Source organism: Micromonospora sp. NPDC005305 (genome assembly GCF_040607315.1).
In the GTDB taxonomy this organism is placed as follows: domain Bacteria; phylum Actinomycetota; class Actinomycetes; order Mycobacteriales; family Micromonosporaceae; genus Micromonospora.
On sequence record NZ_JBEXGL010000003.1, the window covers coordinates 1 to 454,911 of the forward strand.

Annotated in this window: 410 protein-coding genes, 14 pseudogenes and 2 riboswitches (1 of these 426 only partly in view); of the genes and pseudogenes, 227 read left to right on the forward strand and 197 right to left on the reverse strand. The window is 72.1% G+C overall.

What is annotated here, in order from left to right:
- Window positions 1-350: 350 nt before the first annotated feature.
- On the reverse strand, window positions 351-1,142 hold the full coding sequence (locus ABZS80_RS06020; RefSeq protein WP_355054683.1) for a hypothetical protein: 792 nt from the start codon (window positions 1,140-1,142) through the stop codon (window positions 351-353).
- A gap of 352 nt (window positions 1,143-1,494) precedes the next feature.
- On the opposite strand from ABZS80_RS06020, the pseudogene ABZS80_RS06025 reads away from it, so the two are divergent.
- Window positions 1,495-1,770, forward strand: a pseudogene (locus tag ABZS80_RS06025) (transposase); the annotation flags it as partial.
- Between the two features lie 189 nt (window positions 1,771-1,959).
- Here ABZS80_RS06025 and ABZS80_RS06030 read toward each other — a convergent pair.
- The 3 genes from ABZS80_RS06030 to ABZS80_RS06040 all read right to left on the reverse strand — a co-directional run bounded on the left by ABZS80_RS06030 (window position 1,960) and on the right by ABZS80_RS06040 (window position 4,989).
- On the reverse strand, window positions 1,960-2,157 hold the full coding sequence (locus tag ABZS80_RS06030) for a hypothetical protein (RefSeq protein WP_355055056.1): 198 nt from the start codon (window positions 2,155-2,157) through the stop codon (window positions 1,960-1,962).
- Window positions 2,158-2,557: 400 nt separating this feature from the next.
- A complete protein-coding gene (locus ABZS80_RS06035; protein WP_355054684.1) occupies window positions 2,558-3,760 on the reverse strand; it encodes an IS110 family transposase in 1,203 nt (400 codons plus the stop codon).
- A gap of 188 nt (window positions 3,761-3,948) precedes the next feature.
- On the reverse strand, window positions 3,949-4,989 hold the full coding sequence (locus ABZS80_RS06040; protein WP_355054685.1) for an IS110 family transposase: 1,041 nt from the start codon (window positions 4,987-4,989) through the stop codon (window positions 3,949-3,951).
- A 650-nt stretch (window positions 4,990-5,639) separates the two neighbouring features.
- Between ABZS80_RS06040 and ABZS80_RS06045 the strand changes: the two genes are divergently transcribed.
- The 4 genes from ABZS80_RS06045 to ABZS80_RS06060 all read left to right on the forward strand — a co-directional run bounded on the left by ABZS80_RS06045 (window position 5,640) and on the right by ABZS80_RS06060 (window position 9,810).
- Complete coding sequence (locus ABZS80_RS06045) at window positions 5,640-5,885, forward strand: hypothetical protein (protein WP_355055057.1); 246 nt, start codon at window positions 5,640-5,642, stop codon at window positions 5,883-5,885.
- 72 nt (window positions 5,886-5,957) lie between these two features.
- Window positions 5,958-7,076: a tyrosine-type recombinase/integrase gene (locus ABZS80_RS06050; RefSeq protein WP_355054686.1), complete on the forward strand. Its 1,119-nt coding sequence runs from the start codon at window positions 5,958-5,960 to the stop codon at window positions 7,074-7,076.
- Window positions 7,073-7,408: a helix-turn-helix transcriptional regulator gene (locus tag ABZS80_RS06055; protein WP_355054687.1), complete on the forward strand. Its 336-nt coding sequence runs from the start codon at window positions 7,073-7,075 to the stop codon at window positions 7,406-7,408. The genes ABZS80_RS06050 and ABZS80_RS06055 overlap by 4 nt, the downstream gene beginning before the upstream one ends.
- On the forward strand, window positions 7,405-9,810 hold the full coding sequence (locus ABZS80_RS06060; protein WP_355054688.1) for a hypothetical protein: 2,406 nt from the start codon (window positions 7,405-7,407) through the stop codon (window positions 9,808-9,810). The genes ABZS80_RS06055 and ABZS80_RS06060 overlap by 4 nt, the downstream gene beginning before the upstream one ends.
- Window positions 9,811-10,127: 317 nt before the next feature.
- Here ABZS80_RS06060 and ABZS80_RS06065 read toward each other — a convergent pair whose 3' ends face one another.
- The 3 genes from ABZS80_RS06065 to ABZS80_RS06075 are packed head-to-tail and all read right to left on the reverse strand — an operon-like array spanning window position 10,128 to window position 12,157.
- Window positions 10,128-11,039: an NADP-dependent oxidoreductase gene (locus tag ABZS80_RS06065; RefSeq protein ID WP_355054689.1), complete on the reverse strand. Its 912-nt coding sequence runs from the start codon at window positions 11,037-11,039 to the stop codon at window positions 10,128-10,130.
- Window positions 11,040-11,063: 24 nt separating this feature from the next.
- The gene (locus tag ABZS80_RS06070; protein ID WP_355054690.1) at window positions 11,064-11,630 is read right to left on the reverse strand and encodes an NAD(P)H-dependent oxidoreductase; all 567 of its coding nucleotides are present in this window, start codon (window positions 11,628-11,630) and stop codon (window positions 11,064-11,066) included.
- Window positions 11,627-12,157, reverse strand: a complete 531-nt coding sequence (locus ABZS80_RS06075) for a MarR family transcriptional regulator (RefSeq protein WP_355054691.1) — start codon at window positions 12,155-12,157, stop codon at window positions 11,627-11,629. Before ABZS80_RS06075 ends, ABZS80_RS06070 begins: the two co-directional genes overlap by 4 nt.
- Window positions 12,158-12,210: 53 nt before the next feature.
- On the opposite strand from ABZS80_RS06075, the gene ABZS80_RS06080 reads away from it, so the two are divergent.
- Window positions 12,211-13,632 carry an MDR family MFS transporter gene (locus ABZS80_RS06080; RefSeq protein ID WP_355054692.1) on the forward strand — a complete coding sequence of 474 codons (1,422 nt, stop codon included), beginning with the start codon at window positions 12,211-12,213 and terminating at the stop codon, window positions 13,630-13,632.
- 336 nt (window positions 13,633-13,968) lie between these two features.
- Window positions 13,969-14,820, forward strand: coding sequence for an ATP-dependent DNA ligase (locus tag ABZS80_RS06085; protein ID WP_355055058.1), 852 nt, complete (start codon window positions 13,969-13,971; stop codon window positions 14,818-14,820).
- 98 nt (window positions 14,821-14,918) lie between these two features.
- Here the strand turns inward: ABZS80_RS06085 and ABZS80_RS06090 are convergent, their stop codons facing one another.
- Complete coding sequence (locus ABZS80_RS06090; protein ID WP_355054693.1) at window positions 14,919-15,866, reverse strand: endonuclease/exonuclease/phosphatase family protein; 948 nt, start codon at window positions 15,864-15,866, stop codon at window positions 14,919-14,921.
- A 253-nt stretch (window positions 15,867-16,119) separates the two neighbouring features.
- On the opposite strand from ABZS80_RS06090, the gene ABZS80_RS06095 reads away from it, so the two are divergent.
- Window positions 16,120-16,794: an HNH endonuclease family protein gene (locus ABZS80_RS06095; RefSeq protein ID WP_355054694.1), complete on the forward strand. Its 675-nt coding sequence runs from the start codon at window positions 16,120-16,122 to the stop codon at window positions 16,792-16,794.
- A 148-nt stretch (window positions 16,795-16,942) separates the two neighbouring features.
- Here ABZS80_RS06095 and ABZS80_RS06100 read toward each other — a convergent pair whose 3' ends face one another.
- Window positions 16,943-17,893: a DUF6745 domain-containing protein gene (locus tag ABZS80_RS06100; RefSeq protein ID WP_355054695.1), complete on the reverse strand. Its 951-nt coding sequence runs from the start codon at window positions 17,891-17,893 to the stop codon at window positions 16,943-16,945.
- 214 nt (window positions 17,894-18,107) lie between these two features.
- Between ABZS80_RS06100 and ABZS80_RS06105 the strand changes: the two genes are divergently transcribed.
- From ABZS80_RS06105 to ABZS80_RS06140, 8 genes are all read left to right on the forward strand, one after another.
- Entirely contained in the window at window positions 18,108-19,955 is a 1,848-nt protein-coding gene (locus tag ABZS80_RS06105; protein ID WP_355054696.1) for an Hsp70 family protein, read from the forward strand.
- Between the two features lie 118 nt (window positions 19,956-20,073).
- Window positions 20,074-22,122 (forward strand): hypothetical protein, encoded by a 2,049-nt coding sequence (locus tag ABZS80_RS06110; RefSeq protein WP_355054697.1) that lies wholly within the window; start codon window positions 20,074-20,076, stop codon window positions 22,120-22,122.
- A 416-nt stretch (window positions 22,123-22,538) separates the two neighbouring features.
- On the forward strand, window positions 22,539-25,361 hold the full coding sequence (locus ABZS80_RS06115; protein ID WP_355054698.1) for a BTAD domain-containing putative transcriptional regulator: 2,823 nt from the start codon (window positions 22,539-22,541) through the stop codon (window positions 25,359-25,361).
- Window positions 25,362-25,423: 62 nt separating this feature from the next.
- Window positions 25,424-26,317, forward strand: coding sequence for a DUF2637 domain-containing protein (locus ABZS80_RS06120; RefSeq protein ID WP_355055059.1), 894 nt, complete (start codon window positions 25,424-25,426; stop codon window positions 26,315-26,317).
- Window positions 26,318-26,562: 245 nt separating this feature from the next.
- Window positions 26,563-27,078, forward strand: a complete 516-nt coding sequence (locus ABZS80_RS06125; RefSeq protein ID WP_355054699.1) for an NADAR family protein — start codon at window positions 26,563-26,565, stop codon at window positions 27,076-27,078.
- 152 nt (window positions 27,079-27,230) lie between these two features.
- Window positions 27,231-27,485, forward strand: coding sequence for a hypothetical protein (locus tag ABZS80_RS06130; RefSeq protein WP_203744929.1), 255 nt, complete (start codon window positions 27,231-27,233; stop codon window positions 27,483-27,485).
- A 155-nt stretch (window positions 27,486-27,640) separates the two neighbouring features.
- Window positions 27,641-27,826: a nitroreductase/quinone reductase family protein gene (locus ABZS80_RS06135; protein WP_355055060.1), complete on the forward strand. Its 186-nt coding sequence runs from the start codon at window positions 27,641-27,643 to the stop codon at window positions 27,824-27,826.
- Window positions 27,823-28,614 carry a DUF2785 domain-containing protein gene (locus ABZS80_RS06140; protein ID WP_355054700.1) on the forward strand — a complete coding sequence of 264 codons (792 nt, stop codon included), beginning with the start codon at window positions 27,823-27,825 and terminating at the stop codon, window positions 28,612-28,614. Before ABZS80_RS06135 ends, ABZS80_RS06140 begins: the two co-directional genes overlap by 4 nt.
- Window positions 28,615-28,659: 45 nt before the next feature.
- Here ABZS80_RS06140 and ABZS80_RS06145 read toward each other — a convergent pair whose 3' ends face one another.
- Complete coding sequence (locus tag ABZS80_RS06145; protein WP_355054701.1) at window positions 28,660-29,247, reverse strand: TetR/AcrR family transcriptional regulator; 588 nt, start codon at window positions 29,245-29,247, stop codon at window positions 28,660-28,662.
- A 73-nt stretch (window positions 29,248-29,320) separates the two neighbouring features.
- On the opposite strand from ABZS80_RS06145, the gene ABZS80_RS06150 reads away from it, so the two are divergent.
- The 3 genes and pseudogenes from ABZS80_RS06150 (at window position 29,321) to ABZS80_RS06160 (ending at window position 31,765) form a co-directional block, all read left to right on the forward strand.
- On the forward strand, window positions 29,321-30,370 hold the full coding sequence (locus ABZS80_RS06150) for a zinc-binding dehydrogenase (RefSeq protein WP_355054702.1): 1,050 nt from the start codon (window positions 29,321-29,323) through the stop codon (window positions 30,368-30,370).
- A gap of 129 nt (window positions 30,371-30,499) precedes the next feature.
- Window positions 30,500-31,159: pseudogene (locus ABZS80_RS06155) on the forward strand (IS701 family transposase); the annotation flags it as partial.
- A gap of 159 nt (window positions 31,160-31,318) precedes the next feature.
- Window positions 31,319-31,765, forward strand: a complete 447-nt coding sequence (locus ABZS80_RS06160; protein ID WP_355054703.1) for a TetR-like C-terminal domain-containing protein — start codon at window positions 31,319-31,321, stop codon at window positions 31,763-31,765.
- Window positions 31,766-32,135: 370 nt separating this feature from the next.
- Here the strand turns inward: ABZS80_RS06160 and ABZS80_RS06165 are convergent, their stop codons facing one another.
- The 22 genes from ABZS80_RS06165 to ABZS80_RS06270 all read right to left on the reverse strand — a co-directional run bounded on the left by ABZS80_RS06165 (window position 32,136) and on the right by ABZS80_RS06270 (window position 55,753).
- The gene (locus ABZS80_RS06165) at window positions 32,136-32,597 is read right to left on the reverse strand and encodes a DUF4262 domain-containing protein (RefSeq protein ID WP_355054704.1); all 462 of its coding nucleotides are present in this window, start codon (window positions 32,595-32,597) and stop codon (window positions 32,136-32,138) included.
- Window positions 32,598-32,687: 90 nt separating this feature from the next.
- Window positions 32,688-33,053: a hypothetical protein gene (locus tag ABZS80_RS06170; RefSeq protein ID WP_355054705.1), complete on the reverse strand. Its 366-nt coding sequence runs from the start codon at window positions 33,051-33,053 to the stop codon at window positions 32,688-32,690.
- A gap of 1,147 nt (window positions 33,054-34,200) precedes the next feature.
- Entirely contained in the window at window positions 34,201-34,719 is a 519-nt protein-coding gene (locus ABZS80_RS06175) for a hypothetical protein (RefSeq protein WP_355054706.1), read from the reverse strand.
- Between the two features lie 70 nt (window positions 34,720-34,789).
- A complete protein-coding gene (locus ABZS80_RS06180) occupies window positions 34,790-35,203 on the reverse strand; it encodes a hypothetical protein (protein ID WP_355054707.1) in 414 nt (137 codons plus the stop codon).
- A gap of 28 nt (window positions 35,204-35,231) precedes the next feature.
- Entirely contained in the window at window positions 35,232-36,236 is a 1,005-nt protein-coding gene (locus ABZS80_RS06185) for a DUF4192 domain-containing protein (RefSeq protein WP_355054708.1), read from the reverse strand.
- Between the two features lie 199 nt (window positions 36,237-36,435).
- Window positions 36,436-38,034, reverse strand: coding sequence for a VWA domain-containing protein (locus ABZS80_RS06190; RefSeq protein WP_355054709.1), 1,599 nt, complete (start codon window positions 38,032-38,034; stop codon window positions 36,436-36,438).
- Window positions 38,035-38,055: 21 nt separating this feature from the next.
- Entirely contained in the window at window positions 38,056-39,195 is a 1,140-nt protein-coding gene (locus ABZS80_RS06195; protein ID WP_355054710.1) for an AAA family ATPase, read from the reverse strand.
- A 273-nt stretch (window positions 39,196-39,468) separates the two neighbouring features.
- Window positions 39,469-39,771 carry a hypothetical protein gene (locus ABZS80_RS06200; RefSeq protein WP_355054711.1) on the reverse strand — a complete coding sequence of 101 codons (303 nt, stop codon included), beginning with the start codon at window positions 39,769-39,771 and terminating at the stop codon, window positions 39,469-39,471.
- On the reverse strand, window positions 39,764-40,876 hold the full coding sequence (locus tag ABZS80_RS06205; protein WP_355054712.1) for a DUF4314 domain-containing protein: 1,113 nt from the start codon (window positions 40,874-40,876) through the stop codon (window positions 39,764-39,766). Before ABZS80_RS06205 ends, ABZS80_RS06200 begins: the two co-directional genes overlap by 8 nt.
- Window positions 40,873-41,757, reverse strand: coding sequence for a hypothetical protein (locus ABZS80_RS06210; RefSeq protein WP_355054713.1), 885 nt, complete (start codon window positions 41,755-41,757; stop codon window positions 40,873-40,875). Before ABZS80_RS06210 ends, ABZS80_RS06205 begins: the two co-directional genes overlap by 4 nt.
- A 101-nt stretch (window positions 41,758-41,858) precedes the next feature.
- Window positions 41,859-42,965, reverse strand: a complete 1,107-nt coding sequence (locus ABZS80_RS06215) for a C40 family peptidase (RefSeq protein WP_355054714.1) — start codon at window positions 42,963-42,965, stop codon at window positions 41,859-41,861.
- Window positions 42,962-43,492: a hypothetical protein gene (locus ABZS80_RS06220; protein ID WP_355054715.1), complete on the reverse strand. Its 531-nt coding sequence runs from the start codon at window positions 43,490-43,492 to the stop codon at window positions 42,962-42,964. Before ABZS80_RS06220 ends, ABZS80_RS06215 begins: the two co-directional genes overlap by 4 nt.
- A gap of 82 nt (window positions 43,493-43,574) precedes the next feature.
- Window positions 43,575-44,417 carry a hypothetical protein gene (locus ABZS80_RS06225; protein ID WP_355054716.1) on the reverse strand — a complete coding sequence of 281 codons (843 nt, stop codon included), beginning with the start codon at window positions 44,415-44,417 and terminating at the stop codon, window positions 43,575-43,577.
- A gap of 80 nt (window positions 44,418-44,497) precedes the next feature.
- Window positions 44,498-45,136 carry a GGDEF domain-containing protein gene (locus tag ABZS80_RS06230; protein ID WP_355054717.1) on the reverse strand — a complete coding sequence of 213 codons (639 nt, stop codon included), beginning with the start codon at window positions 45,134-45,136 and terminating at the stop codon, window positions 44,498-44,500.
- 90 nt (window positions 45,137-45,226) lie between these two features.
- Window positions 45,227-46,063, reverse strand: a complete 837-nt coding sequence (locus ABZS80_RS06235) for a MarR family transcriptional regulator (protein ID WP_355054718.1) — start codon at window positions 46,061-46,063, stop codon at window positions 45,227-45,229.
- Window positions 46,064-46,689: 626 nt separating this feature from the next.
- Complete coding sequence (locus ABZS80_RS06240) at window positions 46,690-47,364, reverse strand: hypothetical protein (protein ID WP_355054719.1); 675 nt, start codon at window positions 47,362-47,364, stop codon at window positions 46,690-46,692.
- Between the two features lie 615 nt (window positions 47,365-47,979).
- On the reverse strand, window positions 47,980-48,822 hold the full coding sequence (locus tag ABZS80_RS06245; protein WP_355055061.1) for a replication-relaxation family protein: 843 nt from the start codon (window positions 48,820-48,822) through the stop codon (window positions 47,980-47,982).
- Between the two features lie 365 nt (window positions 48,823-49,187).
- Window positions 49,188-51,626 carry a DUF87 domain-containing protein gene (locus tag ABZS80_RS06250; protein WP_355055062.1) on the reverse strand — a complete coding sequence of 813 codons (2,439 nt, stop codon included), beginning with the start codon at window positions 51,624-51,626 and terminating at the stop codon, window positions 49,188-49,190.
- 74 nt (window positions 51,627-51,700) lie between these two features.
- Window positions 51,701-53,488: a DUF87 domain-containing protein gene (locus ABZS80_RS06255; protein ID WP_355054720.1), complete on the reverse strand. Its 1,788-nt coding sequence runs from the start codon at window positions 53,486-53,488 to the stop codon at window positions 51,701-51,703.
- The gene (locus ABZS80_RS06260; RefSeq protein ID WP_355054721.1) at window positions 53,485-54,456 is read right to left on the reverse strand and encodes a PrgI family protein; all 972 of its coding nucleotides are present in this window, start codon (window positions 54,454-54,456) and stop codon (window positions 53,485-53,487) included. The genes ABZS80_RS06255 and ABZS80_RS06260 overlap by 4 nt, the downstream gene beginning before the upstream one ends.
- The gene (locus tag ABZS80_RS06265; RefSeq protein WP_355054722.1) at window positions 54,453-55,373 is read right to left on the reverse strand and encodes a hypothetical protein; all 921 of its coding nucleotides are present in this window, start codon (window positions 55,371-55,373) and stop codon (window positions 54,453-54,455) included. Before ABZS80_RS06265 ends, ABZS80_RS06260 begins: the two co-directional genes overlap by 4 nt.
- A gap of 2 nt (window positions 55,374-55,375) precedes the next feature.
- Window positions 55,376-55,753 carry a pilin gene (locus ABZS80_RS06270; protein WP_355054723.1) on the reverse strand — a complete coding sequence of 126 codons (378 nt, stop codon included), beginning with the start codon at window positions 55,751-55,753 and terminating at the stop codon, window positions 55,376-55,378.
- A gap of 1,066 nt (window positions 55,754-56,819) precedes the next feature.
- Between ABZS80_RS06270 and ABZS80_RS06275 the strand changes: the two genes are divergently transcribed.
- The 4 genes from ABZS80_RS06275 to dcm all read left to right on the forward strand — a co-directional run bounded on the left by ABZS80_RS06275 (window position 56,820) and on the right by dcm (window position 60,477).
- Window positions 56,820-57,692 carry a hypothetical protein gene (locus tag ABZS80_RS06275; RefSeq protein WP_355054724.1) on the forward strand — a complete coding sequence of 291 codons (873 nt, stop codon included), beginning with the start codon at window positions 56,820-56,822 and terminating at the stop codon, window positions 57,690-57,692.
- Window positions 57,693-58,050: 358 nt separating this feature from the next.
- Window positions 58,051-58,935, forward strand: a complete 885-nt coding sequence (locus tag ABZS80_RS06280; RefSeq protein ID WP_355054725.1) for a hypothetical protein — start codon at window positions 58,051-58,053, stop codon at window positions 58,933-58,935.
- On the forward strand, window positions 58,928-59,920 hold the full coding sequence (locus tag ABZS80_RS06285; protein ID WP_355054726.1) for a DNA methyltransferase: 993 nt from the start codon (window positions 58,928-58,930) through the stop codon (window positions 59,918-59,920). Before ABZS80_RS06280 ends, ABZS80_RS06285 begins: the two co-directional genes overlap by 8 nt.
- 47 nt (window positions 59,921-59,967) lie before the next feature.
- On the forward strand, window positions 59,968-60,477 hold the full coding sequence (gene dcm, locus ABZS80_RS06290) for a DNA (cytosine-5-)-methyltransferase (protein WP_355054727.1): 510 nt from the start codon (window positions 59,968-59,970) through the stop codon (window positions 60,475-60,477).
- 68 nt (window positions 60,478-60,545) lie between these two features.
- Here the strand turns inward: dcm and ABZS80_RS06295 are convergent, their stop codons facing one another.
- From ABZS80_RS06295 to ABZS80_RS06305, 3 genes are read right to left on the reverse strand one after another with little or no spacing between them, the layout of a single operon-like run.
- On the reverse strand, window positions 60,546-61,244 hold the full coding sequence (locus ABZS80_RS06295) for a class I SAM-dependent methyltransferase (protein ID WP_355054728.1): 699 nt from the start codon (window positions 61,242-61,244) through the stop codon (window positions 60,546-60,548).
- A gap of 44 nt (window positions 61,245-61,288) precedes the next feature.
- Window positions 61,289-63,364, reverse strand: a complete 2,076-nt coding sequence (locus ABZS80_RS06300) for a tyrosine-type recombinase/integrase (RefSeq protein ID WP_355054729.1) — start codon at window positions 63,362-63,364, stop codon at window positions 61,289-61,291.
- Window positions 63,361-64,494 (reverse strand): tyrosine-type recombinase/integrase, encoded by a 1,134-nt coding sequence (locus ABZS80_RS06305; protein ID WP_355054730.1) that lies wholly within the window; start codon window positions 64,492-64,494, stop codon window positions 63,361-63,363. The genes ABZS80_RS06300 and ABZS80_RS06305 overlap by 4 nt, the downstream gene beginning before the upstream one ends.
- Window positions 64,495-64,864: 370 nt before the next feature.
- Here ABZS80_RS06305 and ABZS80_RS06310 point away from each other — a divergent pair, with 370 nt between their 5' ends.
- The 5 genes and pseudogenes from ABZS80_RS06310 to ABZS80_RS06330 all read left to right on the forward strand — a co-directional run bounded on the left by ABZS80_RS06310 (window position 64,865) and on the right by ABZS80_RS06330 (window position 67,960).
- Window positions 64,865-65,254, forward strand: a complete 390-nt coding sequence (locus ABZS80_RS06310; RefSeq protein WP_355054731.1) for a hypothetical protein — start codon at window positions 64,865-64,867, stop codon at window positions 65,252-65,254.
- A gap of 192 nt (window positions 65,255-65,446) precedes the next feature.
- Window positions 65,447-66,484: pseudogene (locus ABZS80_RS06315) on the forward strand (IS1380 family transposase); the annotation flags it as partial.
- A gap of 159 nt (window positions 66,485-66,643) precedes the next feature.
- Window positions 66,644-67,228 (forward strand): helix-turn-helix transcriptional regulator, encoded by a 585-nt coding sequence (locus tag ABZS80_RS06320; protein WP_355054732.1) that lies wholly within the window; start codon window positions 66,644-66,646, stop codon window positions 67,226-67,228.
- 24 nt (window positions 67,229-67,252) lie between these two features.
- Window positions 67,253-67,774, forward strand: coding sequence for a hypothetical protein (locus ABZS80_RS06325; protein ID WP_355054733.1), 522 nt, complete (start codon window positions 67,253-67,255; stop codon window positions 67,772-67,774).
- 33 nt (window positions 67,775-67,807) lie between these two features.
- A complete protein-coding gene (locus ABZS80_RS06330; RefSeq protein WP_355054734.1) occupies window positions 67,808-67,960 on the forward strand; it encodes a hypothetical protein in 153 nt (50 codons plus the stop codon).
- 120 nt (window positions 67,961-68,080) lie between these two features.
- On the opposite strand, the gene ABZS80_RS06335 is transcribed toward ABZS80_RS06330, so the two are convergent.
- The gene (locus ABZS80_RS06335; RefSeq protein WP_355054735.1) at window positions 68,081-69,493 is read right to left on the reverse strand and encodes an alkaline phosphatase PhoX; all 1,413 of its coding nucleotides are present in this window, start codon (window positions 69,491-69,493) and stop codon (window positions 68,081-68,083) included.
- Window positions 69,494-69,938: 445 nt separating this feature from the next.
- On the opposite strand from ABZS80_RS06335, the gene ABZS80_RS06340 reads away from it, so the two are divergent.
- From ABZS80_RS06340 to ABZS80_RS06385, 10 genes are all read left to right on the forward strand, one after another.
- The gene (locus tag ABZS80_RS06340; RefSeq protein WP_355054736.1) at window positions 69,939-73,040 is read left to right on the forward strand and encodes a LamG-like jellyroll fold domain-containing protein; all 3,102 of its coding nucleotides are present in this window, start codon (window positions 69,939-69,941) and stop codon (window positions 73,038-73,040) included.
- A 123-nt stretch (window positions 73,041-73,163) separates the two neighbouring features.
- A complete protein-coding gene (locus ABZS80_RS06345; RefSeq protein ID WP_355054737.1) occupies window positions 73,164-74,501 on the forward strand; it encodes an extracellular solute-binding protein in 1,338 nt (445 codons plus the stop codon).
- A 61-nt stretch (window positions 74,502-74,562) separates the two neighbouring features.
- The gene (locus ABZS80_RS06350) at window positions 74,563-75,435 is read left to right on the forward strand and encodes a sugar ABC transporter permease (RefSeq protein WP_355054738.1); all 873 of its coding nucleotides are present in this window, start codon (window positions 74,563-74,565) and stop codon (window positions 75,433-75,435) included.
- Window positions 75,436-75,494: 59 nt separating this feature from the next.
- Entirely contained in the window at window positions 75,495-76,280 is a 786-nt protein-coding gene (locus tag ABZS80_RS06355; protein ID WP_355054739.1) for a carbohydrate ABC transporter permease, read from the forward strand.
- Window positions 76,281-76,283: 3 nt separating this feature from the next.
- Window positions 76,284-77,015 carry a GntR family transcriptional regulator gene (locus tag ABZS80_RS06360; RefSeq protein WP_355054740.1) on the forward strand — a complete coding sequence of 244 codons (732 nt, stop codon included), beginning with the start codon at window positions 76,284-76,286 and terminating at the stop codon, window positions 77,013-77,015.
- A complete protein-coding gene (locus ABZS80_RS06365) occupies window positions 77,012-77,920 on the forward strand; it encodes an ROK family protein (RefSeq protein WP_355054741.1) in 909 nt (302 codons plus the stop codon). The genes ABZS80_RS06360 and ABZS80_RS06365 overlap by 4 nt, the downstream gene beginning before the upstream one ends.
- Window positions 77,917-78,615 (forward strand): N-acetylmannosamine-6-phosphate 2-epimerase, encoded by a 699-nt coding sequence (locus tag ABZS80_RS06370; RefSeq protein ID WP_355054742.1) that lies wholly within the window; start codon window positions 77,917-77,919, stop codon window positions 78,613-78,615. The genes ABZS80_RS06365 and ABZS80_RS06370 overlap by 4 nt, the downstream gene beginning before the upstream one ends.
- 168 nt (window positions 78,616-78,783) lie before the next feature.
- Window positions 78,784-79,323 (forward strand): helix-turn-helix domain-containing protein, encoded by a 540-nt coding sequence (locus ABZS80_RS06375; RefSeq protein ID WP_355054743.1) that lies wholly within the window; start codon window positions 78,784-78,786, stop codon window positions 79,321-79,323.
- A 64-nt stretch (window positions 79,324-79,387) separates the two neighbouring features.
- A complete protein-coding gene (locus ABZS80_RS06380; RefSeq protein WP_355054744.1) occupies window positions 79,388-79,561 on the forward strand; it encodes a hypothetical protein in 174 nt (57 codons plus the stop codon).
- 2 nt (window positions 79,562-79,563) lie between these two features.
- On the forward strand, window positions 79,564-79,851 hold the full coding sequence (locus ABZS80_RS06385) for a transposase (protein WP_355055063.1): 288 nt from the start codon (window positions 79,564-79,566) through the stop codon (window positions 79,849-79,851).
- 7 nt (window positions 79,852-79,858) lie between these two features.
- On the opposite strand, the gene ABZS80_RS06390 is transcribed toward ABZS80_RS06385, so the two are convergent.
- The 3 genes from ABZS80_RS06390 to ABZS80_RS06400 all read right to left on the reverse strand — a co-directional run bounded on the left by ABZS80_RS06390 (window position 79,859) and on the right by ABZS80_RS06400 (window position 84,209).
- Entirely contained in the window at window positions 79,859-81,484 is a 1,626-nt protein-coding gene (locus tag ABZS80_RS06390) for a hypothetical protein (protein WP_355054745.1), read from the reverse strand.
- A gap of 69 nt (window positions 81,485-81,553) precedes the next feature.
- The gene (locus tag ABZS80_RS06395; RefSeq protein WP_355054746.1) at window positions 81,554-83,095 is read right to left on the reverse strand and encodes a hypothetical protein; all 1,542 of its coding nucleotides are present in this window, start codon (window positions 83,093-83,095) and stop codon (window positions 81,554-81,556) included.
- A gap of 673 nt (window positions 83,096-83,768) precedes the next feature.
- Window positions 83,769-84,209, reverse strand: a complete 441-nt coding sequence (locus ABZS80_RS06400) for a hypothetical protein (RefSeq protein WP_355054747.1) — start codon at window positions 84,207-84,209, stop codon at window positions 83,769-83,771.
- Window positions 84,210-84,467: 258 nt separating this feature from the next.
- Here ABZS80_RS06400 and ABZS80_RS06405 point away from each other — a divergent pair, with 258 nt between their 5' ends.
- On the forward strand, window positions 84,468-86,003 hold the full coding sequence (locus ABZS80_RS06405; protein WP_355054748.1) for a hypothetical protein: 1,536 nt from the start codon (window positions 84,468-84,470) through the stop codon (window positions 86,001-86,003).
- Between the two features lie 478 nt (window positions 86,004-86,481).
- Here the strand turns inward: ABZS80_RS06405 and ABZS80_RS06410 are convergent.
- The 3 genes and pseudogenes from ABZS80_RS06410 to ABZS80_RS06420 all read right to left on the reverse strand — a co-directional run.
- Window positions 86,482-86,739, reverse strand: a pseudogene (locus ABZS80_RS06410) (IS256 family transposase); the annotation flags it as partial.
- Window positions 86,625-87,080: a hypothetical protein gene (locus ABZS80_RS06415; protein ID WP_355054749.1), complete on the reverse strand. Its 456-nt coding sequence runs from the start codon at window positions 87,078-87,080 to the stop codon at window positions 86,625-86,627. The pseudogene ABZS80_RS06410 and the gene ABZS80_RS06415, both read right to left, overlap by 115 nt.
- Window positions 87,081-87,215: 135 nt before the next feature.
- Window positions 87,216-87,653 carry a DUF6228 family protein gene (locus tag ABZS80_RS06420; protein ID WP_355054750.1) on the reverse strand — a complete coding sequence of 146 codons (438 nt, stop codon included), beginning with the start codon at window positions 87,651-87,653 and terminating at the stop codon, window positions 87,216-87,218.
- A gap of 1,071 nt (window positions 87,654-88,724) precedes the next feature.
- Between ABZS80_RS06420 and ABZS80_RS06425 the strand changes: the two genes are divergently transcribed.
- On the forward strand, window positions 88,725-89,888 hold the full coding sequence (locus ABZS80_RS06425) for a VCBS repeat-containing protein (protein WP_355054751.1): 1,164 nt from the start codon (window positions 88,725-88,727) through the stop codon (window positions 89,886-89,888).
- 413 nt (window positions 89,889-90,301) lie between these two features.
- Here the strand turns inward: ABZS80_RS06425 and ABZS80_RS06430 are convergent, their stop codons facing one another.
- The 4 genes from ABZS80_RS06430 to ABZS80_RS06445 all read right to left on the reverse strand — a co-directional run bounded on the left by ABZS80_RS06430 (window position 90,302) and on the right by ABZS80_RS06445 (window position 93,238).
- Window positions 90,302-91,006, reverse strand: coding sequence for a DUF4241 domain-containing protein (locus tag ABZS80_RS06430; RefSeq protein ID WP_355054752.1), 705 nt, complete (start codon window positions 91,004-91,006; stop codon window positions 90,302-90,304).
- A 937-nt stretch (window positions 91,007-91,943) separates the two neighbouring features.
- Complete coding sequence (locus ABZS80_RS06435; RefSeq protein WP_355054753.1) at window positions 91,944-92,144, reverse strand: hypothetical protein; 201 nt, start codon at window positions 92,142-92,144, stop codon at window positions 91,944-91,946.
- 73 nt (window positions 92,145-92,217) lie between these two features.
- Window positions 92,218-93,036 carry a HEAT repeat domain-containing protein gene (locus ABZS80_RS06440; RefSeq protein ID WP_355054754.1) on the reverse strand — a complete coding sequence of 273 codons (819 nt, stop codon included), beginning with the start codon at window positions 93,034-93,036 and terminating at the stop codon, window positions 92,218-92,220.
- Between the two features lie 46 nt (window positions 93,037-93,082).
- The gene (locus tag ABZS80_RS06445; RefSeq protein WP_355054755.1) at window positions 93,083-93,238 is read right to left on the reverse strand and encodes a hypothetical protein; all 156 of its coding nucleotides are present in this window, start codon (window positions 93,236-93,238) and stop codon (window positions 93,083-93,085) included.
- 197 nt (window positions 93,239-93,435) lie between these two features.
- Here ABZS80_RS06445 and ABZS80_RS06450 point away from each other — a divergent pair, with 197 nt between their 5' ends.
- On the forward strand, window positions 93,436-93,744 hold the full coding sequence (locus tag ABZS80_RS06450) for a hypothetical protein (RefSeq protein ID WP_355054756.1): 309 nt from the start codon (window positions 93,436-93,438) through the stop codon (window positions 93,742-93,744).
- Window positions 93,745-93,887: 143 nt separating this feature from the next.
- On the opposite strand, the gene ABZS80_RS06455 is transcribed toward ABZS80_RS06450, so the two are convergent.
- From ABZS80_RS06455 to ABZS80_RS06465, 3 genes are all read right to left on the reverse strand, one after another.
- Entirely contained in the window at window positions 93,888-94,424 is a 537-nt protein-coding gene (locus ABZS80_RS06455) for a DUF6346 domain-containing protein (RefSeq protein ID WP_355054757.1), read from the reverse strand.
- Between the two features lie 251 nt (window positions 94,425-94,675).
- A complete protein-coding gene (locus ABZS80_RS06460) occupies window positions 94,676-94,837 on the reverse strand; it encodes a hypothetical protein (RefSeq protein WP_355054758.1) in 162 nt (53 codons plus the stop codon).
- A 94-nt stretch (window positions 94,838-94,931) separates the two neighbouring features.
- Entirely contained in the window at window positions 94,932-95,159 is a 228-nt protein-coding gene (locus ABZS80_RS06465; RefSeq protein WP_355054759.1) for a hypothetical protein, read from the reverse strand.
- Between the two features lie 702 nt (window positions 95,160-95,861).
- Here ABZS80_RS06465 and ABZS80_RS06470 point away from each other — a divergent pair.
- On the forward strand, window positions 95,862-96,392 hold the full coding sequence (locus ABZS80_RS06470) for a SigE family RNA polymerase sigma factor (protein ID WP_355054760.1): 531 nt from the start codon (window positions 95,862-95,864) through the stop codon (window positions 96,390-96,392).
- Window positions 96,389-97,831 carry a hypothetical protein gene (locus ABZS80_RS06475; protein WP_355054761.1) on the forward strand — a complete coding sequence of 481 codons (1,443 nt, stop codon included), beginning with the start codon at window positions 96,389-96,391 and terminating at the stop codon, window positions 97,829-97,831. Before ABZS80_RS06470 ends, ABZS80_RS06475 begins: the two co-directional genes overlap by 4 nt.
- A gap of 573 nt (window positions 97,832-98,404) precedes the next feature.
- Here the strand turns inward: ABZS80_RS06475 and ABZS80_RS06480 are convergent.
- Window positions 98,405-99,184 carry a transposase family protein gene (locus tag ABZS80_RS06480; RefSeq protein ID WP_355054762.1) on the reverse strand — a complete coding sequence of 260 codons (780 nt, stop codon included), beginning with the start codon at window positions 99,182-99,184 and terminating at the stop codon, window positions 98,405-98,407.
- 77 nt (window positions 99,185-99,261) lie between these two features.
- Here ABZS80_RS06480 and ABZS80_RS06485 point away from each other — a divergent pair, with 77 nt between their 5' ends.
- Window positions 99,262-99,861: an AAA family ATPase gene (locus ABZS80_RS06485; protein WP_355054763.1), complete on the forward strand. Its 600-nt coding sequence runs from the start codon at window positions 99,262-99,264 to the stop codon at window positions 99,859-99,861.
- A 767-nt stretch (window positions 99,862-100,628) separates the two neighbouring features.
- Window positions 100,629-101,942: a hypothetical protein gene (locus tag ABZS80_RS06490; protein WP_355054764.1), complete on the forward strand. Its 1,314-nt coding sequence runs from the start codon at window positions 100,629-100,631 to the stop codon at window positions 101,940-101,942.
- Window positions 101,943-102,121: 179 nt separating this feature from the next.
- Here the strand turns inward: ABZS80_RS06490 and ABZS80_RS06495 are convergent.
- A pseudogene (locus tag ABZS80_RS06495) lies at window positions 102,122-102,521 on the reverse strand (hypothetical protein); the annotation flags it as partial.
- 107 nt (window positions 102,522-102,628) lie between these two features.
- Here ABZS80_RS06495 and ABZS80_RS06500 point away from each other — a divergent pair.
- Both ABZS80_RS06500 and ABZS80_RS06505 read left to right on the forward strand, forming a co-directional pair.
- Window positions 102,629-102,847: a hypothetical protein gene (locus ABZS80_RS06500; RefSeq protein ID WP_355054765.1), complete on the forward strand. Its 219-nt coding sequence runs from the start codon at window positions 102,629-102,631 to the stop codon at window positions 102,845-102,847.
- A gap of 325 nt (window positions 102,848-103,172) precedes the next feature.
- A pseudogene (locus tag ABZS80_RS06505) lies at window positions 103,173-103,373 on the forward strand (transposase); the annotation flags it as partial.
- Between the two features lie 180 nt (window positions 103,374-103,553).
- On the opposite strand, the gene ABZS80_RS06510 reads toward ABZS80_RS06505, so the two are convergent.
- Window positions 103,554-104,453 (reverse strand): LysR family transcriptional regulator, encoded by a 900-nt coding sequence (locus tag ABZS80_RS06510; RefSeq protein ID WP_355054766.1) that lies wholly within the window; start codon window positions 104,451-104,453, stop codon window positions 103,554-103,556.
- 73 nt (window positions 104,454-104,526) lie between these two features.
- Here ABZS80_RS06510 and ABZS80_RS06515 point away from each other — a divergent pair, with 73 nt between their 5' ends.
- The 6 genes from ABZS80_RS06515 to ABZS80_RS06540 all read left to right on the forward strand — a co-directional run bounded on the left by ABZS80_RS06515 (window position 104,527) and on the right by ABZS80_RS06540 (window position 110,443).
- The gene (locus ABZS80_RS06515; protein WP_355054767.1) at window positions 104,527-105,537 is read left to right on the forward strand and encodes a putative sulfate exporter family transporter; all 1,011 of its coding nucleotides are present in this window, start codon (window positions 104,527-104,529) and stop codon (window positions 105,535-105,537) included.
- Between the two features lie 52 nt (window positions 105,538-105,589).
- Entirely contained in the window at window positions 105,590-106,336 is a 747-nt protein-coding gene (locus ABZS80_RS06520) for a GntR family transcriptional regulator (RefSeq protein ID WP_355054768.1), read from the forward strand.
- A 300-nt stretch (window positions 106,337-106,636) separates the two neighbouring features.
- Window positions 106,637-107,410 (forward strand): sugar ABC transporter permease, encoded by a 774-nt coding sequence (locus tag ABZS80_RS06525; RefSeq protein ID WP_355054769.1) that lies wholly within the window; start codon window positions 106,637-106,639, stop codon window positions 107,408-107,410.
- 1 nt (window position 107,411) lies between these two features.
- Window positions 107,412-108,272 (forward strand): carbohydrate ABC transporter permease, encoded by an 861-nt coding sequence (locus ABZS80_RS06530; RefSeq protein WP_355054770.1) that lies wholly within the window; start codon window positions 107,412-107,414, stop codon window positions 108,270-108,272.
- A 57-nt stretch (window positions 108,273-108,329) separates the two neighbouring features.
- The gene (locus ABZS80_RS06535; RefSeq protein WP_355054771.1) at window positions 108,330-109,643 is read left to right on the forward strand and encodes a sugar ABC transporter substrate-binding protein; all 1,314 of its coding nucleotides are present in this window, start codon (window positions 108,330-108,332) and stop codon (window positions 109,641-109,643) included.
- Between the two features lie 26 nt (window positions 109,644-109,669).
- The gene (locus ABZS80_RS06540) at window positions 109,670-110,443 is read left to right on the forward strand and encodes an SDR family NAD(P)-dependent oxidoreductase (RefSeq protein WP_355054772.1); all 774 of its coding nucleotides are present in this window, start codon (window positions 109,670-109,672) and stop codon (window positions 110,441-110,443) included.
- A gap of 57 nt (window positions 110,444-110,500) precedes the next feature.
- On the opposite strand, the gene ABZS80_RS06545 is transcribed toward ABZS80_RS06540, so the two are convergent.
- Genes ABZS80_RS06545 through ABZS80_RS06555 form a run of 3 tightly spaced genes read right to left on the reverse strand, consistent with a single transcriptional unit; the run spans window position 110,501 to window position 113,361 of the window.
- Window positions 110,501-111,214: an alpha/beta hydrolase gene (locus ABZS80_RS06545; RefSeq protein WP_355054773.1), complete on the reverse strand. Its 714-nt coding sequence runs from the start codon at window positions 111,212-111,214 to the stop codon at window positions 110,501-110,503.
- Between the two features lie 9 nt (window positions 111,215-111,223).
- Window positions 111,224-111,976: an SDR family NAD(P)-dependent oxidoreductase gene (locus ABZS80_RS06550; RefSeq protein ID WP_355054774.1), complete on the reverse strand. Its 753-nt coding sequence runs from the start codon at window positions 111,974-111,976 to the stop codon at window positions 111,224-111,226.
- Complete coding sequence (locus ABZS80_RS06555) at window positions 111,973-113,361, reverse strand: NAD(P)-binding domain-containing protein (RefSeq protein WP_355054775.1); 1,389 nt, start codon at window positions 113,359-113,361, stop codon at window positions 111,973-111,975. Before ABZS80_RS06555 ends, ABZS80_RS06550 begins: the two co-directional genes overlap by 4 nt.
- Before the next feature lie 444 nt (window positions 113,362-113,805).
- Between ABZS80_RS06555 and ABZS80_RS06560 the strand changes: the two genes are divergently transcribed.
- The 3 genes from ABZS80_RS06560 to ABZS80_RS06570 are packed head-to-tail and all read left to right on the forward strand — an operon-like array spanning window position 113,806 to window position 117,639.
- Entirely contained in the window at window positions 113,806-114,969 is a 1,164-nt protein-coding gene (locus tag ABZS80_RS06560; RefSeq protein WP_355054776.1) for an iron-containing alcohol dehydrogenase, read from the forward strand.
- A gap of 34 nt (window positions 114,970-115,003) precedes the next feature.
- Complete coding sequence (locus tag ABZS80_RS06565) at window positions 115,004-116,173, forward strand: mandelate racemase/muconate lactonizing enzyme family protein (protein WP_355054777.1); 1,170 nt, start codon at window positions 115,004-115,006, stop codon at window positions 116,171-116,173.
- Window positions 116,174-116,187: 14 nt separating this feature from the next.
- The gene (locus ABZS80_RS06570) at window positions 116,188-117,639 is read left to right on the forward strand and encodes an aldehyde dehydrogenase family protein (RefSeq protein ID WP_355054778.1); all 1,452 of its coding nucleotides are present in this window, start codon (window positions 116,188-116,190) and stop codon (window positions 117,637-117,639) included.
- A gap of 370 nt (window positions 117,640-118,009) precedes the next feature.
- Here the strand turns inward: ABZS80_RS06570 and ABZS80_RS06575 are convergent, their stop codons facing one another.
- From ABZS80_RS06575 to ABZS80_RS06595, 5 genes are read right to left on the reverse strand one after another with little or no spacing between them, the layout of a single operon-like run.
- Window positions 118,010-118,339 (reverse strand): zinc ribbon domain-containing protein, encoded by a 330-nt coding sequence (locus ABZS80_RS06575; protein ID WP_355054779.1) that lies wholly within the window; start codon window positions 118,337-118,339, stop codon window positions 118,010-118,012.
- A 60-nt stretch (window positions 118,340-118,399) separates the two neighbouring features.
- Window positions 118,400-119,563, reverse strand: a complete 1,164-nt coding sequence (locus ABZS80_RS06580) for a sugar kinase (protein ID WP_355054780.1) — start codon at window positions 119,561-119,563, stop codon at window positions 118,400-118,402.
- A gap of 25 nt (window positions 119,564-119,588) precedes the next feature.
- The gene (fabG, locus tag ABZS80_RS06585) at window positions 119,589-120,362 is read right to left on the reverse strand and encodes a 3-oxoacyl-ACP reductase FabG (protein WP_355054781.1); all 774 of its coding nucleotides are present in this window, start codon (window positions 120,360-120,362) and stop codon (window positions 119,589-119,591) included.
- Between the two features lie 38 nt (window positions 120,363-120,400).
- Window positions 120,401-121,027, reverse strand: a complete 627-nt coding sequence (gene eda, locus ABZS80_RS06590; protein ID WP_355054782.1) for a bifunctional 4-hydroxy-2-oxoglutarate aldolase/2-dehydro-3-deoxy-phosphogluconate aldolase — start codon at window positions 121,025-121,027, stop codon at window positions 120,401-120,403.
- 19 nt (window positions 121,028-121,046) lie between these two features.
- Complete coding sequence (locus tag ABZS80_RS06595) at window positions 121,047-122,216, reverse strand: mandelate racemase/muconate lactonizing enzyme family protein (RefSeq protein ID WP_355054783.1); 1,170 nt, start codon at window positions 122,214-122,216, stop codon at window positions 121,047-121,049.
- A gap of 161 nt (window positions 122,217-122,377) precedes the next feature.
- Here ABZS80_RS06595 and ABZS80_RS06600 point away from each other — a divergent pair, with 161 nt between their 5' ends.
- Window positions 122,378-123,760 (forward strand): hypothetical protein, encoded by a 1,383-nt coding sequence (locus ABZS80_RS06600; protein WP_355054784.1) that lies wholly within the window; start codon window positions 122,378-122,380, stop codon window positions 123,758-123,760.
- A gap of 61 nt (window positions 123,761-123,821) precedes the next feature.
- Complete coding sequence (locus ABZS80_RS06605) at window positions 123,822-124,583, forward strand: FadR/GntR family transcriptional regulator (RefSeq protein ID WP_355054785.1); 762 nt, start codon at window positions 123,822-123,824, stop codon at window positions 124,581-124,583.
- Between the two features lie 53 nt (window positions 124,584-124,636).
- On the opposite strand, the pseudogene ABZS80_RS06610 reads toward ABZS80_RS06605, so the two are convergent.
- The 8 genes and pseudogenes from ABZS80_RS06610 to ABZS80_RS06645 form a co-directional block, all read right to left on the reverse strand.
- Window positions 124,637-125,279: pseudogene (locus ABZS80_RS06610) on the reverse strand (IS6 family transposase).
- Between the two features lie 148 nt (window positions 125,280-125,427).
- Entirely contained in the window at window positions 125,428-126,036 is a 609-nt protein-coding gene (locus ABZS80_RS06615; RefSeq protein ID WP_355054786.1) for a hypothetical protein, read from the reverse strand.
- A gap of 14 nt (window positions 126,037-126,050) precedes the next feature.
- Window positions 126,051-126,491, reverse strand: a complete 441-nt coding sequence (locus ABZS80_RS06620) for a hypothetical protein (RefSeq protein WP_355054787.1) — start codon at window positions 126,489-126,491, stop codon at window positions 126,051-126,053.
- A gap of 394 nt (window positions 126,492-126,885) precedes the next feature.
- Window positions 126,886-127,749: a hypothetical protein gene (locus tag ABZS80_RS06625; protein WP_355054788.1), complete on the reverse strand. Its 864-nt coding sequence runs from the start codon at window positions 127,747-127,749 to the stop codon at window positions 126,886-126,888.
- The gene (gene shbA, locus ABZS80_RS06630; RefSeq protein ID WP_355054789.1) at window positions 127,746-128,324 is read right to left on the reverse strand and encodes an RNA polymerase sigma factor ShbA; all 579 of its coding nucleotides are present in this window, start codon (window positions 128,322-128,324) and stop codon (window positions 127,746-127,748) included. Before shbA ends, ABZS80_RS06625 begins: the two co-directional genes overlap by 4 nt.
- Window positions 128,325-128,771: 447 nt before the next feature.
- Complete coding sequence (locus tag ABZS80_RS06635; RefSeq protein ID WP_355054790.1) at window positions 128,772-129,983, reverse strand: peptidoglycan DD-metalloendopeptidase family protein; 1,212 nt, start codon at window positions 129,981-129,983, stop codon at window positions 128,772-128,774.
- 64 nt (window positions 129,984-130,047) lie between these two features.
- On the reverse strand, window positions 130,048-130,707 hold the full coding sequence (locus ABZS80_RS06640) for a hypothetical protein (protein ID WP_355054791.1): 660 nt from the start codon (window positions 130,705-130,707) through the stop codon (window positions 130,048-130,050).
- A 511-nt stretch (window positions 130,708-131,218) separates the two neighbouring features.
- Window positions 131,219-131,590 carry a metalloregulator ArsR/SmtB family transcription factor gene (locus ABZS80_RS06645; RefSeq protein ID WP_355054792.1) on the reverse strand — a complete coding sequence of 124 codons (372 nt, stop codon included), beginning with the start codon at window positions 131,588-131,590 and terminating at the stop codon, window positions 131,219-131,221.
- 305 nt (window positions 131,591-131,895) lie between these two features.
- On the opposite strand from ABZS80_RS06645, the gene ABZS80_RS06650 reads away from it, so the two are divergent.
- Window positions 131,896-133,638 (forward strand): hypothetical protein, encoded by a 1,743-nt coding sequence (locus tag ABZS80_RS06650; RefSeq protein WP_355054793.1) that lies wholly within the window; start codon window positions 131,896-131,898, stop codon window positions 133,636-133,638.
- A gap of 1,031 nt (window positions 133,639-134,669) precedes the next feature.
- Here ABZS80_RS06650 and ABZS80_RS06655 read toward each other — a convergent pair.
- Both ABZS80_RS06655 and ABZS80_RS06660 read right to left on the reverse strand, forming a co-directional pair.
- Window positions 134,670-136,130, reverse strand: a complete 1,461-nt coding sequence (locus ABZS80_RS06655) for a S8 family serine peptidase (RefSeq protein WP_355054794.1) — start codon at window positions 136,128-136,130, stop codon at window positions 134,670-134,672.
- Window positions 136,131-136,283: 153 nt separating this feature from the next.
- The gene (locus ABZS80_RS06660) at window positions 136,284-136,406 is read right to left on the reverse strand and encodes a hypothetical protein (RefSeq protein ID WP_355054795.1); all 123 of its coding nucleotides are present in this window, start codon (window positions 136,404-136,406) and stop codon (window positions 136,284-136,286) included.
- 45 nt (window positions 136,407-136,451) lie between these two features.
- On the opposite strand from ABZS80_RS06660, the gene ABZS80_RS06665 reads away from it, so the two are divergent.
- Window positions 136,452-136,706: a nitrilase-related carbon-nitrogen hydrolase gene (locus ABZS80_RS06665; RefSeq protein WP_355054796.1), complete on the forward strand. Its 255-nt coding sequence runs from the start codon at window positions 136,452-136,454 to the stop codon at window positions 136,704-136,706.
- Window positions 136,707-136,778: 72 nt separating this feature from the next.
- On the opposite strand, the gene ABZS80_RS06670 is transcribed toward ABZS80_RS06665, so the two are convergent.
- The 4 genes from ABZS80_RS06670 to ABZS80_RS06685 all read right to left on the reverse strand — a co-directional run bounded on the left by ABZS80_RS06670 (window position 136,779) and on the right by ABZS80_RS06685 (window position 140,643).
- Window positions 136,779-137,357, reverse strand: a complete 579-nt coding sequence (locus ABZS80_RS06670; RefSeq protein ID WP_355054797.1) for a suppressor of fused domain protein — start codon at window positions 137,355-137,357, stop codon at window positions 136,779-136,781.
- Between the two features lie 27 nt (window positions 137,358-137,384).
- The gene (locus ABZS80_RS06675) at window positions 137,385-138,617 is read right to left on the reverse strand and encodes a hypothetical protein (RefSeq protein WP_355054798.1); all 1,233 of its coding nucleotides are present in this window, start codon (window positions 138,615-138,617) and stop codon (window positions 137,385-137,387) included.
- Between the two features lie 231 nt (window positions 138,618-138,848).
- Window positions 138,849-139,100, reverse strand: coding sequence for a hypothetical protein (locus ABZS80_RS06680; RefSeq protein WP_355054799.1), 252 nt, complete (start codon window positions 139,098-139,100; stop codon window positions 138,849-138,851).
- An 85-nt stretch (window positions 139,101-139,185) separates the two neighbouring features.
- The gene (locus ABZS80_RS06685) at window positions 139,186-140,643 is read right to left on the reverse strand and encodes an SDR family NAD(P)-dependent oxidoreductase (protein WP_355054800.1); all 1,458 of its coding nucleotides are present in this window, start codon (window positions 140,641-140,643) and stop codon (window positions 139,186-139,188) included.
- 808 nt (window positions 140,644-141,451) lie between these two features.
- Here ABZS80_RS06685 and ABZS80_RS06690 point away from each other — a divergent pair.
- The 9 genes and pseudogenes from ABZS80_RS06690 to ABZS80_RS06730 form a co-directional block, all read left to right on the forward strand.
- Window positions 141,452-142,414 carry a DUF6772 family protein gene (locus ABZS80_RS06690; RefSeq protein WP_355054801.1) on the forward strand — a complete coding sequence of 321 codons (963 nt, stop codon included), beginning with the start codon at window positions 141,452-141,454 and terminating at the stop codon, window positions 142,412-142,414.
- 21 nt (window positions 142,415-142,435) lie between these two features.
- Window positions 142,436-142,765, forward strand: a complete 330-nt coding sequence (locus ABZS80_RS06695) for a hypothetical protein (RefSeq protein ID WP_355054802.1) — start codon at window positions 142,436-142,438, stop codon at window positions 142,763-142,765.
- A gap of 46 nt (window positions 142,766-142,811) precedes the next feature.
- Window positions 142,812-144,344: an ABC transporter substrate-binding protein gene (locus ABZS80_RS06700; protein ID WP_355054803.1), complete on the forward strand. Its 1,533-nt coding sequence runs from the start codon at window positions 142,812-142,814 to the stop codon at window positions 144,342-144,344.
- A 29-nt stretch (window positions 144,345-144,373) separates the two neighbouring features.
- Window positions 144,374-145,453, forward strand: coding sequence for a LacI family DNA-binding transcriptional regulator (locus tag ABZS80_RS06705; protein ID WP_355054804.1), 1,080 nt, complete (start codon window positions 144,374-144,376; stop codon window positions 145,451-145,453).
- A complete protein-coding gene (locus ABZS80_RS06710) occupies window positions 145,453-146,382 on the forward strand; it encodes an ABC transporter permease (RefSeq protein ID WP_355054805.1) in 930 nt (309 codons plus the stop codon). Before ABZS80_RS06705 ends, ABZS80_RS06710 begins: the two co-directional genes overlap by 1 nt.
- Complete coding sequence (locus ABZS80_RS06715) at window positions 146,379-147,311, forward strand: ABC transporter permease (protein ID WP_355054806.1); 933 nt, start codon at window positions 146,379-146,381, stop codon at window positions 147,309-147,311. Before ABZS80_RS06710 ends, ABZS80_RS06715 begins: the two co-directional genes overlap by 4 nt.
- Entirely contained in the window at window positions 147,308-148,384 is a 1,077-nt protein-coding gene (locus tag ABZS80_RS06720; protein WP_355054807.1) for an ABC transporter ATP-binding protein, read from the forward strand. The genes ABZS80_RS06715 and ABZS80_RS06720 overlap by 4 nt, the downstream gene beginning before the upstream one ends.
- Window positions 148,377-149,381 (forward strand): oligopeptide/dipeptide ABC transporter ATP-binding protein, encoded by a 1,005-nt coding sequence (locus tag ABZS80_RS06725; RefSeq protein ID WP_355054808.1) that lies wholly within the window; start codon window positions 148,377-148,379, stop codon window positions 149,379-149,381. Before ABZS80_RS06720 ends, ABZS80_RS06725 begins: the two co-directional genes overlap by 8 nt.
- 1,000 nt (window positions 149,382-150,381) lie before the next feature.
- Window positions 150,382-151,160: pseudogene (locus ABZS80_RS06730) on the forward strand (DDE-type integrase/transposase/recombinase); the annotation flags it as partial.
- A gap of 274 nt (window positions 151,161-151,434) precedes the next feature.
- On the opposite strand, the gene ABZS80_RS06735 reads toward ABZS80_RS06730, so the two are convergent.
- From ABZS80_RS06735 to ABZS80_RS06765, 7 genes are all read right to left on the reverse strand, one after another.
- On the reverse strand, window positions 151,435-152,457 hold the full coding sequence (locus tag ABZS80_RS06735) for a 2-hydroxyacid dehydrogenase (RefSeq protein WP_355054809.1): 1,023 nt from the start codon (window positions 152,455-152,457) through the stop codon (window positions 151,435-151,437).
- 49 nt (window positions 152,458-152,506) lie between these two features.
- Window positions 152,507-153,124 (reverse strand): histidine phosphatase family protein, encoded by a 618-nt coding sequence (locus ABZS80_RS06740; protein WP_355054810.1) that lies wholly within the window; start codon window positions 153,122-153,124, stop codon window positions 152,507-152,509.
- Entirely contained in the window at window positions 153,121-154,605 is a 1,485-nt protein-coding gene (locus ABZS80_RS06745) for an FGGY family carbohydrate kinase (protein WP_355054811.1), read from the reverse strand. Before ABZS80_RS06745 ends, ABZS80_RS06740 begins: the two co-directional genes overlap by 4 nt.
- On the reverse strand, window positions 154,602-156,098 hold the full coding sequence (locus tag ABZS80_RS06750; protein ID WP_355054812.1) for an FGGY-family carbohydrate kinase: 1,497 nt from the start codon (window positions 156,096-156,098) through the stop codon (window positions 154,602-154,604). Before ABZS80_RS06750 ends, ABZS80_RS06745 begins: the two co-directional genes overlap by 4 nt.
- Before the next feature lie 25 nt (window positions 156,099-156,123).
- Window positions 156,124-157,383, reverse strand: a complete 1,260-nt coding sequence (locus ABZS80_RS06755) for a sugar ABC transporter permease (RefSeq protein WP_355054813.1) — start codon at window positions 157,381-157,383, stop codon at window positions 156,124-156,126.
- A complete protein-coding gene (locus ABZS80_RS06760; RefSeq protein ID WP_355054814.1) occupies window positions 157,380-158,213 on the reverse strand; it encodes an ATP-binding cassette domain-containing protein in 834 nt (277 codons plus the stop codon). The genes ABZS80_RS06755 and ABZS80_RS06760 overlap by 4 nt, the downstream gene beginning before the upstream one ends.
- A 99-nt stretch (window positions 158,214-158,312) precedes the next feature.
- Window positions 158,313-159,395 (reverse strand): sugar ABC transporter substrate-binding protein, encoded by a 1,083-nt coding sequence (locus ABZS80_RS06765; protein ID WP_355054815.1) that lies wholly within the window; start codon window positions 159,393-159,395, stop codon window positions 158,313-158,315.
- A 409-nt stretch (window positions 159,396-159,804) separates the two neighbouring features.
- On the opposite strand from ABZS80_RS06765, the gene ABZS80_RS06770 reads away from it, so the two are divergent.
- Window positions 159,805-160,626 (forward strand): DeoR/GlpR family DNA-binding transcription regulator, encoded by an 822-nt coding sequence (locus tag ABZS80_RS06770; RefSeq protein WP_355054816.1) that lies wholly within the window; start codon window positions 159,805-159,807, stop codon window positions 160,624-160,626.
- Between the two features lie 45 nt (window positions 160,627-160,671).
- Here the strand turns inward: ABZS80_RS06770 and ABZS80_RS06775 are convergent.
- Window positions 160,672-160,904 (reverse strand): annotated as a pseudogene (locus ABZS80_RS06775) (hypothetical protein).
- A 92-nt stretch (window positions 160,905-160,996) separates the two neighbouring features.
- Here ABZS80_RS06775 and ABZS80_RS06780 point away from each other — a divergent pair.
- Together ABZS80_RS06780 and ABZS80_RS06785 are read left to right on the forward strand one after the other, a co-directional pair.
- The gene (locus tag ABZS80_RS06780) at window positions 160,997-161,350 is read left to right on the forward strand and encodes a hypothetical protein (RefSeq protein WP_355054817.1); all 354 of its coding nucleotides are present in this window, start codon (window positions 160,997-160,999) and stop codon (window positions 161,348-161,350) included.
- A 336-nt stretch (window positions 161,351-161,686) separates the two neighbouring features.
- A complete protein-coding gene (locus ABZS80_RS06785) occupies window positions 161,687-162,898 on the forward strand; it encodes a phospholipase D-like domain-containing protein (protein ID WP_355054818.1) in 1,212 nt (403 codons plus the stop codon).
- A 181-nt stretch (window positions 162,899-163,079) separates the two neighbouring features.
- Here the strand turns inward: ABZS80_RS06785 and ABZS80_RS06790 are convergent.
- From ABZS80_RS06790 to ABZS80_RS06805, 4 genes and pseudogenes are all read right to left on the reverse strand, one after another.
- Window positions 163,080-163,723: pseudogene (locus ABZS80_RS06790) on the reverse strand (NAD(P)-dependent oxidoreductase).
- A gap of 42 nt (window positions 163,724-163,765) precedes the next feature.
- Window positions 163,766-164,479 carry an IS6 family transposase gene (locus ABZS80_RS06795; RefSeq protein ID WP_355055064.1) on the reverse strand — a complete coding sequence of 238 codons (714 nt, stop codon included), beginning with the start codon at window positions 164,477-164,479 and terminating at the stop codon, window positions 163,766-163,768.
- An 87-nt stretch (window positions 164,480-164,566) separates the two neighbouring features.
- Complete coding sequence (locus tag ABZS80_RS06800) at window positions 164,567-166,075, reverse strand: hypothetical protein (protein ID WP_355054819.1); 1,509 nt, start codon at window positions 166,073-166,075, stop codon at window positions 164,567-164,569.
- Between the two features lie 16 nt (window positions 166,076-166,091).
- Window positions 166,092-166,187 carry a peptidoglycan-binding protein gene (locus ABZS80_RS06805; RefSeq protein ID WP_355054820.1) on the reverse strand — a complete coding sequence of 32 codons (96 nt, stop codon included), beginning with the start codon at window positions 166,185-166,187 and terminating at the stop codon, window positions 166,092-166,094.
- A gap of 789 nt (window positions 166,188-166,976) precedes the next feature.
- Here ABZS80_RS06805 and ABZS80_RS06810 point away from each other — a divergent pair.
- On the forward strand, window positions 166,977-169,586 hold the full coding sequence (locus ABZS80_RS06810) for an SDR family oxidoreductase (protein ID WP_355054821.1): 2,610 nt from the start codon (window positions 166,977-166,979) through the stop codon (window positions 169,584-169,586).
- A 398-nt stretch (window positions 169,587-169,984) separates the two neighbouring features.
- On the opposite strand, the gene ABZS80_RS06815 is transcribed toward ABZS80_RS06810, so the two are convergent.
- From ABZS80_RS06815 to ABZS80_RS06825, 3 genes are all read right to left on the reverse strand, one after another.
- Entirely contained in the window at window positions 169,985-170,119 is a 135-nt protein-coding gene (locus ABZS80_RS06815; RefSeq protein WP_355054822.1) for a hypothetical protein, read from the reverse strand.
- Window positions 170,109-170,843 carry a GNAT family N-acetyltransferase gene (locus ABZS80_RS06820; RefSeq protein WP_355054823.1) on the reverse strand — a complete coding sequence of 245 codons (735 nt, stop codon included), beginning with the start codon at window positions 170,841-170,843 and terminating at the stop codon, window positions 170,109-170,111. Before ABZS80_RS06820 ends, ABZS80_RS06815 begins: the two co-directional genes overlap by 11 nt.
- A 294-nt stretch (window positions 170,844-171,137) precedes the next feature.
- Window positions 171,138-171,800 carry a class I SAM-dependent methyltransferase gene (locus ABZS80_RS06825; protein WP_355054824.1) on the reverse strand — a complete coding sequence of 221 codons (663 nt, stop codon included), beginning with the start codon at window positions 171,798-171,800 and terminating at the stop codon, window positions 171,138-171,140.
- Window positions 171,801-172,037: 237 nt separating this feature from the next.
- On the opposite strand from ABZS80_RS06825, the pseudogene ABZS80_RS06830 reads away from it, so the two are divergent.
- From ABZS80_RS06830 to ABZS80_RS06850, 5 genes and pseudogenes are all read left to right on the forward strand, one after another.
- A pseudogene (locus ABZS80_RS06830) lies at window positions 172,038-172,757 on the forward strand (IS256 family transposase); the annotation flags it as partial.
- A 59-nt stretch (window positions 172,758-172,816) separates the two neighbouring features.
- On the forward strand, window positions 172,817-174,148 hold the full coding sequence (locus ABZS80_RS06835; protein ID WP_355054825.1) for a sugar ABC transporter ATP-binding protein: 1,332 nt from the start codon (window positions 172,817-172,819) through the stop codon (window positions 174,146-174,148).
- Complete coding sequence (locus ABZS80_RS06840) at window positions 174,145-175,209, forward strand: ABC transporter permease (RefSeq protein WP_355054826.1); 1,065 nt, start codon at window positions 174,145-174,147, stop codon at window positions 175,207-175,209. Before ABZS80_RS06835 ends, ABZS80_RS06840 begins: the two co-directional genes overlap by 4 nt.
- A 23-nt stretch (window positions 175,210-175,232) precedes the next feature.
- Window positions 175,233-176,237, forward strand: a complete 1,005-nt coding sequence (locus ABZS80_RS06845) for a substrate-binding domain-containing protein (protein ID WP_355054827.1) — start codon at window positions 175,233-175,235, stop codon at window positions 176,235-176,237.
- Window positions 176,238-176,319: 82 nt separating this feature from the next.
- Complete coding sequence (locus tag ABZS80_RS06850; RefSeq protein WP_355054828.1) at window positions 176,320-178,011, forward strand: family 43 glycosylhydrolase; 1,692 nt, start codon at window positions 176,320-176,322, stop codon at window positions 178,009-178,011.
- 55 nt (window positions 178,012-178,066) lie between these two features.
- Here the strand turns inward: ABZS80_RS06850 and ABZS80_RS06855 are convergent, their stop codons facing one another.
- The gene (locus ABZS80_RS06855) at window positions 178,067-181,573 is read right to left on the reverse strand and encodes a BTAD domain-containing putative transcriptional regulator (protein WP_355054829.1); all 3,507 of its coding nucleotides are present in this window, start codon (window positions 181,571-181,573) and stop codon (window positions 178,067-178,069) included.
- 174 nt (window positions 181,574-181,747) lie between these two features.
- Here ABZS80_RS06855 and ABZS80_RS06860 point away from each other — a divergent pair, with 174 nt between their 5' ends.
- A complete protein-coding gene (locus ABZS80_RS06860) occupies window positions 181,748-183,322 on the forward strand; it encodes an AMP-binding protein (RefSeq protein ID WP_355054830.1) in 1,575 nt (524 codons plus the stop codon).
- A 76-nt stretch (window positions 183,323-183,398) separates the two neighbouring features.
- Window positions 183,399-184,961, forward strand: coding sequence for a guanitoxin biosynthesis pre-guanitoxin forming N-methyltransferase GntF (gene gntF, locus ABZS80_RS06865; protein ID WP_355054831.1), 1,563 nt, complete (start codon window positions 183,399-183,401; stop codon window positions 184,959-184,961).
- 44 nt (window positions 184,962-185,005) lie between these two features.
- On the opposite strand, the pseudogene ABZS80_RS06870 reads toward gntF, so the two are convergent.
- Window positions 185,006-185,269 (reverse strand): annotated as a pseudogene (locus tag ABZS80_RS06870) (deaminase); the annotation flags it as partial.
- 248 nt (window positions 185,270-185,517) lie between these two features.
- Here ABZS80_RS06870 and aceB point away from each other — a divergent pair.
- Genes aceB through ABZS80_RS06895 form a run of 5 tightly spaced genes read left to right on the forward strand, consistent with a single transcriptional unit; the run spans window position 185,518 to window position 193,211 of the window.
- Window positions 185,518-187,101 (forward strand): malate synthase A, encoded by a 1,584-nt coding sequence (aceB, locus tag ABZS80_RS06875; protein WP_355054832.1) that lies wholly within the window; start codon window positions 185,518-185,520, stop codon window positions 187,099-187,101.
- Between the two features lie 29 nt (window positions 187,102-187,130).
- Window positions 187,131-188,603, forward strand: coding sequence for an FAD-linked oxidase C-terminal domain-containing protein (locus ABZS80_RS06880; RefSeq protein WP_355054833.1), 1,473 nt, complete (start codon window positions 187,131-187,133; stop codon window positions 188,601-188,603).
- Entirely contained in the window at window positions 188,603-189,850 is a 1,248-nt protein-coding gene (locus tag ABZS80_RS06885) for an FAD-binding oxidoreductase (protein WP_355054834.1), read from the forward strand. The genes ABZS80_RS06880 and ABZS80_RS06885 overlap by 1 nt, the downstream gene beginning before the upstream one ends.
- Entirely contained in the window at window positions 189,850-191,271 is a 1,422-nt protein-coding gene (locus tag ABZS80_RS06890; protein WP_355054835.1) for a heterodisulfide reductase-related iron-sulfur binding cluster, read from the forward strand. Before ABZS80_RS06885 ends, ABZS80_RS06890 begins: the two co-directional genes overlap by 1 nt.
- 56 nt (window positions 191,272-191,327) lie before the next feature.
- Window positions 191,328-193,211, forward strand: a complete 1,884-nt coding sequence (locus ABZS80_RS06895) for an L-lactate permease (RefSeq protein WP_355054836.1) — start codon at window positions 191,328-191,330, stop codon at window positions 193,209-193,211.
- Window positions 193,212-193,295: 84 nt separating this feature from the next.
- On the opposite strand, the gene ABZS80_RS06900 is transcribed toward ABZS80_RS06895, so the two are convergent.
- The 4 genes from ABZS80_RS06900 to ABZS80_RS06915 all read right to left on the reverse strand — a co-directional run bounded on the left by ABZS80_RS06900 (window position 193,296) and on the right by ABZS80_RS06915 (window position 201,423).
- Window positions 193,296-195,938: an NPCBM/NEW2 domain-containing protein gene (locus ABZS80_RS06900; protein WP_355054837.1), complete on the reverse strand. Its 2,643-nt coding sequence runs from the start codon at window positions 195,936-195,938 to the stop codon at window positions 193,296-193,298.
- A 97-nt stretch (window positions 195,939-196,035) separates the two neighbouring features.
- Window positions 196,036-197,967: a glycoside hydrolase family 97 catalytic domain-containing protein gene (locus ABZS80_RS06905; protein WP_355054838.1), complete on the reverse strand. Its 1,932-nt coding sequence runs from the start codon at window positions 197,965-197,967 to the stop codon at window positions 196,036-196,038.
- 129 nt (window positions 197,968-198,096) lie between these two features.
- The gene (locus tag ABZS80_RS06910) at window positions 198,097-201,045 is read right to left on the reverse strand and encodes an alpha-L-fucosidase (protein ID WP_355054839.1); all 2,949 of its coding nucleotides are present in this window, start codon (window positions 201,043-201,045) and stop codon (window positions 198,097-198,099) included.
- 234 nt (window positions 201,046-201,279) lie between these two features.
- A complete protein-coding gene (locus ABZS80_RS06915; RefSeq protein WP_355054840.1) occupies window positions 201,280-201,423 on the reverse strand; it encodes a hypothetical protein in 144 nt (47 codons plus the stop codon).
- A gap of 210 nt (window positions 201,424-201,633) precedes the next feature.
- Between ABZS80_RS06915 and ABZS80_RS06920 the strand changes: the two genes are divergently transcribed.
- From ABZS80_RS06920 to ABZS80_RS06980, 13 genes are all read left to right on the forward strand, one after another.
- Window positions 201,634-202,923, forward strand: a complete 1,290-nt coding sequence (locus ABZS80_RS06920) for an extracellular solute-binding protein (RefSeq protein ID WP_355054841.1) — start codon at window positions 201,634-201,636, stop codon at window positions 202,921-202,923.
- Between the two features lie 109 nt (window positions 202,924-203,032).
- Window positions 203,033-203,980: a sugar ABC transporter permease gene (locus ABZS80_RS06925; RefSeq protein WP_355054842.1), complete on the forward strand. Its 948-nt coding sequence runs from the start codon at window positions 203,033-203,035 to the stop codon at window positions 203,978-203,980.
- Window positions 203,977-204,807 carry a carbohydrate ABC transporter permease gene (locus ABZS80_RS06930; RefSeq protein WP_355054843.1) on the forward strand — a complete coding sequence of 277 codons (831 nt, stop codon included), beginning with the start codon at window positions 203,977-203,979 and terminating at the stop codon, window positions 204,805-204,807. The genes ABZS80_RS06925 and ABZS80_RS06930 overlap by 4 nt, the downstream gene beginning before the upstream one ends.
- An 80-nt stretch (window positions 204,808-204,887) precedes the next feature.
- Entirely contained in the window at window positions 204,888-205,736 is an 849-nt protein-coding gene (locus ABZS80_RS06935; protein ID WP_355054844.1) for a fumarylacetoacetate hydrolase family protein, read from the forward strand.
- Window positions 205,733-207,115 carry an L-fuconate dehydratase gene (locus tag ABZS80_RS06940; RefSeq protein WP_355054845.1) on the forward strand — a complete coding sequence of 461 codons (1,383 nt, stop codon included), beginning with the start codon at window positions 205,733-205,735 and terminating at the stop codon, window positions 207,113-207,115. Before ABZS80_RS06935 ends, ABZS80_RS06940 begins: the two co-directional genes overlap by 4 nt.
- Window positions 207,112-207,888 (forward strand): SDR family oxidoreductase, encoded by a 777-nt coding sequence (locus tag ABZS80_RS06945; RefSeq protein WP_355054846.1) that lies wholly within the window; start codon window positions 207,112-207,114, stop codon window positions 207,886-207,888. Before ABZS80_RS06940 ends, ABZS80_RS06945 begins: the two co-directional genes overlap by 4 nt.
- Before the next feature lie 16 nt (window positions 207,889-207,904).
- Window positions 207,905-208,216: an L-rhamnose mutarotase gene (locus ABZS80_RS06950; RefSeq protein WP_355054847.1), complete on the forward strand. Its 312-nt coding sequence runs from the start codon at window positions 207,905-207,907 to the stop codon at window positions 208,214-208,216.
- 32 nt (window positions 208,217-208,248) lie between these two features.
- Window positions 208,249-209,223: an aldo/keto reductase gene (locus ABZS80_RS06955; protein WP_355054848.1), complete on the forward strand. Its 975-nt coding sequence runs from the start codon at window positions 208,249-208,251 to the stop codon at window positions 209,221-209,223.
- Window positions 209,220-210,071, forward strand: a complete 852-nt coding sequence (locus ABZS80_RS06960) for an amidohydrolase family protein (protein ID WP_355054849.1) — start codon at window positions 209,220-209,222, stop codon at window positions 210,069-210,071. The genes ABZS80_RS06955 and ABZS80_RS06960 overlap by 4 nt, the downstream gene beginning before the upstream one ends.
- 32 nt (window positions 210,072-210,103) lie before the next feature.
- Window positions 210,104-210,787 (forward strand): FadR/GntR family transcriptional regulator, encoded by a 684-nt coding sequence (locus ABZS80_RS06965; protein WP_355054850.1) that lies wholly within the window; start codon window positions 210,104-210,106, stop codon window positions 210,785-210,787.
- 78 nt (window positions 210,788-210,865) lie between these two features.
- Window positions 210,866-211,639 carry a (Fe-S)-binding protein gene (locus ABZS80_RS06970; RefSeq protein WP_355054851.1) on the forward strand — a complete coding sequence of 258 codons (774 nt, stop codon included), beginning with the start codon at window positions 210,866-210,868 and terminating at the stop codon, window positions 211,637-211,639.
- Between the two features lie 17 nt (window positions 211,640-211,656).
- Window positions 211,657-213,066 (forward strand): lactate utilization protein B, encoded by a 1,410-nt coding sequence (locus ABZS80_RS06975; protein WP_355055065.1) that lies wholly within the window; start codon window positions 211,657-211,659, stop codon window positions 213,064-213,066.
- Window positions 213,063-213,665 (forward strand): LUD domain-containing protein, encoded by a 603-nt coding sequence (locus ABZS80_RS06980; protein WP_355054852.1) that lies wholly within the window; start codon window positions 213,063-213,065, stop codon window positions 213,663-213,665. The genes ABZS80_RS06975 and ABZS80_RS06980 overlap by 4 nt, the downstream gene beginning before the upstream one ends.
- Window positions 213,666-213,739: 74 nt before the next feature.
- Here ABZS80_RS06980 and ABZS80_RS06985 read toward each other — a convergent pair whose 3' ends face one another.
- Genes ABZS80_RS06985 through ABZS80_RS07000 form a run of 4 tightly spaced genes read right to left on the reverse strand, consistent with a single transcriptional unit; the run spans window position 213,740 to window position 215,164 of the window.
- Window positions 213,740-214,180 (reverse strand): hypothetical protein, encoded by a 441-nt coding sequence (locus ABZS80_RS06985; protein ID WP_355054853.1) that lies wholly within the window; start codon window positions 214,178-214,180, stop codon window positions 213,740-213,742.
- On the reverse strand, window positions 214,177-214,521 hold the full coding sequence (locus tag ABZS80_RS06990; RefSeq protein ID WP_355054854.1) for a hypothetical protein: 345 nt from the start codon (window positions 214,519-214,521) through the stop codon (window positions 214,177-214,179). Before ABZS80_RS06990 ends, ABZS80_RS06985 begins: the two co-directional genes overlap by 4 nt.
- Complete coding sequence (locus ABZS80_RS06995) at window positions 214,518-214,961, reverse strand: CDP-alcohol phosphatidyltransferase family protein (RefSeq protein ID WP_355054855.1); 444 nt, start codon at window positions 214,959-214,961, stop codon at window positions 214,518-214,520. Before ABZS80_RS06995 ends, ABZS80_RS06990 begins: the two co-directional genes overlap by 4 nt.
- Window positions 214,961-215,164: a hypothetical protein gene (locus ABZS80_RS07000; protein ID WP_355054856.1), complete on the reverse strand. Its 204-nt coding sequence runs from the start codon at window positions 215,162-215,164 to the stop codon at window positions 214,961-214,963. Before ABZS80_RS07000 ends, ABZS80_RS06995 begins: the two co-directional genes overlap by 1 nt.
- 90 nt (window positions 215,165-215,254) lie before the next feature.
- Between ABZS80_RS07000 and ABZS80_RS07005 the strand changes: the two genes are divergently transcribed.
- The 4 genes from ABZS80_RS07005 (at window position 215,255) to ABZS80_RS07020 (ending at window position 219,504) form a co-directional block, all read left to right on the forward strand.
- Entirely contained in the window at window positions 215,255-216,130 is an 876-nt protein-coding gene (locus ABZS80_RS07005) for an alpha/beta hydrolase (protein WP_355054857.1), read from the forward strand.
- Between the two features lie 131 nt (window positions 216,131-216,261).
- Window positions 216,262-216,633 (forward strand): YciI family protein, encoded by a 372-nt coding sequence (locus tag ABZS80_RS07010; RefSeq protein ID WP_355054858.1) that lies wholly within the window; start codon window positions 216,262-216,264, stop codon window positions 216,631-216,633.
- 43 nt (window positions 216,634-216,676) lie between these two features.
- Window positions 216,677-217,891: a DUF6596 domain-containing protein gene (locus ABZS80_RS07015; protein ID WP_355054859.1), complete on the forward strand. Its 1,215-nt coding sequence runs from the start codon at window positions 216,677-216,679 to the stop codon at window positions 217,889-217,891.
- Between the two features lie 320 nt (window positions 217,892-218,211).
- Entirely contained in the window at window positions 218,212-219,504 is a 1,293-nt protein-coding gene (locus ABZS80_RS07020; RefSeq protein WP_355054860.1) for a GAF domain-containing protein, read from the forward strand.
- Window positions 219,505-219,632: 128 nt separating this feature from the next.
- On the opposite strand, the gene ABZS80_RS07025 is transcribed toward ABZS80_RS07020, so the two are convergent.
- Together ABZS80_RS07025 and ABZS80_RS07030 are read right to left on the reverse strand one after the other, a co-directional pair.
- Window positions 219,633-220,400, reverse strand: a complete 768-nt coding sequence (locus tag ABZS80_RS07025; RefSeq protein ID WP_355054861.1) for a L,D-transpeptidase family protein — start codon at window positions 220,398-220,400, stop codon at window positions 219,633-219,635.
- Window positions 220,401-220,509: 109 nt separating this feature from the next.
- Window positions 220,510-221,175: a DUF4097 family beta strand repeat-containing protein gene (locus tag ABZS80_RS07030; RefSeq protein WP_355054862.1), complete on the reverse strand. Its 666-nt coding sequence runs from the start codon at window positions 221,173-221,175 to the stop codon at window positions 220,510-220,512.
- A 488-nt stretch (window positions 221,176-221,663) separates the two neighbouring features.
- Between ABZS80_RS07030 and ABZS80_RS07035 the strand changes: the two genes are divergently transcribed.
- From ABZS80_RS07035 to ABZS80_RS07045, 3 genes are read left to right on the forward strand one after another with little or no spacing between them, the layout of a single operon-like run.
- Window positions 221,664-222,503, forward strand: a complete 840-nt coding sequence (locus tag ABZS80_RS07035) for a sugar ABC transporter permease (RefSeq protein WP_355054863.1) — start codon at window positions 221,664-221,666, stop codon at window positions 222,501-222,503.
- A complete protein-coding gene (locus ABZS80_RS07040; protein ID WP_355054864.1) occupies window positions 222,500-223,330 on the forward strand; it encodes a carbohydrate ABC transporter permease in 831 nt (276 codons plus the stop codon). The genes ABZS80_RS07035 and ABZS80_RS07040 overlap by 4 nt, the downstream gene beginning before the upstream one ends.
- Before the next feature lie 19 nt (window positions 223,331-223,349).
- Window positions 223,350-224,759: an ABC transporter substrate-binding protein gene (locus ABZS80_RS07045; protein WP_355054865.1), complete on the forward strand. Its 1,410-nt coding sequence runs from the start codon at window positions 223,350-223,352 to the stop codon at window positions 224,757-224,759.
- A 92-nt stretch (window positions 224,760-224,851) separates the two neighbouring features.
- Here ABZS80_RS07045 and ABZS80_RS07050 read toward each other — a convergent pair whose 3' ends face one another.
- On the reverse strand, window positions 224,852-225,973 hold the full coding sequence (locus tag ABZS80_RS07050; protein ID WP_355054866.1) for a glycerophosphodiester phosphodiesterase family protein: 1,122 nt from the start codon (window positions 225,971-225,973) through the stop codon (window positions 224,852-224,854).
- A gap of 136 nt (window positions 225,974-226,109) precedes the next feature.
- On the opposite strand from ABZS80_RS07050, the gene ABZS80_RS07055 reads away from it, so the two are divergent.
- Both ABZS80_RS07055 and ABZS80_RS07060 read left to right on the forward strand, forming a co-directional pair.
- Complete coding sequence (locus ABZS80_RS07055; RefSeq protein WP_355054867.1) at window positions 226,110-226,664, forward strand: hypothetical protein; 555 nt, start codon at window positions 226,110-226,112, stop codon at window positions 226,662-226,664.
- Window positions 226,665-226,781: 117 nt separating this feature from the next.
- On the forward strand, window positions 226,782-227,834 hold the full coding sequence (locus tag ABZS80_RS07060; RefSeq protein ID WP_355054868.1) for an FAD-dependent oxidoreductase: 1,053 nt from the start codon (window positions 226,782-226,784) through the stop codon (window positions 227,832-227,834).
- A 52-nt stretch (window positions 227,835-227,886) separates the two neighbouring features.
- On the opposite strand, the gene ABZS80_RS07065 is transcribed toward ABZS80_RS07060, so the two are convergent.
- From ABZS80_RS07065 to ABZS80_RS07085, 5 genes are all read right to left on the reverse strand, one after another.
- Window positions 227,887-228,306: a PPOX class F420-dependent oxidoreductase gene (locus tag ABZS80_RS07065; RefSeq protein ID WP_355054869.1), complete on the reverse strand. Its 420-nt coding sequence runs from the start codon at window positions 228,304-228,306 to the stop codon at window positions 227,887-227,889.
- Between the two features lie 64 nt (window positions 228,307-228,370).
- The gene (locus ABZS80_RS07070; RefSeq protein ID WP_355054870.1) at window positions 228,371-229,567 is read right to left on the reverse strand and encodes a D-alanyl-D-alanine carboxypeptidase; all 1,197 of its coding nucleotides are present in this window, start codon (window positions 229,565-229,567) and stop codon (window positions 228,371-228,373) included.
- Window positions 229,568-229,941: 374 nt separating this feature from the next.
- Window positions 229,942-231,912 carry a KUP/HAK/KT family potassium transporter gene (locus ABZS80_RS07075; RefSeq protein WP_355054871.1) on the reverse strand — a complete coding sequence of 657 codons (1,971 nt, stop codon included), beginning with the start codon at window positions 231,910-231,912 and terminating at the stop codon, window positions 229,942-229,944.
- A gap of 84 nt (window positions 231,913-231,996) precedes the next feature.
- Window positions 231,997-234,594, reverse strand: a complete 2,598-nt coding sequence (gene rph / locus ABZS80_RS07080) for a rifamycin-inactivating phosphotransferase (protein ID WP_355054872.1) — start codon at window positions 234,592-234,594, stop codon at window positions 231,997-231,999.
- Window positions 234,595-234,775: 181 nt separating this feature from the next.
- Window positions 234,776-235,432, reverse strand: a complete 657-nt coding sequence (locus ABZS80_RS07085; protein ID WP_355054873.1) for an HAD family hydrolase — start codon at window positions 235,430-235,432, stop codon at window positions 234,776-234,778.
- 198 nt (window positions 235,433-235,630) lie between these two features.
- Between ABZS80_RS07085 and ABZS80_RS07090 the strand changes: the two genes are divergently transcribed.
- Window positions 235,631-236,815, forward strand: coding sequence for an epoxide hydrolase family protein (locus ABZS80_RS07090; RefSeq protein WP_355055066.1), 1,185 nt, complete (start codon window positions 235,631-235,633; stop codon window positions 236,813-236,815).
- A gap of 320 nt (window positions 236,816-237,135) precedes the next feature.
- Here the strand turns inward: ABZS80_RS07090 and ABZS80_RS07095 are convergent, their stop codons facing one another.
- Complete coding sequence (locus ABZS80_RS07095; RefSeq protein ID WP_355054874.1) at window positions 237,136-238,800, reverse strand: right-handed parallel beta-helix repeat-containing protein; 1,665 nt, start codon at window positions 238,798-238,800, stop codon at window positions 237,136-237,138.
- Between the two features lie 221 nt (window positions 238,801-239,021).
- Here ABZS80_RS07095 and ABZS80_RS07100 point away from each other — a divergent pair, with 221 nt between their 5' ends.
- Window positions 239,022-240,344: a cytochrome P450 gene (locus tag ABZS80_RS07100; protein WP_355054875.1), complete on the forward strand. Its 1,323-nt coding sequence runs from the start codon at window positions 239,022-239,024 to the stop codon at window positions 240,342-240,344.
- A gap of 49 nt (window positions 240,345-240,393) precedes the next feature.
- Here the strand turns inward: ABZS80_RS07100 and ABZS80_RS07105 are convergent, their stop codons facing one another.
- Complete coding sequence (locus ABZS80_RS07105) at window positions 240,394-241,362, reverse strand: helix-turn-helix transcriptional regulator (RefSeq protein WP_355054876.1); 969 nt, start codon at window positions 241,360-241,362, stop codon at window positions 240,394-240,396.
- 409 nt (window positions 241,363-241,771) lie between these two features.
- Here ABZS80_RS07105 and ABZS80_RS07110 point away from each other — a divergent pair, with 409 nt between their 5' ends.
- Complete coding sequence (locus ABZS80_RS07110) at window positions 241,772-242,380, forward strand: hypothetical protein (RefSeq protein ID WP_355054877.1); 609 nt, start codon at window positions 241,772-241,774, stop codon at window positions 242,378-242,380.
- 30 nt (window positions 242,381-242,410) lie between these two features.
- Here the strand turns inward: ABZS80_RS07110 and ABZS80_RS07115 are convergent, their stop codons facing one another.
- Window positions 242,411-242,773, reverse strand: a complete 363-nt coding sequence (locus ABZS80_RS07115) for a hypothetical protein (RefSeq protein WP_355054878.1) — start codon at window positions 242,771-242,773, stop codon at window positions 242,411-242,413.
- Window positions 242,774-242,915: 142 nt separating this feature from the next.
- Window positions 242,916-243,929 carry a DUF5937 family protein gene (locus tag ABZS80_RS07120; protein ID WP_355054879.1) on the reverse strand — a complete coding sequence of 338 codons (1,014 nt, stop codon included), beginning with the start codon at window positions 243,927-243,929 and terminating at the stop codon, window positions 242,916-242,918.
- Window positions 243,930-243,988: 59 nt separating this feature from the next.
- Here ABZS80_RS07120 and ABZS80_RS07125 point away from each other — a divergent pair, with 59 nt between their 5' ends.
- Window positions 243,989-244,495: a tetratricopeptide repeat protein gene (locus ABZS80_RS07125; RefSeq protein ID WP_355054880.1), complete on the forward strand. Its 507-nt coding sequence runs from the start codon at window positions 243,989-243,991 to the stop codon at window positions 244,493-244,495.
- Between the two features lie 48 nt (window positions 244,496-244,543).
- On the opposite strand, the gene ABZS80_RS07130 is transcribed toward ABZS80_RS07125, so the two are convergent.
- Window positions 244,544-245,917 (reverse strand): MFS transporter, encoded by a 1,374-nt coding sequence (locus ABZS80_RS07130; RefSeq protein WP_355054881.1) that lies wholly within the window; start codon window positions 245,915-245,917, stop codon window positions 244,544-244,546.
- Window positions 245,914-246,261, reverse strand: a complete 348-nt coding sequence (locus ABZS80_RS07135; RefSeq protein ID WP_355054882.1) for a nuclear transport factor 2 family protein — start codon at window positions 246,259-246,261, stop codon at window positions 245,914-245,916. Before ABZS80_RS07135 ends, ABZS80_RS07130 begins: the two co-directional genes overlap by 4 nt.
- Before the next feature lie 77 nt (window positions 246,262-246,338).
- Between ABZS80_RS07135 and ABZS80_RS07140 the strand changes: the two genes are divergently transcribed.
- Complete coding sequence (locus tag ABZS80_RS07140) at window positions 246,339-248,954, forward strand: AAA family ATPase (RefSeq protein ID WP_355054883.1); 2,616 nt, start codon at window positions 246,339-246,341, stop codon at window positions 248,952-248,954.
- 13 nt (window positions 248,955-248,967) lie between these two features.
- Here ABZS80_RS07140 and ABZS80_RS07145 read toward each other — a convergent pair whose 3' ends face one another.
- On the reverse strand, window positions 248,968-249,906 hold the full coding sequence (locus ABZS80_RS07145; RefSeq protein ID WP_355054884.1) for a helix-turn-helix domain-containing protein: 939 nt from the start codon (window positions 249,904-249,906) through the stop codon (window positions 248,968-248,970).
- Window positions 249,907-250,001: 95 nt separating this feature from the next.
- Between ABZS80_RS07145 and ABZS80_RS07150 the strand changes: the two genes are divergently transcribed.
- From ABZS80_RS07150 to katG, 3 genes are all read left to right on the forward strand, one after another.
- Window positions 250,002-251,042, forward strand: coding sequence for a saccharopine dehydrogenase NADP-binding domain-containing protein (locus ABZS80_RS07150; protein ID WP_355054885.1), 1,041 nt, complete (start codon window positions 250,002-250,004; stop codon window positions 251,040-251,042).
- A 93-nt stretch (window positions 251,043-251,135) separates the two neighbouring features.
- Window positions 251,136-251,588: a Fur family transcriptional regulator gene (locus ABZS80_RS07155; protein ID WP_355054886.1), complete on the forward strand. Its 453-nt coding sequence runs from the start codon at window positions 251,136-251,138 to the stop codon at window positions 251,586-251,588.
- Window positions 251,588-253,867: a catalase/peroxidase HPI gene (katG, locus tag ABZS80_RS07160; protein ID WP_355054887.1), complete on the forward strand. Its 2,280-nt coding sequence runs from the start codon at window positions 251,588-251,590 to the stop codon at window positions 253,865-253,867. Before ABZS80_RS07155 ends, katG begins: the two co-directional genes overlap by 1 nt.
- A 355-nt stretch (window positions 253,868-254,222) precedes the next feature.
- Here the strand turns inward: katG and ddaH are convergent, their stop codons facing one another.
- Entirely contained in the window at window positions 254,223-254,993 is a 771-nt protein-coding gene (gene ddaH, locus ABZS80_RS07165; protein ID WP_355054888.1) for a dimethylargininase, read from the reverse strand.
- A 75-nt stretch (window positions 254,994-255,068) separates the two neighbouring features.
- On the opposite strand from ddaH, the gene ABZS80_RS07170 reads away from it, so the two are divergent.
- Window positions 255,069-256,163: a nucleotide disphospho-sugar-binding domain-containing protein gene (locus ABZS80_RS07170; RefSeq protein WP_355054889.1), complete on the forward strand. Its 1,095-nt coding sequence runs from the start codon at window positions 255,069-255,071 to the stop codon at window positions 256,161-256,163.
- Between the two features lie 37 nt (window positions 256,164-256,200).
- Here ABZS80_RS07170 and ABZS80_RS07175 read toward each other — a convergent pair whose 3' ends face one another.
- From ABZS80_RS07175 to ABZS80_RS07190, 4 genes are all read right to left on the reverse strand, one after another.
- A complete protein-coding gene (locus ABZS80_RS07175; RefSeq protein ID WP_355054890.1) occupies window positions 256,201-256,614 on the reverse strand; it encodes an alpha/beta fold hydrolase in 414 nt (137 codons plus the stop codon).
- 352 nt (window positions 256,615-256,966) lie between these two features.
- The gene (locus tag ABZS80_RS07180; protein WP_355054891.1) at window positions 256,967-257,446 is read right to left on the reverse strand and encodes an SRPBCC family protein; all 480 of its coding nucleotides are present in this window, start codon (window positions 257,444-257,446) and stop codon (window positions 256,967-256,969) included.
- Window positions 257,443-257,766 (reverse strand): metalloregulator ArsR/SmtB family transcription factor, encoded by a 324-nt coding sequence (locus ABZS80_RS07185; protein WP_192579628.1) that lies wholly within the window; start codon window positions 257,764-257,766, stop codon window positions 257,443-257,445. Before ABZS80_RS07185 ends, ABZS80_RS07180 begins: the two co-directional genes overlap by 4 nt.
- Window positions 257,767-257,797: 31 nt before the next feature.
- On the reverse strand, window positions 257,798-257,923 hold the full coding sequence (locus tag ABZS80_RS07190; protein ID WP_355054892.1) for a hypothetical protein: 126 nt from the start codon (window positions 257,921-257,923) through the stop codon (window positions 257,798-257,800).
- A 60-nt stretch (window positions 257,924-257,983) separates the two neighbouring features.
- Between ABZS80_RS07190 and ABZS80_RS07195 the strand changes: the two genes are divergently transcribed.
- Window positions 257,984-258,502: a hypothetical protein gene (locus ABZS80_RS07195; RefSeq protein WP_355054893.1), complete on the forward strand. Its 519-nt coding sequence runs from the start codon at window positions 257,984-257,986 to the stop codon at window positions 258,500-258,502.
- Between the two features lie 14 nt (window positions 258,503-258,516).
- Here the strand turns inward: ABZS80_RS07195 and ABZS80_RS07200 are convergent, their stop codons facing one another.
- Complete coding sequence (locus ABZS80_RS07200) at window positions 258,517-260,745, reverse strand: hypothetical protein (protein WP_355054894.1); 2,229 nt, start codon at window positions 260,743-260,745, stop codon at window positions 258,517-258,519.
- A 244-nt stretch (window positions 260,746-260,989) separates the two neighbouring features.
- Between ABZS80_RS07200 and ABZS80_RS07205 the strand changes: the two genes are divergently transcribed.
- The 6 genes from ABZS80_RS07205 to ABZS80_RS07230 all read left to right on the forward strand — a co-directional run bounded on the left by ABZS80_RS07205 (window position 260,990) and on the right by ABZS80_RS07230 (window position 264,322).
- Window positions 260,990-261,568, forward strand: a complete 579-nt coding sequence (locus ABZS80_RS07205) for a hypothetical protein (RefSeq protein WP_355054895.1) — start codon at window positions 260,990-260,992, stop codon at window positions 261,566-261,568.
- Window positions 261,569-261,620: 52 nt separating this feature from the next.
- Complete coding sequence (locus tag ABZS80_RS07210; protein WP_355054896.1) at window positions 261,621-262,082, forward strand: SRPBCC family protein; 462 nt, start codon at window positions 261,621-261,623, stop codon at window positions 262,080-262,082.
- Complete coding sequence (locus ABZS80_RS07215) at window positions 262,079-262,429, forward strand: metalloregulator ArsR/SmtB family transcription factor (protein ID WP_355054897.1); 351 nt, start codon at window positions 262,079-262,081, stop codon at window positions 262,427-262,429. Before ABZS80_RS07210 ends, ABZS80_RS07215 begins: the two co-directional genes overlap by 4 nt.
- Window positions 262,430-262,450: 21 nt before the next feature.
- Window positions 262,451-262,894 carry an SRPBCC domain-containing protein gene (locus ABZS80_RS07220; RefSeq protein WP_355054898.1) on the forward strand — a complete coding sequence of 148 codons (444 nt, stop codon included), beginning with the start codon at window positions 262,451-262,453 and terminating at the stop codon, window positions 262,892-262,894.
- Between the two features lie 130 nt (window positions 262,895-263,024).
- The gene (locus ABZS80_RS07225) at window positions 263,025-263,615 is read left to right on the forward strand and encodes an NAD(P)H-dependent oxidoreductase (RefSeq protein WP_151462683.1); all 591 of its coding nucleotides are present in this window, start codon (window positions 263,025-263,027) and stop codon (window positions 263,613-263,615) included.
- Between the two features lie 95 nt (window positions 263,616-263,710).
- Complete coding sequence (locus ABZS80_RS07230; protein WP_151462682.1) at window positions 263,711-264,322, forward strand: dihydrofolate reductase family protein; 612 nt, start codon at window positions 263,711-263,713, stop codon at window positions 264,320-264,322.
- A gap of 22 nt (window positions 264,323-264,344) precedes the next feature.
- Here ABZS80_RS07230 and ABZS80_RS07235 read toward each other — a convergent pair whose 3' ends face one another.
- Window positions 264,345-264,806: a VOC family protein gene (locus ABZS80_RS07235; RefSeq protein ID WP_355054899.1), complete on the reverse strand. Its 462-nt coding sequence runs from the start codon at window positions 264,804-264,806 to the stop codon at window positions 264,345-264,347.
- Window positions 264,807-264,905: 99 nt separating this feature from the next.
- On the opposite strand from ABZS80_RS07235, the gene ABZS80_RS07240 reads away from it, so the two are divergent.
- The gene (locus tag ABZS80_RS07240; RefSeq protein ID WP_355054900.1) at window positions 264,906-265,904 is read left to right on the forward strand and encodes a YafY family protein; all 999 of its coding nucleotides are present in this window, start codon (window positions 264,906-264,908) and stop codon (window positions 265,902-265,904) included.
- 24 nt (window positions 265,905-265,928) lie between these two features.
- Here the strand turns inward: ABZS80_RS07240 and ABZS80_RS07245 are convergent, their stop codons facing one another.
- Entirely contained in the window at window positions 265,929-268,178 is a 2,250-nt protein-coding gene (locus ABZS80_RS07245; RefSeq protein WP_355054901.1) for a hypothetical protein, read from the reverse strand.
- A 192-nt stretch (window positions 268,179-268,370) separates the two neighbouring features.
- Between ABZS80_RS07245 and ABZS80_RS07250 the strand changes: the two genes are divergently transcribed.
- A complete protein-coding gene (locus ABZS80_RS07250) occupies window positions 268,371-268,988 on the forward strand; it encodes a VOC family protein (RefSeq protein WP_355054902.1) in 618 nt (205 codons plus the stop codon).
- Window positions 268,989-268,998: 10 nt separating this feature from the next.
- Here the strand turns inward: ABZS80_RS07250 and ABZS80_RS07255 are convergent, their stop codons facing one another.
- A complete protein-coding gene (locus ABZS80_RS07255; RefSeq protein ID WP_355054903.1) occupies window positions 268,999-270,573 on the reverse strand; it encodes an FMN-binding glutamate synthase family protein in 1,575 nt (524 codons plus the stop codon).
- A gap of 170 nt (window positions 270,574-270,743) precedes the next feature.
- On the opposite strand from ABZS80_RS07255, the gene ABZS80_RS07260 reads away from it, so the two are divergent.
- Window positions 270,744-270,917 (forward strand): hypothetical protein, encoded by a 174-nt coding sequence (locus ABZS80_RS07260; RefSeq protein ID WP_355054904.1) that lies wholly within the window; start codon window positions 270,744-270,746, stop codon window positions 270,915-270,917.
- A complete protein-coding gene (locus ABZS80_RS07265) occupies window positions 270,917-271,879 on the forward strand; it encodes an N-acetylmuramoyl-L-alanine amidase (protein WP_355054905.1) in 963 nt (320 codons plus the stop codon). The genes ABZS80_RS07260 and ABZS80_RS07265 overlap by 1 nt, the downstream gene beginning before the upstream one ends.
- Before the next feature lie 39 nt (window positions 271,880-271,918).
- On the opposite strand, the gene ABZS80_RS07270 is transcribed toward ABZS80_RS07265, so the two are convergent.
- The gene (locus ABZS80_RS07270; protein ID WP_355054906.1) at window positions 271,919-272,368 is read right to left on the reverse strand and encodes a VOC family protein; all 450 of its coding nucleotides are present in this window, start codon (window positions 272,366-272,368) and stop codon (window positions 271,919-271,921) included.
- 126 nt (window positions 272,369-272,494) lie between these two features.
- Here ABZS80_RS07270 and ABZS80_RS07275 point away from each other — a divergent pair, with 126 nt between their 5' ends.
- The gene (locus tag ABZS80_RS07275) at window positions 272,495-273,361 is read left to right on the forward strand and encodes a hypothetical protein (protein ID WP_355054907.1); all 867 of its coding nucleotides are present in this window, start codon (window positions 272,495-272,497) and stop codon (window positions 273,359-273,361) included.
- Here the strand turns inward: ABZS80_RS07275 and ABZS80_RS07280 are convergent.
- From ABZS80_RS07280 to ABZS80_RS07305, 6 genes are all read right to left on the reverse strand, one after another.
- Window positions 273,351-274,040, reverse strand: coding sequence for a hypothetical protein (locus ABZS80_RS07280; protein ID WP_355054908.1), 690 nt, complete (start codon window positions 274,038-274,040; stop codon window positions 273,351-273,353). The two genes, ABZS80_RS07275 and ABZS80_RS07280, sit on opposite strands and share 11 nt — an antisense overlap.
- 33 nt (window positions 274,041-274,073) lie before the next feature.
- Window positions 274,074-274,895: a hypothetical protein gene (locus tag ABZS80_RS07285; protein WP_355054909.1), complete on the reverse strand. Its 822-nt coding sequence runs from the start codon at window positions 274,893-274,895 to the stop codon at window positions 274,074-274,076.
- An 11-nt stretch (window positions 274,896-274,906) separates the two neighbouring features.
- Window positions 274,907-275,608, reverse strand: coding sequence for a hypothetical protein (locus ABZS80_RS07290; protein WP_355054910.1), 702 nt, complete (start codon window positions 275,606-275,608; stop codon window positions 274,907-274,909).
- Entirely contained in the window at window positions 275,605-275,931 is a 327-nt protein-coding gene (locus ABZS80_RS07295; RefSeq protein WP_355054911.1) for a type VII secretion target, read from the reverse strand. Before ABZS80_RS07295 ends, ABZS80_RS07290 begins: the two co-directional genes overlap by 4 nt.
- The gene (locus tag ABZS80_RS07300) at window positions 275,928-276,371 is read right to left on the reverse strand and encodes a YbaB/EbfC family nucleoid-associated protein (protein WP_355054912.1); all 444 of its coding nucleotides are present in this window, start codon (window positions 276,369-276,371) and stop codon (window positions 275,928-275,930) included. Before ABZS80_RS07300 ends, ABZS80_RS07295 begins: the two co-directional genes overlap by 4 nt.
- 136 nt (window positions 276,372-276,507) lie before the next feature.
- A complete protein-coding gene (locus ABZS80_RS07305) occupies window positions 276,508-277,518 on the reverse strand; it encodes a LacI family DNA-binding transcriptional regulator (RefSeq protein WP_355054913.1) in 1,011 nt (336 codons plus the stop codon).
- 129 nt (window positions 277,519-277,647) lie between these two features.
- On the opposite strand from ABZS80_RS07305, the gene ABZS80_RS07310 reads away from it, so the two are divergent.
- Window positions 277,648-278,232, forward strand: coding sequence for an ABATE domain-containing protein (locus ABZS80_RS07310; protein ID WP_355054914.1), 585 nt, complete (start codon window positions 277,648-277,650; stop codon window positions 278,230-278,232).
- 55 nt (window positions 278,233-278,287) lie between these two features.
- Window positions 278,288-278,839, forward strand: coding sequence for a DUF5872 domain-containing protein (locus tag ABZS80_RS07315; RefSeq protein ID WP_355054915.1), 552 nt, complete (start codon window positions 278,288-278,290; stop codon window positions 278,837-278,839).
- A gap of 43 nt (window positions 278,840-278,882) precedes the next feature.
- Here the strand turns inward: ABZS80_RS07315 and ABZS80_RS07320 are convergent, their stop codons facing one another.
- Both ABZS80_RS07320 and ABZS80_RS07325 read right to left on the reverse strand, forming a co-directional pair.
- On the reverse strand, window positions 278,883-279,770 hold the full coding sequence (locus tag ABZS80_RS07320) for a hypothetical protein (protein ID WP_355054916.1): 888 nt from the start codon (window positions 279,768-279,770) through the stop codon (window positions 278,883-278,885).
- 172 nt (window positions 279,771-279,942) lie between these two features.
- The gene (locus ABZS80_RS07325) at window positions 279,943-281,283 is read right to left on the reverse strand and encodes a glycoside hydrolase family 18 protein (RefSeq protein WP_355054917.1); all 1,341 of its coding nucleotides are present in this window, start codon (window positions 281,281-281,283) and stop codon (window positions 279,943-279,945) included.
- Window positions 281,284-281,552: 269 nt separating this feature from the next.
- Between ABZS80_RS07325 and abc-f the strand changes: the two genes are divergently transcribed.
- The 3 genes from abc-f (at window position 281,553) to ABZS80_RS07340 (ending at window position 286,031) form a co-directional block, all read left to right on the forward strand.
- Window positions 281,553-283,190, forward strand: coding sequence for a ribosomal protection-like ABC-F family protein (gene abc-f, locus ABZS80_RS07330; protein ID WP_355054918.1), 1,638 nt, complete (start codon window positions 281,553-281,555; stop codon window positions 283,188-283,190).
- Between the two features lie 43 nt (window positions 283,191-283,233).
- Entirely contained in the window at window positions 283,234-284,382 is a 1,149-nt protein-coding gene (locus ABZS80_RS07335; RefSeq protein ID WP_355054919.1) for an acyl-CoA dehydrogenase family protein, read from the forward strand.
- 107 nt (window positions 284,383-284,489) lie between these two features.
- Window positions 284,490-286,031 (forward strand): long-chain fatty acid--CoA ligase, encoded by a 1,542-nt coding sequence (locus ABZS80_RS07340; protein ID WP_355054920.1) that lies wholly within the window; start codon window positions 284,490-284,492, stop codon window positions 286,029-286,031.
- Here the strand turns inward: ABZS80_RS07340 and ABZS80_RS07345 are convergent, their stop codons facing one another.
- A complete protein-coding gene (locus tag ABZS80_RS07345) occupies window positions 286,032-289,799 on the reverse strand; it encodes a CHAT domain-containing protein (protein ID WP_355054921.1) in 3,768 nt (1,255 codons plus the stop codon).
- Window positions 289,800-289,960: 161 nt separating this feature from the next.
- Here ABZS80_RS07345 and ABZS80_RS07350 point away from each other — a divergent pair, with 161 nt between their 5' ends.
- The gene (locus tag ABZS80_RS07350) at window positions 289,961-290,341 is read left to right on the forward strand and encodes a hypothetical protein (protein ID WP_355054922.1); all 381 of its coding nucleotides are present in this window, start codon (window positions 289,961-289,963) and stop codon (window positions 290,339-290,341) included.
- The gene (locus ABZS80_RS07355) at window positions 290,338-291,285 is read left to right on the forward strand and encodes a hypothetical protein (protein WP_355054923.1); all 948 of its coding nucleotides are present in this window, start codon (window positions 290,338-290,340) and stop codon (window positions 291,283-291,285) included. Before ABZS80_RS07350 ends, ABZS80_RS07355 begins: the two co-directional genes overlap by 4 nt.
- Window positions 291,286-291,289: 4 nt before the next feature.
- Here ABZS80_RS07355 and ABZS80_RS07360 read toward each other — a convergent pair whose 3' ends face one another.
- From ABZS80_RS07360 to ABZS80_RS07370, 3 genes are all read right to left on the reverse strand, one after another.
- Window positions 291,290-292,291, reverse strand: a complete 1,002-nt coding sequence (locus ABZS80_RS07360) for a tetratricopeptide repeat protein (RefSeq protein WP_355054924.1) — start codon at window positions 292,289-292,291, stop codon at window positions 291,290-291,292.
- A gap of 102 nt (window positions 292,292-292,393) precedes the next feature.
- On the reverse strand, window positions 292,394-292,861 hold the full coding sequence (locus ABZS80_RS07365; RefSeq protein ID WP_355054925.1) for a hypothetical protein: 468 nt from the start codon (window positions 292,859-292,861) through the stop codon (window positions 292,394-292,396).
- A gap of 343 nt (window positions 292,862-293,204) precedes the next feature.
- Window positions 293,205-294,380 carry an alcohol dehydrogenase catalytic domain-containing protein gene (locus tag ABZS80_RS07370; protein ID WP_355054926.1) on the reverse strand — a complete coding sequence of 392 codons (1,176 nt, stop codon included), beginning with the start codon at window positions 294,378-294,380 and terminating at the stop codon, window positions 293,205-293,207.
- A gap of 375 nt (window positions 294,381-294,755) precedes the next feature.
- Here ABZS80_RS07370 and ABZS80_RS07375 point away from each other — a divergent pair, with 375 nt between their 5' ends.
- From ABZS80_RS07375 to ABZS80_RS07395, 5 genes are all read left to right on the forward strand, one after another.
- The gene (locus ABZS80_RS07375; RefSeq protein ID WP_355054927.1) at window positions 294,756-296,228 is read left to right on the forward strand and encodes a glycosyltransferase family 39 protein; all 1,473 of its coding nucleotides are present in this window, start codon (window positions 294,756-294,758) and stop codon (window positions 296,226-296,228) included.
- A 53-nt stretch (window positions 296,229-296,281) separates the two neighbouring features.
- On the forward strand, window positions 296,282-298,192 hold the full coding sequence (locus tag ABZS80_RS07380; RefSeq protein ID WP_355054928.1) for a glycosyltransferase family 2 protein: 1,911 nt from the start codon (window positions 296,282-296,284) through the stop codon (window positions 298,190-298,192).
- On the forward strand, window positions 298,189-299,295 hold the full coding sequence (locus tag ABZS80_RS07385) for a glycosyl hydrolase (RefSeq protein WP_355054929.1): 1,107 nt from the start codon (window positions 298,189-298,191) through the stop codon (window positions 299,293-299,295). The genes ABZS80_RS07380 and ABZS80_RS07385 overlap by 4 nt, the downstream gene beginning before the upstream one ends.
- Window positions 299,296-299,297: 2 nt before the next feature.
- Window positions 299,298-300,464, forward strand: coding sequence for a glycosyl hydrolase (locus tag ABZS80_RS07390; RefSeq protein ID WP_355054930.1), 1,167 nt, complete (start codon window positions 299,298-299,300; stop codon window positions 300,462-300,464).
- 100 nt (window positions 300,465-300,564) lie between these two features.
- Window positions 300,565-301,728, forward strand: coding sequence for a glycosyl hydrolase (locus ABZS80_RS07395; RefSeq protein ID WP_355054931.1), 1,164 nt, complete (start codon window positions 300,565-300,567; stop codon window positions 301,726-301,728).
- Between the two features lie 12 nt (window positions 301,729-301,740).
- Here the strand turns inward: ABZS80_RS07395 and ABZS80_RS07400 are convergent, their stop codons facing one another.
- Entirely contained in the window at window positions 301,741-302,331 is a 591-nt protein-coding gene (locus ABZS80_RS07400) for a hypothetical protein (protein ID WP_355054932.1), read from the reverse strand.
- A gap of 111 nt (window positions 302,332-302,442) precedes the next feature.
- Window positions 302,443-303,750 carry an aminotransferase class V-fold PLP-dependent enzyme gene (locus ABZS80_RS07405; RefSeq protein ID WP_355054933.1) on the reverse strand — a complete coding sequence of 436 codons (1,308 nt, stop codon included), beginning with the start codon at window positions 303,748-303,750 and terminating at the stop codon, window positions 302,443-302,445.
- A 127-nt stretch (window positions 303,751-303,877) separates the two neighbouring features.
- Here ABZS80_RS07405 and ABZS80_RS07410 point away from each other — a divergent pair, with 127 nt between their 5' ends.
- From ABZS80_RS07410 to ABZS80_RS07450, 9 genes are all read left to right on the forward strand, one after another.
- Window positions 303,878-304,819 carry an alpha/beta hydrolase gene (locus ABZS80_RS07410; protein WP_355054934.1) on the forward strand — a complete coding sequence of 314 codons (942 nt, stop codon included), beginning with the start codon at window positions 303,878-303,880 and terminating at the stop codon, window positions 304,817-304,819.
- 87 nt (window positions 304,820-304,906) lie between these two features.
- Window positions 304,907-305,545 carry a TetR/AcrR family transcriptional regulator gene (locus tag ABZS80_RS07415; RefSeq protein WP_355055067.1) on the forward strand — a complete coding sequence of 213 codons (639 nt, stop codon included), beginning with the start codon at window positions 304,907-304,909 and terminating at the stop codon, window positions 305,543-305,545.
- Between the two features lie 28 nt (window positions 305,546-305,573).
- Complete coding sequence (locus ABZS80_RS07420; RefSeq protein ID WP_355054935.1) at window positions 305,574-308,276, forward strand: LuxR family transcriptional regulator; 2,703 nt, start codon at window positions 305,574-305,576, stop codon at window positions 308,274-308,276.
- An 89-nt stretch (window positions 308,277-308,365) separates the two neighbouring features.
- Entirely contained in the window at window positions 308,366-309,025 is a 660-nt protein-coding gene (locus tag ABZS80_RS07425; RefSeq protein ID WP_355054936.1) for a class I SAM-dependent methyltransferase, read from the forward strand.
- 311 nt (window positions 309,026-309,336) lie between these two features.
- A complete protein-coding gene (locus ABZS80_RS07430; protein WP_355054937.1) occupies window positions 309,337-311,616 on the forward strand; it encodes an FAD-dependent monooxygenase in 2,280 nt (759 codons plus the stop codon).
- Entirely contained in the window at window positions 311,613-311,933 is a 321-nt protein-coding gene (locus ABZS80_RS07435) for an antibiotic biosynthesis monooxygenase family protein (RefSeq protein WP_151463947.1), read from the forward strand. The genes ABZS80_RS07430 and ABZS80_RS07435 overlap by 4 nt, the downstream gene beginning before the upstream one ends.
- On the forward strand, window positions 311,930-313,156 hold the full coding sequence (locus tag ABZS80_RS07440) for a cytochrome P450 (RefSeq protein ID WP_355054938.1): 1,227 nt from the start codon (window positions 311,930-311,932) through the stop codon (window positions 313,154-313,156). The genes ABZS80_RS07435 and ABZS80_RS07440 overlap by 4 nt, the downstream gene beginning before the upstream one ends.
- 36 nt (window positions 313,157-313,192) lie before the next feature.
- Window positions 313,193-313,858 carry a TcmI family type II polyketide cyclase gene (locus ABZS80_RS07445; RefSeq protein ID WP_355054939.1) on the forward strand — a complete coding sequence of 222 codons (666 nt, stop codon included), beginning with the start codon at window positions 313,193-313,195 and terminating at the stop codon, window positions 313,856-313,858.
- Between the two features lie 105 nt (window positions 313,859-313,963).
- Window positions 313,964-314,623, forward strand: coding sequence for a DUF2238 domain-containing protein (locus ABZS80_RS07450; protein ID WP_355054940.1), 660 nt, complete (start codon window positions 313,964-313,966; stop codon window positions 314,621-314,623).
- A gap of 9 nt (window positions 314,624-314,632) precedes the next feature.
- On the opposite strand, the gene ABZS80_RS07455 is transcribed toward ABZS80_RS07450, so the two are convergent.
- Complete coding sequence (locus tag ABZS80_RS07455; protein ID WP_168215386.1) at window positions 314,633-314,800, reverse strand: hypothetical protein; 168 nt, start codon at window positions 314,798-314,800, stop codon at window positions 314,633-314,635.
- Between the two features lie 234 nt (window positions 314,801-315,034).
- Between ABZS80_RS07455 and ABZS80_RS07460 the strand changes: the two genes are divergently transcribed.
- Both ABZS80_RS07460 and ABZS80_RS07465 read left to right on the forward strand, forming a co-directional pair.
- Window positions 315,035-315,418, forward strand: a complete 384-nt coding sequence (locus tag ABZS80_RS07460) for a DUF1622 domain-containing protein (protein WP_355054941.1) — start codon at window positions 315,035-315,037, stop codon at window positions 315,416-315,418.
- Between the two features lie 21 nt (window positions 315,419-315,439).
- Complete coding sequence (locus ABZS80_RS07465; RefSeq protein ID WP_355055068.1) at window positions 315,440-315,925, forward strand: macro domain-containing protein; 486 nt, start codon at window positions 315,440-315,442, stop codon at window positions 315,923-315,925.
- Between the two features lie 8 nt (window positions 315,926-315,933).
- On the opposite strand, the gene ygiD is transcribed toward ABZS80_RS07465, so the two are convergent.
- Window positions 315,934-316,803 (reverse strand): 4,5-DOPA dioxygenase extradiol, encoded by an 870-nt coding sequence (gene ygiD / locus ABZS80_RS07470; protein ID WP_355054942.1) that lies wholly within the window; start codon window positions 316,801-316,803, stop codon window positions 315,934-315,936.
- 134 nt (window positions 316,804-316,937) lie between these two features.
- On the opposite strand from ygiD, the gene ABZS80_RS07475 reads away from it, so the two are divergent.
- The 6 genes from ABZS80_RS07475 (at window position 316,938) to ABZS80_RS07500 (ending at window position 322,501) form a co-directional block, all read left to right on the forward strand.
- Window positions 316,938-318,995 (forward strand): heavy metal translocating P-type ATPase, encoded by a 2,058-nt coding sequence (locus ABZS80_RS07475; RefSeq protein WP_355054943.1) that lies wholly within the window; start codon window positions 316,938-316,940, stop codon window positions 318,993-318,995.
- A gap of 98 nt (window positions 318,996-319,093) precedes the next feature.
- The gene (locus ABZS80_RS07480) at window positions 319,094-319,489 is read left to right on the forward strand and encodes a MerR family DNA-binding transcriptional regulator (RefSeq protein WP_355054944.1); all 396 of its coding nucleotides are present in this window, start codon (window positions 319,094-319,096) and stop codon (window positions 319,487-319,489) included.
- Window positions 319,490-319,500: 11 nt separating this feature from the next.
- Complete coding sequence (gene modA / locus ABZS80_RS07485; RefSeq protein WP_355055069.1) at window positions 319,501-320,271, forward strand: molybdate ABC transporter substrate-binding protein; 771 nt, start codon at window positions 319,501-319,503, stop codon at window positions 320,269-320,271.
- Window positions 320,268-321,068: an ABC transporter permease gene (locus tag ABZS80_RS07490; RefSeq protein ID WP_355054945.1), complete on the forward strand. Its 801-nt coding sequence runs from the start codon at window positions 320,268-320,270 to the stop codon at window positions 321,066-321,068. Before modA ends, ABZS80_RS07490 begins: the two co-directional genes overlap by 4 nt.
- Window positions 321,050-322,126, forward strand: coding sequence for an ABC transporter ATP-binding protein (locus ABZS80_RS07495; RefSeq protein WP_355055070.1), 1,077 nt, complete (start codon window positions 321,050-321,052; stop codon window positions 322,124-322,126). The genes ABZS80_RS07490 and ABZS80_RS07495 overlap by 19 nt, the downstream gene beginning before the upstream one ends.
- 99 nt (window positions 322,127-322,225) lie before the next feature.
- Complete coding sequence (locus ABZS80_RS07500) at window positions 322,226-322,501, forward strand: hypothetical protein (RefSeq protein WP_355054946.1); 276 nt, start codon at window positions 322,226-322,228, stop codon at window positions 322,499-322,501.
- A gap of 18 nt (window positions 322,502-322,519) precedes the next feature.
- Here the strand turns inward: ABZS80_RS07500 and ABZS80_RS07505 are convergent, their stop codons facing one another.
- Together ABZS80_RS07505 and ABZS80_RS07510 are read right to left on the reverse strand one after the other, a co-directional pair.
- Window positions 322,520-324,280: a sulfatase gene (locus ABZS80_RS07505; RefSeq protein WP_355054947.1), complete on the reverse strand. Its 1,761-nt coding sequence runs from the start codon at window positions 324,278-324,280 to the stop codon at window positions 322,520-322,522.
- Window positions 324,281-324,645: 365 nt separating this feature from the next.
- Window positions 324,646-325,362 (reverse strand): annotated as a pseudogene (locus ABZS80_RS07510) (CDP-alcohol phosphatidyltransferase family protein); the annotation flags it as partial.
- Window positions 325,363-325,415: 53 nt separating this feature from the next.
- Here ABZS80_RS07510 and ABZS80_RS07515 point away from each other — a divergent pair.
- From ABZS80_RS07515 to ABZS80_RS07545, 7 genes are all read left to right on the forward strand, one after another.
- Window positions 325,416-326,393, forward strand: coding sequence for a dehydrogenase (locus tag ABZS80_RS07515; RefSeq protein ID WP_355054948.1), 978 nt, complete (start codon window positions 325,416-325,418; stop codon window positions 326,391-326,393).
- Window position 326,394: 1 nt separating this feature from the next.
- Complete coding sequence (locus ABZS80_RS07520) at window positions 326,395-326,793, forward strand: 6-carboxytetrahydropterin synthase (RefSeq protein WP_151463807.1); 399 nt, start codon at window positions 326,395-326,397, stop codon at window positions 326,791-326,793.
- A 4-nt stretch (window positions 326,794-326,797) separates the two neighbouring features.
- Window positions 326,798-327,835 (forward strand): glycosyltransferase family 4 protein, encoded by a 1,038-nt coding sequence (locus tag ABZS80_RS07525; RefSeq protein WP_355054949.1) that lies wholly within the window; start codon window positions 326,798-326,800, stop codon window positions 327,833-327,835.
- Window positions 327,832-328,644 (forward strand): SAM-dependent methyltransferase, encoded by an 813-nt coding sequence (locus ABZS80_RS07530; protein ID WP_355054950.1) that lies wholly within the window; start codon window positions 327,832-327,834, stop codon window positions 328,642-328,644. The genes ABZS80_RS07525 and ABZS80_RS07530 overlap by 4 nt, the downstream gene beginning before the upstream one ends.
- Before the next feature lie 52 nt (window positions 328,645-328,696).
- Window positions 328,697-329,674 (forward strand): lysylphosphatidylglycerol synthase domain-containing protein, encoded by a 978-nt coding sequence (locus ABZS80_RS07535; RefSeq protein ID WP_355054951.1) that lies wholly within the window; start codon window positions 328,697-328,699, stop codon window positions 329,672-329,674.
- 69 nt (window positions 329,675-329,743) lie between these two features.
- Complete coding sequence (gene ribA / locus ABZS80_RS07540; protein ID WP_151463811.1) at window positions 329,744-330,379, forward strand: GTP cyclohydrolase II; 636 nt, start codon at window positions 329,744-329,746, stop codon at window positions 330,377-330,379.
- A complete protein-coding gene (locus ABZS80_RS07545; RefSeq protein ID WP_355054952.1) occupies window positions 330,376-331,065 on the forward strand; it encodes a dihydrofolate reductase family protein in 690 nt (229 codons plus the stop codon). The genes ribA and ABZS80_RS07545 overlap by 4 nt, the downstream gene beginning before the upstream one ends.
- A 55-nt stretch (window positions 331,066-331,120) precedes the next feature.
- On the opposite strand, the gene ABZS80_RS07550 is transcribed toward ABZS80_RS07545, so the two are convergent.
- The 6 genes from ABZS80_RS07550 to ABZS80_RS07575 all read right to left on the reverse strand — a co-directional run bounded on the left by ABZS80_RS07550 (window position 331,121) and on the right by ABZS80_RS07575 (window position 336,736).
- Window positions 331,121-332,233 carry an FUSC family protein gene (locus ABZS80_RS07550; RefSeq protein ID WP_355054953.1) on the reverse strand — a complete coding sequence of 371 codons (1,113 nt, stop codon included), beginning with the start codon at window positions 332,231-332,233 and terminating at the stop codon, window positions 331,121-331,123.
- Between the two features lie 156 nt (window positions 332,234-332,389).
- Entirely contained in the window at window positions 332,390-333,133 is a 744-nt protein-coding gene (locus tag ABZS80_RS07555; protein ID WP_355054954.1) for an amino acid ABC transporter ATP-binding protein, read from the reverse strand.
- Window positions 333,130-333,909: an amino acid ABC transporter permease gene (locus ABZS80_RS07560; protein WP_355054955.1), complete on the reverse strand. Its 780-nt coding sequence runs from the start codon at window positions 333,907-333,909 to the stop codon at window positions 333,130-333,132. The genes ABZS80_RS07555 and ABZS80_RS07560 overlap by 4 nt, the downstream gene beginning before the upstream one ends.
- 50 nt (window positions 333,910-333,959) lie before the next feature.
- Entirely contained in the window at window positions 333,960-334,817 is an 858-nt protein-coding gene (locus tag ABZS80_RS07565; RefSeq protein ID WP_355054956.1) for an ABC transporter substrate-binding protein, read from the reverse strand.
- 101 nt (window positions 334,818-334,918) lie between these two features.
- Window positions 334,919-335,050, reverse strand: coding sequence for a hypothetical protein (locus ABZS80_RS07570; RefSeq protein WP_255474577.1), 132 nt, complete (start codon window positions 335,048-335,050; stop codon window positions 334,919-334,921).
- A gap of 32 nt (window positions 335,051-335,082) precedes the next feature.
- A riboswitch (SAM riboswitch) is annotated at window positions 335,083-335,193 on the reverse strand.
- Window positions 335,194-335,248: 55 nt separating this feature from the next.
- Complete coding sequence (locus tag ABZS80_RS07575) at window positions 335,249-336,736, reverse strand: NAD(P)/FAD-dependent oxidoreductase (protein ID WP_355055071.1); 1,488 nt, start codon at window positions 336,734-336,736, stop codon at window positions 335,249-335,251.
- Between the two features lie 198 nt (window positions 336,737-336,934).
- Between ABZS80_RS07575 and ABZS80_RS07580 the strand changes: the two genes are divergently transcribed.
- The 7 genes from ABZS80_RS07580 (at window position 336,935) to ABZS80_RS07610 (ending at window position 343,343) form a co-directional block, all read left to right on the forward strand.
- Window positions 336,935-338,206 carry a hypothetical protein gene (locus tag ABZS80_RS07580; protein WP_355054957.1) on the forward strand — a complete coding sequence of 424 codons (1,272 nt, stop codon included), beginning with the start codon at window positions 336,935-336,937 and terminating at the stop codon, window positions 338,204-338,206.
- A gap of 43 nt (window positions 338,207-338,249) precedes the next feature.
- On the forward strand, window positions 338,250-338,714 hold the full coding sequence (locus ABZS80_RS07585) for a hypothetical protein (RefSeq protein ID WP_355054958.1): 465 nt from the start codon (window positions 338,250-338,252) through the stop codon (window positions 338,712-338,714).
- 31 nt (window positions 338,715-338,745) lie between these two features.
- Window positions 338,746-339,894, forward strand: coding sequence for a GTPase HflX (gene hflX / locus ABZS80_RS07590; RefSeq protein WP_355054959.1), 1,149 nt, complete (start codon window positions 338,746-338,748; stop codon window positions 339,892-339,894).
- 49 nt (window positions 339,895-339,943) lie between these two features.
- The gene (locus ABZS80_RS07595; RefSeq protein WP_355054960.1) at window positions 339,944-340,519 is read left to right on the forward strand and encodes a PadR family transcriptional regulator; all 576 of its coding nucleotides are present in this window, start codon (window positions 339,944-339,946) and stop codon (window positions 340,517-340,519) included.
- Entirely contained in the window at window positions 340,516-342,237 is a 1,722-nt protein-coding gene (locus tag ABZS80_RS07600) for an acyl-CoA dehydrogenase family protein (protein ID WP_355054961.1), read from the forward strand. The genes ABZS80_RS07595 and ABZS80_RS07600 overlap by 4 nt, the downstream gene beginning before the upstream one ends.
- A gap of 50 nt (window positions 342,238-342,287) precedes the next feature.
- Window positions 342,288-342,836: a GNAT family protein gene (locus ABZS80_RS07605; RefSeq protein WP_355054962.1), complete on the forward strand. Its 549-nt coding sequence runs from the start codon at window positions 342,288-342,290 to the stop codon at window positions 342,834-342,836.
- A 96-nt stretch (window positions 342,837-342,932) separates the two neighbouring features.
- Window positions 342,933-343,343: a type II toxin-antitoxin system Phd/YefM family antitoxin gene (locus ABZS80_RS07610; RefSeq protein WP_355054963.1), complete on the forward strand. Its 411-nt coding sequence runs from the start codon at window positions 342,933-342,935 to the stop codon at window positions 343,341-343,343.
- A 45-nt stretch (window positions 343,344-343,388) separates the two neighbouring features.
- Here ABZS80_RS07610 and pgi read toward each other — a convergent pair whose 3' ends face one another.
- Entirely contained in the window at window positions 343,389-345,023 is a 1,635-nt protein-coding gene (gene pgi / locus ABZS80_RS07615) for a glucose-6-phosphate isomerase (protein WP_355055072.1), read from the reverse strand.
- A 249-nt stretch (window positions 345,024-345,272) separates the two neighbouring features.
- On the opposite strand from pgi, the gene ABZS80_RS07620 reads away from it, so the two are divergent.
- The 4 genes from ABZS80_RS07620 (at window position 345,273) to ABZS80_RS07635 (ending at window position 350,100) form a co-directional block, all read left to right on the forward strand.
- Window positions 345,273-347,216: an ABC transporter ATP-binding protein gene (locus ABZS80_RS07620; protein ID WP_355054964.1), complete on the forward strand. Its 1,944-nt coding sequence runs from the start codon at window positions 345,273-345,275 to the stop codon at window positions 347,214-347,216.
- Window positions 347,217-347,294: 78 nt separating this feature from the next.
- Window positions 347,295-348,344 (forward strand): aldo/keto reductase, encoded by a 1,050-nt coding sequence (locus ABZS80_RS07625; protein ID WP_355054965.1) that lies wholly within the window; start codon window positions 347,295-347,297, stop codon window positions 348,342-348,344.
- 86 nt (window positions 348,345-348,430) lie between these two features.
- Window positions 348,431-349,510 (forward strand): hypothetical protein, encoded by a 1,080-nt coding sequence (locus tag ABZS80_RS07630; RefSeq protein ID WP_355054966.1) that lies wholly within the window; start codon window positions 348,431-348,433, stop codon window positions 349,508-349,510.
- A 41-nt stretch (window positions 349,511-349,551) separates the two neighbouring features.
- Window positions 349,552-350,100, forward strand: a complete 549-nt coding sequence (locus ABZS80_RS07635) for an RNA 2'-phosphotransferase (protein WP_355054967.1) — start codon at window positions 349,552-349,554, stop codon at window positions 350,098-350,100.
- A gap of 122 nt (window positions 350,101-350,222) precedes the next feature.
- On the opposite strand, the gene ABZS80_RS07640 is transcribed toward ABZS80_RS07635, so the two are convergent.
- From ABZS80_RS07640 to ABZS80_RS07690, 11 genes are all read right to left on the reverse strand, one after another.
- Window positions 350,223-351,494 (reverse strand): sulfite oxidase, encoded by a 1,272-nt coding sequence (locus tag ABZS80_RS07640; RefSeq protein WP_355054968.1) that lies wholly within the window; start codon window positions 351,492-351,494, stop codon window positions 350,223-350,225.
- Between the two features lie 93 nt (window positions 351,495-351,587).
- Window positions 351,588-352,103, reverse strand: a complete 516-nt coding sequence (locus ABZS80_RS07645; protein ID WP_151462759.1) for an NUDIX domain-containing protein — start codon at window positions 352,101-352,103, stop codon at window positions 351,588-351,590.
- 126 nt (window positions 352,104-352,229) lie between these two features.
- Entirely contained in the window at window positions 352,230-352,877 is a 648-nt protein-coding gene (locus tag ABZS80_RS07650) for a response regulator transcription factor (protein WP_355054969.1), read from the reverse strand.
- Window positions 352,878-352,891: 14 nt separating this feature from the next.
- The gene (locus ABZS80_RS07655; RefSeq protein ID WP_355054970.1) at window positions 352,892-354,217 is read right to left on the reverse strand and encodes a sensor domain-containing protein; all 1,326 of its coding nucleotides are present in this window, start codon (window positions 354,215-354,217) and stop codon (window positions 352,892-352,894) included.
- A 17-nt stretch (window positions 354,218-354,234) separates the two neighbouring features.
- A complete protein-coding gene (locus ABZS80_RS07660; RefSeq protein ID WP_355054971.1) occupies window positions 354,235-355,005 on the reverse strand; it encodes an ABC transporter permease in 771 nt (256 codons plus the stop codon).
- Window positions 355,002-355,727, reverse strand: a complete 726-nt coding sequence (locus ABZS80_RS07665) for an ABC transporter ATP-binding protein (protein ID WP_355054972.1) — start codon at window positions 355,725-355,727, stop codon at window positions 355,002-355,004. Before ABZS80_RS07665 ends, ABZS80_RS07660 begins: the two co-directional genes overlap by 4 nt.
- An 84-nt stretch (window positions 355,728-355,811) precedes the next feature.
- Complete coding sequence (locus ABZS80_RS07670; protein ID WP_355055073.1) at window positions 355,812-356,393, reverse strand: NADAR family protein; 582 nt, start codon at window positions 356,391-356,393, stop codon at window positions 355,812-355,814.
- A gap of 120 nt (window positions 356,394-356,513) precedes the next feature.
- Window positions 356,514-357,155 (reverse strand): SRPBCC family protein, encoded by a 642-nt coding sequence (locus ABZS80_RS07675; protein WP_151462752.1) that lies wholly within the window; start codon window positions 357,153-357,155, stop codon window positions 356,514-356,516.
- Window positions 357,155-357,514: a metalloregulator ArsR/SmtB family transcription factor gene (locus tag ABZS80_RS07680; protein ID WP_355054973.1), complete on the reverse strand. Its 360-nt coding sequence runs from the start codon at window positions 357,512-357,514 to the stop codon at window positions 357,155-357,157. Before ABZS80_RS07680 ends, ABZS80_RS07675 begins: the two co-directional genes overlap by 1 nt.
- 100 nt (window positions 357,515-357,614) lie before the next feature.
- A complete protein-coding gene (locus ABZS80_RS07685) occupies window positions 357,615-358,289 on the reverse strand; it encodes a peptidoglycan recognition family protein (protein ID WP_355054974.1) in 675 nt (224 codons plus the stop codon).
- Between the two features lie 104 nt (window positions 358,290-358,393).
- Window positions 358,394-359,140 (reverse strand): lysozyme, encoded by a 747-nt coding sequence (locus ABZS80_RS07690; RefSeq protein WP_355054975.1) that lies wholly within the window; start codon window positions 359,138-359,140, stop codon window positions 358,394-358,396.
- Between the two features lie 331 nt (window positions 359,141-359,471).
- Here ABZS80_RS07690 and ABZS80_RS07695 point away from each other — a divergent pair, with 331 nt between their 5' ends.
- The 9 genes from ABZS80_RS07695 (at window position 359,472) to ABZS80_RS07735 (ending at window position 367,490) form a co-directional block, all read left to right on the forward strand.
- The gene (locus ABZS80_RS07695) at window positions 359,472-359,822 is read left to right on the forward strand and encodes a YciI family protein (protein ID WP_151462747.1); all 351 of its coding nucleotides are present in this window, start codon (window positions 359,472-359,474) and stop codon (window positions 359,820-359,822) included.
- Window positions 359,819-361,039 carry a sigma-70 family RNA polymerase sigma factor gene (locus tag ABZS80_RS07700; RefSeq protein ID WP_355054976.1) on the forward strand — a complete coding sequence of 407 codons (1,221 nt, stop codon included), beginning with the start codon at window positions 359,819-359,821 and terminating at the stop codon, window positions 361,037-361,039. Before ABZS80_RS07695 ends, ABZS80_RS07700 begins: the two co-directional genes overlap by 4 nt.
- Window positions 361,040-361,097: 58 nt before the next feature.
- A complete protein-coding gene (locus tag ABZS80_RS07705) occupies window positions 361,098-361,688 on the forward strand; it encodes an SMP-30/gluconolactonase/LRE family protein (protein WP_355054977.1) in 591 nt (196 codons plus the stop codon).
- A 137-nt stretch (window positions 361,689-361,825) separates the two neighbouring features.
- On the forward strand, window positions 361,826-362,647 hold the full coding sequence (locus tag ABZS80_RS07710; RefSeq protein WP_313719771.1) for an ABC transporter ATP-binding protein: 822 nt from the start codon (window positions 361,826-361,828) through the stop codon (window positions 362,645-362,647).
- A complete protein-coding gene (locus ABZS80_RS07715; RefSeq protein WP_355054978.1) occupies window positions 362,644-363,360 on the forward strand; it encodes an ABC transporter ATP-binding protein in 717 nt (238 codons plus the stop codon). Before ABZS80_RS07710 ends, ABZS80_RS07715 begins: the two co-directional genes overlap by 4 nt.
- Before the next feature lie 27 nt (window positions 363,361-363,387).
- Window positions 363,388-364,266 (forward strand): branched-chain amino acid ABC transporter permease, encoded by an 879-nt coding sequence (locus ABZS80_RS07720; RefSeq protein WP_151462742.1) that lies wholly within the window; start codon window positions 363,388-363,390, stop codon window positions 364,264-364,266.
- The gene (locus ABZS80_RS07725) at window positions 364,263-365,402 is read left to right on the forward strand and encodes a branched-chain amino acid ABC transporter permease (RefSeq protein ID WP_355054979.1); all 1,140 of its coding nucleotides are present in this window, start codon (window positions 364,263-364,265) and stop codon (window positions 365,400-365,402) included. The genes ABZS80_RS07720 and ABZS80_RS07725 overlap by 4 nt, the downstream gene beginning before the upstream one ends.
- A 52-nt stretch (window positions 365,403-365,454) precedes the next feature.
- Window positions 365,455-366,726: an ABC transporter substrate-binding protein gene (locus tag ABZS80_RS07730; RefSeq protein WP_355054980.1), complete on the forward strand. Its 1,272-nt coding sequence runs from the start codon at window positions 365,455-365,457 to the stop codon at window positions 366,724-366,726.
- A 137-nt stretch (window positions 366,727-366,863) separates the two neighbouring features.
- Complete coding sequence (locus tag ABZS80_RS07735; protein ID WP_355054981.1) at window positions 366,864-367,490, forward strand: TetR/AcrR family transcriptional regulator; 627 nt, start codon at window positions 366,864-366,866, stop codon at window positions 367,488-367,490.
- 61 nt (window positions 367,491-367,551) lie between these two features.
- Here ABZS80_RS07735 and ABZS80_RS07740 read toward each other — a convergent pair whose 3' ends face one another.
- The gene (locus ABZS80_RS07740; RefSeq protein ID WP_355054982.1) at window positions 367,552-367,971 is read right to left on the reverse strand and encodes a MarR family transcriptional regulator; all 420 of its coding nucleotides are present in this window, start codon (window positions 367,969-367,971) and stop codon (window positions 367,552-367,554) included.
- Window positions 367,972-368,053: 82 nt separating this feature from the next.
- Between ABZS80_RS07740 and ABZS80_RS07745 the strand changes: the two genes are divergently transcribed.
- The 3 genes from ABZS80_RS07745 (at window position 368,054) to ABZS80_RS07755 (ending at window position 371,245) form a co-directional block, all read left to right on the forward strand.
- Window positions 368,054-369,847 (forward strand): ABC transporter ATP-binding protein, encoded by a 1,794-nt coding sequence (locus ABZS80_RS07745; RefSeq protein ID WP_355054983.1) that lies wholly within the window; start codon window positions 368,054-368,056, stop codon window positions 369,845-369,847.
- Window positions 369,848-369,912: 65 nt separating this feature from the next.
- Complete coding sequence (locus tag ABZS80_RS07750) at window positions 369,913-370,593, forward strand: VOC family protein (RefSeq protein WP_355054984.1); 681 nt, start codon at window positions 369,913-369,915, stop codon at window positions 370,591-370,593.
- A gap of 94 nt (window positions 370,594-370,687) precedes the next feature.
- Window positions 370,688-371,245 carry a M23 family metallopeptidase gene (locus ABZS80_RS07755; protein WP_355054985.1) on the forward strand — a complete coding sequence of 186 codons (558 nt, stop codon included), beginning with the start codon at window positions 370,688-370,690 and terminating at the stop codon, window positions 371,243-371,245.
- A gap of 9 nt (window positions 371,246-371,254) precedes the next feature.
- On the opposite strand, the gene ABZS80_RS07760 is transcribed toward ABZS80_RS07755, so the two are convergent.
- Window positions 371,255-372,382: a hypothetical protein gene (locus tag ABZS80_RS07760; protein WP_355054986.1), complete on the reverse strand. Its 1,128-nt coding sequence runs from the start codon at window positions 372,380-372,382 to the stop codon at window positions 371,255-371,257.
- A gap of 227 nt (window positions 372,383-372,609) precedes the next feature.
- Between ABZS80_RS07760 and pglW the strand changes: the two genes are divergently transcribed.
- Window positions 372,610-377,034: a BREX system serine/threonine kinase PglW gene (pglW, locus tag ABZS80_RS07765; RefSeq protein ID WP_355054987.1), complete on the forward strand. Its 4,425-nt coding sequence runs from the start codon at window positions 372,610-372,612 to the stop codon at window positions 377,032-377,034.
- A 64-nt stretch (window positions 377,035-377,098) separates the two neighbouring features.
- Here the strand turns inward: pglW and ABZS80_RS07770 are convergent, their stop codons facing one another.
- A complete protein-coding gene (locus ABZS80_RS07770) occupies window positions 377,099-377,488 on the reverse strand; it encodes a DUF3883 domain-containing protein (protein WP_355054988.1) in 390 nt (129 codons plus the stop codon).
- A gap of 158 nt (window positions 377,489-377,646) precedes the next feature.
- On the opposite strand from ABZS80_RS07770, the gene ABZS80_RS07775 reads away from it, so the two are divergent.
- Complete coding sequence (locus ABZS80_RS07775; protein WP_355054989.1) at window positions 377,647-378,513, forward strand: hypothetical protein; 867 nt, start codon at window positions 377,647-377,649, stop codon at window positions 378,511-378,513.
- A gap of 8 nt (window positions 378,514-378,521) precedes the next feature.
- Window positions 378,522-379,367, forward strand: coding sequence for a hypothetical protein (locus ABZS80_RS07780; protein WP_355054990.1), 846 nt, complete (start codon window positions 378,522-378,524; stop codon window positions 379,365-379,367).
- A gap of 11 nt (window positions 379,368-379,378) precedes the next feature.
- On the opposite strand, the gene ABZS80_RS07785 is transcribed toward ABZS80_RS07780, so the two are convergent.
- Genes ABZS80_RS07785 through ABZS80_RS07795 form a run of 3 tightly spaced genes read right to left on the reverse strand, consistent with a single transcriptional unit; the run spans window position 379,379 to window position 380,956 of the window.
- Window positions 379,379-380,350 (reverse strand): ADP-ribosylglycohydrolase family protein, encoded by a 972-nt coding sequence (locus tag ABZS80_RS07785; RefSeq protein ID WP_355054991.1) that lies wholly within the window; start codon window positions 380,348-380,350, stop codon window positions 379,379-379,381.
- Window positions 380,340-380,675, reverse strand: a complete 336-nt coding sequence (locus tag ABZS80_RS07790) for a hypothetical protein (RefSeq protein WP_355054992.1) — start codon at window positions 380,673-380,675, stop codon at window positions 380,340-380,342. Before ABZS80_RS07790 ends, ABZS80_RS07785 begins: the two co-directional genes overlap by 11 nt.
- A gap of 2 nt (window positions 380,676-380,677) precedes the next feature.
- Complete coding sequence (locus ABZS80_RS07795; protein WP_355054993.1) at window positions 380,678-380,956, reverse strand: DivIVA domain-containing protein; 279 nt, start codon at window positions 380,954-380,956, stop codon at window positions 380,678-380,680.
- A gap of 314 nt (window positions 380,957-381,270) precedes the next feature.
- On the opposite strand from ABZS80_RS07795, the gene ABZS80_RS07800 reads away from it, so the two are divergent.
- The 4 genes from ABZS80_RS07800 to ABZS80_RS07815 all read left to right on the forward strand — a co-directional run bounded on the left by ABZS80_RS07800 (window position 381,271) and on the right by ABZS80_RS07815 (window position 387,013).
- Window positions 381,271-381,510: a winged helix-turn-helix domain-containing protein gene (locus tag ABZS80_RS07800; RefSeq protein WP_355054994.1), complete on the forward strand. Its 240-nt coding sequence runs from the start codon at window positions 381,271-381,273 to the stop codon at window positions 381,508-381,510.
- A gap of 72 nt (window positions 381,511-381,582) precedes the next feature.
- On the forward strand, window positions 381,583-385,161 hold the full coding sequence (gene pglX, locus ABZS80_RS07805) for a BREX-2 system adenine-specific DNA-methyltransferase PglX (protein WP_355054995.1): 3,579 nt from the start codon (window positions 381,583-381,585) through the stop codon (window positions 385,159-385,161).
- 76 nt (window positions 385,162-385,237) lie between these two features.
- A complete protein-coding gene (locus ABZS80_RS07810; protein WP_355054996.1) occupies window positions 385,238-386,089 on the forward strand; it encodes a hypothetical protein in 852 nt (283 codons plus the stop codon).
- Between the two features lie 312 nt (window positions 386,090-386,401).
- Window positions 386,402-387,013 carry a restriction endonuclease gene (locus ABZS80_RS07815; RefSeq protein ID WP_355054997.1) on the forward strand — a complete coding sequence of 204 codons (612 nt, stop codon included), beginning with the start codon at window positions 386,402-386,404 and terminating at the stop codon, window positions 387,011-387,013.
- 17 nt (window positions 387,014-387,030) lie between these two features.
- Here the strand turns inward: ABZS80_RS07815 and ABZS80_RS07820 are convergent, their stop codons facing one another.
- From ABZS80_RS07820 to ABZS80_RS07840, 5 genes are all read right to left on the reverse strand, one after another.
- On the reverse strand, window positions 387,031-387,231 hold the full coding sequence (locus ABZS80_RS07820) for a hypothetical protein (protein WP_355054998.1): 201 nt from the start codon (window positions 387,229-387,231) through the stop codon (window positions 387,031-387,033).
- Window positions 387,232-387,304: 73 nt separating this feature from the next.
- On the reverse strand, window positions 387,305-387,928 hold the full coding sequence (locus ABZS80_RS07825) for a uracil-DNA glycosylase (protein WP_355054999.1): 624 nt from the start codon (window positions 387,926-387,928) through the stop codon (window positions 387,305-387,307).
- Between the two features lie 40 nt (window positions 387,929-387,968).
- On the reverse strand, window positions 387,969-388,790 hold the full coding sequence (locus tag ABZS80_RS07830; RefSeq protein WP_355055000.1) for a hypothetical protein: 822 nt from the start codon (window positions 388,788-388,790) through the stop codon (window positions 387,969-387,971).
- A gap of 136 nt (window positions 388,791-388,926) precedes the next feature.
- On the reverse strand, window positions 388,927-389,637 hold the full coding sequence (locus ABZS80_RS07835) for a hypothetical protein (protein WP_355055001.1): 711 nt from the start codon (window positions 389,635-389,637) through the stop codon (window positions 388,927-388,929).
- Window positions 389,634-390,152: a hypothetical protein gene (locus ABZS80_RS07840; protein ID WP_355055002.1), complete on the reverse strand. Its 519-nt coding sequence runs from the start codon at window positions 390,150-390,152 to the stop codon at window positions 389,634-389,636. Before ABZS80_RS07840 ends, ABZS80_RS07835 begins: the two co-directional genes overlap by 4 nt.
- A 173-nt stretch (window positions 390,153-390,325) precedes the next feature.
- Here ABZS80_RS07840 and ABZS80_RS07845 point away from each other — a divergent pair, with 173 nt between their 5' ends.
- Genes ABZS80_RS07845 through ABZS80_RS07865 form a run of 5 tightly spaced genes read left to right on the forward strand, consistent with a single transcriptional unit; the run spans window position 390,326 to window position 393,323 of the window.
- Window positions 390,326-391,102 carry a hypothetical protein gene (locus ABZS80_RS07845; RefSeq protein ID WP_355055003.1) on the forward strand — a complete coding sequence of 259 codons (777 nt, stop codon included), beginning with the start codon at window positions 390,326-390,328 and terminating at the stop codon, window positions 391,100-391,102.
- A complete protein-coding gene (locus ABZS80_RS07850; protein WP_355055004.1) occupies window positions 391,053-391,412 on the forward strand; it encodes a YbaB/EbfC family nucleoid-associated protein in 360 nt (119 codons plus the stop codon). Before ABZS80_RS07845 ends, ABZS80_RS07850 begins: the two co-directional genes overlap by 50 nt.
- Complete coding sequence (locus ABZS80_RS07855; RefSeq protein ID WP_355055005.1) at window positions 391,409-391,717, forward strand: type VII secretion target; 309 nt, start codon at window positions 391,409-391,411, stop codon at window positions 391,715-391,717. The genes ABZS80_RS07850 and ABZS80_RS07855 overlap by 4 nt, the downstream gene beginning before the upstream one ends.
- Window positions 391,714-392,949 (forward strand): hypothetical protein, encoded by a 1,236-nt coding sequence (locus tag ABZS80_RS07860; RefSeq protein ID WP_355055006.1) that lies wholly within the window; start codon window positions 391,714-391,716, stop codon window positions 392,947-392,949. The genes ABZS80_RS07855 and ABZS80_RS07860 overlap by 4 nt, the downstream gene beginning before the upstream one ends.
- 44 nt (window positions 392,950-392,993) lie before the next feature.
- Window positions 392,994-393,323, forward strand: a complete 330-nt coding sequence (locus ABZS80_RS07865; RefSeq protein ID WP_355055007.1) for a hypothetical protein — start codon at window positions 392,994-392,996, stop codon at window positions 393,321-393,323.
- A gap of 352 nt (window positions 393,324-393,675) precedes the next feature.
- Here the strand turns inward: ABZS80_RS07865 and ABZS80_RS07870 are convergent, their stop codons facing one another.
- The 3 genes from ABZS80_RS07870 to ABZS80_RS07880 form a co-directional block, all read right to left on the reverse strand.
- On the reverse strand, window positions 393,676-394,356 hold the full coding sequence (locus ABZS80_RS07870; protein ID WP_355055008.1) for a hypothetical protein: 681 nt from the start codon (window positions 394,354-394,356) through the stop codon (window positions 393,676-393,678).
- A gap of 365 nt (window positions 394,357-394,721) precedes the next feature.
- On the reverse strand, window positions 394,722-394,904 hold the full coding sequence (locus tag ABZS80_RS07875; protein WP_355055074.1) for a helix-turn-helix domain-containing protein: 183 nt from the start codon (window positions 394,902-394,904) through the stop codon (window positions 394,722-394,724).
- A gap of 155 nt (window positions 394,905-395,059) precedes the next feature.
- A complete protein-coding gene (locus tag ABZS80_RS07880) occupies window positions 395,060-396,385 on the reverse strand; it encodes a hypothetical protein (protein ID WP_355055009.1) in 1,326 nt (441 codons plus the stop codon).
- A 425-nt stretch (window positions 396,386-396,810) separates the two neighbouring features.
- Between ABZS80_RS07880 and ABZS80_RS07885 the strand changes: the two genes are divergently transcribed.
- The 9 genes from ABZS80_RS07885 (at window position 396,811) to ABZS80_RS07925 (ending at window position 411,750) form a co-directional block, all read left to right on the forward strand.
- Window positions 396,811-397,200: a hypothetical protein gene (locus tag ABZS80_RS07885; RefSeq protein ID WP_355055010.1), complete on the forward strand. Its 390-nt coding sequence runs from the start codon at window positions 396,811-396,813 to the stop codon at window positions 397,198-397,200.
- A 169-nt stretch (window positions 397,201-397,369) separates the two neighbouring features.
- Window positions 397,370-401,071, forward strand: a complete 3,702-nt coding sequence (locus ABZS80_RS07890; protein WP_355055011.1) for a hypothetical protein — start codon at window positions 397,370-397,372, stop codon at window positions 401,069-401,071.
- Complete coding sequence (gene pglZ, locus ABZS80_RS07895) at window positions 401,068-403,803, forward strand: BREX-2 system phosphatase PglZ (protein WP_355055012.1); 2,736 nt, start codon at window positions 401,068-401,070, stop codon at window positions 403,801-403,803. Before ABZS80_RS07890 ends, pglZ begins: the two co-directional genes overlap by 4 nt.
- Window positions 403,800-405,113, forward strand: coding sequence for a BREX system ATP-binding protein BrxD (gene brxD / locus ABZS80_RS07900; protein ID WP_355055013.1), 1,314 nt, complete (start codon window positions 403,800-403,802; stop codon window positions 405,111-405,113). The genes pglZ and brxD overlap by 4 nt, the downstream gene beginning before the upstream one ends.
- Window positions 405,114-407,231, forward strand: a complete 2,118-nt coding sequence (locus tag ABZS80_RS07905; protein WP_355055014.1) for a DEAD/DEAH box helicase — start codon at window positions 405,114-405,116, stop codon at window positions 407,229-407,231. It begins immediately after the preceding gene.
- Between the two features lie 167 nt (window positions 407,232-407,398).
- A complete protein-coding gene (locus tag ABZS80_RS07910) occupies window positions 407,399-410,329 on the forward strand; it encodes a M36 family metallopeptidase (RefSeq protein WP_355055015.1) in 2,931 nt (976 codons plus the stop codon).
- Window positions 410,330-410,347: 18 nt separating this feature from the next.
- A complete protein-coding gene (locus ABZS80_RS07915) occupies window positions 410,348-410,626 on the forward strand; it encodes a hypothetical protein (RefSeq protein ID WP_355055016.1) in 279 nt (92 codons plus the stop codon).
- 178 nt (window positions 410,627-410,804) lie between these two features.
- Entirely contained in the window at window positions 410,805-411,257 is a 453-nt protein-coding gene (locus ABZS80_RS07920) for a ribonuclease domain-containing protein (protein WP_355055017.1), read from the forward strand.
- A gap of 61 nt (window positions 411,258-411,318) precedes the next feature.
- Window positions 411,319-411,750: a barstar family protein gene (locus tag ABZS80_RS07925; RefSeq protein WP_355055018.1), complete on the forward strand. Its 432-nt coding sequence runs from the start codon at window positions 411,319-411,321 to the stop codon at window positions 411,748-411,750.
- A 243-nt stretch (window positions 411,751-411,993) separates the two neighbouring features.
- Here the strand turns inward: ABZS80_RS07925 and ABZS80_RS07930 are convergent, their stop codons facing one another.
- Window positions 411,994-412,764 (reverse strand): HD domain-containing protein, encoded by a 771-nt coding sequence (locus ABZS80_RS07930; protein WP_355055019.1) that lies wholly within the window; start codon window positions 412,762-412,764, stop codon window positions 411,994-411,996.
- Window positions 412,765-412,830: 66 nt separating this feature from the next.
- Window positions 412,831-413,274 carry an ATP-binding protein gene (locus tag ABZS80_RS07935; protein ID WP_355055020.1) on the reverse strand — a complete coding sequence of 148 codons (444 nt, stop codon included), beginning with the start codon at window positions 413,272-413,274 and terminating at the stop codon, window positions 412,831-412,833.
- Between the two features lie 182 nt (window positions 413,275-413,456).
- Between ABZS80_RS07935 and ABZS80_RS07940 the strand changes: the two genes are divergently transcribed.
- Window positions 413,457-414,092 carry a DedA family protein gene (locus ABZS80_RS07940; RefSeq protein WP_355055021.1) on the forward strand — a complete coding sequence of 212 codons (636 nt, stop codon included), beginning with the start codon at window positions 413,457-413,459 and terminating at the stop codon, window positions 414,090-414,092.
- Between the two features lie 50 nt (window positions 414,093-414,142).
- On the opposite strand, the gene ABZS80_RS07945 is transcribed toward ABZS80_RS07940, so the two are convergent.
- The gene (locus ABZS80_RS07945) at window positions 414,143-414,547 is read right to left on the reverse strand and encodes a hypothetical protein (RefSeq protein WP_355055022.1); all 405 of its coding nucleotides are present in this window, start codon (window positions 414,545-414,547) and stop codon (window positions 414,143-414,145) included.
- A gap of 67 nt (window positions 414,548-414,614) precedes the next feature.
- On the opposite strand from ABZS80_RS07945, the gene ABZS80_RS07950 reads away from it, so the two are divergent.
- A complete protein-coding gene (locus ABZS80_RS07950; RefSeq protein ID WP_355055023.1) occupies window positions 414,615-415,223 on the forward strand; it encodes a bifunctional 4-hydroxy-2-oxoglutarate aldolase/2-dehydro-3-deoxy-phosphogluconate aldolase in 609 nt (202 codons plus the stop codon).
- A gap of 5 nt (window positions 415,224-415,228) precedes the next feature.
- Here ABZS80_RS07950 and ABZS80_RS07955 read toward each other — a convergent pair whose 3' ends face one another.
- The 17 genes from ABZS80_RS07955 to ABZS80_RS08035 form a co-directional block, all read right to left on the reverse strand.
- Window positions 415,229-416,236: a LacI family DNA-binding transcriptional regulator gene (locus tag ABZS80_RS07955; RefSeq protein ID WP_355055024.1), complete on the reverse strand. Its 1,008-nt coding sequence runs from the start codon at window positions 416,234-416,236 to the stop codon at window positions 415,229-415,231.
- Window positions 416,237-416,319: 83 nt separating this feature from the next.
- Window positions 416,320-417,090: a hypothetical protein gene (locus ABZS80_RS07960; protein WP_355055025.1), complete on the reverse strand. Its 771-nt coding sequence runs from the start codon at window positions 417,088-417,090 to the stop codon at window positions 416,320-416,322.
- A 48-nt stretch (window positions 417,091-417,138) separates the two neighbouring features.
- The gene (locus tag ABZS80_RS07965; RefSeq protein ID WP_355055026.1) at window positions 417,139-417,615 is read right to left on the reverse strand and encodes a hypothetical protein; all 477 of its coding nucleotides are present in this window, start codon (window positions 417,613-417,615) and stop codon (window positions 417,139-417,141) included.
- Window positions 417,612-418,532 (reverse strand): hypothetical protein, encoded by a 921-nt coding sequence (locus ABZS80_RS07970; protein WP_355055027.1) that lies wholly within the window; start codon window positions 418,530-418,532, stop codon window positions 417,612-417,614. The genes ABZS80_RS07965 and ABZS80_RS07970 overlap by 4 nt, the downstream gene beginning before the upstream one ends.
- Window positions 418,529-419,269 (reverse strand): phage tail protein, encoded by a 741-nt coding sequence (locus ABZS80_RS07975; RefSeq protein WP_355055028.1) that lies wholly within the window; start codon window positions 419,267-419,269, stop codon window positions 418,529-418,531. The genes ABZS80_RS07970 and ABZS80_RS07975 overlap by 4 nt, the downstream gene beginning before the upstream one ends.
- A complete protein-coding gene (locus ABZS80_RS07980) occupies window positions 419,250-421,868 on the reverse strand; it encodes a putative baseplate assembly protein (RefSeq protein WP_355055029.1) in 2,619 nt (872 codons plus the stop codon). The genes ABZS80_RS07975 and ABZS80_RS07980 overlap by 20 nt, the downstream gene beginning before the upstream one ends.
- The gene (locus ABZS80_RS07985; RefSeq protein WP_151465564.1) at window positions 421,865-422,302 is read right to left on the reverse strand and encodes a GPW/gp25 family protein; all 438 of its coding nucleotides are present in this window, start codon (window positions 422,300-422,302) and stop codon (window positions 421,865-421,867) included. The genes ABZS80_RS07980 and ABZS80_RS07985 overlap by 4 nt, the downstream gene beginning before the upstream one ends.
- The gene (locus ABZS80_RS07990) at window positions 422,299-422,637 is read right to left on the reverse strand and encodes a hypothetical protein (RefSeq protein ID WP_262285643.1); all 339 of its coding nucleotides are present in this window, start codon (window positions 422,635-422,637) and stop codon (window positions 422,299-422,301) included. Before ABZS80_RS07990 ends, ABZS80_RS07985 begins: the two co-directional genes overlap by 4 nt.
- On the reverse strand, window positions 422,637-424,208 hold the full coding sequence (locus ABZS80_RS07995; RefSeq protein WP_355055030.1) for a phage baseplate assembly protein V: 1,572 nt from the start codon (window positions 424,206-424,208) through the stop codon (window positions 422,637-422,639). The genes ABZS80_RS07990 and ABZS80_RS07995 overlap by 1 nt, the downstream gene beginning before the upstream one ends.
- A 55-nt stretch (window positions 424,209-424,263) precedes the next feature.
- Window positions 424,264-425,025 carry a hypothetical protein gene (locus ABZS80_RS08000; protein WP_355055031.1) on the reverse strand — a complete coding sequence of 254 codons (762 nt, stop codon included), beginning with the start codon at window positions 425,023-425,025 and terminating at the stop codon, window positions 424,264-424,266.
- On the reverse strand, window positions 425,025-425,324 hold the full coding sequence (locus tag ABZS80_RS08005; protein WP_355055032.1) for a hypothetical protein: 300 nt from the start codon (window positions 425,322-425,324) through the stop codon (window positions 425,025-425,027). The genes ABZS80_RS08000 and ABZS80_RS08005 overlap by 1 nt, the downstream gene beginning before the upstream one ends.
- A 1,336-nt stretch (window positions 425,325-426,660) precedes the next feature.
- Entirely contained in the window at window positions 426,661-427,143 is a 483-nt protein-coding gene (locus tag ABZS80_RS08010) for a phage tail protein (RefSeq protein WP_151465722.1), read from the reverse strand.
- A 1-nt stretch (window position 427,144) separates the two neighbouring features.
- Window positions 427,145-428,359, reverse strand: coding sequence for a phage tail sheath subtilisin-like domain-containing protein (locus tag ABZS80_RS08015; RefSeq protein WP_355055033.1), 1,215 nt, complete (start codon window positions 428,357-428,359; stop codon window positions 427,145-427,147).
- A gap of 17 nt (window positions 428,360-428,376) precedes the next feature.
- The gene (locus ABZS80_RS08020; RefSeq protein ID WP_355055034.1) at window positions 428,377-429,057 is read right to left on the reverse strand and encodes a carboxypeptidase-like regulatory domain-containing protein; all 681 of its coding nucleotides are present in this window, start codon (window positions 429,055-429,057) and stop codon (window positions 428,377-428,379) included.
- Window positions 429,054-429,662, reverse strand: coding sequence for a glycine zipper family protein (locus ABZS80_RS08025; RefSeq protein WP_355055035.1), 609 nt, complete (start codon window positions 429,660-429,662; stop codon window positions 429,054-429,056). Before ABZS80_RS08025 ends, ABZS80_RS08020 begins: the two co-directional genes overlap by 4 nt.
- Window positions 429,663-429,675: 13 nt before the next feature.
- Window positions 429,676-430,020 (reverse strand): hypothetical protein, encoded by a 345-nt coding sequence (locus ABZS80_RS08030; protein WP_355055036.1) that lies wholly within the window; start codon window positions 430,018-430,020, stop codon window positions 429,676-429,678.
- A gap of 107 nt (window positions 430,021-430,127) precedes the next feature.
- Window positions 430,128-430,901, reverse strand: a complete 774-nt coding sequence (locus tag ABZS80_RS08035; protein ID WP_355055037.1) for a DUF3153 domain-containing protein — start codon at window positions 430,899-430,901, stop codon at window positions 430,128-430,130.
- Between the two features lie 474 nt (window positions 430,902-431,375).
- On the opposite strand from ABZS80_RS08035, the gene ABZS80_RS08040 reads away from it, so the two are divergent.
- Window positions 431,376-432,554, forward strand: a complete 1,179-nt coding sequence (locus tag ABZS80_RS08040) for an FUSC family protein (protein ID WP_355055038.1) — start codon at window positions 431,376-431,378, stop codon at window positions 432,552-432,554.
- A 6-nt stretch (window positions 432,555-432,560) separates the two neighbouring features.
- On the opposite strand, the gene ABZS80_RS08045 is transcribed toward ABZS80_RS08040, so the two are convergent.
- Window positions 432,561-433,256, reverse strand: coding sequence for a phospholipase (locus ABZS80_RS08045; protein WP_355055039.1), 696 nt, complete (start codon window positions 433,254-433,256; stop codon window positions 432,561-432,563).
- 68 nt (window positions 433,257-433,324) lie between these two features.
- A complete protein-coding gene (locus ABZS80_RS08050) occupies window positions 433,325-434,314 on the reverse strand; it encodes a LacI family DNA-binding transcriptional regulator (RefSeq protein WP_355055040.1) in 990 nt (329 codons plus the stop codon).
- Window positions 434,315-434,459: 145 nt separating this feature from the next.
- Between ABZS80_RS08050 and ABZS80_RS08055 the strand changes: the two genes are divergently transcribed.
- On the forward strand, window positions 434,460-435,677 hold the full coding sequence (locus ABZS80_RS08055; protein WP_355055041.1) for an MFS transporter: 1,218 nt from the start codon (window positions 434,460-434,462) through the stop codon (window positions 435,675-435,677).
- A 116-nt stretch (window positions 435,678-435,793) separates the two neighbouring features.
- Window positions 435,794-436,126, forward strand: coding sequence for a hypothetical protein (locus tag ABZS80_RS08060; protein WP_355055042.1), 333 nt, complete (start codon window positions 435,794-435,796; stop codon window positions 436,124-436,126).
- 7 nt (window positions 436,127-436,133) lie between these two features.
- Here ABZS80_RS08060 and ABZS80_RS08065 read toward each other — a convergent pair whose 3' ends face one another.
- A complete protein-coding gene (locus ABZS80_RS08065; RefSeq protein ID WP_355055043.1) occupies window positions 436,134-436,841 on the reverse strand; it encodes an MBL fold metallo-hydrolase in 708 nt (235 codons plus the stop codon).
- 307 nt (window positions 436,842-437,148) lie between these two features.
- Window positions 437,149-437,278, forward strand: a riboswitch (cobalamin riboswitch).
- A 45-nt stretch (window positions 437,279-437,323) separates the two neighbouring features.
- On the opposite strand from ABZS80_RS08065, the gene ABZS80_RS08070 reads away from it, so the two are divergent.
- The 14 genes and pseudogenes from ABZS80_RS08070 to cobA all read left to right on the forward strand — a co-directional run.
- Window positions 437,324-437,458 (forward strand): hypothetical protein, encoded by a 135-nt coding sequence (locus tag ABZS80_RS08070; protein ID WP_355055044.1) that lies wholly within the window; start codon window positions 437,324-437,326, stop codon window positions 437,456-437,458.
- 153 nt (window positions 437,459-437,611) lie between these two features.
- Complete coding sequence (cobN, locus tag ABZS80_RS08075; protein WP_355055045.1) at window positions 437,612-441,280, forward strand: cobaltochelatase subunit CobN; 3,669 nt, start codon at window positions 437,612-437,614, stop codon at window positions 441,278-441,280.
- A pseudogene (locus tag ABZS80_RS08080) lies at window positions 441,277-443,747 on the forward strand (VWA domain-containing protein). Before cobN ends, ABZS80_RS08080 begins: the two are co-directional and overlap by 4 nt.
- Window positions 443,747-444,358 carry a cob(I)yrinic acid a,c-diamide adenosyltransferase gene (gene cobO / locus ABZS80_RS08085; RefSeq protein WP_151464381.1) on the forward strand — a complete coding sequence of 204 codons (612 nt, stop codon included), beginning with the start codon at window positions 443,747-443,749 and terminating at the stop codon, window positions 444,356-444,358. The pseudogene ABZS80_RS08080 and the gene cobO overlap by 1 nt, the downstream one beginning before the upstream one ends.
- On the forward strand, window positions 444,352-445,707 hold the full coding sequence (locus ABZS80_RS08090; RefSeq protein WP_355055046.1) for a cobyrinate a,c-diamide synthase: 1,356 nt from the start codon (window positions 444,352-444,354) through the stop codon (window positions 445,705-445,707). Before cobO ends, ABZS80_RS08090 begins: the two co-directional genes overlap by 7 nt.
- Window positions 445,704-446,471, forward strand: coding sequence for a precorrin-2 C(20)-methyltransferase (cobI, locus tag ABZS80_RS08095; RefSeq protein ID WP_355055047.1), 768 nt, complete (start codon window positions 445,704-445,706; stop codon window positions 446,469-446,471). The genes ABZS80_RS08090 and cobI overlap by 4 nt, the downstream gene beginning before the upstream one ends.
- Before the next feature lie 2 nt (window positions 446,472-446,473).
- Window positions 446,474-447,304 carry a precorrin-4 C(11)-methyltransferase gene (cobM, locus tag ABZS80_RS08100; protein ID WP_151464383.1) on the forward strand — a complete coding sequence of 277 codons (831 nt, stop codon included), beginning with the start codon at window positions 446,474-446,476 and terminating at the stop codon, window positions 447,302-447,304.
- A complete protein-coding gene (locus ABZS80_RS08105) occupies window positions 447,301-448,446 on the forward strand; it encodes a cobalt-precorrin-5B (C(1))-methyltransferase (protein ID WP_355055048.1) in 1,146 nt (381 codons plus the stop codon). Before cobM ends, ABZS80_RS08105 begins: the two co-directional genes overlap by 4 nt.
- Window positions 448,434-449,690: a precorrin-6y C5,15-methyltransferase (decarboxylating) subunit CbiE gene (cbiE, locus tag ABZS80_RS08110; protein WP_355055049.1), complete on the forward strand. Its 1,257-nt coding sequence runs from the start codon at window positions 448,434-448,436 to the stop codon at window positions 449,688-449,690. Before ABZS80_RS08105 ends, cbiE begins: the two co-directional genes overlap by 13 nt.
- Window positions 449,691-449,782: 92 nt before the next feature.
- The gene (gene cobJ, locus ABZS80_RS08115; RefSeq protein WP_355055075.1) at window positions 449,783-451,594 is read left to right on the forward strand and encodes a precorrin-3B C(17)-methyltransferase; all 1,812 of its coding nucleotides are present in this window, start codon (window positions 449,783-449,785) and stop codon (window positions 451,592-451,594) included.
- Complete coding sequence (locus ABZS80_RS08120) at window positions 451,582-451,770, forward strand: 4Fe-4S dicluster domain-containing protein (RefSeq protein WP_151464376.1); 189 nt, start codon at window positions 451,582-451,584, stop codon at window positions 451,768-451,770. Before cobJ ends, ABZS80_RS08120 begins: the two co-directional genes overlap by 13 nt.
- Window positions 451,767-452,843, forward strand: a complete 1,077-nt coding sequence (locus ABZS80_RS08125; protein ID WP_225853920.1) for a HoxN/HupN/NixA family nickel/cobalt transporter — start codon at window positions 451,767-451,769, stop codon at window positions 452,841-452,843. The genes ABZS80_RS08120 and ABZS80_RS08125 overlap by 4 nt, the downstream gene beginning before the upstream one ends.
- On the forward strand, window positions 452,840-453,433 hold the full coding sequence (locus ABZS80_RS08130) for a precorrin-8X methylmutase (RefSeq protein WP_355055050.1): 594 nt from the start codon (window positions 452,840-452,842) through the stop codon (window positions 453,431-453,433). The genes ABZS80_RS08125 and ABZS80_RS08130 overlap by 4 nt, the downstream gene beginning before the upstream one ends.
- A protein-coding gene (gene cobA / locus ABZS80_RS08135) for a uroporphyrinogen-III C-methyltransferase (RefSeq protein WP_355055051.1) crosses the window boundary here: on the forward strand, window positions 453,430-454,911 show its 5' portion. 216 nt of this gene lie beyond the right edge of the window; 1,482 of the gene's 1,698 nt are visible here — the first part of the coding sequence; the start codon lies at window positions 453,430-453,432; its stop codon lies beyond the right edge, outside the window. Before ABZS80_RS08130 ends, cobA begins: the two co-directional genes overlap by 4 nt.

Sequence of the window (454,911 nt, forward strand, 5' to 3'; positions counted from 1 at the left end):
CACGACGAGGCGACGACACCCGGACACCCTGCCCGCCCCGGCGGCCACCGTCACGCCGCCACACCGTCCACACGCGACCTTCTCAAACACGCACTTAGGGGCATCGTCGACGCCGCCCCGAGGCCGGGGCCAAGTCCCGCGGCTGCGGTTCGTTCGAGGGAAAAACTTGGTCATGTTCTTCTGTGACGTATCTCGGTGGAGTTCCGCTTCAACTCCCCAACCTGGGACGCCCGGCTAGTGCAGCGGAGCGGAGCCGGGGCGGTGGGTGTAACTTCGGAGAATGACTGGCGGTAGCCGCGCTGAAGCCGGAAGGCTGCCTGTAGGCAGCGTTGGGCACCTGCTGGTCAGGCTTATGGAAGAAACAACATCATAAGTAGGACGTATCCCCCAATCGCTAGTGTGGTCGCAGCGGCTTCAAACGGTCGAATTCCTCGTTGGTTCCCGTCGTCAGAGTGTGCAGTCCGTGCAAGGGACGTCAGCGTGCCGGCCAGCGTAAGGAAGATTCCTACGCCTATAACCCAATTGGCGGTCGCCCTCGTCGGATTGAATCCAACTCCAGCGAGGCGGAGCACCACGGCTAGCAGGACGGGGGCGCACCCAGCCACGGCGATGCAAACGGTGTATCTGTAGGCCTGCCTGCTACTTTTCAGCCACTGCGTCTTGATCCACTCCTTGTGTAGCTCAGGATCAGTAGGTCCGAGTGAAGTACTGTCCGCCAGTGCAAACGCAGTGAATATCACCCCGAAGAGGCCTCCAGCTGCGACGATTATCGCAAAAAGTGCCGCCGACGACGGTTGATAGAGTGCGGCGAGGACTTCAAATGCTCCAAGCGTAGACGCTACTGAAATAGCAACTGGTACTGCGATATACATTACCGCCGCGCCCAGGTTGGCTGTTGGAGCCTGTTCGGCTCCGATGGCTGCCATCCCAAGCGCCCCTAAAAGGCTTCCGAACATTGCGATGATTAGCAGGCCTGTCGCGAGGACTAGGTAAGTGCCGGGGTGGCTTGTGGTTGATGGAACAGTAAAGACGACGACAATAGCCGTTACGGAGAGCCCGCCGAAGGCACCTACGATCGGGGCATACCCGGCGGCTCCAGCACGAACGTCGTACCGACCTTCCACAGGAAACTTGCGGGCCATGGTGAGACGATATCGCCGCCGTCAATACACGGGTGACGCCGCACCAACACGCTCGGGGCATCGGCAGCACCCGCGGCCGTCCCGGGCTAAGACCAGCTACCCACGTTGACTGGCTTGGTCGCGGTGATGCGGCTTCGAGCTTGGCTTCGACGACAACCTGGGAGGTGAGGCGCAGCCGGAGTCGTTCGAGCAGTACCGACGGGAATGGGTCGCGGACGGTCGCCCCTGGCCGGAGGTTGCGTCCACTGGAGTGGTGTACGACTTGCCTGTAATGGGCGTGTTGCGTAGATGAGAGACGGCCATCGCGTCGATCCTTCAAGACGACCAAGTCAGAGAAGGAAGAGAGGACGCGATGGCCGCATCTGAGAGTGTGAACCCTGTTGACCTGCTGTGCGAGCAGATCGAGGGCGCGTCGCCGGACGTGTTGCAGGCGATGATCAAAACGTTCGCGCAGGCGGTGATGTCCCCCGAGGCGGACGCGATGTGCGGCGCCGGGTACGGGCAGCGCAGCGACGAGCGGGTGAACTCCCGCAACGGATACCGGCATCGGGAGTGGGACACCCGCGCCGGGACGATCGACTTGGCGATCCCGAAGCTGCGGCAAGGCTCGTACTTCCCGGACTGGCTGCTTCGCGCCCACTGCTACGACAGCGGGCGGGTGAAGGTCTCCCACCTCCACTCGATCGATAGCGCCTCGTGGCGCACGACGCCGTTCCACCAGCGCCGTACCACTTGCTGCACCCCGCGATCGTACATACGTTCGATCGCTCATGTCGGCTCGGATGGCGAGCGGGTCCTGCGCGCCCGTAGCGAAGGGTCACTCGCAGCGGTCCTCCGCGCCCCGGCCGTAGGGCTCGCAGCAGTCCCGGCGGTGCCGATACACCCGAAAATCACGTCCGCCCCGGCGCACGAACTCCGGCGTGACCTCGTACAGGCATGCCTGCCACACGACGGTCTCGCCGCCGCCGGACACCACCTGGCCGTCACCCGGCCCCCCGCGCAGCAGCACCTCCACCTCTCCGACCGTAGGTGATAGGCGAGGCCCGGGCCCGAACTCGACCGATCACCCCCGCCGCCTTTGGCGGGGTCGAGAAGGTGCGGTCCCCGCAGCGTGACGTTCACGCTGCGAGGACCGGGTGTCGGTGGCCTGCTGCCGGGGCTTGCTCCACCTGCACGTAGCCGTGGCCAGCAGCCTCAGGGGTGACCTCGCCGACCTGTTGAGGTTCACCGGCCCGCCAGAAGTTCGCCAGCCCAGGGCTTGGCATTGTGGAGAACTTCGGCTGCTGATGCTCCTGTAACGCAAGCGTGGCTGGTAGGACCCCTGCGAGGGCTGTGGATGACGGGGGTCGGATGCGTAGGGATTCCAAGATCAGTGGATAGATTTGTCGTGCGATGTATCGCTTCAGTTCCCTGAGTCAAGTCGTGGTGGTAAAGGCGTGGGCGGCGCGGTGCTGGGCGGGGTTGTAGGGCGTGTTGGTGTGCCAGCAGGCCCAGATGACGCGTAGCCATGCACGGGCGACGATGCGGACGGCGTGGGGGTTGCGTTTGCCGCGTGCTCGGGCGTCGGCGTAGAGCTTCGCGGCCCAGGGTGACTGTAGGCGGGCGTTGTGCGCGAAGGCGGTGATGGCGGTGCGGGCTCGGGTGTTGGCAGCCCAGCGGAAGTAGACCCCGCGGACCTTGCCGGATGCTTTGGTCACCGGTGTGGTGCCGCATTCCGCGGCGGCCTGCTCGGCGGTGTCGACGCGCATGAGGATCGGTCCGACCTCGGCGAGGAGTTGTGCCAGGTTGATCTGACCGACGCCGGGTAGGGCGGCGAGCAGTTGCGCTCGTGGGTGCACCGCGATGAGGTCCTTGATCAGCTTCTCGAGGTCGGCGATGGTGGCCTGCAGAGCTCGCAGCAACTGCACCTGGGCGTGGATCATCGCGGTGAGAGTGGTTGCGGGCAGGGCTGCCGGGGTTGTGGGTGCGCGGCGTAGCCGCTGCAGTAGCTCGACTGCTGTCTTGCCGCCTCGGTAGGAATTGCGGCGCAAGAAGCCAGCCATCCGGACCTCGCCCAAGCGGCGGGCGGCCTCCGGCGTGGGGTAGTCGGTGAGGAACGCCAGCGCGATGGGAGAGGCCAGGGACTGGAAGAGCTTGCGGGGTCCGGGCCAGTGCGCGTCCAGTAGTGCGGCGAGCTGGTTGGTGGCGGCGGTGCGGGCGCGGACGTGGTCTTCCCGTAGCCGGGTGAGACTTTGCAGTTCGCTCAACCCGTGGTCGGTCGGTTGCAGCCGGCGCAGCCGATGACCGTCAGTGCGGAGGTAGTCGGCGAGCTTGTAGCTGTCGCCGGGGTCGGACTTCGCGCCGGAGGCGCCCCAGCGGGGACGAGCAGCGTGAAACGCGGTGGGATGCACGGGGAAGACGGGATGCCCTGCGGCAAGCAGCCGATCGACGACAAGCCCGTCAGGGCGTTCGATGATCACCGGTAGTTCGGCGGGGTTGCCGTGGCGAGCGAGCCGGTCGAGTGCTGCGGTCAGGGCCTGTTCGGTGTGAGGTAGCGCCCACCGGTCAACAATTGCGCCTCGGTCGTCGAGCACAGTGATGTCATGGGTCGTGCTGGCCCAGTCCCAGCCGATAAACATCGTCGGTGTGTCCTTCGTCCTCCGCAGTTGGCTCCGGCGATGGCGAGGCCCCACCGTGCCGGATTCTCATTGTTCGGCCCTCGCTGGGGCGTGTCCCTAGACGCCGGTCCGGAGGCCTCGGCATGTCAGGGGCGGCCAAACTGAAACTGGCCGTCAAGCGGCGCGGCAACGAAGCCGTCCCCCGACACTCACCGAGGAGCCACGACCCCTTGGTGGAATCGCGGAACCGATACTCCCCCAATGAGGCATCGAGAGATGTCCTTGTTGCTCAGTCCTTGCTCCCGCCTGCGTTCGACGTAGGCCAGCGTCTGCGGGTGGTAGCGCATTCGGTTGACCGCGACGATGTAGAGGGCGCGGTTGGCCTGCCTGTCGCCGCCGCGGTTGAGTCGGTGTCGGTCGGTGCGGCCGGAACTGGCGGGGATGGGGGAGACTCCGCAGAGGGCGGCGAAGGCCCGTTCGTCCCGGATCCGTTCGGGGTTGTCGCCGGCGGTGATGAGTAGTTGGGCTGCGACCTCGGATCCGACGCCGGGCAGTTCGAGTAGCCGCGGTGCGGTCTGGCGGAGCAGCACCTGCAGGTCGACGTCGGCGGCGCGGATCTCCCGGTCCAGGTCGATGACGCGGCGTGCCAGCCGCCGGATCGCGGTCTTGGTCGCCGTGATCGGGTCGGCGATGTCCAGGCCCGGCCGTAGTGCGGCGGCGGTGATGATCAGTTCCGAGTTGCGCAGGTCTAGCAGGTGGGTGCGCAGCGGCTCCGGGGCGGTGCGGACCATGCCGACCAGGGCGTTGATGGCCGCGGTTCGCGACTTCACTGCGGAGGTGCGGGCGGTGCGGATGACTCGGATTGCCTCCACCTGTCCGTCTCGGTTCTTCGGCGTGGTGGTCGCGGTGCCTGCCAGGACCGCGCGGGCGGCGGCTTCGGCGTCGATCGGGTCGGACTTGCCGCGTTGGCGGCGCATCTTGCGGTTGGGTCGATCGACCTCGACGAGATGCACGCCTTGGGCGCGTAGGTAGCGGGCCAGGCCGACGCCGTAGCTGCCGGTGCCCTCGATCCCGATCGACCGCAGGGGACCGTGTTCGCTCATCCAGGCCAGCAGAGCCCGGTAGCCGGCCACCGTAGTGGGGAATTGGCGGTGGCCGAGCATCCGGCCGATCTCGTCGATGACAACGGCGGTGTGGGTGTCGGCGTGGGTGTCGACGCCGCCGATGACTTCGTACTGGTGCTCTGTCATGGTGGGGGTGCTGTCCTTCCAGGTGGCCAACCGGGGCAGCACGCACCGTCGGACGGACGGACAGCACGGTGATGGGACCTCTTGCACAGGCTCCTGTCAGGTCACACCCGTCCGTTCGGCGCGTGCACCCGGCGCGGCCGACAAATCAGACCGAAGGGCAGCCGTGGCGCCAGGTGGAAAACGAGTCAGACCAGCGCCGGGAGCACGACGATCATGGCCGACCGGGCGGGACGAAGCATCTCACCGTGGAAAACGCCCTGATCATGGTCAGATGTGCTAACAGCCCCGCGACCAGCAGTTGTGTCGGCGGCTTCCTGGGCTGGGCGCCGCATGGCTTTAACATCCCAGGTGCGCGCGACTGCGGTGGCAGCTAGCGGTGATGGGCCGGCCAGTCTGGCCCGAGGGACCCGGTTACGGGGTGAGGGATCCTCCCTCGTTGGAGGGCCACCACCGACCCGGCTGTGCAATGCGTCGGTCATTCGTTGTCGCGGATCTCCACCCCCGCATGCCCTCGTCTCTTCGACCATGACGTCAAGGGGGCGGAGAATGAGTGGCACTCGCGGCCGGCGTAGTGGGGCCTGGAGGTGATGCCGGCCCGCCCGCGGGGGAGCGCCGGGGAGGGGCCGGTGCTGCGTCGGCCGGTCGCGCCGATGCTCGCGGCGCCGGTGGACGTGGTGCCTGAGGGGCCGGGCCTGGTTCACGAGCCGAAGTGGGACGGGTGGCGGGCGGTCGCCTTCCGCGAGGCGGATGGGGTGTACCTGCAGTCGCGGGCCGGCCGGAACCTGACCACCTACTTCCCGAACCCTCGGGAATTGCATCGGATGGGCTCGTTCCATCGTGAGCTGCTAGCTCTGGAGCCTACCTGCGACCGATTACGCCCTCGGGCAGAGGGCTAGTGAGCTGGGCTTTTGGACTGTCGGTCCCGTCTGATGCATGATTCACCCGTCATACGAGCTCGGGGAGGGCGAGTGGGGCGGGCTAACCTCGCGGGTTCGGCGGGTCTGGAGCTGGTCGCCGGTGTGGTGCAGTTGCGGCCTCAGGAGGCGATGGTGGAGGCGATGCTGCGGGGCTGGCGGGCGCAGCAGACGGCGCGGGGGCTGCGGGAGGAGACGATCGCGCAGCGGGAGCATCTGGTCTGGGGTTTTTTGGCCTTCACGAATGAGTTTCCCTGGGCGTGGTCGGCCTCCCATGTGGATGAATGGTCGTTGTCGTTGACCAGCGAGAAGCATCTGCGGCCGTCGACGATCCGTAGCTACCATTGCCAGTTGCGGTTGTTCACCGAGTTCCTGACCGATGGCCGGTACGGCTGGGTAGCGGCGTGCCAGGAGGCGTTCGGAGCGCATCCTGTCCCGGTTTGCCATGAGTGGAACACGCTGTCGCATCTGGATGACTACGAGGGCGATCCCGAGGCGCGTGCTTTCACTCGTGAGGAGCTGCAGCGGTTCCTGGACTATGCCGATGATCAGGTCGGCCGGGCGGTTCGGGCCGGTCGCAAGGGGGCGTTGGCCGCGTATCGCGATGCCACCTTGTTCAAGGTGATCTACGGGTGGGGGCTGCGGCGTACCGAGACCGCGAAGCTGGACCTGCTGGACTGGGGCCGCAACCCGGCGGCTCCGGAGTTCGACCGGTTCGGGATGCTGCATGTGCGTTACGGCAAGGCCAAACGGGGTCAGCAGCCGCGCCGGCGCAACGTCGCCTCGGTGATGGGATGGGCGGTCGAGGCGGTGGCCGACTATGTGCACAACATCCGGCCGCGGTTCGGTTCAGAGGAGCACCCGGGCATGTGGGTCACTGAGCGGGGTGGCCGCATCAAGCCGGCCGAGATCAACGCCCGCTTCGGTGCCTACCGTGAGGCGTTGGGGATGTCGAAGGCACTGACGGTGCACTCGCTGCGCCACTCGTATGTGACGCACCTGACGGAGGACGGCGTGGACCGGCGATTCATTCAGCAGCAGGTTGGGCATGAACGCGACAGCTCAACAGCGGTGTATACCCACGTCAGCGACGACTTCATGAGTACGGCGTTGCGTAGGGCGCTGTCGCCGGCCTTCACCGGCGGCGGCATCGGAGCCGAGGAGGAACGTTGAGCGGCGCCAAGCTGGACTACCGGTGGCATCTACGTCAGGTGATGGCCAGCCGCGGCATGTTCTCCACCACCGACCTGCTCGGGCCCTTGGCCGAGCGGGGTATCCGGCTGTCTTCCAGTCAGGTCTACCGGCTGGTCGTCGAGCGGCCGGAGCGCTTGAGCTTGAAGGTCTTGATGGCGTTGCTGGACATCCTCGACTGCCGGATGGACGACCTGGTCGAGCCCGTCGCAGCCCAGGCAGCCGCTCGGCCACGCAAGGCGGCCGCCGCCGGGCAGGCGGGGGTCGGGGATCTGCGGCCCAAACGGGCCCGCATCACGGGTATCGAGAAGTGACCGCTGCGGACAGCGGAAACGAGCTTGGCCTGCTGCTGCCCGTCGTGGAGGCCATCACCCGGGTTGATCCCACGGTCGACCCCGCGCTGGTGGGCGCGACGGTCGCCGCGGTGGTGGGCGGCCACGCCGCCAAGCGCCGTCGGCTGGTGCAGGCGATCTCGGAGCGGCCGCAGGTGCTCGTCGACGGCCAATCACCGGCTCCTTCGGTCGTGGGCCAGCTCCTCCTGGCGTTACGCCAGGCGGGCCTGGCGCAGGTGTCGGCGCCCCGCTGCGCGGGCTGCGGCAAGGGCCTGGTGAGGAACATGTGGCGACGCGGCGGGCAATGGTACTGCTCGGTGTGCGGCGAGCGACGGGAGCCCTGTGCTTCCTGTGAGCGGATCACGAAGGCGCACAGCCGGGACCGGGACGGGCGAGCGCTGTGTGCCCGCTGCACGCCGGCAGACCGCGCCGCGTGCCTGCAGGCGGTCGCCGCGGCCGTCGCCACGGCGGACCCCGGCATACCCGCTCACCTGATCGAGGAAGCCGTGCATGCGTCGGCACCCAAGCCCCAGCAGCTGCGACGACTCGCCTGGGCCGTCACAGAACGTCCAGACCTGCTCACCGGATCAGGGCACGACGCTCCGACCCACACGGTGCTGCTGCTCATCGACCACCTCCGCGCACAGAGCGCTACCCGCATTCACCCGCCCGCCTGCCCCGGTTGCCGGCGCACTGTTGCGCTGGTCGAGTACCGCGACGGAGCGCGGGTCTGCCACACCTGCGCCGGCAAGTCCCGCGCAGTGGAATGCAGCCGCTGCGGCAAGGTTCGCGAACCGTCCGCCCGCGATCTGCAGGGACGTCCGCTGTGCCGGTACTGCAACGCGACCGACCCCGCGAACCTGAAGCCGTGCGTGCGCTGCGGCCGGCGCCGTCGTGTTCACGCCCGCACCGACGACGGGCCGGTCTGCGAGGCGTGCCGGACACCGCCACCGATGCAAGCGTGCTCCATCTGCGGCCGGCTCGCGCACTGCGAAACCTCGAAAGCCACTGGCTTGCCGTGGTGCGTGCCCTGCCGAAGCAGGCGGACGAGGTGCACCGGCTGCAGCCACGTCCGGCTCGTGCGCAGCGGCACGACCGACCGGCCGTTATGCGCTGCCTGCACCCGGGCCGAACCTGGGTTCTGGCTGTGCTGTCCCCGCTGCGGCGTCTCCGGCCAGCTCACGGCCGCCGTGTGCAAGCGCTGCACGCTCAGCGACCGGCTTGACCAGCTCCTGGCCGACCACACCGGCGCGATCCCCGCCCCGATGCAGGTACTACGTGACTTCCTCGTGGCCGGCGACCGGCCCCAGAACGTGTCGGCCTGGCTGCATCGCCAGCCCCGTGCCCGCTCCCTGCTGTCCGACCTCGCCACCGGCCGCATCCCGCTCACTCACGACACCTTCGACGCGCTGGAGCCCGACAAAGCCGGGCGGTACCTGCGAGAACTACTCGTCGGCGCGGGAGTGCTGCCGCCCCGCGACGAGCTCCTGGCCCGGCTGGAACGGTGGCTGCACGCCACCATCGACGCCATCCCCGACCCGGCCCAGCGGCACCTCGTGCAGCAATACACGGTATGGCACCTGCTCAGACGGCTCCGCCGTCGCGTCGCCGGCACCCCCGCCAACACCAACCAGTGCGGCGCGGTGCGGGACCAGACCCGCGCTGTCATCAGCTTCCTCGACCTGCTCAGCGACAACCACCTGACCTTGGCCACCTGCACCCACACCCACGTCGACCGGTGGCTCGCCGGCGGACAGATCCGCAACAGCAAGGCAGTCGGCGCCTTCCTCCGCTGGGCGAACGCCAACAAGCTGACAACGGTCTATCTACCCGTTCAGCAATGGGGTGGGCCAGGTGCACCCATCGACGGCGACGGCCGGTGGCAGGTCGCCCGCCAACTTCTTCACGACCACACCATCGACCTGGCCGACCGCGTCGCCGGGCTGCTCGTGGTCCTCTACGCCCAGAACGCCGCCGACGTCAGCCGACTCACCCTCGGCCAAGTGCAGATCACCGGCGACAGCGTGCGGATACGACTCGGCGACCGACCCATCGAGATACCCGAACCGCTCGCCGCGCTGACCCGCGAACTCGTCACCGCCAGAACCTGCTCCCACACCCACCTAGGCAGCCAGACGTGGCTGTTCCCCGGCCGGCTCGCCGGACGCCCCATCACCGACGGCGCGCTGCGTGACCGCCTGGCGCGGATCGGCATTCACGTCACGGAAGCACGGACCGCGGCACTGTTCCATCTCGCCATCGAACTGCCCGCTGCGATCCTGGCACGCGTACTCGGCATCGACATCAAAGGCGCGGTCAGATGGCAACGAGCCTGCGCCGGAGACTGGGCCACCTACGCGGCCGACGTCAGCCGCCGACGCTGACCACGGAAACGCCGAGGTCAATGCGATGCCGCCTGGCGCCACACCTCGATCGAGGACAGGACCAGCAGCCAGTACCGGCACCAAGATCGGGGCTGAGCCTGGCAGGCCCTGTTGATCGAGTAGTCGGAATTCACCTCATCATCGCCGCCAGGGTGACGCCCTGTCACGGTCCGAGACCTGGGCTGCCTGTACCGAGCATCCGCAAGTAGCCGAGAATGAGTGCGCGCCGGGCCCCACATGATCAGGCCACGCGTCTGACCCGGCTGAACAGACCATGCGCCCTCCCACGTCGAACCCGGCGAAGGGTCAGTGACAGGTCACGGCATCGTCAGGACGACTTTGCCGCGGACGTGTCCGGTCTGGACCTCGCGATGCGCGTGGTGGGCTTCGGTCAGGGGGAACGTCGCGTGGATCGGGAGCTGCAGGCTGCCGTGCTCGTACAGCGTGACCAGTTCGCGCAGGGCCGCGGTCGACCGGCCGCCGACGCGTTGAATCCCGTGCGCTTTCGCGGCTTCGGCATCAACGAGGGTGCCGATCCGGTGGCGATCCGGCACGAGAGCAAGGGATACGGTGATCGCTTCGCCGCCGATGGCATCGAGCGCGGCGTCGATTGCGCCCGGCGCGAGTGCGTGAACCCGTTCGAGGAGGCCGTCTCCGTAGACGACCGGTGTAGCACCGAGCGAGCGGAGATAGTCGTGGTTGCGTTCGCTGGCGGTGCCGATGACCTTGGCACCCCAGCGGTGGGCCAGTTGTATGGCGATGGTGCCGACTCCGCCGGCGGCGGCGTGGATCAGTACGGTGTCGCCGGCACGGACGGCGATCTGCCGCAGCGCCGTGTGCGCGGTCTGGCCGACGGCGGGAAGACCGGCGGCCACGGTCCACGGCATCATGGCGGGCTTGCGTACCACGTCTGCGGCGTCAGCGACGACGTATTCGGCGTAGCACTGGCCGGTCGCCGACCCGAGGACCTGGTCGCCGGCCGCGAAGCCGGTCACCTCGTCGCCGATCTGGTCGATGATGCCGGCGTACTCGTTGCCGATGCGGGACGGAAAGTCGACGGGCATGACGCTTGCGAAGTCGCCGCGGCGGAGTTTGGCGTCGACCGGATTGACACCGGCGGCCTTGACCCGGATGCGGACCTGGCGAGCCTCGGCTGTGGGCGGGTCGATGTCGATGGGGTGCAGGACTCCCGGGTCGCCGTATTCGGCGAAGACGATCGCGATAGCCATGGGAATGCTCCTGGATTGTGCCGGTCAGGCGGGATACGGCTGTGCTGCGCGGGCGGTGTGCAACGCCCTTGCCCACCAGGCGAGCTGGCGCAGCAGTGTGGCCGCGGCGGTGTTGGCGGCATGCGGGTCATGGAGCCTTCCGTCGCTCTCGAACTGGCCGTGGGCCATGTGGAAGCTGACGGTGTCGCGGATGCCGACCGCGTGCAGCTCGGCGAAGACCTGCCGGAGCTGCTCGACGGCGCGCAGCCCGCCGGCGAGGCCGCCGTAGGAGACGAACCCGACTGGCTTGGCTTGCCATTCGGCGCGGACGGCGTCGATCGCGCGTTTGAGCGCCGCCGGATAGCCGTGGTTGTACTCGGGTGTCACGATGACGAATGCGTCGGCGGCGTCGATCCGGGCGGTGTACGCCGCGGCATGTGGGCTGTGTTCGAGACTGTCGGGCAGCTGGAGGTCGTACAGGTCGATGACGTCGAGCTTCAGGTCGTCGTGCTGCTGTGCCCGAGTGACGAACCAGCGGCCGACGGTTTCGCCGAACCGTCCGGTCCGGGTGCTGGCGATGATGACCGCGAGCTGCAGCGGCATGTCGCTCATCGGCTGGTCTCCTCCGGATCGTCTGAGGCCGGCGAGGCCGAGTAGGGTCCGCTGGCTGGCGGCAGCCCCTGCCGGATGTCGGTGAACAGTTGGGCAAGGTCGGCGCGCTGTTGGGCGGTGAGCCCGCCGAAGGCCATCCGCTCTAGGTCGGACCAGATCTCGCGGATACGTGGACACAGCCGCCGGCCCTTGCTCGTCAGGCTGACGACCATCGACCGCTTGTCGGTCTGCGACGGTGTCCGCGTGATCAGGTCGGCGCGCTCCATCGCCTGGAGGGTGTTGGTGACGGTGGACCGATCGCGGCCGAGGAAGTAGACGATCTCCGACTGCGGTGTGCGCCCATGCTCCTGCAGGAACAGCACGACCAGCTCTTGCGGGGCGACCAGGTCGATCTGCTGCAGCATCGCGGTCGCGATCGCGGCGTGGGCTCGCACGAGCTGCAGCATGAGCGAGCTCAACGGCGCCTCGGCCACGCTGACGCCGACGTGCGCTGGCCGGGTGCCGACTGCGCCGGGTTCCGTGGTCATGATCTCACCTCATCCAACTTGTTGGCATGCCAGCAAATTAACATACTGCTGGCATGCCAACAAAATCTGACGGGTCCGCCGACACGCAGCCGACCAACGACCGGCTCGACCCGGCGCTGCTCCGTATCGCCGGGATCGTCCTGCTCGGCGCGGTCGCCGCGCTGCTGGACACGACCGTGGTCACCGTGGCGCTGGATCAGCTGGGCGAGGCGTTCTCAGCGCCGGTCTCCACCGTGCAGTGGGTGTCCACGGCGTACCTGCTGGCGATGGCGCTGGTCATCCCGCTCACCGGATGGTGCGTCGACCGCTTCGGTTCCCGCCGGACGTGGCTGGCTGTGCTGGCGCTGTTCCTGGCCGGCTCTGTGTTGTGCGGCGTCGCCTGGTCGGCGCCGAGCTTGATCGCCTTCCGCGTGGTGCAGGGCTTGGGCGCGGGCATGATCCTGCCGCTGACCCAGCTCATCCTGGCGCGGGCCGCCGGCGCACAGCGGTTCGGCCGAGTCATGGCGCTGGTCGCCGTCCCCGGTAACCTCATCCCCATTGTCGGACCGGTGCTCGGCGGGCTGCTGCTCGACGGTGTGTCCTGGCGATGGATCTTCCTGATCAACGTGCCCGTGTGCGTACCCGCCCTCATGCTGGCCTGGCGGGCGCTGCCCGCCGACCCCGTCGACAGCGGCAGGCACCCGCTCGACGTGCTCGGCATCGCGCTGCTGTCACCGGCCGTGCTCGCCCTGGTCTACGGCCTCGCACAAGCCGGCGAGCAGTCCAGCTTCCTCACCGCCGACACGGCGGTCCCGGTCGCGATCGGCCTCGGGCTGCTCGCGGCGTTCTCCGCGCACGCCCTGCGCGCCAAAGCGCCCATCATCGACCTGCGTCTGTTCCGATTTCGGTCGTTCCGCGCGTCCGCGGTATTGATGGTGCTGACCGGCGCGGCGCTCTACGGCCCGATGCTCCTGCTACCCCTCTACTACCAGCAGGCCCGCGGATTCGACGCGTTCACCACCGGCCTCGTGCTCGCCCCGCAAGGCATCGGCACTGCCGTCGCGCTGCCCATCGTGGGCCGGCTGGCCGACCGCCTCGGCCCCAGACCCCTGGTGGCCGCCGGTGCGCTGATCACCACCGCCGGAACCCTCCCCTACACGCTGCTGCCCAACGACCCGAACGACATCATCCTCAGCGCGTCGTTGCTCTTGCGCGGCATCGGCATGGCAGCCGTCGGCATCCCCGCGATGGCAGCCGCCTACCAACAACTCCCGCACACCGCGATCCCACAAGCCACCACCATGGTGAACGTCATCCAGCGCATCGGCGCATCCCTGGGAATCGCCGTGATTGCCGTCATCCTCCAACAACAGGTAAACCATGACCCGGGCGGCGTCCACCCCTACGCGAGCACCTTCTGGTGGATGGTCGGATTCGCGCTTCTGCTGCTGCCCTGCGCCTCCCTCCTGCCCGCACGAAAGCGGATACAGCCGTAGCGCGAAGCGATGCACCAGCATCGGTGCCGTCAGGCACGAGGGCGGATCTGCATCTCCCCATGGCCTTTGCCGGTCTCCTGGCAGGACCGAAGAGAGACAACGCGCACATCTACCGCTGACCGGGCGCCCAGGGGGCAGTGCGCCGCTGAACTACATGTCACGCGAGAACTGGCTCCATGCGATTCACGATCAGGAGCCCCCTGGGCTCGCGACCACACGCGGCTTGCCTCGGTACCTCCACGACTACGCCGCCTCGACACACCTCTTCGTCGAGCATTCCAGGCGTCACGAAGGCCAGCATTCGGACAGTTCTGATATCCCACATCGCCGGCAGACATCACCCGCGCGATCCAGGCGGCCATCCCACCGGGCGTCGTGCTCGACGGCGAACTGATCGTCTGGGAACGAGGCCGCACCAACTTCGCCCAGCTGCAGCGCCGCGTCACCGCCGGCCGAGCCCTCCTACGCCTGGCCCGCGAATGCCCCGCCCACTACGTGCTGTTCGACCTGCTCGCCGATGCCGACGGCAGGGTGATCCTGGACCTGCCGCTGTCGGAGCGTCGGGCCCGGCTGGAGCGGCTGCTTGCCGACGCGCCGGCGCAGCTCACCCTGACCCCGCAGACGGCCGACATGCGGCAGGTGTCGGACTGGCTGCTGCACTGGACCGTCGCGGCGGGCATCGAAGGCGTGGTCAGCAAGCGGCTGGCCGGCCGGTACGAGCCCGGCCGCCGCGGCTGGTCAAAGTTCCGCACCCGCATCGTCACGGACGCCATCGTCGGCGGGGTTACCGGCACCCTCCGCAACCCGGAAACCGTGCTGCTCGGCAGGCTCGACAGGCGGGGACGACTGCGCTACACCGGCCGCTCCCACCCGCTGACCACCGTCCAGGCCAGGGAGCTGGCGGCGCTGCTCACACCACCGCGCATGCCACGCCCCGGCATGATCGCCCACCCGTGGCCGCAGCCGCTGCCCGCATCCTGGTCCGGCCAGTTGGACCGGCCCGAGCCCTTGCCGTATATGCAGGTCGACCCAGTTGTGGTGGCCGAGATCGACGCCGACGTCGCGTTCGAGCACCAACGGTGGCGCCACCGGGTCCGCTACGCGCGGACCCGGCCGGACACGTCGATCTCCGACGTGCCGCTACTCCTCGGCGAGGGCGACGACCCCTTCGGGATACCAGCCGGCTGACAGGCGCGAACCCGCGGAGGTGGTACCGAGTGCCGTGCAGGTGGCTGCGGGCCTCGGATCTGCGTCATGTGGAAGGCGCGCATCGCCCCAGCAACGCGCTACAGAGCGCTGAAGCGAGCGACGACCGGGGCGTGATCCGGCACAATGACCGCCTCCCGGCTGCGGGTGGAGGCGCCGATCGAGGTGATGTCGTCAACGAGCGAGTCGATGCTGACAAGGCGCAGCTGGAGATCGCGAGTGGCCAGGATGTGGTCGATGAGCTCGCCGCGGCCTTGGTAGATGCGGGAGTAGGCGCGGGCTGGAGGCAGGCGTCGGCCGAGGTTGTACAGCCGGACCGCGTCGCCCTTGTCCGGGCGGTGAACGTCGCCGTCCGCGGGGCCCTCCAGCAGCACCGTGGTGACGGCGTCAGGTCCGTCGTTGAGGTCGCCGCACAGGATTGTCGGCATGCCCGGCTGCCCGTCGACGGCGGCCGCGGCAAGGACGTCGTTGAGGTGTACGCGCAGCGCGACGGCCTCGGCGGTGCGGCGTAGCAGGGCGTAGCCGGCGCCGCGGGCGCGTTCGTCTTCGGTGCGGGGGTAGCGCCGCCCGCCGGGGTAGGTGAGCAGCTTGCTCTTGAGGTGGGCGGTCAGCAGCCGTAACCCGGGGCCGCCGCAGTCGACGTGCACCTGGACCGCCCCGCGACCGAGGTGAATGAGGGTTCCGCCGTCGACGTCGGGGACCGCCGGTAGCCCCGGCTGTGGCAGCGCGACGATTTGCGCTTCGTCGGTCAGGGTGTGGCGGGCGAGGACAGCCACGCGGATGCCACGGCTGTCCGGGTGGGAGGACACCACCGCCTGCCAGGGCTCGCCGAGGGCTGCCCGGAGGTCCTCAACAGCGCCCAGCGAGCCGATCTCCTGGAGGGCGACCACGGCAGCGCCGGTGCCGGAGATGAGCCCAGCGAGATAGGCGAGCTTCGCGGCGTACGTTTCTGCCGCCGACGTGTCGGTGTCGTCGGGGCGGAACAGGTTCTCCACGTTCCACGTCATGACGACCAGGTCGTCGGCCACCGTCGCTCCCAGCGTGCGCTACCAGCCTGAGAGTCGCACTCTAAGACGCCGCTGGAGCCACGATCGCCGCTGCGTCGCCATGTCGACAGCCGCAAGCAACAACAGGCACGCCTGCCCGGTCACTAGGGCGGCGCAGGGAGGCTGGTCCGGGCCAGTATTCGCAGAAGCCTCTTTCCCCCTTCACAAAGGCGACCTTCGATGGACATGCTCGGCCGAGATGGTCGCTGTTCATCGCGCTGCCGAGGAGGCCTTCATGCCAGTCACCCGACAGTCCCCCCGAACCTCACTACGGCGGCGAGCCTTTACCGCCGTAGCCACCGTGGCCCTGGCCGGCGCCTACCTACTCGCCGTGGACGCTGCGCCAGCGCTCGCGACGCCTCCCGGCATCCCGTCCAAGTCGACCGCCCAGTCGCAGCTCAACGCCCTCACCGTCAAGTCCGAGGGCTCGACGAGCGGGTACTCCCGGGACCTGTTCCCCCACTGGATCACCATCAGCGGCACCTGCAACACCCGCGAGACCGTCCTCAAACGCGACGGCACCTCCGTCGTCACCGACAGCAGCTGCGCCGCCGTGTCCGGCCGCTGGTACAGCCCATACGACGGCGCAACCTGGACGGCCGCCTCCGACGTCGACATCGACCACGTCGTACCCCTCGCCGAGGCCTGGCGCTCAGGTGCCAGCGGATGGACCACCAGCCGGCGGCAGAGCTTCGCCAACGACCTCAGCCACCCGCAGCTGATCGCCGTCACCGACAACGTCAACCAGGCCAAGGGCGACCAGGACCCCTCCACCTGGCAGCCGCCCCTGTCGTCCTACCGGTGCACCTACAGCAAAATGTGGATCACCGTGAAGTACACCTGGGGTCTGACCCTGCAGTCGACCGAGAAATCCGCCCTGCAGAGCATGCTCAACACCTGCGCCTCCTGACCCTGCCCCCGGCTGATCCAGCAGCCGTGCGCGACGTGGCGCGGGCGGCCAGGCCCGGTGCGAGAGCCTGACCGCCCCGTCGTCCCCGCACGTCCCCGGCCAGCAGAGATATCGGGGCGCGAGCGGCTCGCCCGTCTGCGACCGCTGGTCACGGTGGCGGAAGGACGTTGCCGTCACGGGCCCACGTCTGGGTGCCGTCGAGCCAGACAACCGCCGGCTCGCCGTCGCCGTGCAACTGGCCCTGCCCATTAACCCGCAGGAACGTGGGGCGTTCGCTCATAACCGCGACGTCGGCGAACGGCCACCACGGTCCTGCCGCCAGAGCCACCTCCCTGCACGCTTCCCACGCGGAGTCAGAAGCGATTCCGAGCAGCGCTCGGTAGACGTCGATGGCGGCGAGAAGAAGCCAGTCGGGATAGAAGTTCCACGCTGGTTCGAAAAACCAGTCCCGCGGGTTCAGGCAGTACCGGACGACGGCATGTCCCTCGTCGTCCTGGTCCACAATGCTGCTCCCGGTGTCCCAGAACCTGGCGGGCACCAGCGTGTAGCTCGCGGTGATGTTGCGGTCGATGCTCGCCCAGATCGGGGAATGCACCAGGTCGTACACCTGCCGCACCGCGTGCAGCACCGGCGCGAGCGCGGCGCCTTCGAGTTCGGTGACCGGGTTGCAGCGGTAGGGGTACTCCATGAGGTCGTAGCGGGCTTCGACGCCGTCGTAGCGCTGTTCGCCGTAGTAGCCCGTCCACTCCATGAACTGGTGGAAGTCCCCGTGGGCGGTGAACCGGTCGAGTTCGCTGGTCTGCTCCCAGATCGGCGCCCGCGCTGCGGCAAGGGAGCGGTTGAGGTTGTCGCGCCGCACCGACCTGACCAGCGACCGGTGTCCGTCGCCGATGACACGGTGCAGCTGTTCCATGGCGGCGGGGGGAGAGGGGCACCAGAGGAATCGGGAGGGTTCGGGGTGCCCCGCCGCCTGGTAGGCCAGACGGACGGCGGCTTCGGCACGCGCGTGGTCGGCGGGTTCGCAGGACAGCGCCGCCTGTGTCCACCTGTTGGCGACGGCTTGTGCTTGTGCGGACATCGGGCTGGTGGGTGGCTTCATGATTTCCTCCGACGAGGATCGTGTGGACAGGTTGATATCGACGGTGGGCTATCGGGTCAAGTTGTGGGCGGTCCCGCATTGTTCGGGTCAGCTCGGCTAGCTGCTGTGCACCTACGCTGGCGGCTCCGGCGGTCCGCCCCCTGAGTCCCCGGTTTGATGGCTGTGAGTAGTTCGTGGGTGACGTGAATGTGATCGTCATGTTTGACTGAGGTCTATGGGTACGGGGGAGGCTCGCCTGGCGATCGACTGCGGTATCGCCAGCACAGCCGCGGTGCTGGCGTGGCCGGACGGCACTTGGCTGCCGCTGATGTTCGACGGCGAACCAGCCCTGCCGAGTGCCGTGCTGGTCGGCGGGGACGGCGACGTGCTGACCGGCCACCAGGCATGGCAGGCCGCTGCCGCGGATCCGCAGCGGTTCATCCCCGCCCCACGGCGGTCATCCGAGCAGCAGCTCGCCGTTGCCGGCGCGGATGTCGACACCTTGGACCTGGTCGCCGCGACGCTACGTCGGGTCACCGCCGAGGCGCAGCGGGCCGTCGGGTCGGTGGTGGAGGACGTGCGGCTGGTGGTGCCGGCCGGATGGGGGCCGCGGCGGCGGACGTGGATGCGCCACGCCGCGCACCGGGCGGGCCTGCCCCAACCCCGCCTGATCGAAGCCCCCGTGGCCGTTGCCGGACACTTGCTGGCGACCGGGGTCCAGCTGCCGGTGGGGTCGTACATCGTGGTGTGCGACGTCGGCGCCGGCGCCGAGGTCAGCGTCCTGCGGCGCGGGCCGGCCGGGTTCGAGGTCCTCGCTACCCTCGCCGACGCCAGCGCGGGTGGGACAGCGATCGACGAAACCCTCACCGCCATGTTCGCCGACACCAGCCCGGCAGGTGGCGACGGGCAGCGGTGGGCCCTGCTGGCCAGCGTCGGCGCCGCGAAGCATGCCCTGGCCGACCGTGTCGCGGTGACGGTGCCGCTGCCCCAGGGCCAGGCCGCGGTGCTCAACACCGACCTCCTCGAGCAAGCCGCCCATCCTGTCCTGCAGCGCGTCGCTCAGCTGGCGACAGAGGCGATCGCCGCCGCCGAGATCGCGGTCAACGACCTTGCCGGCGTCTACTGCGTCGGCGGAGTCGCCCGGATGCACCTGCTGGAAAAAGTCCTCACCGAGACCGTCGGTGTCACCCCGACCGTGGTGGCGGACCCCGCCACGGCGGCCGTCCGGGGAGCCGCCGACGCGGGCGCCGCTGACGCCACAGCGGCCGCAGGGCTGCCGGCGGAGGAGCCAGTGCCACCCCTGCGACGGGCCGCCGCGATCGCGGTACCCGGCTTCATGTCGCTCGGCCTGGTCTCCCAGTTCCTGCTGACTCCCGAATGGAACGGAAGCTACCTCTACAAGTGGGCGCTGCTGAACTGGGGTGAACTGGCCGTGGCCGCCGTGTTCGCGGTGATCGCCAGCCTCGGCGCCGGTACCGTCCTCGCCTCCACGATCGCCGCCCGCACCAACCCGGCGGTGAGCCCTGGCTCCCAGACCGGCACGGGCATCCTGGCGTCGGCGTCCCTCGGCGTCGCGGTCAGCGGCATGTACGCCGTCGTCGGCAGCCTCTACATCGGCGACCCCGCCGGCGGATTCCTGCGCTGGGCGCTGCTGCCGATCGCCCCGATCGTCGCCGCGGCCGCGGTGATGGCCCTCGTCGCCGCCCGACAGTGGCGCACCCCACCCGGCGGCTGGTCGCAGCTACTCGCGTTCCCGACCGGCTCCGTGGTCACCGCCGGGCTGGGGATGATGCTCATCCAGTACTCCCTGACCGCGGACCGCTGGCCCCACATGGTCCTGTGGATCGACCTCGCCAGTCGCCTCGGCGGCCTGCTCCTCGGTGTCGGAACCGTCATGGCCGTCGTCTCCCAGCCCATCCTGCGGCTGATCCTCGGCGCACCCCTCGCCGTCATCACCGCCGCGTTGGTCGGGTGGCCTGCCTCCGGAATCCTCGGGGCGATCTACGCGATCGCCGTGGCCGCATGGTGGCTGCGCCAGCTGTGGACCCGCCTCCTTCGCCCCGCAGCGCCCGCAGTTCGATGAGCGGCGGGCCGAGGCGCGGACAACCGCGCCCAGCAGAGGTCAGCTCCTTCAGGAGGTGGGTGAGGTGAGGTGGCCGCGAAGGGTCACATCCCTCGCCTTCGCTCTGCTTCTTCTGGGTATGCCGCCGTGGCTGCTGGCGAGGTTCTTCGGCCCGCCGCTGCACAGCTGGCCAACCCTGCAGCAGCTCCGCCTCTGGGCCGCGCAACCCCTCACCACCCAGACGCTGACCGCCGGGCTGACGGTGGTCGCATGGCTGCTCTGGCTGCTCGTGGCTTACGCGGTCATCGTCACCGCCGCACGGCGTCTGCGTGCCGGCGCCCGCTGGCTGCGGCGCCTGCCGCTGCCGACACCCCTGCAAGCCACCGCCACCGGCATGGCCGGCGCTGCCGCCCTGACCGCCGCGGCCAACACCACCGCGACAGCCCCGCCCGTCCAGCCCATCGCTGTCTCCGCCGGCACACTCCACCACGACGCTGTCGACGCGCACCCGGCACCCGAGGTCCACGCGGGGGAGGGCGTCACCATCCCGGGCGGCTGGCTGCCTCAGAAGACGGCCGACCAGGTGGCCGCCGCGGCCACACTTGTGTGGCTGAGGCGCCGACGCCTCTACCAGCCCGGCCTGCGGGAGTCTCCGGATCAAAACGACCCTGACCTGGCGCCGCTGCCGGCGGCCGTCACCGCCGTCCAGGCAGCCGTCTGCGTCCCCGACCAGGACTCCAGCGAACGGTCGCCCGACGAGCAGCCCCGGGCTACCGCGCCGCCGTCAATCGCCGCGTTACCTCCGACGGGCGTCGCCTTCGCCGGCGGCGGCGCGGCCGACGCCGCCAGGGGAGTGCTGGTCACCGCGCTGCTTGCGGCGTTGCGCGATCCGCCCGACGCCATCCGCGTGGTCATCACCCGGTCCGCCCTGACCACGCTGCTTCCGCCGGCCGCCACCGCAGTCTGCGACAGCATCCCCGCCCTCCGGGTCACCGAGACCGCGGCCCACGCCGTTGAGCTGATCGACTCCCTCGCGTCGCCCACAACTGACACGGCTGGCCCGTCGCCGCCGAGACACGAGGAGCCTTCGCGGCTGGTGCTGATCACCGATCCGCCGCCGGGGCCTGCCGCCGACCGGTTGGCGGCCCTGCTCGGCGCCGGCCGAGCAACCGCGGTCGTCCTCGGCGCATGGCCGCTCGGCGCCACGTGGAGCGTCGACCAGCACGGCCGGACGGTGAATGCGCGGCTGCCGGGGCAGGCAGGGCCCCGGCTGTGCGTCCTGGACCGGGTTGCCGCGATGGACCTGCTCACGGTCATCGCCCCGCCCACGCCAAGCCGCACTCCGCAAGCAGGCACCGCCCCCCGCACAGCCGTTCCCGAACAGCGACGGCAGGCGCCCGAGGTCCGGATTCCCCGCCAAGCCGGCGAGGACCGCACGCCCCAGCCCACCCCGCCCGTTGCCGCGCAGCCGCCGGTCGAGCTGCGGGTGCTCGGCCAGCCCACGCTGCTCATCGACGGCCGGGCCGTGACCATCCGCCGCAGCGCCGCCGTGCAGATCCTGACCTTCCTCGCCGTGCACCGCCACGGCGCCACCACCGCACAACTCGTGCAGGCAATCTGGCCCGGCCTGGCCGTCCACACCGTCACCAACCGCCTCTACACCACCCTCAGCGTGCTACGCGCCGCCATCCGCGCCGCCTCGGATCTCTCGATCATCGACCACACCGACGACCGCTATCGCCTGCGCAGTGAGCACCTTGAGGTCGACCTGTGGCGGCTGCACAGCGCCGCCCACCACGCCGCCACCACCCTCACCGACCCCGCCCGCGCGTGGCAGGCCGTGATCGACGCCTACACCGGCGACCTCGCCGCCGGCCACACCTGGCCCTGGATCGACCCGCCCCGGGAAGGCGCCCGCCGGCTCGTCCTCGATGCCTACGCCGCCGCCGCGTCGACCCAACACGATCCCCGCCGCGCCGTGGAGCTCCTGCAGGCCGGGATCCGCGTCGACCCCTACAACGAGAACCTCCACCAGCGGGCCGTCGACATCCTCACCACGCTGGGAGACCACGCCGCCGCACAACGGCTGCGCGACGCCCACCGTCACCGGCTCAGCATCGCCGGGCTGCACCCCAGCGACACCCTCGGCCAGCCCCGCGAACACAGCAACGCCTCCACCGGCGACTAGCGAACCCCGCCAGACATCGAAGCGCGGCAGCGCGAGCCACCCCGTTGCGGAAGCGACCGATCGCAGGGGCCGTAACTCGTTGACCTGCGGTTGTAAGGGCGCGTGAGGTTTTGTAAGGCGCTGTAAGCCGTCGCACCGGTGCGCCGCCATCGCCACGGCCATAGCGTCAGATCATTCCCAGCCCACCGCCATCCGCAGCCCTCGTTCGCGGCGCGCTCGCCGCTGCATCCGGCCTAGCGGCGGCGTGGCAGCCCGCGACGCGAGGAGGTCAGGTGAGGTCCCGAGCAGCGAACGCCGCGGCCGCCGCCACGTCCATCATGTCCACCCTTGTCGTTGCCGCGATCCTCGTCGCAAGCGGCGTGTGGCATCCTCGGCTACCGTCGCCGGCGGCGCTCCGGCAGTGGATTCACCAACCGTTGACGACCGACTTCGTCATCCTCCTGGCCGGAGCAGGCACCGTGATGCTGTGGCTGCTCCTGGCAACCACCGTCCTGACCCGCGCCTACACGACGCTGGCTCGCCGCCTGCGCTGGCTGCCCGCACTACACCTACCCGGCCCCGTCCAAGGCCTCACCGCCGCACTGCTCGGCGCCACCGCCGTCACCACCGCCACCGCGGGCACCCCCGCCCACCCCGCCCCCGCAACCGGAACCACGCACGACAGCGACGCGCAGACTCCGGAAGCTTCGACCACCGCCCCAGCGACCCGCCAGGTGAGCAGCAGTCAACAGCTGATCCTGATGGCCGCCGACCGTGCCTACACCCACACCGTCAGGCGAGGGGACACCCTCTCCAAGATCGCCGCTGAGCGGCTCGGCGACCCCGACCGCTGGCCCGAAATCTTCGCCCTCAACCGCGGTACCCACTTCACCCACACCGGCGGAACCCTGCGCAACCCGAACGTCATCTACCCCGGCTGGATCCTCACCCTGCCCGACGGCGCCACCCCACCGATCAAACACCGACCCCGCCCCGGATCGCCACCGTCGGCCCCGGATGAGCCGGACCTCGCCACCCCTGCTCCCGCCCCGACAACCGCCCGGCCGCCCTCGACACCGCACCCGGCCCCACCCACGGCAACCACTCCCACAATCGAGCCGAGCCACGCGCCGACACCCACCACCGCCGGCACCTGCGCCAGCGCAGACAACACGACGAGCACGCCTACCTCGGGACCGACCGCGGAGCGTGAACCCCGCCCCAGCAGCACCGACCGGGGCGTGGTGCTGCCCAGCGGCAGCTGGATAAGCCTGGGCCTCGCCCTGGCCATCGCCACCGCCGCCGCCCTCGTCTGGGCGCACCGGCAGCGCCGCTACACCGCGGGCAAGCCCTCCACCACGCCGCGCTGGGAAAAGCAGACTCTCGCCCCCTTGCCCCGGCTGATTGGGCAGATCCGCCGCGCGCTGCGCCATCCCGCCGCCATCGCGGGCGAAACGGGCCAACACAACGAGCCGGCGGACGCTGCAGTCGGCGATCCCGACGGTGCCAGCACCCTGGGCAAGACCAATTCGAGCAGTCAACGCGCGACGTCACGCGATCCTTCGGCCACTGCCTCGCACGACACCTCCGCGCTGACCAGCAGCCACGGCTTCGGCCCGGTCATGCCGGCGCCTGCGCCGCTGACGGTATGGCCGCCCGCAGGGTTGGGCCTGACCGGACCCGGCGCAGACGCCGCCGCCCGAGGCTTCCTCACCGCCGCCCTCGCCGCCGACACCGACGAACATCCCCACGCGCGCACCCACGTCGTGATACCGGCAGCGACTGCGGCGACCCTGCTCGGCGCCACCACAGGCACCGTGCCCCGCACACCCCGGCTGAGGATCACCCCCACCCTCGACGACGCGCTGGACCTCCTCGAAGCCCTGGCGCTGCACCGCACCCGACTGGTCGACCAGCACGAGACCGCCACCGTCGCCGACCTACGCGCGGACCCCTACGAAGAGCCCCTCCCACCGGTCATGCTCCTCACCCACCCCCCGGACCGGCGCGAGCGCCCCCGCGTCGCCGCCCTCCTCACCCAAGGGCAACGCCTGGACATCCACGGCGTGCTCCTCGGCCCCTGGTCCGACGGCACCACCGTCACCGTCAACGAGGACGGCACCACCACACCCGCCGACACCGACCACGCCTCCCACCGCGGCGACATCGGCCGGCTCACCGTCCTCGAACCCACCGAGACCCTCGATCTGCTCGCCGTGCTGGCCGAGGCCCACACCGGCGAGGCCCCCTCCCCGGCCCCCACCGAGCCCACGCCCACCGCACAGCGCACAGCCGCTCAGCCCGACCCGCGAACACCGCTGCCGGACCAGCATCAGCGAGCAACGATGCCGGCCGACACACCCCTACACGGTGCTCACCACGAGATCCAGGCGCTCGACACGGGCCACGCTGACGCCCTCGACCAACCCGCCACCACCAGCACGCCGGCGACCAGCTCCAACCCACCCGTCCCCGAAACCGGCGCCCTCACCACGGTCGCGGTCACCGTGCTCGGTGCTCCCGCCCTCGCCCACGCGGACCCGCAGCGCAGCCTGCGCGCCAAATCCCTCGAACTGCTGGTATACCTGGCCGCACGCGACGGCGCCGCCACCACCGAGGCGATCCTCGACGACCTGCTGCCCGACGCACCCGCGAGCAAAGCCACCCACCGGCTGCACACCTACGTCTCAGACCTGCGCAGCGTCCTGCGCCACCACGGCGGACCCGGCACCTACCTCACCCACCCCCGCCACCGCTACGAGCTCAACCCCGACCGCCTCGACGTGGACCTGTGGCGGATGCGCGCCGCCCTCCGCGCCGCCAACACCGCCACCAGCAAAGCCGAACGGGTCGCGGCGCTGCGCCGCGCCGTCGACACCTACCGCGCACCGCTCGCCGACGGCTGCGACTACGAGTGGATCGAGCCCCACCGGGAAGCCGTGCGGCAACAAGCCCTCGACGCGGCCGTCGCCCTCACCGAGGAACTCGACGGCCAACCGGCCGAGCAGCTAGCCGTCGTCGACGCCGCCATCGGCCAGCACCCCTACGCCGAGCAGCTGTATCAGGTGGCCATGCGCGCCCGCGCGCACCTCGGCGACATCGACGGCGTGCGGGCCCTACGCCGAACCGTGACACGGCAGCTCGCCGACATTGACGCCGAGCCCGGCAACGACACGCTCACCCTGGCCGACCAGCTCATCGCCAAGCTGCGCTCCGCCGGCCGAGAGGGTCGGGCCGCAGCGCAGGGAGCACGATCGTGAGCCCGCTGACCAGCCCCACCACCCGTACCGGGGACAACTCGACAAGCGAGGCCGCGACTGATGTGGCTGTGGTGCACCTGAAGCGGCTTCGATGGGCAGTACGGGCAACGCTCACCCTCGGGGTCGCCGCATCGGTCGCCGCGAACGTGCTGCACGCCCGACCGAACCCGATCAGCCAGATCATCGCCGCGTGGCCGCCGCTGGCGCTGCTGCTCACCGTCGAGCTGATCTCCCGCGTCCCGCACCACCGCCGCTCCCTCGGCATCATCCGCATCGCCGCCACCAGCGTTATCGCCGCCATCGCCACCTGGGTGTCGTACTGGCACCTCGTCGGGGTCGCCGCCCGCTACGGCGAGGCCGGCGCAGGGGCCGCCTACCTGCTGCCCATCTCCGTTGACGGCCTGGTCATCGTCGCCAGCGTCAGCCTCGTCGAGCTCACCGCCCGGATCCGCGCGGGACAACCCGAACAGCACCCCCAGCCCCCTGTGGCCGCCACACCCAGTCCCGCGTCCACCACACGCATGCCGCACGCGAAATCAGCGGGCCGCCGAGACGAGGGCACTGCAGACGCGTCATCCGGCGCGAGGGCATCAGCCGATCCGGTCCCGTGCCCTGACCCGCCGCAGCGTCGCCCACAACATGACGCCGGCGACGGCGAGCGCCGGCCGAGGCGCCACCTGGTCGACGTGGCCAACGCGCGAATGCAGCGGCCCTCCGCTGCCAGCGCCGTGAACGGCGAGCCGGCGGTGAACGGCGACCAGCTGGTGCCGTCGGAGACGGCCGCCGCCGTTGCCTACTGGCACCGGCGGGAGCCCCACCTGCATCCGGCCGAGATCGCGGCGCGTATCGGACGCTCGGAACGCACCGTGCGCCGGTACTGGCCGCCACGTCCGCAGACACCACCGGCAGCCAATGCAAACCCCCCCAGTGATCTCACCGAAGGGGCCCGCACCTAGCAACGCGACCGCTCCTACGACCCACGGAACTTCGGGGGAAGAGATGTCGGCGTACGGGGTTCCGGTGCAGAGTAGGGTGCGCCAGACGTCGGGGCGCGAAGCGTTCGGGACGCTACGACGGCGGCCGGCCCCACGTCCGCCACTCACGATGAGTAATCGGTGTACGTGAGCTGGCGCCCGGAGAGCGGCAGATCCGGATGGTGGCCAGCGAACTCGGTTGCCGCTCTGTCGATGCCTGTGACACGGTGCAGATCCCCGACCCCCGCTCCGAGGCCCAGATGACGATCTACTTCTACGGTGCCGACGAGGTTCCGTACGGCTGCTTCTCCAACTTCTCCGGCCACGGCTTCGACCTCGACGGCCACTGGTGGACGACCTCCGAGCACTATTTCCAGGCCCAGAAGTTCCCCGGCACCCGCCACGCCGAACTCATCCGGCGGACGGCGACCCCGTTGCGGGCCGCCGAGCTGGGCCGCGACCGGTCCCGGCCGCTGCGCCGCGACTGGGAACGGGTCAAAGACGACGTGATGCGCCGGGCCGTGACGGCCAAGTTCACCGCCCACGCCGACATCCGCGCCATCCTGTTGGACACCGGCGACGAGGAGATCGTCGAGGACACCAGCACTGACCACTACTGGGGACGCGGCCGGAGTGGCACCGGCAAGAACATGCTCGGACGGATCTTGATGCGCACCCGCACCCAGCTACGCGCCGACCTCACCCAGAACGCCAACACCCAGGGCCACCGACAGCGGCGATAGCACTGAGCGCAACCATCGCGAACGCGCTGTCCGCGGCAGATTGGTGCGTTCGTCAACGGGCTCGCACGGAGCGGTTTACCTCGCGCGCATCCGCCCCTGACCAGCGACGTATACACGCTCAGATCCCAACGTTGCGACGCTAGTCTCGGCTAATGAAGACGTACCTGCAGAGCCCGAACGCGCTCTCCAACGCGGAGATCGCAGAGGTCTACTCCCTGGCTGAGCAGCACAACGTAGGCATCTGCCTGTACGGCGGCACCCAGTCGCCGTCCAAAGGCGCTGCGGAGTGGTCAGCCTCCGGGAGCATCCTCGCGCTGCGCCGCTTCATGAAGGCGGTGGGGTTCAGCACCATCCCCAAGCCGTCGTATCCCGAGGTCCGGTGGACCGACAAGAACAGGTGGGAGTGACGACCGCTCATCGGCACGTCCGGATGCAGGCACCGGCGATCCGGTTACCTTCCGTGACGAGCGCTTTGCGGCCACTTAGCGCGCGTTTGGCGGCCTGACCGGGCATCCACCGACCCTTGTCTATTGGATAGTGACCATGGCGGAACGGTCTGGGGATTCGGCTTGAGCGAGGGTTTCCGCGTACGGCCGGGTGGCTGTACCGGCGCAGCAGAGGGAAGATCGGCGGCAAGATGTTCGGCGCACCGTTGCTGTTGCTGGCCAAGACCGGGCGGAAGTCGGGGCGGTCGTGGACGGTACCCGGCAGGTCGTACATCATGCGATGGCCTAGGCTGCCCAGGTGATCGACTGGGACCACGTATGCGATACGGACTTCGCTTTGCCGGCGACGGCTGACCTCGATGAGCTCGTCGCTGATCTAGCCGAGTCTCTGCGTGACCCTGACCCCGAGGTACGCGACGGTTCACCGTACGTGGTGCTGCGTACCTGGATCGCCCGTGATGTCATCGATCGTGTGCGGCGCCGGTGGCTGGGTGACCAGATGGCAGCCCGGTTCACTGACCAGCAGATCCAGGCGCGCACCTTCGCCCCGCTGGTTCTGGACATGATCGTCAGCAAGGGTGACTTCGAGCCGGCGTGGCAGGAGGCGTTCTGCCGCTGGTACCTGGCCGAGACCGACTTGCGCGGGTATGACGACAAGCTGGGCTGGTTGCACGCGGTGGCTCACGGCGCCGACCTGCTGGCCGCGTTCGGCCGGCATCCGCGTGTCGACCCGACCGCCATGTTGGAGCTGGCCGCGGCGCGGCTACTGGCACGCACCGAGTACCTGTACGCCGAGCAGGAGGACGACCGGCTCGCGCGGGCGATCGCGCTTACCCTGACCCGCGCCGAGCTCACCAGTGACCAGGCCGTCCGGTGGCTGGACCCGATCCACGAGGACTTCGCCTCACCTCGTCGCGGGCAGACCCCGGTGTACCGGTCCAACACGATGCGCACTCTGCGGATGCTGTACATCCTGACCGACCTGGGCGTGCGCACCGGCCGCGACAGCGCACCTATCCCGTTGCCGCACGCCGCCGCAGTGAAGGACCGCCTGGTGCCAATCCTTGCCGAGGTCTTCCAGCACTCCTGACGCGGGGCGGCGGCTGCCGCCCGGATCGCGGCATTGTGACTAGTACTACAGTCGCGATGCGTGATGTTCACGGCGTGTCGTGACCACTAGGGTTCGTGCCAGGTCAGCGCTTTCCGAAAGGCTATCGAGCGGGAGCGGCTGCATAGCGAGAGCGCCCTCGTGCAGCACGAGGAGCTGGGTGGCGAGGGCGGTGGGGCCTGAGCAGCCCGCCGCGGTGGCGAGTTCCTTGAACAGGTTCACCAGCCAGAGCTTCTGGTTCGCGGCGATGCGATGCGCGGGATGCGAGGGGTCCGGGAGCTCGGCCAGTGCGTTGATGAACGCGCAGCCGCGGGTGTTGGTCTCGCTCCAGGTCCGCAGTGCGTCGAAGGGTGCGGTGACGGCCTCAACGGGACCGTCACAGGCGTCAACCGTGGCGCGGACAAGTGACCTCCAGCGCTGGTCACGTTCCGCGAGGTAGGTCGCCACGAGGTGGTCTTTCGAACCGAACTGGTTGTACAGGGTCCGCTTGGTCACGCCTGAGTGCTCAGCGATCAGATCCACGCCGACCGCTGTGATCCCACGGTTATAGAACAGCTCCTCGGCAGCCGCCACGATGCGGCGGCCCGCCGGTGTCATGGGCTGCGCTTCCCGCATCAGGCGCCCCTTCACCGATCGGTGTACTATCGCAGATGTTCACAGATCAGTATACCTGCGAGGAGGACAGGCGATGGGTGTGCCCAAGACCATGCGCGCGGTGCGGATCGCAGAGCACGGAGGGCCGGAGGTTCTTGAACTGACGGAGGTGGCCGTGCCTGCCCCGCAGGCAGGAGAGGCGCTGGTCCAGGTCAGCGCGGTCGCGCTGAACAACACCGACCTGTGGACCCGGGAGGGCGCCTACGGCCGTCCGGGAGACCCGAAGGCGCTGTCGGGCTGGCGAGGCCCGATCGACTTCCCACGCATCCAGGGCGCCGACGTGGCCGGCCGGGTCGTGGCAGTCGGCGCCGACGTGGACAAGAGCCTCGTCGGTCGCCGAGTGGTCGTCGACCCAGCGATCTACGACGCCGACGGGCCGGACGCGAACCCGGTGGGCCTGATGGGGAGCGAACGCGACGGCGGTTACGCCGAGTACGTGACCGCGCCGTCGGAACGTGTGCACGACGTGACGGAATCCCCGCTCACCGACGATCAGCTCGCGACGTTGCCGACTGCGTACGGCACAGCGCTGGGCATGATCGAGCGGGCACGGCTGCGGGCGGGAGAGACCGTGCTGGTCTCGGGAGCGTCCGGCGGTGTCGGCCTCGCGCTGCTGCAGATCGCCCGTGCGCGCGGTGCGAGGGTGCTCGCCATCAGTAGCGGATCCAAGATCGATTCGGTGCGTGAGGCGGGCGCACACGAAGTCATTGACCGCGCACGAGACATCGCCGAGCAGGTCCGCGCTGCCGCGCCGGAGGGCATCGACGTCGCACTCGACGTCGTCGCTGGGGACCTGGTGAGTCAGGGACTGCCGCTGCTGCGCGAAGGTGGCCGCTGGGTCATCGCCGGCGCACTCGGCGGGTATAACGTGACCTTTGATGTGCGCCGTCTCTACCTGCACAACGCGCAGGTGATCGGCTCCGCGATGCACACGCCAACGCACTTCGACCTCCTCATGAACCTGGCTCGTCAGGCCGAAATCCAGCCCGTCATCGCCGCGACGTTCCCGCTGGACCAGGCCGTTCAGGCGCAGGAAGAACTCGCCCGCAGGAGCCATGTGGGAAAGATCGTCCTGCACCCCTAGCGGTGCAGTCGCGATGTGTGATGTTCGCGGCGTGTCGTGACCTCGACCATGGTCGAGCCGTGGCGAACTTGGCGGCGTGGAACTCGCTGGAGATGTGACGTCCGGGTCGTGGCCGTGGTTGATGATCGTATGGCGCGGTGGCAGGCCGCCTTCGACGATATGTTCTCCTTGGTAGCCGGTCGTTTCGCGCAGGCCGCCTCGCGTCGCCGAGCGCGGATGTATCTGCTGGGGTTGCTCTCCGGGGCGGAGCGAAAGAACTCTTGGACCTTGGCTGAGCAGGCCGGTGACCTGACTCCGAGCGGGATGCAGCGGCTGCTGGGCTATTACCGCTGGGACGCCGACGACGTTCGTGATGATCTGCGCGGCTATGTACTGGACACCCTCGGTGATCCCAGTGCTGTAGTGGTGGCCGACGAGACGGGTTCTCTGAAGAAGGGCACCAAATCTGCCGGAGTTCAGCGTCAATATTCCGGCACTGCCGGACGGATCGAGAACTGTCAACTGGGTGTGTTCCTGACCTACGTCTCGAACAAGGGGCGGGCGTTGATCGACCGGGAGCTCTACCTCCCGGACGCGTCATGGTGCGCTGATCGACAGCGGTGCCGGGAGGCGGGGATCGCCGATGGTGTCGAGTTCGCGACCAAGCCAGTCCTGGCAGCGGCGATGCTGGGACGCCTGTTGGACTCCGGTGCTCAGGTGGGCTGGTTCACCGCCGATGAGGCCTACGGCGACAACCCGGGTCTCCGGACCTGGCTGGAAGACCACGACCTCAATTACGTGATGGCGGTGTCCTGCGACAGCAGATTCACCACCCCGACCGGGCCGCGAACGTGAACGCGCTTACCGTCATCAACTGATCATCACGGCCGCGCGCGAACTCGCGGAGACCGAAGGCGGGGAGGCAGTCACGACACGACGGCTGGCTGAACGGGTCAGTACAGCCAGCCGGTGCTGTACAGCCATTTCAACGGCAAGGACGCCATCGTCAGCGCCGTCGCCCTGGACGGATTCAGCGAACTCGCCGCCCACCTGCGCCGCGCACGGCAGGCCGCCCCCGAGCCCGGACAGGCCCTGCGCTCCGTCTGCCGCGCCTACCTTGAGTTCGCGGCCGAGCGACCTGCTCTGTACCAGGCCATGTTCATCCTGCCCACCGACCTGAAGTTCGCGAGCGCCGAGACACCGCCCCCGCTGCGGGCTTCTTTCGACGAGTTCGTCAGTTGCTTCCACCCAGACAACAAGCGACGCGAACTATTCGCCGAAGTCCTCTGGAGCGCGTTGCACGGCATCGCCGTCCTGTCGGAAAGCGGCCGCATCCCCCCGGACGGACAGGAGGAACGACTCGACTTCCTTCTCACCCAGATCGCGGACACCCCGATGAAGCCGACCACCCCATAAGAGCTCGAGGCCCAGGATCTGAGAAGAGCATTGAACGCACTCTCATCGGCAGATCCGCGCACACTCATCGGCAGATCCGGACACCACCGGGGCTCGGCAAATGTCACTGTGGGTAGTCGATGATTTCTGTGTGCTGGCGGCGACTCGGCCGGTCAGCCCGCCGCTGAGCTTGCGGATGTCGATGGCCGTTGTGTACTCGGTGGCGTACGCGGTTCTGCGCTGCAGCCCGTACGCCGACAAGAGACGCCGCAAAGACAAAGAGGACCGATCTTCTTTCTCGTGCCGGTCGTTGACAGGCGGCTCTGGCTACGAAGGACCTCGCGGCGCGGGGCCGGATGCGACATCGCATCCGGCCCCGCGCGGCCGAGGTCTATGGCCGCGCGATCAGCGGCTGCACGGCGGAGGGAAACGCGTAGGCGGTGTCCCAGGGGAAGCGGCCGTGGCGGTCAGGCCAGACAACCTGCTGCAGGCGGACGCGGTCGCGGCCGTAGCGGCCGATCGCGCCGCCCGGGTGCAGATGCTCGGTCGGGTCGCCGTCGATGATGACCGCGTCGTGTCCGGCGATGAGGTCGCCGATGCGCTGACCGTGACGGAAATGCTCGGCCTTGTCGTAGACCCTGCTCGCGAGGTCGTTGAGCAGCGCTTGGGAGGTAGCCGGGTCGAGTCCGGCGATGATCAGCTCCGGGTAGTCGTGTGCGGTGAGCCCGACGGTGTAGGCGAAGGGTGCGGTGTCGTCGGGGTCGTCGTCGCTTGGGACGACGAGAGTTACCGCCCAGCCCACCCTGTCGATGATCTCGCCTTGGCGGTACAGGAAGTCGTCTATGCCGGTCACGAGGAACGCTCCTTCATTGGGATGCGGGCAGCGGTGGCGAGCCACGGGGCTCGTACCGCACCCGCTCCGGGCATTCGTTGGTGTGGTTGTTCAGGTAGAGGTGCTGAACTCGGATGGACCCTGCTCGGGCGGGTCGACCTCGACGAAACCGAAGAGCCGTGCGATGAGTTGCAACGCCTGCGTGTCGTAGCGGTCGGCGAAGCCGCGGCAGATCGCCGGCTTGACCTGGGGATGCATGTAATGCGGAAGCGTGGAGTGGCAGATGATGAAGGACTGCCTGGTGCGGGCTTCGGCGACAAGGTCGTGTAGCCGGCCCGGGGTGAGACGCATCTTGTTGCCTGGCGCGAACACGCAGGTGTCACACTGCCGCGATAGCAGCCGTGACTTGCCCAGCTGAGGGTCGCCGACGCTGAGGTCGCCGGCATCGGCGGGGTCCGGGTCGATCGCGGGTGCCATAGGGTTTCTCCTCTCCTTGTGAAGCGCTGGGGCGCTGTTCGAGCGGCTCGGTCTGTGGGGCGGGGTTTGCTGGCGGTCCGGATCTGCACCGCAGGTGCGCGGGGGCGCGACCAGCGCGTTAGGCGCGGGCGAGCCGGATGGGGTTTTGGCAGCCTGCAGCCCACGCCGTTGCCCGTGGTTGCGGCATACGCGTCCCAAGCCCCGGTAGCCCGCGGTGGTAGGGCGCAGGGCACGAGACGCCGAAGCGCGGACGGCGACGCGACTTGGCGAGGCGTCAGTCGCCGGTAGGACAGAAGGACCGACTGCGGCGCCGGGTGGGGAGTCAGCGCGAGTTGTTAGGCGGCGCGCGGCGCCGGCATCGGCCGCTGCGGCGGTGGGCCAGGCCGGGTGGGCCGGAACCAGCCGGCGAACCGCGCCGCCGCGCCGGCTGGAGCAGCGACCTTCGCTCGCCCTCGGGTGAGCACTTCGCCTCGGGTGGCCGCGTGGCAGGCTCGGCGGGCGTCGCGCGCCGGCGGGCAGGGGTAGGCCTCGCCGGTGCAGCGTAGGTTGGCGCAGCGGTCCGGCCGGTGGGGATCAGGGAGGTGGGCAGACGCGACGTCGGCGGCGAGCAGCCACAGCAGGACGTCGGTGACGTCGCGGGGAATGCAGCGGCGGTGCGGCTGCGTCATCGGCGTTGCCTCTCGCGGATTGTCGGCTGGGGTGGCCGCCACCCCGGCCAGCGGTGTGGGCCGCTGCCGGGTCCGCCGGGGTGGCGGCAGCCACGAGTGACGCTCCACTTTCCCGATAGATCAAGTCGTCGTCGAGGAGGTGAGCCTGGGCTTCAGCGAGGAGGGAGCGGCCGCAGGGGGCAGGAAGGAAGCATTCCAGCGCCCAGCGCGCCGACGGCTCGTCAACGCCCTGTCCGGGGGAGGCTGGACGGCCTGCGGCCGCCCGACGAGCAGACCCACCGCAACATGCGTGGCCCGCAGCAGTCTCCGGCCTGGAAGTCGGCTGGTAGCGGCGGAACCCGCCGGGACCTGCTGTGTGTGGGATTTCCGCGCTTTTCTCGGGAGCCGCGCGGTGATCGCCTCACCCCGAAGGTGATGAGCGGGGACGGCCTCGGCGGGTCAGAGGAGACCGCTTTCCCCGGGTAGCCGGGATGCGCTGGTTACCGCGGGCAGCCGGGCCACGGGTCGGTGGGGTCAAGCTCGCCCGGGTCGGCGTTGTCGCGTTCGTTGCCGTTCCACTCGATGCGTGCCTCGATTTCGGCGCCGGCGAGGGCGGTTTCGATTGCGGCTTCGGCGGCGTCGAAGGCGTCATCGCTCGTGCCGGCCGCGAGCTCGGCGAGGACGGTCAGGGTGAGGCGGACCTGCCAGCGGCGGGGCAGCAGCGGCAGGTCGACGACCTCCATGACCCGGTTCGCCGCATCAATGTCGATGTCGTGCTCGCTGACCGCCTCGCGCAGCGCCTGCCACATCTGTCTGCGGAGCTGCGTCAACGATTCGGGGATAGCGGGCGGCGGCTGCGGGTCGCTGTGGTGGTTACGCAGGTAGGCCTGGATCTGGGTGGTGGTGTGAGTGAGCCATCCCAGCGGGGCTGGCTGGCCGGGGTGGAAGGCGTCCCAAGCATGGCGCAGGACGGATTCGAGGCTCGGGGGTGCGGCAGGGGCGGCCGTCGGTTCGGTCATCAGGTCCTCCGTTGCGTTGCAGACACCCGCACCCGCCGCCCGTTCGGGGCGACGGGTGCGGGTGTCTGGCTCAGGGCGTCGAGTCGGTGGCGGCGCGCGGCGACTCGGCGGGGTTGACGCACTCGGGAATCGAGAGCACGGCGAGGTCGGTGCGGATCAGGGCGCCGCAGGTGTGTCGTAGGGCGGCGCTGGCCTTGTCGTGCTGGGCGAGAGCGGCGGTGAGGGCGTCAGCGACCCGGTCGAGCCGCTGTCGTAGTGACAGAACGGTGTCGGCGTCGCTGCTGGCATGGACGTCGCAGAGCACGTTCGCGGCGTCGGTCAGGACCGTGATCTGGGCGCTGGTGGCGGCGATGGTGCCAGCCGCGGCAAGCAGCGCGCACAGCTGCTCTGGGTGGTGTGCGCAGGCCTCGGCGAGCTGATCCGGGTCGAGGGCGTAGCCCTGGTCGTGCAGCAGCCGCTGGACGTCGAGGTGCGGTGCGGACATGGATGTCTCCAGACGGGACGGGCGCGGGTCAGGCGATGGTGGGCTGGCCGGGGTAGGGCCAGCCGTCGAGCACGGACGGGGCGAGCCCGGCCCGCAGCGCCTGGTCGATCAGATGCGCGAGGGTGTAGGCGGGGTTGGCGCCCAGGGCGCGGTCGACGGCGATGGAGGCGAGCGCGCCGTCGCCGCGGCGCCACGCGGCGAAGGCGAGCAGACTCGCCGGTGGGGCCACGAGCGGCGGGTGCGCGCGGCGGGTGATGTCGGTCCACATGGCGACGTGCCAGGGCTGGGCGTCGGTGGCCTGCCAGGCGACGTCGCGGATCGCGGGGACGGGCAGCAGGACAGTGAGCCAGGCCAACTCGTCATCGGTGAGGGTCTGCTCGTCGGCGTAGCGGGCGAGCATGTCCCGCACCGCCTGTTCGCCGGCGCGGATCAGGCCGTCGCGTCCGGCCTCGCTGACGAGGGTGCGGCGTCGAGCTCGGGCGTGGGCGGTGGCGCGGGTGACGGCGACGCGGGCGTCCCCGGTGGTGGGGGCGATGCTGGCCACGAGCGCGGCCCGGTCGGGTAGGGCGTGACAGCCGGCGACAATGGCGTGCATGGTGATGTCGCTGCGCTGGGGGTCGAAGGGCACGCCGTCGGTGGGGCAGCAGGCGGGGTCCTGGCAGAGGTAGGAGAAGTAGCGGCCGTCGGTGACCCGCAGCGCGTCGAAGACGTCGATGTCAGTGGCGGCCAGCCGCGGGATCACGGTGTCGATGGCCGGGGTGACGGTGGCGGCGGGGCCGTAGCCGACGGCGATGGCGCGGGTGGCCGCCGCGTTCCGCAGCATGCGGATCTGCGACAGGATGTAGTCGTCGGCCCAGGCGGCGACCTGGCTGGGCTGGGGGAGGTCGGCGCGGCTGGCGACGGCGATCCGGGTGCCGGTGAGGCCGACGATCACGAGGCTGTCGGTGGGGTGGAAGCCGAGCAGGTAGGGCACGGCGGTGAGCAGGTCCGCGGGCGAGGTGATCGGCAAGCGCGGGTTGTTCGGGCTGTTCACGGTTTCTCCTGTTCTGTCGTAATGGGTTCGGGCACGGCTGGGCGGCCGTGCTCGGCGTTGGAAGTGCGCGGGGTGGCCGAGCAACGGCCAGTGGGAGCGCGATGAGTGATCTCGACCGGTGGTTGTCGGCGTGACGCCGAAGTTCGGTGGACCGCGAGCCGACACCTCGGCCAGGGGAGAGCCCGGCGGAGAGACGGGGTCAGGCGTGCTCGAGGGCAGTGACCGCGGCGTCGGCGATGTGGCCGATGGCCTGCACGGGATCCGCCACCAGGATCGTGGTGGTGTCGGCGAAGGTGTGCCCGTCCAGGTCGGCGGGACGCAGCCACAGCACGGCGCAGCCCGCCTGGTGCAGGGTGCTGATGAGGCGTTGCGCGGGCTCTCGGTCGGGCAGGTCGCCGTCGGAGACGACAGTGAGCATCCGTAGCCGTCCGGGTTGGCGCAGCTGCAGTAGTTGGTCGGCGAGTTTCACCGCGTCGGTGAAGGCGGTGCTGCCGCCCACCGCGGACAGTTCCAGCACGTGGGTGGGGTGCTGGCGGGGTGGGACGAGCAGGGTGACGTCGCTACCGAAGGCGATGGTGGCGGTGACGGCCTGGTTGTGGTGGGCGGCGTGGGCGAGGATCCACCCGGCCGACGACATGGGCGCCGCCCAGGGGTGCATGGAGAAGGAGGCGTCGACGATGACGCCTAGCTGCAGGGTCGGTTTCGGCGGGGGCAGCTGCGTGCGCTGCTGCCAGGGGGTGGCGGTGGGCATGGAGCCGGAGGCGATCTGCGCTTGGGCGGTGATCGCGTGCCGGGTTCGCAGCCTGCCTGGCGGCACCAGGCTGGGCCGGATGTCTGGTTCCCGGTGGTTGGTACGGGCGCGGCGCAGCCGTGCGGCGAGGTGGCGGGCGGCGGCGCGTTCGGCGTCGGTCGGCTCCCGGCGGGTCCATGTCGCCGGTGCGGAGAAACGGGCGTGGATCTGCTGATCTCGATACTGGGCGGGGGTGAGGCCAGTGGTGTGGGCGAGGTAGTCGGTGAGCGCCTGGGCGAGCAGCCCGGCGAACACGCCCGCGTCCGCGGTGGGCGCCTGAGGCTGCCGGTGTGGGTCGATGTCGAGGAGCCGGCACCACCGCCACGCCAGGTCGATCATCGTGTCGGCGTCGCTGTCGTCGACGCTGTGGGCTTGACGCCACAGCTGGCGGAGCTGCAGCAACCGCTTGCGGCCGAGGACGGTGGTGACGGCGGCACGGATCCCTCGGGTGTCCTTAGCGGTGAGGATGCGGGCATCGACCCGCGCCAGGAGCAGTCCAGCGAGGTGCGCGGCGTGCCACGGGTCGTCGACGGCGGCGTCGTCGGCGCTGATCAGGGTCGTGACGGTGTGGCGTAGCCACCGCCGGTCACCGCGCCGACGGGTGCGCTGCCGGTACTCGATGCGGGACTCCTCCAGTAGCTCGGCGACGGCGGCGACGACGGCAGGGGTGTCGGGCGGGGTGCGCCACAGGCTGTGGGCGGCGTGCGCGGCCTCGTGCACGAGCAGCCCGTAGGCGGTCGGTACGAGGCGTTTGTGGCCGGCGCGGCGGGGGTTGGCGATGTCGGGGGAGCCGATGTAGGTGGCGTCGACCTCGATGCGGCCGGCGTCGGGGTAGCAGCAGGCGGGTGCGCCGCCACCGGCGCCGGGCGCGACGGTGACGGTCAGGTCGGTGCGGCCGGTCAGGGTCGGGATGTGCCGGGTCCAGGCGTCGCTCCACACCTGCCAGTCCGGGCCAGCGGTTGCGGGCGCGGCCGGGCCGGTCTGCAGGTGACTGTGTGGGTGAGGCATCAGGGGTTCTCCTTTCGGGGGTCAGCGCTGTTTGCCGAGGGTCAGGGCGGTGATGTCGGTGCCGAACTGTTGGCGCAGGGCGGCGAGGACCTGCTCGCGGTCGTCGGCGGGGGCGCGGCCGGCGAGGTTCGCCACGGCTGCGGGCAGGCCGAGGGTTTTGCGGACGCGGGCGAAGCCGAGCAGCTCCCGCAGTTGCGGCGCCCAGGTGACGCGTCCGGCGGCGAGGTCGGCGTTGAGGGCGATGGCGGCTTGGACGGCGGGGTTGGGGACGCCGAGGTGGCGGGCGAGGTCCCAGTCGGTGGTGACCTCGATGTGCACGTCGAACCGCGACGCCAGTGCTTCGGTGAGGATCGCGCCGTGGACGCCCGGGTTGTGGCCGGCGATGACGTAGAACCCGTCGACGGCTTCGACGCGTTCGTTGCGGTAGCCGGGAATGGTGATCACCCGGCGGCCGTCCATGGCCGGGTAGAGCGCGGCGAGGACCTTCGGTGGGATGAGGGTGGCGTCGTCGACCAGCAGCGCGCGGCCCTCGCGCATGGCGGTGACGAGGGGTCCGTAGACGAACTCGAACCCGCCGTCGGGTAGCGGGATGAAGTTACCGAGGAAGTCCTCCACGACGGTGTCGCCGGTTCCGGCGACGGTGATCAGGTCAGGGAAGGCGGCCTCGACGAGGGCGGTCTTGCCGGTGCCGGGCGGACCGTAGAGCAGCACGGGGATACGCTTCTCGCGCAGCCTGCGCAGCACGTCCACGTCGGGGGCGCCCGCGAGCTTGCGGGGGAAGTACAGGTCACCGTTGGGGCGCGTGACGGGCTGCCGCCGACCCGCCCCGTGACGTCCTTGGCGGGGTGTACGCGGGGCGGGCGGTGGCATAGTCCCGGCGGCGTCGATCCCGGCCTGGGTGATTTGGAACCGGTGCGGGCCCGTCTGATGGGTGGCGTAGCCGGCGGCGGCCATTTTCTTCAGGGCTTCGAACACCGCGCCGGTGGAGGGGGCGGCGATCGCCGTGGTCAGCTCCCCGACCTTGAACACCCGGTCGGGGTGCGCGGCGAGGTGAGCGGCGACCTGCCGGTAGAGGTAGCCGGGCCGGCGGCCGTCACCCGGATCTGCCGTGGGGGAGGCGTCACCGGTTTGCGGGGCTGTGGTTGGGGTTGCAGGGTCCATGCAGGCCTCCTGTGATCTGGGGTGGGGCCCGCGCACCCCCGTCTCCGGGGTGCGCGGGCAAGGTGCGGTGTCCGCGCGGTGGAGACGGGGCGGTGAACGGGCCGGACCCCGGTTGGCAGGGGATGGCCGGCAAGCTCCGTGAGGTGCTCAGCAGGCAGCCCAAACGGGCTGCGGATCGGTGGTGCCGCCGCCATCGGGTGGTGGGCGACGACAAGGAACGCACCCGCGCCGGAATTGATCAAGTCGATCCGGCAACGGGTGCCCCGGTAGGGGTTATCTGCGGCGGAGGGTGACCTCGCTGCGGGGGCGGCGGGAGATCTGCACGGTCAGCCCGAATACGCTGCCGTCGGACAGCTCCAGCCATACCCCGCGGTCCAGGGTCAGGGCCCCCGCGTCCCGGTACGTGCGCGCTGACGTGATCGTCACCGGCAGACCGTCGTCGTGGGTGAGCTGCGGCAGGTCGGCGTCGTCGCACAGCTCGTCCAGGTCGGCGCTGGTCAGCAGGCTCAGGACGAGGGCTTGCAGGAGTTCCTCGGGGGCGTACTCGCCGAACTCGTCAGTCAGGTCGTCAGGCATCAGCTGCTCCCATGGTCGGCGTTCCTGGGGTGCCGGCGGCAGCGGAGGGAGGGTCGGGGATGTCGCCTGCGATGCGGCCGCAGTCGTACGGGTGCACCGGCAGCCACGTCCACGCATGGCCCATCACGACGTACCGGCCGTCCGAGTCGGGGCTGATCCGTTCGACCGCGTCCGGGTCGTCGTGCACGCGGGTTTCGTCGGCGACGATGACGTCGCCGTCGAACCACAGCCGCGCCATGGACTCGTCGACCATCCGGTCCTGCCGCTGCCCGCTGACGCCCTCTGCGGCGAGCTGTTGCCGGTAGCGGTCGCGGGCGGCCTGCTGGTCGGCGACGATCGCCTCGGCTACCTGCCGGGTGCAGGTGAACACCGCCCACCCGTTCCACGTGTCCACCAGGATGCCGACGAACCCGACCGGGATCCGCATCTGTCCGTCGCCGTTCGGCGTCCACGCCCAGTCCCCGGCGAAGACGCCCGGCCCGCCCAGGCGCACCCGGTCGGGAGCCAGGTGGCTCATGTCCCGGTCGTCGCCGTGCGGGTGCAGCACGATCCGGCACTGCCGGGCCACCTCGGCTTCGGCGGCGTCGTCGAACCCGTCGCACCACGCCCACCGCGTCTGGTCGCGCTGGCGGCCGGTCAGGTCCTCCCACGCCGGCGAACCCGGGGCGTGCTCGGCATACCGGTCGCGGTCCTCGGCGAGGACGTACCGGTCGGCGGTGGGCAGCCCGTCCATGACGGGCGGGTCCACGTCGTCGATGCCGGCCAGGACCTGCCGTGCGACCTCGCGGACGTCGCCGGTGGTCCTTCCGCCGATGCGGTTCTGCGCCCACCACACGGCTGCGTCCCGGCCAGCCGCCGCGCCAGCGATCCGCACCGCGTCGAGCACCTGCTCCCAGCCGGCGCCGCCGAGAGGGGTGGGGAGCCGGCGGACGCGGTCACCGGCATCGAGAAGCATCGACAGGCGGGAACCGCTGTCCCAGTTCACCTCGAGGACCTGCCGGTCCGGGTTGTAGTGGCGCACCGTGCCCTCGTCCCCCGGACGCAGAAGCGTGTGCGGGTCGCTGGTGTGCTCAAGAGCCACCCGCTCTCCATGCTGGTAGGTCATCGGGTCCCCTCCCGCGCCGTCAGTACGGCGTGGCAGCGGGCGGCGACACCGTCGCGGACGGCGTCGGTGAACCCGTCCCGCACCGCGTCAACCACCAGCGCCTGATCGTGGTCGGGCAGCTCGGACCAGTCGGGGGCGCCTGCTGGGGCGTGGGCCTGGTAGCGGTCGGCGTCGTAGCCGGCGACGTCGAAGCGGGGCAACGCCGCTGCGACCGCGTCGTCGCTGCTGTCGATGCCCTCGAGGACCGTCTGGGCGGTCTGCTCCTGCTCCGATGCGGTGCGTCCCTCGAGGGCGTGCTGCTGCCACCAGGCCACGGCAAGCTGTCCCTCACGCTCACCCGCGTTCCGCAACGCCAGCAGCACCTCAGAGTCGACCGGCGAAACGGCCGACTGATGGGGGCTAATGGAGGCGGCGCTGGCCGGGGAACTGGCGTGCGGGGCCGCGGAGGTGGCCGGGTCGAGCCAGTCGGCGGCGAGCAGCACCCCCTCTCGGCGGTAGCGGGCCGGCACGGTCTGCTCATTGGTGACCCGGCGCAGCCACTCGGCCAGCGCGGCGCGGATTTTGCGGGAGGCGGTGGCGTAGCGGGCGCGGGCCTCCCGGGCGCGCCGGTTCGCCTCCTGCGCGCCGCGCCGGTCCACCTGGGTGTGCAGGTCGAGCAGCCACTGGTGCTCCGCGGTGCTGATCCAGCCGCAGCCGGAGTCGGTCAGCAGCCGGCGCAGCGCCTCGGCGTAGTAGTCGTCGCCGTAGCGCGGGGTGCTCTCGTGGTGGACCAGGGTGTTCTGGATGTTCTGCAGCCGGCGGCCCAGCGCGACCCAGTCCGTGTGGTCCTCGGGCCGGCTCCCCGGCTGTTTCCTGCTGCTGGTGTGGTCCGTGTCGGTCACGGTGATGTCCTCTCCGAAGGGATGGGGGATCCGCAGCCGTCGGCGCTCAGAAGGCGGCCCCGGCTGACGGAGGCGGTGAGTGGTATGTGGGGTGCGGTGGTTCAGGCGATGACCCGGCGCGCGGCGGCCAGCTGCGCGGCCCACGCGGACAGGCGGCTGATCTTGACGACGTCGCCGCTGTGCGGGGCCTGCACAACCAGCCCCTGGCCGAGGTAGAGGCCCACGTGCCCGGGCTTGGCGGTGGTCCCGCGGCTGCCGGGAATGAACAGCAGGTCCCCCGGCCGCAGGTCCCGGTAGTCGGTGACCGGCCGGCCCGCATGGATCTGCTCGCTGGTGGTGCGGGGCAGGGTGATGCCGGCGGCCCGGTACGCCTGTTGCATCAGCGAGGAGCAGTCGCATTGGCGGGCGGGCATGCCGGAGTGGGGTGCGGTGCAGTCCCCGCCGAAGGTGTACGGGCTGCCGAGCTGCGCCAGGGCCCAGCCGACCGCCGTGACGACCGGCTCCGGCGTGTCTGACGGCAGGGTGAACCCCGCCGGCAGCGGCACCTGCTCGCCGCCGGGCTGGCCGTCACCTGCGTCGAACAGGCACAGCGGGTTGCTCATCGCCTGCTCCAGATCCCCTCCGACGGGCCCGGCGGGGGTGCCGCCGCTCAGGACGCGGATCAGGGCGATCGCGTCGTCCTCCCACTTCGCGTAGGCGCCGGGGTAGGCGGAGCGCTGCACCGCTTGGGCGGCGTCGGTCAACGCCATGGCCTGCCAACCGTCGACGGCCAGCAACGCCCGGTAAAACCTGCCGGCCGCATAGCGCGGGTCCTGGAGTTGGGCGGGTGTGCCCCAGCCTTGGGACGGGCGCTGCTGGAACAGCCCCACCGAGTCGCGGTCCCCGCCGGACAGGTTGCCCAGGCTGGACTCCTGCATGGTGGTGGCCAGGGCGATGACCCAGCCTCGGGGCGGGACCGTGAGCTCGACGCCGACGGACACGATCACGGCCGCGTTGGTGAGCTGCTCGCCGGTCCAGCCCCCGACGCCGGCGGCGGGCGGGGACACGGTGACGGTGGGCAGCAACGGCTGCCGGTCTGGGCCGACAGTGCCGTTGCACGCGGCCGAGGCGGTGCCACCGCCGGTGAACAGCATCCCCACTCCGCCCGCGCACAGCATCAGCACGGCGAGCACCCCAGCGGCGATTGCGGCGAGACCGCGCCCGCTCACCGCGGGGCTCCCGCAGCCTGATGTGGGGCGTGGCGCGCTGCGGGGGAGCGGCTCACGGGGGTGCAGGTGGCATCCGGTGACGGGGGCAGGCAGCCGGCGAGCCGGTAGCCGGCCAGGTGCTGCCCGTCGTCGGTGTGCACGGCGACCGTGGCGGTGAGCGGGTCGATCAGGTAGATCCATTCCGCGTCGAGGTGCCGGGCGTGCGACAGCGGGAACACGGTGACCGGTTCCGCCGGGTCGATGGCACCGTCGGTGGTGCTGGCGAGGGTCATGCCGACGCCTGGCACCGGGCGCTGCCCGGCGAACCCGGATTCGGTGGTGGCGGTGACAGCCGGGTCGAGGTACTCCCAGTCGGAGGCGAGGATCGCGGTGCTCAGCGCGTGGGCGTCGCGGCGGGCGTGGCCGGCCCAGATCGCGGCGAGGGTGGGCACGACGACGCCTGGGTAGCCGTCGAGGAGCACGAACCGGGCGTGCACGAGGTGCGGGTTCGCAGGATCAGTGGTGCCGACGAAGCAGTGGGTGCTCACGGGGCAGGTCTCCTTCACAGCGGACGCGGGAATGGGAGGGCACGAGGTGCGCGGACCGGTGCCGAGACGCGGGACGGGACGGTCACGGCTCCTCCGGTTGCGGGGGTGCCGGCCAAGGGGCGGGCTTGGCGCGCCAGCCGAAGATCGGGTCGCTGGTCTCGGCGGATCCGCAGCGGCTGCAGCGGATGTAGGTGTCTTCGCCGTAGCCGGCCATGGACGGCATCTCGTCCTGGACGAACTCGTCGACGGCCCCGCACACCTGGCAGCGCAGTGACCTCCCGTCGGGCCCCCACGTGATGAAGATCGGCTCCTCGTCGCTGCCGTCAGGTCGCCGCAACGGCCCGGTCCTCCCATGCGCGGCGCGGCCGCCGCTGCTGGCCTTCTGGGTGGTGGCGGTGATGAGGGCGGTCAGCCCGGGATAGGTGGCGGGGACGTCGCTCGGCTCGGGGCTGTCGTCGATGAGCAGCAGCGGTTGGTCATCGCCGCGCGGGTGGGTGAGCTGGTAGAGGCGGCCGTCGGTGTCGACGGCGTCGATGCGGCGGGCCTGCCATGGCGCGCTGGTGATCCGGTGGATGTCGTCGTAGCAGGTGGCCCAGGCCAATAGCCGCGCATCGGGTTCGGTCGCCCGGATCAGGCGGACGATCGTGTCGAGGGTGGCCTGGTAGGGCGTTGCCGCGTGGGGCTGGCGCAAGCCTGCGGCGAGGCGGTGCAGCAGGGCGGGCAGGCCAGCGGGGTCGGTGAGCAGGTCGTCGCGGCGCAGCGGGAATTCCACGCTGCGCAAGGCGTGTGCTGGCGAGGCCGTGTGGAGGGGGCGGGTGTGGATGAGCAGCAGCGTCGGGGGCTGGCCCCAGCCCAGATGCTCGGCGTCGACGTCGGTCGCCAGGAGGCAACCGGCCAGGGCGTGGACAGCGGTGAAGGACAGCACAGCGATCTCCCTTGTCAGGGCGGCAAAGGGGGAGGGCCCCGCAACCGGGTGGTTGCGGGGCCCTCAAGGCGTCAGATCTGTCAGTGGTGGTGGCGGTCGCGGCTGCGTCCCACTGGGGTGGCCAAGGGATGGTGGCCGTGCACACCGGCACCGGAACGCTTCGCGTGGTACATCGCCGCATCCGCCTCGGCCAGCAGCTGACGGGGGTTGGCGGACAGGTAGGCGGGGTTGTGGGTGTAGCCGACGGAGCCGCTGACACGGACCTCGCCGCTGGTCAGGCGGAAGGGGGCGGCGCCGATGGCCTGCCATGCGGCGCGGGCGGCAGCGGCCACGTCCTCGTGGTCGCCGCGCACGAGGAGGGCGAACTCGTCGCCGGACAACCTTGCGGCGATCTCCACCGGCGCGTCGAGGGCGGCGAGGAGCCGTCCGACGTGGGCGAGCAGCAGGTTGCCGGTCTCGTGGCCGAGGGTGTCGTTGACGGTCTTGAACCCGTCGAGGTCGAGCAGCACCACCCCGACCGCCGCCCGGTCGGTGAGGGCGGCGCGTAGTCGGGTGAGGAACAGCCGCCGGTTGGGCAGGCCGGTGATCTCGTCGTGGGTGGCCTGGTAGCGGGCCGCCTCGAGGGCTTGCTGTTGACGCCACAGGAGGGCGCCGGCGAGGGCGAGGCCGGCGAGGATCCCGCCGACGGTGGTGACGATTCCTTGCAGGATCAGAGACACTGAGTTGCTCCTTTCGCACGAAGGAGCACCGGGGGCGGGCGTGAGTCGCCAACTTCGACGCCCGCCCTCGGGCTGCCTGACGAGTCGGGGCTACAGGCCGCCGTTGGCGGGGGCGAGTTGGAAGGTGGCCGGCCGTTCGACGGTCTGCATGAGCGTGCCGGCGGCGACCAGCTTGATCGCCGCGTTGTACACCGCGCCCTGGCTGGCTTTCTTCGCGCCGCTGCCGGTGTTCGCGGCGTCGATGAGCTTGCACAGCTCACTGGTCTTGTACTGCCGGTCGGGGTGGGCTTCGAGGATGTCCAGTACTGCGCCCCGCAGGGAGCCCTTCACCCGGCGGTCGTTCTCCGTCCTGGCTGCCTGCCCCTGCGGGTCGAGCCTCGATCCGCCCTCGCCCTCGGCCTCGTCGGGCGCGTCGTCGGACTGCTGGCGGTCGTGGCCCGCCTCCTCCGAGGGCGGCTGCTCGTCGCCGCCACTGGAAGACGTGACGGTGTCCAGTGGAGCAGGTGCGCCGCCGGTGGAAGCCAGGGCCGGGGACGCCTCGTCCGTGTCCCTGGCTGCCGGTACAGGGGGCTCGCTGTCCCGTTCGGGCACGCCAGGGGAGCCGAGGGAATCGGTCGGGGTGGCGGTGTCCGAGGTGGCGACCGGGGTCCCGCTGGGTGGTGTGTCAGCGGCCTCCTGGGTGGAGGGTGGCGTGGCGGTGGTGGTGAGGCCGGTGTCGGTCAACCGCCACATGGCGCGGTTGTCGTCGCTGCGGAACCGCTCGGCCTGCCCGGTCTTCTCCCAGGCGCGCAGCTTTGCCGTCGCGGTGGAATAGCCGAGGGCGGCGCGCTCGGCCACGGCCGTGGCAGTGGCCTCGCCGAGCTCGCTGAGCGCGGCGAGGACCGTGAACATCGTGTGCGCCGGCACGGGCTGCGTTGCATCCGTCATGGGCACGTCCTTCCTGGTGTGGAGGCCAGCAGTGATCCACGCTTCGACCGCCTCGCTGATCAAGTGCGAGGACCGGATCTCGGGACATCCCTGAGATCCGCGCCGAGCTCGTCGCCAGCCGGGGGGCGTGGCGGGCGCGCGTGGGAAAGGAATGACTGATCGGCCGGCGGGCGCCGGCTGGGTGCGGTGAGAACGAGGACTCGACGTCGGCGGGAGATGCCAGCCAGGGTCGGCTCGCTGCGCTCGCTCACGGCGATGTGCGCCCCCGTGAAGCGGTGGGTCGGGCGGCCGTGGCGTGCTCCGCGAGGGGCAGCACGTCTCCGATGCGGAAACCCTGGGAGGACCTGCTGCCGGTGAAGAGGGCTGGAAGAGGAATGAGGCGGCCTGTTTCAGGCCGGGCGGTAGCGGGCGCCCCTGGCCCGGGGCCCTCGCCTGTAGAGCATTCACCGCCGCTGTGTGAGGCGGCGCGGCAGCTGGCCGTTGAGGCAGCTGCGGTGCGTCGTCGGCAGCAAAGGGAGAGCAGGCCCCGCGGGGTGACACGGCATGGACCGACCGCTGCGGCATCTCAGCTGGGTTGGGCCTGCAGCGGTTGCCGGTGCCCTCGACTGCGGGCTTGGGGGTGGGGTTTAGAGGGCGACTGCGAGTAGCCGCTGATCGGGGTCGAGGGTGTCGAGGTGGGCCAGGGCCTGCTCGAGGTAGGTGATGCGGTGGGCGAGGGCGTCGCTGGCCGGGGCGAGCTTGCGTCCGTCGGCGGTGAGCATCGCATCGCCGGCGATGGCGCTGGCGGCGCGGTAGTGCTGGTAGGCCATCTGGCCCGCCTGGTACATCTCCAGCTCTCCGACACTGGGCTGGCCAGTGCCGGGAGCGGCGGCGGCGTGCAGGCGCATGGCGTGGACGCGGGGTTGGGCATGGAATTCCGCGATCGCCGTGTCGAGGGGGTAGCGGTCGGGGTCGGTGAGGTGGCGGGTTTCGAAGACCGGCCACGGGGTGGCGGCTCGGGTGCCGTGGACGACCTGCTGCCAGATCTGGTAGCGGATCCCGGCGCCGACCGCGGCGGCGTGGCGCATCCCGTGCAGGTCGAGCAGCCGGACCGGTCCGCCCGCGCACGGCGCGGGTCGACCCTTGCGCAGCCCGATCATCTGCTGGCGCTGCCACACACGCAGCTGCGCGACCGCCCAGAACAGAGGCGCGAGAGTGCCGGTGACATTGAAATGGGTGTCGAGCTGGTGGCTGGTGAGCGCCTGCGCGGGCAGCGCGTCGGGCAGGCAGATGATCATCGTGGCGATGGTCGGGGCCGCCATGACGGTTGGCCGCGCGGTGGTGGTGGCCCGGGTGTAGACAGGGCGGGGCGCGGCTGCCGGCGTCACCTTCGCCGACGCCGGTCGTGTCGGAATGGCTGGCACACGGCTGCCGTGGCGCGTCAGCGCGGTGCCCTTGACAGTGGGCATAAGCCGTCCTCCTTGGGTGGGGTGCGCGCGGGCGCAGGGATGACCGGCCCATCGGGTGCGTGGGTCGGATCAAGGGAAGAGGTGGTGTGGGTGGCTGGTGTGACCTCGAGGGGTCGCCGCGCGGGCGCGTGCCGACCGGCCGAAGCGGGTGGGCGTCGCGTCTCGCTGGGGTGCGGCGGGGGATCCCTGAGGTGGGACGAGCCGGGGTGGAACGATATGTGGGGTGTGGTGTTGCCGGAAAGGTAGCGGCTGCCACTCACAGCGCGTTGCGGCGTGACAGCGGCAGGAATGGCCTTTGGCCTGCACCGTGAGAGATCAACACCCACTGTGGGGTGGATGAGGTGTGTCGCGCTGTGAGAGGCCGATCCACTCACAGCCGATCTTGCGGTGTGACAGTCAAACAACGCGCTGAAGGGCTTGGCTGGGCCGCGACCTGCGGTGTGAGCGGCCGTGAGCGGGGCCTGGGTGTCAGAGGTCGTCGTCGGGGTCGGTGTAGCGGTGGGGGTTCGTGGCGGGGTTGTCGGGGCCGTGGTCGCTGGGCAGCTCGTGCAGCCAGCGGCGCAGCCCGGGCTCGGTGGTCAGCGTCCAGGCCGGTCCGGCGGGATGTTCGTCGTGGATGCCGGTCGCGACGGGCATGGCGGTGGGCACACCGGCGAGGGCGCGTAGCAGGTTGGCCTCGCGGCGTCGGCTGCGCACGCGCAGCAAAACGGGGTAGCGGGGCCCGAACTGGGCGAGGCGCTCGTAGCCGCGTAGCTTGCGCAGCACGACGGCGAGCGGCTCGGTGCCGTTGTCGTGCTCCAGGAAGAAGCCGACCTGCTGGTCTCCGACGCACCACACGCCGTGCCCGTCGGGCCGGATGCCGGCGACGGCATAGGCGGCGGTCGCGTGCTGCTCGGACCACCACCTCGCCAGCCGAACGTTCGGATGGCAGCGCGCGTGGGCGAGGAGGTCGACGAACAGTTGGTTGGTGCCGAGCAGGTGGGCGAGCCGGCAACTGCCGACGATGCGTTCGGTGCGCTCGATGCTGCTGCGCGGCGGTCGGGCGTCGGGCCGGTCCGGGTCGTTGTAGGCGGTGGGGTGCACGAGCATGCCGAGGGGGCCGAGGGCGTAGAGGTACTGCCCGTCGCCGGTGGTGATGTCGACGAAGCGGCTGACGGCCTCGATGCGGTGCAGGGTGGCCAGCCGTAGCCGGGCGGAGCGGCGGGAGGTGAACGCCGCCTCGGTGATCTGGTCGGCGGAGAGCACATAGTGCTCGGCGAGCCAGGCGAGGAGTTGACGGTCGCGCAGCGTGAGCCGACGCAGGTGCTCCAGACGCGAGCGGCGGCTGGTAGTGCTGCGCGAGGCGAGGAGCCGGGGGTTGGATGACCGGGGATGGAAGACAGGTCGATCGGTAGACACGAGCGGGCATCCCTTCAGGGAGGAAGTGGATCCCCTCCGTTGGAGGGGTGTCTGAAATCAGGGGTGGTGGTGACCGTGCCGGTGGACCGCCGCACGCTGCACTGACAGGCCTTTCCGCGCTGATCGGTCAGCGGCAGTCAGCCCTTGGTGGTGAAGGGCGGAGGAAGCGTCTGCGGAAGGGGCGACGGAAACCCCACCAGGGGCTGACAGACGCCGAAGGAATCTCCTCAGCCCGGCCACCTGGCCACACCGGGCGACCCGTTCGCGGTCAACCGGCCTCAAGGCTTCGCCTTGTCGCTGTCCACACGGGGCGCGCGGGTTTGCTGGGGTGGCCTTGAGTAGGGGTCGACCAGCGCGTCGATCGCGCCGGTGTCCTGCGCCGGAACGGCGCGCGCTGCGGCCTGCCGGATCGCGGTCGCCTCGCCGATCAGCGGCTTGGGTGGGCGGGTCCTCATGGTGAACGCCGGCGTCTGCCGGCCGCCCACGACCAGGCGGGTGGCGGCGGTGTAGGCGTCGAGGTGGGTCAGGTCGTGCTCGTCGAGTTCGGGCAGGGTGTGCCGGGCCAGGACGCGGGCGTCCTCCGGCGCGCAGGAGAAATAGATCTTGTTGCGGGCGTTCGCGGACGCGGCCGCGAGGAGGTCCTTCGGGAACTGGGCGAGGTCCTGGTGCGACAGCACCAGCGACAGCCGGTACTTACGGGCCTCGGCGAGCATCGTGTCCAGGGAGTTGGCGAGGGTGAGGAAGTTCTGCGCCTCGTCGATGATCAGCGTGGCGTCCCGGCGTTTGTCGGGGGCGATGCGCGCGCGGGCGGTGGCGGCCTGCCACACCTGGGCCAGCACCAGGGAGCCGAGCAGCTTGCTGGTGTCCTCCCCCAACTGGCCTTTCGGGATGCGCACGAGCAATGCTCCGCCGTCGAGGACCTCGCCCATGTCGAAACTCGAGCGCGGGTATCGCATCGTGCGTTTGACGAAGTCCCGCAACAGGAACGCCCGCAGGCGGGCGAGCACCGGTCCGATGACCTGCGAGCGCAGGGCGGGGTTCAGCTCGTCGTACCACTGCCAGAACCCGGACAGGCCGGCCGGGTCATCGAGGTCAACGGTCATCGCCGAGCGGAACTGCGCGGAGTTGAGCAGCGGTGGGATGTGCTGCAGGGTGACGTTGGCGTGCCGCAACAAGGTCAGGCACGCCACCCGCATGACATCGTCCATGCGCGGGCCCCACGCCTTGGCGAAGATGTTCCCGAAGATCGACACCAGGTTGTCCACGACCAGATCCGGGTCGTCGCCGGAGAGCGGATTGATCGTCGGCGGATTCGGCTGGTCCGGGTCGAACAGCACCACCCGGTCCGCGACCGATGCCGGGAGCCGGTCGAGGATGTCCAGGACCATGTCGCCGTGCGGGTCGATGACCACCGTGCCGCGGCCGGCGGTGATGTCATCGACGGCCATGTTCACCAGCAACGTCGTCTTCCCAGAGCCGGTGGCCCCCACGACGTGCAGGTGGTAGCGGGCGTCCGGCACGGCCAGGGCCACCCCGTGACCGCCGACCTGCGCGTCACCGAGCACCTTCGTGCCGCGTCCACCGCTGGGCACGGCGACCGGGACGGGCATGGACTTCGCCCGCGCCCGATCCAGCCCGGGCACGGCCAGGTCCCGGGGCAGCGCGGCGAGCGCCGCCAGCTCCGGGGTGCAGGCGAGGAACCCGCCACCGAGACGCCGCGACGCCAGCACCGCGGCCGGCGACGACATGCCGGTACGAGGGACGAGGCGGTTGCGGCCCGAATAGATCGCGAAGGAGGACGCGACCGCGTCGGCGATGCCCAGCAGCCGGGGCCGCTGGTCCGTGCTCCCGCGCCGGCTGTCCTTGCCCACGGCATAGCGCACGGCGGTCTCCCACAACGGGTGGGAGGTCTTGTCGAGGATCGCCCGCACATCGCGCTCCACTGCGGGGTCGCGGCGGCTCGTCTGCCCGTACCTGGCGGGGCTGGGGGAGCGGCCCGGTCGGAATGCCTCGACGAGCCACAGCAGCGGCGCTGCCGGGTTGATGGCGGGGAGGGCGGTCTTGCCGTCGCGCAACCTGCCGCCGGTGCGTCGGGCGCGCACGGCGCGGCGGGGTGCGGCGGGGCGGGCGAGGATCTGCACGCAGGCGTGCTCGTCGGCCCGCAGTTGGGAGCCGGCGGAGATCAGCGCGCGCAGCGGGTCGTTGTCGTGGTCGATGCGCAGGGGCAGCCATTCGGCGGCATTGGGCAGCAGATGTCCGCCCACCACCGTTGGCACGTCGAGCGGGATGGGTGGGGCGGGGGTGTCGTCGGTGGTGCAGGCGGCGCCGGGCCAGGCGGCGCGGACGGCGGCTTCGACGGCGCCGGGCGGGACGGTGCCGGGTACCCAGATGGAGATGAGCAATCGTCGTCCCGCCCAGGTGTACTGCCAGGCGACGTGAGCGCTGCCGTGGAGCCAGCGGCGGCGCCGGGACGGGGTGAGGGTGCCGGCGAGGTTGGCCCACAGCGCGCCCGCGCTGTGGGCGTCGACCTCGGGGGGTGGGGCGATCGTTACGAGCCTTGCGCCCTCACTGTGCCGGCGGTGCCGCCACTCTGCGAGGAGATTGCGGCCGGCGACGTGCGCCACGAGCAAGCCGGCGGCGACGGCGAGCAGCCACGGCCGCTGCCCCACCCACGTGGCGGCCCCGAGCAGCCAGCGGGTGGCGCCGGTGGGCGGCACGACGACGTCGGCGCCTGGGCCGGTCGGATGGGGGGTGAAGGTCAGGATGGCCGCGAGGTATGCGGCGGGTGGGGTCACAGGTCGTCTCCCTCGTCGAGGTCGGCGAGTTCGCTCGGGCGTGTCGTACACAGCTGGTGCTCCGCCTGCGAGGCGATGGCTTCGAAGCTGGTCCGGTTGGTGCCGCAGATCAGCAGGCCGGTGCCGACCCGCGCGGCGAGCAGCAGCCGCCGTTCGCCGGCGGTGAGCCCGAAGGCGTCGCCGATGGCGTCGATGGCTTGCGGGGCCTGCTTGAGCAGGATTTGGGTGGCGGCGTTGGCGACGACGGCCTGGCCGAGGTCGGTGCCGAGCAGGTCGGCGACGTCCTGGGTGATGACGGTCAGCCCGGCGTGGCGTTTTCGGGCGGCCTTGGACATGCGGAACAGGAACCGAGCGCCTTCACCGTCGCGCATGAGCAGCCACGCCTCGTCCACGACGACGAGCCGCCGTGCGGCCTGCCTGCTGGGTGCGTCGACCTGCCGCCAGATCGCGTCCAGGGCGAGCAGGGTGCCGACGGTGCGCAGTTCGTCGGGCAGGTGCCGCAGCGACCACACCACGAGGTGCCCGTCGGGGCGGGTGGTGGTGGGCCCGTCGAACAGGTGCGAGAAGGAACCCTCAACCCAGGGGGTGAGGCGGGCGGCGAGCTGGCCGGCGGCGGGGTCGGTGTCGGCGTGCAGGCAGCCGGCGAGGTCACGAAGCAGTGGGGCGGGCCGGTGGTGGGTGGCCGGGTCCGGGGTGATGCCCGCGGCCCGGTAGACGGCCAGGATCGCCCGGTCCAGGGCAGCCCGTTCCGCCGGTGGCGGCTGCTGGCCCAGCAGCACGCTGATGAGGGTGTGCAGGAACAGGCCGCGTCGGGTGAGCACGTCCGGGCGGGAGTCACCTCCCGGCAGGTCGAGAGGGTTGACCTTCACGCCGGCGACGCCGAGGCGGACCACGGCTCCACCGACCGCGTCGGCCAACCGCAGGTACTCGTCCTCGGGGTCGATGACGGCGACCTGCACCTGCTGGTAGAGGTTGCGCAGGATCTCCAGCTTCACGAAGTACGACTTGCCGGCGCCGGAGCGGGCGAGAACGACGCTGTTGTGGTTCTCCTGTGCCCAGCGGTCCCACCACACGATCCCGCTGGAGTCGGGGTTGACGCCGTAGAGCACCCCGCCATCGGCGGGCGGGTCGCCGGGCAGCGGCGCGGGCAGGTCTGCGCTGGCGAGGGGGAACGCGGCGGCGAGAGCGGCGGTGTCCATGGTGCGGCGCATCTGCAGGCTGTCGGTCGCAAGGGGCAGGGTGGTGGTCCACCCGGCCAGGTGCCGCCACGTGGCGGGCTGCACCTCGATCAAGGTGGACGCGGCGGCTGCCTTCACCTGCGCGCACGCCTCCAAGAGTTCGTCCTCGGTGCGGGCGTGCACGGTCAGGTAGAGGCCGACGCGGAACAGCTTCGCCGCACCGCGCGCCAACCGCTGGGCGAGGTCCGCGGCGTCGTCGGCCGCCGCTTCCACGGACGGGTCGGGCAGCTTGCCCCGCTCCGCGTCGGCCCGCCGGGACGATTCGAAGCGGGCCCGCTGGTTACGCAGCCGGGCGGCGGCGACCGGGGCGGGCAGCGGGTCGATGTGCAACGCGAGGTCGAGGCGGCCCGGCCACGACAACAGGGGTTCGAGCCAGGCCGGGCCAACCTCGGCCGGGTAGCCGGTCACCACGAGGGTGGCGGCGTAGCCGTCCCCGACGCGCAGGAACCGCGGGGTGACCTCGACGGCGGCGGGGGCGACGGCGGCCGCCAGCCCGTCCGGCTGGCAGCCACCGTCGGCACGCTGGGATCTGTGGCGCAGCTTCATGTCGGTCGGCTCCTTCCGTGCCGGTGACGCCGATTCGGTGTGGGTGAGGTCATGACCGTGTCCGGGGCCGCGAGGCCGCCGGGCCGTGGCGGCCGGTAGGGGTCGGCGGCCGCGGCGAGCGCCGCGGTGACCGCCGGCCCGTCGAGGGCGCGGGTGGTGACGCCGAGACCGGACAGGGCGCGGACCGTGTCGTCGGCGCGCCGTCGAGCCGTGTGCTCGCCACGCTCACGGGCGCTCGTGCCGGTGACGATGAGGACCTGCCGGCGCAGCGGATCCTTGCGCGCTGCGAGGTCGTCGAGGAAGCGGGCGTGGTCGCCGGCCGCGTCGGTCAGCGCCGGGTGCGGCAGCTGCATGGCCGCGTGGGCGAGGCTGCGGGCGGCCGAGCGCAGGTCCACCGGCTGCGCCGACACCACGATCTGCGTGGGAGTCGACAAGCTGTTGAGCCAGCGACCGAAGGTGTCGACCAGGGCCGCCTGCTCATCGCCGGTGCGCAGCGCGAGGTTGACGTTCGTCGTGGCGACCATCGCCGCTCGCGCGGCGCCGAGTCGGATTTCCCCTCCCTCGTCGATGGCGTCGGCGGGCAGCTTCAGCGGCGCCGGCAGCATCACCCTCGTCGTCGGCGCCTGCACCCAGTCCGGTGTCTTCGACGTCGTGTCAGTTGTCGAGAGCGCGCGCGGAGCCCGCGCGTGACGGACGGCGGCGAGCAGCCACACGTCCAATGGCAGGCCGTCGCGACGGCCGACCGCGACACCGAAAACCAGGCCGCCGACGACGACGGCGGCGCCGACGAGCACCGGAGCGGGCACGACCTGATGCAGTGTCCGCCAGACGCCGTAGAAGGCGAGGGCGGCGACGGCGAGGATCGCCAGCTGCCGGAACGTGAGCCCGTAGAGAACCTTGTCGGGAGCGTCGATGTCCGCGGGCATGCGCGCCCGGCCCGGGTCGGCGTGGTCGTCGTGGGCGCTCATCGGCCGATCGCCTTCAGGCCGCGGCCGAGGCCGGGAACGGTGCGGGTGGCCTGCTGCACGACGATGACCCGTACTGCCGCGCCGAGCATGTTCACTCCGCGGCCGCTGTTGCCGGTGGAGACGTAGCGGCGCATGAGGGACGGCACGCGCAGCGTGGTCCAGAGCATGACCATGACGACGAACAGGTTGATGGCGCCGCCCGGATCCACCGGTAGTCCGAGTACGGGCAGCAGGTGCTCGGGGTCGGTGAGCATCCAGTGCCCGGCGTAGAGGGTGAAGCCCTGCACCACGGGGACGGCGAGTAGACCGGTGTAGGAGCGCCACCACATGCGGGCGACCGGTTCGGTCTGCGGCATCGCGTGACACGCGAGGGCCAGCGGGGCGAAGGCGGTCAGGACGATGACGACGGCGAAGCGGACGATAACGCTGAACGCGGTGCCGGCGAGGAGGACGGCGATGATCGCCACGCAGATCACGAACAGCAGCACCGCTGTGGTGTCCCGTCCGGTGAGGATGTGCGTCTTGATGGCGCGCAGCGCGCCGTCGCTGTCCCCGTCGGGTGTGGTGAGCGCGCCGGTCAGGGCGTTGGCCAGGTCGATGAGCATGCCGCACCACAGCTGGGAGAAGTGCGCGGCGACGAACCCGACGATCAGCCTCGGGAGGAGGTCCTTGGCGGTGTAGCGGGTGGTTTCACTGCCGCCGGCGGTCATGGTGAGCACCCCGGCGGCCACGAAGGCGAGGACGAAGACGGTGTCGACGACGAGCACCGAACGGCCCGTCAGGGCCTGCACCTGCGGCAGGGCGGTGACCTTCGGGGTGATCAGCAGCGCGCTGCTGATCACCCCGAACAGCGCGTCGAGGCTCGCGAGGATCGCCGCCGCCAGCCAGTCCAGGATCTGGTCGAGTAGCCAGCTCATGGTCAGCCCCCGACGATGCCTTGGACGACCTGCAGCAGGACAGGGGCGAGGACGGCCAGGCCGTAGCCGACCAGGGCGTTCTTCAGTGCGCCCTTGGCCCGCTCGACCTGCGCCGGGTCACCGCCTGCGGTGGCCCAGTAGACCCCAGCCAGGACGAGGAACAAGGTGGCCAGCGCGGCGAGGATGCCGATCAGCCAGGCCCGCAGATTGGCGATGACCACCGGCAGCGAGTTCACCGCCACGATCGCCGGCGCACCGGGATCGGCGTGCGCGGCGGCCGGCGCCGCCACGACCAGGACGATCGTGACGGCCACCGTGACGAGGCGGCGGAGGACGTGGGCGTTGGTGAGAGCACGAAGACGTGCCGAAATACGGGACATGACTCTTTCACCTCCGGCCCCGCCGACGTCCGGGGACGCGGCGGGGTGCTAGCGGATGGTCACGGGAGACCGCCGCCGGGCCCGCGGACGGCACGCGCGGCGAACCAGACCGTCCCCGGGAGGAGCCCTTCCTCCCTTGTCGGGTAGCGGGTGTTCGATGAGGTGTCAGCGCACCAAGCACTGCGCGGCACCCGAGGCGGCCGGCACGGCGGGCGGCCCGACTAGGTGCGGACCCGGCGGCGGGCGGGATCCTCGCCACGCCGTGGGCGACGAGAAGTCCTGCACCCCCAAACCGCCGGTTGTGTGCTCTGGCGAACGCCCCCGGTTATCACCGCCACTCACAGCGGCACACAGCAACTCCATCTCGCACCGATTGGACTCCGCCTCGATGTGATGGCGGATGTCGGCCAGGGGCGACCGACGTGCGACACCTGGTCGAGTCGTGGCGATGTCAGGCACGGCTGTCAGACACGAAGCACCACTGACAGAAGGTCGCCCAAGTTAGCGATAGGCGCCGATGACACGGCGCGGACGACACCTCCTGTGACCATCGCCGCTGATGTCACCGATGCTTCTCATCCTGCCGCTGACAGACCTCACGTCTCGGTGTCAGATCGGCCTTGTGACGTCCTGGTGGCACTGACGTCGACGCCGCGTCGCGCCAGACGCGGCACCGGTGACATCGTCGTGGTCGCCCGATGTCACAGGTGCCGGGATGTGAGTCGTTGTGAGCGGCCGTGGGCGGCGGTGAGTGTCACCTCCGGCCGGTGGCAACCCCGTCGCGATTCATCCGGTTGTCGACGGCTCTGCCCTCGGCGGCCGCTGGCATCACCGCCTGGCCTGTGTCACAGCCCAGCTCAACGGCACTGACAAATCCAAACGCCACCGACATGGCTCGGGTTGCCTGCCTGTGGCGGTGTCACGAGTGCCGGCGCCGCCCCGCAGGGCCGTGGCCTGCGCTGTGAGCGGGTTGTGTGACGGCCGTGGCCCAATCGGTACCGCCGCGCCGCCGTGACATCGCAGCCTTGCCGAACCGGCGGTCATCTTCGACAGGGGGAGTTGTGACATGAGCGTGCCCGCCGCAACCGATTGGCCAACCTCGCCTCTCGCAGCCGCAGACGCCGCCTTCACCGCCTTGACCGGCGAGCCAGCACCCTTGACGCTCGACATGGACGCCTGCAGCGTGCCCAACGCCACTGGGTCGGGTGTCATGACACTGCCGGCGCTGCGCGACTGGCTCCTGCGTCACCCTCATGCATACGCGCTACGCGACGGCGTGTGGCGGGAGCTGATCCGCCGGGCCCGCTTGGACGGGCCGGCGTGGGTGATCGCCGCGGTCGGGATGGCCATGCCCGCCCTGCGCCGCTACGCCGGCCAGTTGTGCGCCGGCTACGACGGCGACCCCGACGACATCGACGCCGAGATCCTCACCGGATTCCTCACCGCCCTGCGCGACCGCGTCGACCTGACCCAGAACGCCCCGTACGCGGCGCTGTGCCGGGTGGCGTGGCGCGCCGGGCACCGGCTGCGCCTGCAGGCCGGCGAGTACACCTCGGTCGCCGACATCGACCACCTGCCCGGCCCCCGCACCCCCAAGGTGCCCTACGGACACCCCGACGTGCTCGTGCGCCGCGCCGTCGGCCTGGGCATCCTCGACCCGGACGACGAACAGGCCTACATCGACGTGCGGCTCGGGCGGCGGGCGATCGAGCCGATCGCCGCCGGACTCGGCATCACCGTCAACGCCCTGCGGATGCGGCTGGGCCGCATCGACACCCGCATCGCCGACGCACTGCACAGGGGTCTGCTCACCGGCATCGCCTCCCCGCACGCCGCCGCCACCCTCGCGGCGCAAGCCGAACACCGAGCAGCCACTCGCGCCGGCCGGACCACCACTAGCCGACCGCACCTCGTGTGCGAAGCCGCGGCGGCCGCCTGAGGCGTCCACCGCAATGGCCCTGCTTCACCCGAAGCGAACTCGCAACACCCGGCGGCGCCCTCACCCTCTCAGGTGAGGGCGCCGCCGCATGTCCCCACCGCCCAGCAGCCGAACGCCACACCCCGCCCTGCGCAGGCCGGGTTGAGCGAGCGCACGCCACTGGAGCCAACAGACGGGGCGCTCGGGACCCCCTCACCAGCCCAGTACCGCTACACCGCCGCTGCGATGTGAGCGCAACGAACGCCTGACCGTGAGCGCTTGCGAGCCGCTGTGAGAACTGGGGGCGTTCGTCAGAGCACACAACCGCCGGTTTGGGGGTGTCAGCGCACTACCCGCGCGGCGCGGAGCCGACATCCAGATGAGCGAGCACACGCCGCAGCACCACCACGACCCCGCCCACCCCGTCGACCCGCATGTCGACCCGACCCTCATCGACCTGGTGGCCGGTGACCCGCCGGTCCCGGTCACCGTGTGGCGCACCGCCCGCACCGACGCCGACACCGGCCGCGCGATCGGCGCCCGGCTGGCCTACCGGCTCGTGGCCGCCTACAGCCGCCCCGGCGACGCGGTCATCGACCTCACCACGGACCACGCCCTCACCAGCGCCTGCACCACGGGCGGGCGCCGGCACCACCCCGGCTGGTTCACCGACGCGTCCAGCCTGATCATCGGCCCGCCGACCCGCACCGACCCGGCCGCCCAGTCCGACAACAGCGACCTGATGCACTCGGGCGCCTGGTTCGGTGACGACCTCACCGACACCGACCTGCCCCCGTCCAGCAACCCGGCTGTCCCTGTACCCGACGGCGCGTCCCTGGCGGAGGCGACCAGCCTGGTCGTGGCCTGCTGGCCCCTCGACACCGCCGACGCGACCAACCGCATCCGACTGGCGTGGCTGTTGACCGCGTGCGCGCGGCTGCTGCGTCCCGGCGGCTGCCTGATCCTCGTCGTCACCGCCCCCGCCAGCCCGGCCGCCCCGCAGGACTTCACCCCCGTCGTGCAGGCGGCCGCCGCCGTCGGGCTGGGCTACCTGCAGCACATCGTCGCCGTCACCGCCGACACGTGCGGCGACGCGTTCGTCTACCACGTCACCGACGAGGAACTCCTCGCCCTCACCACACGGGCCGAGCAGCCGTGGACGGTGGCGCACCTGCAGGTGCACGCGGACCTGCTGGTGTTCACCCACCACCAGGCGCCCACCTCCCAGCGGAACCCACGCTCGGAAGGCGGTCGCCGTGGCTGAGCACCTGCCCTTCCCCGCCGACCCGAACCAGCCGGCAAACCCGGCCGAGGACGCCCACCACGGCCAGCACCGCCTCTACGAGGGCCGCCACCGCGACACCGGCGGACGCCACCGCGCGCCGGGCGGACCGGAGGGCCTGTCGGTGTGGGCGACCGCCCAGCGGACCGGGCCGGTGCAGCGCTGCGGCCGCTACGTGGCCGAGTCGGTCAAACACCCCGCCCGGATGCTGCCCGCGATCGCCGCACATGCCATCGCCGCCTACACCCAGCCCGGCGACCTGGTCCTCGACCCGATGTGCGGAATCGGCACCACCCTGGTCGAAGCGATCCACGCGGGCCGCGACGCGATCGGGGTGGAGTACGAGCCGCGCTGGTCGAACATCGCCGACGCCAACATCACCCACGCACAGCAACAGGGCGCCGGCGGCCGGGCCTCCGTGGTCCGCGGCGACGCCACCCGCCTGCGATCGCTGCTGCCCGCCGCCCTCGCGGGGCAGGTCGCCCTGGTCGTCACCTCACCGCCGTACGGGCCTACCGTTCACGGCCTCGTCCGACCCGGCGCCGACGGGGTGGCGAAGTTCGACAACGTCTACAACGACGGCACCGACAAGGGAAACCTCGCCTACCGGGACCTCACCGGCCTCACCGACGGGTTCGAGCAGATCCTGTCCGGGTGTGCGGTGCTGCTGCGCCCCGGCGGCACCGTCGTGGTCACCGCCCGTCCGTGGCGCAAGAACGGCCAGCTCGTAGACCTGCCCAGCGCGGTCATCGCCGCTGGTATCCGGGCGGGCCTCATCCCGACCGAGCGGTGCGTCGCGCTCCTCGTCGCGGTCCGCGACGGGCGGCTCGTCGCCCGGCCCTCGTTCTTCCAACTCCAAGCCGTGCGCAAGGCCCGCACCACCGGCACCCCGCTGCACCTGATCACCCACGAGGACGTGCTGATCTTCCGCCGGCCGGAACTACCCGCGGAGGTCGCCGATGACTGACGACCCCCGCTGCGCGCCAACGTCCGCACCGGTGCGCGGGAGGTGGCGTGAGTGACCACGCTCCCGGGCCGCGGATCGGATCGCTATGCACCGGATACGGCGGCCTCGACTTGGCCATCGAACTGGTGCTCGGCGGCCGCCTCACCTGGTACGCCGAAACCGACCGGCACGCCCGCACCGTCCTCGCCCACCACTGGCCCGACGTGCCCAACCTCGGCGACATCCGCGCCGTCGACTGGACCCGCGTCCCACCCGTCGACGTCCTCACCGCAGGCTTCCCCTGCCAGGACATCTCCAACGCCGGCAAACGCGCCGGCATCACCGGACCCCACTCCAGCCTGTGGCACCACATCACTACAGCCCTTCGCGTCCTTCGACCCCCACTCGTGTTCGTGGAAAATGTGGCCGCCCTCCGCCGACGCGGACTCGACGTCGTCCACGCCGACCTGGCCACGCTCGGGTACGACACGAGCTGGCTATGCCTACGCGCATCCGACATCGGCGCCGCCCACCGACGCGACCGGCTGTTCCTGCTTTATCTGGACAGACAGTGGTAGCAGTGGTGCAGATCACAGCAGCGCTGGCTCGTCGCCAGCATTGCGGTCCGACCGGGTTGTTGGCCTGGTCAGGGCTGGCGGACTGCGATGAGGATGGCCCCGGGAGCGTCAGTGTCGGGGCCGATTAGCAGGTGGGCCTTGATGGTGAATCCGGTGTCGCGTAGCCACGCTGCGACTCGGTCGGGCTGGCGACGGTGAACGTAGACATTCATGGGGTGGCCGCCGTAGCCCTGTGTCTTGAGCCTCGACTCGTCGCCCACGTGGAAGCCGAGTAGCAGCGGTCCGCCCGGACGCAGCACCCGGTGGAAGTGGCCCAAAACCGAAGGGACGGCGTCATCGGGTATGTGGATCAATGACCAGAAGGCAAGCAGGGCGGCAATCGAGGCGTCGGCGAGTTGCAGATCGGTCATCGAGCCCACTTCGAATCGCAGATCGGGGTGGTCGCGCCGAGCCAGGTCGATCATCGCGGGTGATAGGTCGATGCCGAAGGCGTCGACGCCCAGTTTGTGCAGGTGGGCGGTGACGTGTCCCGGCCCGCAGCCCACGTCCGCCACCGGCCCGTCGCCGGCGGCGTGGACCAGCTCAGCGAATAACGCCAGACTTGCACGAAGGTATGGCTCCGTGGCGAGGGCGTCGCGTACGAAGTTGGCGTAGCTGTCGGCGACCGTGTCGTAGGAGGTCCGGGCGTCTACCAGCCAGTCGTCTGTGTTCCTGCTGGGTGAGCCGGGCGCATTGCGGTCTTCCAGCGGTGACTCGGTTTGCGTCATTGGTCGATTCCTCCTGGTTGGGCTGGTAGGGACGGGAAGCTCGCTCACGGGCGAGACGTGTTGAGTTCCTGCAGCAGGCTGCGGATGCGGTCCGCGATGCAGCGGTGTCGTTCGATCTCTCGGGCCCAGCCACGTTCGGTGGCGTCGGCGATGAGTTGCTCTTCGGTGTGCAGCCGGTCTTCTAGCCGGGGGATGTACTGAGGTGTGGTGACGAACTTAGGGCAGCTCAGGTAGAGGTCACATTCGCACGGCCCTTCCTGAGGCAGGCGCAGGCAGCGTCCGAGTTCAAGTTCGGTCTTGTAGAAGTTGGTCTGGAGCCAGTCGAGTGCGGTCTGGTCGAGTTGGCCGCGGCGCAGAGTGTCCGCCAGTGGGCCGGCGATAGCCGCTCCAGGCTGCAGGACGGCCTGGTAGTCGGCCAGCACGACCGGGTCGGAGATCTGCGAGTAGGTCATGGACATGCCCGCGCTGAGGTGCCCGAGGATCTTCATGATCGTCTGGGTGCGGGCGCCTTTCTCGGCTAGTTGGGTGCCCAGCGTGTGCCGGAACCGGTGGGCGTGGATGGCGGGCTTGCCTTCGGCGTTGAGGATGCCGAGTTCGTCGCAGATGCGTCCGAGCGGCACCGCGAACAGGTATTCGACATCGGCGAGCCGACCGTTGTTGAGAAACAGGTAGCGCACAGTCATGCCGGTGTCTCTGTCGTGGATGCCGCGGTCCTGGTGTCCGGCGCGCAGTTCATGGAGACGGCGGATCGCTTCGGCAGCTTCGGGGTGGATCGGCACGGTGCGTTCTTTGAGCGATTTGCCGGCGGCGAGCCGCAGCCGCGGGGTGCCGTCGGGGTAGGTGTCGAGGCAGTCGAGGTGCAGCCGGCGGATCTCTCCGCGGCGTGCGCCGCTCCACCGGGCGACCAGCAGCGCACACCGTTGCAGCGGGCACTCGACGGCGCGGATCGCGGTCATCAGCGGTTCAAGTTGGTGGGCCGGGATCAACCGTGGGACGCGCTGGACCGCCCGTGGAACGTCCATTCGGGTCAGTACCGGGCGAGCGGGCATGTCGGTCCACTCGGCGTGGGCTCCGTAGCGGAAGAACACGGTGACTTCGGAGACAATGCTGCGGCGGTAGACGTCGCTGAGCGGCTGCTCGGGGTGCTTGACTTTGCGCTGCCCGCCCAGCCACGTCATGAAGTCCAGCAGGTCGGCGCGAGTCAGTTCGGCCAGGTTCTCCACAGCCGGGCGTTGCTGGGCCAGCCAGATGCCCAAGCGTCGCATCGCGGCCCGGGTCGAGCTCATGGAGTCGGGCCGCACGATGAGAGCTCGTTCGACCAGGTAGCGGTCCATCACCGCGGCGATTCGCGGCTCCGGGCTCAGCGGCGGCAATGGTTTACGGTCCAGGCGTTGTGGCAGCCGGTCGGTGATCCCGGCGTGGAACAGCGCGATCCCGGTGCGGAACACATTGGTGCCCCACGCGTTCTTGATCGTCGTGAGGTGCCGTGGGCTGAGGACCTCGTCGATGCCGGGGACCTGGTCAAGGGTGCGGATCGTCGCCCTCAATTCCTCGACATCGTCGGCGGTGACCGCGTGCAGGTCCGGGTCGCCGCGGTGCAGCACCAATCGCATCACGGTCCTGGACACCCGGAACGTGCTGCTGTCGGGGTTGTGTCCCAGCGCGGTCACCTGCTCGCGTAGCTGGTCGACCTGGGCGGTCAGTGGCAGGCCGAGCTGGTCGGCGATCGACCACGGTTTGATCACACCGATGCCGAGCAGCCAGCCCCAGTCCAGCCGCAGTCGGCCGGTAAGGGCCAGGTAGATCAGGTAGTCGCGGGCGTTGTAGTTGATCCAGCCGGCGGTGACGTCAAAGTCAACCCCGGGGCCGCGACGCCGGGTCTGGGTGTCCTTGTTGCGCCACCCGAGCCGCTGCCGCAGCGGCTGGTCGAACCAGCTATCAAGCTCGGGGAACTGGCGCAGGAAGCGGACATGTCGGCGATGTAGCCGGATCTTGCGATCCTGGCTGTAGATGCCGCTGTGCTCGACGAACGACTCGTACTCCTCGGCCGGACAATGGCGTGGACCACCGACCAGGCGCGGTGGCGGTGACGCCGGTAGGCGCAGAACGGCTCCGCTCACGGTGCGGTGTCCCCGATCGCGGCCCGGTAGTCCTTGACCACATCGGGATCACTGACCCGGGTGTAGATCTTGGTCGAGTCGGGGCTGGCGTGCCCGAGCCGGGTCATCAGGGTCAGATCCCGCATTCCGCCCTCGAACATGCGGGTCGCGTGCGTGTGGCGCAGCGCATGCGGTGTCAGCCAGGCGTCGCGGACGCCAGCACGCCGGGCGGCCCGGGCGAACATGCGCACCAGACCGTCGTAGCTCAACGGCTCCAATCGTCGTCGGCCGCGACCGCCGACGAGGAACACATAGCCGGTGTCTGCGTCAGCGGGGCGTTCGTGCATGACGTAATCGCTGACGGCCGGCAAGGCCCGGCTTTCCAGCAGGTCGACGGTCCGGTCCCGGCGGGATTTCTGCCGCACCCCCGCCGGGTGATCGGTCCGGTGGCGGACCACGATTCGCCGACGTCCGTAGGAGATGTCGTCCAGCCGCAGGCCGAGGACCTCTCCTGGCCGCAGGCCGCCTTCCCACATCATCTCCAGCAACGCGCGGTCCCGCCGGTTGCGCAGCACGCCCAGCAAGGCGACATAGGTGTCGTCGGACATCGGTCGTGGCAGCGACTCCACCGTCTTGATTCGCAAGGCCCGACGCACCGGCCGCTGCGGACGCGACGTCACCAACGGCGTGCGAGGACGGCCCGGAACCCGAGCCGCTGCCTGGTCGGAGATAGTCACGATCGGATTATCGGCACCGCCGTACCGTTCGACGCTGATCAGGTACTCGAAGAACGACGACACCGCAGCCAGCACACGGTTGCAGGTCTTGGCCGCCAACAACCGGCCGTTCCCGGCGGTCAACCCGAGATCCAGCCGTTGGGCCTTACGGCCCGACGAACGGGTCCGCAACCACTCGATGAAACTCACCGCCAGCGCAGGCTTGAACTCCTCGACCGTCAAGCCGCGCTCGTGCAGAAACTGGAACAGCTTCTGCAAGTCATGCGCATAGGCACGGACCGTATTCGGCGAATAGTCACGCACCGTCAACAAGCGGAGGAACCCGGCCACTTCGGCAATGGGCACGCCAGCGTCGTCGACCAACTCCACACCCGGCTGCCCGACCGGGGCATCAACAACCTTCGTCACACGCACGCTGGACAACGTAGGGGTTCACCGAGCCGTCCACAGAATCAGTGGCACCTCAACTGTCCAGATAAGAAGGTCGCCACCATCAGAGGCGGGGGAGAGGATGCGGACACTTCCCACACCCTGCGCCCGTGACGGCAAGGGACCGGGCCACCAGTACGGGCTGCCAGACGTCATCGAGCCCCACGGCAACCGCCACGACCTTCTGCCGACCCCACGGGCGAGCGACACCGGCACGCCCGGCCGCCACGCCGGTAACGGATTCCGGCCGCCACTGTCACAGGTGCTTCTGCCCACTCCGCGGGCCACCGATGGACAGAAAGGCTGCCCCGGACAACGGGGATCCCACGGCGACCTCACCCTGCCATCTGCCGCCGTGCGGCTTCCGACACCACGGGCCTCCGACGCCCGTGGCCCTGGCCGCCACGGCCACGGCGGCCCGGACCTGCGTACCACCCTCGCCGAGCTCACCACCGGCAACCTCGGAACGCTCGACGAGACCACATGGGGGATCTACGCCCCCGCTATCGCTCGCTGGGAACTGCTGACCGGGCGGCCCGTTCCGGCGCCCACCCAACCCGGCCGCTACGGCAAGACGGTTCTTGCGCCCCCGTTCGTGGAGTGGCTCATGGGGCTACCCGCGCACTGGGTCACGGACCCCTCGCTCGGCCTTCCCCGCACCGCCGCGCTTCGCGTCCTCGGCAACGGTGTTGTCCCCGCCCAGGCAGCGGCAGCGCTTCGCCTCCTGCTGTGCCCCTACCACTGACCCCTGCCATACCGCCGGCGGCTCTTCGCGGGCAGGCCAGCTCGGCTGCCCGCGAAGAGCCACCTCTCGTTCTTTGAGGCCTGCCCCCTGCCACTGCAACACAGCGGAGAAGCTCTGATGCCGTCCACCCCGAGCCGATCTCGACATCGGCTACCCCCACCGGCACCCCCGCCCGCCCACCGAACCGGTCACGAGGTCGCGTGGGCCCAGCACGCCGAGGTCCGCGGCGACCTGCCGCAGCCGATGGTGGCCGGCCAGCCGGTCGATGGCCTGGTCCTGGACATCGACGCGACCATCGTGATCTGTCATTCCGAGAAGGAGTCAGCGACCCGCACCTGGAAGAAGACGTTCGGGTTCCATCCGCTGCTGTGCTTTCTGGACAACACCGGCGAAGCTTTGGCTGGGTTGCTGCGTGAAGGCCGGGCCCGTTCCAACACCACCACCGACCACATCACCGTCTTCGACCAGGCCTTGGCCCAGATCCCCGACGTTCATCGGCATGGCACCCCGATCCTGCTGCGTTCGGACTCGGCCGGTTCCAGCCACGGCTTCCTCGCCCACATCCGATCCTTGCGCGAGCAGCACCTCGACACCCGATTCAGTGTCGGCGCCGCGATCACCGAACCGGTCCGGGAAGCGATCCGGGCCGCGACCGGCTGGATCCCCGCCATCGACACCGGCGGCGATCTGCGTGACCATGCCGAGGTCTGCGAGATCACCGGCCTGTTCGACGCCGCCGGCTGGCCGGACGGCACGAGGTTCCTCGTCCATCGGGAACGCCCGCATCCCGGTGCCCAGCTGCCGCTGTGCGACACCATCGAAGGCTGGCGGCATCAGGTCGTTGCCACCGACACCCCGGCCGGCAACGGCAGCATCCAATTCCTGGAGGCCCGGCACCGGGCCCACGCCCGCGTCGAGAACCGCATCCGCTGCGGCAAGAACACCGGCTTCGGCCGGTTCCCGTCCCGGGCGTTCGCGATCAACCAGGCCTGGCTGCAACTCGCCCTGACCGGCATCGACCTGCTCGCCTGGACCCAAACCCTGCTCCTGGACGGCGGGCTGGCCACCGCCGAACCCAAGAGACTGCGCTACCGGCTGCTGCACGTCGCCGCCCGGATCACCCGCACCGCCCGCCAGACCCGCCTCGCCATCGCGGCCAACTGGCCCTGGACCGACGCCCTGACCAGCGCGTTCAGCAACCTCGCCGCACTACCTCGGCCCACCGGCTAACCCCGCAGCTCACGCACCAACCAGCAACACGGAGGAACCCGGCCGAGCGCCGGACCCTCAACATGCCTACAACAGTGACAAGCACGCGAATCGAATTCATCGAACAATAACTATGGACTGGCGGCCAAGCGAAAGACCGAGGTTAGGCGTGAGCGTTCTTTGGGCGGTGCCGGCGGGCAGCCGCTGGACGGCCGGGTCGAGGAAGCGAGCCACGTCGCCGCCAAACTCTGGGAGCAGGCCGACCGGCTGAACCTGCGAGGCTGCCAGGCGATCGCCGCCCGCTGCGACAGCCTCATCCATGCCCGTCGCGGCGACCTCAAACGAGCATTGGACAGCCTGCACCAGTCGCTGCACCTAATGGACGGACTGGACATGCCGCTCGAACGGGCCCGGACACTGCTCGCGCTCGGCATCGCGCGCCGCCGAACCCGCCAGAAGGCGTCCGCCCGCGAGTCGCTGAACCAGGCACTGGACATCTTCTCGACGGCTGGGGCGTCCGTCTGGGCCGAGCGCGTCGAGAATGAGCTCGTTCGAGCAGCAGGCGCCCGTGGCGGCGGCCTCACCAGCGGCGAACGCGCCGTCGCCGAACGTGCAGCTGCGGGAGCGACGAACCAAGAGATCGCCGCTCAGCTGTTCCTGAGCCCGAAGACGGTCGAGGCTGTGCTCACCCGGGTCTACCGCGAGCTCGGCGTCCGTTCCCGCACCGAGTTGGCCCGACAGTTGGGACACGTGCGCGCGGAATGACAAGGGGTTTCCCCGATTCCGGTCATGGCTGCAGCGCCTATGTTTCAAGAAATCGTCACGAAACAGTGGCGCTTCGAGGAGGGGATGACGATGAGACTCCAACGCTCTGTCCGCCGCTGGCTCTCCGTGGCGGCGCTCGCCGCCACCATCCCCGTCGCGTTGTCCCAGCCCGCGCTCGCCGGCCCGAACGCGGCCCCGCGCATCTGGACGTTCGAGAAGTGCGAGGTCGGAGTCGGCGTGTGGCAAGGAACAGCGAAGGGCCCAAACGGCATTCCTGAACCGCTCGAGACTCGACTCATAAGTCTTCGGGCGACCGACGACGTGCTGCATGTCGAGTTCAACTGGCGGGTGGGAAACACGTATCTGGCGGAGCTGAGCGGCACGCTCAACACGTCGACCGGCGCCGTGGTCATGAACGGCCGCGTCGCCGAAGGATCGTACGAGGGCAGTCGGGTGCACGAGGAGGGCCAGCTGACGGATGGATCCAGCTCCTGCTTCTCAGGGACCATCCGCGTGCTGCCAGCTGACTCCTGGCGCATGGACTGACGACAGAGCGCAAGCCACCGCGTTGAGCGAGTTTTGGCACGGTACACGCGTGCCGCCGACGGCTGGGCCGGCCATCCGGACAACGCCGTCTGGTTCTGCGCGGAGCACGTCGGGCTCGGCAGGGACCGCGAGTCGATGCACTGGCAGGCGGCGCTGGCCGAGATCAGGGCGCTAGCCGGCCGGTAGGTCGGCTGTTCCGGACTTCCCGGCGGCTCCTTCCGGAGCGGGATCCGTGTCCCGCTCCGAAAGGACGGTGCCGGTCGGACGCGACGGCTCGCGCCGAGCCGTGCGGCGGGCCGAGCCCGATCACAGGTCCCCGCTGGCGGAGCGACTCCAGGGGCCACTGATGGCAAAGACGTAGCCGGGTGAGTGGATGTTGGCGAACAGGATGCGCCCGTCGTCGCTGAAGGTGGGCCCGGTGAACTCGCTGCCGTTGACGTCGTTGCGTGCCAGAGGATACGCGTCGTTGCCCTTCGCGGTCACTCCGATGAGATGGTTGATGCCCGCGCCGTCCTCGGCCACGATGAGACCGCCGTACGGTGAGATGGCGATGTTGTCGGGGCCGTCGTAGTCGGTGTCCTGCGTCGGGTCCGGGTTCACTCCGAAGATGGTCCTGAGGGTCACCGTCTCGGTGGCCGGGTCGTAGAACCAGACCTGCCCATCGTGCTCGACGACGCTGCCGTCGGTGGTTCGGGCGAAGCTGGCGATGAAGTACGCCCCGCCGTCACCCCAGTAGGCGCCCTCCAGCTTCCGGCTCCGCGTCACCTGGTCGTTGGCGAACTGCCTGCGTACGGAGATGTTCGCCGCGTCGCGGTCGGGAACGTCCACCCACCGCACCTTGTACGTCGTGCCCGGCCTGGTGGCAAGGCAGAGATCGTGGACGTGTGTGGTGCCCTTGTAGCAGGTCATCGCCTGCAGTCGTCCGGCGGTGTCGCCGCCCTCGCCGAGGGCCAGGCCGCGCAGCGCGCCCTTCCCGCCATGGAAGGACCCCGGGGGCGTCCAGCGGTAGAACAGCCCGTGCGGGTTGTTCGCGTCCTCGGTCAGGTAGATCGCCGAGGTGTCCCGGTCGACCGCCACGGCCTCGTGCGGATAGCGCCCGAGGAATTTCAGTGGGACCGGATCGACGTTCGCGCTCCGATCGAAGGGGTCGACCTCGAAGACGTACCCGTGGTTGCGCTGGAACGTACCCCCGGCCCGCTGCTCGGACTCCTCGCAGGTCAGCCACGTCTGCCACGGGGTACGGCCACCGGCGCAGTTGTTGTGCGTGCCGGCCAGGCTGACGTACTCGCTGACGCGTTTGCCGGTGGAGTCGGCCACGATGTTCGTGGTGCCGCCCCGGGCTCCCGGGTCGAAGGTCAGCCCCGGCTGGGGTGGTACGCCGAACGACTCGCTCCCGTCGATCTCGTGGTTGTTGACCAGGACGAACCCGCCGCCGTGACTGAAGCAGGCGGTGCCGTCGGCGTCACCCGGGGTCGGCTCACCGGTCTCCAACGTCGTCACCCCCGCCTGGGCGACCAGTTGGTAGGAGAACCCGGCGGGAAGTGACAGCAGGCCGTTCGGATCCGGGATGAGCGGGCCGTAACCGGCTGAGCGGCGGGTGACCTGGGCGGCGGCGCGGGAAGCGGCGATCGCGTCCACGCTGCCGGCGACGGCGATACCCAGACCGGCGATCGCGCCACCGCGCAGCAGGTCACGGCGGGAGGTCTTCGGAGACGTCATGGAGGGGCTCCCAGTGGTAGGGACCAATCTGACGCCAGTAGACCCCTGCCTGCAGGGGAGTGTCAACAGGTTCGGCGGGTCGACCGGGAAGTCGGGCCGAGGAATCGGCCGGTGGCGGGCGCATCGACTCCCGACGTGGTGGCCGCCCGGGGGCTGTCCCGACGTACGCCTACGTAGCAGGAGCTGGACTTTCGCCAGCTGCGTGCCCGGGCGGTCCGTCGCCGTCGGGCCGACGTCGCATCCCCATCGACCGTGAAAGTCGCTCCGGTCGATCCAAACCGACTGTTGACACCCCCTTGTGGACGCGGTCTACTGGCGGGCAATTGGTTCCTACCAAACGCCGATGCGGGTCGCGGGTGCGATGGGCTCGGGTGCGCCGTGTCCGTGCTCCACCACGCGACGCCACAGAGACGGTAGGAGACGGGACGCAGACCCGGAGGTTGCGATGTCGCAGGTACCACGGTTGCACCGGCTGAGGAGACGAGCGGCCTCAGCGCTCGTCGTCGTACTGGCAGCGGCTGCGCTACCCCCCTCGCCCGCCGGCGCGACCAGCCGGCCGGTATCCGACGACGTCGTCGACCAGGTCGCGATCTTCGGTAACGAGCGCAGCGAAGCCTTCACGCGACTCTTCGCCGAGATGCACGTCGAGAGCGACCGCTTCCCGGTCGCCGCGCTCGCCACCACCGACCTCGACCGGTACGGCGCCGTCGTCGTGACGTCGGAGACGTACCCGGCCACGACGCAGTTGTCGGATGCCGCCGTCGACCGAGTCGACACCTTCGTCAGCGGCGGCAGGACCGCGTACGTGGAGTACGCGACCGGCGCCGGCGATTTGCTGCCGGCAACCGGGGCGGCGGCGAACGGCGCGCAATTCGAGCGCATCGTCGCGGCTGGCGACGATCCGGCGACCAAGGCCCTCGCGCCGCTCACCGTCCTGGAGGAGCACCTGTCGCACTACCTCCCGGTGCAGCTTCCGTCCGGGGCGAGCACACCGCTGGTGTACGCCAAGGTCGCCGGCGTCTACGACGCCGTGTTCGGGCTCCCGGAGCGGACGGCTCCGGCGCTGTCCCGGATCCCGCGCGGCGACGGCTCGCTGGTGTACGCGAGCACCGCGTTGTCCAACTTCGACCGAGGCAACTACGGTCTCCGCGCCGAGTGGCGACAGCTGGTGCACGACCTGCTCGTGTCGGTGCTGCCGCCGGCCTCCCAGCAGGCGGTACGCGCGAACGAGATCCCCCTCGAAGCGTGGACCTCGCCGCGCGAATGGGTGGATCCCGCGGACCCCGCGAAACTCGTCGTCCGGTCGGCGCCGGGCAGGACGGTCACGGCGACGCTCGACGGCAGGCAACTGCCGATGCGCGAGACCGCACCGGGGCGGTACGAGTCGACGGCGGCCCAGCTCCGTAAGGGCGACCACCGCTACCGGATCACGGCCGGCGAGGATTCGTGGGCGCGCACCACGTCCGTGTCCCTGGAGGCGCTGCCCCGCCGCGAGAAGTACCGTCGCATGGTCGACCGCACCATGCAGTGGTACGACAGGGCCGGCATGCTCTACTACCGCGACGGCGGCGAGGGCGGCGTCGCCGAGGGCCTGGTGTCGGAGCTCCAGACCGACGGGACCCACCGCTTCCGGGAACGGACCCGCGGCGACAGCTTCGTGCAGAGCGCGTACGCCTTCCAGCTCTACGGCGCGTTGACCGGTGAGAAGCGCTACGGGCGTACCGCGAACAACCTCATGGACCTCGTCCTCGACCGGATGCTGCTTCGCGAGAACAACTACCTGTACGGCTCGTGGTCGACGCGGGGCTACGACACCAAGGAACACGGCGACCTCGGCTGGCTCTACCCCGACGACCAGGGCTGGCTGAGCCTGATGTCGCTCGCGTGGTTCGCCCAGAACGACAAGACGTCGACCCTCCAGGACGGCCTGCGGGGCGTTGAGGCCCTCGTCCGCACGGCGAACGCGGACACCGGCCTGTACGCGATCAAGCGGCCCGGTTACAAGGACCTGCTCGCCCGTGGATGGCAGGGCACCGCGGCGATCCCGGACCAGGACGGCATCGCCCTGGACCCGCACTGGCAGAGCCAACCGCAGGCCGCCATGCTGTACGCGTACGCCCTGACCGGCGACGACCGGTACCTGACCGCGGCCACCAAGGGGCTCGACCGGATGATCGCCGAGTATCCAGCGGTCGGCATCGAGACCAGCAGGACGGCGGCCTCCGCGCGGTACCTTCTCCCGCTCGCGGCCGCCTACCGGTACACGAAGGAGCCGCGGTACAAGGCGACGATGCTCGAGATCGCCGACTACCTGCGCGAGCACCAGGACCCCGAGACCGGGGCGATCCCCGAGCTGGACGGGCGCAACCCGACGAGCAACGACGCCTACGGCACGGGCGAGAACAGCATCTTCCAGGAGAACGGCGACCCGGTCACCGACCAGCTCTACAGCCTCGGGCTGCTGTCGATGAACCTCCAGCTCGCCTACGAGGCGACGAAGGATCCGACGTTCCGGGGAATCCAGGAGAAGCTGCTGGACTATCTCGCCCGGATCCAGATCGAGAGCTCGCAGGATTCGCTCGACGGCACCTGGATGCGCGCGTTCGACTACAAGAACTGGGAGTACTACGGCAGCAGCGCTGACCGCGGCTGGGGCCCCTACTCGGTGCAGGTCGGCTGGACCAACGCCCCCATCGCGATCGGTGCCCTGCTCTACCTGACCGACAAGCGCTTCTTCCCCGCCGAGGGGACCGACCGCACGGACGTGGCCGACTCCGTGTCCGCCGAGTTCGACCAGATCGAGAACGGCTCGGGGACGCCGCCCTCAGCACCTGAACGGGCCGTCGAAGCCCCGGCACCCTGGCACTCCGACCTCGTCGGCGCGTGGGACTTCGAGGAGCCGACCGGCTACCGGGCGGGCGACAGTTCAGGCCGGAACAACCACGGCGTCCTCATCGGCGCGACCCGGTCGGCGGGCAAGTCGGGCCGTGGGATCACCCTCGACGGCGTCGACGACTACGTCAACCTGACCAACCAGACGGGCAAGGACCTGGACGGCGCCCCGGGCGTGACGGTCGCCGCCTGGGTGAAACTCGACGTGACCAAGCCCGGCTGGCAGCGGCTGTTCGTCAGCCGGATCACCAACCGGCGGGGCGGTATCGACGTCAGCGTCGACAACAGCGGTGCGACTCCCCGGATCGCGGTCGGCGCCCGTACCGACTACCCCGGTGAGGCACTCTCCCAGGTGTTCGGCGCCTGGTCGATCCAGCCGGGCCGGTGGCATCACGTCGCCGTGACGATCGACTTCGCCGGCAACGACATCCGCGCGTACGTCGACGGCTACGCCCTCGCCCAGACGAGCGCCACGGGGACGGCCTTCGACTCCACCGAGTACCACTGGGGAGACCCCGCGGTCGCCGACACCCTCGGCCGCACCCCCAACGGGAACGAGTACCTCGCCGCCCACCTCGACTCGATGCGGCTGCTGCGGGGCGCGCTCTCCTGGCCGGACGTCCAGCGGCTGATGAAGGACACCGCGGGCAAGTGATCTCACTGGGGGAGTCCCGTCGCCGGCGTCGGGGACGGGACTCCGACCAGGGTGGCAACACCTCGATTCACATCCTTCCGTACTGAGGCACGTCGCGATGCGTTCGAAACAGAGGAGTTCCTGATGGGCAGATACACGAGGGCGACCGCCGCCCTCCTCCTGGCGGGCTCGGTGGCCCTGACCGGGTGCGCGCCGAGCACCGGCGGTGGCGCCGGCGGTGGTGAGGGCAGTGGCAAGGGAACAGTCAAGATGGTCCTCTGGCCCGGCCCGGAGGGCGAGGCGATGGCGAAGGTGGTGGAGAAGTACAACGCTGGCCTGGGCAGGACCGAGGGCACCAAGGTCGAGATGACCCTGCTCTCGCGGCAGGACACCTTCTCCAAGGAGGCCACGCTGATGGCCGCCAAGTCCAGCGACCAGGACATCTACTTCGTGGCCAGCTACAACGTGGGCCAGTACGCCGCCTCGCTCGATCCGCTGACCGACATCGCCACCGAGAACTACTTCCCCGTCGCCGTGGACGGCCTGAAGTACCAGGGCAAGCAGTACGCGCTGCCGCTGGACGTCAGCAACCACTTCCTGCTGTACCGCAAGGACCTCGTCGACGCCCTGCTGCGGGACCCGGCCCAGCGGCAGGCGTACGAGGCGGTCGCTGCGAAGGTGCTCGGCGCGAAGCGGGCGCCGAAGCCCGCGGACCAGTGGGACTGGGACGACTACAAGGTAATGGCGGCGTACTTCTCGAAGAAGACGAACGCCGCGTCGCCCACCCGGCACGGGACGATCCTGCCGGCCAAGAATCTGCTCTACAACACGATGATCTGGGACGACGTGCTCTGGGGCATGGGCGGCAGCTGGACCAACTCGGCCGGCGACGCCAACCTGGCCACCCCTGAGGCGGAGAAGGCGGTCAAGCTGTACGCGGACATCTACACCAGCGGGTGGACGTCGCCGGACAGCGCACAGGCCGAGTTCCCGGAGACCCAGGCGGCGCTGAAGTCGGGGAACGCGGCGTTCGCGGTGCAGTGGTCGGCCGGGTTCGCCGAACTCAACGACAAGACCAAGTCGCCGGACGTGGCGGGCAAGATCGCGATCGCGCCGGTACCGGGCCAGAAGACCCACGTGCACGCCCTGGCGGTCGCGTTGAACAAGTATTCGCAGAACAAGGCGGCCGCCAAGAAGTTCCTCAGCTACCTCGCCGCACCGGACACGATGGCCACCTACGCGGAGGCCGGCGGGATTCCCGCCATGCCCGCCGTGCTCGAGCAGAAGGCCGCCGTCAATCCCGCCTTCACCTCGATCGCCGAGTCGATCGACAAGTACGGCTACACGGCCCCGGTGTTCCCCAACACCTTCCAGGCCTACAGCAAACTGGCCGAGGAACTGAGCGCCGCGTGGGTCGGGGAGAAGGACGCCGCATCGGCCCTGAAGGCCGCGAACGCGAACCTTCAGGAACTGTTGAAGTGAGTCACGGGCCTTTCTGTCCGGCGCGTGACGCCGGACAGAAAGGCCCCCGAGGAAGGGCGACATGTCCGCAGGTAGCTCGCGGCGAGCGAAGTGGGTGCTGACCTCCCCACTCATTCTCTTCTCGCTGGTGTTCGTGGTCTTTCCGGTCTACCAGGGCGTCCAGGCCAGCTTCTACGAGCTGGACCTGCAGGCGCCGTCCACGCCTTTCGCGGGGCTGCAGAACTACTGGGACCTGTTCGCCTCGGCGGGTTTCGCCCAGGCGGCCCGGTTCACGGTGGGGTTCGCCGTCACCGTCACCCTGCTGGAGGTGCTGCTCGGGCTGGGGTTGGCCCTCCTGATGAACCGGACGTTCCCCGGAAAGAAGGCCCTGTTCACGGCGCTCCTGGTGCCGATCATGATCGCCCCGGCGCTGCTCGGCGTCACGTTCCGGCTCCTGCTCAACGGCGACATCGGCCTGATACCCGCGATCCTCGACCATTTCGGCGCTCAGGTGTCGCTGTTCGCGCCGGATTCGGTGATCCCACTCCTCGTGGTGCTGGACGTCGTGCAGTGGACGCCGTTCGTGTTCCTCATCATCTACGCCGGCCTGCAGTCCTTCCCGAACGAGGTGCTGGAGGCCGCCCAGGTCGACGGCGCAGGTCCGCTGCGTACCCTCACCAGGATCGTCCTTCCGATCCTCACGCCGGTCCTCGCGGTCGCCGTCTTCCTGCGGTTCGTCGACGCCATCCGTACCTTCGACGTGATCTACGTCCTGACCGCCGGTGGGCCCGGCACCAAGACCACCACGATGAGCATCTTCATCTACAAGACCGCCTTCGAGTCCGGCCAGTTCGGGTTGGCGGCGGCAGCGTCCACGATTCTCATGCTGGCGCTTCTGCCACTGGTGCCCTTCATGGTCAATCGCGTCTCGCGAGAAACGGGGAATCGATCGTGACGACGAACGGAGTCCGCCGCGTGCCGGCGAGGAAGAAGTCCTGGCCGATCAGCCTCGTCGTGGCGGTGATCGCCCTGGCGGTCAACATCCCCTGGATGAACGCCCTCCTGGTCAGCTTCAAGACCGACGGTGACATCGGCCGCGGCGCACTGTCGCTGGACTTCACTCCGACGCTGACGCACTACTCCAACACGCTGGGGGCCAACGGCTACGACTTCCCCCAGTTCTTCCTCAATTCCACCCTGATCGCACTCGGCGCCGTGGCGCTGGTGCTGATCATCGCGGTGCCGGCCACCTATGCCGCGGTTCGGCTCGGTTTCGGTGGCCGACTGATCCTGAACGCGTCCAGTGGCCTGCGATTGCTTCCCGCGATCTTCTTCACCGTCCCGTATTTTCTCCTCATGTCGAACCTGACGTTGATCGACACGGTGCCGACGCTGATCCTGGCCAACACATTTCTCAACCTGCCGCTCGGCATCATCCTGCTCAGCGCGGGCTTCCGGGACATCCCGGTCGAGGTGGAGGAGTCGGCCTGGGTCGATGGGGCCAGTACCTACCGCACCCTGCGGTCGGTGGTGCTACCCATGATCGCGCCGACCCTGGTCGCGGTCGCCGTGCTGGTGTTCGTGTTCTCCTGGAACGACTACCTCTTCGCCCTGGTCCTGTCCTCGTCCAACGCGACGCCGGTGACCCTTGGCGCCGCGAACTTCGTGACCAGCACCGGGATCCGCTGGGGTGACATCTCCGCGGCAACGGTGCTCTCCACGCTGCCGCCCGTACTGTTCGCCGTGTTCGCCCAGCGGTACCTGGTCAGCGGGTTGGCCTCGGGCGCGGTCAAGGGGTAGTCGATGAGTACGTCCGAGCGCTCGCCCCGGCGACGCCCAGCTCCGAAGTACGAAATCGTGGCCAACTCCTTGGAGCGCCGCGTCCGCGCGATGCAACCCCACGAGGGGCTGCGCACCGAACGCCGACTCATGGAGGAGTACGGCGTGAGCCGGGTGACCGTACGCCAGGCCATCCAGCTGCTGATCCGAAAGGGGCTCGTCTACAAGGTCCAGGGCTCCGGCACCTACGTCGCCGATCCGGCATTCGTGACCAAGTCGCTGCGACTGACCGGCTTCTCCGAGGACATGCGCCAACGAGGCATGGAGCCGGCGAGCACGGTCCTGAGCTATGGCACGGTGCCCGCATCCACCGAGACGGCCGCCGCCCTCGACGTCGCGCCCGAAACGCCCCTGGTCAGCGTCAGCCGCCTACGCCTGGCCGACGGGATGCCCATGGCGATCGAGAACGTCTTCGTCCTCGCCGACCTGATCGACCCGGACGAGCTGGACGCCTCCGGGTCGCTCTACGAACAGCTCAAGCTCGTCGACATCAACGTCTCGCGTGCGACGCAGACGATCAGAGCCGTCAACCTGGACCCGTACCAGGCCAAGCTCCTGGACCAGGCCGTCGGCGCAGCCGCCCTGCTCGTGGCGCGGGTGACCTTCTCCGACCGCGGGCAGCAGGTCGAGTACGCCGAGACCATCTACCGCGGTGACCGGTACAACTTCGACATCGTCGTGCGGAGGGACCTGTGACCTTCCTGGCCGCAGACATCGGCGGTACCAAGATCGCGGCCGCGCTGCTGGCTTCCGACGGCACCATCATCGGGCACGTCCGTACGGCCGCCACGCCCTCCACCGGCGCCCGCGCCGTGCTGGACACGGTGGTGTCGTTGCTGACGGCGACAGCCGACGACAACGTCGAGGCGGCGGGCATCTCGGCTGCCGGCGTCATCGACGCCGCGACGGGGACCGTCCTCGGCGCCACCTCCAGCATCTCCGGCTGGCCAGGCACCCCGATCGCCGAACATCTCACCAGTGCACTCGGTCACCCGGTGCACGTGCTCGGCGACGGGCACGCGTTCGCGCTCGGGGAAGCCGTCTACGGCGTCGCCCGGGACGCGGACAGCGTGCTGGTCCTCGCGGTCGGCACCGGGGTGGGCGGCTCGTACGTGACTTCCCGGATGCCACTGCTCGGCGGCCACTGCGCAGCCGGGCACTTCGGCCACCTCGCCGTGCCGCAGGCCGTTGGTATTCCCTGTTACTGCGGCAGGACCGGACATCTGGAGGCCATCGCCAGCGGGCCGGGCATCCTCCGGTGGTACCGGGAGCACGGCGGACACGCCGGCGTGGAGAGCGCACGGGACCTCTTCGCCCGCGTCGACGTCGATCCGATCGCCGCGGAGGCGATCCGCCTCGGCGCCGCCGCGGTGGGTGCCGCCGCGGGCGGCCTGACGAACGCCTTCGACCCCGATCTGGTCGTGGTTACCGGCGGCGTGTCCCAGGGCGGACGCCACTGGGAGAGCGCACTGCGCGACGCCTACTCGGCGACGCTCATCCCCGCGCTCGAACAGACCCCGCTGGTCATCTCTGAACCGACAGCGTGGCTGGCCCTCAGGGGCGCCGCCCACTACTCTCAGCGTCGAGAGGCGGCTGCGTGAGCCAGGAAATCCTCGCGTCCCTGCACGGCGGTCTCATCGTCTCGTGCCAGGCCTATCCGGGCGAGCCGCTCCGCGAGCCCCACATCATGACCGCGATGGCGCAGGCTGCGGTCCTCGGTGGTGCGATCGCGATCCGCGCGCAGGGTCTTCAGGACATCGCCCTGATGCGAAGGACGCTGGACGTGCCGATCGTCGGCCTCGTGAAGGTCGGGACCGACGGCGTCTTCATCACGCCGACAGTCGCCGACTGCGTCGCCGTCGCGCAAGCCGGCGCCGACATCGTGGCCTTCGACGGCACCACCCGACGAAGGCCCGGCGGTGAGAGCCTCGCCGACTGTGTCGACGCGATCCAGGACCAGGGCGCTCTCGCCATGGCCGACTGTGGCTCCGAGGGCGACGCCGTCGCCAGTACCGCCGCTGGAGTCGACTGCGTCGCCACCACACTCGCCGGCTACACCGGGGAGCGCCCACCGACCGACGGGCCGGACTTCGAGCTCCTCGCGAACCTGGTCAGGCAGTCCGACGTGCCCGTCCTCGCCGAAGGGCGGGTGCGAACGCCCGAGGACGCCGTGCGGTGTCTCGAGATGGGTGCGCACGCAGTCGTCGTCGGCAGCTCCATCACCCATCCCACCACCATCACGGCCAGATACGCCAAAGCGATCAGCCCTCGGGTGCCGGACCTGACCACCAGGTGAAGTGGCATGGCGAGCACACACCCCGGTGTTTTTCGCCGATCCGCGTAGCCATTGGCAACGCGGCACCAGCGAGAACACCAACGGGCTGCGGCGGCAGTACTACCCAATAGCAGGCTCTCTCTCATCGTTCACGGTGGGAGGTGGTGGCCGGTGGGTAGACGCCCGGAGGTGTTCGTCCGGCAGGTGTCGATGGCCGAGGGTCAGCGGTTGCAGCGGGTCACTCGGACGGCGAAGGATCCGGTGAAGCTGCGCCGGGCGATCGTGGTGCTGATGTCCGCCCAGGGGCAGCCGGCACCGGACATCGCCCACCTGTTGAAGGTGACGGAGGACTACGTGCGGGACGTGATCCACGCGTTTAACGAGCGGGGGTTCGACGCGTTGGACCCAGAATGGAGCGGGGGCGCACCGAGACGGATCGATAAGCAGACCCGGGACTGGATCTGTGTCATCGCCCGGTGCGACCCCCGTTTCCTCGGCAAACCGTTCTCCTGCTGGTCCCTTGCCAAGCTGCGCGACTACCTGATTGAGGCTGGCTACGTCGCGGCGATCAGCGTCGAGACGATTCGGCGGATCCTGCACGAGCGTGGCGTGTCGTGGCAGGCCACGAAGACGTGGAAGGCCAGCACCGACCCCGACTTCACCGCAAAGATGCGCCGGATCCTGGACCTCTACGACCACCCGCCCGCGGACGGGGGCGATCTACGTTGACGAGTTCGGGCCGCTGAACCTGCAACCCCGACCCGGCCGGGCCTGGCGCCCGCAGGGTCAGCCGGTGCGGCTGCGTGCCACCTACACCCGTGACCAGGGGGTGCGGCACATGATCGCCGCCCTCGACCTGGCCACCGGGCGCCTGCATTACCGCATCCGCGACCGTAAACGCTGGCGCGAGTTCCTGGCCTTCCTCAAGACCTGCGCCGCCGCTGGCCCGACCAGCGCCTCTACCTGATCCTGGACAACTCCCCGCACAAGCACCCCGAGGTCCGCGCGTGGTGCGCCGCCAACCAGGTGGAACTGGAGTTCCTGCCGACCTACGGGTCCTGGCTGAACTGGATCGAAGCCGAGTTCGCCGCACTGCGCTACTTCGCCCTCAACGGCACCGACCACCGCACCCACGCCGAACAGGACGCGGCCATTGGCGACTACATCCGCTGGCCCAACCAACGAGCCCGACCGAAAACCGCACTCGCTACCGACTCCAAGATCCGCCACCCGGATTACCCGTTCAAGGCTGCATGACGGGGCACTAGCACTGGGTCTGAACCTCATTTTCGGCGTAGAGGCCGCCGCCCTGCTGGCCGGAAAGTGAGTTTCCGTTAAACACCAGGCCGTACCACCGGTCCTGGAAGACCTCCAGCGTCATCAGCGGCGGCATCCAGTCGACGTCGGCCGCCTGCGACAGGCGCAGGATCTCCTGCCCCTGGTAGAACGACTTGTCGACCACCGCCATCAGCTTGCCGCCGGCCTTGAAAAAGTGCATGGACGCCGTCTTCTCGCCGTCGTTCTCCGACCACTCGACCTTGCCGTTGGCGTCTATGATGGTGACGATGTGGCGATTGTTGTCGTTGCAGTCGTACGTCCAGCGGCCCGTCAGCGTGGCCGGGTCCAGACTCGGCTGGCCGGCGCTGGGAACCACCCACAGTCGAGCGTGCTCGGCCGCATTTACCTTGTCGCCGAGCGCGTGGAACGCCTCCGAGTAGTAGGCGTTGGTCTGGTCCTCCTTCATGATCGGGAGTACCAGATCCTTCTGCCAGCCGAAGGCCGGCTTCACGTACGCACCGCTGAAGCACTCCCGCACCATGCCGGTGAAGTCGTACTTGCGGACGTCGAATTCGCGTTGCGTGCCCTCGCCGGTCGCCCGCGCGGAGCACATGTCGTTCTTAAGGAGCTGATCCATAACATTGGCGATTTCGACGTAACTGGCCGCGCTGAGCTTGCCGGAATACTTTGGGCCGCCAGCCACCAGGTCCGAAACCACGTTCATGAGCGCCGTTACGGTAGCCTGGAAGGTGCCCAGGCCGTAGGCCTCACGGTCAAATTCGGCCGACAGGCTCATGATCTGCTTGGGCTTGACCTGGACCAGGAACGTGCGCTCCTCATAGGGCAGGAGCATGTTCCCCGTGGTCCGTTCCAGCTGCTTGAAGTGGCGCGCCTTCGTCGGAACGGAGGTGGCGCTGTTGCCACTGGTGCTGTCGGCGTCACGGACCACGGCGGAAACCCGGAGCGGATAGCGCATCGGATTCACGATCTTCACCACGTGCTTGCCGCTGGTCATGCCGGCACACCACAGCAGACTGTCCTGGGGCAACATGGCCATGTCGAGGCCGGCCTTCGCCTGGGCTTCGTTCTCGCACTTCGGCGCCGGCGCGTCGGTCTTCAGGTCGCCCTGCATGGCGGCAGCCAGCTCCCGCACGAACAGCTCGCGGATGGCCGGCACGTCCGGCTCCAGCAGCTGCCACCGGGCGTACAGGTGCGAGGTCTGCACCTGAACGGTTTTGCGGTCGGCCGACAGGTCGGCCTGGACAAGCTTCCACGGGCCCTTGTCGTTGTCGGCCACGGCCACCAGTACCGTCTTGCCGGTTGCCATCGCCTCTTTCAGGCCAATGGACACGGCAGCGGACGGCGAGACGTCGGCAGCGGGGCTGAACTTGAGCGCCGACGCCAGCGGCTTGACGCCCTGCAGCCTGGCCGTCACCCTGTCGGTCGCCTTGACCGTCAGCTTCTCCGGCACATTGCCCGTTACGCTGACATCGGCGCCGACCGACTGGTTGGACACCTGGTGCAGCTTCGGCTTGTTGTCGTCCGAAGAGCATCCCGTAGACGGCAAGGCCAGCGCCACAACGCTGGCGGCCAGGCGAACAGTTCGTCGCATTCTGTAGCCTCTTTTCGCTTTCTTCGAGGAACGGCGGATTACCCGTTCAAGGCTGCATGACGAGGCGCCCTAGCAGGAGGCGCCAGCATCTCGCCAAGCCTGTGATTGCGGACGATAGAACAGGTCGTATAGACCCTCTGCCGCCAGTTCGACAGCATCCGGACCCTGCTTCACGACATGAACGACAAACCCGATGCGGTCGATGCCGTTCACCTGGGACACGACCTTGCCGTAGAGCTCACCGTTGCCCGTGCGAGACAGCCGCAGCCGCCAGAGCGCCTCGCCATCCACCCAGTCGGCGGTGCCATTGGTGCGGATAGTCAGGAACCGAGGCGTGGCAACCAGTGGGCAGTTGAACTCCCACTGACCGACAAAGCCTCGCAGGTCCAGGCTCTCCTCCCGGCGCAGCGTGATCTGGTATTTCGCACGACCATTCATGATGTCGAACACGGCGTTGAACGAACTGCGCAGGAACTCCAGCAGCGGACCGAAGGTCATCAGCGGCACGAGTAGGTAACTCTTCCAGCCGAAAGCTTCCTTGATCCACTCATCCTTGAAGCACGCCCCGATCAGCTTGCCGGCATTGAAGTCTTTCGGGTTCGCCGCCGCCAGGCAGTCAGGGATCATGAGTAGCTCATTCACCTTGGCCGCAATTTCGGTGTACCGGCTTACGGTCAGACCCTTTTCCATAGCACTGGCCTTGCCACGACTGGCGATATTCAGGAGCAGCGTAGCGGTGGTTTCGAGCTGCGCAAAGGTAAACGCCCAACCTGAAAACTCCGCATGCAATTTGCCGCTGTGCCCCGGCTTCAGATCCACCGGGAAAACGATCTCCTCGAACGGGAAGATGATCGTCTGCTCCCCGGACCCGATTCGAGCCAGCTGCTGGAATTCCAGCACAAAGCCCTTGCGAATCGGATCGCCCAGGCCCGACCGGTCCAGCTGCAGCGGGTAGCGCATCCGGTTGACTACCTTCAGCACCCGCTTGCCATCCTGCATGCCGAAGCACCACATCAGGGCGATCTTGCCCTCGGACGAGATAGAGAAGCCTTCGTCGGCCTTCTTCTTGTCCTGGCACTCGGGCTCATTCGCCTGGGTGGTCAGGTTGCCGCTCAGGCCACCGTAGAAGTCGTCATTAATCGCCTTCACGAGTGCCTGCAGATCCACGACGAGCGGAACCCACCACGACAGGTGCGGGGTCTCCACAAAGGCCGACTTGCGGTCGGGAGATAGCTGGCTTTCCGTCAGCGTCCACGGCCCGGTCGGACTCTCCGCCGTCGCCATCACCACCATCGAGCCGGCGGGTAGCGCCTGGTGCAGCTTGAACTCCAGCTTCACTGGAGCCTTCAATGGTCCGTCCGGAGTGAGGTGCTGTACCGGCGCGAGCGGCCTGGTCAGTGGCATCTGCGGTGACTTGGCCGAAGTGTCTGGCGCGGCTTTCATGTCGCGGTGGACCTGGGGGCCCGTCACGAACACGTGCTCGCCAATCTGCCGGGGCTGTGTCACGTTGGTGTACTCAGCCGGTTTGGGGTCGTGCTTGCTCGAGCAGCCGGTCACCCCGATGACAATCGCCATCAGTCCGGCCGCAGTGGCCCTTGCGGCGCGTCGCATTATCGCCTCCTTTCAGTTGTTTGAAGCGGGACGGTCCCGAGCGAGAGGCTCTGCGACGCCGGCAGGAAAGGTATATCTGCCAGTTATTCTTACATATAGTAAATCTGATGTTATGGCGGCAAAGAACTTGCATTTCCTCCCTCTTGTCCGCACGGCGCCACTCGCGGTACCAAATATGACCCCGGTCTACACCGACAACCAGGGTCGCAGCCCCGGCGTCGATTTTCCCGGACTCCAAGCTTGTCACGTCGAGCGCTACACCGGTGATATGGGCATACTGGGTGAGGCCGACTGAAGGGCAAGGTTCTCACTGGTGTTTTCGAAATCTGCGGCCGGAAAGTAATTTGTCTGGATGGCTGGCGCGGTTTTTAAGTCGGGCGGCAACGGTTCCTTACTCGTCGAACTGAGCAACGATCAGCGTCTCGCCCACGGCAGCCTCGGCGGGTCGCCGCCGATCCGCGGCCGAGCGCGGAGACCGTCCCGCCTGGGTCGAGCACCCAGGCGGCCGGTGCCCGTGACCGACGGTCTCCGACGGCCTGATCGAATCCGTCTTCGGCCAGGTTGGGCCGGCGCCGGCCGGGATCAGGCCCGTATCCATGGGATGCCCCGCGTCGTCCTGTGCTGGTGGTGCTGGGATTCGGGTGCGCCCGTGAGTGCTGCATTATTTGGGTAGCTAGCTGCCCCAGACTGCGCCGCAGATAAGGCAGAGGGCTAACAGTGACAAGAATGCGACAACTGCGAGGACGCCTCGGCTGCGACTGTTACGCCTTTCGTCCACCTCGTACTGGCGGATCGCGGCCTCTGTGGCAACGATCCGCTGCGAGTGGGACCCGCTGACCGCTGGCAACCTCAGCCTGATCTCCATGTTGCCCAACAGGTCCCCTGTGCTGCTTCCGATCACCGGAAAGCCGTTAGCTTGAATTTCCCGCGTGACCACCGCAGCAACCGCTGCCCTGCGGGTGGAGTCGAAGTGTTGTGGCCCAAGGTGGAGCGTGCACTCGGTCAGTCCTTGCTGCTGGTACTTGGCGGCCTGCACGAGGAGACCGAGCACACCTATGTCCAACCGTTGTTGCCCGGTTTGCACCGAAAACGGCTCGGCATCTGCTGCTGTCATGGATTGATCATCTCCTCAAGAGCGAGACGGCGTCCCCGGCCCGCAGTTGTACGGACACCCCCGGCACTGTCAATGATCGGGTGAGCGGGCGGATGCGGACGACTGATTGCACGGCGAGGCTCTGGCTGCAATAAATGGTCAATGAACGCCCAGGGGGGTGCCGGAGTGCGCCGCGGTCGGCCTTACCAGCCGCCGCGGCCGACGCCGACACGCGCAGGATGGTCGGAACAGCAGCACCGGGTCGGCTGGCTGCTCCGGGTGAACCGCCTTTACGGCAGCGATGAACGGTGGCAGCGCGAGTCGGAATTTGCCGCGGACTTCCAGGGCGGCTGCTGGCCCGAGCGGACGAGCGTCTACCGGATCTCCCGCTGGGAGACTGCTAGGGTCCGCGTGCCCTACCTGGCGGTTCGTCGATACGAGGAACTTCTGCAGTTGCCGGCGCATCGGCTTGCCGTGCTGATCGACAGTGTCTACCGCTACTCCGTTGAGCCCGGCGCCGCGCCCCTGTTGCAGAGGCAACCACGCCGAGACGCCCTGGAGACTATCGACCGGATCGAAGAGCTGCTGGAGGCCGTGAAATCCGACGACGTGGTGACCGGGGCGCAATGGGACGAGCTGACCGGCCTGTTCGGCGAAACCAGCCAGCTGATTCTGCCGCGATCCACGTGGGCGCATGTGGCGGAGCGACTCCTGGCCGAGATGATAGTGGCCGACGGCGTGGCCTGGGCCCAGCGCTACGAAGCCCTGAACCGACTACTCGCCCACCCGCTCGGACAACAACCGGCGGTCGCGGCCTGCGCCAGCCTCGCGGCCGACCGTACCAACCAGGTGTTCGTCGAGACGGTCAGCGCATTAGACAGCAGTCCCCATCCCGAAGCGGCCGCCCACGTAATCGCGCAACTTGTTCATCCCACCAACGACCGCGCACAGTACGGTGCTCTGCTCGCCTGCGTCCGCAAGGTGCGCTACGGACACTTCACCGAACGCCAGGTGCGACGCCTGGTACCAATCGTCAACGACTTCGCCACCGACCCCGCTCATTACGAGGACACCCGCCGGCTTGCGACCGAGCTGCTTCGTCGGATCCCGGCCGACCTGCCCTCCGACGCCCGCCTGCGGCTGCACAACACGGCTTACCCGGACGGCGCCGCAAACCACCCGCCGCTCGCGACCGACTCGCAGCGCGCCTTGGCGGAACGGATCGCTAATACCACGGTGGCAGGTATGGCTAGAGACATTCCCCGCTTTCCAGACACGCTGCTACCGGTCCTGATCCGAGAGATGTTGTTCAGTCCCGTCTTCGACGTACGGCTGTACGGGGCGATGCTACTGCTCGGCACCCCGTACCATTCGTCGCTGGCAACCGCCCTGGAAGCCGAGCTCTCAAGCCAACTCGGGAGCGGCGGCACGGAGATCGCTTGCTCTCTGCTCGAAGCGCTCCGCATCCTGGGAAGCGGCGAGCAGCGCCCCTTGGTGGAGAGACTGACCACCGCCAGCGGTCTACCGCCCGCGATCACCCTCGCTGCCGCCTCAACCATCGGACACATCGGTGGTAGCAGCCCTGACCGCTACTGGACAACTGCCATCCAGCACCACCGCCGAGCCTGGCAGCGTACCGGGAGCAGAACGAGCCTCTCTGCGTTGGACGGACTAATCTACGGGCTCGGCATCACGCGCAACATTCCCCTGCTTCGACAAGTCCGCGAGTCTCCTGACATCCCCTGTTCAACGCGCACCGCCGCCGCGTGGTGGCTCAACCTGCCGAGCTCCGTGTGCGAGAGTGCGAATCGCTAGCCCACCCCCAACTGGCGCTGGACATTGAGCTGGAGTCCCGGGAGGACAAGGTCGGCAAGTTCTCGCTCGACGACCTTCGGTTGGCCGGTGCTGACCGACAGGCGAACGAACCAGCGCTGGCCGCGGTGGTCGCAGGCTTGCGGGGCAGCACGGTGCGTGCGCCGGACTGCACCCCGGCTTGGCCGATGGCGGGCGGGGCGCTGCCGGCCACGGGCTCCGGGTCGTAGGCATCGGCGATCGGGCTACGAAGCCGTCCGTGACCAGCGCCGCTGCGAGATGGGCGCCTGGGCCTCACCCGTTCGGCTATGCCGATTACCCAACAGAGACCCAAAGAAGTCGTTGCCTGAGGGTTTTCCGCCGCGCCGTCAGGTACCCATTAGGTGACTGAGGGTCGGTGGTCCCTGCCCCGGACACGGCCCCAGCGCCCGACACGGTCCCTAACGAGCGATAGTCAAGACTTGTGGATGAGAAACCTTGATCAGGCGGCTGCGGCGTCGGAGGTGACGGGTTCGGTGGTGGCCCGTTCGACGAGGCGGCCGCGTTCGAAGCGGGCGCCGGCGCGGACCAGGGCGACCAGGTGCGGCGCGTTGACCGCCCGCCACCGCTGCTGGGCGGCTTCGATCAGCTTGGAGGCCATCGCGAGGCCGGCGGCCTTCGAGTCAGGCCCTTCGGTAAGTTTGGTGCGGTGCCGGACCGTGGCGAACGTCGACTCGATCGGGTTGGTGGTGCGCAGGTGGCCTTTAGCGCCATCACCGCCTGCAGGCGATAGACGAACGAGCCCGGATCGGTCGGTGTGACAAGCCAGTCGTTGGTCCGCCGGTGCATGGTTGCGAACGCCTCGGCGTACTGCGGCCAGTTAGCCTCATCAAGATCTGCGGCAATCTTGCCGGCAAGCATCAGAACGTTTTCGCGGTCGGCCGGTGCGTACCGGCCTGCGAGATCGGCCAAACGCGGGATGAGGAAGGCTTCGTCCGCATCGAAGAATCCTTCGTGGCACGCCCTCTCGTACAGCGAGTCCCAAGCATCCGCGTACGGGTCGGCCGCAGCGGCCGCCAGCAACTCCTCACCCTCAGTCACGGCATGAGTCCAACCATACCGCTGCGGATCGTGCCGATGACGGCGGCGCTCGGGGCGAAGATCCCACCGTGGCCGAACCACGTGATCGGGTGCGCTCATCTGCCGCCGATCGCGCGCCTCCGACTTGAGGCCGCGCTACGAGACCAAGTGGCCGAGTTCGGCGACGAGGCGTCGCATGTCCTCGCCGGCGTCAAGGGTCACCATGACGGATGCCTCCCAGGCTCTCGGGTCGTAGCCCCGAGGGCCCCGGATGACGAAACGGAGATTGACGTGGCCTCGTCGGTCATGCGTCGCGTCGATGCGGAGGTCGTGTTCCAGTGACTCCCAGGCCCGCACGCCGTCCCATCCCTCATACGACTCGGCGAGGTCGGCTTCCCACGACACGATCCCGTCGCCATTGAACGTCCGGACCCAGGTCACCGCACTGACGCCGTCATCGGCCAACTTGCAGCGCAGGTCGAGCACCTCGTCATTCCACGGCCGCTCGGCGCGATGAAGACGCACGGACCCAAGCCCCGCCTCGGCGGCGATTTCGACGCCGTCGTCCAACTGCCTCAACACCGGGAAGAGCATGCCACTGGTGCTTGCCGGTGTCGCGATGTTTGACGCCCACTCCCCGCGTCGCGGCAGCTCACTCTTCTGCCGCTGACAAGGCGCGGCATCCTGAGCACGTCCGGTCGACGACCGGGCCGTGGGAGCGGGGCGGGAGCGACTGAGCCTAACGGTCGCTGGCCGGGCGTCGGCGTTAGCCAGTGCCGCTCGGGCAAGCGGCCACGATCTCTGACGAACGACCTGCAGGACGGTGCGTCTCAGCTTGGCCGCAGCAGCCGCGTGAGCCCTGGATCGGGGAGTAGGTTGGGAGCAACAGGGTGCACTGAACGGCCCCTCAACCGCACCGAACGGCACCGGACGGCACGCAACTGCACCCACCCCTGCCTGCGGCTTCGCGTTTTTGCAGGTCAGAGTGGGTCCGGCGTCCTGCTTCACACGGAGTGCTCAGCGGTTTCGCGCAGCAGTCGACAGCACTCTATGTCGCCTGGCAGGGGAGTGTGCGCAGGTCGCGGCGGTAAGGAGCCGCTGCATGGCCCGGCCTTGCCCTTGGGAGCAGATTGGGTGCAGGTTGGCGAAGTGGTCGCCGCGCCCGAAGTGCTCACCGACATCGGACGGGGGCGAGGCTTTGACCTGCGGTGATGCGGGCGAGCGGGGCGGCGTGACCTCCCAGAGAAGACCGAAGTGGTCACGGTTCGCTGCTCCCCGCCTGGCTGGTGCCGGCTGTCGGCCTGGGGTCGGCCAACGTCGATCACGAGGGCCATGCCGCATCGACGTACGGCTCTGGGCGCCGTCGTGATGGCGACGGTATGGATCCCGCGAGTTGAGACCCGAATCCCACCGGCAAACCTCTGAGCAGGGCTTCCTGAGCGGTGACCTCTTCGGCGTGTCCGAAGAGGTCACCTCCCGTTTCATCAACGGCACGGATGTTGCGAGCCTCAGTGATGACCGGCGGGTGAATGACAAGGAGTTCAGCACGCGCGGGCGTGCATGCCTGTCCACAGGTTGGCGTGGCAGGGGTTTGCGACGGCGGTGATCAGGGCACGTGGCGCGTGAACGGTCGTCGATCGAGGGCCAGGACATGACGGGGGCACAATGGACAGAGGTGTAAGAGTCGGTATCGCCGCGACGCTCGCCATAGCGGCCGGGGTGGCGGTGCCGCTGCCCGCTGAGGCGGCGAGTGGAGGGACATTCGCGGCCGCCAAGTACCTTGCCACGGGGTCAACTGCGAGCAGCGCCGTCGCTGTCGCCGACGTCACCGGTGACGGGCGACGTGACATCGTCGTCGGCATCGATGCCGTCGACGGCACGCAGACGAGTTCTGTGCTGGTCTTCGCCCAGCGAGCCGACCACACTTTCGGCGCTCCCACCAGGATCAAGGCGCACGGCGGTTACAACAGCAACGTGCAACTCGCGGTCGCCGACATCGACGGCGACGGCCGCACGGACGTGGCGATGTCGTCGTCCGCTGGCGTCGATGTGCTGTTTCAGCGGGGCGGGCGCCTCGCCGCGCCGCTGCTGGTCTCCGGCGGGGCCGAGGACGTGGCGATCGGGGATATGACCGGGGACGGACGGCCGGATCTTGTTGTCGGCAGACGGCGGGGCGAGGTCAGGATCTACAGGCAGACTGCGGCGCATGCCTTCCAGGCGTATCGGACGATCACCGGGCCGTTCGTCGCGGGCGTACCCGTGGACCAGGTGTTCGCCGCCGACCTGAACGGAGATGCCCGCATCGACATCGCGCAGTTCTACGGCCACGGCACGTGGGTGCGGCTGCGCCGCGCGGATGGTTCCTTCGGGCCGGCGACGACCTACCGGACGCCCGCGGACGGCAGCGGCTTTCGCCGCATCGGCCTCGGCGCGGCGGTCGGTGACGTGACTGGCGATGGCCGGGCCGACCTGGTGACCAGCGTTGACGGCAACACTCCGGACGCCGCCGTCCAGGTCTTCGCGCAGGGCGCCGGTGGGCTCGCGACGACGCCGTCCAGGTATCCCGCTTACGACAGTGCCTCTGGCCTCACCGTCGGCGATCTGACCGGCGACGGCCGCAAGGACCTGGTCGTCGCGCACAACAGTTGGCGCGCGGTGAGCGTCTATCTGCAGCGGTCGACCGGGAAGCTCGGCGGGTACACGACGAACAGGGTCGACGGGGTCGGGCCCCAGGCGGACTCCGTGGCCGTCGGTGACGTCACCGGGGACGGGAAGCCGGACGTTGTCGCCGTCGCGTACGACAAGGTGGCCATTCTTCGGCAGCTCTGACACTCGCCGGCTGTGGACCACGTGCTTGGGTCGGCCTCGCCGCCCGCCCGGCACGTGGTTCACACAGCCGGTGTCACTGCAGTCCTGGTGTTCCTCGGGGCGACCCCGGCCATGATGTCGCCCTCGCCTGGTCGGTCTGGCCGCCCCTGGAACTCAGCGGGTCTCCCTCTCGACTCCTGCCCTCTTCGCCGATCGCTAACGGCTTCGTTGGCTATCTTGGGCACAGGCGTACAACCCTGCTATCGCCAGGTTGTCCGCTGCTCGGGTAACAGTCGCGCGCGAGGACGGTTGTAGCCGTATCCGGATCTGCCGCCGTCCGCGCTTGCCGACGGATCAAGAGCGGTCACGGTCAGTAGTTGGCGTCTGAGTCGAGCGGGCATCCTGAACTGCCGATATTCGGGTGCGCCATACAGTCAGTCCTCGTCCTCGTCCTCGTCGTCCTCGTCTTCCGAGTCGGTGGGAAGTAGCAGCATGTCGGCGATGAAGCAGGTCACGGCACAGGAGGTGTCGTAGCCGATCCACGTGGGGTAAGCGCCGTCACCCCAGCCGCTGGACCAGGCGACCATGTCCTCCCGATCGGTCGTGCGGTAGCGCGGCTCGACCAGGCCATCGAGCGTGCGCCAAACGTCTACCAGCCGGTCGGCGGAGTCGGCATCGACGTAGCAGGCCATGCCGGCGTCGACGCCGAAGCCGAAGAACTGCTGGTAGCCGAGGTCGAGTGGGTCCTGCCCGTCGCGCAGCGCCAGCTCCCATCGCACTGCGGGACGGTCGCTGATGTCGAGGCGGGCGGCGGTGACCCGGCTATGCCCCGGATCATCGACGAAGGTCGCGAGGCCGACGGAGACCGGGTACGTGCCGGGCGGCACCGTGACGTCGAAGGGCTTGGCGTCGACGTCCAACGACGAAGGATCAGCAGCGATCAGGCGGCCGGACGGCAGGTGCAGTCGCCCGGCGGCGCGGACCGACAGGCGAAGCTGCCGGTCGTTGTATTCGACCCGCGCACCGGGTGTGAACAGGAGTTCGATGCCGTGCGGCCGCAGCGGCCGGGGCGGACGCCATGGTGGCCGGGTGGCGGTTCGCACCGGAAGCCGATGGTGCACAGCGTTGACGATCTCCACGGGCGTGTCCCCGGCGAGACCCAGCAGATCCCGCCATCGGCGAAAGCCCGGAATCGGCAGGCGGGGCGGCGGCTGTATCGAGCGGGACTCGTGCCGACTGGCGCCGGTCGACATCCCTGAACCAAGATCAGGTGCACGCTTCTGCCGCGGGTAGCGCGCGCGGTGTCAACCATCAGCCGGCGCAGGGCAGCCGGCTGCCGGTGTCGGATCTCAGGACCTGCGTGACAGATCAGTCTCGGGACGTGGGTGACACGTCCGGCTAGACGATCTCTCTGTGTCACGTCCGCTCGTGGCGATGTCACGCGGATCCTGAGACCAGCGCGACGCCGGAGCGCGCTCGGTAGGGAGCGCTCTCGATTCGCTGGCGGGGAGTAGCTCGATCGGGATCTGGGAATACCACGGCCATGAATCGTTGGCGGAGGGTGGCGGCCACCATCCTTGGCGCAGTCATCGGTGGTCTACTGTTCGCGCTGTTGACCGGCTGGAAACATCCGGTGATGACCCTCGCTATCTGGTTGGTCATCTGGGCGCCTCTGGTCTACTTCGGCCTCTACTGGTTCGGAGGCAGACGCATCCAACGACGTGACCCGAAGTAAGGTCCCTTCCCCGCTCCTCCACAGCCGTAAAACAGGCAACCGCACCGGTTGAACCCGCCGTTGTCAACGCAGGTCCCGAGACCGGACAGCCGGCTGCCGGCGTGTGTGCACTGTCCGCGGTTCGATGACGATGAGGACCAGGGCGTGGCCCGTCCCCCGGGTGCCTGATCCTCTACGCCACCCGGCCGGTGTCAAGGGCGCTGCGCGTCGGCACGCCGATGGCCTACGGCCACCCTTGACCCTGCCCGGTGTCGCAGTTCTTGGCACCTATGCGGGGGAAGGGGCAGAGTGGCGAACATTTTCCGGCAGGCGAGGCCGCGATGGTGAGGCTTCCTCGTTTGCTACAGCAGTTGCACCAAGGCCTCTGTTAGTGCAAGCAGGCCGGCGAGCAACACGAGGGACAGGATGCCGATGGAGTAGCGCGGATGTTTCTTGATGTTGCGCAGCGGATTCCAGAGGCCAGGCTGGGAGTCCTGCCCCCTGCGCTCCCGCCTGATTGGCCTTGCCGCCACCCCGATGAGGAACGCGGTAACGAGAACCACCAAGAGGATCCACAGCAGGTCCTGCGCCCCGTTTGCCGATCTGACGAACGAAGCGCCAGTGGCTGCCAGTCAGTCATCGGTCTGCCGCCTTCCATCTCGCGGTGCAACGGGCGATGGCGTGCTCAAGCTGCTCGACCCACGGATCATCTGGTTCGTTGTCCGGTGCCCGCAGCTGGATGAGTGCTGGAAGCAGGCGAGGGTCGGCAAGTTCGGCGGCGGCGCGCAGCCATAACGAATTGGGGTCCGGGCCGGTCAGGCGATCTGCGATAGCGGTAAACACCTCTGGGTCATCGCGGCGAGCCAGTCCAAGGGCGGCCTCCGCCGCCGGGTAGGCCTCAGCGGTGTCCGGTTCGTTGAGCAGGCTACGTAGCCCGGCGCGGATCTGTGGCGAGTCGACGTCGAGCTGGCTGCCGAGCGCGAACGCCGCCCAGTCACGCAGCGTCGGTTCGCGGTCGGCGAGCAGCCCGACTAGCGCCGTGACCTCGGGGCCGTCTGCCTTTGGGGCGTCCAGCACGATCGTCAGGCCGCCGATCGCGATCCGGCGCACCTCGACGTCGGCATCGTTGAGCAGCCGCAGCAAGAAGGGCACGCACCGCTGTTCGCCGCTCTGGTTGCCGAGCGCCTGGGCCACCGCGGCTCGAACCCCCGCGTTGACATCGACGCAGCCGGCGTCGGCGTGATCGAGCAACTCCTCCAGTGCCGGCGGATAGTTCAACGCCACGGACCCGAGCGCCATGACCCCAATTTCTCGCACGCCGGGATCCGCATCGCGTATCCACTCCTGCGCATACGTCAGGGCCTGCTCACTGCCCATCGTCTCGGTGAACCGCCAGATGTCGTCGGCTGTGCCGGCCACCAGCTCCGCAAGCGGCGGATCCTGGTGCTCTACCATTCTTGACTTCCGGAGCGCCTCCCCAGCAACGCGAACAGCTACCGGATTAGTTGTACAGCCAGAAGGCGGCACAGCCGAGGCACAGCACCAGCAGGACGGCCGAGGCTCCCAGCAGCACGAGTAGCGTGAGCATTTCGTTGCGTGCCGCTGGCGCAGACGGCTCTGGCGGCGGGCTGCCGTCGGCGGGCTCGGGGTCGGGCACGTCGTGATCATGTCAGACCCAACCGTGTGGCTGTACAGCCATCCGGACAGCCAAGCCAGCAGACCGAGCCGGTCATACGTGGACGCGGGCCGACGGGACGGGCAGGTCAGCCGCAGTAGTCGACGTCGGCCGACAGATGTCTTGATCTTTGCAAGGCAGGGCCACATATGATCCGGTGACCCCGTCGAGGAGGTCAGATGGAGACATGGCGCTTCGTGGCCGGGGTCATGATGAGCCTGACCATCGGCCTCATCGGTGTCGCCCTGACCACCAACTTTCACGGCGTCACGGAGTGGCACGTGCGGCGGTCGATGACCACCGCGAGCGTTCTACGGCGAGTTCCACCGTGGCGCTGGCTACCACACGTCCCGCACGAGGAGCGTCTGGCGCGCTTCATTCTGTTGGAGCGGCTGCTTGGCGTAGCTTTCGCAGTGGTCGGCGTCACGATCTTGGTTACTGTCGGCTACAGCTTCTTGACCGGTCAGCCGATCCCGTCGAGCCGATGAGGAAGCCGCAGGCCAGCAGGCGAGCGGTCCGCATCTAGTCCGCAAGAGGGCGACGGACGGCGGGGGAGTGCTGTGAGATGTCGAGAGGTGTTTCCGCTGCTAGATCACCATGTGCAAAGGTCGGCGGGACGAGCAGTTTGATCTCATAAATCTGCGGTCGGAGGTCGGCGACCGCGGAAGCGCAGGTACCGGGGCGCGCCGAGGAGCGCCCGGGTCAGGAACATCAGGACCCCGAAGCCGCTAAAGACCAACACCAGCCAGCCCAACTTGACGATGAGTTGTAAGCCAAGGCTGAGCAGGTAGCCGGTTGCCCCGCCGTACGAGCAATCGGTGACACGTCCCTTGACGCTGCAAGCCTCGCGCAGTTCGACCGACTGGCCCCGATCCTCCGGTGCGACGTCCGACGCATGTATTCGGGCCTTCCGGACCGTGCCGTCGGGTGCGGTCACCACCGCATCACATTCCCACCAGTAACCAAAGCCCCGCCGGCTGATCGGACCAACCCGCTGACAATCGTCGACCACCACCCGTGCCGGGTGCCCGTAATGCACACCCCCGAAGAGGCTGGCAAGTGTCATGGACCCCAGGAAGACCACCACGCTGGCCAGAGCCAGCAGGACGGCGAGGCAGGCGGATCGCAGGCGATACTTGGCTGGCCCCAGCGACTGCCAGAGCCGCATCTCGCGGCCATAAATGTCAGGGCCCATGAGGTCCAGAGCCGAACATCGTCCGGATCACGAGGAGGTACCGCCGGGACTTCCACAGGGCAGGAAGCCTGCGATGTGCATCGACGTCCTTCACTTTCATGCTTTGGGTGGTCCCCCTCAACCAGCCGCAGTCGGCCGCCGACCCTGCGTCGTCGCGACCCAACGACAGCGGCGGATAGCGGGCGACAGCACCGACGGCCGTTCGGGACGAAGTGCCTGGCCTGTCAGTCGCCCGCGTCGTCGTGGGATACATGCCCTGCTGCTTGGCTTGCCGAGCGCAGCGCCCACCGAATGATGAAGCACAGCAAGGCCACGAGCACGGTGATGCCGAGGAGTGGCAGCCAGTTGTAGACCACCACTGCGAAAAGGGCCACCCAGATGTTCATCTCGCTCATCGTCGCAGGTGTCTCGGCGGTTGATAGACCTGGCGATGAGTTGGTCGCTGCATGCCTGTGGCAGGGAGTTGAGGATCAACGGCCGTCACCTCCGGTAGGTGAGGCGCAGCGAGCCAGTCGTGCCTGGCACGACGGCGGCCTGGTACGTGATCTCTACCGTCTGGCCCTCACGAGTCGTCATGGTGTCCGAGGCCGGGCCAAAGCGGAACGGCTTCCAGGGGATCCAAATCCGGAACGGATATGTGCCGACCGGCAGGGAGAGCTCGTTCCGACCCCAGGCCAGCACGAACTCGCCGTGCCCCTCGACCACCATGACCGGCAGACCTTGTCGTAGATGGCCTGCGCGCTCGCATTCTTGGAAAGGCGTGCCTCAAGGAGAAGATCCCCATGCCCTGTGCCATCTCGCCTGCCGGCGGCTCGTGCCCCTCCACCTTCCCCCTCGCCGACTCGTCGCCCACGCGAACAGCGATGGGCATCGGGCCTGCCCAAGCTGACGCTGCGCACGGCACCATCAGGATGAGCAGTCCGCACCCAGTCCGCAAGAGGTCCACGGACGTTGGGGGAGCGGTGAGAGGCAACGTGGGCAGCCGAAAAGAGAGCGACAGCCCGGGCGCCTCAACCGAAGCCTGGCCGGCCCACGGTCGTAGGTCAATGAAACAAGTAGCCGATGAGCGGGTGTTACGGACGACCGGGTTCGAGGCATCCGGAATCCCGTAAGGACGTCCTGTTACTCCGAAGGCCTCGATCAGCTCCAGCTGTCGAACTCGTCGTGATCGAAGCCGGCCACCGTAAGCTTGAGCCGTTGGCAGAGCCACACTGGGTGCGCTGTCCATGAACGTTCACCGGGTTGGTTGACATGGCCTGCGTTCGATGCGGTTGGTGCAACCGCCGGGTAGCCACCGGCAGATCCGAATCCGTCTCGACGTACGGTTTCCCACTCAACCCCAGACGTCGCCGATCGCGTCTCACTCTGCATCCGCTCGTGAACGCGAGACGGACGCGAGCTGGAGGTGGCGTGAGTCGCTACGAGGACGACGAACAGTTCCGGCTGTTTGTACAACGACAGTGGGGAAGGTTGCTCCGAACGGCCTACCTGCTGACCGGCGACCGGGGGACAGCCGAGGACCTGGTGCAGTCGGCGTTGGAGAAGACCCATCGGCGCTGGGGGCGGGTACTGCGCAGGGATGCGCCCGAGGTCTACGTACGTCGGGTGATGGTCAACACGGCGATCTCCTGGCGGCGTCGGCGGCGGCCGCTGGAGGTGCCGCTGCTGACCTCGGACAGCGCGCCGATGCCGGACGCGTACGCGCAGGTGGAGGAGCGGCAACTGCTCCTCACCGCGCTGCGTCGGTTGCCGCCCAGGACCCAGGCGGTTCTGGTGCTGCGCTACTTCGAGGATCTCAGCGAGGCGGACACCGCCAGGGTTCTCGGCTGCTCGGTCGGCTCGGTGAAGAGCCAGGCGTCGCGCGGGTTGGCCCGGCTGCGGGTCGAGTTCACCCCACCCGCCCCTCAGTCCCCGGTACGGCTTCAGGAGGATCCGGCATGACCGAGAGCTTCGCGCATTCGACGCTCAGTCCCGCGCTGTGGCAGGCCGCGCACGGTGTCGACGTACCTGAGGACCCGTGGCCGGGGTTCGCCCGGCGCGAGCGACGGCACCGGCGCACGCGCCTGATCCGGACGGCGGTGGCTGCCGCGGTCATGGCCGCACTCGTCGGGGTCCAGACCAACGTGGTGCCCCTCCCCGGCTGGGCGCCCGGCATCGCGGTCGCCGCCGCCCCGACGGCGCTGCTCGACGCGCCGCCCCGTGGCGCGCTGGCCGGAGATCAGGCCTGGCTGGACACGCTGCAGGCTCGAATCAGCACCGATCCGTCGATGAGGACCGACACCTCGTCGGGTGGCTCGAACCCGGTCGGCTTTTGGAAGGTCGGCGATCGCGACCGGATTCGTTTGCTCTACGGCAGTGACCAGCCGGGCCACCGGGTCGCGCTGGTCGCGGTGCCGCTGCGGTTCGGCCTACTGACCAAGGAGGCGCTGGTCTGGTACGTGGGTCCGGCCGGGGCCAGCGCCCAACAGATGCGCTACGCCGGCCACAGCGAGGGCGTCGACGACCCAGTGATGACCCTGCTGCAGGCCGGTCCCGACCGGGGCGGATTCGCGGTTGTCGTCGGGCCGGCCGAATCCACCGTGATGATCAGTGGCGACCCTCGGTACACGCCGAGGGGAACCCTGGAGTACCAGGACCTAGCCAGGGCGGACGGCAGCGGGGTCGGGTTCGCCGTCCTGCCCCCCGCGCCGCTCCAACACGAACCCGTCGTTCGGGTCAGCCGCGACGACCACGTGCTCTACCAGGGCGGCCTGGGCGGCGGCCCGTACGCCGGGATCGACCCAACCGGGCCGGAGATGGACGTCCTGCTCACCGCCGTCCGACGGGGCGCCCGAGGCACGCCGCTGGACGACGCCAACCTGCGCAACTTCGTCGAATCGGCACTCCTCGACAGTCGCCTCCCGGCTGCCGGGACGACGGTACGGGTGCGTTGGTCGGGCAGCGAGCACGGCCAGTCCGCCGCGCTGCTCACCGTTCAGCCCGCCGGCGGCGGGGTGATCGCGTACGCCATGCACGGCGACAACCGAACCGGCTGGTGGACCGACCTGCGGCTGCTGCTGCCGGCCGAGGGCGCCGACCAGCGACCAATCGGCTGGCGGATCCGGGCCGACAACAGCACCCGCACGCCGACGGACCAGGTGCGGGTGATCGCCCCGCCGGACGCGGCCCGCGTCACGGTCACGGTCGGCGGCGCACCCCCGGCCACGGTCACCCTCGACGCGTCGAACGCCGGCACCACCCGGATACCGCCGGACCAGCCGGCCACCCTCACCGCGTACTCCATCGACGGCAGGATCCTCGGAACCACTCCGTTGCCGCCGGTCGAGGCCAACATGTCAGGCCTGCCGGGCGACAGCCCGGCTACCCGGGTGACCCCCTGACGAACCGAAAGCGTGGCCGAGCCGCCCGAAGACGGCTCGGCCACGCCGAGCAGGTTCATAGCCGGGGCGACCCGCTCCCAACCGCCCAGGTCGGCCAGTCTCGCAACCCACGGCTTGACCCGGTGCGCACATCTGCGGCCGTTCGTGCGCTCAGCAGTTCGCCGCTCCTCACGGTCGGTGACCGGCCCGGTGGAGCCGATGACGTCCGCAACTGCCGAGGAGAGTACGTCTACAGTCGGTACCTGGCCGATGATCGGAGCGCTGGTTCGCATGGCAGGCCGACTTGCGGCAGTCGCCGAACTCTGGGAGGCGCACACGCAGGCCCCGTTTCCTGGCCGGCTGAGAAGCGCTGATGTGGCTGGCGTCAGCATGGTGCTGCTGGATTCCAATGTGGCCGGCTGCGTCAGTACCTGGCTGCATCGAGGCGCCACCGGCTGTGGTACGGAGTCCCTGATGCCGGCCAAGAGGTGCTTTATCCCATCGATATCTCCGGCTGAATTTAGCCGCGGGTGGCGCCGGCCTAAGGGCTGTCTCGTAACTGGGTAAAGGCGTTGTCTCCGGCCGGGTCTGTGGTCACCAGGTCAGGACGATGTTGTGCAGGTTGGCGATGCCGGAGGCGGCAGCGGTCAATGTGCGGGCGGCGCGGCGGTAGTCGCGCAGGATCTTCCAGTTCTTCATCCTGGCCAGGGTGTGTTCGACCTGTGCGCGGACGGTGCGGTGCTGGGCATTCAGGTCCTGCTTCCAGGCCGGTAGCGGGCTGCCGTCGCGGTTCTTGCGGTAGGGGATGATCACCGCGGGGTTGCCGCGGTAGCCGCCGTCGGCCATGACGGGCCGTCCGGCCAGAGTCTGGTCGATGCCTGAGGTCCGGTAGACGATCGTGTCGTTGCGGTTGCCCGGCTGGGGGTCGCCGACGGCGATGACCAGGCGGGTGCTGGCGTCGATGGCCACCTGCAGGTTCGTCGAGTTCCGGTAGTTCTTGCTCGGCGCCGCAAGGCGGTGGTCCCGCGTCGGGATAAGGGTGCCGTCCACGATGGCGATCTGGTCGACCGGACGGCGGCGCCCAGGTGCGAGGACCAGCAGCGGGCCGAGGGTGTCGATGACTCGGTGCGCGGCGGAATGCGACACTCCGAACAGTTGGCCGATCTGCCGCATCGTCAGGTTCGTGCGCCAGTACGCGGCCACCAGCAGCACCCGGTCGGGAAGATCGAGGGCCCACTGCCGGCCCGGCCGGCCGTCAGCGATCCCGTCCCCGTCCCGCTCGGCGACCAGGCGGACCAGCCTGCGGAACTGGGCGGGGGTCAGCCCAGTGAACGGGAGGATCCACTTCTGGCGGGCTGCGGAGATCACCTGCACCCAGGCATCCTCGGTGATCGTCCTCAGCGGACAAGCGCCGGGGTCACGAGGAACAGACGCCTTTCAGGGAGGGCGACGTGAGCAGCCAGTACATCGTCATCACCGGGGGACCCGGAGCTGGCAAGACCACGCTGATTGAAAGCCTGCGGCGTGCTGGTCACGCCTGCGTCGACGAAGCGGGACGACAGATCATCCAGGACCAGCTGTCGATCGGCGGTCAGGCGCTGCACACCGGGGACTCACGACTGTTCGCCGAGATCATGCTCAGTTGGGAGATCCGCTCCTACCGCCAAGCCAGCCAGCATCCCGGACCCGTCTTCTTCGACCGGGGGATCCCGGACCTGGTCGGCTACTACCTCCTACTCGACCAGTCCGTTCCAGCGCACGTGACAGCCGCAGCGCAGCTGTTCCGCTACCACCAGCGTGTGTTCATCGCCCCGCCCTGGCCCCAGATCTACACCACCGACAACGAACGACACCAAGGCTTCGCCGAAGCCGTGCGGACCCATGACGCCATGGTCGCCGCCTACACCCAACACGGCTATGAACTCAGCACCCTGCCGCGCAGCGATGTCGCCTCGCGCGTCCAGTTCATCCAGCAACACACAGCAGCCATCGAACACGGATCTCCTGGATCGCCTCGCCCAAGCTGCCCGGAGTTACGAGACGTCCCTTAGCGGTGCGAATTGACGAGCATTGTTCTCGGATGTTTGGACGTCGGCGACGACGACGGCAGCTTACAACCGGTGAGGTGCAGCGGGAACGGTTGGCGCAGTGCCGATGATCTTCGTCGTATCGGACGCCTATGATCCTCGGCTCGCGACCAACGCCCTGCTTTCGACCAGGCGGCGGCTCGATCCTTTTGCCGTGACGGGGCGTAGCGCACGGTCGGTGGCTATTTATCTACTGGTGGTACGACCGCAGCCCGGCCCAGGCTGGTCGAGGCGATCGGCGGGGTCGCTCTTTCGGCGGCTGCCCATCGCGGTTTCGTGGCTCTCATCTGGCATGCGTCCTGCCGGTCACCCTGGCATGGAGAGCTCAGCCGGGCACCGGCGAGCCGGTAACCGTCCGCGGCCACACCGACAAGCTCGTCAACGACACGGCCACGGACGCCACCTCGCCCGACTGATCCTCGTGGTGGACCTGGGCGGCGGCACCTGGCTAACACATCCGCGATGAACTCACCGAGCGCCAGCATCGGCAAGGAGCACCTCCTGCGTCGCCGAAACCCTGCAGATCGCGCCCCGACCGGTCCTGGATGGGCAGGTAACCAGGGAGAAGGCTGTGCTGCCCGGCACCTCGCCTCCCCCACATCCATGTGGCGGACGGTAACGGAGAGCGACGACAGTTGGGGCAATGAACTCAGACTGCGCAGAGAGGTTGCCATCGCGTGTCACTGACACCGCCTATGGTAGGGGTGCCAAACGTGGGGAGGAACCAAGACGTGACTGCCGATAGCAACGCGCCCGTGCCGGTGTGGACACTCGCCACCGAGGACGTGAGCGTTCCGGATGTGTTAGGCGACGAGGGCATGACACCCGCACGCCTCGCAGAGCTGAGAGCTGTTTTGGCAGCCCTTGCAGCCGCTCCGATCGCGACCCTGGAAGCGCATTCGATTTCGACCAGACGCGATCGGAGTGGCGGTATTCCGCTTCATGCGGCCAGCCCACTCGCGCAGCAGTTGGCGCAGCTCGTTACTCAGACGACGAAGTCGGCGCCGCCGACGCTGAACCTCGCCGCTACCGGTGACGTGCTCTACCGAATGGTCGTTCCGGCAAAGGTCGCCGCACAGGTCGGCAAAGGGCTCGTGCAGCCCATGGCTTCCAAGGCCGCTGCGGGAGGTATTCACAGCGCCCTGGTCAACTCCGCCGGAATCGCAGCGCAGGCCACTTTTGTTCCCGTCGCTGGTAAGGCGGCGGTCGCGGGAGCGGCAACCGGCTCGGCCGCAACCGCTGGTGTGGCAGTCGCGAGCGCCGGGGCGTTGACAGTGGCCGCGCCGCTTGTGCTCATGGCTGTCGCGGTCAGTGTCAGCGCTTATGCCGATCACCAGCGCAAGGAATCGATCGAGCGGATCACCGACCTGCTGGAGCAGCTACACGAAGACAAGCTCGAAGACGAGCGTAGCGAGCTTGACGGTTGCCGTGACGCCATTGATAAAGCCACCTCGATCCTGCTTGACCAGGGCCGCATCGGCCTGTCTTTGGGTCTTGACTCCGCGGTGCACGCAATAGGCAAGTCGATTGAACGGTCTCGCAGACGGCTGACTAAGTGGCAGGACGCGCTGGCTGGGCTTCCGGATGGCCCGGTCGAAGTCGGAGCTCTCACCAAAGAGTTTCCCGGCATCGACGAGGAAGGCGGCCCCTTCCGTGCACACCTTGAACTTGCGAGGCTCGCGATCGCCCTCAAACGCCGGGTGCTGGTCCTTCAAGCCGTTGAGCATGCACAACTGGAGGGTGCGAGCCACCCATTCAAGACCTTCGTCCGTACGTTGCACGACGACGAGCGTCGCGTCGACGAATTGGAATCCGGTATCACCTCGGTTCTTCTTCGGCTGTCGACTCTCGAACTCAAGGGTCCCAGCGGCTTCCGGAACATCATGTTCACGAAGGGAGAGGTGGACGACCTTCTCAAGGCTGCGTATCGCCTCCGCGCCCTGGGCCATGGGCTCAACGAGGGGATCCACCAAGCTGACGTTGCGATTGAGATTGAACGAAGCAGCGACGGATCGCTCGTAGTGTTTCCCGCTGTCGCTGCTTGACCATCCCTGAAGCCGCGAAACTCAGTTTGACGGCGCGTGTCTAACGAGCGCTGTAACCGGGTGTCATTAAGGTCGGCGTCGGGTTGCCTTCAAGTGGGGCCACTCCCAAGCCTTACATGCGGGCCGGCTGGGCCGTCAGAATCAGCCGGCCCGCATGGCAGGGCTGCCAGGGGACGTGGTTAGGAGTTGCTCGTCTTGCCGCTGCCCTGCTTGGCGGTGTCGCCGTTCCTGCCGCTGGCCGTGCTGGTGCTGGCGTCGGCCTGGTTCGGGCGGGAGTACCGGTAGACGAGGGTGTCGATGGCACTGGTGTCCTGAGGTGTGGCCGCCGCGGCGGCAGCCTGTCGGATCGCGGTGGCCTCCCCGACGACCGGCTTGGGTGGGCGGGTTTTCATGGTGAACGCTGGTGTCTGCCGTCCGTCGGCGACGAGGCGGGTGGCGGCGGTGTAGGCGTCGAGGTGGGTCAGGTCATGCTCGTCGTTCGGGCAGGGTGTGCCACGCGAGGACGCGGGCGTCCTCGGGCGCGCCGGAGAAGTAGATCCTGTTGCGGGCGTTCGCGGACGCGGCCGCGAGGAGGCCCTGACCGAGGAGGCCGTGACGATCCGCCGACGGCTGGCCGAGGCCAACCCGGACGCCTACCTGCCCGACCTTGGGACGTCATTGTTGACGTACGCGTGGATGTGCGTGAAGTGAACGCCACCCTGCCGCGAGCGCTGGAGGTGGTCACCGAAGCGATGAGCCTCTATCAGCCGCTGGCCGAGCAGCTGCCGCGAATGTTCGGTCGACGCCTGTTCGTGGCATACCATGCGCTCTCCGACGTACTCGGTGGCCTTGGCCGTACCGATGAAGCAGCCCATCTGCGCCGGCAGCTCGACCAAACGGACGGCAGTGAGCCAGCAAAAGGCTAATGTGGAGTGCATTGCGCCATAAGCGTCATTATAAATACACGTACCTCAGCGGGTCGCGGCTCTCGATGTCTGCTACTGGCGGCAGGCTCACCTCGACGTGTGGCACAACCTGCGTCCTGCCATACTGCCGGCCGTGAGCAGCACGGGCAGCACTCCGCGACGCCCAGCCCCCCGGCAAATCCAGACGTGGCAGGACGCCGAGCACAACGCCGCCGCCTGGATGCGGTACTGGGGCTACCGAGATGCACAGGCAAAACCGGGAGGCGCCGATGGCGGCCGGGTACTCCGGGTCCAGCGGCAGGTAGGCGCCGCCGGCCTTGAGCACGCCGAGGTGCGGCCGAACTACGAATCGGAGCACGCGGCGATCGGCGCCGTGGCCCACAAGCTGGGCATCGGCAGGGCCGAGACGCTGCGCAAGTGGGTCGGCCAGGCCGAGGTCGACGCCGGTCAACGCCCTGGGGCGAGCACGGACGAGTCGGCGGAGGTAAAGCGGCTGCGGCGGGAGAACGCGGAGCTGCGCCGCGCAGGCGCCGCTCGCCGCGGCGGCGGGCGCCCGGTTCATCGCCCCGTACCTGGGGCGCATGACCAACGCCGGCCGCGACGGGCTGGCGCAGATCGGGGCCATGCGCGGCATCCTCGAGAGCACCGAAACCGAGATCCTCGCGGAACCGACGCCCCCGCCGCGGAGTTCCTGGCGGCCGCCGCGTCAGCCAGCCTCTGACCGCCGCAGCGCCACCCGCTCCAGCTCAGCGGCGGCGCCGTCGAGGGACGTGCCGTCCCGCCACACCATGCGCAGCCGGCGCCGCAGGTCGAGACCAGCGACCGCGATCCGGATGAGCCGCCCGCTGGCCACGTCGTCCGCGATCGCGAGGGCGCTGAGCACCGCGGCGCCGGTACCGGCGGCGACCGCGGACTTGATGGCGGCGGTCGATCCGAGCTCCAGCACCGGCCGGACCGTTAGCCGGTGCCGGTCGAGGGCACCCTCGAACGCCTCCCGCGTCCCGGAGCCCGGCTCGCGCAGGACCAGGTGTCCGGCGACCAGCGCCGGCGGCTCCAGCGGTCGGCGGCGCCGGCCCCACGGGTGCGCGGCGGCGACCACCACGGCGAGCTCGTCCACGCCGATGACGCGTTGGCGCAGCCCCCGCCTCAGGTGGACACCCTCCACGAAGCCGAGATCCGCCGCCCCGGTGAGCACGTCCTCCGCGACGTCCTCGGAGTTGCGGACCCGCAGCGTCACGGTCGCCTGCGGCCGCCGGCGACGCAGCTCGGTCAGCCAACCCGGCACGAGGTACTCCGCGATCGTCATGCTCGCCGAGACGCGCAGGTGTGCGTCGTGCCGCTCGCGTAGGGCGGCGGCGCCCGTCTCGAGCCGGTCGGCGGCCGCGACCACGTCGCGGGCCCAGTCGGCGACGGTGGTGCCGACCGCCGTGGGGCGCGAACCGGCGGGGGAGCGGGCGATGAGCCGCAGCCCGAGTCGCCGTTCGAGGCCCTGGACCGAGGCGCTGACCGTCGGCTGCGAGAGCCGGAGCGCGCGGGCGGCGGCACCGAACCCGCCGTGCTCGACCACGGCCAGGAAGATCTGCAACGCCCGCAGGTCTGTGGTCATAGGCGCATCCTATGACCTCATCGGAACTTTGCTACTGGCTGAATAGTCAGTCAGTACGTCAGCGTGTCGGGGTATGAACGGTACAAGCCAGGCGGTTGAACCGAGACTCAGCCGGAGCCAGTACCTCCCGGGTCTGGCCGTCGTCGCCGCGGGCGTGGCCGCCGCCTACGCCATCAACAGTGTCGTACCGGCGCTCAGCGCGCTCACCGTCGCGATGCTTCTGGGCGCCGCCGTGCGCAACTTCGGTCTGCTCAACCCGCGGATCGCGCCCGGGGCCGCCGCGGGGACCAAGAAGCTGCTGCGCGCGGGAGTGGTGCTGCTGGGCCTCCAGCTCAGCGTCGGCCAGATCGAGGACCTGGGGTTCGCGAACGTCGCCGTCGTCCTGGCGACCGTCGCCGCCACCTTCTTCGGTACCCGGTGGCTCGGTACCCGGCTCGGTGTCAGCCCCGGGTGCGCGCTGCTGGTCGCCACCGGGTTCGCCATCTGCGGCGCGTCGGCGGTGGCCGCGATGAGCGGCGTGGCGGACAGCGAGGAGGAGGACGTGGCGACCTCGGTCGCGCTGGTCACCCTGTTCGGCAGCCTGGCGATCGTGGTGCTGCCGCTGCTCCAGGCGCCTCTGGGGCTGTCGGACGCCGAGTACGGGGTCTGGGCGGGTGCGAGCGTGCACGAGGTCGCCCAGGTCGTGGCCGCCGCCGCCGCGGCCGGGGCGGCCGCGGTCGGCATCGCGGTGGTCGCCAAGCTGACCCGCGTCGTGCTGCTGGCGCCGCTGGTCGCCGGGGTGAGCCTCGCGCGGTTCCGGCACGCCCGGGTGGCGAAGCGGCCGCCGGTGGTGCCGCTGTTCGTGCTCGGCTTCCTCGCCATGGTGGCGGTACGCAGCCTGGGCCTGCTGCCGGCGCTCGCGCTGGACGCGGCGAAGCTGGTGACCACGCTGCTGCTCGCCGGGGCGCTGTTCGGGCTGGGTACCTCGGTGCACCTGCCCTCCCTGCTGCGCACCGGAGCGCGCCCGATCGCGCTCGGCGCACTGTCCACAGTGCTCGCCGCGGCGGTGGCGCTGTCCGGCATCAAGCTGGCCGGACTTCTTTAGCAGTGGCCGCGTGACCCTTGACTGCAAAGGTCATAACGTTATGATGTTTCTCATGCTTAGGGCCTGGACGGGTGACAGCAGCGAGCCGCTCTACGTGCGGCTCAAGCACACCGTACGCACGATGATCGCGACGCAGCTGAAGCCCGGCGATCGGCTGCCGAGCGAGGGCGAGCTGTGCGAGATGTACGGCGTCAGCCGGACGACGGTGCGGCAGGCGCTCTCCGCGCTCGCCGACGAGGGTGTGGTGTCCCGCCAGCAGGGGCGCGGCAGCTTCGTCACCGAGGCGAAGAAGCCGGTCGACGCGGCCGGCGACTTCATCGGCCAGCTGGCGGACGCCGGGCGCCTGCTCGACGCCCACCTGATCAGCCTGGAGCAGATGAACCCGGACGAGCGGGTCGTTCGGGCGCTGAAGATCTCCTTCGCGGACCAGGTGCACAAGGTGCGCCGGGTCTGGCTGCTGGAGGAGCGGCCCTTCTGCTACCAGGTCAGCTACATCCCGGTCGCGCTGCTGCCCGGGCTGACCCCGGCCGATCTGGAGATGGACCCGGCGTACGGCAGGCCGCATGGCCTGTTCGACGCCACCGGTGGCGAGGTGGAGGAGTCGGTTGAGGTGATGCTCGCCGACCAGTACCGGGCCCAGGTGCTCGCCATCCCGCCGCGCACGCCCCTGCTCGCCGTCGACCGGATCGTGCACCTGCGCACGAACCGGCCAGGCGAGTACAACCGCTCCTTCTACGATGGCAGATCCGTGCGGATGCAATTGTTGCCGCAGCGGCGAATGACCTTCATGGCCCAATAGCAGAGGCAATTTCCAACCGCATTCCGAGCGTCACTGATCGCCCTGTCCCGTTTCTCGAGCGGGAAAAGGGGGCGGGCCGCCGCACGCCCTCCGGCCCCTGATAGCGAGGTTGATACTGTGGGAACCAGCACAGTAGAGGAACGACCGGCCGTGGCCACCGCCGCGGCTCCCCGCCGACCGGCGCCGCCGCAGCCGGCCTCGATGTGGACCAGGATCACCGAATCCGGATACTCTTACGTCAGCCCGGCGGTCGCCGTTCTGCTGCTCGTCCTGGGGTTTCCGCTAGCCTTTTCGCTGTATTTGTCGTTCGAGAACTACAACCTGCTGCTGCCGTTCACCAACGGCTTCGCCGGGGCCGACAACTACACGAGGCTGCTCGGCGACGAGCGGTTCCAGACCGCCTTCGGCAACACAGTCCTGTTCACCGTGGCGAGCGTCGGGACGTCGCTGGTCATCGGGATGGGCCTCGCGCTGCTGCTGAACTCCCGGCTGCGCGGCATGAAGGTCTTCCAGCTCCTGATGATCATGCCGCTGATGGTGTCGCCCGCGGTCACGGCGGTCATCTGGAAGTGGCTGTACAACCCGGACTGGGGGTTGCTCAACTACCTGCTCGGGCTGGTGGGGATCGGCGGCTGGAACTGGACCGGGCAGCCGGAGACCGCGCTGCTGTCGCTGATCATCGCGGACGTCTGGCGAAACACGTCGTTCGTCACGCTCATCCTGCTGGCCGGCCTGGTGTCGCTGCCGAAGGAGCCGCTGGAGGCCGCGAAGATCGACGGCGCGTCCGCCTGGCAGACCTTCCGCTACGTGGTGATCCCGCTGCTCAAGCCGGTGATCTGGGTGGCCGTGCTGTTCCGCGTGATGGACTCGCTGCGGGTCTTCGAGCTGGTCTACATCCTCACCGCCGGCGGCCCCGGCACCTCGACCGAGTCGGTCACCACGCTCGCGTACGAGGAGGGGCTGCGCAACTTCAACATGGGGTCGGCGGCCGCGCTGTCGTACATCCTGTTCGCCGTGCTCTCGATCGTGAGCCTCGGCGTGGTCTGGATGCGGAACCGATCGGAGGGTCGCTGAGATGGCCGCAGGTGCGAGAAAGGTCGGCGCCCCGCCGATCTCCGTCGGCAGGAAGGCGGCGCTCTACGCCGGGCTGACCCTGGCCGCGATCGTCAGCATCGGCCCGATCCTGTGGGCGCTGCTGACCTCGGTGAAGCCCCACGAGCTGGTCGTGTCGTCCACGCCGGTCTGGCTGTTCCGGCCGACGCTGGACAACTACGCCACGGTGTTCTGGTACTCCTCGTACGGCACGTACACCCTCAACAGCCTCCTCGTTGCCGGCGCCGCGACGCTGGTCTCGGTCCTGCTCGGCGCGCTGGCGGCGTACGGGTTCGCCCGGCTGAAGTTCCGCGGCAGCGCGTTTCTGCAGCTGTTCATCCTGGCCACCCGGTTCCTGCCGTTCGTGGCCGTGGTGGTGCCGTACTACCTGCTGATGAACACGCTGGGGCTGCTGGACACGCACCTGGCGCTGATCCTGGCCTACGTCAGCTTCTCGCTGCCGTTCTCGACCTGGATGATGATCGGCTTCTTCGCCGACGTGCCGAAGGAGCTGGACGAGTCCGCGATGGTGGACGGCTGTACCCGATTCGGCGCCTTCCGCCGGGTGATCCTGCCGCTGACCCTGCCGGGCATGGCGGCGACCGCGATGATTTCGTTCCTGGTCGCCTGGAACGAGTTCTTCTTCGCCGTGGTCCTCACCAACACCAGCGCGCGGACCGTGCAGGTGGGCGTGACGGCGTTTCTCGACAACCCGCAGACGGGGTCGAACTGGGAGCTCATCAGTGCGGCCGCGGTCATCGCGATGCTGCCGCTTCTGGTGCTGGCCACATTCGCGCAGAAGTACCTCGTGCGCGGTCTCACGTTCGGTGCGGTGAACAAGTAACAGCTGATGCGGGCCCGGTCCCCCGGGCGCGACGCCGAGGAAGAAAGGAGCCCTTCCGTGAGGCTGCCCAGAAAGTTCCGCTTAACGGCCACCGTCACGCTGCTCGTCACCGCCCTGCTCGGCTCCGCGGCCTGCGGCGCCGCTGGCGGGTCGGCCGGCGACGGCTCGGGGACGGTGAACGCCCTGGTCCTGCTGAACCCCGCCGACAAGATCGTCGCGGAGAAGATCCTCCCCGAGTTCCAGAAGAAGTACCCCAAGATCAAGGTCAACTGGGAGATGGTGCCCTACGCGGGCGGCTACACCCAGAAGGCGCAGCTGTCGCTGGCGAACACCAAGGCGCCGTTCGACATCGTGATGTGGTGGGACCAGCTGCTGCCCACCACCCAGCAGTTCCTGGAGCCGCTGGACGGCTACATCAAGGACAGCAAGTTCGACCTGGACGACTTCGACCCGGCGTGGCGGGACGCGGTCACCATCGACGGCAAGACGTACGGCATCCCGTGGATCGCCGACCTCTGGACGTTCTGGTACCGGCAGGACCTGCTCAAGGCGCGCGGCGTCGAGGTGCCGAAGACCCCCGAGGAGCTGCTGAAAGCCTGCCAGGCCCTCACGGACCGGTCCAAGAAGCAGTACGGGTACGTGATGCTCGGCCAGCGGGACCCGCTGCAGGTGATGTCCTGGATGCCGTGGCTGTGGGCCAACGGCGGCGAGGTCTTCGACAAGGACTGGCACCCGCAGCTCGCCTCCGGCGAGGCCGCCCGCGCCGGTGAGTACTGGAAGCAGCTGTCCCAGTGCGCCCCGCCCGGTTCGGAGAACTACCTGCACACCGACGCGATGACTGCGTTCGCCTCGGGCAACGCCGTGATGGGGACAATGGGCATCGGCTGGATAGGCGCCGTGCAGCAGCAGAACCCACAGGTCGCCGCGAAGATCAGCTACGGCGGCCGGATCCCGGGCACCGGCGCGGCGAACCACTCCGCGCACGGGTGGCCGTTCGTCATCTCCAAGCACTCCCGGAACAAGGCCGCGGCCTGGACCTTCATCTCGTACCTGACCAGCGCGGAGTCGTTCAAGACGGTCGCGACCAACCCGACCGGTAGCCACGTCGTGATGGCCCGCAAGACGGTCTACAACGACCCGGCCGTGGCACAGGTGCACCCCTGGGTGACGCAGGTGCGCGAGGTCGTCCCGTACGTGCGGCCCAAGTTCAACCCCGGCCTGGGCAACCCTCGTGGCTGGTCCGAGATCATGGACGAGATCGCGCTGCGCAACTCGCAGATCCTGGCCGGCGAGAAGGCGCCCGGCACCGCCTACCAGGAGGCCGACGCCGCCCTGAAGGACAAGATGAAGACCTTCGGCTACCGCCAGTGAGACCGACCGAGATACAGGAGCGCACTATGCCGGAGAAGGCAGAAGACGAGGGTGGACGGGTAGCGGTCGTGACGGGCGCGGCCGGCGGCATCGGGTCGCACCTCGCCCGGCGCATGTCGGCCGAGGGGTTCTCGGTCGCGCTGCTGGACACCGACGGCGACCGGCTCGCCGCGGTGGCGGACGGGTGCGCAGGCCCGACCCTGCCCCTGGTCGCGGACGTGACCGACCTGGACAGCATGCGCGCCGCCGCCGAACGCATCAAAGAGGCGTTCGGCGGGGTGCAGGTGCTCGTCGTCAACGCCGGGGCCGGCGGGCACGGCGGGCTGCGGGACACCACGGCCGAGTCGTGGAACCAGGCCGTCGCAGTGAACCTCAGCGGCGGCTTCAACACGCTCGCCGCGTTCACGCCGGTGCTGGTCGACTCCGCGGGACACCGGTCGGTGGTGGTGACGTCGTCGGTGCTCGCTCTGCGCGGCGCGGGCAACATGCTCGGCTACAGCGCGGCGAAGACGGGCCTGATCGGGCTGGTCCAGTCCGCGTCCCAGGAGCTGGCCCGGGCCGGCGTGACCGTCAACGCGATCGCGCCCGGCCCGATCCGCACCCCGATGCTGGCCGCCGTGGCCGGCGACACGCTGTCCGAACTGCAGGCGGTGGTGCCGCTGCGCCGGCTCGGCACGCCCGACGACATCGCCAACGTGGTGCTGTTCCTGTCCTCGCCCGGCGCTGGCTTCGTCACCGGGCAGGTGCTCGCCGTTGACGGCGGGCTCAGCACGAGGGCGTACTGGCGCGACGCCGCCTGACAGGGCACCAGTGACGAGACGCCCGGCCGATCCTCAGCGTGGCGGATCGGCCGGGCTTCATCGCGCGAGGGCGAGGTGGTGTATGACGGACACGACGGTGCGGCCGGCGCCGGTCGCGGGCTCGATGAGCGCGCGGTGGTCAGCCGCCACCTCGATCAGCTCGACGCGGTCGCCAGCGGCGCGGACCGCGCGGGCGTAGCGGCGACTGATGTCGACGGGTACGCGGTCGTCCGCCAGCCCGTGAATGAGCACCTGCGGCACGCCCAGCGGGAGCTGACGCGCCGGACAGGCGGCGGCGTACCGCTGCGGTTGCTCCTCCGGCGTACCGCCCAGGAAGTCCCGCACGGCGTGCTCGCCGAGACCCAGCCGTGCACCGGCCGTCAGGTCGCAGATGCCGGCCAGGCTGACGACGGCTTCTGCTCTGGTCGCACGGCTCGCGGCCGCGCGGAGGGCGAGGTGGCCGCCGGCCGAATGGCCGACCAGCACGAGGCGGTCGGCCAGGGTTGCGGCGAAGTCCACGGCCGCGGTGATGTCGGCGAGGGTGGCCCGCCAGTCGTGGTCGGGCTCGCCGGCGCGGTACTCGATGTTCCAGACCGCCAGCCCCGCCTCCCGGATCGCGGCGGCCAGCGGCTCGGTCAGGGCCAGGCTCTTGCCGGCCCGCCAGAAACCGCCGTGGATGAGCACGACGAGCGGCGCCGCCTCGCGAGAGTCCGGCAGCCAGAGCTGGCCGAACTGCCACGGGGCGGCGCCGTAGTGAAGTGTCTCGGGCATGATGTCCGGCTAGGCCGCCGTCAAGCCCCCGTCCATGACGAACGCAGCGCCGTTTACGTAGGCCGCCGCGGGACTGGCGAGGAAGGCGATGCCGGCGGCGATGTCCTCCGCGGTGCCCATCTTCCGCTGCTCCAGCGCCCGAAGGGTGGCGGCGGGGTCGGGGGTCGTCGCCGCCATCTTCTCGACCCACGGCGTGCGCACCGGGCCGGGGCAGATGGCGTTCGCCCGGATGCCGCAGTCGGCGAAGTCCGCGGCGATCGAGCGGGTCAGGCCTACCACGCCCGCCTTGGACGCGCAGTAGACGGCCCGCTCGCGGACGCCCACCACCTCGCCGGAGATGGACCCCACGTTCACGATCACGCCCGCGTTCCGGGCCAGCATCAGGGGCAGGACGATCCGGCAGGCGTGGTACACGGCGGTCAGGTTGACCGCGAGCACCCGGTCCCAGTCCGCCGGATCGGTGTCGATCACCGTGCCCGCCACGCCGATGCCGGCGTTGTTGATGAGCGCGTGCGGCGCGCCGTGCGCATCGCAGACCTGCTCCACCACGGCCGCCATGGCCGTGGCGTCGCAGACGTCCACCGCGTGGGCGCTCGCCTGGCCGCCGGCGGAGCGGATCGCCTCCGCGGTCCGCTCGGCGGCCTCACCGTCGAGGTCCAGCGCCGCGATCCGGTAGCCGTCGCGGCTCAGCCGGAGCGCGGTGGCGTGGCCGATGCCCGAACCGGCGCCGGTCACGATCGCGGTGCCGAGGTCGCCGCTCATCGCACCGACGACTCTTCCGGCACGCCGACCGCGGACCCGGGCCGGGGTTCCACGCAGCGGGCCAGCGCCAGCTCGCGCGGCACGGCGCCGCCCTTCGCCGCCCGCTGCCAGCGCAGCCGGCCCGCCGCGACCTCCCGCTTCAGGTCCTTCTGGTACGGCAGGGCCGGCTCCTCCAGCGCGTGCCGGGGGCTGCCGTGGAACTGGCGGCGGTTCTGCTCCTGCTTGGCGGCATTCGCGTCGCGCATCACCTGCCGCTCCGGCAGCAGGTACCGGCCGCTCTCGATCTCCACGACCCACTTGCTCTGCGCCTCGAACGATTTGAACAGCGGGCCCACGTACTGGATCAGGCCGATGACGTACAGGCCGGGCCAGTCGACCGGCACGACCCGCTTGTAGAGCTGCGCCCACTCGTCGTTGACCGGCAGCACCCGCTCCGAGAGCATCGGCAGGTCGACCGTGTACCCGGTCGCCGCGATGAGGGTGTCGAACTCCTCCGCCGTGCCGTCCTCGAACTCGATCAGCCGGCCGACGATCTTCTTGATCCCCGGCTTCACGGCGACCCGGCGGTACGCGATGTGGTTGATGAGCGTCGCGTGCGACGTGGGGTGCGTGGCGCGGTCCGGCTTCTTGAAGCCCCACCGCTGCATGTCGCCGTGCACCACCCGCGTGATCAGCTTGGTCACCCGCTGGATGACGGCGGGCGGGGCGTGCATCCGCATCAGCTTGGTGGTGATGCGGGTGATCGGCACGCCCAGCACCAGCTTCGGGACGATGACCACGCCCGAGCGGACCGCCATGACCGTGCGCTCCGCCGTGACGCAGACGTCGGCGGCGATGTCGCACGCGCTGTTGCCCGCGCCGACGATGCAGATCCGCTTGTCGACGAAGTCCGCCGGGTCGCGGTAGTAGTGGGAGTGCAGGTACTCGCCGGTGAAGTCCTTGGCGAACTCCGGCGTGCGGGGTTTCGACAGGTGCCCGTTGGCCACGATCGCGATGTCGTACTCGCGGGTGCCCCCCTGGGCGTCGTGGATCCGCCACCGGACTCGGCCGCCGTCCTCGACCACCGGCTCCACGTTCGTCACGAGGGTGTTGAACTGCGTGCGCTCGGTCAGCCCGAAGGTGTCGGCGTAGCTCTGCAGGTACGCTCGCATCTCCGTGTGGTGCGGGAAGGCGCTCGCCGTCGGCGGCAGCGGGAAGTCCTCGAACTGGGTGATGTATTTGTCCGTGTTGATGTGCAGCGTCTTGTACGCCGAGCTCATCCCGCTGTCGTTCTCGTAGAACCACAGGCCGCCGACCGCGCTGCCCGCCTCGTAGAGGGTGACCTCGAAGCCGGCCTTCAGCATGTACTTGGCCGCACAAAGCCCGGCCGGCCCCGCGCCGACCACGGCCACGGTCCTGCCCGGGCGGCCCGCGGCGCCCCCATCTCCTCGACCAGATCCATTCATTGCCGTCATGACGACCGTCACCCAGCTTCCTCGACAGACCGGTGATTCCGTTGCCGCGCAGGCCGTCGCATTGTCGTACGCCTCATCTGGCGATGCGCTTTGCGGTCCGCGCCGTGGCGAGGACGACCTCGGGCCAACTTGTTATAACGTTACGAACTATCGGCAGTCAACCCCTCATCGGTTGGCGTTCCCCGCGGCAAACCCTTACAGAGGGCGGCCGCCCAGTCTCTAGTGGATGGTGGCGGAGCGGCGAGGCATTGACCGGCAAACGTCATAACATTATGATGAATTGCAACGGCATGATCCGCCGCCGGGGCGCCCGGTGCGCCCGCGAGCCGGGCCCTCGTGTCGATCGCAACCCCCACCGGAAGGAAGCGAGTCCCGATGTCCGAACTCCCCGTCGGTCCGCTGTCGTTTCTCCTGCCGACCCGCATCGAGCTCGGCGTGGGCCTGGCGGAACGACTCGGCAAGCTGTCCGCAGAGGCCGGGTACCGCAGCGCCTTCGTCGTCGTCGACCCCGGAGTGCATGCCGCGGGCGCGGCGGACGGCGCGCTGCGCTCGCTCGAGGCCGCCGGCCTGACGCTGACCCTCTGGACCCGGCTCCAGCCCAACCCGACCGACGTGGACGTCGAGGCCGGCGCCGCGGCCCTCGCCGAGGACCGCAAGGACGTCATCATCGGCATCGGCGGCGGCAGCGCGCTCGACACCGCGAAGGGAATCGCCGTGCTGGCGACCAATCCTGGCCGGGTGCGGGACTTCGCCGGCAACGGAAACGTGCCGAACCGGGCGTGGCCGCTGGTCCTCGTGCCCACCACGGCCGGAACCGGCAGCGAGGTGACCGCGAACATCTCCATCACCGACGTGCGCACACACGACAAGCTCGCGCTGCGGGACCCCAACAACTACGCCAAGCTCGCGATCCTCGACCCGGCGCTGCTGCGCGGGCTGCCCGCGCCGGCGGCCGCCGCGGCCGGGATGGACGCGCTGACCCACGCCGTCGAGAGCTACGTGAGCGTGCGGGCCACCGCGCTGACCAAGCTCCTCGCGTACGACGCGACCCGGCGGATCGGCGCCTCGATCGAGGCGTTCGTCGCCGACCGCGGCGACGAGCGGCACGCCACCGAGATGCTGTACGCGAGCTGCCTGGCCGGCATCGCCATCAGCCACACCGGCACCGGCAACGCGCACGCGGTGGCCCGCGCCCTCGGCGGCCGGTACGGGGTCGCACACGGCGTCGGCTGCGGCGTGGCGCTGGAACCGGTCATGCGCTTCAACAGCGAGGCGGTCCGCGACGACTACGCGATCCTCGCCCAGGCGCTCGGCGTGGCCGACCCGTCCGCCGGGTCCGACACCAACGCCGAGCGGGCGATCCGGCGGGTCGGGCAGATCCGCGCGGCCGTCGGACTGCCGGAGCAGCTGGACGTCGACGTCGCCGCCGAGGCGCTGCCCGAGCTCGGCCGGTGGGCGGCCGACTCCTCCGGCCCCAACCCCCGACCCACCAGCCCCGACGAGGCGGCCGAACTGGTCCGCGCCGTCGTGCGCGCCTGATGCCACGCATCCATTCAAGGACGAAGGAGAACCCGTGCGAATCACCGAAGTAGAGGCCATTCCACTGCTGGTGCCGCTCCCGGCCGGCACCAAGGCGCCGATCGCCATCCCGAACGCAGACCGGCTGGCCGGCACGGTGTTCAAGGGCTACCGGGCTTGCCTGGTGCGGGTGCACACCGACGAGGGCGCGGTGGGCATCGGCGAGTGCATGGTGCGGCTGACCCCGGAGGCGACCGGCGCGATCGTCCGGGAACTCGGCGAGGTCGTCGTCGGTCTGGACCCGGTGCACACCGGCGTGGCGTGGGAGCTGATGTTCTCGGTCATGATGAACCGGGGCCACCTCAAGGGCTTCTTCATGGAGGCGCTGAGCGGCATCGACATCGCGCTGTGGGACCTGAAGGGCAAGGCGCTCGACCGTCCGGTGTACGAGCTGCTCGGCGGCGCACAGCGGGACCGGATCTGGTCGTACGCCTCGTCGCTGCGCTTCCGCGGGCTGGAGACCACGGTCCAGGAGGCGAAGGAGTTCGTCGAGGCCGGGTACAACGCGATGAAGCTGAAGATCGGCTCGGACAAGCATCGGCCGGACGCGGACATCGAGCTGGCGACGGCGGTCCGGGAGGCGGTCGGCCCGGAGGTCTTCCTCTCCGCGGACGCCAACTGCGGCTTCGAGCGGCCGGCGGCGATGAAGGTCGCCCGAGCGCTGCAGGAGCTCGACTACGCCTGGTTCGAGGAGCCGATCCCGCCGGACGACCACGCCGGCTACGCCGAGATGGCCAAGGCCCTGGACATGCCGATCGCCGGCGGCGAGACCGAGTTCACCCGGTTCGGGTTCCGGCAGTTGTTCACCGCCGGCGCCCTGGACATCGTGCAGCCCAACATCAGCCGGGCGGGCGGCTTCACCGAGTGCATGCGCACCGCCGCGCTCGCCGAGGCCTTCCACGTGCCGTACGCCCCGCACACCGGCAGCACCACCTCGGTGTGCCACGCCGCGGAGATCCACCTCTCGGCCGCGCTGCCGAACTTCCTCATCTACGAGGACATGCAGGCCGACTGGTCCAAGACCGAGGGGAACCCGCTGCGCGAAGGGCTGCTGAAGGTGCCGGTCGAGGTGCGCAACGGCTCGTACCTCGAGCTGCCCAAGGGCCCGGGCCTCGGCATCGAACTGAACGAGGACGTCGTCGAGCGGTACCGGGTGCACCGGTGAGGGAGGACGCGCAGATGGGTCAGCACCGGGTACCCGTGCCGGAGAGCCGGGCCTACATCGACGGGCAGTGGCGCACGTCGTCCCGCACCGAACCGATCCGGAACCCGGCCGACGGCGCCATCGTCTCCACCGTCCATCAGTCGTCTATTGCGGACGCACAGGCGGCGGTGCGCGCGGCGGACGCCGCGTGGCGGGAGTGGCGGCGCCGCCCGGCGCACGAGCGGTCGCAGATCCTGGACCGGATCGCCCAGGCGATGGCGGATCGGGCCGAGGACATGGCCTGCCAGATGACCGCCGAGACCGGCAAGCCGCTGACCGAGGCGCGCACCGAGGTGGCCCGATCGCTGTCCACGATGCGCATCTCGGCGGAGGAGGCGAAGCGGATCGCCGGCGAGATGGTGCCGATGGACGCCGTCGCGCCGGGCGCCGGCAAGCTCGGCTTCACCCTGCGCGTCCCGGTGGGCGTCGTCGCGGCAGTCACGCCGTTCAACGCCCCGCTCAACACGGTGTGCCACAAGCTCGGCCCGGCGCTCGCCGCGGGCAACACGCTGGTGCTGAAGCCACACCCGCACGGCGCCGGCATCGCGGTGCTCCTGGCCGAAATCGCCGAGCAGGTGGGGCTGCCCGCCGGCGTCTTCAACGTGGTGCACGGTGGCCCGGACGTGGGCCGCGCCCTCACCACCGACCCGGCCGTGAAGTTCGTCAACTTCACCGGCAGCGGCCGGGTCGCCGAGGCCATCCTCGGCGAGATCGGCCTCAAGCGCACCCTGCTGGAGCTCGGCGGCAACGCGCCGACGATCGTGCACCAGGACGCCGACCTGGCGGTGGCGGTGAAGCAGTGCGCGGAGGCGGCGTTCGGACTGAGCGGGCAGAGCTGCATCTCGACCCAGCGCATCTTCGTGCACGAGGACGTCCGCAAGGAGTTCACGGCCAACCTGGTCGAGGCGGCCACCTCCCGCCGGCCGGGCGACCCATGGGATTCCAAGACCGGCGTCGGCCCGCTCATCGACGAGGCGTCCGCGATCCGGATCGAGCAGTGGGTGAGCGAGGCCGTCGACGCCGGCGCCGAGCTGCTCTGCGGGGGCGCCCGCGAGGGCGCCTTCTACGAGCCCACGGTGCTCGCGAACGTGCCACCGGACCAGAAAGTGTGCTGCGAGGAGGTGTTCGGCCCGGTGGTGATCCTGGTGCCGTACACCGAGATCGACGAGGCGATCGCGCAGGCCAACGACACGCCCTGGGGGCTGAAGGCCGGGGTCTTCACCGGCTCCCTGGACGTGGCGCTGAAGGCGGCCCGGGAGCTGGAGTACGGCACCGTCAACGTCAACGGCGCCTCCCGCTCCCGGGTCGACCAGGAGCCCTCCGGCGGGGTCAAGCAGTCCGGCTGGGGGAAGGAAGGCCCGCGCTACGCCATCCTGGAGATGACCGACGAACGGATGATCAGCATCGCCAGCAGCGGCCGCGCGTAGCGCCATCGCCGGAACGGCGGTCTCGGCCACCCGAGGGTCGAGGCCGCCGTTCTCTGTCCATCGTGGTGTGTATACCGCGCGCAGCGCGGCCATGCCGGCTGGGGACAGGGCGAGCGTGGCGTCGAAGGTGATCGCTGACTGGCCCGCGGGGGAGGGCAGCCCGGTGATCGCGTTGAGCAGCGCCGAGACCGGCAGCGGGCAGCGCAGCAGGCTGGGCCGAGCCGCGGGTACCGCGTCCTCGTTGCCGACCAGCCTTCCGGCGAGGTTCGCCGGTCCGGCGAACGGCGAAGGTGACCGGCGTCAGATGACCCGGGCGAGGTCGCTGAACGCCGAAGCGACACGGAGCTTGGGCTGGCTGTCGAGCTCGAGTTCATAGTGTCCGCGGCGGAGGTTCTGGTTGAATGCGTGTGCGGCGATGATCACTTGTCGTCTGGGCTGCCGTGGCTGGAGCGGCCGAATGGTTCAGGGGTTGGGCGTCGGCGAGCGCGGTGAGTGTCTGTTCGATGCGGTGGGGTGTGAAGGCAGAGGCCAGCCAGGTGTCGAGGGGGCCGGTGCGGGCGTCCTCGCGTAGGTACACGTTGCGGGGATGTGGGACCTGGTTGGCGAGGGCGTATTCCTGGGGGAAGCGGCAGCGGTAGTAGGCGTCCCCGTGGTTGTACTGGCCCTGCATGCGTCGGTCGCAGGGGGCGCAGTAGATCATCCCGCGGAAGACAATTGTGAAGGTTCCGCCTCATCGCCGCTCCTGTTCCCCCGTGCCCGCCTATCTGTCCGCAGTAGGCATGGCGCCTACGGCGAGTGTCTCAACCTCGGACAATGATGCCGAGGACGTGTCACCCGGTGTCGTCATGCTCAGGGCTCCATGGGCGGCGCCGAGCTGGGTGGCGGCCTGGATCCCTCGTCCAGCGAGGAGGCCGTAGATGAAGCCGGCCGCGAAGCCGTCGCCACCACCGACGCGATCGAGGATCGGCATGTACGGGAATTCGCGGGAGACGACCACCCCCGACTCCTCGGACCACCCGACTCCTCGCCAGCTGTTGAACGACGTCGAGTGCAGCTCACGAAGCGGCGAGGCGATGATGCGCACGTTGGGGAAGAGCTCCCTGGTCAGGTCGACGAGTCGCTTGAAGCCGGAGGGGTCGAACGACGGCTCGCCGTTGTCTGCTTCCGGGAGCCCGCACGCCTGTCGCAGCTGTTCCTCGCTGCCGAAGAGGACGTCGACCGTCGACAGGATCTCGCGGTGCCGGGACTGGGTGGGTGAGATCGCCGGCAAGGCCCGCCAGAGGCTGCCTCGGTAGTTCAGATCGAACGACACCACCGTGCCGTGGGACTTGGCGACCTGGATGGCCTCCAGTGTCATGTCGGCCGAGTGTGCTGACAGTGTCGTGCAGACGCCGCCGGTGTGGAGCCAGCGCACCCCCGCGTCGGCGAACAGCGTTTGCCACTCGATGTCGCCCCGACGCAGCTGCGACATCGGGCTGTGCGCGCGGTCGGAGATGCCCTTGGTGCGTCGAACGCCGAACCCGCGCTCGGTGAAGTTGAGCGGGTTGCGGCTGGTCCTGCCCGTGCCGTCGTACGGCACCCAGGTGATCCAGCTGGTGTCCACGCCGCCGCTCATCATTAGGGACTCGATCAGGCTACCGACGTCGTTCTGGACCAACGCGGTGGCTGCCGCGGACCGCAGGCCAAACGTGCGGCTGATGGCGTGCGCGACGTTGTACTCGCCGCCCCCGATCCAGGTCGAGAAGGACCTGGCGTCACGGATGCGGGACTCTCCGGGGTCGAGACGAAGCATGACCTCGCCGAGAGCGACCATGTCGAACTGCGTGTCGTCACGGTCCTTGATGGCCAGCGCAGGGGGCGTCGTCACGGTGGGCCTTTCGTTCGAAATCCGGGGGTGGTCCTTGCCGCCACCCTCCCCAACCATGTGTGGAGAAGGTGCGGTCTGCGGCTCAGTGGAAGTGCTGGGCTCCGTTGAGGTTGACGACCTCGCCGGATACGTAGGACGCGGCCTCGGAGGCCAGCCAGCGCACGGCACCGGCGACGTCCTCGGGACGACCGGCTCGTCCGACCGGGATGCCTGAGATCGTGCGCTGCTTGGACTCCGCGGTGGTGAAGGTGTCGTGGAACGGCGTCGCTTCGATGAACCCTGGCGCGACGGCGTTGACGGTGATCCCCTCCGGCCCCAGCTCAGTGGCGAGGGCACGGGTGAACCCTAGGACTCCCGCCTTGGCGGTGGCGTAGGCGAGGGCGCCTGGGTGCCCGCCCGTGTGCGCCGCGAGGGACGACATCGTGATGATGCGTCCGCCGGCGTGGCGCGGCAGGTGGGGGAGTGCGTGGTGGCTGAACAGGAACATGCTGTCCAGGTTCACCGCGAGGATCCGGCGCCAGGTGGCGAGGTCGAGCTGCCGGAGCGTCGCGCGGGTCACCAGTCCGCCGACGTTGTTGACCAGGATGTCGAGGCCGCCCATTTCGTCGACCACGGCTCCCACCGCCGCCTCCACGTCGGCCTCGGACGCCGCGTCCACCTGGACGGCCACCGGTGATCGGCCGGCGCCTTGCTCCAGCTCGGAGAGCAGGTCGTCGTCCGGCACGTGGGTGCGGTAGGTGACGGCGACCCGAGCGCCCGCGTCGGCAAGGGCCCTCGCGATCGAGGCGCCGATCCCGACACCTCCGCCGGTGACCAGCGCGCGACGTCCGGTGAGGTCCTGCGGTCCGTCGGCCATGCTTCCTCCTGCTGATGCGTCCGGGTTGCTGCGCCGGCTCAGACCGCGCGTGCCGCGCGTACCGCGGCCGCGCAGAGACCGGCGACCTCGGTCATGTCCCTGTCCGGCTGCGTGGCTGGGGCGACCATCCAGGAACCCCCGACCGCCGGCACGGAGGGCAGCCGCAAGTAGTCGGCCAGGTTCTCCGACGAGACCCCACCGGTGGGGATGAAGTCGACTCCCTGGAAGGGTGCGGACAGCGCCGCGATCGTGTCCGGGCCGCCATACTGGGCTGCCGGGAAGAACTTCACGGTCGAGAGCCCCAGCGCCTGGGCGGCCATCACCTCGGAGGCGGTGACGCAGCCGGGCACGACAGCCACACCCCGGTCCTGCGCCCGCGTGACGACATCGGCGCGCACTCCTGGGCACACGATGAACGAGGCGCCGGCGTCGACGGCAAGGTCGACCTGCTCCGGCGTGAGGACAGTGCCGGCGCCGACAGCCACGTCGCCGCGACCGGCCATCGCACGGATGGACTCGACGGCCGCAGGTGTGCGGAGCGTGACCTCCGCGACGGGGAGGCCGCCCGCGACGAGAGCGTCGGCGAGGTCGTCGGCTCGAGCGGAGTCGTGCAGGACGACGACCGGGATCAGCCGGTACGTCGTTATGTCGGACAGTGTGGTCATCGGCATGCTCCTCGTGGTCCTAGGCGACCCGGTAGCGGTCGACGACGTCGAGGTCGACCTCGACGCCCAGGCCTGGGCCGGCAGGGACGTCGACGTATCCGTCTGCGAACGTCAGCGGCTGGACCAGCAGGTCGTCGCGGAGCGGGTTGGGGGTCCTGTCGAACTCGATGACCGGCTCGTTCTGCAGCGGAATCGGTACGTAGGCGAACGGCGTCAGGGGGAGCGTGCTGCAGCCGTGCAGCGCCGCGCTGAGTGCGATGCCCGACCCCCAGACGTGGGGCACGGTCCGCAGGTTGTGGGCAGAGGCGAGTGTCGCGATCCGCTGCAGCTCGCTGAGTCCGCCGCACACCCCGATGTCGGGCTGCACGATGTCGACGCAGCCGGCCTCGATGAAGTCGCGGAACCCGTACCTGGTGAACTCCGCCTCGCCACCCGCGATCGGCACGTCGAGAGCGGTCCGCAGGCGGGCGTACCCCTCCCGGTCCTCCGGCGGCACCGGCTCCTCGAACATGAGGAAGCCGGCGTCCTCGAGGACCCGTCCCATCGCGAGCGCGGTGCTCGAGTTGTAGGCGTGGTTGGCGTCGGCCAGCAGCCCGAAGTCGTCACCGAGGGTCTCCCGGACCGTGCGGATCCGGCGCGCGTCGTCGCGGACGGGCAGCAGGCCGATCTTCATCTTGAGCATCCCGAACCCATCCGCCGCGTAGCCGGCGGCCAGCTCGGCTAGGCGTCCGAGGTCGCGCTCGGCGTCGAACTCCGGGTGCGTGTAGTAGCCGCCGGTCCCGTAGGCCTTCACTCGCTCGCGGAACCGTCCACCCATGAGGGTGGAGACCGGCGCCCCGAGCGACTGGCCCAGGAGGTCCCACAGTGCCACGTCGATGGCGCTGATCGCCTCGATGTACGTGCCCTTCTGCCCGAAGTCGCGGGTTCGGGCGTATAACGCGTCCCAGACCACCGAGGGCCCGGCCGTGGGCATCGACAGCAGCAGCGGGGCCAGGACGTCGTCGATCGCCGACCGGACGGGCTCGGGTGGTCCGTACTGCCCGCCCTCGCCCCACCCGACGAGCCCGTCCGACGAGGTGAGGCGGACGAGCAGGCTGTTCCGCTCGGGGAACTCCGCCTGCGAGGAGTAGAAGCGGTCGGCACCCAACGGCGCCTTCAGCACGAATGTGTCAACGCGGCCGATCTTCACGGACATCCCCCAGTCACGGCGCCGGACCGTTCGTCGCGGCTGTGCGCTGGAAGGTTAGCAGGTGATCTGAGGACTCTCCTAGACGTTCATTGCTTGACGCAGCGTGAAACCTAGTCTTAGTGTCCTGGTCATCTGAGGACTCATACCGAAAGCAGGTGCCGGTGAACACCACGTGGCTGATCATCGACTTCATCCTGGTCTTCATGGCGATCGCGCTCCTGATCGTGCGGCTCAAGCTGAACCCGGCTCTGGCGCTGCTCCTGGGCACGATCGTGCTGGGCCTGACCACCGGCGTCTCGTTCCAGGACGTGGTCGACGGCCTCAACGAGGGCTTCGGCGCGCTAATGGCCGAGGTCGGACTGCTGATCAGCCTCGGTGTCATCATGGGCTTCCTGATGTCGTCGTACGGCGCCGTGCAGCGGATCGTCGAGGGCATTCTGCGCTTGTTCGGGCGTAAGGGGTCACCGTTCGCCTTCAGCCTCACGTTGTCGAGCATCACCCCGGCCATCTACTTCGACGTGCTGCTCGTGCTGGTGGCGCCAATCGCCCGACGGGTCGCTCGCCGGTCCGGTCGCCCGGTGGCCTCCCTGGCCGGACCGGTGGCAATGGGGCTTGCCGCGGGCAACGCGCTGGTGATCCCGGGCTCGGCGATGCTCGCCTACCTGGGCGTCATCTCGCTCTCGCCCAGCGACATGCTGCTGCCCGGCTTCGCGGTGGCCATCTCGGCCGTGGCGGTGACGACCTTCCTGTACCTCGTCGTGATCGAGAAGCTCGGCTGGTGGAACGTCACCCTCGACGAGGAGACCGAGGGTGCCGCCATCGGACCCAACAACGGCGCGAACGCGGCGACCGGATCGGGCGGCGGCTCGGGCACCGCTACCGCCGTCGCCACGACGACCCTGCCGAGTCTGCTGACTGCACTCGCGCCCATCGTCAGTGTGCTCGTCCTGATCCTGGCCGGCATCCTGCTGCCCAAGGTGGGTGTGGACTGGGCCGTTCTCGGCTTCCTGGGCAGCCCGGTGATTGCGCTGCTCGTCGGTGTCCTGGTCGCGCTCGGCATCACGGTTACGCGCAACGGTCTCGCAGCCCAGGAGGACGTGGTGAACCACGCGTTCGAGACGGTCGGCACGATCCTCGTCGTGACCGCCGTCGCGGGCTCGCTGGGCGTGATCATCGCCGAGACCGGTATGCAGGACGTGCTCGCGAACCTCTTCGAGGCGAACCGATCGTTGCCGCTTCTGGTGGTGTGGTTCATCGCCGCAGTCATGCGCATGGCCATCGGTGGTCAGACGGTCTCCGGCATCACGGCGATCGGCATCCTCGCACCGCTCGTCGGGGACCTAAATCTCTCCCCGGTGCTCGTCGTGCTGGCCGCCGGTGCCGGCGGTTGCTTCGGAGGCCAGTTCAGCGACAATGCGTTCTGGATGCTGCGGAGCCTGTTCGGGCTCTCGACGCGCGGAACGTTGAAGACCTACACCCTGGCCCAGTCGATGCTGTCCGTCGTCGCCCTCGTCCTGGTCCTGGTCGCCGACGTCTTCGTCTGACGGGCAACCAGGGCGCGACATCGACTCGATACGATCACGGAGTGAGAGGACGGTGGGGAGCTTGAGCGACACCGAGCGCCTCGTTGTGCGGAGCAAGCTCTCCGACACAGTCGCCGCCAAGTTGGAGTCCCTCATCGTCGCGGGCCAGCTTGAGGTCGGTGCCAAGCTGCCGAACGAGAAGGACCTGGCGCAGCAGTTCGGTGTCGGCCGGAGCTCGATGCGTGAGGCGGTGCGTACCCTGGAGGCTGCTGGCTTCCTGCGCAGCAGCCACGGGGTCGGCGTGTTCGTGGTGAGCAACAGCCCGCGCAGGATGGGACCGGTCGACCAGTCGCTGATGGGTGGGTTCACGATGAGCGACCTGTTCGAGACCCGCATGGCCATCGAGGCCAAGGCTGCCGAGCTGGCCGCGCAGCGTCTGACCGACCACCACAGCGAGGTACTCCACTCGATCATCGCGGCAGCGTCGGCGCCCGGGATTACCGAGCATGACTTCGTCGCCCTGGACGCTCGGCTTCACCGGCAGGTCGCGGAGGCCAGCGGCAACCCACTCCTTCTGTACATGTGGGAGTCCATCTCCCCGCAGTTCGCGGAGTACTCGCACAAGGTCATCGGGTTGCCCTCCCGACTCGAGCGCGCTCACGCCGATCACTGCGGCATCGTCGACGCGATCACGGCCCGGGACCCCGAGTTGGCTGCCCGCCAAGCTCACGAGCACGTCGCTGCCGTTCAACGAGAACTGCAGTCATTGACATCGATCGAGCGCTGGCGTCCGGAGCCCCGCCCGACGCCAGTTTCTTCGACGGGGGCTGGCGAGGGCCGATGAGGTGCCATTGCATTATCTGATGGGAGACGTGGTACGCCCGGGTCGGGTCCGCGTCAGTTGACCCGGGCGAGGTTGCTGAACGCCGAAGCGATTCGGAGCTTGGGCTGGCTGTCGAGCCCGAGATCGTAGTGTCCGCGGCGGAGGTTCTGGATGAGTGCATGTCCGGCGATGATCACTTGTGCGGTCTGGTTGGTCCGGAGCCCGCGCATGGGTCGTAGTCGGTGTTTGAGCTGACTGTGGTCGGCCTCGATCGGATTGTTGGCGTGCTGCTCGGCGTGGTGCCAGGCCGAGGGGATCAGGTCGTGGAGCACGGCGGGGTAGTCCGGGGTGGCGTCGGTGACGACTTCGCTGGGCGTCACCTTCAGCGCCCGCAGCGCCCGTTGGAAGAACCGGCGGGCCGTCGCGGCATCACGGGCGGGCCGAGACGAGCACGTCGATGACCTGCCCGTGTTGGTCGATCGCGCGGTAGACGTAGCGCCACACGCCGTTGACCTTCACGTTGGTCTCGTCGACGAACCACCGATCGCCGGGGGAGTGGCGGGCGAACCGGGCGGCGTCGGCCAGCAGCGGGGTGAACCGTTGCACCCACCGGAACACGGTGACGTGGTCGACCTCGACGCCGCGCTCAGCCAGGAGTTCGTCCACGTCCTGGTAGGAGAGGTTGTATCGCAGGTACCAGCGGACCGCGACGACCATCACCTCCGCGGGGAATCGGAACCCGGTGAACGCCGACTTCGGCGGCGACCAGGGACGACGAGGACTCGACCGCTTCACCCGTCAAGCCTGCCTCGGTCCCTGGACATGGACACGGGCAACGCAACAGACCCGACGAACGCGGTTGGCTTCATGTGACGACATCCGGGGCGTACTTCTGCAGATCAGCCAGTCCCTGCCGGTAGATATTCGCGCTGACTCCCGCCCGCTCGGCGGCTCCGACGATGTCCCACAGGCGAGCCGAAGCCTCAACGACGCCATCTCGCACGTCAGCCCGCGGGTCTATCGCCCGGGCTGCACCCAAGGAATCTGTGAGTCCGCCGACGATCCACGCATCCTTGAGCGATGGCTGGCGGTTCCTCATCTCGTCTATCGCGTAAAAATCATGTAGGCGGTCGACCGCCTTGACGTAGCTCCGGAACGCTTCATGGAAACGCCCGTTGCTATAGGCGCGCGCCGCATCCTGCGCTGGAGTCTCAGGTGAATACAGCGGAATACCGCCGACGGTAAATGCAAGCGGGCCGTGTGACTGCGAGCCCGCCACCGGTTCTCGCTGGCGAGCCTTCCTCGCGTTAACCAACATCCAGAGGCCGGCCAGCACAAACGTGATCACCCAAGGGAGCCAGGGATTGTCCTTGATGACCTGAGGAAGCTGGTTCGATGCGGCGTTCGTGGCAACTGGCAGTAGCACACTTCCGAGGACGACTGCCAAAACTTTCAGTACCCAACGCCCACTCATGACGACGCCTGAACTCAGCCAATGAGGTCGGAAATTGCTACGTAGGCCTGACGCACGGACCCCAGATCCTTTGGGCCGAAAGCGAAGACGAGGTCTCCCCGCCTACTCACGATCGTGACTACGGGATAGGTCCCGGTCGCACCCCCTATTGCCCCGACCATGCTTCTGGCGTTCCTTCGCTCCAAGTCCCCCAGGAAACCCGGTTTCACCGCGTAACCCTCTTTGACCTCCATGATGTCATGCCGTTCGAAACGGTCGACGATCACGCTGAGCTTCCCGTACCAGGACTGTTTGAGCCAACCAACCACTACGGCAACGGGAGTCACATACATGACGGCAGTAAGCCATTTGCCTTGATCGCCGCCATTGAGCCCGGAACTGGACCCACGAAACTGCTGATGGGGAGAGTCGGCGGCGCCAAGGTGGCTCTCCATTGCACCAACGATGTCTACCATCGGCACGCCTTTCCAGGCTGGATTCCGGAACGAGGCGCCAGTCGCCCTGGGCGCTGATAAATCGAGTGTCGACCGAAGGCAAGAATAGTGGAGGTGTGGTTGCCGGCGGGATAACAGCAGTGTCGGATAACACATAGACAGGGGCTGGGTCTTCTGCTACAGCCGAATTCCGGCCCGCAGCAGAACTCGGATGCTCGTTCGCGGGGTTCGACTGCGGACGAGCGCGATCGGGCCTCGTTCAGGGAGCATCTGCAGCGGCGGTACTGCGGCGACCGGTATCCGAGCATGCAGGCGTGGGAGGCGGCCCAGGACGAGGGCTTCCTTGAGGAGCGAGCCCGGAGCCTCTCGGTTATCCGACCCCCGGGGGTGCCCATCGCGGATGCCAGGGAGCCGGTCAGCCGAGCAGATCTCCGGTGGGCCGCGGCAGCAGTACAGGTGGGGCCGGCGCCGGCGGCAGGGGAGGCTCGGGCGCCGGCGGCAAGGGACTGGAGCGCGAGTTGAATGACGGGGGAGGTGCGCCCGGACGCGGCGCCGACGGGGTCGTTGCCGGCGCCCGGATGCCGGTTGCGTGGGGGCTACTGGCGGTCGAGGCGACCGGCGACGGCGTCGGGATCCTCGCGCACGCGGGCAAGGTGGGGCAAGCGGCCTGAGCGGTCAGGTCGTCCAGGACGGCGTCGATGTCGGCGCGCAGCCGGGCGGTCTCGGCCGCGTCGGTTATCCGGGTCAGATGTTGCTGGGCCTGATCGATCAAATGGCGGGCCTCCTCGAACCGTCGCGCCTCGACGGCGGCGCGGGCGCGGGCAATGTTGCGCTCGGTATCGCGAACGTCCGCTCGCTCGGGGTGCATGACCTTGGTCAGCGGCCAGAGCGGACTGTTCGGCTCGGCGTTGCGACTGCCGACCCCCAGCGCAGTCACCAGCACGACGGCTGCGGCCACGGCGGCGGCCAGCCGCAGGGCCCGCCGCGTGAACGGTCGCGGCGGGGCCGAGGCGAGGCAGCGCTCGGAGGTTGTATCGGCCCCAACACGGTCGACCGGATAGCGGACGTCAGTCCGGCCGTACAGGCCATGGGCGCCCGTCGCGTCGGCGTTCTCCTCGTCGCCGGTGAGGTCGGCGCGCCAGGCGGCCAGCATCGCGGTCAGGTCGTCGACGTCGGCCACCCATGCGCCGCCGCCTCCGAGCATGTCGAGGAGTAGGTCGTCGTGGGCGATGGTGGTGAGGTCCGGCTCCTCGCCACCGTCGGGCCAGTGCTCACTCATGCCGCCACCCCGTCGAGTCCGTCGCGGGCAAGGGCACGGAGTCGGGCGAGGGCTCGGGACTGGGCCACGCGTACGGCCGGTGCCGACATGCCGAGGATCGTGCCGACCTCCTCAGCGGTGAGACCGACCGCCACCCGCAGCGTGATGATCTCCCGTTGCACGTGGGGGAGGCGGTGCAGCAACACAATGATTCGACGGACCAGATCCGTCGCAACGGCCTGTTCCTCCGGCCCCGGTGCGGCGTCCGGTCGCTCCAGCAGGGTGCCGGTGATGGCGACGGCGGAGTCCCGCACCGCCGCTCGTTGGGCGTCGGCGACCTTGTACGCGGCGACAGCGAAGACGAACGCCGAGAACGGTTTTCCCTGCTCCCGGTAGCGGGGAAGGGCCTTCAGTACCGCCAGGCACACCTCTTGCGCGACGTCGTCGGCCGTGGTGTGCGCCCCGCCGATGCGGCCCAGCCGGGCCCGGCAGTAGCGGACGAGCCGTGGCCGCAGGTCGGCGAGCAGGGCAGCCGCCGCGGCCCGGTCGCCCGCGGCGGCCCGGCGGACGAGCTCTGGCTCGGTCGCTGTGGTCATCGGATATGAGACACCTTTGTTACCGGCCGGTTAACCACACGCTATCGAGACGCGTGCCACTTTGCCTAGCCCACGTCGCGTCGCCAAATGGGAAACCCAAAGAAGATCGTTGCGTCATGCGGCCGCGACGTGAGGTAGCAGTCAGGTGAGTGACGGCCGGTGGCAGTCGAAGTCGCTGCAGGGGCTGCCTAAGTCCCTCGGTGGCCAACCAATCTGGTCGACGACAGCCCTGCCCTGCCGCCTGATGAGATCCCCGTGCTGCTGGGTCCGTCGGCACCAGCAAATCGGTGTTCCTGAATACGAGTGGCCTTTGCGCTCGTCGGAACGGCCGAGCGCGTCAGGACTGCGCATCGGCTCGACAGGCGCCGCGGCCAGATCCGTGACGGTCTCATCGATGGCCCTGGCCACGGCCGACCACCTCCCGTCCTGCCCGAAGAGTGGTGCGGCCTAGATCCAAGGTAGAGGGTCTACTGGACGGCCGCCCAGACGTACCTCGAAGTGCAGGTGAGGGCCCGTCGAGGCGCCGGTCGATCCGACCAGTCCGATGACCTGACCGGCGCGGACGCGCTGACCGGGCGACACCATCAGTCTGGACTGATGGCCGTAGCACGTGGACAGCCGCTGCCCGTCAGCCCTGCCGTGATCAATACAGGTGTAGTTGCCATAGCCGCCGTACCAGCCGGCGCGCGATACACGGCCGTCAGCGGCCGCGAGGATCGGGGTACCAATCGGGGCCGCGAGATCCACACCCGCGTGCAACTGCCACACGTGGTAGTACGGGTCGAAACGGGTGCCGTACCTGCTGGTGAGCCGACCCGACAGTGGACGCCCGAGCCGGCCCCCACCGACCGTCGCGACGGTGCGGGCCGGTGCCGCCACGACGGGAACCGTGCGCACGCGACGGCTGATCTCCTGCCGAAGCCGCGCCTCCTCCGTCCGGCGGCGCACGAGTTCGGCCTGGCCGGAGGTGATCGCGCCGGACAGCGCGACAGCGCGACCGGTGGGAGTGTCCACCACCTCCGCGGAGTCCACCACGGCGAAGGGCGACGCATCCGCACCCCCGCCGGCGGTCAAGGACGTCAGCAGCTGCAGCACCGGGTCCGGCCCGCGCTGCACACTGGCGAGGTCATCGCGGGTCCGAGCGAGAATGTTCTCCAAGTACTGGATCCGGTGCTCCACGTCGCTGAGCGCGGCGACCTGGCGCGCCTGCGGGGTGACGGCGGCGTCCACCGGCGGCTGCGGATACAGGTCGGCAACGGGGTCGCCAGCGATGAGCGCAGGAGCCGATCCGGGGCTCACCATCGGCCCGTCGGCGCTGGGCGGGGCCGAGACGCCCACCCGCGGTAGCTTGCCGGCGGTCGGCGGAACAGCCGCGGGTGGCGCAGTCGGCCGGGTCGACGCAGTAGCCGACGGGACGCGCGGCGGCTTCACCGTCGGCGGCTTGATAGGCGGCAGCGTCACCTTCGGCGGCTTGACCGGTGGCAGCGACACGGTCAGCGACGGGCTCGGCAGGGCCGGCAAGGTCGGCAGCGGCCCCTGCGCCGATGAGCTTTGCGTCCCGGCGGTCGCCGCCCCGGCATCCAGGCAGAAGGAGGTCACCATCAGCGTCGCCCCGGCGACGGCCGCCAGCGTCGCTTGCCTCCACCACCGTTCGCCCATGACGTACTCCCGCCGTCGACCCCGTTCCCGTCCCACTGCTACATCGGATCCCGGTACCCAGTTGTTACAGCCGGCCGGAGGGCAGGCTGTGACGCCGCCGCAGCCGTCGACGCGTCAGCAGGATTCCCGCCGCGACCGCGCCGACCACCACCACCGCCGCAACAGCCGGCACCCGCAGCGACCGTCCGGGCGGCCGGACCTGACTTGCCACGGCCGGCGACTCCAACGGTGGATCTGTGGCAGTGGCAGTGGCCGTGGCCGTCGAGCCCGGGAGCAGATAGGCGTTGCTGGCAATGCGGGAGTCCGTCGGGGTGGACTCCACCGAAGTGACACTGACCCGGTTGCGGACGAGCGTGCCCGGCGGCACACCCGGGCGGATCCGCCCCGTGATCGTGACCCGCGGCACGGCTGCGGCGGCACCCAGGAGCAGGTCACCGAGGTCGCAGACGACGATACGAGGGGATGCCGCACACCGACCGGGCTCGGCTCGGGCGATGACCCCGTCGAGATCAGCCGTGGTCGTGAACGTAACCCGCGTCGCCGTGAGGGTGCCCCTACCGGAGATCGTGACGGTGTGCGTCACCCCCTGCTCGGGCAGCGCGCCGAACGGTGTCGACGTCAGCACCGGCGTCGCCTCCACCGCAGGCGCCGGTGGCGGCGCCGGAGCAGCCGCAGCCACGGCGCCCACCATGCCCGCCACCGAAGCGGCGACAGACTCCCACATTCCAGCACTGTAAGCCGACCGGCCCACGATCGCCCCCGGCGAGGTGCCCTTCCTGCTCAACCCACCCGAAATCGTGCCAACGCATAGTCGGCAGAAATCGTCCCACGGCGCCGGTCCGTCTGGTTCGAGCTGCTCAGCCCAGGCAACACGCCTCCGGCGGCGAGACCGGGTATCAGATCGTTCCTGTTCTTCCCGGTGATGGCCACGGCAATGGCTGAGTTGTAGACGGCCGGCTCCTCGCGAGGATAGGGGCTCAGCGAAGTTAGCGGGGTCGAGGTGGCCGGGCTCGTCGGGATGGGGCGCAGCGGGCTCGGAGCCGTTGGTTGGCGGGGTTGCGGACGCCGTAGGCGTCGCAAGCGAAGGGCGCTCGATCAGCCCACGGCATGGGAGGTGGCAGGGGCGCTCCTCCGGACAACGTGGTGGCGCTCACCGGCCCGGCCCGCACTGGCCCGCTTCCTCAGCGTTGCCACCGAGGGGCACGCCGTCCACGCCTCAGCTGGTCGTCTGCGTTCTACCGGGCCTTCTTCGTCGCCCGCTTGCGAGGCGGCGTCAACAGGTCGGCGATCGCCGCGATCGCGGACGGCACGAGGCGGTAGTACGCCCAGACGCCGCGCTGCTCTCGCTCGAGCAGACCGGCCTCGGTGAGGATCCGGAGGTGATGGCTCACGGTCGGCTGGGAGAGTCCGAGCGGCGCGGTGAGGTCACTGACGGACGCCTCGCCCCCGGGAGCGGACTGAATCAGACTGAGCAGTCGCAGCCGTGCCGGGTCGGCGAACGCCTTCAGGACACCCGCGAGCCGCTCGGCGTCGGCACGCTTGATCGGCTCACCAGCAAGCGGGGAGATAACAGGCATAGCAGTTTTCGCAGTTCCCACGTCATCCATCGTTCCACGAACACCATCGATCGGCCGGTGGAACCGGGACCGATGGCGACCGCGAGGCCTGCCAGGTATGCCACGAGGCGGGCCAGCATCGGTGACTGGCGGCGGGGTGACTCAAGACAGGGCCGCGTTGTCCCCGGGCGTAGTGTCTGAGATCTCCCATTCGGCCGGCAACCCGGTAGCATGCGCGGACGACGGGCGGCAGTCCGAGCGTGGCTCCCGGTGCGACTCAGCGGGCGGCACTGCCGAGTCGGGCAGCCGCGGCGCCGATAAGGCCGGGGCCCGAGTGAGAGAGGAACCTGCTCGGCGTGTTCCAGGAACCGAACCGGATCCGGATGACCGGCGGAAGCTCAACTGGCGGGACACAAGGCACCGCCGGCGGTGCGCCAGGAACTGCCCCGGCGTGGGACGCGGGGCTGGCCAAGGCGGTGCGCCAAGTCGCCGTGCTGCGCACCGGCTTCTACGTGGTCGTGCTGCTGGTCGCGCTCGGGGGCCAGGTGTCCGGGGCGATGGAACGGCTCGGCATGCCGTGGTATGTCGCCCTTCCCGCCGTCGGAGCGCTGGAGTTGGGCGGCGTCGTGGTGCTGGCGAACGCCGACGTCCGCCGCCGACTGGGCGAACGGGCAGCCATGTCCCGCGTGCTGTCGGCTGGCATCGCCGTCGGGGCGGTCGTTTTCAACTGGCTGGCTCACGCCAACCACCTCGAAGGCGGCTTCTACGCGGGCATGTCCCTGCTCGGGTACCTGGTGTGGCTGATGAATACCGAGAACCAGCGGCGGGACCGGCTGCGCGCCAGGCAGCAGCTGCCGCCCACCACCCCGGCGTACGAACCGGTCGGGCACTGGCTGCGACATCCGTGGCTGACCCGCCGTGCCCGCTCGCTGGCCAAGGCCGACCCCGGCCTCGGACTGTACGACTCGCTCGACGCGGCGCACGCGCAGATTCGCGCCGAGCGGCGGCAGGCGGCGCTCAGCAAGGTCTTGCACCGCAAGATCCGTCGAGCACTGGACGCCACCACCGCCGACATCGCCCTGGCGGTGTACGACCTCGACGAGATCGCTCGGCGGCTGGGCGAGCGGGCGGACTACGACGGGCTCACCGCCCTCATCGCGGCCGATCTGGCACCTGAGCGCGTCCTGGCCGGGAACCTGCCAGCAGGCGGCCGTCGCCGGTGGTGGCGCCGGGCCGGCCAGCCCGACCCCGTCGCGCTCGCCTCGGCGGCGCGGCTGCTCGCCGACACCCCGGCGGGCCTCGTCGACGCCTCCGAGCAACACACGGTGGCCCCTGCGCCGGAGGCGGCCCTCGCTCCGGGTGCGGTCCCCATCTCCCCGTCAGCGGACGCGGCCCCCGGCGGCTCAGCGACGTCGGGGTCGGCCGGGGACGACGTTCACCATGGGAAGGCCACCGACCCGGTGGCGGACAGTGCCGAGCGGCCGCCATCGGAGCGCTCTGAGGCGGAGGTGCCCGACCGTACCGACCTGCAGATGAAGCGGACCGACGGCGACGCGCTCACCTCAACCGCCGATCAGCCCGACCCATCCCGCGCCTCCGACTGGGCGGCGCTGCAGGCGGAACTCGCCCCGCTCCTGCCGGCGACCGCACCGCGCCGGACGCCGCGCAACGCGGTGGGCCGGTCGGCCACCAGTCGCGGGGAGGCATCGGCTACGACGGACGCGCAGGGCTTCGTCGCGGAGCCGGCTGGCCCCGCGGCGTCGGCAACGAGCCGTAGCCCGGCACCGACGACGCGAACCGCAACGGGCCGGGCCCGCGCGACCCGAGCGACCGACTCGACGGCCGAGGCGGGGCCGGTCGCGCAGGTCACCCGAGAGCTACCGCTGGTGGGCGGGCGGGACCTGCCGGACCTGGTAGACACCGCGGCGAGCCGCACCACCCCACCCGCCGCGGTCCCCAACACCGCGGAACGGACCCCCGGGCAACGATCAGCATCCCGACGGCAACAGCACCGGCCGGACGGAACGGACCCACTATCGGGCTCGGACACCGTTCGGCGTCGGGCTAGCCCCGAGTCGGCCGAGAACGGTCGTCGCTGACCGAAAGATCACCCACGGCGTGATCGACGAAGATCTGGCCGAGGTAGAACTACGCCTCGCACGGAGTGGGAGCAGCCCGGTAACCACGGCTTGACTTCCGACCACAGGACGACCCTGTCCGTGCTCGAAGACCCGGTGAGGTCTCGCGCACCCGGTCATCTCACTGCAGGTTGCTCAACTGCCGCGAGTGGGGTTAGCGACGGTCCAGGCGCATGCTCTGGTGCCCGATGACGTGGACGACCAGATCCGCCGCACCTTGGAAGGTCTGCGTGTTCGGGCGCCCTTGAGGATGAAGATCGAGCGGTATCGGGAAACCTGCTCGATACCCTCTGGCGGCGGGCCCGGATAGGGGAGCGGATCACGAGCGGAGCGGTGAGGCGATCAGCGGTAGCACCGCCAGGCGTATGGATCACCGGAGTCCGATGTACGTGCGTAGGCGTCCGATCCGTACGTGTCGCGGCAGGCGACGTCCGTGTCGACGGCGGAGGCGACGAGAAGCCTCGCGCATTGCCAGCCGCCGTCATTGCGAGGCTTCGCTGAGCTCCCGGCGACGCGCCGATCGCAGTACCCCTGGACCATGTTCTCGATGCCGGTGAAGTGCCCGGTCCGGCCGGCCGGGCAGCGCCAACACACCGGGTGGGCGCTGACCGTACTCGGCTGTCCGCCTTCGCGTAGGCGCAGTGCCTCACGCAGGACCCGGTGCCAGCGCTGGTCGTAAAGGCGGCCCGCTCGGCTGAACCAATGCAGGGCCCGTCGGCGCACCCCGACTTTAGGACCACGCTGGCGATTAAGCTCCTGCCGATGGCGGGCAGGTGCTGACGCGTCGCTCGGTGTAGCGGGTAGTCGGGCCGCCCTGACCCGGGGGACCGGGCGGTCCGTCGCGGACGCCCGGTCCCCGGAAGGCTCCCGGTATTCAGGGGAGCAGGCCGGGCGCTCGAAGTGTTGCCTGTCCTCGGACGCCATCGGGATGACCTTCTCCTGTTGTCAGGCGATCCCGCGCCTGCCTACTGCGCCGTTGAACTGATCGGCCGTCAGGCAGGTGTCGCCCCCAGCAGGGCCGCCGAGGCGTACGTGTCGACGAGGCCGGTTCCCTTGTCGACTGCGGTGGTGTAGGGCCCGACGGTCTGGTAGGCCGCGCCGTCCGTGAACTTGTACGCCGTGGCCTTGAGCGCGTGCTCGATCTGCGCCGGGGTCGCGTTCGGTGCGACCTGGAACAGCTGGGTGACGATGCCCACGACATGCGGGGTTGCCATCGAGGTGCCGCTGATCGTGTTGAACGTGCCGAGGTCCAGGAGCCCGGGGCCGTTGTGCGGGTCCAGACCGGTCGAGCAGATCAGCAGGTATGGCCGGCAGGACGAGGTGATGTTCGATCCGGGTGCCGAGACGTCCGGGTAGGTCTCCGGGTGTCCCGCCGCCCCGCGGCTGGAGAACGTGGACACGGCACCGTCGCGGGTGCCGGTGCCATGGTCGTCGTATGAGGCGACCATGAGGATGCCCGGAGTGGGGTCCTGACCCGGAGGGTTGGTGGCGTTGTTGTCCGGGCCGTCGTTGCCGGCCGCCCACACGGTGACGACACCCTCGGCGGCCAGCGCACGTTGCAACTTGGTGGCCGCCGAGTTCGGATCGAACGCCCCACCGCCACTGGGGCCGTACGAGTTGTTGCTCACCTTGATCGGCGGGCAGCCCGCGCACGGGTTCAGGTGATGCTCGAGCACCCAGTTCAGCGCGCTGTCCGCACCGAAGATGCTCAGTCCCGCGCCGACCGACAGGCTGATCACCGTGGCGCCAGGGGCAGCGCCGTGCAGCCGGGTGCCGTCGGTGAGCGTCGTGTCCCGCCCGGCGACGATCCCGGCGACGTGCGTGCCGTGCCCGCCGGCCGACAGCGTGTCGGTGTCGTTGGCCGCGGTCAGGTCGAGGAAGCACGAGTCGTTGGGTAGCGGGAGCGGCAGACCCAGGTCGGTGAGTGGGCCGCAGATGTTCTTCAGATTGAGCTTCACTGCGCTGGTACCGTCCGCGTTGCGGAAGAACGGGTGCGTGCCGTCCACTCCCGTGTCGATGATCGCCGCCGACACACCGCGGCCGTCGACCGGCCGTCCCTGTCCGTCGCGCAGCTCTGCGCGCGTCTGCTCGCCTCGGGTGGCGACGTTCGAGGTCGACAGGTATGGCTGCAGCGGCTGGTCACCTTCGACGTACGTGACACCGGCATGACTGCGAACGGCGGCGATCTGCTCGGCGGTGCCGCGCGCAACCGCGACGCCGATCTTGTTCCAGGTTGTGATGAGTTTGAGGCCGGTGTCGGCGGCCGCCTGCCGGGCGGCGTCGATGCTCGTACCGTGCACAAACACCGGGATCGTGCCGGAGGCTGTCGTCAGCGTCCGCGCCAGGGAACTGGACATCGGGGCGAGTGGGTTGCTCGCCTGCGCCGGCGCGACCGGCGCGATGAGCGCGGCGGCAACGACGCCGGCGATCAGGGGCGGAATGGTTCGAGGCATGAGGCGACTCCTCTGGGAGCATGTGTGGCGCCTATCTATGTCTTACATCGGCAATCACCAAACTTTCGCAACACGGGTACGTCCTAGGGGCGCGAAGGCGTACGGAGGCACCCGCTCGCACTGCAGCCGCAAGGGATGCCGATCCACGCACGTTCATTCGATGAACACCGCACGCAGCAGAACCCCGCCGACGTTCGACGACCCGCCATGGGTCGCGTATCGGCGCATCATCCCGGGGGTCTTGATCGTGACCCAGAGAACGACGATGACGAGCATGAGGTTCACCGCGTCCGAGCCGGGTAGGCCGAGCAGGATCGGCAGGTGTTGCTGGTGCCGGCGCAGAACATGATGCGCCGCGAGAAGGCGCTCTGGTGGCAGGCCCGGCACAACGAGATCCGCGCCCGGCGGGTCCAGGAGACGGGCATGTGGCTGGTCTCCGCCGACGTCACCGGCGAACGTGACGAGTCCCGGATCGGGCTGGGTCCGACCTGCGTCATTGACCCAGTCGGCCAGGTGGTGGCGCAAGTCAGCACGGGGACGACCGGCATGGCCACCATCGAAATCGACCCGCCGTAAGTCGCCCCTCACCGACTTCCCTCCACTCGGCTCGCGGCAGATCCGGATACTCGATCACCCGCCGACCGAGGCCTACGAGCCCAACGCATCCAGCGCCACTTCCGCCCGACCGGGGTCAGCCAGGTCAGGATCCTGAGCCGCGAATGCCTGCTCCAGCGTCCCCCACCCGAACTTCTGGATTACCTCAGCTTCGCCCGTGGTGATCGGAACCAACCACGTGAAGACCACCGGCGCGGGTTCGGTGTGACAGACGGCAAAGGACTCCGGCAAATATCTCGGGCTGATCGCCACGATGGCTGTGGTCTGGCTGCCCGGGAAGAGAGGGCCGCCCGGACCAATCACCTGGCCGTTCGACAAGGCATCCCTCCGGCGCACCATCTCACCGGCCACGTGGAACAACAGCCCAGCCGCCCGAGCCGGGTAGTCATCGGTTGGAACGTGCATCACCAACTCTTGGTGCAGGGCCCCGTTACTCGGCAGGTTGAGATGACGCCGCGACAGCCCGACGGTCACCAGGGTCGTGACCCCGCCGAACGGAACGTCGGGGCCAAACCACGCCACCTGAAGGCCCTCCGGCGTCGTATCGTTGCCTCGGCTACCACCCGCGATGAGCCCGAGGAACGACTCCAAGTGTTCAATCAACCCAGCCACTGGATGATCATCTCCGATCGAGCCGCATCAGGGTTGGCTGGTCAGGTAGTGCACAGACAGTTGGCCGGTATCGCCACCACAGGCAAGCAGGGTGCCGTCGGCGGAGAAGACGACTCGTTGGGTGCGGCCGGTGTGCGACGGCGCCAGCGTCACTGGTGAGGGTTCGCCGGTCGGCAGGTGCAGAGTGGCGCCGAGTCGGCCGCCGATGGCAAGGAGGTCCCCACCTGGGGAGTACTGCCAGCTGAAGCAGGTGCCGTAGCGGTCGGTGCGGTACGGGTCGGTCACGGCCCAGGCGAGAGTGTCGCCCTCGATGGGCAGGGCGAACGGTCCCTCGGCGAAGCCGCCGGTGGCGAGGACGAGCCTCTCGGTAGGGTCGAAGCCCAGGTGCCTGATCCCGGTGCGGCCGGTCGTGCTGGCGAACGGGAACGGGAACCGGGTGCTATGCAGCAGCCGACCGGTGTCGACGTGCCACAGTTGCACGATGGCGTCGTGCATGCCATAGGTGAGGGCAAGCAGCCGCCCAGAGGGCGACAGGGCTCCAGCGCGACACTCGGGTTGGTCGGCGACGTGCAGGACCAGTACGTCATCGCCGGTGCTGGTAGTACGGACACGGACCCGGTCGTCAGCATCGAACAGCAGCAGCCGCTGTCGGGTGGCGTCCTGGGCGGGCCGGGCGCAGAAGGGGTTGAACCGGGCAGTGCTGAACTGTTCGTAGGCTGCGAGGATGCGGGTGGCGCCGGTGGTGAGGTCGAGGTGACGGGTCTCGCCGTTGAGCGCGTAGACCAGGCCGGTGCCGTCGGCGTCGAACAGCACGGTGTGGATGAACGTCTGCCTCGCTGGGCCGCTGCCGGGTGTCTCGGTGTGCACGAGTCGGCGCTGGCCGGTCGTGACATCGATGAGGTGTAGGTTGGCACCGTAGGCGCCACGGTGCAGCGAGGCAACGGCGAGGGTGTGGCCTTGCGGATGCAGGTCGAAGGTATGGTCCCCGCCGCTGTTCGGCGGTGCGCAGCGCAGGACGGGCTCACCAGGTGGGGCGCCGGCTGAGCCGCGGACAAAGACGAAACCCTCGCGCATGCGAGCGGCGGCCTCACGGGCGAGGGCGTCGCGGGCGGCCTGCGGGTTGGGAAGATCGCGGCTACTGTGCCGCTCCTTGGCATTGCCTCTCCACGAGCGGCGCAGCAGGCGGGCACCGTCGACCGCGAGGTGCAGGTGTCTGGGTGCGGGCGGGTCGGGATGGGTAAGCAGCACCTCGGTCGGCACGGACGGACTGTAGCGCCGGCCGCGTTCGAGGCCAGGGCCGGTAGGCCGTCGAAGCGGGGTAAGGCGCTCGCACATCGAACGTGCGCTTCTCGGCAGATCCGGTAGCTCAGCGACCGGTGTGCCGGCGCCCTGAACCGCGGCTGTGAGCGGATGCCGTGAGTAGTGCGCCGCTGGCGGGCACCGCAAGGTTCGCGGATGTGTCGGAGGTTGTCGATGTAGACAGCCACCGTGTCAGCCGGTGGCGCCGATCGCGGCATGTGTCGGCTCGGCGTCGATGTACAGCCACGCATGCGACCCGGCGTCGTCGTCGTACCGGGAGCGGTTCAGGTTGCCGGCGCTCGCCTGTTGGCCACCGTCGGCCGGCTCGACGAAGCGCTTACCCGGCTTGACGCTTCCGTGACCTGGTTCAATACCGACGAGTTGGCCGATGAGCGCCGGGCGGCAGTGCCGCGGCCCCCTTGAACGCCACGCTGCACCAGCCACGCAGCTTGGAGCTGCGGTGGACGGGCGACGGTGCTGATCGTGTCGGCCTGAGCCTGGGCGGCCAACGGCGGGGTGGGCGCGCTGACTACCAGGCGCAGGGCGCGTAGTCCTTCAGAAAGCAGCCGTAAAGGTCTTCGCCCTGTTCGCCGCGGACGATCGGGTCGTACACCCGGGCCGCGCCGTCGACCAGGTCCAGCGGGGCGTGGAAGCCCGCGTCCGCCAGCCGCATCTTCGTCGGGTGGGGCCGCTCGTCGGTGATCCAGCCGGTGTCGACGCTGGTCATCAGGATGCCGTCGGCCAGCATCTCCTGGGCGCTGGTCCGGGTCAGCATGTTCAGCGCGGCCTTGGCCATGTTGGTGTGCGGGTGCCCCGGCCCCTTGTAGCCGCGGGCGAACTGGCCCTCCATCGCCGACACGTTCACCACGTACTTACGGCGGGCGGTCGCTGCGGCCATCGCCGGTCGCAGCCGGCTGACCAGCACGAACGGCGCGGTCACGTTGCACAGCTGCACTTCGAGCAGCTCGACCGGATCCACCTCGTGCACCCGCTGCACCCAGCTGTTGACCGGGTCGAGGTCCGGGACCAGACCGCCAGCGTCGATGGCGGTGGCTGCCGCGATCCGTTCCGGCGAGGCGGAGCCGCTGGTCAGCGCCAACGCGGTGAGCGCCTGCGGGGTGACCGGGGTCGACTGCGGCGGGGCGACCAGGCCCGCCGGGTCGCCCTGGCCGGCAGGTTTGGCGAACGTGATCAGCTCCGGCAAAGGGCCGTCCGGCAGGGCCGCCGCCTCCGCGGCGACGAGCTGCGCGTATGCCCCTGGCGTGCGGCGGACGGTCTGCGCCGCGTTGTTGATCAGGATGTCGAGTGGTCCCTGGGCGCTGACCGAGTCAGCGAGGGCGATCACCTGGGCGGGGTCGCGTAGGTCGATCCCGACGATCCGCAGGCGGTGCAGCCAGTCCCCACTGTCCGGCATCGCGGCGAATCGGCGGACCGCGTCGTGGGGAAACCGCGTGGTTACCGTGGTGTGCGCGCCGTCGCGCAGCAGCCGCAGCGCGATGTACATGCCGATCTTGGCTCGGCCGCCGGTTAGCAGCGCGCGCCGGCCGGTCAGGTCGGTGCGGGCGTCCCGGCGCTCCCGGTTGAGCGCGGCGCAGGGCGGGCAGAGCTGATGGTAGAAGGAGTCCACCTCGCGGTAGCGCTGCTTGCAGACGTAGCAGCCGCGCGGATTGTGCAGGAAGCCGGCCGTGGCACCCACGGTGGGGGAGGCGAGCGGGATGCCCTGGGTCTCGTCGTCGATCCGGCCCGGGGCGCCGGTGGCGGTAGCAGCCGTCACCGCGCGGTCGGCCGCCGCGATGGCATCCCGCCGTTCCTCGCGTCGCCGCTGCTTGATCACCTTGTAGAGCTTCGCGGTGGCCCGTTGCACCCGCACCACGTCGGGGTGATCGGGAGGCAGGTCCTCCAACGCCTCAAAGACGCTGAGACAGGTCTCCAGCCGGCCGCGGTCAATGCCGTATTGACCGGTTTCGGTAATGTTGTCCGCCGTCATGCCGTCGCTGTCTCGTCCCGTTCCCTGCGCCGGATCTACCCGGCCCACCCCAAGTCCGACCCGGAACTGTACGCACCGCACAGCCTTCGACGCATCCCGCGTCGGTTCATCAGCCCAGAGACCGTCGAGGCCAACCTCGCCCGGGTCTACCGAAATGATGCATCTCCAGCCACGCCGAGCTCGGGGCGACCATGGGCAGGCCAGCCGCGCCACCACCGGAGTCGATTCCCGTATGACGGCACGGCGCCCTGCTCCTGTGCCGGCTACTTGCCGACCAGCGCTGCCACCCCGGACCGGCTAGAGTTGTGCGAGCTTCCAGGTCGCGCCGATCGTCATCTGCGGTGGGGTAATGCTTAGTGTCGCCCCCGGACACGACCCATAGGCCCACGGTGCGCGCTTAGATCAGCTTCAGCGTGCACCGTTTGCGTTTGCGGGTGGTACGTCAGCCGCAGGCCGAGCTGGCGGTAGACCTCGGCCTTCTCGGCGGGGTCCGCATCGCGGAGCACGGTGACGATGTCCCCGAGGGCCCGGACCAGCGGGGCGATCTCTGCCTGGGTCATCCAGCGCTTCTCGGGCGTTGGTGCGAGGGGTGGACGAACCCGCACCCGGTCAGGAGTCCGGGCAGAGGTCTCACGCACCGTCGGGGCGTCGTTCTCGACCGTGACTATTCGTTCCGCACTCGGGTCCCCAGCTGTTTTCGTCCCTTGACAGCTATGTCGGCGGCTCGTAACCTACCAGCAATCTCAACGTTAATGCTACCTCCCCGGTGGGAGTGGCATGAACGTTAATGGTGACGAGCGGAGTGAGCGTGACCCAAGCACCTGAAACCGTCGATATCGGTGAGCGGATCCGCCGAGCAAATCTGGCTGCGGATGTGCGGCTGTCCCGATTCAACCCGCTGCCGAGAATCCTCTGTCACGACGACTTCAACACCGGCACCCACGGCTGGACCGAACTCATCGGCAATCACGACCAAAAGGGTGACCTGTCCGTCGTCGATGACCACATGCGCGACTTCCGCCCGCCCCAGTTGAGCGCCTGCAACTTCTTCGACATCGGCACGCACGGCGCCATGTCCGGCACCTACGCGCTGAAGGTGGCCACAAAGCCGCTTGCCGGCCACACCGGCGTGGCCATCCGCCGGCTCACCATGGCCGGCCGCGGCAAGGTCCAGTTCGAGACTTACTTCTCCTACAACGCCGAGGCGGCGTCGACCGAGAACCGCGCCGGTGAGCAGGCCGGAAGCGCCGGGTGGGACGCGAACTTCCACCCGTCGGAGACCCAGTTCGGCGCGTTGACCGTCGCCACCGACATCTGCGATGGCACCCGGTACCACACCGTCATGCGCTACCTGAACACCGACCTGGACAACAACCTGAAGCGCCAGTGGGTCTACCCCACGGTCCCCGAGCCGACTCCCCGGGAGCATTTCGAGGGCAAGCTCAAGCTTCCGCGAATGGCCGACTTCACCGCCCCGAACCCAGATAACTGGAGCCCGGTCGGCGAGCCGCAGGAACTGTGCTACAACGAGGTGCCGACAAAGGTCAATTGGCATTACCTGCGCTGGGTCATCGACACCAGCACACGGAAGAACGTCGAGCTTCAGGTCAATGATCGGACCATGGATCTTTCCGACGTCCCCGTCCCGCCGTACAGCGAGACGTACGGGTCGTTGAACAATTTGCTGAACTTCTACGTCAGTGTCCGCACGCACACCGACGTCCGCAATTTCGTGTACCTCGACTCCGTCCTTATCTCGACGGATTGGTAGGCCCATTCCATGCACAATTCCATGACCGCGGTCCTCGAACGCGACGGCATCACCGGACCGCACTACACCACCGAACCGTACGAAGTGGCCTGGGCCCGGGAGGCCCGCTGGTTTCTGCGGGTGCTTGACCTGCCGGCCGGTGTGCGGCAGTTCGACTGCACCGTCCAGGTCTCCCCGGACGGGCTGTACTGGTGCGACCTCGACAAGCCGGCGGCGACCGTTGACGCGACCGGGGTGTTCACCTGGGTCACCCGTGAGTTCGGTGGCTGGCTGCGGCTGTGCGTCACCGTCCACGGCGACGCCGCCGATACCCAGGTTCCCACCCTCATCTATCTCGCGCTAAAGGCCTGACGGCGCCCTCCGCGTCGCCGACGGCCTACCCCTTGAGGAGAAGGCGATGGACAACCACACCACCACCATCAACCGCCGGCGCTTCCTGACCGTCGCCGGCATCGGAGCCGCGAGCGCCTTCCTGGCATCCTGCGGGGTGGCCGGCGGCGACGCGGAGAAGGCGAAGGCCGCCCTCAAGGTCTGTTTCGCACAGCCGATCACCGACCTGGACCCGCTCAGCGCCAACACCACCGTCGATGAGCCGGCTCTCATGGCGCGCCGGCTCATCTTCGACACCCTGGTGCGCCGCCAGGGTGACACGTACGCCCCGGCGCTGGCCAAGTCCTGGACCCGGCCGGACCCGCAGACCTGGGTCTTCGAACTCCGCGACGACGTGACGTTCCACGACGGCGCCAAGCTGACCGCGGACGACGTGGTCGCCTCTATCAAAAAGGCGACCAGCAAGACCACGAACCTCTCCGCGCTGTGGGCGTCGGTGAAGTCGGCCGAGGCGACCGGCCCGACCACCGTCACCGTCCGCACCGACGGGCCGCTGGGCACCCTGCTGGTCAACCTCACCCTGCTGTTCATCCCGCCGGGAAACCGGCTCGACGACCCGGAGTTCTTCCGTAAGCCGATCGGCAGTGGGCCCTTCCGGGTGGACTCCTTCGCCCCGTCGTCCAAGCTCAGGCTGGTCAAGGCCGGCAAGTACTGGGGCGAGGCCGCGAAGAGCCCGGCCATCGACCTGCCGTACATCCCCGAGACCTCCACGGCGATCACGTCGTTGCTCACCGGCGACGTGGACGCGTACTGGCCGGTGCCGCCGGACCAGGTGCGCGACGTGGCCGGCAAGAGCGGCGTCAAGGTCGAGCGGGTGCCCAGCTACGTGTACTTCCTCAACTGGTTCAACTGCTCCCGCAAGCCCTTTACCGACCCCCGGGTACGCCGGGCGATGTGGCACGCGCTCGATGTCAACAGCATCATCCGCGACCTGTACGGCGAGGCGGCCACGGTGATGCAGGCACCCATCCCGTCCACCGTCTTCGGCGCCGCGCCGCAGCAGCCGTACGCCTACGACCCCGCCCGGGCCAAGCAGCTGCTCGCCGAGGCCGGACTGGCTGGCGGGTTCAAGACGTCGCTGATGTGGTTCGCCACCAGCGGCCCATTGATCTCCCAGCTGGCCCAGTCGATGATCGCGAGCTGGGCCAAGGTGGGCATCAGCGTCGAGGCCCAGCAAATCGAGAAGGCGGCCTGGCTGGAGCGGCTCAACAAGCTCGACTGGGACATGGACCTGCAGACCAACACGGTCACCACCGGCGACGCCGACTTCACCCTCGGCCGGCTCTACACCTCCAAGGCCAACCGGATGGGCTACCGCAACCCCGCGCTGGACGAGGTCCTGGCCAAGGCTCGCGTCTCGTCCGACCAGGCGGAGCGAAAGGCACTGTACGCGCAGGCGTGCAAGACGATCTGGGACGATGCCGTCGGGATCTTCCCGGCGACCATCACCACCGCCTACGCGGTACGTGACCAGGTGCAGGGCTTCACCCCGGTCCCCAGCAACCAGCCAGACCTGTCCACAGTGCTGATCGGAGGCTGAGCGGTCCTCACCCGCCGCTCAACGTCACCATGACCCCACCTCGACGCGTCACGCTGCAACACATCGCCACCTCGGTCGGGCTGTCGGTCAACACCGTCTCGCGCGCGTTGGCCGGCAAGAGCGACGTGAAGGAGGAGACCCGGGCGATGATCAAAGCCGAGGCCGACCGGCTCGGCTACGTCCCGAACACCATGGCCCGGTCACTGGTTCTCGGCCAGGCCATGACCATCGGGGTGGTCATCACCAACCCGTCGAACCCGTTCTACGCCCGCATGATCAGCGCCATCGAACAGCGCGGCAGCGCACTGGGCTACTCGATGCTGCTGATGGTCTCCGAGGAAAACCACACCAACGAGCTGCGCGCCGTGGACTCCATGCGGCGCTGGGGCGTCGACGGCGCCGTCGTGGTGCCGGTGCAGCCGGAGGCCGAGCACTGGCGGCGACTGATGGCCGCCGGCACCGAGATGGTGCTGGTCAACCGGGACCTGCCCGAACTCGACTGCGACCTGGTCGGGATCAACTACGAGCAGAGCGCCTACGCGGCCACCCTGCATCTGCTCGACACCGGCGTGGAGCAGGTCTACCTCCTGGAGGAGGACCTGAAGATCTCCACGGTGCACGCTCGAGTCGACGGGTTCCACCGGGCGCTGGCCGAACGGGGGGTGCCGCCGGAGTCGGTACGCGAGCTGCGCGTACCGACCCGGCGGCGGGCGGCGAACACCCTGCCGTGGGAGCCGGCCGAGGCGTACGAGCTGGCCCAGAACCTGGTGGCCGAGGTGCCACCTCACTCGGGCATCCTGGTCGGCAACGACTCCTTCGCCCTCGGCGTCTACCGGGCGTTCAGCGAGGCGGGGCGCATCATCGGCGAGGAGGTCGCCGTCGTCGGCTTCGGCGACCATCCCTTCGCCGCGTACCTCACCCCGGGGCTGACCAGTGTCCGACTCCCCGCCGAACAGGTCGGCGCTGCCGCCGTCGACCAGCTCGTCGCCCGGATCGGCCGGCGCGGGTCCGCAGCGCCTAGGGCCCGGGTCAGCTTTCCCGGCGAGCTGGTCGTCCGCGGCTCCTCCACCCACCGGCAGCACGCTGCCGCCAGCCCCGGGAGCAGCTGATGCTCAGGTTCGTCCTGAAACGCCTCGCGCAGGCTTTGCTGATCATTCTGGCCTCGCTGACCGTGGTCTTCCTCGTGGTCCGGGTGGCCCCCGGCGACCCCGCCGCGCTGATCCTCGGCGCGTCGGCCAGTCCGAGCGATCTGGCCGACCTGCGCCGGGAACTCGGGCTCGACGAGCCACTGCTGAGCCAGTACGCCACCTTCCTGCACGGCGTCCTGCAGGGCGACTTCGGACGCTCCTGGCGGCTCGGCGGCGACGCCCTCGCCAACGTGCTCGACCGGTTGCCGGCCACCCTCCAGCTGTCCGCCTGCGCGCTGGTGGTCACCGTCGTGGTCGGGTTCCCCCTCGGCGTCGTCAGCGCGCGCCGGGCCGGTTCGTGGCTCGATCGGCTGATCTCCGTGCCGACGCTGCTCGGCCAGGCGCTGCCGTCGTTCTGGGTCGGCGTGATGCTGATCCTGATCTTCTCCCGAACCCTGGACGTGCTGCCGGCGACCGCCGACGGAACGGTCGCCTCCCTGGTGCTGCCGTCGGTGACGCTGGCGCTGCCGTTCCTCGGCTGGCTCGCCCGCCTCGTCCGCAATGGCGTGCTCGAGGAACTGGGCAAGGACTACGTACGCACCGCCCGGTCCAAGGGCGTGGACAGCCAGGTGGTCTTCTACCGACACGTCGTCCGCAACATGATGATCCCGGTTGTGACCCTGCTGGGACTCCTGGTCGGCAACTTCATCGCCAACGCCGTGATCATCGAGGTCGTCTTCGCCTGGCCCGGCGTCGGCTCACTGATGATCGACTCGATCACCAACCGCGACTACTCCGTGGTTCAGGCGGCCATCATGACGATCACCGTCGCGTACGTCCTGCTGAACCTGCTGGTCGACTTCCTCTACGTCAAGCTGGATCCGCGGCTGAATCCGGAGCACATGTCATGACCCTCAACCCCGCGTCCCCGCCGGAGGCCCCCGAGCGGGCCGTCACCGGCCCCGGAACTCCCACCCCCGAAGCGAACCCGGCCATACCGGGCCGGGCCCGCCGCCGGATACCACCGCGCGCCTGGGTGGCCGTGGGCTTCCTCGCCCTCGTCGTGCTGGGCGCCGCGGTCGGCCCGCTGCTGCTGCCGTACTCGGCCACTGCGACCGACCTGCCCAACCGGCTGCTGCCACCGGGAGCGCGGCTCTCGGACGGGGGCGTCGCGCTGCTCGGCACCGATCAGCTCGGCCGTGACCTGCTCGCCCAGATCCTCGCCGGCAGCCGGGTCTCCGTGATCGTCGGCTTGGCCACCGTGCTGATCGGCGGCTTCGCCGGACTGGTTCTGGGGCTGCTGGCCGGGTACTTCGGCGGCTGGATCGACACCCTGATCTCCCGCCTCGGCGACGCCCAGCTCGCGTTCCCCAGCGTGCTGCTGGCCATCCTCATCGCTGGCGTCCTCGGGCCCAGCATGACCAACATCATCATCGCCCTGGCGGTGACCCGGTGGGTGATTTTCGCGCGGGTGGTCCGGGCGTCCGCGCTCACCGTCCAGGGCCTGGAGTACGTAGAGTCCGCTCGGGTCGTGGGTGCCGGTCACCTGCGGATCCTCGTCCGCTACATCCTCCCGTCTTGCTGGGCGCCGCTGCTGGTAGCCGGCACCGCCCAGATCGGGCTCGCCATGGTGGCGGAGGCGTCACTGAGCTTTCTCGGCCTCGGCGTCCCGGTCACCCAGGCATCCTGGGGCGCGACCATCTCCGACGGCCGTGACTATCTCTCCTCGGCCTGGTGGATCTCGACCCTGCCCGGCGTGGCACTCGCCCTGGTGGTCGTGGCGGTGGGCCTGGTCAGCGACGCCTACCGCGACCACACCGACCCGAGGGCGGCACTGTGACAGACATCCGACCGCCGCACGGCGGCACCCCCACCCTGACGGACGGCGCACCACTGATCAGCCTCACCGACCTGCGCCTGACCCTCGGCCGCGGCGCCGGCGCGGTGGACCTGGTCCGCGGCGTCAGCCTCGACGTGCCGCGAGGCACGACGGTGGCGGTCGTCGGCGAGTCCGGCAGCGGCAAGAGCCTCACCGCCGTGTCCATGATGGGCCTGCTCCCGCCCGGTGTCACCGTCGGCGGCGGCGACATCGTCTTCGACGGCACACCGGTGGCCCGGCTGACCGAGCGCGAATGGCAGCCGCTGCGCGGCCGGCAGCTCGGCATGATCTTCCAGGACCCGCTGTCGGCGTTGAACCCGTGCATAAGGGTCGGCGACCAGATCGCCGAGATGTTCCGGCTCCGGGCCGGGCTGGGCCGGCGGGAGGCCCGCGACCGGGCCGTGGAGTCGATGGTCGAGGTCGGCATCCCCGACGCCGAACGGCGCGCCCGCTCCTACCCGCACGAATTCTCCGGCGGCATGCGGCAACGGGTCATGATCGCAATGGCCCTGTCGCTGCAACCGCAGCTGCTCATCGCCGACGAGCCCACCACCGCGCTGGACGTGACCGTGCAGGCGCAGATCATGCGGCTGCTGATGGCCCGCAAGCAGGCCCGCGGGCTCACCATGATCCTGATCAGCCACGACCTTGGCGTGGTGTCCCGCTCCGCCGACTCGGTGGTCGTCATGTACGCCGGTCGCGTCGTCGAGTCCGGACCGAGCCGGGAGGTCCTCACCCGGCCCGCCCACCCGTACACCATCGGGCTGATGCGCTCGGTGCCCGACCGCCGGCGCCCGGGCGCGGCTCTGGAGGCCATCCCCGGACAGCCGCCGGACCCGCGGACCGTGCCCTCCGGCTGCGCCTTCCACCCCCGGTGCCCCATGGCGCAAGACCGGTGCCGGACCGAGGTGCCCGTGCTGCGGCCCGTCGGCCCGGCCCGGGCCAGCGCATGCCACTTCGCCGACGAGGTCGTCGGCGACCGCCCGAACCTGCCCGAGGCCAGCGAGACCAGCGAGGTGAGCGGACATGTCTGAGTCCACACCGGTCCTGCAGGTGCGCGACCTGCACGTCGACTACCGGCTCTCCGGTGGGCTGTTCTCCCGCGGCCGCCGCGTCCGGGCTGTGGCCGGGGTCGACCTGGTCGTGCCGGCTGGCAGCACCGTCGGGATCGTGGGCGAGTCCGGCTGCGGCAAATCCACCCTGGCCCGGACCATCGTGGGGCTGCTCTCGCCGGCCAGCGGGCAGGTGCTGCTCGGCGACGTGGACCTGGCCACCGCCTCCCGGGTGACCCGCCGCCTGCGACCGGACGTGCAGATGGTCTTTCAGGATCCGTACGCGTCGCTGAACCCCTGGATGAGCGTCCGCGACCTGATCAGCGAGCCCTGGCAGATCCACCCCGGGATCGTGCCGCGCGAGCGGTGGGACGCCGAGGTCGACCGGCTGCTCGAACTGGTCGGACTGCGGTCTAGCCAACGAGGGCTGCGACCGCACCAGTTCTCCGGCGGCCAGCGGCAGCGCATCTGCATCGCCCGTGCCCTCGCCGTGCGACCGAAGGTGATCGTCTGCGACGAGGCCGTCTCCGCGCTCGACGTGTCGATCCGGGCGCAGATCCTCAACCTGCTACGCGACGTACAGGCCGAGACCGGCGTGTCGTACGTCTTCGTCTCGCACGACCTGGGCGTGGTGCGGCACGTCGCCCACACCGTCGCGGTCATGTACCTGGGCCGCTTCGTCGAGCAGGGCCGCACCGACGAGGTGTTCAGGGCGCCGGCCCACCCGTACACCCAGGCCCTGCTGTCCGCTGCACCAGCGGTGGACGACTGGCGGCACGACCGGCCCGAGGAGATCGTGCTCGGCGGTGAGGTGCCCTCACCGCTCGCGCCGCCCAGCGGCTGCCGGTTCCGGACCCGCTGCTTCAAGGCGCGGGACAGATGCGCCCAGATCGAGCCGGAACTCAGCCATGGGACGGCCGGACACCAGGTCGCCTGCCACTTCGCTGATGCCGACGCGCGGTACGGAATCGCCGGATAACCCCCACCCACCATACCGAGGAGGACGCGTGCCAGAGACATGCGCGCCAGTGCCGACATCGCCGAGCTGACCGAGCAGCACGGCGCCGAGGAAATTGCCGCCCGGGGCGGCTCGGCCCTGTCGTCGCAGGCGGTCGGCCCGAAGCTGCTCTGGGCCCGCAGGCACGAGCCCGAGGCCTGGCGAGGGCCACCCGCTGGTACAACTCCAGCTCCTTCTTGGCGGCCCGGCTCACCGAGGAGTACGTGCTCGACCGGCACAGCGCCAGGCAGTGCGGCCCGCTGTACGGCATCGCGGCCCGCCGGTGGATCCCGGACCGGATCGCCGACATCGCCCCCGAGCTGCGCCTTTCGGCCTCGGACGCATCCGTTGCTCTGGACCACCTCGGGTGTCGAACCCGACTCATACACGCTGGCCACCGGCATGTCCACCTCCGGCCTGCTCACCGGGTGGGTGCAGCGCCTGACCGGGGGAGTGCCGTTCGAGGGGCTGATCGCCGAGGCCGAGGCGCGCCCGCCTCCGCGCCGCCCTCCGGGCGCCGACGGGCTGGTCCTGCTGCCGTACTTTGCCGGGGAACGGACCCCGATTTTCGACCCGTCCGCCCGGGGGGCCGGGCTGAGCCTGCGCCACGGCGGGGACACCTGTTCCGCGCGGTGTACGAGGGCATCGGCTACGGCGTCCGGCAGATCATCGATCTGCTCGACACGGCGGGCCGGGTCGACGCCAGCCCGGTGCAGGATCTTCCAGAACGTGCTGACCGCGATCCGGTAACCAGACCAGCCGGCTCACCCTGCACGCGGCGATGCCCCCATGTGCGGTTCTCTGCGGCCAGACGCAGCACCAGCTCGCGGAGCTCCAGTCAACCGGTGGCCGGCCGGGCCGCGCATGCGGCGCTCGGACCCAGACCGCAGCCACGCGCCCTGACCTCGGCCGAGCATGACAGCGTCCGGGCGCTGCTCAACAGCCCCGACTTCGCGACATGGCCCCTGCGGCCGTCCACCACACCCTGCTCGATGAGGGCGTGTACGTGGCGTCGGTGTCGAGCATGCACTGGATCCTGCGTACCCACGGCGAAGTCAGGGAGCGCCGCCGTCACGCGGTGCACCCGCCGAAGGCCAAGTCCGAGCTGATCGCCGACGGCCCCACTCGCGTGTGGTCGTGGGACATCACGAAGCTGCGCGGCCCGGCCAAGCGGAACTCCTACCACCTGTATGCGGTGATCGACATCTACAGCCGCTACACCGTCGCGTGGCTGCTCGCCGAGCGCGAAGACGCCGCCCTGGCCGAACGGCTGCCGTCCGACGCGATCACCAAGCAGGGCGTCGCGCGTGAGCAGTTGACCATCCACGCCGACAGCGGCACCTCCATGGCGTCCAGGACCGTCGCGCAGACGATGGCCGACCTCGGCCTGACCAAGTCCCACTCCCGGCCCCGGTGCAGCAACGACAATCCGTTCTCCGAGGCCCAGTTCAAGACCCTGAAATACCGGCCGGACTTCCCCGACCGCTTCGGCAGCATCCAGGACGCCCGAGCGCACTGCCGGGCCTTCTTCACCTGGTACAACACGATTCACCGTTACTCCGGCATCGGCTGGCACACCCCACCCGACGTCCACCACGGCCACGCCGAACGAGTCCGCGACGCCCGCACCGACGTTCTGACCACCGATTACGCGCGCAAACCCGAACGGTTCGTCCGCGGCATCCCACAACCACCCGCCTACCCGAACCCGCGTGGATCAACAAGCCCGACGACGAGCCGACTCTGTCAACGAACCCCTGAACCATCCGCCCCGAAAAGGTTGACACCTTCCGTCGGGCGATCAGTTGCCGGTGCCAGCGCAGCAGCGATGCTGGGGTGACGAAGAACGTTGACCATTGTGGTCGGGGCAGCAGGAGCAGGCCAGCAGCGAAGCGGTCATGACGCCATCGTCGCCGCTACCGCCGGGGCAGACCTCACATAAAGGGCACACGCCTGGCTACGGCGCCGACCATCGAGCGGGGGAGCTGCGGTATGTCCCGCCGCAGCTCCCCGCCCGTTCCGGTCAGCTCCGCACCTACGGGTTCGCGCAGTAGCGGAGCGGTTCGCGGCGCAGATAGCGGCCCACCTCGCCGGCAACGATGCGGGCCGCGTTCGCGGCGGTCTCCTTGCTGGCCCCGGCCAAATGCGGGGTCAGCACGATGTTCGGCGTGGAGAGCAGCCGGGAGCCGACCGGGATCGGTTCCTCCGGGAAGACGTCGAAGGCCGCACCGAACAGGTGCCCGGCGTCGAGGGCGTCGCACACGGCGTCGTAGTCGAGCAGCGCGCCCCGGGCGCAGTTGACGATCACCGAACCAGCCGGCATCGCGGCCAGCTGCGCGGCACCGATTATCCCGGTGGTCTCGGGGGTGACCCGGGCGTGCAGGGAGACGATGCGCGACCGCAGCAGCAGGTCGTCGAGGGACGTCAACTCGGCGATCCCGTTCACCTGGTCGGCGGTGACGTAGGGGTCGTGCACCAGGACCCGCGCGCCGAACGCGTGGAGGATGCGGGCGACCCGGCTGCCGATGGCGCCGAAGCCGACCAGGCCCACGGTGCTGCCGCCCAGCTCCGGTCCGACGCTGTCGTAGCGGTAGTAGTCACCCCGCCAGGTGCCGCGGAGAAGGTCCTGGTGCGTTGACGTGATCCGGCGGATGGCCGCGAGGATCATGGCAACGGTGTGTTCGGCGGTGGCTGCCGCGTTGCGACCCGGCGCGGAACAGACGGCCACCCCCCGCTCGGTCGCCGCCTCAAGGTTGACGTTGACCGGCCCGCCGCGGCTGATGCAGACCAGCTCGAGGTCCAGGGCGGCCTCGAGCACCTTTCGCGTGATCGGGGCCATCTGCGTGACGCAGATGCGCACCCCGCGCAGCGCCTCGATCAGCTCGTCCTCGGTGCCGGACGCCTCGTGCACCTCCGCCACCGGTCCGAACGGCTCGACCGGCCAGGGCAGCGTCAGCTGCCTGATCTCCAGACCGTCGGGGATCTCGGCCCGTACGGCGTCGACGAGCAGACGGTTGAGCACGAAGTGGTCGCCGGCGGCGAGCAGGCGGACGCTCATCAGAGGATCTCCCAGGGGTTGTCGCGGTTTCGGCGGGCAGGAGGTGGGCTCAGCCCACCGGCCGGGTGATCGGGGCGTTGAACTCCAGGACGGCGACCCGGTCGCCCTCCAGCCGGATCTCGGTCAGGGCGCAGTTGCGGAGGAACGGGAACAGCCGGCGGTACTTCCTCAGCGGCACCCCGAGCAGTTGGCACAGCGCGAGCCGGATGGCGGTCGTGTGCGCGACTACGAGGACCCGGCCGTCCGGATGCTGTTCCGCGATGTCGCGCAGGCACGCGGTGAACCGCTGCGCCGCGTGGGCCGGGTCCTCTCCGCCGGGTAGGTGGTCCGCGACCGGGTCGGCGTGGAAGGCGTCCAGCGCCTCCGGGAACTGCTCCCGCATCTCCGCGCGGGTCAGCCCCTCGCCGTCACCGAAGTCCAGCTCGCGGAGGCGTTCGTCGGCCCACAGCGGCGTGCCGGCGGCCTCGGCGCAGGGCGCGGCGGTGAGCTGGGCGCGGCTCAGCGTGGAGGTCCAGACCGCGGACAGCCCGGCCGCCGCGGCCCAGGCGGCCAGCTGCGCGGCCTGGTCGTGCCCCCGGGCGGTGAGCGAGATGTCGCTGACCCCGGCATACCGGTTCTCCGCGTGCCAGACGGTCTCCCCGTGGCGGACGAGGACGAGGGTGGTCATTGGGCGGTCCTTTCCCGTGCGTGTGCGGCAGCAGCCGGTGCCAGCCAACCTCGTTGCTCGAGCACCTCGACCAGCCGCAGATATCCCGGCGTGAACCGGTGGTGCGCTCCCTCGCGTGGCTCCACGACCGCCCGCACCCGCACCATGGCCGCCGCGACCTCGACCGGGTCCCGGTCGGCCGCCGCGGCGAGGATCGCCATGCCGAGCGCGGGCTCGGCGTTCTCCGGCAGCACCACCGGCCGGCCGAGGATGTCGGCACGCAGCTGGTTCCAGTACGCGCTGCGGGTGGCGCCACCGGTCAGCACCAGCTCGCCGTCGAGCGGGGCGCCGAGCAGGTGCAGGTAGTCGAAGCAGAGCCGTTCCACGTATGCGACCCCCTGCAGCACCGCCGCGAACCGGTCGGCTTCCCCGGCCGGCTCGCCGAGCAAAAACCCGCGGGCCTGGGGGGCCACGAACGGGAAGCGTTCCCCGGCGGCGACCAGCGGGTAGCACAGGACAGTCGCGGGCTCGTGGGAGGCCGCCGCGCGGCTCAGGGCGTCGAGATCGGCGCCCGGGAAGTCGCGCGAGACAGCTCCCGCGCCGGTGCTGGACGCGCCGCCGGGCAGCCAGGTGTCGTTCGGGCCGCGGTGCGAGTAGACCGCGCCCGCGGGGTCGTGGACCGGCTGCCGGGCGACGCCCTTGAGCACCAGCGTGGTGCCGAGCACCGAGTTCCAGCTGCCGACCCGCAGCGCCCCGGACCCGAGCTGCGCCGCGCACCCGTCGGTCATGCCGGCGAACACCGGGGTGCCGGCGGGGATGCCGGTCTGCTCGGCGGCGTCGGCGCAGACCGTGCCGAGACGGGTGCCGGGCCGGACCAGTGGCGGCAGCAGCGCACCGGGCACGCCGAGCGCGTCGAGGACGGCGGCCGGCCAGTCGGCGTCGACCAGGTGGGCCCCGGTCTTGAGCCCGTTACTCAGGTCGGTCGGCACCTCGTGCCCGACCAGGCGCCGGTTGATCACATCGCTCTGGTGCGCCAGCCGGTGCGCGTCCGCCGCGCCGGGGTGGTGCCGCAGCAGCCAGAGCAGCTTCGGCAGCGCCCAGGCGGGCTGCATGCGCTGGTACCCAAGCGCCGCCCAGGTCGCCGCGCCGATCTCGTTCACACGCTCGGCCTCGGCGGCAGAGCGGGTGTCGTCGTACATGATGCCCGGGGTCACCGGCTCGCCGGCCCGGTCCACCAGGAGCACCGTGCCGGAGGTGGCGTCCACGGCGACTCCCCGGACGCTGGCCGGTGCGACGCCGGCCAGTGCCGCCCGCGCCGCGGCGGAGACGGCGGCCCACCACTGTCGCGGATCCTGCTCGTGCCGGTCGCCGTCGCGGTGGCTGGTCAGCGGCGCGCTGCCCATGCCCACGGCCACCCCCCGGCCGGTGACCGCGAGGGCCCGCACGCTCTGCGTGCCCAGGTCCAGTCCGATCCAGACGCCGTCGTCCTCCGGCCGGGTCACCGGGCCCCCTCCCCGCGCAGGGCCGCCAGCTGCGGCCACACCGTCGCCGCGTGCCGGCGCAGGTGCACGAACTCCCCGAACAGCTCGGAGTAGCGCCGCGCCCGCACCGGGTCCGGCTCGAAGCAGTCCTGGACCCGCACGTAAGCGGCGACCGCGTCCTCCACCGTGGCCGCCGCCCCGGTGGCCTGCTTTCCGACCACGAACGCGCCGCGGGCCCCGACCTCGGCGTCCGCGGTCCGCCGCACCGGTACGCCGACCGTGTCGGCGATGAGCTGCGCCCAGGCCCCGTTCACCGCGCCGCCGCCGCAGATCCCCAGTTCCGTCGGCGTGACCTGCGAGGCGGCCAGGCAGTCGCGGATGACGAGGGTGAGCCCCTCGAAGACGGCGCGGGCGATGTGCTCCCGGCCGTGTTCGACCGAGAGGCCGAGCAGCATTCCGCGCGCCTGCGGGTCGACGAACGGCGCCCGTTCGCCGGCCGGCGACAGGTAGGGCAGGAACACCAGGCCGCCGGCGCCCACCGGCGCCCGGCCCGCCAGATCGATGAGGTCTTCGGGGTGATCCAGCCCGAGCAGCCCGCACGCCCAGGTCAGAACCTCGGTGCCGGTCAGCGTCGGCATGGCTCGCAGGTGCCGGCCCGGCACCCCGAGCGCAACTGTCGCCCCGAGCAGCTCGTCCCCGAGCGACACCTCGTCGGTCACCACCTCGGTGCACAGCGTGGTGCCGAGAATGCTGCACGCCTGGCCGGGGCGGACGGCGCCGGCGCCGATCGCCGTGGCGGCGATGTCGTACGGGGCGGCCACGACTGGCGTACCGGCCGGCACGCCAAGTTCGGCGGCGGCGTCGGCCCGCAGCGGGGTGACCCGTTCGGCGCCGCGCGCCACCGGGGGCAGCAGCCGCTCCGCCCAGGCCAGGTCGAACAGGTCGAGCAGCTGCGGGTCGTACCGGCCGGTGCGCAGCGCCACGAAGGGCGCCGAGGCGTCCGACTCCTCCATCACGACCGCGCCGGTGAGCTGGGCGAAGAGCCAGCCGCCGCAGGTCAGGACGGCGGCCGAGCGGGCCAGCCGGTCGGGGTCGTGGGCCCGCAGCCAGCTGAGGATCGCGTTGGACAGGCCGGGGAAGGTCACCGATCCGTTGCGGCGGAACGCCTCGGGCAGCAGACCGGCCTCGGACCAGCCCCGCACCACCGACGCGGCCCGCGCGTCATTCCAGAGCACGGCCGGGCCGGTCGGCGCGCCGGCCGCGTCGACCAGCCAGCAGCCGTCGCCCTGTGCGGTGAGCGCGACGAACTCGATCTCACCGTCCAGCTGGTCGCGGACGGCCCGGACCGCACGGAACACCGCGTCCCGGACCTGGCGCATGTCCTGCTCGACCCAGCCGGGCCTCGGTCGTCGCACGGGGGCCGGTTCCCGGACGACGACGGCCGCCAGGCCGTGCTCGTCGTAGCCGACGGCCTTGATCATCGTCGTGCCGGCGTCAACGCAGATGGCTGCCATGATCTTCTCCTCCCACCGACCCTGCTCAGCCCCGGCCGTGCGACGCCCGGGACCGGCGCGCCACCGAGTCCAGCGCCACGGCGAGCAGCAGGACGGCGCCGGTGACCATGAATCGGAACGACGAGTCCAGGTTCAGCAGGGTCAGCCCGCTGGAGATCGACTGGATCACCACGATCCCGAGCAGCGCGGCGAAGGCGCTGCCCCGGCCGCCGAAGAGGCTGGTGCCCCCGATGACGGCGGCCGCGATGGCGTTCAGGTTGACATCACCGCCGCCGCTGCTCTGGTTGGCCGCCGCGAGCCGGGCCGCGGCAAGGACGCCGCCGACGGCGGCGAGGGTGGTGCAGACCATGAAGACGGAGGTGTAGACGGCCTTGACGTTGATGCCCGCGCGGCGGGCGGCCTCGACGTTGCCGCCGATGGCGTAGACCGCCTTGCCGTACTTCGTCCGGCGGAGCACGTAGTGCATGGCCAGGACGAGGGCGAGGAACAGCATGAACATCCAGCCGACGCCACGGGTCTGCTGCAGGTAGGCGACGACCACGCCGAGCCCGACAGCGAGCAGGATGCTGCGGACGGCGAGGTACTGCACCGACGCGGCGGACAGCTGCGCCCGGCGCCGGGTGCGGGCGTGGAGGTAGCCGCTCACGAACCAGGCCACGGCACCCACGCCGACGAGGGTGTACGACAGCCAGGCCGGCAGGAAGGCCAGCTGCGCGAAGGTCACCAGACCGGAGTCGAAGGGCAGGTTGATGGAGCCCTTGGCGCCGAGCACCCACAGCTGCAGGCCCAGAAAGCCGAGCAGGCCGGCCAGGGTGATGACGAAGCTGGGTACGCCGAACCGGTTGAACAGCTGGCCGTAAACCCAGCCCAGCCCGGCGCCCAGGACGACGGCCGCGGCGACCGCGACCCAGGCCGGCAGGCCCCGGTCGACGAAGAGCACGGCCATGACCGCGGCGGACAGACCGCTGACCGAGCCGACCGACAGGTCGATCTCGCCGACCAGGAGCATGAACACGACGCCGAGCGCGATCACGCCGACCGGTACGCACTCCAGGGTGAGGTTCACCAGGTTGGCGCTGGACAGGAAGATCGGGTTAAGCGACTGCAGCACCGTCCATATGACAACGAGCCCGGCCACCACGGGAAGTACCCCAAGGTCGCCGCTGCGTACCCGGTCGATGAGGGTGGTCACCGCCCCGCGCAGGCCGGCATGCTGACGCAGCCGTTCGTCGTGCAGGTCGGTCGGGCCGGACGGGGCCGCCGCGGAGGTGTCGACGTCGGTCACGGCTGGGTCCTCCCTTCGGTGGTCGTGGTCGGCTGGGCGCGCTGCGCGCTACGTCGGGCGACGACGTTGTCGGTGGCGCCGGTGATCGCGGCGATGATGTCCTCGGGGGAGACCTCGTCCACCGCGAAGACCCCGTTGTTGTGGCCGAGCCGCAGCACGGCCACGATGTCGGCGACGGCCTTCACGTCCGCCATGTTGTGGCTGATCATGATCACGCCGTGGCCGCGCTCGCGGAGCCGCTCGATGAGGTTGAGCACCTCGGCCGTCTGCGCCACACCGAGGGCGGCGGTGGGCTCGTCCAGGATCACGATCTTGGGATCGCCCAGCAGCGACCGGGCGATGGCGACGGTCTGCCGCTGCCCGCCGGAGAGCGAGGCGACGGGGAGCCGCACCGTCGGGATCTTGGCGGACAGCTGCCGCAGCAGCTCCCACGAGCGGACCTCCATGGCCACGTCGTCGAGGCGTAGCCCGCGCAGCTCGTGGCCGAGGAAGAGGTTTTCGATCACGTTGAGGTTCTCGCACAGCGCGAGATCCTGGAAGACCGTGGCGATGCCGAGCTGGTGGGCTGCGGCCGGGTCCGGGATGCTGACCTCGTTGCCCTCGAATCTGATGCTCCCGGAGTCCGGAGCGTGGACCCCGGAGAGGATCTTCACGAGGGTCGACTTGCCGGCGCCGTTGTCGCCGACGATCGCCACCACCTGGCCTGCGGCCACGTCGAGGTCGATGTCGGTCAGGGCGGCGACGGCGCCGAACGTCTTGGTGATACCGCGGAGCGACAGCACGGTGTCGGCCCCGGTTTCCGGAAGTTGGCTGGTCGGCGTTGGCGACATGGCGGTCCTTCGGGGGCTGGTGGGACGGTGGTTCCGGGGGCCGGGGCGGTGGTGCGGGTCCGGCCCCTCGTCATCGTGGCGACGAGGGGCCGGACCCGGCTACTTGATGCCGAGCTTGTCGCAGGCGGCCTTGTACTCCGCGGTGCAGACGTCGGCTGCCTTCAGCGCGCCGTCCGGACCGAACATCACCTCGGCGACGTTCTGCTGCGTCACGACCGTCGGGGTGAAGAGCTTCGACGGCGTGTCGAAGAGGGTGGTCTCGCCCGCCGGCGGCGTGCCCTGGACGAACTTGTACGCGATGTCGGCGGCCGCCTCGGCCACGATCTTGATCGGCTTCGAGATCGTGTTGTACTGGTCCCCGGCGATGATGCGCTGGATCGCGGCCAACTCCGCGTCGTTGCCGGTCACCGGCGGGACCTTCGCGCCGGCGGCCTTGAAGGCGGCGATCGCGCCGCCACCGGTGCCGTCGTTGGCGGCCACCACGCCGGCGACCTGGCCCGGGAACTGGGTGATCTGTCCGCTCACCCACTCCTGCGCCTTGCTCGGCTGCCAGCCCGGGGTGTCGTACTCGGCCAGCAGCTTGAACCCGCTCGGGTCCACGGCGGAGTGGATGCCCTTCTTGATCAGGCCGGCGGCGGCGTCGGTGGGCGAGCCGTTGACCTCGAGGATGCCGCCCTGCGCGTTGGTCTCCTTTAGGTGGTCCACTAGGGACTGGGCGATGAGGGAGCCGATCTTCTCGTTGTCGAAGGAGACGTAGTAGTCGGCCTTCGCGCCCGGGATGGGCCGGTCGTAGGCGATGACCGGGACCTTCTGGGCCTGCGCCGACTTCACGATGGTGGCGGCGGCGGCGGAGTCGACCGGGTCGAGCACGATCGCCTTGACGCCCTGGGCGAGGACGGAGTTCGCCTGCTGCTGCTGCTTCGACGCGTCAGCTCCGGCGTTCTGGTAAAGCACCTCGCACGTGGGGCAGAGCTTCTTCATCTTGGCCTTGAAAAGCGGAGCGTCGTACTGCTCGTATCGGGTCGACGCGATGTCCGGCATCAGGAACGCGATCTTCGCGTGCTCCGCGCCCGTGCCGGAACCGCCGCCGGCGTCGTCGGTGGAGGCGCAGGCGGCGAGGGACGGGGCGGCGAGCAGCGTCGCGGCGACGGCGACGAGTGCCCGCAGGGGAATTCTCTTCATGACGCACTCCTCAGGTGGTCCGGCCGTACCCCGGTTCGGGGGGTGGTGGGTACGCGCCGGCGTCGGCTGCCATCCCGAACGGTCCGACAAGACCGTCGGGCAGTCCGTGACGACGAGGGTCGCTCGTGTTACGGACCAAACACCAGCGGCGACAGGGATGTCAAGTACCTGCCATAAACCAGCGCGACTGTGATGTCGGGTAGCAAGATCCGGGCGCAGAACGACGGAATCGGGCGTGTACTGGCCTACAGAGCGCGTGTTATGTTCTCACCAACATCACACGGTGTGTTACGCCGAGCGCCGCCCCGAAGCGCCGGAGACGGACGGGGTAGGTTGCGGCATGCGCCGGCCGGCGCGAACGGGATCCCCACCCTGGACCGGCTCGGCACCCACGACAGGAGGCAGCCCGGTGGCCCACGATGTCGCCAGCGTCCACACCCTGCCGGAGGCAGGCCCGCCGCTGAGCCCCCGCGAGCGGCGCGAGCAGATTCGCCGGCGGGTCATCGACGAGGGCTTCGTCAAGATCGAAGACCTCGCCCAGGCGCAGGGCGTAAGCCTGATGACCATCCATCGCGACCTCGACGCGCTGCAGAGCGAGGGCTGGCTGCGCAAGGTGCGCGGCGGCGCGACCGCGCAACCCTCCGCCGTCCACCACGGCGACGTACGCCACCGGGTGCAGGCGATGGCGGCCGAGAAGCGGGACCTCGCCCACGCGGCACTCGAACTCGTCACCCCGGGCGCCGCCATCATGGTCGATGAGAGCACCACCGGGCTGGCGGTCGCGGAACTGCTACCGAGCCGCGGCCCACTGACCGTCATCAGCAACTTCCTTGCCGTGCTGAAGCTGCTCGCCGGTGAGCCGGGAGTCGACCTCATCGGTCTCGGGGGCGCCTACTACCCAGCGTACGACGCCTTCCTCGGCATGCAGACCACCGACGCCATCCGGTCACTACGGGCCGACGTACTGTTCATGTCCACCACCGCGGTGACCGACGGGCACTGCTACCACCAGTCACAGGAGACGGTGGCCGTCAAGCGCGCGCTGATGGAGGCCGCCAGCCGCCGGGTGCTGCTCATCGACCACAGCAAGTTTACGAAGAACGGTCTGCACCAGCTCGCGCCGCTGACGGCGTTCGACCTGGTCATCGTGGACGCCAACGCGAGCGAATCCCAGCTCGCCCCACTCCGGGCCCAGGGCGTCCCCCTCAAGATCGCCGATCGCACCGCCTGAGGCCGGACTGACCGGCGGTGGACGCGGCTGCCGGGCAGCCGCGGGTCAGGCGAGCAGGCGCTTGAGGTGGTAGCGGTGCACCTCGGTGCTGCCGTGGACGTTGTTCACGTCCTCGGCGGCGGAGATCAGTTCCCAGCCTTCCCGGCCGGAACGGTTGGGTGCGCGATCCCGGTGTCCCGTAGGCGGTCACGTCGGTGTGTCACCCGTCCAGGCCGGTACCAGGCGAACGAGACGTGGAAATTGCGGCCCAATCCCCGATAGCGGCGGGAGGTCGAGATCTTGGACCTGGTGGCGCGGGGCCTGGGCAACCAGGCGATCGGGCGGAAGCTGTCCATCGCTGTCAGTCCTCGAGACTCACCGGTTCGGCGCTGTGGTCGTGCTGCCCCAGCCGGGGGACCTCCTCGTGCTGGCCCCGTTCCGGCTGGCGACGCGGTTGCTGATCGCGTTTCCGGGACGGCGAGTTCAGCGTTGTGGGCCGGTCCGGGCCGCGGTGCAGTACGGGCTGGCCGGATGCCGCCAGCGCGGCGGGGCGCCGGCCCAGCACGGGCGCGCCCAAAATGAGCGCAAAACGCTGTACGCCCAGGCTGACAAAATTCTCTGGGACGACGCGGTCGGCATCTTCACGGTGGATTTGAAGAACAATTACGCCATTCGTGAGGACGTCCAGAGATTCGAGATTCCGGTCACCGGGCGACCGGACTTCTCGCAGGTGTCCGTCGGATAGGCGTGAAGACGCTCGGTATGGAGGTCCACGCACGATCCCCGGTGGCCCGTGTCGCCGGGGATCGTGCGCGTTCGGCACCTGCCGAAAGAAGCGGGGACGGATGTTAAGTTAACGCCCTGGTGTCCCGTCAGGTTCGATGGATGCGCGGTGTAACGCCTTGGATTGTTGGCTGCGACGCGCCATCTAGATCTCCGAACTGCTCGACAGCTAGGGTTCTGCGGGCTGTGGCAGCGACCGCCGTCGATCGTAGGTGGCGACTCCCGATGATAAGTCCATTGTGAAGTTAGCGCAGATCATGTTAACGTTTGGCGTCAATCCCAGCGTAGGAGACATTCCATGCGTCGAATCCGTTCCCTCCGCCCCTTGGCACTTGCTGGTATTACCGCCCTGGCCGCCTTCTGCGCGCAGACAGCGGCCGTCCCCACCGCCCGGGCCGCCCTCAAAGAGCCCGCCCGCAGCGCCTGCCGTAACGCCGCCGAGGTACCGGTCAAGACGGGCGCCGTCTTCAACGACCCTGTCGCGGGCACCCCGACCGCCGTTGTGGAACGCGTCTGCTCACTGATCAAGCAGTCCGCGGTCGGGTCCTCGATCGAGATCGCCGAGTTCGTCGTCTCGGGCGACGCCGGCGCCGACTACGCGGCGGTGCTGCTGGACGCTTACCGCCGAGGCGTCGCGGTACGCATGGTCATGGACGGCTATCAGATCAACAACCCCGCCGCTGCGGAGCTGATGCGCACCCTCGGTACCGACGAGTCGACCACCTCCTGGGTGCACGTCTGCAGCCACCTGAGCCCGGAAGGCAACACCACGTCCTGCCAGGGCACCAAGGGCATGCACAACAAGTTCGCGCTCTTCGCCGAGACCGGCGGCCAGCGCGACGTCGTCGTACAGGCCTCGAACAACATCACCGACGTCAACTCCACCAGCTACTGGAACAACCTGGTCGTGCTGCCCGGTAACAGCAAGCTCTTCGCTGGGTACGGGAAGTACTTCGACGACCTTGCCGCCGAGGTACAAAACCCTGACTACGACACCACCGTCACCACCGGCATGCGGGGCGGCCAGGTCACAGCCCAGTTCTACCCGGTCGCCGACCGGGACCCGATCGCTCAGCGGCTTCACCAGGTCGGCTGCAAGACCGAGGGCCGCACCAGGGTGGAAATCGGCCAGTCCGAATGGGATGACAGCCGGCTCGCGATCGTCGACGAGCTCGCCGCGCTGAAGGCCGCGGGATGCCAGGTGCGCGTTGTGCACGGCCTGGCCGACGACGCGGTCACCGCCGCGCTGGACGCCGCCGGCATCGAGCGCCGGGTGCTCGACGGATCAAGCCTCGCCGGCCGCATCCACTCCAAGTACATCGTGGTCACCGACCCGACCGGCCTCGGCTCGAGCCAGGGCTGGGTGATGACCGGCAGCCACAACTTCAACGCCACCTCCTTGCAACGCAACGACGAGGCGATGGTTGAGCTCTCCGAGCACAGCATCGTCGAGGCGTACGCCGCCAACTTCGCGCGGCTGTGGGAGGTCGGCGCGGTCGCCGGAGACTGAGCCGGGTATTACGGAACGAGGATGACAGAGCGGCGCCGGCGAGAAGCCGGCGCCGCTCCTCATTGATCACCACGACAGCGACCTCCTGCCGCGACCTGAGAACCAGGGCTCAGGGCGGCGCCGCGCGCCCGGGCAGGAAGCGGCCCCGGTGCGCGGTGTTTCGCGGGCCCCGTGACGCCGGTCAGCGCCCAGCCAGCCAGTCGGCGACGGCGTCGGAAGAGTGAGGTGCGGCCCGCTCAGCGGTCTGTCGCGTGGCGCCGGCCAGGTGCGGGGTCAGTACCACCCGCGGGGCGGTGCGAAGCCGGGAACCGGCCGGTAGCGGCTCGGCGTCGAACACGTCGAACGCGGCGCCGAGGTGACCGTGCTCCAATGCGTCCACGACGGCGTCGTAGTCGAGCAGCCCACCCCGCGCGGTGTTCACGAGTACCGCGCCGCGCGGCAGACGGGCAAGTTCTTTGGCTCCGATCAGGTTCCGTGTCTCCTCGGTCAGCCGGGCGTGCAGGCTGAGCACCTCGGACCGTTCGAGCAGCTCGTCCAGTCCGACCGCGCTCGCTCCGTCCGGGCGGACGGATCCGTGTACGGGTCGTGCACCAGCACGGTCGCGTCGAAGGCGCGCAGGATGCGGCGGACCCGGCGGCCGATCGCGCCGAAACCGACGAGTCCGGCGGTGGTGCCGGCCAGCTCCGTGCCGACCTGGTCGAGCGCGTACAGGTTGCTACGCCACTCGCCGGCCGGTGCGGAGGCGTGGTTGTCGGGGACGTTGCCTATCGCGGCGAGTAGCAACGCGACGGTGTGCTCGGCGGCGGCCACGGGGCGCCGTTGCATTATCTGATCGGGAGACGTGGTACGCCCGGGTCGGGTCCGCGGTCAGACCACCCGGGCGAGTTCACTGAACGCCGAAGCGACTCGGAGCTTGGGCTGACTGTCGAGCCCGAGTTCGTAGTGTCCGCGGCGGAGATTCTGCATGAACGCGTGTCCGGCGATGATCACTTGTGCGGTCCGGTCGGTCCGGAGCCCACGCATCGGTCGTAACCGCTGCTTGAGCTGACTGTGATCGGCCTCGATCGGATTGTTCGCGTACGGCTCGACATGGTGCCAGGCCGAGGGGATCAGGTCGTCGAGCACGGCGGCGTAGACCGGGGCGGCGTCGGTGACGACCTCGCTGAGTGTCACCTTCAGCACCCGCAGGGCCTTCCGGAAGAACCGCCGGGCAGCGGCGGCATCACGGCGGGCCGAGACGAGCACGTCGATGACCTGCCCGTGCTGGTCGACCGCCCGGTAGACGTAGCGCCACACGCCGTTGACCTTGACGTAAGTCTCGTCGACGAACCACCGGTCACCGGGCGAGTGGCGAGCGAACCCGGCCGCGTCTGCCAGCAACGGGGTGAACCGTTGCACCCACCGGAAGACGGTGACGTGGTCAACCTCGACACCGCGCTCAGCCAGGAGTTCCTCCACATCCCGGTAGGACAGGTTGTAGCGCAGGTACCAGCGGACCGCGACGACGATCACCTCCGCCGGGGAGCGGAACCCGGTGAACGCCGATCTCGGCGGCGACCAACGGCGACGACGGCTCGACAGCTGCACCCATCAAGCGTGCCTGGTCCCCGGACACGGGCAACGCAACAGGCCCGCTGGGAGTCCTGCCCTGGGCGGAGCTGCCCGGGATCAGTCCCGTACCCAGGTGAAGGTGACCCGGGCGCCGGTTGGAAGTCGGTCTAGGTCGTTCAGCTCCAGCACGCCGGTGATCGCGCCGAACAGCTTGGCTTTGCGTAGCCGGAGCTGTCCCTCGGGGAGCTGGTAGCGGTAAAGCCCGTTGGCGTCGGTGCGCTTGCTGTCCTGCACCGCGATGGTCCAGTCCCCGTCCTTCGCGTGCAGGCCCAGCTCCTTGCGCCAGGTCAGGCCGGTGCCGAGGTTCAGCACGAACTCCACTTCGTCCGCCGGCTTCGCCCCGGCCTCGATCCGGTAGTCGACCGCGTCGTGGTCGCGGGTGATCAGCTGCCCCGCCGGCCGCTCCGACCAAGCCGGTAGGTGAGAGGCCGGCAGCGGGCTACCCTTTGGAAGGGCGGCCAGGGACCCGTCCGGCACCACACCGACCCGGTCCCAGCGCAGCCCGAGCGCGGTGAACGTGACCGGGTCCGGCACGTGCCGCAGCATGCCGTCGACCACCAGGTAGACCGGATCCTGGTGCTCCTCGCGCAGCGCCGTGCCGTCCACCGGCACCGGACGCAGCGCCCGCAGCGAGTCGCGCGGTAGCACGCGCACGTCGGCCCAGCTGAACCCGAGGCGGAGCAGGGTGTCCGGGTCGGGGATGTGGAAACCGTGCCCGCCATAGGTGACGTAGACCTCCGCGCGGTCGATCTCCCGGAGCAGGACGCGGTCCCCGGGCGCGTCGGCGACGTACGACGTCGATCCGTCCGGCAGCTCCACCACCTCGTTCCAGTGCAACCCCAGCCGGTCGAACTCCTGCGGGCCGGTCACCCAGAACTTCGCCCCGCCGTGCACCACATAAATCCGGGGGTCGGAGCGGTCGCTGAGCAGCTTCCCCCCGGCGAGGTACCACGGCAGCCGCGGCGCGTACCGCTCCACGAAGAAGCCGCGCCACTGGTCGCCGTTGCCCTGCCGCACCACCCGGTCGGCCGGGTCGTACGCGGTCTTGAACTCCAGCACGTCCTCCCGGCGGGAGTACCGGTTGTCCCAGATGAAGACCCGGGTCCGCTCGCCCTCTTCGTAGCCGTACGCCACCACCTGGTGGTCGTTGCCGAAGCCGCCCGGGTCGCGGGACTGGCACAGGCCCAGCGGCTGCGGGAGCCCCTGGTCGAGAAGCTGCTTGAGCTTGGGGAACTGCTCCTCCCGAGTCATCCGGGCCACGCCGATGCCGTTCAGCGTGGTCGGGTGGTCCGGCGTCCGCATGAACTGGAAGTACATCGGCCAGTTGTCGACGATGCTGGTGATCAGCCGGTCGTAGATGTAGTCGGCGACCGGGTTGCCGTCCGGGGGCAGGGCGCTGGCGGCGGGCACCGGCAGGCGCTGGTGCCAGTGGTCCAGGGCGGCGAACGCCATGCCGCCGCACCGGCCCTTGGTGTCGGTGATCGGCAGGCCGGCGATCTTGATGTGGTTGGTGAAGCCGTTGGTGAAGGCGTAGCCGTCCCGAGCCGGACGGAAGGATACTCGCATGAGAACTCTCCCGACGTTAGTAGGTGACCCGGACACCCATCCGGGTCCAGGTGGGGGGGCCGACGACGCCGTCGTCGGTGAGGCCGCGCATCCGCTGGTACCAGCGGTCCAACCGTCACCTCCGGTCTCTGCTCGGGCCACCGCTCCGCGGCGACTTCCACGCCGGCGTGCCGTCCCCGCGCCCTCGGCGGTACGGGCCGGGTTTCCTGCGCCCACTGTCGAAATCGCAGGTCGCGGCGGCAAGGGATGAGTCGGCTATCGGCGTCGCGAGCACCCAGGTAGCGGCCGGGCGCCGCCGATCGAGAAGGCGGGTCGCCGATTGGCGGGTTCACCCAGGCGGATCGGTGACCCTCGGGCGGTACATCGGCCGGCGGTCCGCCCGGCTGATCGGGCGGTCAGCCCGCCGGTTCCGCCAGGCGGGTCAGCCCGGCAGGTCGGTCGGCGCGGCCATCATCTGCCGACGAACGCTGCACAACTCAAAGTGGAGCTATCTCTTGGCCGACCTACTGGGCGGTCGAACGCCGCGGTGACGGTGACCGGGACCTCTCCGCCGCACGTTTCGTGTTGCCCGTCCGGCAGGGCGCCGAGACCCCCGTGCAGGAGTCAAGGGTATGTGGGCCGTCGCCTCGAGGCTGGTGAGCCCGTTGCGGCTGGCCACCGGATCCCGTCGACGAGCTGCCGATTTGAAGCTGGGGTCGACCGATGAGGACGAGGGCACCACCCGTGGATGGCGGCATCCGGCCACTCAGTCAACACGGCGAGTCCGTTTTGGGAGACGGGGGAGGAGGCCCGGGTGGCCGTTCGGCCACCACGACTGCCGGCTCTCTGACAACGGCGCGACTGGCACGCAGCGCCACGCCTAGCTTTTGAGGTCTTGATTGTTACTACTGTGGGGGGCACCGTGAAAAGAGCGCACGTCGTCACAGGCGGCACCGGCTTCGTCGGGCTGGCGCTCATCCTCGAGTTGCTGCAGCGTACCGACGACGACGTCGCGTGCCTGGTGCGGTCCGGTGCGCAGGACCCGGACACGCGGCTGCGGAGCCTGTTGATCAGCGCGGCGAGCGCCTACGGCCGGCGCGTTGACATCGGCGAGCGGCTGCGTACCGTCGCCGGTGACGTCAGCCGGCCGGACTGCGGCCTGGTCGAGCCGATCGGTGGCCCGATCGCGGACTTCTGGCACAGCGCGGCATCGCTGCGCTACGAGGAGTCCGCCGTGGCGGACATCTTCACCACTAACGTCGACGGCACCCGGCACGCACTCGACCTCGCCGACCGGCTCGGCGCCGCCGCCTTCAACTACGTCAGCACGGCGTATGTCGCGGGCACCCGCGACGGTCTGATCACGGAGCGGCTCATCGCGCCCGACGGCAGCAACAACGCGTACGAGCGCAGCAAGGCGGCGGCCGAAGCGCTGGTGCACGCCCACACCGGCACGGCCACGCGCATCCTGCGGCCCAGCATCGTGGTCGGCCACAGCCGCACCCGGGCGGTCGTCGGCAGCTACACCGGGATGTACGGGTTTCAGCGCCGGCTCGCCGCGTTCGCGCAGAACCTCTCGGTACACGCGCCGGAGCGGCTGCGCCGGCCAGTGCGGATGCTGGTCGATCCGGGCACGCCGCTGAACTTCGTCCCCGTTGACGCCGTGGTCGAGCAGATGGTGGGCATCGCCGCTTCGGGAAGCCCGGAACGCATCTTCCACCTCACCAACTCCACCCCGCCGGCCGCCGGGGACGTGCTGCGTCGGATCTTCGCGCTGGCCGGGTTGCCGGAACCGGAGTACGTCACCGACCGGTCCCAGCTCGACGACACCGACCGGGCGTTCGCGAAGGGTATCGAGTTCTACCGGTCGTACCTGGTCGGCGAGAAGCTCTTCGACCGGGTCAACAGCGACCAGGCGCTGGGCCGGCCCGACGCCGGGACGATGCTGTTCCCCGACGACGAGATCGTCGCCTACGGCCGCTGGTACCTCGACAACGTCCAGCGTCAGCGGCAGCCGGCCCCGCTGGGCCCGTCCCCGGCCGCGCAGTTCGCCGCGCCGGTCGGGGCGCCGCTCGCGGCGCCGGAGCCGGTCTGTCCGACCCGGATCGTCCTGCTCGGCGGCGGCTACACGTCGGTGTGGACGTACAAATCGCTGCGGCGGCGGCTGGGCCGGCAGGTGCGCCGGGGCGATGTGGAGATCGTCTTTGTGGACCCACTCGGCTACCACTCGTTTCATGGCTTCACCGCCGAGGTGCTCGGCGGCATCATCGCCGAGGGGCACGAGCGGAGCCCGCTGCGGACCACCTGCCCCTTGGCGCAGTTGGTCCGGGGCAGCGCGCAGCACGTCGACCTGGCCCGTCGCGAGGTCACCGTAGCGTTGGTCGGCACCGGCGAGGAGACCCTGACTCTGCGCTACGACCATCTCGTCATCGGCTGCGGCAGCCACGACGACCTGGCCCGCGTTCCGGGGCTGGCCGAGCACGGCTGGTCGCTGAAGGACCCGGGCGGGTCCGCCGCCGTACGGGAGCGGCTGTTGACGCAGGTGGAGTTGGCCGAGGCGAGCCCGAACGAACAGACCCGCCGCGAGATGCTCACGGTGGTCGTCGTCGGGGGCGGGTTCACCGGCGTGGAGATGTCGGCCACGGTCGCCGAGATTCTCCGCAGCCTGCGCCCCCGCTACCGGGTGCTGCGCGAGATCGAGCCGCAGGTGCATCTCGTGCACGGCGGCCACGAGTTGCTGCCGCAGTTGCGTCCCCGGTTCGCCCAGCTGGCCCGGTACGCGCAACGCCAGCTCACGGGGGCGGGCGTACGAGTGCATCTGCGGACCCGGGTGGTGCGGGTCGACGGGGACGGCGCGTACCTCGATGACGGCTCGGTGCTCGCCAGCGGCCTGGTCGTGTCGACGTTGGGCCAGGCGGTGGCCGCACTGCCCGGCACGGAGCGGCTGGAGTCGCGCGACGGCCGCCTGGTTACCGACGAGTACCTGCGGGTACGCGGGGCGGGCAGCCGAGTCTGGTCCGGTGGTGACCAAGCCCAAGTGCTGCATCCGGTCAAAGGAGAACCCTGCCCCGCCAACGCCCTCTGGGCCATCAAGCACGGGGTGTGGATCGGCGGGAACATCGCGGCGACGCTACGACGCAGGGCGCCGCGCCGGTTCACCTACCGCGGTCTCGGACAGGCGGCGAGCCTGGGGGTCGGCAAGGGCGCCGTCGAGCTGTACGGGGTGCAGGTCACCGGCTGGCTGGGCTGGCTGATGCGGGCCGGGTTCTTCCTCTGGTTCATGCCCTCCCGGCGGCAGGCCGTACGCAGCCTCGTCGACCTCCTCGGCACGCCCCTGCTGGGCCGGCGTCTCACCGCGCTGGCGACATCCGGCCAGCCGGTCCTGCACCGCGGCCCGGACCGATCCGAGGCGCTGAACCAGCCGTCCCGTCCGCTCGGTCAACGCGATCAGCAACCGCGTCGCCAGCCCGAACGGGACAGGAACGAGCAGGTTCCCCGGCTGGGCAGCACGAGCACAGTGCCCAACCCGTGAGCCTCGGGGACTGACAGCAGTCGAGTAATCAGGCGAACGGTTTCCGGAGTCAGCCCGCCCGCTGGCCAACGGGAGCCGTCCGCCCTGCTCATACCGGTTGGGGGCGGTCCAACAGCCGCCCGGGCGGCACTGTGCCCGATGTCGGGCTCAGTCACGGCCGAGGCCGCGGGCGCGGGCCTGACTGACCACCTCGCCCCGGTCGGCGGCGTGCAGCTTGCCCAGAATCGACATTCTGGACGCGCCAACTTCAGGTGTTGCCTGCGCCGCGATCCTGGGAGCCCTATGCGGCCCTGTTCGCGACACCGCCCGGCGCTCAGCAGGCGATCACCCATGCGCAGGGCCTCCAGCTTGCCGATCATGTCCTTGAGGTGATTGATGTGGGTCAGGTGCAGCCGGCATCACAGGGCGTGGTCGTCGGCGAACCGGCCGGCCAGCGCGAGGGTCAGATCGGGGCTCTTCTTGCGCATCACTCCTCGCGCCAGGTCGACGAGTTGTGCCTGCCGAGAATTCCATCCAGGCAGGTCAGGCGGCATGTTCGTACTCGTGAAGGATGCCGCCGAGGCGGTCACGTCGGTGGATGTGCAGGTGGGCGAGCCGGTCCGAATCGGTGATCGGATCTGGCAGCGGTGCGAGTGGTCGGGCGTTGGCGATGCCTTGGTGCGGCCGGTGCTCGTTATAGAAGATCTCGAACTCGCGCAGCACCTGCAGCAGGTGGCGTTGGTTCCAGATCAGTGTGCGGTCGAGCAGCTCCCGGCGGCAGGTCCTCACCGAGCGTTCCATGATCGCGTTCATTCGGGGCATCCGGACGCCGCTGCGCACGACCGTGATCCCCGCGTCGGCGAGGATCTGGTCGATCAGCGCCGGGTACTTCCCGTCCCGGTCGACCTGAAACAGCGGGCTGCCGGGCGTGGCTGCGCGAGCACACCGACCTGGCCGACACGATCCTCTACGTCGGCATCGGCTGGAGCGAGCAGCACCGCACCCACTGTGGGCCTCGAACCCGGGCACCGACATGCCGGTGAACCCGACGAACTGCCCGGTCACAACCACCTCGATGGCCCACAAACCGAACCCGTGCTGCTCGAAGCCGGCCTCGACACGGTCGACTGGCAAGTCACTGTCGCGGCGGGTGAGTGGCGCGGGGAACTGTTCCATGACCTCGGGGTCGGCGTTCATTTGCGCGAACGCTGTCCGGTCGGCCTCCCGCCAACGCCGCAGCCGCAGCCGCTTCGTCCCCAGCTCATGACCGTGACCCATCGCCGCCTCCTTACCGAGGACGTCTCCTGAACCGGTGGATCACATCCCGGACGGTGTCTTCGTCGGCCTGGACCAGCATCGCGATCACCGGGACGCGGTTCCTGCCGGCCGGGGCCAGCAGCATCGTCGCGCGCCGGAACCGCCCCGAGCTGGTGCTGCCCCGAGGCGCTACCCGCTGCAGTTCTTGCCCCTCCTGGTCGGTCAACCTAGGCACACGGAAAGGCTCAGCCACCACACCCCCAGCAGCCGGACCGGACGACACCACACCACCGCTGGAACACCTACTCGGTGACCCTACTGGTCAGAGCACTGGTGCTTGGCGGCCAGCAGCTGCAACTCCTGGAATTGCCGCTTGTCCGTGGGCTTCGGTTCGCACAGCATCCGGGCGACCTCGCTGACGCCGACGTCGCGCAGCAGCCCCGCCAGATGGTCGGGCGACCAGCGGTAGGCCGTCACCACCGAGTGGTCGAAGGACTGTGTCGGGATCGTGGGGTCGTCGGTGGCGTAGCAACTGATCAGCAGCTGGCCGCCGGGGGCCAGGACGCGGGCGAACTCCGCGATCACGGCCGGGAGGTCCTTCGGCGGGGTGTGGATGATCGAGGACCGCGAGAGCACCCCGCCCAGCGCGCCGTCCGCGATGTCGAGCGCTGCCATCGAGCCCACCTCGAACCGCAGATCCGGGTTGGCCTGCCGGGCCAGCTCAATCATCGCCGGTGAGGCATCGACGCCGAAGGCACGTAGCCCTAACCCCCGCAGATGAGCGGTGACATGCCCTGGCCCGCACCCCAGGTCTGCAACCTCGCCCTCACCACCAGCGCGCACGGACTCGGCGAACGCGGCAAGCAGTGCCCGCTCGAGTGGCCGGTCGCGCAGGGTGTCGGTGAACTGCTGCGCGTAGCGTGCGGCGACGGCGTCGTAGGCGTCGCGGGTGGCGGGCAGTGAGTCCAGTCCGATCATTCGGGGACCGTAACGGACGCCACTGACACGGGGACGGCGCCCGGCTCGATGCGAGCCGCATCGTGGTCAGGAAGGTCCAATCTGCCGTGCCGGGGCCGCAGCCCGGTGGACCTATCCGGTCATCGCACTAAGGGCTGTCTCGTAACTGTGTGGAGGCGTTGTCTGCGGCCGGGTGGGACTGCAAGACGAACGGTGTAACTCCTGATCAAGGAGCAGCACCTGGTGTCCGAAGGATCGATGGTCGCCGTGGATACTGCCGCGGTGGCGAAGAACGCGCCGGGACAACCGGCGGAGGGTGTGGACGCGGAGCTGGTCGCCCAGCTGGTGGAGCAGGCCCGTGCGGCGGGTCTGCAGCTGACCGGGGACGGTGGTCTGCTGCAGCAGCTCACGAAGCGGGTTCTGGAGTCGGCGCTCGAGGGTGAGATCACTGATCACCTGGGCTATGACAAGGGCGATCCGGTGGGCAAGAACGGCGGGAACTCCCGCAATGGTGTGCGGGCCAAGACGGTGCTGACTGACGTAGGCCCGGTCGAGATCGATGTGCCGCGCGACCGCGACGGGTCGTTTACGCCGCAGATCGTGAGGAAGCGCCAGCGCCGGTTGTCCGGGGTGGACGACATGGTGATCTCCCTGTCGGCCAAAGGCCTGACCACCGGAGAGATCCAGGCCCACCTGGCTGAGGTGTATGGCGCGGAGGTGTCACGGCAGACGATCTCGACGATCACCGACAAGGTCGTCGAGGGCATGACTGAGTGGCAGAACGGGCCCCTGGACCCGGTCTATCCGGTGATCTTCCTCGACGCGGTGCATGTGAAGATCCGCGATGGGAAGGTCGCCAACCGGCCCATCTACCTGGCCCTGGCCGTCAGGGTCGAGGGCACCCGGGACATCCTCGGTCTGTGGGCCGGCGACGGCGGCGAGGGCGCCAAGTTCTGGCTGCAGGTCCTCACGGTCATCGGCGGTGGGGCAATGGTTCGTGTGGCCCCTCGGACACCATCGAGGTCGCGGGACGGCCCGTGAGCTTCGCCGGCCCGGCCGGCGCTCAACGCGCCGGCATCGCCACGATCCACCAGGAGCTTGACCTGGTGGCCGGGCTGTCCATCGCGGAGAACATGTTCCTCGGCCGCGAGCCGCGCACCCGGGTGGGCACCGTCGACATCCGCCGGATGCGCCGGCAGGCCACGGACCACCTGCGTACGCTCGGCGCCGACCTCGACCCACGGCGGCTCGTCGGGTCGTTGCGCGTCGGCGAGCAGCAACTGGTCGAGATCGGCCGGGCGCTGTCGCTGGACGCGCGGGTGCTGATCATGGACGAGCCGACCGCCGCACTGGCGGACGCCGAGGTCGAACGACTCTTCGCGACGATCGCGGAGCTGCGCCGGGCCGGCGTGGGCATCGTCTACATCTCGCACCGGATGGCGGAGATCGAGGTCGTCGCGGACCGGGTCACCGTGCTACGCAACGGCAGCGTCGCGGGCAGCGTCGACCCGAAGACCGCCTCCCGCGACGACATCATCCAGCTGATGGTCGGCCGGTCGGTCGACGCGCTCTTCGGCGAGGGGCGCAACGAGCCCGGGGACGTGCTGCTCGACGTCCGTGAACTCGCCGTGACGCCACGCCGGCCGACACCCGGGCGCACCGAGCCGGCCGGTGTCGACCTCTCGGTGCGCGCCGGCGAGATCGTCGGACTCGCCGGGTTGATGGGCGCGGGCCGCACCGAGCTGCTCGAAACCCTCTTCGGTGCCGGGGGCTCCGGCCGCCGGGCCGGCCAGGTGACGATCGACGGCCACCCGTACCGGCCGCACGGCCCACGGACCGCGCTGGCGCGCGGGGTGGCGTTCGTCCCCGAGGACCGCCGCGGCGCCGGACTGATGCTCGAGCACTCGGTGACCGACAACGTCGTGCTCTCCGCGCTGTCGTCGCTGACGACGCTCGGCCTGGTACGCCGGCAGGCGGTGAGGCGGACCGTCGCCGGACAGCTCCGGGCCCTGGCGGTGAAGGCGGCCTCGCCCGCGGTCGCCACCGCCACGCTCTCCGGCGGCAACCAGCAGAAGGTCGTGTTCGCCAAGCAACTGCTGACGCGACCGCGGCTGCTGCTGCTCGACGAGCCGACCAGAGGCGTCGACATCGGGGCCAAGGCGGAGATCTACCGGCTGCTGCACCAACTCGCCGACACCGGCATGGCGATCCTGCTCGCCTCGTCCGAACTGCCGGAGCTGCTCAGCCTCTGTGACCGGGTGGTCGTCCTGCACCGCGGTCGCACCGTGGCCGCGCTTCCCCGCGCGTCCGCCACCCCACAAGCGATCCTCGCCGCGGCCAACGGGGACGATGCCAAGGAGGCCCCATGAACCCGCCCAGCCCCACCGCCGTCGCCGACGCGCCGCCCGAGACACCGCCCCGTCGCCGGCCGATCCGGCTGCCGCGGGACCGGCACGCGATCGTCGACAGCTTCTTCCGGTTCCAGAGCCTGTTCGGACTGGTCGCCGTCTTCGTCATCGCGATCGCCGTGTCGCCCGTCCGCAACGGCGAGAACGTCTTCCTCAGCTCCGGGAACCTGGCCAACATCGTCCGGGCGGTCTCGGAGATCGGCATCATCGCGGTCGGGATGACGTTCGTGATCCTGATCGGCGGGATCGACCTCTCCGTCGGGGCGGTGCTCGGGCTCGCCGCGGTCGGGTCGGCCACCCTGATGGTCGACAGCGGCATGGGCGTCCTCCCGACCGTCCTGATCGTGCTGTTCATCGGCGCCGCGTTCGGCGCCACCCAGGGTGCGATCGTCGCCCGGCTCGGCATCCAGTCGTTCATCGTCACCCTCGCCGGTCTGCAGGCGGCCCGCGGCATCGCCCGGATGTGGTCCGGTGGTCTGGGCATCCCCATCGCCTACGGCGACGGGCCGCAGGAGGCGCCGGAGTCGTTCTCGGTGCTGAGCGGATCGATCAACGGCATCCTTCCCGTGCCGGCGCTGCTGTTCCTCGCCATCGGCGTCGGCGCGCTGCTGGTGCTGCGCAGCACGGCCTTCGCCCGGCACGTGTACGCCATCGGCGGCAACGAGAAGGCGGCCCGGCTGTCCGGGGTGCCGGTCCGCCGGGTCCGCGTCACCGTGTTCGCGATCGCCGGCCTGCTCGCCGCGCTGGCCGGGATCATCCACGCCGGGCAGCTCAACCAGGGCAGCCCGAACGACGGCGCCGGCTACGAGCTGGACGCGATCGCGGCCGTGGTCATCGGCGGGACGAGCCTTGCCGGTGGCAGTGGATCGATGGGCGGCACCATCGCCGGCGCACTGCTGCTCGGGATCCTCAACAACATCCTCGCTCTCAACAACATCGACGCGAACGTGCAGCTGGTCGTCAAGGGCCTGGTCATCGTGGCTGCCGCCGCGTTGCAGAAGCTACGTCCTCGCATCGCCTGACCCACCACCCCATGGAGGAAACCATGCGTTACGCCCGAAGAGCCGCCACGATCCTGGCGCTGGCCGCGCTCGTCGCCACCTCGGCGTGCAGCGTCGAGGACGACCCCGGCAGCAGCAGCTCCGACGCCTCGGCGAAGTGCGGCAGCGGCAAGGACTTCCTGATCGGCATGTCCCAGGCCAACAACGCCGAGCCGTACCGGCAGGTCATGAACGACGACGTGAGCACCGCCGCGAAGTCCGTGCCCGGTTTCAAGGTGGTCGTCTCGGACGCCGCCCAGGACAACAGCAAGCAGGTGGCCGACGTGGAGAACTTCCTCTCCCAGGGCATCAACCTGCTGATCATCTCGCCGAACGAGGCGAAGCCGCTGACCGCGGTGGTCAAGAAGGCGTACGACCAGGGGATCCCGGTCGTCGTGCTGGACCGCAAGGTCGAGGGTGACGCCTACACGGCCTTCATCGGCGGGGACAACGTCGCGATCGGCAAGGCGGCGGGCGAGTACTACGCGAAGACGCTGCTGCCGCAGGGTGGCAAGGTCGTGGAGATCTCCGGCCTGCCCGGCTCCACCCCGGCCGCCGAGCGCGCCCAGGGCTTCCGGGAGGGCATCGCGAGCAACCCGAAGATCGAGATCGTGGCGAGCCAGACCGCCGAGTGGCTGCGGGAGAAGGGGCAGAGCGTCATGGACGCGATGCTCAAGGCGAACCCCGACATCGACGCGGTGTACTCGCACAACGACCCGATGGCGGAGGGTGCGTACCTCGCGGCGAAGGCGGCCGGCAAGGAGACCGCGATCAAGTTCACCGGGATCGACGCGCTGCCCGTCCCCTCGGGCGGCATCAAGGCCGTCGAGCAGGGTCGCCTCCAGGCGACGTTCCAGTACCCGACCGGCGGGCGTGAGGCGATCGACCTGGCCAAGAAGATCCTCGTCGACTGCGCCAAGGACGTCCCGAAGACGACCACCCTCGGCACCCAGCAGATCACCAAGGAGAACGCCGCGGAGGTCTACACCACGCTCGGCGGCAAGCAGTAGGGGCCCGAGCGCCGGTCCGCCGCCGGAAGCAGGCGGCGGACCGGGGCACCACCTCGCCACCCGTAGAGCTCTGGAGGTACGCATGCCCCGCCCACCGTCCCGCGTCGGTCGGCTGTCCGCGCTGCTCGCCCTCGCCCTGGGACTGATCGTGGCCCCGGCGCCGGCCCGGGCCGCCGACCCCGCCGGGTTGACCAACCAGCCGTACGAGAACCGATCCGTCCAGGTCACCGCCGGCGAGTTCGTGAACGTGTACGACCCCAGCGTCGGCGAGGACGAGCGCTGGTACTACAACGACCACACGATGGTCCGTGACCGCGCGACGGGCCTGTGGCACGTCTTCGCGATCACCCACGCCGAGCCGGCCAACCCGTTGGACGAGAAGTTCTTCGGCCATGCCACGGCGCCGTCACCCCGCGGCCCCTGGACGAAGCAGCCGTTCGCACTCGAGGCCGACCCGAGCGCGGGGGAGATGCACATCTGGGCGCCGTACGTGCTGTTCCACGGCGGCACCTACTACATGTTCTACGCCGGCGGCACCGCCGACCACGAGGCGTACCGGATGCACCTCGCCACGTCGAAGGACCTGACGACCTGGACGCGGCATCCGGGCAACCCGCTGTTCACCGACGGCTTCGACGGCCGGGACCCGATGGTGACCCGGGTGGGCAACCAGTGGGTCATGTACTACACCGCCAACAGCACCCCGGCCGGCGGCCACCACATCGTCGCCTACCGCACGAGCCGTGACCTCGTGCACTGGAGCGACCGGCGGACGGCCTTCGAGCACCCGGCCACCGGCACCTTCGGCGGGCCGACCGAGTCGCCGTTCGTGGTGCACCGCGGCGGCTCGTGGTATCTCTTCGTCTGCTGTGAGAGCGGCTACCAGGACACCCGCGTGTACCGCAGCGAGGACCCCTTCCACTTCACCGTCGACCAGCTCGCCGGCCGGATCGAGGCGCACGCCGCCGAGGTGGTCAAGGACGACTCCGGCACCGGCCAGTGGTACGTCACGGGCGCCGGCTGGGGTCAGAGCGGGCTCTGGTTGGCGCCGCTGAACTGGCGTACGCCGGTGGTGACGAAGGGCCGGCTCGTCAGCACGCCCTACTACCGGGCCGTCGTGCAGACCGCGCCGGAGTCCCGGCTGGTCTCCTACGAGGCCGACCCGACCGGCCGAGGGGCGTACCGGTCCCTGACGGACTCGTCGTTCCGTTCCACGGCGCCCTACCTCGCGGTCGGCACCTTCGGCCCCACCGACACGGCGGGGGCCGCCCGGAACGTGACGGTGTCGCCCGACGGCACGGACGTGCTCCTGGCCGGCATCCCGCTCGGCGACGAGCCGGTGACCGTCGACTGGCGCTTCCGGTTCGCACCGACCACGGTGGACGTGGACCTCGCCTGGCACGTGACCGGCCCGACCAGCGCGCCGGTCTGGGAGGCGGCCTGGAACGTCGACTCGGCCCTGCCGCGGCTCGCGGACCCTGCCGGCGCCGATCGCGACGGGGACGCGGCGGGCTTCACGCCGTGGACGCTCGCCACGGACGACACGACCACACTGGCGGTCGCGTACCGGGACGGGTCGGCCTGGAGCGAGGACAACCGCTGGTTCAACCGGCCGAGCGGCTCGGTCGCCTGGCAGCCCCTGTGGCAGCCGGGCGGGCGGTCGCTGCCGGTGGGCGACCTCGCCGGCGGCACGTGGCGCATCGGCGTGAGCGGTGCGCCTGCCGACACCGGGTTCGCAGACGCCCTGGCGGCCTCGCTCAACGGCGCGGCGTAGCCTCCGGCCCCGTCTCGTAGCCGAGGTGCCCGGTCCTCCCGGTCCGGCTGCCCGGCTACGAGACGGTCGGCCCGGCGAGCGCCTGAACTCGGCGCAGATCGGCTCGGCACCCCACGACGCCGAATCCGGCCATCGCTCGCTCGAGGTGCTCGGCCCGGTTGAGCCCGAGGGCGGACCGCTGTCCTGCGGCGAGGTGACGGCCGAGTTCGTGGTGGGCGCGCGCCAGATCGTAGGGCAGCTGGCGGCGCTCGGCTTCGCGGACCGCCCGGACCCACGCCCGCCGGGCGGGCTCGGCCCGGCCGTCGAGCCAGCGGTACCAGCCCAGGCAGATGAGGGCCCTCGGACGAGCCATGGGAAAGGTGCGGGCGTAGCGGCGCAGCCGGCGCAGGGCGACTCCGGTGGTCTCGCGCAGCTCGGCCGGCTCCGGCTCGCCCGCTCCGCGCGCCGACCCTCGACGCGGACCCGCCAGCTCGAGCAGCGCCAGACAGACCTCGGGAACGCCGGCGTGCGCCTCCACGGCGTACTGCTCGAACGACGGGTGCGGGCCGATCAGGTGGTCGGCGGTGCGGATGGCCTGCCACGCGTCTGACGGCTGCCCGGTGGCGAGGCGCTGGCGAGCGGTGGCGGCGTGGAGGCGGGCGGCGTCGATCCTGGCTGCCGCGGGCAGCAGCTGTGCGGCCTCCGCGGACCAGCCTGCCAGCGCCGGGTCGTCGGGGTCGGCGCGCAGGGCCGTCTCGATCAGGACGAGCAGACCCCAGAGGTGTACGACGGGATCGCGGCGGTCGCGGCCGGAGGCCATCGCCTCGGTGGCCGCTGCGGCCGCCTGCGAATAGCGGGCCGTGAGGTACCGGCTGACCGCGCTGATCAGAAGCACCTCATCGGCCCACCGGTGCATCGGTGTCCGGCGTCGGAGTTGCAGGACCCGATCGGCGCCGAGGTCGACCGCCGCCCAGTCGCCGACCCCGGTCCAGTGCAGCCCACCCACGATGCCGAGCCAGCAGGCGGTGAGCGGATCGTTGGTCCGGTCGATGGCGCCACTCGCGGCGCGAAGGTGGCGGCCCGCGAGGCGGTGCAGCCCCACGGTGCCGACGATCATCCCGAGACCGGCCTGCGCCCGGACGATGAGATCGAGGTCCCCAGCGCGTTCGGCGGCGTTCAGCGACGAGATCGACGCCGCGAGGATCGGGAAGTGCTCATCGAGCACCCAGTAGACCTCGGCGATCGTGAAGCAGGTCGCCGCGCGTTCCCGGGCTGCCTCGCGCCGGTCCGCACGCCGGTCGACGACACCACCCGGTCGCAGGCCGTCGAGCGTCCGGCGTGCCACCTGTGACGCGAGCATCCCGAGCCGGCCGGTCGTCGACGCCGGGACGCCGCCGCCCAGCAGATCCAGCGCCTGCTCCAGGTGGTGTCGCGCCGCGTTCGCTTCCCCGAGCTGCTGGTGCGTCTCGCCGAGCATGCGGTGCCAGCGGGCCCGCTGCAGGGTCGTGACCTGACGTTCCAGGGCGGCGCGGAAGAAGGCCTGAGCCTCCCGGAACCAGCCCAGGCGCTGGTACAGCGCCCACAGCCGGACCAGGTGGGCGTCCAGCGCGGTCGGGTCGGCGTCCAGGATGAGCCAGTCGGTGGCGGCGCGGAGGTTCTCCTGCTCGGCCTCCAGGCTCGGCCCGCCCTCGGCGCGGGCCTCGCCCGGCCGGGGGAGCAGCGCGACGTAGTGCTCGGCATGGCGCCACCGCGTCCGCGCCTCCTCCGCGGGGTCCGTGGCCAGGCTCTCGGCCGCGTACTGCCGGAGCAACTCGTGCATCTCGTAGCGGCCGTCCCCGTCGACCGCGATGAGCGACTGGTCGACCAGGCCGGCCAGCATCGGCAGTCCGGCGCCCGCCACGGCGCTGGCGGCCTCGAGGTCGAAGCTGCGGCGCAGCACCGACAACCGACGTAAGGTCCAGCGTTCCTCGTCGGTCAGCAGCTGCCACGACCAGTCGATCACCGAGCGCAGGCTGCGGTGCCGCCGCTCCACGTCAGGTGCCGTGGTCTCCAGCAGTTCGAGCCCGTCGGCGAGCCGATCGGCGATGGCGGCCGGGCTGGCGGACCGCACCCAGCGGGCGGCCAGCTCGATGGCCAGCGGCACGCCGGCGACCAGCCGGCACACTCGACCGACTCCCTCGGCGCCGACGGCGGCGGGGAAGCCGGGACGCAGCAGCCGGGCCCGCTCCTGGAAGAGCTGCACCGCCTCGTAGCCGGCGGCGTCCGCGTCGGCGTCCGGCGGTGGGTACGGCAGGCCGGGCACCTCGACCAGCCACTCCACGCCCAGCCCCAGCGGCCGCCTGGAGGTCACCAGCAGCTGGGTGCCCGGTGCCCGTCGCAGCAGTTCGGCGAGCACTCCGGCGGCGTCGCGGAGGTGCTCCAGGTTGTCGAGCACCAGCAGCAGTTCGCGGCCGGCGAGGTGGTCGGCGAGCAGGTCCAGCGGCTCGCGGGGCACGGCCAGCTCTATCTCGAGCGCGCGGGCGAGATCGGCGACGACCAGATCGGCGGCCTCGTCCGGGCGGGCCGGGCTGGTTCCCACGAACGACACGAATACCGTTCCGTCACGATGACGCTCCTGCCGGTGCGCGGCGACCTCCACCGCCAGCCGGGTCTTGCCGATCCCGCCGGGGCCCACGAGGGTCACGAGCCGGCACGCGGGATCGTCGAGGAGCTCGTGCAGGCGCGCCAGCTCCTTCTCCCGACCGACCAGCGCGGTGAGCGGGCGAGGCAGATCGGTCGTCGGCGACCCGGCCGCCGGGGCCCGGTCCTCCCGCCCGGCTGCCGCGGGCGGGAGGACACCCAGCGCTGTGAAACCACGGGTGCCGGCGATCTCGTCACGCAGGGCGAGCGTGTCCGCCGCCGGCTCAATGCCCAGCTCCTCCCGGAGGAGGTAGCGGCAGGTCTCGTACTGGGCGAGCGCGGCGCTGCGCTGACCGCCCAGGGCCAGGAACCACATCAACGCGCGGTGTGCCTCCTCGTGCAGCCGCTCCAGCTGCAGCAGGCGGCGGGTCACCTCGATCCCGCCGGCGGCATCCCGCCGCTCGGTGGCCCGCTGCACGGCACGGTCCATGAGTGCGAGCATGTCCGCTCGAGCAGCGGCGCGCCGCTCGGCCAGCCATTCGTCGAAAAGCGGGGCACCGGGGACGTCGAAACCGTCGAGAAAGTCGCCTCGGCAGAGCCGGACGGCCTCCAGCAGCTCTTCGTCGTCCCGGTGGGAGGCGGCCACCCGGCCCACCTCCGCAACGTCGACCCACACCTGCCGGCTGTCCGCCAGCGCGATGGTCTGCCTGCTCACTGCCACGTGCTCCGGGACGACCCGGCGCAGCTTGGTCAGCACCAGCCGCAGATTGGCCCGGGCCGTCGGCTCCGGAAGGTCGCTCCAGAGCAACCCGGCCAGCGCCGAGCGTGAGTGTGCGGTGCCGGTGACCGCCAGATAGAACAGGAGCGCCGTCGCCTTGGCGGAGGCCAGCTCCACCAGGGGACGCCCGTCGACCGTCAGCTCGGCCCCGCCGAGCACCCGGACACGCAGCTGTTGGTCCCGCATAGCCACCACCGTCGTCGTCCGGGGAGAACTCTATCGCGATCCACGCGGGGAAAACGGTCGGGAAACGGTCTGCACACGCCGGCTCCCTACGGTCGGGTCATGAGTGTCGGAACCCGGCCCACCAGCGGCAACCCGCCCCCGGTTGGTGCCGGCGCCAACGGTGAAGGAGTCACCATGGCAGTCGTCCACCCGTCCCGCAGCGACCTGCCCGACGTCCCGGTCGGCGGGACCAGCGTGCAATCGCTCGTACTGCGGCACGCCGCCCGCCTCGGCGACAAGCCGGCCCTGGTCGACGGCGCGACCGGCCGCGCGATCAGCTACCGCCAGCTCGCCGCCGGTGTGGAGCGGATCGCGGCCGGTCTGGTCGCCCGAGGTTTCGCGGCGGGGGACGTCGTGGCCCTCTACAGCCCCAATCTGCCCGAGTACGCCCTGGCGGCCTACGGAACGATGGCGGCCGGCGGGATCGTCACCGGCGCCAACCCGACGCTCACCGTCGAGGAACTGGCCGGCCAGCTCGCCGACGCCGCGGCGCGGTTGCTGGTCACCGTGCCGCCGTTCCTGGACCGCGCGATGGCAGCCGCCGAGCTGGCCGGCGTCGAGGAGGTGCTGGTCTTCGGGGAGGCGGCGGGCGCGACGCCGTTCCGCCAGCTGATCGCCCACCACCATCCGCCGGTGGAGGTGGCGATCCACCCCGACAGCGAACTCGCCGCCCTGCCCTACTCGAGCGGCACGACCGGTCTGCCCAAGGGAGTGGAACTGACCCACTCGAGCCTGGTGACGAACGTCCGCCAGAGCCAGGCGGTGATGGGTTTCCGTGAGGACGACGTGGTCCTCGCCGCGGCGCCGTTCTTCCACGTCATGGGGTTCAACGTCCTGTTGCCCTGCAGCCTGGCGGCGGGCGCCACCGTCGTCACCCTGGCTCGCTTCGACCTCGAGGCCTTCCTTCAGGCGATCGAGGAGCACCGGGCGACGGTCACCATCGTGTCACCGCCGATGGCCATGGCGCTGGCCGACCATCCGCTGGTGGACGACCACGACCTGTCCTCGCTGAGGAGCCTCGGCGTGGGCGCGGCACCTCTCGCCGCCGAGGTGGAACAGCGGTGCGCTGAGCGGCTGGGCTGCGTGGTCAGTCAGGGCCTCGGGATGACGGAAGCGGCCGCCATGGTCACGGTCGGCCCACTCGACGAGCCGCGGCGCGGGTCGGTCGGCCGCCTGGTGCCCAACACCGAGGCGCGCGTCGTCGACCCGGACGGCGGCGCCGACGTCGGTGCCGGGCGCGCCGGCGAGCTGTGGATCCGTGGCCCGCAGCTCATGCGGGGCTACCGCGACCGTCCGGAGGCCACGGCCGCCACCATCGACGCCGACGGCTGGCTGCACACCGGGGACCTCTGCTACTTCGACGAGGACGGCTACCTGTACGTGATCGACCGGCTGAAGGAACTGATCAAGTACCAGGGGTACCAGGTCGCACCGGCCGAGCTGGAGCACCTGCTCCTCACCCACCCGGCGGTCGCCGACGTGGCCGTGGTGCCCCGGCCCGACCCGGACGCCGGCGAGGTGCCGGTCGCGCACGTGGTGCTGCGGGGACCGGCGACCGCTGAGGAGCTGCTGGCCTACGTGGCCGAGCGGGTCGCCCCCTACAAGCGGCTCCGTGCCGTCCGGTTCACCCCGTCGGTGCCGAGGGCGCCGTCGGGCAAGCTGTCGCGGCGGGTGCTGGTCGAGGCCGAGCGCATCCGGTCGGAACGATGAACATCCGGGTGGCCGCGGCCGTCGGCCGTGGTCTGCCGGTGGAACCCCGTCGATCGGCCCGAGCGGCGGCACCGGCATGAACGACATCGGGGTGGCGCAGGCGGTCCGGCCACCGGACCGCGTTCGGGCGGGGCGCCGAGGGCTCAGGACGTGGAGTTTCAGCGTCGCCGCCACGGCGGCATCGGCCTATGCGCTGGAGGCGGCTGTGGTGGCGGCAGGAGCAGGTCTGGTCGCCTCCGGGTTGCTCAGCGGCCTCGATCACCAGTGGCTGATGGCATTTCTGGTCGCGAGCTACACCGTCTGGGGGTTCGGCCTGCACGCCGGTGTGCGAGCGAACTGGACGCTCCTGACGACGACGGGAACCAGCACCAACGTGCTGTCCAAGGCGGCGAGCGACGTGGTTCGGCGCATGACGAGCAGCGCCCGGGCACCGCGCCTGGCGGCGGCCGTCGGATACGCCGGTACGGAGGTCGCCAAGGAAGTGCCCTACTACGCGGGCGCCTTCGGGGTCGCCGCGGTCACCGACTCGATCACGTCGCACGAGGCACTCGTGTTCCTCGGCGGGGCAAACCTCGGCGCCGCGCTGTACGAGTACGGGCTCGCCCGTCTCACCCGAGCCTTCCTCCTGCGCCGTCGCCGCAGGTATGCGTCGTTCGACACGGACTGGGCGCCGGCCGAGTACCTTGCCGACTACTACCGCACCCTCGAATCGGACGAGATCGCCACCATCGCGTTCTTCGTCGAGGCGATGCGCCACGCGGAACGCGGTCAGCCCGTGTTGTTCGTCGGGGTCGGGCCCACCCTGCACCACGTGTTCGCGGCCGCCGAGGTGGCGTCGGAGATCCACCTGGGCGACTACCTGCCGGCGAACCTCAGCGAGATCCAGCGGTGGATCGACCGCGAACCCGATGCCCACGACTGGCGACCGTTCGTCCGCTACACCCTGCAGTGCGAGGGGGTCAGCTGCCCGACCGACGAGGACGTGGCGACCCGCGAGGATCTCACCAGGGCGAAGATCACCGCGCTGATCCGGGTGGACGGCCGGCGACCCCGCCCGGTGGACCGCCTCTACGCGACGGTGGTGAGCGCCTACTGTGCGGACTCCGCCACCGGCGACCGGGCGGTCTGGCAGCTCCTCATGCGCCACATCACCGGCCTGGTCCGCCCCGGGGGTCTCTTCGTCACCGCGGCCCTGCGCCGATGCCGCGGCTACACCGTCGGGGGGAGGACGTTTCCCAGCGCGGATGTCGACGAACACGACCTCCGGGCGGTGCTGCGGCCCGAATTCGGGCCGCTGGACGGGTTGATCGAGGTCCGGCAGGTCGCCCAGGAGAGCGCACACGGCTATGCGGCGATCGTCCTGTGCCGGGCCCGCAGGCGGGATGCGGGGGCCTGCGGGTGTTCGACCGTGGCGAGGCGGCGCCGCGAGAACGGAGAGGTGGCTGCGCGGGGCTATTGTGCGGCGCGCCGATGCGCGGCGCGTTCGTGCAGCAGCCGCATCTCCTCGTCGAGTGGAGCGACCGGGCCGGAAACCGGGAGAGCGGGCGCGACGGCGGTGACGGGAAGCACGGCCACCGGCCCGGCCGGCAGGCCCCACTCCGCTCGCCAGGTGGCGAGCTGCGAGCTCGATGCGGCGTAGACGATGCGGCCGAGTCCCACCCAGGCATGGGCGGCCGCGCACATCGGGCAGTGCTCGCCTGAGGTGTAGACGGTCGCGGTGGCTCGCGCGGCCGGCGGCAGGTGTGCGGCCGCCCACTGCGCCAGGGCGAGCTCAGGATGCGCCGTGGGGTCCGCCGAGGACGTCTCCCGGTTCCGGGCCTCCGCCAGCACGTCTCCGCCCGGGCCGACCAGGACCGACCCGAACGGGTCGTCGCCCGCTGCCAGTGCTTCTGCGGCCAGCGCTACGCAACGCCGGAGATGCGTGATGTCCTGTCGGTCGGTCGTCATGGCCGGCTCTCCTTCCGAGGGTGCGAGCACCGCCAGCTTCGCAGACCCGGCGAGCGCCTCGAGAGGGTGGCTCGCGGTGGCCGCCGGCCCGACCGTTCGCCGCAGGTCAGGCACCGCTCGCCGCAGTGGATCGACCGTTCCCGGCCACTGTGCCGTCGCTCAGCTCGCGGCCATGACCAGCGAGAACTACAGTCGGCTGGAGCACCACCGGATAGATCGCGACAGATGTCACGGTGAGGAGCGAGTCGATGGCCAACCCTGCCGGCGTCGAGGTCACCGGGCCGATGCACCCCCGGTACGGCGACATCCTCACCCCCGAGGCGTTGAGCTTCCTCGCCGACCTGCACCGCGCCTTCGACGCCCGCCGTCGCGAACTGCTCGACCGGCGCAAGCGGCGCGAGGCCGAGCTCGCCGGAGGCGCGCTGTTCGACTTCCTCCCCGAGACCCGGGAGATCCGCGAGTCCGACTGGCGGGTCGCCGAACCCGCGCCGGGCCTGGTCGACCGCCGGGTGGAGATCACCGGCCCGACGGACGCCAAGATGACCATCAACGCGCTCAACTCCGGGGCGAAGGTGTGGCTGGCCGACCACGAGGACGCCAACACCCCGCTCTGGGAGAACGTCATCGCAGGCCAGCTCAACCTGCGTGACGCGATCGACCGTAAGCTCGACTTCACCTCGCCGGACGGCAAGCAGTACGCCCTGCACGACGGTGAGCTGGCCACCATCGTGGTCCGGCCGCGCGGCTGGCACCTCACCGAGAAGCACATCCTGGTCGACGGCGAGCGCACCTCCGGCAGCCTGGTCGACTTCGGCCTCTACTTCTTCCACTGCGCCCGCCGGCAGCTCGACCGCGGCGCCGGACCCTACTTCTACCTGCCCAAGATGGAGAGCCATTTCGAGGCGCGACTGTGGAACGACGTGTTCCTGCTCGCGCAGGAGCGCCTCGGCATCCCGCGCGGCACCATCCGGGCCACCGTGCTCATCGAGACGTTCCCGGCCGCGTTCGAGATGGACGAGATCCTCTACGAGTTGCGCGAGCACTCCGCCGGGCTGAACGCCGGCCGGTGGGACTACATGTTCAGCGTGATCAAGAAGTTCCGCACCCGGGGCGACGACTTCCTGCTGCCCGACCGGAACTCGGTGACCATGACCGTGCCGTTCATGCGCGCGTACACCGAACTGCTGGTGCGGACCTGCCACCGGCGGGGGGCGCACGCCATCGGCGGGATGGCCGCGTTCATTCCCAGCCGCCGTGACCGGCAGGTCAACGAGACGGCGCTGGCGAAGGTCCGGGACGACAAGACGCGGGAGGCGGGCGACGGGTTCGACGGCTCCTGGGTCGCCCACCCCGACCTGGTGCCGATCTGCCGGGAGGTCTTCGACCAGGTTCTCGGTGACCGGCCGAACCAGCTCGACCGCACCCGCGACGAGGTCCGGGTGACCGCCGCCGAGCTGCTCGACGTCCGGTCCACCCCGGGGCAGCACACCGAGGGCGGGCTGCGCAACGCGGTCAGCGTCGGCGTGCAGTACCTGGCCGCCTGGCTGCGTGGCTCCGGCGCGGTGGCCATCTACCACCTGATGGAGGACGCGGCCACCGCGGAGATCTCCCGCAGCCAGGTGTGGCAGTGGCTGCACAACGACGTCACCCTCGACGACACCGGTGAGCGGGTCACCCGGGAGCTGGTCGAACGGCTCGCCGACGAGGAGATCGGGAAACTGCCCGGCGCTCCCGGGGACTACGCCGACGCCCGGGCGCTGTTCCTGGAGGTCGCCGTCGCCGACGAGTTCGCCGACTTCCTGACCGTGCCCGCGTACGAACGGATGCCCTGACCGACGACCGACGCGACGTGGAGGTGGCCATGAGCAGGACCACGACGGACCTCGACGCTCTCGCCGCCGCCCTGCGGGCTGCCATCGGCGCCGACCGGGTGATCAGCGACCGGCAGCAGCTGCGCACCTACGAGTGCGACGGGCTGGCCCAGTACAAGGTGATCCCCGCGCTGGTGGCGCTCCCGGCGGACGCGGAACAGTGCGCCGCCGTCGTGCGGGCCTGCGTCGCCGCGGGTACGCCGTTCGTGGCCCGCGGCTCCGGCACCGGGCTCTCCGGCGGCGCCCTGCCCCGCGCCGACGGCGTCCTCGTGGTCGCCTCGCAGATGCGGGACATCCTGGAAGTCGCGCCGGACGACGAGCGGGCGGTGGTGCAGCCCGGCGTCATCAACCTGGCGATCACCCGGGCCGCCACCCCGTACGGCTACTACTACGCGCCGGACCCGTCCAGCCAGCAGATCTGCTCCATCGGCGGGAACGTGGCGGAGAACTCGGGCGGCGCCCACTGCCTGAAGTACGGCTTCACCACCAACCACGTCCTCGGCGTCGAGCTGGTCACCCCCGACGGCGACCGGGTACGCCTGGGCGGCCGCGCCCCCGACGCCCCCGGCTACGACCTGCTCGGCGCGTTCGTCGGCTCCGAGGGCACCCTCGGCATCGCCACCGAGGTGACCGTCCGGCTGACCCGGCTGCCGGAGTCGGTGCGCACCCTGCTCGCCGCGTTCGAGACGACCGACCAGGCCGGTGCGGCGACCTCGGCGATCATCGCGGCCGGGGTGGTGCCGGCGGCGGTGGAGATGATGGACGCCCTGGCCATCGAGGCGGCCGAGGCGGCGGTGCACTGTGGCTACCCGCCCGGTGCCGGGGCGGTGCTGATCGTCGAGCTGGACGGGCCGGAACCGGAGGTCGCCGCCCAGTTCGCGCAGGTGGAGAGCCTGTGCCGGGAGAACCGGGCGTTCGAGATCCGGATCGCCGCCGACGACGCCGAGCGGGCGCTGTTCTGGAAGGGGCGCAAGTCCGCGTTCGCCGCCGTGGGGCGGATCAGCCCGGACTACATCGTCCAGGACGGGGTGATCCCGCGGACCGCCCTGTCGGAGGTGCTGCGCCGCATCGGCGAGCTCTCCGCCGAGCGCGGCATCCGGGTGGCGAACGTCTTCCACGCCGGCGACGGCAACCTGCACCCGCTGGTCCTCTTCGACGCCGCCGTCGACGGCGAGACCGTCCGCGCCGAGGAGGTCTCCGGCGCGATCCTCGACCTCTGCATCACCCACGGTGGCTCGATCACCGGTGAGCACGGCGTGGGCATGGACAAGGCGAAGTACATGCCCCGCATGTTCACCGACGACGACCTGGACACGATGCAGCTGCTGCGCTGCGCGTTCGACCCGGACGGGCTGGCCAACCCCGGCAAGGTCTTCCCGACGCCCCGCCTCTGCGGCGAGGTGCCGGGCCGGCGCAAGGGGGTCCACCCGGCGCAGGAGGCCGGCCTGGCGGAGGTGTTCTGATGCCCGCCGACCGGACCCTCGACCAGCTCCGCGCCGCCGCCGAGGTCATCCGTGCCGCCGGCGAGCACGACACCGTCGCCGGGGTGGCGGCCCGCTACGTCGCCGCGCCCCGGGACACCGGCCAGGCCGCCTCCCTGCTGCGCGCGGCGGCCGCGCTCGACCTGGCCGTCACGTTCCGCGGCGGCGGCACCAGGCAGGACTGGGGGAGTCCACCCCGTCGACTCGACCTGATCCTCGACACCACCGCCCTGACCGGAGTGGTCGAGCACGCCGCCGGCGACCTGATCACCGTGGTCCGGGCCGGCACCCGCCTCGACGAGCTGCCGGCCACCCTGGCCGGCGCCGGGCAGCAGCTCGCCCTCGACGCGCCGCTGCCCGGCGGCACCGTCGGCGGCGCCGTCGCCACCAACACCAGCGGCCCGCGCCGGATGCTCTACGGAACGGTCCGCGACCTGCTCATCGGGGTCACGCTGGTGCGCGCGGACGGGGTGGTGGCGCACGCCGGCGGCAAGGTGGTCAAGAACGTCGCCGGCTACGACCTCGGCAAGCTGGTCACCGGCGCGTACGGCACGCTGGGGCTGATCACCGAGTGCGCGTTCCGGCTGCACCCGCTGCCCGCCACCGTCGCCTACGTCTCCCGCGCCGTCGACGACCCGGCCGAGGCCGGCCGCCTCGCCGGCACGGTACGGGCGGCCCAGCTCGTACCCACCGCGCTGGAGGTGGACGCGCCGGCCGGCGAGCGAGCGACGGTCACCGTGCTGCTGGAGGGCACCCCGGCCGGGGTGACCGCCCGGGCCGCCGCGGCCCGCCGGCTGCTCGGCGCCGACGCCACCGCCGCCGACCAGCCGCCCGAAGGCTGGGCACGCTGTCCGTGGCGGGACGGGGACGTCGGCCTGAAGCTGACCGCCGCGCTCTCCGGCGTACCCCGGTTGCTGAGCGACGCCCGCGCGACGGCCGACCGGCACGACCTGCCGCTGTCGCTGCGCGGCTCGGCCGGCGTCGGTGTCCTCTACGCCGGCCTGCCCGGCGCATCCGACCCGGAGCGGGTCGCCGGCCTGGTGGACGCGCTCCGGGCGACGACCGCCGCCGTCGGCGGGCACACGGTGGTGCTCACCGCACCCGCGCCCGTGCGGGACCGGGTCGACCTGTGGGGACCGGTACCCGGCCTGGAGCTGATGCGCCGGGTCAAGCAGCGCTTCGATCCGGACGCCCGGCTGGCGCCCGGCCGATTCGTGGGAGGGATCTGATGAGCATCCCCCAGCAGCCCGGCCCGACCCCGGTCACCTCACCCGGCGGGAGCCAACCGGCCAGCGGTCCCCGGGACGTGCTCGGCGCGGCCGCCCAGCCGCCCGGCGTCGGCGCCTTCGACGAGCACCACCCGCCGTCCGCCGAGATGGTCGGCGACTGCGTGCACTGCGGCTTCTGCCTGCCCACCTGCCCGACCTACGTGCTCTGGGGCGAGGAGATGGACTCGCCGCGCGGACGGATCTACCTGATGAAGCAGGGGCTGGAGGGCGAGCCGCTCACCGACTCCATGGTCACCCACTTCGACCGCTGCCTCGGCTGCATGTCCTGCGTCACCGCCTGCCCCTCCGGCGTCCAGTACGACCGGCTCATCGGGGCCACCCGCCAGCAGGTCGAACGCCGGCACAGCCGCAGTCCTCGGGACCGGGCGCTGCGGGCGGCGATCTTCGCACTCTTCCCGTACCGCAGGCGGCTGCGGCTGCTGCGCGGGCCACTGCGGGCCTACCAGGCCACCGGCCTGCCCCGGCTGATCCGTCGCAGCGGGCTGCTGCGCCGGCTGGCACCCACCCTGGCGGCGGTGGAGTCGCTGGCCCCCCGGCTGGGCCGGGCCGCCCGCCCGCCGCAACGGGTGGCCGCCGTCGGCACCCGGCGGGCCGTGGTCGGCATGCTCACCGGCTGCGTGCAGGGCGCCTTCTTTCCCGAGGTGAACGCCGCCACCGCCCGGGTGCTCGCCGCCGAGGGCTGCGAGGTGGTGATCCTGCCCGACCGGCAGGGCTGCTGCGGGGCGCTGAGCGTGCACAACGGACGGGAGGAGGAAGCGCGCCGCTTCGCCCGCCGGATGGTCGACACGTTCGCCGCCGCCGGCATCGACTATTTCGTGGTCAACGCGGCCGGCTGCGGCTCCACCCTCAAGGAGTACGGCGACCTGCTGCGCGACGACCCGCGGTACGCGGCGCTCGCCGCCGACTTCGCCGGCAAGGTCCGCGACCTCTCCGAGGTGCTGGTCGAGCTCGGCCCGGTCGCCACCCGGCACCCGCTGCCGGTGACGGTCGCCTACCACGACGCCTGCCACCTGGCCCACGCCCAGGGCGTCCGGGCGCAACCCCGCCGGCTGCTGCGCGACATCCCCGCGCTGGAACTGCGGGAGATCGCCGATCCGGAGATCTGCTGCGGCTCGGCGGGCATCTGGAACATCCTCCAACCCGGGCCGGCCGCCGAACTCGGCGACCGCAAGGCCCGCACCGTACTGGCCACCGGGGCGCGGCTGCTCGTCACCGCCAACCCCGGCTGCCTCATGCAGGTCGCCGCCTCGGTGACCCGCGCCGGCGGCGACATCGCGCTGGCACACACCGCCCAGGTCCTCGACGCCTCGATCCGCGGACGAGGGATCGAGGAGCTGGTGCACCACCGAACCCCGTCCTGACGGCGAGATCCACCGTCACCGCTGACCCCCGTCCCCCCACAGCGTCGAGGTGACCCATGTTCGACCAGTTCACCGTCGTCACCGATCCCGTCGGTGACTCCGTCGCGCTCTCGGCCATCTTCGCGGTCCTACCCCTGCTCACCCTCTTCGTCCTGCTCGGCGTCCTGAAGGTCAGGGCCTGGCTGGCCGGCGTGATCTCCCTCGTGGTCGCCCTGATCGTGGCCATCGCCGTCTACGCCATGCCAATCGGGCAGGCCGTGCTCTCCGCCACCGAGGGCGCCGCCTTCGGCTTCTTCCCGATCCTCTGGATCGTCATCAACGCGATCTGGGTCTACAACCTCACCGTCGAGAGCGGACACTTCGACGTGCTGCGCCGCTCCTTCGAACGGGTCAGCCCGGACATGCGTATCCAGGCGATCATCATCGCGTTCTGCTTCGGTGCGCTGCTGGAGGCGCTCGCGGGGTTCGGCACGCCGGTGGCGATCACCGTGGTGATGCTGATGGCGCTCGGGTTCCGCCCGATCCACGCCGCCTCGGTGTCCCTGCTGGCCAACACCGCGCCGGTGGCCTTCGGCGCGCTCGCCACCCCGATCGTCACGCTGGCCAGCGTCAGCAGTGGCGCCAGCCCCGACCCCCGGCTCACCGTCGACACCCTCGGCGCGATGGTCGGCCGGCAGACCCCGATCCTCGCGGTGGTCGTACCCCTGATGCTGGTGGCCCTCGTCGACGGGCGGCGCGGCGTCCGCCAGACCTGGCCGGCCGCGCTGGTCGCCGGGGTGAGCTTCGGCCTGGCGCAGTTCGTCGCGGCGAACTACATCTCGGTGCCGCTGACCGACATCGTCGCCGCGCTGGTCTCGGCCGCCGCCGTGGTGCTGCTGGTCCGCGTCTGGCGGCCGGTCACCCCCGCCGACCTCGGCCGCGAGCCGGAGACCGCCGCCGTGCCGGCCGCCCGCGGGGCAGCCGACGCGGAGCTGGCCGGCCCCGGCACGGTCCGCACCGCCGCGGGCGCCCGCTCCGATACGACCAGCACAGCCGCCCCCGGACTGGGCGGTTCCGGTGGGGAGACCCCGCCGGGTGATCCGCGCGTCGACGAGACCGCTCCCGCCGGCCGGCACCGCGGCGACGACGACCTGGAGCCCCGGCCCACGGACCAGGTGCGCGCCGCCACGGCGGGCGGTCGGCGGATCGCCGACACCCCGGCCGAGGTCGCCCGGGCGTACGCGCCCTACCTGATCATCATCGCGATCTTCTCCGTCGCCAACGTCGGCGCGGTGAAGACGGCCCTGGCGGAGGAGCCGTGGACGGTGAAGTTCCCCTGGCCGGGGCTGGACCTCCTGGGCGGCAACGGCAAGCCGCTGTCCTCGGTGACGTTCACCTTCAACTGGCTGCCCGCGGCCGGCACCCTGATGATCCTCGCCGGCATCCTGACCGCGCTGGTGCTGCGGGTCTCGGCGGGCCGCGCGCTGCGCGCCTACGGCCGCACCTACGTCGAGCTGCGCTACGCGATCCTCACGGTGATGGCGGTGCTCGCCCTGGCGTACGTGATGAACCAGTCCGGCCAGACCAACACCCTCGGCGCGTTCCTCGCCGCGGCCGGCGGGGCGTTCGTGTTCCTGTCGGCGATCCTCGGCTGGATCGGCGTCGCGGTGACCGGCTCGGACACCTCCGCCAACGCGCTGTTCGGCGCCCTGCAGGCGCAGACGGCGGCCCGGGCCGGGCTGGACCCGCTGCTGCTGGCCGCCGCCAACTCGTCCGGCGGAGTGCTCGGCAAGATGATCAGCCCGCAGAACCTGGCGATCGCCGCCGCCGCCGTCGGCATGGCCGGCCGGGAGGGGGAGATCTTCCGGAAGGTGTTCGGCTGGAGCCTCGTGCTGCTGCTGTTCATGTGCGTGCTGGTCGCGCTCCAGGGCTCCCCGGTCCTGAGCTGGATGGTGCCCTGATCCCAGGCCCGACCGCCCGGGCGCCACGGATCACGGGGCGCCCGGGCTCGTCGCGGCTCCGGCTCGACTGGCTTCTGCTGGGCGTCAGCTCCCCGGCAGGCGGAGGACCCTGGCGTCGGCCCAGTCCGCGTGGTCGCTGTTGTTCGTGTTGCCAGCGTCCGTGACCCGCAGCACGAGCCGCTCGACACCGAGGACGTCAAGTTCGACGCGCTGCGGTGGCGAGTACGGCTGCGCGCGCATGAGACCGCTGTCGTACACGACCTTGCCGTCGGCGAGCACCTGGAAGACGACCGACGCGTTGGGCGACGTGCGCTGCACGTCGTCGATGCCGACGATCGCGACGAACCTCGTGTCCGTCGGTTCGAGGTCGTAGACGACCTCCGAGTTCGCATGGGTGCCGATGCCCTTGGCGTACTCGGTGCCGGCGAGGCGGATCGGGTTCCCCGACACGGCCCGGTCCTTCAGCACCGAGCGCCACCCGGCCGTCGCCGAGACCCAGTCACGGTCGCTGAGGTGTTCGGCCGGGCCGTCGGCGGGCGCCGCCTGCTCCTCGACGATGGTGCCCGGCCCCTCGCCGATCTCATTCGTCGAGGTCACCCGGTACCGGTACGGTCCGCCGGCCGCCTCGCGATCCAGGAAGGAACCGCCGGTCTGCCCGGTCGCGATGGCCGTGAAGTCGTCGCTCCCGGCCGGGGCGCGGTAGACCGTCGACGTCAGCGCGCCCTCGGCCGCCGTCCAGGTGACGCCGACGGCGTCACCGACGCGGTACGCGGCCACCGGGGACGGCGCTTCCGGCACGGCGGCGGGCATGGTGCGGAACCCCCACTCCCCGCCGGGGACCACGAGTTCCTGTCCGGTCTTCGGGTTCACGGCCGTGACCTCCCAGTAGAAGGTCCGCCCGGCATCGAGGGAGGCGATCCCGGCGGTGGGCTTCGTGACCGTGGCCTCGGCGACGACGGCGGTCATCCCGGCGTCGCGAGCGACCCGCAGACGGTACTCCCGCGCGTTGACCGCGGGCTCCCACGCGAAGGTCACACCCTTGGCGGGCACGCCCGTCGCACCGTCGGCCGGCGAGAGCAGCGCGTAGTCCTGCGGGTGGGTGAGGATGAGGTCACCGTGCCGGTTCGGGTTCACGTCACCGCTCGTGGTGACGGTGACCGACGCGCCGACGGGAACCGTCAGCGTGACCTGGGTGAGCGCGCGGCCGTTCACGTGCACGTACTCGGGCTTCACGGGTTTGCCGTCCACCTTCAGCTTCGGCCAGCCGCCGGGGAACTGCACGGTGACCTCGAGCGGTTGCGGTCCGGCGTTGTGGTTGACGACCGTCTTCGTGGTGCCGTCGTGGCGGACGCCGAAGTCATGCTCGCCCACCCGGATGTGGTCGAGGTCGAGCCATCCGATCTCCGCGGGCAGGTGCGAGCGGACCGACACCGCGTGCTCGGGCGCGTCGGGCCGGACCCCGGCGAGTCCCTCGACGGTCTGCGACACGAGCGTGAAGCTCGTCTCGGGGTAGTCGCCGTTCGTGCCCTGCGTGGGCACCTCGTGCGGAAGGTGGAGCTTGGCGATGATGTCCTTCATCCAGGTCCACGCCTGCTCGTCGAAGCCGTAGTTGAACATCGCGTCGGGCACGTACGTCGTCGCCTCGATGTTCGGCGGCCGGTCCTCGACGTACATGCGGTCGAGGTACCCGAGGAAGTCCCACGTGCGCTTGTCGTTGGCGTCGAGGAACTCCTTGACCGCGTAGAAGACGGAGTTCTCGCGGCCGAAGCCGGCGTACGGCTCGTTCGCCGGCCCGCGACCCCGCACGTACTCCCAGCTGCCCCGGACGACGCCCCATTCGTCCTCGAAGTGCCGCTTGAGCGCCGCGGCCTTCTGCTCGAAGGTCGCCGCCGTTCCGAGATCGCCCTTCTCCCGGGCGAGGTACGCGTAGGCGAGGTACGCCCGGTACTGGGAGGCGAGCCCGTCGCCGGCTTCGATCACGGCGTGGTCGCCACGTTCGTTGTAGCTCGCGGCGCCCTGGAAGATGCCCCGGCCGGTGCCCTCGGCGATGCCGTTGGGCAGCTGCGTGTCGTGGAGCGCGACGAAGTCGGTGACCGCCTCGGTGTAGTACCGCCAGAGCACCGGGTCGTCGAGGTAGTCGGCGTCGCCGGTCCAGCGATACTGCTCCTCGGCCTCCTGCAGGAGTTCGAAGACCGCGGGCACCTCGCGCACGAAGTTCGTGTCGCTGCGGTAGTCCACGTTGTAGGGGCTGCCGTCGAAGTTCAAAGCCCAGAGCGGATACCACTTGCGCGCCTCGTTCGCGCTCGCCGCGAAGGCGGTGAGCATCGACTTGTTCTCCTCCTCGAGGCCGAGAAGGTGGCCGCCCGCGGCCTGGTGGACGAAGTCCCGGGAGTAGAAGGCGGTGCGGTGGGCGTAGCCGGCCCAGTACGACGGGATGTAGTCGGCCTCGCCGGTGCCGGGGTTGCTGCCGTTTCCGTTCACCGGGCCGCGCTTGCCGGTCTGCACGTGCTGCCGCGCGCGCGACATGGCCCAGTTGACGGCGTCGGTGAGCTGCGGCGACGAACTCGCGACCGTGATGGGTCCCTGGTCGAGCCCGGCCGTGGTCTCCGGACCCGCGGCGTGGGCCGGGGTGGCGAGCGGCGCGAACAGCAGTGCCGCGACCACGGCGGCGGCCGTGCCGATGGTGCTCCGCCGCGACGGCGGACTGCCGGGTGATGGTGTGCCCATCGCATCCTCCTCGGAAAAGGGACTGGCTCGAACGGTCGAACGAGGCGCGTGCGATGCCGGGCCGCGCGGGCCCGGCATCGCACGCTGACGCGGACAGCTACGGTCGGTCGCAGGTGGTGATCTTCGGTTGCCACCGGCAGGCCAGGCCGGCGAAACCGCCGTTGGCGACCACGTCGACGGGCAGCGTGTCACCGGCCTGCATGACCCGCTGGCTGCGCACGAGCCCGCCCTCCCCGTCGGTGATCAGCTCCACCAACCACCGTCCGGCGGGCAGGTTCAGCGGTACGTCCAGAGTCCGGGCGGCGCCGGCCGAACTCCCGCCCAGGAACCAGCGCTCTCCGCTGCGGCGTGCGAAGACGGCGCTGTCGGCGGGACGGCCGGCGAGCAGCCTTGTCTCGTCCCAGACGGTCGGCACCTGTTCGAGGAAGCGCACCGCCTCCGGCCGCGCCTCGTACGACTCAGGAGTGCCGGCGAGGTCCTGCAGGCCGGACTCGAAGACGACCGACAGCCCCAACTCGTGGGCGTCGGAGGTCGGCCGGTTCCGATGGAACCCCATGGGTGTGTAGTCCATCGAGCCGACCACGTTACGGGTGAAGGGAAGGGCGGTGATGTGGCTCGTGGTGAGGCTGCTCTTCTCGGCGCCGTGGACGCCCTCCATGGTCATGACGTGGGGCCAGACCCGGTGAATGCCCTTCGGGACGTTCGAGCCGTGGAAGTTCACCAGCAGTTGGTTCGCGGCTGTCGCGGGCAGGATCTCGTCGTACCACCGCAGCCGCTCCTGCGACTCGGAGTCCATGAAGTCGATCTTGACGCCCTTGACGCCCCATTCATGCAGCGTCGGCAGCCACTCGGACCGCTCCTGCGCCGTGTCGAGGTCCCGGTAGTGGATCCAGACGACGATGCCGACGTTGCGCTCCCGCGCGTAGCGGACGAGTTCCGGCATCCAGCTTGTGGTGCGCCAGTTCGGGTCGGTGACGTCCCACTGCTGCGGATCGAAGTACCAGCCGGCGTCGACGGCGACGTACGGCCAGCCGCGCTGGGCGGCATAGTCGACGTACCCCATCTGCTTGGTCAGGCTCTGCCCGGCGGCCCGCCCGCCGGCGAGCCAGGTCCAGAGCACCTGGCCGGGGTGGATCCACGAGGTGTCGCTGATCCGCGACGGCGGCGCCAGGTCGTCGACGAGCGTCGACGTGGCGATCGTGTCGAGGTCGCCGACGACCATCACCCGCCACGGCGTCGCCAGCGGCCCGTCGACCAGGACGTTCTGGTCCCACAGCTTCACCCGGTACGTGCCGGTGCCGTCGTGCACCAGGCTGCCGCCGGAGTACCGTCCGTCGAGGTTGGACTCGGCGATCATCAGGTAGGTGCCGTCGACGTCGAACAGCGCTGGGGCGAGATACTCCCGGTCGTCCGCGGCGGCGGCGGTGGTCTGGACGTAGGGGTTCTCGTAGTCCCGGCGGTGGTTCGCCAGCCAGGCCGTGCTCTCGGGAGGCACCGTGAACGCGGACGCCTCGCCGAGCACCGACCCGTAGTCGCCGGGCAGTTCGTACCGGTAGGCGATCCCGTCGCGGGCGGCCCGGACGACAAGGTCGACCCGGGCGTCACCCGCGCCGGCGAACCGGAACCGCGCCTCCCGGAAGATCGCGAGCCGCCGCAGCTGCTTTCCGACCGTCGTCGTGTAGCGCTCGATGTCGGTGCGGTCGCTGCGGCCGAGGAACCGCAGTCCGCCGGTCAGGTCGGCGCCCTCGGTGCGGATGCCCAACGTGCTGGGCGCCAGTACCGTCCGGCCGCCGCGGGACACCGCCAACGAGATGGTGCCCGCCGCCTTGTCGTGAATGACCTCCGCCCTCGGGGCGCCGGGTTCGGAGGCCGCCGCGACGGTCCATCGGGCGGTGCCCGCCCGAGCGGGTGTCGCCGTGAGAGTTCCGGCGAGCAGCGTGGCGATCAGGGCGACCGCGAGGGCCGCGATCCGGGGGGTCGGGTGGGCGGCGGTAGCCCGCCGCGCCGACCGATCTGGTGTGTGCTGCACAGGTGACTCCTCCTCGAATGTGGTGGGGAGACCGGTGGTCGGCGCGGGTGAGCGCCTCAGTCGATGCCCTGCTCGCGCACGACCTGGCGGAGCAGGGCATCGACGGCGGGGTGGGTGCCGCGGGGAGGGTCAGCCCAGCGACAGCCGGTCGAGGTCCGGTGCGGAGTCCTCGTCGTTGTGAATCTTGATGGTGTTGGCGCCCGCCTGAAGGGTGACGGGGACCGAGGTCGTGTAGGGCGTGTTGTTACCGACGCCGCTCACCTTGACCTCGACGGGCGTACCGCCGTTGACGGTCACGAAGAACGACCGGTCACCGTTGACCGTGAAGTCGACGAACAGGGTGTACTGGCGAGCCGTGTCGACGGTGATGTTCTCGAACAGCACGTAGGCGTCCGAGCTGCCGCCGATGTTGCGCACCTTCTGTCCGCCGGAGCAGGGTGAGCAGCTCGTGATGCCGGAACTGCCGAGCTGGTTGCCCGAGTCCTCCGCCTCGCGCATGAACACCCGGTCCGCCGGGCGCAGTTGCACCCGCAGGTCGCGGCTGACCTGGTTCGGCCTGCCGAGCGTCTTGAACGACGCCACGACCGGGATCTTCGCCGAGCTGACGTCCTGGCCGGCCGGCGACGTGACGGTCCAGCTGCCCTCCAGAACCTGTCCGAGGCGCATCTCCCTCGACGTCGCGGCGCCGCCGGTGACCGACCAGCCGGCGGGAACCACCGGGGCCATGCTGACCTGGTCGAGTGCGTCGTCGACGTCGAGCCGCAGCCGCGCCGTGACGGTGACCGACTGCTGCCCCGGGCCGACCCACTGCACACCGGCGGGCTCCACGGTCATCGTGGTCCGCGGCACGGAAGACGCCGGTGGCAGGGGTCCGACGGAGATCCGGTCGATTCCCGGGCCCCGGGCAGTCGAACTGAACACGGTGATGGTGTTGGCGCCGGCCCGCAGCGGCACGGCGACCGCCGAGGCGACGGGCACCTCCGGGTTGTCCGCGACGACCGGCACGTCCACGCCGGTCGCGCCGTTGACGCTCACCGTGAGCGAGGCGTCGGCGCCGCCGGCGGTGTGGTCGACCTGCAGCCGGTAGGTACCCGCCTCCGTTGCGGTGACGCCCCGGTAGGTGACCGAGTTGCGGGCGCCGCCTCCGAGCCCGACGACCTGGTGCGACCCGGAGCAGGCGACGCACTTCGCCGGCTTCGCCTTGCCGTCGAGCGCGTTGCTCCGCGACTCCGCCTCCAGCGGCAGTTGGGTGCCCGCCGCCGCAGGATAGTCGTAGGCCACCTTGACCTCGTCGATCCGCAGCTGGCGGTAGAACGTCGGCGCCTGCGGGCCGCCCCAGGTGTTCAGGACCTCCAGCTTGATGAATCGGGCGCGTTGGTCGCCGATGTCGACGAACTGGACTCCACGGGCGCTGGGCATCGCGCCGCTGCGCACCGGCTGCCCCCAGCGCACGCCGTCCTTGCTGACGTAGACGCGGTAGTCCTTGATCCGCGCCGAGTCCTCCGGCCGGCCGAACGACTCCCGGGCGTACGTCGGCGACCACTCCCGCTGGTTCACCGCGAGGTACCTCGCCTTGCGGGTGTCTCCGAGGTCCAGCGTCAGCGAGACCGGCAGCTGCCCGTTGCTGTCCCAGTAGTTCTCGAAGCTTCCGTCCGCCAGGGCGGCGGCGGGGTGGCCCGCGCCGGAGGAGGACGCGGACGCCTTGATCATCGACTGGGGGTAGAAGAACTGCTGGCCAGCCGTGCTCACCTGGAACACCGTGTCGTAGGTGTCCCAGGTGTCGATGCCGAGGATCGTCAGGTACCCGCCGGACTGGCTGAACCGCATCCGCTCGCCGGTCCTCAGGTCATTCACTCCGGTCACCCGGTAGCCGTTGTCGCGCAACCGCACCTGATCCGTCCGCGGCCGGGTCAGCACGTGCACGTACTGGGTCGTCGCACCGGGTTTCACGGTGATGACACCGTGAGCCCCGTCGTTCCAGAAGCCGGGCTGCATGCCGCCGTACAGGTAGCCACCGCCCTCGGTGCCGACCAGCGAGGACCGGATCGGCGGCACCCACCCGGCCATGAAGTTGTTGAACGACTCCTGCTGTGCGGGGAACGTGCCGTTCACCATCGGTGTCTCCGCCATGAGCGACTTCATGGACGATCCGGCGTTGGTGATGTAGCGACCGGTGCTGAGCCGGACGTCGACGGCGTGGTCGCCGCCGTCGTACCACCAGGAGCCGGTCGTCGGCAGCTTGTAGTCCGCCTCGGTGAGGCGTGGCATGGGGGTGAAGGCGGCCTGCGGATAGTCGTAGGCCGGCGTCATGCCGGTCTTCTGCTCATTGCTGACCGTGTCCATGATCGGCGTGTCCTCGTTGTTGTTGCTCAACAACCAGGACGGGCGCTTCTCCCGGATCTGCTCGTAGAGGTGGTTCCGCTCCCAGTAGGCGTTGTCGTTGTCGATCCAGAACCCGCCCAGGTCGGTGTACTTCTCCATCACCTCGAAGAACAGGTCGTAGCTGAACATGCCGAACCCGTCGCGGCTGGTCAGGTCGACCTGCTGGCCCTTGTACGCCGAGTAGGCCGCCGAGTCCAGCGTCTCGACGCCGAGTTCGTTGTGCCACTGGGGGTCGTCGGTCATGTAGAGGATGACCCGGACCCCCTTGGCCTTGCCGGCCTCGATGAGCTCGCCGAGGATGTCGCGCTCGGTGGCGCAGCTGCCGGGAATCTTCGACGGCCAGGGGCGGGCGTAGCCGAGCCGGCTGTGGAAGGTGGCCAGGACGATGTAGGAGGCACCGAGCTTGCGGGCCTCGTCCACCCAGTAGTCCGGGGTCCAGCCGCCCTCGGTGACGTCGTCCTCCCACTCCGCGCAGTCGCGGTGGGCCGGGGCGGTGAACATTCCCCAGTGCAGGAACAGGCCGGCCGTGGATTCACGCATCCACTGTTGTCGCGGATGCTGGACCTCCGCGTGGGCGGCGGGGGCGCCGATGAGCCCCGCGGTCAGGACGAGGACGAGCGCGGCGCCCAGCAGGCGCCACCTGCTCCACGCCCGCTCGGATCGTGGTCGGGTACCGCCGTGCGGTCGAAGTCTCATGGGGACATCGCCTCTCGATGGTCTGTGTGGTCAGGGGTTACATCGAGGTTTCGAATGAAGACATCCGATGATTGCAACTGCCATCGGCGATGGTCAAGGCCTCGCTTGGTCCGCCGCACGGCGCGACGACCATCGCCGCAGGCAGATAACGCCGAACGATGGGGGAGGTCGCCAGGCTGTTCCGGCGTTGGGCTGGTGCGATGACGAGTCATCCGATCACTGCCGGCCGGACCGTCATTCATCGGATGACCAGCGCGGGTCCCCGCTGGTCGAAGCCGGCAGGTTGCCGCCGATGGCCAGCACGCCGGCCATGGCCACGTGGAAGCGGAACCGCAGCGGCAGGGTCCGCCCGGTCAAGAAGTTCGGTACGTCAGTCACCCAGGCGGCATTCGGCACTGGCCCAAACGGGCGAAGTCGCTCGATTCCAAGGAATGCCGCGAACCGGGCAGTCATCCGATCGATCCGGGGGAGGATGACGCCTTTTCCGGGTTCGGGCGTTGACACTCCGCCCAAAGATCGGATGTACTGCGCTCCGGCGTTGCCTCTTCGCCACTCCCACCACTGTCCGACCACACGAGAGGTGGCTCAATGCGGAACAAGCCCCGAGCATTCCGGGTGGCGGCCGCACTCGCGGCCGTCGTAGCCCTCAGCGCCTGCACGGTCGGTGAAAACTCGTCCACCGTGGACGGCAAGCAGGAGGTCACCTTCCTGACCTTCGAGACGCCGAACCTCACCCCCGGGTACTGGGATGCCGCGATCAAGCGGGTAACCGACAAGAATCCGGACATCACCGTCAAGAAGCTGGTGGCCCCGACCGCGGACGGTCGGACGGCGTACGCCAAGCAGCTGCTGCAGTCGGGCCAGTTCCCGGACGTCATGATCGCGGTTTCCCCGGCCGGGTTCGCCGAGGCCGGAAACCTCTACGCGTGGCAGCCGGACGAGCTGAAGGACTTCCTCTATCCGACGGCGAACCCCATCAACGGGAAGTACTACCAGCTGCCGGCCAACACCCAGACCATCCCGCCGGTCTACTACAACAAGAAGATGTTCGCCGACGCCGGCGTCACCGCGACCCCCAAGACGTGGGCCGAGCTGCTCGACGCGTCGGCGAAGCTGAAGGCGAAGGGGATGACGCCGTTCGTCATCGGCGGCGGCAAGGACGGCTTCGCCTCTTCGATGATCCTGTCCGGTCTCGTGAGTGTGGACCTGTACGCGAAGACGCCGGACTGGCTGACCAAGCGACGGGCGAACCAGGCGAAGTTCGCTGACCCCGACTTCGAGAAGGCCCTCGGCAAGTTCGCCGACCTGGCCGCCAACGGCTACCTCGACAAGTCGGCGGTCTCCCGGGACTACGCGGCCACAGAACAGGCGTTCCTGGACGGCAAGGGCGCGATGTATCCGATGGGGAACTGGTTCGCGGCGAACGCCGACACCAAGAAGCCCGGCTTCGAGATCGGCGTGTTCAACTTCCCGACCGAGGACGGCAGGGTCGTGGCGCCCGCCTACACCGGCGGCGGCATGATCGTCAGCGCGAAGGCCAGGAACCTCGACGCGGCCAAGAAGTTCGCGCTGGCGTTCCAGCTCGACAAGGAGCAGCTCGACGCGTCCGTCAAGGCTGACGGACTCTTCCCCGCGATCAAGGGCTACACACTGCCCTCCGACGTGGGTCCGGTGTTCAAGGCGGGATACGAGCTCTACCAGCAGGCGCAGGCTCAGCAGGCCGTCGTGCCTGCATTCCGCTGGGAGACGGCCGACGACGGGCTGCTCCCCGGAATGGCCGACAAGGTCGACGCGGCCGCACAGGACCTGATCACCGGACGCAGGACGCCCGCCCAGGCCGCTGCCTTCCTCGACACGGAATGGTCGAAGGCCGGCTGATCCGGCGACGCGCACGACCGGGTGTGGAGAGCGCCCTCGCTCTCCACACCCCCGCGGTCGCACCGAGGCCGGCGACGGTCGACCGGTAGGAATGGAAGGAGTAGGCGCAATGGTTGCCCAGGTCGCCAGGCCTGCCACACGGCCCGCACCGGAGGAGACGACAAGGACCCGGCGACGACGCCCCCTGGGGCCGGCCCTCGGGCACTTCGCATCGTTCGCCGCGCCGGGGGTGCTGGTCTACGCCTGCTTCGTCCTGGCGCCGATCCTGGTCAGCCTCGGCTACAGCCTGACCAACTACAACCCGTTCAACCCGCCGACCAGGTACGTGGGACTGGACAACTACCAGCTGTTGCTGCGCGACGACCAGTTCCTCACGGCGCTGCGGGTGACGAGCATCCTCACCGTGATCGTGGTGATCGTGCCGAACGTGCTCGGGCTGGCGGTCGCGCTGCTGCTCGACCGGCACGGGTGGCTCTACAACGCCCTGCGCAGCGTCTTCTTCACCCCGGTCATCCTGAGCTCCGTGGTCGTGAGCGTCATCTGGTCGCGCCTGCTGGACAGCGAAGGACCGCTCAACGAGGCGCTGAGGGCCCTCGGGGTCGACCAGCCCCCCGGCTGGCTCTCCGATCCGGCCGTCGCCCTGTACTCGGTGGCGTCGATCATCAGCTGGCAGATGCTCGGCTTCTGCGTCGTGGTCTACCTCGCCGGCCTCCAGGGTGTGCCCGTCGAGCTGCAGGAGGCCGCCGCCATCGACGGCGCCGGCCCGGTCCGCCGGTTCCGCGCCGTCACCTGGCCGATGCTGGCGCCCGCCCTGACCGTCAACACCGTCGTCCTGCTGATCTCGGCGTTCAAGGCATACGACTACATCAAGGTGATCACCAACGGTGGGCCGGGATCCGGCACCACCGCCACCATCGCCTTCAACGTGCTCCAGACCGGCTTCGACGCCAACCACGGTGGATACGCCTCCGCCATGGCGATCCTGATGTTGCTCATCGTCGCGGTCGTGACCGCGATCGCGCTGAGGTTCCTGCAGCGCCGGGAGGTGGACCTGTGAAACATGGCAAACCGTCGTGGCTGCGCCCCGGGGTCGCGATCACGCTCGCCGCGGTCTTCTTCGTGCCGCTGTACTTCGTCCTGGCCAACGTCTTCAAACACGGCGACCTGATCGCCAAGCAACCCGCCCAGCTTCCGCTGCCGCCCACACTGGCCAACATCGAGGCGGTGCTCACCCGACCGGACCGCCTGTTCTGGGTCAGCCTCACCAACAGCATCGTCGTCACCCTCCTGTCGGTGCTGGTGCTCATCGTGCTCTCCGCGATGCTCGGCCACTACCTCGCCCGCACCCGCAATCGGTGGACGCGGGCACTGACCCTGCTCCTGCTGTGCGGGCTCATGATCCCGCCGCAGGTGATCCTCATACCGATCACCGACGTGCTGCGGTTCACCCACCTGATGGCGACACTGCAGGGTCTGGTGCTGTTCAACGTCGGCTACTACGTACCGTTCGGCATCTTCGTCTTCATGGGCTTCATCCGCGCCGTACCGGTCGAACTCGAAGAGGCGGCACGCATCGACGGTGCGAGTCGCATGCAGGTCTTCTGGCGGGTCGTCTTCCCGTTGCTGCGCCCCGCGACCGCGAGCGTCGTCATCTTCCTCAGCGTGTGGATCTGGAACGACTTCATCAATCCGCTGATCATTCTCGGCCCGAGCCAGGGGACCACGATCACCACCGGCATCTACCGCTCGATCGGGCAGTACCAGGCGGATTTCGGCAGCCTCTTCGCGCTGATGTTCCTGGCCACGCTGCCCGTGCTGATCTTCTACCTGGCTCTCCAACGACAGTTCGTCAAAGGCCTGACCGGAGGCGCCACCAAGGGATAGCCGGGGCGCCGCGGCGCATTGACGTGAGCTGTGTGAGAACTGACGTATTGGATGTGCGACATGAATTCTGGGGGCGACGCATGAGGCTCTTGAGGGTGGGCGCACCAGGACAGGAACGCCCGGCACTGCTGGACGAGGCCGGGCGACTGCGCGACCTCAGCGGGTTGATCGACGACCTCGACGCATCGTTCTTCGCCACCCACGGCATCCGGCGGCTGACAGAAGTCCCGACGGCCGCGCTGCCGGTGCTCACCACCGGAGGACTGCGCATCGGACCACCGCTGCGGCCGAACAAGATCGTATGCATCGGCTTGAACTACCGGGACCACGCCGCCGAGACCGGTGCCCCGCTCCCGACCGAGCCGGTCGTCTTCCTGAAGGCCCCGGACACCGTGGTGGGACCCGATGACACGGTTCTCGTTCCACGCGGCAGCACGAAGACCGACTGGGAGGTCGAGCTCGCCGTCGTCATCGGACGCACCGCCCGCTACCTGTCCAGCGTCGACGAGGCCATGCACTGCGTCGCCGGCTACGCCGTCGCCCACGACGTCTCCGAGCGCGAGTTCCAACTCGAACGTGGCGGCCAGTGGGACAAGGGCAAGTCCTGTGAGACCTTCAACCCGCTCGGACCCTGGCTGGTCACCGCCGACGAGGTGCCCGACCCACAGGCCCTGAGGCTGCGGCTGTGGGTCAACGGTGACCTGCGGCAGGACGGCACCACCGCCAACATGGTCTTTCCGGTGGGGGAGATCATCCGCTACCTGAGCCAGTTCATGGTCCTCCACCCGGGCGACGTGATCAACACCGGCACCCCGGCCGGAGTGGCACTGGGGCAACCCGAACCGAAGCCGTACCTGGTCGCGGGTGACGTCGTCGAGCTGGAGATCGACGGGCTGGGACGGCAGCGCCAGGAGGTGGGGCAGGCATGAACTTCACCGAGCTGGAGGTCCTCGACGTCCGCTTCCCGACCTCGCGCGAGTTGGACGGCTCCGACGCCATGAACCCCGACCCCGACTACTCGGCCGCCTACCTGGTGGTGCGCACCGACGAGGTGGACGGGCACGAGGGGCACGGCTTCGCGTTCACCATCGGGCGCGGCAACGAGGTGCAGGCGGCCGCGATCGCCTCGCTGCGGCCGTACCTGCTCGGCAGGTCGGTGGAGGCGGTCCTGGCCGACCTCGGCGGCTTCTGGCGCGAGCTCGTCCACGACTCGCAGCTGCGCTGGCTCGGCCCGGAGAAGGGCGTCATGCACATGGCGATCTCCGCCGTGATCAACGCCCTGTGGGACCTGCGCGCCAAGCGGGCGGGGCTGCCGCTGTGGCAGCTGCTGAGCCGGCTGAGCCCGGAGGAGCTCGTCGAGCTGATCGACTTCCGCTACCTCACCGACGCCCTGACCCGCGACGAGGCGCTGCGGATCCTGCGCACCGCACAACCGGGACGCGCCGAACGGGAGGAGTTGCTGCGGCGCGAGGGGTTCCCGGCCTACACCACGTCGCCGGGCTGGCTGGGCTACGACGACGACAAACTGCGCCGCCTGTGCAAAGAAGCGGTGGCGGAGGGCTTCACCCAGATCAAGCTGAAGGTCGGCGCGGTTCTGGCCGACGACATCCGGCGGATGGACATTGCCCGGCAGACCTGCGGGCCGGACGTCCGCATCGCGGTCGACGCCAACCAGCGCTGGGACGTGCCGGAGGCGATCAGCTGGATGCGCGAGCTGGCCCCGTTCGACCCGTACTGGATCGAGGAGCCGACCAGCCCGGACGACGTCGTCGGGCACGCCGCGATCGCCCGCGGGGTGGCACCCATCCGGGTCGCGACGGGCGAACACATCGCCAACCGGGTCGTCTTCAAGCAGTTGCTCCAGCTCGAGGCGATCTCCTACGTGCAGATCGACGCGGCTCGGGTCGCCGGGGTCAACGAGGTTCTCGCGATCCTGCTGCTGGCGGCGAAGTTCCGTGTGCCCGTGTGCCCGCACGCGGGCGGGGTGGGCCTCTGCGAGTTGGTCCAGCACCTGTCGATGTTCGACTTCGTCGCCGTGTCCGGCTCGATGCAGGACCGGGTCATCGAATATGTCGACCACCTGCACGAACATTTCGTCGATCCGGTGGAGGTCTCGCGTGGCCGCTACCACGCGCCGACCGCACCGGGCTTCAGCGCCACCATGCGGCCCGAGACGCTGGCCGAGTACGTCTTCCCGCACGGCCCGGCCTGGTCCGCCGCGGGCGCGCCCGGTCCCACGGTGAGTGGGAGCGGCGGCGGGCGGCACCGCGACGAGGACGACCGGACCGATGGTGAGGTGGAACGGTGACGGGTGAACGAGGCGAGTTCGCCGGGTTGAGGGCCCTGGTGACCGGCGGGGCGTCGGGCATCGGGCTGGCGACGGCGACCCTGCTGGCGGAGCGTGGCGCCCGCGTGGCCTGTCTGGATCTGCGCCCCGACGCAGTGCCCGAGCCGCTGCTCGGTTTCGCGGCGGACGTCGCCGACGATCCCTCGGTGCGCGAGGCCGTGGCCGCCGCCGTCCAGGCGCTCGGTGGCATCGACGTACTGGTCAACAACGCTGGCATCGGAGCCCGCGGCACGGTGGAGAGCAACCCGGACGACGAGTGGCACCGGGTGCTCGACGTGAACGTGGTCGGGATCGTCCGGGTGACCCGCGCCGCACTGCCGCACCTGCGCGCGTCGTCCCACGCGGTGATCGTCAACACCTGCTCCATCGCGGCGACCGCCGGGCTGCCGGACCGGGCGCTCTACAGCGCCAGCAAGGGGGCCGTGCAGTCACTGACGTTGGCGATGGCGGCCGACCACCTGCGGGAGGGGATCCGGGTCAACTGCGTCAACCCCGGCACGGCGGACACGCCGTGGGTGCGTCGGCTGCTGGAGGCGGCCGAGGACCCGACGGCGGAGCTGGCCGCGTTGCAGGCCCGCCAGCCCCTCGGCCGGTTGGTCAGCGCGAACGAGGTGGCGGCGGCGATCGCCTACCTCGCGAGCCCCCTCGCCGGGTCGACCACCGGCAGTGTCCTCGCCGTCGACGGCGGCATGCAGGGGCTGCGGCCGCGCCCCGCCGCGGATCGTCCTGACTGAGGGAAGGAGCTGCCCCATGCAACGGATCGCCCTGCACACCCGGCTCAAGCCCGGCAAGGAAGGCGAGTACGACACCGTGCACCGCGTCATCCCCGCCGAGCTGGACAGCGCGCTACGCGCGGCCGGGGTGCGCTCGTGGCGAATCTGGCGGGACGGGCGCGACCTGTTCCATCTGGTCGAGGTCGAGGACTACCAGCGGATGCGACACGAGTTGCGGGATCATCCCGCGAACGTGCCCTGGCAGGCCCGGATGGCGGAGCTGCTGGAGGTCGAGGACGACTACTCCGGTGCCGACTCGGGGCTGCGCCTCGTCTGGGAGCTGCCGTGACCGCTGTCCGGTTGGGGCGGTCCGAGGTGACCGTGAGTCCGCAGGGTCTCGGCTGCGCCCAACTCGGCAATCTGTACACGGCGCTGCAGGACCCGGAGGCCGCGGACACCGTGGCGGCGGCCTGGGAGTCGGGCATCCGGTACTTCGACACCGCTCCCCACTACGGGCTCGGGCTCTCCGAGCGCCGGCTCGGCGACGCGCTGCGCAGCCTGCCCCGACCCTCGTACTCGGTCAGCACCAAGGTGGGTCGCCTGCTCGTGCCGGACCCCGCCGGAGCGGCGCGACCAGACCCGGCGGGCTTCCACGTGCCGGCCGACCACCGCCGGGTGTGGGACTTCAGCGCCGACGGGGTGCACCGTTCGCTGGAGGCGAGCCTGGTCCGGCTCGGCCTGGACCGGATCGACGTGGTGCTCATCCACGATCCGGAGGACCACCAGACTCAGGCGCTCGAGCAGGCCTATCCGGCCCTGCACGACCTGCGGGCGCAGGGTGTCGTCGGCGCGATCGGGGTCGGGTCCAAGCGGTGGCAGGTGCTGCACCGGTTCGTCACCGAGACCGAACTCGACGCCGTCATGGTCGCCGGCCGGTACACGCTGTTGGAGCAGCCCGCGCTGGACACGCTGCTGCCGGAGTGCGCGCAGCGCGGCGTCTCCGTACTCAACGCGGGCGTCTTCAACAGCGGTCTGCTCGCCGTCGACCGGCCACACGCCGGGCTGCCCTACGAGTACCACGACGCGCCGGCCCCGATGGTCGACCGGGTGCGGGCGATCGCCGCCGTCTGCGCCCGGCACGGGACCTCGCTGCCGGCGGCGGCGCTCGCCTTCGCCGGCGCGCACCCCGCGGTGGCGGCGGTGGTGGTCGGGGCGCACGACTCCCGGCAGGTGCGGCGGAACGAGGCGCTGCAGGCAGCCGCACCACCGCCGGCCGAATTCTGGTCCGAGCTGGTCGTCGAAGGACTGCTGCGCCCGGATGCCCCGGTCCCGATCCGTCCGTCGGGCCGGCCATGATCGTCGACGCGCACCACCACCTGTGGCGGATCGACGACGGCTACCGGTGGCTCGACGAGCCGGACCTGGCCCCGATCCGCCGGTCGTTCCTGCCCGCCGATCTCCAGCCGGAGCTGTCCGCCGCCGGCGTCGACCGGACGATCCTGGTGGAGGGCGGGCGCTGCGACACCGCGGAGGCGGCCGTCCTGCTCGGGTACGGGAGCAGCACCGCGGCGATCGGCGGGGTGGTCGCGTGGGCCGACCCGGCCGACCCCGCGCTCGCCGACACCATCGCCCGCTACCGGCAGCTGCCCGGGGGCGGGTTGCTGGTGGGCGTCCGGCCGCAACTGCAGGGCGAGGCGGACCCGGAATACCTCGACCGCCCGCAGGTCCGGCGCGGGCTTCGTACCGTCGCCGAGGCCGGCCTGGCATTCGACGTCGTGGTCCGGGTCGACCAGCTCGGGGCGGTGGCCCGGGCCGCCCGCGCCGTGCCGGAGCTCGGCTTCGTCCTCGACCACCTGGGCAAACCCCGCATCCGCGACGGCGCGGCCGGCCTGGCCGAATGGGCGGGTCCGGTCGCGGAACTCGCGGCACTGCCGAACGTCACCGCCAAGCTCTCCGGGCTGGTCACCGAGGCGGACCGGAACCGGTGGCGGGTCGCCGACCTGCGCCCGTTCGTCGGCGCGGCCGTGGAGCTGTTCGGCCCCGAACGGCTGATGTTCGGCTCGGACTGGCCGGTCTGCCGGCTGGCCGCCGACTACGGCGCGGTGCTGTCGGCGGTGGCCGAGGCGTTGCCTCCGCTGTCGCCGCAGGAGCGGGCGGCGGTGTTCGGCGACACCGCGGCGCGAACCTACCGACTCGGCCCCTGAGCACGTACCGGTTTTCGTGGTAGATAGGGACGGTGAAGGAACGCATGGCGGTCACCGACGAGGCGATCGGCAAGATCAAGCAGATGATCGTCGCGGGCGAACTGCGCCCCGGTGATCGGCTGCCGCGCGAACCCGACCTCGCCGAGCGGCTCGGCCTGTCCCGCAACTCCCTGCGCGAGGCGGTCAAAGCGCTGTCGCTGATCCGGGTGCTCGACGTGCGCCAGGGCGACGGCACATACGTGACGAGCCTCGACCCGGCGATGCTGCTCGACGCGCTGAGCTTCGTCGTCGACTTTCACCGGGACGACACCGTCCTCCAGTTCCTGGAGGTACGCCGCATTCTCGAGCCGGCCGCCACCGCGCTCGCCGCGCAGCGGATCGGTGATGAGGAACTCGGCAAGCTCCGGAGCGTGCTGGACGCGCTCGGCGAGGATCCGAGCATCGACGAACTCGTCGCCAACGATCTGGAGTTCCATCGGCAGATCGCGGCCTGCGCGGGCAACAAACTGCTCAGCTCGCTGCTCGACAGCCTCTCCGGCCCGACCACCCGCGCCCGCATCTGGCGGGGACTGACGCAGGAGGGCGCCGTCCACAAGACCCGTGAACAGCACGCCGCGATCCTGGAGGCCATCGCCTCCCGGCAACCCGAGCTGGCCCGATCGTGGGCGACGGTCCACATCGCCGGCGTCGAGGAATGGCTGGGCCGCATTGTCTGAGCGTGCCGGCCTGCCGGCAGATGCCGAGGTGCTGAACCCCAGGCGCGCTCATGCCGAAGACGGGCCGGGTGGCTGACGATGCGGATCGCCCTGTTCGTGACCTGCCTCGCCGACACCCTCTTCCCGGAGGCGGCCAGAGCGACGGTGCGGCTGCTGGAACGCCTCGGCCACGAGGTCGTCTTCCCCGAGGAGCAGACCTGCTGCGGGCAGATGCACGTCAACACCGGCTATCCGGACGAGGCGCTGCGGCTGGTGCGCCGGCACGTGCGGGTCTTCGCCCCGTACGACGTGGTGGTGGCGCCGTCCGGCTCGTGCGTCGGGTCGGTGCGGCATCAGCATGCGACGGTGGCGCGCCGGGCGGGGGATGAGCGGCTGGCGAGCCGGGCGGAGGAGGTGGCCGCGCGGACGCATGAACTGTCGGAACTGCTGGTCGACGTGCTGGGGGTGACCGATGTCGGAGCGTACTTTCCGCACCGGGTGACGTACCACCCGACCTGTCACTCCCTGCGCATGCTCCGCGTCGGGGACAAGCCGCTGCGGCTGCTGCGCGAGGTGCGGGGCCTGGAGCTGGTGGAGTTGCCGCAGGCGGAGCAGTGCTGCGGCTTCGGTGGCACCTTCGCGGTGAAGAACGCGGACACCTCGACGGCCATGCTGGCGGACAAGATGCGCAACGTGCTGGCTTCGAGGGCGGACGTGTGCACGGCCGGGGACGCCTCCTGCCTGATGCACATCGGTGGCGGGCTGTCCCGCCTGCGGGCGGGGGTGCGGACGGTGCACCTGGCGGAGATCCTGGCCAGCACGGAACGGTCGGAGACGGCCGGTGAGCGGGACCGGTTGGAGGTGCGACCGTGAGCAGGACCTTCCTGGGCATGCCGACGCCTGCTCCGCGCGGGGTGGGGCATCTGCGTGGCGACGAGCCGTTCCCGGCCGCGGCCCGGCGGGCGTTGGGTGACGCCCAGCTTCGCCGGAACCTGCGGCACGCCACCACGACGATCCGCGGCAAGTCGGGGGCGGTGATCGGCGAGGTGCCGGACTGGCAGGAGTTGCGCGCCGCCGGCCGGGCGATCAAGACCGACACGATGGCCCGCCTGCCCGAGCTGCTCGAACAGCTGGAGGCGGCGGTCACCGCGGCCGGCGGCACGGTGCACTGGGCGGCCGACGCGGTCGAGGCGAACCGGATCGTCACCGACCTGGTCCGGGCCGCCGGCGCCGACCGGGTCATGAAGGTCAAGTCGATGGCCACCCAGGAGATCGGCCTGAACGAGGCCCTGGAGGCGGCCGGGATCGAGCCGGTGGAGACCGACCTGGCCGAGCTGATCGTCCAGCTCGGGCGGGACAAGCCCAGCCACATCCTGGTGCCGGCGATCCACCGCAACCGGGCCGAGATCCGGGAGATCTTCCTGCGTGAGATGCCCGACGTCGATCCAGGGCTGACCGACGAGCCGGCGGCCCTGGCGGCGGCGGCCCGCCGGCATCTGCGGCGGACCTTCCTCAGCACGAAGGTGGCGATCTCCGGGGCGAACTTCGCCGTCGCCGAGACGGGCACCCTGGCCGTGGTGGAGTCGGAGGGCAACGGGCGGATGTGCCTCACCCTGCCCGACACGCTGATCACGGTGATGGGCATCGAGAAGGTCGTCCCCACCTGGCGGGACCTGGAGGTGTTCCTCCAACTGCTGCCGCGGGCGTCGACCGGGGAGCGCATGAACCCCTACACCTCGATGTGGACCGGTGTCACGCCGGGTGACGGGCCGCAGGCGTTCCACCTGGTGCTGCTGGACAACGGGCGCAGCGCGGTGCTCGCCGACGAGGTGGGCCGGCAGGCGCTGCACTGCATCCGCTGCTCGGCCTGCCTGAACGTCTGCCCCGTGTACGAACGCACGGGCGGGCACGCGTACGGGTCGGTCTATCCGGGTCCGATCGGGGCGGTGCTCTCCCCGCAGCTGACCGGCGTGGCCGACAACGCCTCCCTGCCGTATGCCTCGTCGCTCTGCGGCGCCTGCTATGACGCCTGCCCCGTGATGATCGACATCCCGTCGATCCTGGTCCACCTGCGCGCCGAGGCCCCCCACCCCCGCGCCGAGGCGGCGGCGATGGCCGTGGCCGCGTACACCATGGACCATCCGGCGCTGTACGCGGCCGCGCAGCGCGCCGCGAAGCTGAGCCGGCTCGCCGGCCCGCGCGGACGCGGCCTGCCACCACCGCTGTCCGGCTGGGCCGCCAGCCGTGACCTGCCGCAGCCGCCGCCGCAGACCTTCCGCCAGTGGTGGGCCGAGCGGTGAGCGCGCGAGACCTCGTCCTCGGCCGGCTCCGGGCCGCACTCGGCGAGCCACGGACCGCGCCGGCCGAGATGCTCCGGGACTACCGGCCCGCCGGCGCCGTCGCCACCGACCTCGACCTGCTCGTCCACCGACTCACCGACTACCGGGCCACGGTGCACCGGTGCGCCGACACCGACGTCGCCCGGACCGTCGACGAACTGCTCGGCGGCCGGCAGATCGTCGTGCCACCCGAACTGCCCCGGCACTGGCTGCCGGACAGCGTCACCCCGGTGCTGGACGACAACCTCACCGCGGCGCGGATCGCGACCCTGGACGGGGTCGTCACCGCGGCGGCGGTGGCCGTGGCTGAGACGGGCACGATCCTGCTCGACGGGGCCCCCGACCAGGGCCGCCGGATCATCACACTGCTGCCGGACGTGCACGTGTGCGTCGTGCGGACCGAGCAGGTCGTCGCCACCGTGCCGGACGCCCTCACCCGGGTCGATCCGCACCGACCCCTGACGTGGATCAGCGGGCCGTCGGCCACCAGTGACATCGAACTCAACCGGGTCGAGGGCGTCCACGGACCGCGGAACCTGCACGTCATCATCACGGGGTGAGCCGGGCCAGCGGGTGAACCTCAACAACGACGGGCTTCTGCTCGTCCCTCGCGCAGACGGCCGGATCCCTGACGTCAGGCGAGGCCGGGGGCATAGGCGACGGCCACGAAGCGGACCGCGCGGCCGGCCAGGCAGATCCCGGTGAAGACGACCGGGCGCATCGTCGTCGTTCCGAAGTAGACGCTGGTGGCCAGCAGGGGTGGCAGGCCGGTGGTGGCGCTCACCGCGAGCAGGGCTGCGGCGGGCCACGGCCGGTCGGGTGGTGGGCGGCGGTGCCGGCCGGTGCGGCGTACGGAAGCCAGCTTGCGCTGGAGCCACGCCGACCGCACCTCGCCCCGCGAGGCCAGGAAGAGCACGACCTTCCCGGCGGTCTGGCCGGCCGCGGCGGCCAGGCCCAGCGCCACCGGATGACCGTGCCCGGCGGCCGTGGTGGCTACCAGGTAGGGCTCGATCGGGACGAATGGCAGCACGGCCGAGACGATCCCGACGGCCGCGGCCGCCAGGATCGCGATCATCGCGAGCCGCAGACCGGGGTGGGGAAGATTGTCGTGGGAGGTGTCAGCCGGGTCACGGCGACCAGCGAGGCGACCTTGACGGCGGTGACCGCGAGCGCGAACGCCAGCGGCGGCCACGGTGACGGGCTGAGCACGACCAGGACGATAAGGGCGCCGGTGTTGACGGCCTTCGCCGGCGGCGACCAGTTCCACCACCAGATCCGGCGGTCGACCTGGGCGAAGTAGTTCGGGCTGAGCAACGGCCAGCGCAGGAACGCCAGGCTCAGCAGCTGGTCGACGACCATGAACTGGAAGAGGAACACGCCCACCGGCAGCGCGGTGTCGGGTCGCAGGACGATCAACGCGGCGGGCAGGTGGCGGTGCAGGCGCGGTCGGCGACGATGTCGAAGACGGCGCCCACCCGGGTCTCCTGGCCGAGTGCGCGGGCGGCGGCGCCGTCGGCGATGTCGCCGACCCAGTAGGTGGCGTACGCCGCGATCAGCAGGGCCGGGCTGCGCTGAGCCAGGGCCGTCACCCCCAGCCCGACCGCGACCACCGTCCGGACCGCGGTGATCGCGTGGGCGCATGTCTCATTCGGCGTTCTTGAGATGCGTTCCACCTCGCCGGTGCGTCGGTTGAGCTCGGCAAGCTGATCGCGTACCTGGCTCATGGTGCGCTCGGTGCGCTCGGTCAGATCGGCGTGACGCCGCTGCTGCTCGGCCCGGGAACGGGTGCTGAGGAACCAGATGACCGCGATGATCAGCGCGCCGGCCACGATGAGGAAAATGGAGGCGATGTCCATCATTGCTCCTTCGGATCGGTGGTCAGGGTGGTCGCCGCAGCGGCGATGACCTCGGGTGTGAGCAACAGCGAGAACGGCGCGGCCCGGTAGAACTTCAGCGCCTTGCCGTCCGGCGACAGCTCGAGGTCGGCGGTCACCAGACCGGCCCGCTCCAGCTTCTTCAGGTGCACCTGGAGCAGGGCCGGCTGATGCCTTATTTGCATGTGCCAGCACAAGTGTCAACCGAACGCTGGGAGAGGTGGGCGGAGATCACAGCCGAGGCCTGCTGTGTCGGCGGCCGTAGTCTCAGCGTCATGACGCAGCCACAGACGCATACCCTCGCCCTGCCGGGCGTCGACCTGGTCTACGACGTTCGCGGCCCGCTCCCACCAGCCGGTGGGCGTCCCGCCCTGGTCATGATCGGCCAGCCGATGACTGCGGAAGGCTTCGACGCGCTCGCCGCCCACTTCACGGACCGCACGGTCGTCACCTACGACCCGCGCGGGCTGGGCCGCAGCGTCCGCAAGGACGGCCGGTCCGATCACACGCCGCAGGATCAGGCCGCCGACCTGCACCTTCTGGTCGAGGCGCTCGGCGCCGGTCCGGTCGACATGTTCGCCAGCAGCGGTGGTGCGGTGACCGCGCTCGAACTGGTCGCGAGCCACCCCGGCGACGTCGTCACGCTGGTGGCGCATGAGCCGCCGATCAACGCCGTGCTACCCGACGCCGCGGCCGCCGAACGCGCGCGGGCCGCCTTCCACGAGGCGTACCAGGCGAAGGGCACCGGTGCGGGCATGGCCGCGTTCATCGCGATGACGTCCTGGCAGGGCGAGTTCACCGACGCCTACTTTGCCCAGCCCGAGCCCGACCCGGCGATGTTCGGCCTGCCAACCGACGACGACGGCACCCGCGACGATCCGCTGCTGTCGAAGAACTCGTGGGCGATCACCGACTACCGCCCCGACGCGGAAGCGCTCACCGCGGCACCGACCCGGATCGTGATCGCGGTCGGCGAGGAGTCGGCGGGAACGTACACCGCCCGCACGGCCGTCGGCGCCGCCGCCCTGCTCGGCCAGGAAGCCACGGTGTTCCCGAGCCATCACGGCGGATTCCTCGGTGGTCAGTTCGGTTACGCCGGCAAGCCCGAAGAGTTCGCCGCGAGGCTACGAGAGGTTCTCGCCGCCGGTTGACCAATCCGGGTTGCGCAGCCCGGCTGCCGTGCGGCGGGAGATTTCTCCGGGGCCGTGTCGATCCGCGCGCCGCTCGTTCGACGTTAGGGTGCGAGGGCCGAGAGGCGGCCCCGGCGGACGAGGAGAGCGCCATGCCGAAGTACCTGCTGATCATGCGGGGCACCGACGAGTCGAACGCGGCCATGATGGCCGACATCGACGAGATGATGGCCACGACCCGCCAGTTCATCGAGGAGATGGTCAAGGCCGGCGTCCTCCTCGCGGCGGAAGGGCTCGACGATCCGGGCCGGGGCGTGGTGGTCGACTTCAGCGGCGAGGCCCCGGTGGTCACGGACGGGCCGTACGGGGAGACCAAGGAACTGTTCGGGGGCTTCTTCCTGCTCGACGTGGCCTCGAAACAGGAGGCGGTCGAGTGGGCCAAGCGGGTGCCGGCGGCCCGCGGTGCCAAGGTCGAGGTCCGGCGGGTGCCCGGGAGCGACGAGGTCCCGCAGGTCGAGGCGTGACCGTCCAGGACTGGGCCGGGCGCGAGAGCAACGGCCAGATCTGATGGGTACGGCCGACGTCGAGGCCGTCTGGCGGATCGAGTCGGCGCGGATCGTCGCCGCGCTGACCCGGTTCACCGGCGATTTCGGACTGGCCGAGGACGCGGCCCAGGAGGCGGTGGCCGAGGCACTGGTGTCGTGGCCGCTCGCCGCTCCGGCCAATCCGGCCGGTTGGCTGATGGCCACGGCCCGGCGGCGGGCCGTCGACGTGATCCGTCGCCGGACCGCCCTCCAGGACCGGTACGCCCTGCTGGCGGCCGACCCGGCGGTCGACGAGGAAATCGACCTCGACAAGATCGACGACGACGTCCTGGCGCTGATGTTCATCAGCTGCCATCCGGTGCTGTCGCCCGAATCCCGGGTGGCCCTGACCCTGCGCGTGGTCGGCGGCCTGTCCAGCGAGGAGATCGCCCGCGCGTTCCTCGTGTCCGTGCCGACCGTGCAGGCCCGCATCACCCGGGGCAAGAAGACGATCGCGGCGGCCGGGGTGCCGTTCGAACTGCCGACGGCGGGCGAGCGTCGGGAACGGCTCGGCGCCGTGCTCAGCGTCCTCTACGTGATCTTCACCGAGGGGTCGACGGCCACGTCGGGCGATCGTCTGCTGCGTCCGGACGTCGCGTACGAGGCGATCCGGCTGGCCCGCACGCTGGCCGCGCTGCAGCCGGACGAGCCGGAGGTGCACGGGCTGCTGGCGTTGTGCGAGCTGACGGCCGCGCGCTTCCCGGCCCGGACCGGCCCAGACGGTTCACCGGTCCTGCTCGAGGACCAGGACCGGCGGCGGTGGGACCTCTCGGCCATCCGCCGTGGGCTGGCCGCGCTGGCCAAGGCATCGAGTCGCGGCCTCGGCCCCTACGGCCTGCAGGCCGCGATCGCCGCCGCCCACGCGTCCGCGCCCTCCGTCGAGGCGACCGACTGGGACCGGATCGTGGTGCTCTACGAGGCGCTCGGCCGGGTCGCGCCCTCGCCGGTGGTCGAGCTCAACCGGGCCGTCGCCGTGGCCATGGCCTCAGGTCCGGCCCACGCCCTGGCCATCGTGGACGAGCTGGTCGCCTCCGATCGGCTCCCCGGTTCGCATCTGGTGCCCACCGTACGCGGCGAGCTGCTGGCCCGGCTCGGACGGCGACCGGAGGCGCGCGCCGAGCTGGAGCTGGCGGCCCGGCTGTGCGCCAACCAGCGCGAACGCTCGGTGCTGCTGCGCAAGGCGGCCGCGCTGGGTTGACCTCTCCGGCCCGGCCAGCGGGGCTTCGAGCGGTGCCACGTGCTGGCCCCGCGGGGGCCGGCTCCGCCGGTCCGGCCGACTGACTGTCCCCGGCATCTCGACGGGTCGGCGAACCCGGCGCAACGGCGGGTCGAGCACGGGCGCCGCCACCGAACCGGGCAGGTCCGCCCGCCCATCCGTTACGCTCTCCGGAGCGACCGGCGTCCCGATCGGCATGCCTGCTGCTCCGCGACGGGCAGGACCGGCGGTCCGGGACAGCCGCGAGGCGGAGCCCCGGGCTGGCACGCCCGTCACCACGCAGGGCAGAGAGGGATGACACCATGACGGCGGTAGCGGGCCAGCAGCCGACTGCGGTGGATTCCTCAGTTGCCGGGCACGGAGCGGAGGAGGATCTCCGGTCGTTGTTCGGGCAGTCCACCGCCGTCTTCGCCTCGCTGGCCGGGCCGACGCACCTGCTGGAAAGCGCGAATCCGGCGTTCTTCGTCACCATCGGCGAGACGCGGGCCCGCACCGGAGCGCCGCTCGTGGATCTGATGCCCGAGCTGGCCGGCCAGGGCGTCATCGCTCTGCTCGACGAGGTCTATCGCACGGGCGAGCCCTACACCGGCCGTGACGTCCGGGTGGTGCTGGGCGCCGGGCCGCACGCGCGGGAGTCGTTCTTCGACTTCACCTACGAGCCGCGGCGGGACGCCGACGGCAAGGTGACCGGGATCCGTGTGATCGGCGTGGAGACCACACAGGTGAAGCACGCTCAACGGCTGATGGCGGAACATCGCGCCCTCGTGGAGCAGATCGCCCGTCAGGCACCGCTGACCGAGGTGCTCGACGGCATGGCCCGCTGTATCGAGAACCTTGCACCGCAGGAGGTCCTGGTCTCCGTCCTGCTCGCCGATCCCGACGGCCGGCACCTGCGCCACGGCGCCGCGCCCAGCCTGCCCGACTTCTACAACCAGGCCATCGACGGGATCGCCACCGGTGAGGGCGTCGGCTCCTGCGGCACCGCCGCGCACCGCCGGGAACCGGTCATCGTCACCGACATCGCCACCGACCCGTTCTGGGACGACTTCCGGGACCTGGCCGAGCGGGCGGGACTGGGCGCCTGCTGGTCCACGCCGATCCTGGCCCGTGACGGCAGCCTGCTGGGCACCTTCGCCATGTACCAGCGCCTTCCCCGCGTTCCGCAGGACACTGATCTCGCCCTCGCCCGGGTCTTCACCGGCACGGCGGCCCTGGCCATCGAACGCCACCACATCGAACAGGCGAAGGCGGCCGCCGACGCACGAGCCCGAGCAGCGCATGACGAGCTGGCGAAGGTGGTGCAGGCGGAGCGCGAACTGCGCGCCGAGGCCGAGCAGCGCGCCGCCGCTGCCGCGGAACTCACCGCCCGGATGCGCGCTGCCGCCGCCGCGCAGGCCGCCACACCGCACCCCGAGCAGTGCCAGCTCGGCGGTACCGGCGGGTGCCCCGCACCGGCCGAGATCAAGATCGCCGATTCGTGGGGCGACTCGGCGTGGGGCTGCCCCACGCACGTCGAGGAAGCCATCATCAACGTGCGCTCGGTGTTCATCGCCAGCGAGGAACTCGGCGGCCTGGCCGCGTACCTCAGGCGTTGACCCTCGTCCGGGCCACCGACGGCGAGGCTTGAGCGGCCCGCCCCCGGTGCCGTGCGGTGCGGCGGCCTCACGTCGGCGCCGGTGGTTCGGACCTGTCGAGGCTGCCGTCCTCGCGTGATCGCCGAGGGTCAGTAGCGACCGAGGCTTTCCAGCGGGCACATGACGATGCGCGGCTGGGCCGCGGGATCGAGCCAGCGCAGCACGCTGACCAGGTCGGTGTGCGACAGGCTGACGCAGCCGGCGGTGGGGCCGGACGGGGTCTTGCTGAACTCGTGCAGGAAGATTCCGCTGCCCGCGTTCGGCACCGGCTTCGCCACGTTCGGCGGCATGTTGTAGGTGATCACGGCGAAGTGCGTGTAGGCGGGCTTCTCCTGCCACAGCGCCTCGCTGAGGCCACCGGGACTGGTGGTCGTGTGCTGGAAGGTGTTGTAGGCGGGGGAGTTCGGGTTCTCGTTCCACCAGTCGTTCACGACGAGCCGGTGGTAGGGGTACCGGACGCCCGGGTTGGCCGCGATGCCGTACATCGTCGGGCCGATGGAGTAGACACCGGTCGGCGTGGTCGGAACACCCTCCACGTGATGGTCGCTGAAGAACTGGGATCCGATCCGCGCGGGCAGCGCCGCCGAGATTGGGGTCCAGCTCCCGTCGACCTTCGCGAACGTCTCCAGCGTGGCGTAACTGGTGCGGTAGCTGGCCGCGGTCACGATGACGACCTGCCGGGTGGTCGCCGGCAGGGTCGTGAGGTTGTGGGCCTTGTTGTTCCGCGAGGAGCGGCGCGGCCGGGGCCTGTCGATGGTGGCGTCAGGGGTCGACGCCGCGGCGGGCGTCGCCCCGGAGGCGATGACGGGAGCGGCGGCGCCGGACGCCGCGCCGAGGATCAGAGATCTCCGCTTCATCTGCCAGATCCTCGCACTTCGGCCGTCTCCGTGTTGTCCTTCACCGCGCTGAATCGCCGTACCCCGGGCGCCGAGCGACGCTGACGGTGCCCGGGGAACGGCCGGCCGGTCAGAGGCTGCGGGCGGTGATGTCGCCCTGGGAGGTGGTGGCGCGGATGTCGAGTTCGGCGGTGCCGTCGTTCTTGAGGGCGTTGCTGATGCGCCCGTAGCCGGTGCCGGCGTCCAGCGCGGCCGAGACGCCGCCGGCGGCAGCGACCGAGATGTCGCCGGACTGGGTGCGGAGCACGACCGCGCCTCGCACGGCCTCGGCGATCCGGATGTCGCCCCGCGCGGTGCTGATCTCCGCTGGGCCGTTCAGCCGGCCGACCTCGACGTCCCCGTCGACCGCGGTGAGGCGGACGCTCGCGGCCTCGTCGAGCTTGATCTGGCGGTACGCGCCGTCGACGACGACGTCACCGAGGCGCCCGACCCCGCGGAGCTCGACGGCGGCGGCCTTCGCCTCGATGCGGGAGCCGGCGGGCAGCTGGACGGTGACCTCCACGGATCCGGACGGGCCGAAGAGCCGGTTGTCGGGAGTCGGGGCCGTGACCCGCAGGACGCCGCCGGCGTAGGTGACGCTGGTCTGCTCGGCGGTCGTGGCGTCGCGGCTCTTGCCGGGCTCGGCGGGCCGGACCTCGACGGTGGTGTCGGAGCGGTCCGCGGCGATGAACTGGATGCGTCCCGAGGGGATGTCCAGGACAGCGGAGATCGGGGCGGGGGTGTCGAACGTCTGCATCATGCTCTCCCATGTTCACGCACTGTTTCTGACATCGGAAACGCTACGTTGCTTTCCAAATCTCGGCAACGCCGCTGTTGCGTGCGGCGCACGTACTCACAGCTCAACGGACCGAAAGTGTTGCAACGACCGTGGCGGGAACGCAACGCGGAGAGCCTGAATCGTTGCAATGGGCGTTGGGTGAACGCCACGGTCGGGGTGAGCCGGGGTCAACCTTGACCCTCTTGCGCATCCTCGGCGAGCACTGGGGACGGTGTCCCTCGGGCAGCCATCGGCCGCGGGGGCTCGCTGGCAAGAACTTCCAGCTCCGGGTCACGCAGGGAAGGATTTCTTTCGCTCGATCGCGTTGGTACTGTGCTGCGGTGCCTCCCCCTCGCACCGTCAACGCCCCACCGGATGACCGCGCCTCGACCGTAGAGTCCACACGCTCCACCGTCCGGCGGGGGAAGCCGGCACGTTTCACCGAATCCGGTCTCGGGTGGCTGCTGTTGCTGCCGTCGGTCGTGGTCTTCGTGCTGTTCGTGTTCTGGCCGCTGGGGCGGACGTTGTACCTGTCCGTCCACGGCAACGACCTCTTCGGCGCCCCGTCGGTCTACGTCGGCGCGGAGCACTACCGCGAGATGCTGTCAGCCGACTTCGGCAAGGTGCTGGCCACGACGGGCCTGTTCACGCTGTTCTCGGTGGTGCCGGCCGTCCTGGGCGCGCTCTTCGTGGTGCTGCTGCTGGAGGCGCGCATCCGCGGCATACGGGTGTTGCGCACCGCCTTCGCGCTGCCGTTCGCGTTCTCGGTGGCGACGGCGTCGGTCGTCTTCGCCGTCATCTACAACCCGGCGATCGGCGTGGCGAACGGAGTGCTCGGTTCCCTCGGGATCGACCGGGTCAACTGGCTCACCGACCCGTCGATCGCGCTGCCCGCCGTCTGCGCCGCGACCGTGTGGATGAACTTCGGTTACAACGTCCTCGTGCTCTCCGCCGGCGTCGCGGCGATCTCACCGGAGGTGGTCGAGGCGGCGCGGCTCGACGGGGCGTCCGGCTGGCGGCTGGCCTCCCGGATCACCGTGCCGCTGCTCTCCCCGCAGTTGTTCTTCCTCGTCGTGGTGTCCACGATCCACGCGTTGCAGAGCTTCGGACAGATCCACATCCTGACCAAGGGCGGCCCGGACCAGGCCACGACCACGCTGGTCTACTCGATCTACGAGAAGGCGTTCGCCTTCGGGTCCTCCGACTTCGGGTCGGCCAGCGCACAGGCCGTCGTGCTGCTGGTCGTCATGCTCGGCTGCACGGCCGTCCAGTTCGGCATCCTTGAGCGGCGGGTCCACTACCGATGAAAAAGTTCAGCCTCGGGCGGGTCGCCGTCTACGTCGTGCTCGGCCTGGCCGCGATCCCGGTCCTGTTCCCCATCTACTACGGCTTCGTCGGCGCGGTGATGGGTCCCGGTGACCTGGCCACCTACCCGCCGGCGCTGGTGCCGCACGAGCTCTACTGGCAGAACATCACCGACGTCTTCCGCTCGGTGCCGCTCGGCCGTTTCTACGTGAACTCCGCCATCCAGGCCGGGGCCATCACGCTGGCCCAGATCGTCACCAGCATCCTGGCCGCGTACGCCTTCGCGTTCCTTCGCCTGCCCGCGAAGGCGGTGACGTTCGCGCTGTTCCTCGCCACGCTCATGGTGCCGTGGGAAGCGATCATCATCCCCAACTACCTGGCCATCTCGGGATGGGGTCTGGCGCGGGGTGGGATGACCTACCTCGGTCTCGTGCTGCCCTTCCTCGCGTCGGCGTTCGGCACGTTCCTGCTGCGGCAGGCCTTCCTGCAGTTCCCGACCGAGTTGCGGGACGCCGCGGTGATCGACGGGTGCGGTCACTGGCGCCTGTTGTGGCGGGTCATCGTGCCCCTGTCCAAGCCGTCGATCGCGGCGGTCGGTGTCTACGTCTTCCTGTCGGCCTGGAACCAGTACTTCTGGCCGCTGATCCTGATCCGCGACTCGGATTTCCAGACGCTGCAGATCGGCATTTCCCAGCTCAACGACGCCGAGGTGGCGCAACCGGGCCTGGTCCTCGCGGGCGTCGCGCTGTCCCTGCTGCCGACGTTGGCTGTCGTGCTCTTCGGTCAGCGCTACATCGTCCGTGGCCTCACCGCCGGCGCGCTGAAGTAATTCGAGAAGAGGAGAACCCGTGAGACAACCCAAGCTCCGTCGGGCCATGACGGCATTCGTCGCCCTGGCAGCCGCCGCCGCGCTGACGGCGTGCGGTGGTTCCGGGTCCGGCAGCGATTCGGCCAAGGACGCGCTCGAGGCGCCCGGCGCCGAGGTGCTCGAGAAGGCCACCGACAAGACCACCATCGAGTTCTGGCACGGGATGAAGGGCGCCAACGCCGCGGCGATCGACAAGCTGGTCGCCGACTTCAACGCCCAGAGCGGGGGCAAGGTCGAGGTCAAGCCCATCTACCAGGGCAACTACGACGAGACGATCGCCAAGTACAAGGCCTCGGTGCAGCAGAAGAACACTCCCGCCCTGGTGCAGGTCTACGACATCGGCTCCCGCTTCATGGTCGACTCCAAGCAGACCGTGCCGATGTTCAAGTTCATCGACAAGGACAAGTTCAACGCCGGCGACATCGAGCCGAACATCGCCAACTACTACTCGATCGACGGCAAGCTCCAGTCGATGCCGTTCAACACCTCCACCCCGCTGCTGTACCTCAACAAGGAGGCCTTCGTCCGGGCCGGCCTCGACCCGACGAAGCCGCCGACGAACCTCGACGAGATCGGGGAGATGGCGAAGAAGCTGACCGTCAAGGACGCCGGCGGCAAGACCGTCCAGTACGGCTTCGGGGCCGCCATCTACGGCTGGCTGCTGGAGCAGTTGATCGCCACCGACGGCAAGGAATACTGCGACAACGGCAACGGGCGCAAGGGCCTGGCGACGAAGGTGCAGTTCGACCAGGAGACCGGCGTCCGCGTCGCGCAGTGGTGGGTGGACCTGGTGAAGGGCGGCTACGCGACGAACACCGGCCGCAAGACCGACGACGCCCAGGCCGCCTTCAAGGCGGGCACCGTGGCCATGCATCTGGAGTCCACGGGCGCCATGCGCGGCTACGTCGACGCGGCCAAGGGCAAGTTCACGGTGCTCACCGCGCCGTACCCGAAGGCGAGCAGCGCGGCCACCGGCGGGCCGATCATCGGTGGCGCCTCGCTGTGGATCAACGGCGTCGGTCACAGCGACAAGGAGAAGCGCGCCGCCTGGGAGTTCGTGAAGTTCGCGGTGAGCCCGGCCCAGCAGGCCAAGTGGCACACGGGCACCGGGTACGTGCCGGTCAACGCCAAGGCACTGGACGAGCAGATCGACAAGGACTGGGTGGCGCAGTACCCGCAGTTCAAGACGGCCGTGGACCAACTGCACGCGCTGCCGCCGTCGGTCGCCTCGGCCGGCTGCCTGCTCGGCGTGATGCCGCAGGCCCGCAAGGCGTCCGAGGACGGGCTGGAGGCGGCGATCGTCGGCAGCAAGCCGGCCGACCAGGCCATGAAGGACGCCGCGGCGAGCGTGCAGCCCGCGATCGACAGCTACAACAAGTCGGTCAGCTGACCCACCGAGGGGACACCTCAGAAGAGGGGCCGGCTCCGTAGGGAGCCGGCCCCTCGACGCTCGGCCGGCCGCGCGGGGGCCTCCCGTCCAGATCAGACGATGTACGCGTACAGGTCGACGATCGTGCCGTCGGCGCGGTGCAGTCCGGCGGAGTCGCCCTTCGTGCCGTTCCAGACAGTGGCGGTGCGGCCGTTGTGGTAGGTGGCGGCGTCGTTCCGGCCCGGGCCGGTCCACACCCGCAGCAGCCCACCCGCCGGAATCACGTAGCCGTCGCCCACCAGGACCCTGGCGGACGACTGGCTGCGCAGGTACCAGCCGCTGACGTCCACCGGCTGTCCGGAGACGTTGCGCAGGACGACGTGCTCGCCGGCCCACTGCGGCTCGTCGCCGGGGGAGTGGTGCACGACATCCTCGACGACCACCCCCGCCGCTCCGGGCACCGGGTCGCGGCCGTGCAGCATGTTCGTGAGGGCACCCGGATAGTTGGTGATCATGCCGGCGACGCCGAGGTCGAGGGCCCGTCGCCACAACTCCGGCGAGTCGACCGTCCACGGCACGAGGGCCAGGCCCGCCTCGATGACGCGGGCCGCGTCCTCGGGCTCCAGCCGGCGGATGTCCGGGTTGACGGAGAAGAGCCACGCGGCGAGTTCGGTCAGCTTCCCGCTCGTCGGCACGTCGTAGGCGATCAGCGCGACCGGGACGCCGGGCAACTGCGCGTGGAAGTCCCGGAGAGCCTGCTCGTCGAAGGACCCGACGACAAGCGGCCACGGGCGAGAGCCCAGCTCGATCTCGCCGCGACGCTCACGCAGCCGAGCGGCGACGGCGCGCGCCAGCCCGGGATTCAACGCGGGCGACTTCAGTTCGAGGTTCAGGCCGACCCGGCCCCCGAGCAGGTCGAGCAGATCGTCGAAGGTCAGGATGTGCTGGCCGGTGAAGTCGTCGTCGTACCATCCCCCGGCGTCGAGCTTCGTGAGCTCGGCGAGGGTGAAGTCGTGCACGTTCCAGGGCGCGCGGTCCGCGTATGCCAGGCGGGCGTCCGTGGTGCGGGCGAGCGTGGCATCGTGGATGATCACCAACTCCCCGTCGGCGCTGAGCTGCACGTCGGTCTCGATGTAGTCGGCGCCGTCGGCGATCGCCAGCTCGAAGGCGGCCGCGGTGTTCTCCGGCGCCATACCGGACGACCCGCGGTGCGCGTACGTCTGACGCGTGCTCATCCGAGAACTCCCCGTGATCCGGACCGGCAGCTACGGCCCGACCCTAACCCGCCGACCGGCGAGGTCCACCTCCCGGTGGTGGAACGCGGCTCGGCGGCCGGACGGCGGCCCTTGACAGGGGCGACACGATTCAGGCGTGAGCCGTCCGCCCACACTCCCGCCCTATCCCGGGTCCGCGCCGCCGGGGCGGGGCAGCGCGGGCTGGTGGGTCCTCGGCGCCGTCCTGGTCGTCGTGATCGCGGTCGGAGGCGTCGTCGTGTTCTGCGCCGGTCTCTGGACGTACGCGAACCACGACCGGCCCGAGCTGATCGACAATCCGCCGGTCAGCGAGGTGGCGGAGAACGCGTGCGCCACGATGCGCGCCACCGTGGCGGCGAAGGCGGCGCCGCCCGACGCCCCCGTCGACGCGCGGGTCCGCTCGATCCGGGAGCAGAACGCCGCCGTGACCGTCATGGTGGCGCAGGTGCGCGACCTGGACCGCGACCTGCTGGCGGACGATCGTCCGACCGACGCGTGGCTGGCCGACTGGGAGACCCTCGTCGGGGCACGCGAGCGGTACGCGGCCGACCTTGCCGCCGGCCGCCGGCCGCACTTCGTGGTGCCCACCGCCGACGGCGGGCCGCTCACCGACCGGATGAACTCGGTGGGGCTGCGGTGCGAGGTCCCGCCGCAGCTCATCGACCTTCGGTAGCCGTCTCCGGCCCTGCCGGCCCGGCAGGTGCGTCGTCGCCCCGACCGCCGCGTCCGGCCGGTGTGAGATCCATCGCCCGGGGGAAGTCCCGGGTGAGCCGGAGATGTTGTGCGACACATGCCGGAGACGGATGTGGTGGTTGTCGGCGCCGGGCAGGCGGGGCTGTCCAGCGCGTACCACCTGCGCTCCTCAGGTCTTGACTTCGCGCTTCTGGACGCCGACGCGGCGCCCGGCGGGGCCTGGCAGCACCGGTGGCCGACGCTGCGCATGGCGACCGTGCACGGCATCTTCGACCTGCCCGGAATGCACTTCACGCCGCCGCCGCCGGACGAGCCGGCCGCCGACGCGGTGCCGGCCTATTTCGCCGCCTTCGAGCGTGAATTCGGCATCGACGTCCAGCGTCCGGTCGCGGTCACGGCGGTCCGGAACGCCGGCGACGGACGACTGCTCGTCGAATCCGACAGGGGCACCTGGATCACCCGGGCACTGATCAACGCGACCGGAACCTGGACCAGGCCGTTCGTGCCGTACTACCCCGGACAGGACACGTTCCTGGGGCGGCAGCTGCACACCGCCCACTACCGGGGACCGGCGGAATTGGCCGGGAAGCGGGTGGTCGTCGTCGGGGGCGGAGCCTCCGCCGTGCAGCTCCTGGTCGAGATCGCCGACGTCGCGGCGACGACGACCTGGGTCACCCGCCGCCCGCCGGTGTTCCGGGACGGGCCGTTCACCTCGGACTACGGGCGCGAGGTGGTCGCCAAGGTCGACGCCCGGGTACGGGCCGGCCTGCCCCCGGGAAGCATCGCCAGCGCGACCGAGCTGGCCTGGACACCGCAGATGCGCGAAGCCCGGGAACGCGGTCTCCTCCGGCGCCTGCCGATGTTCGACAAGATCGTCCCCCGCGGCGTCCGGTGGCGTGACGGTGCCGCGCAGGACGTGGACGTGATCCTCTGGTGCACCGGGTTCCGGCCGGCGCTCGACCACCTGGCGCCCCTGCGCCTGCGCGGCCCCGGCGGCGGCATCGTCATGGACGGCACCCGGGTGGTCACCGATCCCCGGATCCACCTGGTCGGCTACGGGCCGTCCGCCAGCACGGTCGGCGCGAACCGCGCCGGGCGGGCAGCCGTCCGCGAGCTGCGCGGGCTTCTGGCGGCGCCCGCCCTCGCCTGACCCCCGGCGGCGGGTACCCGTTCACGGGCCGAACGTCGTCGGCACGCCCGGGTCAGCCGACCTGGTCGTTGTCCTTCAGCGCACCCCAGCCGTGCCAGCGGTCGATCTCGATGACAGCGGTCACCCGCCGCCGATCGCGCCGTGGATAGGCCCGCCCGCTGTAGTGCTGGGAGAGCCGGTCGATGTCCGCCAGGTCCTCGTCGTCGCGGAGTTCGACAACGCGCCCGAGGATCGTGACGTGGGTGTACCACGCCTGCCCGTCCAGCACGGTCAGGGTGACCCGGGGGTCGTTGCGGAGGTGGCTCAGCCGGCGGCGGCCCTCGTCCATGTTCACCATGATCCGACCGTCGTCCCACAGGTACCAGGTGGCCGCGGAGACCGGCTGACCATCGGCCCGGAGCGTGGCGATGACCGCGGGGTTCGCCTTCCGGAGCATGGTGACCGCGGATTCGGGCAGCGGCGGCTTCGACATGGTTCTCCTCCTCGCGACGGCGTGACCTCCGCAATGTACGCAACCACCGGGCCGCGCGCGCCTGCTACGGCTTCGCCCGCGCCGCCCTGCGTCGCCGGGGCGCCGTCAGGAGCAGGACGGTCAGGGCAGCGACGGCGCCGAGGCCGACGACGGCCACCCACGACGTCGACCGTCCGGTCCGCGCCGGCCCCTGCTGCTCGGCCTTGACCTGGGCGACGGGACGGTCGTACTTCTTCTCGTCCGGAGCGACCAGGCGACCGACCGACGCGTCGGGGGAGAGGGCGAAGCCCCAGTTCAGCAGCGCCGCCGCCTCGCCCAGGCTGCCCAGCGGCGCGGTTTCCGCGCCGAGCAGCGTCACGGCGAGCCGCCGGCCGTTGCGCTCGGCCACCCCCACGTACGTCTGCCGTGCCAGGTCGGTGAAGCCGGTCTTCCCGCCGAGCGTCCCCGGATAGTGGTCCAGCAGCGTGTTGTCGTGGGTCAGGGAGAAGCCGGGCCGTCCCGGCCCTGCCGGCACCTCCGCCACCCGGGTGGCGATGTACCGCCGGAAGTCCGCGCGGGCGTAGGTGGCGCGCGCGATCAGCGCCAGGTCGTACGCGCTGGTGTACTGGCCCGGGCCGTCCAGCCCGGACGGTGTCACCGCGTGGGTCTGGTGTGCGCCCAGCCGGTGTGCCTCGTCGTTCATCGCCTGCACGCCGCCCTGCCGGCCGGCGCTGCCGCCGCCGACGCGGGCCAGCACGTTGGCGGCGTCGTTACCCGACTTGAGGAGAAGCCCCAGCCACAGGCTCTCGATCGAGTACCGTGCGCCCGGCACCACCCCCATCACCGAACTGGCCGGATCCAGATCCTGCAGGTCCGCCCGGGTCACCTCGACCACCCGGGTCGGGTCGAGGTGGGGCATCAGGGCCGCGGCGAGCAGCATCTTCTGCACGCTGGCCGGCGTGCGGTGCTCGTGCGGTCCGCAGCCACCCAGCACCGCGCCACTGTCGAGGTCGGCCACCAGCCACGAGGTGGCGGTCACCGCCGGGGCCATCGGCGCACCGGCCGGGATGGACAGTCCCGCCGTCGCCAGCGACTCGCCGCCGACGGCCAGGTCGGCGGGACCGACCGGCGGCGGCGACGGTGCGGCCGGTGGGGCAACCGGCGGCTTCACGGCCGGGCAGGGCAGGTACGGTGCGGCCGTCCGCACCGGCGACGCGGAAACGGCGGCGGGCATAGCCAGGAAAGCGCTGAGCGCCACCGCGACAATGCGAATGATGGTCACGTCAATGCACCGTAATCGCTCGCCATGCGAGCACCGGCCCGGTTGCAGAAAGTGGTCCGGGGAGGGCGAGAATTCCGGCCTCGGCCCGGCTGGCACTCCTTCGATCGGCTTGTGCCGTTCGGGAGGCTCCGCGAGCGCGATTTCCCGGCGCCCACGACCGGCGAAATCGCCGCAGCTGGTCTTTCTCCGGCCCAGCGGGTACGGGGGTCGCGGGCGGGTCCGGACGGGATGGGTGAGCAGCCTGTCGTCATTTCGTCGAAATGAACTCCATGTCGCCGCCTTGGTGCCGGAGCGCCGGTCGACGACGATAACGCCAGGGCGTTGTTTGCCCGTAGCCCATTTGGCGTGGGCCGCGCACCCTGATCGGGGCACGCTCAGACCGCGACCTCGGCGCTCAGGACGATGGTGCGTTCCTCGGGCAGGTGGAGGAACTCGGTGTGGCTCGCGGCGTTGTGGGCGAGGGCGATGAACAGGCGCTTGCGCCAGACGGCCATGCCGGGCTGGCGCGTGCACCGCAGCGTGATCCTCGAGACGAAGTAGGAGACCTGGTCCAGGTCGAGGTTGATCTCCTGGGCGTGGGGATGGGTGGCCGCGCGGCGAAGCACCTCGGGAAAGTCGGTGGGGTCCTGGAAGCCGAAGAGGGCGTCGATGTGGATGATGCCGTCGTTCGGGTCGCCCAGGTCGTCGATGGTGAGGCGCTGGTCCCAGGGGATGTGCGGGACGTTGGCGGTGCGACCCGTGATGATCACAATTCGCTCGTGCCGGACGTGGTAGTGCGCGACGTTCGCGCGTAACGCCAGGGGCGTCGTCTCCTTGTTCGGATGGGGAAAGACCGCGGTGCCCGGCACCCAGGGGATGTTCGTGGCGTGCAGGCTGTCGAGGAACTCGGGGAGGGGGCCCTCCCGTTCGATCCGCCGGGCGGTGACCAGCTCGGCGCCGCGTCGCCAGGTCAGCAGGACCGTGAACAGGACGCCCGCGATGAGCAGCGTCAGCCAACCGCCGTGGGTGACCTTGGCCAGGTTCGCCGTGAAGAAGGTCAGCTCGATGCTGCCGAAGACCACGCCGAACAGCACCAGCCGCCGCGTGCTCCAGCGCCACCGCGCCCGCGCGACGACCAGGAACAGGGTCGTGGTGATCATGAAGGTACCGGTGACCGCCACCCCGTACGCGGCGGCGAGGTTCGTGGACGAGCCGAACGCGAACACCACCACCAGGACCGCCGCGAACAGGCCCCAGTTCACCCCCGGGGCGTAGATCTGGCCGTACTGGCGGCGCGAGGTCTGCCGGATGCGCAGGTGCGGCAGGAAGCCCAGCCGCATGGCCTCCCGGGACACCGAGAACGCCCCGGAGATCACCGACTGGGACGCGATCACGGTGGCCACCGTGGCCAGGACGACCATCGGCAGCTGCGCCCAGCCGGGCAGCAGCAGGAAGAACGGATTGTCCCGCCTCTCCGGCGCCCGGAGGATCAGTGCGCCCTGGCCGAGATAGTTCAGGGTCAACGCGGGGAAGACGACCCCGAACCAGGCCCGGCGGATCGGAGCGCGACCGAAGTGCCCCATGTCGGCGTAGAGCGCCTCGGCGCCGGTGATCGACAGCACCACGGCGCCCATCGCGATGAATGCGATCATCGGGTGGTCGACGACGAACAGGGCCGCGTACGTCGGTGACAGCCCGGCCAGCACGCTGGGGTGACGGATCACCTCGGCCGCGCCGGCGACGCCCAGGCAGGCGAACCAGAGCAGCATGACCGGCCCGAACACGGCCCCGACCCGTCCGGTGCCCCAGCGCTGGATGGCGAACAGCAGGGTGAGGACCACCGCCGACGCCGGCAGGACCACCACCTCCAGCGTCGGGGAGATCACCTCGAGTCCTTCCACGGCCGACAGCACCGAGATCGCCGGGGTGATCACACTGTCGCCGTAGAACAGGGCTGCGCCGAGCGCTCCGAGCGCCAGCAGGGTCTCGGCGCGCCGCTCACTGACCGTGAGCAGCGCCCGCCGGGCGAGGGCGGCCAGGGCCATCACCCCGCCCTCGCCCTCGTTGTCGGCCCGCAGGATGAAGATGACGTACTTGACCGAGACGATCAGGATGATCGACCAGAAGACCCATGAGATCACGCCGAACACGTCGGGGGCGTCCGGTGTCAGGTTGCGGTCGAGGGTGAAGACCGTCTTCAGCGCGTACAGCGGGCTCGTGCCGATGTCGCCGTAGACCACCCCCAACGCGCCCAGCAGCAACCCCAGCCGCGCTGTCCGGCGGCCCGCCCGGGCCGCCGTCCCACCGCCCGCCGCGGGCTCCGGGGCAGCTGCCCCGGGCTGCTCGTCGCCTGCGCGCTCCGCCATCCCATAGGCATACCAACTCCCGGCCGTCCCCACCCCGGACCTCCGAACCTTGGTCCGATGGGCAATCCGCTCTGCCGTGGTTCGTCAGTCCAGGATCTCGACGTGGCCGTCGGTGCCGTGCACGCGGATCCGCTGCCCGTCCCGGATCAGCCTGGTCGCCCGCTCCACGCCGACGACCGAGGGCAGGCCGTACTCCCGGGCGATCACCGCGCCGTGGGTCATGAGGCCGCCCACCTCCGTCACCAGCCCCGCGATCGCGACGAACAGGGGTGACCAGCTCGGATCGGTGTAGGCGGTGACCAGGATGTCGCCCGGTTCGAGGTCGGCGTCGGCCAGGTCGAGGACGACCCGGGCCCGCCCCTCGACGACCCCGCCGGAAACCGGAAGGCCGACCAGCGCGCCGGCTGGCACGTCGTCGCGTCGGTACGCCCCGGTGATTCCCTCACCCTCCGACGTGAGCACCCGGGGCGGCGTGAGCGCGTGGTACGACCTGAACGCGTTCCTCCGCCGGTCGATGAGCTGATCGTCCGCCCGGTGCGTGCGCACGACGTCGTGCAGCTCCTGGAACGTGAGATAGAAGATGTCCTCGCTCTCGCGAAGCACGTTCGCCCGCACGAGGCGCTCGGCCTCCGCCAGCAGGGCCTGCTTGTAGACGAAGTAGCGGCTGATGATGGCGTACTTCGGATACTCCCGGTACCCGATGAAGGTGCGGACGCGGCGGATCATCCGCTTGGTCTCGTCCGCCTTCTGCTCGCCGTCCGGCAGGGCCCGAAGGCGTTCGAGGACGTCCTGTTCCTTCCTCTCCGCCTCCCGGCGCCCCTGGTCGAAGCGCCGCTCGCGAGCGCCCGGCTCGAAGTTCCGGACGTTGTCCAGGATGACGGGCACGAGGGTGCTGGGACGTTCGCTCCAGCGCGGCCTCGTGATGTCGATCTCGCCGACGCACCGCATGCCGTACCTGTCGAGGAAGGCGCGGATGACGTCCCGCGCCTCCCGGCCGCCCGGGAGCGTGGCCAGCTCATCCAGGAAGCCCTCGTCCTCGACCTTCTGCAGGAAGGCCACCACCTCCGCGTGCGGGCGGATGACGTCGGCGACGTCCAGGAGCGCCAGCCCCATCTCCGACGTGACGTTGTTGGGCGCGGACAGGGTGAGCGTGTCGGCCGCGTTCTTCTCGCCCAGCCACGCCTGCAACTGCTCGTTGAGCCACCAGGTGGCCTCCATCCCGGCCATGATCGCCTGCATGCTCCGGGGATCGCCCAGGAGCCGTTTGTGCTCCTGGAAGGCCGCCAGGAGGAAGTCGAACAGCGCCGGACCGGATGTCGTGGCGATGTCGCGCCGGAGGTCGGCGAGGGACGCCTGGCTGCGTTCGATCAGGTCGGTGACGATGGCCGGATCGGTCTCGATGGGTGCCGGCGCGCCGCCGGCGCGCGGCGCGGCAGGAGTCGGATCGGGGAGCGACGGGATGAAGTCGCCACGGTCGATGACGGTTTCCAGCGCGTCCCGGACCAAAGGATCGGATCTTCCCGCCATCTCCAGCAGGCCGGCGCGGCTCGACGGCGACGCGAGCGCCCGGGTCGCGTCGACGAACAGCCGCCCACCGGCGGCATACATCGGCGCCATGGCCGTCAGCTGCCACATGGAGAGCCCCAGGGGCTTCATGGGGTCGGTCATCATCTGCTGGTGGCCGACCGAGATGAAGACGTGGTTCTCTCCGTCGCCGATCTCGGGGACGGGGAAGAGCGTGGTGATCGGTCGGCTCTGGACGATCTGGAGGTCGTCGTCGACCAGGCACCATTCGATGTCCTGCGGGTGGCCGAAGTGGGCTTCGATCCGCCGGCCCAGCTCCACCAGCCGGACGACCTGCGCATCCGTGAGCGCCGGCTGCTCCTGCCGGGCCGGGTCGATCGCCTGCTCCGTCGTCCCGCCGGCCGGTAGGGCGTGGACGGCGAGCCGCTTGGTGGCGATCGCCCGGTCGACGATCACACCGTTGCGCACCTTGTAGGCGTCCGCGTTCACCAGCCCGGAGACCAGGGCCTCGCCGAGGCCGAAGCTGGCCTCCACGGAGGCGATCTTCCGGTTGGACGTGACGGGATCGGCCGTGAACAGGACGCCGGACGCCTGCGGGAAGACCATCTTCTGCACGACAACGGCCATCTGGACGCTGCCCTGGTCGATGCCGTTCCGCAGGCGGTAGATCACGGCCCGCTCGGTGAAGAGCGAGGCCCAGCACCGGCTGACGTGCCGGAGGATCGCGGCCGTCCCGATGACGTTCAGGTAGGTGTCCTGCTGGCCGGCGAAGGAGGCCGTCGGCAGGTCCTCCGCCGTCGCGCTGGACCGGACGGCGTAGGCGGCCCCCTCACCGACCTGGGCGAGAGCCCGGCTGATCCCCGCTGCCACCTCGTCGGGGAGGGCCGTCCCCTCGATGGTCCGGCGGATCTCCGCACTCAGCGCGCGGATCGCCTCCCGGTCGTCCGGCTTCAGGCGTGACAGCTGATCGAGCCGGTCGTCGATCGACGGCGCCTCGGCCATGATCCGCCGGAAGGCGTCCGTCGTGACGCAGAAGCCGGGCGGTACGCGGATGCCGTCGATCCGCGTCAGCGCGCCGAGATGCGCGCCCTTGCCGCCGACGATCGCGATCTGCCGCTCGTCGACCTCATGGAGGCCCCACACGTACTGCTCGGTCATCGCGGTCGTGCCCCATTTCTTCGTCCGTTCCTGGGTCCGGCCGACGATTCTGCGGCACCACCCGGGTCTTGCCGCAAGGCCCCCGGTCCGATATACATTAAAGTGGGACGAAGTTCTTGTAGCTCTCTTCTTGGAGCTCTCGGGTTGTCGTCGATGTCATTTCTCCCGCACCAGCGGCGATTCAGCCGCTTGCCGCGTTGTGTTTCGCCACCAGGCTCGGGAGTTCGTCGAGGGAATCGATGCGAAACAGGCACTGCTCCGCCACGGCGGGCATGTCGAGGATGTGAGCCCACGGACCGCGCCGGATCAGGCACGCCTGCATGCCGGCCGCCAGGGCCGGGCGTGCGTCGTTGTCGGGCCGATCGCCGACGTACAGGATCGACGACGCGTCGCCACCCCCTGCACGGATGACGTGCTCGAAGAAGGCCGGTGACGGCTTCGCCACGCCCCAGCCGTGCGACGTGCCGATCACATCCACGGGCAGGTCGAGAGCGCGGAGGGTCGCCTCGGCATGAGCCGGCTGGTTGCCGGCCAGGCCCACGAACAGGCCCTGGTCCTTCAAGGCCGCCAGGCAGGACCGCGTGTCGAGGTAGAGATCCTCCTCGGCGAACGACTCGGGTCTGCCGGCGGCTGCGCGGCGTTCGAGTTCGACCGCGAGGTCGAAATCGGGGCGGAAGACCCGGAACGGTTCCTGCCAGTCCAGGCCCCGGGCGATCGCCGCACCGAAGACCGCCGAGAACGTGTGCCGTGGAATGCCGAACCAGTCCGCCCAGGATCCGAACTCGCGGGTCTCGTCGAGAATTGTTCCGCCGACATCGAAAAACACCGCGTCGATCACCGCGCGTTCCTCCGTCCCCGTCGCGCCTACAGTGGATCATAGACGGGGTGCCGGAACCTCATTCATGATCGTCAAGGCGCCAAACGGACGTCGGTACGCGTGCGCGGTGACGGATGTCCCGGCGAGCCGCCCGAGGCAGAGCGGCCCCTCGGGCGAGTCCTAGGCTGCGCCGACATGACCAGATCACCGGAGGAGTGCATCCGGCCGTTCCGCGTGGCGATCCCGGACAGCGACCTGGACGACCTGTGGCGGCGCCTTGACCACACACGCTGGCCGGACGAACTGCCCGACGTCGGCTGGGCCTACGGCGTCCCCCGGGACTACCTGCGCGAGCTCGCGCACCACTGGCGGCACAGGTACGACTGGCGAGCGGCGGAGGCCCGCCTGAACCAGTGGCCGCAGTTCAAGACCTCCATCGACGGCGCGGACATCCACTTCGCGCACATCCGCTCCCCGGAACCGGATGCCACGCCCCTGACCATCACGCACGGCTGGCCCGGATCCATAGTGGAGTTCGAGCGGATCACCGGCCCGCTCACCGATCCCCGAGCACACGGCGCCGACCCGGCCGACGCCTTCCATCTGGTCCTGCCCAGCATCCCCGGCTTCGGGTTCTCCGGCCCCACCCGTGAGACGGGCTGGGAGTACCGCCGTGTCGCGGCTGCCTTCGCCGAGCTGATGGGCCGCCTGGGTCACCACCGCCACGGGGTCCAGGGCGGCGACTGGGGAGCTGTCATCTCCCGGGAACTCGGTCGTGTCCGCCCCGACAACGTCATCGGCGTCCACCTGAACCTGATCCCCGGTGCCGGTGCCGGCGCCGCGGCCGAGCCGAGCCAGGAGGAACTCGCCGGCCTGAGCCCCGCCGAACGGGAGCGGACCTGGGCCTCCTGGGAGCGGATGCGGGCGTGGAACCGCGACAAGCAGGGCTATGCCGACATCCAGTCCACGCGGCCACAGACCCTCGCGTACGCGCTGACCGACTCGCCGGTCGGCCAGCTCGCCTGGATCGCCGAGAAGTTCAAGGAGTGGACCGACTCCGCCGACCGGCCGGAGGACGCCGTCGACCGCGACCACCTTCTCACCAACGTCATGCTGTACTGGCTCACCGGGACGGCTGGTTCGTCCGCGCGCCTCTACTACGAGCGCGCCCACGCGCCCTACTGGGGCGAGCCGCCCGAGCCCTCACCGGCCCCCACCGCGTTCGCCTCGTTCCCGCGGGAGAACTTCCTCGTGCTGCGCCACATCGCCGAACGGAGCAACAACATCGTCCGCTGGACGGAGTTCGACCGAGGAGGCCACTTCGCCGCCATGGAGGAGCCGGACCTGCTCGTCGGCGACATCCGCGCCTTCTTCCGGGATCTGCGCACCACCGGCCCGTCCTGAGCGGCACGCACCGGCCGCCGCCCGAGCATCCCTTCCCGGTAGATGTGCTGCAGGCGGCTCAGGCCGACGCCGGTGGGCGCCGGCTCCGCGGCGGTGGGGGCGGCGGCCCGGGCGGCGAGCCCGGTCGGGTCCGCGGCGCCGGCGGACTGGCGGGCCGTGTCGGTCATGCTGGTCCTTCGGGGGGGGGGTGTCGGTACTGCCCGCGGCTCTCCGGCCGGGGTCGCGGTGGGTCGGCCGCCGGGTGGTCAACCGGCGGACGTCTCGGCCCGGGACGTCGATGCGGCCAGCTCGGCCAGGTGGTGCAGGGCGCCGCCGCGCGGTCACTGGTCGCCGTGGTTGCCGGCCCAGTGGCCGCCGACCGCCGGGGTGTCGGCCCGGATCGCCGTGCGGTTGCCGTCCAGGTCGTTCTCGACCACCCGGCAGTTGATGCAGCTGCCCCGCTCGGTGATCCAGATCCCGCTGAGCTGGGTGCCCGAGCTGGTGTCGCGGATGAGGTTGCCGCGGATGGTGACCGAGTCGGAGGCGGCGTTGATGGTGATGCCGCCGCGGCCCGCGGGGGCGGCCGGCAGCTCGTACGGCGTCTTGGGCGGGGGAGTGTCCGCGCTCCACGAGGTGTCGATGCCCGGTCGGTTGGGGGCGAGGGTGAGGCTCGTGGCGTCGTTGGCGGCGACGACGGCGTACCGGCTGCCGACGCGGAGGACCTTGCCGCGGTGGCCGTCGGCCGGCCAGTTCGCGCCCTGGTCGACGAGATGGTTCTCCGTGTAGCGGACCGACTCGCCGCCGCCCATGGCGGCGGGTGCGCACTGGCGGCCGTTGTTGCGGATGCGGTTGTTGATGATGACGGCGTCCCGCAGCGGCCGGTCGAAACGGATGCCGTCGAGGCTGTTGCCCCAGATGTCGTTGCTCTCGATGACGATCTCCTCGGCGGCCGGCTGGTCGCTGTCGCCGAGGTCCTGGTGGTGGTAGCCGTACCGGCCGTTGCCGCTGATCCGGTTGCCGCGCACGGTGTACGGGCCGGCGGTGTTGCCGATGCTCACCCCGTCGCGGAGGTTCCCGTCGATCAGGCAGTCGGTGAGCAGGCCCCCCTTGCCGGGGATCCCGGTGGTGCCCTTCGCCGAGACCTGGAAGCCGGCCTCCAGGTTCCCGACCATCGTGCACCCGGTGACGATGAGCCCGTCGACGCCCCAGTCGGAGATGCCGAACCGGTTGCCCTCGGCGTGGCACCCGACGATCCGGATGCCCCGCGGCGGCGGCCGGTCGGAGTTCTGCATCTCCAGGAAGATGCCGTTGGTCGCGTTGCCCACGGCCACGCAGTTGGCGACGGTCAACCGCTCCACCGGGCCCCAACCGCCGACCCCGATGCCGATACCGGCGCCGCCCATCTCCAGGCCGTTGTCCATCCGGCCGCACTCGAGCACGCGGACCGCCTGGACCAGGGTGTCCTGCAGGAAGTCGCAGCCGAGGCCGGTGGCGGCGGTGTGGTGGATGAACAGGTTCCGGAACAGCCCACCGTTCACATACTGCAACCCCAGCCCCTTGGCCAGCGGGTCGTACTCCGCCGATGCCACCCCCGATCCGTCGATCTCGAAGTCGGCGAACGTGCAGTAGGCCAGGGGCCGGTCCGGACTCGCCCCGTGCTCCCGGGCGGTGTAGAAGGCCAGCGGCACCGGCTGGGCCCGGTTGGCGTCGTTGCTCAGCAGGAACCGGGTGGCGCCCGGTCCCGCCCCCATCAGCGACACCCCGCTGCGCCAGACGGTGCCGGCGTCGCGGATCGCGTACACGCCGGGCGGGCAGTAGATCACGCGGGCGCGCCCGTCCGCGGCGTACGCGTCGCCGAGCCGGTCGACCAGCGCGGCGAGCGCCGGCTGGTCGTTGCTGGTGCCGTCACCGGTCAGGCCGTGGTCCCGGGCGTCGCAGAGCAGCGGCGCCCCGGCCACGGCGTACGGGCGCACGCCGGACGCGGCCGGCGTCACCTGATCCGACACGGCATCCCCTCCTCGGGGCGGCGGCCCGACCGGCGGGCGTGCGGCGGCTCGACCCCGGTCCGCCGCGCCTGGGCCGCCACGTGACCGGGCCTGCCGTCACCGTACGTCGGCCACCGTCCCCCGCAGGGCCAGATCGGTGAGGTCGCCTTGGGGGCCTGCCGGGGCGCTCCGGCGCGCCGGGGGAGGGGTTTCGTGCCCGGCGCAGGGGGCACCTCACGCTCATGGCGACCCAGCGCGGACCGTATCTGGACGACAGCCTCGGGCTGATGCTCAACGGCTACGCCTGGCTGCCCGCGCTGTGGCGCCGTGGCGGCGGCCGTGCCGTGCGTACCCGGGTGATGGGCCAGCCGGCGGTCGCGCTGCGCGGGCCCGACGCGGTGCGGTTCTTCTACGACGAGCGGCATGTGCGACGGCACTCGGCCATCCCGGAGCCGGTGGAGGGGACGTTGTTCGGCCATGGGGCCGTCCACACCCTCGACGGCGCGGACCACCGCCACCGCAAGGCGCTGTTCCGGTCCCTGCTCACCGATCCGCGCCGGGTCGGTGAGCTGGTCGACCACGTGGCGGCGGCGTGGGACGAGGCGATCGCGACAGCCGGCGACGGGCGGCAGGTCGTGCTGTTCGACGAGGCCAGCCGGGTGATCACCAAGGGGGTCTGTGCCTGGGCCGGAGTCCCGCTGGACCGTGCCGAGGTGGCGCCCGTGGCCCGTGACCTGGTCGCCCTGGTCGACGGGTTCGCCACCCTGGGCCCGCGGCACTGGCGGGCACGGCGCGCCCGCGGCCGGCGGGAGAGGTGGCTCGCGGCGCTCATCGACCAGGTCCGCGCGGGGGCGGTCTCCGCCACGCCGGGGTCGGCACTGGAAGCGGTGGCCCGTCACCGCCAGCCCGGCGGTCAGCCGATGGACGCCGACCTCGCCGCCGTGGAACTGCTCAACATCATCCGCCCCACCGTCGCGGTGTCCTGGTTCGTGGCGTTCACGGCACACGCGCTGCACCGCTGGCCCGGGCAGCGCGACCGGCTGCGCGCCGGGGACACCGGCTACGCGGTGGCGTTCGCCCACGAGGTACGCCGCTTCTACCCGTTCGCGCCGTTCGTCGGCGCCCGGGCGGTCACCGACCTGACCTGGCAGGGCCAGCACATTCCCGCCGGGTCGCTCGTCCTGCTCGACATCTACGGCCAGAACCACGACGCGCGGCTGTGGCCGGAGCCGTACCGCTTCGACCCGGGGCGTTTCGTCGGCCGCGCTCCCGACCCCTACGAGCTGATCCCGCAGGGCGGGGCGGACCCGGCCACGGGGCACCGCTGCCCCGGTGAGGACGTCACGGTGGCCCTGCTGGCGGCCTTCGCCGGCTGGCTGGCGCGCCTCGACTACACGGTGCCGGAGCAGGACCTCACGATCTCGCTGCGCCGCATCCCGGCGCTGCCCCGCAGCCGGTTCGTCCTGTCCGCCGCCCGCGGGCGTGAGCTCCGCGACCGGCCGGACCAGGTGCCCGCCCGGTTCGCGTCCGGGCCGCCTGGTCGCGGTGGCGAAGCCTGGCGGTGATCCGGTCGGCGGGGCCGAGGTCGGGTTCCTCCGCGGCGGCAACTCGCTCTCAGGTGTGCAGGGTCCGGCTCGGCGGAACGCCGAAGACGGCGCGGTAGTGGGCGGCGAACCGGCTGTGGCTCGGGAAGCCCCAGCGGCTGGCGATGCGGCTCACCGTCTCCCACCGTGGGTCCGCCTGTCGTAGCTCGTGGTGTGCCCGTTCCAGACGGATCCGGCGCAACTGGGCCATCGGGGTGCTGTCCAGGTGACGCCGGAACGCCAACTGCAGGGCGCGGATCGAGACGGCGGCGGCAGCGGCGACATCGGCGGGGCTGATGTCCTGCTCGGCGTGTTCCTCCATGAACGCGATCGCCCGACGGACGGTGGGCACCACGGCGTCGCGGCGGTCCTGTGCGGTGGGCTCGGTCAGCGCCGTGTTGGGGAACACGGCCAGGGCGGCGGCGGCCAGGGTACGCGCCGCGGCGCCGATGACCAGGGGTTCTCTGCTGGCCTCGGAGTTGCCGAGAACGGCCAGGCGGACATAGTGGGCGGTGGCGCGCCAGTGCTCCGCGAGGGCGGGGGAGGCGGGTTCGAGCGCGGTGAAGTGGATCGCCGCGAGCCGCCGCCGCACGTCGGGGCGGGCCACCTGGGTGAACAGGTGGGTGTCCAGCTGGAGCAGGACCACTTCGCCGGGCTGCCAGCGCAGCCGGCACCGGCGGCCCGGTGGCGCGGCGACGAAGATGTCGCCGGGAACGTACTCGCCCTGCTCGCCGTCACAGCTGCGGCTCACCCTGCTGGTCGCGGTTTCGCAGACGACCAGGGAGCTGATCTCCTCGACGGCGACCCGCAGGTCCGTGGACTGGGCGAGCCGGTCGGCTTGGAACCGGCCGGCCTGCACCCGTTGGTGGCGCAGGTGGTAGTCGTGGTCGCCGCTGCTGATGCGCAGGCCGCGGGTCCCGTACGCGCCGGCGAGGTAGTCGCGGATGCGCTGCGGGTCGCGGCTGTCGAAGCGGTGGCTGATGGGACCGTCGGCGCTCAACCGTCCTCCATGGGCTGACCGATGGTGGGAAGGAGCCGCCGTGTGCGGTGCCGGAAGGAACGCCGAGGTGGGCGGGCGGCCGGAGTCACGAGGGCGGTGGACGGTGGTCCGGCCGCCGGGACAAGCTGTTCCGAGGTTCGCTCGGTCGATGCTATTCCCGAACCCGGGGATCGCGCTGCCACGTGTCCCGTCCACGGAACTTGCGCGGAGCGATCAGGAATCCGCGTTCCTCTGCGCTGGACGGCATAGTCCGGCGGTGGATGGTCGGGAAGAGTGGTCCCCGGTGTGGTCGCGCTCAACCTGTGGGGGCGCTTGTCGCGACGCGTCCTCCGCTAGCCCGTCGCCGCGATGCGGCGGGAAGGGAGTGGTGGTGGTGGAAACCGATGCCCGGAAAGTGACGTCGGCGGTCGTGACCGAGACCCTGCGTCGGATCGACGGGGACCCGAGCCTCGCGGGCCGTTTCGACGGCCACCGGGAGGCCCTGGGCGGGTGCCTGCGCGAGCTTCTGCGGGAGGCGCTGGCGGGCCGGCCCGGCGCGGAACCCGTGCTGCTCGTGCAGCTTCACCGGCGGCTGCGGGTGACCCGGGACGAGTTCGACGCGGTCGGGCACCATCTGCTCACCGCGGCGCTCGCCCGGCAGGTGGGGCCGGAGGCGCTGGTCCGGGTCGGTGCCGCGCTCACGACGGCCCGCCGCCGGCTGGTGGAGGAGCCACCCGTCGCCGACGCCGCGTCGCGGCGGGACGCACGCGCCCGCAACGGCGCGTCCCGTCGCTACCGGAGCTCCGGCCCGCCCGCGCACCTGCCCCGGCCACCGGGCTGGCGGTGCAGCGGGTGCGGCCACGAATGGCCCTGCCCCACGAAACAGAGCCAACTGCTGGCGGAGTTCGGCGGGACGACGGCCGGACTGGCCGTCTACCTGGGAACCTGTCTGGTCGCCGCCACCCGGGACCTGCCGGCCCTGCCCCTGGCGCAGGCCAGGGCCCGCTTCCTGGGGTGGCTGCCCCGCAGCCGGTACTGAACCGTCCCCCAGACCGGTCGGACCTCGTGCTCAGGACCGCCGCCCGCGCGTGCGCAGCGCGTCCTCCGAGCGGACGTCGATGTCCGCGTCGTCCGGGAACGACCGCCGCGTCGGCGCCGGGTCCGGGGGCGCCCCGGGACCGGCCATCGGCGTACGGGTGGGTTCGACCCGCCCGAACCCGTGCCGGCCCTCGCGGCCGGACGGCGCGGCCGGCGCGTCGGCGCGGCGCTCGCCGCGCCGTCCCTCGGGTACGGCCGTCTCCTCGCTGCCCTCGTCCATCGGGTCGTGCTCGCCCGCGCCCCAGGGCGGTTCCGCGTCGAAGCCGTCCCGGGTGACCCACGGGGTCCCCGCCTCCGGCTGCTGTCTGTCGCCCCGCCCGCTGCTGCCCGTCATCGCGCACCTCGCTGGTCTCGTCCGGCCGGTACCCGGGTCGATTGCCCGCCCCGGTCGCCGTCATTCCCCGGACCGCAGGTCATCCGCTGGGCTGGTTCGTCCGGTCATGTGCCCGCTGCGCCGATTCGCGGACGCGACGCCGTCAGGTTCCGGCCGCGGGGAGGGTACCGCTGAGCAGTGCCGTGCCGAGCGCCGTGCGGCGGTAACGGATCTCATGCCCGTGGCGTTCGCCCACCACCAGCCCGGCCTCGCGGAGCACGGTCAGATGCTGGGAGACGGTGCCGGCAGCCAGGGCGTGGCGGTGGGCCAGGACGGTCGTGCTGACGGGCTCGGTCAGCCCGGCCAGCAGGGTCGCGCGGCTGCGCCCCAGGAGGCGGCCCGCGGCCGCCAGCTCCTGCGTCCGCGTCGACTGCCACAGGGTGCCCAGGCCGCGCGCCGGATAGATCACGGTGGGTTGCCACGGCTCGTCGAGGATCACCAGGACCTGGTCGAACTTGAACGCGCTCGGGATCAGCAGCAGGCCCTCGCCGGCGAGCCGGCGGTCCTCGTGGTCACCGCGGTCGCGGGTGAGGACGCCGTCGTGCCAGCGCAACTGGGGATGCAGTTCGGCGAAGAGGCGGTCCAGGCCGCCCTCGGCGAGCCGGCGGCTCTGGTGGACCACGTCGGCGTCGAGCAGGGCGCGGACGTTCGGCCACACCGGCCGGATCACCTGGTCCCACACGTCTCGGATCACCCCGGTGAGCAGGCGCAGCGCGTCGGCCGGGTCGGCCAGCAGCCGGCGGCCCACCGCGGTGCGCGCCGCGCCCCGGGTCGCGCGCAGCGAGCGGGCGATCTCCGCGGCCACCCGGTCGAGCGGCGTCGCCTCGATGCGGGCCAGTTCTTCCTCGAAGCGGGGGCGCGCGGTGGTCGGCGGCGGGGACAGGAAGTCCGGGCTGTAGCCGCGGCGGGGTTGCAGCAGCGTGACCGGGCGCAGGTCCAGCGCGTCCAGACGGTCCCTCATGGCGTGGAGAAAGCCCTGGTGATAGCCGGGGGCGTCTTCGGGCGTGGTGAGGCGGATGGCCTCGATCGTCTCCAGCACCGGCGAGATGGCGAAGCGGCAGCGCATCAGGTCGGCCGGGCTGAACCGCAGCGTGATCGCCATGTCCGCCCCCTCCATGATTCGGTCCTCGCCGAATCACTGGCGCCACCCTACCGGCTCCGGCCACCATCGCCGCCATGACGACATCACCGGACTGGGAACGACGCAGCGCGGAGCTGTGGGCCGCCATCGACGACCACGAACCCGAGGAGTTCCGCAAACGCGTCGACGTGCTCGCCGCGGAGCTGCCGGACGGCGATCCGGTGGCCGCGTTCGAACGCGCCTGCGCCTTCGACTCCACCGGCCACTCCGACCGGGCCGTGCCGCTGTACCGGGCCGCGCTGGCCGGCGGCATCACCGGCATCCGCCGCCGGCGTTCGGTCATCCAGCTGGCCAGCTCCCTGCGCAACGTGGGCCGGGCCGCGGAGGCGGTCGAACTGCTGACGGCCGAGCGGCGGCAGCCCGCCGACGAGCTCGACGACGCGGTCAGCGCCACGCTGGCCCTGGCGTTGACCAGCGTGGGCCGTGAGCGTGAGGCGGTCGCCGTCGCGGTTGCCGCGCTGGCCCCGCACCTGCCCCGCTACCAGCGTTCCATGGCCACCTACGCCCGCCTGCTGGTCGAGCCCGAGGAGACGGAGAGCTAGCCGGCGCCGGCCGCCGTCCTGCTGGACGGCGGCCGGTGTGTCCGGGCGTCATCGTCTCGGCAGCAGTTGGATGATCGCGGCCAGCGCGAGTTCCAGCACGACGAGCGCGACCAGCCCGGCCCGGAACCCGCCGGTCAGATCGGCGGCCTCGTAGAAGACGATGCCGATCAGGGCCACCCCGACCGCGTTGCCGGTCTGGTTGACCGTGGCGAGCACGCCGGCGGCGGCGCCGGTGTGCGCCGGGCTGACCCGGGCGAGCACGGTGGTGGTGAGCGGCGCGAGCGCGATGCCCATGCCGACGCCGTCCACGGCGAGCCCCGGCACGAGCCAACCGGTGCCGTGTCCGGCCGCCTCCCACATCCCGTACAGGCCCACGACCATCACCAGCGCGCCGACCGTGACCACCTGGCGGCCGAGCCGGGCGGCGATCCGGTGCGCGTACGTCGAGGTGGCCAGGTAGCCGGCGCCGATCGCGGTGAAGACCACGCCCGACTCCAGCGCCGACAGGCCCCGTTCCACCTGCAGGTAGAGGGCCAGGATGAGGAAGAACGACGCCTGCCCCATCCAGAACACCTGGGTCGCCACCAGCCCCACCGAGAACGCCCGCTCGCGGAACAGCGCCAGGTGCACGAGGGGTTGCCGGCCGCGCCGCTGGGTCGTCACGAAGAGCGCGAACAGCAGCACCGAGGCGGCCAGGCTCAGCCACGTCCACAGCGGCCAGCCCTGCTCGCGCCCTTCCACCAGCGGCAGCACCAGCGCCACCAGCGCCGCACTGACCAGGACCACGCCGGCCAGGTCGAGCCGGGTCGCCGGGTGGCGGGACTCGGGCACCCGGCGGAGCAGGGCCAGTGCGGCCACGCCGATCGGCAGGTTGATCAGGAAGCACAGCCGCCAGTCCAGGCCGAACAGGTCGGCCTCGATGAGCAGGCCGCCGATCAACTGCCCGAGGACGGCGCCCAGACCCATCGTCAGGCCGTACCGGGCGAACGCCTTCGGCTGCTCGGCGGGCGCGACGCTGGTCCGCACGATGGCCAGCACCTGCGGCATGAGCAGCGCCGCCGCGAGCCCCTGCAGCACCCGGGCGCCGAGCAGGACGCCCGCGGTGGGCGCCAGCCCGCAGAGCACCGAGGCGGCGGTGAACAGCGCGAGGCCGAGCCCGAAGATCCGGCGGCGACCGTACCGGTCACCCAGCCGGCCGCCGGTGATCAGGCCGGCGGCCACCGCGAGGACGTAGCCGGCGACCACCCACTCCAGGGCGGCCGGGCCGGCGTGCAGGTCGCGTTGCATCGCCGGCAGCGCCACGTTGACGATGAACGCGTCGATCGCGGTCATGAACGTCGAGATCAGCAGCACCGGCAGGAACCCGCCGGGCCGAGCGGCCGGTGCGGTGACCCGCACCGGCCGCTCGCTCAGGACGCTCATGCCGGCACCCGGTCCAGGAAGCCGTGCACGGTGGCGATCCGGCCGTCGGCGATGACCGCGACGTCGAAGCCGACGACGATCGGCTCGGCGCCGGGCGGGCCGAGGTGCCAGGTGAACCGGGCCAGGTTGTGGTGCGCGTCGACCGGGCCGGCCAGGCGGAACTCCAGGCCGGGGAACTGCTGCTGCACGGCGCCGATCAGCGCGTCGATCTGGTCGCGCCCGGCGACGGCGGCCAGCGGGTCGGTGTAGGTCCCGTCGGCGGTCCAGACCTCGTCGACGAGGGCTCGGCGGGCGGCGGGGTCGGCGGTGTTCCAGGCGGCGAGGTACGTCTCGATGAGTTCCATGGCCACGACGCTAGGGACGATCCGGCGCCCGGGAATCGGTAGCGCTTAGGTACCGCGTACCTGTGTAGGGTGCGGGAATGTTGCACGGCCGCGGCGCGGAGCAGGACCGGATCGCGGCCCTGGTGGCGGGGGCCCGGACCGGGCGGAGCGCCGCGCTGGTGCTCCGGGGCGGCCCGGGCATCGGCAAGACGGCGCTGCTGGACTGGGCGGCCGAGCTGACGTCACCGGCCGCCCACCCGGCGTGCGTGCTGCGCGCGAGCGCCGCCGAGTTCGAGGCCGAGCTGCCGTTCGCCGGGCTGAGCCAGCTCGTGCGGCCCGCGCTCGACCGCCTCGACCGGCTGCCCGGGCCGCAGCGGCAGGTGCTCGCCGCCGCGTTCGGGCTCGGCGGCGGCGCCCCGGCCGACCGGCTGCTGGTGGGCCTCGCCGTGCTGTCGCTCCTGGCGGACCTCGCCGAGGACGGCCCGCTGCTCTGCCTCGTCGACGACGCGCACTGGCTGGACACGGTCTCCGCCGAGGCGCTGCTCTTCGCCGCCCGCCGGCTGCACGCCGAGGGCGTGGTCATGATCTTCGCGGCCCGGGACGGCAGCTTCCCCGCCCCGGGCCTGCCCGAGCTGACCGTCGGCGCGCTCGCGCCGGCCGACGCCGTCCGGCTGCTCGACCCGCGGCTCGCCCCGGAGGTACGGATGCGGGTGCTCGGCGAGGCGCAGGGCAACCCGCTCGCGCTGATCGAGCTGCCCGGGGTCCTCGCCGCCGGCGGGGCCGAGGGCCCGCTGCCGCTGACCGACCGGCTGCTCGCGGCGTTCCACGGCCAGGTCGACCGGCTCCCCGCCGGCACCCGGGCGCTGCTGCGCGTCGCCGCCGTCGAGGACACCGGCGACCTGGACGTGCTGCTGCGCGCCGCCGCACCGCTCGGCGGCGGCCCCGCCGACCTGCGTGCGGCGGAGGAGGCCCGGCTCGTCGAGGTCACCGGACGGCGGCTGCGGTTCCGGCACCCGCTGGTCCGCGCCGCGGTGCACGCCGCCGCGCCGTACCCGGATCGGCTCGCCGCGCACCGGGCGCTCGCGGACGTGCTCACCGCGCCGGACACCGCCGACCGGCGGGCCTGGCACCTCGCCGCGGCCACCACCGGGCCGGACGAGCAGGTGGCCGCCGCGCTGGAACGCACCGCCGAGCAGGCCCGCGGGCGCAGCGGCTACGGCGCGGCCCTGGCCGCCTTCGAGCGCGCCGCGGAGCTGAGCGACGAGGAGGCGGCGACGGCGCGCCGGCTGCTGCTGGCCGCGGAGAGCGGCCTGCAGTCCGGGCACCTCGGTGACGCGGTCCGGCTCGCCGAGCGGGCGGCCGGCCTGGTGGACGAGCCGACCTTCCACGCCCGCGTCGCCTGGGTGGAAGGGCACGCCTGGTTCTGGCAGGGCGGCCACCAGACCGCGTACGACCTGATGACCGGCGGCGCGAAGCTCGACCCGGAACAGCGGGACGGGCTGCTGGTGGCCGCGTTCCACCCGGCCTGGTACCTCGGCGAGCCGCACCTGGGCGCCTGCCTCGACCAGCTCGCCACGCTCGACCACCCGGTGGCCCGCTACCAGGTCGCCGCCGTGCGGGGCCGGCCGCTGCCGCTGGCGGCGACCGCCGCCCAGGTGGGCGGCGAACCCCGCGACCGGATGCAGCTCTGCGGGCTCGGCTTCGTCGCGGGCCAGGACGCCGAGACGTACGAGCTGGCCGGCGCCCTGGTCGCCCGCTGCCGGGCCGACGGCGTCCTCGGCCTGCTGCCCACCCTGCTGTTCTTCCTGGCCGAGGCGGAGTTCTTCCACGGCCGGCACCGGGATGCCACGGTCAGCCTCGACGAGGCGGTGCGCGTGGCCCGGGACGGCGGTCAACCGCTCTGGGTCAGCCAGTTGCGCGCCGTGCAGGCGGTGCTCGCCGCGGTGGCCGGCGACGAGGGGCGCTGCCGGGAGCTGGTGGCCTCGGCGCTGGACGGCGCCGCGGCGGGCGCCGAGGCGGGCGGCCGGGCGTGGACGCTGTGGGCGCTGGGCCTGCTCGACCTCGGCCAGGGCCGGGCGGAGTCCGCCGTGACGCGGCTCGCCGCCCTGCAGGAGAACCCGTACGCCCACCAGGTGTGCGCGTACCGGAGTGTGCCCGACCTGGTGGAGGCGGCCGTCCGGGCCGGCGTGCCCGAGCGGGCCCACGAGGCGTACGCCCGCTTCCGCGCCTGGGCGCAGCGGGTGGACCAGCCGTGGGCCATGTCGCTGGCGTACCGGTGCTGGGCGCTGCTCACCGGCGACGAGCAGGATCACCTACTCGCCCTGAAGTCCGGTGGCCGGCCGTTCGAGCAGGCCCGCACCGAGCTGCTGTACGGGGAGTGGCTGCGCCGCGCCCGGCGCAAGGCCGAGGCGCGCGGCCTGCTGCAACGCGCCCTGCACACGTTCGACCGGTTGGCGGCGGCGCCGTGGGCGGCGCGGGCGCGCGGCGAGCTGGAGGCGACCGGGCTGCGCGCGCCGCAGCCCGCCGCGTCGGCCGGCGCCGACCTGACCCCGCAGGAGCTGCAGATCGCCCGGCTCGCCGGCACCGGACTGTCCAACCGGGACATCGCCGCCCAGCTCTTCCTCAGCCCGAAGACGGTCGCGTACCACCTGTACAAGGCGTACCCGAAGCTCGGCGTCGCCGGCCGCGGGGAGCTGAGCGAGCTGGACCTGTGAGAACGGGCGGGGGTCAGGCGCTGCGGAAGGTGCGGCGGTAGGCCTCCGGCGGCACGCCGACCGTCCGGTTGAAGTGCCGGCGCAGCGTCGCGGCGGTGCCCATGCCGGCCGCCCGCGCGATGGCCTCGATGCTCCGGTCGGTGTTCTCCAGCAGCTCCTGGGCCCGGCGGATCCGCTGCGTCGACAGCCACTGCAGCGGGGTGGCGCCGGTCGCCGACACGAAGTGCCGGGCCAGGTTGCGGGAGCTCATGTTCGCCCGGCGGGCCAGGTCCTCCACGGTCAGCGGACGGTCCAGCCGCGCCATGGCCCAGGGCAGCAGGTCGGCGAGGGGATGGTCGTCGCGGGCGGGCACCGGGGTGGTGACGAACTGGGCCTGGCCGCCGGCGCGATGCGGCGGCACGACCAGGCGGCGGGCCACGGCGTTGGCGACCGTGGAGCCGTGGTCGCGGCGGATCAAATGCAGGCACAGGTCGACCGCCGCGGCCTTGCCGGCGGACGCGAGCACGGTGCCGTTGTCGACGTAGAGCACGTCCGGGTCGACCCGCACCCGGGGATGGCGGGCGGCCAGCGCCTCGGTGTGGGCCCAGTGCGTGGTGGCGCGCAGCCCGTCCAGCACTCCGGCGGCGGCCAGCACGAACGCCCCCGTGCACAGCGAGACCAGCCGTGCGCCCGCCTCGTGCGCCGCGCGGACCGCGTCGAGCAGGTCGGGTGGCAGGTCCGCGTCGATGTCCGCCACGGCGGGAACGATCACGGTGTCGGCGCGGGCGAGCCGGTCCAGGCCGTCGTCGGGTTCCACCCGGAACCTGCCGATCCCGACCGGGCCCGAGCCGCACACCACGAGGTCGTACCACGGGTCTGCCACGCCGGAGGGGTCGTGGGCGAAGACCTCGCACGCCATGGCGAACTCGAAGTGCAGCATCCCGTCGGTGGCGGCGAGCGCGATCGTGGCCATGTCCGAAACTGTACGGGGCATGGCGTTCCGGACACTGGTCTGGGGCCGGCCGCCGCTGGAGGATCTTCTCAGCGGATCTTCGAGGAGGGATCCAGATGGGTTCGGGTCAGACCGTGGCGGTGTTCGGCGCGTACGGGCACACCGGTGGGTTCGTGGTGACGGAGTTGCGCGCTCGCGGGTTCGTCCCGCTCCTGCTCGGCCGCGACGCGGGGCGTCTTCGGGCGCTGGTGGCGGCGCATCCGGGGCTCGCGCACCGGGTGGCCTCGGCCGGCGACCCGGCCTCGCTCGACCGGGCGTTGCGGGGTGCGGCCGCGGTCGTCAACTGCGCCGGCCCGTTCGCCTCGACCGCGGCCCCCGTGATCGAAGCGGCCCTGCGCGCCGGCATCCCGTACGTCGACGTGGCGGCGGAGATCGAGGCCAACGCCGACACGTTCGCGCGCTTCACCGACCGCGCCCGGCGCGTCGGCGTCGCGGTGGTCCCGGCCATGGCCTTCTTCGGCGGGCTCGGCGACCTGCTGGTCACCACGGCGATGGGCGACTGGACGGCGGCCGACGAGGCGCACGTCGCGTACGGGCTGAGTAGTTGGCACCCCACGGCCGGGACCCTCGCCTCGGGCGCGGTCTCCCGGGAACGGCGTGCCGGCCGGCGGGTCCGCTACACCGGTGGCCGGCTGGAGTACCACCGCGACGAGGGCGACCTGCCGGTTCTGGACTGGGACTTCCCCGCTCCGCTGGGCCCCCGCACCGTCCTCGACGGGTTCACGATGGCCGACGTCGTCACGGTCCCCAGCCACCTGTCCATCCCCGAGGTGCGCACCTACATGACCGTCGAGGCCGCCCGGGACCTGGCCGGCCCGGACACGCCCGCCCCGGCAGCGGTCGACGAACTCGGCCGGTCCGGGCAGACGTTCACGGTCGACGTCGTCGTGCGCTCCGGCGACCGGCGGCGCGGCGTCGTCGCCAGCGGCCGGGACATCTACGCCGTCAGCGCGCCGCTGGCCGTCGAGGCGGTCGATCGCGTTCTCGCCGGCCGGACGAGGACGAGCGGCGTCGCCTCCGCCGGCGCGATCTTCGACGCGCCCGACTTCCTCCGCGCGCTGTCCGCCCACCTCACCGTGGCGTCGCGGCGGCCGTAAGGGATGGTTCGTCCTGGATGAGGGGTATTTTTTGGGCGAATCGAATCGCGGGAAAACTTGATTGATTCCAAAAGAGTGAGCTATGTTCGTCGCATGACGGCCGACTTCGAGACCCAGCTCCGGGCGGTCTCGTTGCGCGTCACCAGGCCCCGGTTGGCGGTGCTCGCCGCGCTGCGCGACCACCCGCACGTCGACACCGACACCGTGATCGCCCTGGTCCGGGCCGACCAACCCACCGTCTCCCACCAGACGGTCTACGACGTGCTGCGTGCCCTCACCGACGCCGGTCTGGTGCGGCGCATCCAGCCGGCCGGCGCCACGGCCCGGTACGAGTCGCGGGTGGGGGACAACCACCACCACGTCGTGTGCCGCTCCTGCGGCGCGATCGCCGACGTCGACTGCGCCGTGGGCCAGGCTCCCTGTCTCACCGCCTCCCACGACCAGGGGTTCCTGGTCGACGAGGCGGAGGTCGTCTACTGGGGCACCTGCCCCGACTGCGCGACCGAACGCACCTCCCAGCGATCCGCCAGTTCGGAAGGACATTGATGAGCGACACCCAGGACAACGCCCCCTCCAGCGCCCAGGGCGTGGACAAGAAGGCGGCGGCCGGCTGCCCGGTCGCGCACGACTCCGTGACCGCGCACGGCAGCGAGAGCGAGAACCCGGCGATCGACTCGCCGACTCCGAAGACCGGCGGTCGTCCGCGCACCAACCGGGACTGGTGGCCCAACCAGCTCGACCTGTCGGTGCTGCACGCTCAGTCGCCGAAGGGCAACCCGCTGGGGGAGAACTTCAGCTACGCCAAGGAGTTCGCCAAGCTCGACGTCGAGGCCCTCAAGCAGGACATCATCACCGCCCTCACCACCTCCCAGGACTGGTGGCCGGCCGACTTCGGCCACTACGGCGGCCTGATGATCCGGATGAGCTGGCACTCCGCCGGCACCTACCGCATCCACGACGGTCGCGGCGGCGCCGGTGACGGCGCCCAGCGGTTCGCCCCGCTGAACAGCTGGCCGGACAACGCCAACCTCGACAAGGCCCGCCGGCTGCTCTGGCCGGTCAAGCAGAAGTACGGTCAGAAGATCTCGTGGGCCGACCTGCTCGTGCTCGCCGGCAACGTCTCCCTCGAGTCGATGGGCTTCAAGACCTTCGGCTTCGGCTTCGGCCGCGAGGACGTCTGGGAGCCCGAGGAGATCTTCTGGGGTCCGGAGGACACCTGGCTCGGCGACGAGCGCTACGCCTCCGAGAAGGAGATGGTGGGCGACGTCGGGGCGACCGAGATGGGTCTCATCTACGTCAACCCGGAGGGCCCCCGCGGCAACGCGGACCCGCTCGCGGCGGCGCACTTCATCCGCGAGACCTTCGCCCGGATGGCGATGAACGACGAGGAGACCGTCGCCCTCATCGCCGGTGGCCACACCTTCGGCAAGACCCACGGCGCCGCCGTCGCCGACGACCACGTGGGCCCCGAGCCCGAGGGCGCCCCGCTGGAGGCGCAGGGCCTGGGCTGGCTGAACACCCACGGCACCGGCAAGGGCCGGGACACGATCACCAGCGGCCTCGAGGTGACCTGGACCGACCGGCCGACCCAGTGGAGCAACCGCTTCTTCGAGATCCTCTTCGGCTACGAGTGGGAGCTCACCACGAGCCCCGGCGGGGCGAAGCAGTGGGTCGCCAAGGACGCCGAGGCGATCGTCCCGGACCCCTTCGACCCGTCGAAGAAGCACAAGCCGACGATGCTGACGACCGACCTGTCGCTGCGCGTCGACCCGGCGTACGAGAAGATCTCCCGCCGGTTCCTGGAGAACCCCGACGAGTTCGCGCTGGCGTTCGCCAAGGCCTGGTACAAGCTGCTGCACCGCGACATGGGTCCGGTCGAGCGCTTCCTCGGGCCGTGGGTGCCGGAGCCCCAGCTGTGGCAGGACCCGGTGCCGGCCGTCGACCACGAGCTCGTGGGTGACGCCGAGGTCGCCGCGCTCAAGGCGAAGGTCCTGGAGTCCGGCCTCACCACCGATCAGCTGGTCTCCACCGCCTGGGCCTCCGCCGCGAGCTTCCGGTCCACCGACAAGCGCGGTGGCGCCAACGGCGCGCGGATCCGCCTGGAGCCGCAGCGCAGCTGGGAGGTCAACCAGCCCGAGCAGCTCGCGACGGTGCTGGCGACCCTCGAGGGCATCCAGCAGGAGTTCAACTCCGCCGGCGGCGCGAAGAAGATCTCGCTCGCGGACCTGATCGTGCTGGCCGGCTCGGCCGCGGTCGAGAAGGCGGCGCGGGACGCCGGCTTCGACGTGACCGTGCCGTTCCGTCCGGGCCGCACGGACGCCTCCCAGGAGCAGACCGACGTCGAGTCCTTCCGGGTCCTCGAGCCGCGCGCCGACGGGTTCCGCAACTACCTGCGTCCGGGTGAGAAGACCCAGCCGGAGGTGCTGCTCATCGACCGTGCCCACATGCTCAACCTGACCGCCCCGGAGATGACCGTCCTCATCGGCGGCCTGCGCTCCCTCGGGGCCAACGTCGGGGGTGCGCGCCACGGCGTCCTCACCGACCGGCCCGGCGTGCTCACCAACGACTTCTTCGCCAACCTGCTCTCCCCGGGCACCCGGTGGAAGGCGTCGGAGTCCGAGGAGCACGTGTACGAGATCCGGGACCTGGCCACCGACGAGGTGAAGTGGACCGCCACGGCGGTCGACCTCATCTTCGGCTCCAACTCGCAGCTTCGGGCCCTCGCCGAGGTCTACGCCAGCGAGGACGCGCGCGACAAGTTCGTGACGGACTTCGTCGCCGCCTGGACCAAGGTCATGGAGCTGGACCGGTTCGACATCCGCTGATCCCGCTCCCACCGGGCCCCGGCCGATCCACCAGGATCGGCCGGGGCCCGTTCGTCGCCGCGCCGGTGCCGGTCTCCCCGGTTGCCGGCGGGCACACCGACCCGGTGTCCGTGGTGGTTGCCGTGCTCAGCACGGAGGCGCCGCGTGCCCCGGCCGGGTGAGGCTGTGACCACAGTGATCGGTGCCGGCCACGCCGAGCGACCAGGCGAAGCTGGACGAGGGCACGATGTGGGCGAGCGGTTTCGCCCTGACCGAGGTGACGGCCGAGGCGGAGGCGCGCATCGCGTGGCCGGAGGGTGACAGTTCAATCGAAGTGACCTGGGTCACAATTGTCGTGCCGGCGCGGTGCCCTCGGTCAGCTGCGGGGGATCAGCACGCTCAGGCAGGTGACGCAGCCCTCGAGCTTCTCGTACTCGTCGATGTCGACGACGACCGGCGCGAAGCCGAGGTCCGCGACGAGCGCCGCCGTGCGCGGCGCCGACGCCGCCATCAGCACGAGGTCACCACCCAGCGGTACGACGTGACAGCCGGCCTCCTCGTCGACCGCGCGCACCGGCTGCCGCAGCGCCGTCGCGTCGAGCAGCTCCGGCAGCGCGAGGAGGGTGCCGTCGGGCAGCGCCGTCACGGCCGACTTGAGATGCAGCACCTCGCGCAGCGGGACCGGGACCACCGTGCGACCGCGGGTCGCCAGGTGGCTGCGCAACTGGGCGACGCCCTCGGCGTTCGTGCGGCCGCCCCGGCCCACGTACACGGTGGTGCCGATCTGCAGCACGTCACCGCCGTCCAGCGTGCCGGGGGCCTCGATACGCACGACCTCCAGGCCGGCCTCCCGGACCGCCTTCTCCGTGCCGGGGACCTCCGGACGGCGCTCCGGCGCGCCCGGCCGCGTCAGCACCGCCAGGTCGTCGCAGACCACGACGGTGTCCTCCACGAACACCGAGTCGGGGCACTGGTCGGCCGGGTCGACCTCGCGCACCTGCCAGCCGGCCCCGGCGAGCGCCGCCCGGTACGCCTCGTGCTGGCGCCGGGCCCGCGCGACGTCCACGTCGCTGCGCTCGATGTGGGTGACCAGGCCCTCGGTCAGCCGGTCGCCGGGTCGCCGGACCAGGGCGATGCCTCGCGTCATGCCAGCAGTCTGCCTGCTCCCGCCGTCACCGTCCACGGGGCGACGGCCGCGCGCGTCGTCGGTTTCAATGGGGTCATGCGCGTCCTGGTCGTCTCCGCGCCGCTGCCGGGGCATCTGCTGCCGCTGCTCCCGCTGGCCCTCGCCTGGCGGGACGCCGGCCACGACGTGCTGGTCGCGAGTGGCGGCGACGCGCTCACCGCCGACCTCGGCGGCCTGGCGGCGCACGACGTCGCGCCGGGGTTCGCCTTCGGCCGGATCGCCGGCCGGGTGCTGCTGCGACATCCGCTGCTGGCCCGCCGGGAACTGGCGGGACGTGCCGGCACCGCGGTCGTCGGTGAGCTGTTCGGCGCCGCCAACGCCACGTTCGTGGACGCGGTGGTCGGGCTGGCCCGGCGGGAACGGCCCGACCTGATCGTCTACGAGCCGCTGGGCGTGGCCGGTGGCGTCGCCGCCGAGCACGTCGGGGTCCCCGCCGTCCTGCAGGAGAACAACCTGTTCCCCGCCGCCGATCTCGTCGCGGCCGTGGCGGCGAGCGGGCCGATGCGGCGGCACCGGATCGTCGCGCCGGCGGCCACGGTCACCGTGTCACCGCCGAGCCTCACCGGCCCGAGACCGGGGCTGCCCATGCGTGCGGTGCCCTACTCGGGCGGCGGAGCGGTGCCGGCCTGGCTCCTCAGCGCCGGGGAGCGGCCGCGGATCATCGTCAGCCGGAGCACCGTCGCCGGACCGGGCGGCGGCGACCCGACCGGGGCGATCATCGCGGCCGCGCCCGCGGTGGACGCCGACATCGTGCTCGTCCGGCCGGCCGGCCGGCTGCCGCGGCTGCCGGAGAACGTCCGGGCCGTCGGCCGCGTGCCGCTGGACCGGGTGCTCCCCTACGCGACGGCGTGCGTGCACCACGGCGGGGCGGGCAGCGTGCTGGGTGCGCTGGCGGCGGGCGTGCCGCAGCTCGTCGTGCCCGGCCCGGGCGACCGGCGGCACAACGCCGAGGTGGTCGCACGGCGCGGCGCCGGTCTCGGGGTGGCAGCCCGGGCGATCACGCCGGCGGTCCTGACCCGGCTCGTCACCGACGCGGCGCTCAGGACGGCGGCGGGCGAGGTGCGCGCCGAGATGGCCGCGATGCCGCCGCCCTCCGACGTGGTGACCGAGCTGACCGCGCTCCTTCGGTGACCGGTCCCGGCGCGAGCCGCGATGCCGGCCCGGTGGGTCACCGGGAGACGCCGTCGAGCGCCTGCATGATGACGTCGGTGACCGCCTGGGGCTGGGTGACCATGACGACGTGGGAGGCGTCGATCCGGGTGATCGTCGCGCCGGCGCGCTCGGCCATGCGGAGCACCGCGTCGCTGCCGGCGGCCCGGTCGCCGGTGGCGACCGCCGCCCAGGAGGGAAGCTTCCTCCAGGCGGGGTTCGTCGTGGGCGTGGCGAAGGCCAGCGAGGAGACCGGGCGCTGGGTGACCGCCATGACCGCCGCGTCCTTCTCGGCGACGTCGGCGGCGAACGCGTCGTGGAACTTCGCCGGGTCGATGAGGAACTCCGTCTCGGTGCCCGAGGCGGTCGGGTACTGCAGCGGCAGCAGCGCCGTGGTCAGCACGCTGTCCCTGGAGCCGCCCTCGATGTCCATGCGACGCCCGCGGCGGTCAACCGCTCCACCACGCCGTTCCAGCTGGAGCTGTCCGCGAAGGCGCCGTGCACCAGGACGACCGTGGGCATCCCGGGACGCGCGGAGGTGCCGGTCATGGATCAGTCCTTTCGATCGACGGTCCGTCAGTCGCACCCCGTCACCAACGGCTGCGTCTCGTCGACCAGGTACGTCGAGAGCATCATGGTGGTGACGTCGGCTGTGATGTTCCGGGCGTTGTGGACGACTCCGGGCGGGATCAGGAACGGTTGCCCGGCATGGATGGTCAGGGTGGGCCGGTCGTCCGGTGACGGCGCGGGGACGCTCCCGGGCGGTCGCGTCCCCGCACGCGCGGTCAGCGGTCGGTGAACAGGGCGGCGTACCGGGTGAGGTAGAGCGGCCATCCCTCGTCGTGGCCCACGCCGTCGCGGACGGACTGCCAGCCCGGGCCGTGCCGGTCGAGGTGGCGGTGTTCCAGTTCGACCCGGGTGCGGTGCGGGGTCTCGGCCACGAAGCGCACCTCGACCTCGCTGGTGTTGTCCGGGTCGGTCTCGACCTGCCACTGGGGGCTGATGTCCCAGCTGAACACCACCCGGTCCGGCGGCTCGTAGGCGAGCACGCGCGCCCAGCGGCACTCGCTCCCGTCGACGCCCCGGTCGTAGATGTGGCCGCCCACCTTGGGCTCGAACACAGTTTCCGCGATCGCCGCGCCGAGCAGGTTGTGCTCCGGCGGCTTGAAGTCACCGAACCGCTCGGTGAACACGGTGAACGCCCGTTCCAGCGGCGCCTCGACGACGATCTGCCGGCGGACCGCCGGGGCTGTTGTCTCGGTCATGGGGTCTCCTCGGTCGGTTGGTCGACGGCGTCGCGGTAGCTGTCCAACGCGCGGTGCCAGAACGTGTCGAGCTGGTCCCGTAGCGCGGCCACGCCCGCCGGGTTGAGCCGGTAGACCCGGCGGGTGCCGGCCGCCTGGTCGGTGACCAGCCCGGCGTCCTTGAGGACCTTGAGGTGCTGGGACACCGCCGGCCGGCTGATCGGCAGCTCGTCGGCGAGTTCGCCGACCGCACGGGGCCGCTCGGCCAGGCAGGCGACGATGGCACGCCGGGTGGGGTCACCCAGCGCGTCCCACCCGTCGCCCCTTTGGTAAGTAGCCACGAACGTAAGCTACGGCTTACCGAAGGGGGAGTCAAGACAGCCAGTCGCGGATGCCGGCGAGCGCGGTGGGGCCGTAGTCGTCGTCGACGTCGCGGGCGAGGTCCGCGACGGAGACGGCCCGGAGGGCGTCGCGCCAGGCGGCGTCGGCGCCGGCCATCGCAACGTCGCCAACTCGCCGACCTTCGACGAGGCCTCGCTCGACTTCTTCCGCACCTCCATGAACAACCTGCTGGCCGCCGGGGAGCGCGCCGGCGCCCGGCACCAGGTGGTCCTCTCGATCGTCGGGGTGGACCAGGTGCCCCAGCTCGACTACTACCGTGCCAAGACCCTCCAGGAGGACCTGCTCCGGCAGGGGCCGACGCCGTACTCGATCGTGCGGGCCACCCAGTTCTTCGAATTCGTGAACGCGGTCCTGTCCTGGACCTCCGACGACACCACGGTTCGCCTGCCCGCCACCCGCATCCAGCCGATGGCCGCCGCGGACGTCGTCGACGCGGTCGTCGACGTCGCCACCGGCGCGCCGCTCAACGGCATCCGCAACGTCGCCGGCCCGGACGTCTTCACCCTCGACGACCTCGGGAGGGTCACCCTGGCCGCACAGGGGGACGACCGGAACGTCGTCGTCGACGACACAGCCGGCATGTTCGCGGTGGTCGACGGCGACGTGCTGACCGCGGGCCCCGACGCGCACCTGGCGCCCACGCACTACCGGGACTGGATGCGGGCCAGCCACTGACCCGGCCGGGGCCGTCAGTCGACGGCGTCCGGGGCGGGCGGCTCGCGGAGGCGCGCGACCAGCTCGCGCGCCGCCTCGGTGAACGGCTGCTCGGACTCGGCAGGCCGGTGCCCCTGGATCGGCGGCGGGACGCTGTCGCCCGGCGGCGCCACCACGGCGGCCGGATCCCGCAGCCGGCGGTCCACCGCCGCGGCCGGCGCGGCCGGCGGGCCGCCGGAGAAGATCCAGCCGCCGACGGGGTCGGTCGCGCGCCAGAGGTTCACCCACCGCCAGCCGACCCGCGCGCCGATCTCGTGCAGCGCCTCGTCGTCGACATAGGCGGGGAAGAGCCGGGCGTAGAGGCGGCGCAGCGGTGACCCGTAGGTGAGCAGCGCGACTCGGCGGCTGATCCCCGGGGGCAACTGGAGCACCGTGGCGGCGGCCAGGACCGAGCCGTGGCTGTGGCCGGTGAGCAGCACGGCGTTGCCGGACTCGACCAGGAAGGTGATGCGCCGCGCCAGCTCCGGCACGGCGCGCTCGGCGTAGCAGGGCGGCGCGAACGGGTGGGCGGCCCGGGGCCAGAACGTGCCGAGGTCCCACAGGATGCCGACGTGACGCCTGAACTCGACGGTCCGGTAGGCGAAGATCGCGCCGAGCACCAGGCCGAGGATGATCGCCGCGATCACCCAGCTGCCGAACGCGATGGCGAAGGTGACCAGGTCGGCCGGCACCCCCGCGTACCGTTCGATGACGTCACCCGGCCACAGCTCCACCCGGCCGAGTGTGGTGGTGGCCGTGCCGATCCCGGCGAGGCAGGCGTAGACCACGGCCAGCGGTATCAGAATCTCGGTGAACCGCGCCCGGGCCACCGCCTTCCGCACCTGCCGCAGCCGCGGTCCGGCCTCCGGCGGCGGGTCGGGATGGTCGCGGGCGACGGCCGCCGCCGCGGCACGGAGCCGGCCCGGCCGGGAGAACAGGGTCACCAGGCCCGCCACGACCAGGGTGATCAGCACGGCCCGGAAGAAGCCGAAGATCGCCCAGGTGTACGCCCGCGACGGTCCGGCGGTGATGGCCGCCCCCGTCGGCGCGTCGCGGTCCAGGAAGTCCGCCACCCGGTAGACCAGCTCGGCGGAGTATGCCACCGCCAGGCTGATCGCCGCGGCCGCCATCGCCAGCGCTCCCAGCCCGAGCAGCGGGGTGCCGCCCGACCCTCGGTCCCGGCGACACAGCAGCACGGCGCCCAGGGTGGCCAGCAGCGCCGTCTGGGTGACGAACAGCCAGGTGAGGATCGCGTCGTAGCCGGGCAGGCCACCCCCCGCCCGCCAGGGCGCCGGGGCGGTCAGGACGTGCGCCGTGACGACGACGGTCAGCACCAGGGCGATGGTCCGCAGCGTGCTGGTGATCCGGTCGAGTCGTCGGTCCGTGGCGGCCCGGTCGATCAGCGGCGGCGTGCAGAGCAGGACGGCGCAGGTGACCAGGACCGCCCCGGTGACGACCGCCAGCGCCACGGTGCCGGCCGAGGCGCCGGATGCGGCCCGGGCGGCGAGCAGCGTGACGTCGAGCGTCGCGAACGCCGCCGCGACGTGGATGGAGCGCAGCCGGCCCACCAGCGGCTCGGCGTCCCACCGGCCGACCGTGCCGAGCTGATGGGCGGACACGTCGGCCTCGGGAGCCCGGAACGCCTCGAACACCCGCCCCGGGCGGGTACTGGCCCGCCAAAGCAGGCCGACGGCGGCGGCCGGCACCAGCGCCAGCACCGCCAGCCGCAGCCCGACCGGCCGCCCACCCAGCCAGGACAACCAACTGCGCCCGGTCAGGCAGTGCGGCGACGCCGTGCACTTCCACGCGATCAGGTCCAGTGCCACGCCGGCGCACGCGAGCACGTACAGCGCGGTGAGCGTGAGCCCCAGCAACCGGCACAGCGACCGGACCGTCACCTCGGAGCCGCGGCCCGGCGGACGCATCCAGATCGCCACGTTGACCAGCATGAACGGCAGCAGGAACACCAGCGACAGGGTCCGGGCCACGGTCCCGGCGGGCAGGTCACCCCAGCGGTACGCCTCCAGCGTCACCCGCCCGGCCCCGCCGGCGCCGGGCTTGCGGCGGGCGGGCCGGTAGAAGCCCCCGCTGCGGTCGCCCGCGACCTGCTCGATCTGCGCCAGGTCGAGGACCTGGCCGGCGCTCGCCCGGGAGGCCCCGTGCACCCGCAGCTCGACGACGTCGCCGGCCGCCGCCGGCCCGCCCCGCGCTGCCGCGTCCGACATGGGCCCCCCGAGTCGTCTCCTGGGGGCCAGACCGGGTGAACCCGGCCGAGGAGGGCCCCGCCGCTCGGGGCGGTCTACCCCGCCCGGCCGGGCACAACCGCGTCACGGCGTCAACTCCGGGCCGGCCCGCCGCGGGCCCTCCGGACCCGCCCGGCGCGGTCCCGGTCACCGTGCCGGCGGGTCGTAGCGCGTCGCCGGAGCGGGCACCCCGGCCGGCACCCACGAGCTGATCGACGCGCTCGGCATGGCCACCGAGGCCGGCCTCGGCGCCGGGGACCTGCCGGGCGCCCGCCGGTGGGCCCGGCAGCTCGCGGATCATCCGTTGCTCGCCGAGGTCGGCCACCGTGCCACGAGCTGGCTGCTGGTGGCCGACGCGTTCGCCGGCAACGTCGACGAGGTCCTGACCGGCAGCGCCCGGTTCCTGGAGGCGTGGCAGCGGGCCGGCAGCCCCGCCCGGTCGGTCCTCGGCCCGGCCGTGGCCGGTGTGGCGATGATCCACGGCCTGCGCGACGACCACGACGCCCGGCGCGAGTGGGACGCGGTCCTGCGACGGCTGGGCACCCCGCCGGAGCACGTCTACGGCTACGGCGCGGTCTTCGACGCCATGCTCCTGCTCCATCAGGGGCGGGCCGGGGAGGCGTGGGAACGGCTGGTCCCCGAGCCCGGCGACGTCTGGGAGTGGGTCACCTGGATCTGGCTGCACTGGTACGTGGCGCTGCGTGCCGAGGCGAGCGTGCTCGCCGGGAACCCCGACGCCGGCGAGCGGCTGGCCGGGCCCCCATGGCCGCCCGCTGACCTCGAAGCGCAACCAGTGGTTGCGTGATACCTGCCTTCCGGGTAGCGTCATGCGCAACCAAACGTTGCAGGAGGGTGTCATGGAGTTCGGGACCATCGAGCGCGAGATCTACGTCGAGGCGTCGCCCGAGATCGTCTTCGAGGTGGTGAGCAGCCCCGACCACCTCAGCCAGTGGTGGCCGGACGACGCCCGGTACGACCCGACACCCGGGTCGACGGGAGAGATCGTCTTCGGCGACCGCGACGCCGGCGGGACGGCCGTGCCGTTCACCGTCGTCGACGCGCGACCGCCGCGGACGTTCTCGTTCCGGTGGACCCACCCGGCCGGCGAGGTGGCGGCGGAGGGCAACTCGCTGCTGGTCACCTTCGACCTGACCCCGTCGGGCGCCGGGACGCTGCTCAGGATGACCGAGACCGGCTTCCGCGAGCTGGGCTGGGAGCTGGCCGTGCTGGAGCAGCAGTACCGGGAGCACGTCACGGGCTGGGACTTCTTCCTGCCGCGGCTGGCGCCGTATGCCGCGACGCTGCGAGTGCGGGCATGAGCACCGGGGTCCTGGAGCAGGTCGACGACGAGCTCTGGTCCGCCATCGGTGACCCGACCCGGCGCCGGATGCTCGACCTGCTGCTCGTCGAGGGTGACGGCACCGCGACCACGCTCAGCCAGCAGATGCCGGTCACCCGGCAGGCGGTGGCCAAGCACCTCGGCGTCCTGGACCGGGTCGGCCTGGTCCGGGGGACGCCGGCCGGCCGCGAGAAGCGCTACCGGGTGAACGACGCGCAGCTCGCCCGCGCGGTGGCCCAGCTGTCGTCGGTCGGGTCGGCGTGGGACGCCCGGCTGCGGCGGATCAAGCGGATCGCCGAGACGATCCAGCGCAACCGGACGGACTGACAAGAGGAAGAGGGAGTCGAGATGGTGGACATTCTGCACCGGGTGGGGGTCAAGAGCCCGACCCCGGACAAGGTGTACGACGCGCTGACGACCGTGGAGGGCCTCGCCGGCTGGTGGACCGACGACACGAAGGGCAGTGGCGAGGTCGGCGGCGTCCTGGAGTTCCGGTTCCTGCCCGGCGGCTTCGACATGGAGGTCGTCGAGCTGCGGCCCGCCGAGCGCGTGGCCTGGCGGGTGGTCGACGGTCCCGAGGAGTGGATCGGGACCACGGTCGACTGGGAGCTCCGCCAGGACGGCGACTACACGATCGTGCTGTTCGCGCACCGGGGCTGGCGGGAGCCGGTGGAGTTCATGCACCACTGCAGCACCAAGTGGGGCTCGTACCTGATGAGCCTGAAGTCGCTGGTGGAGACCGGTGCGGGCGCACCGTCGCCGCGGGACACGCAGATCAGCGACTGGCACTGAGGCGGGTCGCCGCCTCCCCGTGACCGACCAGGGGCGACCGTGCCGTCGGTGACGCCGTTCGAAACCAGGCCAACCGGGTACACGCCGGCCGCGCCCGCTGTCGCCGGGCGGACGGACGGAAGGAACGGCCATGACCAGGATCGGCATCATCATCGGCAGCACGCGTCCCGGTCGGAACGGGGAGACCGTGGCCCGGTGGGTCCACGAGATCGCCGCCCAGCGCGACGACGCCCACTACGAACTCGTCGACATCAAGGACTTCAACCTGCCCCACCTCGACGAGATGGCGCCCCCGTCGCTCGGCCAGTACACCCAGCCGCACACCCTGCGGTGGGCCGAGAAGATCGCCTCGTACGACGGCTACGTGTTCGTCACGCCGGAGTACAACCACTCCACCTCCGGCGCCCTGAAGAACGCGATCGACTTCCTCTACGCCGAGTGGAACAACAAGGCGGCCGGGTTCGTCAGTTACGGCAGCGTCGGCGGCACCCGGGCCGTGGAGCATCTCCGCCTGGTGGTCGCCGAGCTGCAGATGGCGGACGTGCGGGCCCAGGTCGCGCTCTCCCTCTTCACCGACTTCGAGAACTTCAGCGTCTTCAAGCCCAGCGAGCACCAGGTCGGCGCGGTGAACATGATGCTCGACCAGTTGGTGGCCTGGAGCGGCGCCCTGGCGACCCTGCGGTCGGGCACGACGATGGCCACCCCGCAGTCCCACGCGTAGCGGCCGGACCGGTTCCACCGGCCCGACCGATGAGTCCCGGCCGGTGCCGGAGTCTGCCGAGGGACGGATCACGGAGCGAGAGGGGAGAGCGTCCCATGGGCAAGCTGGTCGTGACGGAGTTCGTGACGCTGGACGGGGTCGCGCAGGCGCCGGGGCAGCCCGAGGAGGACCGCGCCGGCGGCTTCACCCACGGCGGGTGGCAGGCGCCGCTGGTGGACCACGAAACCGGCGAGGCCATGTTCGCGCAGGCCAGGGGCATGGACGCGCTGCTGCTGGGCCGCCGGACCTACGACATCTTCGCCGGCTACTGGCCGACGGCGCCCGCGGAGATCCCGTTCACCGGGCTGCTCAACCGGGTGCCCAAGTACGTGGCGAGCCGCACGCTGCAGGAGCCGCTGGGCTGGGAGGGCTCGACGCTGCTCGGCGGTGACCTCGCCGAGAACGTCGCCGAGCTGACGGACCGCCACGACGCGCTCCACGTGATCGGCAGCCTCGACCTCGTGCAGTCGTTGCTGCGCCTGCGCGTCGTGGACCGGCTGCACCTCTGGCTCTACCCGCTGACGCTGGGCGCCGGCAAGCGGCTGTTCGCCGACGGCACCATGCCGGCGGCGTTCCGGCTCACCGAGTCGGTCGGCCATCCCAACGGCACGCTGCAACTGACGTACGAGGCCGCGGGACGGCCGACCTACGGCAACCTCGCCACCTAGGGCACCGGGCCGGGGGCGGCGGTCAGTCCAGGCAGAACTCGTTGCCCTCGGGGTCGGTCAGCACGATGTGGCCGGCGCCCAGCGGGGGTTCGGGCTCGTAGCGGCGCACCCGCTTCGCGCCCAGCGCGACGAGCCGGTCGCACTCGGCCTCCAGCGCCGCCATCCGCTCCTCGCCCTGCAGCCCGGGAGCGGCACGGACGTCGAGGTGGACGCGGTTCTTGGCGACCTTGTCCTCCGGCACCTGCTGGAAGAACAGCCGGGGCCCGTGCCCGTCCGGGTCCTCGATGGCCGACCGCGTGTTGCGCTGCGCCTCCGGCACGCCGACCCGGGCCAGGAAGTCGTCCCACGCGGCGAGGGGGTCGGCGCCCTCGGGCAGGTCGACTCCGGGCGGGCCGGGGTGGACGTAGCCCAGCGCGTCCCGCCAGAAGGACGACAGCGCCCGCGGGTCGTGGGCGTCGAAGGTGACCTGGAAGTGGCGGCTCATCGGGTTGCTCCGTTCGTCGCGGTCTGCCGGTGCCGATGTCGCCTACTCTGACACCCCTGGCGGACAGGATCGGTCCGCTATCTCGGACAGGATGGCGGCATGGGCGTGGCGGGCGGCGACGAGCGGGGCACGACGGAGCGCGTGCTCACCCTGCTCGGGCTGCTCCAGCAGCGCCAGGTCTGGACCGGTCCCGAGCTCGCCGACCGGCTCGGGGTCACGTCGCGGACGATCCGGCGGGACGTCGAGCGGCTGCGCACGCTCGGCTATCCGGTGCACGCCGGCCAGGGCGTCGGCGGCGGCTACCGGCTCGGCCCCGGGCGGGCCCTGCCGCCGCTGCTCCTCGACGACGAGGAGGCGATCGCCACCGCCGTCTCGCTGCTCGCCGGCGCCGGCGGCGCGGTCGCCGGGGCGGCCGACGCCGCACTCCGGGCGCTGGCCAAGCTCGACCGGGTGCTGCCCACCCGCCTGCGGCACGACGTGCGCGCGCTCGCCGGCTCGGTGGAGTCCTTCGGCGGGGGCCGCCCACCGGCCGACCCCGAGGCGCTCATGACGCTGGCCAGAGCATGCCGGGACGAGGTCGAGGCCGGCTTCGACTACCCGTCCGGGAGCGAGGTGCGACGGCGGCGGGTCGAGCCGTACCGCCTGGTCGCCTCCGACCGGCGCTGGTACCTCCTCGCCTACGACCTCGACCGCGGCGACTGGCGCAGCTTCCGGATCGACCGGATGACCGACGTGTCCGCCCGGAGCTGGCGCTTCCGCCCGCGTGTGGCGCCCGACGCGGCGACGCACGTGCAGGAGGGGGTGGCGAGCCGGGCCTACCCGCACCGGGCGCGCTTCCTCGTGCACGCGCCGGCCGACACGGTACGCGCGCAGATCCCGGCGTCGGCGGCCGTGGTGCGGGAGCGCGACGGCGGGCGCTGCGAGGTGCTCAGCGGCGCCGGCAGCCTCGACTTCGTGCTCATGCACGTGCTGCTGCTGGGCCACGGCTTCGAGGTGCTCGACCCTCCGGAGCTGCGGGGGCGCTGTCGCGCCCTGGCGGAGCGGCTGCTGGCGGCCGGTGCGACGACCGCGCCGGCGCCCGGCCCGGCGGCGTCGTGAGCCGGTACGCCGACCCGGCGCTGGTCAACCGGCCGGCGGGCGGGGGCCGGTGGCCCGCAGCCGGTCGGCCAGTTCGCGGACGGCCTCGTTGTGCCGCGGATCCGACGCGCCGGGCAGGTGCCGGACGATCGGCGGCGGGACGGTGTCACTGGGCGGGGCGACCACGTCCCGGGGGTCCCGCAGCCGCCGGTCCACCGCCCCCGCCGGCCCGCCGACGGCCGGCGGGTCCCCGGGCCGGTGGGGGGAGAACACCCAGCCGCCGATGGAGTCGGTGTCCCGCCACAGGTTGATCCACCGCCAGCCGATCCGCCGGCCGATCTCGTCCAGCACGTCGGCGTGGACGTAGGCGGGGAACCAGTGGGCGTACAGCCGGGACAGCGGCGACCCGGACGTCAGCAGCGCCACCCGCGCGCAGACCTCCGGCGGCAGTTGCAGCACCGTCGCGGCGAGCAGGACCGAGCCGTGGCTGTGCCCGGCGAGCAGCACGCTCTGCCCCTGCCCGGTCAGGTAGCTGATGCGGCGGCTGAGTTCGGGCACCGCCCGCTCGGCGTAACAGGGCGGCGCGAACGGGTGCGCCGCCCGGGGCCAGAAGGTGCCGAGGTCCCACAGCACCCCGACGTAGCGGCGGAACTCGGGGGTGCGGTAGGCGAACAGGCCGCCCAGGACCAGCCCCAGGATCGCCGCGGCGATCACGTAGCTGCCCAGCCCGATCCCGAAGTTCACCAGGTCGGCCGGGATCGGCGCCCAGCGGTCGATGACGTCCCCGGGATACCACCGGGCCAGGCCGAGCGTGCTGGTGGCCAGCCCGAGCCCGGCGAGAGCGGCGTAGGTGAGGACCAGCGGGGTCACCCGCTCGGTGAAGCGGGCCCGCGCGATGACCTTCTCGGTCTGCCGCAGCCGCTCGGCGGCCTCGGCCGGCGCGTCGGGGTGGTCGCGGGCCACGATGCCCGCGGCGGCCCGCCGGCGGGCGGGCCGGGACGCCAGCGCCACGACGACGCCGGCCGCCGCGGCGACCGTCACGGCCAGGAAGAAACCGAAGATCGCCCACTTGTACGCGAGCGGCGGGCTGGTGGCCAGCCGCGCGGAGGTGGGCGCGCTGCGGTCCAGCAGGTCCGCCACCCGGTAGACCAGTTCGGCGGAGTACGCCACCGCCAGCCCGGCGGCGACGGCGTCGATGACCGGGGCGCCGAGCGCACGCAGGCGTGACCCGCCCGGCAGCCGGGGACGCGCCCACAGCACGGCCGCCCCGAGGACGACCAGGAGGACGGTCTGCGTGGCGAAGAGGAGGGTGACGATCTCCCCGTACCCGGGCAGGCCCGTCCCGGCGGCCCAGGGTCCGGGCTCGGCCGCCACGACGACCACGACGGCGCCGGTGAGCAGGCACGCCGTGGTCCGCAGGAGGCGCAGGTTCCGTTCGACGCCCGGGGCGGGCGTGGTGCGGTCCAGCAGCGGGTGGGCGCAGACCAGCACCACGCACGCGGCCAGCACCGCCGCGGTCAGCCCCAGCAGCACGGCGGTCACGACCGACGCCCGCCCCCCGGCCGAGCGCGCGACGAGCAGGACGGCGTCCAGCGTGGCGAAGGCCGCGGCGACGTGGATCGCCCGCAGCCGGGACACCAGCGGCGCGGCGTCCCACTGCCCGACCGCCGTGAGCTGGTGCTCGCCGGACACCGTGGCCGGGCCGCGGAACGTCGAGTACGTCCATCCCGGCCGGCTGCTCAGCCGCCAGACCAGGGCCACCGCCGCGATCGGGAAGAGGGCGAGCACCGCCAGCCGCAGCCCGGCCGGCCGCCCGCCGAGCCAGGACAGCCAGTTCCGGCCGGTCAGGCACTGCGGCGAGCCCATGCACTTCCAGGCGATCAGGTCCAGCGTCACCCCGGCCACCGCGATCACGTACACCGAGGTGAGCGTCAGCGCGAGCAGCCGGCAGAGCGCCTTCACGGTCACGGCGGCCAGCCCGGCGCCGGGCGGGTGCATCCAGATCGCCATGTTGCCGAGCATGAACGGCAGCAGGAACACCAGGGACAGCGTGCGGACCGCCTTGCCGGCGGGAAGGTCCCGCCACAGGTACGCCTCCAGCAGCACACCGCCCGGCCCGGTCGTGTCCGGGTAGCCGGCCCGTGGCCGGTAGAAGCCGCCGCTGCGGTCACCGGCGACCTGCCGCACGTTCGGCCGGTCCAGCACCTGCTCGGCGCCCGCGCCCGAGACGCCGTGCACCCGCAGCTCCACGACCTCGACCGGCCGTTCGTCCGCGCCCATCGGCGTGTCCGACATCGATCTCCCGTCGCAGCGACCCGAGCCGGGCGGCGACGCGCGCGCCCGCGGGTGCGGTCTACCCGTTCCGCGCCCGATCAAGGGCGGCGCGGACGAGGCGGCGGGATGCCGGGAAACCGGGCGGCCGGCAGGTGCGGGGGCAGTAACGTGGCGGGCGGAGGCCCGCCGCCCGACCAGCCCAGGGAGGCCGCGATGAGCACGACGGACGCCCGGAGCGACGACGCGAGCGGCACCATGGACCTGAAGCTCGAGGTGGTCGTCCTCCCGGTGTCGGACGTCGACCGCGCGAAGGAGTTCTACGGGCGCCTCGGCTGGCGGCTCGACCGGACGCCGCCGGGCATCGTCCAGTTCACGCCGCCGGGCTCGGGGTGCTCGATCCAGTTCGGCCCGACCCTCACGGCCGCCGCCCCGGGGTCGGCGAAGGGCTACCTCGTGGTGTCCGACATCGAGGCCGCCCGCAGCGACCTGGTCGCCGCCGGCGTCGACGTGAGCGGGGTCTTCCACGTGGGCCCGAGCGGCCCGGTCGGTGGCCGGGACCCGGAGCGCCGCAGCTACGTCTCCCGCGCCTCGTTCACCGATCCCGACGGCAACGACTGGCTGCTCCAGGAGATCACCACCCGGTTGCCCGGGCGGATGGCGGCGGACAAGACCTCGTACACCTCCGCCACCGACCTGGCCGGCGCGCTGCGCCGTGCCGCCGCCGCGCACGGCGAGCACGAGAAGCGCATCGGCGCGACCGACGAGAACTGGCCCGACTGGTACGCGGCTTACCTGGTGCGCGAGCAGGCGGGCGAGGACCTACCCACCTGACCGCTCCTGATCAGCCCACGGCGGTCGGGGAGGGCGGCGCGCTGCCGCCCTGCGGCGCCTCGGCGGTCATCAACCGGATGATCTCGGAGCGGTCGGCGGCGGACGGCAGTCCCCAGCCCGGGCGGTACCCGTACACCTGGTCCAGCGGGGTGGAGGCGGTGCGGCCGTCGAGGATCTCGACGGCGGCCGTGTCGATCAGCCCGGGATGCTCGACGCCGCACGCCTCGGCGACCTTGACCAGGTCGCGCCGCAGCGTCCGGACGTAGTTGGCCGCCCGCACCGACTTGCGGGCCGGGTCGAGGCCCCGGGCGAGCCACGGGTTCTGGGTCGCCACGCCGGTGGGGCAGGTGTCGGTGTGGCACTTCTGCGCCTGGATGCAGCCGATCGCCAGCATGGCCTCCCGGCCGACGTTCACCATGTCCGCGCCGAGCGCGAAGGCCACCACGGCGTTGTCCGGCAGCCCGAGCTTGCCGCCGCCGACGAAGACCACCTGCTCGTGCAGGTCCCGTTCGGCGAAGATCCGGTAGACCCGCGAGAAGCCCTGCTGGAACGGCAGCGACACCGAGTCGGTGAAGATCAGCGGCGCGGCGCCCGTGCCGCCCTCGCCGCCGTCGACGGTCACGAAGTCCACGCCGCGGCCGGTGTCGCGCATCAGCGCGGTCAGCTCCTCCCAGAAGCCCAGGTCGCCGACGGCGGACTTGATGCCGACCGGCAGGCCGGTCTCGGCGGCGAGCAGCTCCACCCAGTCCAGCAGGCTGTCGCAGTCGGAGAACTCGGCGTGCCGGGACGGGCTGACGCAGTCCCGGCCCGCGGGGATGCCCCGGGTGGCGGAGATCTCGGCGGAGACCTTCGCGGCCGGCAGCAGCCCGCCGAGGCTCGGCTTCGCGCCCTGGCTGAGCTTGATCTCCAGCGCCCGGACCGGTGCGCCGGCCACCAGGTCCCGGAGCCGGGCCAGGTCGAACCGGCCGCGCTCGTCGCGGCAGCCGAAATACGCGGTGCCGATCTGGAAGACCAGGTCACCACCGTTGCGGTGGTACGGCGACAGCCCGCCCTCGCCGGTGTTCTGGAGGCAGCCGGCCAGCGCGGCGCCCCGGTTGAGCGCCTCGACGGCGTTGCCGGAGAGCGAGCCGAAGCTCATGCCGGAGATGTTGACCACCGACTCCGGGCGGAACGCGCGGGCCCGACCCCGGGCGCCGCCGAGCACCTTGGCGCAGGGGAGGGTCACGTCGTGCGCGGCGCCGGGGGAGGACGGCGGCACCGCCCGCCCGAAGGTGCGGTGCTTGATGATCGGGTAGCCCGGGGTGTACTCGATGTCGTTGTCCGTGCCGAACCCGAAGTAGTTGTTCTCCTGCTTCGCCGACGCGTACACCCAGCGGCGCTGGTCGCGGGTGAACGGCCGCTCCTCGTTGTTGCCGGCCACGATGTACTGGCGCAGCTCGGGCCCGATCGACTCCAGCAGGTACCGCGCGCGGCCGAGGACGGGGAAGTTGCGCAGCAGCGCGTGGTCGCGCTGCAGCAGGTCGCGTGCGGCGAGGGCCGCGACGGCGGCGACGGCGGCGGGTACGGCTCTACGGGCCCAGCTCATGCCGCCACTCTTTCCGGGATCGCCGCCGGCCAAACGGGGAGCGTCCGCGGCCCGGGCACCGTTGCCAATTTTCTTCAGTCGGACGAACGTTCCTGAAGGGTATCGACATAGACGCTCATGACGGTATAGCCTCCGCGCCAACGTTCCCCGACGGTCGCTGAAGGAGTGCCATGCCCACGCCACGAACCGTCCGCCTGCGGCGCCGAGGACTGCTCGGCATCCCCGCCCTGGTGACCGCCGCGCTGGCCGTCGTCACCCGACCCGGCGCGGCGGCCGCCGCACCGACCGCGCGGTCCGCCGCGCCCACGCCGGAGTGCCTGGCCGACCTGCTCGGGGAGTCCTGATGGCCACCATCCCCTGGCTCGTGGACGTGCTGCGGGGGGCCGGGGTGCAGGTCGTCGTCGAGGGCGACTGGCTCAACCGGATGCGCCCCGGGTCCTTCGACCCGATCGGGGTGCTGTGGCACCACACGGCATCCACCTCCAGCGCGACCAATCCCCACCCCGCGCTCAACATCTGCATCAACGGCCGGCCCGACCTGGCCGGCCCGCTCTGCCAGGCGCTCGTCGACTACCACGGCGTGTTCCACGTGATCTCGGCCGGGCGCTGCAACCACGCCGGCGCCAGCGGCGGCAGCGGACCGATCCCGGCCGGTGACGGCAACACCATGCTGATCGGCTGGGAGATCGACTACAACGGGGTCAACCAGGAGATGACCGCGGCCCAGTACGCCGCCTCCGTCGCCGCCACCGCGGCCGTCCTCACCCGGCTGGGCCGGGACGCCAGCTATGCGCGCGGGCACCGGGAGACCAGCACCACCGGCAAGATCGACCCGTCCTTCATCGACCTGAACGTGATGCGCGCCGACGTCGCGGCGAAGATGGGCGGCGCCCCGGCGTGGTCCTCGATCGTGGACAACGCCACCGCCGGGCGCTTCACCGCCAGCGCGAGCTGGGGCGTCTCGTCCTTCTCGGGGCAGCGCTACGGCGCGGACTACCGCTACGCCGACCCGGTCGCCGCCAGCGACCCGGCCTGGTACCGGTTCAACGTCCCGGCCGCCGGCAACTACCGCGTGGACGCCTGGTGGCCGGCCAACGCCGGCTACAACAGCGCCGCGCCGTACATCATCGCCACCACGACCGGCAACCGGACCGTCTCGGTCGACCAGCGGGCGACCGGCGGCCAGTGGCGTACCCTCGGCACCTTCGCCCTGCCCGCCGGGGACGCCAACCGGGTGGCGGTGAGCCGGTGGACCACGGCCGCAGGCCTCGTCATCGCCGACGCCGTCCGGCTCACCCGGGTCTGACCGTCCACCGGGCCCCGGCCGGCGGAGGCCCGGCCGGGGTCAGCGCGGCACGGGCCGGCCCATCTCGGTCAGGATCCCGGTGCCCTGGCCCAGCTCGATCAGGTATCCGTCGGGGTCGCGCAGGTAGCACCGGATCTCCACGCCGTGGTCCTTCGGTTCGGTCAGGAACTCGCCGCCCCGCGAACGCCACAGCTCGTAGACGGCCCGGACGTCGGTGACCCGGATGTTGAGGGCCCCGCTGAGCGTGTCCGAACCGGTCGGCGCCCGCGCCGTCACCGTCGGCTTGTCGTCGGTCGGGCCACCCTCGTCGTTGAGCACGAGGTAGCTGTTGTGCAGGCGGAGCACCGCGGGCCGCCGGTCCCGCACCACCGTGGCGCCCAGGACGTCGCGGTAGAACTCCCGCGAGCGGTCCACGTCCCGCACGATCAGCAGGTGGGTGACGACCAGGCCGTGTTCGGGCTGGAAGTAGTCCGGTGCCTCATCCGTCACGACGCCCCCTCCCTCGGCCCGCCGGTTACCCGGGCGCTCGCGGGCCACACCCGGCTCCGGGGTTCGCCGCGGTTCGCGGGCCGATGGTATGAATGCAGCGTGGCGTCGTCGCAGAACGTAGACCCGATGGGCAACGTCCGCACCCTGGTCGAGGACGCGCTGCCCGCTCGACTGCCCGGCGCCCGCGTCGCGGCGGACCGCGACGAGATCGTCGTGGCCGTCCCCGGCGGCCGGGCCCGGGTGTCCCTGGCCCCGCTGCTGCGCAGCTGTCTCGACCAGCCCCGGCAGGCGTGGCCCGAGCTGGTGGCCGACTGGGTCACGGCGGTACGCCGGGAGCTGCCGGACCATGTCTCCGCCGATCTCGGGCCGGTCGACGTCGAGCAGCTCCGGCTCCGCCTCACCCCGGCGGCCGCGACCACGGAGGCCGACAGCTATCTGGCCGTGCCGTTCGGCGACCACTTCACCGCGGTGGTGGTGGTGAACCGGCCCGAGCGGCTGGACCTGCTGACCCTCGCCCAGGCCGCGCGACTGGACCGCGAGCCCGCGGAGCTGGTGCGCGTCGCCGTACGACAGACCGTGGAGCGCGAACTGACCACCCTCGACGTGCGCGACCACGAGCTGCCCACCGGCGGGTCCGTGCGCCTGCTCGCCGCCGACGGCAACCCCTTCGTGACGACCGCCCTCATGTCGGTCAAGCGGTTCCTGCCCGAGGGCGCCGACCACGGCGCGCTGGTCGCGGCGCCACGGTACGGCGCGGTGCTGCTGCACCCGGTGGACAACCGGGTGCGCGAGGCCGCCGTGGCGCTGCACCGCCTGGCCGGCACCATGTTCACGGCCGCCGCCGACCCCTGCACCGACCAGGTCTTCTGGTGGCACGCCGGGGAGTTCCACCCGGTCCGGGTCGTGCCGGCGGAGCCCGGAGGGGTCGTGCAGGTGCGGATGCCCGAGTCCCTGGCGCCCGTCGTGGCGCGGCTGGACCGACCTACGGGGTGAGCGCCGCGTCGAGCTTCCGGGCGGCCAGCGCCTGATCCCGTTGCGCGGTCAGGAATCGGAGCGCGGCGTCCCGCTCCCCGTCCTGCCAGGCCCGCAGCAGCCCCTCGTGGAACGCGGCCTGCTCCGCCAGCTGCCGCGCGCCCGTGCCGGAGGACCCGGCGACCCGCTCCCGGCACAGCTCGGCGAGCTGCGTCGCCGGCTCGACGGGGGACGCCGTGCCGTTGACCACCCGCCAGCCGGGCACCTGGTGCCAGTGCGTGCGGCGACGGCGCGGATCCTGGGCGAAATCCCGCTCGGCCACGTCGGCGAGCCGCTCGGCCGGCCACTTGTCGATCTTCTCCAGGCCGGCGCCCAGCACGAACCGCCGCACCTGGTCCACCGCCTCGCCGGAGGACAGGTCGACCGTCGGCGGCCCCGAGCCGACCTCGTCCATCCGGACGCCGTACGTCATGATCCAGCTGGTGAAGGGCGCCACGAGCGGCTGCACCCCGGCGGTCACCCAGCCCGCGGGCCGGGTGGGCGACCCGGACCAGCCGATCCACGACAGCGACCAGCCGACCGGCTCGCGCGCCAGCACCGTGTCGAGGCCACCGCCCCGGATGGACCATTCTCCCGGCAGGTCGCGCCGCAGCTCGGACAGGATCTGCCGCCACCGCCGCGCCGCGTCAACAGAGGACATACGCACCTTTCGCGGGTCGCCGGCCGGGCCCGGTCAGTCTACGCTCAGCGGGCGCTGCGTCGGCCGTAGCTCCTCCGGGTGCTCGGGCAGGTCCAGCACCCGCTTGACCTTGTTGGCCCAGCTCGGCTCGATGCCGGTCTTCAGGCCGGTCTTCAGGTCGTAGGCGTGCGCGACCTCCCAGTCCAGCTCGTCGGTCGCCGAGTCCCGGTACTGTCGCTCCAGGATGACGTCCGGCCGGAAGTCCTGGTCGGTCACCTTCGGCGTCTCGACGCCCTGGGCGTCGTAACCGACCTCGGTACGCAGCCGGAAACCCGTCTCCGGGTCGAGCATGGTGGTCGCCTCGCTGTCGATCGCGTTGGCGAGTTCACGGTGGGACTCGGTGCCCAGCGCGGTGCGCTCCACGACGAGGTCGGCCACGTCCTCGGGGTAGCCCCGCTCCAGGAGCTTGTCCCGCTGTCGCTGGTAGCCCTCCCGCTGGAGGATCGAGTCCCGGTTCTGGTCGACGTGGTCCCACGCGTCGTCGACCATCTCCTGGAGCTGGCCGGCGATCTGCTGACGCGCCTTGGCGATCTCCTCCAGCGTCTTCTCGTCGTGCTTGCCCAGCTCCGGGTCGTTCTGGGGGCGCTGCGCGTCGGCGTCACCCTCGGCGGGCCTGCCGTCGGTCGACCTCGGGCCGCCGGGCCGCCCGCCCTCCGCCGCCTCGGTGACGGCCCGGTGGGTCTCGGCGACGCTGCTGGGCCGGCCGTGCGACCCGCCGCCCCGCTGCCGGGGCACACCGCCGTCGCCGGCATCCCCGACATCCCCGCCGTCGCCGCCGTCACCGGTGCTGCCGTGCGGTCCCCTGGGCTTCGCCACGATCCCCCCGGTCAGCCGTTGACGAGCTTGGACAGGTTGGTGAGGCTGGTGACGAGCGCCGTGGTGTAGCTCAGGATCCGGCCCGCCCACTTGAGCACGGCGGCGGTGATCTGCGCGGCGATCACCGGGATGGTGACCACGAAGATCGCCTCGACGGCCCAGACGACGACGCGCGCCACGAGGTCCGCGATGAGGTCCCGGACGATGTCGCGGGTGAACGAGACGAGGTTCCCGGCGGCCTGGGTGGCGGCCGCCATCGCCGCGGACGCGCCACCCAGACCGGCGATCGCGTCCACGTTGTTCCTCATCAGCGACTGGTACGCCTCGGCGGCGTGCCCCCGCCAGTCGGGCAGGTCGCCGGCCAGGTGCGCCTGCAGGTCGGCCGCCATCCGCTGCAGGTGGCCGGCCATGTTGTCCCAGGTCGCGGCGTGCGACGCGACCACGTCGGGCATGCCGGTGAGCCAGTCGAGCATCTCCCGCAGCGGCTCGAAGTATTCCATCGCCCAGCCGATGCCGTTGGCCAGCAACGCGCTGAACGGATCCAGCACCGTCGCGGCGACGTCCAGCCCGAAGGCCGCACCGGCGAGCAGGTCGTCCACCCAGCCCTCGCTGCGGATGGCGTCCACCAGGCCCTCGACACCGTCGGCCAGCGACGACCCGGTCCACACCTCCCGCGTGGACCGGACATCCGCGACCAGCGACTCGTCGGTCATGCCCGCAACCGCCGGCTGATCGCCTCCATCGAGCTGGCCGCGTCACCGTCCACACCGTCGTAGCTGTCGGCGGTGCGGCGCAGGCCGTCGGCGACCAGCCTGAGGTTCTCGTCGACGTACGCGACCAGCTCGTCCTGGCGGGTGTGCCGGTCCTCCAGGATCGCGGAGATCCACCCGCACAGCAGCCCGTACGCCTGGTCGTCCCGCGCGATGTGCGCGCTCGCGCCGCGGACCGCGTCGAACCGGGCCCGCAACCCCTCGACGTACGCGGCGTGCGCGCGGATCTGCTCGGGGTCGGCGGCCCAGCCGGCCGGGCCGGTCATCGTTGCCAGCCGTGGCCGCCGTAGGAGCCCGGCTCGCCCCTGCCGGGTTCCGGGTCGGGGCGCAGTTGCCGGCCCACCCGCTCGGCGATGGCGCGGGCGGCCGCCGACTCGGTGCCGACGGTCTCCGCGATGATCTCCTGCGACCGCTCGGCGAGCTGTCCCTTCGCCCGCCGGATCGCCTCCATGACCGCGTGGGCGACCACCTCGGGGGAGGCCCGCTGGATGTGCCGGCCCAGGCGGAGGTCCAGCAGCGCGCCGCCGGCGTCGACGGTGACCTCGGCCAGGCCGTGGTCGTCCCCGGCCGTGACCCGCAGCTCCTGGAGGCGGTCGCTCATCGCCTTCGTGTCCGCGGCGAGCTTGTCGATGCGGCCCTTCCAGGCCCGCATCTGATCCATGGCGCCGTCCGGGTCGAGCACGCCGCCGCTCAGAGCCCCGCTCACCATGCGCCTCCCCCGAGTAGGCCCGGATCCCGTGCCGACCGCTGATCCCCAGCACCTCACAGGGCGGCGTCGATTGTAGAACACCCCTTCACATCCGGGGTGCCACGACGAGGACACAGTGGACGGCGATGGGTGGTCAACGGGCCGGGCGGGTGCTCTCCCGGGGCAGGATCGTGTGCGGCGCGGTGATCCGGGCGGGCGGGGCGTCCGGGCGGTCCAGGCGGGCGGCGACCAGAGCGACCGCCTCCCGGGCGAGGAACGCGGGGTCGGCCGAGACGGAGGTCAGCGTCGGTCGGGAGTAGCGGCCCTCCTCGCTGTCGCCGAATCCGACCACGGCCACGTCCGTGGGCACCCGCAGCCCGGCGTCGGCGGCGGCCCGCAGGGCCCCGATGGCGAGCCGGTCGGAATAGCAGAAGAGGGCGTCCGGGCGATGCTCGTGCGCGAACAGCCACCGGGCGGCCCGGTAGCCGTCCTCGTACCGGTGCTGGGCGGTGGCCCGCAGGTAGCCGGCGGGTGGGTCGAGTCCGGCCCGGCGGACCGCCCGCTGGTAGCCGAGGGTGCGGGGCTGCGCCGGTCCGGTGGCCTCACCCGGCCGGGCGCCGATGGCGGCGATGCGCCGTCGCCCGGTGCCCAGCAGGTGCTCGGTGGCGTCGGCCGCGGCGCGGGCGCCGTCGAGGGCCACCTGGTCGCAGCGCGGATCGCGGCTGTCGCCGAGCAGGACGAGGGGAGTGCCGGTGCCGAGGTGGGCGTCGATCAGCTCCGGCGGCACGGCGTCCGCGCCGAGCAGGACGGCGTCGACGCCCGGCGGTGCTCCGGGGTGCGCCGGGGGCGCGGCACGCCCGGTGTCGGGTCCGAGATGTTCGACGACGACGCGAAAGCCCCGGCCGGTCGCCGCGTGGACGACCTCACGCGCCAGCCCGTGCAGGCCGGGCGCCTCGACGTCGGGGACGATCAGCGCGAGCAGCCCGGTGCGGCCGGTGCGCAGGGTGCGGGCCGCGAGGTTGGGCCGGTAGCCCAGCTCACCGACGGCCGCCCGCACGCGGCGGCGCAACTCGTCACTGACGTGCGGGTGGTCGTTGATGACGTTCGAGACCGTCTTCACCGACACGCGCGCCTGCCGCGCCACGTCCCTGAGCGTGGTGGCCACGATCCGTCCTCCCGCCGCGCCCCTCCTGACACCAGCCAACCCCTTTCGCCGGTGTACACACCGGACGATCCCAGAGAGGGGCTACACCGGTCAAGGCGTTACGCTGGTGTGAACGAAAGGAGCCCGACGGTGAGTGACGAGCGATCGGTGCCGGCCGCCGTGCGGCTGGTGCGCGATTTCGTCAACACCTTCGAGCCGCAGGTCGACGAGGAGTCGCTGACCACGCCGGACGCGCTGCGGGACTGGCTCGCCGAGCGGGGGGTGGTCCCCGCCGGCGCGCGGCTGGGCCGGGCGGACCTCGCCGTGGCCCGCACCGTCCGCGAGGGCCTGCGGGCGGTGCTCCTTGGCCACGCCGGCCACCCCGCCGACCCCGACGCGCTGCGGCGCCTCGACGAGGCCCTGGCCGCGGCGCCCGTGCGGCTGACGCTCGCGGGCGGCGCCCCGCGCCTCGTCCCCGCCCGCACCGGCCCGCTCGACGTGGCGTTGGCCGCCCTGGTCGACGCGATCCGGCAGTGCGCGCAGGACCAGGTGTGGACCCGGCTCAAGGTGTGCGACCGGGACACCTGCCGGTGGGCCTACTACGACGCCTCCCGCAACCAGGCGCGCCGCTGGTGCTCCATGGCCGGATGCGGCAACTACGTCAAGATGCGCCGGGCCTACGCCGTGCGCCGCGACCGCCGGTCCCGGACGCCGGACACCGGCCGGGACCGCTGACCGGCCGGCGGCCGGCCGGACGCATGTGACCCGCCGTCGGTGGGAACGCCCTCGCATGGCCAGATACACGAAGCCCGAACTCCGGCAGCAGCTCAAGGAGGAGATCCAGGCGTCCGACAAGGGCGGCCGGCCGGGTCAGTGGTCGGCGCGCAAGTCGCAACTGCTCACCAACGAGTACAAGAAGCGTGGTGGGGGCTTCGAGGGACCCCGGGACGAGCGGCAGCGCAACCTGCAGCGGTGGGGCGCCGAGGAGTGGCAGACCCGGTCGGGTTCCACCCGCGCGCGCCGCAACGGTGAGACCGCGCGTTACCTGCCCAAACGGGCGTGGGAGCAGCTTTCCGACGAGCAGCGGCGCGACACCGACACGAAGAAGCGGCAGGCGTCCCGGTCCGGGCGGCAGTTCGTCGCCAACACCGGACCGGCGAAGCGCGCCCGTAAAGAGGCCAACGCCGCCGGACCCCTGTCGGACCTGCCGGTCACGGAGGCGGTCAAGTTGATCCGTGGCCTCGACACCCGCCAGCTCCGGGCGGCGCTGCGGCGCGAGCGCGGCGGCAAGGACCGCAAGACGCTCGTCCAGCGCCTGGAGTCGGAGCTGGCCCGGCGCTGACGGTGCCGCCCCGGGCGCCCCCCTCCGCGGCCGGGACGACCGGTCAGCCGTCGCGCCGCAACCGGCCCGTCTCCCCGCCCCCGGCGTCCACGAGCACCAGCACGTCGCCGTCCAGCCCCGCCCGGGACGCCCCGGACAGCCAGAGCGCCACCGGGACGTTCGCGCAGCCGATCAGGGTGCTGGGTCCGGCGGTGGCGAGCAGGGCGCCCCCCGCCCCGGCGACCCACCGCCCACCCTGGCCGTTGCAGCCGTCGGAGCCGCGCCATCCGCCGTCGTCCCGCAACTCCACGTACGCCGGGTCCGGCCCGCCCCGCTGCGGACCGGCGGGTACCCAGCGGCCGAGCAGGGCGGCCCGGCCGGGCGGCGTCAGGCCCGCCGGCAGGGCGGCGGCCGGCGCGAGGGCCCGCCGGACCTCGGGGGTGACCACGGGCGGCTCGGCCAGCGCCGGCAGCAGGTGCGGCCCGGGGTCGGGCTTCGCGCCGGGCGCCAGCCGGGCGACCTGCCGGCCCTGGTCGTCGAGAAGGATCGGGGTCTTCCCGTCCAGGCGGAACGCGGTGGCCCGGGGCAGCCAGGCGGGCCCGCCCCGCGGATCGGAGGGGCAGCCCGGACGGCCGGACGGCGAGAGGCCCGATAGCTCGGACACGAACAGGCCGTCGGCACCCGCCCGCCAGGTCCCCGTCGACACCCCGCAGCGGTCGAACCACAGCAGGTCGCCCTGGTCGGAGGGAGCGAGTCGCAGCACACCGGCCCCGCCGTCGGCGGCGGTCACCGCCCAGTTGCCGATCAGCCCGACCGGGTCGGGGGACGATCCGCCGCCGAGCGGGCCCGCGCTCGCGGCCGGCGGGCCGGTGGTGGCCTCCGAGCCGGCGGCGCAGCCCGCCAGTAGCGTGCCCACCGCGACGGCCACCACGAGGTGTCTGCTGCGCCCCATCGTCCCGCCCCTCCGCCGGTCCGGTCGTTTCCGGACGTCCGGTGCTTGGACGAGGCGCCGGGACCGCCGGTTCCGCCGCCGGGCGGGGAGCCGCGGCGGCACGATCCCCGGTGCGCACCGCCTCCGCCGCCGGCCGGGAGGGGCGGCCTGGCGGCGGAGGCGGCGAGCTGCGCTACGGCGTCGTGAGACCCAGGCTGATCGTCCTGGTCAGCGTCGCGTTGTCGTCGTCGCCGTCGAGCGACCAGACCATCGCCCCGGCCAGCCCGGCCCGGCGGATGTAGAGCGTCTTCTGGAGCACCACCAGCGGATCGTCGTACGTCCACAGGGTCGTGCCGTCGAACAGCCAGGCGTGCCCGGCGCGCAGGTCGCGGTGGACGGCGTAGCCCTTGCCGTGCAGGGTCTTGAGCTGCTTGTAGTCCTCCGAGCCGGCCTCGAAGGTGGCCGGCGCCGGCCCGGCCGCGGGCTGGAACAGCCCGTCCCCGCCGCCGGTCACGCCGGTCCAGCCCCGGCCGTAGTAGGGGATGCCCAGGACCAGCTTCCCGCGCGGGGCGCCGCGGGCGAGCCAGCCGTCGATCGCCACCTCGGCGGAGAAGTCCGGGTCGTCCGGCGCGCCGGAGGGCACGCGCAGCGCCGACTGCTGGTTGGTCACCGAGTCCCAGGAACCGTGGAAGTCGTACCCCTGCACGGTGGCGAAGTCGAGGTACCGGAAGATCTTCCGGCCCTCGTACCCGGCGTCCATGGTGGCGGGGTTGGCCGGCAGGAACGCGGTCAGCGCGTAGTGCCGGTGGGCCTGCCGCCCGTACGCGTCGAGCTGTCGGCGGAACTCGGCGAGCAGCCTGGTGAAGTTCTCCCGGTCCTCGGGGCGGACCACGTTGCCCGGTTCGCCGGGCCAGTTCGGCCACTCCCAGTCCAGGTCGATGCCGTCGAAGACGCCGGCGGCCGCGCCCGGGCCGCCGCTGCCGCCGTCCAGGACCGGCAGGTTTCCCTTGAGGTAGAGGTCGATGCAGGAGGCGACGAACGCCCGGCGGGAGGCGTCGGTGCGGGCGGCGTCGGAGAGGTACGTCGACCAGCTCCAGCCGCCCAGCGAGATGAGCACCTTCAGGTCGGGGTGCCGGGCCTTGAGCTTGGCGAGCTGGCCGAAGTTGCCGTTGAGCGGCTCGCCCCAGGCGTCGGCGACGCCGTCGACGCTCTCCTCCGCCGGGACGGTGCGCTGGTAGTCGGCCCAGGCGTCCCCCTCGCCCGGCCCGCCGTCCACGTAGCACCGTCCGTCGGCGCTGATGTTGCCGAACGCGTAGTTGACGTGGGTGAGGCGGCTCGCCGCCCCGGACGTGTCGAGCTTCTTGACCGGGAAGGCCCGGCCGTAGATGCCCCACTGGGTGAAGTAGCCGACCCGGTGGTATCCGGTCCGGCGGGCCGAGCCGTCGGCGCTCGCGGCGGCCGGTGGCGCGGCGGTGAGCAGCAGGGTCGACAGGGCGACGAGGGCGGTGAGGCGGCGGTGGCGGAACGGTCGCATCGGCACTCCCACGGCGGACGGAGCGGGATTAGTTAAGAGACCTTTCTGATCGATGAAGCTAAGCCGGTCGCCAATCGAGGTCAAGGGCGCCGCGCGGAGTTGCTAGGGTGGTGGTGCGCGCGTCGAGAGACCGCGCGCCAACTCGAAGGAGACCGACATGACGGGCGACGACGACATCTCCGGGTGATCCCGGCCCACCTCGTCGCATCCCCGTCTCGTCATCCGGGCGGCCGTGCCCTGCCCGGCTCAACTCCCGAGGGTCTCTTCAGATGTCCGACACCTGTGTCGTGTGCACCAACCTCTCCTTCTCCTGGCCGGACGACACCCCGGTCTTCCAGGACCTGTCCTTCACCGTGCCGCCCGGCCGCACCGGTCTGGTCGCGCCGAACGGCGCCGGCAAGACCACCCTGCTGCGGCTGATAGCCGGCGACCTCACCCCCACCGGCGGCGCCGTGACGGTGGACGGCGTGCTCGGCTACCTGCCGCAGAACCTGCCCCTCGCGGGCGACCTGACCGTGGCCCAGGTGCTGGGCGTCGACGCGGTGCTCCGGGCGCTGCACGCCATCGAGTCCGGTGACGCCGCCGAGGAACACTTCACCACCGTCGGCGACGACTGGGACGTGGAGGAGCGCAGCCGGGCCGAACTCGACCGGCTCGGTCTGGGTGACGTCCCGCTCGACCGGCGGCTGGACACCCTCAGCGGCGGGCAGGTCGTCTCCCTCGGCCTGGCCGCGCAACTGCTCCGCCGCCCCGACGTGCTGCTGCTCGACGAGCCGACGAACAACCTCGACCTCGACGCGCGGCACCGCCTCTACGCGGTGCTCGACGAGTGGTCGGGCTGCCTGCTGCTGGTCAGCCACGACCGGGCCCTGCTCGACCAGATGGACCGCATCGCCGAGTTGGACCGCGGGGAGGTACGCCTGTTCGGTGGGAACTTCACCGCGTACGAGGAGGCCAGCCGGGCCGCCCGGGAAGCGGCCGAGCGCACCGTGCGCGGCGCCGAGCAGGAGGTGAAGCGGGAGAAGCGGGAGATGCAGCAGGCCCGGGAGCGGGCCGAACGGCGGGCCGGCAACGCCGCCCGCAACCTCGACAGCGCCGGCCTGGCCCGGATCGTCGCCGGCGGGCTGAAGCGCAGCGCCCAGGAGTCGGCCGGCCGGTCCCGGCAGTTGCACGCCAACCGGGTGAGCGAGGCCCAGTCCCGGCTCGACGAGGCCAGCAGGGCGCTGCGCGAGGACCAGACGCTGACCCTGGACCTGCCGGACACCACCGTCCCGGCCGGCCGGACGGTCGTGGCGGGGGAGCGGATGCAGGTCCACCACGACGGGCGGGCCGTCTTCGCCGGGGACGGGGTGGACCTCACCATCCGGGGGCCCGAGCGGATCGCCCTGACCGGGCCCAACGGCGCCGGCAAGTCCACCCTGCTGCGGTTGCTCCAGGGCGATCTCGACCCGGAGGGCGGTCAGGTGCGCCGGGGCGAGGGCCGGGTCGCGTACCTGTCGCAGCGGCTGGACCTGCTCGACCCGGACCGCACGGTGGCGGAGAACTTCGCTGCGTACGCACCCGACCGGCCGCCGGCCGAGCGGATGAACCTGCTGGCCCGGTTCCTCTTCCGCGGGGCGCGCGCCCACCTGCCGGTCGGCGTGCTCTCCGGCGGCGAACGCCTGCGGGCGACCCTCGCCTGTGTCCTGTACGCGCAGCCGGCCCCCCACCTGCTGCTGCTGGACGAGCCGACGAACAACCTCGACCTGGTCAGCGCGGGTCAGTTGGAGAGCGCCCTGGGCGCGTACCGGGGAGCGTTCGTGGTGGTCAGCCACGACGAGCGGTTCCTCGCCGAGATCGGCGTGCGGCGCTGGCTCCGGCTCGAGGCCGGCCGGCTCCGGGAGGTGCCCGCGCCCGAACCGGCCTGAGCGGGTCTGGACGGACTTAAACTTGCGCCGCTAGTTTAAGCCGATGGACCTTCAGCTCTCCGCCGAGCAGGTGGCGGCTCGCCGGCTCGCCGCCGAGTTCGTCGACCGTGAGGTGGCGCCGCACGCGGCGGCCTGGGACCGGCGGGAGGAGGTGGACCCCGACATCGTCGGGAAGCTGGGGCGGCTCGGCTTTCTCGGGCTCACCGTGCCCGAGGAGGACGGCGGGTCCGGCGGCGACCACGTCACCTACTGCCTGGTGCTGGAGGAACTGGGCCGGGGCGACTCCGCCGTCCGGGGCATCGTCTCGGTGTCGCTCGGGCTGGTCGCCAAGTCCGTCGCCGCGCACGGGTCGCCCGCCCAGAAGCAGGAGTGGCTGCCCCGGCTCTGCTCCGGCGACGCGCTGGGCTGCTTCGCGCTCACCGAACCGGACAGCGGCTCGGACGCGGCCGCGCTGCGCACCCGTGCGGTCCGCGACGGCGCCGACTGGCTGCTCACCGGCACGAAGACGTTCATCACCAACGGCACCACCGCCGACGTGGCGCTGGTGTTCGCCCGCACCGGCGGCCCGGGGCACCGCGGCATCACCGCGTTCCTGGTGCCCACCGGGGCCGCCGGGCTCACCCGCCGGCCGATCCACGGCAAGCTCGGCCTGCGCGGGCAGGCCACCGGTGAACTCCGGTTCGACGCCGTCCGCGTGCCCGACTCGGCGCGCCTCGGCCCGGAGGGCGGCGGCTTCCGGCTCGCCCTGGCCACCCTGGCCAAGGGCCGCATGTCGGTGGCCGCCGGCTGCGTCGGCATCGCGCAGGGCTGCCTGGACGCCGCGGTCGGCTACGCCGGGCAGCGCCACCAGTTCGGCAAGCCCATCGCCGGGCACCAGCTCGTGCAGCAGCTCATCGCCGGCATCGCCGTCGACACCGCCGCCGCCCGGCTGCTCGTGTGGCGGGTGGCCGACCTCGTCGACCGCGGCGAGCCGTTCGCCACCGAGGCCTCGATGGCCAAGCTGTTCGCCAGCGAGGCCGCCGTGCGGGCCGCCAACAACGCCGTCCAGGTCTTCGGCGGTTACGGCTACATCGACGAGTTCCCGGCCGGCAAGTACCTGCGGGACGCCCGCGTCATGACCCTCTACGAGGGCACCAGCCAGATCCAGCAACTGCTCATCGGGCGCGCGCTCACCGGCGTCAACGCCTTCTGACCACAGGACGAACCCATCGACCCCGGGAGGGCATCCGGCATGACGAGCAACGCCCGCATCGAGAAGCCGCCCGCGGCGACGGGCCGCCCGCTCCGGAGGGCGGCCCGGTGACCGCGCTGTCGCTGGCCATGGTGCTGGCCGAGGCCGCCCGGCGGCACCCGGACACCGTGGCCGTCGTCGACGGCGACACCCGGGTCAGCTACGCCGAGCTGTGGCGGCAGGCCCGCGGGTACGCCGCCGGCCTGCGGGAGCTGGGCGTCGCACCGGGCGACCCGGTGGCCCTGCTGGCCCCGAACGTGGTCGACTTCCCCCGGGTCTACTACGGCGCCCTGGCCGCCGGCGCGGTGCTGGTGCCGGTGCACCTGCTGCTGACCGTGGACGAGGCGGTGCACGTGCTGCGCGACAGCGGCGCGAAGCTGCTGGTCTGTCACGGCTCGCAGCTCGCCCTGGGCGCCGCGGCCGCTGCGGCGGCGGGCGTCCCGCTGGTGACCGTCGGGCCGGGCGGCACCGGCGTGTCCCGGCTGGAGGAGGTGAGCGGGCCGCTGCCGGCGCTGCCGTCGTACGTGACCCGGCAGGCGGAGGACACCGCCGTGGTGCTCTACACCAGCGGCACCACCGGCGTGCCCAAGGGCGCGCTGCTCACCCACCTCAACCTGGTCATGAACGCCACCGTCAACGTCTTCGACGCCAACGACGCGCGGCAGAGCGACGTGGTGCTCGGCTGCCTCCCCCTGTTCCACAGCTTCGGCCAGACCGTGGCCATGAACGGCACCTTCCGCGTCGGCGCGACCCTGGTGCTGCTGAGCCGGTTCAGCGGGCCGGCCGCCATCGACCTCATGCTGGCCGAGGGGGTGAACGTCTTCCACGGCGTGCCGACCATGTACGTGGCGCTGCTCGACGCCGCCCGGGACCGCGCCACCCTGCCCCGCCTGCGGCTGTGCGTCTCGGGCGGGGCGTCGCTGCCCGTGGCCGTGCTGGAACGGTTCCACGCCGGCTTCCACACGACGATCTTCGAGGGCTACGGGCTCTCCGAGACCTCGCCGACGGCGACGACCAACCAGCCGCACTTCGGCACCCGCCCCGGCACCATCGGGCACCCGGTCTGGGGCGTCGAGGTGGAGATCGCCCGCGCCGACCTGGACGACCGGATCGAGCTGCTGCCGGCCGGCGAGCTCGGCGAGATCGTCATCCGCGGGCACAACGTCTTCGCCGGCTACCTCGGGCGGCCGGAGGCGACCGCGGAGGCGCTGGTCGACGGCTGGTTCCGCAGTGGCGACCTGGGGCGCAAGGACGCCGACGGGTTCATCACCATCGTGGACCGCAAGAAGGACCTGATCATCCGGGGCGGCTTCAACGTCTACCCGCGCGAGGTCGAGGAGGTCCTGGCCCGGCACCCCGCCGTCGGCCAGGTGGCCGTGATCGGCGTGCCCCACCCGCGGCACGGTGAGGAGGTCTGCGCCGTGGTGGTGGCCGACCCGGCCGGCCCCGGCCTGCCGGCCGAGCAGGAGCTGATCGACTGGTCGCGCGAGCACCTGGGCCGCCACAAGTACCCCCGCCAGATCCGCTACGTCGACGCGCTGCCGGTCGGGCCGAGCCACAAGGTGCTCAAGCGGGAGTTGCGCCGCACGGTGGCACCGCCCGCCGACTGATCACAGCGGCCGGTTCAGTCCGACGTGGAGGTGGCCGGCCCACCGGGTCGGCGTCGCCGGGAACTCGTCGCGGACGGCCCGCACCGTCTCGGCGAGCACCCGGGCCGCCGCCGCGGTGTCCGGGGGGCGGGTGCCGCCGTCGGTCAGCCCGGCGTAGAACGCCGCGGCGACCCGCGCGCTGTCCGGGGTCCGCCAGGTCGTGCCGATCACCCCCCGGAAGCCGGCGAGCTGGAAGGCCGCCGCCAGGTGCAGCGGCTCGTCGGTCAACCGGGGGTGCGTCGCGGCGGAGCCGCACGCGGACAGGAAGGCCAGCTCGGCCCGCTCCAGATGGTAGGCGCCCACCATGTGCGGGCTGAGCGAGCGCCCGCCGCCGAGGCGCAGCCCGCCGGTCAGCATCGAGGCGACGCGCGTGTCGGCCTCGGCGTGGCAGGCGAAGTGCGCGACGGGGTGCTCCCGGAGCGCGTCCTCGACCGCGTCGGGCGCCACCTCGGTCCCGGCCAGCACCGTGGAGCCGGGCATCAGCCGGGCGACCTCCTCGACCTCGGCGCGTACCTGGGACAGCGCCGGCAGGTCCCGCACGGTCGGCACGCCGACGACGGCGGCCGTGGCGGCCGTCGGCCGTGCCGGCCGGTCCGCCCCCGCGTGGGCCAGGGCCGTGAGGGTCGGCGTCCACGACGACACCGCACGGTCGAGGACGGTACGCCGGCCGCCCGGCTCCCGGTGGTGGCCGGCCGCGTGCAGCGGAAGCCGGGCCAGCGGGCCGACCGGGCACCACCAGATCCGCGGCGGCGGGTCGCCCGCCGGGGCCAGCAGGTCGAGCACCGGCCCGGCGACCGCGTCCCACAGCCAGCCCAGGATGCCGTGCAGCTCCTCCTGGGCGGCGGCGCGCCGGTCGAACGGCACGGCCGGGTCGGTCGCGTCGGCCACGGCCGCGTACCAGCGCGCGACGTGCCGCTGGATCGTGGCCGCGCGCAGGTCGGGCAGGCGCACCGGGCGCACGGGCCGCTCCGGGTCCGCCGGGACGAGCAGGGCGTCGCCCCGGTCGCCGTGCGTCGTGACGACGGCGACCGGCATCCCGGCCAGCCGCCGGCGCAGCAGCGGCATCGACGGCGGCCGCAGGAAGTCGGCGAACCCCGGCAACCGTCGGATCCGCTCGACCACCCGGTCCCGTTCGGCGGCGAGCTGCCGGGTCTGGGCGAGCCAGACCGGTCGGGGGTCCCAGTCCCTGGTGGAACTGGCCAGCACCTCGCCGGACTCCGTCCGGCGTTCCACCTCGATGGTGAACTTCCGGACCTGGGTGTACGCGTCCGCCTCGGCCAGCTTCCGGTCGATGCGGTCGAGTTCCGCGGCGAGCGCCGCGTCGACCGCGCGTAGCTCCACGCGGCCACCCCGGATCCCGAGTGCCTCGTGGAACAGCAGACCGCGGCCGCGTTCCAGGAGTTCGACGGCGCCGTCGGCGTCGCCGGCCGCGATCGCCGCGGCGGCGGCCTCGGTCGCCACCCCGCCCAGCGCCTCGACCGTGCCGAGCCGGCGGTGCCCGGCCGACGACCGGTCGACCGAGGCGGGCAGCTGCCGCACCGCCCGCTCCAGGGCGGCCAGCCGGGCCGCCGGGTCGCCGGCCTCCCGGGCCAGCTCGGCCTGCTGGCGCTCCGCGTCGATCGCGGTCTCCGCGTCCACCACGGACGACGCGGCGATGGCGGCGTACGTCTCGATGGCCTCGGCCCTCGCCCGGTCGGCGTCCGGGCCGCCCGCCCGGGCCAGCGCGGCGGCGGCCCGGGCGAGGAGCCCGGCCCGCAGCGACCACCAGTGGTGCCCGGCCGGCGTCTGCGCCACCGCCCGCCGGGCCAGCCGCACGGCGTCGGCCAGCACGTCGCGGTCACCGCTCACCAGATACCGCTGGTAGCGGGCGTCCGCGATCGAGCTGCCGATGCGCGGCTGGTCGGGGTGCTCCGGGGGCAGCAGGGCGAGCGCGTCGAGGTACGTGCCTTCGGCCGCCAGCAGGCCGGCCTCGTCGGCCCGGCGCGCCGAGAGGAGAGCCAGGCTGCTCGCCTGGTTGTACAGGAAGCCGACCCGGCGGGAGTCGTCACCGGGCAGCGCCTCGGCGGCGCGCCGGCTGGTCTCCACGGCCTCGGCGAGCAGCGCGTCGTCGGGTGCCAGCGCCGCCCGGCGGGACAGCATGTCGGCGAGCCGCAGGAGCCGCAACGGGTACGACTCGTCGTGCGCGGGTGTCTGCTCCAGCGCCTCCCGCTGGTGGCGCAGCGCCTCGTCCAGCAGCTCCGGATCCTTGGCGAGCCAGCCGGCGTCGGACAGGGTGCCGGCGAGGACCACGAGCTGGTGCGGACGGGTGTCCGGCTGCCCGCCGGCGAGGTCCAGCGCCGCGCGCGCGGCCGAGACGCCGACCTCGACCAGGTGCTCGACCTGCCCGTGCACCCCCGCCCGGGAGGCCGCGCCCGCCAGCAGGTTGAGCGCCTGCCGCCGCAGCGGGTGCCCCGGCCCGGCGGCGTCCAGCGCGAGCTGCGCCCAGGACGCCGCCCGCCCCGCGCCCTCCAGCTCGCCGCCGTGTTCCCAGTGGGCCAGCTCCGCCTCGCCGAGCAGGAGCAGGGCCCGGACCCGCCCCGGATGGAAGCCGGGCACCGCGGCGGCCAGCACGACGGCCGCCTCGTACCGCTCGGCCAGCGCCGGCGGCGCGGCGTCCACCGCCACCCGTCCGGCCGTCTCCTCGGCCCGCCGCAGCAGCCGGTCGAGCACCGCCGGCTGGTCCGCCGCCGTGACGATCGTGCCGGCCGGATCCGGGCCGATCTCGCGGACCAGCAGGTTGACGACCGTGTTCAGCCGATCCAGGGCCGGCGCCGCCGCCGGATGGTCCGGCGGCGTGGTGAGGACGGCGTCGCGCCAGGTGGCGGTCGCCTCCAGCAGGAGCTCCACCGACGCATGCTCCGGAACGTCGTGCAGCCGGCACAGTGCCGCGCCGAGACACGTCACCACCCGCGGGTCGGTGGGGTGGCGCCCCCAGGCGAGCTGCGCGGCCCGCCGGTAGTCGCCGACGGCCAGCTCCAGGGCCCGCGGGCCGGCGCCCCGGTCGAAGTAGAGCGCGAACAGGTGGCCGCGGAGGAGCAGCCGGTGCAGCCGGTGCGGGTCCCGCGCCGAGGTGGCGCCCAGGGCCTGCGTGAGGGCGTCCAGCGCCTCGTCGTAGGTCCGGCCGTCCCCGCCGTCCTCCGCCAGCGCCGCCAGCGCCTCGGCGAGGTCGGTCAGCAGCGCGGCACGGAGCAGGCCGGCCCCCTCGTCGCGCTCACGCGCCAGGTGCGGCAACCAGTCCCGGTAGAGCGTGACGAGCATCCGCAGGGCCTTGCCGGAACCCGCTTGGTGCCGCTGCCGCAGGCCCGCGATCCGGTCGGCCTGTTGCGGGCTGAGCAGGACGTCGGACAGGCGCGGCGCGTCGGGGCGGCCGCTCTCCGGCTGCTCGTCCCGGATCAGCTCCGGCACCTCGTCCGGGTCGTCGCGGCACCCCTGCCGGAACAGCGCGACGGCCGCCCGGCGCTCCCGCACACCGTCCAGCCCGGGCAGGTCGAGGTAGCGGTACCAGTGGAGCCGGGCCAGCTCCCGCGCCGCCGCCCGGCCGGCGCCCCGGTCACCGGCCGCGGCGGCGAGGACGTGCGCGTCGGCCGACAGGTCCGGTCCCGTGAGGACGGCCGGGTCACCGGTGCGCTCGTACTCGGCGAGCACCGCCGCGACCCGTCCTACGGCGGCACTGGTGGTCCGTCTCGACATCGCCACTCGATCCCCGCGTCGGCCTGCGATCTCCGGTGCCCATCCTGCCCGCCCCGGCCGGAGGGCGGAAGCGGGTGCGCGACACACCTTTGGGGACGGTGCCGACGGGCCCGGGTCGATAGGGTGGCAACGGAAGCCAAACCGGTGCCCGGGGAGCCGATGTGGAACTCGTCGCGGAGCGCGTCGGCCGGCTGTGCCGGCAGGCCGTCGGTGAGCAGTTGCGCCAGCACGCCGAGCGCTACGGCGCCGCCGACGTGCTCGACCGGATCGCTGAGGCCGTCGCCGAGGGCCGCCTGGACCACCACCTGGAGGAGGACCTCGACCGGCTCGACGACGCCTTCGCGCGGCACGGCATCGACGGCCTGACCACCGGCGTACGCGGGTTCGAGGCCTGGCTCGGCGGGGGCGGGCATCCCACGGTCGTCGCCTGGAGCTGCCCGAGCCCGCTGCCGTGTCCCCGCGCGGTCCCCGAGGGCGACGGCGACCGGCCGGTGTGCGGGCTGACCGGTGTGCCGTTCGGGCAGCGCCGGATCGTGTTGTGAACGCCCTCCTCGCCGAGCTGGGCAAGCAGCTGGTGACCCGGTGGACGGCGGCGCTGCTGCTCCCGGGCGCGCTGTTCGCCGCCGCGGTGGTCCTGGCGCGGGTCCTGGGCCAGCGGCACGCCGTGGACCAGCGCGCCCTGGCCGCCTGGTGGGACGGGCTGCCCGCTGGGCCGGCCGCTGGAACGGGAGCGGGCCTGCTGATCGGCGCGGTCGCGTTCCTGCTCGGGGCGGCGGCGGCCGGGCTCGTCGCGCAGTCGGTGGGCGCGTTCGTCTCCTGGACGTGGAGCCGGCCCGGGTCCGGGCCGGTGCTGGGCCGGCTCGCCGGCCGGCGCCGCCGCCGGTGGGAGCGGGCGGACGCCGCCGCGCTGGCCGCGGAACGCGCGCTGGTCACGGACCCCGGCGACGCCGGGCTGCGGGACCGCACGCGCCGGGCCATCGCCCGCCGGTCGGCGATCTGCCTCGTGGAGCCGGCGCGGCCCACCTGGATCGGCGACCGGCTGCACGCGACCGACGTCCGGGTGCACCGCGGCTACGGCATCGACCTGGCGAGCGGGTGGCCGCGCCTGTGGTTGCTGCTCCCGGACGAGGCGCGGGGCGAACTGGCGGCCGCGCAGGAGCGGTGCGGGGCCGCCGCCCGGCTGGTCGGCTGGGGCCTGCTGTACGCCGCCCTCGGGGCGTTCTGGTGGCCGGCCCTGGTGGTCGGTCTGGTGGCGCTGCCCACCGCACGCTACCGCGCCCGCCTGGCCGTGGCGGTCTACGCCGAGCTGGCCGAGGCCGCCGTCGACCTGTACGGGCGGGACCTGGCGGTCCAGCTCGGGCTGCCGTGCCCGGACCGGCTCACCCGGGAGATCGGCGAGCAGGTCACCGCCATCGTCCGCAAGGACGATGTGGTGCCGCGCGCCCGCCGGGCCGGCCCGGCCGAGCGCTCCTCGCCCCTGCCCTGACCGGTCACGGTCGCCACGACGGGTTGTGCAGGATGGCGAGGTTCTGCCGGGCCGTGACCGCCAGGGTGTCGTCGTGGGCACCCGCCGGCAGCGCGTCGAGGACCTCCCAGTAGAGCGCGATCGCCCGCCGCCGGTAGCCGGCCAGCGCCAGGGTGGCGGCCAGGTTGTTGCGGCGGCCGACCGTCTGCCGGCTCAACTGCCCGTGCTTGCGCTCGCTGTGCCGGATGTTCCGCTCGTGCAGTTCGATCGCCTGCGGGTACTGCCCGGCCTGCTGGTAGCCGACCGCCAGGTTGTTGCGGATGACGAGGGCGAGGTCGCCGTCGGCGCCCTGCCCGTGCTCGGCCGCGGTCAGCACCTCCCGCAGCACGTCCAGGCCGTCGTCCACCTGCCCGGCGGCCAGGTAGGCCTGGCCGAGCGCATTGCGGACGGCCAGGGCGTCGCTGTCGAGCGGCCCGAACGCCGCCGCCGCGCCGGCGGCCAGGGGCTCGAGCAGGGCGACGGCCTCGGTGAACCGGCCGCAGAGGCGATGGTCCTCGGCCACGCTGAGCCGGTAGGCCAGGGTGCCCCGGTCGGGGACGGACTCGCGGCCGACGCCGGCGGCCCGCCAGATGTCGAGGGACACCCGGACCACGTCGACCGGACCGCGCACCTGGCGCGGCGGCGGTGGGGGTGTGGCGGGCAGCGGCTCGGGGGGTCCGGCCTCGTCGGCCGCCCACGCCGCGAGCCGGTCCCGCAGCTCCGACGCCGGCGTGCCGTCGACGTGCAACCGGCACACGCCGCCGTCCAGGTGCAGGTCGAGGCGGACACCGCCGGACCGCAGGCCGTGACCGTCGAGCGCCATGGAGAGCAGGCTCGGGGTGCGGATGTCCAGCCCGCGGAGGGTGGGCCAGGGCAGGCGCAGGAACCGCCGGAAGGGCCGGCGCAGGTCGATGCCCGAGCGGTCGAGGACGGCGGTCAGCCCAGTCGTCTCGCCCGTGCGAGGCGGATGTCCATCGAGGAAGGTCACGTGTGGTATCGCGAGCGATGACACGGGGTCATAGTTGCATCCGGCGGCGGGTCCGCGCAGCCCCGGAACCGGCGGCTGTGCGGACCCGCGCCGGACGGCCCGTCAGTGGGTGAGGCCGGCGGCCTGCGCCGCCTCCTCCTGCGCCCGCCGCTCGTCGCCGCTGAGGGTGTGCAGCGGCTTCTCCTTGATGAAGAGCACCACGACCATGGCGAGCAGGGCCAGCGGCGCGCCGACCAGGAACAGCTCGGCCGTGGCGGTGCCGTAGACGTCCTGCACGACCCGCAGCAGCGGCTGGGGCAGCGTGGACAGGTCCGGCACGGCGGCGGACGAGCCACCACCGGCCGCGGCCGGGCCCAGGCGCTCGGTCGTCAGCTCGGTCACCCGGTTGGCCAGGACGGCGCCGAGGGCGCTCACCCCGATGGCGCCGCCCATGCTGCGAAAGAACGTCAGCACGGAGGTGGCCGCGCCGACCAGGACGCTGGCCACGGTGGACAGCGACACGGTCCGGTTGCGGAAGATGTCCAGCGGGACGATCGGCTCGGCGGCGCGCGACTCGACGAACACGGCCACGGCCAGCACCGCGACCCCGCCCGCCGACCATGAGCGCCGTCCAACCGGAGGCCCAGGCAAACTTGTGCCCGGCCAGCGACGACCAGACCAGCAGCAGCGAGACGCCCGTCGTGATGAGGGCGGCGCCCAGCCAGTCGATCTGCACCTCGCGGCGGACCACGGGCAGGTGCAGCGTCCGCTGGAGCAGGAAGATCGACAGGAGGGTGAACGGGACGCCGATCAGGAAGCACCAGCGCCAGCCGAGCCAGGAGGTGTCGACCAGGACCCCGCCGATGAGTCCCTAACGGCGATCTTGCAGGCTGTGCAAAGTTTCATACGCTGAAGTGAGCTGGCCGACAGCGGGTCACGGTCCCGGCTCGAAGACGGCGCGGACGCAGCCGTCGAGCCGGTTCCGGAACGTGTCGTAGCCGAGCGGCGCCCGGTCCAGCGGCATCGGGTGGGTGGCGAGGTGTTCGGTGACCAGCTCGCCGCGCGCCATCCGGTCCAGCAGCATGGGGATGTACCGGTGGCCGTGCTGCCGGGCGCCGCGCAGGGTGAGGCCCCTGGTGACGACGGCGCCGAGCGGGAACCGGTCGACGGCGCCGGCGTACGTCCCGAGCAGGAAGACGCTGCCGCCCTCGCGGCAGTGGTGGACGGCCTCGCGGGCGGCCACGGGCCGGTCCGGTCCCGGCCGGAGCCGCTGTCCGAGCCGGGCGGACCGACCCCAGCGGCCGCCGCCGGGCGCCGCCGCGCCGGCCGCGTCGATGCACACGTCCGGGCCGCGCCCGCCGCTGCGTTCCCGCAGCTCACCGCCGACGTCCTGGGTCCCGGGGTCGAGGGTCTCGACGCCGAGGTGCCGCTCGGCCATCCGCAGCCGGTCGGTCAGGGGATCGATCACGACGACCCGCTCCGCGCCCAGCAGCACGGCGGCCCGCGCCGCCAGCTGACCGACCGCGCCGGCGCCCCACACCGCGACCACGTCCCCGGGCCGGACGCCACCCAGGTCGGCGGCCATCCAGCCGCTCGGGGCGGCGTCGGAGGCGAACAGCGCCCGCTCGTCGGTGACGCCGTCCGGGACGGTGAAGGCCCCCTGGTCGGCGTACGGGACCCGGACGTACTCGGCGTGGCTGCCGGCGAACCCGCCGAGGGCGGGCGAGGAGCCGTAGCAGCCGCCGGGGGAGGGGACTCCCGCCGGCTCGCCGAGGGCCGGGCCGGCGCCGCCGTTGTCGCACAGGGAGAACTGCCGCCGCCGGCAGGGCCCGCACCGGCCGCAGGACACGACGGAGCAGACCACGACCCGGTCGCCCGCCCGGTGCCGGCGTACCCGCGGCCCGACCTCGACCACCTCGCCGAGGAACTCGTGCCCCAGCACGTCGCCGCGGCGCAGCAGCGGGAGGTGGCCGCCGAGCAGGTGCAGGTCGGCGCCGCAGGTGGCGCTCCTGCGCACCCGGACGATCATGTCCTGCTCGTTGCGCAGCTCCGGGTCGGGGACCTGGGTCACGGCCAGCTGGTTCACGCCCCGCCAGACCAGTGCCTTCACGTCGCCCCCCGGCTCCCCTGGCGGGTGGCCAGCCGGAGCGGCCGGTCAGTCGCCCGTGGTCCGTCGGGACCGATGCTCGCATGAAAACCGCGCCCCGGCGGTGGTTCGGAGGAGCTCCGGACCCCCGTCTTCGGGGCGCGGGGGACGGCGCGCCGGTCGCCTCCCCCGTCCGGGGTATCGGCCCGCCCGGTTCGTCGTATATGAGCGTTATGTCGGACTGACTCATTAAGCTCCACGGTGTCATCCAGTCATCGACCCGGGGCCACCGGTGCCGGCCGCGCCACGCGGTCGCACCGTCGCCAGCACGCCGATCCGGCGTCGCCCCGGGGCGGCTGGAACCAGGTCGCCGGCACCCACAGGGATGCGTGAGTCACGATGATGGACGCGGACACCATGGTCCTACCCCGGCTCGGGTCGGGAGAGAGCCGGGTCGAGGACCCGTGGGGCGAGGACCGCGCGGCCGGTCCCCGGGCCGGCGGCCAGCGTTCGCCGGCCGACACCCTCCGGTGGCGGCTCGCCGCATGGCTGCTGCCGGCGCTGCTGGCCGGCGGGCTCGGCGTCGTGGGCGCCGGCACTCCCGGCTTGCGCCTGGCGGAACTGGCGACCTGGCGGGCCGCCACCTCCCCGTGGCCGGACGCGCTGCCGGGCGGCGACGTCACGCTCGTGCCGTACCACCTGCTGATGCGCGCCTGGGCGGTGGCGTTCGGCACCACCGACCTCGCGCTGCGCGTACCGTCCCTGCTCGCCGTGGCGGCGGCCGCCGCGCTCGTCGGCGCGCTGGCCACCCGCATGTTCGCGCCGGGCGCGGGGGTCCTGGCCGGGGTGATCTTCGCGCTGCTGCCGAGCGTCACCCGGTACGCCCAGGAGGCCCAGCCCTCCGCGCTGGCCCTGTTCGCCGCGGTGCTCGCCACCTGGTTCCTGCTGCCCGCCCTCGACCGCCCGAGCCTGCGCCGCCTCGCCCCGTACGCCGCCGCGGTGGCCCTGCTTGGCCTGTGCCACGCGGTGGCGCTCCTGCTGCTCGTCGGGCACGGCTGGGTCGTGCTCGCGTTCCGGCGGGGGATGACCGGCCGGTGGCTGGCCGCCGCCCTCCTCGGCGCGCTCCCCGCCGCCGGGCTGCTCTGGTCCGGGGTACGCGCCGGCGGGCAGGTCGCGCCGGCGGCCCGCCCCGACCTGGCGGCTCTCGCCGCGACCCCCCGGGAGCTGTTCGGCGTCGCCGCGCTGGGCGCCGTGCTGCTCGGATTGGCGCTGTTCAGCCTCCCGCTGCGGCGCGCCGCGGCGATCTGCACCGCGTGGGCGGTGCTGCCGCCGCTCGGCCTGCTGCTCATCGCGCAGGCGACGCCGGTCTGGTCACCGTCGAGCCTGCTCTTCACGCTGCCGGCCTGGGCGACCCTGGCCGCGGCCGCCCTGTCCCGGGTGCGCCCTGCCTGGTGGGTGGTGGCGGTGGCCGCGCTGGCCCTGATCGTCGCACCGGCCCAGGCGGCCGTCCGCGCGCCCGACGGGCACGGGCAGGCCACCCGCGAGGTCGCCGAGATCCTCGGCGCCCGGCGGCTGCCCGCCGACGGCGTGGTCTACGGCGACGCGGACGCGCGGACCGTGGTGGCCCGCTACCTTCCCGCCGACCGGCGGCCGACGGACCTGTTCGCCGCGGCGCCGCCGCGCGGCTGTGCGGGCTGCCTGTGGGGCGTCCGCCGACTGTGGGTGATCCGCCCTGGCGAACGCACGGATCCCGTGCCGCCCGTCGGCGGCGCAACGGAGCGGCTGCTGCGCAGCGGATACCAGGTGGCGCAGGTCTGGCACCCGGCCGGGTTCACCCTCGCCCTCCTGGTGGACGACCGCACCGCCCGCTGACCAACACGACCTTTCAACCCCACTGCCCGCTCAGGGTTCGTGGCGAGATCACCATGGGGGAAAACGTGGCCATCGCCGCTGATACACGCCCGTCCCGGGCCAGCACGCCGGGCAGCTCAGGCAAGCGTCCGCCGGTGCTCGCCCCGGCCGGACCGTCCGCCGGGAAGGGACCGGACCGCCGGCAGTTGAACATCCGGGCCCGCCTGGCGTACGCCAGGTGCGGCGCCACCGCCGGGCCGCTGGCCGCGCCGTCGCGCCCGGACGCGGCGGTGGAGTTCCGGCACGCCGCCTCGCCCGCGGCGCGGCTCGTGCTGACCCTGCTCGTGCTGCTCAACAGCGCGGCCGGGCTGTTGTTCGTCGGCTGGCTGCTGCTGCCCCAGCACGTGCCCGGCCCGGGCATGGTCGGCGGCGGCTGGGAGATGATCGCGGCCCGGCTGGGCTTCTGCGTGGTCGTCGGTGTGGAGTTGATCCGCCTGGCGCAGAACGTGGTGGTGTGGGTGTTCGCGTTCCACGCCCGGGACCCGGTGCCGGTCGACCCGCCGGTCGGGCTCCGGGTGGCCCTGCTCACCACGATCGTGCCCAGCAAGGAGCCGCTCGACGTGGCGGAGCGGACGCTGCGGCGCCTGCGGGAGATCGTCTACTGCGGGCAGGTCGACGTCTGGATCCTCGACGAGGGCGACGACCCGGCGGTCAAGGAGATGGCGGCGCGGCTCGGCGTGCACCACTTCAGCCGCAAGGGCCGGCCGGAGTACAACCAGCCCGGCGGGGAGTTCCGGGCCCGGACCAAGTCCGGCAACCACAACGCCTGGCGGGCCGAGCACGAGGGCCGGTACGACGTGGTGGCCAACGTCGACCCGGACCACGTGCCACTGCCCAACTTCCTCGAACGCACCCTCGGCTACTTCCGCGACCCGGACGTCGCCTTCGTGGTGACCCCCCAGGTCTACGGCAACATGCACCAGAACTTCGTCGCGCACGGCGCCTCGGTGCAGCAGTACCTCTACAACGGCCTCATCGCCCGCGGCGGTAACGGGCTCGACGCGCCGCTGCTCACCGGCACGGGCCACCTCTACCGGCCGGCGGCCTGGCGGACCATCGGCGGCTACCAGGACTCCATCATCGAGGATCACCTGACCAGCATCCGCATCCACGCCGCGACCAACCCGGAGACGGGCAACAAGTGGAAGGGCGTCTACACGCCCGACGTGGTGGCCATCGGCGAGGGCCCGACCTCCTGGGCGGACTACTTCAACCAGCAGAAGCGCTGGGCGGCCGGCATCTGCGAGATCCTCGTCCGGCCCGAACTGCGGGCACCGCGCGAGCTGCCGTCCCGGCGCCGCTGGCAGTACCGCCTGCTCCAGTTCTACTACCCGAGCGTGGCGATCAGCCTGCTGCTGGGCAACCTCGCCACCGCGATGTACCTGCTCACCGGGGTCGGTTCGGCGCAGCTCGACGTCACCGTGTGGTCGGTGCTCTGGGGCTCGACATTCGGCACCTGGTTCGTGCTGTGGCTCTGGCTCCGGCGCTTCAACATCGCCCCGCACGAACGGGAGGAGATCGGCATCGTCGGCATGGCGCTGGCGCTGTTCGCCGGGCCGATCTACGTGGCCGCCGGGTTCACCGCGCTGCTGCGCCGCAAACTCGGGTTCGTGGTGACGGCGAAGGGGAGGCTGCGCACCGTGGAGTCGTTCCGCACGTTCCGGCTGCACCTCTGCTGGGCGGTCGTCTCCGCCGGCCTGCTCGGCGCGAGCTTCGTGCTGGACAACAGCTCGCCCCTGCTGCGGGTGTGGCCCGTCCTGACCCTCCTGACCGGCCTCGGTCCGCCCTTGATCGCGCTCGCGTCGAACCTGCGGGCCAACCGCCGGCAGGACGACGAGGTGGTCGTGCCCGCCCCCGCTCGCGGGGAGACCGAGGAGGTCCACCCGCCCAAGTCCCGGGTCCCGGCCGAGGGGGTTCTGCGATGATCCGATTCACCTTTCCGCGGGTCGTCATGGTGTTGACCGGCGCGCTGCTGCTGACGTACGCCTTCGCCATCGCGCCCACCACCGGCTCCGAGGGCCGGGGCGGGGCCGTGACGGCGGAAGCGAAGGCGCCCCGGCCGCGCGGACCCTTCCCGCCGGCGGGAAAGACGTTCATCGGTGTCATGACCGACAAGGGTCCCCATGACTTCGCGCCGGTGGACCGGTTCACGGCGGCCGCCGGGCACCAGCCGCAGGTCATGCTCTTCAGCGAGGGGTGGGCGTCCGCCACGTTCGACCGGGCGCTCTTCGACCGGATCCGCGACCGGGGCATGATGCCGATGCTGGGCTGGGAGCCCTGGGACTACCGGCTGGACGAGCGGGCCCGGCAGCAGAAGCTCACCGCCCAGCAGATCGATGCGGTCCGCTCGGATCAGCCCAGCTACCGGTTGTCCCGCATCGCGGGCGGCGAGTTCGACAGCTACGTGCGGTCCTGGGCGGAAGGGATCAAGTCGCTCGGCTACCCGGTGGCCCTCCGCTTCGCCCACGAGATGAACGGCTACTGGTACCCGTGGTGCGAGCTGGTCAACGGCAACCGGCCCGGCGACTACGTGAAGGCCTGGCGCCACGTGCACGACGTGTTCCGGGCGGTCGGGGCCACGAACGTCACCTGGGTGTGGAGCGCGAACGTCCGCTACACCGACCTGACCCCGCCGATCTCCACGTACTACCCCGGTGACGACTACGTGGACTGGGTGGGTGTCACGGGCTACTACGGCAAGTACGACTTCGCGCCGTACCTCTCCTTCGACGGGGTCTTCAAGAAAACCATCACCGAGCTACGCACCGTCAGCAGGAAGCCGATGGTCATCACCGAGACCGGTGGGTCCGACCACATCGGGCGCAAGGCCGAATGGATCAGGGATATCTTCCAGACCCTGCCCAGGTACCCGTTCATCATCGGGCTGATCTGGTTCGAGGTGAACAAGGAACTGGACTGGCGCATCGTCAGTTCCCCGGCCGTGTCCACGGCCTTCGCCGGCGCGGTCGCCGCCCCTCGCTACCAGGTCACCTGGTCGCCCGACATGGTCTCCCGGACGAAGGAGTAGCTGTGCGGAGGTTGACCGCCGCGCGGGCCGTGCTGGTGCTGACCGGCGCGCTGCTGCTGACCTACGCGGCCGCCGTGGCGCCGACCCCCATGTTCGGGGACCGGGAGGACGGCCGGTCCGACCGGCCCGTGACGGCCGAGCCGGGATCCCCGCCCCGGCCCGCGAAGGCCGAGCCGGAGGAGTCGCCCCGGCCGGCCGCGGAACCCTTCCCGCCGGCCGGCAAGGCGTTCATCGGCGTCATGACCGACAAGGGCCCGCACGACTTCGCGGTGCTGGACGCGTTCACGGCGGCCGCGAAACACCAGCCGCAGGTGCTGCTGTTCAGCGCGTCGTGGAACGTGGACACCTTCGACCGGACGCTCTTCGACCGGATCAGCAACCGGGGCATGCTGCCGATGCTGGGCTGGGAACCGTGGGACCACCGGGTGGACAGGGCGGCCCGCGAGAAGAAGCTGCCGACCCGGGAGATCGACCAGATCCGGTCCCACCAACCGGCCTACCGGCTGTCCCGCATCACGGCCGGGGACTTCGACCCCTACCTGCGGTCCTGGGCCGAGGGGATCAGGTCCCTCGGCTACCCGGTGGCCATCCGGTTGGCGCACGAGATGAACGGTGACTGGTACCCGTGGTCCGAGGCGAGCAACGGCAACCGGCCCGGCGAGTACGTCCGGGCGTGGCGGCACGTGCACGATCTCTTCCGCGCGGCGGGGGTGACCAACGTGACCTGGGTGTGGAGCCCGAATGCCAGCTGGGACGGGTCGCTCCCGAAGCTCTCCGGGTTGTATCCGGGCGACGACTACGTCGACTGGGTGGGCATCACGGGCTACTACGGCATCGGGGCCTACACGGAGTACCGGTCCTTCGATGCGATCTTCGGTCCCACCATCACCGAGATCCGCGCGTTCAGCGGGAAGCCACTGGTCATCACCGAGACCGGCGCCTCCGACGCCACGGGGCGCAAGGCCGAATGGATCACGGAGGCGTTCCGGGCCCTGCCGCGTCACCGGGACATCCTCGGTCTCATCTGGTTCGAGGTGGACAAGGAGCTGGACTGGCGCATCGTGAGTTCGCCGGCGGTGACGCGGGCCTTCGCCACGGCGGTCGCCGACGCCCGCTACCGGTTCAGCTGGTCGCCGGAGCTGCTCCCACGCACGAAGCTGGACAATTAGTTTTCCGGACATAAGTGTCTAACCGGCCTAAAGTGGGTCGAGATCCGAGCGGGTGACCGGCGCGGACGGGGAACTCCGTGGCGGTGGAAAAGGTGGTGACGTGCTAGGGCTGACCAGGCCGCGGGTCCTCATGATGGTGATCGCCGCGCTGCTGCTGGCCTACGCCCTCGCCCTGGCGCCGGTCGCCATGGGCAGGGGCGGGGAGGGCGCCGCGTCCCGCGCGCCGACGACAGCCGAAACGGGTGCCGTCGTGCCGGCCGGTGCCGACAACCCCCCACTCCAACTGGCCGCGGAACTCTTCCCGCCGGCCGGCAAGGCCTTCATCGGCGTGATGACCGACAAGGGCCCCTACGACTTCGCGGCGGTGGACCGCTTCGCCGCGGCCGCGCGGCGCGAGCCGCAGGTGATGCTCTTCGGCGTGGGCTGGGAGTCCGGCACGTTCGACCGGGTGCTCTTCGACCGGGTCAAGGACCGCGGCATGCTGCCCATGCTCGGCTGGGAACCCTGGGACTACCAGGTGGACCAGGCGGCCCGGAAGCAGAAGAAGCTGACCGTTCGCCAGATCGACCGGGTGCGCGCCACCCAGCCGCGCTACCGCCTGTCGCGGATCGTGGACGGTGAGTTCGACACCTACCTGCGCTCCTGGGCCGAGGGCGTGAAGTCCCTCGGCTACCCCGTCGCCATCCGGTTCGCCCACGAGATGAACGGCGACTGGTACCCGTGGTGCGAGAAGGCCAACGGCAACCGGCCCGGCGAGTACGTCGAGGCCTGGCGCCACGTGCACGACCTCTTCCAACGGGCCGGCGCCACCAACGTCATCTGGGTCTGGAGCCCGAACGCCCGGTGGAGCAAGACTACCGGGCACCTCGCCGAGCTCTATCCCGGCGACGACTACGTCGACTGGGTCGGCACCACCGGTTACTACGGCACCGGGGCGTGGTCGGGGTACTCGCCGTTCGACGCCATCTTCGGCCCCACGATCGCGGAGATCCGCACCTTCAGCCGGCGGCCGCTGGTCGTCACCGAGACCGGCGCCTCCAACGCCGGGGGGCACAAGGCCCGGTGGATCAGGGAGACCTTCCGGGCGCTCCCGAAGCACCGGGACGTCATCGGCCTCATCTGGTTCGAGGTGGACAAGGAGATGGACTGGCGGATCGCCAGCTCGCCCGCCGCGGCCACCGCCTTCGCCCAGTCGGTCGCCGCACCCCGCTACGACTTCCGCTGGTCACCGGACCTCGTCCCGCGCACCGACCTGGACGGGTAGGGCGCCCGCCGGTCAACCGTCGCGTCCCGGCTCCGGTCCCGTGCCGGGGAGCAGCCGCGCCGCGGCCCGCCGCAGTGGCCGGCCGTCCTTGGCGATCTTCTTCATCCGACGCCACGTCGTACGCCCCGGAGGGCCGGCCGGCCCGCCCTCGCCGTCGGCCGGCCGCTGGGGCGCCCGGGGTGGCGGTTCCGGCGTCGGCGGGGCCACCCCGGCGGCCGTGGTGCCGGCGGTCCCGGCCACCGCCTCGATGATCTGCGGGTTGCGGTCGACGGTGCTCAACGCGCGGTCGAGGATCCCGTTCAGCTCGTCGAGCCGGACCTCCAACATCGCCTCCGTCGTCACGCCGCGGACGTCGATCCGGACCGTGCCCAGCCGGGCCTGCACCCCGACCTCGAGCTGGAGCAGGCCGCCCAGCCGCGCACGCAGGGACACGTGGGCGTCGAGGTCGTCGCCCTCGGCGCAGATGTCGTCCACCCGGAGGTGGGGGATCTGGAGGACCACGTCCGGGTCGGACATCGTCGGAGCGCTGTGGTGCAGGTCGGTGAGCTGCGGCCGGTCGCCCTCCCCGCCCGGGCGCGACGCCGCCGCTCCCGTGCGCGGCACGCCCGGATCCCGCCTCCCGTTGCCCACCTGACCTCCGTCGCCCTCGCCGGCCGTCGGCGTGCCATTCCCGGAAATCCCGCGGGCACACCTGCGGGTCGCGGCGGAGGGGGCTCAGACCAGGCCGCGCACGGCCTTCACCGCCGCGTCCACGTCCGCCTCGCTGTTGGCGATGGTCGCGCCGAACCGCAGGTGGGAGGGGTTGTACGGGGTGCTGCTGGCGATCACGCCGGCGGCGTACAGCCGGCCCACCGCCTCACCCACCGGGATGTCGGGAACGGCGCAGCAGACCACCCCGGCGGAGAGGTCGGGCGAGCGCGGCGTGACCAGCCGGATCCCGCGGATGCCGGCCAGACCCTCCTTGAGCCGGCCGGCCAGGTCCCGGTTCCGCTCGGCGACCCGGGCCGGACCGATCCGGTGGTGGAACTCGAACGCGTCGGCGAGCGCCCAGCGGTGCTCGAAGCTGTGGTAGCCGCCCGGCGTGTGCGCGGGCCCCGGAGGCGTCGGCTGCCCGCCCGTGCCCGCGTACAGCCACCGGCCGATGCTGCGCCGGTCGAAGGCGGGGATGACCGGGGTCATCCGGCTCCACGCCCGGGTGCTGCCCCAGACCAGGCCGGTGCCCCGCGGCCCGAGCAGCCACTTGTGGCAGCCGGACACCAGCACGTCGCAGCCGAGCTGCTCCGGCGTCGCCGCGTCGGCGCCGAAGCCGTGCACCCCGTCGACGCAGACCAGCGCCTCGGGGCTGCGCGCGCGGACCGCCTCGGCGAGTTGCCGGACCGGCAGCTTCACGCCGGTGCTGGAGTGCACCCAGGTGAGCGCGACGACCCGGGTGCGGGCGGAGACGGCCGCCGCGAGGTTGCCGACCATCTCGTCGACGGTGGCCACGGCCGGGTCCCGGTAGAGGCGCACCCGGCGGACGGCCACCCCGTCCCGCTCGGCGCGCAGCCGCACCGACTCGTGGGTGGCGTAGAAGTCGTGCTCGGTGGTGAGCACCTCGTCGCCCGGCCGCAGCCGCACGGCCGTGTAGACCAGGCCGAGGCCCATGGTGGTCGAGTCGGTCAGCGCGATCTGGTCCGGGGGCGTGTCGAGGTGGCGGGCCGCCGCCCCGAGCACCGCACCGTCGAGGCGTTCCTCGTTGGCGCCCAGGTAGCCCAGGGCGTCCCGGTCGAGCCCGTCCCGGTGCGTGGCGACGGCGGCGCGCACCGGGGCGGGGTGGGGCGCGAAGACGAAGGTGGCGAGGTGCGCCCGGCTGCGGTCGAGCGCGAACTGGGCCCGGACGCTGTCCCAGCTCGCCGGGTCGAGGGCCGGAGCGGCGCTGGGCGGCCCGGCTGGCTCCCGCCGTTCCGGTTCACAGCCGGTGGCCAGGCCGGTCACGCTGGCCGCCGCGGTCACGCCGAGCAGGTTCCGTCGGGTGAGCTGCATCCGTCCATCGTCCACTGTTGACGTCACGGCCAGGTCACCGAGCCGCGTCGCGGCGCCCGTCGCCCGGCGCGCGACGACCGGTGATTTCGCCGATGCGGTGGTCGGGGGAGCGCTCCAATACTGACGCATGTCGATGGATCTCCCTACCCGACAAGGAGCGACCGACGTGCGACCAGCCACCACCACCCCCCGTCCCCGTACCCGCCTTCTCGCCCTGGGCCGGCTCGCCGCCGCGGCCGTCCTGGCCCTCGGCGGCGCCCTGGCCGTCCCCGCCGGCGCCCAGGCCGCCGACAATCCCTACGAGCGCGGCCCCGCGCCGACCAACGCCATCCTCGAGGCCAGCCGCGGTCCCTTCGCCACCTCGTCCTACAGCGTCTCCGGGCTGAGCGTCACCGGCTTCGGCGGCGGGGTCGTCTACTACCCGACCAGCACCAGCGAGGGCACCTTCGGCGCCATCGCCATCTCGCCCGGCTTCACGGCCACCTGGTCGAGTCTCAGCTGGCTCGGACCGCGAATCGCCTCGCACGGCTTCGTGGTCATCGGCATCGAGACCAACACCCTCTACGACCAGCCGGACAGCCGGGGGCGCCAACTCCTGGCCGCGCTGGACTACCTGGTCCAGCGCAGCACGGTCCGGAGCCGGATCGACGCCAGCCGGCTCGCCGTGGCCGGGCACTCGATGGGCGGAGGTGGCACCCTGGAAGCAGCCGCCGCCCGGCCGTCACTGCAGGCCGCCGTCCCGCTGGCCCCCTGGAACCTGGACAAGACCTGGTCCGGGGTGACCGTGCCGACGCTCATCGTCGGTGGGGAGAGCGACACCGTGGCGCCGGTCGCCAGCCACTCGGAGCCCTTCTACAACAGCATCCCGGCCTCGTCCGAGAAGGCGTACCTGGAGTTGAACGGGGCGAGCCACTTCTTCCCGCAGACGGTGAACACGCCGATGGCCAGGCAGACGGTGGCCTGGCTGAAGCGCTTCGTGGACAACGACACCCGCTACGAGCAGTTCCTCTGCCCGGGCCCGACCGGACTGGCCATCGAGGAGTACCGGAACACCTGCCCCAGCTCCTGAACCTCGCCCACCGGGGCGGCCGCCACGGCGGCCGCCCCGCCGTGCGGCGCGGCCCTAGACTCGGCGTGCGTGGAGGAGGCGGGCGGGATGGGCGGCACCGGTTCCCCGGGCCGGGTCGACGGACGGGCCGCGCGGGCCACCCGCACCCGGGCCGCCATCGTCGAGGCCCACCTCGCCCTCATCGCCGAAGGCGACCTGCGCCCCACGGGCGAGCGGATCGCCGAGCGGGCCGGCGTCTCGCTGCGTGCCCTGTGGACCAACTTCAAGGACATGGAGACGCTGTTCGAGGCCAGCGGCGAGGAGCTGCTGCGCCGCCAGGACGCCGCCTGGCGGCCGATCTCCCCGGCCCTGCCGCTGGCGAAGCGGGTCGAGGCCTACTGCCGGCAGCGGGCCCGGTTGCTGCAGCTCATCGCGCCGTCCGCCCGGGCGGCGCAGCTGCGCGAGCCGCTCTCCCCGCAGCTGCACCGCAATCGCCGCAAGCACATCGACCGGGTCCGCGACGAGGTCGAGCGGCTCTTCGCCGTCGAGCTGGACCGGGCCGGTACGGGGCGGGAGCAGCTCGTGCACGCCCTGGTGGCGGCCAGCATGTGGTCGACCTGGTCGATGCTGCGGGACGGGCTGGGGCTCGGCGTGGGCCCGGCCCGGGCGGTGATGGCCCGCACGGTGGGGGCGCTGCTGGCGGATCCCGAGGGACAAAGTCTTTTCCGACTGGTTACCGATAGGTGAAACTGAATGCATGGTTACTGCATTCAGAGTGCAAATAACCTTGCGGGGCCGGGACGACGAGTGCCGGGCCCTCCGCGGCCTGCTCGACGGGCCGGCCGGCGGCGCGCTGCTGTTCCACGGCGAGCCCGGCTCCGGCCGCAGCGCCCTGCTGGCGTACGCCCGGCAGCACGCTGGCGAGCGGGCCGTCCTCGCCGGCGCCGGGCTGGCCGACGAGGCAGCCCTGCCGTACGCCGGCCTGCAACGCCTCCTCGACCCGGTGCTCGACCGGGCCGGGGCCCTGCCCGAGCGGCAACGGCGGGTCCTGCGGCGCGTGCTGACCGGGGGCGGCTGCCCGGACGCGCAGCGGCTGACGCTGGCCACCGCCGTGCTCGGCCTGCTCGCCGTCGCCGCCCACGACCGCCCGCTGCTGTGCACGATGGACGACGTCGACGCCGGCGACCCGCAGACCGCCGGGACGCTCGCCGTCGTGGCCCGCCGGCTGAGCCGGCTGCCGGTCGCCCTCGTGCTCACCGCGGCCGGCGGGGCGGCCGCCGGTGACCTGCCCGCCCACCGGCTGCGCCCGCTCGACGAGCAGCAGTGCCATGCGCTGCTCGCCGACCGGCGGTCCGCCCCGCCGCCGGCCACGGTGGCCGCCGGACTGGCAGCGGCCGGCGGCGGCAACCCGCAGGCGCTGGTCGACCTCGCCGACGCGCTCACCCCCGGCCAGTGGCACGGGGACGAGCCGCTGCCCACCGCCCCGCCGGCCGACGGCGCGCTGGGCGCCGCCTATCGCGCCCGCCTCGACCGGCTGCCGCCGGACGCCCGGCGGGTGCTGCTGCTGGCCGCGCTCGACCGCGATGGGGATCCCGCCACCCTGGACCGTGCCGCGCGCGCCGCCGGCCTGGACGTCGAGGCGCTCGCACCGGCCGAGGCGGCCGGGCTGCTGCGCGCCGGCCCGGCGGGCGTGACCTTCCCCCACCCGCTGACCCGGACCATGATCGAGATCGTCGCGCCGCTGGCCGACCGGCGGGCGGCCCACCTGCTGCTGGCCCGGGCGTCGGGCGGCCGGCCGCTGCGCCGGGCCCTGCACCGCGCCGCCGCCACCGACGGCCCCGACCCGGCGCTGGCCGCCGAGTTGGAGGCCGCCGCCGCCGGGGCGGACGACCGGATCGAGGCCGCGGCGGCGCTGCGCCGCGCCGCCGAACTCAGCGACGACCCCGCCCGCGCCGCCGCCCGGACGATCGCCGCGGCCCGCTGCGCCTGGACCGCCGGCCGCGCCGACCAGGCCCGGCGCCTGCTCTCCGCGCCGCCCGCCGGCCCGGCCGGGACCGGCCCGGCCGACCTCCTGCGCGGCGAGATCCAGCTCCGCTGCGACGCGCCCTCCACCGCGGTCGCCACCCTGCTCGCCGCCGCCGAGGCGGTGGCGCCGACCGACCGCGGGGCCGCCCTGCTCGGCCTGGTCCGGGCCGGCGAGGCCATCTGCCTCACCGGCGACCACTACCGGTACGCGGAGGTGGCGCGTCGGGCACGGGCCCTGCGCCGGCCCGGCGACCCGCCGGACGTCGAGCTGCTGACCACGTTCGCGGCCGGAGTCGGGGCGACCCTGCGCGGCGACCACGAACAGGGCGGCCCGGCGCTGCGCCGGGTCGTCGTCCTCGGTGGCCGGCTGACCGGGCCGGCGCTCACCCCGGCCGGGCTCGTCTGCGCCGCCGTGGCCGGGCTGCTCGTGGCCGTGGACGGCGCGGCGCACCGGCTCGCCGACCGCGCCGTCGAGCTGGCCCGGGCCCGCGGCGAACGGTCCGTGCTGCCCCGGGCGCTGGAGCTGCGCGCCGTCGCCGAGTACTGGCTGGGCCGGCACGCCACGGCGACGGAGACCGCCCACGAGGGACTGCGGGAGGCCCGTGCCACCGGCCAGTGGACCTGCGCCCGGGTCCACCTCGGCATCCTCGCCGTGCTGGCCGCGATGCGGGCCGACCGGGCCACCAGCCTCGCCCGGATCGCCGAGATCGGCGACCGCGCCGCCCCGGGCAGCCGCCCCTACGCGTACGCGCAGTGGGCGCTCGGCGTGCTCGACCTGGTCGACGGCCGGCACGCCGACGCGGCCACCCGGCTGGCCTCGCTCGCCCGCACCGGCACCGGCCGCGGCCAGGTCCTCGTGCAGGTGATGGCCACGCCGTACCTGGTGGAGGCCGCTGCCCACGACGGCCGGCGGCCCGCCGCGGCGCTCGCCGTCTTCGACCGCTGGGCCAGCAGCACGGCGAGCCCGTCGCGCCGGGCCCTCTCCGCCCGCTGCCACGCGCTGCTCGCGCCCCGCGGCAGCGCCGAGGCCGAGCGGGAGTTCCGCACGGCGCTGCGGCTGCACCCCACCGACACCGACCGGTTCGAGCGGGCCCGCACCGAGCTGCTGTTCGGCCGGGAACTGCGCCGGGCCCGCCGGCCACGGGACGCCCGGGCCTACCTGCACCGGGCGCGGGAGACGTTCACCCTGCTCGGCGCGACCGTCTGGGCCGAGCGGGCCGGCGCGGAGCTGCGCGCGGCGGGGGAGTCGGTCGGGTCCCCGCAACAGCCACCGGCGCAGCTGCTGACCGGCCAGCAGCTGCACATCGCCCAGCTGGTCGCCGAGGGGGCCACCAACCGGGAGATCGCCACCCGGATGTCGCTCTCCACCCGGACGATCGACCACCACCTGCGCAACATCTTCCACCGGCTCGGCGTCCGCTCCCGCACCGAGCTGGCCCGCCTCTTCGCCTAGTCGCCGGGCGCCGCGCACCGGGCCGGGGCGCGGTAGGGTGCGGGTCGAGACCGGGTTCCAGCCGCCGAGACGCACGTCCAGGGGGTCTGGTGAGCGCACGCGATGGCGAAGCGCCGCGCGACGAGCCCGTCCACGGCGACCACGACGACGGCTACGACGAGCTCTACCGCGACACCGCTGACTCGGGCGGGCCGCCGTGGGACATCGGCGGCCCACAGCCCGCGCTCGCGGCGGTCCTCGACCACGTCAAGGGCCCGAAGGTGCTCGACATCGGCTGCGGCACGGGCGATCTCGCGATCGCCCTCGCCCGGCGTGGCCACCGCGTGACGGCGGTCGACATCTCCCGCGTGGCGATCGACCTGGCCCGCGCCAAGGCCGCCCGCGAGGGCCTGCCGGTGCACTTCGAGGTCCAGGACGCCACCGACCTGTCGCTGCCGTCGGCGCCGTTCGACTCGGTGTTCGATTCCGGCCTGCTGCACAGCCTCCACCGGAACGGCGCCGCGCTCGACCGCTACCTCGCGTCGCTGCCGGGCCTCGCCGCGCCGGGCGCGACCGTCTTCGTGCTGGCCGTGTCGCCGGAGGCGGGCCACGGCTGGGGACTGACCGCGCAGGAGCTGCGGGCGAGCTTCGCCGGGCCGGAGTGGACCGGCACCGACGTCACGAAGACCGACGTGGTCGCGGAGACCGGCGGCCCGACGCTGCACCTGGCCGGTCACCTGCTCCGCACGACCCGCGCGCGCGACGCCTGACCTGTCTGGTCCGAGCTGACCGCCGACGGGTCGAGGCCCGCCGCCGGCCCGCCGCTCCCACCACGGCCACCCGGCCGCGCCGCCACGCGCCCAGCGGCGCACGCACGCGTCCACCGACGACGGTCCGGGTCGCACACCGTCCTAGCAGCGTCCCGTCCCCGCGGCGTCACCGGGTGGGGACGTCGCGGGGGTCGCCCGTGACGGCCGGTTGACGCGACCTCCGGCAGGGTCGCAGCGCGACGACGTGGTGGCTCGGGCAGCACCGGCCGCGACAGCTCCACCGTCTCCCGCAGGCCGTCGAAGGGGACTTGATGATCAGGACGATGCTCCGGCTGCGCGCGCGTCAGGGCTGCGAGCCCGCCGTGCGGTCCGCGTGGGGGACGGTCGCGGGGCAGGTCGGCGGGCTGGCCGGCAACCTCCGGCACGAGTTGCTGCTCGACGCCCTGGACCCGCGCGGGTTCGTCGTCGTCACCGAGTGGGCCGACGAGGCGGCGCTGCGGGCGTACCGGGACGGGCCGGTGGCCGCGCGGCTGGCCGAGCTGGTCCGGCCGCTGACCGAGCCGGCCGGCCGGGTCGACTACCCCGTGCTGCGGGAGCACGGCACGGGCGACTCGACGGTCTACGTGGACGTCGAGCTGACCGTGCCGGCGCCCCGGCTCGCCGAGTTCCACCGGGGCTACCCGGAGGTCAGGGCGCGGATGGCCGGGATACCGGGGTACCGCCGGGAGCAGCTGCTGCGCGAACCCGGCTCGGACGTGCACCACATCTTCGCCGAGTGGAACAGCGCGGGGGAGTTCCTCCGCTGGATCGCCGACCCGGCCCACGCCTCCGCGCAGGCCGGGCCCATCGCGCCGTTCCTTCTCGACATCCGGCGCCGCCTGTTCCACGTCGTGCCCGACGGGGGCGGCCGGCGACAACCCACCACCGGCAGGGAGGCCGACGTGCACAGGACAACGGACGTACTGGTCGTCGGAGCGGGGCCCGCCGGGCTGACCGCCGCCGTCGAGCTGGCCCGGCGAGGCGTCGACTGCCGGGTGATCGACAAGCTGGCCACCCCGGCCGGGCAGGCGGACAAGGCGATCGGCGTGCACTGCCGCACCATGGAGATCTGGGAGGAGCAGGGCGTCGTCCGGGAAGCCATGGACGCCGGCATCTGGCTCACCGGCAACATGGTCTTCGTCAACGGGGTGGAGACCCACCGGATGAGCTGGGAGCTGCCCGGCCTGCCGTACGCGCACCTCGGCCTGCCCCAGTACGAGACCGAGCGCATCCTCACCGCCCGGCTGGCCACCCTCGGGGTGCGCCCCCAGCGCGGCGCCGAGCTGGTCGACTTCGGTCAGGACGACGACGGCGTGACGGCCACCGTCACCACGGCCGGGGGCGGCACCGAGACGGTGCGCGCGAAGTACCTGGTCGGCTGCGACGGCGCGCACAGCCGCGTCCGGGAACTGCTCGGGCTGACCTTCACCGGCGGGCTGGGCCGGTTCCCGCAGCTGTTCATGCTCGGCGACGTCGACGTGGACTGGGACATGCCCGACGGGCACCTGCTGCGGTTCATGCACGAGACCGACGGCCGCATGGACGGGATGCTGGTCTGCGTCCCGCTGCGCGGCGAGCGCCGGTACCGGATCGCCACCCTGGCCCCGCCCCGGTTCTTCGCGCAGACCGGCGGGCAGGACGCCCCGCCCGGGTTCAGCGCGGAGCTGGGCGCGCCGACCCTGGCCGACGTCCAGACCGCCCTCGACCACCTCGCCCCGCCCGGCACCCGCGCCTCGAACCTGCGCTGGTCGTCGGTGTTCCGGATCAGCCACGGCATCGTGGACCGCTACCGCGACGGCCGGGTGTTCGTGGTCGGCGACGCGGCCCACCTGCACCCGCCGGCCGGCGGCCAGGGCATGAACACCGGGATCCAGGACGCCTGGAACCTGGCCTGGAAGCTGGCCCTGGCGGTACGCGGGATCGCCGCGCCCGGCCTGCTGGACAGCTACGAGACCGAGCGGCGGCCGGAGGGCGAGGAGATCGTCGGCCGCGCCGTGCGGATGGCGTTCACCGACGAGCTGGACCGCGAGGACCTGAAGCGCCAGTTCCTCCAGGAGATGTCCATGCTGCTCAGCTACGCGGGCAGCCCGCTGGTCGGCGAAACCGTGTCCGATCCGGACGCGCTGGGCGAGGCCCCCCGTCCCGGCGACCGGGCCCCCGACGTGGACGGGCTGCTGCGGCGCGGCGTCGGCCACCCGCTGCGGCTGCGCGACCTGACCCGCGGCACCCGGCACACGCTACTGCTCTACGCCGACGCGTCGGCCGACGACGCGGCGCTGGGCGCCATCGCCGAGCTCTGCGCCGACGTGCGGCGGCAGACGGCCGGGGAGGTCGACGCGTACCTGCTGCTCAGCCCGGACGCCGCCGAGCCGCGGCTGCTCGACCCGCCGACGGTGTGCGACGCCGACGGCCGGTTCCGCGCCGCGTACGGGCTGACCGGCAGCGGGCTGTACCTGGTCCGCCCGGACGGGCACATCGGCTTCCGCAGCCAGCCGGTCGACGCCGACGCGCTCCGCAAGCACCTGCACCTGGTGTTCGGCGGTGCCCGGTGAGCCGGGTGCGGACCGTGCTCGCCATGCGGACCCGGGAGGGCTGCGAGGAGCGCTTCGAGTCGGAGTGGCGCAGCGCGGCCGAGGAGATCCGCACCCTGGACGGCTGCCTGCACCAGGACCTCGTCCGCGACGCCGACGACCCGCGCAGCTACCTGATCATCAGCGACTGGGCGGACCGCGAGCGGCTGGACGCCTTCGGCCGCAGCGAGCACCGGGACCGGCTGCTGCGCATCATCCGTGAGCTGCGCGAGTCCGCGCAGCGGCACACCTACCAGGTGCTGCACAGCGTGGGCAGCGCACCGGAGGAGGACCGATGACCGAGGACGCCGTTCCGGCGAGCGAGCTCTACACCGACGGGTTCGCCGCCGACCCCTACCCCACCTTCGCCCGGCTGCGGAACGACCGGCCGGTGTGCCCGGTCAGCTCACCGCGCTTCGACTCCTGGCTGATCACCCGCTTCGACGACGCCCGGTCGGCGCTCACCGACCCGCGGCTGTCCAAGGACCTCTACGGTCCCGGCCAGCACTACCTGCGGATCTTCGGCCCGAACTCCGAGGGGTTGAACCGCAACATGCTCAACTCCGATCCGCCGGAGCACACCCGGCTGCGCCGGGTGGTGTCCCAGGCGTTCGCGCCGCGGCGGATCGAGGCACTGCGGCCGCGGGTGGCGCAGGTCGTCGACCACCTGATCGACAAGATGCTCCCGCAGGGCCAGGCCGAGCTGATGCACGACTTCGCCATCCCGCTGCCCATGACGGTCATCTGCGAGCTGCTGGGGGTGCCGCCGGCCGACCACGACCGGGTGCTCGACTGGACCCAGGTGATCCGCACCTCCGGCTCGACGCGGCGGCCGCCGCAGGAGGAGCGGGCGGCCGTGCAGGAGGCCCAGCTGAGCCTGCACCACTACTTCGCCGACCTGGTGCGGGCCAAGCGCGACGACCCGGCGGACGACATCATCGGGGCGCTGATCGACGCGGTCGACCGCGACGGGACGCTCTCCGAGGCGGAGCTGGTGACCACCACGTTCCTGCTGGTGTTCGCCGGGCACCAGACCACCGCGGACTTCCTCGGCAACGCGGTGCTCGCCCTGCTCACCCATCCCGAGCAGCTGGAGATGCTGCGTGCCACGCCCCAGCTGCTGCCGGCGGCGATCGAGGAGCTGCTCCGGTTCGACGGCCCGCTGCCGGTGGCCAGCCCGCGGATCGCCACCGAAGACGTCGAGTACGAGGGGGTGTGCATCCCGCGCGGCGCGATCGTCGGCGTGGCGATCAACGCGGCGAACCACGACCCCGCCCACTTCACCGACCCCGACCGGCTGGACCTGCGCCGGGTCCGCGGCCCGCACCTGGGCTTCGGGCACGGCGTGCACTACTGCCTCGGCGTCTCGCTGGCCCGGATGGAGGCGCAGATCGCGCTCGCCGCGCTGCTGCGCCGGCTGCCCGGGCTGCGGCTCGGCGTGCCCCTCGACGAGGTGCGCCGGCTGCCGGCCGCGTCGCCGTTCCGCGGCCTGCTGGAACTGCCGGTCACCTTCGCCGCCTGAGCCTCCCGCCCACCCGAACCCAACCAAGGAGCAGCCATGGTCTTCCGGAACGTGATCGTCTGCCACATGGTCCCCGGCAGCGACAAGATCGTCGGGGACGTCTTCGGCCACTACGACCAGGCCACCCGACCCCAGGACCTCGGGGTCATCGGGCGCATCCTGCTGTCCCACCACGACCTCTACATCCACGTCATCGAGCGCGAGCAGGACCCGCGGATCTCCGGCCAGACCCGGGGGCTGCCCGCGTTCCAGAAGATCGCCGAGGCCATCGGCCCGTACGTGACGCCGTACCCCCGCTACTGGAAGAACCCGTCCGACTCGGTGGCCAAGGAGTTCTACCACTGGGCACCGGAGGGGGAGCCGCCCGCGGACACGACGCTGACCGTCATCGTCGGGCGGATCAAGCCCGGCGCCGAACCGGACGTGGCCCGGGTCTTCGCCGAGTCCGACGCCGGCTCGCTGCCGACCGAGCTGGGTGTCACCGGGCGCTGGCTCTACGCGATCGACGACGTCTACGTCCACCTGCTCGAACAGGAGGCGTCGGCCGCCGAAGCGACCCGGAACAACCACGACGCGAAGCCGGTCTTCGCGAAGGTGATGCAGGACCTGGCGCCGTACGTGAGCCCGTACCGGCCGGAGGAGTGGCACGGCCCGCAGGACTCGGTGGCCACCGTGTTCTACCGCTGGCAGGCCGAGGACTGAACGGCGCGGCGGGGGCGTCCGAGTGCGCCCCCCGCCGCCCGCTATCGTCGGCTTCTCCGGACGGCGTCGGGCCGCGCCGGGTGAGGCGTGAACAGGCGGTCGCCGGTGTCCCGAGCACGCGGATTCGTCCCACCGGCGCTGCTGGTCCTGGTCCTCGCCGCCCTGGTGGCCTCCGGCATCCGGCCGTACGACCGGCTGACCTGGCTGTTGGAGACGGTCTGGGTTCTCGCCGGCGTGCCCCTGGTGCTGCTCACCTGGCGCCGGTTGCCACTGACCACGCTGCTCTGCTGCCTGCTCGCCGCGCACGCGCTGATCCTCGTGGTCGGCGGCCACTACAGCTACGCGCGGACGCCGGTCGGCGACTGGGCGCGGGAGGCGTTCCACCTGTCCCGCAACCCGTACGACCGGCTCGGCCACTTCGCCCAGGGCTTCGTGCCGGCGATCCTGGTGCGCGAGATCCTGGTCCGCCGGTCGCCGCTGCGTGGCAGCCGCTGGCTCGCCCCGCTGGTGGTCTGCGCCTGCCTGGCGTTCAGCGCCCTCTTCGAGATGATCGAGTGGTGGGCGGCGCTGGCCGGCGGGTCGGCGGCCGACGACTTCCTCGCCACCCAGGGCGACGTCTGGGACACCCAGTGGGACATGTTCCTGGCGCTGCTCGGCGCGATCACCTCGCTGGCGCTGCTCAGCCGCCTGCACGACCGCCAGTTGCCGGCCACCAGCCGGCCGCCCGCCGGGATCGATGTCCGGGCGGCCCGGACCGACGCCTGACCGGCAGGCTCACTCGTCGCCGACGTTCTCCGTCTCGCCGTCGTGCTCGTACCGGGGCGTCAGGTGCTCGTCGGGCTGCGGCGCCTGGGCCAGGTTGTGGTGAGGGTCGCCGTCCGCCGAGTACAGGACGTCGTCGGTCTTCTTGGTCTTCTCCCGGTCCTCTTCCGGCTCCGTCACGTCCGCTCCTCGCCAGGTGCCGTCGAAGACCGCCCGCCGGTGGGCGGGACGGTCCGGTCCGATTTCCACCCTAGGCGCGGCGGCCGGCGCTGGTAGGCGAATGCCGGCGCGGCCCGCCGTCCGGGCGGGCTCGGGCGAAAGCCGCCCGCCGGTAGCGGTGATGCGACAGGGTGGTGCTGCGGACGGCCTGCGCAAGGCCGCCGCAGGGTGCCGCCGGCGGTACGGGGGTGTCGGGTGCCGACCAGGGAGATCATCCAGCATGTCGGCACGCTCCTGGACCTGGCCGGGGTGTTGGTCATCGCGGTCGGCGTCACGATCGCCACGGTCGTCTTCGCGCTGCGCTGGTGGCGCACGCGGCAGGTCGTCGAGCACTACCGGTCGTACCGGCAGGGGGTCGGGCGGGCCATCCTGCTCGGCCTGGAACTCCTCGTCGCCGGGGACATCATCCGGACCGTGGCGGTGTCGCCCACCTTCACCAGCGTCGGGGTGCTGGCGCTGATCGTGGCGGTCCGGACGTTCCTCAGCGTCTCGCTGCAGGTGGAGCTGGACGGCCGCTGGCCGTGGCAGGGAAAGGCACCGGTCGGCGGCTCCAGCGTGGGGTCCCGACCGGAGCGCTGAGTGTCGTACCGGCCGGGGATGATGCTGGCCGTGACACCGCTCCGGATCATCAAGGGCGACGCGACGAGCCCGCAGGCCAAGGGCCGCAAGGGGATCGCGCACATCTGCAACGACCTGGGCGGCTGGGGCAAGGGGTTTGTGCTGGCGGTCTCCCGCCGCTGGCCAGAGCCGGAGCGCGACTATCGGGAGTGGCACCGGCACCGGGCCGGCAACGACTTCGGGCTCGGTGCCACCCGCCTGGTGCGGGTCACGCCGGACGTGTGGGTGGCCAACATGGTCGGCCAGCGCGGGATGCGGCGGGGCAGCGCGGGGCCGCCGATCCGCTACGACGCGGTCGAGCGCTGCCTGTCCGCCCTCGCCGACCGGGTCGACGAGCTGGGCGCGTCGGTGCACATGCCCCGGATCGGCTGCGGACTGGCCGGTGGCACCTGGGACCGGATCGAGCCGCTGGTGGTTCGCGCCCTCTGCGCCCGGGACATCCCGGTCACCGTCTACGACCGGGACTGAACCGGAGTTCAGATGTTGGCGGAGTCCGCCGGCACCCCGCCGGGCAGCGACGGCGCGCCGCCCCCTGGCTGCTCGCCCCGGCCGCGCAGCCCGAGGGTGTACGCGGTCATCGACAGCGACCCGTACGCGTACCCGTCGACCAGCACGTCGGGGCGGTCCCCGGCGGCGGCGGCCAGCCCGGCCAGGTAGAGCAGCGGGATGAAGTGGTCCGGGGTCGGCACGGCGAGGTCGAAGTCCCGGTGCCCGTCCAGCCGGGCCGCCTCGGTCGGTGCGTCCTGGACCGTCTCCCGGGCGGCGTCGTCGAAGCGGCGCGCCCAGTCGAAGCCCTCGTCGGTCAGCCGCGGGTCGACGCCGCCCAGGTTGTGCACCACGTTACCGCTGGCCACCACGAGCACGCCGCGTTCGCGCAGCGGGGCGAGCCGGGCGCCGAGGTCGAGGTGGTAGTCGAACGGCTTGAACGCGTTGATGCTCAGCTGCACCACCGGGATGTCGGCGTCGGGGAACGCGTGGGTGAGCACCGACCACGTGCCGTGGTCGATGCCCCACGAGTCCAGGTCGGCGCCGACCCAGGTGGGGTGCACGACGTCGCTGACCTCCTCGGCCAGCTCGGGCAGCCCGGGCGCCGGGTAGCGGACGTCGAAGAGTTGCCGCGGGAAGCCGTAGAAGTCGTGGATGGTGCGCGGCCGGGGCATCGCGGTGACCGCGGTGGCGCCGATGTACCAGTGCGCGGAGACCACCAGGATGGCCCGGGGCCGGGGCACCGAGCGGCCGAACTCCCGCCAGGCGGCGGTGTAGCGGTTGACCTCCAGGGCGTTCATCGGGTTGCCGTGCCCGAAGAACGCCGCCGGCAGCACCGTCTGGGTGTTCTGCTCGCTCATCTCGCTCCCGCGCTCGGCCGTGCCCCGAGGCTAACCCGCGGGCCCCTCGGTGTCCGGGACACCGGGCCAGCCGGGAGCGAAGAGTTGGCGCATACCCCCTGGGGGTATATGGTGGCGGCGGAGGTGGAGTTCGGATGGACCACGAACACGGGCACCACGGCGCGGACCACGAGAAGCGCGCCGGGCACGACAAGCACGCCGGGCACGACCCCGAGCAGTTCCGCCGCAAGTTCTGGCTGAGCCTGGCGCTGACCGTGCCGATCGTGCTGACCAGCCACATGGTCATGGACTGGCTCGGCTACTCGCTCGACCTCCCGGGCGTCCGCTGGGTCGGCCCGGCCCTCGGCACCGTCGTCTTCTTCTACGGCGGCTGGCCGTTCCTGGTCGGCGGCGTCCGTGAGGTGCGCGACCGGGCGCCGGGCATGATGCTGCTGATCTCGATGGCGATCACGGTCGCGTACCTGGCGTCGGTGGCCACCAGCCTCGGCCTGTTCGACCTGGACTTCTGGTGGGAGCTGGCCGCCCTGGTCACCATCATGCTGCTCGGCCACTGGCAGGAGATGAAGGCGATCGGGCAGGCCCAGGGCGCCCTGGCCGCGCTCGCGGCGCTGCTGCCCGACGACGCCGAACGCCTCGACGAATCCGGCGCCCCGCACCGGGTGCCGGTGGCCGACCTGCGGGTCGGTGACCTGGTGCTGGTCCGCTCCGGCGGCCGCGTCCCGGCCGACGGCCGGATCGTCGACGGGGCCGCCGAGCTGGACGAGTCGATGATCACCGGGGAGTCCCGGCCGGTGCCACGCGCCGCCGGGGACCGGGTGGTCGCCGGGACCGTGGCCACCGACTCGGCCCTGCGGGTACGCGTCGACGCCGTCGGCGAGGACACCGCGCTCGCCGGCATCGGCCGTCTCGTCGCCCAGGCCCAGTCCTCCGGCGGCCGCGCCCAGGCACTCGCCGACCGGTTCGCCGCGCTGCTGTTCTACGTCGCGGCCCTCGCCGGCCTGGCCACCTTCGCGGCCTGGCTGCTGCTCGGCGACACCGACCAGGCCGTGGTCCGGACCGTCACGGTGCTGGTGATCGCCTGCCCGCACGCCCTCGGCCTGGCCATCCCGCTGGTCGTGGCGCTGTCCACGGCGCTGTCCGCCCGGGCCGGCATCCTGGTGAAGGACCGGCTCGCCCTGGAACGGATGCGCACCGTCGACGCCGTGCTGTTCGACAAGACCGGCACCCTCACCAAGGGGCGGCACACCCTGACCGGGGTGGCCGCCACCGGCGGGCTGGACGACGACGGCGCGCTGCGCCTCGCCGGGGCGGTCGAGGCGGACAGCGAGCACCCGCTCGCCCGGGCCCTCGTCACCGCCGCTCAGGATCGCGGCCTGCGGGCGTCCGCCCGGGACTTCCGCTCGCTGACCGGCCGGGGCGTACGCGCCACGGTGGACGGCGCCGACTGGGCGGTGGGCGGCCCGGCCCTGCTGCGCGAGCTGGGCACCGACGCGCCGGCCGAGCTGGCGCGGGCGGCGGAGGGCTGGTCCCGGCGCGGCGCCGCGGTGCTGCACCTGGTCCGGCTGCCCGGCGCCGGCCGCCCGGAGGTGGTCGGCGCGTTCGCGCTCGAGGACGAGGTCCGCCCCGAGGCCCGCGCGGCCATCGCCGAACTGCGCGAGCACGGCGTGCGGAAGATCGTGATGATCACCGGGGACGCCCGGCCGGTCGCCGAGGCGGTCGCCGCCGACCTGGGCTTCCGCCCCGGTGTGGACGAGGTCTTCGCCGAGGTGCTCCCCGCCGACAAGGACAAGGCGGTCACCGCACTCCAGTCCCGCGGGCTGACCGTGGCCATGGTCGGCGACGGGGTCAACGACGCCCCGGCCCTGGCCCGCGCCGACGTGGGCGTGGCCATCGGCGCCGGCACCGACGTGGCGATCGAGTCCGCCGGGGTGGTGCTGGCGGGCTCCGACCCGCGCGGGGTCACCGGCGTGATCCGGCTGTCCCGGGCGTCGTACCGGAAGATGCGGCAGAACCTGGCCTGGGCGGCCGGCTACAACGTGGTGGCCATCCCGCTCGCCGCCGGGGTGCTGGCCTGGGCGGGCGTCGCGCTCAGCCCGGCGGTGGCCGCGGTGCTGATGTCCGCGTCCACCATCGTGGTGGCGCTCAACGCCCAACTGCTCCGCCGGGTGCGGCTCACCCCGGCGGACGACTAGGTCCGCCGCAGCTACGGCCGGCGGGACCTCTCGCCCCTGGCGGATGCGAGGGGTCACGCCGCCTTTCACCCGCACCTGCGAACCGCTAGGGTGGCCGCGTGACGGCGTTCCGGATCGGCGAGGCCGCCGAACTGCTCGGGGTCAGCGCGGACACGGTCCGCCGCTGGATCGACGCCGGGCGGCTGCCCGCCATCCGCGACGAGCACGGCCACCGGGTGCTCGACGGCGCCGACCTGGCCCCGTTCGTCCGCGCACCGGGCCATCCCGAGCTCTCCTCGGCCCGTAACCGGCTGCGCGGCATCGTCACGGCCGTCGTCAAGGACACCGTGATGGCCCAGGTCGACATCCAGGCCGGGCCGTTCCGGATCGTGTCCCTGATGAGCCGCGAGGCCGTCGACGACCTCGACCTCCAGGTCGGCTCGGTGGCCGTCGCCGTGATCAAGTCGACCACCGTCGTGGTGGAGCGCGCGCCGACGGGGCGGACCAACCCGTGACCGCACGGTGGATCCGCGCCACCCTTGCCGGGGTGGCCGCGCTGAGCCTGGCCCTGACCGGCTGCGGCGGCGCCGACGACGGGTCGAGCGCCGACCGGGGCGGCACGCTGACCGTCTTCGCCGCCGCCTCGCTCACCGAGACCTTCACGACGCTCGGCCGGGACTACGAGGCCGCGCACCCCGGCAGCCGGGTCGTCTTCAACTTCGCCGGCAGCTCGGCGCTGGCCACGCAGATCACCCAGGGCGCGCCGGCCGACGTGTTCGCGGCCGCCTCGCCCGCCACCATGAAGACCGTCACCGACGCGGGCGACGCCGCCGGGACACCGGCCGTCCTCGTCCGCAACCAGCTCGTCATCGCCGTGCCCAGGGGCAACCCGGACCGGATCGCCGGCCTGGCCGACCTGGCCCGGCCCGGGGCGAAGGTGGCGCTCTGCGCCGAGCAGGTGCCGTGCGGCGCGGCCGCGAGGACGGCCCTCGCCGCGGCCGGCGTGCGGCTCACCCCGGCCACCCTGGAGCAGGACGTCAAGGGCGCCCTCGCCAAGGTGAAGCTGGGCGAGGTCGACGCGGCGCTGGTCTACCGCACCGACGTCCGCGGCGCCGCCGCCGACCTGGACGCCGTCGAGTTCCCCGACTCCGCCCGGGCGGTCAACGACTACCCGATCGTGGCCCTGAAGCACGCCGGCAACCCGGCCGGGGCCCGCGCCTTCGTCGACCACGTCCGCTCCGACGCCGGCCTGGCCGTGCTCACCGCCGCCGGGTTCCAGGCCCCGCCGCGCCCGTGAGCCGACCCCCGCGCCGCCGGCAGCGGGTGCCGCTGGCGCTGCTGCTCCCCGCCGGGCTCGGGCTGCTCTTCCTCGTCCTGCCGCTGGCCGGGCTGCTCGCCCGGGCGCCCTGGACCACGCTGCCCCGGCGGCTCGCCCAGCCCGGCGTGCTCACCGCGCTGCGACTGTCCCTGGAGACCGCGACGGCCGCCACGCTGCTCTGCGTCGCGCTCGGCGTACCCCTGGCCTGGCTCCTGGCCCGGGTCGAGTTCCCCGGCCGGCGGCTGGTCCGCGCGCTGGTCACCGTGCCGTTGGTGCTGCCGCCGGTGGTCGGCGGGGTGGCGCTGCTGCTGGTCTTCGGCCGGCGGGGGCTGCTCGGGTCCTGGCTGGACGCCACCTTCGGGGTGACCCTGCCGTTCACCACCGCCGGCGTGGTGCTGGCCGAGGCGTTCGTGGCCATGCCCTTCCTGGTCATCGCCGTCGAGGGGGCGATGCGCGGCGCCGACCCCCGCTACGAGGAGGCGGCGGCCACCCTGGGCGCCGGGCGCTGGACCACCTTCACCCGGGTGACCCTGCCGCTGGTCGCCCCCGGGGTGGCGGCCGGCGCGGTGCTCTGCTGGGCCCGCGCGCTCGGCGAGTTCGGCGCGACCATCACCTTCGCGGGCAACTATCCGGGGCGGACCCAGACCATGCCGCTGGCCGTCTACCTGGCGCTGGAGACCGACGTGCAGGCCGCCATCGTGCTGAGCCTCATCCTGCTCACCGTCTCCGTGGCCATCCTGGCCGGGCTGCGCGACCGCTGGGTCGGTGTGACGTGACCGCCCCGCCCCTGCTCGACGCGCATCTGGTCGCCGACCGGGGCGCGTTCCACCTGGACGTGCGGCTGACCATCGGCGCCGGGGAGGTGGTGGCGCTGCTCGGCCCGAACGGGGCCGGCAAGACCACCGCCCTGCGGGCCCTCGCCGGGCTGCACCCGCTCACCGCCGGGCACCTCACCCTCGGCGACGCCGACCTCGACCGTCCGGACCGGCGGGTGTGGACCCCGCCCGAGCGGCGCCCGGTCGGCGTGGTGTTTCAGGACTACCTGCTCTTCCCGCACCTCAGCGCACTCGACAACGTGGCGTTCGGGCCGCGCCGCCGGGGCGCCGACCGGCGGGCCGCCCGCGCCCGGGCACGGGGCTGGCTGGACCGGGTCGGCCTGGGCGGGCAGGCCCGGCACAAGCCGCGCCAGCTCTCCGGCGGGCAGGCCCAGCGGGTCGCCCTCGCTCGCGCGCTCGCCGTCGAGCCGACCCTGCTGCTGCTCGACGAGCCGCTCGCCGCGCTCGACGCCCGGACCCGGCTGGACACCCGCGCCGAACTCCAGCGCCACCTCGGCGCGCACCCCGGCGCCACCCTGCTGGTCACCCACGACCCGCTGGACGCCCTGGTGCTCGCCGACCGGCTGGTCATCGTCGAGCAGGGGCGGGTGGTCCAGGAGGGCGACGCGGCGACCGTCACGGCCCGCCCCCGCACCGACTACGTGGCCCGGCTGGTCGGGCTCAACCTGCACCGCGGGCACGCCGACGGGCACGCCGTCACGGTCGGCGGCCTCACCCTCACCACCGCGGACACCGTGCGGGGAGAGGCGTTCGTGGCCTTCCCACCGGCCGCCGTCGCGCTGCACCCGGCCCGACCGGACGGCAGCCCCCGCAACGTCTGGCCGGCCACCGTGACCGGCGTGCAGCGGCACGGCGACAACCTGCGGGTCCAGCTCGCCGGGCCGGTCGACGTGGCCGCCGACGTCACCCCCGCCGCGGCGGCCCACCTCGGGCTGCGCCCCGGCCAGCCGGTCTGGGCGGCGGTCAAGGCCGCGGAGACCCGCGCGTACCCGGCGTGACGCACGCCGCTGGCCGGTCCACCCGAGCCGGTGGGAGGTTTGATGTCGGCCCACCCGGTCACTGAACAGGGGGAGCGATCACACGAAGGGGGAAACGGGGTGCCCGAGACGACACGGTTCCGGTCCAGTCAGGACGTCGTCCTGCCGGACGACGTCACCGACCCGCTGCTGTGGCGGGCGGCGTACGACGTGGCCGCGGCGCACCAGCCCGACGCGGCGGGACACTGCACCAGCCTGCTGTGCGCCGGGCGGAGCGCGCCGTGCGAGCCGATGGACAACGCCCGCCGGGCGATGCGGCTGGCCCGGGGCGCGCGGCGCGCCGAGTTCCGCGAGACCCGCGACCGGACCGCCCGCGACCGGCGCCGGGCGGCCTGAGCCGGTCGCGGCATCGCCTCAGTGCGCGGGAGAGAAGGCGGCGAGGAAGCGGTCCCGGAAGGCATCCATCCGCCACACCGGGGCCTGCGGGCCGGGCCGCAGCCCGTCCTGCCAGCCCCAGTCGGCGACCCGGTCCAGCACGGCCGGATCCTTGGCCACGATGGTGATCGGCACGTCCCGGCTGGCGCCCTCGCCGGTCACCGAGGCCGTCGGCTGGTGGTCACCGAGAATCACCAGCACCAGGTCGTCCCCGCCGTGGGTCAGCACGTACGACACCAGGGTGCCGAGACTGTACTCGATGGAGTGCGCGTAGTCGGCGCGGATCTGGGCGGCGTCCCGCTGCACGACGTCCCGGCTGCCGCCCGTGCTCGTGGACGCCGTGTGGAAGATGGTGCCGTCGCCGACCGCCGCCCAGGGCACCGGCTTCGGGATGGCCGACCAGGGGGAGTGGCTGGACACCAGCGGGATCTCCGCCATGAGCGGGGCGTGCGGGCGGTCCCGCTCCAGCCGCTGGAAGGTGGCCAGGGTGTACTGGTCGGGCATCGGCGCGTAGCTGAACTTCGGGCCCCGGTAGGCCAGCTTCTCGGCGTCGTAGTACCGGTCGTAGCCGAAGAACTCCCCCTCCGGCCAGGGCTGGGTGGCGGCCGGGAACACGCCGACCGTCTGCCACCCGGCGCGGTGGAATGCGCCGTTGAGGGTGAGCCGGTCCCCGGCCAGCAAGTCCCGGTGCCGCTGGTCGTTGTCGATCCACAGCCCGGAGAGCAGGGTGGCGTGTGCCAGCCAGCTGCCGCCGCCGAAGGTGGGCGAGGTGAGGAAGCCGCTGCGGGCGTCGTAGCCGCCCGCGCGCAGGCGACGGTAGCCGTCGTCGAGGACCGCGTCCACGCCCGGCGCGAGGGCCGGGTCCTCCACGGCGTCCCGGCCGTAGCTCTCCACGAACGTGACCAGGACGTCCTTGCCGCGCAGCCCGGTCAGCAGCCGGTCGCCGGACACGTCCCGGTAGGCGTCGGCCGTCATCTCCCCGGCGAACGCCGCCCGGTCCCGCAGGCCGGTCCGTACCTGGCCGACGTGCGACGCCACCAGGGCGGTCGTGGTCCGGTCGGCGACCGGCACGCCGGCGGCGAGGCGCACCCCGAACAGGGCGCAGCCCAGCCACAGCACGGCCAGGGCGGCGACCACCCGCGTCGCGCCGGCGCGGTGCCGCCCCACGAGCCGGGCCAGCCGCCGTGCCGCGAGCGCCACGAGCACGGGCAGGCCGGCCACCAGCAGCACCACCCCGACCGTCGCGGCGACGGCGGCGGCCCGGCCGGACGAGTCGGCCAGGTAGCCGTAGCCGTCGTCGAACAGCCCCCAGTCGAGCAGCACGTCGAACGGCCGGTCCCGGGCCACGAAGAAGCCCGTGTCCAGCAGCTTGACGACGGTCAGCAGGCCCAGCACCAGGCCGAGCGCCACGGCCACCGGCCGGCGGGCCCGATCCGGCAGGACGAGCAGCAGCGCCACCGCGACCAGGGCCTCCACCGGGATCCGCAGCACCGCGCCCGGCCCGGCCTCGGCCGGCCGGTCCGGCGCGACCAGCGCCGCCACCACCAGCAGCGCGGCCAGCCCGGTGAGCACCCCGGCGGCGACCCGACGGGTACGCGAGGCGTGCCGCGCCGGACCGGCGGGCAGCGCCGCGTCGCCGGGTGGCGTGGCGTCCCCGCCCGGCGTGGGCGCGGACGCGTCGGTGTCCGGGGCGGGGGTGGCCGGCCCGGCCGGCCGGTGGAGACGGATACGCAGTGGCACGAGGGCGTCCTTCGGCGAGGGGGAGGGAGGGGTCAGGCCGGCTGGTGGGCGACGATCCGGACGGCCACCGGCACCGGACGCGCCGGCGGGTCCGCCGGTCGTTCGCCGACGGGAACCGTCGCGCGCCGGACCGCACCGGCCGGGGCGGGCCCGGCGACCCGGGCGGGAAGGTCGGTCGGGCCGGTGCCGGCGGTCCAGGACGGGACGGCGCCCGTGCGGGGCCGAACCGGCCGGACGCCCGCGGACAGCGCGGTCGCGGCGGGTCGGAGGTCCAGCGCCGGGAGTGCGGTCGCGGCGAGCACGGCGGGGCCGGCTGCCGGGACGACCTCGACGGCGGGGACGGGCCGGGCCGCCGGGGCGACCGGGCGGCGCCGCCACAGCCAGGTGACGTCGCGGGCGAACGACTCGACCAGCAGGACCAGCGCGCCGGCGACCAGCGCCGCGGTGGCCGCCGGCGGCAGCAACCCGCTCGCCGCCACCGCGAGCACCACGCCCTGCGCCGCCGCGACCACCTTGCGCCAGAACCGGGGCGGCAGCGCGCCGCCCATCCAGGGCAGCGGCCAGCTCGCCGCCACGAACGCGTACCGCATCCCGCCGATGACCAGCACCCAGGCACCGACCGACGGGGCGAGGTGCACGCTGAGCACCAGGAGCAGGAAGGAGTCGACCTCCATGTCGAAGCGGGCGCCCAGCGCGCTCACCGTGCCGGTGCGCCGGGCCACCTGGCCGTCCACCGCGTCGAGCGCCAGCGCCACCGCGGTGAGCGGGACCAGCACGGCCACCGGCGCCGGCCCGCCGTCGACGACCAGGGCGAGCACCCCGCCGACCAGCAGCGCCCGGGCCAGCGTCACCCGGTCGGCCGGGCCGAGCCGGGCCGAGCCGGCCGCCCGCAGGCCGCGCCGGAGCAGCCCGCAGAGCACCCCCGCGTACGCGAGGCCGGCCAGCCAGCCCGCCACGCCGAGGCCCACCGTGCCGGCGAGCCCGGCCAGCAGGACGAACTGCGCGCTCAGCCCGACCAAGGGGCCATTTCGAACCGTGGACACCCTGCCTCCGTGTCTATGATCGACAACCCTGTCAGTCATCACGGGAAATTCGGCCGTCCGGTTCGGTCCGGATGCGGAAAAGAGGAGAATTCGTGACCGGTGACGCCCGCGCCTTCTGGCTCCGCGCCCCCGGCGAGGGTGAGCTCCGCCCGGTCACGCTCACCCCGCCCGGCCCCGGCGAGGTGCTGGTCCGCGCCCGCTACTCCGGCGTCAGCCGGGGCACCGAGACCCTGGTCTTCACCGGCCGGGTCCCCGCCGACCAGCACGCCGCGATGCGCGCCCCGTTCCAGGAGGGCGACTTCCCGGCCCCGGTGAAGTACGGCTACCTGAGCGTCGGCACCGTCGAGGCGGGCCCGGCGGAGCTGCGCGGGCGTACCGTCTTCTGCCTGCACCCGCACCAGACCGCGTACGTGGTGCCGGCCGACGCCGTGGTGGTCGTACCCGATGCGGTGCCGGCGGCCCGCGCGGTGCTGGCCGGCACCGTGGAGACCGCGGTGAACGCGCTCTGGGACGCCGCGCCGCTGGTCGGCGACCGGGTCACCGTCGTCGGCGGCGGCATGGTCGGCTGCTGCGTGGCCGCCGTGCTGGCCCGCTTCCCCGGGGTCCGCGTCGAGCTGGTCGACGCCGACCCGGCCCGGGCGGCGGTGGCCGCGGCGCTCGGCGTCGACTTCGCGCTGCCCGCCGACGCGGCCGGCGACCGGGACCTGGTGGTGCACGCCAGCGCCACGGCCGAGGGGCTGCAACGCGCGCTGGAGCTGCTCCGCCCGGAGCGCACCGTGCTGGAGCTGAGCTGGTACGGCGACCGCCCGGTCACCCTCACCCTGGGCGGGGCGTTCCACTCGAAGCGCCTCGGCATCCGCAGCAGCCAGGTCGGCACCGTGTCGCCCCGGCGTGCCGACCGCAGCTACGCCGACCGGCTGGCGGTGGCCCTGGACCTGCTCGCCGACCCGGCGTTCGACGCCCTCATCACCGGCCGGTCCCGCTTCGCCGACCTGCCCGACGTGCTGGACCGGCTCGCCTCGGGCCGGCTCCCCGCGCTCTGCCAGCTCATCACCTACGACGAGGAGTGACATGTTCAGCGTCACCGTCCGGGACCACATGATGGTCGCCCACAGTTTCCGCGGCGAGGTGTTCGGCCCGGCCCAGCGGCTGCACGGCGCGACCTTCGTCGTCGACGCCACCTTCCGCCGGCCGGAGCTGGACGCCGACGGGATCGTGGTCGACATCGGCCTGGCCACCGAGCAGCTCAAGGCGGTGCTCGGCGCGCTCAGCTACCGCAACCTGGACGACGAGCCGGACTTCGCCGGGGTGAACACCACCACCGAGGTGCTGGCGCGGACGGTGGCCGACCGGCTGGCCGGGGCGGTGCACGCCGGGCGGCTCGGCGAGGGGGCGCGCGGCCTGGCCGGGATCACCGTCACCCTGCACGAGTCGCACGTCGCGTGGGCCAGCTACGAGCGGTCGCTGTGACCGGATGACGGTCGTGCACGTGGTGCTGCCGGGCGACATCGACGACCCGGCGAGCCCCAGCGGCGGCAACGGATACGACCGCCGGGCCTGTCACGAGCTGGCCGCGCGCGGCTGGACGGTGCGGGAACACCCGGTGCCGGGCGGCTGGCCGCACCCCGAGCCGGGGGACCGGGCGGCGCTGGCCGGGGTGCTGGCCGCGCTGCCCGACGGCGCGGCCGTGCTGCTCGACGGCCTGGTCGCGTCGACCGTGCCCGAGGTGCTGGCCCCGCACGCCCGGCGGCTGCGCCTCGTGGTGCTGGTGCACCTGCCGCGGGAGGACGAGGTCGAGGGCCGGGCCCTCGCCGCGGCGACGGCCGTGGTCTCCACCAGCGAGTGGACCCGCCGCCGGCTGCTCGACCGCTACCGGCTCGCCGCCGACCGGGTGCGGGTCGCCCCGCCCGGGGTCGACGCGGCGCCGGTCGCCGCCGGCTCGCCGGAGGGCACCCGGCTGCTCTGCGTCGCGGCGGTCACCCCGCTCAAGGGGCACGACGTGCTCGCCGGCGCCCTCACCCGGGTTGCCGACCTGCCCTGGACGTGCGACCTGGTCGGCCCGCTCACCCGCGACCCGGACTTCGTCGCGCGGCTGCGCCGGCAGCTCGCCGACACCGGCCTCGCCGGCCGGGTACGGCTGGCCGGGCCGCTGACCGGGGCCGACGTGGCCGCCGCGTACGCCTCCGCCGACCTGCTGGTGCTGCCGTCCCGCCGGGAGACCTACGGGATGGTGGTCACCGAGGCGCTCGCGCGGGGCGTGCCGGTGCTGGCCAGCGACACCGGCGGCCTGCCCCGGACGCTCGGGCGCAGCCCGGACGGCGACCGCCCCGGCCTGCTGGTGCCCCCGGCGGACCCGGCGGCGCTGGCCGGCGCGCTGCGCCGCTGGCTCACGGACCCGGACCTGCGGGACCGGCTGCGCCGCGCCGCCCGGCAGCGGCGGGACACCCTCACCGGCTGGGCGGTCACCGGGGACCGGCTGGCCGCTGCCCTCAAGGAGGCCACGGCGGTATGACCACCTCGCTACTTCCCCCCGACTTCGCGGACTGGCTGCGCCTGCGCGAACCCGCCGACGCGGCGGCCCGCTCGGCCGACCTGCTCGACGCGGTCCGCCGCCGGCTGCCCGCCGACCGGCCGCTCGTCGTGCACGACCTGGGCAGCGGCACCGGCTCGATGGCCCGCTGGCTCGCCCCGCGGCTGCCGGGCCCGCAACGCTGGGTGCTGCACGAGCGGGACGCCGACCTGCTGGCGCTGGCCGCCGCCGGCGGGGCCGTCGCCGCCGACGGCAACCCGGTGACCGTGCTGACCCGCGACTCCGACATCACCCGGCTGGGTGCCGCCGACCTGGCCGACGCCCACCTGGTCACCGCCTCGGCGCTGCTGGACATGCTGACCGCCGGGGAGGTCGAGCGGATCGTGGCGGCCTGCGCCGGCCACCCCACCCTGTTCGCCCTCACCGTGCTCGGCCGGGTGCGGTTCACCCCCGCCGACCCGCTCGACGCCGAGTTCGAAGCCGCGTTCAACGCCCACCAGCGGCGGACCGCCGCCGGCCGGGCCCTGCTCGGCCCGGACGCCGTGGACGTCACCGTGGCGGCCTTCCGCCGCCGGGGCGTACCGGTTCGGGTCCGGTCCAGCCCGTGGCGCCTCGGCCCGGAGCAGGCCGCGCTCACCGCGGAGTGGCTGGTGGGCTGGCTCGACGCGGCCGTCGAGGAGCGCCCGGAGCTGGCCGGGGTGGCCGGGGGGTACCGGGAGCGGCGGCTCGCCGAGGCGGCGGACAGCCGGCTGCGGGTGATGCTGCACCACGCCGACCTGCTCGCCGGGTGAACCGGACCGGCCGGCGGCACGTGACAACAGATGGACCGAGGGAGGACCACTCTTGTCACACGCCGCCGTCGCCGGGCGCGTCCCGGCCGCCGCGTCCGCGCCGGCCCGGTCGTTCTGGGCCTGGGCCCGCCCGCTCGCCGGGCTCGCCGTGCTCGCCGCGCTGGTCTGGTCGGTGGGCACCGGCCCGTTCCTGGCCGGGCTGCGGCTGATCGACGCGCCGGCGCTCGCCGCCGCGCTCGGGATCGGCGCAATCACCACGGTCTGCTGCGCCTGGCGCTGGTCGCTGGTCGCCGGCGGGCTGGGCGTACGGCTGCCGCTGCGGGCCGCGGTCGCGCACTGCTACCGGGCCGTCTTCCTCAACTCCACCCTGCCCGGCGGGGTGCTCGGCGACGTGCACCGGGCGGTCCGGCACGGCCGGGACGCCGGGGACGTGGCCCGGGGCGTCCGCGCCGTGGTCTGGGAACGCACGGCCGGGCAGGTGGTCCAGCTGGTCATCGCGGTGGCGGTGCTGGCGGCGCTGCCGTCCCCGGTCCGGCCGTACCTGCCGGTGGTGGCCGCCGGGCTGGCAGCCGTCGCGCTGGCGCTGGCGCTGGCCGCCCGGGCGGTGCCCCGCTCCGGGGCGTCCCGCTGGGCCCGCGCGGCGCGTACCGCGGTCGCCGACGTCCGGGCCGGGCTGCTCGCCCGGCGCACCTGGCTGGGCGTGGTGACGGCCTCCGCCGTGGTGGTCGCCGGCCACCTGGCCACCTTCGTGGTGGCGGCGCGCACGGCCGGCGCCGACGCGCCGCTGTCCCGGCTGGTGCCGCTGACCCTGCTGGCCCTGCTGGCCATGGGGCTGCCCACCAACGTGGGCGGGTTCGGGCCGCGCGAGGGGGTCGCTGCCTGGGCGTTCGCCGCCGCCGGCCTCACCGCCGCGCAGGGCGTCGCCACCGGCACGGTGTACGGGGCGCTGGTCCTGGTGGCCAGCCTGCCGGGCGCCGCGGTGCTGCTGATCCACCGCCGTCCGGCTACGGAGCCCGGCGACTGTCGGTGATCCCGCCTACGGTGAGGGTGCGAGGTGTGTGTTGCCGGCACGTCCGGCAGCCGCGGACGAAGGAGAAGCATGGACGAAACTCTGCCCGCCGCGACGGTCCGGACCGAGGTCACGGTCCCCCTGCGGTTTCCGGACGGCTATGTGACCACCGCCCGGGTGCACTCCTTCCACGGCCTGGTCGACGGCCGCGAGCACCTCGCCATCGGGCTCGGTGAGCGGCGCGACCCGGACAGCTCACCGCCGCTGGTCCGCCCGCACAGCGAGTGCCTCACCGGGGACGTGTTCGGCAGCCAGCGTTGCGACTGCGGCCCGCAGCTGCGCGAGGCGGTCGAGCGGATCGCCGAGGCCGGCGGCTACCTGCTCTACCTGCGGCAGGAGGGCCGGGGCATCGGCCTCTACGCCAAGCTCGACGCGTACGCCCTGCAGGACGGCGGCCTGGACACCTACGAGGCCAACGTGGCGCTCGGCCGGGGCCCCGACGAGCGCGACTACACGGTGGCCGCGCAGATGCTCGCCGCGCTGGGCGTGACCCGGGTGGCGCTGCTCAGCAACAACCCGGACAAGGCCGCCCAGCTGGAGCGGCTGGGCGTCACGGTGGTCGACCGGGTGCTCACCGGCGTGCACCTGTCCCCGGCGAACGCGGGCTACCTGGCGGCCAAGGTGACCCGCGCCGACCACGCCCTCGACCTGCCGTTCGTGCCGTGACCAGCCGGCCGTACGTGCTGCTCAGCTGCGCGATGTCGATCGACGGCTACATCGACGACGCCACCACCGAGCGGCTGCTGCTCTCGAACGACGCCGACCTGGACCGGATCGACGCGGTGCGGGCCGGCTGTGACGCGATCATGGTGGGCGCCGCCACGGTCCGCCGCGACGATCCCCGGCTGCTGGTGCGCAGCGAGCGGCGGCGGGCCGAGCGGGTAGCGAGCGGCCTGCCACCGTGCCCCGTGAAGGTCACGGTCACGGCCAGCGGCGATCTCGACCCGACCGCCCGGTTCTTCACGATGGGGGAGGGGGCGAAGCTGGTCTACTGCCCGAGCGGCGTGGCCGAGAAGACCCGGGAGCAGGTGGGCGCGGTGGCCACCGTGGTCGACGCGGGTGACCCGGTCACCCCCGAGGCGGTCCTCGCCGACCTGGCCGGGCGGGGCGTCGGCCGGCTCATGGTGGAGGGCGGGGGCACCGTGCACTGCCAGTTCCTCACGGCCGGCGTCGCCGACGAGCTGCACCTGGTGGTCGCGCCGTTCTTCGTGGGCGACGGCCGGGCGCCCCGGTTCGTCGCGGACGGCCGCTTCCCGTGGCATTCCGGCCGCCGAGCCCGGGTCGTCGAGGTACGCCAGATCGGCGACGTGGTCCTCACCCGCTACGCCCTCTCCGACCGCTGCGAGGTGTAACGGCGCGCCCGACCGGTGTGCCGCGACCCCCGTCAGCTCGGTGACGCGCGGCCGGTCAGGATGCCGGCGTCGGCAGGCCGAGCGCGTCGTCGACGCGGTTGAGCACCGCCACGTCGTCGGTGCCGAGACCGCGCAGCAGGTCGATGGCGGTGGACCGCACCTGCCCGACGATCATGACGACGGGCAGCGGCGGGTCGGACTCCAGCAGCTCCGCGCCGAGCCGCACCGCGGCCAGCGCGGCCTCCTCCGCGCGCCCCGCGTGCCGGTCGGCGCCCTGGCCGGTCAGGTCGTTGGCCAGGGCTGCGCCGGCGGCGCGTACCGCCTCGGCGAGCGAGCGGATCGCCGCGCCCAGTTCGCGTGGGGCGGCCGTGTGCAGCCGGGCCAGCGTGACCCCGTTGCGGGCCAGCACCCGGATGTTGCGTACCGCGTAGTCGAGCTGCCGGGCGGTGGCCTCGACCTGTTCGAGCTGGCCGAGGTGACGGCGGCGGCGGACCCGCAGCCGTAGCGTCTCGGCGCAGGCCCGCACCGCGGACCGAAGGCGTTCCACGCAGCCGTCCACCTCCCGGGCCCGGTCCAGCGCCGCCTGGGCGGCCTCGGCGTCACAGCGGTCCAGCGCGGCGTTCACCCGGTCGAGCAGGTCGGCGAGGTCGGCGTACGTCCGGCGGGCCTCGGCGACCAGCGGGGCCAGGGGATCCCGGGCCACCACGAGCTGACTGGCGGCGAGGGCGACCGCCCCGCCGATCAGCGCGTCGACGAACCGGAACGGGGTGAACTCGCCCTTCGGCGCGGCGACCACCACCAGGTAGAGCGCGGAGACCGTGGTCTGGATGACCAGGGTGCTGCTCGCCCCGGCCGCCACCGTGACGCCCAGGGTGAGCAGCAGGACGAGGAGCATGGTCGCCGTGCCGGGGCCGAGGGCGTGCACCACCAGGTCGGCGACGAGCACCCCACCGGCCACCCCGAGCACCAGCTCGATGGTCTGCCGTACCCGCTGGCCCCGCGATTCGCCGAGCACGATCAGCGCCGCGCTCGGCGCGAAGAACGGGTCCGGGTGGCCGATCAGCCGCGCGGCGATCAGCCAGGCCACGGTCGCGGCGAGCGCGGCCTCCACCACCGGCACCCACGCCTGTCGCAGCCGCCCCACGGCGGCCTTCCACCATTCGCGCACCGGCGCCGTCCTCCTCTGACGGACCGGCGCACCCACGGAATCTCCGCTCCGGCCGTAGCTGCTCCTACCCCCGAAGTTGATCGTCGTAACCCGACCGTCCACTCCGGCGACGGCCGCTGCCCGACCGGGACGGGGAACGGGGCCGGGCCGCCGGGGTCAGAGCACCTGGGACAGGAAGCGGCGCAGCCGGGGATGTTCCGGAGCCTCGAAGACGGCGGCCGGCGGGCCGGCCTCCAGCACGACGCCGGCGTCCATGAAGGCCACCGTGTCGGCCACCTCGCGGGCGAAGCCCATCTCGTGGGTGACCACGACCATGGTCATGCCGGCGGCCGCGAGGTCGGCCATGACCCCGAGCACCCCCTTGACCAGCTCGGGGTCGAGTGCCGAGGTGGCCTCGTCGAAGAGCATCACCTGCGGCCGCAGCGCGAGGGCCCGGGCGATGGCCACCCGCTGCTGCTGCCCGCCGGAGAGCTGCGCCGGCCGGGAGTCGGCCTTGTGGGCCAGCCCGACCAGGTCGAGCTGGGCGCGGGCGACCTGCGCCGCTTCGTCCTCGGAGAGCTTCTTGAGCCTGCGCAGCGCGAGGGTGAGGTTGCGCAGCACGGTCATGTGCGGGAACAGGTTGAACTGCTGGAACACCATCCCGATCCGCTGGCGCAGCGCGTCCGGGTCGTCGCCCAGCACGCTGCGCCCGTCCAGCAGCACGTCACCCCGGTCCGGCTCGATGAGCCGGTTGATCGTCCGCAGCAGCGTCGACTTGCCGGAGCCGGACGGGCCGATCACGCAGGCGGTCCCGCCCCGGGCCACCTCCAGGTCGGCGCCGCGCAGCACCTGGTGCTGACCGAAGGCCAGGTGCACGTCGCGGACGGCCAGGCTGACCGAGGTGGCGGTGGTGGTGCTCATCGCGGGTCCTTTCCGGCCGGTGCCGGCGCGCCGGCGGGGTCGAGCTCGACGTCGAGGTCGGGGGCGGCCACCGACCGGCCCTGCCGCAGCCGCCGGTCGATCCCGTTGACGGCGTGGGTGAGCGGCACGGTCAGCACCAGGTAGAACAGGCCGGCCAGCAGCAGCGCGGACTCGTTGCCGGTGGTGGCCGCGTAGTCCTGGCCGATCCGGAAAAGTTCCCGCTGGCTGGCCACCAGGCCGAGGAAGTAGACCAGGCTGGAGTCCTTGATCAGCGCGATGAGCTGGTTGACCCAGGCCGGCAGCACCCGGCGTACGCCCTGGGGGACGATGACCAGGCGCATGGCCTCACCCCAGGAGAAGCCGAGCGCCCGGGCCCCCTCCAGCTGGGCGGCCTCCACGCTCTGGATGCCGGCCCGGAAGATCTCGCCGATGTAGGCGGCGGCGATCAGCGACAGCGCCAGCACGCCCAGCGGGTAGGGGTTCGGGCCCCACACCTGCATGCCCAGCGGCGCCAGGCCGACGCCGATGAGCAGGATCGTCGCCGCCGCCGGCAGGCCGCGGAACACGTCGGTGTAGACCCGGGCCGGCCACCGCAACCAGCGGGTACGCGAGATGCCCGCGACGGCCAGCAGCATGCCCAGCACCGAGCCGAGCAGGGCGGCGGAGACCGCCAGGAGCAGCGTGTTGGGCAGCCCGACGGTCAGCATCTCGGGCAGCGCCTCGCGCATGGCGTCCCAGTCGAAGAAGGTCTCCCACAGGGTGCTCAGTGGATCCATGTCTCCGTCCGCCCCGCTCGTCTCCGTTGTTCCGCGTCTCCGTCGTCAGGTCAGGAGGCCGCCGACGGCGACGGCACGGCGACCGTGCCGCTGCCCGGCGTGAAGTCGGCCGGGATGGGCCGGCCCGGGTAGTACTGCGCCTGGAGCCGGCTCCAGGTGCCGTCGGCGATCACCTCGTCGAGGCCCTTGTCCAGCGCCTCGCGCAGCTTGTCGTTGCCCTTGGCCACCGCGTACGCGGTGGGGGCCGGGCTGAGCTGCTTCGCGGCCACGGTGATCTTGCCGCCGCTGTCCGCGGCGGACTTGTCGCCGATCTCGGCGGGGGCGATCCAGGCGTCCGCGGTGCCGGCCTTGAGCTGGTTGATCGCGCCGTTGTAGTCCGGGACCCGGACCGGGTTCAGCTTCTCGCGGGTGGCGTAGTCGTCCTGCACGGTGCCCTGCACGACGACCACCCGCTTGCCGGCGAGCTGGTCGAAGCCGGTGATCGGGGAGCCGGCGGGCACGTCCAGCCCGAAGTAGCCGAAGTCGTAGCCGTTGCCGAAGTCGACGGTCTTCTTCCGGGCCTCGGTGATGGTGATGGAGGAGCTGCCCACGTCGAACTTGTGGTTGTTGACCTGGGCGAGCAGGGCGGAGAAGTCGGTGCCCACGAACTCCACCTTCAGGCCGGCCTTTCCGGCGACCGCGGTGAGCAGGTCGTTGTCGAAGCCGGTGAACTTCCCGTCCTTCAGGTAGACGTTCGGCGGGGCGTCGGTGAGGGTGCCGGCGCGCAGCACGCCGGCCTGCAGCAGGCCGTACGGGTTGGCGGCCTCGCTCGTGGAGCCGTTGTCGCCGCAGGCGGTGAGGGCGGTCGCGGTGAGCACGGCGGCGGCGCCGAGCGCGGCGGCGCGGGTCAGGGCGGTACGGAATCGCACAGGTGTCTCCAGGGTCTCAGGCGGCGTGGGCGCACGCCGCCGACGGCGCGCCCGGGGTCGGGCGGGCCGGAAGGGATGGTGCGGAGGTGGGGGAGTGGCGCTCAGCGCGCGTCGGGGCGGCGACAGGCGTCGCTGCACACCCGCATCAGGTCGACGTGCCGCCGCTTGACCAGCGCGAAACGCGCCGGGTAGGCGATGCCGTCGGCGGGCGGGGTGCGGAGCTGAGCAGACATGGTTCCCTCGGGTCGGTGATGACCTGGGTACCAGGCCACGCTTGCACCGGCGGCTGCCGGTGCCTGGTCCTCACCCGGGGCACCCCACCGCGGAGGAGGGTTGCCGGCCAGCGAGCCGGGGCTTGGCGCTGGCGCTCATGACCTGCCGAGAAGGCTAGCAGGAGGCCGGCCGGGACCGTCCAGCCGTTATGACCACGCTCACGCCCGGGCCTTACCGCGAGCGGGCATGACCGGGGCGTCGCGCCCGGTGCCGTGCCGCGACGGCGTCCGCTGCTCGTGGTAGTCCTGCTCGACGTTGACCGTCCAGACGTCGTGGCCGGCGCCGTGGGCGATGTTCTCGGCGGCCAGCATCGCGGTGAGCATCGAGTGGTCGGCGTTGTTGTAGCGGTGCATCCCGTTGCGCCCCACCGGGTGCACGTTCGGCGCCTCGCGGGCCAGCCAGTCCCGGATCACGTCCACGTTGTGCTGGTAGCGCTCGTCGTAGACCGGGTACGCCTTCGGCATCCGGACCACGTAGCCGGCCTCCACGCAGCCGGGGCGGACCAGGCGCAGCCGCTCCAGCTCGGCCGTGGCGAAGGCGACCAGGTCCGCGTCCGGGGTCCGCCACATCTCGTCGTCCTCGAAGACGAAGTACTCCAGCCCGAGGCAGGTCCGCCCGTCCTTCACCAGGTACGGCGACCAGGAGCCGAAGTTCTGGATCCGGCCCACCTTGGCCGCCGGGTCGTGCACGTAGATCCAGTTGTCCGGGAAGGAGAACTCCTCCGGCACCACCAGCGCGACGGTCAGGAAGTCCCGGTAGCGCAGGTCCTCGGCGGCGGCCCCGACCTCCGGTGGTGCCTCGGGGCGCATGGCCCGCACCAGCGCGGAGATCGGCATCGAGGAGATCACGTGGTCGGCCTGTTCGGTGCGCGCCCCGTCGCCGTCGACCACCGTCACGGCGGTCGCCCGGCGTGCGGCCGGGTCCCGGTGCACCTCGGTCACCCAGGTGTTCAGCCGGACCGTGCCGCCCCGCTTCTCCACCTCCTCGGCGCAGCGCTCCCACATCATCCCGGGGCCGTGCTTCGGGTACTGGAACTCCTCGATGAGGCTGGTGACGTCCGTGCGGTTGCGCCGGGGCAGCAGCGCGTTGAGCACCGCCGTGGACAGCGACAGGTTCTTGATCCGCTGGGCGGCCCAGTCGGCCTGCAACTGGTCGGCCGGCATGCCCCAGACCTTCTCGGTGTAGGTCTTGAAGAACTTCGAGTAGAGCCGCCAGCCGAACCGGGCCGACACCCACCCCTCGAAGTGCGACTGGTCCTTCGGCGGGCGCAGCCGCGCCCGCCCGTACGAGCCGACGCAGCGCAGCGCCTCCACCAGGCCGAGGTTGCGCAGCGCGTTGCCGGCGCTGAGCGGGTAGTCGTAGAGCGCGCCCCGGTAGTAGATCCGGCTCATCCGGGGCCGGAGCAGGAAGTCCTCGTCGGGCAGGATCTCGTGCCAGAAGTCCTCCACCCGGGAGACCTTCGTGAAGAACCGGTGCCCGCCGATGTCGAACCGCCAGCCGTCCCGCTCCACCGTGCGGCTGATCCCGCCGACCACGCCGTCGGCCTCGTAGACCCGGACCGGCTCGCCGTGCCGCAGCAGCTCGTACGCGGCGGTCAGCCCCGCGGGCCCCGCCCCGATGACCACGGTCCCGTTGCCGTCACCCATGCCGTCCGCGCCCCCCGCCACCAGCCTGCCGATGCGGCAGCGCCCTTACCCGTCCTGCCGGCCGACTCACCTGCGGCGGCGATCCGCCATTCCCGGGTCACCCCTTCGGGGCGGGCGGGTGTGAACCGGGCCGGAACGGGGATGCGCGGACGGTTTCCCGGTCCGGGGGTCGGTCGCGGGGCGACCGGTGGGAGCGGGATGGGAGACGAGCGGCGGCCCGGGACGACCGGTCGCCCCGCCGCGTCGCGGTGGCCGGGTGCGCCGGCCCGGCTGGCGTCGGCGGGCGGGCGGCTGGCCGCGCGGATCCCCGCGCCCTGGGGCTTCGTGCTCGCCGTCTTCGTCGGCTCGAAGGTCGTGCTCAGCCTGGTCGGCGTGCTCGTGCTGACCGCCTGGGACGGGGTGCCCGGCGCGCCGCCCGCCGACGAGGCGATGATGCGTACCCAGCAGAACCAGGTGTCGTCGCACCGCTGGTTCTCGCTCTGGTTCGCCTGGGACTCGTTCCTGTACGACCACCTGGCCCGGCTGCCGCTGGACCGGCCGTGGAACGACTTCGGCTTCCCGTTGCTCTACCCGTTCCTGGCCCGGCCCCTCGCGCCGCTGCTCGGCGGGCACACCGCCTGGGCGCTGCTGGTGGTGGCCAACGTGGCGCTGGTGTTCCAGCTCTGGTTCGCGTACCGGCTGGGGGCCCGGCTGCTCGGCGCGGACGACCCGGACGGCGCGGGCGCGGACGGGCGGCGGGCCGTGCGGTACCTGCTGCTCCTGCCGACGGCGTTCCTGTTCCAGGCGGCGCTGACCGAGTCGCTCTTCGTCTGCCTCGCCCTGGCCGCGTTCTGGTACGCCGAGCAGCGCCGCTGGCTGGTGGTCGGGATCGTCGGCTACTTCCTGGCGATGAGCCGCTCGGTCGGCTTCGTGGTGGTGATCCCGCTGGCCCTGGTGCTGCTGCGCCAGCACGGTTGGCGCCTCGATCCGCGCAGCCTCGCCCGGTACCTGCGGCTGGGCTGGCCCCTGCTGCTGGTGCCGGCCGGCTGGCTGACGTTCATGGCGTTCTGCCGCTGGCAGGGCGGCGACTGGTTCGCCTACCAGCACGCCCAGGAGAAGGGCTGGGGGATCAGGGTGCAGAACCCGTTCGGGGTGGCCGGGTCGGCGCTGGTCGGCGACAACTCGGCCAACGCGTTCCGGGTCTGGATCGCCGTGGCCATGCTGCTCGTGGCGGTCGTCGGGCTGCGCCGGCGGGCCGACTGGCCGTACCTGGTCTACACGGTGATCGTGGTGCTGGTGCCGCTGTCGATGGGCCCGCCGGTGTACAAGAGCCTGCTGCGCTACCTGCTGGCCGCGTTCCCGGTGGCGCTGGTGCTGGCGCGCTGGGCCCGCCGGCCCGGCCTCGACGGCTGGCTCACCGCCGGGCTGGCGCTGCTCCAGGGCGCGCTGTTCGCCGTGTGGCTGACCTACTGGACCCACCTCATCATCTGACCGCCGCCGGGCACGACGGCCGGCCGGGCCGCAGAATGGCCGGATGACCGACCGGCGGGTGACCCTCGACGACCTCGGCGCCTGGCTGATCAAGGGCAACGCGGACGCGGTGGACCTGACCGGCCGCTTCGCCGCCGACCCGACGGTGACCGGCTGGTGCGTCCGGCCCGGCTACCGCGTCCGCCTGATGCGGGCCGGGCAGCCCGTGGTGTTCTGGGCCAGCGGCAGCCGCGGCCGGGCGCCGTACGGGGTGTGGGGCCTGGGCCGCGTGGCGGCCGCGCCGCGCCCCGGCGAGCCGGGCGAGCCGTGGACCCTCCCGCTGGACCTGACCATCCTCGACGAGCGGCTGCGGGTGCGCCGGAAGCTGCTGCGCGCCGACGCGCGGCTGGCCGGGGCCGAGGTGTTCCGGCAGCCGCAGGCGGCGAACCCCTCGTACCTGACCGTGGCGCAGTTCGCCGCGCTTCACGATCATCTCCCCGGACCGCATGGTCCGGTCCGACCCGGGTAGATCGGATCCAGGCGGAGAAGCGAGGTGGGCGATGGCCGGGACGTGGTTGATGGGCGCGGGCGCCGCGACAACCAGGGGGCGGCCGACGGCCGTCCTGGTGGCGGTGCATCCCGAGGACGGCGACGGCAGTGGCCCGGGGAGCGAGACCTCGCTGGCCGAGTTGAGCCGCCTGGCCGACACCGACGGGCTGACGGTCGCCGAGTCGGTGGTGCAGAACCGGACCAGGCCCGACCCGGCCACCTACGTCGGCTCCGGCAAGGTGGACGAGCTGGCCGCGGTGGCCGAGCGGACCCACGCCGACGTGGTGATCGCCGACGGCGAGCTGAGCCCCGGTCAGGTGCGCAACCTCGAGGAGCGCACCGGGGTGCGGGTGGTCGACCGGACGGCCCTGATCCTGGACATCTTCGCCGAGCACGCCCGGACCAGCGAGGGCCGGGTGCAGGTGGAGCTGGCGCAGATCGCGTACCAACTGCCCCGGCTGCGCGGCGACGGCCGCGCGCTGTCCCGGGTGGGTGGTGGCCGGATGGCCGGCGGCGCCGGCATGGGTGTGCGCGGTCCCGGTGAGATGAAGCTGGAGACCCAGCGCCGCCGGCTGCGGCAGCGGGCCACCCGGCTGCGGGGCAACGTGCGCGAGCTGGCCCGGCGACGGGAGCGCAACCGCGGCCGCCGGGCCCGCAACCGGGTGCCCTCGGTGGCGATCACGGGTTACACCAACGCCGGCAAGTCCGCGCTGCTCAACCGCCTCACCGGGGCGGACGCGCCGGTCCAGGACGTGCTCTTCGCCACGCTCGACCCGACGGTGCGGCGGATCTCCACCGGCGACCTCACCTACACGGTCACCGACACGGTCGGGTTCGTCCGGCACCTGCCCCACCAGCTGGTCGACGCGTTCCGCTCGACGCTGGAGGAGGTGAGCGGCAGCGACCTGGTGCTGCACGTGGTCGACGCCGCCGCGCCGGACGCGCTGGAGCAGATCACCACCGTGCACGGCGTGCTGCACGAGATCGGCGCCGGGGACGTGCCCGAGCTGCTGGTGCTCAACAAGATCGACGTGGCGCCCCCGGAGTGGGTGGACGCGCTGTGCCGCGCCTGCCCGGAGGCCGTGCCGGTGTCGGCGCTGACCGGCGAGGGCGTCGACCGGCTGCGCGCCGAGCTGGCCGCCCGGCTGGGCCGCCGCTGAACGAAGCCGGGTCTTGCTATGCAACTCGTTGCATAGCAAGATGGCCGGCATGTCGCTGGAGCACGCCATCCTCGTCTCGCTCCTGGAGCAACCCGCCTCCGGCTACGAGCTGGCCCGGCGCTTCGACCGCTCGATCGGCCGCTTCTGGACCGCCACCCACCAGCAGATCTACCGGGTCCTCAAGCGGATGGAGCACGACGACTGGCTCACCGCCGAGGAGATAGGCCAGGAGGGGCTGCCGGACAAGAAGGTCTGGTCCGTCACCCCCACCGGCCGGTCCGCCCTGGTCACCTGGCTGCGCGCCCCGGTGCAGCCGGAGGCCGTCCGGCACGAGCTGGCCGTCAAGATCCGCGGCGCCGCGTTCGACGACGCGGCCGGCCGCGCCGCCCTGGTCGCCGAGGTCGAGCGCTACCGCGCCGACCACGAGGCCACCCTCGCCGGCTACCTGGCCGGCGAGCGCCGCGACTTCCCCGACACCGCCGGCCCGGACGCCCGCGCGGCCCTCCAGCACGTCGTCCTGCGCGGCGGCATCGCGTACGAGCGCATGGTGCTGGCCTGGCTCGGCGACGTCCTCGACACCCTGCGCCACCTCGACCCCGCCACCCCCAGGAAGGCGACCTCGTGACCGACCCGCTGCTGTTCCACCCGCACCGCTACGACCCCGCCCACCTCGACGAGACCTCCCGGCGCCTGCTGCGCGCCACCGTCGACTGGTTCGAGTCCCGCGGCAAGCGGGCCCTGGTGGACAGCTACAACCACCACGAGTGGTACGCCGACTTCCTCGACTTCGCCGCCAAGGAGGGGCTCTTCGCCACCTTCCTCACCCCGGCCGCGGACGGCGGCGGCGACCCGGACAAGCGCTGGGACACCGCCCGCAACGCCGCGCTCAGCGAGATCCTCGGCTTCTACGGCCTCGGCTACTGGTACACGTGGCAGGTCACCGTGCTCGGCCTCGGACCGGTCTGGCAGAGCGGCAACGCCGCCGCCCGGGCCCGCGCCGCCGCGCTGCTCGACGAGGGGCACGTCATGGCCTTCGGCCTCTCCGAGCGGCCGCACGGCGCCGACATCTACTCCACCGACCTGCTGCTCACCCCGGACGGCGCGGGCGGCTTCCGGGCCACCGGCGGCAAGTACTACATCGGCAACGGCAACGTCGCGGGGCTGGTCTCCGTCTTCGGCCGTCGCGCCGACGTGGAGGGCCCCGAGGGGTACGTCTTCTTCGCCGCCGACAGTCGGCACCCCGCGTACCGGCTGGTCCGCAACGTGGTCAACGCGCAGATGTACGTCAGCGAGTTCCGCCTGGAGGACTACCCGGTGCGGGCCGAGGACGTGCTGCACACCGGCCCGGCCGCCTTCGACGCCGCGCTCAACACCGTCAACGTCGGCAAGTTCAACCTCTGCACCGCCTCCATCGGCATCTGCGAGCACGCCATGTACGAGGCGGTCACCCACGCCCACCAGCGGATCCTCTACGGCCGGCGGGTCACCGACTTCCCGCACGTGCGCCGCGAGCTGACCGACGCGTACGCCCGCCTGGTGGCCATGAAGCTGTTCAGCGACCGGGCGGTCGACTACTTCCGCTCCGCCGGCCCCGACGACCGGCGGTACCTGCTGTTCAACCCGATGACCAAGATGAAGGTCACCACCGAGGGCGAGAAGGTCATCGACCTGCTCTGGGACGTGATCGCCGCCAAGGGCTTCGAGGCCGACACCTACTTCGACAAGGCCGCCAAGGACATCCGCGGCCTGCCGAAGCTGGAGGGCACGGTGCACGTCAACCTGGCGCTGATCCTCAAATTCCTGCCGAACTACCTGTTCCGGCCGGCCGAGCACCCGCCCGTGCCGACCCGGCGCGACCCGGCCGACGACGAGTTCCTGTTCGCGCAGGGCCCGGCCCGCGGTCTCGGCGCGATCCGCTTCCACGACTGGCGCGCCGCCTACGACGCGCACGCCCACGTGCCCAACGTGGCCCGGTTCCGCGAGCAGGCCGACGGGCTGGCCGCCCTGCTCGCCGCCCACGCGCCGGACGAGACCCAGCAGCGGGACCTGGACTTCCTGCTCACCGTCGGCCAGCTCTTCGCGCTGGTCGTCTACGGGCAGCTGATCCTGGAGCAGGCCGAGCTGACCGGTCTCGACCCCGACCTGCTCGACGAGATCTTCGACCTGCTGGTCCGGGACTTCTCCGCGTACGCCACCGAACTGCACGGCAAGGCGGCCACCACCGAGGCGCAGGCGGCCTGGGCCGTGGCGCACCTCCGGCGCCCGGTCACCGACGCCGACCGCACCGCCCGGGTGTGGCAGCGGGTGGTGGACCTCGCCGGCGCGTACGAGATGCACCCCTGACCGGTCGGACGGGGGCGCCCCGCGGCGCCCCCGCCCGGTAGGTTGCTCGGATGTTCGCCCTCGCCCTGACCGACGACGCCGAGCTGCGGCCGCTGATGCCGTGGCACGCCGACGAGTTCCTCGCCAACCTCGACCGCTGCCGGGAGCACATCGCCCCCTGGGTGGGCGCGTCCTTCGTGGCCACCGACGCCGATTCCGCCCGCCGGGTCCTGCAGAACTATGCCGACCGGTGGGCCCGCGACGACGGCGGGATCTGGGGCATCTGGCGGCAGGGCACGCTGGTCGGCGGGGTGATGTTCGTGTCGCTCAGCACCACCACGGGCGTTGCCGAGGCCGGCTGCTGGCTGGAGCCCGCCGCCGAGGGGCAGGGCCTCGTCACCCGCGCCGCCCGCGTGATCATCGGCTGGGCGGTCCGGGACCGCGGCATCCACCGGGTGGAGTGGGTCACCAAGGCCGACAACGCGCGCAGCATCGCCGTCGCGCGGCGGCTGGGAATGAGCCGCGACGGTGTGCTCCGGGAGGCCGCACCGGGGCCGGACGGCCGGGCCGACCTGGAGGTCTGGTCCGTGCTGGCCCCGGAATGGAAGCCGGAGGGATAGCCGGGCGGGCCCGCGCCGGAGGGCTCCCGGCCCGGGCCGCCACCGGGGACCGGCACGCGGCGGCGTTTTGTCGTACCCGGGCGTGAACATGTATCCATGGCTGTCCCCGCACTGGCCGACCGGTCCCCCCAGCCGCGCGCCCTGCCGCTGCGCGAGGTCCGCACCCGGCTCACCCAGCTCGTCTCCCTCGCCGAGCTGACCGACACCGTCACCGTCGTCACCCGCGACGGCGATCCGCGCCCGGTCGCCGCGATCGTGCCCGCCGCGGCGGCGCGCACCGCGGCGCAGGCCCGCGCCGACGCCGACCGGATCGCCGCGATCAGCGCCGGCTGGTCGCGCCGCCTGGAGGAGCTGCACCGGCAGAGCAGCCGGCGGCACGCCGCCGAGCTGCGTACCCTCGCCGACGCGCTCGCCGAGGCCTGGGCCGAGCTGGACCGCCGCGCCCCGGCCGGCGACCCGGCGCTCGCCCGGCTCCGCGCCGCCCACGCCGACCTGCTGCGCGGCTGACCGCGCGGCCTCCGACCACCTCGGGCCGGAGGCCGCGGGCGCCCGTCAGTCCCGGCCGCGCTGCGCCCGGTAACGCCGGATCAGCGCGGCGGTGGACGAGTCCACGTCGCCGAGATCCGGCCCGGCCCCGGTGAGCTTCGGGGCGAGCTGGTTGGCCATCACCTTGCCCAGCTCCACGCCCCACTGGTCGAAGGCGTTGATGTCCCAGACCGCGGCCTCGGTGAAGACGATGTGCTCGTAGAGGGCGATGAGCTGGCCCAGCGTCGCGGGCGTCAGCTTCGGCGCGATGATCGACGTGGTCGGGTGGTTGCCCGGCATCACCCGGTGCGGCACCACCTCGGGCGCGGTGCCCTCGGCCTCGACCTGCTCCTTCGTGCGGCCGAAGGCCAGCGCGGCGGTCTGCGCGAAGAAGTTCGACATGAACAGGTCGTGCATGTCGCCCAGGTCGTGGTTGGGCTGGCTGAACGCGATGAAGTCGGCCGGGATCAGCCGGGTGCCCTGGTGGATGAGCTGGTAGAAGGCGTGCTGACCGTTGGTGCCCGGCTCGCCCCAGAAGATCTCCCCGGTCGGGTAGGTGACCGGCCGGCCGTCCCGGGTCACCGACTTGCCGTTGCTCTCCATGGTGAGCTGCTGGAGGTAGGCCGGGAACCGGTGCAGGTACTGCGCGTACGGCAGCACCGCGTGCGTCTCCGCGCCGAGGAAGTCCGTGTACCAGACGTTGAGCAGGCCGAGCAGCGCCGGCACGTTCCGCGCCACCGGCGTGGTCCGGAAGTGCTCGTCCACGGCGTGGTAGCCGGCCAGCAGCTCCCGGAACCGCTCCGGCCCGACCGCCAGCATCACCGACAGCCCGACCGCGGAGGGCAGCGAGTAGCGCCCGCCCACCCAGTCCCAGAAGCCGAACATGTTCTCCGGGTCGATGCCGAAGTCGCGGACCCGCTGCTCGTTGGTGCTGACCGCGACGAAGTGCCGGGCCACGGCGCTGTCGTCGGCGTCCAGCCCGGCCAGCAGCCAGCGCCGGGCCTGGTCGGCGTTGGCCAGGGTCTCCTGGGTGGAGAACGTCTTGGAGACCACGACGAACAGCGTGCTGGCCGGGTCCAGGTCGACGGTCTTGTCGTGGATGTCGGTCGGGTCGATGTTGGACACGAACCGGCAGCTGATCCCCGCGTCCCGGTACGCCTTCAGCGCCTCGTACGCCATCACCGGCCCGAGGTCCGAGCCGCCGATGCCGATGTTGACGACGGTACTGATCCGCTCGCCGGTGTGGCCCCGCCAGGCGCCGGAGCGGACCCGCTCGGCGAACGCCGACATCCGGTCCAGCACGGCGTGCACGTCGGCGACGACGTCCTGGCCGTCCACGGTGAGCGACGCGTCGCGGGGCAGGCGCAGGGCCGTGTGCAGCACGGCCCGGTCCTCGGTGGAGTTGATGTGCTCGCCGGCGAACATGGCGGCGATCCGGTCGGTCAGCCCGACCCGCTCGGCGAGCGCGGTCAGCAGGCTCAACGTCTCGTCGGTGACCAGGTTCTTGCTGTAGTCGACGTGCAGGTCGGCGACCTCGCCGGTGAGCCGCTCACCCCGTTGCCCGTCCGCGTCGAACAGCTCCCGCAGGTGCGTGCCGCGCATCGCCTCGGCGTGCTTGCGCAGGGCCTGCCATTCGTCCGTGGTGGTGACGTCCACAGCCATCGGGTCGATCTTCTCCTTCACGACGGGTCTGCCGGCCCGGCCGGCGTCGCCCCGCTGCCGGCGACCCCACCAGCCTGCCACCCGGAGCCGGTACGCGCGACGCGACCCGACATCGCCCCGCCCCCCGGACGGCCAGGAACGGCCGTGCGACACGTGCTTGGGACACCTGTTCGACACGCCGGGCACGGGGAGACACCGACCGGTAGCGGACCGTAAGCTCCGGAAGCTGACCGTACCCGAGGAGGTTCCATGGCGGCGGTGATCGGCCCCCGAACCCCGTCCGAGGACGAGGAGGCGGCGGAGGAGTCGCCGCTGCCGGAGCTGGCCGACGGGCACTGGATGAACCGGGCCACCGAGTTCGCGCACACCAGCTTCTGGGCGGTGGCCCGCCGGCTGCCCGCGCTGGTCCGCGAGGCCGTCGGCCTGGCCTGGGCGACCAGCCGCCGGGACACTTTCGCCTCGATCGGGCTCAACATCGCCGCCGGGATGCTCACCACGCTCGGCCTGCTCGCCACCACGGGGGTGCTCCGGCAGCTCTTCGCCGCCGGCCCCACGCCCGACCGGATCCGCGCGGCGCTGCCCGCTCTGCTGCTCGCGGCCGCCGCGGTGACCGTTCGCGGCGCGCTGACCATCGCCGCCGGCTGGGCGCAGGCCCGGCTCATCCCGCAGATCAACTACCAGGTGGAGCTACGGCTCTTCGAGACCACCACGGCGGTCGAACTGGCCGCCTTCGACGACGCCGGCTTCGCGGAGGAGATGGACCGGGCCCGGGACCGCGGCATGGCCGAGGCGGCGTCGATCGTGGACCACACCGTCAACCTGGTCACCGGACTGGTGGGAGTGCTGGCCACCGCCGCCGCGGTGACGGTCATCCAGCCGGTGCTGCTGCCCTGCCTGCTGCTCGCCGCCGTCCCGGAGGCGGCCACCGCGGTGAAGATGGCCCGCCGGCAGTACCTCGCCCTGCTGGCCTGGATCACCCGGCGCCGCCGAATGTACCTGCTGGCCCGGCTGATGGCCGACCGGCACACCGCCGCCGAGATCCGCTCCTACCAGATGCGTGACTTCCTGCTCGCCGAATACCACCGGATGATGACCGTGGAGACCCGCGCCCAGCTGCGGCTGGCCCGCTCGCAGAGCCTCACCCGCGCGGTCGGCCTGTCGGTGACCGGGATCGCCGCGTTCGGCGTTTACGCCGTCCTCGGTGGCCTGCTGCTCGGTGGCGTGGTGGCGCTGGCCGCCGCGGCCACCGCGCTGCTCGCGCTCCAGTCCGCCCGGTCCAGCCTGCGCATGGCGGTGTTCGCCACCAACTCGCTCTACGAGGACGCGCTCTACTACCAGGACTACCGCGACTTCCTGGACCGGGCCCGGCACCGGGTGCCGGCCGGCGGCACGCGGCCCGTCGACGGCTTCGACCGGATCGAGCTCGACCGGGTGAGCCTGCGTTACCCGGACACCGAGACGGCCGCCGTGGACGAGGTCAGTCTCACCGTGCGGCGCGGCGAGGTGATCGCGCTGGTGGGGGAGAACGGCTCCGGCAAGACCACCCTCGCCAAGCTCGTCGCCGGCCTCTACCGGCCCACCGCCGGCGTGATCCGCTGGGACGGGGTGGACACCGCCGAGCTGGACCCGCGGCAGACCGCCGCGCAGGTCGCGGTGATGAGCCAGGACTGGTGGAAGTTCCCGTTCACGGCCCGGCAGAACATCCGGATCGGCCGGCACGACCGGCCCGCCGACCGGCCCGGCCCGAAGGTCGAGGACGCGGCCCGCGACGCCGCCGCACACGACATGATCACCGAGTTGTCGTTCGGGTACGACACGCTGCTGGACCGGCAGTTCAAGGACGGCCAGGACCTCTCCGGCGGGCAGTGGCAGCGGCTCGTGGCGGCCCGCGGTCTCTACCGGGACGCCGGCCTGCTGATCTGCGACGAGCCCTCGGCGGCCCTCGACGCGCGGGCGGAGCACGCCCTCTTCCAGCACCTGCGGCGGCACCCCGACCGGGCCGTCGTGCTCGTCACCCACCGGCTGGCCAACGTCCGGCACGCCGACCGGATCTTCGTGCTGGACCACGGCCGGATCGTCCAGCAGGGCGACCACGACGAGCTGATGGCCCAGGAGGGCCTCTACCGGGAGCTCTTCGAGCTACAGGCGGCCGGCTACCTGGCGCAGGCCGGGGAGGCCGGGGCCGAGCGTTGACCTCCAGTGCACTCGAACTCCTACGGTGACCGCACCGGCCGCCGCCCGGTCAGCGCGGCGTCACCCCAGGGAGCCCACATGCGTCACCGCGTCCTCGGCGGCACCGGCATCCAGGTCAGCGTCCACTGTCTCGGCACCATGATGTTCGGCGCGGTCGGCAACCCCGACCACGACGACTGCGCCCGGATCGTCCACGCCGCCCTCGACCGGGGCGTCAACTTCGTGGACACCGCCGACATGTACTCGGCGGGCGAGTCGGAGGTGATCGTGGGCAAGGCGCTGCGCGGCCGGCGCGACGACGTGGTCCTGGCCACCAAGGTGCACTTCCCGATGGGGGAGGGGCCCAACCGGGGCGGCAACTCGCGGCGCTGGATCGTCCGCGCGGTCGAGGACAGCCTGCGCCGCCTCGGCACCGACTGGATCGACCTCTACCAGGTGCACCGGCCCGACCACACCACGGACGTCGAGGAGACCCTCGCGGCGCTCACCGACCTGGTCCGGGCCGGCAAGATCCGGGCGTTCGGCTGCTCGACCTTCCCGGCCGAGGAGATCGTCGAGGCGCAGCATGTGGCGGAGCGGCGGGCGCTCGGCCGGTTCCGCACCGAGCAGCCGCCGTACTCGATCCTGGCCCGCGGGATCGAGACCGCCGTCCTGCCGGTCTGCCAGCGGTACGGCATGGGCGTGCTGGTGTGGAGCCCGCTGGCCTCCGGCTTCCTCACCGGCCGGTACCGGCAGGGGGCGGCGGTCGACCTCACCGCCGGCCGCCCGGCGCGCACCCCGGCCCGGTTCGACCCGGCGCTGCCGGGCAACGCCGCCAAGTACGCCGCCGTCGAGGAACTGGTCGCGCTCGCCGAGGAGGTCGGCTGTTCGCTGCCGGAGCTGGCCGTCGCGTTCACCGTGGCGCACCCGGCCGTCACCTCGACGATCCTCGGGCCGCGCACCCTGGAGCAGTTGGAGGGGCTGCTCAAGGGAGCGGCGCTTGCGCTGGACGACGCGGTGCTGGACCGGATCGACGAGATCGTCCCGCCCGGCACGAACCTCTACCCGCCGGACGGCGTCTGGTCCCCGCCCGCGCTCACCGACCCGTCACGCCGCCGCCGGCCGCCGGCCGAGCGGGCCGCCGCCTGATCGTCGGCCGGGCCGCGCCGCCGGCCGCCGCAGGTGGACCGGGTGACTGTTGCCGCCGGACGCCGCCCTCGGGCAGGATGCGCGGAATGGCCCGCCCGTCAGTCCGCCGCGCCACCGCCGTCGCGGCCCTGCTCGCCCTGTTCACCGCCGGCTGCGCCGACCCGGCAGAGCCGCCGGCCACCCCGCCGGCCGCCGCGCCGACGCCCACCGGCGCGGTCACCGCGGCACCGGGCCCGCCGGCCGCCCCGTCGCCCCTCCCGGCCGCCCGGGCCGGGCTCGGCGGCCGGCCGAGCCCGAGCGCCCGGCCGTGCGGGGTCTTTCCGGCGGACAACGTCTGGCACGCCGACGTCTCCCGGCTGCCCGTGCACCCGCGCTCCGCGGCGATGGTCGGCGCGATCGGCGGCGGCGCCACGGTGCACGCCGACTTCGGCTCCGGCCGGTGGGAGGGCGCGCCGATCGGCATCCCGGTCACCGTCGTCCCCGCCGGCCAGCGGCGGGTCCCGGTCACCTTCGAGTACGCCGGCGAGAGCGACCCGGGGCCGTACCCGGTGCCGCCGGACGCGGCGGTCGAGGGTGGACCGAACGGCACCGGCGACCGGCACGTGATCGTCTGGGACCGGGCGGCCTGCCGGGCGTACGAGCTGTTCGACGCGCACCGGTCCGGCGCCGGCTGGCGGGCCGGCTCGGGAGCCGTCTTCGACCTGCGGTCGAACAAGCTGCGCCGGGCCGGCTGGACCTCCGCCGACGCGGCCGGACTGTCCATCCTGGCCGGGCTGGTCCGCTACGACGAGGTGGCCGCCGGACGCATCGACCACGCGCTGCGGGTGACCGTGCCGCGCACCCGCACCGGCTGGACCTGGCCGGCCACCCACTCCGCCTCGTCGGCCACCGACCCGGCCCTGCCGCAGCTCGGCCAGCGGCTGCGCCTCAAGCGTTCGGTGAACCTGTCCCGGCTGCCCCGGCAGGCCCGGATCGTCGCCGAGGCGATGCAGCGCCACGGGCTGATCGTCGCCGACCACGGCTCGGCCTGGTTCGTCTCGGGCGCCCCCGACCCGCGCTGGGACAACGACGCCCTGCACGCCCTCGGCGGCCTGCGCGGCAGTGACTTCGAGGTGGTGGACGCCGCGGGGCTGATGGTGAGCGGCGGCTCGGCCGCCACCCGCTGATATCCCTCGCCGGCACCCGGCCGGTGGGTCACACTGTCCGGGTGGATCATCGTGACCTGGTGCGGGTCAGCAAGCGGATGTCGCTGGCGCTGCGCCACCGTCCCGACCGGTTCCACCTGACGCTGGACGGGGCGGGCTGGGTGCCGGTCGCCGACCTGCTCGCCGCCCTGCGGATCACCCGCGCCGACCTGGACGCCGTGGTGGCCGGCAATGACAAGCAGCGCTTCGCCGTCGAACGCGGCCCCGACGGGGTCGACCGGATCCGGGCCAGCCAGGGCCATTCCGTCCCGGTCGACCTCGGCCTGGCGCCGGCGACCCCGCCGGACCGGCTCTTCCACGGCACCAGCGAGGCTGTCCTGCCGGCGATCCGCACCGAAGGGCTGCACCGGGGCCGCCGGCACCACGTGCACCTGTCCCCGGACGTGGAGACCGCCCGCCGGGTAGGCGCCCGCCGGGCCGGCGAGGTCGTCATCCTGACGATCGCCGCCGCCGCCATGGCCGCCAACGGCTACCCCTTCTACCGCAGCGCCAACGGCGTCTGGCTCACCGACACCGTCCCACCCGCCTACCTCACGGCACCACGGACCTGATCACGGCCCCACGGCCCACCGCGTTGATCATGAAGTTATGACCACGGACAACGGCGTGTCCGGGCAACAACTTCATGATCGACGGCCCTGAGGGGCCGGCCGGAGGGCGCGGGTGGACGGGGTCAGTGGGCCGTGACCGGGTGGTGGACCACCGCGTCGAAGAGGTAGGCGAGGGTGTTGGGGGCGGCGCGGTCGGGCTGGGTCGTCCCCGTCGTGTCGGTGGCGCGGGCGCGGAGGGTGAACCGGCCCGGGGCCGGGGGGCGCCACCGTGCGGTCCAGCGCTGCCAGGCGCCGCCCCGGTCGGCCGCCACCAGGTCGGCCGGGCGCCAGCCGTCGCCGGTGTCCACCTCGACCCGGTCGATCGGGCCGTTGCCCGACCAGGACCGGCCGTGCAGCAGCACCTCGGCGCCGGCCGGCACGCGGGCGTCCCAGGCCAGCTCGAACGCGCTCTTCACCGGCTGCGCGCCCAGCACCGTGCCCTCGGCCGGGTGCCCGGGGCCGAACATCCGGTAGAACCGGGTGTTCCACGGCGAGAACAGGGGTGTGGTGGAGACCTCGACCGGGCCCACCCACTTGATCGAGGAGATGCCGATCCAGCCGGGCACCACGACGCGGACCGGGAAACCGTGGTCGGCGGGGAGCGGCTCGCCGTTCATCTCGTACGCCAGCAGCACGTCGTCGAGGGCCTTGGCGATCGGCAGCGGGCGGCGTACGCGGCCCAGGTTGATCCCGCCGGTCACGAAGTCCGGGTCCAGCCCCTCAGGCATCACGTCGACCGCGTCGTCGCGCAGCCCGGCCAGCCGCAGCACGGTGCCCAGCCGGACCCCCCGCCAGCGGGCCACGCCGACCCCGCCCAGCCCCCAGGCCACCCCCGGCGCCGGCTCACCCTGCTGCTCGGTGAAGAAGCGCCGCCCGTTGCCGGCGCACTCCAGCAGCGCGTCGCTCTCCTCGGCGGGCAGCCGGCGCAGCTCGTCGAGGCTGAACTCGACCGCGGCGTCCCGGGTGGGCGCATCCCGCAGCCCGGTGCCGAACAGGCGCAGCCGCCAGGTGTCGGCGTCCAGTCGGGGCGTCTCGGTGTGGTTGCGGACGAAGAAGCGGTCGTTGGGCACCACGTACCCCTGCCCGGCCAGTGCCGTCCAGTGCATCTCGGCGTTGGTGTCGAGGGGGCGCAGCAGCTCCGGCGGCAGCGGCTTGGCGATCGGCGTACCCGGGTCGACGCCGACCGGCGCGGACGCCAGGGCGACCGGCTCCCGCTCGGCCGCGGCGGCGGTCAGGGCGGCCATGGCCGCTCCCAGCTCCAGCAGCCGGTCGCGGTCGACGCCCGCGCCGCGGGCCTCCCCGGCCAGCCACTGCCGGCTCCGACGGGTGTCGTGGTCGGCTTCGGCGTGGGACACGGGTGACCTCCGGAGGCTCGGCGACGCTGCCTTTCCTATTCAATCAATAGGAGTTTTGGCCGCGTCGGCCGAGGTCCGGGTCAGGTCGCCGGGTCAGCCGGCGTGCTGGCCGGCGAGGAAGTCGGCCAGGACCCGGGTGTGCGTGGAGAACGCCAGCTCGACCGGCTCGGTGAGGACCAGCCACTCGGTGGCCTCCTCGGTCGGCGCCGACGGGGGCAGGTCACCGACCGGTCGCTCGGGCAGCACGCCGAAGACCATCATGGTGCCGCCGGCCGGCGCCCCGTGTACCGCGAACAGCCGCGCCTCCTCGGCCTCGGCGAGCAGGCCGGTCTCCTCCCGCAGCTCGCGGACCAGCGCCTCGGACCACTCTTCGCCGTACTCGATGAACCCGCCCGGCAGGGCGAGCTGGCCGCGGGCCGGCTCGATGTCCCGGCGGACCACCACCACGCCGAGGCCCTCCGGGGTGCGGACCGGCAGCACGGCCACCGCCACGGGCAGCGGGTTGCGCCACACCGTCTCCCCGCAGGCCAGGCAGACGCGCGGCCACCCGGCCTCCGCCGGGTAGGCCACGCCGCAGAACGAGCAGTGCGAGTACGCGGCGGCGGTCACGCCGCTGCACGTTACCCGCCCGGCCGCCCGGGCGCGCCCTTCACCCGCCCGCGCGGGGTGTCCCCGGGTGCCGCCGCCGTTCCGCGACGCGCCGGAGCGACGCTCGGTGTCCACGAAGACGCGACATCAGCCGCCGCCGACGTGGCGGAGGACGGCCAGGACCCGGCGGTTGTCGCCGTCCGAGGACGGCAGACCGAGTTTCGCGAAGATGCTCGCCACGTGCTTCTCCACGACTCCGGCGGTGATGACGAGAGCCGCCGCGATCCCGGCGTTGGATCGTCCCTCGGCCATCAGCGACAGCACCTCACGCTCCCGGGGGGTCAGCGACGCCAGCCCGGCCGTGTCCCGCCCGGCCCGCATGAGGTGGCCGACCACCTCCGGATCCAGCGCGGTGCCACCGGATGCCACCCGGGTCAGCGCGTCCACGAAATCGGCGACGTCGGCGACGCGGTCCTTGAGCAGGTATCCGACGCCGGCCGGCCGGTCGGCGAGCAGGCGGGTCGCGTAGCGGGTCTCCACGTACTGGGAGAACACCAGCACACCGACGCCGGGTTGGTCGCGCCGGATGTCGATCGCGGCGCGCAGCCCCTCGTCGGTGTGCGTCGGTGGCATCCGGATGTCGACGACGGCCACGTCCGGCACGGTGGCGGCAACCGCGGACCGCAGCGCATCCGCGTCGGCCACCGCCGCGCACACCTCGAAACCGCGGTCGGTGAGCAACCGGACCAGCCCCTCGCGCATCATCGTGGCGTCCTCCGCGATCACCACCCGCATGCCGTCGCCTCCGTTCACACGTGTGTGGGCAGCTCGATGTCGACCCGGGTCGGACCGCCGCCCGGACTGCGTACGCGCATCCGGCCGTCCACGACGGCGATGCGGCGGGCCAGGCCGGACAGGCCGGGACCGTCCGGGTCCGCCCCGCCGACGCCGTCATCCTCGACGGTCACCGTCAGGCGCTCGCCGGATCGGACGACGCCGAGCGCGATCCGGGTCGCCCGGCTGTGTTTGGCGGCGTTCGCGAGCAGCTCGGAGGCACAGAAGTAGGCGACGGTCTCGATGGCGGGCGCCGGGCGGTCGGGCAGGTCGACGGTCACCGCGACCGGGATGGCGCTGCTCGTGGCGAGCGTCGCCAGCGCGTCGCCGAGACCGTTGTCGAGGACCGGCGGGTGGATCCCGCGCACCAGGTCGCGCAGGTCGGCGAGGGCTTCCTTCGCACCGCGGTGGGCGAGCGCGACCAGCTCGCGGGCCTGCGCGAGGTCGGGTGGCGGGCCGTCGGCGCCGAGCTTCTCGGTCGCCATGCCGAGGTTCAGGGCCAGCGTGGCCAGCCGGATCTGCGCGCCGTCGTGCAGGTCCCGCTCCAGCCTGCGCATCATGGCGGCCGCGTCGTCGATCGCGCGGGCCCGGGTGACCTGCAGTTCGCGTACCCGCTCGGCGAGCCGGCGCGGACCGAGCAGCCGTCGCATGGCGGCAACGTCCAGCGTCGTGCCGGCCCGCATCAACCACGGCGCGACCAGCAGCATGGCGAGGCCGGCCGCGGCGATGAGGAACGTTCCGGCGAACGTCCGCGTGCCGATGGCGCCGAACGGCGTGAGCGCCCACACCGGTCCGAGGCGTGTCCCGGCCGGGTGGTTGCGGAACAGCGGCCACCACACCGGGTAGCTGAGGTTGGCCAGGCCGAACACGTAGCAGAACGCGCCGTAGCCCTCGGGGATGGCCAGTGGCACCTTGAGCAGGCCGTACCCGACGGCGCGCCAGCCCGGTCCGTCGGAGACGACGGCGCCGAGCCGCCTCGACGGCCGGGGCGGCGGGGCGTCCACGTGCACGTCGAGCAGCCGGCCGGCGAGTGCGCGATGGACGGCTCCCGTCGCGCGCCCGATCGGGGCGGCGAGCACGACCAGGAGCGCGACGGTGAGCGGGACCAGGAAGAGGAACACCGGTGCGACGGCAGGTGCGGGCTGGTCGGACAGGGCCCCGGTCGCCCAGAGGAACAGGACGCCCAGGGCCGGCCCGATCGCCGGTGCGCTCAGGATCGCGGCCGCGCTGACCACGCCGAGGACGCAGAACACCGCCCGGCGCAGGGCCAGTGTGGTGAACGGAGCGCGCAGCGCGGTCATCGGCCCATTGTCGCCGGTCACGCGTCGCGATGGCGGAGCAGCACGCCTCCGCACAGCACCGCCGCCGCCGCGTACCCGCACATCAGCAGCGCGCTGACCCAGCCGGCGAACAGCCCGGGCACCGGCGAGGTCACCGCGATCGAGTTGAGCAGCATCAGCAGCGGGACGAAGCGGCCGACCTGGATCCCGCTCTCGCCGAACAGGCCGGCCACGATCATCGGGACGAACATCAGACCGAACAGCGTGCCGATCGCGGCGCCCGAGTGCCGCACGATCGCCCCGATGCCGACCCCGATGAGCGCGGTGGCGCCCAGGTACACGCCGGTCAGCACGACCGCGCGCAGGATCGCCGGGTCGGTCAGGGCTGCGGCCGGGATGGCGGTGCCGCGGATCGCGAGCTGCCCGCCCAGGTAGCCGGCGAAGCTCGCGACCAGCCCGACGGTGAGGGCCGCGCCCCCGCACACGGCGACCTTCGCGGCCAGGACGGTCCGACGCCGCGGGACGGCGGCGAACGTCGAGCGGATCATCCCGGTGCCGCATTCCCCGGTCACCATGAGGACGCCGAGCGCGCCGAGGAGCAGTTGCGCCACGATGGCGCCGCCGAGGCTGTTGTTCAGGATCTGGGCGGCGGTGGCGACCGGGGTGTGCGATCGGTACCCGAGTCCCACCCCGGCCCCGGCCGCGGCCATCGAGACCACCGCGGCGATCGCCAGCCACCACGTCGACCGGACGCTGCCCAGCTTGATCCGTTCCATCCGGGCTGCCTGCCGGAATCCGTACCGGTTCATGACGCTCCCACTCCGCGATAGTCGGTGGCCTCTGAGGTGAGCCGGAAGAACGCGTCCTCCAGGTTGTCGCCGCCGGCGGCGAGTTCGGCGACGGTCGTCTCGGCGAGCAGCCGGCCGCGGCCGATGACCACCAGCCGGTCGGCGGTCAGCGCCATCTCGGCGATCAGGTGACTGGACACGAACACCGTCCGGCCCTCGGCGGCGAGCCCGCGCAGCAGGTCCCGGATCCAGCGGATGCCTTCCGGATCCAGCCCGTTGACCGGCTCGTCGAGCAGGAGGACGGCCGGGTCGCCGAGCAGGGCCACGGCGACGCCGAGCCGCTGGCGCATGCCGAGCGAGTACGTGCCGGCACGCCGCGTCGCCGCGTCGGACAGACCGACGACCCGCAGCACCTGCTCGACCCGGGAACCGGGGATGTCGTTGCTCGCGGCCAGCGCGCTCAGGTGCGCACGGGCGCTGCGGCCGGGGTGGAACGCCCCGGCGTCCAGGAGCGCGCCGACCGTCTTCAACGGCCAGCCCAGGTCCTGGTACCGGACGCCCCCGATCAGCGCCTCACCCTGGTCCGGGGCGTCCAGGCCGAGGATCATCCGCATCGTCGTGGACTTGCCGGACCCGTTCGGGCCGAGGAAGCCGGTCACCACCCCCGGCTGCACCCGCACGCTCAACCCGTCGACGGCGACCCGGCCGCCGTACCGTTTCGTCAGCTCACGTAGTTCGATCACACCATCGACGCTAGGCAGCGCCGCCGGTGGTCGGAAGCCGGAAACCCTCCGACTCCGCCCGGGGGTTTTCCGCCCCCGGCGCGGCTAGCCGGGCAGGCCGGTGGCGTCGGCGCGCAGGGCGGCGCGGGCCTCCATGAGGGCGAAGCCGAGCAGGTTGTCGCCCCGCCACCGCGCCGGGTCCCCGGCGCGCGGGTCGTCGGCCGCCAGCCCGATGCCCCACACCCGGTCCACCGGGCTGGCCTCGACGAGCACCCGCTCGCCGGTGCCGAGCAGGAACCGGCCCAGCTCCTCGTGCTGGCCGAACTTGGCCACACTGCCCGCCACCACGATGTCGTAGCGGCGGGCCGCCCAGGTCGCCTCGTCGAAGCCGTGGACCTGCCGGCCGAGCGCCTTGGCCCGCTGCGGGTGTGCGGCGGCCAGCACCCGCTCGGCGATCCCGTCGTCGCCGAAGAGGACGGCCTTGTGCCACATCATCCAGTGCTCGGCCGTGGCGTAGGTGCGGCCGTCGACCGTGAACGGCGCGGGCCACCACTGGCTCAGGCAGCCGGCGCCGACGCTGCCGTCGCGCTGCGGGCGGTGGCCCCAGAAATGCAGGTACTTCACCCGCGCTCCGGAGTGGACGGTGGCGGCCAGCTCGGCGACGGATCGGATCGGCACGGCCGCCAGTCTGCCCGAGGGCACCGACACTGCGCCCCCGCATTCCTCCGGGCGGGTCCGCGCCGCGTTCCCGACCTCGCGATCGTGCCCGTGCCACGTCCGTCGGCACGGGCACGATCGGTGGGGGAGTCAGGGGGTGGGGCTGCCCGTGTAGAAGGCGGTCGTCCGGTCGCCGGCGGCGCGGGCCTCGTCGGCCGGGGTGCCGGCGGCGATGCTCGCCTCGGTCCAGCGGGCGCTGGCCTCGGTCATGAAGCGGCGGCCCTCGTCCGAGCCCATCCAGGCGACGGCCTCGTCCGGGGTGATCCCGGAACCGTCGGCGGCGAGGTGGGAGGCCAGCCCGAGCAGCGCCCCGTCCCAGCCGACGCCGACCGCGCCCGGCCCGTACTCGGCCCATCGCTCGTCGTCGACGTGCGCCACGTGCTCCAGCTCGAACCGGGTACGCCCGGCGCCGGCCTCGGTGAGCCGCACCTCGATCCAGCTCACCTCCCCGCCGAACTCCCAGGTCGCGGCGAAGCTGTGCGGCGGGTCGCAGCGCTCGACCGTGCCCCCGGCGTTGCCCTCCAGCTGGTAGCTCCCGCCGACCTTCAGCTCGCCGGAGACCGGCAGGAACCAGCGGGGGATCCGCTCGGCGCTGGTGCAGGCGTCCCAGACGTCCTCCACCGGCGCGTCATAGGTCTGGCTGATCGTCAGCACCCGCGCCTCGCCCGCGGGGAGCGTGCGGCTGCCCAGCCGGCGCTCGACGGCGCTGATCTGCCCGATTACGTCGATCATCAGGTTGTCCTCTCGTCGGGTTCGCTCTCGCGCAGCCGCCGTTCGCGCCGCCCCCGGGCCAGTTCGGTGGCGAGCGCCGCCAGCGGCGGCGTCCAGAACCGGCGGAAGCCCGCGAGCCACTCGTCCATCTCGCGCAGCGGTCGTGGGTCCACCGCGTAGAGGCGGCGGGCGCCCTGGGCGCGCACGGTCGCGAAGCCGTGCTCCCGCAGCACCTTGAGGTGTTGCGACACGGCCGGCTGGCTGATGCCGAACTCCCGCTGGACGGTCGCCCCGAGCGTGCCGGCCGGCTGCTCGCCCTCGGCGAGCAGCTCCAGGATCCGGCGACGCACCGGGTCCCCGAGGACGTCGAAGGCGTGCACGAACCCTTTATATCACACCCGACTTATATAAGCGACCACTGAAACGGCGGGATCCTGGACAGCTCCCGTTCGAGACGGACGGGAGCCGCCCAGGATCCGGTCAGCCGCCGAGGCGGGCCGCGACGGCGCTGCGCAGCTCCGGGAGCCGGTCGTGCAGCAGGCCCGGGCACTGGGTGTTGTTGAAGTCCTTGTGCCCGTAGATCTCGGTCGGCGGGATGCCGTACTGCTGGCAGGTGAAGGCGCAGAACCACACCAGGCTGTTCCAGAGCGCCTGCGGGGGCTGCACGTCGAGATAGATGCCGTCGTTCTCGATGCCGATGGCCTGGCTGTTCTGCCCGACGCAGTGCGCGCCCTGCACCATGGTCTGCCCGTGCAGCAGCCCGTAGAGACTGCCGTGCCGGCCCTCGGTGAGGAAGCCGCCCCGGCTGTTGGTGAAGTGCTGCCCGGAGTCGAGCCAGCCGTTGCTGTCCATGTGCAGGTTCTGAATGTCGCGTGAGTTCCGGTAGGCCTGCGCGAGGCTGTAGTCGGTGGTGTTCGGGAACGCCGTGTGATGAATGATGATCTTGTTGGGCCGGCTCTGCACCACGCTCACCGCGGAGGACGGCGGGCGGGCGCTCCAGGTCGCACAGTTGGCGATGGTCGGCTGGTCGATCCGCGCGGCGACGGCCCGGGCGTCGCGGCCGGCGCCGACCTGGGTGAGCGCGGTGGCGCCGGCTGCGGCGCCGAGCAGGACCGCGCCGCGCAGCACGGCCCGCCGGGGAACGGGAACGGACATGGGGGCCTCCTCGTCGGGGACGGACGCCGCCGGTGGCGGGCGGCGGCTCCGCGGCGCGGCGTCCGGGACGCCGGCCGGAGCGGGCCGCCCACCACCGGAGCGGATCAGCAGGGTCCGTTGCAGGCCAGCACCTTGAGCCGGTCCAGGGTGCCGTTCCAGACGTTCTGGTCGCCCGGGAAGACGCCCGAGGACGACCACTGCCAGAAGGAGTACGTCCCCCAGCCGGCCGGGAGCGTGCCGACGCTGCTGGAGTAGCGGGCGATCCACAGCGGGTTGTTCGCGGCGAACTGCGAGGTGTTGCCCGTGCAGGTGCTCCACCAGTCGGTGGTGGTGTAGATGGTGGCCCACCGGCCGGTGCGCGCGTAGTACTGGTTGACGAACGAGGCGATCCAGCTGCGCATCGAGGCCTGGCTCAACCCGTAACAGGTGGCGCCGTACGGGTTGTACTCGATGTCGAGCGCGCCGGGCAGCGTCCTGCCGTCCTTGGACCAGCCGCCGCCGTGGTCGACGAAGTAGTTGGCCTGGGCCGCGCCGCTCGAGTTGCCGGGCAGGGCGAAGTGGTACGACCCGCGGATCATCCCGACGTTGTAGGAGCCGTTGTACTGCTGGGCGAAGTACGGGTTGGTGTAGGACGTGCCCTCGGTCGCCTTCACGTACGCGAACCGGGCGCCGTTGTTCCAGGCGGCGGACCAGTTCACGTTGCCCTGGTGGCTGGAGACGTCCATGCCGGGCAGGCCGGCCGGCGCGGCGCTGGCGGGAGTCGCGCCGACGACGGCCGAGGCGGCCAGGGTGACGGTGGCGAGCAGGGCCGTGGCGGCCGTACGCAGCGCCGATCGCAGGGGACGGTTCATCTTTCCTCCCTGGGGGTGGGGGAGCGTGACGAAAGGAACTGTCAACATTAGGTCACAGGGTGGAGAAACTTTTCAATAGACGTATGGAAGATTTTCTTTGTTTGGCGAGGGGGTCAGCGGAGGCCGGCCAGCACCTCGGCGGCGGCCCGTTCACCGGCCGCGACCGCGCCCTCCAGGTAGCCGCTCCACCGGGTGGCGGTCTCGGTGCCGTCCGGCCGCCGACCCGGATCCGGTGGAATTCTCTCCGCCGGCGTGTCGATACCGGGGTGCCCCGTTCGTGTGGAGGGTGGAGGGGCGGCACGGGGCCGCTGCCGGGGGTGAGGAGAAGCGCGTGAAGCAGTACCTGATCAGCATGTACCAGCCGGCCGGCGCCGGCCGGCCGGACCCGGAGTTCCTGGCCGGGGTGATGCGCGAGGTCGACGCCATCGGCCGGGAGTTGCGGGAGGCCGGCTGCTGGGTGTTCGGCAACGGCCTGCACGCCCCGGAGACCGCCACCGTGCTGCGCCCGAAGGGCGACGAGGTGCTCGTCACCGACGGCCCGTACGTCGAGGGCAAGGAGTACCTGGGCGGGTTCACCATCATCACGGCCCCCGACCTCGACGCCGCCCTCGACTGGGGCCGCCGCTACGCCCTGGCCACCACCCTGCCGATCGAGGTGCGCCCGTTCCAGGGCGAGGGATGACCGGCCCCACCGACGTCGACCGGGTCTTCCGCGCGGAGTACGGCCGCGCGGTCGCCGTCCTGGTCCGCCTGCTCGGCGACATCGACCTCGCCGAGGAGGCGGTCCAGGAGGCGTTCGCCGCCGCGGTCGACCGGTGGGCCGTCGACGGCCCACCGCCGAGCCCGGCCGGCTGGATCATCACCACCGCCCGGAACCGGGCGATCGACCGCCGCCGCCGCGAGGCGTCCCGCGCCGACCGGCACGCCCAGGCCGCCCTCCTGTACGCCGCCGAGCCGCCCGCCGAGGAGGGTCCCGTGCGCGACGACCGGCTCCGACTGATTTTCACCTGCTGCCACCCGGCGCTCGGCCCGGCGGCCCGGGTCGCGCTGACCCTGCGCCTGCTCGGCGGGCTGAGCACCGCCGAGATCGCGAGGGCGTTCCTGGTGCCGGAGCCGACCATGGCGCAGCGCCTGGTCCGGGCCAAGGCGAAGATCCGGGACGCCGGCATCCCGTACCGGCTGCCCCGGGACGCCGACCTGCCCGACCGGCTGCGGGCCGTGCTGGCCGTGGTCTACCTGATCTTCACGGAGGGGCACACTGCCAGCGCGGGGGAGCGGCTGGTCCGGGACGAGCTGTGCGACGAGGCGATCCGGCTGGGCCGGCTGCTCGCCGAGCTCATGCCGGACGAGCCGGAGGTGCTCGGCCTGCTCGCGCTCATGCTGCTCACCGACGCGCGGCGGGGCGCGCGGACCGGGCCGGACGGCGCGCTCGTGCCGCTCGGCGCGCAGGACCGGAGCCGGTGGGACCGCCCGCTGATCGCCGAGGGGCAGGCCCTCGTGCGGCGGTGCCTGCGGCGGGACCGCCCCGGCCCGTACCAGATCCAAGCCGCGATCAACGCGGTGCACAGCGACGCGGCGACCGCCGCGGACACCGACTGGCGGCAGATCCTCGCCCTCTACGACCAGCTCCGGGCGCACGCACCCGGGCCGGTGGTGACGCTGCACCGGGCCGTCGCGCTGGCCGAGGTGGCCGGCCCGGCCACCGCGCTCGCCGAGGTCGACGGGCTGGACCTGGCCGGCTACCACGTGCTGCACGCCGTCCGCGCCGACCTGCTGCGCCGCCTCGACCGGCCGGCCGAGGCGGCGGCCGCGTACGACGCGGCGATCGCGCGCACCGACAACGCCGCCGAGCGGGAGTTCCTCCGCCGCTCCCGCGACCTGCTGAGGAGCCACCCGTGAGCGCATCCGAGATCCTGGTCGACGGGCTCGCCTTCGGCGAGTCGCCCCGGTGGCACGGGTGGTCACCGACGCGCGGGGCAACGCGTACGTCAACACCATCGGCTTCGACTTCCCCGCCGGGGACTACCGGCCGGGGGCCGTGGCCCTGGTCCCGCCCGACGGCGCCGCCCGGCTGGTCGCCGACGATCTCGCCTTCCCCAACGGCATGGTGCTCACCCCGGACGGGGGCACCCTGATCGTCGCCGAGTCGTACGCCGGTCGGCTCACCGCGTACGACGTGGCGGCCGACGGGTCGCTCGGCGGCCGGCGGTTCTGGGCGGCGGTGCCGGACTCCGCGCCGGACGGCATCTGCCTCGACGCCGCCGGAGCCGTCTGGTACGGCGACGTGCCGAACCGGTGTGCCGTGCGGGTCGCCGAGGGCGGCCGGGTGCTCGACCGGGTCGACCTGGACCGGGGCTGCTTCGCCTGCGCGCTCGGCGGCCCGGACGGGCGCACCCTCCACCTCGTCGCCACACAGTGGAGTCCCGCAGCGCTCTCCGGTGGCCCGCGGACCGGCCAGGTGCGGACCCTGCGGGCGCCCGCCCCGGCCGCCGCCCGAGCACGGCACACCTGCCCGGCGGGTGCAGATCCGGCGCGCCCGGAATCGTGATCGCGTCGATACCGCCGCGGCCCTCGGGAGGCATTGACGAACCCCCGCCGAAAAGTACACTCCCGGTGTAATAAGTTTCCCGCTTCGCCCGAGCCGCACCGCGCACCCCCGACGCCGCGTCCTCTCCCGAGGTGAAGATGCCCCCACCCCCCACTCCCGCGGACGGAATCGACCTGGCGCTGCACGGTGTCGGCGTCCGGTTCGGCGGGCTCGTCGCCCTCGACGACGTCTCGCTGCGGGTCCCGCCCGGCCGGATCGTCGGCGTGATCGGCCCCAACGGCGCCGGGAAGACCACCCTGTTCAACGTGGTCTGCGGCTTCGTCCCGCCGACCAGCGGATCGCTCACCCTGGACGGTCGCCCGTTCCGGCCCCGCCCGCACCGGCTGACCCGGCTCGGCATCGCCCGCACGCTCCAGGGCGTCGGCCTGTTCCCCGGGCTCACCGTGCTGGAGAACGTGGTGGCCGGCGCCAGCCACGCAGCCCGGGCCGGCTTCGCCACCGCGCTGTTCGGCCTGCCCCGCAGCGACCGCGACGAGCGGCGGCTGCGCCAGGAGGCCCTCGACCTGCTCGCCGAGCTGGGCGTCGCCGCGCACGCCGGCGCGGCCCCCGCCACCCTGCCGTACGCGGTGCGCAAGCGGGTCGCCCTGGCCCGTGCCCTGATCGCCCGGCCTCGCCTGCTTCTGCTCGACGAGCCGGCCGGCGGGCTGGGCGCCGACGACGTCGACGAGCTGGCCGAGCTGGTCCGCACGCTGCCCGAACGGGCCGGCGGCGCCTGCTCGGTGATGCTCGTCGAGCACCACATGGACCTGGTCATGGCCGTCTGCCAGGAGCTGGTGGTGCTCGACTTCGGCCGGGTCATCGCCGCCGGCACCCCCGACGAGGTCCGCGACGACCCGCTGGTCACCGAGGCGTACCTCGGCGCCGACGTGCCGGCCGAGGCCGCGGGGGCCGGGTCGTGACCGCGGTGCTGGAGGTCGAGGCGGTCAGCGCCGGCTACGGGCCGGTGCCGGTGCTGCGGGACGTGAGCTTCGAGGTGCCCGCCGGGACCATCGCCGCCGTGCTCGGCGCCAACGGGGCCGGCAAGACCACCCTGCTGCGTACCCTGTCGGGCCTGCTCCGGCCCACCGGCGGCCGGGTCCGCTTCGACGGCGCCGACCTGCGCGGCGTCCGCGTCGAACGGCTGGTCCGGCGCGGCCTGGCGCACGTCCCCGAGGGGCGGGGCGTGGTGGCCGAGCTGACCGTGGAGGAGAATCTGCGCCTCGGCGGGCTCTGGCGCAGCGACCGGGCCGACGCCCGCAGGGCCCAGGACGAGGTGTACGAGCTGTTCCCGCCCCTGGCCCGCCGCCGGCGCCACGCCGGGCACCAGCTCTCCGGCGGGGAGCGGCAGATGCTCGCCCTGGGCCGGGCGCTGATCGCCCGGCCCCGGCTGCTGCTGCTCGACGAGCCGTCGCTCGGCCTGGCCCCCAAGGTGACCGCGCAGATCATGGCGCTGCTGCGCCGGCTCTGCGACGAGCGGGGGCTGACCGTCCTGCTGGTCGAGCAGAACGTGCGCAGCGCCCTCTCGGTCGCCGACCAGGGCGTCGTGATGTCGCTCGGCCGCGTGGTGACCGCCGCCCCGGCGGGGCGGCTGCGCGACGACGACCAGCTCCGGCACGCGTACCTCGGGTTCTGACGGCCCGGCGAGCAGGAAGGATCCGCATTGGACCGGTTCTTGTTCCTCACCTTCGGCGGGCTGTCCACGGGCGCGGTCTACGCCGCGTTCGCCCTCGCCCTGGTGCTCATCTGGCGGGCCGCCCGGCTGGTCAACTTCGCCCAGGGCGCGATGGCCGTGGCCACCGCGTACGTCGGCTACGCGGTCGCCTCCGCGACCGGCTCCTACTGGCTCGGCCTGGGCGCGGCCGTGCTCGCCGGCCTGCTCCTGGGGGCACTGGTCGAGCGGGTGCTCATGCGCTTCGTCGGGCACGCCAACCCGCTCAACGAGGTGATCGTGGCGCTCGGCCTGGTGCTGCTCATCCAGGCGGTGCTCGGCATGGTCTTCGGCAACGGCTACCGGCCGGCCGCCGCCCCGTTCGACACCGACGCGCTCACCCTCGGTGGGGTCGCCGCGCTGTCGCCCTACGACCTGTGGGTGCTCGGCGCCGTGCTGGTGGTCGTGGTGCTGCTCGCGCTGCTGTTCACCCGCACGCCGATCGGCCTGCGGATGCGGGCCGCCGCGTTCGCCCCCGAGGTGTCCCGGCTGCTCGGCGTCGACGTGAGCCGGATGCTCACCCTCGGCTGGGCCCTCGCCGCGGCGGTCGGCGCGCTCGCCGGCATGCTGGTCGTCCCCACCGGCCTGGGGCTGCACCCGCACGCCATGGACCTGGTCTTCGTGGTCGCGTTCACCGCCGCCGTGGTCGGCGGCCTGGACAGCCCGGCCGGTGCGGTGGTCGGCGGCCTGCTGGTCGGCCTGATCCTCTCGTACGTCACCGGCTACCTGGGCCCGGACACCACCCCGCTGGCCGTCCTGGTGCTGCTGCTGGCCGTCCTCCTGGTCCGCCCCGGCGGGCTGTTCTCCAGCGCGAAGGCGAGGCACGTGTGACCGCCACCCGCCCCTCCGCCCGGTCCGGAGTGGACCGGCCCGCCGGGCCGTCGCCGCTGCGCCGGCTGCTGCCCGGCGCGCCCGCCACCGCCGGCCCGCGCGGGTCGACCCTGCTGCGCCACCTGGCCGGGGCGGTGCTCGCCGGCACCCTGGTCGTGCTGCTCACCAACCAGCTCGCGCCCTACCAGAACCTCCAGGTGGCCCGGGTCTGCGCGTTCCTCTGCGTGACCGCCGGCTACACGGTGCTGGTCGGGCTCAACGGCCAGCTCTCCCTCGGGCACGGCGCGCTCATGGCCACCGGCGCGTACACGGTGGCGCTGGTGCAGCGGGCGTTCGACGAGCGGGGCGTGCAGGGGCGGTGGATCCTGCCGCTGTCGCTGCTGGCCGCCGTCGCGGCCACCGCGCTGGCCGGCCTGGTCATCGGGCTGGCGGCCGCCCGGCTGCGCGGGCCGTACCTGGCCGGCGTGACCCTCGCCGTGGCGACGCTCGTGCCGGCCGTCAGCACGATCTTCACCGGCGTGTTCAACGGCGAGCAGGGCCTGCGCTTCCCGGCGGAGACCCCGCCGGCGTTCCTGGGCGCCTACTTCCAGCCGGAACGGTGGCTGGCCTGGATCGCGCTGCTCGCCGCGCTGCTCACCGTGCTGCTCCTGGCCAACCTGGTGCGCAGCCGCTTCGGCCGGTCGCTGCGCGCCGTGCGGGACGACGAGGTGGCCGCCCGGCTCGCCGGCATCCACGTCGCCCGCACCCAGGTGCTCGCCTTCGTGGTCAGCGCCGGCTGCGCCGGCCTCGGCGGCGGCGTGTACGCGGTCCTCACCGCCACCGTCGCGCCGGGCAAGTTCCCCCTGGAGCTGTCGCTGTTCCTGCTCATGGCCATCGTGATCGGCGGGCTGGGCAGCCTGGCCGGCGCGGTCTGGGGCGCGGTGCTGCTGGTCGCGCTCCAGGACCTGCCGAGCCTGCTCACCGAGACGTTCAGCCTGTCGGGCGGCCTGGCCCAACGCCTGGAGGGCAACCTCGCGCTGGCCGTGTTCGGCCTCATCCTCATCGTCGTCATGCTCGCCGCCCCGGGCGGCCTGCACGGCGCCGTCCGCACCGTCGCCGCCCGGCTGCGCGCCCGCCGCCGCGCGCCGGAGGACTGAGCCACCCCGGTTCCACCCACCCGTTCGCACCGCCGCACCGGAATGGAGAACCATGCGTCCCACCACCCGCCGCATACTCGCGGCCGCCACCGGCCTCGCCCTGCTGGCCGCCGTGCCGGCCTGCGCCGATGACGCGAAGCAGGCCGCCGAGAACGTCCCCGGCGTCACCGACACCGAGGTCGTCATCGGCACCCACCAGCCGCTCACCGGTCCCGCCGCGCCCGGGTACTCGAAGATCTCCGCCGCCACGAAGGCGTACTTCGAGCACGTCAACAGCAAGGGCGGGGTGAACGGCCGGAAGATCGTCTACAAGGTCATGGACGACGGCTACAACCCCGCCAACACCGAGAACGTGGTCCGCAAGCTGGTGCTCGACGACAAGGTCTTCGCGCTCCTCGGCGGGCTCGGCACCCCGACCCACACCAACGTGCTGGAGTTCGTCAAGACCCAGAAGGTGCCCGACCTGTTCGTCTCCTCCGGCAGCCGGAACTGGAACCAGCCCGACAAGTACCCGACCACCTTCGGCTGGCAGCCCGACTACACGGTCGAGGGCAAGATCCTGGCCACCTGGGTGAAGCAGCAGTTCCCCGGCGCGAAGGTCTGCCACTTCGGGCAGAACGACGACTTCGGGCGGGACTCGCTGGCCGGGGTCGAGAAGGTCCTCGGCGCGGTGGCGGCCAAGCAGACCTACACCACGACCAACCAGCAGGTCGGCCCGGCCATCGGGGCGCTCAAGGCGGCCGGCTGCCAGGTGGTGATCTCGGCCAGCATCCCGGGCTTCACGGCGCTGGCCATGGGGCAGGCCGCCGGGCAGGGTTTCCGCGCGCAGTGGGTGGTGTCCAACGTGGGCGCCGACTACACCACGCTGTCGAAGCAGCTCGGCGACAAGAAGGTGATCCTCGAAGGCATGGTGGCCGACAACTACCTGCCGATGGTGGGTGACACGGCGAACCCGTGGATCCAGGAGTTCACCAAGATCCACCAGAAGTACAACGCGGCCAACCCGATCGACGGCAACGCGATCTACGGCTACTCCATGGCGTACACCTTCGTGCAGGCGCTGCTCGCCGCCGGCAAGGACCCGACCCGGGAGAAGCTGGTAGAGGCGGTGCAGAAGGGCGGCTTCCGGGGGCCGGGCCTCACCCCGTTCCGGTACAGCGACGACGTGCACGCCGGATACAGCGGGGTGCGGCTGAACAAGGTCCAGAACGGCGCGCAGGCGTACTTCGGCCCGACGTACACCACGGACGATGGCGACGCCCCGGTCACCGAGTCCACCGAGCCGCCGACCGCGCCGCCGGCGGACGCCATCCCGACGACCTGACCACCGCCGCGGGCCGGGCGGCCGTCACCGCGGTGACGGCCGCCCGGCGACGCGCACGTAGAGTGCAGCATTCCGGCGCGACGCCACCGGGGCGGGCGGGTGACGCCGGCCAGGAGCTACGCACAGGGGGCGGACGCATGATCGAGGTGGACGCCGACGTGCCGGCGCGGGTGGACGGCCGGTCGGCGCGGGCCGAGCGGACCCGGGCCGCCATCGTCGAGGCGCACCTGGCGCTCATCGACGAGGGCGACCTGCGGCCCACCGGGGAGCGGATCGCCGAGCGCGCCGGGGTGTCCCTGCGCACCCTGTGGACCAACTTCAAGGACATGGAGACCCTGTTCGCCGCGACCGGGCGGCTGGTCGGGGAGCGGCTGGACGCGCTCTGGCGGCCGATCCCGCCCGAGCTGCCGCTCACCCGGCGGATCGCCGAGTTCTGCGACCAGCGGGCCGAGATGCTGGAGGTGTTGGCCCCCTCGGCGCGCGCCTCGGCGCTTCGGGAGCCGTTCTCCCCGCAGCTGCGGCGCAACCGGGAGGCGGCCATCGCCCGGGTCCGCCACGAGACCGAGTTGGCCTTCGAGCCGGAGCTGGCGCACGCCGGGGAAGGGCGCGAGCAGTTGCTCGACGCGGTGACCGTGGCCTGCACCTGGGCGGCCTGGGCCATGATGCGCGACGCCATGGGCCTCGACGTGGCGGCGGCCCGGGCCACCCTGGCCCGCACCATCGGCGCACTCCTCGTCGACGCCATCGCCGCCGGCCTGCGCTGACCTGATCTTCCCCGTCCGCTGCCGAACCGCCGGCCGGCGCTGACCGCCGGGTCCGGCCTCCTCAGTCGTCGCGCAGCCGGCGCAGGATCCGGGTCAGCTCGTCGCGGTCCGCCGGGTCGAGGGCGCCGAAGAACCGTTCCGCCTCGGCGGCCCGGGCCACCCGGATGGCCTCGCCGACCCGCTCGCCCTCCGCGGTGAGCGCGACCAGGGTGGCCCGCCGGTCGACCGGGTCGGGCCGCCGCTCGACCAGCCCGCGCTCGGCCAGGCCGTCGACCACCTCGGTGGCGGAGCGGGGCGCGATGCGCAGGTGCTCGGCGAGCGTGCTCAGCCGGACCGCGCCGTGCCGCATGAGCACGGCGAGCGCCCGGGCGTGCCCCGGGTTGATCTCCCAGGGTTCGAGGGTGCGCTTGGACTGGTGGCGCAGCCGCCGGGCCACGGCCCAGAACGTCTCGGCCAGGCTCTCCTCGTCGCTGCCGGTCACCGGAATACGGTAGCAGCACATACTGTTGTTACCTCATGATGAGGTAACCTCAGCAATGCCCCCGACGAAAGAGAGCACCCCCTTGGACGGATTCCGTGACGGCCGCGGCGGCGGCCGGACCAGCGTGACCCCCGCCGAGAAGACGCAGGCCCGCCAGGTGTCACTGCGCCGGATCGGCGGCCTCTTCACCGCCCACCGCCGCCCACTGGCCGCCGTGGTCGCGATCATCGTGGCGTCCTCCGTGATCGCGATGGCGTCACCGTTCCTGCTGCGTACCGTGATCGACCGGGCCCTCCCGGAGCGCGACCTGACCCTCCTGGCCTGGCTGGTCGCGGGCATGGTCGGGGTCGCCGCGGTGACCGCCGTGCTCGGCGTGGCGCAGACCTGGATCTCCACCCGCGTGGGCCAGGAGGTCATGCACCGGCTGCGCACCGACGTGTTCACCCACCTCCAGCGGCAGTCGATCGGCTTCTTCGTCCGCACCCGCACCGGCGAGGTGCAGTCGCGGATCACCAACGACATCGGCGGCATGCAGGCCGTGGTCACCTCCACCGCCACCTCGATCGCCGCCAACCTCACCACCGTCATCGCCACCGTGATCGCCATGGTCGCGCTGAGCTGGCGGCTCACCCTCGTCTCCGTGGTCGTGCTGCCGCCCGCCATCTGGCTTACCCGGCGGGTCGCCCGGCTGCGCCGGGAGATCACCGCCCGCCGCCAGCGCGAGCTGGCCGACCTCAACGTCACCATCGAGGAGGGGCTGTCGATCAGCGGCGTGCAGCTGGCCAAGACCCTCGGCGCCAACGCCACCCTGGTCGACCGGTTCACCGTCTCCTCGGCCCGCCTCGTCGACCTGGAACTCCGCTCGGAACTGGCCGGCCGCTGGCGGATGGCCTCGATGACGGTGATCTTCGCGGCCATCCCGGCCGTCATCTACCTCGCCGCCGGCCTGCCCGGCACCGCCGGCACGCTCACCATCGGCACCCTGGTCGCCTTCACCGCCCTCCAGGGCAACCTGTTCCGGCCGCTCATGGGCCTGCTCAACGTCGGCGTCTCGCTGACCGCCTCGATGGCGCTGTTCGCCCGGATCTTCGAATACCTCGACCTGCCCGTCGAGGTGGCCGACCCGGAGCGGCCGGTGGCCCTCGACCCGGCCCGGGTGCGCGGACACCTGCGCTTCTCCGACGTCACCTTCAGCTACCCGGGCAGCGACACCGCCGCCGTGGCCGGCGTGAGCCTCGACGTCCCGGCCGGCACGAGCCTGGCCCTCGTGGGCGAGACCGGCTCCGGCAAGAGCACCCTCGCCGCGCTGATCAGCCGGCTGCACGACCCCGACGCCGGCCGGCTCACCATCGACGGCATCGACCTGCGCGACCTGCGCCTGGCCGACCTGGCCGCCGTCGTGGGCGTGGTCAGCCAGGAGACCTACCTGCTGCACGCCACGGTGCGGGACAACCTCCGGTACGCCCGCCCCGACGCCACCGACGCCGACATCGAGGCCGCCGCCCGCGCCGCGCAGATCCACGACCTGATCGCCGCGCTCCCCGACGGGTACGACACCGTGGTCGGCTCCCGCGGCCACCGGTTCTCCGGCGGCGAGAAGCAGCGCCTGGCCATCGCCCGCACGCTGCTGCGCGACCCGCGGATCCTGGTGCTGGACGAGGCGACCAGCGCGCTGGACACCGAGACCGAGCGCGCGGTGCAGCGAGCCTTCGACGAGCTGGCCCGCGGGCGCACCGTGATCACCATCGCGCACCGCCTCTCCACCGTCCGCGACGCCGACCAGATCGCCGTGCTCGACCACGGCCGGATCGTGGAGTCCGGCACCCACGACACCCTGCTCGACCGCGCCGGCCGGTACGCGGCGCTCGCCGCCTGATCCCGATCCCGGAAACCTGATCCGCAAGACGTGATTCCCACGTCTCTGATCGCTAGGGTGGCGCGATGCGGAACGGAGTGCAGGCCCAGGTGCCGGTGCTGTACGTCGCGGACGCCGACGCCGCCCAAGGGTTCTACGAGCTGTTCGGCTACACCGAGCAGCGGACCGGCGGCGACGGCGACTCCCGCTGGTGCCACCTCCAGTGCGGGGACCTGACCCTGCTGCTGGCCGCCGTGAAGCCGCGCCTGGTCACCGTCGAACTGCCGTTGCTCGTCTACCTCTACGTTGACGACCTCGCCGCGACGACGGACCGCCTCACCGCCGCCGGGCACACCGTCGAAGGGGTCGGCCACCCTGCGCACGCCCCCGGCGGCGAGTGCCGCACCACCGACCCCGACGGCAACACCGTGCTGTACGGGCAGCGCCGGGCCGTGCCCGCGCAGGCGCGCGGCGGCGCCGAGGCCCGGTTCTCCCTGATCCGGGAGGCGGCCGAGGCGGTCGCCCGGCGCGACGGCGCTCCGGCCCGCTGCCAGATCGGCGGCCCCCGCGGTGAGCCCTGCCCAGAGCCGGCCGAGGTGAAGCTCGCCGACTCATGGGGCGACACGGTGTGGGGTTGCCTGGCCCACGCCGACGAGGCCCTGCTCAACGCCCGGGGCGCCTTCCGGGCCAACGAGGACGTGATGGGGCTGGCCGGTTTCCTGGCGGCCCGCCGCCCCCAGCCGGACGCCGCCGCGCAGGGCATGTAGGAATCCTTTGTCCCGGCGCCCCTGGCTGTAGCTATTTACCTCACCTTGGACTGCCCATAGCATCGATCCACGTCATTGACTCTGAGGGGGATCGATGTCCGCAACGCTCACCACCGCCCGGTTGCGCATCTTCGCGCTGCTCACGGTTGCCGTCGTCGTCGGGGCGCTGACCGGGATTCAGCCCGCGCAGGCCGCCCGGCCGGGCTTCCGGATGCCGTTCCTGTGCGGCCAGACGTGGCAGGGCAACAACTGGAACGGGCACAGCCCGGCCCACTCCATCGACTGGAACCACTACGACGCGAACGGCAACCCCGACGACCTGGGTCGCCGGGTGGTGGCCAGCGCCGGCGGCACCGTGCTGGAGTCGTACTACTCGACCACCACCGGCTACGGCCACACCATCGTCATCGGCCACGGTGACGGCTGGCGCACCCGCTACGCCCACCTCAGCGAGCGGCTTGTCGCCACGGGCGACACCGTGAACCGGGGCACCGTCATCGGTAAGGTCGGCGCCTCCTCGGCGAAGTACGACCTCAGCCCGCACCTGCACTACGAGCAGATCCACGACGGCAGCGTCGTGGTCTCGGTCGTCCAGGGCGTCACCTGGTCCGACTACCTTAAGCGCAACCAGACCAGTACCAACAACTGCTGACCCGGCGGCTCAGGCGTCGGGCGGCCCCGGACTGTCCGGGTCGCCCGACGCCGGCGTCGTCTCGCCCGGCTGCACCGGCGCCGGCCGTTGCCCGGGGGCGGGATGCGGAGCGGGCGGCTGCGGGAAGGGTTCGAGCGGAGTCCACTGCTCCACCGGGGAGTCGGGCGACCGGGGCCCCCGCCGCGCGTCTCCCGCGCCGGCCTCTCGCTGGCCCTGCTCGGCCGGACGCCGCCCCGTGCCGCCCGCACCGTCCGCCTCGGCCTCCCGCTGGCGTGGGGGGTGCTCCTCCCGGAGCGCCTCCGGCATGCCGGCCTCCGGTCCGGCGCCGTCGTCCTGCGCTTCCGGCATGTCGGCTGTCGGTCCGGCGCTGTCGTCCTGCGCTTCCGGCATGTCGGCTGTCGGTCCGGCGCCGTCGTCCTGCGCCTTCGCCTGCCGGCGTATGCGCTCCTCTTCGGCGTACTCCGCGCGCCGGCGTTCAAGGTCGCGCTTCCACTCCAGGGCGATGCGCTTGTCCCAGTACGGCCGGAGCAGCTCGCGGACCGGCTCGTCCAGGTGGATCGACACATCCGGCTCACAGGTGAACCTCACGCCGCCGCGCTCGTAAGCCCAGGGGAGGGTGTCGTCACCGGTCATGGCGTCGTCCAGCGCGAGCGCGAACGCCCGGGGGTGATCCGGCGGGATCTCCGCCGCGCACCGGACCGCGATGCGCCGCAGCCGCTGCATCGCCTGGGGCTGGAACTGGTCGACGTACCAGCCGAAGAGTTCCGGCCGCGCGTGATTGGAGGTCCAGGTGAAGGTGGTTTGGACGACGAAGTGGTAGACCTGCCCCTGAGCCGGCACCAGCAGGGTCGGCGCCGCCCGCCGGTCGACGAGCGTCACGGCTGCGGACTCCGCCTCCTGCCACCGCAACTGCTCCAGCACGGGCCGGGCCGCCGTCCACAACCGCTTCGCCACACGCCGCGCGACCGTCCAGAGTTCGCGCGCCCGGGCGAGCCACCCCTCCCATCGGTCCCGGGTCGCCTCCGGGTGGTCCGATACCTGCCGGCTCGCCGGGGTCGCGCCGGTGCCTGCCGCCGGCTCGGTGCTGTTCGTCTCGCCGGCGCGGGAGCCGTCGTCGTCGCCGGGCGTCCGGGTCATCGCACCCCTCTCCCTCGAGCAGCCGCGCGGTGCCCGGCCGTAGCGGTGCCGGCCGTGCGGTCAGGTGAGGGGTGTGCGGAGGCACCCGCCGGTGCTCCGCCGTCGCAACGCTAACAAGCTGACGGGGCGGCGGACAGCAGCCGCGCGGGCGGCGGGATCGCGGGCCGAGGATCGTGCCCCGACCTGGCGGCACCAGGTGCCGGGGCAGTGGGCCTAGGATCTCCGTCATGCAGGAAGGCCGGTGGACGACGATCACCCCGTCGCAGTTCACGCACGAGCGGGAGGCGCTCGCGCACGTCCAGGCGGTGCTGCCGGACAGCGAGCCCTACCGGGCGTGGTCGAACTTCACCTTCACCGCCCAGACCGGCCACCCCTACGAGGTCGACCTGCTGGTGGCGGGACCGGGCGGGCTCTACCTGATCGAGATCAAGAGCCTGACCGGCCGGCTGATCTCCAGCGGCTCCAACTGGATCCTGCACAACCCCGGCGGTACGCGCACCTTCGACAACCCGCTGCACCTCGCCGACGCCAAGGCCAAGAAGCTGAAGTCCCTGCTCCAGGTCGCCGCGAACCAGCGCAAGGGGCAGCCGGTCAAGATCCCGTTCGTCCAGGCTGCCGTGTTCCTGTCCAAGCCGGGCCTGAAGATCGAACTTTCCGACCACCACCTGCACGGCATCTACGGCCCCGAGCCGGCACCCGGGCATCAGCCCGGCAAGCTGCCCACCATCACCGAACTGCTGACGCGCCCTCCACAGGACGAGAAGCACCGGGTCACGAAGGAGCTGTCCGCGGCCCTGCCCGACCTGCTCGAGGCGGTCGGCATCGCGCGTAGCCGCAAGCACTACGAGGTCGGGTCGTGGCAGCTGGAGCCCCGACCGTTCGACCTGGGTCCCACCTGGCAGGACCACCTCGCCCGCCACCGCGACCTGGAACGGGAACGCCGCCGCATCCGCATCTACCTCGTGGAGCGGAACGCCGTGCAGGCCGAGCGGGCGAGCATCGAGCGGGCCGCCAAGCGGGAGATGACGGTCCTGCACGGCGTCAACCACCCGGGCATCGTGCGGGTCGACTCGATGGAGTCGCACGAGGCCGGGCCGGCGCTGATCTTCCGCCACGATCCCCGGTCGATGCGGCTGGACCACTACATCGCCCAGTACGGCGACAAGCTGGAGCCGCTCAGCCGGCTGGCGATGATCCGCCAGCTCGCGGAGGCGGTCGCCTACGCACACGGGCGCCGGCTGCACCACCGTGCCCTCTCCGCCCGCAGCGTCCTGGTCACTCCGGGGCCGAAGCGGCGTGGCGGCAGCGAAGAGGAGGCGTGGCTGGTCCCGCAGCTGCAGCTCAGCGACTGGCAGACCGCCACCCGCACTGCCGACTCGGCCGGGGGCAGCAGCGGGGACCCCGCCACCCTCTCCTCGCACGCCGCCTCGCACATCGAGCGCTCCGCCGAGGCGTACCTGGCGCCGGAGCTGACCGCACCCCGGCCGGACCCGGTCGCCATGGACGTCTTCGGGCTGGGCGCCCTGGCGTACCTGATCCTCACCGGTCAACCGCCCGCCGCCAAGCGCCAGGAGCTTCTGTCCCGGATCGCCCGGGACAACGGCCTGCGACCCTCGGCGGTGGCCGACGGGATCACCGAGTTCGCGGACGAGCTGATCCAGGCCGCCACCGCCCCGGTTCCCGCCCAGCGACTCACCACGGTGGCCGACTTCGTCGAGATGCTCGAAGAGGTCGAGAACGAGCTGACCACCCCGCCACGGATCTCGGTGCACCCGGAAGAACCCGAGCCGGAGGAGACCGACCCGCTGGAGGCCCGCGGCGGCGACCGGGTCGCGGAGTGGAAGATCACGAAGCGGCTGGGCACCGGGTCGACCTGCCGGGCGTTCCTCGCGCACAACGAGCGCACCGGCCTCGACGAGGTGCTCAAGGTCGGTCTCTCCGACGAGAAGGCCGGCCGGCTCGCACACGAGGCCCGGGTGCTCCGGCCACTCACCGACTCGCGGGTGATCCGGCTGGCCCGGCCCGAGCCGCTGCAGGTCGCCAACCGTACGGTGATCGTCCTCGAACACGCCGGCGAGCTGACCCTGGCCCGCAAGCTGCGCGACGACGGCCGGCTCACCGTCGACGAGCTGGAGACCTACAGCGACTACCTGTTCGGCGCGCTCGACTACCTGGAGGGTGAGGGCGTCTACCACCGGGACATCAAGCCGGACAACATCGCCATCCGGGTACGCCCCAATCGCACCCGCCAGCTCGTGCTTTTCGACTTCTCCCTGGCCGGGGTCTCGGTCAAGGAGCTCGCCGCCGGCACCCCCCGCTACCTGGACCCGTTCCTCGGCACCGCCAGCCGGCAGGTCTACGACAAGCACGCCGAGTGGTACGCGCTCGCCGTCACCCTGCACGAGATGGCCTCCGGCGAGCTGCCGATCTGGGGCGACGGCGGCACCGAGCCCCAGCTCACCGACGGCCCGCCCGTCCTGGCCGCCGAGGCGTTCGACCCGGCCGTCCGCGACGAGCTTGTGGACTTCTTCCACCAGGCCCTCCACCGCGACCACCGGCGCCGTTTCGCCTCGCTCAAGGACATGCGCGACGCCTGGCAGCAGGTGTTCCGCCGCTCCGACGCCAGCACCCCGGTCGGCTCCGACCACCCGGAGATCGAGGCCGAGGAGCCGGACGAGCAGGCCGCCGAGCAGGCCCGCGAGGAGGCCGCCGCCAAGGCCACCCGCGCGACCGCCCTGGAGGCCGCCGGTCTCACCCCGCGGGCGGTCTCCGCAGCCCACCGGGTGGACGCCAGCACCGTCGGCGAGCTGCTCGCCGTCGGCAACAACACGTTCGCCACGCTGCCCGGTCTCGGCGCCAAGACCCGCAAGGAGCTGCAACGCCGGGTCAAGGAGTGGCGCAACCGGCTGGGGGAGCGGGAAACCATCCCCACCTCGGCCGCCGCCCGCAAGGCGGCCACCGCCGAGGTCGCCACGGAGAGCACCGCCGCGGCCGGCGACGCCGAGCTGGTACGCGTCGGCCTCGACGCGATCGCGACGCTGCTCGTGCCGGCGAAGAACGGCCGCAACACCGCCGAGGTCGAGGCGACCCGGCTGCTGCTGAACCTGCCCGACGACTCCGGCGCGCTGCCGGCCCTGCCACTCTGGCCGCAGCAGCCGCTGGTGGCCACCACCGTCGGCGTGACCCCTGGCCGGATCGCCCAGATCCTCGGCAAGCAGCGCAAGCGCTGGCACGACCTTCCCGTCGTGGGAAGCGTGCGTACCCAGATCATCGAGCTGCTGCGCGACGGCGGCCGGGTGATGGGCGCTGCCGAGCTGGCCACGGCGCTGCTGACCAGCCGTGGGTCGGTCCGCACCGGCGACGACCTGCGGCTGGCGGTCGCGGTCGCCGCCGTGCGGGCCGCCGTCGAGATCGACGCCCTCGAGGAGGAGCCGCGCCTGCTGCTGCGCCGGCACGCCCGCGCCGACATCGACGGCAAGCCACACCCGCGCGGCGACCGGCTCCTCGTGGCCCTCGAGGCGGGCGAGGACGACGCACCGGACACCCCGGCCGCGCCCGCGCTGCTCGACTACGCCGACGCGCTCGGCAAGGCCGCCGACCGGCTCGCCGCCAGCGAGGTGCTGCCCAGCGCGGCCACGGTCATGCGTACCCTCGCGACGGTGAACGCGCCCGGCGGCGCGGCCGACGTGATCGACGAGCGGCGGCGGGTCCTGCTCGCCGCCGTGGCGTCCGAGCGCGCCGCCGCCACCGCCCGACTGGAGCTCTACCCGCGCGACCTCGACCCGGTACGGGCGCTGCGGCTCGCCCAGGCGGGCGTGGTGCCACCGGCGTCGGAGAACCAGCGCGCCCTCAGTCCGGAGCTTGTGCAGCAGCGGGTGTCGGCGCGTTTCCCCGAGCTGGCACCACTGCCACCGCACCCGAAGCTGGACCGGCTGCTCGCCGAGGCGGGCTTCGAGCTGCGCTGGGACCGCGGCCACTATCTCGCGCCGCCGCCCCGCGCCGGCTCGTCCTCGATGTCGATCATCCAGCGGCGCCCCTCGGCCACCAACGCGCCGAGCCGGTGGGCGGCCGAGTCGCCGGAGCTTGCGGCGGCGATGCGGGCCGAGGAGCGGCTAACCGGGGCCAGGTCCGCGGGTGGGTTCCGGGCGCTGACGGTACGCCTCAACCGCTACGCGCCGGCCGGCGAGGAACTGGTACGCCGTTTCGACGCCCGGCCGGTCAGCGTGGCGGCGGTGTTCCTGCGGGAGCTGCGCGGCCTGGTCGACGCGAAGCCGAAGCCCACCTGGGAGACCGTCGTCGGCGCGGACGTCGCCGAGCCGGGGTCCCGCGGCGCGATCAAGCTGGGGGAGTACGTCGAGCAGGCGTGGCAGGTGGCCGTGCCGGCACTGCGGGCGGAGTTGACTGCCGACGCTGGGCCGGTGCTGCTGTACGACGCGGCGGTGCTGGCCCGGTACCGGGCGATGGAGCGGCTCTACGAGCTGGCGGATGCGGCGCGGGCGGGGGCGGGTGACGTGTGGCTGCTCTGCCCGATGGAAGACCCGGCGACGCTGCCCAAGCTGGACGGTGCGGTGGTGCGGGTGGGCGACAACGAGTGGATCGCCCTGCCCGACGCCTGGGTCGTCAACGCTCACCGCAGCGCCATCACGGCGTAACTTCCTGGCGTCCAGGGTGAATGGTTGCGGGAGCGATCGGGTGAGTCGGGCTACGAGACCAGATTCAGGCGAGCGCGTCGTAGTCAGCAACGGGCCACGGGACGGTGTAGTACCGCTGCTCCTTCGCTCGTTTTAGTAGTTTGTGGAGGTGCTCACCCCCGAGCATCTTCAGCGTGAACCGGTTGGGATCGCCTTGGCGGACGTTCTCCACCACGTAGATCCAGAAGTCGGCGTTCCGAAGAGCCTCCTCAACCTGGCGCACTTCGAGCCAGAGATCGGTGCCCCTGGCTGACTTCCCGTACGCCTTCACCTCGATCATCCGGGGTGGACTCGCCACGTCAGCCGGAGCGCCGGTTCCCCGAACGTCGTATGCCGTCCGTCCCGCTTCAAGCTCCCTCATGATGACGTACTTGATCGCAGCTGTCTCAATTGCTCGATTACCTACGATCTCCATCGCTGCCTCCGCAGGAACTCTTGTGCAGGCAAGGTAGTTCGTAATTCCAACAGTGGGAAGCGAGGTTGCGACCGCCGGAAGGAGGAAGGTGCCCAATCGCTCTGCTGCTCTTGGTGCGGTGCCTGGGCATCGCCCCTCCCCGTCGATAGCATCCCGTCATGACGACGTCTGCACGGGAGCGTGTCGCCGGCTTCTGGGATAACCACATCTCGGAGTGGTTGAGTGGCGCAGATCCCACGCCATCGCCGATTTCCGCCTGGTTCGAGTCCTACAAGGGCGTCGATCCCGGAAAACCGACACGCGATGGATTCCCCGAGCCGTATCACGGAGATCTCCTCGGTCGGGAGCACACACCACGGATGGTGGTCCTCGGGCTGAACCCGGGGGAGTACCGCCCGCAGTTCCAGTCACGGGACGGCATCTTCGCGGCGGAGATCAAGGAGTGCGGCTCCTATAGCAGATGGCAGACGACGTGCCCGTACGACCGCCCGCCATGGACCGATGTCCTGGGTGGCAACCGCTACTACCGGGCCCGGCTTCAGTTCACCCGAAACTGGCTCCAGGACCCGGGCGCCGACCACCGGGACCTGCTGATCTTCGAGTGCTACCCCTGGCACTCCAAGTCCATCACGGCCCCTCTACGGCCGCCGCCGGAGGTCATCGACGAGTTCGTGTGGCAGCCGATCGCGGAACTGCCGGTCGAGGAGGTGTTCGCCTTCGGCCGCCCCTGGGACGACCTCGCTCAGGCGCTCGGTCTGCCGGTCACCGACAAGCTCGGTGTCGGTGGGTCCCGCTACGGTTCGGCAGTGGCAAGCCGGGCGGTGCGGGCCTACGGGTTGCCGTCGGGCAAGCGGCTGATCGTGGAATGGCACTCAGGGTCGGCCGGACCGCCGAGCGCGAAGGAGACTGGGCTCCTCCGCGACGCACTCATCGGAGCGACGAGCGATGTGCCTGACAAAGCACCGCTGCGGCCCAGGACGGCAGCGCCCAGCGATGGGACGCGGACTCCAATCTCGGCAGGGTAGTGGTGTCCATGACGCTCTCCAGCGACACCGTCGCCACCGGCAGCCGGATCGACAGACTCGGGCAGTACATGGCCGAGCATGTCCTGGCGACGTCCGGCACCTGCGTCTGCCGACGGCTCGATAGTTGTCGGCAGAGCGTGCTGGGTGGCAGCCGTGGGGCATCGCGCCCCGAGGCGGCGTTCGCAGCCGGGCAACTCTCGCATGTCGGCCACCACTACGACCTGGTGGTCGACGGCGTACCGTCGCGCACCCTGGTCATCGCGATGGAGACGGGACGAGCGCGCGAGGGCGTGACCCTCAAGGAGCGCCACGCAGAGGTGATGCAATCCGCGAGCCTGGCGTTCACCGCGCGGAACCCGCACATGCGCGGTGTCACGAGTGCCTTGCGGCTCGCCGTCGGTCGTGACCCCGGGGCGGATCGGGACGGTGAACACCTCCGCCTCGACGGTGTCCGTTCCCCGGTGCACCTGTTCGACGCTTATGCGATGGCCAACATGCGGCTGTGCTCTGCGGTCGTGAGCGGCACAAGCAAGTCGCTGGGCAACGCGACGATGAGCCAGAACTGCGCTTCGCACATGGCGGCCACGATCAACATCCTCGAGCCAACCCTGTGCATCGTGCAGGGCGTCGAGGTCCACAAGGCGCTCTCCGCGCTCATGACCCGCCGGCGGCAGCTTGCACCGCACCTTGAGCAGGCGCGCATCGCCGGTGTCGACACGCTCGTCGCCGCCTTCACCCATCCGTCCGCCATGAGGCTGACGGACCATTGGGGGCGGCTCACCAGTGCGCCATACCTTTACGAAACCGTGGTTCCCACGATCCGAAGCGCGCATCGGCTGATCACGGCGAACTGAGTTCCTCGTCGCTACCAACAGGGGTAGCGGTCTCCCCAGTGCGGGTCGGTCGCCGCGGTATAGCCCGTGCCCGCAGGGACATCGAGCAGTTCGGTGAGCAGGTCGCGGGCCAGGGTGTCGGCGACCCAGGCCAACTCCAGCCGGGAGATCAGGTCAACCGGGAGCGCGTCAAAGCCGTGCGAAGCGCCGAGGAAGGCGCCGGTCACAGCGGCGACGTGCCCGCCGTCGCCGACCGATGCGGCGAACAGCAGGGCGTCCTTCACGTCCTCACGACCAGGAAAGGACGCAGCCACGTAAGCGCCTCCGGCGAGCGCGGAACTGGCCCGGGCGTCCGGCGCGAGTCGAGTCAGCACCTCCGTTCGTCGTGGGTGTGAGCCGGCGGCAGCCATCGCAGCAGCGACTGACACCCCTTGCCGCAGCTGCGGGTCGGCGGCGCACTCCCGTTCGGCGAGATCCACCGCCCGCGCCAACTGCTGACCCTCGCTGAGGCGGGCGACGATGGTGGCCCCGAGCGCGGCGGCATGTGTGGCCTCGGCGGCGTGCGTGCTGGCTGCGGCCGTGGCTGCCTCCCACCACGGACGGCGGTTGTACAGCCCGACTGGTAGGCAGCGGGTCAACGCGTGGGCGCCGATGCTGGTGTGCACCTCCGCGCCGAGACGGCCTGGCACCCCTTTCTGCAGGGCGGCGACGGTCGCCGGGGCGGATCCGCGTCGCTTCTTCAATACGGGTACGGACGCAAGCCACCCGTCGGGCCAGTCCTGCTCCTGCCACCGCTTGATCCCTGAGATGCCCTGCCCGGCCGCCCATCGGTGGTAGGCGTGCCAGATCGTCCGCGGGTACCGGTAATCACCCTGGGAGTCGCGGACGTGGGAGCGGATCATCCCGTCGATGGTGAAGCAGGCGAGCTGGCCGGCGCTGGTGGCCCGCAGCGTCCCGCTGGCCGGCACGTTGCCGCCGGTGGCGCCGATCGCGTCACCGAGCATCAGCCCGAGGACGCACCCCCGAGCCGCCGCGAGCTGCTCCGCCTTCACCCTGGTCATGCCGGGAAGCATAGGGGCGGGTGGCACGGGACCCGCTCCGGGCCGGGGTGCTGGCGGCCCGGCGGAGGCCGGCGAGCTGGACGAAGATCTCCCGCCGGTCGATCGCCTGGCCGCGCCGGTCGATGACGTAGCCGGTCAGCCACACCCAGCCGGTGTACGTCGGTTTGGGGCAGACCGAGACGACGCGGAAGGTCAGGGCGCGGTCGCCGGCGAACTGCACCGAGGCGCGGCCGTCGACCCGCAGTAGGTCACCCGGTTGCGGTCGCACCGCTACCAGTGACCCTGGTTCGGCGGCCGGCACTCGCGGGCGTGCATGGTCTGCCAGTCGCGCAGCGCCCGCTTCAGCCGCTCGTTCTCCTCGCTGAGCAGGCGTACCCGCCGGTGGAGGTCGGTCAGCTCGTCGGCGACCAGGGTCTGGAACTCGCGTACCTGATCGGGGTCGACGCCCCGGCGGCGCGGGTCGAACGTGCGGGTCCGTACCTCATGCGGGGTCAGCCGGGCCGGGAGGCCGGTTCCGTAGAGCTGGCCGGATCGATACACCTGGGTCACGTCGGTCCTTTCCGGGGCACGCGGAAGCGCGGAGGGTCGATGCGATGGGTCTCGAAGGGCGGGCCGTCCGCACGCCGGCCGCGGGCGGCCCGCCCGCTCCGCCGCCGCAGCCTGAGATCAGCGGTACGACAGCGGAGCAGTCCAGTGGGTCGGGACGGGCACGCGCACCCGCCCCGACCAGGGGGATGAGCCGAACTCGTTGCCACGCGAGAAGCGGCTCCGCTTCAACATAACTAGGGAACACAGGGAAGTCAAAGCACGTTGTTTAGACATTCGAGCTGTGATCGAATTCGGGTTGCCACGCGAGGAGTGACATGCCCGAATCAGCCGAATACCTCCGCATCGCCGCCGACGTGATGGCCGACGTCAAGTCGGGGAAGCTAAAGCCAGGGGGCCGATTGCCGTCGGTCGCACAGACTCGCGCCGACTACGGCGTCAGCTACGGAACCGTGCAGCTGGCATACGTCCGCCTTGAAGCGCTGCGGGTGATTCGACGCCAGCAGGGCAAGGGTGTCTTCGTCACCGACCCGAAGACCTGGATGCGGGAGCCGTAGGTAGCGACCTGTCGGCCAGATCGGGACTTACGGGTACCCCCGTCCCGTCAGCGGGACGGCTAGAGTCTTCGCGTGATCGACCGGAAGCTGCTCTTGTCCGACCTGCAGAAGCAGGTCAAGAACCTGGAAAAGGACCTGCGGGAGCAGGCCGAATCGGTCGAGGAGGTGCGCCTCCGCCTGCGTGGCGAGTACGACCACGCCTTCAAGGTCGGGCGTACCGCCGCCACCTGGGCGGCCTGGCGGGACGAGCGGGTTACCCAGGTCGCCGTCGCGTGGGTGCTCGGCACCGTCTTCGTCCGCTTTTGCGAGGACAACGGCCTGTTGCCCGACCCCTACCTGGCCGGTCCGGGGGACCGGCTGGTGCTCGCCGAGGAGGCCGAGGCCCAGTTCTTCCGCGACCGGCCCGAGGACACGCTGCGTGGCTGGCTGGAGCAAGGCTTCGACGCCATCGCCATCGCCCAGGCCGGCAAGTCGCTCTTCGACAAGCGGCACAACCCGCTCTACCAGATCCCGCTCTCCCACGACGAGGCAAAGAACCTCATCGCCTTCTGGCGCCGGCGTGGCGAGACCGGCGGCCTGGTCCACGACTTCACGGACCCGGAGTGGGACACCCGCTTCCTCGGCGACCTCTACCAGGACCTCTCCGAGGCGGCCCGCAAGACCTACGCGCTGCTCCAGACCCCGGAGTTCGTCGAGGAATTCATCCTCGACCTGACCCTCGCTCCGGCGACCGCCGAGTTCGGCCACGAAGTGGTCAAGATGATCGACCCGACCTGCGGCTCGGGCCACTTCGTCCTCGGCGCCTTCCGCCGCCTCCTGAAGGAGTGGGAGCAGCATGCCCCCAACCGCGACCCCCACGAGCGGGTACGCCTCGCCCTCGACGCCGTCCACGGCGTCGACATCAACCCCTTCGCCGTCGCCGTCGCCCGCTTCCGCCTCCTGGTTGCGGCCGTCAAAGCCTGCGGCATCAAAGCCCTCGCCGACGCGGCCGGATACGCCTTCCCCCTGCACGTGGCGGTAGGTGACTCCCTCATCAAGCATCGTGAGGGAATGCTGTTCGGCGAGGACCCGATGACCGAGTTCGCCTACGCCACCGAAGACGTGCACGAGCACCCGGGCATTTTGCGTGTCGGCAGCTATCACGTGGTGGTGGGTAATCCACCCTACATTGCGGTGAAGGACAAGGGCTTAAACGAAGCCTACCGGGAGATGTACTCGGCCTGCTCCGGCAAGTACGCCCTATCGGTGCCTTTCGCGCAGCGGTTTTTCCATCTGGCGAAGACCGCCGGTGCGGATGGCAACGGTGCCGGTTACGTCGGGCAGATCACCGCCAACTCGTTCATGAAGCGGGAGTTCGGCAGGAAGCTCATAGAAAAGTTGTTCGCGATTGAGGTTAACCTGACCCACGTGATTGACACGTCGGGGGCATACATTCCCGGCCACGGCACCCCGACGGTCATCCTGGTCGGCCGCAACACCAACCGGAATCGACCTGCCACCGTTCGCACAATCATGGGCGTCCGCGGCGAACCTGCCGCCCCCGCTGAACCGGCCAGGGGCTTCGTCTGGCAGGCCATTGTCAACCAGATTGGTCGCGCCGGCTCAGAGAGCCAGTGGGTCTCCGCTGCCGATACCCCGCGAGCCAACCTCGCATCCTTCCCATGGAGCCTGAGCGGTGGCGGTGCGGGAGATCTCAAGGGGCTTATCGAGGGAACCCGTGCGCCGCTCGGGCGACGTACGTCGAGGATCGGCGTGCTTGGGATGTCGAATGCGGACGAGGCCATGCACGCGCCTCGTGAAGCATGGATTCGCCGGGTCGGAGACCTAGAGTTGAATCGCCGGCTGGTGGTCGGCGACGAGCTTCGGGACTGGATATGCGCGGACGGAGAATGGGCCTTCTTCCCCTACACCTCGGAGTTCGCTCTTCGGCCGCTCGACCCGCAAAGCGGGTGGCATCGGTGGCTTTGGCCAACTCGAACCGTCCTGGGTAGCCGAATGACCTTCGGCAAGGAGACCTACTTTGTCGAAGGTCGGCCCTGGTATGAATGGCATCAACTGACTCGTGATGCAGGCGCGCACGAATGGACGATCTGCCTGGCCTTTGTGGCTACACACAACCACATTGTGCTGGACCGGGGCGGGAAGGTCTTCAACCGTTCGGCGCCGGTGATCAAGTTGCCGGAGGGCGCGTCGGAAGACGATCACTTAGTGCTGCTCGGAATGCTCAACAGCTCGACTGCCTGCTTCTGGCTAAAGCAGGTCAGCCACGGCAAGGGCAACGGCGGCGTCAACGAGGGCTACCGCGGCGACGAGTGGGAAGAGTTCTACGAGTTCACGGGTACTAAGCTGCAGGAGTTTCCGCTGCCGCCGGCGTACCCTCTGGAACTTGCTCGTGAGATCGACGGGCTGGCGCAGCGGCTTGCCAGGGTGAGTCCGGCGGCGGTCGCGGCGTCTGGGGTGCCTACCCGCGAGCGGCTGGGGGTGGCCTGCGACGAGTGGCACTCGGTCCGGGCGCGCATGATCGCGTTGCAGGAGGAGCTGGACTGGCAGGTCTACTCGCTCTACGGGCTGCTGGATGAGGAGTTGACCGCCCCGGCCGGCTCGGTGCCGGAGTTGAAGCTGGGCGAGCGGGCGTTCGAGATCGTGCTCGCCCGCAAGATGCGGGATGAGGGCCTGGAGACGCAGTGGTTCGCCCGGCACGGGTCGACGCCGATCACGGAGTTGCCGGCGCACTGGTCGGACGAGTACCGGGCGGTCGTGGAGCGGCGGATCGCGGTCATTGAGGGCAACCGCAACATCGGGTTGATCGAGCGGCCGGAGTGCAAGCGGCGGTGGGCCAGCGAGGGCTGGGACGCGATGCAGGCGAAGGCGCTGCGGGACTGGCTGCTGGACCGGTGCGAGGCGCGTGAGCTGTGGTATCACCATGTCGACGGGCTGGAGCAGCCGCGCCCGCTGACCACCGCCCAGCTCGCCGACGAGCTGCGCCGCGACGCCGACGTGCTGACCGTCGCCGGTATCTACGCGCCGGGTCAGGATCTCGGCAAGGTGATCGCCGGCCTGGTCGCCGACGAGCACGTGCCGCACCTGGCCGCGCTGCGCTACAAGGACTCCGGCCTGTCCAAGCGGGCCGACTGGGAGCAGGTGTGGGAGTTGCAGCGGCAGGAGGACGCGCTGCCCGACGAGGCGGCGAAGCGGGAGTTCCGCAAGCAGATCCCGGTGCCGCCGAAGTACACCTCGGCGGACTTCCTCAAGGGCAGCTACTGGAAGCACCGGGGCAAGCTCGACGTGCCCAAGGAGCGGTTCGTCTCGTACCCGGGCGCCAGCCGCGACGGTGACCCGTCGCTGCTGGTGGGCTGGGCCGGCTGGGACCACCGCGAGCAGGCCCAGGCCCTGGCCACGCTGATCGTCGCCCGGGAGCAGGAGGACGGCTGGGCCGCCGACCGGCTGCTTCCGCTGGTCGCGGGGCTGCGCGAGATCCTGCCCTGGGTACGCCAGTGGCACGGCGAGTTCGACCCGGAGTGGGGTGCCTCGCCGGCGGACATCTACGCCGGCTTCCTCGCCGAAACCGCCAACCGCCTGCACCTCACCGACGAGGCGCTCACGTCGTGGCGCCCGCCCAAGGCCACTCGCGGTCGCAAGGTCAAGGTATGAGGGGGCGGTATTCCATCGGGGAGCATTCCTCGGTGACGGTTTCCTCCACAAGAGACAGGATGGAGAGGTTCTTGCCATGACCACGAGCGAAGTTGTCGAGGACTCGGAATCGCGTTTCTCCGCACTGTTGGCGGGCGCAGCAAGTCTTCCGGGAGTGCGCATCAGCAGGGCTGTATATCTCAAGAGTGCGCTGACGCGGTACTGCTCAGAGGACGACATCCGAAAAGCAATCGACGAGACACCCGCAGCGGCAGGGATTCCTCTCGAAGTCCTCGATAGGGCTGCCAACGAATCCATCAGGTATGAAGCTGCCAAGGTCAGCGCACTCTCTGCTGCTGCGGGGATACCCGGTTTGATGTTCCTGCCTGCCACCGTGCCTGCCGACATGGCCCAATACTTCGGCCACATGCTCCGAATCGCACAAAAACTCGCCTACCTCTATAGCTGGCCGGATCTGTTCTCCGGCGACAGCGATGACTTGGACGACGCGACCAAAGGGATGCTCACCCTTTTCGTAGGCGTGATGTTCGGCACCCAGTCGGCGAACGCTGGGGTGGGGAAGGTCGCAGGCCTGCTCTCGAAGCAGGCTGTCAAGAAGCTGCCGAAGCAGGCACTCACGAAGGGTCTCATCTACCCAGTAGTGAAGAAGGTGGCAAGCTACCTTGGTGTAGAGATGACAAAGCAGACTTTCGCAAAGACGGTCTCAAAGGTGATCCCCATCGTAGGAGCCGTCGTGTCGGGCGGGCTCGCTCTTGCGACCTACCTTCCCATGGCCAAGCGGCTGAAGAATCACCTCTCGAGCCTTGAGTTGACGAAGCCAAAAGAGGGGGTCGTAGATGCAGAGGCCATAATTGTGGATGTGGTTGAGTTCGCCGGCGGCGACGATACCAAGCAGCAGTCGGGGCCAGAGTGTGCACCCTTGAACTAGAGAATCCCAGAATCTAACCCTCCCTCCCTCACAAGAACGCCGAACCATCACCGCTGGCTGGCGCTGCTCCTTTAACCTCAACGGCGCTGAGTTGGGTGTTCGGGGCTGTCACTGAAGTGAGGGGTACCCGACAATATCGATGCTCGTGCACCTCAACTGTCGGACCCGTCCGCGAGACTGAGGCCCCTCGACCCCAGGAGGTGCCTCGTGCCGCACGTCAAGTCGCACATCAGGAGTAATGGGGCGCGGGTCCGGGCGCACTACCGCAGGCGGCGCCCGGGCAGTGCTCGACGGAGAACGACGGTCCGCCGCGTGTCCCGTGGCAGCAGTTCGGCCAACGGCTGGCGGCTGGCGCTGTGTGCCGTCGTCGTCGTGGTGGTCGGGATGGTCGTCGATTTCGTGCACCGGCATCCGTACTGGTCGGTCTTCCTGGCGACCCTCGTCGTTGTGGTGGCGGTCGCGGTGGGCTGCTTCGTGTCGAAGCAGCGTGCCCGCGATCGGGCCGACCAGGCCCAGCGGGACAGGCTGATCGCGGTGACCGATGCGATGAGCGGGCCCGAGTTCGAGCAGTGGTTCGCGCGGATCCTGGTCGGGTCCGGGTTTCGGCAGGTGAAGGTGTGCGGCGGTTCCGGTGATCGCGGCGCGGACGTGATGGCGGTCGCCCCCGATGGCCGCCGCGTGGTGGTGCAGTGCAAGCGGCAGAGCATCCGCAACCGGGTGGGCAGTGCCGCGATCCAGCGGTTCGCCGGCACCTGCCGGGACATCCACGGTGGCGAGATCTGCCTCCTCGTGACGAACAGTTTCTTCACCGCGGGCGATGGCATCCAGTTGGCCCGGCGGCTCAACATCACGCTGATCGACCGGCACGCCTTGGAGATGTGGGCGTGGACGGGGGCGCCAGCAAGGGGGATCATCGCGGGCTGACCCGCGCTGACCCCTGATCAGCTCCACCGAGCACTATGTCCGTCGTCGTCATACCAGTCGTTGAGGTAGTCGGGGTTCGCCTTGCTGTCCTGTTGGACGCCGTGGAAGCTGTCGCTCATGTTGGCCACCGACCAGATCACGTTGGCCAACTTGGCGTAGTCCTCAGGGGTGATGTCCGGGTCGAGCTGAACGGTAATGGTTCGACGGGCGCGAGCCACAGTCGTTCTCCATTCTGGTCGGCTCCTTATCTTGCCTCCGGGAGAGGGCAACGGACAGGCCCGTCCGGGTTGCTCAGGCGGTCAGGCGGGCCGCGACGGAAAACGCTCGTGGGATGTCCTGCCAGAGCAGCGGGTTGGTATTGCGGACGCGGGGACTCGGGTGGGCGACGGCGAGCCACGGGACCAGGTGGGCGTCTTCCCGCAGCAGGTACAGCGCGAGGGCCTGGCGTGCGATCGCGCCCATGGTCACCACGAGCCTGAGGTCGGGCAGTAGATCGATGAACCGGGCTAGCCAGGGCAGACCCGGCTCGATGTCCGACCGCATGGCGTTCTTGTTCTTCCTCTCGTCGCCCATGAACCATGGGACGGCGTTCCAGTGCACGCACCGCTCCCGCCTCAGTCCGGACTCTCGGTAGAACTCCCACACGTGCGCGGCGGTCCAGTCGTCGTTGTCGGGGGACAGCATCGCGCTGCCGAGGGCTGCGGCCCGGGCGGGCGTCTCCAGGAGGAAGAGCACCTCGGCGTGCACGCCACCCAGCGTCGGGTCGACGTACGGCACGCCTCGGTGGCCCCGCTCCCTGCGGATCTCCTCGACGAGATCGGTGATCGGCGCGATGTGCGGCTCGTGAAGATGCGCGAGCTTCGTCTTGACGGTTTCGGGGTCACGGTTGGCCCGAGGGGTGACTGACAGGTCCATCAGCGCATCGTGCATGAGCTGTATGACCTAATCGCGAAGGTCACCGCAGTCGCCGCGAGATCAGGATGCGGGTCTGCTCGGTCAGCTGCTCCCCGATGAAGTCGTTGAGCTTTTCCGGGTCGGGCACGGTCCGGTCGGCCTCTTCGAGCTCTTCCCAGGTGTCGTAGTTGTATGGGTCGCCTGCCGTCACCACCCCGATGCCGTGCATTCGGGCGGCTGCGGCGACATCCTCGACATCCTGCTTGAGTGCTGCCGCCTGGTCGGGCGGTATGTAGAACAGCACGTAGGACCGGGTCGCCGCACGACGGTGTGCCAGCGCCTCGTAGACCGCTTGAACGTTGACCGTGTTCGGGGATTTGATCTCGAAGGTGTTGACGTCCAGGTGCTTTCCCGGCACGTACTCGAAGGTCCGTACCTCGACCGTGGTGATGTCCGGCCGGGACCAGATGCCTGTCGGGCGGCTGCCGCCGAAGGCGGTGATCTCGACGGCGAGCAGATCCTGCCGATGCTCCTGGGCCCAGTCACGCTCGATCACGGCGCGCATCGGCTCGTACAGCGCCGGCTCGTTGGTGAAGGCCGCTTCCAAGGTCTCGGTGTCCGGGGTGCCGCCCTCGACGACGACGGCGACCACGTGGCCAGCCGCCGTGGTCTCGGGTTGTGAGCGGCGGACCACCCCGCCGCGACCGCGGCCCCGGGTCACCAGCCCCTTGTCGACCAGGCCGTCACGCGCCAGGAAGTACCGGTTTCTGTTCCAGTGCAGGTACTGGCGCAGCGACGGGTTGCTGACCGAGGACCCGTCGGTGGGCAGCGCGTTGAACAGCGTGCACTCGTCCTCGGGGAGCGCCGACACGTCCGCTGCCATTTCTCGACCGTAACGACCCTGCCGTTGTCCTTCCAGAGTCCGAGTCGCAGTGGACTGTCACTCATCGACCAAAGGTGCAAACCGTGCGTGCAGTCGCGGCGCCGGTATTGACCGAGGCAGTGGGTCGGAACGGCCCTCACTCGCCTTGGCTCAGGCGCTTGCCATGTTCCCAGATCGACCGTTCCACGACATCGGTCTCGGTCCCGTCTCCCCAGCCGCAGGCGATCTCCTGCGCCCAGGCGAGGTATTCGCCGTACTGATCTGCTGTCCAGGGGCCGCGCGGCAGCCAACTCGTACCGCGACAGTCGTTCATCCCGATCACCACGTACTGATCCATGATCAGGGGCCGGTGTTCTTCCGCCGCTGAGTCCCATCCGAGGAAGTAGAGCAGCTTGGTGAAGAAGGATGGACCGAGCCGCTCCAACCTGTAGTCGCCGCCGTGACCGAGGGCGGCGTAGGCCGCCACAGGTCCGTTGCTTCGCAGCACGCGGAGTGTCTCGCCCAAGTGCTGCTCGACGCACTCGTCGTTGAGATCGAAGATCCTCCCCATCCGGGCGGCGCTCCGCCCACTGGAGAGCCCGCTGCCCCAGGCGTACGCCCCGACCAGAATGTCTGTGGCCGCGCGGCCGGTGTGTGCGGCGGCGCCTGCTTGGAGCAGGTCTGCCCGAGTGACGCGGGGCCAGCGACCGACGCGAGGGAGGTCTTCGAACCAGGCCGGCAGGTCCATCGGATCCGGCAACCGCCGCCGCCAGGTCGCTGGATTGAACCGAAAACCATGATCGAGGATGTAGGTGTCGCGCTCCGGAGGTTCCTCTTCAAACGGTGCGCATGTCGCTGCACTCGTCACCAGGACACCCCGTGTTGCGGGACGAATCTGACCGCCCTACGGGCGAGTTCCGGATGAGCTGTGAAGCCGGCGTCTCCCCAGGCACGGCTGTGGGAATGTGACCGGTCGCCGTTGGCCCACCAGGCCTCGTGCCGATAGGTCGACGGGGGTAGCCCGCCTGGCACCAGCTCTGAAATCCCGTCGTTGGCACCCCTCCTCACGAACGGCCGTCGACGAGCCATCCGATAGAAGCCGCCGGATGGGGTGGTCGGTTTGCCGTCGCGCCCCTGCTTCACCACCAGCGCCGACACCATTCCCCGATTCGCCGCATGTTCGCGTAGCGATGCCTCTTCGAGGATGTAGGGCATCGGTCTGCCGTGATAGGGCACCTGCAGACCGTGCTGGGCGAGTAGGTCGCTGAGCTGCCGGTAGGTGACGAGAGCATCGCTGTCGTCTCTGGAATCCCGGGCGGCCTCCCGCAGGATTGCCACCGAGACTTCCACTGCCTGCTCGAACTCAGGTTCACCCGCTCGCATCGCCCCATCCTGCCGCTCTCCTGCCGAGAGAGTCGTCGGATGAAACGACCAGGATCCCTCATCCGCACGGGCAGGCTGAGGTCCCCGACGCCGAGATCTGACCATCCTCGGGATGGCTCGACGTCGATGCTTTCGGTAGGTTGGTTCCTCCATGACGTACGAGGGGATGCGACGTGGACAAGCCCGGCAGGGTGTTCTGCGTAGAGGGCCAGTGGGACGACGGCCTGGCCGAACGCGGCTCGGTGCTACCAACGTTGGAGCTGCTGGAGCGATTGAACCGCATTCGCTTCATCCATCGGGATGTGGCAACCCCGGGTGAGCTGCGCTACTACCTCGACCAGTGGCTGTCCAAGAAGTACGCCACGTACAACGTCGGCATCTTCGCGATAGACGGAGGGCCCGGCAGCTTGTGCCTGTCGCGGAACCAGGAACTCGATCTGAACGAGCTGGTCACCTGGATGCAGGACCGATGCGACGGTAAGCAGCTCTACTTCGACTGCGGCACGATTCTCCGCATCTCCGACGCCGCCCTTATCGACATCCTGGAGCGGACCGGAGCGACGATGGTATGTGGTTTCACCAAGACCATCAGCTGGGTGGAATCAGCCGCGTTCGACACGGTTCTCATCGACCGGCTCGCCAACGCTCGCAAGGCCAACAGCGTCGAACAGTTTGGTGCGGGCGACCCGCTGGGCGCCGCTGGCGCAGCACCTCGGATTCCGCATGGTTTACCGAAACGGTCACGGCCCGCACATCCCGGCGATGAGGCGACCGGAGTCTGCCGTGCTGGCGTAGCGCAGGGTCGGGCGACCCGGCACGGGATCGTTACGCGGGGGAGGGATGACAGCAGTGATGGATGCGGACGCGGCCGAGGACTGGGTGCGGTCCTGGGCTGCTTCGGTGAGCGACCGCGCCGCCCAGGCGCAGGAGATGTCGAGGCGGGTGGCTGACCTGACTGCCACCGCGGCGGGCGCCGACGGTGCGGTCAGGGTGACGGTGGCTGCCTCCGGGATCGTCACCGAGCTGAGGCTGGATGATCGGGTACGAAGCTGGCCCGCCACACGGATCGCGGCGGAGATCATGGCCACGACGCGCCGCGCGCAGGCCCGGCTCGCCGGCGCAGTGGCCGACGTGGCGGCGCGGACCGTGGGCGCGGGTTCGGAGACCGCTCGTGCCGTCGTGGCCAGCTACACCACCCGCTTTCCGGCCCCGCCCGAGGAGTCGGATGATGACCGTTCACCGCGGCGGAGCGAACGGTGACCGCCGGGTTCGAGGTCGACACCAGGTCGCTGCGGGCCCATTCGTCCGCCGTTGACGAGACCGCCGACACCGTCGACGAGTGCCGTCGAGCCTCCGTATCGGTCGAGTTGGGGCGTGACGCCTACGGCCGGCTGTGTCAGATGATCCCCAGCCTGCTCCATCCGCTGCAGGAAGCCATCGCCGACAGCCTCGGTGAGACGGCCGGCGTGCTGCAGCGGGCGGCTGACGGGCTGCGCACGGTCTCGGACCGGTACGACCGGGGTGACGCTCACGTGGCGTCCCTGTTCGGCGGTGGGAGGCGGTGAATCAGCCGTCGCCGCTGATCGCCGCCCGCCAGGACAGCACGACCGGGTTCAGCGGCATCTACCTCGCCGAGGACATCGACGCCTTGATGGCCGGCTACACCTCCGGCGGCTGGATCGATGTCGCCATCGGCGGCTTCGCTACCTCGATGGACGCCCTCGCCTTCGTCACCGATCCGCTCGGCCAGCTGGTGGCGTGGGGCGTGGGCTGGCTGATCGAGCACGTGAAGCCCCTCTCCGATGCCCTGGACGAACTGGCCGGCGACCCCGACCAGATCACCGCGTACGCGCAGACCTGGCGGAACATCGCCAAGGCCGCAGCCGAGGCGGGTACCGACCTCAGCGCCATGGTCGACCGGCAGGTGGCGGACTGGAGCGGGGCCGCAGCCGACGCCTACCGCCGGGCCAGCGGCCAGCACGCGGCCGCCCTGAAAGCGCTCGGCAAGGCCGCCAACGCCATGGCGGAAGTCACGACCGGAGCCGGACTGCTGGTCGCGATGGTGCGGGGCCTCGTTCGTGACCTCATCGCGGAATTCGTATCTGTGCTGGCGGTGCGCCTGTGGGAGTGGCTCGCCGAGGAGGGCCTGACGCTTGGGCTGGCCACGCCCTGGGTCGTCACACAGGTGACCGCTCTCGCTGGCAAGTGGGCAGCCCGGATCACCCGCCTGCTGCACGGGCTGATCGAGAGCCTGCGCCGGCTGGCCCCGATCCTGCGTCGCCTCCGGCACCTCATCGCAGATCTCAAGGCCCTTGTGAGGGGCTCGACACCGGGAGGTAATGCGCCGCCGACCACCCTCGACCGCAACACCCACCTACTCCACGCCGACGCCGATCCGCTTGGCAAATGGGGTCCTGCCCGCCTGACCCACCCTGCCGAGTGGGATGCCGCGATCCAGGAGGCGCGGGACCTGGGCGTCGAAATCACGCTCCGCCCGGGCGCCCTGGCCTACGGCCCATCGCCCGGACCGGGTAGCCCGGGCCACCTCATCATCGACCCCGACGCGTCCTACGGTGCCTTGCTGCACGAAATGCAGCATCTGCGCGACGATCACGCAGCCGGATGGGCCGGGATGAGAGGCTGGTTCGAAGACCCGGTTGTACGGTACGAGAACGAGGTCCGCGCCTATCAGAAAGAGATCGACTATGCCATGTCGATCGGCGACCACGAGTCCGTCGAACGCCTGAACCAGGCAATCCGCGAAGAGTACTCGAGAATCTTCGGAGTCGACCCATGACCGCGCCACCCCCGCCCCAACTCCCGGTCCCCCCGGTAGCGCAGATGAACAACGCGGAGTTGGCCGAGCTGGCCGCGGGGGGTAGCCCTTACCGGGGCAAGGCGGTGTTCGAACTGGTCGACCGTGCCCGCGTGGACGACGATGCCGCGACCAAGCTCAATCAGCTGAGCCGACTGCCCACCCTGCGCGAGGACCGGGCCTTTCACCTCGTCTCTCTCGCCTGGGCGGCGATCATCGGACTGCTCGCCGCGGAGACGCCACATGCACGGACTTCGGCTTACGCCGCGTTCGAGGCACTGGATCGCGCGGACCAGGCAGACTTTCTGTCGTACCTGCGCGCGGAGCGAATCGAGGAGGCCCATCCCCGCATCTGACGGGCCTCCCGTGAGGTGCCCTCTGATCAGCGGAGCCTGCGCGGCGCGGGAACGAAGCGAACCACTCCGCGGGCAAGGTCGGGGTGCGCGGTGTATCCCGCATCTCCCCACGATCGGCTGTGCAGGTGTGACCGATCACCGTTGGCCCACCACGCCGGGTGGCGGTAGGCGGAGGGCGGCAGTCCTCCGGGTACCAGATCGGCAAGGTCATCGAGCCGGTACGTCACGTCCCCACTCCGCTGGCGGAGGTGGTCGCGCAATGCGTCGTACTTCGACATCTCGTCCTCCGGCATTTGGTGAAGGCCGTACTCCGGCACACGGTTCCGTTCTGCGCTGGACCTTCCCTGATGCCCTAGGTGGGCGTACCGATGCGGGCGGCGAAGCTGCGCAGCCCGGGCAGTGCCTGGCGGCGGTCAGCGTCGAGCAGAGCGGCATTGAGCTGCTGCGCCCACGGCCGGTACCGGACCTCCTGCGGCGCGGCTCGCTCGGCAGCCTGCAGCGCTCGAAACGACTCCGCGTACGCGCCGCGACCGTGCAGCGCGAGCGCGTAGTCCTCCCAGTAGCGGGCGCGCCGCTCGACGCTGCCCAACTGGTCGGGTCGCAGGGCACGGGCATATTGCACCGCCGCTCCGAAGTCGCCCAGCACACGAGCGACGCTGACGCGGTAGAGCGCCACGTACGCGGCTGTCGCCAGCAACCGTCCGTACGCGGCGACCTGTCCGGCTAATCTCAGGCCGGTCGACTCATCGAGCGACTGCGCCGCGCGGAGCAGAGTCTGCTGGGCGCGCTGACCATGGCGGGTACGCCGCAGCACGATCGCAGATGCCCGCGCCGTCTCGGCGGACAGTAACGGATTGTCCGCGGCGCGGGCCGTGTGCGTGGCGCGGTCCATCGCCGACCAGGCCATCGCGTCCTCATGTAGTTTGATCAGCACTTGGATGGTCAGGTGGTACGTCTGGGTCAGCGCCGTCGCTGCCGTCGCCCGTTCGTGGTTGGCCGCCGCTGCGTGGCCGGCCGTCGCCGTCGCGACCAACTGCGGTAACCGGGCCGACAGTCTGGCGTACCGACACGCACGGAAGTCGGACCAGGCGCAGGCGAGTGCGGTGCGTAGCCGGGTTGGGTCGACCGGACCGGCCGGCGCTGGGCAGCCGCCGAGGAGGACGTCTTCGAGGCTGGTGACCACGCGAGGTGGCGCGGCCAGGGCTGGCGAGCTTCCGGCGAGCGTTGAGCCGACCAGGCCACCAGCCCGCCGATCACCTCACGCCGTCGCACCGGATCCACTCCACCTTCGCGCCGTGTTGCTTCACCGCGCACCCTATCGATTGGCGGCCGGTTTGGTGGAAGGCTGGGCCGTCATGTCGAATACCGCGGCCAGTCGCCGCAGCACAGTCACATCCGTCAGCCGCTGCTACCCCGTTCGATTCGGGACAACGTCGCTGCTGAGTAGCCGCATCGCTGGCCGGCCTCGCAGAGCGTCAGCCGCGCCGCCGTTCGAGCGACAAGCAGGAGCGTGCCGAAATCGCCGGCGACAGCAGCCTGTCTGGCCTCCGGCAATTCAGACCACCGGCGTTCGACGCCCATGGCCGCCGTTGGAGAGATCGTCGCAGCTCTCGTCAGGCTGGCCACGCGATACCTCTCCAGGCCGGACCGGTAGGAGTCTGGCGGGATCAAGAACAGCACGTACGAGCGGGGTGGCACCCGGTCAGCCGCGGCTCAGTTCGGCGAGACGCCGCCGATCATCTGTTCGCCCCCTCGTAGACGGGCCTCGGCAGGCCGAGCCACCAGGATGCGGCGGCGCGCACGGCCGGCGGCACTTCATGATCGTCTCGAAGAGATCGAAGCAGTTCCGTGTTGCGGGCCTGGCCCAGCCCGTAGACCAGACCATGGAGTGCAGCGGCCGGTGTTCTGTCTCGGCTCTGATACCAGCGCACTGCGTGATGCCGGATCGCGGCACGCCAGTAGCGGTCGTCGCTCCGGCCGGCGATGTGCGCGATCGCCTGGCTCGCAGCGACAGTGATCGCTGGCGGCACGCCGGATGTGACGGTGAGCCGCTCGACGAGCGGCCGTTGTGCTGGACCTCCGAGTACCCGGAGACCTTCGATCATGGCGCAGGCGACATCCGGGCTGTGGACGCGTCCGGCCACCTGGTGTGCCAGCTCGGTGCCGAGCGCTGCGGACAGTGGGTGCCGGTAGGGGCTGCCCGACAGCAGGATCGCGGCGTGGAGACGCACGTCCAACACCGGGCTGAACAACATCTCGTCGAGAAGTACCGGCAGCAGGCGGTCGTCGAAGTGGGGCAGCTCCCGCGGCATCCCAACCAGGGCGGTGTGCACGATCCGTTCGACGAGCGTATGCGCGGCGCGACGGAGTGGCCCCACGGTGCCTGGCACGTTGGGAGGCAGGTGGCGTGCCTGCGCGGGAACCTGCGCCGACAGTTGTCGTAGCACCTCGGCGGCGAGTTGGTGGCTGTCCAGGTAGCCGTCCTCGTGGAGCGTGTCCTCCACGATCGACAGGAGTTGCCGGCGCTGGGACTCGTTGAAATGCCGATACCGCGTCTTGCGTACGGACGCCAGCAGGGCACCGTATTGGGCGCGGTCGTTGGTCGGGTTGAGGAGTTGGCCGAGCACGTAGCCGCTGGCGTCCGGGTGTGGGCTGGCATCGAGCACGCTCACGACCTCGACGAACACCTGGTTCGAGCGGTCGGCCGCGAGGCTGGCGCAGGCGGCGATGGCCGGCTGCTGACCCACCGGGTGCGAGAGCAGGCGGTTGAACGCCTCGTGGCGTTGCGTCCAGCCCACACCGTCCGCGACGATCATTTCGAGGAGCAGACGTTCGGCCATGTCGCGCCAGAATGCGCGTGGCGTGATCACCTGGCCGGGCACTGTGGTCAGATACGCGGTGAGGTCGTCCCAGTCCGATCCGGACATCACACCGTCCGAGCTGGTCCGCTCCACCAACTCGTCCAAGCGCGTGAGATCTGCCTCGTCAACGGTGGACAGTCCCCGCTTGAGCAGACTCGCGCCGTTGACGGATGGCGCGGAGTAACGCAGGACGGTGTCCACCAACGCTACGAGGCTGCCCGGCGACAGGCTGAGCAGTTCCTCGTACCGGCGGACCGCCAGATGGGGCAGCCGTACCGCGGCCGTCTCCCAGCGCGAGATCCGGAACTCGCTCGTGTGTTCCGGCCAACAGCCGCCCTGGAAGGCGCGCGCGAAAGTGGAGCCCCCAACCCACCGCTCCTCAGGGCCGTAGAGCCGGTTGACGCGGAGCAGCCAGGCGACTCGGTCCTGGTGCGGTGACCAGCCCGGTCTGTCCCTGACGGGCCGGGGAGCGCGATGGGGGCGGCCGCGATGGCTGGCCGATGGCCGGGAAGCGCTCACGGCGCCCTTTATTGCACGCAGAATCACCCAGTGCAACCACTCCGCTACAAGCCGACAGGTGCCGTCAAGGTTTGGGAAGGCATCCACCAAGGAGGAGGTTGGCAATGATGAGAAGCAAGCGTCTTGCCGCTGCGATGGGCTTCGCGTTCGCGATCGGCGGGATCGTGGCCGCGCCGTCCCCGGCGGCAGCGGCGGTGACCGTCAGCGGCCAGGTCACCTGCGTCGGAAACGACAACGTCGTCGGAATCTGGATCAACGCCGAGAGCGGCGGTTCTGGCTGGGCGAGCTGGTCGACGCCGGTCGCTGGGTGGACTGCGAACTACAGCCGCAGCCTCCCGTACGGCGGGCGGTACCAGGTCCACGTCGGCTGCGGTGGCACCTCACAGAACTGGGCCACGAACAACAAGAGTGGCTGGGTCAGCGGCACCAGCAACTCGTTCACCTGCTACCCCTACTCGAACGCCGGCTGGAAGTACCTGACCTGTCAGCGCACCTGATCAGCGTCCAGGGGTCGGGCCGACTCCGCCGAAGGCGAGGGCGTCCCGGAGGCCGGGGCGCCCCCCGCCCGTCTGTTGGGCGCGGCGGGTGGCCGACTCCGATCGTATGATGCTGTCCTCGCCGGGTGGCGGCACCTGAGCCTGGGGTGTTACCGATACGGTAATCCGCATGTCACAGCCCACCCCTGCGCCGCTGCTCCGGGAGTTCATCGACATCCCGGAGCGCACGAGCGTGAGCGACTTCGTGCTCAAGCTCTCCGATAGTGTCGCCGACGCCGACGCCACCCTCCGCGACTACGTCGTCACGGATCGTTTGCTGGCGAACTTCGACGAGGCGCTCGGGCTGATTCGCTCCGCGGTCGAGGCGCACGCCTCCAAGGCCGCGTACCTGCACGGCTCGTTCGGCTCCGGCAAGTCGCACTTCATGGCGGTGCTGCACGCGCTGCTGCGGGGCGAGCCGGCGGCCCGCGGCCGGGACGAGTTGGCGCCGCTGGTGGCCAAGCACAGCGTCTGGCTGGACGGTCGCAAGTTCCTGCTCATCCCGTACCACCTGCTCGACGCCCGCTCGCTGGAGCAGCGGGTGCTCGGCGGCTACGTCGACCGGGTACGCACGCTGCATCCGGAGGCACCCATCCCGGCGGTCCACCGGACCGACTCGCTGTTGGAGCAGGCCGGGCTGATGCGGCAGAAGATCGGCGACGCGCAGTTCATCGCCGGGCTGCCCGGCGGCGATGTCGAGGACGAATGGGGTGACAACGAGGCGTTCTGGACCCCAGAGCGGCTGGACCAGGCTTTCACCGGCGCGTACTCCGACGAGCTCCGCCGCAAGCTCGTCAACGACCTGCTGACCAGCTGGAACGTGGGCTTCTTCAGCAATGCCCGGGAGGACGCCGAGGCGTTCATCTCGCTCGACCGGGGCCTCACCGAGATCAGCCGGCACGCCAAGGAACTCGGCTACCACGGCCTGATCCTCTTCCTCGACGAGCTGATCCTCTGGCTGGCCAACTCCATCGGTGACCAGCAGTTCGTCTCCCGCGAGATCCAGAAGATCACCAACTTCGTCGAGGGTGGCGACACCCGCCGGCCCATTCCGGTGATCAGCTTCATCGCTCGTCAGCGGGACCTGCGCGAACTCGTCGGCGAAGAGGTCGTCGGCGCGAACGAGCTGGGCTACCAGGACACCCTCAACCTGGCCAGCGGCCGGTTCGACCTGATCAACCTTGAGGACCGGAACCTCCCCGAGATCGCCCGCCGGCGCCTGCTCAGGCCCCTCACCACCGAGGCCGGCGAGGCGATCTCGCGCGCCTTCGAGAGCACGACCAAGGTACGCCGGGAGGTCTTCGACACCCTGCTCGGCAGCGACTCCGGCAGCGGCGCCGACATCGACGCGTTCCGGTCGACGTACCCGTTCAGCCCGGCCTTCATCTCGACCCTGGTGCACGTCTCCAGCGCCCTGCAGCGGTCCCGCACCGCGCTCAAGCTCATGCGGCAGCTCCTGGTCGACCGGCGGGAGACGCTCCGCCTCGGCCAGCTCGTCCCGCTCGGCGACCTCTACGACGTGATCAGCAGCGGCGGCGACCAGCCCTTCACCGAGAAGCTCAAGGCCGAGTTCGAGATGGCCCAGAAGCTGTACGACCTGAAGCTGCGTCCCCACCTGCTGGGCCAGCACGGGCTCGCCGAGGAAGACCTCGACGCCGCCCGCCGCGGAGACCAGCTCAGCCCCGAGGTAGCCGGTCGCATCCGCGCCTTCACCGGCGACGACCGGCTGATCAAGACGCTGCTGCTGGCCGCCCTGGCCCCCAGCGTCCCGGCCCTGCGGAACCTCACCGGCCGGCGCCTCTCCGCGCTCAACCACGGCAGCATCACCAGCCCGATCCCTGGTGGTGAGGTTGCCCAGGTCAACCGGAAGCTCGCCGACTGGGCGGGCCAGTTCCCCGAGATTCGCATCGGGGAAGGTGACGACCCGGTGGTGTCGCTGGAATTGGTCGGCGTCGACGTCGACAGCGTCCTCGCCACCGCCAAGCACTACGACAACGAGGGTGCGCGCAAGCACATCGTCCAGCGGCTGCTCTGGAAGCAGCTCGGCGTGCCGTGGAGCGACTCGTTCTTCGCCGAGGCCGGGCTGACCTGGCGGGGCAGCCGGCGCGTCATCGAGCTGGTCTACGGCAACGTCCGCGATCCCCACGACATCCGGGACGAGGCGTTCCACCCGAACGACCCGACCGGCTGGCGGATGATCGTCGACTACCCGTTCGACGACGGCAGCCACGGGCCGGCCGACGACCGGCAGCGCGTGCAGAACCTGCTGAGCCGGACCAACGCCCGAACGGTCTGCTGGATCCCGGCCGCGTTGACCGTGGAGCGCCGCAACGAGCTGGGCAAGCTCGTCATCATCGACAAGCTGCTTGAGGGGCAGCGCTTCGACAGCCACGCGGAGCACCTCAACCCCGACGACCGGCGCCGCGCGCACGCCGCGCTCACCAACCAGCGCAGCGCGCTGCTGGCCAAGATGCAGGGGGTCCTGCGCCAGGCGTACGGGCTGGCCGCGAAGCAGCCCACCGACGTGCAGCTCGGCTTCGACGACCACCTCCAGTCGCTGACCCGGGCGCTGGAGCCGAAGCTGCCGATGGGCGCGACGTTCGACGACGCGCTGCGCAGCATCGGCGACCAGATGCTCACCCAGCAGTACCCGGCCCACCCGGACTTCGACCCCGACCGCAAGGGCGAGCCGGTGCGGCTCCAGGAGGTCAAGACCGTCTTCGGGTACGTCCAGCGGGCGGTCGAGTCGCCGGAGGGGCGGGTCGAGGTGGAACGGGCGCACCGGCAGACCATGCGCCGGATCGCCAATCCGCTGAAGCTCGGCACCATGCACGAGGCGGCGTTCGTCATCGAGGGGGAGTGGGTCCAGCACTTCCAGCAGAAGGCCGCCAGCGAGGGCATCACCGGCGAGTTGCGGGTCGCAGACCTGCTGCGCTGGATCGACGAACCGAAGCCCCGGGGCCTCGACCCGATCGTCGCGCAGCTCGTTGTGGCGACCTTCGCCGAGCAGACCGACCGGGCGTTCTACCTGCACGGCAGCCAGGTGATGCCGGCGCCGGAGATCGGCAAATTGACGATCGATCACGCCCTCCGCGAGGAGAGCCTGCCCAGCGAGGAGGACTGGGAGCGGGCCCGGACGCGGGCCGCCGCGATCTTCGGCTTCCAGCCGCTCGCCCTGCGCCGCGGTCGGCTGGTCGCGCTCTTCGGCCGTGACCTGGTCACCCAGGCAAACCGGCACCGAGAGGCCGCCCACACGCTGGCGAGCCGTCTCGAGCAGCACAGCAGCCGGCTTGAGCTGGACCGCGAATCCGGGCGACTCGCCACGGCCCACGCAGCGGCGGATCTGCTCGACGCGCTCGTCAACGCACGTTCGGCGAAGGAGGCGGTCGAGCGGCTCGCGCGGGCGGAGTTGGCGGGGCCGGCAGACAGGACAGGTAAGAGCATTACCAGCGCTGCCCAGGTCGCGGCGGCATTCGCCGGCACGTCATGGGACAACTTCGAGATCATCGCTGGCCTGCCCGCGCCACACGCGGTCCGCGCCTCGGCGATCCTTGCGGAGCTGCGTCGCGTTGCCCAGGGCGATGAGCTGACCGCACCGCTGTCTCCGGCTCTCCGGCGAGCGCAGTCCGACGCGGTCGAGCTGATCCGTGAGGCCACCAGGATTGTTCTTCCGCCGCCGCCGCCGCCGCCGCCGCCGCCCCCGCCGCCTCCTGCAGCGGAAAAGGAGCTCATCGTTCGTGGGCAATCGACGGAGGCGCTTACCAAGCTGGAGCGGTACATCAGCGATCACCCCGACGCCACCATCGAGGTGAGCTGGAGAATCGTGTCGTGACTCAGGCACCCGCGCTCGCCCAGGCGCTGCGGATCAGCCCCGCCGCGCTGGCCCAGAAGGTCGTGCAGCAGCTCGATCGGCACCGCAACGGGGACCCGTACCCGGTCATGGTGGTCCGCGCGGAGCCGGCCTGGCCGCACGAACCGGTGCTGCCGCTGCCCGGCGGCCGCCAGGCCCGCGTCGTGCCGTGCGTCTCGCCGCTCGCCGTCTGGGAGCACCTCGTCGCCGAACGTGGCGACGAGGTGCTGGTCGTGCTCACCGACATCCCCGGGACCGGCCTCGGCCCCGGGGTGCGCAGCCGCATCTTCCGGCAGCAGGTGATCACCGTCGAGCCCTGGGACCTGGTCGTCGACGCGTTCGGCGCTCAGGTGCCGGACACGGCTCTGGAGAGCGAGCGGTGGGCCGGCCCTGCCCTGCTCGACGCCATGCCCCCGGGTGGATGGCCCAGGCTCACCACCAAGGTGCTGACCCGGGACGTCGCCCTCCGCCACCTGGCCGCCGTGCGGCTCGGCCTGGACCGGCGTGGGAACGACCCCGACGACCTCGACGTGACCATCCTGCTGCGGTGGAGCGTCGAGCATGGCGCGGTCGAGGCGTTCGACCAGCTCCGGCAGGAGGAGCGCGACGGTTTGGCGCGCTGGTTGGTCGAGCAGTTCGGCCGCCCGGCCCGAGCGCTCTTCGCCCTCGTCGAGGCTGGCCGCGGCGCGGACGCGCTGCCGCTGGGGCTGGTCTGCGATGCGCTCTGGACCACCGACACGCCCGACGCCGTGCGGGCCCAGGGGCGCGTCGACCAGTACGTCGGCAACCTCGACGACGATGGCACGGTACGTGGGCTCGCCGAAGCGGCCGTGCAGGTGGTCGGCGCGATGCTGGCCGACCGGGACGCGGACGTCCGGCGGCAGGGCCATGCGGTCCTGGACCGGGCCGAGCAGTTGCTCATCCTGTTCAACGCCGCCGGCAGCGCCGGCCACAGCCCCATCCTGCGTACCGGCTTCACGCAACGCGTCGGCGACGCGGCGCGGGCGCTCCTCGCCGGCCTGACGGACCCGGCCGACCCGGCCTTGGACACTGCGGTCGACAGCCTGGCCGGACACCGGTTGGCCGAGGCGGAGGCGGAACGGCTGCGCCGGGTCCGGATGGCCCAGCGGCTCGTCCGGTGGCTCGGGACCACGGTCGAGCCGCCTGCCAGCGTCGCCGACGGGGTGCAGCGGCAAATCGCCGAGTGGGGCTGGGTCGACCTGGCGCTGAACCACGTCTGGGCCGGTGAGGACGTCCACCCCGAGCTGCAGCGCGCCTTCCGCGAGGTCCACGAGCGGGCGCAGCAGCGGCGTCGGGACCTCGACGGTGCCTTCGCGAACCGGCTCGCGGCCTGGGCCACGGCCGGGCCGGGCAATGACGGGGATCTCCTGACGGTCGAGAACCTCCTTTCCCGGGTCATCGACCCGTTGGTTCGCGCGGACCGGCCGGCGTTGTTGGTCGTGCTTGACGGGATGAGTGCGGCCGTCGGAGTCGAACTGGCTGACGAGTTGTCCCAGGACTGGGTCGAGTACGACCCGCTGGCTCGCGGGGGCGTCGGCCACCGCCGGGGAATCGTGGCTGCGCTGCCGACCTTGACGGCCGTGTCCCGGACCTCGCTCTTCGCCGGTGCCCTGCGCCTCGGCACCCAGGCCACCGAGCGGCAGATGTTCGACAAGGGGCGGTGGGGCGACGACGCCCGGATCTTCCACAAGGGCCCGGCTCGGGGCGGCGCGGGCCAGGTGCTCGCCAGCGACCTCGCCGATGCACTTGCGGGCGCGGCGCGCCTGGTCGCCGTGGTGATCAACACGGTGGATGACGCGCTGGCCCACGGCCGGGAAGGCGACGAGGCCGGCTGGCAACTCGGCGACCTCGGCTTCCTGCGGAGCCTGCTCGACCTCGCCCGGTCCTCAGGCCGGGCGGTCATCATCACCAGCGACCACGGTCACGTGCTCGAGCGTGGCGGCGAGTACGTCAAAGCCGCCGACGCCGATTCAGCCCGGCATCGCACCGGCCCCGGGCCGGCAGGCCCGGGCGAGGTGGAACTGAGCGGTCCGCGGGTGGTGGCCGAGGGGAACCGGATCATCGCGCTCTGGGACCCGCTCCGGCGCTACCGTCCCACCAAGGCCGGCTATCACGGCGGGGCCTCGTTGGCCGAAGTGACCATCCCCCTGCTGGCCTACCTGCTGCCCAACGTCGCCGACGTTCCTCAGGGCTGGGCCCCGGCGGAGGGACGCCGACCCGAGTGGTGGCAGGCCAGCGCACCTGTCGCCAACTCGGCGCCTGCTCCGGTCCCCGCCGTGAAACCCCGTCGCAAGGCGCCGGTGGTCGCGGGGGAGGCGGCGTTGTTCGACATGCCGGAAGTGGCGCCGGCTTCCGCGGCGCCGGCGCTCGACAGCAGCGACCTCGTGACTGCGCTGCTCGAGACTGAACTCTTCAAGGCGCAGCACAGCCTGACCCCCCGCAAGGTCGACCGCGCAAAGATCGCGGCAGCGATGCGGGCGCTGATTGAGGCGAAGGGTGTTCTGTCTGCCGCCGTGCTCGCGCAGCAGGCCGGGGAGTTGCCGGCCCGCGCCGGCGGCTTCGCCAACACCCTGCAGCGCATCTTCAACGTCGACAACTACCCCGTGCTGTCGGTGATCGACGACGGACGCACCGTCCGGCTCGACGTCGCGCTGCTGCGGACCCAGTTCGGGCTGCCGGAAGGGGTGGCGTGAACGGCGTCAGTCCGGCCCGGCGGCGCGAGGTCATCGACGCGTTGCGGCGCGGGGCGGTGCCCTCGGCCGGCCTGGACCTCTTCGCCGTCGGGCTGGACAGGTTCGCCGGCGCGGTAGGTGAGGATCTGGAGACGGTCGCCGCAGGCGGCTCGGTGTTCAAGGCGATCCGCGGCGAATACGGATCCGGCAAGACGTTCTTCACGCGCTGGATCGCGGAGCGGGCCAAGCGGGCCAATCTCGCCACCGCCGAGGTGCAGATCTCTGAGAACGAGACGCCGCTGCACAAGCTGGAGACCGTCTACCGGCGGCTGACCGAGCGCCTGACCACCGCCACGTTCCCGCCGAGCGCGCTGCGGCCGGTCGTCGACGGCTGGTTCTACGCCCTCGAGGAGGACGTCCTCGCGACGGGGGAGGTGTCACCTGACGATGCGGAGGCGCTGGACCGGGCGGTGGGGATGCTGCTCGACCAGCGGCTGGCCGCGGTCAGCCGTAGCGCGCCCGCCTTCGCCGCCGCGTTACGCGGCTACCGCACCGCGAGCCTCGGGGATGATCCGGCGACGGCTGACGCCGTGCTCGCCTGGCTCGGCGGTCAGCCGCACGTCGCCGCGTCGGCACGCCGGGTCGCCGGCGTACGGGGGGACCTCGACCACTTCGCGGCGCTCAGCTTCCTGCAAGGGCTGCTCGCGGTCCTGCGCGACAGCGGCCACCCCGGACTCTTGCTGGTCCTCGACGAGGTGGAGACGCTGCAGCGGGTCCGCTCCGACGCCCGGGACAAGGCGCTCAACGCCCTGCGTCAGCTCATCGACGAGGTGCACTCCGGCCGTTTCCCCGGTCTCTACCTCGTCATCACCGGCACTCCGGCCTTCTACGAGGGGCCCCAAGGCGTGCAGCGGCTCGCCCCGCTCGCCCAACGGCTCGCGGTCGACTTCACCACGGATCCGCGCTTCGACAACCCGAGGGCGGTGCAGATCCGGCTGTCCGGATTCACCGTCGACTCGCTGGTGGAGTTGGGTGGCCGGGTGCGCGACCTGTACGCGGGCGGGTCCGCGGCGCCCGAGCGGGTGAGCGCCCTGGTGGACGACGCGTACCTGGGGGAGTTGGCGCGGGCGGTCGCCGGAGGGCTCGGTGGCAAGGTTGGTGTGGCACCGCGGCTCTACCTCAAGAAGCTGGTGGGGGACGTGCTCGACCGGGTCGACCAGTTCGCCGACTTCGACCCGCGAAAGCACTACGCGCTGACCCTCTCCGCCACTGAGATGACCGACGTGGAACGCAATGCGACCAGCGCCGACGAGATCGCCCTGGACGTCTAGGTGTCCGCCGAACTGCTGCACCCGGTCGTCCTGCACCACGTGGTGAACTCGCTGCAGTGGCCGGGGCTTCGACCCCTGCAGGAGGCGGCCGTGCGGCCGCTCCTCGACGGCGAGGACGCCCTGCTCCTCGCTCCAACGGCGGGTGGCAAGACGGAAGCGGCGATGTTTCCGTTGCTCTCGCGGATGGCGCAGGAGAACTGGTCCGGCACCTCGTTGCTCTACGTCTGCCCGCTCAAGGCGCTGTTGAACAACCTCCTGCCCCGGCTGGAGGCCTACACCGGCTGGCTGGGCCGGCGGTCGGCACTGTGGCACGGCGACGTGACGACCGCGCGGCGGCGGGGGATCCTCCGCGAGCGGCCGGACGTCCTGCTGACCACCCCCGAGTCGCTGGAGTCGATGCTGGTCAGCAGCACCGTCGACCACGACGAGTTCTTCCGCGGCCTACGGGCCGTGGTGGTGGACGAAGTACATGCCTTTGCCGGCGACGACCGGGGTTGGCACCTCCTGGCCGTACTGGAACGGCTCAGCCGGGTCACCGGCCGGCCGGTCCAGCGAGTGGGGCTCTCGGCGACCGTCGGCAATCCGGATGCGCTGCTGCGCTGGTTGCAGGGATCCGGCCGCGACCGGCGGCCGGCGCGCATCGTCGCACCCGATGCCGCACCCGCCACCGCCGTGTCCAACGCTCGGCCGGCGGGCGAGGTCGAGTTGGACTACGTCGGCTCGGTGCACAACGCCGCGAAGGTGATCGCCGCACTGCACCGGGGAGAGAAGAGGCTGGTGTTCTGCGAGTCCCGGGCGCTGGTCGAGGAACTCGGCCAGCGGCTGCGGGCGCTCGACGTCACCACGTTCCTTTCGCACGCCTCGCTGTCAGTCGACGAGCGGCGCCGCGCGGAGGAGGCGTTCGCGCAGGAGCGCGACTGCGTCATCGTCGCCACCAGCACCCTTGAGTTGGGCATCGACGTCGGCGACCTCGATCGGGTCATCCAGGTCGACGCACCCCGCAGCGTCGCCGCCTTCCTGCAGCGGATCGGCCGGACCGGCCGTCGCCTCGGCAGCACTCGGAACTGCCTCTTCCTCGCACTCGACGGCGACGGGCTCCTGCAGGCGGCCGGTCTGCTCCACCTCTGGGCTCAGGGGTGGGTCGAGGAGGTCGTGCCTCCGCCCGAGCCGCGGCACATCGTCGCCCAGCAGGTGCTCGCGCTGTCGCTGCAGCAGCATCGGCTTGGAGATCAGCTCTGGCGGCATGAGTGGAATGATTTGCCGCCTTTCGACAAGACCGCCGACGTCATCGTGCGTCACCTCGTCAACCAGGGGTACCTCGACTCGGATTCCGGCATGCTCTTCATCGGCCCGGAGGCTGAAGCCCGATTCGGCCGACGGCACTTCATGGACATGCTGGCGGTGTTCACCGCACCACCCCAGTTCACCGTGCTGTCGGGGCGCACCGAGATCGGTCGTACCGATCCGGCACTGCTCACCGCGAAGGTGCAAGGGCCGCGGCTGCTGTTGCTGGGCGGCCGTAGCTGGCGGGTCACCTACATCGACTGGAAGCGTCACCGGTGCTTCGTCGAGCCGGCGGAGGGCGGGGGCAAGGCGCTGTGGATGACGGGCGGGGTGCCGCAGGGGCGGTCGTACCGAATGGTGCGTGCCATGCGGGACGTCCTGCTGGGGGCCGACCCGCCGGTCGCGCTGACCGGCCGTGCCAGCAACCGGCTGGCCGGTCTGCGCGAGGACTTCGCCTCGCAGGTGCATCCGGCCGGCACGCTGGTGGTCCGCGATCGTGAGGGCGAGGTGCGGTGGTGGACCTGGGCCGGCTTCCGGGCCAATGCCACGCTGATCTCCACACTGAGCGAGCTGGCCGACTCGACCCAGCGCTACGACGACGCTTCGATCCGGCTGCGTCCCGACCTCAACCGGGACATGGTGCGCGAGGCGGTGGCCGACGCGGCCGGGCGGATCTGCCTGCCGGACGTCAACGACAGGGCCCTGGACGGCCTCAAGTTCAGCGCCGCGCTGCCGCATCGGCTCGCCGTCGCGACGCTGGCCTCCCGGCTGGCCGACGTTCCTGCGGCGGAGGCGGTGCTCGGCGAGCCGGTACGCGTGACGTACCTGGCCTAGCGCCGAGAAGCGATGCGGCCGGAAGGCCCTCCGCCGGCGCGTGATCGAGGCCCACTGGGTTCGGACATCGACACAATGCCATTTGTGGATGTTCGGCTGGTGTTGATGGTCCACTCGGGCTGGTCGGATGGCAGGACGGACATCGCCGTTCGACGACAGGAGGGACCGTGCGCACACCATCGCGTGCGACGACGGGGGCCACCGCGCTGCTACTCGCGGCCGGAATGGTCCTGACCGCGGGAGCTGGCGGTCAGGCGGCACCCCGGGACGAGACCCCGACCCAGGCGCAGCCCGGCCACCTGCCGGGCGACCGCCACGACACCAAGACGAAGGACAACCGGAAGGGGCGGACCGCGCCGACCGACCGCCAGCAGGACCGGGCCGCCGCGCTCGGCGCCCGGGTCCGCTGGACCGACTTCGGCACCCCCGCCACCCTGACCTCGACCGATGGGCCGCTCGCCGCCGGCCTGCCCGCCGACCCGGCCGCCGCGGCGCGGGCGTACGTGGCTGCGAACCGGGACGTGCTGGGGCTGACCGCCGACGGCGCCGCCGCGCTGGAGCAGTTGACTGTCGCGCCGATGGGGGACGGCGCCACCGTGCTGTTCCGGCAGCGCTTCGGTGACCTGCCCGCCGCGGTCGACGGCATGCTGGCCGTCGGCGTCCGCGACGGGAAGGTGTGGCACGTCAGCTCGTCGCTGGCCCGGGACGGCGGGGCGCCCGCTCCGGCCACGATCAGCGTCGACCAGGCGCGCCGGGCCGCGGCAACCGACGCCGGTCTGACCGGGCCGACGATCCTGCGTACCTCGCTGGTCGCGGTGCCGACCGCGGACCGGGGGCCGCGGGCGGCGTACGAGGTGGTTCTCGGCGCGGACGTCACCGGTGCGGACCCGGCGGCCTTCGCCACCTACGTGGACGCCCGCGACGGCAGCGTGCTGGTCCGCGAGGACCTGGTCGACCACGACGTGGACAACCCGTCGTGGGAGGTCTTCCCGAACTCCCCGCCGGTCGACAAGTCCTCCACCGACACCCGTGTGCGCTGGTGCGGGCAGCCGGCGGCCGGCTGCGCGGAGGTGGTGGGCGTCCCCGGCTCGCCGGCCTGGGACGTGGATCCGGCCACCGGAACGTCCACCACCACGACGAACGGCAACAACGCGATCGCCGTGCAGAACTGGTTCAGCAACGACCCGTTCAGCGTGGGCACCGAGACGGCGACGCCGCGCCCCGACCGGAACTACGCGTACCCGTGGACCAACCAGTGGTACGAGCAGCGGTGCAGCCCGGACACCTTCACCTCGCCCCAGGCCAATGACATCGACGCGGCGCGCGCGAACCTGTTCGCCATGCACAGCCGGATGCACGACTGGTCCTACCACCTGGGCTTCACCGAGGCGACCTGGAACATGCAGCGGGACAACCTCGGCCGCGGCGGTCTGGCCAGCGACCCGGAGCAGGGCAACGCGCAGGCCGGCGGCGTCAGCGGCGGCCCGCCGACCTTCGCCGCCCGCAACAACGCCAACCAGATCACCCCGCCGGACGGCATCGCACCGACCACCAACATGTACCTGTGGCAGCCGAGCGCCGGCTCGTTCTACCCGCCCTGCGTGGACGGCGACTTCGACATGTCGGTCATCGCCCACGAGTACGGCCACGCCATCAGCGGTCGCATGATCGCCGGACCGAACGCCGGGGTCAGCTCTCCGCAGGGGATGAGCGAGAGCTGGTCGGACCAGCTCGCCATGGAATACCTGTACGAGCACGGGTACGCGGCGCCGGGCCGGCGCGGCTTCACCATCGGCGAGTACACGACCGGCGACCCCCGGGCCGGCATCCGCAACTACAACATGAGCGCCAGCCCGCTCAACTACAGCGCCATCGACTACGACTTCGTCGGCCTCCAGGTGCACGCGTCCGGCGAGGTGTGGAGCGCCACCAACGTGGACATCCGGGCGGCCATGATGCGCCGCTACGGCGCCGGGAACGCGGCCCTGCAGAAGTCCTGCGCGAACGGGGCGACGCCGGTGACCGCCTGCCCGGGCAACCGGCGGTGGATCCAGCTCGTCTTCGACTCGTTCCTGCTCATGGCGGTCAGCCAGGTCAGCATGGTCGACGCCCGGGACGCGATGCTCGCAGCCGACCGGATCCGCTTCGGCGGCGCCAACCAGGACCTGCTCTGGAACGCCTTCGCCGCCCGGGGCCTCGGTGAGGCGGCGGCCAGCGTGGGCAACGCCGACGCCGACCCGACGCCCGGCTTCACCTCGCCGCACGCGCGGGAGGGAACCCTGCGGTTCACGCCGGAGGGCGACCACGGGGTCGTGCCGGGGGCGCAGCTCTTCGTCGGCCGCTACCAGGCGCGGGCCGTACCGGTCGCGGACACCGACGCGGCGACCCCGCTGACCGACCGGGTGAGCCTGGTTCCCGGCACGTACGAGTTCGTCGTCCGGGCGCCGGGTTACGGGCACCGCCGGATCGGTCCGGTCACGGTCCGGGCCGGGCAGGTCCGCGACCTGGAGGTGCAGCTGCGCCGGAACCTGGCCTCCACCAGCGCGGGCGCGGCGGTGAGCGGCGACGGGATCAACCTCGCGAGGATCGCCGACGACGACGAGGCCACCAACTGGGCCTCGCTCGGCGCCCCGGTGGCCGGGCGGCAGGTCACGGTCGACCTGGCCGGGGGCACCCAGCAGGTCCGCCGGGTGCAGGTCAGCGCCATGCCGCGTCCGCCGGTCGCCGGTGACCCGGACGCCGGCACGCAGAGCCGGTTCTCCGCGCTGCGGCAGTTCCGGGTGCTGGCATGCGAAGCGAAGAAGGCGCTGACCTGTGCCGACCCCGCCGACTTCCGGGTGGTTTACACGAGCCCGGCGGACGCCTTCCCGTCGGTGGCGCCCCGGCCCCGGGCACCCGAACTGATCATGCGGTCGTTCGACATCCCGCGGACGAAGGCGACGCACCTGCGCGTCGAGGTGCTGACCAACCAGTGCACCGGCGCGCCGGCGTACGCCGGTGAGCAGGACGCCGACCCCCGGGCGGCGACCGACTGCGCCACCGCCAGCCCCCAGGCGCAGAACGTGCGGATCGCCGAGTTCCAGGCGTTCGCCCAGTAGGCGACGGGGTGCGGGCGGGTGGGCCCCGCCCGCACCCCTTGCCAGGCATCGTCGAGCATCACCACCTTCACCAGCGGGCGCCGCCGTACGGCGGCTGAACGTCCCGCCCGAGCCGGGCAGGTCGCCGGGCTGACGGCCGACGGCGTGCCGACCCACGACGTCGACGGGCAGTTGTACGGCCGTACCTGGCGTCCGCGGCTCACCGACCTCAAGTTCGGCTGGGAGAGCTACGGCGGCGCGGCCGACACCCTCTGGTTCGACGACGTGGCGCTGGGCGGCAGCCGGATCGGCTGCTGACCGGCCCGGGCCGGGCGGTTCCTCGGGGTCGCCCGGCCGTGGCCGATCATCCAGCGTTCACCCGACATTCGGGGCACGGTCGCCGCGCGGGGCCTGTACGTCGGGAAGGATCACCGCCAGACTGGGCGCGATCGGACAACGACACCGATCGATATAGTCCCAGTTCAGGGAGGACCCCTTGACCACTCTCGCGACCCCGCTCCGCACCACCGGCGCCCGCGTACGCCGGGCGCTCGGCGCGTGCGCCCTGCTCACCGCCCTGGTCGCCGCCGCGCTCGTCGGCCCGCCGGCGGCCTCCACCCGGCTCGCCGAGCCGGCGCAGGCCGCCGTGTACAACTCCTGCACGATGACCCGCTGCGCGGACGCCCGCACCGCGCGCTCCGGCTGGTCCGCGAAGAGCTTCCCGACCAGCCGCGGCTGGTACTCCTGGAGCGGCGGCCAGTGCAACTTCGCGGGCGGCCGGTTCTACAACTACGAGGGTCAGCTGCCCACCAACGCCACCTACCACGAGTACGACGTCTACCCGCGCGCCTGCAATGCCGCGCGGGACGCGTACCGGATCGTGGTCAACAAGAGCACCGGGGCCACCTGGTTCTCGCCCGACCACTACGCCAACTTCTACCGGCTCTGAACGACGTCGGAGCGGGTCGGGCCGGCGAGCCCGGCCCGCGCCGACCGGAAAGGATCAACCGATGGGCGCAGCGTCCCCGCAGCCGCCGGCCTGGCTCGCGTTCGACGCCGGACCGGAGGCCGAGGCGACCGGCGTGACCCTGGCCGGGGCGGACGCCCGGACCCGGGCGGGCCTGCACGAGGCGCTGGCCGGGGCGCTACCCCTGCCCGCCTGGTTCGGGCGCAACTGGGACGCGCTCGCCGACGCGCTGGCCGACCGGCTCGACGCCGGCCCACTGACCCTTGTCGTCCGGGACGCGGCAGACCTGCTCGCCGACGAGCCGCCGGCCCACCTCGGCACCCTCCTCGACGTGCTCGGCGCGGTCGCGGCCGGCGGCCACCACTCGCTGCGCGTCGTGCTGCGCGATCACCCGGACCGGCTGGCCGCGCTGCGGACCCGGATCGCCGCCGCGCTGGGCGGCCGGGTCGGCGCCCCACCCACCGACGCCGACTGACGGGCTCACTCGGACGAGGGAGCCCCACGCCACTTCGCCGGTCCGCCGGGGGTCCATCGACGCGAGGTGCCGCCACCTCGCCGGTCCGGCGGGGTCCATCGCCCCGGGATGCCGCCACCTCGCCGGTCTGGCGGGGTCCGTCGCCCCGGGATGCCGCCACCTCGCCGCTCTGGCGGGGTCCGTCGCCCCGGGATGCCGCCACCCAGCCGAGCTGGCCGCCGCGGCGCGAGGCCGGGGCGACGGTCAGTTCGGCTGGTCGAGGATCGCGCTGAACCGTTCCTCGGCCAGGTCCAGCTGGGCGAAGATGTGCCGCTTCACCGGCAGGGACAGCGGCGTGTCCGGCCGGGCGATGAGGTCGCGGAAGACCGGCACCAGGGGCCGGTACTTCGCCGCCGAGCGGGCCACCTTCGGCCCGACCGTGTGGATCACGCCCACCCCGTTGTCGGTGAAGTCCGACACCTTGATCACCCGCGCCCAGGGCTCCCGGTCGAGGCTCGCCGCCACGTGCTCCCGGTACTGGACGTGCCGGTCGCGCCCCGGGTCGTACGCCGGGTTGGTCACCGCGCCGACGAGCCGGGCGACCCGCGGGCCGAACCGCGCGGCCAGGGCGGCCAGCGCCGCCGGCGTGGGATCGCCGACGGCGGCTCCGGGCCGCTGCGGGGCGTCGGACGCGCCGAGCTGGAGTTGTCGAGCGTCCAGGCTCGCCAGCTCCGCCGGGTGGTCCTCCACGGCGTCGTGCAGCAGGCCCGCGACGATCACGTCCACGTCCCGCACCTGGTAGTGGTGCATCATCCGGATCGCCACCCGGAGCAGGTGGTTCAGGTACGGCTCGCGCACCCGCCGGTCCTCCCGGTGCAGCTCGGCGGCGAGGTCGAGGGCGGCGGTGAGCCGCTCCCGAGCGGGCTCGTCGAACGCCTCGACCTCCAGCCGGAAGCGGGCCAGCAGGCCCGGCTCGCCGTGGATCTCGGTGATCGCGTGCATCGGCATGGTCGCCAGGTAGGCCGGGAACTCCATGCGTCCCTTATAGCTGATCTTCGCTAGGAAGCGTGGCCCCTGGTCGGCCTCCCGACGGTGACCGGGTCAGGTCCCGGTCAGCCGCTTGACGAGACGGACCGTGGTGCCCTCCGCGGTGCCGAGGATGCTGACCTCGTCCATCACCCGAGTCATGATCATCCGTCCCCGGCCCCGGTCGGCGTCGTCCCCGCCGGCGTCGGCCCGCCAGCCGCCGTGGTCGCGTACCTCGATCACGAGGTGGTCGTCGCGCAGCTCGGCGCGGAGCGTGGTGATCCCCTCGGGCGTGAAGCGGTAGCCGTGTTCGATGGCGTTGGCGCACGCCTCGCCCGTGGCGATCAGCGCCGTCTCGACGTCCCAGTCGCTCACCCCGTGGGCGTGCAGCCAGCCCCGCAGCCGCTCCCGGGTGGGGGCGAGCCGCGCCGGGTCGGCGGGCAGGTCGACGGTGAACACCGGGGCCGTCCCGGCCGGGTCGTCGCCCGGCACCAGCCCGGCGGCTGTCCCACCCTCCACGTCCGGCCCCCCGTCCCGCGCACGTCCCGGGCCTGGGCGCTCGCCGTCACCGTCCCGTCCTGTCCGTCATTGTCCCCGGAAGGGCCCGCCGGTATTCCTCGACCCGGCGGTTCATCCGACCGCGTGTCCGGGAGCGCCCGGAGCCGGCGCGGCGCCGCCCCGCCGCGGGTCACAATCGGCGGGTGGACCGGGTGCTGGACCTGCTGGTGGCGCTGCCGCCCGCGCTCGTGCTGGCGCTGGTGTTCCTGCTGCCGGCGCTGGAGGCGTCGACCTTCCTCGGGCTGGTCGTGCCGGGGGAGATCGCCGTACTGGTCGGCGGGGTGCTCGCCCACGAGGGACGGCTGCCGCTCTGGGCGGTGATCCTCGCGGCGGTCGCCGGTGCGGCCGTCGGCGACCAGATCGGGTACCTCGTGGGCCGCCGCTACGGGCGGCGGCTGCTGGCCCGGGTGCCGCAGCGGTTCGTCCGCTCGGGGGAGCTGTCGCGGGCGCTGGCGCTGGTCCGCCGCCGAGGCGCCGCCGCGGTGGTGCTCGGCCGGTGGGCGGCGGCGCTGCGCGCCCTGGTGCCCGGGCTGGCCGGGATGAGCGGCATCCCGCACCGCGCGTTCACCGTGGCGAACCTGGCCGGCGGCGCGCTGTGGGCGGTGACCGTGGCGCTGCTCGGCTACCTGGCCGGAGCGTCGTTCCGGCTCCTGGAACGGCGGCTGGGCTGGGGCGGCAAGGCGCTGCTCGCCGTGGTGGTGCTCGTGGTGGCGGTGCGGCTGGTCCGGGCCCGGCGGGCCGCCCGCCGCGAACGGGCGGGCACCGCCGGGCCCCGCTGACCGCCGGACCGGGCCGGCGCACTCAGTGCAGGGAACGCCAGCCCGCGCGATCAGCCGCTGATCTTCCCGGTGCCGGCCCCCGCGGTCACCGTGGCCTTCACGGTGCTCGCCGCGTCGAGCGTGTACGCGTACGGGATGGCGGCCACGCTGCCGGCGGTCTGCGGCGCCCCGGAGTTGACGTAGAGGTTGCTCCGTTCGACCAGGTTGCCCGTCGGCGAGGAGCCCTCGCCGACGTGCGTCGGGTCGGTCAGGTTCTCGAAGGAGTTGCCCTCGACGAGCACCCCGGCCCCGCAGGTGGTGGCGATGCCGTAGCGGCTCGGGTCGACCCGCCCCCACACCGCCGGGTCGTACGCGGCCAGGTAGCCGTCCAGCGTGTACCCGGGGTCGGCCAGGTCGGCGCAGTCGAGGAGGGTGCCGTCGGGCCGCTCTCGTGCCGCCGGACCCCGCCGCTCCACCGTCGCGGGCGCCCGATCATGCCGGAAGGGTGCAGAATGCGGGCGGCCACGGTGGAGGGAGCGGACGATGAGCGGGCACGACTTCGAGCCGATCTTCGGGCCCGCGCGGGTCATGGTGATCCTGCGCGACCTGCCGCCCGACGAGACCGCCCGGCTCGCCGAGCGGGCCTGGGACCTCGACATCGATGTCGTCGAGGTGCCGATCCGCACCCCCGACGCGGTCCTCGCGCTGCGCGCCGCCGTGGCGGCCGGCCGGCGGCGGGACCGCCTGGTCGGCGCCGGCGCGGTCCGCACCCCCGCCCAGGTCCGGCAGGCCGCCGGCGCGGGGGCCGCGTTCACCGTGGCCCCCGGGCTGGACCTCGCGATCGCCGACGCGGCGGTCAGCTACGGCATCCCGCACCTGGCCGGGGTGGCCACCCCCACCGAGGCGCTGCGGGCGCTCGACCACGGCCTGGTCTGGTTGAAGGCGTTCCCCGCGGTGAGCCTCGGGCCGGCCTGGTTCCGGGCCGTCGCCGGGCCGCTGCCCGAGGCGCGGTTCGTGGCCACCGGCGGCATCGACGCCGACAACGCGGGCGACTTCCTGGCCGCCGGGGCGCGGGTGGTGGCGGTCGGGTCGGCGCTGTCCGACCCGCGGCAGATCCCCCGCCTCGCGGCCCTCGCCGCCGGTCAGGGCTGAGCCGGTCAGGCCGGGGTGGGGCCGAGGCTGTCCCGGTGGACCAGCTCGGCGGGGAGGGTCTCCACCCGGTCGCGGCCGCCGGGCGCGTCCAGCGCCAGGGTCATGGCCCGGGCGCCCAGCTCGGCCAGCGGCAGCCGGATCGTGGTCAGCGCCGGAGTCACGTCGGCGGCGATCGGCATGTCGTCGAAGCCGACCACCGAGACCTCCGCCGGCACCCGCACGCCGCGGGCGCGCAGCAGGTTGAGCGCGCCGACGGCCATCGAGTCGTTCATGGCCACGATCGCGGTCAGCCCGGGCGCGGCGTCCAGCAGCTCGGCCGCGGCCCGGGACCCGCCGTCGCGGGTGAAGTCCGCGTACCGGATCCGCGCCTCCGGCAGCGCCTCGCCCAGGCCGGCGGCCAGCCCGGCGAGCCGGTCGCTCGTCGTGGTGAGGACGCGCGGGCCGGCCAGCACGCCGACCGACCGGTGGCCGAGCCGGCGCAGCTCCGCGCCGAGCAGGCGGCCGCCCTCCTCGTTGGCCGGCAGCACGGCGTCGCCCCGGTGCCGGTGCCGGCCGATCACCGCGACCCGCCCGCCGGTCGCCGCGTACGCGGCGAGCCGCTCGTCGAGCAGGGTGTTGACCGTGGGGTCGTGGTAGCCGGAGCCGGCCAGCACGATGGCGGCGACCTGCTGGGCGCGGAGCAGGTCCACGTACTCCACCTCCCGCTCCGGGTCGCGGTAGCTGTTGCAGATGATGACGAGCCGCCCCCGCTCGGTGGCGACCCGTTGCAGCCCCCGGGTCACCTCGGCGAAGTACGGGTCGGAGACGTCGTGCACCAGCACGCCGACCACGCTGCGCTGCGGCCGGGCCAGCAACTGGGCGTGCGCGTTCGGCACGTACCGCAGCTCGGCCACCGCCTTCAGCACCCGCGCGCGCAGCTCGTCGGCGACCGGCTTGCTGCTGCCGTTGATGACCCGCGACGCGGTCGCGGGGGAGACGCCCGCCCGGCGGGCGACATCGGCCAACGTCGCCATGCGCACCCCCTCGCACACCCGGTGGCCGAGAGGCTACCGCAGCGCCGCCGGGAAAGGCGTGCCCCGATCGGCGGAGGCGGCGCTCACCGGGCGCGCGCGGTGGGGCGGGAGGTGGTCGCGGTCGTGCGGACGGCCTTGACGATGGCGGGGATCGAACCGATCAGCAGGACCAGCCCCCAGATCAGCGCGACCACGGCGAACACCACGGCGCCCAGGTCGTCGGTGATGCTGACCAGGATCCCCGGCACGAGCTGGTGCAGGAACTCCAGCACCACCGTGCACAGCAGGGTGGTCAGCGCCAGCAGCACGAGGCCCTTGTTCTGCAGGAAGCGCGGCTGGGCGAGCAGCAGCAGCGCCGCCCAGACCAGCTTGAGCAGCAGCACCAGGCCGAGCAGCACGGCCGCGTCGCCGACCGGGAAGAACCCCCACACCGCCAGGTACGCCAGCGTGCCGAACGGCGCGGCCAGGAACAGCGACACCATCACGGTCAGCTCGACGAACGCGACGATCAGCAGGACCAGCGACGCGAGCAGCAGCAGGATCGAGAAGACGAGGGTGGCCACGCCCTGCACCCGGCCCTGGATCCGGTCCGGCACCACGAGGCTCAGGCTGAACAGCCCGGTGGTCCACAGCGCCACCACGTCGATGAGCGCCAGGTGGCCGGTGCCCCGGCCGGACGGCTCCGTCACCGTGCCGACCTCACCCAGGTCGACGCCGAGCTGCCCGGCGCTGTCCCGCAGCGCGCCGCCGGCGTCCCCGCCGCCGGTGAGCGCCGCCGCGCCCAGCTCCAGCCCCACGACCAGCGCGATGGCGAGCAGCGCCAGCAGCAGGAACGGTTTGCGCAGGTCACCCATGGCACGCCTCCCCACCGGCCGGTGCCGGCCGGCCCGGCCCGCGTCCGGTCAGGACCGGGCGACGGTGACCACGCATCCGCCACCTCCCGGGCATCGCAGGGCGACCTCGGTCTCCCCGTCCACCGCCACCTTCGCCACCGCCGTGCCGTCGTCGCCGGGCGTCACCTCGTCGGTCACCGTGACGTCGGCGTCGCCCGGCGCCGGGGCGCTCACCACGAACGGCGCCCCGCTGCGCAGCACCAGGCTGCGCAGGCCGCCCGGGTCGGCCACCCGCAGCCGGCAGGCGATGCCGAAGCCGACCACCACGCCCTCGGCGGACGGGCTCGGGTCGGCGGCCGGCGGCACGCACGCCACGGTCACCGTCGCCGGGTCCACCGTGCCGGCGTCCCCGCCGAACCGGGCCAGCCAGCCGGGCCCGGCGGCCGGGTCGCCCCGGTCGTGCCGGCCACCACCCACCGCCACCACGTAGAGCACCACGAGCAGCCCGGCGAGGGCCGCCAGCAGCACCTTCTGCCGCCCGCTCACGGCTGGAGGAGCTGGGTGAACCGGATCTGGTCGACCCCGGCGAAGTACCGGTCGGTGCCCTGCGTCCGGCTCACCGCCACCAGGGTCAGCTTGTGCGGGCCCCGGGTCAGTTCCACGGTGCCCACGTCCACGAAGTCGGTGCGCACCACCGTCGGGGTGAAGCCGAAGAAGGTGTCGCCGACCTGCCGGCCGTCCACCAGCCAGATGGTGTTCGCGTAGTCGAACGAGGTGGTGCGCACGGTGGACAGGCGCCAGGTGCCGTCGGCGGGCAGGTCCACCGAGACGGTCACCCGGTCGCCCACGGCCCGGCCCTGGAAGAAGAGCTGGGCGTCGCCGGACCAGACCACTTCGCAGCAGTTCGGCTGGGCCTCCACCCGCGCGGCCGCCGCCGTGGTCGACTGCACCGCCGCCCCGGAGACCAGGGTCTCCGCCTCGACGGTCACCACCAGGGCCCGCGGCGGGGGCGGCGGGTCCCCACCGCGGGTCACCAGCCAGACCACCACGCCGGCCACCACGAGCACCAGCGCCGCCGCGGCGGCCAGCCACGGCCACGGCGCGCGCTTCGGGGGTACGACCGCCCGCACGTCGTACGTCACCCGGCCGCTGGACCGGGAACTCTCCTCGGGCGCGGTGTTCGCCGAGTACGCGAACCCGGTCATGTCGTAGCGCCGGGGCGGGGTGCCGGGCGGCACGGCGAGCCGGACCAGGAACGACACCGAGCCCTGCCCGGGCACCACCCGCTGCGGCTCGGCCACGGTGAACCAGCCGCGCTGGCTGCCCTCGCCGGGCGCGACGTCGAAGACCACGGTGTCCGGCGCCTCGCCCGGGTTGGAGACGGTGAAGGTCAGCTCGCCGCAGTTGCGGGGGTCCAGGGTGAACTGCTCGGCGGCGGCGACGACGGCCCATTCGGTGGTCATGGCGGCTCCTCTGACGGCTGCTCGTGGGGTGCGGGGGACGGCACGCGGGCCCGGCCGACCGCGGGGACCGACGCCACCCCGGTGGCCGCACCCTCCGGTCCGTGGGCGTCGGCGTCGGCGGCTGGCGACTCCGGCCCGTCGGCGTCGGGCGTGGGCGGCTCCGGGTCGGGGCCGGGCGGCTCCGGTCCGTCGGCGTCGGGCGTGGGCGGGGCCGGGTCGGCGGGTCCGGGGGGCGGGTCGGTGGTGACCTCGACGGTGACCGCGGCCGGCTTCTCGGCCTCGACGATGCGGGTGACCAGGGCGAGCCGGTCGGCGGCGGCCGGCGGCACCCGGACCACCACGTGGAACGGCCGGTCGGCCGGCTCCTCCAGCAGGAACCCGGTCACCCCGGTGGCCAGTTCCAGCGCCGTGCGCATCCCGTACGGGGTGCCCCGCCACCGGGCCAGCAGCGCGCCGTGCGCGACCAGGTCCCGCAGCCGACCCACCGGCAGCGGCAGCGGCGCGTCCGCCCGGGGCGCGGCGACCACGTGGTCCATGGCCACCCACCGGGTCAGGTACGCCACGAACCCGTCCGGCGTTCGGTACGGCGCGAACAGCGCGTCCACGTCGGCGAGCACCGCCTCGTCGGGGGCGTGCAGCGCCTCCATGACGTCCAGCAGCGCGCCCAGCACGCTGCCCGGGCCGGCGGCCCGCTGGTACGCGGCCGGCAGCAGCCGCTCAATCGCCGCTCGGCGCATCCTGCCGCACCACCTCGATGTCGTGCTCTCCGGAGCAGAGCAGCCAGGTGCCGGGAACGGTGACCACGTCGGCGGTGGCCTGGTTGGCGCTGGCCGTCCAGTCCTCCGCGTCCCCGCTGCGGTACACGCCGCGCTCGCCGCCGGCCAGGACCAGCCGGGCGGCCCCACCCCCGCCCGCGGGTGCGATGGCGGCGATCGCGTCGACCGGGACGAACCGGGTCCGGTCGCGCAACGGCAGCCCGCAGTTCACCGACACGGGCTGCCACTGCGGCTGCGCGGCCAGGGTGTCCAGCCGGACCACTCCGCCGCTCTGCGTGGCGGCCAGCGCCAGGGTGCCGCTGAACGCCAGGTCCCGGCAGGTGCCGCCGATCCAGCCGCTCGCCACCGACTGCCACTTCACGTCGGACTCGAACAGGCGGGTGCGGTGGCAGCCCTGCCCGGGCTTCTTCGGGTCCGGCTCGCCCGCGCCGCTCCACAGCAGGGTGGCCGGGCCGTCGTACTGCACGGCGAGCACCCGGTTGTCCACGTTGGCCAGGCCGACGTGCGCGAAGGTGCCGGGGCGGCCCGCCGCGGTGGACAGGTAGACGCCGAAGCCGGCCTGCGCGGCCACCGCCACACCCGGCGCGCCGCGCTCGGAGACGAACGACCGGACCGCGTAGAAGCCGCGGTCGGCGTCGGCCGGGTCGACCAGGATCTGCAACGGCACCGCGCCGGGCAGCAGGGACACCTCGTACAGGCCCGCGTCGGTGGCCAGCAGCAGCGCCCCGGCGCCGTCCCGGTCGATCCAGGCCAGGTCCCGCACCCCGGAGTCCAGGTCGGTCAGCAGCGTCCAGGTCTCGCCCAGGTCGGTGCTCAGCCGGACCCGGGAGCCGCCCGCGTCCCGCGCGGTCACCACGGCCACCGAACCGGCGCGGGGCACCACGCCGGGGCGGGCCGGGGCGGGCGCGGGCACCACCCGGACCACGCTCTCGCCGTCGAACCGGCCGGCCGGCTCCCAACCGGCGCCCGCGTCGGTGGAGCGGAACAGCACCGGGCCGCGCCCGGCGTACCACGTGCCCGGCTGGTACTGGTCGACGGCCACGGTCCGCACCTGCGCGTCCGGCGCCTCGTCGACCACGAACCGGACCGACTCGACGTAGCGCACGCCCGGCTCGGCGTGCTCCAGCATCCGGTACACGTTGGAGGCCCGCAGCGGCTCGCCGAACGCCCAGCCGGCCGGGTTGAGCGGGGTGGGCAGCGGGCTGAGCGTCTGGTGCAGCCGGTCGTGGATGCGCCGCCGCACCGCGTCCACGTCCTCCTCCCGGCGGACCACCACCCGGGCCCGGACGGAGACCGCCTTGTACCGCGCCCAGCCGGCCCGCACCGCCGTGCCGAGCGCGCGGCGCCGCTCCAGGTCGGCCTCCACGCGGCGGCGGGCCTCCTCGACCTCGTGCTCCCGCAGCACCGCCACCGGCAGCCGGCCGCCCGGGCGGGCCTGCTCCGGCACGTACGGCACCAGCACCACCTCGACCTCGCCTGGGCGGGCGAAGCTGTAGACCGCCGCCCGGGTGAACGCCCGGGCCCGGGCCACCGCGCCGGAACCGGCGGCCAGGATCTCGTAGTCCCGGGCGGTCACCGCGCGCTGCTGGGCGAAGAACTCGTACGGGCCGCGCGCCAGGGCCGACTCCATCGACTCCAGGTCCCGCCCGCCGGCGGCCGGCGCCGGGTTGTCCACCCTCAGCCCGGGCAGCGGGTCTCGCAGGCTGGTCAGCGTCCCGGCCGCCACGTTGCCGGCCGGCCCGCCGCCGCACCGGTACCAGAGCCGGACCTGCCGCCCGGCCGGCGGCACCGCCGCCACCGGGCCGGGCGCCCCCTCGACACCCGGCCCGGCCCCGTCCGCCGGCCGCAGGTCCAGCGCGGGGGCGAAGGTGACCACGCCGGAGGCGCGGTCGACCAGGTAGACCTTGGCCTGCGGGCCGACGCCGGCGAAGCTGTCCACCGGACGCCAGATCTCGTACGTGCGGCCCTCGTGCTCCCGGGCGGCCGCGCCCAGCTCCACCGACCCGGTGGGCACCTCCACGCCGAGCAGCAGGTCCAGCGCCTCGGTGGTCCGGGCCAGCGGCGCCCGGGCCGCCCGGAACACCTGACCGGCCTGCCCGGTGCCGGTGCCCAGCAGCTCGGCCTCGACCGGCTCGCAGTGGTGCACGCGTACCGTCACCCCGGTCTCGCCCGCGGGCAGCACGGCCGGCTCGGTGGTCACGAAGACGACCGGCCGCGGGTCGGCGCCGCGGGCGGCGGCGACCCGGGTGCCGGCCGGGACGCGGACCGCGCCGCGGTCCGCGCCGGTCCGGGTGAAACGGACGTCCGCCCAGGCGGCGGCCGGCGGGTGCCGGGTCACCCCGAGCAGGTTGAGGAAGGACACGTACGCCTTCTCCGGCAACTGGTTCAGCCGGTAGATCATCACCTCGGTGAGGTAGGCGAACGCCTCCAGCAGCGCCATCCCCGGGTCGTGCGCGGAGAGGTCCGTCCAGTCCGGGCAGGACCGGCGGATCCGTTCCCGCGCCTCGGTGACCAGGTCGAGGAAGGCGCGATCGTCCAGGTGCGGCACGGGCAGCGTCATGCGGGACCCTCCTCGCCGGGCTCGTCGTCGACGGGCAGCAGGTCGACGGAGAAGACCAGCTGGCCGGGGGAGAGGCTGGCCCGCACCCGGTAGTCGAGCCGGATCACCAGCCGCCACGGGTCGTCCGGGTCGGGCCCGGCGTCCACGTCGAGCACCTCGACCCGGGGCTCCCAGCGCCGGATCGCCTGCCGCACGTAGTGGATGGCCAGCCCCGCCGTGGTGTCGTCGTTGGGTGCGAAGACGAGCCGGTGCAGCCGGGACCCGTACCCGGGGCGCATCAGCCGCTCGCCCGGCGTGGTGGACAGCAGGAGGAACAGCGCCTGGCGTACCGTCTCGTCGCCCTCGGTCATGGCCAGGCCGCCGGCGGCGGTCAGCGCGAGACCGCCGGTGCGACCCGCGTCGAAGCCGGCGCCGACGAACCGGAAGGCCCTCATGCGTCCGCCCCCAGGAACGTCTGCCGCGGGTCGCGGACGGTGTGGTGGACCAGCCCGGGCGGGGTGCCGTCGGTCAGCCCGTCCAGGTGCGACAGCACCACACGGTGGCCGTCCACCCGCAACCAGGCGCTGTAGCCGACCGTCACCTTCAGCGTCTTCGCGCAGGGCTTGATGGTCGGGCCATAGTTGGGGCAGGCCGTGATGTCCCGCCCCTCCGGGTCGGCCTCGACCAGCACCGGCACGCCCCGCACCGTCACCCACCGCTGCGAGGGGCGGTTGGCCACCCGCCCGTCGTGGTCGCAGGTGATCAGCGAGTCGCGGTGGATCCAGCGCATCAGCCACCTCCGTGGGCGCGGGCGAGGGTACGGGCCTGGGCGGCGGCGGTCTCGGCGTCCTCGGCCGCCTCCGCGCGCAGGAAGTCGACGGTGCGGGCGCGCACCACCATGGCCCGGCCCGGCGCCGAGAGCACCAGGTCGCCGGCCGCGTGCACGGTGGTCAGCTCGGGGCGCAGCTCGACGAAGCTGCCGCCGTCGGTGGCCAGGCGCAGGGTGCGCCCGTCGTCGTCGATGACGATCGACTGCCCGGTGCCGGTCCGCATCGACCACCGCCGGGAGCGCCCGGACACGATCCCCGCGTCGTACGGCTCGACCGCGCCGAACAGCGAGCCGAGCACCACGCCCGACGCGGGCTCGCCGCCGGGCAGCGCCACGAGCACGGTGTCCTCCGGGTCGGGCAGCGCCACGATGCCCTTGCCCCGCCCCGCGCCCGGGCAGACCACCGCGAGCCAGCCGGCGTCCAGGTCCCCGTATGCCGGCAGGGTCACCCGGGCCCGGCCCAGCCTCTCCGGGTCGTCCACGTCGGTGACCGTGCCGAGGGTGACCGTCGCCGCCACGGGGGCGGCGGCCGGCGGCGGCCCGGGCGGGACGGTCGAGAAGCGGGTCAGGTGCCCGTTCCCGTCGAGCGTGTGCACCACCTCGGTGAGCACGTACACGCCGGCGACCGGCTCGGGGACGCCGGCCAGGGCGATCCGCCGGCCGGGGCGCAGCGCCGGGTCGCCCTCGGCCGTGCCGTCGGCCGTGACCAGCGCCGCGACCCGGGCGTCCAGCCCGGCCTGGGCCAGGGCGGCCAGCTCGTCGTCGCTGCGGCCGGGCTGGTCGACGGCCGTGCGCACCCCGTCCGCGCCCACCCCGCCCGGGTCCGGGCGCAGCGGGATGCGCCGGCCGGACCGGGCCTCACCGGCCTCCTGCCGCAACGGCTCGGCGCGCTGCGGGTGCCAGCCCAGCGCGGCGCACCCGCCGCCGGCCCGGTCCAGGTTCTCCGCGATCCGCAGCGCGTGCACATTCGCGCCGAGGGTCAGCGGGACCGGATCGCCGTAACCGTCCAGGGTCAGCAGGCGCAGCCGGTCACCCTCCACGGTCAGGTGCAGGCCGGCCCGGCCGGCCACCTCGCGCAGCAGCTCCAGGTCGGTGTGCCGGTGCTGGAGCAGCCGGTCCAGGCGCGGCCCGTCCTCGTCGGCGTCGACGCTGAGCCCCAGGTCGGCGCAGAGCGCCCCGGCCAGCTCGGCGGCGGTCACCGACTCGAACACCCGCAGCTCCTGCCGCTTGCGCAGCCGGTGCAGCGGGTCGTACGCCCGGACCCGCAGCAGCGCCGCGCCGTCGCCGGCGTACTCCACCTCGACGCCGGTCACCTCGCCGGTGAACAGGGCGTCGGGCTGGCCGTCCAGGCGCAGGTCGAGGGCGGCGCCGGGGCGTACCGGGGGGTCGAGGGCGGCGGCGCCCGGCGCGGTGGCCAGGGTGAGCTCGCACTGGGTCGGCTGGTTGAGGCGGGCGGCGACCCGCACGCCGCGCAGCCGGCGGGGGTCGGCCAGCGGGGTCCCGTCGATCGTGACGGCGGCGGCTCGGGTCACGGCGCACCTCCCGTCCCGGTGCGGACGTCGGCGGTCGGCGCGGTGGCGGCTCGGGTCACGGCGCACCTCCCGTCCCGGCGCTGCTGTCGGCGGGCGGCGGCGCGGTGGCGGTGGCAGGCACGGCCAGGGCGGTGCCCGCGGGAACGGTCAGCGGGTCGCTGATCCGGTTGTGCTCGGCGAGCAGCCGCCAGCGCAGGGGTGAGCCGAGCGCGTCGTGGGCGAGCAGGTCGAAGCGGACCCCGGACCAGCCCGGCTCGGCCGCCCCATCGGCGGCGGCGACCACGGCCGACCCGGGCGGCACGGTCGGTGTGCTCGCCGCGGCCAGCTCCTCCTCGAAGCCCGCCTGGGCCGCCTCGGCGGTCTCGGCCACCCGGACCAGCTTGAGCCGCAGCCAGGAGCGGCGCGGGGTGCCGGTGAGGGTGAACGCGTCGAAGCGTTCCGCGATGGCCACGATGACGCCGGGCACGTTCCAGGTCTTGCCCCAGACCAGCCGGACCAGCGGGGGCCGCAGCCAGCCGTGCTCGGTCGCGGAGTTCTCGGCCAGCATCCACAGTGGGCGGGTGAGCGCGCGGACGTCCTCGGGGCGTGCCGGGGACTCCACGAAGTCGGTGTCGAACAGCAGGTCCAGCACCAGCTCGGTCCGCCCGCCGCCGGTGAAGACGAGCGGGTCGTCGGCGAGGCCGGCCCCGGTTAGCTGGCCGTCCGGTGCGCCCCGGGGGCGTACGCCGGCCAGCCGGGTCACCTGCACGGTCTCCGGGTTGAGCAGGCAGTCCACCCGGGTGCCGGACTCGTCCACGAGGAAGGCGACGCGCTCCATCAGTCACCCGCCTGTTCCCGGTCGAGCCGGGCCAGCCGGTCGGCGTCCCCTGCCGTGACGGTGGGCGCCCACAGCTCCCGGTCGTCGGGCAGCGCGGGCCACGGGTCCCACCGCGGCACGCCATCGACCCCGTCGCGGGTCGCGCCGTCGGTCCTGCCGCCGGTGCCGCCGCTCCCGGCCTGCTCGCCGGCCTCCGCCGGCAGGGCCGGCCACGGTCCGGCAGCCGCCCCGGTCCAGTCCGGACGATCGGGCGTCGACCGCCCCGCCCAGCCGTCTCCGTTCGGGCGCGCGGGTGCCATCGGATCCGGGTGCGTTTGTGGTCGTCTCAGCGACAACAGGTGCACCCGGAGGTCGTCGGCACGGGCCGTCGCCGTCCGGGCGATGTCCCATCCCGGTGCGCCGGCCGGCGGTCCGGGCCGCGCACGACCCGGGGCCGCGCCGGCGAGCGGGACGGCGGTCGCGGCTGGGTCGGCGGCGGGTGCCTGGTGGACCGGCACGGTGCGACCGGCCATTGCCCGTCCGGCCCCGCTGCCCGCGACGGTGTCCCGCCCCCGCCGGTCGTGGCCGGGCACTCGGGGTGAGGACTCCCACGAGGCCCTGGACCGGCCGAGCGACGACCCGGCTGGACCGGCCGTCGGGCCGAGCGACGATCCCGGTGGGCCGCTCGTCCAGCCGGGCGGCGATCCCGGTGGGCGGCTCGTCGGGCCGGGCGGCGAGCCGGGTGGGCGGCTCGTCCCGCCGGGGAACCATCCCGGTGGCGCATCGGACCCGCCGGGCGACCAGGGCGCCCCCACGGCCGGGCGGAACGGCGGGACGACCGCGCCGTCCGACCTCTCACCAGGGCGGGTGTCGTCGGACGACGAAACCTTCGGCAGCCCGGCGACCGATCCGCGCGCGGCCCCGGTCGCGGCCGACTCCCACCGAAGGTCGAACGGGCTGCGGGCAACCTCCGCGCTGCCCGACGTCCATCCGCCGCCCGCGCCGCCGCCCGACGGTGCGCGCCCCGCGATCCCGTCTTCCGCGCTGGGCGGGTACGGGAACGAGCCGCCGGGATCGGCGAGATCACGCGGGTCGGAGCGCCGGTAACCGACCCGCCGGGCCAGACGGCGCCAACCATGCAGGCCGGGCCAGACCGCCCGGAGCCGGCGAGGACCGACCGGCGGGCGGAAGCGACCGGAAACGCCGCCCGCTGCCATGCCGACCGTCCCCCCAGCGAATCCGACCGTCCCACCAGCCCGTACCGGCCACCAGCCCGGGCCCGGAACCGACGGCCGCAGCGGCAGCCCGATCCCGCGTCCGTTCCCGACCCCGAGGCCACCCCCCTCCACGCCGCCCTGACGGCGCCCGCCGCGTCCCCCCGCCCCCGCCTCGTCGATCAAGAAGTTTGCGTCGGCGGAGGCCTCGGATCCGACCCAAACCTCTTGATCAACACGGGGAGCAGGGGGGACAGGGGGTGTGGTGGGGAGGTCGTGGAGGAGGCCGGGGGCGTGGGTGGCGACCAGGCGGAGCCAGTGCTCGGGGGGCTCGCCGGGGCGGCGCGGGGTGGGCTCCTCGGGAGGCCGGGCGCGCGCAGGTGGGGCGGCGGGTGGGGTGGTGAGGCGGTCGGCGGTGGCCCGGAGCAGGCGGGCCAGCCGGTCACGCGGGTGTCGGGGCGGCGGCACTGCCGGACTCCAGTTCCAGCCCCTCGTACGCCAGGGTCAGCGCCTCGATGGCGATCTCCTGGGACAGGGTGTTCAAATGCGCGCCCCGCCACCGGGTGGGCCACGCGTTGATCATGTTCCAGCGCAGCACCTCGGCGGTGCCGGCCGGGTCGAGCAGCACCACGGAGACGTTGCGCCGGCTCACCGTGCCCTTGGCCGCCGCGTTCACCCAGTCCCACAGCTCGCGCGACGCGGTGAGGCCGAAGTGGAGGGTGACCGGGGCGTACTCGACCTGGCCGGGGACCGCCCGGATCCGCTCGTTGCCGGCCTCCCGGTACGCCAGCGACGGTATGGCCACCTCGAAGCCGCTGACCTCGGTGAAGTGCCCGTTGGTGATGCCGTTGATGAGCAGCTTGAAGTGGTACGCGCGGTAGGGGTCGACGGGCGCGCCCGGCTGCGGGGTGGCCGTGGTGGGCATGTCAGCCTCCGATCGTCTCGGTCTCGGTGCCGCCGGCCCACTGGCTCAGCTTGAACACCACGAACTCCGCGGGCTTGACCACCGCGATGCCGATGTGCGCCACCACCATCCCGGCGTCGCGCACGTCGGCCGGGTTGGTCTCCTCGTCGCACTTGACGAAGAACGCCTCCTCGGGCGTGCGGCCGAGCAGCGCGCCGTCCCGCCACACCCGGGTGAGGAACGCGCCGATGTCCCGCCGGATCGAGCGCCACAGGGTGTAGTCGTTCGGCTCGAACACCATCCACCGGGTGCCGCCCGCGATGGCCAACTCGATGGCGATGGAGAGCCGCCGCACGTTCAGGTAGCGCCACTCGCTGGCCTCGGCGGCGAGCGTGCGGGCGCCCCAGAGCCGGATGCCCTCGCCGGAGAAGAAGCGGATCACGTTGACGCCCTTGGGGTTGAGCACGTCGTGCTCGGGGCGGGTGACCCGGTACGCCAGGTCGACCGCGCCGCGCACCGGCTCGTTGGCCGGCGCCTTGTGCACGCCGCGCAGGGCGTCGGTGCGGGCCCAGATGCCGGCCACGTGCCCGCTCGGCGGGGTGAGGACGAGCTCCCCGCTGAGCGGGTCGCGGACCCGGATCCACGGGAAGTAGTAGGTGGCGTAGTCGGACTGCCGGGGCCGGTCGCCGCCCGGCGGGTCGTCGTCGGGCTTCGGCGTACCGTCGGCGGGTTTGCCGGACGACTTGGGTGGCGTGGCGACGCGGGTGAGCCGGGAGATGTCGGCGACGTCGGGCGGCGGGTCGCAGATGGCGACCATGGTGCGCAGCCGCTCGGCGGTGCTGATGAGCGCCTCGTGCGAGACCGGGTCGTGGTAGCCGGGCGCGGCCAGGATGGAGATCTCGTCGATGGCCTCCAGCAGTTGCAGGCCGCCGCGCTTCCCGCCGGTGCCGGTGAGCTGGCCGCCCTCGCCGACGTTGACCACCCAGCAGCGGGTCCCGCCGTTGTCGAGGAAGCCGAAGACCGCGCGGGCCAGGGGCGTGCTCTCCAGGTGCTCGCCGTCGGCGTAGAGCCGGAGGAACTCCGACCAGCTGTTGACGGCGAGGGCCTCGTTGACGTGGGCGGTGCGGTTCGGCGTGAGCCCCACGAAGGCGGCGGTGCTCGTGCCGACCGGGCCGATCGGGCGGGCTCCGCTGGGCACCTCCTCGACGTAGATGCCGGGGGAGAAGTAGGTGGGCATCGGTCCTCCTTGAGGAGTCAGTCGGGGGTGCAGACGACGACGTGGTCTCCGTCGGCGGGGTCCAGCTCGGCGGTGTGGGTGCGGCCCCGGCCGATCAGCCGGATCCGCACCGGCCGGTCCGGGGCGTCGGGGTCGTGGGGGACGCCGACCAGCCGGAAGCGGCCGGCCGCGTCGGTCTCGGTGGCCTGGGCGGTGCCGACCAGCTCGACCCGCATGGCGGCGAGCGGCTGGCGTTCCGGCCCGACCACCCGGCCGTCGACGGTGCGCATGTCGAGCTGCCGCAGCCGCAGCGGCTGCCGCACGGGCGGCGCGGACGGCGCCGGCCGGTCGATGCGTGCCGGCACGTCGAGCAGCAGCGCGGGCCGGGGCGGCACGCCGAGGGCCCGCCAGAGCGCCGGGTCCCCGGCGGCCAGCACCACCTCGGGCTGGCCGGCCGCGGTGGCGGCGGCCAGCACCCGGTCCAGCGCCGGCAGCGCCGCCGGCCCGCCGCCGCTGACCAGCAGCCGGACCACGAACCGGTACGGCTCGCGCGTCCCGCCGCCGGCCGCGGTCTGCCGGGCCGGTCGCAGCTCCAGGGGCCAGACGGTGAGGCCGCCGTCGGGGTCGTCGCGGGGCGGGCCGACCGGGACGGGGTCACCCGCCGTCCCGGTCAGCCAGGCCGCGAGGTCCGCGACGGCCGCCTCGATCGCGCCGGTCATCGGGGCGGCGTCCCCTGGATCCGGTACGCGATGGCCTCGTTCCAGACGTGCGGGTAGACGCCGATCTCGAAGTAGCGGGTGAAGCGGTTGATCGGCGCGTTGCTGTGGTCGTGCCAGAGCAGCCACACCGGGGCGATGGTGAACAGCACGTAGTTGAGCGCGACCAGCGGCAGGTAGAGCGGGCCGAGCAGCCGCGCCTGGAGGATGTGCACGTCCTCGTGCCGCTGGATGCCGGTGCTGGAGCCGGCGCAGACGGTGCCGATGGTGGTGGCGTAGCGGGGCGAGACGCCCTCGACCACGTTGACCCGCCCGCTGCCCTGCGACACCACCCGGTCGAGCTGGTGCCCGAAGACCAGGTGCAGGGCCAGGTAGAGCGCGCCGGCGACGGTGTTGAGCAGGCTCCAGGTGTGGTCGACCACGAAGAGGAAGATGCCCTTCGGGTCGAGGCCGTAGGTGCCGGCGGAGGCGACCGCCCACCCGAACGGCGCGCCGACGAGCAGCCCGACGACCGCGCCGATCAGCAGACCGATGGTGCCGCCCGCCGTCCCGCCGAGGGCGGCGCCCAGGACGATGTGGACGGCGGCGCTGATGATGCCGAGGACCATGGGGTCACCTCTCTCAGACCCAGGAGCGGATGTAGCGGGGCTCGCGGCCCTGCGCGAGCTGGGTCGGCGACGCGTTCGTCGCCTGCCGGTTGCCGGGCGGCAGCTGGTTGATGCCGAGGGCGGCGGAGAAGATGACCAGCCCGTTGAAGAACGCGATGATCCACTTTTCCGATCCCGCGTCCTCGGCGAAGGCGGCGGTCAGGTACGACAGGACGAGCGCGAAGCCCAGGGCGATCCACTTGCGCGCCTTGTCGCCGCTCGGGCCGAGGAGGCCGCCGATGACGTTGGTGGCGAGCAGGGTGGCGGCGCTCGCGCCCGTGAGGCTGCCGAGGGCGGCCCAGGTGAAGAGATCGTTCACGGCGATCCCCCTCTTCGGTTGGTGCGGTGGTGCGGTCGGGGTGGGTGGTGCGGCGGCCCCGGCTGGTGCGGTTCCGGGTACCGCCCGGGTGGCGGCGCCGCGCCCGTTCAGGCCGGCCGGTCGGCCGGGGGAGTGGGCGCGGGGGTGGGAGTGGCCGGGGCCGCGGCGACCGGGGCGCGCGGGCGGCGGAGCAGGAGGGCGACGACCACGGCGACCAGCAGCAGCACGACCACCCCGCCGACGACCAGCAGCCAGGGGAACCCGCCGCCGGCGGCAGGTTCCGCGCCGGTGACCGAGGGTCGTGGCGGTGCCTCCGCCTCGGCGACCAGTTCGGCGGGCTTGACCTGGTTGCTGGTGAGCTTCCAGCTGACCGAGCGGCCGATGATCGTGCCGTTCGCGCTGAGCACCCGACCGGGGAAGCTCACCGATATCTCGATCGACATCAGCCTGATGTACGCCCGGACCGTTTCCAGATCTTGTTCGGGTATTTTTCCGGCGTAACTCTCCGGGCTCAGCGGAAATGAGAAGCGATAGCGGTCGCCGACGCGGATCAATTTCACGCTGTCGCTGGTGAACTGTGACAATGGCTTCTTCCGATACGTGACCTGCACGCCGTAGAACTTGGCGCCCTCGTAGCGGCTCTCGTTCCCGGCGGGAAGAGTGGGCAGCTGCCGTCGCATGTCGACGAAGGCGGTATGGACGTCCGGGTTCTGCCCTTCGAGCAAGGCCCTGTCGGCGGTGACCAGGAGTTGGCCGGTGACCGTGTCGTCGGGGTCCACGGTCAGCCCCAGGTTGAGCTGCATGCAGCCGCTCAGTGCCGCCACCAGGGCGAGACACACCGCGAGGCGGAATGCCCTGCTGCGGCCGAGTCTCGTATTCATGGACACAGTGTGTGTGATCGCCGTCACGTGCCGCAGTCAGCGATCAGTCACACGCTTGTCGCCGATCTTACCGGCCCGCTCTCCCATTCGGCCGACCCGGAGAACGCGCGCGATCGATATTCTGGAGGATTGTGCGCGCGCAATTTCTCAGGCCGGCGGGCGCCAGTCGGCGTACCGGGCCGCGCCGCGCAGCGCCGCCCTCGCCGGGGTCAGCCGGAGCACCCCGTCGCGCAGGGCGACCGCCGCGGGGTGGCGCAGGCGCCGGGGCGCTCAGTGCGCCGCCGCCCGGCACCCCCGCCAGCCGGGAGGACCTGCGGGCCGGGTGCGTACCCTGCTGAGGGCGTTCACCGGAGCCTGACCCGGCCGGGCCGCCCCCGGCCGTGACCGCCGACACCGGCGCACGGTGGCGCGCACCGCTGCCGACCGGCCGGACCAGGCCGCAGGATGGGTGGGCGGGCGACAGGAAGGCAGGCCATGGCGGGGTGGAAGGTGGTCCGGCTGCTCCGGCTCGGCGCGTCCGACGCCACGCCGCGACCCGGAGCGGCCGTCCGGGAGGCGGCCGGGCGGTTGCGGCGCGGCTGGCTGCCGGTGGTGGAGACCACCCTGGCGGCCACCGTGGCGTGGATCCTCGCCACCCGGCTGGTCGGCCACACGCAGCCGTTCTTCGCCCCGGCCGCCGCGCTGATCGTGCTCGGCCAGGCCCGCGGCCAGCGGATGCGCCGGGCCGTCGAGGTGGTGCTCGGTGTCGCGGCCGGCGTGCTCGTCGCCGACCTGGTGGTGCAGGCGCTCGGCCCCCGCACGACCTGGACCGTGCTCACCGTCATCCTGCTCACCGTCGCCCTGGCCGTGGCCGTCGGCGCCAGCTCGGTCACCGTGGTGCAGGCGGCCGTCTCCGCGCTCTACCTGGTGGTGGTCTCCCCGCCGACCGAGTCGCTGGTCCCGTTCCGGTTCGTCGACGCGCTGATCGGCGGCGCGGTGGCCGTGGTGGCCAGCCAGCTCGTCGACGCCCGCCGGCCGCTCGCCCCACTGGTCGGCGAGTTCCGGCAGACCTTCGCCGAGCTGGCCGCGGTGCTCGACGAGATCGCCGACGCGCTCGACCGGGGCGACGACGCGGCGGCGCTGGCCGCGCTGGAGCGGGCCCGGCACGCCGACGCCGGGGTGGAGCGCCTGCGCGGCGCGGTGCGGGCCGCCGGCGAGGCGCTGCGGCTCAACGTGCGCCGCCGCCGGCACCTGGGCCGGCTGCGCTCGGTGGGGAGCTCCATCCGGCAGATCGACTACGCGGTCCGCAACGTCCGGGTGCTGGCCCGCGCCGCCGTCACCCTGACCCGGGGCCCGGCGCCGGTCCCCGCCGAGCTGGGCGGCGCCGTGCGGACCCTCGGCGAGGCGGTGCGCTCGGCCGGCGACGCGCTGGCCGCCGACCTGAACGGGCAGGACGGCATCGCCGACGCCCACGCCGAGCGGGTCGAGGTCGCCGCCTTGGAGGCGGTCCGGGCCGCCGGCCGGCTCTTCACCCCCGGCGAGACCCTGCCGCTCGCCATGATCATCGGACAGGTGAGGGCCACCGCCATCGACCTGCTGCGGGGCGTCGGCGGCGACGACGACGCCACCGTGCTCGCCCGGGTCGACGCGGCCGTCACCGGGCCGGGGCACTGACCCGGCTCACCCCACCAGCCAGTCCACCGCCCGCCGCCGGATCTCCGCCGGCACCTCGTGGCCGCCCGCGAACTCGGCGTACTCGGCCGGGTAGCCGAGCGTGTGCAGGCGGGGCACCAGCCGCCGGCTGCACACGTCGACCGGCAGCACCCGGTCGTCGGTGCCGTGCGAGACGAACACCCGGGGCCTGCCGTGGGTGACCAGCGGCGCGGCGAAGCCGGGAGAGAAGGCCAGCACCGCGTCGACCAGGTCGCCGTTGGTCAGGCCCAGGGAGAGGGCGTACGAGGCCCCGTCGGAGAAGCCGCCCACGGTCACCCCGGCCACCGGGTACGCGCGGAGCGCCGCGGCCAGCAGCGCGTCGATCCGGGCCACGTCCGGGCCGTACCCCTCGGCGATGAGGTCCCAGGTGCTGGCGACCGCCTGCGGGGCGAGCAGCAGCAGCCGGTGCGCGTCGGCCAGCGGCAGCAGCAGGTCGAGGCCCTGCCGGGCCGAGCCGCCCGCACCGTGCAGCAGCAGCACCAGCCGGTACGGTCCCGCCCCGCCGGCCGGCACGTGACGCAGCGCGGGCGGCCCGCCGGCCGGGTCGGGGACCTCGGCCGGACCCGTCGGGCCGGGCGCGGTCACGGTGGCGGGGCGGGCGGTCAGCCGGCCGTGCCGGTATCCCTCGTCGGGCTGCCGGTGCGGCGGCGCGGGTTCGGTCACCTCGCCCCCCTGTCGTCGGTCGGGTCGGGCGGCGGATACCCGGCTGCCGGCCGCTCAACCACCGACGCTCAGGCGCTCTCGCGCGCCACCAGGGTCGAGGGGAACGCGGTCACCGGCGGCACGGGTCGGCCGTCGAGGACCGCCGTCGCGGCAGCCGTGGCGATCCGGGCCACCGGGTGGGTGGCCGTGGTCAGCGCCGGGCTGCTCACCGCCGCGTACGGGATGTCGTCGAACCCGGCCACCGCCACGTCGTGCGGGACCCCGATCCCGCGCCCGCGCAGCGCGGCGATCGCGCCCAGCGCCGTGGCGTCGCTGGCCGCGTAGATCGCGTCGGTGTCCGGCCAACTGGTCAGCGCCTCCAGCGCCGCCCGGCCGCCCCGCGCGGCCGTGAAGTCGCCGGTGACCAGCCGCACCGGCAGCCCGGCCGCCCGCATCAGCCGCTGGTACGCGGTCACCGACCGCTCGGCGCAGCTCAGCCAGCGCGGGCCGGTGACCATGGCGATCCGGCGGCGACCGCCGGCGTGCAGGTGGCGCAGCACGGCGTCGGCGCCGGCGGCGTTGTCGACGTCGAAGGAGAGGACGGCGGGCGAGCCCGTGCCGATCGAGACGACCCGCCCGCGCAGCCCGGCGGGCACCGCGTCGAGCACCGGCGCCGTGGTGTTGACCAGCAGCACCCCGCAGACGCTCCGGTCGCCGCCGAGCCGGCGCAGCCCGGCCGGGGCGCCCAGCGGCAGCCACTCCAGGGCCACACCCACCCCGTGCGGGGCGCACACCCGGGCCGCCGCGCTGACCAGCCGGTCCACGTACGGGTCGTCCAGGACTGTGGCGTCGGTGCCGGAGACCGCCACGACGAGGCGTACGCCGGCGCCCCGGACCAGCGCGCGGGCCGTGGTGTTCGGCACGTAGCCGAGCCGGTCGGCGGCGGCACCCACCCGGTCCCGGGCGTCCACCGAGGCGAACCCGTAGCCACCGAGCACCCGGGACGCGGTGGCTCGGGACACCCCGGCCGCGCGGGCCACGTCGTCGAGGGTCGCGGGGCGGGTGGTGGGCGTCTCCATGTCTGGTCCTCCCCGTGCTGGCCGTTCTGTCGGCATCATGCCCGGTCGGTGCCGGCCGGGGTAAGGGGTGGGAGCGTTTGTGGTGGTAGCGCTCTCAGGTGTGCGATGGTCGTCGGACGACCCTGCGGGAGAGGACGACACCACGGTGAGCAGCACCATCGACGCGCCGGCCGACGCCGGCGCCGCGACCCCGCGGGCGGTCCTGGCCGCCCGCACCGGCGTGGCGGTCGTGTTCGCCCTCAACGGGCTGGCGGTGGCCACCTGGTTCGCCCGCGTGCCCGCGATCCGCGAGTCGCTGGGGCTCAGCGCCGGGCGGCTCGGCCTGCTGCTGCTGGCCATGTCGGCCGGCGCGCTGGTGGCCATGTCCACCGCCGGCCTGGTCACGCTGCGGCTCGGCCCGGCCCGCACCGTGGCGGCCTCGACCGTCCTGGTCGCGCTCGGCCTGACCGTCGCCGGCCTCTCCGCCAGCCTGGGCGGCTCGCTGGTCGGCGTGGTGGTCGGGCTCTTCGCCGTGGGGTACGGCTCCGGCACCTGCGACGTGGCCATGAACGTCGAGGGCGCGGCCGTGGAGAAGCGGCTCGGCCGGACGATCATGCCCCGGTTCCACGCCGCCTGGAGCCTCGGCTCGGTCGCCGGGGCCGGGCTGGGCGCCGGCGCGGCCCGGCTGGGCGTGCCGGTCGGCTGGCACCTGCCCGTGATCGCCGTGCTGGTCCTGGCCGGCACCCTCCTGGGCGTCCGGGCCTTCCTGCCCGCGCCGGTCGAGCCGGCCGGCCCGGTCGAGCCGGCCGCGCACCGGCGCGCGCTGCTGGCCACCTGGCGGGAGCCGCGCACCCTGCTCATCGGCCTGTTCGTGCTGGTGATGGCGTTCACCGAGGGCAGCGCGAACGACTGGCTGGCGGTGGCGTTCGTCGACGGGTACGGGGTGAGCGAGGCGGCCGGCGCCGCCGTCTTCGGGGTGTTCGTGGTCGGCATGACCCTCGGCCGGACCGCCGGCACCGTGGCGATCGACCGGTGGGGCCGGGTGCCGGTGCTGTTCGGCACGATCGCGCTGGCCGTCACCGGGGCCACGTGCGCCGTGCTGGCCGGCTCCGGGCCGCTCGCCGTGGTCGGGGTGGCGCTGTGGGGCGTCGGGGCGTCGCTCGGCTTCCCGGTCGGGATGAGCGCCGCCGCCGACGACGAGGACCGGGCGCCGACGCGGGTCAGCGTCGTCGCCATGATCGGCTACACCGCCTTCCTCGCCGGCCCGCCGCTGCTCGGCTTCCTCGGTGACCACCTGGGCATCCTTGACGCCCTCGGCCTGGTCCCGCTGCTCCTGCTGCCGACCCTCGCCCTGGTCCCGATCCTGCGCCCGCCGGCCCGTTGACCGGCAGTCCGCCCACAGCCGCCCGCCGACCGGCTCAACGGACTCCCACCCGGCTCGCAGCCCGTTCCCAGGTACGGGTGCTGCACTGGATGGAACGCCGAGGAGAGGAGGCGGGCATGGGCTGGTTCAGCCGACGGGCCGCCGACCCGACGACCCCGACGAAGCTCGACCGGGAGGCGAACCGGGACGACCTGACCGCGCTGGAGGCGTTCGTGACCAGCCGGCGCGGGGTGGAGTTCTACCTGGAGCCGGAGACCACGGCCACGGACACGACCGTGGTGGCCGTCGCCCACGACGGTGAGTGGATCCGCCGCCGCGTCGGCACGCCCCGGGCCGCCGGGAAGATCGCCCAGAAGCACGCGGTCCCGCTCTACGAGGCCGGCCGCACCGGCTACCCGGAGCGGATGCGCGCCTGGAACCGGGCCCACCCGGAGCGGCGCGCCCGCTGACCCCGGCTCAGCCGCCGGCCAGCGCGGCGCGCGCCTCGGCCAGCCGCAGCGGTTCCTCGTGGGCCGAGACGTACCAGGCGAGGTCGTCGTCGAGCAGGCTTGCCGCGAGGGCCAGGTCGGGCCCGTCCTCGGGCGTTCGCAGGTGCGCGGGCGGCGGGTACCAGCAGTCGCCGAGCAGCAGCACCCCGGAGTCCGGCACCCGCACCACCGCGGAGTCCGGCGCGTGCCGGCCGCCCACGTGCCGGACCACCACGCCGGTGGGCAGGGTCAGCCCGTCGGCGAAGGTGCGGGTGGGCGGGAGCACGGCGAAGCCGTCCCAGGAGTCGACCGCCAGGGCCCGGGCGCGGAAGCTGTGCCCGAGGCGGGGGTTCTCACGGACCTGCTCGCGCAGGTAGCGGTGGCTCCACGGCCGGGACGCCTCGGCGCGCAGCAGGGCCACCGCCGACTCGTGCCCGACGATCTCCACCTCCGGCCAGGCGCAGGCGCCCCAGACGTGGTCCCAGTGGTGGTGGGTGTAGACCAGCCAGCGCGGCGCCGGCAGCCCGGCCGACGCCAGCGCGGCCCGGACCTCGCGGGCGTGGGCGGGGCTCTGGCCCGCGTCGACGATCACACTTCCGCGCTCGTCGGCGACCACCGCCACGGTCGGGCGGACCGCGAGCGGGTCGGGATCGCCGGGGAACAACCAGACCCGGCCGTCGAGGTGTCGCAGCGTCACCCGCAATTCCTCCCCGCTCTGTGGCAGGCCATCACAGCCGACCGCGATGCTATCCGCCGGCTGCCGCTCCGGGTGGCCCCGGCTGCGAAGACGCCGATCGTCCAGGTGCGAGCGACGGCGGCCGGGAATGGCCGCCACGGGACGCCGGAATGCGCGCATTCCCATCGACATACGCCATTGCCATCGAGGTGACGGGCGTGGGGTCCGAATCGACCGCTGCGGATGCCGTGGGCCGGGCGGAGGGCCGGGGACCCGGCGTTGACCCGCGCTGGGCGGCTGTGGCAGCATTCGCGGCCTGACGGCAGTGAAGGAAGCCGGTGCGATTCCGGCGCGGTCCCGCCACTGTCACCGGGGAGCGATCCCCCCTCGTGAGTCACGGCCGTGCGTGCGCGGTTGGAAGGCCGGGGGAGAGCGTCGATCCGGAAGCCAGGATACTTCGGCCGTCGGAGAGCCCCAGGGCGTGGACACCCGAGGAGGACCCGATGCACGGCCTTTCCGCCATCGACGACGATCGTCGTTCCCGGCCGGCGCGCACCGACGCGCCGCTGACCGCTCACCCCACCGCCCCGCAGGCCGCCGTGCCGCGCGCCGGGCGGGCCCGCGCCGTCCGCCGCTGACCGCCCCGCCGGGTTCCGCACCCGGCCGGGCGCCCCTGCCGACCTTGCTGTCGGTGAGCCGCCCGCCGGACCCGCGTACCCGCCGAATCCGCGCCCACCCCCGCCCGCCGCCGGCCCCGCCGTGCCGCCGGGCGTCACGCTCCGGAGCCGTCCGTGCGCATCCTGCTGCTCTCCACCGCCGACACCGACCTGCTGGCCGCCCGCGCCAGCGGCGCCGGCTACCGGCTGGCCAACCCCGCCCGGGTCGCCGCCGACGCCGTGCCCGCGCTGCTCGACGGCGTCGACCTGGCCGTCGTACGCCTGCTCGGTGGCCGGCAGGCGTGGCCGGACGGCCTCGCCGCGGTGCTCGCCTCCGGCGTGCCCACGGTCGTGCTCGGCGGCGAGGCGGTGCCCGACGCGGAGCTCATGGCGGCGTCCACCGTGGCCGCCGGGGTGGCCGCCGAGGCCCTCGCCTACCTGGTCCAGGGCGGCCCGGAGAACCTGGCCGAGCTGGCCCGGTTCCTCTCCGACACGGTGCTGCTCACCGGCGAGGGCTTCGCCCCGCCCGCGCCCACCCCGCCGCACGGGATCCTCGGCACCGACCCGGCGCCCGACGGCCGGCCCGTGGTCGGCATCGTCTTCTACCGGGCGCACGCCCTGGCCGGCAACACCGCCTTCGTGGAGACCCTCGCCGACGCGGTCACCGCGGCCGGCGGCCAGCCGCTGCCGGTGTTCTGCGGCTCGCTGCGCGGCCTCGCCCCGGGCGCGGGCCCGCTGGAGCTGTTCGGCCGGTGCGACGCCCTGGTGGTGACGGTGCTCGCGGCCGGCGGCACGGTCGCCGCGGACGCCTCCGGGGGCGGCGACGAGGACGCCTGGGACGTCGGCGCGCTCGCCGCCCTGGACGTGCCGATCGTCCAGGCGCTCTGCCTGACCAGCGACCGCGACCGGTGGGCGGCCAGCGACGCCGGACTGTCCCCGCTGGACGCCGCCATGCAGGTGGCCATCCCCGAGTTCGACGGACGGATCGTCACCGTGCCGTTCTCGTTCAAGCGGATCGACGCCGACGGGCTCTCGGTCTACCAGCCCGACCCGGAGCGGGCCGCCCGGGTCGCCGGCATCGCCGTCCGGCAGGCCCGGCTGCGGCACGTGCCCAACGCCGACAAGCGCCTCGCCATCGTGCTCAGCTCGTACCCGACGAAGCACTCCCGGGTCGGCAACGCCGTCGGCCTGGACACCCCGGCCTCGGCGGTCCGGCTGCTCGCCGCCCTGGCCGAGGCCGGCTACCACCTGGGCGACGCTCCCGTGCCGGACGACGGGGACGCCCTGATCCACGCCCTGATCGCCGCCGGCGGGCACGACGTCGAGTGGCTCACCCCCGAACAGCTCGCCGCCGCCGAGGCGCGGCTGCCGGGGGAGACCTACCGGCGCTGGTTCGGCGCGGTGCCCGCCCCGCTGCGGGACCGGATGCGCGAGCACTGGGGCGAGCCGCCCGGCCGGCTCTACACCGACGGCGGCGACCTCGTCCTCGCCGGGCTGCGCTTCGGCAACGTGGCGCTGCTCATCCAGCCGCCCCGCGGCTTCGGCGAGAACCCCGTGGCCATCTACCACGACCCGGACCTGCCGCCCAGCCACCACTACCTGGCCGCGTACCGGTGGCTGGCCGCGCCGGTGACCGACGGCGGCTTCGGCGCGGACGCCGTGGTCCACCTCGGCAAGCACGGCACCCTGGAGTGGCTGCCCGGCAAGGGCCTCGGGCTGTCCGCCGACTGCGCCCCCGACGCGGTCCTCGGCGACCTGCCGCTGGTCTACCCGTTCATCGTCAACGACCCCGGCGAGGGCACCCAGGCCAAGCGCCGCGCGCACGCCGTGGTCGTCGACCACCTGGTGCCGCCCATGGCCCGCGCCGAGACCTACGGCGACCTGGCCAAACTCGAACAGCTCCTCGACGAGTACGCCACCGTGCAGGCCCTCGACCCGGCCAAGGCGCCCACCGTGCAGCGGCAGATCTGGGACCTCGTCCGCGCCGCCGAGCTGCACCACGACCTGCACCAGGCCGAGATGCCCGGCGACGAGGACTTCGACGACTTCGTGCTGCACCTCGACGGCTACCTCTGCGAGGTCAAGGACGTGCAGATCCGCGACGGCCTGCACATCCTCGCCGAGGCGCCCGCCGGGGAGGCCCGGGTCAACCTCGTCCTCGCCGTGCTGCGCGCCCCGCAGGTCTGGGGCGGGGCCCGCGCGCTGCCCGGGCTACGCCAGGCGCTCGCCGCCCACGCCGGCCTCGACGAGGCGGCGCTGCTCGCCGCGCCCGGCGCCCGGATCGCCGTGCCCGCGGCGCTCACCGAGGCCGTCGACGGGCCGGCCGCCACGGCCGCCGACGCCGTCGACCTCATCGAGGCCCTGGCCCGCCGGCTCGTGCTCGGCATGGAGACCCTCGGCTGGGACCCCACCAAGGCCGGCGCGGTGGTCGAGGAGGTGGTCGGCGGGCCGGTGCCGGAGGCCGCCGACGTGCTCGGCTTCGCCGCCCGCGAGGTGGTGCCCCGGCTGGACCGGACCACCGACGAGATCGGCCGGGTGCTCGGGGCGCTCGCCGGCCGGTTCGTGCCGCCCGGCCCGTCCGGCTCGCCCACCCGGGGGCTCGTCAACGTGCTGCCCACCGGCCGCAACTTCTACTCCGTCGACCCGAAGGCCATCCCCAGCCGCAACGCCTGGGACGTCGGGGTCGCCCTCGCCGACTCGCTGCTGGCCCGGCACCTCGCCGACACCGGGGCGTACCCCCGCTCGGTCGGGCTCACCGTCTGGGGCACCAGCGCCATGCGCACCCAGGGCGACGACATCGCCGAGGTGCTGGCGCTGCTCGGCGTCCGTCCGGTGTGGGACGACCGCTCCCGCCGGGTGACCGGCGTCGAGGTGGTGCCGCTGCCCGAACTGGGCCGCCCCCGGGTCGACGTCACGGTGCGCATCTCCGGCTTCTTCCGGGACGCCTTCCCGCACGTCGTCGCGCTCATCGACGACGCCGTCCGGCAGGTCGCCGCGCTCGACGAGCCGGCCGCCGGAAACTTCGTGAAGGCACACGTCGACGCGGACGTCGCCGAGCACGGCGACGCGCGCCGGGCCACCGCCCGGATCTTCGGCTCCAAGCCAGGGGCGTACGGGGCCGGGCTGCTGCCGCTCATCGACGCCCGGAACTGGCGCACCGACGCCGACCTGGCCGAGGTGTACGCCGTGTGGGGCGGCTACGCGTACGGGCCGGGGCTGGACGGGCGGGAGGCGCGGGCCGACATGGAACGCTCCTTCGCCCGGATCGCCGTCGCCGTGAAGAACCAGGACACCCGCGAGCACGACATCGTCGACTCCGACGACTACTTCCAGTACCACGGCGGGATGGTGGCCATGGTCCGCCACCTCACCGGCGGGTCCCCGGCCGCCTACGTCGGCGACTCGGCCATGCCGCACGACGTGCGTACCCGCACCCTCGGCGAGGAGACCCGCCGGGTGTTCCGCGCCCGGGTGGTCAACCCGCGCTGGATCGCCGCCATGCGCCGGCACGGCTACAAGGGCGCCTTCGAGCTGGCCGCCACCGTGGACTACCTGTTCGGCTACGACGCCACCGCCGGGGTCGTCGACGACTGGATGTACGAGCGGCTCGCCGAGGCGTACCTCTTCGACCCGGAGACCCGGGAGTTCCTCGAGCGGTCCAACCCGTGGGCGCTGCGCGGCATCGCCGAACGGCTGCTGGAGGCCGCCGACCGCGGGCTGTGGGCCGCGCCCGAGCCGGTCACCCTCGACCGGCTGCACGAGACGTACCTGGCCAGTGAGGGCGACCTGGAGGACCGGCAGTGAGCGCGAGGAGTGAGCCGGGTTTGCGAGCCCCGCAGTCGCGAACGAAGGAGGCACAGTGAGCGGATATCCATTCAGCGCGGTGCTCGGGATGGACGAGATGCGGCTCGCCCTGCTGCTCAACGCGGTCAGCCCGGCCATCGGCGGGGTGCTGGTCCGGGGTGAGAAGGGCACCGCCAAGTCCACCGCCGTGCGTGCCCTCGCCGGGCTGCTGCCTCCGGTCGATCGGGTCGCCGCCTGCCGCTTCGCCTGCGACCCGGCCGCGCCCGACCCGGGCTGCCCGGACGGACCGCACCCGGCCGGGTCGACGGCCGAGCACCGCCCGGCCCGCCTGGTGGAACTGCCGGTGGGCGCCGCCGAGGACCGGGTGGTCGGCTCGCTCGACCTGGAGAAGGCCCTCGCCGAGGGGGTACGCGCCTACGAGCCCGGCCTGCTCGCCGCCGCCCACCGCGGCGTGCTCTACGTCGACGAGGTCAACCTGCTCCACGACCACCTGGTCGACCTGCTCCTCGACGCCGCCGCGATGGGCCGCTGCCACGTCGAGCGGGAGGGTGTCTCGGTCAGCCACGCCGCCCGGTTCCTGCTGGTCGGCACCATGAACCCGGAGGAGGGTGAGCTGCGCCCGCAGCTGCTCGACCGGTTCGGGCTCACCGTCGAGGTGGCCGCCAGCCGCGACCCGGCCGTACGCGCCGAGGTGGTCCGCCGCCGCCTCGCCGCCGACGCCGACCCGGCCGGTTTCGCCGCCGGCTGGGCCGAGGCGGACGCCGAGGTGGCCCGCCGGGTCGCCGCGGCCCGGCGCCGGCTGCCCGGGGTGGCGCTGCCCGACGCGGCGCTGCGGCAGATCGCCGAGGTCTGCGCCGCGTTCGACGTGGACGGCATGCGCGCCGACATCGTCACGGCCCGGACCGCCGTGGCGCACGCCGCCTGGCAGGGCCGGGACCGGGTGGGCGCCGACGACGTCCGGGTCGCCGCCCGGCTGGCCCTGCCGCACCGCCGCCGCCGGGACCCGTTCGACACCCCGGGGCTGGACGAGCAGCGCCTGGACGAGGCGCTGCGCCGCGCCCGCGAGCAGCACCCCGACGACGATCCCGACGACCACGGCCCGGACGGCGGGCCGGACGGCGGCCCGGGGCCGGACGGCGATCCTCGTGGCTCCGGCGGCGGGTCGGACGGCGCCGGGTCGGACCCCGACGGTCCCGGCCAGCCGGCCCGCGGGAAGGGCGGCGCCGATGGCCGGGACCGGTCGGGAGGGTCCGACGAGGACGGACGCCCCGGGTCACCGGACGACGGGCGCGCCGGGGCCGGCCGGGACGGTCGCTGGCCGGCCAACGGCCGGAGCGGCGAGGGGACGGGCGACGGCCGGTTCAACGACGGCCGGACCGGCGAGGGCCGTGCCGACGGGACGGGCCGGGACCACCGGACCGGCGGCGACCGCGCCGACTGGACCGGCCACGACGACCCATCCGGTGACGGCCGCGCCGCCGCCGATCCGGATCGGTCCGGCCACCCGGGCGACGACGCGGGCGGCGACGAGGCCGACGCGCACCGGCCCGGCGGTGGCGCGCCGCACGGTGGCGGTGACCGGGGACGGCCGCACGCCCGGCGGTTCCGCCCCGGCGGCCGGCCGGGCGATCCGGACCATGCGGAGGGCGGGACCGTGGCCGTGCCCGACCGGGGGCTGCGCGCCCGGCTGCTCACCGCGCCCGGCGTGGGCGAGGGCGTGCCGGGCCGGCGCTCCCGGGCCCGCACCGGACGTGGGCACACCACCGGCGCCCGCGTGCCCGCCGGCCCGGCCGGCGCGCTGCACCTGCCGGCCACCGTCCGGGCCGCCGCCCCCCACCAGGCCGCCCGCGGCCGGACCGGCGGGCCGCTGCGACTGCGCCCGTCCGACGTGCGCGAGGCGGTCCGCGAGGGACGCGAGGGCAACCTCGTCCTCTTCGTGGTCGACGCGAGCGGGTCGATGGGCGCGCGGCAGCGGATGGCCGCCGTCAAGGGCGCCGTGCTGGCGCTGCTCACCGACGCCTACCAGCGGCGGGACAAGGTGGCCGTGGTCGCCTTCCGGGGCGCCGGGGCGCAGACCCTGCTGCCGGCCACCTCCTCGGTGCTCGCCGCCTCGGCCCGGCTGGCCGAGCTGCCCACCGGCGGGCGTACCCCCCTCGCGGAGGGGCTGCTCGCCGCGGCCGACCTGCTGCGGGTGGAGCGGCTGCGCGACCCGAGGCGCCGCCCCCTCGTGCTGGTGGTCACCGACGGCCGCGCGACCGCCGGCCGCCGCCCGCTCGACCGGGCCGCCCGCGCCGCCGCGGTGCTCGCGGCCACCGGCGCGCCCTGCGTCGTCGTCGACTGCGAGTCCGGGCCGGTCCGCCTGCACCTGGCCCGCCGCCTCGCCCACCAACTGCACGCCCCGCACCACCACCTCGCCGACGTGGCCAGTGACCCGCTCGTCGGCCTCACCACGAGGAGCGCCGCCTGATGCCGCAGGGGAAGCCGTCCCACGTGCCTGCCGACGGGCTGACCACCCGGCAGCGGCGCCACCGCCCGCTGCTGATCGTGCACACCGGACAGATGAAGGGGAAGTCGACGGCCGCATTCGGGCTGGCGCTGCGCGCCTGGACCGCCGGGCTGCCGGTCGGCGTCTTCCAGTTCGTCAAGAGCGCCAAGTGGCGGGTGGGGGAGGAGAACGCCTTCCGGGCCCTCGGCGAGGTGCACGAGCGCACCGGGCAGGGCGCGCCGGTGACCTGGCACAAGATGGGCGAGGGCTGGTCCTGGATCCAGCGCGGCGGCGAGGCCGACCACGCCGAGGACGCCCGCGAGGGCTGGCGGCAGATCCGGCGCGACCTGGCCGCCGAGCGCTACGGGCTCTACGTCCTCGACGAGTTCACGTACCCGATGAAGTGGGGTTGGGTCGACGTGGACGAGGTGGTCGCCACCCTGCGCGACCGGCCCGGCTTCCAGCACGTGGTGATCACCGGGCGGGACGCCGACCCGCGGCTGGTCGAGGCGGCCGACCTGGTCGCCGAGCTGACCAAGGTCAAGCACCCGATGGACGCCGGCCAGAAGGGCCAGAAGGGCATCGAATGGTGACGCCCTGGGCGCTGCCGCGGCTGGTCGTCGCGGCCCCGGCCAGCGGGCACGGCAAGACGACCGTGGCCACCGGCCTGCTCGCCGCCCTGCGCCGGCGCGGCCTGGCGGTCAGCCCGCACAAGGTCGGCCCCGACTACATCGACCCCGGCTACCACGCGCTCGCCGCCGGCCGTCCCGGCCGCAACCTCGACCCGTGGCTGGTCGGCCCGGAGCGGGTCGCCCCGCTGCTGCGCCACGGCGCGAGCGTGCCCACCCCGGCCGACGTGGCCGTGGTGGAGGGGGTCATGGGGCTGCACGACGGCGCGGTCGGCCACGGCGGATACGCCTCCACGGCCCACGTGGCCCGGCTCGTCGAGGCGCCGGTGCTGCTGGTGCTCGACACCACGGCGCAGGGCCGCTCCGCCGCCGCGCTGGTGCTCGGCATGCGCGCGTTCGACCCGGCCGTGCGCATCGGCGGGGTGGTCCTCAACCGGGTCGGCTCGCCCCGCCACGAGACGCTGCTGCGCGACGCGCTCGCCGAGGTGGGCGTGCCGGTGCTCGGCGCGGTGACCCGGGCCGCCGAGGTGGCCGCGCCGTCCCGCCACCTCGGGCTGGTGCCGGTCGCCGAACGCGCGCCCGAGTCGGTCGCCGTGGTGGCCGCGCTCGGCGACCTGGTCCAGTCCACGGTGGACCTCGACGCCGTACTGGCGCTGGCCCGCACCGCGCCGCCGCTCACCGCGCCCGCCTGGGACCCGGCCGCCGCTGTCGGCGGTCCCGCCGGCACCGCCCGCCCGGTCGTCGCGGTCGCCGGCGGGGCGGCGTTCACCTTCTCGTACGCGGAGACCGCCGAGCTGCTCACCGCGGCCGGCGCCGAGGTGGTGACCCTCGACCCGCTGCGCGACGAGGCCCTCCCGGCCGGCACCCGGGCCGTGGTGATCGGCGGCGGCTTCCCCGAGCTGCACGCCGACGCCCTGGCCGGCAACACCGCGCTCCGCGCCGAGCTGGCCGGCTTCGACGGCCCGGTGGTCGCCGAGTGCGCCGGGCTGCTCTACCTCGGCCGCTCCCTCGACGGGATACCGATGTGCGGGCGGCTCGACCACACCGCCCGGATGACCGGCCGGCTCACCCTCGGCTACCGCGACGCCGTGGCCGCCGCCGACTCCCCGGCGCACCGTGCCGACGACCCGGTACGCGGACACGAGTTCCACCGCACCGTCACCGACCCGGGGCACGGCGACCGCCCCGCCTGGCACTGGGACGGCGCCCCGCACGGCTTCGTGTCCGGCCGGGTGCACGCCTCCTACCTGCACACCCACTGGGCCGGGCACCCGGGCGCGGCCCGCCGGCTGGTCGAGGCGGCGAGCCGGTGACCCCGCCCCACCACCCGCCGGCCGTGCTGACCGGGATCGGGGTCGGACCCGGGGACCCGGAGCTGCTCACGCTCAAGGCCGCGCGGCTGCTGGGCGAGGCCGACCTGGTGTTCGTACCCGTGCTGGACCGGCTCGCCGCGGACCCGGACACGCCCGCCGGCCGGGCCGAGACCACCGTGCGGGCGCACGTGCCCGCGGACCGGCTGCGCCGGCTGCCGTTCGCCCTGGACGACCGCGGCGGGGTGACCGCCCGCCGGGAGCGGGCCTGGGACGCCGCGGCGGAGGCCGTGGTGGCCGTCGTCGACTCCGGCGCCCGGTCGGTCGCGTTCGCCACCATCGGCGACCCCAACGTCTACTCCACCTTCGGCTACCTGGCCGACGGGGTCCGGGCCCGGCGACCCGGGGTCGAGGTGCGGACCGTGCCCGGCATCACCGCCATGCAGGACCTGGCCGCCCGGGCGGGCGTGCCGCTCTGCGAGGGCCGGGAACCGCTCACCCTGCTGCCCGCCACGGCCGGCCTCACGCCGGTCGCCGACGCGCTCGCCGGCCCCGGGACCGTCGTCGTCTACAAAGGCTGGCGCCGCCACCCCGACCTGGTCGACGAGCTGCGGCGGCAGGGCCGGCTGGCCGGCGCCGTGCTGGGCCGGTCGCTCGGCCTGCCGGGCGAGCGGATCGGGCCGGTGGACGCCGCCGCCGCCGACCTGCCCTACCTGTCGACGCTGCTGGTCCCGGCCCGCCGGGACGGCCGGGGAGGAAAACTGTGAACATCACCGGCAAGGTCTGGTTCGTCGGGGCCGGCCCCGGCGCCGCCGACCTGCTCACCCTGCGCGCCGCCCGGGTCATCGCGGAGGCCGACGTGGTGATCTGGGCGGCCAGCCTGGTGCACGCCGACGTGCTCGCCCACGCCCGCCCGGGCGCCGAGATCGTCGACTCCTCCCAGCTGCCCATCGAGGGCGTCCGGCCGCTCTACGAACGGGCCGCCGCGCAGGGGCTGACGGTGGCCCGGATCCACTCCGGCGACCCGGCCCTGTGGGGCGCCGTGCAGGAACAGCTCGACCTGTGCCGCGACCTCGGCCTGGCCGTGGAGGTGGTGCCCGGGGTGTCCTCGTTCACCGCGGTCGCCGCGCTGGTCGGCCGGGAGCTGACCATCCCCGAGGTCGCCCAGTCGGTGATCCTCACCCGCCTGGAGGGCGGCAGGACGCCCATGCCGCCCGGCGAGCGGGTCCGCGAGTTCGCCCGGCACGGCACCACCATGGCGCTGTTCCTCTCCGCCGCCCGCTCCGGGCAGGCCCAGGCGGAACTGCTGGCCGGTGGCTACCCGCCGGAGACTCCGGTGGTGGTCGCGTACCAGGCGACCTGGCCGGACGAGCTGGTGGTGCGGTGCGTACTGGGCGAGCTGGAGGCCACCGTCAAGGCGCACAAGCTCTGGAAGCACACCCTGTTCCTGGTCGGGCCGGCGCTCGCCGCCACCGGCACCCGCTCGCACCTCTACCACCCGGGGCACTTCCACACCTACCGCCGGGCCGAGCCGGGCGCCCGCGCCGCGCTGCGCCGCGCCCGTGCCGACCGGTCCGGCGACCCCGGGGACGGCCGGTGACGTACGCCGACCCGCCGCTGCGCGAGCCGGACCTGCCGCGCACGGCGAAAGTCCGGCCCACCGCGCTGCGTACCGGCTGGACCACCGGCGCGTGCGCCACGGCGGCGACCAAGGCGGCGCTGACCGCGCTGGTCACCGGCGAGCCGCAGCGCCAGGTGGAGATCGGCCTGCCGGCCGGCCGGCGGGTCACCTTCGCGGTGGCCCGCTGCGACCTGGACCGGGCCCGGCGGGCCGAGGCCGTGGTGGTCAAGGACGCCGGCGACGACCCCGACGTCACCCACGGCGCCGAGCTGACCGCCACGGTCACCTGGCGGGACGAGCCGGGGCTGCGCCTGGACGGCGGGCCGGGGGTCGGCACGGTCACCCGGCCGGGACTCGGCCTGGCGGTTGGCGGCCCGGCCATCAACGAGACCCCGCGCCGCATGATCGGCCAGGCCGTCGCCGAGGTGGTCGACCTCGGCGAGACCGGCGTCCGCGTGGTGATCAGCGTGCCGCGCGGCGAGATCATGGCCCGCAAGACCACCAACCGGCGGCTCGGCATCCTCGGCGGCATCTCCATCCTCGGCACCACCGGGATCGTCCGGCCGTTCTCCACCGCCTCCTGGCGGGCCAGCGTGGTGCAGGCCGTGCACGTGATGGCCGCCCAGGGGGAGCGGACCGTGGTGCTCTGCACCGGCGGGCGGACCGAGCGGGCGGCCCGGGCGCTGCTGCCGGAGCTGCCCGAGGTGTGCTTCGTCGAGGTCGGCGACTTCACCGGCGCGGCGGTCACGGCCGCCGTCGGCGACGGGATGACCGGGGTGGTCTTCGTCGGCATGGCCGGCAAGCTGGCCAAGCTCGCCGCCGGCATCCTGATGACCCACTACACCCGCTCCAAGGTGGACCTGTCGCTGCTCGGCGCGGTGACCGCCGAGGCCGGCGGCGACCCGGACCTGGTCGCCGCCGTCACCGCGGCCAACACCGGGCGGCACGCGTACGAGCTGTGGGCGGACGCCGGGCTGCTCGGCCCGGCCGGGGACCTGCTCTGCCGCCGGGTCCGGCACGTGCTGCTCCGCTTCGCCGGGCACGCGGTCGGCGTCGACGTGGCCATGGTGGACTTCGCGGGCGCCCGGGTGGTCGCCTCCTCCGGGCGGTGGGCCGCGTGAGCCCGACCGTCCTCGTGGCGGGGGTCGACGCCGCCGGCCGGCCCGCGCACCCCGCGCTCGCGCAGGCGCTGGCCGGCGCCGGGCTGGTGGTCGGCGCGGCCCGGCACCTGGCCGCCGTGCCCGTACCGCCCGGCTGCGCCACCGTCGTCCTCGGCCCGCTCGCCCCCGCCCTGCACCGCCTCACCGCCGCCGTCGCCGCCGGCACGCCCGCGGTGGTGCTGGCCAGCGGCGACCCCGGGTTCTTCGGCATCGTCCGCCGGCTCCGGGAGGCCGGCCTGCCGGTGCGGGTGCTGCCCGCCGTCTCCAGCGTCGCCGCCGCGTTCGCCCGCGCCGGGCTGCCCTGGGACGGCGCCGCCGTCGTCACCGCGCACGGCCGGGACCCCCGCCCCGCGCTCAACGCCTGCCGGGCGCTGCCCGCCGTCGCGGTGCTCACGGCCCCCGCCGCCGGCGCGGCCGAGCTGGGCGCCGGGCTGGCCGGCTGGGACCGCAGGCTGATCGTGGCCGAGCACCTCGGCACCCCGGACGAGCGGGTCACCTGGACCACCCCGGCCGAGGCCGCCGCGACGACCTGGGCCGACCCGCACGTCGTGCTCAGCCTCGCCCCGGAGACCGTTCCGCCCCGGACGACGCCGCTCTCCACCGTGGACGGCCCGCCGGAGGCCGGGATGCGCGCCGACGACCAGCCGGCCGCTGCGCCGGCCGGGGGCTGGGCACTGCCCGAGTCCGCGTACGCCCACCGGGAGTCCATGATCACGAAGGCCGAGGTCCGGGCGCTCGCGGTGGCCCGGCTGCGGCCCCGGCTGGGCCGGCTCGTCTGGGACGTCGGCGCGGGCAGCGGCTCGGTCGGCATCGAGTGTGCCCTGCTCGGGGCGGCGGTGCTCGCCGTGGAACGCGACCCGGACACTCCGATCCGCGCCAACGCCGCCCGGCACGGCGTCGACGTCCGGGTGGTGACCGGGGCGGCCCCGGCGGCCCTGGCCGGGCTACCCGACCCGGACGCGGTCTTCGTCGGCGGGGGCGGCGTGGACGTGCTCGCCGCGGTGGCCGACCGTCGCCCGCCCCGGGTGGTCGTCACCCTGGCCGCGCTCGACCGGGTCGCGCCGGCCGTGCACCTGCTGCGCGCCGCCGGCTACGCGGTCGACGGCTGCCAGCTCGCGGCCGCCCGCCTCGCCGACCTGCCCGGCGGCTCCCTGCGCCTGGCCGCCACCAACCCGGTCGTCCTGCTCACCGCGGAGCACCCATGACGACCCACCCGGAGGAACCCGTGCCCACACCCTCGGACCTGTTAACAGGGGACCCCTGCTCTACCGGAGGCGTTAGGAAGGGGCCCTTCCTTCTGGGCCTCGTAGCGGCGACCGCCGCCGGGCGGCGGCACGCGCGCGTCGTTGCCGCGGCCTGGCCGCACGCCCGGCTCGTGGCGGCGGAGAGCGCCGCCGACGCGCTGCGGGCCGCCTGGCGGGAGTGCGACGCCGTGGTCGCCTTCCTGGCCACCGGCGCGGTGGTCCGCATCCTGGCCCCGCTGCTCGGTGACAAGCACACCGACCCGGCCGTGGTGGTCGTCGACGAGGCGGCCCGGCACGCCGTGGCCCTGCTCGGCGGGCACGCCGGGGGCGCCAACGCGCTCGCCGCCGAGGTGGGCGCGCTGCTCGACGCCCGGCCCGTGGTCACCACCGCCACCGACGCGGTCGGCCTGCCCGGGCTGGACACGCTCGGCTGGCCCGTGGAGGGCGCGGTGGCCGCGGTGTCCCGGGCGATCCTCGACGGCGAGCCGGTCCGGCTGGTCGCCGACGCCACCTGGCCGCTGCCCGCCCTGCCGGAGCACGTCCACATCGAGGTCACACCCCCGCCGGCCGGCTCCGGCGCGCCGGTCGCCACCGCGGGCGACGCTCCGACGCCGGTCGCCACCGCGGGCGACGCTCCGACGCCGGTCGCCGAAACGGCGAGCCCGAGGCCGGCCGCCGACGAGCCGGGCGATGGCGCGGGAGGGTGGCGGATCCTGGTCACCGACCGGGTCGTTCCCCTCGACGGGCGGACCGTGGTGCTCCGGCCGCCGTCCCTGGTCGCGGGCATCGGCTCCAGCCGGGGCGTGCCCGCCGCCGAGGTGACCGGCCTGCTGCGCCGGGCGCTCGCCGACGCCGGCCTCAGCCCGGCCAGCCTGCGCTGCCTGGCCAGCGTGGACCTCAAGGCCGACGAGGCGGGCATCCGGGCGGCCGCCGACGCGTACGGCGTACCCCTGGAGACCCGGTCCGCGGCGGAGCTGGCGGCGGTCGAGGTGCCGCACCCCAGCGAGGTGGTCCGCGCCGCGGTCGGCACGCCGAGCGTCGCGGAGGCCGCGGCGCTGCGCGGCGGCGGCACGCTGCTGGTGCCGAAGACCGCCTCGGCGATGGCCACCGTCGCGGTGGCCCGGCACGCCCCGCGCGGCCGGCTCGCGCTGGTCGGCCTCGGCCCCGGCGCGGCCGACCTGCGCACCCCGCGCGCGGTGGCCGAGCTGCGCCGGGCCGCCGTGGTGGTCGGCCTGGACCAGTACGTCGACCAGGTCCGCGACCTGCTCCGCCCCGGCACCCGGGTGCTGGCCAGCGGGCTCGGCGCGGAGGAGGCCCGGGCCCGGGCCGCCGTCGCCGAGGCCACCGCCGGCCACGCCGTCGCCCTGGTCGGCTCCGGCGACGCCGGCGTGTACGCGATGGCCAGCCCCGCCCTCGAGTACGCCGACGACCGGATCGACGTGGTCGGCGTGCCCGGGGTGACCGCCGGCCTCGCCGCCTCCGCGTTGCTCGGCGCGCCCCTCGGGCACGACCACGTCTACCTGAGCCTGTCCGACCTGCACACCCCCTGGGAGGTGATCGCGGGCCGGATCGCCGCCGCGGCGGAGAGCGACCTGGTGGCGCTGCTCTACAACCCGCGCAGCCGCACCCGGGACTGGCAGCTCGGCGCGGCGCTGGACGCCTTCGCGGCGCACCGCCCACCGGACACCCCGATCGGCGTGGTGCGCAACGCCAGCCGCCCCGGCGAGCGGGTGCACCTGGCCACCCTGGGCACCCTCGATCCGGCCCTGGTCGACATGTACAGCGTGGTGGTGGTGGGCAGCTCGCAGACGCGGGTGGTCGCCGGCCGGATGGTCACGCCCCGGGGGTACCGGTGGCGGTCGTGACCATCGGCCCCTGCCAGGGCTGCGGCGCCTGCCTGCTCACCTGCCCGACGCACGCCATCCGCCCCACCCCCGCCGGCCTGCGGGTCACCGACCGCTGCACCGGCTGCCTCGAATGCCTGGAGATCTGCCCCGTGGACGCCATCCGCGTCGACCCCGAACCCCGAGGAGAGCGATGACCTCCACCCCGACCGCCGCCCCCACGATCGGCCGCTGGAGCCGCGCCGAACGGGCGCGCCTCGGCGGCATCGTCTGCGCGGTCGCCGCGCTGCACGTCGCCGGCGTGACCCTCTACCTGTACTGGAACAACCAGCCGGCGGCGGCCGGCGGGCTGGCCGGCGCCGGCACCCTGGCCTACGTGCTGGGGGTGCGGCACGCCTTCGACGCCGACCACATCGCCGCCATCGACGACACCACCCGGCTCATGCTGCTGCGCGGCCGGCGGCCGGTCGGCGTCGGCTTCTTCTTCGCCCTCGGGCACAGCGCCGTGGTGCTGCTGCTCGCCCTCGTGGTCGGGCTCGCCTCGACGCGGCTGACCGGCGACCGGATGGCCGGCGTCCGCGAGGTCGGCGCCACCGTCGCGATCGTCACGGCCACCGGCTTCCTGCTGCTCGTGGCGGCCCTCAACGCGGTGGTGCTGGCCGGGCTGGCCCGGCTCTGGCGGCGGCTGCGCGCCGGCGCGCTGGACGAGACCGAACTGGACCTCATGCTGCTCAACCGGGGGCTCATGCACCGGATCCTCGGGGCCCGGGCCCGCACCCTGGTCCGCTCCTCCTGGCACATGGCCCCGGTCGGCTTCCTCTTCGGGCTGGGCCTGGAGACGGCCAGCGAGGTGACCCTGCTGGCCCTGTCGGCGAGCACCGCCGCCGCCGGTGGCCTGCCCGTGCTGGCGCTGCTCACCCTGCCGCTGCTCTTCGCCGCCGGGATGTCCGCCATGGACACCGCGGACAGCCTGCTGATGAGCCGCGCGTACTCGTGGGCGTACCGGCAGCCGGCCCGGCGGCTCTGGTACAACCTGGCCACCACCACGATGACGGTGCTGGTCGGTGGCCTGGTCGCCAGCGTCTACCTGGCCGGGCTGCTCGCCGACCACCTCGGGCTCACGGCCCTGGCCGGGTACGCCTCGATCGCCGACCACTTCGAGCAGCTCGGCTACGCCGTGGTGGGCCTCTTCGCCCTCGCCTGGGGCGGCGCCGTGCTGCTCTGGCGGCTGCGCGGCTACGACCGCCGCTACGGGCCGGCCGGCTCATGAGCCGGACGGTGCACCCGATCGAGGCCGAGTCCTACCGGATCCTGCGCGAGCGGGCCGACCTGTCGCACCTGCCGCCGCTGACCCGGGCGGTCACCGAGCGGGTGGTGCACGCCAGCGCCGACCTCGACTACGTCGCCGACCTGGTCTGCGACGAGGACGGCCTGGCCGCCGGGCTGGCCGCGCTGCGGGCCGGCGCGCCGATCGTCACGGACGTGTGGATGGTCGCCGCCGGCATCACCCGGGCCGGACGGGAGATCGTCTGCCCGGTGGCCGAGCCCGCCGCCGCCGAGCTGGGGAGCGCCGCCGGCATCACCCGCTCGGCCGCGGCGGTGCGGATCGCGGCCGAGCGGGTCGGCCCCGGCGCGGTCTGGGTGGTCGGCTGCGCGCCCACCGCGCTGGTCGAGCTGATCGCGCTCGACGCGGCCCCGGCACTGGTGGTCGGCCTGCCGGTCGGCTTCGTGGGCGCGGCCGAGTCCAAGGCGGCGCTGCGGGCCAGCGGCCTGCCCGCCGTGTCCAACGTGGGCGAGAAGGGCGGCTCCGCGGTGGCCGCCGCCGCCCTCAACGCCCTGCTCTACCTGGAGGACACGTGAAGGACCAGACCCCGCTGCTGATCGTCGGGCACGGCACCCGCAGCGCGGCCGGCGTCGCCCAGTTCGGCGCGCTGGTCGAGCGGATCCGCCGCCGGGGCGCGGTCGCCGACGTCGAGGGCGGCTTCATCGAGCTGTCCCGCCCGCCGCTGACCGACGCCGTCGGCGCGCTGGTCGACCGCGGCCACCGGAACCTGGTGGCGCTGCCGCTGGTGCTGGCCGCCGCCGGGCACGGCAAGGGCGACATCCCCGCTGCCCTCGCCCGGGAGAAGCAGCGCCACCCCGGCCTGCGGTACGCGTACGGGCGGCCGCTCGGGCCGCACCCGCTGCTCCAGGAACTGCTGGCGGAGCGGATCGACGCGGCGCTCGACGGCGCCGACCGGGCCGGCACGTGGGTGGCCCTGATCGGGCGCGGCTCCACCGACCCGGACGCCAACGCCGAGGTGACCAAGGTGGCCCGGCTGCTCTGGGAGGGACGGGGCTACGCCGGGGTGGAACCCGGCTTCGTCTCGCTCGCCGAGCCGTCCGTGCCGGCCGTGCTGGAGCGGCTGCGCCGGCTCGGCGCCCGGCGGATCGTGGTCGCTCCGTACTTCCTCTTCGCCGGGGTGCTGCCGGACCGGATCGTGGCGCAGAGCCGGGAGTTCGCCGCCGACCACCCCGGCGTGGACGTGCGGGTGGCCGAGGTGATCGGCGACTGCGACGCCCTCGCCGACCTGGTCCTGGAACGGCACGCCGAGGCGCTGCGCGGGGACATCCGGATGAACTGCGACACCTGCGCGTACCGGGTGGCGCTGCCCGGCTTCGCCGACAAGGTGGGCCGGCCGCAGACCCCGCACCACCACCCCGACGACCCGGCCGACGGGCACGGCCACCACCACCATCACCACCATGCCGGCCACCACGACGAGCCGGCGCTGCGCCCCGGACAGGTGGCCGTGGTGGGTGGCGGCCCCGGCCCGGACGACCTGATCACCGTACGCGGGCGGGCGCTGCTCGACGCCGCGGACGTGGTGGTGGCCGACCGGCTCGCCCCGGCCGGGCTGCTGCGCCGGCTGCGGCCGGGCGTGCTGGTGGTGGACGCCGCCAAGGTGCCCCGGGGCCCGTCGATGTCCCAGGACGCCATCAACGACACGCTGATCGCGCACGCCCGGGCGGGGCGGCGGGTGGTCCGGCTCAAGGGCGGCGACCCGTACGTCTTCGGCCGCGGCCACGAGGAGGTCCTCGCCTGCGCGGCGGCCGGGGTGGAGACGGTGCTCGTGCCCGGGGTGAGCAGCGCGGTGGCCGCGCCCGCCCTGGCCGGGGTGCCGGTGACCCACCGGGGCGTGGCGCACGAGGTCACCGTGGTGTCCGGGCACCTGCCGCCCGGGCATCCCGACTCCCTGGTGGACTGGGCCGCGCTGGCCCGGGCCCGGGGCACGCTGGTGCTGCTCATGGCGGTCGACACCGTGGGGCGGATCGCCGCCGAACTGCTCGCGCACGGG

What these genes read in the sequence shown, in the direction of transcription:
- ABZS80_RS07560 (WP_355054955.1), bottom strand. Translation starts at nt 333,909, where the DNA reads ATGGATCCACTGAGCACCCTGTGGGAGACCTTCTTCGACTGGGACGCC.
- ABZS80_RS06960 (WP_355054849.1), top strand. Translation starts at nt 209,220, where the DNA reads ATGATCGTCGACGCGCACCACCACCTGTGGCGGATCGACGACGGCTAC.
- ABZS80_RS06520 (WP_355054768.1), top strand. Translation starts at nt 105,590, where the DNA reads ATGCTTAGGGCCTGGACGGGTGACAGCAGCGAGCCGCTCTACGTGCGG.
- ABZS80_RS07245 (WP_355054901.1), bottom strand. Translation starts at nt 268,178, where the DNA reads ATGTCGGACACGCCGATGGGCGCGGACGAACGGCCGGTCGAGGTCGTG.
- ABZS80_RS07800 (WP_355054994.1), top strand. Translation starts at nt 381,271, where the DNA reads ATGCCCGAATCAGCCGAATACCTCCGCATCGCCGCCGACGTGATGGCC.
- ABZS80_RS06360 (WP_355054740.1), top strand. Translation starts at nt 76,284, where the DNA reads ATGAGTACGTCCGAGCGCTCGCCCCGGCGACGCCCAGCTCCGAAGTAC.
- ABZS80_RS07445 (WP_355054939.1), top strand. Translation starts at nt 313,193, where the DNA reads ATGGTCTTCCGGAACGTGATCGTCTGCCACATGGTCCCCGGCAGCGAC.
- ABZS80_RS08035 (WP_355055037.1), bottom strand. Translation starts at nt 430,901, where the DNA reads ATGAATACGAGACTCGGCCGCAGCAGGGCATTCCGCCTCGCGGTGTGT.
- ABZS80_RS07865 (WP_355055007.1), top strand. Translation starts at nt 392,994, where the DNA reads ATGAACAACGCGGAGTTGGCCGAGCTGGCCGCGGGGGGTAGCCCTTAC.
- ABZS80_RS07375 (WP_355054927.1), top strand. Translation starts at nt 294,756, where the DNA reads ATGATGGACGCGGACACCATGGTCCTACCCCGGCTCGGGTCGGGAGAG.
- ABZS80_RS06540 (WP_355054772.1), top strand. Translation starts at nt 109,670, where the DNA reads ATGCCGGAGAAGGCAGAAGACGAGGGTGGACGGGTAGCGGTCGTGACG.
- ABZS80_RS07830 (WP_355055000.1), bottom strand. Translation starts at nt 388,790, where the DNA reads ATGGCAGCGGACGTGTCGGCGCTCCCCGAGGACGAGTGCACGCTGTTC.
- ABZS80_RS07595 (WP_355054960.1), top strand. Translation starts at nt 339,944, where the DNA reads ATGTCGCTGGAGCACGCCATCCTCGTCTCGCTCCTGGAGCAACCCGCC.
- ABZS80_RS06635 (WP_355054790.1), bottom strand. Translation starts at nt 129,983, where the DNA reads ATGGGCGAACGGTGGTGGAGGCAAGCGACGCTGGCGGCCGTCGCCGGG.
- ABZS80_RS06725 (WP_355054808.1), top strand. Translation starts at nt 148,377, where the DNA reads ATGTCTGAGTCCACACCGGTCCTGCAGGTGCGCGACCTGCACGTCGAC.
- ABZS80_RS06815 (WP_355054822.1), bottom strand. Translation starts at nt 170,119, where the DNA reads ATGCCGCCTGACCTGCCTGGATGGAATTCTCGGCAGGCACAACTCGTC.
- ABZS80_RS06550 (WP_355054774.1), bottom strand. Translation starts at nt 111,976, where the DNA reads ATGAGCGGCGACCTCGGCACCGCGATCGTGACCGGCGCCGGTTCGGGC.
- ABZS80_RS07020 (WP_355054860.1), top strand. Translation starts at nt 218,212, where the DNA reads ATGACGGCGGTAGCGGGCCAGCAGCCGACTGCGGTGGATTCCTCAGTT.
- ABZS80_RS07555 (WP_355054954.1), bottom strand. Translation starts at nt 333,133, where the DNA reads ATGAGCACCACCACCGCCACCTCGGTCAGCCTGGCCGTCCGCGACGTG.
- ygiD (WP_355054942.1), bottom strand. Translation starts at nt 316,803, where the DNA reads ATGAGCGAGCAGAACACCCAGACGGTGCTGCCGGCGGCGTTCTTCGGG.
- ABZS80_RS06715 (WP_355054806.1), top strand. Translation starts at nt 146,379, where the DNA reads ATGACCCTCAACCCCGCGTCCCCGCCGGAGGCCCCCGAGCGGGCCGTC.
- ABZS80_RS08005 (WP_355055032.1), bottom strand. Translation starts at nt 425,324, where the DNA reads ATGGCACCCGCGCGCCCGAACGGAGACGGCTGGGCGGGGCGGTCGACG.
- ABZS80_RS06580 (WP_355054780.1), bottom strand. Translation starts at nt 119,563, where the DNA reads ATGGTTGGGGAGGGTGGCGGCAAGGACCACCCCCGGATTTCGAACGAA.
- ABZS80_RS06560 (WP_355054776.1), top strand. Translation starts at nt 113,806, where the DNA reads ATGTCCGAACTCCCCGTCGGTCCGCTGTCGTTTCTCCTGCCGACCCGC.
- ABZS80_RS06475 (WP_355054761.1), top strand. Translation starts at nt 96,389, where the DNA reads ATGACCGAGAGCTTCGCGCATTCGACGCTCAGTCCCGCGCTGTGGCAG.
- ABZS80_RS07380 (WP_355054928.1), top strand. Translation starts at nt 296,282, where the DNA reads ATGGGGGAAAACGTGGCCATCGCCGCTGATACACGCCCGTCCCGGGCC.
- ABZS80_RS06340 (WP_355054736.1), top strand. Translation starts at nt 69,939, where the DNA reads ATGTCGCAGGTACCACGGTTGCACCGGCTGAGGAGACGAGCGGCCTCA.
- ABZS80_RS07660 (WP_355054971.1), bottom strand. Translation starts at nt 355,005, where the DNA reads ATGAACCGGTACGGATTCCGGCAGGCAGCCCGGATGGAACGGATCAAG.
- ABZS80_RS08025 (WP_355055035.1), bottom strand. Translation starts at nt 429,662, where the DNA reads ATGGTCCTCGGCATCATCAGCGCCGCCGTCCACATCGTCCTGGGCGCC.
- ABZS80_RS07180 (WP_355054891.1), bottom strand. Translation starts at nt 257,446, where the DNA reads ATGACCGAGACAACAGCCCCGGCGGTCCGCCGGCAGATCGTCGTCGAG.
- ABZS80_RS07260 (WP_355054904.1), top strand. Translation starts at nt 270,744, where the DNA reads ATGCCCACGCCACGAACCGTCCGCCTGCGGCGCCGAGGACTGCTCGGC.
- ABZS80_RS06940 (WP_355054845.1), top strand. Translation starts at nt 205,733, where the DNA reads ATGAACTTCACCGAGCTGGAGGTCCTCGACGTCCGCTTCCCGACCTCG.
- ABZS80_RS07885 (WP_355055010.1), top strand. Translation starts at nt 396,811, where the DNA reads ATGAGAAGCAAGCGTCTTGCCGCTGCGATGGGCTTCGCGTTCGCGATC.
- ABZS80_RS07150 (WP_355054885.1), top strand. Translation starts at nt 250,002, where the DNA reads ATGGGTTCGGGTCAGACCGTGGCGGTGTTCGGCGCGTACGGGCACACC.
- ABZS80_RS07025 (WP_355054861.1), bottom strand. Translation starts at nt 220,400, where the DNA reads ATGAAGCGGAGATCTCTGATCCTCGGCGCGGCGTCCGGCGCCGCCGCT.
- ABZS80_RS06390 (WP_355054745.1), bottom strand. Translation starts at nt 81,484, where the DNA reads ATGCGACGAACTGTTCGCCTGGCCGCCAGCGTTGTGGCGCTGGCCTTG.
- ABZS80_RS06515 (WP_355054767.1), top strand. Translation starts at nt 104,527, where the DNA reads ATGAACGGTACAAGCCAGGCGGTTGAACCGAGACTCAGCCGGAGCCAG.
- ABZS80_RS07125 (WP_355054880.1), top strand. Translation starts at nt 243,989, where the DNA reads ATGACGACATCACCGGACTGGGAACGACGCAGCGCGGAGCTGTGGGCC.
- ABZS80_RS07520 (WP_151463807.1), top strand. Translation starts at nt 326,395, where the DNA reads ATGTTCAGCGTCACCGTCCGGGACCACATGATGGTCGCCCACAGTTTC.
- ABZS80_RS07220 (WP_355054898.1), top strand. Translation starts at nt 262,451, where the DNA reads ATGGTGGACATTCTGCACCGGGTGGGGGTCAAGAGCCCGACCCCGGAC.
- abc-f (WP_355054918.1), top strand. Translation starts at nt 281,553, where the DNA reads ATGTCCGACACCTGTGTCGTGTGCACCAACCTCTCCTTCTCCTGGCCG.
- ABZS80_RS06455 (WP_355054757.1), bottom strand. Translation starts at nt 94,424, where the DNA reads ATGCGGCTCTGGCAGTCGCTGGGGCCAGCCAAGTATCGCCTGCGATCC.
- ABZS80_RS07630 (WP_355054966.1), top strand. Translation starts at nt 348,431, where the DNA reads ATGGCCCGCCCGTCAGTCCGCCGCGCCACCGCCGTCGCGGCCCTGCTC.
- ABZS80_RS07700 (WP_355054976.1), top strand. Translation starts at nt 359,819, where the DNA reads ATGACCGGCCCCACCGACGTCGACCGGGTCTTCCGCGCGGAGTACGGC.
- ABZS80_RS06345 (WP_355054737.1), top strand. Translation starts at nt 73,164, where the DNA reads ATGGGCAGATACACGAGGGCGACCGCCGCCCTCCTCCTGGCGGGCTCG.
- ABZS80_RS06845 (WP_355054827.1), top strand. Translation starts at nt 175,233, where the DNA reads ATGCGTTACGCCCGAAGAGCCGCCACGATCCTGGCGCTGGCCGCGCTC.
- ABZS80_RS07155 (WP_355054886.1), top strand. Translation starts at nt 251,136, where the DNA reads ATGACGGCCGACTTCGAGACCCAGCTCCGGGCGGTCTCGTTGCGCGTC.
- ABZS80_RS07890 (WP_355055011.1), top strand. Translation starts at nt 397,370, where the DNA reads ATGTCACAGCCCACCCCTGCGCCGCTGCTCCGGGAGTTCATCGACATC.
- ABZS80_RS07430 (WP_355054937.1), top strand. Translation starts at nt 309,337, where the DNA reads ATGATCAGGACGATGCTCCGGCTGCGCGCGCGTCAGGGCTGCGAGCCC.
- ABZS80_RS07190 (WP_355054892.1), bottom strand. Translation starts at nt 257,923, where the DNA reads ATGGCCGGCGCCGACGCCGCCTGGCGCGACGCCCTCCGGGCCGTCTCC.
- ABZS80_RS07750 (WP_355054984.1), top strand. Translation starts at nt 369,913, where the DNA reads ATGCGGAACGGAGTGCAGGCCCAGGTGCCGGTGCTGTACGTCGCGGAC.
- ABZS80_RS07060 (WP_355054868.1), top strand. Translation starts at nt 226,782, where the DNA reads ATGCCGGAGACGGATGTGGTGGTTGTCGGCGCCGGGCAGGCGGGGCTG.
- ABZS80_RS07235 (WP_355054899.1), bottom strand. Translation starts at nt 264,806, where the DNA reads ATGAGCCGCCACTTCCAGGTCACCTTCGACGCCCACGACCCGCGGGCG.
- ABZS80_RS06660 (WP_355054795.1), bottom strand. Translation starts at nt 136,406, where the DNA reads ATGCTCGTCATCGTCGTTCTCTGGGTCACGATCAAGACCCCCGGGATG.
- ABZS80_RS07710 (WP_313719771.1), top strand. Translation starts at nt 361,826, where the DNA reads ATGCCCCCACCCCCCACTCCCGCGGACGGAATCGACCTGGCGCTGCAC.
- ABZS80_RS06465 (WP_355054759.1), bottom strand. Translation starts at nt 95,159, where the DNA reads ATGGTGGTCGAGGGGCACGGCGAGTTCGTGCTGGCCTGGGGTCGGAAC.
- ABZS80_RS07440 (WP_355054938.1), top strand. Translation starts at nt 311,930, where the DNA reads ATGACCGAGGACGCCGTTCCGGCGAGCGAGCTCTACACCGACGGGTTC.
- ABZS80_RS06900 (WP_355054837.1), bottom strand. Translation starts at nt 195,938, where the DNA reads ATGGGCACACCATCACCCGGCAGTCCGCCGTCGCGGCGGAGCACCATC.
- ABZS80_RS06335 (WP_355054735.1), bottom strand. Translation starts at nt 69,493, where the DNA reads ATGACGTCTCCGAAGACCTCCCGCCGTGACCTGCTGCGCGGTGGCGCG.
- ABZS80_RS06150 (WP_355054702.1), top strand. Translation starts at nt 29,321, where the DNA reads ATGGGTGTGCCCAAGACCATGCGCGCGGTGCGGATCGCAGAGCACGGA.
- ABZS80_RS06970 (WP_355054851.1), top strand. Translation starts at nt 210,866, where the DNA reads ATGCGGATCGCCCTGTTCGTGACCTGCCTCGCCGACACCCTCTTCCCG.
- ABZS80_RS07135 (WP_355054882.1), bottom strand. Translation starts at nt 246,261, where the DNA reads ATGGAACTCATCGAGACGTACCTCGCCGCCTGGAACACCGCCGACCCC.
- ABZS80_RS06695 (WP_355054802.1), top strand. Translation starts at nt 142,436, where the DNA reads ATGACCGCGGTCCTCGAACGCGACGGCATCACCGGACCGCACTACACC.
- ABZS80_RS06750 (WP_355054812.1), bottom strand. Translation starts at nt 156,098, where the DNA reads ATGGCAGCCATCTGCGTTGACGCCGGCACGACGATGATCAAGGCCGTC.
- eda (WP_355054782.1), bottom strand. Translation starts at nt 121,027, where the DNA reads ATGACCACACTGTCCGACATAACGACGTACCGGCTGATCCCGGTCGTC.
- ABZS80_RS06850 (WP_355054828.1), top strand. Translation starts at nt 176,320, where the DNA reads ATGCCCCGCCCACCGTCCCGCGTCGGTCGGCTGTCCGCGCTGCTCGCC.
- ABZS80_RS06400 (WP_355054747.1), bottom strand. Translation starts at nt 84,209, where the DNA reads ATGACAGCAGCAGATGCCGAGCCGTTTTCGGTGCAAACCGGGCAACAA.
- ABZS80_RS06710 (WP_355054805.1), top strand. Translation starts at nt 145,453, where the DNA reads ATGCTCAGGTTCGTCCTGAAACGCCTCGCGCAGGCTTTGCTGATCATT.
- ABZS80_RS06450 (WP_355054756.1), top strand. Translation starts at nt 93,436, where the DNA reads ATGGAGACATGGCGCTTCGTGGCCGGGGTCATGATGAGCCTGACCATC.
- ABZS80_RS06020 (WP_355054683.1), bottom strand. Translation starts at nt 1,142, where the DNA reads ATGGCCCGCAAGTTTCCTGTGGAAGGTCGGTACGACGTTCGTGCTGGA.
- ABZS80_RS07075 (WP_355054871.1), bottom strand. Translation starts at nt 231,912, where the DNA reads ATGGCGGAGCGCGCAGGCGACGAGCAGCCCGGGGCAGCTGCCCCGGAG.
- ABZS80_RS07650 (WP_355054969.1), bottom strand. Translation starts at nt 352,877, where the DNA reads ATGCGGGTGGTGATCGCGGAGGACGCCACGATGATGCGCGAGGGGCTG.
- ABZS80_RS07760 (WP_355054986.1), bottom strand. Translation starts at nt 372,382, where the DNA reads ATGACCCGGACGCCCGGCGACGACGACGGCTCCCGCGCCGGCGAGACG.
- ABZS80_RS07775 (WP_355054989.1), top strand. Translation starts at nt 377,647, where the DNA reads ATGACGACGTCTGCACGGGAGCGTGTCGCCGGCTTCTGGGATAACCAC.
- ABZS80_RS07475 (WP_355054943.1), top strand. Translation starts at nt 316,938, where the DNA reads ATGGACCACGAACACGGGCACCACGGCGCGGACCACGAGAAGCGCGCC.
- ABZS80_RS06175 (WP_355054706.1), bottom strand. Translation starts at nt 34,719, where the DNA reads ATGACCGAACCGACGGCCGCCCCTGCCGCACCCCCGAGCCTCGAATCC.
- ABZS80_RS07655 (WP_355054970.1), bottom strand. Translation starts at nt 354,217, where the DNA reads ATGACCGCGCTGCGCGCTCCGTTCACCACACTGGCCCTGCGCCGGGCG.
- ABZS80_RS07130 (WP_355054881.1), bottom strand. Translation starts at nt 245,917, where the DNA reads ATGAGCGTCCTGAGCGAGCGGCCGGTGCGGGTCACCGCACCGGCCGCT.
- ABZS80_RS08015 (WP_355055033.1), bottom strand. Translation starts at nt 428,359, where the DNA reads ATGCCCACCTACTTCTCCCCCGGCATCTACGTCGAGGAGGTGCCCAGC.
- ddaH (WP_355054888.1), bottom strand. Translation starts at nt 254,993, where the DNA reads ATGACGCGAGGCATCGCCCTGGTCCGGCGACCCGGCGACCGGCTGACC.
- ABZS80_RS07175 (WP_355054890.1), bottom strand. Translation starts at nt 256,614, where the DNA reads ATGGACATCGAGGGCGGCTCCAGGGACAGCGTGCTGACCACGGCGCTG.
- cobO (WP_151464381.1), top strand. Translation starts at nt 443,747, where the DNA reads ATGCCGCAGGGGAAGCCGTCCCACGTGCCTGCCGACGGGCTGACCACC.
- ABZS80_RS06395 (WP_355054746.1), bottom strand. Translation starts at nt 83,095, where the DNA reads ATGCGACGCGCCGCAAGGGCCACTGCGGCCGGACTGATGGCGATTGTC.
- ABZS80_RS07200 (WP_355054894.1), bottom strand. Translation starts at nt 260,745, where the DNA reads ATGTCGGACGCGGCAGCGCGGGGCGGGCCGGCGGCGGCCGGCGACGTC.
- ABZS80_RS07170 (WP_355054889.1), top strand. Translation starts at nt 255,069, where the DNA reads ATGCGCGTCCTGGTCGTCTCCGCGCCGCTGCCGGGGCATCTGCTGCCG.
- ABZS80_RS06640 (WP_355054791.1), bottom strand. Translation starts at nt 130,707, where the DNA reads ATGTGGGAGTCTGTCGCCGCTTCGGTGGCGGGCATGGTGGGCGCCGTG.
- ABZS80_RS07100 (WP_355054875.1), top strand. Translation starts at nt 239,022, where the DNA reads ATGGCGACCCAGCGCGGACCGTATCTGGACGACAGCCTCGGGCTGATG.
- ABZS80_RS06260 (WP_355054721.1), bottom strand. Translation starts at nt 54,456, where the DNA reads ATGAGCGCCCACGACGACCACGCCGACCCGGGCCGGGCGCGCATGCCC.
- ABZS80_RS06855 (WP_355054829.1), bottom strand. Translation starts at nt 181,573, where the DNA reads ATGCGGGACCAACAGCTGCGTGTCCGGGTGCTCGGCGGGGCCGAGCTG.
- ABZS80_RS06255 (WP_355054720.1), bottom strand. Translation starts at nt 53,488, where the DNA reads ATGAAGCTGCGCCACAGATCCCAGCGTGCCGACGGTGGCTGCCAGCCG.
- ABZS80_RS06195 (WP_355054710.1), bottom strand. Translation starts at nt 39,195, where the DNA reads ATGGACCCTGCAACCCCAACCACAGCCCCGCAAACCGGTGACGCCTCC.
- ABZS80_RS07405 (WP_355054933.1), bottom strand. Translation starts at nt 303,750, where the DNA reads ATGCAGCTCACCCGACGGAACCTGCTCGGCGTGACCGCGGCGGCCAGC.
- ABZS80_RS07280 (WP_355054908.1), bottom strand. Translation starts at nt 274,040, where the DNA reads ATGTCCTCTGTTGACGCGGCGCGGCGGTGGCGGCAGATCCTGTCCGAG.
- ABZS80_RS07250 (WP_355054902.1), top strand. Translation starts at nt 268,371, where the DNA reads ATGAGCACGACGGACGCCCGGAGCGACGACGCGAGCGGCACCATGGAC.
- ABZS80_RS07985 (WP_151465564.1), bottom strand. Translation starts at nt 422,302, where the DNA reads ATGAGGGCCTTCCGGTTCGTCGGCGCCGGCTTCGACGCGGGTCGCACC.
- ABZS80_RS07610 (WP_355054963.1), top strand. Translation starts at nt 342,933, where the DNA reads ATGGCTGTCCCCGCACTGGCCGACCGGTCCCCCCAGCCGCGCGCCCTG.
- ABZS80_RS07730 (WP_355054980.1), top strand. Translation starts at nt 365,455, where the DNA reads ATGCGTCCCACCACCCGCCGCATACTCGCGGCCGCCACCGGCCTCGCC.
- ABZS80_RS06575 (WP_355054779.1), bottom strand. Translation starts at nt 118,339, where the DNA reads ATGATCTACTGCGCCCCCTGCGACCGACGCATGCAGGGCCAGTACAAC.
- ABZS80_RS06975 (WP_355055065.1), top strand. Translation starts at nt 211,657, where the DNA reads ATGCCGACGCCTGCTCCGCGCGGGGTGGGGCATCTGCGTGGCGACGAG.
- hflX (WP_355054959.1), top strand. Translation starts at nt 338,746, where the DNA reads ATGGCCGGGACGTGGTTGATGGGCGCGGGCGCCGCGACAACCAGGGGG.
- ABZS80_RS06170 (WP_355054705.1), bottom strand. Translation starts at nt 33,053, where the DNA reads ATGGCACCCGCGATCGACCCGGACCCCGCCGATGCCGGCGACCTCAGC.
- ABZS80_RS07620 (WP_355054964.1), top strand. Translation starts at nt 345,273, where the DNA reads ATGGCGGCGGTGATCGGCCCCCGAACCCCGTCCGAGGACGAGGAGGCG.
- ABZS80_RS06045 (WP_355055057.1), top strand. Translation starts at nt 5,640, where the DNA reads ATGCTCGCGGCGCCGGTGGACGTGGTGCCTGAGGGGCCGGGCCTGGTT.
- ABZS80_RS07675 (WP_151462752.1), bottom strand. Translation starts at nt 357,155, where the DNA reads ATGATCGACGTAATCGGGCAGATCAGCGCCGTCGAGCGCCGGCTGGGC.
- ABZS80_RS08000 (WP_355055031.1), bottom strand. Translation starts at nt 425,025, where the DNA reads ATGGAGCGCGTCGCCTTCCTCGTGGACGAGTCCGGCACCCGGGTGGAC.
- ABZS80_RS07345 (WP_355054921.1), bottom strand. Translation starts at nt 289,799, where the DNA reads ATGTCGAGACGGACCACCAGTGCCGCCGTAGGACGGGTCGCGGCGGTG.
- ABZS80_RS06270 (WP_355054723.1), bottom strand. Translation starts at nt 55,753, where the DNA reads ATGTCCCGTATTTCGGCACGTCTTCGTGCTCTCACCAACGCCCACGTC.
- ABZS80_RS07295 (WP_355054911.1), bottom strand. Translation starts at nt 275,931, where the DNA reads ATGACCGGCCCGGCCGGCTGGGCCGCCGACCCCGAGCAGATCCGCGCG.
- ABZS80_RS06110 (WP_355054697.1), top strand. Translation starts at nt 20,074, where the DNA reads ATGCCGCCGTGGCTGCTGGCGAGGTTCTTCGGCCCGCCGCTGCACAGC.
- ABZS80_RS07000 (WP_355054856.1), bottom strand. Translation starts at nt 215,164, where the DNA reads ATGCAAATAAGGCATCAGCCGGCCCTGCTCCAGGTGCACCTGAAGAAG.
- ABZS80_RS07690 (WP_355054975.1), bottom strand. Translation starts at nt 359,140, where the DNA reads ATGAACCGTCCCCTGCGATCGGCGCTGCGTACGGCCGCCACGGCCCTG.
- ABZS80_RS08050 (WP_355055040.1), bottom strand. Translation starts at nt 434,314, where the DNA reads ATGGAGACGCCCACCACCCGCCCCGCGACCCTCGACGACGTGGCCCGC.
- ABZS80_RS06070 (WP_355054690.1), bottom strand. Translation starts at nt 11,630, where the DNA reads ATGAGCGACATGCCGCTGCAGCTCGCGGTCATCATCGCCAGCACCCGG.
- ABZS80_RS06075 (WP_355054691.1), bottom strand. Translation starts at nt 12,157, where the DNA reads ATGACCACGGAACCCGGCGCAGTCGGCACCCGGCCAGCGCACGTCGGC.
- ABZS80_RS06840 (WP_355054826.1), top strand. Translation starts at nt 174,145, where the DNA reads ATGAACCCGCCCAGCCCCACCGCCGTCGCCGACGCGCCGCCCGAGACA.
- ABZS80_RS07115 (WP_355054878.1), bottom strand. Translation starts at nt 242,773, where the DNA reads ATGACGGGCAGCAGCGGGCGGGGCGACAGACAGCAGCCGGAGGCGGGG.
- ABZS80_RS06100 (WP_355054695.1), bottom strand. Translation starts at nt 17,893, where the DNA reads ATGAAGCCACCCACCAGCCCGATGTCCGCACAAGCACAAGCCGTCGCC.
- ABZS80_RS07930 (WP_355055019.1), bottom strand. Translation starts at nt 412,764, where the DNA reads ATGGAGTTCCCGGCCTACCTGGCGACCATGCCGATGCACGCGATCACC.
- ABZS80_RS08020 (WP_355055034.1), bottom strand. Translation starts at nt 429,057, where the DNA reads ATGACCGGCGCGATCGAGGCGGCCGTCGCGGACCTCGCGGCCTGGCTG.
- ABZS80_RS06760 (WP_355054814.1), bottom strand. Translation starts at nt 158,213, where the DNA reads ATGTCGCCAACGCCGACCAGCCAACTTCCGGAAACCGGGGCCGACACC.
- ABZS80_RS06035 (WP_355054684.1), bottom strand. Translation starts at nt 3,760, where the DNA reads ATGTTTATCGGCTGGGACTGGGCCAGCACGACCCATGACATCACTGTG.
- ABZS80_RS06350 (WP_355054738.1), top strand. Translation starts at nt 74,563, where the DNA reads ATGTCCGCAGGTAGCTCGCGGCGAGCGAAGTGGGTGCTGACCTCCCCA.
- ABZS80_RS08125 (WP_225853920.1), top strand. Translation starts at nt 451,767, where the DNA reads ATGACCTCCACCCCGACCGCCGCCCCCACGATCGGCCGCTGGAGCCGC.
- ABZS80_RS07955 (WP_355055024.1), bottom strand. Translation starts at nt 416,236, where the DNA reads ATGGCGACGTTGGCCGATGTCGCCCGCCGGGCGGGCGTCTCCCCCGCG.
- ABZS80_RS07530 (WP_355054950.1), top strand. Translation starts at nt 327,832, where the DNA reads ATGACCACCTCGCTACTTCCCCCCGACTTCGCGGACTGGCTGCGCCTG.
- ABZS80_RS06655 (WP_355054794.1), bottom strand. Translation starts at nt 136,130, where the DNA reads ATGCCTCGAACCATTCCGCCCCTGATCGCCGGCGTCGTTGCCGCCGCG.
- ABZS80_RS07875 (WP_355055074.1), bottom strand. Translation starts at nt 394,904, where the DNA reads ATGGGCGTCGAACGCCGGTGGTCTGAATTGCCGGAGGCCAGACAGGCT.
- ABZS80_RS07735 (WP_355054981.1), top strand. Translation starts at nt 366,864, where the DNA reads ATGATCGAGGTGGACGCCGACGTGCCGGCGCGGGTGGACGGCCGGTCG.
- ABZS80_RS07825 (WP_355054999.1), bottom strand. Translation starts at nt 387,928, where the DNA reads ATGGACCTGTCAGTCACCCCTCGGGCCAACCGTGACCCCGAAACCGTC.
- ABZS80_RS07410 (WP_355054934.1), top strand. Translation starts at nt 303,878, where the DNA reads ATGTCGATGGATCTCCCTACCCGACAAGGAGCGACCGACGTGCGACCA.
- ABZS80_RS06885 (WP_355054834.1), top strand. Translation starts at nt 188,603, where the DNA reads ATGCCCGCCGACCGGACCCTCGACCAGCTCCGCGCCGCCGCCGAGGTC.
- ABZS80_RS07525 (WP_355054949.1), top strand. Translation starts at nt 326,798, where the DNA reads ATGACGGTCGTGCACGTGGTGCTGCCGGGCGACATCGACGACCCGGCG.
- ABZS80_RS06280 (WP_355054725.1), top strand. Translation starts at nt 58,051, where the DNA reads ATGAGCGAGCACACGCCGCAGCACCACCACGACCCCGCCCACCCCGTC.
- ABZS80_RS07975 (WP_355055028.1), bottom strand. Translation starts at nt 419,269, where the DNA reads ATGCGCCGAGCGGCGATTGAGCGGCTGCTGCCGGCCGCGTACCAGCGG.
- ABZS80_RS06705 (WP_355054804.1), top strand. Translation starts at nt 144,374, where the DNA reads ATGACCCCACCTCGACGCGTCACGCTGCAACACATCGCCACCTCGGTC.
- ABZS80_RS07255 (WP_355054903.1), bottom strand. Translation starts at nt 270,573, where the DNA reads ATGAGCTGGGCCCGTAGAGCCGTACCCGCCGCCGTCGCCGCCGTCGCG.
- ABZS80_RS06180 (WP_355054707.1), bottom strand. Translation starts at nt 35,203, where the DNA reads ATGTCCGCACCGCACCTCGACGTCCAGCGGCTGCTGCACGACCAGGGC.
- ABZS80_RS07215 (WP_355054897.1), top strand. Translation starts at nt 262,079, where the DNA reads ATGAGCACCGGGGTCCTGGAGCAGGTCGACGACGAGCTCTGGTCCGCC.
- ABZS80_RS06820 (WP_355054823.1), bottom strand. Translation starts at nt 170,843, where the DNA reads ATGGGTCACGGTCATGAGCTGGGGACGAAGCGGCTGCGGCTGCGGCGT.
- ABZS80_RS06765 (WP_355054815.1), bottom strand. Translation starts at nt 159,395, where the DNA reads ATGAAGAGAATTCCCCTGCGGGCACTCGTCGCCGTCGCCGCGACGCTG.
- ABZS80_RS06460 (WP_355054758.1), bottom strand. Translation starts at nt 94,837, where the DNA reads ATGAACATCTGGGTGGCCCTTTTCGCAGTGGTGGTCTACAACTGGCTG.
- ABZS80_RS07040 (WP_355054864.1), top strand. Translation starts at nt 222,500, where the DNA reads ATGAAAAAGTTCAGCCTCGGGCGGGTCGCCGTCTACGTCGTGCTCGGC.
- ABZS80_RS07780 (WP_355054990.1), top strand. Translation starts at nt 378,522, where the DNA reads ATGACGCTCTCCAGCGACACCGTCGCCACCGGCAGCCGGATCGACAGA.
- shbA (WP_355054789.1), bottom strand. Translation starts at nt 128,324, where the DNA reads ATGACCACAGCGACCGAGCCAGAGCTCGTCCGCCGGGCCGCCGCGGGC.
- ABZS80_RS06040 (WP_355054685.1), bottom strand. Translation starts at nt 4,989, where the DNA reads ATGACAGAGCACCAGTACGAAGTCATCGGCGGCGTCGACACCCACGCC.
- ABZS80_RS07625 (WP_355054965.1), top strand. Translation starts at nt 347,295, where the DNA reads ATGCGTCACCGCGTCCTCGGCGGCACCGGCATCCAGGTCAGCGTCCAC.
- ABZS80_RS06265 (WP_355054722.1), bottom strand. Translation starts at nt 55,373, where the DNA reads ATGAGCTGGCTACTCGACCAGATCCTGGACTGGCTGGCGGCGGCGATC.
- ABZS80_RS07030 (WP_355054862.1), bottom strand. Translation starts at nt 221,175, where the DNA reads ATGCAGACGTTCGACACCCCCGCCCCGATCTCCGCTGTCCTGGACATC.
- pgi (WP_355055072.1), bottom strand. Translation starts at nt 345,023, where the DNA reads ATGGCTGTGGACGTCACCACCACGGACGAATGGCAGGCCCTGCGCAAG.
- ABZS80_RS07315 (WP_355054915.1), top strand. Translation starts at nt 278,288, where the DNA reads ATGGCCAGATACACGAAGCCCGAACTCCGGCAGCAGCTCAAGGAGGAG.
- ribA (WP_151463811.1), top strand. Translation starts at nt 329,744, where the DNA reads ATGGACGAAACTCTGCCCGCCGCGACGGTCCGGACCGAGGTCACGGTC.
- ABZS80_RS07990 (WP_262285643.1), bottom strand. Translation starts at nt 422,637, where the DNA reads ATGCGCTGGATCCACCGCGACTCGCTGATCACCTGCGACCACGACGGG.
- ABZS80_RS07755 (WP_355054985.1), top strand. Translation starts at nt 370,688, where the DNA reads ATGTCCGCAACGCTCACCACCGCCCGGTTGCGCATCTTCGCGCTGCTC.
- ABZS80_RS06420 (WP_355054750.1), bottom strand. Translation starts at nt 87,653, where the DNA reads ATGCTCTTCCCGGTGTTGAGGCAGTTGGACGACGGCGTCGAAATCGCC.
- ABZS80_RS07950 (WP_355055023.1), top strand. Translation starts at nt 414,615, where the DNA reads ATGAGCGGGCACGACTTCGAGCCGATCTTCGGGCCCGCGCGGGTCATG.
- ABZS80_RS06530 (WP_355054770.1), top strand. Translation starts at nt 107,412, where the DNA reads ATGGCCGCAGGTGCGAGAAAGGTCGGCGCCCCGCCGATCTCCGTCGGC.
- ABZS80_RS07230 (WP_151462682.1), top strand. Translation starts at nt 263,711, where the DNA reads ATGGGCAAGCTGGTCGTGACGGAGTTCGTGACGCTGGACGGGGTCGCG.
- ABZS80_RS07010 (WP_355054858.1), top strand. Translation starts at nt 216,262, where the DNA reads ATGCCGAAGTACCTGCTGATCATGCGGGGCACCGACGAGTCGAACGCG.
- ABZS80_RS07005 (WP_355054857.1), top strand. Translation starts at nt 215,255, where the DNA reads ATGACGCAGCCACAGACGCATACCCTCGCCCTGCCGGGCGTCGACCTG.
- ABZS80_RS08130 (WP_355055050.1), top strand. Translation starts at nt 452,840, where the DNA reads ATGAGCCGGACGGTGCACCCGATCGAGGCCGAGTCCTACCGGATCCTG.
- ABZS80_RS06645 (WP_355054792.1), bottom strand. Translation starts at nt 131,590, where the DNA reads ATGGATGACGTGGGAACTGCGAAAACTGCTATGCCTGTTATCTCCCCG.
- ABZS80_RS06950 (WP_355054847.1), top strand. Translation starts at nt 207,905, where the DNA reads ATGCAACGGATCGCCCTGCACACCCGGCTCAAGCCCGGCAAGGAAGGC.
- ABZS80_RS07575 (WP_355055071.1), bottom strand. Translation starts at nt 336,736, where the DNA reads ATGGGTGACGGCAACGGGACCGTGGTCATCGGGGCGGGGCCCGCGGGG.
- ABZS80_RS07810 (WP_355054996.1), top strand. Translation starts at nt 385,238, where the DNA reads ATGACCACGAGCGAAGTTGTCGAGGACTCGGAATCGCGTTTCTCCGCA.
- ABZS80_RS06735 (WP_355054809.1), bottom strand. Translation starts at nt 152,457, where the DNA reads ATGAGCGTCCGCCTGCTCGCCGCCGGCGACCACTTCGTGCTCAACCGT.
- ABZS80_RS06545 (WP_355054773.1), bottom strand. Translation starts at nt 111,214, where the DNA reads ATGCCCGAGACACTTCACTACGGCGCCGCCCCGTGGCAGTTCGGCCAG.
- ABZS80_RS07210 (WP_355054896.1), top strand. Translation starts at nt 261,621, where the DNA reads ATGGAGTTCGGGACCATCGAGCGCGAGATCTACGTCGAGGCGTCGCCC.
- ABZS80_RS07785 (WP_355054991.1), bottom strand. Translation starts at nt 380,350, where the DNA reads ATGCTCGGTGACGCGATCGGCGCCACCGGCGGCAACGTGCCGGCCAGC.
- ABZS80_RS06615 (WP_355054786.1), bottom strand. Translation starts at nt 126,036, where the DNA reads ATGAGTGGGCGTTGGGTACTGAAAGTTTTGGCAGTCGTCCTCGGAAGT.
- ABZS80_RS06920 (WP_355054841.1), top strand. Translation starts at nt 201,634, where the DNA reads ATGCGGAACAAGCCCCGAGCATTCCGGGTGGCGGCCGCACTCGCGGCC.
- gntF (WP_355054831.1), top strand. Translation starts at nt 183,399, where the DNA reads ATGAACGACATCGGGGTGGCGCAGGCGGTCCGGCCACCGGACCGCGTT.
- ABZS80_RS07770 (WP_355054988.1), bottom strand. Translation starts at nt 377,488, where the DNA reads ATGGAGATCGTAGGTAATCGAGCAATTGAGACAGCTGCGATCAAGTAC.
- ABZS80_RS06200 (WP_355054711.1), bottom strand. Translation starts at nt 39,771, where the DNA reads ATGCCTGACGACCTGACTGACGAGTTCGGCGAGTACGCCCCCGAGGAA.
- ABZS80_RS07970 (WP_355055027.1), bottom strand. Translation starts at nt 418,532, where the DNA reads ATGACCACCGAATGGGCCGTCGTCGCCGCCGCCGAGCAGTTCACCCTG.
- ABZS80_RS06700 (WP_355054803.1), top strand. Translation starts at nt 142,812, where the DNA reads ATGGACAACCACACCACCACCATCAACCGCCGGCGCTTCCTGACCGTC.
- ABZS80_RS07195 (WP_355054893.1), top strand. Translation starts at nt 257,984, where the DNA reads ATGAACAACCTGCTGGCCGCCGGGGAGCGCGCCGGCGCCCGGCACCAG.
- ABZS80_RS06145 (WP_355054701.1), bottom strand. Translation starts at nt 29,247, where the DNA reads ATGCGGGAAGCGCAGCCCATGACACCGGCGGGCCGCCGCATCGTGGCG.
- ABZS80_RS06570 (WP_355054778.1), top strand. Translation starts at nt 116,188, where the DNA reads ATGGGTCAGCACCGGGTACCCGTGCCGGAGAGCCGGGCCTACATCGAC.
- ABZS80_RS07465 (WP_355055068.1), top strand. Translation starts at nt 315,440, where the DNA reads ATGCTGGCCGTGACACCGCTCCGGATCATCAAGGGCGACGCGACGAGC.
- ABZS80_RS06625 (WP_355054788.1), bottom strand. Translation starts at nt 127,749, where the DNA reads ATGAGTGAGCACTGGCCCGACGGTGGCGAGGAGCCGGACCTCACCACC.
- ABZS80_RS07325 (WP_355054917.1), bottom strand. Translation starts at nt 281,283, where the DNA reads ATGCGACCGTTCCGCCACCGCCGCCTCACCGCCCTCGTCGCCCTGTCG.
- ABZS80_RS06425 (WP_355054751.1), top strand. Translation starts at nt 88,725, where the DNA reads ATGGACAGAGGTGTAAGAGTCGGTATCGCCGCGACGCTCGCCATAGCG.
- aceB (WP_355054832.1), top strand. Translation starts at nt 185,518, where the DNA reads ATGGCCAACCCTGCCGGCGTCGAGGTCACCGGGCCGATGCACCCCCGG.
- ABZS80_RS07605 (WP_355054962.1), top strand. Translation starts at nt 342,288, where the DNA reads ATGTTCGCCCTCGCCCTGACCGACGACGCCGAGCTGCGGCCGCTGATG.
- ABZS80_RS06685 (WP_355054800.1), bottom strand. Translation starts at nt 140,643, where the DNA reads ATGACGGCGGACAACATTACCGAAACCGGTCAATACGGCATTGACCGC.
- ABZS80_RS08060 (WP_355055042.1), top strand. Translation starts at nt 435,794, where the DNA reads ATGGGCTGGTTCAGCCGACGGGCCGCCGACCCGACGACCCCGACGAAG.
- ABZS80_RS07145 (WP_355054884.1), bottom strand. Translation starts at nt 249,906, where the DNA reads ATGGCCACGATCGCGCTCGCCGCCACCGACGGGATGCTGCACTTCGAG.
- ABZS80_RS06080 (WP_355054692.1), top strand. Translation starts at nt 12,211, where the DNA reads ATGCCAACAAAATCTGACGGGTCCGCCGACACGCAGCCGACCAACGAC.
- ABZS80_RS07265 (WP_355054905.1), top strand. Translation starts at nt 270,917, where the DNA reads ATGGCCACCATCCCCTGGCTCGTGGACGTGCTGCGGGGGGCCGGGGTG.
- ABZS80_RS07385 (WP_355054929.1), top strand. Translation starts at nt 298,189, where the DNA reads ATGATCCGATTCACCTTTCCGCGGGTCGTCATGGTGTTGACCGGCGCG.
- ABZS80_RS06065 (WP_355054689.1), bottom strand. Translation starts at nt 11,039, where the DNA reads ATGGCTATCGCGATCGTCTTCGCCGAATACGGCGACCCGGGAGTCCTG.
- ABZS80_RS07240 (WP_355054900.1), top strand. Translation starts at nt 264,906, where the DNA reads ATGGGCGTGGCGGGCGGCGACGAGCGGGGCACGACGGAGCGCGTGCTC.
- ABZS80_RS06095 (WP_355054694.1), top strand. Translation starts at nt 16,120, where the DNA reads ATGCCAGTCACCCGACAGTCCCCCCGAACCTCACTACGGCGGCGAGCC.
- ABZS80_RS07120 (WP_355054879.1), bottom strand. Translation starts at nt 243,929, where the DNA reads ATGGAGGGGGCGGACATGGCGATCACGCTGCGGTTCAGCCCGGCCGAC.
- ABZS80_RS06240 (WP_355054719.1), bottom strand. Translation starts at nt 47,364, where the DNA reads ATGGCGGCCCCGACCATCGCCACGATGATCATCTGCCTGCCCGACGCG.
- ABZS80_RS07225 (WP_151462683.1), top strand. Translation starts at nt 263,025, where the DNA reads ATGACCAGGATCGGCATCATCATCGGCAGCACGCGTCCCGGTCGGAAC.
- ABZS80_RS07140 (WP_355054883.1), top strand. Translation starts at nt 246,339, where the DNA reads ATGTTGCACGGCCGCGGCGCGGAGCAGGACCGGATCGCGGCCCTGGTG.
- ABZS80_RS07685 (WP_355054974.1), bottom strand. Translation starts at nt 358,289, where the DNA reads ATGTCCGTTCCCGTTCCCCGGCGGGCCGTGCTGCGCGGCGCGGTCCTG.
- ABZS80_RS08070 (WP_355055044.1), top strand. Translation starts at nt 437,324, where the DNA reads ATGCACGGCCTTTCCGCCATCGACGACGATCGTCGTTCCCGGCCGGCG.
- ABZS80_RS08090 (WP_355055046.1), top strand. Translation starts at nt 444,352, where the DNA reads ATGGTGACGCCCTGGGCGCTGCCGCGGCTGGTCGTCGCGGCCCCGGCC.
- ABZS80_RS06235 (WP_355054718.1), bottom strand. Translation starts at nt 46,063, where the DNA reads ATGACGGATGCAACGCAGCCCGTGCCGGCGCACACGATGTTCACGGTC.
- fabG (WP_355054781.1), bottom strand. Translation starts at nt 120,362, where the DNA reads ATGGCCGACGGACCGCAGGACCTCACCGGACGTCGCGCGCTGGTCACC.
- ABZS80_RS07205 (WP_355054895.1), top strand. Translation starts at nt 260,990, where the DNA reads ATGGCCACCGAGGCCGGCCTCGGCGCCGGGGACCTGCCGGGCGCCCGC.
- ABZS80_RS07050 (WP_355054866.1), bottom strand. Translation starts at nt 225,973, where the DNA reads ATGAGCACGCGTCAGACGTACGCGCACCGCGGGTCGTCCGGTATGGCG.
- ABZS80_RS06985 (WP_355054853.1), bottom strand. Translation starts at nt 214,180, where the DNA reads ATGATCGCGATCCTGGCGGCCGCGGCCGTCGGGATCGTCTCGGCCGTG.
- ABZS80_RS08040 (WP_355055038.1), top strand. Translation starts at nt 431,376, where the DNA reads ATGGCGGGGTGGAAGGTGGTCCGGCTGCTCCGGCTCGGCGCGTCCGAC.
- ABZS80_RS06130 (WP_203744929.1), top strand. Translation starts at nt 27,231, where the DNA reads ATGAAGACGTACCTGCAGAGCCCGAACGCGCTCTCCAACGCGGAGATC.
- ABZS80_RS06880 (WP_355054833.1), top strand. Translation starts at nt 187,131, where the DNA reads ATGAGCAGGACCACGACGGACCTCGACGCTCTCGCCGCCGCCCTGCGG.
- ABZS80_RS07290 (WP_355054910.1), bottom strand. Translation starts at nt 275,608, where the DNA reads ATGACCGACGAGTCGCTGGTCGCGGATGTCCGGTCCACGCGGGAGGTG.
- ABZS80_RS06925 (WP_355054842.1), top strand. Translation starts at nt 203,033, where the DNA reads ATGGTTGCCCAGGTCGCCAGGCCTGCCACACGGCCCGCACCGGAGGAG.
- ABZS80_RS06620 (WP_355054787.1), bottom strand. Translation starts at nt 126,491, where the DNA reads ATGGTAGACATCGTTGGTGCAATGGAGAGCCACCTTGGCGCCGCCGAC.
- ABZS80_RS06105 (WP_355054696.1), top strand. Translation starts at nt 18,108, where the DNA reads ATGGGTACGGGGGAGGCTCGCCTGGCGATCGACTGCGGTATCGCCAGC.
- ABZS80_RS07320 (WP_355054916.1), bottom strand. Translation starts at nt 279,770, where the DNA reads ATGGGGCGCAGCAGACACCTCGTGGTGGCCGTCGCGGTGGGCACGCTA.
- ABZS80_RS07585 (WP_355054958.1), top strand. Translation starts at nt 338,250, where the DNA reads ATGACCGACCGGCGGGTGACCCTCGACGACCTCGGCGCCTGGCTGATC.
- ABZS80_RS06325 (WP_355054733.1), top strand. Translation starts at nt 67,253, where the DNA reads ATGGCTGCAGCGCCTATGTTTCAAGAAATCGTCACGAAACAGTGGCGC.
- ABZS80_RS07925 (WP_355055018.1), top strand. Translation starts at nt 411,319, where the DNA reads ATGGGCGCAGCGTCCCCGCAGCCGCCGGCCTGGCTCGCGTTCGACGCC.
- ABZS80_RS07580 (WP_355054957.1), top strand. Translation starts at nt 336,935, where the DNA reads ATGGGAGACGAGCGGCGGCCCGGGACGACCGGTCGCCCCGCCGCGTCG.
- ABZS80_RS06935 (WP_355054844.1), top strand. Translation starts at nt 204,888, where the DNA reads ATGAGGCTCTTGAGGGTGGGCGCACCAGGACAGGAACGCCCGGCACTG.
- ABZS80_RS07960 (WP_355055025.1), bottom strand. Translation starts at nt 417,090, where the DNA reads ATGGGTGACCTGCGCAAACCGTTCCTGCTGCTGGCGCTGCTCGCCATC.
- ABZS80_RS07015 (WP_355054859.1), top strand. Translation starts at nt 216,677, where the DNA reads ATGGGTACGGCCGACGTCGAGGCCGTCTGGCGGATCGAGTCGGCGCGG.
- ABZS80_RS07840 (WP_355055002.1), bottom strand. Translation starts at nt 390,152, where the DNA reads ATGCGAGCGGGTGAACCTGAGTTCGAGCAGGCAGTGGAAGTCTCGGTG.
- ABZS80_RS06910 (WP_355054839.1), bottom strand. Translation starts at nt 201,045, where the DNA reads ATGAGACTTCGACCGCACGGCGGTACCCGACCACGATCCGAGCGGGCG.
- ABZS80_RS07570 (WP_255474577.1), bottom strand. Translation starts at nt 335,050, where the DNA reads ATGTCTGCTCAGCTCCGCACCCCGCCCGCCGACGGCATCGCCTACCCG.
- ABZS80_RS07980 (WP_355055029.1), bottom strand. Translation starts at nt 421,868, where the DNA reads ATGACGCTGCCCGTGCCGCACCTGGACGATCGCGCCTTCCTCGACCTG.
- ABZS80_RS06800 (WP_355054819.1), bottom strand. Translation starts at nt 166,075, where the DNA reads ATGCGAGTATCCTTCCGTCCGGCTCGGGACGGCTACGCCTTCACCAAC.
- ABZS80_RS06295 (WP_355054728.1), bottom strand. Translation starts at nt 61,244, where the DNA reads ATGACGCAAACCGAGTCACCGCTGGAAGACCGCAATGCGCCCGGCTCA.
- pglW (WP_355054987.1), top strand. Translation starts at nt 372,610, where the DNA reads ATGCAGGAAGGCCGGTGGACGACGATCACCCCGTCGCAGTTCACGCAC.
- ABZS80_RS08010 (WP_151465722.1), bottom strand. Translation starts at nt 427,143, where the DNA reads ATGCCCACCACGGCCACCCCGCAGCCGGGCGCGCCCGTCGACCCCTAC.
- ABZS80_RS06995 (WP_355054855.1), bottom strand. Translation starts at nt 214,961, where the DNA reads ATGGACATCGCCTCCATTTTCCTCATCGTGGCCGGCGCGCTGATCATC.
- ABZS80_RS06510 (WP_355054766.1), bottom strand. Translation starts at nt 104,453, where the DNA reads ATGACCACAGACCTGCGGGCGTTGCAGATCTTCCTGGCCGTGGTCGAG.
- ABZS80_RS06785 (WP_355054818.1), top strand. Translation starts at nt 161,687, where the DNA reads ATGCGTCGAATCCGTTCCCTCCGCCCCTTGGCACTTGCTGGTATTACC.
- ABZS80_RS07415 (WP_355055067.1), top strand. Translation starts at nt 304,907, where the DNA reads ATGGGCGGCACCGGTTCCCCGGGCCGGGTCGACGGACGGGCCGCGCGG.
- ABZS80_RS06860 (WP_355054830.1), top strand. Translation starts at nt 181,748, where the DNA reads ATGGCAGTCGTCCACCCGTCCCGCAGCGACCTGCCCGACGTCCCGGTC.
- ABZS80_RS06890 (WP_355054835.1), top strand. Translation starts at nt 189,850, where the DNA reads ATGAGCATCCCCCAGCAGCCCGGCCCGACCCCGGTCACCTCACCCGGC.
- ABZS80_RS06825 (WP_355054824.1), bottom strand. Translation starts at nt 171,800, where the DNA reads ATGATCGGACTGGACTCACTGCCCGCCACCCGCGACGCCTACGACGCC.
- ABZS80_RS06895 (WP_355054836.1), top strand. Translation starts at nt 191,328, where the DNA reads ATGTTCGACCAGTTCACCGTCGTCACCGATCCCGTCGGTGACTCCGTC.
- katG (WP_355054887.1), top strand. Translation starts at nt 251,588, where the DNA reads ATGAGCGACACCCAGGACAACGCCCCCTCCAGCGCCCAGGGCGTGGAC.
- ABZS80_RS06205 (WP_355054712.1), bottom strand. Translation starts at nt 40,876, where the DNA reads ATGACCTACCAGCATGGAGAGCGGGTGGCTCTTGAGCACACCAGCGAC.
- ABZS80_RS06440 (WP_355054754.1), bottom strand. Translation starts at nt 93,036, where the DNA reads ATGGTAGAGCACCAGGATCCGCCGCTTGCGGAGCTGGTGGCCGGCACA.
- ABZS80_RS06740 (WP_355054810.1), bottom strand. Translation starts at nt 153,124, where the DNA reads ATGACCACCCTCGTCCTCGTCCGCCACGGGGAGACCGTCTGGCACGCG.
- ABZS80_RS07275 (WP_355054907.1), top strand. Translation starts at nt 272,495, where the DNA reads ATGGGCAACGTCCGCACCCTGGTCGAGGACGCGCTGCCCGCTCGACTG.
- ABZS80_RS07335 (WP_355054919.1), top strand. Translation starts at nt 283,234, where the DNA reads ATGGACCTTCAGCTCTCCGCCGAGCAGGTGGCGGCTCGCCGGCTCGCC.
- ABZS80_RS07065 (WP_355054869.1), bottom strand. Translation starts at nt 228,306, where the DNA reads ATGTCGAAGCCGCCGCTGCCCGAATCCGCGGTCACCATGCTCCGGAAG.
- ABZS80_RS06275 (WP_355054724.1), top strand. Translation starts at nt 56,820, where the DNA reads ATGAGCGTGCCCGCCGCAACCGATTGGCCAACCTCGCCTCTCGCAGCC.
- ABZS80_RS06190 (WP_355054709.1), bottom strand. Translation starts at nt 38,034, where the DNA reads ATGCCTCACCCACACAGTCACCTGCAGACCGGCCCGGCCGCGCCCGCA.
- rph (WP_355054872.1), bottom strand. Translation starts at nt 234,594, where the DNA reads ATGACCGAGCAGTACGTGTGGGGCCTCCATGAGGTCGACGAGCGGCAG.